The organism is Synechococcus sp. Nb3U1 (genome assembly GCF_021533835.1).
Classification (GTDB): Bacteria; Cyanobacteriota; Cyanobacteriia; order Thermostichales; family Thermostichaceae; genus Thermostichus.
This window is the reverse complement of sequence record NZ_JAKFYQ010000001.1, coordinates 1108966-1570338: the sequence shown is the minus strand read 5'-3', so window position 1 is coordinate 1570338 and position 461373 is coordinate 1108966. Positions and strand designations below refer to the sequence as shown.

General features: G+C 54.6%; 431 protein-coding genes, 5 tRNA genes, 1 other RNA gene and 9 pseudogenes (2 of these 446 cut by a window edge). 210 read left to right on the top strand and 236 right to left on the bottom strand.

What is annotated here, in order from left to right; all coding sequences use genetic code 11:
• Together L1047_RS07310 and L1047_RS07305 are read left to right on the top strand one after the other, a co-directional pair.
• A protein-coding gene (locus tag L1047_RS07310) for a fatty acid desaturase (protein ID WP_235278233.1) crosses the window boundary here: on the top strand, window positions 1-537 show its 3' portion. Its footprint begins 450 nt before the window's first position; the window shows 537 of its 987 coding nt (coding positions 451-987); the start codon falls outside the window, past its left edge; its stop codon occupies window positions 535-537.
• A 2-nt stretch (window positions 538-539) separates the two neighbouring features.
• The gene (locus tag L1047_RS07305; RefSeq protein WP_235278232.1) at window positions 540-1400 is read left to right on the top strand and encodes a hypothetical protein; all 861 of its coding nucleotides are present in this window, start codon (window positions 540-542) and stop codon (window positions 1398-1400) included.
• An 81-nt stretch (window positions 1401-1481) separates the two neighbouring features.
• On the opposite strand, the gene queA is transcribed toward L1047_RS07305, so the two are convergent.
• The 3 genes from queA to L1047_RS07290 form a co-directional block, all read right to left on the bottom strand.
• Window positions 1482-2630: a tRNA preQ1(34) S-adenosylmethionine ribosyltransferase-isomerase QueA gene (gene queA / locus L1047_RS07300; protein ID WP_235278231.1), complete on the bottom strand. Its 1149-nt coding sequence runs from the start codon at window positions 2628-2630 to the stop codon at window positions 1482-1484.
• A 231-nt stretch (window positions 2631-2861) separates the two neighbouring features.
• Window positions 2862-3455 (bottom strand): dCTP deaminase, encoded by a 594-nt coding sequence (gene dcd / locus L1047_RS07295; protein WP_235278230.1) that lies wholly within the window; start codon window positions 3453-3455, stop codon window positions 2862-2864.
• Between the two features lie 32 nt (window positions 3456-3487).
• Window positions 3488-4165 (bottom strand): cob(I)yrinic acid a,c-diamide adenosyltransferase, encoded by a 678-nt coding sequence (locus L1047_RS07290; protein ID WP_235278229.1) that lies wholly within the window; start codon window positions 4163-4165, stop codon window positions 3488-3490.
• 1054 nt (window positions 4166-5219) lie between these two features.
• On the opposite strand from L1047_RS07290, the gene dprA reads away from it, so the two are divergent.
• On the top strand, window positions 5220-6401 hold the full coding sequence (gene dprA / locus L1047_RS07285; protein ID WP_235278228.1) for a DNA-processing protein DprA: 1182 nt from the start codon (window positions 5220-5222) through the stop codon (window positions 6399-6401).
• 57 nt (window positions 6402-6458) lie between these two features.
• On the opposite strand, the gene L1047_RS07280 is transcribed toward dprA, so the two are convergent.
• Window positions 6459-7142: an SOS response-associated peptidase gene (locus L1047_RS07280; protein WP_235278227.1), complete on the bottom strand. Its 684-nt coding sequence runs from the start codon at window positions 7140-7142 to the stop codon at window positions 6459-6461.
• 67 nt (window positions 7143-7209) lie between these two features.
• On the bottom strand, window positions 7210-7899 hold the full coding sequence (locus L1047_RS07275) for a hypothetical protein (protein ID WP_235278226.1): 690 nt from the start codon (window positions 7897-7899) through the stop codon (window positions 7210-7212).
• Between the two features lie 174 nt (window positions 7900-8073).
• Here L1047_RS07275 and L1047_RS07270 point away from each other — a divergent pair, with 174 nt between their 5' ends.
• The gene (locus tag L1047_RS07270) at window positions 8074-8445 is read left to right on the top strand and encodes a DUF423 domain-containing protein (protein WP_235278225.1); all 372 of its coding nucleotides are present in this window, start codon (window positions 8074-8076) and stop codon (window positions 8443-8445) included.
• On the opposite strand, the gene L1047_RS07265 is transcribed toward L1047_RS07270, so the two are convergent.
• Both L1047_RS07265 and L1047_RS07260 read right to left on the bottom strand, forming a co-directional pair.
• Window positions 8442-9296 (bottom strand): Tab2/Atab2 family RNA-binding protein, encoded by an 855-nt coding sequence (locus tag L1047_RS07265; RefSeq protein ID WP_235278224.1) that lies wholly within the window; start codon window positions 9294-9296, stop codon window positions 8442-8444. The genes L1047_RS07270 and L1047_RS07265 overlap by 4 nt on opposite strands.
• Window positions 9297-9299: 3 nt before the next feature.
• On the bottom strand, window positions 9300-9734 hold the full coding sequence (locus L1047_RS07260; RefSeq protein ID WP_235278223.1) for a VOC family protein: 435 nt from the start codon (window positions 9732-9734) through the stop codon (window positions 9300-9302).
• 286 nt (window positions 9735-10020) lie between these two features.
• Here L1047_RS07260 and L1047_RS16510 point away from each other — a divergent pair, with 286 nt between their 5' ends.
• Entirely contained in the window at window positions 10021-11127 is a 1107-nt protein-coding gene (locus L1047_RS16510) for a TonB family protein (protein WP_268836180.1), read from the top strand.
• A 26-nt stretch (window positions 11128-11153) separates the two neighbouring features.
• Here the strand turns inward: L1047_RS16510 and gloA are convergent, their stop codons facing one another.
• Window positions 11154-11585: a lactoylglutathione lyase gene (gene gloA / locus L1047_RS07245; protein ID WP_235278886.1), complete on the bottom strand. Its 432-nt coding sequence runs from the start codon at window positions 11583-11585 to the stop codon at window positions 11154-11156.
• Between the two features lie 79 nt (window positions 11586-11664).
• Here gloA and gcvT point away from each other — a divergent pair, with 79 nt between their 5' ends.
• Window positions 11665-12783: a glycine cleavage system aminomethyltransferase GcvT gene (gene gcvT / locus L1047_RS07240; protein ID WP_235278222.1), complete on the top strand. Its 1119-nt coding sequence runs from the start codon at window positions 11665-11667 to the stop codon at window positions 12781-12783.
• Here gcvT and L1047_RS07235 read toward each other — a convergent pair.
• Window positions 12780-13871 (bottom strand): DUF389 domain-containing protein, encoded by a 1092-nt coding sequence (locus L1047_RS07235; RefSeq protein ID WP_235278221.1) that lies wholly within the window; start codon window positions 13869-13871, stop codon window positions 12780-12782. The two genes, gcvT and L1047_RS07235, sit on opposite strands and share 4 nt — an antisense overlap.
• Window positions 13872-13987: 116 nt before the next feature.
• Window positions 13988-15010 carry a ferrochelatase gene (gene hemH / locus L1047_RS07230; RefSeq protein WP_235278220.1) on the bottom strand — a complete coding sequence of 341 codons (1023 nt, stop codon included), beginning with the start codon at window positions 15008-15010 and terminating at the stop codon, window positions 13988-13990.
• A 271-nt stretch (window positions 15011-15281) separates the two neighbouring features.
• Between hemH and L1047_RS07225 the strand changes: the two genes are divergently transcribed.
• Window positions 15282-15830, top strand: coding sequence for a hypothetical protein (locus L1047_RS07225; RefSeq protein WP_235278219.1), 549 nt, complete (start codon window positions 15282-15284; stop codon window positions 15828-15830).
• Between the two features lie 86 nt (window positions 15831-15916).
• Here the strand turns inward: L1047_RS07225 and L1047_RS07220 are convergent, their stop codons facing one another.
• Complete coding sequence (locus tag L1047_RS07220) at window positions 15917-16384, bottom strand: hypothetical protein (protein ID WP_235278218.1); 468 nt, start codon at window positions 16382-16384, stop codon at window positions 15917-15919.
• A 279-nt stretch (window positions 16385-16663) separates the two neighbouring features.
• Here L1047_RS07220 and L1047_RS07215 point away from each other — a divergent pair, with 279 nt between their 5' ends.
• The 6 genes from L1047_RS07215 (at window position 16664) to L1047_RS07190 (ending at window position 22114) form a co-directional block, all read left to right on the top strand.
• A complete protein-coding gene (locus L1047_RS07215; RefSeq protein WP_235278217.1) occupies window positions 16664-17155 on the top strand; it encodes a Tic20 family protein in 492 nt (163 codons plus the stop codon).
• Window positions 17156-17196: 41 nt separating this feature from the next.
• Window positions 17197-17727 carry a cyclic pyranopterin monophosphate synthase MoaC gene (moaC, locus tag L1047_RS07210; RefSeq protein ID WP_328286037.1) on the top strand — a complete coding sequence of 177 codons (531 nt, stop codon included), beginning with the start codon at window positions 17197-17199 and terminating at the stop codon, window positions 17725-17727.
• 146 nt (window positions 17728-17873) lie between these two features.
• Window positions 17874-19805 carry a hypothetical protein gene (locus L1047_RS07205; protein ID WP_235278216.1) on the top strand — a complete coding sequence of 644 codons (1932 nt, stop codon included), beginning with the start codon at window positions 17874-17876 and terminating at the stop codon, window positions 19803-19805.
• The gene (locus L1047_RS07200) at window positions 19799-20803 is read left to right on the top strand and encodes an alpha-E domain-containing protein (protein ID WP_235278215.1); all 1005 of its coding nucleotides are present in this window, start codon (window positions 19799-19801) and stop codon (window positions 20801-20803) included. The genes L1047_RS07205 and L1047_RS07200 overlap by 7 nt, the downstream gene beginning before the upstream one ends.
• 6 nt (window positions 20804-20809) lie before the next feature.
• Window positions 20810-21442, top strand: a complete 633-nt coding sequence (locus L1047_RS07195) for a Vat family streptogramin A O-acetyltransferase (RefSeq protein ID WP_235278214.1) — start codon at window positions 20810-20812, stop codon at window positions 21440-21442.
• Window positions 21443-21535: 93 nt separating this feature from the next.
• A complete protein-coding gene (locus tag L1047_RS07190; RefSeq protein WP_443081683.1) occupies window positions 21536-22114 on the top strand; it encodes a gamma carbonic anhydrase family protein in 579 nt (192 codons plus the stop codon).
• 52 nt (window positions 22115-22166) lie between these two features.
• Here L1047_RS07190 and L1047_RS07185 read toward each other — a convergent pair whose 3' ends face one another.
• The 5 genes from L1047_RS07185 to L1047_RS07165 form a co-directional block, all read right to left on the bottom strand.
• A complete protein-coding gene (locus tag L1047_RS07185) occupies window positions 22167-23627 on the bottom strand; it encodes a circularly permuted type 2 ATP-grasp protein (protein WP_235278213.1) in 1461 nt (486 codons plus the stop codon).
• Between the two features lie 103 nt (window positions 23628-23730).
• A complete protein-coding gene (locus L1047_RS07180; RefSeq protein ID WP_235278212.1) occupies window positions 23731-24189 on the bottom strand; it encodes a fasciclin domain-containing protein in 459 nt (152 codons plus the stop codon).
• Window positions 24190-24270: 81 nt separating this feature from the next.
• Window positions 24271-25581: a CO2 hydration protein gene (locus L1047_RS07175; protein ID WP_235278211.1), complete on the bottom strand. Its 1311-nt coding sequence runs from the start codon at window positions 25579-25581 to the stop codon at window positions 24271-24273.
• A gap of 81 nt (window positions 25582-25662) precedes the next feature.
• Window positions 25663-27150, bottom strand: a complete 1488-nt coding sequence (locus L1047_RS07170) for an NADH-quinone oxidoreductase subunit M (protein WP_235278883.1) — start codon at window positions 27148-27150, stop codon at window positions 25663-25665.
• 39 nt (window positions 27151-27189) lie between these two features.
• The gene (locus tag L1047_RS07165) at window positions 27190-29025 is read right to left on the bottom strand and encodes an NAD(P)H-quinone oxidoreductase subunit F (protein WP_235278210.1); all 1836 of its coding nucleotides are present in this window, start codon (window positions 29023-29025) and stop codon (window positions 27190-27192) included.
• Window positions 29026-29296: 271 nt separating this feature from the next.
• Between L1047_RS07165 and mgtE the strand changes: the two genes are divergently transcribed.
• Window positions 29297-30697 (top strand): magnesium transporter, encoded by a 1401-nt coding sequence (gene mgtE, locus L1047_RS07160; RefSeq protein ID WP_235278209.1) that lies wholly within the window; start codon window positions 29297-29299, stop codon window positions 30695-30697.
• A gap of 52 nt (window positions 30698-30749) precedes the next feature.
• Window positions 30750-31547 carry a hypothetical protein gene (locus L1047_RS07155; RefSeq protein WP_235278208.1) on the top strand — a complete coding sequence of 266 codons (798 nt, stop codon included), beginning with the start codon at window positions 30750-30752 and terminating at the stop codon, window positions 31545-31547.
• Here the strand turns inward: L1047_RS07155 and L1047_RS07150 are convergent.
• The 6 genes and pseudogenes from L1047_RS07150 to glmU form a co-directional block, all read right to left on the bottom strand.
• Window positions 31506-32468, bottom strand: coding sequence for an AEC family transporter (locus L1047_RS07150; protein WP_235278207.1), 963 nt, complete (start codon window positions 32466-32468; stop codon window positions 31506-31508). The two genes, L1047_RS07155 and L1047_RS07150, sit on opposite strands and share 42 nt — an antisense overlap.
• Before the next feature lie 70 nt (window positions 32469-32538).
• Window positions 32539-33795, bottom strand: coding sequence for a 4-hydroxy-3-methylbut-2-enyl diphosphate reductase (locus L1047_RS07145; RefSeq protein ID WP_235278206.1), 1257 nt, complete (start codon window positions 33793-33795; stop codon window positions 32539-32541).
• Between the two features lie 156 nt (window positions 33796-33951).
• Window positions 33952-34227, bottom strand: coding sequence for a lipopolysaccharide assembly protein LapA domain-containing protein (locus tag L1047_RS07140; RefSeq protein ID WP_235278205.1), 276 nt, complete (start codon window positions 34225-34227; stop codon window positions 33952-33954).
• A 22-nt stretch (window positions 34228-34249) separates the two neighbouring features.
• Window positions 34250-34726: a pentapeptide repeat-containing protein gene (locus L1047_RS07135; protein WP_235278204.1), complete on the bottom strand. Its 477-nt coding sequence runs from the start codon at window positions 34724-34726 to the stop codon at window positions 34250-34252.
• Between the two features lie 260 nt (window positions 34727-34986).
• A complete protein-coding gene (locus L1047_RS07130; RefSeq protein ID WP_235278882.1) occupies window positions 34987-35403 on the bottom strand; it encodes a PPC domain-containing DNA-binding protein in 417 nt (138 codons plus the stop codon).
• Between the two features lie 60 nt (window positions 35404-35463).
• A pseudogene (gene glmU / locus L1047_RS07125) lies at window positions 35464-36813 on the bottom strand (bifunctional UDP-N-acetylglucosamine diphosphorylase/glucosamine-1-phosphate N-acetyltransferase GlmU); the annotation flags it as partial.
• Window positions 36814-36965: 152 nt separating this feature from the next.
• Between glmU and L1047_RS07120 the strand changes: the two are divergent.
• Window positions 36966-37388: an SHOCT domain-containing protein gene (locus L1047_RS07120; RefSeq protein WP_235278203.1), complete on the top strand. Its 423-nt coding sequence runs from the start codon at window positions 36966-36968 to the stop codon at window positions 37386-37388.
• Window positions 37389-37641: 253 nt separating this feature from the next.
• Complete coding sequence (locus tag L1047_RS07115) at window positions 37642-38100, top strand: MAPEG family protein (protein ID WP_235278202.1); 459 nt, start codon at window positions 37642-37644, stop codon at window positions 38098-38100.
• A 25-nt stretch (window positions 38101-38125) separates the two neighbouring features.
• Here the strand turns inward: L1047_RS07115 and L1047_RS07110 are convergent, their stop codons facing one another.
• Together L1047_RS07110 and pcrA are read right to left on the bottom strand one after the other, a co-directional pair.
• On the bottom strand, window positions 38126-39331 hold the full coding sequence (locus tag L1047_RS07110; protein ID WP_235278201.1) for an AGE family epimerase/isomerase: 1206 nt from the start codon (window positions 39329-39331) through the stop codon (window positions 38126-38128).
• A 273-nt stretch (window positions 39332-39604) separates the two neighbouring features.
• Window positions 39605-41962, bottom strand: a complete 2358-nt coding sequence (gene pcrA / locus L1047_RS07105; RefSeq protein WP_235278200.1) for a DNA helicase PcrA — start codon at window positions 41960-41962, stop codon at window positions 39605-39607.
• Window positions 41963-42295: 333 nt separating this feature from the next.
• On the opposite strand from pcrA, the gene L1047_RS07100 reads away from it, so the two are divergent.
• Complete coding sequence (locus tag L1047_RS07100; protein WP_235278199.1) at window positions 42296-42745, top strand: hypothetical protein; 450 nt, start codon at window positions 42296-42298, stop codon at window positions 42743-42745.
• Between the two features lie 56 nt (window positions 42746-42801).
• Here L1047_RS07100 and L1047_RS07095 read toward each other — a convergent pair whose 3' ends face one another.
• Together L1047_RS07095 and L1047_RS07090 are read right to left on the bottom strand one after the other, a co-directional pair.
• Window positions 42802-43179, bottom strand: a complete 378-nt coding sequence (locus tag L1047_RS07095) for a hypothetical protein (protein ID WP_235278198.1) — start codon at window positions 43177-43179, stop codon at window positions 42802-42804.
• Between the two features lie 47 nt (window positions 43180-43226).
• Window positions 43227-46724, bottom strand: a complete 3498-nt coding sequence (locus tag L1047_RS07090) for a DNA polymerase III subunit alpha (protein ID WP_235278197.1) — start codon at window positions 46722-46724, stop codon at window positions 43227-43229.
• A gap of 214 nt (window positions 46725-46938) precedes the next feature.
• Between L1047_RS07090 and selD the strand changes: the two genes are divergently transcribed.
• The 3 genes from selD to L1047_RS07075 all read left to right on the top strand — a co-directional run bounded on the left by selD (window position 46939) and on the right by L1047_RS07075 (window position 49846).
• Window positions 46939-48000 (top strand): selenide, water dikinase SelD, encoded by a 1062-nt coding sequence (gene selD, locus L1047_RS07085; protein WP_235278196.1) that lies wholly within the window; start codon window positions 46939-46941, stop codon window positions 47998-48000.
• 129 nt (window positions 48001-48129) lie between these two features.
• Window positions 48130-48627: a hypothetical protein gene (locus L1047_RS07080; protein WP_235278195.1), complete on the top strand. Its 498-nt coding sequence runs from the start codon at window positions 48130-48132 to the stop codon at window positions 48625-48627.
• Between the two features lie 85 nt (window positions 48628-48712).
• Window positions 48713-49846 (top strand): ABC transporter permease, encoded by a 1134-nt coding sequence (locus L1047_RS07075; protein ID WP_235278194.1) that lies wholly within the window; start codon window positions 48713-48715, stop codon window positions 49844-49846.
• Between the two features lie 32 nt (window positions 49847-49878).
• Here the strand turns inward: L1047_RS07075 and L1047_RS07070 are convergent, their stop codons facing one another.
• The 4 genes from L1047_RS07070 to L1047_RS07055 all read right to left on the bottom strand — a co-directional run bounded on the left by L1047_RS07070 (window position 49879) and on the right by L1047_RS07055 (window position 54671).
• A complete protein-coding gene (locus L1047_RS07070; protein WP_235278193.1) occupies window positions 49879-51174 on the bottom strand; it encodes a class I SAM-dependent methyltransferase in 1296 nt (431 codons plus the stop codon).
• An 85-nt stretch (window positions 51175-51259) separates the two neighbouring features.
• Window positions 51260-52999, bottom strand: a complete 1740-nt coding sequence (gene leuA, locus L1047_RS07065; RefSeq protein WP_235278192.1) for a 2-isopropylmalate synthase — start codon at window positions 52997-52999, stop codon at window positions 51260-51262.
• A 548-nt stretch (window positions 53000-53547) separates the two neighbouring features.
• Window positions 53548-54345: a 3'-5' exonuclease gene (locus L1047_RS07060; protein ID WP_235278191.1), complete on the bottom strand. Its 798-nt coding sequence runs from the start codon at window positions 54343-54345 to the stop codon at window positions 53548-53550.
• A 50-nt stretch (window positions 54346-54395) separates the two neighbouring features.
• Window positions 54396-54671: a hypothetical protein gene (locus L1047_RS07055; RefSeq protein WP_235278190.1), complete on the bottom strand. Its 276-nt coding sequence runs from the start codon at window positions 54669-54671 to the stop codon at window positions 54396-54398.
• Window positions 54672-54902: 231 nt separating this feature from the next.
• On the opposite strand from L1047_RS07055, the gene L1047_RS07050 reads away from it, so the two are divergent.
• From L1047_RS07050 to L1047_RS07040, 3 genes are all read left to right on the top strand, one after another.
• Window positions 54903-55703 carry a prohibitin family protein gene (locus L1047_RS07050; RefSeq protein ID WP_235278189.1) on the top strand — a complete coding sequence of 267 codons (801 nt, stop codon included), beginning with the start codon at window positions 54903-54905 and terminating at the stop codon, window positions 55701-55703.
• Window positions 55704-55788: 85 nt separating this feature from the next.
• Window positions 55789-56727, top strand: a complete 939-nt coding sequence (locus L1047_RS07045) for a prohibitin family protein (RefSeq protein WP_235278188.1) — start codon at window positions 55789-55791, stop codon at window positions 56725-56727.
• Window positions 56728-56909: 182 nt separating this feature from the next.
• On the top strand, window positions 56910-57935 hold the full coding sequence (locus tag L1047_RS07040; protein WP_235278187.1) for an HD-GYP domain-containing protein: 1026 nt from the start codon (window positions 56910-56912) through the stop codon (window positions 57933-57935).
• On the opposite strand, the gene L1047_RS07035 is transcribed toward L1047_RS07040, so the two are convergent.
• A complete protein-coding gene (locus L1047_RS07035; RefSeq protein WP_235278186.1) occupies window positions 57913-58578 on the bottom strand; it encodes a ComF family protein in 666 nt (221 codons plus the stop codon). The genes L1047_RS07040 and L1047_RS07035 overlap by 23 nt on opposite strands.
• Before the next feature lie 133 nt (window positions 58579-58711).
• On the opposite strand from L1047_RS07035, the gene L1047_RS07030 reads away from it, so the two are divergent.
• From L1047_RS07030 to dapB, 7 genes are all read left to right on the top strand, one after another.
• A complete protein-coding gene (locus tag L1047_RS07030) occupies window positions 58712-59020 on the top strand; it encodes a DUF1232 domain-containing protein (RefSeq protein ID WP_235278185.1) in 309 nt (102 codons plus the stop codon).
• A 75-nt stretch (window positions 59021-59095) separates the two neighbouring features.
• Window positions 59096-59503 (top strand): 30S ribosomal protein S12, encoded by a 408-nt coding sequence (rpsL, locus tag L1047_RS07025; RefSeq protein WP_235278184.1) that lies wholly within the window; start codon window positions 59096-59098, stop codon window positions 59501-59503.
• A gap of 48 nt (window positions 59504-59551) precedes the next feature.
• Window positions 59552-60022 carry a 30S ribosomal protein S7 gene (gene rpsG, locus L1047_RS07020; protein WP_235278183.1) on the top strand — a complete coding sequence of 157 codons (471 nt, stop codon included), beginning with the start codon at window positions 59552-59554 and terminating at the stop codon, window positions 60020-60022.
• 148 nt (window positions 60023-60170) lie between these two features.
• Complete coding sequence (fusA, locus tag L1047_RS07015) at window positions 60171-62294, top strand: elongation factor G (RefSeq protein ID WP_235278182.1); 2124 nt, start codon at window positions 60171-60173, stop codon at window positions 62292-62294.
• Window positions 62295-62319: 25 nt separating this feature from the next.
• Window positions 62320-63549 (top strand): elongation factor Tu, encoded by a 1230-nt coding sequence (gene tuf / locus L1047_RS07010; RefSeq protein WP_235278181.1) that lies wholly within the window; start codon window positions 62320-62322, stop codon window positions 63547-63549.
• Between the two features lie 108 nt (window positions 63550-63657).
• Window positions 63658-63975, top strand: coding sequence for a 30S ribosomal protein S10 (gene rpsJ / locus L1047_RS07005; RefSeq protein ID WP_235278180.1), 318 nt, complete (start codon window positions 63658-63660; stop codon window positions 63973-63975).
• A 77-nt stretch (window positions 63976-64052) separates the two neighbouring features.
• Entirely contained in the window at window positions 64053-64907 is an 855-nt protein-coding gene (gene dapB / locus L1047_RS07000) for a 4-hydroxy-tetrahydrodipicolinate reductase (RefSeq protein WP_235278179.1), read from the top strand.
• Window positions 64908-64918: 11 nt separating this feature from the next.
• On the opposite strand, the gene L1047_RS06995 is transcribed toward dapB, so the two are convergent.
• The 7 genes and pseudogenes from L1047_RS06995 to L1047_RS06965 all read right to left on the bottom strand — a co-directional run bounded on the left by L1047_RS06995 (window position 64919) and on the right by L1047_RS06965 (window position 72300).
• The gene (locus L1047_RS06995; RefSeq protein WP_235278178.1) at window positions 64919-65860 is read right to left on the bottom strand and encodes a phosphoribulokinase; all 942 of its coding nucleotides are present in this window, start codon (window positions 65858-65860) and stop codon (window positions 64919-64921) included.
• 197 nt (window positions 65861-66057) lie between these two features.
• Window positions 66058-66312 carry a hypothetical protein gene (locus tag L1047_RS06990; protein ID WP_235278177.1) on the bottom strand — a complete coding sequence of 85 codons (255 nt, stop codon included), beginning with the start codon at window positions 66310-66312 and terminating at the stop codon, window positions 66058-66060.
• Window positions 66313-66814: 502 nt separating this feature from the next.
• A pseudogene (locus tag L1047_RS06985) lies at window positions 66815-67822 on the bottom strand (chlorophyll a/b binding light-harvesting protein); the annotation flags it as partial.
• Between the two features lie 179 nt (window positions 67823-68001).
• Window positions 68002-68487 (bottom strand): allophycocyanin subunit beta, encoded by a 486-nt coding sequence (locus L1047_RS06980; protein WP_235278176.1) that lies wholly within the window; start codon window positions 68485-68487, stop codon window positions 68002-68004.
• Window positions 68488-68573: 86 nt separating this feature from the next.
• Window positions 68574-69047: an allophycocyanin gene (locus L1047_RS06975; protein ID WP_235278175.1), complete on the bottom strand. Its 474-nt coding sequence runs from the start codon at window positions 69045-69047 to the stop codon at window positions 68574-68576.
• Between the two features lie 126 nt (window positions 69048-69173).
• Window positions 69174-71543, bottom strand: a complete 2370-nt coding sequence (locus L1047_RS06970; RefSeq protein WP_235278174.1) for an ABC transporter permease — start codon at window positions 71541-71543, stop codon at window positions 69174-69176.
• A 1-nt stretch (window position 71544) separates the two neighbouring features.
• Window positions 71545-72300, bottom strand: a complete 756-nt coding sequence (locus L1047_RS06965) for an ABC transporter ATP-binding protein (protein WP_328286035.1) — start codon at window positions 72298-72300, stop codon at window positions 71545-71547.
• Window positions 72301-72421: 121 nt separating this feature from the next.
• On the opposite strand from L1047_RS06965, the gene L1047_RS06960 reads away from it, so the two are divergent.
• Window positions 72422-72493, top strand: a tRNA-Met gene (locus tag L1047_RS06960).
• Window positions 72494-72971: 478 nt separating this feature from the next.
• Here the strand turns inward: L1047_RS06960 and cas2e are convergent.
• The 14 genes and pseudogenes from cas2e to L1047_RS06895 all read right to left on the bottom strand — a co-directional run.
• Entirely contained in the window at window positions 72972-73244 is a 273-nt protein-coding gene (gene cas2e, locus L1047_RS06955; protein ID WP_235278173.1) for a type I-E CRISPR-associated endoribonuclease Cas2e, read from the bottom strand.
• On the bottom strand, window positions 73244-74173 hold the full coding sequence (gene cas1e, locus L1047_RS06950) for a type I-E CRISPR-associated endonuclease Cas1e (protein WP_235278172.1): 930 nt from the start codon (window positions 74171-74173) through the stop codon (window positions 73244-73246). The genes cas2e and cas1e overlap by 1 nt, the downstream gene beginning before the upstream one ends.
• 33 nt (window positions 74174-74206) lie before the next feature.
• Window positions 74207-74824: a type I-E CRISPR-associated protein Cas6/Cse3/CasE gene (cas6e, locus tag L1047_RS06945; protein WP_235278171.1), complete on the bottom strand. Its 618-nt coding sequence runs from the start codon at window positions 74822-74824 to the stop codon at window positions 74207-74209.
• Complete coding sequence (cas5e, locus tag L1047_RS06940; protein WP_235278170.1) at window positions 74806-75450, bottom strand: type I-E CRISPR-associated protein Cas5/CasD; 645 nt, start codon at window positions 75448-75450, stop codon at window positions 74806-74808. The genes cas6e and cas5e overlap by 19 nt, the downstream gene beginning before the upstream one ends.
• Before the next feature lies 1 nt (window position 75451).
• Window positions 75452-76588, bottom strand: coding sequence for a type I-E CRISPR-associated protein Cas7/Cse4/CasC (gene cas7e / locus L1047_RS06935; protein WP_235278169.1), 1137 nt, complete (start codon window positions 76586-76588; stop codon window positions 75452-75454).
• Between the two features lie 104 nt (window positions 76589-76692).
• Window positions 76693-76917, bottom strand: coding sequence for a DUF2283 domain-containing protein (locus L1047_RS06930; RefSeq protein WP_235278168.1), 225 nt, complete (start codon window positions 76915-76917; stop codon window positions 76693-76695).
• Between the two features lie 84 nt (window positions 76918-77001).
• Window positions 77002-77178, bottom strand: a complete 177-nt coding sequence (locus tag L1047_RS16760) for a DUF4258 domain-containing protein (protein WP_443081682.1) — start codon at window positions 77176-77178, stop codon at window positions 77002-77004.
• Window positions 77175-77720, bottom strand: coding sequence for a type I-E CRISPR-associated protein Cse2/CasB (gene casB / locus L1047_RS06925; RefSeq protein WP_235278167.1), 546 nt, complete (start codon window positions 77718-77720; stop codon window positions 77175-77177). Before casB ends, L1047_RS16760 begins: the two co-directional genes overlap by 4 nt.
• A 113-nt stretch (window positions 77721-77833) precedes the next feature.
• Complete coding sequence (gene casA, locus L1047_RS06920; RefSeq protein ID WP_235278166.1) at window positions 77834-79261, bottom strand: type I-E CRISPR-associated protein Cse1/CasA; 1428 nt, start codon at window positions 79259-79261, stop codon at window positions 77834-77836.
• 55 nt (window positions 79262-79316) lie between these two features.
• Entirely contained in the window at window positions 79317-80222 is a 906-nt protein-coding gene (locus L1047_RS06915) for a hypothetical protein (RefSeq protein ID WP_235278165.1), read from the bottom strand.
• On the bottom strand, window positions 80171-81289 hold the full coding sequence (gene cas3, locus L1047_RS06910; protein ID WP_235278164.1) for a CRISPR-associated helicase Cas3': 1119 nt from the start codon (window positions 81287-81289) through the stop codon (window positions 80171-80173). Before cas3 ends, L1047_RS06915 begins: the two co-directional genes overlap by 52 nt.
• A gap of 28 nt (window positions 81290-81317) precedes the next feature.
• A complete protein-coding gene (locus tag L1047_RS06905; RefSeq protein WP_235278163.1) occupies window positions 81318-82049 on the bottom strand; it encodes a CRISPR-associated endonuclease Cas3'' in 732 nt (243 codons plus the stop codon).
• Window positions 82046-82447: a helix-turn-helix transcriptional regulator gene (locus L1047_RS06900; RefSeq protein WP_235278162.1), complete on the bottom strand. Its 402-nt coding sequence runs from the start codon at window positions 82445-82447 to the stop codon at window positions 82046-82048. The genes L1047_RS06905 and L1047_RS06900 overlap by 4 nt, the downstream gene beginning before the upstream one ends.
• 9 nt (window positions 82448-82456) lie before the next feature.
• Window positions 82457-83019 (bottom strand): annotated as a pseudogene (locus L1047_RS06895) (helix-turn-helix transcriptional regulator); the annotation flags it as partial.
• Between the two features lie 189 nt (window positions 83020-83208).
• Here L1047_RS06895 and L1047_RS06890 point away from each other — a divergent pair.
• Window positions 83209-83523, top strand: coding sequence for a YrrC family ATP-dependent DNA helicase (locus tag L1047_RS06890; RefSeq protein ID WP_443081708.1), 315 nt, complete (start codon window positions 83209-83211; stop codon window positions 83521-83523).
• Window positions 83524-83585: 62 nt separating this feature from the next.
• A complete protein-coding gene (locus L1047_RS06885) occupies window positions 83586-83930 on the top strand; it encodes a hypothetical protein (protein WP_235278160.1) in 345 nt (114 codons plus the stop codon).
• Here L1047_RS06885 and L1047_RS06880 read toward each other — a convergent pair.
• From L1047_RS06880 to L1047_RS06840, 10 genes and pseudogenes are all read right to left on the bottom strand, one after another.
• A pseudogene (locus L1047_RS06880) lies at window positions 83927-84628 on the bottom strand (ISL3 family transposase). The gene L1047_RS06885 and the pseudogene L1047_RS06880 sit on opposite strands and share 4 nt — an antisense overlap.
• On the bottom strand, window positions 84616-84981 hold the full coding sequence (locus tag L1047_RS16755; protein ID WP_443081707.1) for a transposase family protein: 366 nt from the start codon (window positions 84979-84981) through the stop codon (window positions 84616-84618). Before L1047_RS16755 ends, L1047_RS06880 begins: the two are co-directional and overlap by 13 nt.
• Window positions 84982-85352: 371 nt before the next feature.
• Window positions 85353-85550 (bottom strand): hypothetical protein, encoded by a 198-nt coding sequence (locus L1047_RS06875; protein WP_235278159.1) that lies wholly within the window; start codon window positions 85548-85550, stop codon window positions 85353-85355.
• On the bottom strand, window positions 85547-86005 hold the full coding sequence (locus L1047_RS06870) for a PIN domain-containing protein (protein ID WP_235278158.1): 459 nt from the start codon (window positions 86003-86005) through the stop codon (window positions 85547-85549). Before L1047_RS06870 ends, L1047_RS06875 begins: the two co-directional genes overlap by 4 nt.
• Window positions 86006-86096: 91 nt before the next feature.
• The gene (locus tag L1047_RS06865; protein WP_235278157.1) at window positions 86097-86420 is read right to left on the bottom strand and encodes a hypothetical protein; all 324 of its coding nucleotides are present in this window, start codon (window positions 86418-86420) and stop codon (window positions 86097-86099) included.
• Between the two features lie 112 nt (window positions 86421-86532).
• The gene (locus L1047_RS06860; RefSeq protein ID WP_235278156.1) at window positions 86533-86802 is read right to left on the bottom strand and encodes a ParE family toxin-like protein; all 270 of its coding nucleotides are present in this window, start codon (window positions 86800-86802) and stop codon (window positions 86533-86535) included.
• Window positions 86799-87017: a hypothetical protein gene (locus L1047_RS06855; RefSeq protein ID WP_235278155.1), complete on the bottom strand. Its 219-nt coding sequence runs from the start codon at window positions 87015-87017 to the stop codon at window positions 86799-86801. Before L1047_RS06855 ends, L1047_RS06860 begins: the two co-directional genes overlap by 4 nt.
• A gap of 30 nt (window positions 87018-87047) precedes the next feature.
• Window positions 87048-87254, bottom strand: a complete 207-nt coding sequence (locus tag L1047_RS06850; RefSeq protein ID WP_235278154.1) for a hypothetical protein — start codon at window positions 87252-87254, stop codon at window positions 87048-87050.
• Window positions 87251-87520: a hypothetical protein gene (locus tag L1047_RS06845; protein ID WP_235278153.1), complete on the bottom strand. Its 270-nt coding sequence runs from the start codon at window positions 87518-87520 to the stop codon at window positions 87251-87253. The genes L1047_RS06850 and L1047_RS06845 overlap by 4 nt, the downstream gene beginning before the upstream one ends.
• Before the next feature lie 131 nt (window positions 87521-87651).
• A complete protein-coding gene (locus L1047_RS06840) occupies window positions 87652-88080 on the bottom strand; it encodes a DUF1818 family protein (protein ID WP_235278152.1) in 429 nt (142 codons plus the stop codon).
• A 66-nt stretch (window positions 88081-88146) separates the two neighbouring features.
• Between L1047_RS06840 and L1047_RS06835 the strand changes: the two genes are divergently transcribed.
• Window positions 88147-89820 carry a SpoIID/LytB domain-containing protein gene (locus L1047_RS06835; RefSeq protein WP_235278151.1) on the top strand — a complete coding sequence of 558 codons (1674 nt, stop codon included), beginning with the start codon at window positions 88147-88149 and terminating at the stop codon, window positions 89818-89820.
• An 11-nt stretch (window positions 89821-89831) separates the two neighbouring features.
• Window positions 89832-90842 carry a GTPase Era gene (era, locus tag L1047_RS06830; RefSeq protein ID WP_235278150.1) on the top strand — a complete coding sequence of 337 codons (1011 nt, stop codon included), beginning with the start codon at window positions 89832-89834 and terminating at the stop codon, window positions 90840-90842.
• A gap of 4 nt (window positions 90843-90846) precedes the next feature.
• On the opposite strand, the gene L1047_RS06825 is transcribed toward era, so the two are convergent.
• Entirely contained in the window at window positions 90847-91719 is an 873-nt protein-coding gene (locus L1047_RS06825; protein WP_235278149.1) for a class I SAM-dependent methyltransferase, read from the bottom strand.
• 153 nt (window positions 91720-91872) lie between these two features.
• Window positions 91873-92634 carry a 3-oxoacyl-[acyl-carrier-protein] reductase gene (gene fabG, locus L1047_RS06820; RefSeq protein WP_235278148.1) on the bottom strand — a complete coding sequence of 254 codons (762 nt, stop codon included), beginning with the start codon at window positions 92632-92634 and terminating at the stop codon, window positions 91873-91875.
• A 130-nt stretch (window positions 92635-92764) separates the two neighbouring features.
• Here fabG and L1047_RS06815 point away from each other — a divergent pair, with 130 nt between their 5' ends.
• Window positions 92765-93679 carry a branched-chain amino acid transaminase gene (locus tag L1047_RS06815; RefSeq protein ID WP_235278146.1) on the top strand — a complete coding sequence of 305 codons (915 nt, stop codon included), beginning with the start codon at window positions 92765-92767 and terminating at the stop codon, window positions 93677-93679.
• A 49-nt stretch (window positions 93680-93728) separates the two neighbouring features.
• Here L1047_RS06815 and L1047_RS06810 read toward each other — a convergent pair whose 3' ends face one another.
• Complete coding sequence (locus tag L1047_RS06810) at window positions 93729-94706, bottom strand: DUF4335 domain-containing protein (RefSeq protein WP_235278145.1); 978 nt, start codon at window positions 94704-94706, stop codon at window positions 93729-93731.
• Window positions 94707-94763: 57 nt separating this feature from the next.
• A complete protein-coding gene (locus L1047_RS06805; protein ID WP_235278144.1) occupies window positions 94764-95444 on the bottom strand; it encodes a DUF3038 domain-containing protein in 681 nt (226 codons plus the stop codon).
• A 488-nt stretch (window positions 95445-95932) separates the two neighbouring features.
• Here L1047_RS06805 and L1047_RS06800 point away from each other — a divergent pair, with 488 nt between their 5' ends.
• From L1047_RS06800 to L1047_RS06755, 10 genes and pseudogenes are all read left to right on the top strand, one after another.
• Complete coding sequence (locus tag L1047_RS06800; protein ID WP_235278143.1) at window positions 95933-96388, top strand: FHA domain-containing protein; 456 nt, start codon at window positions 95933-95935, stop codon at window positions 96386-96388.
• 52 nt (window positions 96389-96440) lie between these two features.
• On the top strand, window positions 96441-97205 hold the full coding sequence (locus tag L1047_RS06795) for a class I SAM-dependent methyltransferase (protein WP_235278141.1): 765 nt from the start codon (window positions 96441-96443) through the stop codon (window positions 97203-97205).
• On the top strand, window positions 97202-97984 hold the full coding sequence (locus tag L1047_RS06790; protein WP_235278140.1) for an ABC transporter permease: 783 nt from the start codon (window positions 97202-97204) through the stop codon (window positions 97982-97984). The genes L1047_RS06795 and L1047_RS06790 overlap by 4 nt, the downstream gene beginning before the upstream one ends.
• A 224-nt stretch (window positions 97985-98208) precedes the next feature.
• Window positions 98209-98376 (top strand): hypothetical protein, encoded by a 168-nt coding sequence (locus L1047_RS06785; protein ID WP_235278138.1) that lies wholly within the window; start codon window positions 98209-98211, stop codon window positions 98374-98376.
• A gap of 328 nt (window positions 98377-98704) precedes the next feature.
• Window positions 98705-99502 carry a DUF4394 domain-containing protein gene (locus L1047_RS06780; RefSeq protein WP_235278136.1) on the top strand — a complete coding sequence of 266 codons (798 nt, stop codon included), beginning with the start codon at window positions 98705-98707 and terminating at the stop codon, window positions 99500-99502.
• 216 nt (window positions 99503-99718) lie between these two features.
• Window positions 99719-100318: a sigma-70 family RNA polymerase sigma factor gene (locus tag L1047_RS06775; RefSeq protein WP_235278135.1), complete on the top strand. Its 600-nt coding sequence runs from the start codon at window positions 99719-99721 to the stop codon at window positions 100316-100318.
• The gene (locus L1047_RS06770) at window positions 100315-101052 is read left to right on the top strand and encodes an anti-sigma factor domain-containing protein (RefSeq protein WP_235278134.1); all 738 of its coding nucleotides are present in this window, start codon (window positions 100315-100317) and stop codon (window positions 101050-101052) included. Before L1047_RS06775 ends, L1047_RS06770 begins: the two co-directional genes overlap by 4 nt.
• Window positions 101053-101160: 108 nt before the next feature.
• Window positions 101161-101382 (top strand): DUF2839 domain-containing protein, encoded by a 222-nt coding sequence (locus L1047_RS06765; RefSeq protein WP_235278133.1) that lies wholly within the window; start codon window positions 101161-101163, stop codon window positions 101380-101382.
• Between the two features lie 56 nt (window positions 101383-101438).
• Window positions 101439-102266: a carbon-nitrogen hydrolase family protein gene (locus L1047_RS06760; protein ID WP_235278132.1), complete on the top strand. Its 828-nt coding sequence runs from the start codon at window positions 101439-101441 to the stop codon at window positions 102264-102266.
• An 11-nt stretch (window positions 102267-102277) separates the two neighbouring features.
• Window positions 102278-102442, top strand: a pseudogene (locus L1047_RS06755) (glutaredoxin family protein); the annotation flags it as partial.
• On the opposite strand, the gene L1047_RS06750 reads toward L1047_RS06755, so the two are convergent.
• Window positions 102441-102632, bottom strand: a complete 192-nt coding sequence (locus L1047_RS06750; protein WP_235278131.1) for a GntR family transcriptional regulator — start codon at window positions 102630-102632, stop codon at window positions 102441-102443. The pseudogene L1047_RS06755 and the gene L1047_RS06750 overlap by 2 nt on opposite strands.
• A gap of 172 nt (window positions 102633-102804) precedes the next feature.
• On the opposite strand from L1047_RS06750, the gene L1047_RS06745 reads away from it, so the two are divergent.
• From L1047_RS06745 to L1047_RS06720, 6 genes are all read left to right on the top strand, one after another.
• Entirely contained in the window at window positions 102805-103752 is a 948-nt protein-coding gene (locus L1047_RS06745) for an ABC transporter permease (protein WP_235278130.1), read from the top strand.
• 91 nt (window positions 103753-103843) lie between these two features.
• Window positions 103844-104956 carry a BMP family ABC transporter substrate-binding protein gene (locus L1047_RS06740; protein WP_235278129.1) on the top strand — a complete coding sequence of 371 codons (1113 nt, stop codon included), beginning with the start codon at window positions 103844-103846 and terminating at the stop codon, window positions 104954-104956.
• Between the two features lie 41 nt (window positions 104957-104997).
• Entirely contained in the window at window positions 104998-105780 is a 783-nt protein-coding gene (locus L1047_RS06735) for a cysteine hydrolase family protein (protein ID WP_235278128.1), read from the top strand.
• Window positions 105781-105813: 33 nt separating this feature from the next.
• Window positions 105814-106206, top strand: a complete 393-nt coding sequence (locus L1047_RS06730; protein ID WP_235278127.1) for a RidA family protein — start codon at window positions 105814-105816, stop codon at window positions 106204-106206.
• A 7-nt stretch (window positions 106207-106213) separates the two neighbouring features.
• Window positions 106214-107722, top strand: a complete 1509-nt coding sequence (locus tag L1047_RS06725) for an ABC transporter ATP-binding protein (protein ID WP_235278126.1) — start codon at window positions 106214-106216, stop codon at window positions 107720-107722.
• Window positions 107719-108807, top strand: coding sequence for an ABC transporter permease (locus tag L1047_RS06720; RefSeq protein WP_235278125.1), 1089 nt, complete (start codon window positions 107719-107721; stop codon window positions 108805-108807). The genes L1047_RS06725 and L1047_RS06720 overlap by 4 nt, the downstream gene beginning before the upstream one ends.
• Before the next feature lie 80 nt (window positions 108808-108887).
• Here L1047_RS06720 and tnpC read toward each other — a convergent pair.
• The 6 genes and pseudogenes from tnpC to L1047_RS06685 all read right to left on the bottom strand — a co-directional run.
• Window positions 108888-110411 (bottom strand): annotated as a pseudogene (gene tnpC / locus L1047_RS16750) (IS66 family transposase); the annotation flags it as partial.
• 329 nt (window positions 110412-110740) lie between these two features.
• Complete coding sequence (locus tag L1047_RS06705; protein WP_235278122.1) at window positions 110741-112603, bottom strand: glycosyltransferase family 39 protein; 1863 nt, start codon at window positions 112601-112603, stop codon at window positions 110741-110743.
• Window positions 112604-112898: 295 nt separating this feature from the next.
• Window positions 112899-113159, bottom strand: coding sequence for a DUF6761 family protein (locus L1047_RS06700; protein ID WP_235278120.1), 261 nt, complete (start codon window positions 113157-113159; stop codon window positions 112899-112901).
• A 121-nt stretch (window positions 113160-113280) separates the two neighbouring features.
• On the bottom strand, window positions 113281-114909 hold the full coding sequence (locus L1047_RS06695; protein ID WP_235278119.1) for a CocE/NonD family hydrolase: 1629 nt from the start codon (window positions 114907-114909) through the stop codon (window positions 113281-113283).
• 95 nt (window positions 114910-115004) lie between these two features.
• Window positions 115005-115469, bottom strand: coding sequence for a cupin domain-containing protein (locus tag L1047_RS06690; protein ID WP_235278118.1), 465 nt, complete (start codon window positions 115467-115469; stop codon window positions 115005-115007).
• Between the two features lie 60 nt (window positions 115470-115529).
• Window positions 115530-116309: a cysteine hydrolase family protein gene (locus tag L1047_RS06685; RefSeq protein WP_235278117.1), complete on the bottom strand. Its 780-nt coding sequence runs from the start codon at window positions 116307-116309 to the stop codon at window positions 115530-115532.
• A gap of 250 nt (window positions 116310-116559) precedes the next feature.
• On the opposite strand from L1047_RS06685, the gene L1047_RS06680 reads away from it, so the two are divergent.
• The 4 genes from L1047_RS06680 (at window position 116560) to L1047_RS06665 (ending at window position 118721) form a co-directional block, all read left to right on the top strand.
• Window positions 116560-116745, top strand: coding sequence for a hypothetical protein (locus tag L1047_RS06680; RefSeq protein WP_235278116.1), 186 nt, complete (start codon window positions 116560-116562; stop codon window positions 116743-116745).
• Entirely contained in the window at window positions 116738-117247 is a 510-nt protein-coding gene (locus L1047_RS06675; protein WP_235278115.1) for a GNAT family N-acetyltransferase, read from the top strand. Before L1047_RS06680 ends, L1047_RS06675 begins: the two co-directional genes overlap by 8 nt.
• Before the next feature lie 67 nt (window positions 117248-117314).
• Window positions 117315-117605, top strand: a complete 291-nt coding sequence (locus tag L1047_RS06670) for a 4a-hydroxytetrahydrobiopterin dehydratase (protein ID WP_235278114.1) — start codon at window positions 117315-117317, stop codon at window positions 117603-117605.
• Window positions 117606-117764: 159 nt separating this feature from the next.
• Window positions 117765-118721 (top strand): NmrA family NAD(P)-binding protein, encoded by a 957-nt coding sequence (locus L1047_RS06665; RefSeq protein ID WP_235278112.1) that lies wholly within the window; start codon window positions 117765-117767, stop codon window positions 118719-118721.
• Between the two features lie 2 nt (window positions 118722-118723).
• Here L1047_RS06665 and L1047_RS06660 read toward each other — a convergent pair whose 3' ends face one another.
• The 4 genes from L1047_RS06660 to L1047_RS06645 form a co-directional block, all read right to left on the bottom strand.
• Entirely contained in the window at window positions 118724-119341 is a 618-nt protein-coding gene (locus tag L1047_RS06660) for an ABC transporter permease (RefSeq protein WP_235278111.1), read from the bottom strand.
• Window positions 119338-120306, bottom strand: a complete 969-nt coding sequence (locus L1047_RS06655) for an ABC transporter ATP-binding protein (protein WP_235278110.1) — start codon at window positions 120304-120306, stop codon at window positions 119338-119340. The genes L1047_RS06660 and L1047_RS06655 overlap by 4 nt, the downstream gene beginning before the upstream one ends.
• 26 nt (window positions 120307-120332) lie before the next feature.
• The gene (locus tag L1047_RS06650; protein WP_235278108.1) at window positions 120333-121241 is read right to left on the bottom strand and encodes a glycine betaine ABC transporter substrate-binding protein; all 909 of its coding nucleotides are present in this window, start codon (window positions 121239-121241) and stop codon (window positions 120333-120335) included.
• Window positions 121242-121408: 167 nt separating this feature from the next.
• Window positions 121409-122560, bottom strand: a complete 1152-nt coding sequence (locus L1047_RS06645) for an HhoA/HhoB/HtrA family serine endopeptidase (protein WP_443081706.1) — start codon at window positions 122558-122560, stop codon at window positions 121409-121411.
• Window positions 122561-122965: 405 nt separating this feature from the next.
• Between L1047_RS06645 and L1047_RS06640 the strand changes: the two genes are divergently transcribed.
• The gene (locus L1047_RS06640; RefSeq protein WP_235278105.1) at window positions 122966-123703 is read left to right on the top strand and encodes a hypothetical protein; all 738 of its coding nucleotides are present in this window, start codon (window positions 122966-122968) and stop codon (window positions 123701-123703) included.
• Here L1047_RS06640 and L1047_RS06635 read toward each other — a convergent pair.
• The 6 genes from L1047_RS06635 to L1047_RS06610 form a co-directional block, all read right to left on the bottom strand.
• Complete coding sequence (locus L1047_RS06635; RefSeq protein ID WP_235278104.1) at window positions 123695-124402, bottom strand: V4R domain-containing protein; 708 nt, start codon at window positions 124400-124402, stop codon at window positions 123695-123697. The genes L1047_RS06640 and L1047_RS06635 overlap by 9 nt on opposite strands.
• Window positions 124403-124486: 84 nt before the next feature.
• Entirely contained in the window at window positions 124487-124957 is a 471-nt protein-coding gene (locus L1047_RS06630; protein WP_235278103.1) for a phycobilisome protein, read from the bottom strand.
• Between the two features lie 33 nt (window positions 124958-124990).
• On the bottom strand, window positions 124991-125563 hold the full coding sequence (locus L1047_RS06625; protein WP_235278102.1) for a hypothetical protein: 573 nt from the start codon (window positions 125561-125563) through the stop codon (window positions 124991-124993).
• An 80-nt stretch (window positions 125564-125643) separates the two neighbouring features.
• Window positions 125644-125964, bottom strand: coding sequence for a hypothetical protein (locus L1047_RS06620; RefSeq protein ID WP_235278101.1), 321 nt, complete (start codon window positions 125962-125964; stop codon window positions 125644-125646).
• Between the two features lie 6 nt (window positions 125965-125970).
• Window positions 125971-126654: a V4R domain-containing protein gene (locus L1047_RS06615; RefSeq protein ID WP_235278100.1), complete on the bottom strand. Its 684-nt coding sequence runs from the start codon at window positions 126652-126654 to the stop codon at window positions 125971-125973.
• A gap of 60 nt (window positions 126655-126714) precedes the next feature.
• Window positions 126715-127200: a 2Fe-2S iron-sulfur cluster-binding protein gene (locus tag L1047_RS06610; RefSeq protein WP_235278099.1), complete on the bottom strand. Its 486-nt coding sequence runs from the start codon at window positions 127198-127200 to the stop codon at window positions 126715-126717.
• A gap of 425 nt (window positions 127201-127625) precedes the next feature.
• Here L1047_RS06610 and L1047_RS06605 point away from each other — a divergent pair, with 425 nt between their 5' ends.
• A complete protein-coding gene (locus L1047_RS06605; protein ID WP_235278098.1) occupies window positions 127626-128144 on the top strand; it encodes a phycobilisome rod-core linker polypeptide in 519 nt (172 codons plus the stop codon).
• A gap of 184 nt (window positions 128145-128328) precedes the next feature.
• Here L1047_RS06605 and L1047_RS06600 read toward each other — a convergent pair whose 3' ends face one another.
• The 3 genes from L1047_RS06600 to L1047_RS06590 all read right to left on the bottom strand — a co-directional run bounded on the left by L1047_RS06600 (window position 128329) and on the right by L1047_RS06590 (window position 129755).
• A complete protein-coding gene (locus L1047_RS06600; RefSeq protein ID WP_235278880.1) occupies window positions 128329-128838 on the bottom strand; it encodes an inorganic diphosphatase in 510 nt (169 codons plus the stop codon).
• A gap of 208 nt (window positions 128839-129046) precedes the next feature.
• Window positions 129047-129118 (bottom strand) — tRNA-Asn (locus L1047_RS06595).
• Window positions 129119-129266: 148 nt separating this feature from the next.
• Window positions 129267-129755 carry a hypothetical protein gene (locus L1047_RS06590; protein WP_235278096.1) on the bottom strand — a complete coding sequence of 163 codons (489 nt, stop codon included), beginning with the start codon at window positions 129753-129755 and terminating at the stop codon, window positions 129267-129269.
• 49 nt (window positions 129756-129804) lie between these two features.
• Here L1047_RS06590 and L1047_RS06585 point away from each other — a divergent pair.
• Window positions 129805-129878, top strand: a tRNA-Asp gene (locus L1047_RS06585).
• Window positions 129879-130012: 134 nt separating this feature from the next.
• Entirely contained in the window at window positions 130013-131194 is a 1182-nt protein-coding gene (locus L1047_RS06580) for an aldo/keto reductase (protein WP_235278095.1), read from the top strand.
• Here L1047_RS06580 and L1047_RS06575 read toward each other — a convergent pair.
• Both L1047_RS06575 and L1047_RS06570 read right to left on the bottom strand, forming a co-directional pair.
• The gene (locus L1047_RS06575; RefSeq protein WP_235278094.1) at window positions 131191-133035 is read right to left on the bottom strand and encodes an alpha-amylase family glycosyl hydrolase; all 1845 of its coding nucleotides are present in this window, start codon (window positions 133033-133035) and stop codon (window positions 131191-131193) included. The two genes, L1047_RS06580 and L1047_RS06575, sit on opposite strands and share 4 nt — an antisense overlap.
• A gap of 532 nt (window positions 133036-133567) precedes the next feature.
• Window positions 133568-133762 (bottom strand): CsbD family protein, encoded by a 195-nt coding sequence (locus L1047_RS06570; RefSeq protein WP_235278093.1) that lies wholly within the window; start codon window positions 133760-133762, stop codon window positions 133568-133570.
• A 402-nt stretch (window positions 133763-134164) separates the two neighbouring features.
• Here L1047_RS06570 and L1047_RS06565 point away from each other — a divergent pair, with 402 nt between their 5' ends.
• On the top strand, window positions 134165-134404 hold the full coding sequence (locus L1047_RS06565; protein WP_235278092.1) for a hypothetical protein: 240 nt from the start codon (window positions 134165-134167) through the stop codon (window positions 134402-134404).
• Between the two features lie 194 nt (window positions 134405-134598).
• On the opposite strand, the gene L1047_RS06560 is transcribed toward L1047_RS06565, so the two are convergent.
• Window positions 134599-136317 (bottom strand): putative bifunctional diguanylate cyclase/phosphodiesterase, encoded by a 1719-nt coding sequence (locus L1047_RS06560; protein ID WP_235278091.1) that lies wholly within the window; start codon window positions 136315-136317, stop codon window positions 134599-134601.
• Window positions 136318-136569: 252 nt separating this feature from the next.
• On the opposite strand from L1047_RS06560, the gene L1047_RS06555 reads away from it, so the two are divergent.
• Entirely contained in the window at window positions 136570-137631 is a 1062-nt protein-coding gene (locus L1047_RS06555; protein ID WP_235278090.1) for a histidinol-phosphate transaminase, read from the top strand.
• A complete protein-coding gene (locus L1047_RS16745; RefSeq protein WP_443081681.1) occupies window positions 137517-137906 on the top strand; it encodes a DUF3368 domain-containing protein in 390 nt (129 codons plus the stop codon). The genes L1047_RS06555 and L1047_RS16745 overlap by 115 nt, the downstream gene beginning before the upstream one ends.
• On the opposite strand, the gene L1047_RS06550 is transcribed toward L1047_RS16745, so the two are convergent.
• Window positions 137869-138723, bottom strand: a complete 855-nt coding sequence (locus tag L1047_RS06550; RefSeq protein ID WP_235278088.1) for a Uma2 family endonuclease — start codon at window positions 138721-138723, stop codon at window positions 137869-137871. The two genes, L1047_RS16745 and L1047_RS06550, sit on opposite strands and share 38 nt — an antisense overlap.
• A complete protein-coding gene (locus L1047_RS06545) occupies window positions 138686-139831 on the bottom strand; it encodes a TIGR03364 family FAD-dependent oxidoreductase (protein ID WP_235278087.1) in 1146 nt (381 codons plus the stop codon). The genes L1047_RS06550 and L1047_RS06545 overlap by 38 nt, the downstream gene beginning before the upstream one ends.
• A 374-nt stretch (window positions 139832-140205) precedes the next feature.
• On the opposite strand from L1047_RS06545, the gene L1047_RS06540 reads away from it, so the two are divergent.
• The 8 genes from L1047_RS06540 to L1047_RS06500 all read left to right on the top strand — a co-directional run bounded on the left by L1047_RS06540 (window position 140206) and on the right by L1047_RS06500 (window position 148470).
• Complete coding sequence (locus L1047_RS06540; RefSeq protein WP_235278086.1) at window positions 140206-141180, top strand: putative 2-aminoethylphosphonate ABC transporter substrate-binding protein; 975 nt, start codon at window positions 140206-140208, stop codon at window positions 141178-141180.
• Window positions 141181-141294: 114 nt separating this feature from the next.
• Window positions 141295-141537, top strand: coding sequence for a DUF433 domain-containing protein (locus L1047_RS06535; RefSeq protein WP_235278085.1), 243 nt, complete (start codon window positions 141295-141297; stop codon window positions 141535-141537).
• Window positions 141521-141880 carry a DUF5615 family PIN-like protein gene (locus tag L1047_RS06530; RefSeq protein ID WP_235278084.1) on the top strand — a complete coding sequence of 120 codons (360 nt, stop codon included), beginning with the start codon at window positions 141521-141523 and terminating at the stop codon, window positions 141878-141880. Before L1047_RS06535 ends, L1047_RS06530 begins: the two co-directional genes overlap by 17 nt.
• An 82-nt stretch (window positions 141881-141962) precedes the next feature.
• Window positions 141963-143015, top strand: coding sequence for a putative 2-aminoethylphosphonate ABC transporter ATP-binding protein (locus tag L1047_RS06525; protein ID WP_235278083.1), 1053 nt, complete (start codon window positions 141963-141965; stop codon window positions 143013-143015).
• The gene (locus L1047_RS06520) at window positions 143012-144790 is read left to right on the top strand and encodes a putative 2-aminoethylphosphonate ABC transporter permease subunit (protein ID WP_235278082.1); all 1779 of its coding nucleotides are present in this window, start codon (window positions 143012-143014) and stop codon (window positions 144788-144790) included. The genes L1047_RS06525 and L1047_RS06520 overlap by 4 nt, the downstream gene beginning before the upstream one ends.
• A gap of 629 nt (window positions 144791-145419) precedes the next feature.
• Entirely contained in the window at window positions 145420-146883 is a 1464-nt protein-coding gene (locus tag L1047_RS06510; protein WP_235278081.1) for a serine hydrolase, read from the top strand.
• A 95-nt stretch (window positions 146884-146978) separates the two neighbouring features.
• On the top strand, window positions 146979-148316 hold the full coding sequence (locus L1047_RS06505; protein WP_235278080.1) for a ferredoxin reductase family protein: 1338 nt from the start codon (window positions 146979-146981) through the stop codon (window positions 148314-148316).
• Window positions 148317-148326: 10 nt separating this feature from the next.
• A complete protein-coding gene (locus L1047_RS06500) occupies window positions 148327-148470 on the top strand; it encodes a hypothetical protein (protein WP_235278078.1) in 144 nt (47 codons plus the stop codon).
• 93 nt (window positions 148471-148563) lie between these two features.
• Here the strand turns inward: L1047_RS06500 and psaB are convergent, their stop codons facing one another.
• Together psaB and psaA are read right to left on the bottom strand one after the other, a co-directional pair.
• Complete coding sequence (gene psaB / locus L1047_RS06495) at window positions 148564-150798, bottom strand: photosystem I core protein PsaB (protein ID WP_235278076.1); 2235 nt, start codon at window positions 150796-150798, stop codon at window positions 148564-148566.
• 20 nt (window positions 150799-150818) lie between these two features.
• Window positions 150819-153086, bottom strand: a complete 2268-nt coding sequence (gene psaA, locus L1047_RS06490; protein WP_235278075.1) for a photosystem I core protein PsaA — start codon at window positions 153084-153086, stop codon at window positions 150819-150821.
• 342 nt (window positions 153087-153428) lie between these two features.
• On the opposite strand from psaA, the gene ureC reads away from it, so the two are divergent.
• The 4 genes from ureC to L1047_RS06470 all read left to right on the top strand — a co-directional run bounded on the left by ureC (window position 153429) and on the right by L1047_RS06470 (window position 159743).
• Window positions 153429-155147, top strand: a complete 1719-nt coding sequence (gene ureC, locus L1047_RS06485; protein ID WP_235278074.1) for an urease subunit alpha — start codon at window positions 153429-153431, stop codon at window positions 155145-155147.
• A gap of 170 nt (window positions 155148-155317) precedes the next feature.
• Complete coding sequence (locus L1047_RS06480; RefSeq protein ID WP_235278072.1) at window positions 155318-156154, top strand: DUF6671 family protein; 837 nt, start codon at window positions 155318-155320, stop codon at window positions 156152-156154.
• Between the two features lie 45 nt (window positions 156155-156199).
• Window positions 156200-158974: a cyclic nucleotide-binding domain-containing protein gene (locus tag L1047_RS06475; protein WP_235278071.1), complete on the top strand. Its 2775-nt coding sequence runs from the start codon at window positions 156200-156202 to the stop codon at window positions 158972-158974.
• 124 nt (window positions 158975-159098) lie between these two features.
• Entirely contained in the window at window positions 159099-159743 is a 645-nt protein-coding gene (locus L1047_RS06470; protein ID WP_235278070.1) for a lysophospholipid acyltransferase family protein, read from the top strand.
• 157 nt (window positions 159744-159900) lie between these two features.
• Here the strand turns inward: L1047_RS06470 and L1047_RS06465 are convergent, their stop codons facing one another.
• Both L1047_RS06465 and L1047_RS06460 read right to left on the bottom strand, forming a co-directional pair.
• Window positions 159901-160926 (bottom strand): aromatic ring-hydroxylating dioxygenase subunit alpha, encoded by a 1026-nt coding sequence (locus tag L1047_RS06465; protein ID WP_235278068.1) that lies wholly within the window; start codon window positions 160924-160926, stop codon window positions 159901-159903.
• Window positions 160927-161149: 223 nt separating this feature from the next.
• Window positions 161150-162166, bottom strand: coding sequence for a glucokinase (locus L1047_RS06460; protein ID WP_235278067.1), 1017 nt, complete (start codon window positions 162164-162166; stop codon window positions 161150-161152).
• Between the two features lie 206 nt (window positions 162167-162372).
• On the opposite strand from L1047_RS06460, the gene L1047_RS06455 reads away from it, so the two are divergent.
• On the top strand, window positions 162373-163119 hold the full coding sequence (locus tag L1047_RS06455; protein WP_235278065.1) for a DUF3120 domain-containing protein: 747 nt from the start codon (window positions 162373-162375) through the stop codon (window positions 163117-163119).
• A 122-nt stretch (window positions 163120-163241) separates the two neighbouring features.
• Here the strand turns inward: L1047_RS06455 and chlP are convergent, their stop codons facing one another.
• The 6 genes and pseudogenes from chlP to L1047_RS06425 form a co-directional block, all read right to left on the bottom strand.
• A complete protein-coding gene (chlP, locus tag L1047_RS06450) occupies window positions 163242-164462 on the bottom strand; it encodes a geranylgeranyl reductase (RefSeq protein WP_235278879.1) in 1221 nt (406 codons plus the stop codon).
• Between the two features lie 120 nt (window positions 164463-164582).
• Complete coding sequence (locus L1047_RS06445) at window positions 164583-169391, bottom strand: alpha-2-macroglobulin family protein (protein ID WP_235278064.1); 4809 nt, start codon at window positions 169389-169391, stop codon at window positions 164583-164585.
• Window positions 169392-169503: 112 nt separating this feature from the next.
• Window positions 169504-170732 (bottom strand): annotated as a pseudogene (locus L1047_RS16740) (type II secretion system F family protein).
• Between the two features lie 182 nt (window positions 170733-170914).
• Window positions 170915-172057 (bottom strand): type IV pilus twitching motility protein PilT, encoded by a 1143-nt coding sequence (locus L1047_RS06435; protein ID WP_235278063.1) that lies wholly within the window; start codon window positions 172055-172057, stop codon window positions 170915-170917.
• A 129-nt stretch (window positions 172058-172186) separates the two neighbouring features.
• Complete coding sequence (locus L1047_RS06430) at window positions 172187-174247, bottom strand: GspE/PulE family protein (protein WP_235278062.1); 2061 nt, start codon at window positions 174245-174247, stop codon at window positions 172187-172189.
• 125 nt (window positions 174248-174372) lie between these two features.
• Window positions 174373-176010 (bottom strand): acetolactate synthase large subunit, encoded by a 1638-nt coding sequence (locus tag L1047_RS06425; RefSeq protein ID WP_235278878.1) that lies wholly within the window; start codon window positions 176008-176010, stop codon window positions 174373-174375.
• A gap of 163 nt (window positions 176011-176173) precedes the next feature.
• Here L1047_RS06425 and L1047_RS06420 point away from each other — a divergent pair, with 163 nt between their 5' ends.
• The 6 genes from L1047_RS06420 (at window position 176174) to L1047_RS06395 (ending at window position 182187) form a co-directional block, all read left to right on the top strand.
• Complete coding sequence (locus tag L1047_RS06420) at window positions 176174-177232, top strand: dipeptide epimerase (RefSeq protein ID WP_235278061.1); 1059 nt, start codon at window positions 176174-176176, stop codon at window positions 177230-177232.
• A 9-nt stretch (window positions 177233-177241) separates the two neighbouring features.
• Entirely contained in the window at window positions 177242-178303 is a 1062-nt protein-coding gene (locus L1047_RS06415; protein WP_235278060.1) for a DUF1611 domain-containing protein, read from the top strand.
• A 157-nt stretch (window positions 178304-178460) separates the two neighbouring features.
• The gene (locus L1047_RS06410; RefSeq protein ID WP_235278059.1) at window positions 178461-178610 is read left to right on the top strand and encodes a hypothetical protein; all 150 of its coding nucleotides are present in this window, start codon (window positions 178461-178463) and stop codon (window positions 178608-178610) included.
• Window positions 178611-178738: 128 nt separating this feature from the next.
• Window positions 178739-179347: a DUF2062 domain-containing protein gene (locus tag L1047_RS06405; protein ID WP_235278057.1), complete on the top strand. Its 609-nt coding sequence runs from the start codon at window positions 178739-178741 to the stop codon at window positions 179345-179347.
• A 181-nt stretch (window positions 179348-179528) separates the two neighbouring features.
• Entirely contained in the window at window positions 179529-180317 is a 789-nt protein-coding gene (gene map, locus L1047_RS06400; RefSeq protein ID WP_235278877.1) for a type I methionyl aminopeptidase, read from the top strand.
• Window positions 180318-180354: 37 nt separating this feature from the next.
• On the top strand, window positions 180355-182187 hold the full coding sequence (locus tag L1047_RS06395; protein ID WP_235278056.1) for a chloride channel protein: 1833 nt from the start codon (window positions 180355-180357) through the stop codon (window positions 182185-182187).
• Here L1047_RS06395 and L1047_RS06390 read toward each other — a convergent pair.
• The 4 genes from L1047_RS06390 to L1047_RS06375 are packed head-to-tail and all read right to left on the bottom strand — an operon-like array spanning window position 182170 to window position 185471.
• The gene (locus L1047_RS06390) at window positions 182170-182913 is read right to left on the bottom strand and encodes an endonuclease III domain-containing protein (protein ID WP_235278054.1); all 744 of its coding nucleotides are present in this window, start codon (window positions 182911-182913) and stop codon (window positions 182170-182172) included. The two genes, L1047_RS06395 and L1047_RS06390, sit on opposite strands and share 18 nt — an antisense overlap.
• A 33-nt stretch (window positions 182914-182946) precedes the next feature.
• Window positions 182947-184050 (bottom strand): undecaprenyldiphospho-muramoylpentapeptide beta-N-acetylglucosaminyltransferase, encoded by a 1104-nt coding sequence (murG, locus tag L1047_RS06385; RefSeq protein ID WP_235278053.1) that lies wholly within the window; start codon window positions 184048-184050, stop codon window positions 182947-182949.
• An 18-nt stretch (window positions 184051-184068) separates the two neighbouring features.
• Entirely contained in the window at window positions 184069-185055 is a 987-nt protein-coding gene (locus L1047_RS06380) for a photosynthesis system II assembly factor Ycf48 (RefSeq protein WP_235278051.1), read from the bottom strand.
• Window positions 185056-185063: 8 nt separating this feature from the next.
• Window positions 185064-185471, bottom strand: coding sequence for a rubredoxin (locus L1047_RS06375; RefSeq protein WP_235278050.1), 408 nt, complete (start codon window positions 185469-185471; stop codon window positions 185064-185066).
• 226 nt (window positions 185472-185697) lie between these two features.
• Between L1047_RS06375 and L1047_RS06370 the strand changes: the two genes are divergently transcribed.
• Window positions 185698-186108, top strand: a complete 411-nt coding sequence (locus L1047_RS06370) for an FHA domain-containing protein (protein ID WP_235278049.1) — start codon at window positions 185698-185700, stop codon at window positions 186106-186108.
• 125 nt (window positions 186109-186233) lie between these two features.
• Window positions 186234-187586, top strand: coding sequence for an acetyl-CoA carboxylase biotin carboxylase subunit (gene accC, locus L1047_RS06365; protein ID WP_235278047.1), 1353 nt, complete (start codon window positions 186234-186236; stop codon window positions 187584-187586).
• A gap of 51 nt (window positions 187587-187637) precedes the next feature.
• Here the strand turns inward: accC and L1047_RS06360 are convergent, their stop codons facing one another.
• A complete protein-coding gene (locus L1047_RS06360; protein WP_235278045.1) occupies window positions 187638-189380 on the bottom strand; it encodes a mechanosensitive ion channel family protein in 1743 nt (580 codons plus the stop codon).
• A 115-nt stretch (window positions 189381-189495) separates the two neighbouring features.
• Window positions 189496-190038, bottom strand: coding sequence for a cupin domain-containing protein (locus L1047_RS06355; RefSeq protein ID WP_235278044.1), 543 nt, complete (start codon window positions 190036-190038; stop codon window positions 189496-189498).
• Between the two features lie 104 nt (window positions 190039-190142).
• Between L1047_RS06355 and L1047_RS06350 the strand changes: the two genes are divergently transcribed.
• Window positions 190143-190634: an ABA4-like family protein gene (locus L1047_RS06350; RefSeq protein ID WP_235278043.1), complete on the top strand. Its 492-nt coding sequence runs from the start codon at window positions 190143-190145 to the stop codon at window positions 190632-190634.
• Window positions 190635-190673: 39 nt separating this feature from the next.
• Here the strand turns inward: L1047_RS06350 and L1047_RS06345 are convergent, their stop codons facing one another.
• The 3 genes from L1047_RS06345 to L1047_RS06335 all read right to left on the bottom strand — a co-directional run bounded on the left by L1047_RS06345 (window position 190674) and on the right by L1047_RS06335 (window position 192461).
• Window positions 190674-191537, bottom strand: coding sequence for a prohibitin family protein (locus L1047_RS06345; RefSeq protein ID WP_235278042.1), 864 nt, complete (start codon window positions 191535-191537; stop codon window positions 190674-190676).
• Between the two features lie 64 nt (window positions 191538-191601).
• A complete protein-coding gene (locus L1047_RS06340; RefSeq protein WP_235278041.1) occupies window positions 191602-191892 on the bottom strand; it encodes a hypothetical protein in 291 nt (96 codons plus the stop codon).
• Window positions 191889-192461: a thylakoid membrane photosystem I accumulation factor gene (locus tag L1047_RS06335; protein WP_235278040.1), complete on the bottom strand. Its 573-nt coding sequence runs from the start codon at window positions 192459-192461 to the stop codon at window positions 191889-191891. Before L1047_RS06335 ends, L1047_RS06340 begins: the two co-directional genes overlap by 4 nt.
• 226 nt (window positions 192462-192687) lie before the next feature.
• Here L1047_RS06335 and L1047_RS06330 point away from each other — a divergent pair, with 226 nt between their 5' ends.
• On the top strand, window positions 192688-192900 hold the full coding sequence (locus tag L1047_RS06330) for a hypothetical protein (RefSeq protein ID WP_235278039.1): 213 nt from the start codon (window positions 192688-192690) through the stop codon (window positions 192898-192900).
• Window positions 192901-192965: 65 nt separating this feature from the next.
• Here the strand turns inward: L1047_RS06330 and L1047_RS06325 are convergent, their stop codons facing one another.
• The 6 genes from L1047_RS06325 to L1047_RS06300 all read right to left on the bottom strand — a co-directional run bounded on the left by L1047_RS06325 (window position 192966) and on the right by L1047_RS06300 (window position 197436).
• Window positions 192966-194195, bottom strand: a complete 1230-nt coding sequence (locus tag L1047_RS06325; protein ID WP_235278038.1) for a ribulose bisphosphate carboxylase small subunit — start codon at window positions 194193-194195, stop codon at window positions 192966-192968.
• Between the two features lie 203 nt (window positions 194196-194398).
• Window positions 194399-195175 (bottom strand): ATP-binding cassette domain-containing protein, encoded by a 777-nt coding sequence (locus L1047_RS06320; protein WP_235278036.1) that lies wholly within the window; start codon window positions 195173-195175, stop codon window positions 194399-194401.
• Between the two features lie 8 nt (window positions 195176-195183).
• On the bottom strand, window positions 195184-196059 hold the full coding sequence (locus L1047_RS06315; protein ID WP_235278034.1) for an ABC transporter permease: 876 nt from the start codon (window positions 196057-196059) through the stop codon (window positions 195184-195186).
• A complete protein-coding gene (locus tag L1047_RS06310; RefSeq protein ID WP_235278032.1) occupies window positions 196031-196381 on the bottom strand; it encodes a hypothetical protein in 351 nt (116 codons plus the stop codon). The genes L1047_RS06315 and L1047_RS06310 overlap by 29 nt, the downstream gene beginning before the upstream one ends.
• Window positions 196335-196898: an MATE family efflux transporter gene (locus L1047_RS06305; protein ID WP_235278030.1), complete on the bottom strand. Its 564-nt coding sequence runs from the start codon at window positions 196896-196898 to the stop codon at window positions 196335-196337. Before L1047_RS06305 ends, L1047_RS06310 begins: the two co-directional genes overlap by 47 nt.
• Window positions 196828-197436 carry an MATE family efflux transporter gene (locus tag L1047_RS06300; RefSeq protein ID WP_235278029.1) on the bottom strand — a complete coding sequence of 203 codons (609 nt, stop codon included), beginning with the start codon at window positions 197434-197436 and terminating at the stop codon, window positions 196828-196830. Before L1047_RS06300 ends, L1047_RS06305 begins: the two co-directional genes overlap by 71 nt.
• A gap of 245 nt (window positions 197437-197681) precedes the next feature.
• Here L1047_RS06300 and L1047_RS06295 point away from each other — a divergent pair, with 245 nt between their 5' ends.
• Entirely contained in the window at window positions 197682-199232 is a 1551-nt protein-coding gene (locus L1047_RS06295; RefSeq protein ID WP_443081680.1) for a cation:proton antiporter domain-containing protein, read from the top strand.
• Window positions 199233-199242: 10 nt separating this feature from the next.
• Here the strand turns inward: L1047_RS06295 and L1047_RS06290 are convergent, their stop codons facing one another.
• Complete coding sequence (locus L1047_RS06290; RefSeq protein ID WP_235278028.1) at window positions 199243-199827, bottom strand: FHA domain-containing protein; 585 nt, start codon at window positions 199825-199827, stop codon at window positions 199243-199245.
• Between the two features lie 145 nt (window positions 199828-199972).
• On the opposite strand from L1047_RS06290, the gene L1047_RS06285 reads away from it, so the two are divergent.
• The 13 genes from L1047_RS06285 to gap all read left to right on the top strand — a co-directional run bounded on the left by L1047_RS06285 (window position 199973) and on the right by gap (window position 213899).
• A complete protein-coding gene (locus tag L1047_RS06285; RefSeq protein ID WP_235278875.1) occupies window positions 199973-200161 on the top strand; it encodes an NAD(P)H dehydrogenase subunit NdhS in 189 nt (62 codons plus the stop codon).
• A gap of 41 nt (window positions 200162-200202) precedes the next feature.
• Window positions 200203-200937 carry a low-complexity tail membrane protein gene (locus L1047_RS06280; RefSeq protein WP_235278027.1) on the top strand — a complete coding sequence of 245 codons (735 nt, stop codon included), beginning with the start codon at window positions 200203-200205 and terminating at the stop codon, window positions 200935-200937.
• 131 nt (window positions 200938-201068) lie between these two features.
• Window positions 201069-201872, top strand: a complete 804-nt coding sequence (locus L1047_RS06275) for a hypothetical protein (protein WP_235278025.1) — start codon at window positions 201069-201071, stop codon at window positions 201870-201872.
• A 134-nt stretch (window positions 201873-202006) separates the two neighbouring features.
• On the top strand, window positions 202007-202288 hold the full coding sequence (locus L1047_RS06270; protein ID WP_235278023.1) for a DUF2949 domain-containing protein: 282 nt from the start codon (window positions 202007-202009) through the stop codon (window positions 202286-202288).
• Window positions 202289-202377: 89 nt separating this feature from the next.
• Window positions 202378-205863: a transcription-repair coupling factor gene (gene mfd / locus L1047_RS06265; RefSeq protein ID WP_235278022.1), complete on the top strand. Its 3486-nt coding sequence runs from the start codon at window positions 202378-202380 to the stop codon at window positions 205861-205863.
• Between the two features lie 236 nt (window positions 205864-206099).
• Window positions 206100-206849 carry a cytochrome c biogenesis protein CcdA gene (locus L1047_RS06260; protein ID WP_235278021.1) on the top strand — a complete coding sequence of 250 codons (750 nt, stop codon included), beginning with the start codon at window positions 206100-206102 and terminating at the stop codon, window positions 206847-206849.
• Between the two features lie 100 nt (window positions 206850-206949).
• Window positions 206950-208317: a cytochrome c biogenesis protein gene (locus tag L1047_RS06255; protein WP_235278020.1), complete on the top strand. Its 1368-nt coding sequence runs from the start codon at window positions 206950-206952 to the stop codon at window positions 208315-208317.
• A gap of 40 nt (window positions 208318-208357) precedes the next feature.
• Complete coding sequence (locus L1047_RS06250; RefSeq protein WP_235278019.1) at window positions 208358-208963, top strand: helix-turn-helix domain-containing protein; 606 nt, start codon at window positions 208358-208360, stop codon at window positions 208961-208963.
• Between the two features lie 2 nt (window positions 208964-208965).
• Window positions 208966-210558 carry an Hsp70 family protein gene (locus L1047_RS06245; protein WP_235278018.1) on the top strand — a complete coding sequence of 531 codons (1593 nt, stop codon included), beginning with the start codon at window positions 208966-208968 and terminating at the stop codon, window positions 210556-210558.
• 313 nt (window positions 210559-210871) lie between these two features.
• Complete coding sequence (locus L1047_RS06240) at window positions 210872-211207, top strand: DUF6812 domain-containing protein (RefSeq protein WP_235278016.1); 336 nt, start codon at window positions 210872-210874, stop codon at window positions 211205-211207.
• 95 nt (window positions 211208-211302) lie between these two features.
• Window positions 211303-212121, top strand: coding sequence for an ABC transporter ATP-binding protein (locus L1047_RS06235; protein ID WP_235278015.1), 819 nt, complete (start codon window positions 211303-211305; stop codon window positions 212119-212121).
• An 84-nt stretch (window positions 212122-212205) separates the two neighbouring features.
• Window positions 212206-212724, top strand: coding sequence for a cyclic nucleotide-binding domain-containing protein (locus L1047_RS06230; protein ID WP_235278014.1), 519 nt, complete (start codon window positions 212206-212208; stop codon window positions 212722-212724).
• 155 nt (window positions 212725-212879) lie between these two features.
• A complete protein-coding gene (gene gap / locus L1047_RS06225) occupies window positions 212880-213899 on the top strand; it encodes a type I glyceraldehyde-3-phosphate dehydrogenase (protein WP_235278013.1) in 1020 nt (339 codons plus the stop codon).
• Here the strand turns inward: gap and galE are convergent.
• From galE to L1047_RS06195, 6 genes are all read right to left on the bottom strand, one after another.
• A complete protein-coding gene (gene galE / locus L1047_RS06220) occupies window positions 213884-214870 on the bottom strand; it encodes a UDP-glucose 4-epimerase GalE (RefSeq protein ID WP_235278012.1) in 987 nt (328 codons plus the stop codon). The two genes, gap and galE, sit on opposite strands and share 16 nt — an antisense overlap.
• Window positions 214871-214933: 63 nt before the next feature.
• Window positions 214934-216028: a polysaccharide biosynthesis/export family protein gene (locus L1047_RS06215; protein WP_235278011.1), complete on the bottom strand. Its 1095-nt coding sequence runs from the start codon at window positions 216026-216028 to the stop codon at window positions 214934-214936.
• A 96-nt stretch (window positions 216029-216124) separates the two neighbouring features.
• On the bottom strand, window positions 216125-217615 hold the full coding sequence (locus L1047_RS06210; protein ID WP_235278010.1) for a UDP-glucose dehydrogenase family protein: 1491 nt from the start codon (window positions 217613-217615) through the stop codon (window positions 216125-216127).
• A gap of 101 nt (window positions 217616-217716) precedes the next feature.
• Complete coding sequence (locus tag L1047_RS06205; RefSeq protein WP_235278009.1) at window positions 217717-217992, bottom strand: hypothetical protein; 276 nt, start codon at window positions 217990-217992, stop codon at window positions 217717-217719.
• Between the two features lie 11 nt (window positions 217993-218003).
• The gene (hepC, locus tag L1047_RS06200; RefSeq protein WP_235278008.1) at window positions 218004-218945 is read right to left on the bottom strand and encodes a heterocyst development glycosyltransferase HepC; all 942 of its coding nucleotides are present in this window, start codon (window positions 218943-218945) and stop codon (window positions 218004-218006) included.
• A 50-nt stretch (window positions 218946-218995) separates the two neighbouring features.
• Window positions 218996-219310, bottom strand: a complete 315-nt coding sequence (locus tag L1047_RS06195; protein ID WP_235278007.1) for a PqqD family peptide modification chaperone — start codon at window positions 219308-219310, stop codon at window positions 218996-218998.
• Between the two features lie 407 nt (window positions 219311-219717).
• Here L1047_RS06195 and L1047_RS06190 point away from each other — a divergent pair, with 407 nt between their 5' ends.
• From L1047_RS06190 to L1047_RS06125, 14 genes are all read left to right on the top strand, one after another.
• Window positions 219718-220797 carry a WecB/TagA/CpsF family glycosyltransferase gene (locus L1047_RS06190; protein WP_235278006.1) on the top strand — a complete coding sequence of 360 codons (1080 nt, stop codon included), beginning with the start codon at window positions 219718-219720 and terminating at the stop codon, window positions 220795-220797.
• A gap of 46 nt (window positions 220798-220843) precedes the next feature.
• Window positions 220844-221938, top strand: coding sequence for a glycosyltransferase family 4 protein (locus L1047_RS06185; protein ID WP_235278005.1), 1095 nt, complete (start codon window positions 220844-220846; stop codon window positions 221936-221938).
• 20 nt (window positions 221939-221958) lie between these two features.
• A complete protein-coding gene (locus tag L1047_RS06180; protein WP_235278004.1) occupies window positions 221959-224094 on the top strand; it encodes a GumC family protein in 2136 nt (711 codons plus the stop codon).
• A gap of 74 nt (window positions 224095-224168) precedes the next feature.
• The gene (locus L1047_RS06175) at window positions 224169-225446 is read left to right on the top strand and encodes an O-antigen ligase family protein (RefSeq protein WP_235278002.1); all 1278 of its coding nucleotides are present in this window, start codon (window positions 224169-224171) and stop codon (window positions 225444-225446) included.
• A gap of 63 nt (window positions 225447-225509) precedes the next feature.
• A complete protein-coding gene (locus L1047_RS06170; RefSeq protein WP_235278001.1) occupies window positions 225510-226478 on the top strand; it encodes a glycosyl hydrolase in 969 nt (322 codons plus the stop codon).
• Between the two features lie 20 nt (window positions 226479-226498).
• Entirely contained in the window at window positions 226499-227491 is a 993-nt protein-coding gene (locus L1047_RS06165) for a glycosyltransferase family 2 protein (RefSeq protein ID WP_235278000.1), read from the top strand.
• Window positions 227492-227506: 15 nt separating this feature from the next.
• Complete coding sequence (locus tag L1047_RS06160; RefSeq protein WP_268836160.1) at window positions 227507-229006, top strand: lipopolysaccharide biosynthesis protein; 1500 nt, start codon at window positions 227507-227509, stop codon at window positions 229004-229006.
• A gap of 52 nt (window positions 229007-229058) precedes the next feature.
• A complete protein-coding gene (locus tag L1047_RS06155) occupies window positions 229059-229988 on the top strand; it encodes a glycosyltransferase (protein ID WP_235277998.1) in 930 nt (309 codons plus the stop codon).
• A gap of 51 nt (window positions 229989-230039) precedes the next feature.
• Complete coding sequence (locus L1047_RS06150) at window positions 230040-231107, top strand: glycosyltransferase family 4 protein (protein WP_235277997.1); 1068 nt, start codon at window positions 230040-230042, stop codon at window positions 231105-231107.
• A complete protein-coding gene (locus L1047_RS06145; protein WP_235277996.1) occupies window positions 231002-232585 on the top strand; it encodes an MBOAT family O-acyltransferase in 1584 nt (527 codons plus the stop codon). Before L1047_RS06150 ends, L1047_RS06145 begins: the two co-directional genes overlap by 106 nt.
• A 55-nt stretch (window positions 232586-232640) precedes the next feature.
• The gene (locus L1047_RS06140) at window positions 232641-233864 is read left to right on the top strand and encodes a hypothetical protein (protein ID WP_235277995.1); all 1224 of its coding nucleotides are present in this window, start codon (window positions 232641-232643) and stop codon (window positions 233862-233864) included.
• Between the two features lie 37 nt (window positions 233865-233901).
• Entirely contained in the window at window positions 233902-234873 is a 972-nt protein-coding gene (locus tag L1047_RS06135) for a glycosyltransferase family 2 protein (RefSeq protein WP_235277994.1), read from the top strand.
• 53 nt (window positions 234874-234926) lie between these two features.
• On the top strand, window positions 234927-236225 hold the full coding sequence (locus L1047_RS06130) for a glycosyltransferase family 2 protein (protein WP_235277993.1): 1299 nt from the start codon (window positions 234927-234929) through the stop codon (window positions 236223-236225).
• A gap of 92 nt (window positions 236226-236317) precedes the next feature.
• Window positions 236318-237211: an FkbM family methyltransferase gene (locus L1047_RS06125; protein WP_235277991.1), complete on the top strand. Its 894-nt coding sequence runs from the start codon at window positions 236318-236320 to the stop codon at window positions 237209-237211.
• Window positions 237212-237314: 103 nt separating this feature from the next.
• Here L1047_RS06125 and treY read toward each other — a convergent pair whose 3' ends face one another.
• Window positions 237315-240116 (bottom strand): malto-oligosyltrehalose synthase, encoded by a 2802-nt coding sequence (treY, locus tag L1047_RS06120; RefSeq protein WP_235277989.1) that lies wholly within the window; start codon window positions 240114-240116, stop codon window positions 237315-237317.
• 138 nt (window positions 240117-240254) lie between these two features.
• Here treY and L1047_RS06115 point away from each other — a divergent pair, with 138 nt between their 5' ends.
• From L1047_RS06115 to L1047_RS06105, 3 genes are read left to right on the top strand one after another with little or no spacing between them, the layout of a single operon-like run.
• Window positions 240255-240923, top strand: coding sequence for a hypothetical protein (locus L1047_RS06115; RefSeq protein ID WP_235277988.1), 669 nt, complete (start codon window positions 240255-240257; stop codon window positions 240921-240923).
• A gap of 23 nt (window positions 240924-240946) precedes the next feature.
• A complete protein-coding gene (locus L1047_RS06110; protein WP_235277987.1) occupies window positions 240947-241780 on the top strand; it encodes a M48 family metallopeptidase in 834 nt (277 codons plus the stop codon).
• 16 nt (window positions 241781-241796) lie between these two features.
• The gene (locus tag L1047_RS06105; RefSeq protein ID WP_235277986.1) at window positions 241797-242711 is read left to right on the top strand and encodes a PfkB family carbohydrate kinase; all 915 of its coding nucleotides are present in this window, start codon (window positions 241797-241799) and stop codon (window positions 242709-242711) included.
• 13 nt (window positions 242712-242724) lie between these two features.
• On the opposite strand, the gene L1047_RS06100 is transcribed toward L1047_RS06105, so the two are convergent.
• Together L1047_RS06100 and L1047_RS06095 are read right to left on the bottom strand one after the other, a co-directional pair.
• Window positions 242725-244449 carry an ABC transporter ATP-binding protein gene (locus L1047_RS06100; RefSeq protein ID WP_235277985.1) on the bottom strand — a complete coding sequence of 575 codons (1725 nt, stop codon included), beginning with the start codon at window positions 244447-244449 and terminating at the stop codon, window positions 242725-242727.
• Window positions 244450-244485: 36 nt separating this feature from the next.
• Window positions 244486-246504, bottom strand: a complete 2019-nt coding sequence (locus tag L1047_RS06095; protein WP_235277984.1) for a diguanylate cyclase domain-containing protein — start codon at window positions 246502-246504, stop codon at window positions 244486-244488.
• Between the two features lie 284 nt (window positions 246505-246788).
• On the opposite strand from L1047_RS06095, the gene L1047_RS06090 reads away from it, so the two are divergent.
• Window positions 246789-247268, top strand: a complete 480-nt coding sequence (locus tag L1047_RS06090; protein ID WP_235277983.1) for an Rrf2 family transcriptional regulator — start codon at window positions 246789-246791, stop codon at window positions 247266-247268.
• Window positions 247258-248250 (top strand): adenosylcobinamide-phosphate synthase CbiB, encoded by a 993-nt coding sequence (gene cbiB / locus L1047_RS06085; RefSeq protein WP_235277982.1) that lies wholly within the window; start codon window positions 247258-247260, stop codon window positions 248248-248250. Before L1047_RS06090 ends, cbiB begins: the two co-directional genes overlap by 11 nt.
• Before the next feature lie 15 nt (window positions 248251-248265).
• Here cbiB and L1047_RS06080 read toward each other — a convergent pair whose 3' ends face one another.
• Window positions 248266-250242 carry an FAD-dependent oxidoreductase gene (locus L1047_RS06080; RefSeq protein ID WP_235277981.1) on the bottom strand — a complete coding sequence of 659 codons (1977 nt, stop codon included), beginning with the start codon at window positions 250240-250242 and terminating at the stop codon, window positions 248266-248268.
• A gap of 242 nt (window positions 250243-250484) precedes the next feature.
• Between L1047_RS06080 and L1047_RS06075 the strand changes: the two genes are divergently transcribed.
• On the top strand, window positions 250485-251687 hold the full coding sequence (locus L1047_RS06075; protein WP_235277980.1) for an argininosuccinate synthase: 1203 nt from the start codon (window positions 250485-250487) through the stop codon (window positions 251685-251687).
• Between the two features lie 154 nt (window positions 251688-251841).
• Here the strand turns inward: L1047_RS06075 and ahcY are convergent, their stop codons facing one another.
• Window positions 251842-253122, bottom strand: coding sequence for an adenosylhomocysteinase (gene ahcY, locus L1047_RS06070; protein WP_235277979.1), 1281 nt, complete (start codon window positions 253120-253122; stop codon window positions 251842-251844).
• 43 nt (window positions 253123-253165) lie between these two features.
• Between ahcY and ruvX the strand changes: the two genes are divergently transcribed.
• Window positions 253166-253636 carry a Holliday junction resolvase RuvX gene (gene ruvX, locus L1047_RS06065; RefSeq protein WP_235277978.1) on the top strand — a complete coding sequence of 157 codons (471 nt, stop codon included), beginning with the start codon at window positions 253166-253168 and terminating at the stop codon, window positions 253634-253636.
• Here the strand turns inward: ruvX and L1047_RS06060 are convergent.
• Genes L1047_RS06060 through L1047_RS06050 form a run of 3 tightly spaced genes read right to left on the bottom strand, consistent with a single transcriptional unit; the run spans window position 253615 to window position 256907 of the window.
• Window positions 253615-255099 (bottom strand): hypothetical protein, encoded by a 1485-nt coding sequence (locus L1047_RS06060; RefSeq protein WP_235277977.1) that lies wholly within the window; start codon window positions 255097-255099, stop codon window positions 253615-253617. The genes ruvX and L1047_RS06060 overlap by 22 nt on opposite strands.
• Complete coding sequence (locus L1047_RS06055) at window positions 255099-255950, bottom strand: YdcF family protein (protein ID WP_235277976.1); 852 nt, start codon at window positions 255948-255950, stop codon at window positions 255099-255101. Before L1047_RS06055 ends, L1047_RS06060 begins: the two co-directional genes overlap by 1 nt.
• A 54-nt stretch (window positions 255951-256004) precedes the next feature.
• Window positions 256005-256907, bottom strand: a complete 903-nt coding sequence (locus L1047_RS06050; RefSeq protein WP_235277975.1) for a 4-hydroxybenzoate solanesyltransferase — start codon at window positions 256905-256907, stop codon at window positions 256005-256007.
• 328 nt (window positions 256908-257235) lie between these two features.
• On the opposite strand from L1047_RS06050, the gene L1047_RS06045 reads away from it, so the two are divergent.
• Window positions 257236-257982 carry a response regulator gene (locus tag L1047_RS06045; RefSeq protein WP_235277974.1) on the top strand — a complete coding sequence of 249 codons (747 nt, stop codon included), beginning with the start codon at window positions 257236-257238 and terminating at the stop codon, window positions 257980-257982.
• A 15-nt stretch (window positions 257983-257997) separates the two neighbouring features.
• Here the strand turns inward: L1047_RS06045 and L1047_RS06040 are convergent, their stop codons facing one another.
• The 5 genes from L1047_RS06040 to L1047_RS06020 all read right to left on the bottom strand — a co-directional run bounded on the left by L1047_RS06040 (window position 257998) and on the right by L1047_RS06020 (window position 263391).
• Entirely contained in the window at window positions 257998-259383 is a 1386-nt protein-coding gene (locus L1047_RS06040) for a CCA tRNA nucleotidyltransferase (protein WP_235277973.1), read from the bottom strand.
• 242 nt (window positions 259384-259625) lie between these two features.
• On the bottom strand, window positions 259626-261119 hold the full coding sequence (locus L1047_RS06035) for a CoA-acylating methylmalonate-semialdehyde dehydrogenase (protein ID WP_235277972.1): 1494 nt from the start codon (window positions 261117-261119) through the stop codon (window positions 259626-259628).
• A 404-nt stretch (window positions 261120-261523) separates the two neighbouring features.
• Window positions 261524-261808 (bottom strand): acylphosphatase, encoded by a 285-nt coding sequence (locus tag L1047_RS06030; protein WP_235277971.1) that lies wholly within the window; start codon window positions 261806-261808, stop codon window positions 261524-261526.
• Window positions 261805-261993 carry a hypothetical protein gene (locus L1047_RS06025; RefSeq protein WP_235277970.1) on the bottom strand — a complete coding sequence of 63 codons (189 nt, stop codon included), beginning with the start codon at window positions 261991-261993 and terminating at the stop codon, window positions 261805-261807. Before L1047_RS06025 ends, L1047_RS06030 begins: the two co-directional genes overlap by 4 nt.
• A 123-nt stretch (window positions 261994-262116) precedes the next feature.
• The gene (locus tag L1047_RS06020) at window positions 262117-263391 is read right to left on the bottom strand and encodes a SufS family cysteine desulfurase (protein ID WP_235277969.1); all 1275 of its coding nucleotides are present in this window, start codon (window positions 263389-263391) and stop codon (window positions 262117-262119) included.
• Between the two features lie 203 nt (window positions 263392-263594).
• On the opposite strand from L1047_RS06020, the gene L1047_RS06015 reads away from it, so the two are divergent.
• Together L1047_RS06015 and psb35 are read left to right on the top strand one after the other, a co-directional pair.
• Complete coding sequence (locus L1047_RS06015; RefSeq protein WP_235277968.1) at window positions 263595-263783, top strand: hypothetical protein; 189 nt, start codon at window positions 263595-263597, stop codon at window positions 263781-263783.
• Between the two features lie 77 nt (window positions 263784-263860).
• The gene (gene psb35, locus L1047_RS06010; RefSeq protein ID WP_235277967.1) at window positions 263861-264169 is read left to right on the top strand and encodes a photosystem II assembly protein Psb35; all 309 of its coding nucleotides are present in this window, start codon (window positions 263861-263863) and stop codon (window positions 264167-264169) included.
• A gap of 143 nt (window positions 264170-264312) precedes the next feature.
• Here the strand turns inward: psb35 and L1047_RS06005 are convergent, their stop codons facing one another.
• From L1047_RS06005 to modA, 4 genes are all read right to left on the bottom strand, one after another.
• A complete protein-coding gene (locus L1047_RS06005; RefSeq protein WP_235277966.1) occupies window positions 264313-265449 on the bottom strand; it encodes a glucose-6-phosphate dehydrogenase assembly protein OpcA in 1137 nt (378 codons plus the stop codon).
• A 118-nt stretch (window positions 265450-265567) separates the two neighbouring features.
• Window positions 265568-267166 (bottom strand): glucose-6-phosphate isomerase, encoded by a 1599-nt coding sequence (locus L1047_RS06000; protein ID WP_235277965.1) that lies wholly within the window; start codon window positions 267164-267166, stop codon window positions 265568-265570.
• Window positions 267167-267651: 485 nt separating this feature from the next.
• Window positions 267652-269457, bottom strand: coding sequence for a molybdate ABC transporter permease subunit (gene modB, locus L1047_RS05995; RefSeq protein WP_235277964.1), 1806 nt, complete (start codon window positions 269455-269457; stop codon window positions 267652-267654).
• A gap of 6 nt (window positions 269458-269463) precedes the next feature.
• A complete protein-coding gene (gene modA, locus L1047_RS05990) occupies window positions 269464-270225 on the bottom strand; it encodes a molybdate ABC transporter substrate-binding protein (protein WP_235277963.1) in 762 nt (253 codons plus the stop codon).
• Between the two features lie 353 nt (window positions 270226-270578).
• On the opposite strand from modA, the gene L1047_RS05985 reads away from it, so the two are divergent.
• The gene (locus L1047_RS05985) at window positions 270579-270788 is read left to right on the top strand and encodes a TOBE domain-containing protein (protein ID WP_235277962.1); all 210 of its coding nucleotides are present in this window, start codon (window positions 270579-270581) and stop codon (window positions 270786-270788) included.
• 10 nt (window positions 270789-270798) lie between these two features.
• On the opposite strand, the gene L1047_RS05980 is transcribed toward L1047_RS05985, so the two are convergent.
• The 8 genes from L1047_RS05980 to L1047_RS05945 all read right to left on the bottom strand — a co-directional run bounded on the left by L1047_RS05980 (window position 270799) and on the right by L1047_RS05945 (window position 279406).
• Complete coding sequence (locus L1047_RS05980; protein ID WP_235277961.1) at window positions 270799-272457, bottom strand: helix-turn-helix domain-containing protein; 1659 nt, start codon at window positions 272455-272457, stop codon at window positions 270799-270801.
• Between the two features lie 402 nt (window positions 272458-272859).
• On the bottom strand, window positions 272860-273720 hold the full coding sequence (locus tag L1047_RS05975) for a DMT family transporter (RefSeq protein WP_235277960.1): 861 nt from the start codon (window positions 273718-273720) through the stop codon (window positions 272860-272862).
• Window positions 273721-273744: 24 nt separating this feature from the next.
• Window positions 273745-274332, bottom strand: coding sequence for a methylated-DNA--[protein]-cysteine S-methyltransferase (locus tag L1047_RS05970; protein WP_235277959.1), 588 nt, complete (start codon window positions 274330-274332; stop codon window positions 273745-273747).
• A gap of 40 nt (window positions 274333-274372) precedes the next feature.
• Window positions 274373-275488, bottom strand: a complete 1116-nt coding sequence (locus tag L1047_RS05965) for an aldo/keto reductase (RefSeq protein ID WP_235278874.1) — start codon at window positions 275486-275488, stop codon at window positions 274373-274375.
• Between the two features lie 47 nt (window positions 275489-275535).
• Entirely contained in the window at window positions 275536-276048 is a 513-nt protein-coding gene (locus L1047_RS05960; RefSeq protein WP_235277958.1) for a hypothetical protein, read from the bottom strand.
• 313 nt (window positions 276049-276361) lie between these two features.
• Complete coding sequence (locus L1047_RS05955; RefSeq protein ID WP_235277957.1) at window positions 276362-276952, bottom strand: Npun_F5749 family FMN-dependent PPOX-type flavoprotein; 591 nt, start codon at window positions 276950-276952, stop codon at window positions 276362-276364.
• Window positions 276953-276984: 32 nt separating this feature from the next.
• Window positions 276985-278220, bottom strand: coding sequence for a GNAT family N-acetyltransferase (locus tag L1047_RS05950; protein WP_235277956.1), 1236 nt, complete (start codon window positions 278218-278220; stop codon window positions 276985-276987).
• Between the two features lie 172 nt (window positions 278221-278392).
• Window positions 278393-279406 (bottom strand): aromatic ring-hydroxylating dioxygenase subunit alpha, encoded by a 1014-nt coding sequence (locus L1047_RS05945; protein WP_235277955.1) that lies wholly within the window; start codon window positions 279404-279406, stop codon window positions 278393-278395.
• Window positions 279407-279708: 302 nt separating this feature from the next.
• Between L1047_RS05945 and L1047_RS05940 the strand changes: the two genes are divergently transcribed.
• Window positions 279709-281166: a TonB C-terminal domain-containing protein gene (locus L1047_RS05940; RefSeq protein ID WP_235277954.1), complete on the top strand. Its 1458-nt coding sequence runs from the start codon at window positions 279709-279711 to the stop codon at window positions 281164-281166.
• A gap of 14 nt (window positions 281167-281180) precedes the next feature.
• Here L1047_RS05940 and rpsU read toward each other — a convergent pair whose 3' ends face one another.
• Both rpsU and L1047_RS05930 read right to left on the bottom strand, forming a co-directional pair.
• Window positions 281181-281366 carry a 30S ribosomal protein S21 gene (rpsU, locus tag L1047_RS05935; RefSeq protein WP_235277953.1) on the bottom strand — a complete coding sequence of 62 codons (186 nt, stop codon included), beginning with the start codon at window positions 281364-281366 and terminating at the stop codon, window positions 281181-281183.
• 98 nt (window positions 281367-281464) lie between these two features.
• Complete coding sequence (locus L1047_RS05930) at window positions 281465-282685, bottom strand: trypsin-like serine protease (protein WP_235277952.1); 1221 nt, start codon at window positions 282683-282685, stop codon at window positions 281465-281467.
• A 371-nt stretch (window positions 282686-283056) separates the two neighbouring features.
• Between L1047_RS05930 and L1047_RS05925 the strand changes: the two genes are divergently transcribed.
• Complete coding sequence (locus L1047_RS05925; RefSeq protein ID WP_235277951.1) at window positions 283057-283680, top strand: ParA family protein; 624 nt, start codon at window positions 283057-283059, stop codon at window positions 283678-283680.
• Window positions 283677-283976 (top strand): hypothetical protein, encoded by a 300-nt coding sequence (locus L1047_RS05920; protein WP_235277950.1) that lies wholly within the window; start codon window positions 283677-283679, stop codon window positions 283974-283976. Before L1047_RS05925 ends, L1047_RS05920 begins: the two co-directional genes overlap by 4 nt.
• A 37-nt stretch (window positions 283977-284013) precedes the next feature.
• On the opposite strand, the gene L1047_RS05915 is transcribed toward L1047_RS05920, so the two are convergent.
• Window positions 284014-284151, bottom strand: a complete 138-nt coding sequence (locus L1047_RS05915) for a hypothetical protein (protein WP_235277949.1) — start codon at window positions 284149-284151, stop codon at window positions 284014-284016.
• 210 nt (window positions 284152-284361) lie between these two features.
• Window positions 284362-284730: a YccF domain-containing protein gene (locus L1047_RS05910; RefSeq protein WP_235277948.1), complete on the bottom strand. Its 369-nt coding sequence runs from the start codon at window positions 284728-284730 to the stop codon at window positions 284362-284364.
• A gap of 427 nt (window positions 284731-285157) precedes the next feature.
• Here L1047_RS05910 and L1047_RS05905 point away from each other — a divergent pair, with 427 nt between their 5' ends.
• The gene (locus L1047_RS05905; protein WP_235277947.1) at window positions 285158-286159 is read left to right on the top strand and encodes a LysR family transcriptional regulator; all 1002 of its coding nucleotides are present in this window, start codon (window positions 285158-285160) and stop codon (window positions 286157-286159) included.
• On the opposite strand, the gene L1047_RS05900 is transcribed toward L1047_RS05905, so the two are convergent.
• The 7 genes from L1047_RS05900 to psbU form a co-directional block, all read right to left on the bottom strand.
• A complete protein-coding gene (locus L1047_RS05900; RefSeq protein WP_235277946.1) occupies window positions 286060-288669 on the bottom strand; it encodes a glycosyltransferase family 39 protein in 2610 nt (869 codons plus the stop codon). The genes L1047_RS05905 and L1047_RS05900 overlap by 100 nt on opposite strands.
• 74 nt (window positions 288670-288743) lie before the next feature.
• A complete protein-coding gene (locus tag L1047_RS05895; RefSeq protein WP_235277945.1) occupies window positions 288744-290450 on the bottom strand; it encodes a SulP family inorganic anion transporter in 1707 nt (568 codons plus the stop codon).
• Window positions 290451-290596: 146 nt separating this feature from the next.
• The gene (locus L1047_RS05890) at window positions 290597-291685 is read right to left on the bottom strand and encodes a mechanosensitive ion channel family protein (RefSeq protein WP_235277944.1); all 1089 of its coding nucleotides are present in this window, start codon (window positions 291683-291685) and stop codon (window positions 290597-290599) included.
• Between the two features lie 207 nt (window positions 291686-291892).
• Window positions 291893-292750 (bottom strand): alpha/beta hydrolase, encoded by an 858-nt coding sequence (locus L1047_RS05885; RefSeq protein WP_235277943.1) that lies wholly within the window; start codon window positions 292748-292750, stop codon window positions 291893-291895.
• 51 nt (window positions 292751-292801) lie between these two features.
• Window positions 292802-293386 carry a CPBP family intramembrane glutamic endopeptidase gene (locus tag L1047_RS05880; RefSeq protein ID WP_235277942.1) on the bottom strand — a complete coding sequence of 195 codons (585 nt, stop codon included), beginning with the start codon at window positions 293384-293386 and terminating at the stop codon, window positions 292802-292804.
• Window positions 293387-293453: 67 nt separating this feature from the next.
• Window positions 293454-294539, bottom strand: coding sequence for a polysaccharide pyruvyl transferase CsaB (gene csaB, locus L1047_RS05875; protein WP_235277941.1), 1086 nt, complete (start codon window positions 294537-294539; stop codon window positions 293454-293456).
• A gap of 204 nt (window positions 294540-294743) precedes the next feature.
• Window positions 294744-295112, bottom strand: coding sequence for a photosystem II complex extrinsic protein PsbU (psbU, locus tag L1047_RS05870; protein ID WP_235277940.1), 369 nt, complete (start codon window positions 295110-295112; stop codon window positions 294744-294746).
• A gap of 192 nt (window positions 295113-295304) precedes the next feature.
• On the opposite strand from psbU, the gene gcvP reads away from it, so the two are divergent.
• A complete protein-coding gene (gene gcvP / locus L1047_RS05865) occupies window positions 295305-298265 on the top strand; it encodes an aminomethyl-transferring glycine dehydrogenase (protein ID WP_235277939.1) in 2961 nt (986 codons plus the stop codon).
• Window positions 298266-298391: 126 nt separating this feature from the next.
• On the opposite strand, the gene L1047_RS05860 is transcribed toward gcvP, so the two are convergent.
• The 8 genes from L1047_RS05860 to xseA form a co-directional block, all read right to left on the bottom strand.
• Window positions 298392-299297: a hypothetical protein gene (locus L1047_RS05860; protein ID WP_235277938.1), complete on the bottom strand. Its 906-nt coding sequence runs from the start codon at window positions 299295-299297 to the stop codon at window positions 298392-298394.
• Between the two features lie 327 nt (window positions 299298-299624).
• Window positions 299625-301025: an AtzE family amidohydrolase gene (locus L1047_RS05855; protein ID WP_235277937.1), complete on the bottom strand. Its 1401-nt coding sequence runs from the start codon at window positions 301023-301025 to the stop codon at window positions 299625-299627.
• On the bottom strand, window positions 301022-301234 hold the full coding sequence (locus L1047_RS05850) for a DUF4089 domain-containing protein (RefSeq protein ID WP_235277936.1): 213 nt from the start codon (window positions 301232-301234) through the stop codon (window positions 301022-301024). Before L1047_RS05850 ends, L1047_RS05855 begins: the two co-directional genes overlap by 4 nt.
• 126 nt (window positions 301235-301360) lie before the next feature.
• On the bottom strand, window positions 301361-301972 hold the full coding sequence (locus L1047_RS05845) for a hemerythrin domain-containing protein (protein ID WP_235277935.1): 612 nt from the start codon (window positions 301970-301972) through the stop codon (window positions 301361-301363).
• 106 nt (window positions 301973-302078) lie between these two features.
• On the bottom strand, window positions 302079-302738 hold the full coding sequence (gene msrA / locus L1047_RS05840) for a peptide-methionine (S)-S-oxide reductase MsrA (RefSeq protein ID WP_235277934.1): 660 nt from the start codon (window positions 302736-302738) through the stop codon (window positions 302079-302081).
• Window positions 302739-302951: 213 nt separating this feature from the next.
• Window positions 302952-303821 (bottom strand): bifunctional methylenetetrahydrofolate dehydrogenase/methenyltetrahydrofolate cyclohydrolase FolD, encoded by an 870-nt coding sequence (gene folD, locus L1047_RS05835; protein ID WP_235277933.1) that lies wholly within the window; start codon window positions 303819-303821, stop codon window positions 302952-302954.
• 85 nt (window positions 303822-303906) lie between these two features.
• Complete coding sequence (xseB, locus tag L1047_RS05830) at window positions 303907-304149, bottom strand: exodeoxyribonuclease VII small subunit (protein ID WP_235277932.1); 243 nt, start codon at window positions 304147-304149, stop codon at window positions 303907-303909.
• Entirely contained in the window at window positions 304146-305393 is a 1248-nt protein-coding gene (gene xseA / locus L1047_RS05825) for an exodeoxyribonuclease VII large subunit (protein ID WP_235277931.1), read from the bottom strand. The genes xseB and xseA overlap by 4 nt, the downstream gene beginning before the upstream one ends.
• A 210-nt stretch (window positions 305394-305603) precedes the next feature.
• Between xseA and L1047_RS05820 the strand changes: the two genes are divergently transcribed.
• The 3 genes from L1047_RS05820 (at window position 305604) to L1047_RS05810 (ending at window position 308381) form a co-directional block, all read left to right on the top strand.
• Window positions 305604-306749 (top strand): AI-2E family transporter, encoded by a 1146-nt coding sequence (locus L1047_RS05820; protein WP_235277930.1) that lies wholly within the window; start codon window positions 305604-305606, stop codon window positions 306747-306749.
• 117 nt (window positions 306750-306866) lie between these two features.
• Window positions 306867-307241 (top strand): DUF1257 domain-containing protein, encoded by a 375-nt coding sequence (locus L1047_RS05815; protein ID WP_235277929.1) that lies wholly within the window; start codon window positions 306867-306869, stop codon window positions 307239-307241.
• Between the two features lie 24 nt (window positions 307242-307265).
• Window positions 307266-308381: a pentapeptide repeat-containing protein gene (locus L1047_RS05810; RefSeq protein ID WP_235277928.1), complete on the top strand. Its 1116-nt coding sequence runs from the start codon at window positions 307266-307268 to the stop codon at window positions 308379-308381.
• Between the two features lie 286 nt (window positions 308382-308667).
• Here L1047_RS05810 and pyk read toward each other — a convergent pair whose 3' ends face one another.
• Window positions 308668-310494, bottom strand: a complete 1827-nt coding sequence (gene pyk / locus L1047_RS05805) for a pyruvate kinase (RefSeq protein ID WP_235277927.1) — start codon at window positions 310492-310494, stop codon at window positions 308668-308670.
• A gap of 158 nt (window positions 310495-310652) precedes the next feature.
• Here pyk and L1047_RS05800 point away from each other — a divergent pair, with 158 nt between their 5' ends.
• Entirely contained in the window at window positions 310653-310895 is a 243-nt protein-coding gene (locus L1047_RS05800) for a hypothetical protein (RefSeq protein WP_235277926.1), read from the top strand.
• A gap of 39 nt (window positions 310896-310934) precedes the next feature.
• Here the strand turns inward: L1047_RS05800 and L1047_RS05795 are convergent, their stop codons facing one another.
• Together L1047_RS05795 and L1047_RS05790 are read right to left on the bottom strand one after the other, a co-directional pair.
• Window positions 310935-312734: an NADPH-dependent assimilatory sulfite reductase hemoprotein subunit gene (locus L1047_RS05795; RefSeq protein ID WP_235277925.1), complete on the bottom strand. Its 1800-nt coding sequence runs from the start codon at window positions 312732-312734 to the stop codon at window positions 310935-310937.
• 128 nt (window positions 312735-312862) lie between these two features.
• Window positions 312863-314857, bottom strand: a complete 1995-nt coding sequence (locus L1047_RS05790) for an ABC transporter ATP-binding protein/permease (RefSeq protein WP_235277924.1) — start codon at window positions 314855-314857, stop codon at window positions 312863-312865.
• Window positions 314858-315268: 411 nt separating this feature from the next.
• On the opposite strand from L1047_RS05790, the gene L1047_RS05785 reads away from it, so the two are divergent.
• From L1047_RS05785 to L1047_RS05770, 4 genes are all read left to right on the top strand, one after another.
• On the top strand, window positions 315269-315874 hold the full coding sequence (locus L1047_RS05785) for a TetR/AcrR family transcriptional regulator (RefSeq protein ID WP_235277923.1): 606 nt from the start codon (window positions 315269-315271) through the stop codon (window positions 315872-315874).
• Between the two features lie 187 nt (window positions 315875-316061).
• Window positions 316062-316313: a DUF2834 domain-containing protein gene (locus L1047_RS05780; protein ID WP_328286059.1), complete on the top strand. Its 252-nt coding sequence runs from the start codon at window positions 316062-316064 to the stop codon at window positions 316311-316313.
• Between the two features lie 48 nt (window positions 316314-316361).
• The gene (locus tag L1047_RS05775; protein ID WP_235277922.1) at window positions 316362-316517 is read left to right on the top strand and encodes a hypothetical protein; all 156 of its coding nucleotides are present in this window, start codon (window positions 316362-316364) and stop codon (window positions 316515-316517) included.
• 133 nt (window positions 316518-316650) lie between these two features.
• On the top strand, window positions 316651-316932 hold the full coding sequence (locus L1047_RS05770; protein ID WP_235277921.1) for a hypothetical protein: 282 nt from the start codon (window positions 316651-316653) through the stop codon (window positions 316930-316932).
• A 61-nt stretch (window positions 316933-316993) separates the two neighbouring features.
• On the opposite strand, the gene L1047_RS05765 is transcribed toward L1047_RS05770, so the two are convergent.
• The 5 genes and pseudogenes from L1047_RS05765 to L1047_RS05745 form a co-directional block, all read right to left on the bottom strand.
• Window positions 316994-318391 carry a lysophospholipid acyltransferase family protein gene (locus L1047_RS05765; RefSeq protein WP_235277920.1) on the bottom strand — a complete coding sequence of 466 codons (1398 nt, stop codon included), beginning with the start codon at window positions 318389-318391 and terminating at the stop codon, window positions 316994-316996.
• 61 nt (window positions 318392-318452) lie between these two features.
• Window positions 318453-319316 (bottom strand): nitrilase-related carbon-nitrogen hydrolase, encoded by an 864-nt coding sequence (locus L1047_RS05760; protein WP_235277919.1) that lies wholly within the window; start codon window positions 319314-319316, stop codon window positions 318453-318455.
• 8 nt (window positions 319317-319324) lie between these two features.
• Window positions 319325-320143 (bottom strand): ABC transporter permease, encoded by an 819-nt coding sequence (locus L1047_RS05755; RefSeq protein WP_235277918.1) that lies wholly within the window; start codon window positions 320141-320143, stop codon window positions 319325-319327.
• 155 nt (window positions 320144-320298) lie between these two features.
• Window positions 320299-321477, bottom strand: a pseudogene (gene ribB / locus L1047_RS05750) (3,4-dihydroxy-2-butanone-4-phosphate synthase); the annotation flags it as partial.
• A 130-nt stretch (window positions 321478-321607) separates the two neighbouring features.
• Window positions 321608-321985 (bottom strand): ArsR/SmtB family transcription factor, encoded by a 378-nt coding sequence (locus L1047_RS05745; protein ID WP_235277917.1) that lies wholly within the window; start codon window positions 321983-321985, stop codon window positions 321608-321610.
• Between the two features lie 129 nt (window positions 321986-322114).
• Between L1047_RS05745 and L1047_RS05740 the strand changes: the two genes are divergently transcribed.
• From L1047_RS05740 to L1047_RS05725, 4 genes and pseudogenes are all read left to right on the top strand, one after another.
• Window positions 322115-322831: an MBL fold metallo-hydrolase gene (locus tag L1047_RS05740; protein ID WP_235277916.1), complete on the top strand. Its 717-nt coding sequence runs from the start codon at window positions 322115-322117 to the stop codon at window positions 322829-322831.
• A 186-nt stretch (window positions 322832-323017) separates the two neighbouring features.
• Window positions 323018-323485, top strand: a pseudogene (locus tag L1047_RS05735) (DUF29 domain-containing protein).
• A gap of 62 nt (window positions 323486-323547) precedes the next feature.
• Window positions 323548-324126, top strand: coding sequence for a rhodanese-like domain-containing protein (locus L1047_RS05730; RefSeq protein WP_235277915.1), 579 nt, complete (start codon window positions 323548-323550; stop codon window positions 324124-324126).
• Complete coding sequence (locus L1047_RS05725; protein ID WP_235277914.1) at window positions 324123-325937, top strand: SulP family inorganic anion transporter; 1815 nt, start codon at window positions 324123-324125, stop codon at window positions 325935-325937. Before L1047_RS05730 ends, L1047_RS05725 begins: the two co-directional genes overlap by 4 nt.
• Here L1047_RS05725 and L1047_RS05720 read toward each other — a convergent pair.
• Window positions 325921-327171 carry a hypothetical protein gene (locus L1047_RS05720; protein WP_235277913.1) on the bottom strand — a complete coding sequence of 417 codons (1251 nt, stop codon included), beginning with the start codon at window positions 327169-327171 and terminating at the stop codon, window positions 325921-325923. The genes L1047_RS05725 and L1047_RS05720 overlap by 17 nt on opposite strands.
• Window positions 327172-327390: 219 nt before the next feature.
• Between L1047_RS05720 and trxA the strand changes: the two genes are divergently transcribed.
• From trxA to lipB, 3 genes are all read left to right on the top strand, one after another.
• Window positions 327391-327723, top strand: a complete 333-nt coding sequence (trxA, locus tag L1047_RS05715) for a thioredoxin (RefSeq protein ID WP_235277912.1) — start codon at window positions 327391-327393, stop codon at window positions 327721-327723.
• A 106-nt stretch (window positions 327724-327829) separates the two neighbouring features.
• Window positions 327830-329515 carry a TIGR02466 family protein gene (locus L1047_RS05710; RefSeq protein ID WP_235277911.1) on the top strand — a complete coding sequence of 562 codons (1686 nt, stop codon included), beginning with the start codon at window positions 327830-327832 and terminating at the stop codon, window positions 329513-329515.
• Between the two features lie 11 nt (window positions 329516-329526).
• Complete coding sequence (gene lipB / locus L1047_RS05705) at window positions 329527-330294, top strand: lipoyl(octanoyl) transferase LipB (RefSeq protein ID WP_443081705.1); 768 nt, start codon at window positions 329527-329529, stop codon at window positions 330292-330294.
• Window positions 330295-330592: 298 nt separating this feature from the next.
• Here the strand turns inward: lipB and L1047_RS05700 are convergent, their stop codons facing one another.
• From L1047_RS05700 to L1047_RS05690, 3 genes are read right to left on the bottom strand one after another with little or no spacing between them, the layout of a single operon-like run.
• Complete coding sequence (locus L1047_RS05700) at window positions 330593-331090, bottom strand: tetratricopeptide repeat protein (protein ID WP_235277909.1); 498 nt, start codon at window positions 331088-331090, stop codon at window positions 330593-330595.
• A complete protein-coding gene (locus L1047_RS05695) occupies window positions 331087-331473 on the bottom strand; it encodes a slr1659 superfamily regulator (RefSeq protein WP_235277908.1) in 387 nt (128 codons plus the stop codon). Before L1047_RS05695 ends, L1047_RS05700 begins: the two co-directional genes overlap by 4 nt.
• 24 nt (window positions 331474-331497) lie before the next feature.
• Window positions 331498-332058, bottom strand: coding sequence for a DUF6272 family protein (locus tag L1047_RS05690; RefSeq protein ID WP_235277907.1), 561 nt, complete (start codon window positions 332056-332058; stop codon window positions 331498-331500).
• 253 nt (window positions 332059-332311) lie between these two features.
• On the opposite strand from L1047_RS05690, the gene purB reads away from it, so the two are divergent.
• The 8 genes from purB (at window position 332312) to rnpB (ending at window position 341275) form a co-directional block, all read left to right on the top strand.
• Window positions 332312-333607: an adenylosuccinate lyase gene (gene purB / locus L1047_RS05685; protein ID WP_235277906.1), complete on the top strand. Its 1296-nt coding sequence runs from the start codon at window positions 332312-332314 to the stop codon at window positions 333605-333607.
• Between the two features lie 12 nt (window positions 333608-333619).
• Window positions 333620-334600, top strand: coding sequence for an aspartate carbamoyltransferase catalytic subunit (locus tag L1047_RS05680; protein ID WP_235277905.1), 981 nt, complete (start codon window positions 333620-333622; stop codon window positions 334598-334600).
• Between the two features lie 591 nt (window positions 334601-335191).
• Window positions 335192-336208, top strand: coding sequence for a phosphate ABC transporter substrate-binding protein PstS (gene pstS / locus L1047_RS05675; protein WP_235277904.1), 1017 nt, complete (start codon window positions 335192-335194; stop codon window positions 336206-336208).
• A gap of 291 nt (window positions 336209-336499) precedes the next feature.
• Window positions 336500-337471: a phosphate ABC transporter permease subunit PstC gene (gene pstC / locus L1047_RS05670; protein ID WP_235277903.1), complete on the top strand. Its 972-nt coding sequence runs from the start codon at window positions 336500-336502 to the stop codon at window positions 337469-337471.
• Between the two features lie 25 nt (window positions 337472-337496).
• Window positions 337497-338384: a phosphate ABC transporter permease PstA gene (pstA, locus tag L1047_RS05665; protein ID WP_235277902.1), complete on the top strand. Its 888-nt coding sequence runs from the start codon at window positions 337497-337499 to the stop codon at window positions 338382-338384.
• A gap of 107 nt (window positions 338385-338491) precedes the next feature.
• Window positions 338492-339289, top strand: a complete 798-nt coding sequence (gene pstB / locus L1047_RS05660) for a phosphate ABC transporter ATP-binding protein PstB (RefSeq protein ID WP_235277901.1) — start codon at window positions 338492-338494, stop codon at window positions 339287-339289.
• Window positions 339290-339416: 127 nt separating this feature from the next.
• The gene (locus L1047_RS05655; protein WP_235277900.1) at window positions 339417-340784 is read left to right on the top strand and encodes an FAD-binding oxidoreductase; all 1368 of its coding nucleotides are present in this window, start codon (window positions 339417-339419) and stop codon (window positions 340782-340784) included.
• A 26-nt stretch (window positions 340785-340810) separates the two neighbouring features.
• Window positions 340811-341275, top strand: an RNA gene (gene rnpB / locus L1047_RS05650) — RNase P RNA component class A.
• Between the two features lie 22 nt (window positions 341276-341297).
• On the opposite strand, the gene L1047_RS05645 is transcribed toward rnpB, so the two are convergent.
• Window positions 341298-341939, bottom strand: coding sequence for a TetR/AcrR family transcriptional regulator (locus L1047_RS05645; protein ID WP_235277899.1), 642 nt, complete (start codon window positions 341937-341939; stop codon window positions 341298-341300).
• A gap of 300 nt (window positions 341940-342239) precedes the next feature.
• Between L1047_RS05645 and L1047_RS05640 the strand changes: the two genes are divergently transcribed.
• From L1047_RS05640 to L1047_RS05625, 4 genes are all read left to right on the top strand, one after another.
• Window positions 342240-343121 (top strand): acyl-CoA desaturase, encoded by an 882-nt coding sequence (locus tag L1047_RS05640; RefSeq protein WP_235277898.1) that lies wholly within the window; start codon window positions 342240-342242, stop codon window positions 343119-343121.
• A 310-nt stretch (window positions 343122-343431) separates the two neighbouring features.
• On the top strand, window positions 343432-344325 hold the full coding sequence (locus L1047_RS05635) for a LysR family transcriptional regulator (protein WP_235278872.1): 894 nt from the start codon (window positions 343432-343434) through the stop codon (window positions 344323-344325).
• Between the two features lie 211 nt (window positions 344326-344536).
• Window positions 344537-344689, top strand: a complete 153-nt coding sequence (locus L1047_RS05630) for a photosystem II protein Y (RefSeq protein ID WP_268836147.1) — start codon at window positions 344537-344539, stop codon at window positions 344687-344689.
• 269 nt (window positions 344690-344958) lie between these two features.
• Entirely contained in the window at window positions 344959-349611 is a 4653-nt protein-coding gene (locus L1047_RS05625; protein WP_235277897.1) for a PAS domain S-box protein, read from the top strand.
• Between the two features lie 257 nt (window positions 349612-349868).
• Here L1047_RS05625 and L1047_RS05620 read toward each other — a convergent pair whose 3' ends face one another.
• From L1047_RS05620 to pflB, 12 genes are all read right to left on the bottom strand, one after another.
• Window positions 349869-350012, bottom strand: a complete 144-nt coding sequence (locus tag L1047_RS05620; RefSeq protein ID WP_235277896.1) for a chlorophyll a/b-binding protein — start codon at window positions 350010-350012, stop codon at window positions 349869-349871.
• A gap of 103 nt (window positions 350013-350115) precedes the next feature.
• On the bottom strand, window positions 350116-350814 hold the full coding sequence (locus tag L1047_RS05615; protein ID WP_235277895.1) for a glutathione S-transferase N-terminal domain-containing protein: 699 nt from the start codon (window positions 350812-350814) through the stop codon (window positions 350116-350118).
• Between the two features lie 174 nt (window positions 350815-350988).
• The gene (locus L1047_RS05610) at window positions 350989-352053 is read right to left on the bottom strand and encodes a polyamine ABC transporter substrate-binding protein (RefSeq protein ID WP_235277894.1); all 1065 of its coding nucleotides are present in this window, start codon (window positions 352051-352053) and stop codon (window positions 350989-350991) included.
• Window positions 352054-352230: 177 nt separating this feature from the next.
• Complete coding sequence (locus tag L1047_RS05605; RefSeq protein ID WP_235277893.1) at window positions 352231-353157, bottom strand: CHAD domain-containing protein; 927 nt, start codon at window positions 353155-353157, stop codon at window positions 352231-352233.
• 370 nt (window positions 353158-353527) lie between these two features.
• The gene (locus L1047_RS05600) at window positions 353528-356242 is read right to left on the bottom strand and encodes a bifunctional acetate--CoA ligase family protein/GNAT family N-acetyltransferase (RefSeq protein WP_235277892.1); all 2715 of its coding nucleotides are present in this window, start codon (window positions 356240-356242) and stop codon (window positions 353528-353530) included.
• A gap of 4 nt (window positions 356243-356246) precedes the next feature.
• Window positions 356247-356561 carry a HepT-like ribonuclease domain-containing protein gene (locus L1047_RS05595; protein ID WP_235277891.1) on the bottom strand — a complete coding sequence of 105 codons (315 nt, stop codon included), beginning with the start codon at window positions 356559-356561 and terminating at the stop codon, window positions 356247-356249.
• Window positions 356562-356677: 116 nt separating this feature from the next.
• On the bottom strand, window positions 356678-356884 hold the full coding sequence (locus tag L1047_RS16735; RefSeq protein WP_443081704.1) for a nucleotidyltransferase family protein: 207 nt from the start codon (window positions 356882-356884) through the stop codon (window positions 356678-356680).
• A 97-nt stretch (window positions 356885-356981) separates the two neighbouring features.
• Entirely contained in the window at window positions 356982-359612 is a 2631-nt protein-coding gene (adhE, locus tag L1047_RS05590; RefSeq protein ID WP_235277890.1) for a bifunctional acetaldehyde-CoA/alcohol dehydrogenase, read from the bottom strand.
• 109 nt (window positions 359613-359721) lie between these two features.
• Window positions 359722-360126 (bottom strand): OsmC family protein, encoded by a 405-nt coding sequence (locus L1047_RS05585; RefSeq protein ID WP_235277889.1) that lies wholly within the window; start codon window positions 360124-360126, stop codon window positions 359722-359724.
• A 58-nt stretch (window positions 360127-360184) separates the two neighbouring features.
• Window positions 360185-360934, bottom strand: a complete 750-nt coding sequence (gene pflA / locus L1047_RS05580; RefSeq protein ID WP_235277888.1) for a pyruvate formate-lyase-activating protein — start codon at window positions 360932-360934, stop codon at window positions 360185-360187.
• 144 nt (window positions 360935-361078) lie between these two features.
• Window positions 361079-361453 carry a pentapeptide repeat-containing protein gene (locus L1047_RS05575; protein WP_235277887.1) on the bottom strand — a complete coding sequence of 125 codons (375 nt, stop codon included), beginning with the start codon at window positions 361451-361453 and terminating at the stop codon, window positions 361079-361081.
• A 118-nt stretch (window positions 361454-361571) separates the two neighbouring features.
• A complete protein-coding gene (gene pflB, locus L1047_RS05570; protein WP_235277886.1) occupies window positions 361572-363845 on the bottom strand; it encodes a formate C-acetyltransferase in 2274 nt (757 codons plus the stop codon).
• A gap of 664 nt (window positions 363846-364509) precedes the next feature.
• On the opposite strand from pflB, the gene L1047_RS05565 reads away from it, so the two are divergent.
• Window positions 364510-365625 (top strand): ATP-dependent 6-phosphofructokinase, encoded by a 1116-nt coding sequence (locus L1047_RS05565; RefSeq protein ID WP_235277885.1) that lies wholly within the window; start codon window positions 364510-364512, stop codon window positions 365623-365625.
• Here the strand turns inward: L1047_RS05565 and hpxZ are convergent.
• Together hpxZ and L1047_RS05555 are read right to left on the bottom strand one after the other, a co-directional pair.
• Window positions 365622-366017, bottom strand: coding sequence for an oxalurate catabolism protein HpxZ (gene hpxZ / locus L1047_RS05560; RefSeq protein ID WP_235277884.1), 396 nt, complete (start codon window positions 366015-366017; stop codon window positions 365622-365624). The two genes, L1047_RS05565 and hpxZ, sit on opposite strands and share 4 nt — an antisense overlap.
• Before the next feature lie 127 nt (window positions 366018-366144).
• On the bottom strand, window positions 366145-367179 hold the full coding sequence (locus L1047_RS05555; RefSeq protein ID WP_235277883.1) for an FHA domain-containing protein: 1035 nt from the start codon (window positions 367177-367179) through the stop codon (window positions 366145-366147).
• A gap of 227 nt (window positions 367180-367406) precedes the next feature.
• Here L1047_RS05555 and L1047_RS05550 point away from each other — a divergent pair, with 227 nt between their 5' ends.
• Complete coding sequence (locus L1047_RS05550; protein WP_235277882.1) at window positions 367407-368489, top strand: ABC transporter substrate-binding protein; 1083 nt, start codon at window positions 367407-367409, stop codon at window positions 368487-368489.
• Window positions 368490-368641: 152 nt separating this feature from the next.
• Here the strand turns inward: L1047_RS05550 and L1047_RS05545 are convergent, their stop codons facing one another.
• The 5 genes from L1047_RS05545 to mrdA all read right to left on the bottom strand — a co-directional run bounded on the left by L1047_RS05545 (window position 368642) and on the right by mrdA (window position 374308).
• Window positions 368642-369604 (bottom strand): hypothetical protein, encoded by a 963-nt coding sequence (locus tag L1047_RS05545; RefSeq protein ID WP_235277881.1) that lies wholly within the window; start codon window positions 369602-369604, stop codon window positions 368642-368644.
• Window positions 369605-369840: 236 nt separating this feature from the next.
• A complete protein-coding gene (locus L1047_RS05540) occupies window positions 369841-370476 on the bottom strand; it encodes a hypothetical protein (RefSeq protein ID WP_235277880.1) in 636 nt (211 codons plus the stop codon).
• Window positions 370477-370619: 143 nt separating this feature from the next.
• Window positions 370620-371786 (bottom strand): pyridoxal phosphate-dependent aminotransferase, encoded by a 1167-nt coding sequence (locus L1047_RS05535; RefSeq protein WP_235277879.1) that lies wholly within the window; start codon window positions 371784-371786, stop codon window positions 370620-370622.
• A gap of 79 nt (window positions 371787-371865) precedes the next feature.
• Window positions 371866-372171 carry an HU family DNA-binding protein gene (locus L1047_RS05530; protein WP_235277878.1) on the bottom strand — a complete coding sequence of 102 codons (306 nt, stop codon included), beginning with the start codon at window positions 372169-372171 and terminating at the stop codon, window positions 371866-371868.
• Window positions 372172-372442: 271 nt separating this feature from the next.
• Window positions 372443-374308, bottom strand: coding sequence for a penicillin-binding protein 2 (gene mrdA / locus L1047_RS05525; RefSeq protein WP_235277877.1), 1866 nt, complete (start codon window positions 374306-374308; stop codon window positions 372443-372445).
• A gap of 98 nt (window positions 374309-374406) precedes the next feature.
• Between mrdA and L1047_RS05520 the strand changes: the two genes are divergently transcribed.
• Window positions 374407-375801 (top strand): lipopolysaccharide biosynthesis protein, encoded by a 1395-nt coding sequence (locus L1047_RS05520; RefSeq protein ID WP_235277876.1) that lies wholly within the window; start codon window positions 374407-374409, stop codon window positions 375799-375801.
• Here L1047_RS05520 and L1047_RS05515 read toward each other — a convergent pair.
• Window positions 375749-376114: an FHA domain-containing protein gene (locus L1047_RS05515; protein ID WP_235277875.1), complete on the bottom strand. Its 366-nt coding sequence runs from the start codon at window positions 376112-376114 to the stop codon at window positions 375749-375751. The genes L1047_RS05520 and L1047_RS05515 overlap by 53 nt on opposite strands.
• A 216-nt stretch (window positions 376115-376330) precedes the next feature.
• A complete protein-coding gene (locus tag L1047_RS05510; RefSeq protein ID WP_235277874.1) occupies window positions 376331-377170 on the bottom strand; it encodes an SDR family oxidoreductase in 840 nt (279 codons plus the stop codon).
• A gap of 118 nt (window positions 377171-377288) precedes the next feature.
• Here L1047_RS05510 and L1047_RS05505 point away from each other — a divergent pair, with 118 nt between their 5' ends.
• A complete protein-coding gene (locus L1047_RS05505; RefSeq protein ID WP_235277873.1) occupies window positions 377289-377780 on the top strand; it encodes a YajQ family cyclic di-GMP-binding protein in 492 nt (163 codons plus the stop codon).
• A 200-nt stretch (window positions 377781-377980) separates the two neighbouring features.
• Window positions 377981-378643, top strand: a complete 663-nt coding sequence (locus tag L1047_RS05500) for a class I SAM-dependent methyltransferase (protein WP_235277872.1) — start codon at window positions 377981-377983, stop codon at window positions 378641-378643.
• A 27-nt stretch (window positions 378644-378670) separates the two neighbouring features.
• Here L1047_RS05500 and hemW read toward each other — a convergent pair whose 3' ends face one another.
• Window positions 378671-379879 (bottom strand): radical SAM family heme chaperone HemW, encoded by a 1209-nt coding sequence (gene hemW, locus L1047_RS05495; protein ID WP_235277871.1) that lies wholly within the window; start codon window positions 379877-379879, stop codon window positions 378671-378673.
• Window positions 379880-380045: 166 nt separating this feature from the next.
• Here hemW and hisH point away from each other — a divergent pair, with 166 nt between their 5' ends.
• The 3 genes from hisH (at window position 380046) to L1047_RS05480 (ending at window position 382296) form a co-directional block, all read left to right on the top strand.
• Complete coding sequence (gene hisH, locus L1047_RS05490; protein ID WP_235277870.1) at window positions 380046-380714, top strand: imidazole glycerol phosphate synthase subunit HisH; 669 nt, start codon at window positions 380046-380048, stop codon at window positions 380712-380714.
• A gap of 7 nt (window positions 380715-380721) precedes the next feature.
• The gene (locus tag L1047_RS05485) at window positions 380722-381192 is read left to right on the top strand and encodes an EVE domain-containing protein (protein WP_235277869.1); all 471 of its coding nucleotides are present in this window, start codon (window positions 380722-380724) and stop codon (window positions 381190-381192) included.
• An 84-nt stretch (window positions 381193-381276) separates the two neighbouring features.
• Entirely contained in the window at window positions 381277-382296 is a 1020-nt protein-coding gene (locus L1047_RS05480) for a pentapeptide repeat-containing protein (protein WP_235277868.1), read from the top strand.
• 58 nt (window positions 382297-382354) lie between these two features.
• Here L1047_RS05480 and surE read toward each other — a convergent pair whose 3' ends face one another.
• Entirely contained in the window at window positions 382355-383134 is a 780-nt protein-coding gene (gene surE / locus L1047_RS05475) for a 5'/3'-nucleotidase SurE (protein WP_235277867.1), read from the bottom strand.
• Window positions 383135-383469: 335 nt separating this feature from the next.
• Here surE and L1047_RS05470 point away from each other — a divergent pair, with 335 nt between their 5' ends.
• Together L1047_RS05470 and L1047_RS05465 are read left to right on the top strand one after the other, a co-directional pair.
• Complete coding sequence (locus L1047_RS05470; RefSeq protein WP_235277866.1) at window positions 383470-384135, top strand: Crp/Fnr family transcriptional regulator; 666 nt, start codon at window positions 383470-383472, stop codon at window positions 384133-384135.
• Window positions 384078-385001: an alpha/beta fold hydrolase gene (locus L1047_RS05465; RefSeq protein WP_328286029.1), complete on the top strand. Its 924-nt coding sequence runs from the start codon at window positions 384078-384080 to the stop codon at window positions 384999-385001. Before L1047_RS05470 ends, L1047_RS05465 begins: the two co-directional genes overlap by 58 nt.
• A 151-nt stretch (window positions 385002-385152) precedes the next feature.
• On the opposite strand, the gene yidD is transcribed toward L1047_RS05465, so the two are convergent.
• Window positions 385153-385416, bottom strand: a complete 264-nt coding sequence (yidD, locus tag L1047_RS05460) for a membrane protein insertion efficiency factor YidD (protein WP_235277865.1) — start codon at window positions 385414-385416, stop codon at window positions 385153-385155.
• Between the two features lie 234 nt (window positions 385417-385650).
• On the opposite strand from yidD, the gene L1047_RS05455 reads away from it, so the two are divergent.
• Both L1047_RS05455 and L1047_RS05450 read left to right on the top strand, forming a co-directional pair.
• On the top strand, window positions 385651-386955 hold the full coding sequence (locus L1047_RS05455) for an MFS transporter (protein WP_235277864.1): 1305 nt from the start codon (window positions 385651-385653) through the stop codon (window positions 386953-386955).
• 131 nt (window positions 386956-387086) lie between these two features.
• The gene (locus L1047_RS05450; protein WP_235277863.1) at window positions 387087-387929 is read left to right on the top strand and encodes a SpoIID/LytB domain-containing protein; all 843 of its coding nucleotides are present in this window, start codon (window positions 387087-387089) and stop codon (window positions 387927-387929) included.
• A 67-nt stretch (window positions 387930-387996) separates the two neighbouring features.
• Here the strand turns inward: L1047_RS05450 and L1047_RS05445 are convergent, their stop codons facing one another.
• Genes L1047_RS05445 through L1047_RS05435 form a run of 3 tightly spaced genes read right to left on the bottom strand, consistent with a single transcriptional unit; the run spans window position 387997 to window position 390166 of the window.
• Window positions 387997-388221 (bottom strand): hypothetical protein, encoded by a 225-nt coding sequence (locus L1047_RS05445; RefSeq protein ID WP_235277862.1) that lies wholly within the window; start codon window positions 388219-388221, stop codon window positions 387997-387999.
• Between the two features lie 14 nt (window positions 388222-388235).
• Window positions 388236-388943, bottom strand: coding sequence for a ferritin-like domain-containing protein (locus L1047_RS05440; RefSeq protein WP_235277861.1), 708 nt, complete (start codon window positions 388941-388943; stop codon window positions 388236-388238).
• The gene (locus L1047_RS05435; protein WP_235277860.1) at window positions 388943-390166 is read right to left on the bottom strand and encodes an amidohydrolase/deacetylase family metallohydrolase; all 1224 of its coding nucleotides are present in this window, start codon (window positions 390164-390166) and stop codon (window positions 388943-388945) included. The genes L1047_RS05440 and L1047_RS05435 overlap by 1 nt, the downstream gene beginning before the upstream one ends.
• A 188-nt stretch (window positions 390167-390354) precedes the next feature.
• On the opposite strand from L1047_RS05435, the gene ppc reads away from it, so the two are divergent.
• The gene (gene ppc / locus L1047_RS05430) at window positions 390355-393291 is read left to right on the top strand and encodes a phosphoenolpyruvate carboxylase (protein ID WP_235277859.1); all 2937 of its coding nucleotides are present in this window, start codon (window positions 390355-390357) and stop codon (window positions 393289-393291) included.
• Between the two features lie 33 nt (window positions 393292-393324).
• Here ppc and L1047_RS05425 read toward each other — a convergent pair whose 3' ends face one another.
• Window positions 393325-394188, bottom strand: a complete 864-nt coding sequence (locus L1047_RS05425) for a Ycf66 family protein (protein WP_235277858.1) — start codon at window positions 394186-394188, stop codon at window positions 393325-393327.
• A gap of 133 nt (window positions 394189-394321) precedes the next feature.
• On the opposite strand from L1047_RS05425, the gene L1047_RS05420 reads away from it, so the two are divergent.
• Entirely contained in the window at window positions 394322-394723 is a 402-nt protein-coding gene (locus L1047_RS05420) for a hypothetical protein (RefSeq protein ID WP_235277857.1), read from the top strand.
• Window positions 394724-394824: 101 nt separating this feature from the next.
• Here L1047_RS05420 and aroH read toward each other — a convergent pair whose 3' ends face one another.
• From aroH to L1047_RS05390, 6 genes are all read right to left on the bottom strand, one after another.
• Window positions 394825-395199, bottom strand: a complete 375-nt coding sequence (aroH, locus tag L1047_RS05415) for a chorismate mutase (RefSeq protein ID WP_235277856.1) — start codon at window positions 395197-395199, stop codon at window positions 394825-394827.
• Between the two features lie 97 nt (window positions 395200-395296).
• Window positions 395297-395992, bottom strand: a complete 696-nt coding sequence (locus L1047_RS05410) for a V4R domain-containing protein (protein WP_235277855.1) — start codon at window positions 395990-395992, stop codon at window positions 395297-395299.
• A 104-nt stretch (window positions 395993-396096) separates the two neighbouring features.
• Window positions 396097-396555 (bottom strand): hypothetical protein, encoded by a 459-nt coding sequence (locus L1047_RS05405; RefSeq protein WP_235277854.1) that lies wholly within the window; start codon window positions 396553-396555, stop codon window positions 396097-396099.
• 37 nt (window positions 396556-396592) lie between these two features.
• Window positions 396593-396844: a hypothetical protein gene (locus L1047_RS05400; RefSeq protein ID WP_235277853.1), complete on the bottom strand. Its 252-nt coding sequence runs from the start codon at window positions 396842-396844 to the stop codon at window positions 396593-396595.
• A complete protein-coding gene (locus L1047_RS05395; protein WP_235278869.1) occupies window positions 396841-397524 on the bottom strand; it encodes a V4R domain-containing protein in 684 nt (227 codons plus the stop codon). Before L1047_RS05395 ends, L1047_RS05400 begins: the two co-directional genes overlap by 4 nt.
• Window positions 397525-397681: 157 nt before the next feature.
• Entirely contained in the window at window positions 397682-397951 is a 270-nt protein-coding gene (locus L1047_RS05390; protein ID WP_235277852.1) for an Hfq-related RNA-binding protein, read from the bottom strand.
• Between the two features lie 341 nt (window positions 397952-398292).
• Here L1047_RS05390 and gvpA point away from each other — a divergent pair, with 341 nt between their 5' ends.
• From gvpA to L1047_RS05365, 5 genes are all read left to right on the top strand, one after another.
• The gene (gene gvpA, locus L1047_RS05385; RefSeq protein WP_235277851.1) at window positions 398293-398511 is read left to right on the top strand and encodes a gas vesicle structural protein GvpA; all 219 of its coding nucleotides are present in this window, start codon (window positions 398293-398295) and stop codon (window positions 398509-398511) included.
• 293 nt (window positions 398512-398804) lie between these two features.
• Window positions 398805-399860 (top strand): gas vesicle protein GvpC, encoded by a 1056-nt coding sequence (gene gvpC, locus L1047_RS05380; RefSeq protein WP_235277850.1) that lies wholly within the window; start codon window positions 398805-398807, stop codon window positions 399858-399860.
• 65 nt (window positions 399861-399925) lie between these two features.
• On the top strand, window positions 399926-400810 hold the full coding sequence (gene gvpN, locus L1047_RS05375) for a gas vesicle protein GvpN (protein WP_235277849.1): 885 nt from the start codon (window positions 399926-399928) through the stop codon (window positions 400808-400810).
• 43 nt (window positions 400811-400853) lie between these two features.
• Entirely contained in the window at window positions 400854-401201 is a 348-nt protein-coding gene (gvpJ, locus tag L1047_RS05370; protein WP_235277848.1) for a gas vesicle protein, read from the top strand.
• A gap of 36 nt (window positions 401202-401237) precedes the next feature.
• A complete protein-coding gene (locus L1047_RS05365) occupies window positions 401238-401645 on the top strand; it encodes an LptA/OstA family protein (protein WP_235277847.1) in 408 nt (135 codons plus the stop codon).
• Window positions 401646-401719: 74 nt separating this feature from the next.
• Here the strand turns inward: L1047_RS05365 and L1047_RS05360 are convergent, their stop codons facing one another.
• Together L1047_RS05360 and L1047_RS05355 are read right to left on the bottom strand one after the other, a co-directional pair.
• A complete protein-coding gene (locus tag L1047_RS05360; protein ID WP_235277846.1) occupies window positions 401720-402928 on the bottom strand; it encodes a C45 family autoproteolytic acyltransferase/hydolase in 1209 nt (402 codons plus the stop codon).
• 26 nt (window positions 402929-402954) lie between these two features.
• Window positions 402955-403308, bottom strand: a complete 354-nt coding sequence (locus tag L1047_RS05355) for a rhodanese-like domain-containing protein (protein ID WP_235277845.1) — start codon at window positions 403306-403308, stop codon at window positions 402955-402957.
• A gap of 153 nt (window positions 403309-403461) precedes the next feature.
• On the opposite strand from L1047_RS05355, the gene L1047_RS05350 reads away from it, so the two are divergent.
• From L1047_RS05350 to L1047_RS05340, 3 genes are all read left to right on the top strand, one after another.
• Window positions 403462-404409, top strand: coding sequence for a nucleoside hydrolase (locus tag L1047_RS05350; protein ID WP_235277844.1), 948 nt, complete (start codon window positions 403462-403464; stop codon window positions 404407-404409).
• Window positions 404410-404414: 5 nt separating this feature from the next.
• The gene (locus tag L1047_RS05345) at window positions 404415-405551 is read left to right on the top strand and encodes a BMP family lipoprotein (RefSeq protein WP_235277843.1); all 1137 of its coding nucleotides are present in this window, start codon (window positions 404415-404417) and stop codon (window positions 405549-405551) included.
• A 244-nt stretch (window positions 405552-405795) separates the two neighbouring features.
• Window positions 405796-407304: a YfaP family protein gene (locus tag L1047_RS05340; RefSeq protein WP_235277842.1), complete on the top strand. Its 1509-nt coding sequence runs from the start codon at window positions 405796-405798 to the stop codon at window positions 407302-407304.
• Between the two features lie 160 nt (window positions 407305-407464).
• Here L1047_RS05340 and L1047_RS05335 read toward each other — a convergent pair whose 3' ends face one another.
• The 3 genes from L1047_RS05335 to L1047_RS05325 form a co-directional block, all read right to left on the bottom strand.
• On the bottom strand, window positions 407465-407668 hold the full coding sequence (locus tag L1047_RS05335; protein ID WP_235277841.1) for a hypothetical protein: 204 nt from the start codon (window positions 407666-407668) through the stop codon (window positions 407465-407467).
• Between the two features lie 180 nt (window positions 407669-407848).
• Window positions 407849-410356: a phenylalanine--tRNA ligase subunit beta gene (pheT, locus tag L1047_RS05330; protein ID WP_235277840.1), complete on the bottom strand. Its 2508-nt coding sequence runs from the start codon at window positions 410354-410356 to the stop codon at window positions 407849-407851.
• A gap of 68 nt (window positions 410357-410424) precedes the next feature.
• Window positions 410425-411207, bottom strand: a complete 783-nt coding sequence (locus L1047_RS05325; RefSeq protein ID WP_235277839.1) for a DODA-type extradiol aromatic ring-opening family dioxygenase — start codon at window positions 411205-411207, stop codon at window positions 410425-410427.
• Between the two features lie 294 nt (window positions 411208-411501).
• Here L1047_RS05325 and L1047_RS05320 point away from each other — a divergent pair, with 294 nt between their 5' ends.
• The 3 genes from L1047_RS05320 to L1047_RS05310 all read left to right on the top strand — a co-directional run bounded on the left by L1047_RS05320 (window position 411502) and on the right by L1047_RS05310 (window position 414071).
• Window positions 411502-412038, top strand: coding sequence for a thioredoxin domain-containing protein (locus L1047_RS05320; protein ID WP_235277838.1), 537 nt, complete (start codon window positions 411502-411504; stop codon window positions 412036-412038).
• A 99-nt stretch (window positions 412039-412137) separates the two neighbouring features.
• A complete protein-coding gene (locus tag L1047_RS05315; protein WP_235277837.1) occupies window positions 412138-413070 on the top strand; it encodes a fatty acid desaturase family protein in 933 nt (310 codons plus the stop codon).
• On the top strand, window positions 413067-414071 hold the full coding sequence (locus L1047_RS05310) for an alpha/beta fold hydrolase (protein ID WP_235277836.1): 1005 nt from the start codon (window positions 413067-413069) through the stop codon (window positions 414069-414071). The genes L1047_RS05315 and L1047_RS05310 overlap by 4 nt, the downstream gene beginning before the upstream one ends.
• On the opposite strand, the gene L1047_RS05305 is transcribed toward L1047_RS05310, so the two are convergent.
• Together L1047_RS05305 and L1047_RS05300 are read right to left on the bottom strand one after the other, a co-directional pair.
• Window positions 414058-414549, bottom strand: coding sequence for an AAC(3)-I family aminoglycoside N-acetyltransferase (locus L1047_RS05305; RefSeq protein ID WP_235278868.1), 492 nt, complete (start codon window positions 414547-414549; stop codon window positions 414058-414060). The two genes, L1047_RS05310 and L1047_RS05305, sit on opposite strands and share 14 nt — an antisense overlap.
• Window positions 414550-414848: 299 nt before the next feature.
• On the bottom strand, window positions 414849-415205 hold the full coding sequence (locus L1047_RS05300) for a single-stranded DNA-binding protein (RefSeq protein WP_235277835.1): 357 nt from the start codon (window positions 415203-415205) through the stop codon (window positions 414849-414851).
• Between the two features lie 328 nt (window positions 415206-415533).
• On the opposite strand from L1047_RS05300, the gene L1047_RS05295 reads away from it, so the two are divergent.
• The gene (locus L1047_RS05295; protein WP_235277834.1) at window positions 415534-417687 is read left to right on the top strand and encodes an NAD(P)H-quinone oxidoreductase subunit 5; all 2154 of its coding nucleotides are present in this window, start codon (window positions 415534-415536) and stop codon (window positions 417685-417687) included.
• Here L1047_RS05295 and L1047_RS05290 read toward each other — a convergent pair.
• Window positions 417684-418592 carry a WD40 repeat domain-containing protein gene (locus L1047_RS05290; protein ID WP_235277833.1) on the bottom strand — a complete coding sequence of 303 codons (909 nt, stop codon included), beginning with the start codon at window positions 418590-418592 and terminating at the stop codon, window positions 417684-417686. The genes L1047_RS05295 and L1047_RS05290 overlap by 4 nt on opposite strands.
• A gap of 224 nt (window positions 418593-418816) precedes the next feature.
• Between L1047_RS05290 and L1047_RS05285 the strand changes: the two genes are divergently transcribed.
• The 8 genes from L1047_RS05285 to L1047_RS05250 all read left to right on the top strand — a co-directional run bounded on the left by L1047_RS05285 (window position 418817) and on the right by L1047_RS05250 (window position 425244).
• Complete coding sequence (locus L1047_RS05285) at window positions 418817-419836, top strand: aromatic ring-hydroxylating dioxygenase subunit alpha (protein WP_235277832.1); 1020 nt, start codon at window positions 418817-418819, stop codon at window positions 419834-419836.
• 192 nt (window positions 419837-420028) lie between these two features.
• Window positions 420029-421072, top strand: coding sequence for an ABC transporter substrate-binding protein (locus L1047_RS05280; protein WP_235277831.1), 1044 nt, complete (start codon window positions 420029-420031; stop codon window positions 421070-421072).
• A 92-nt stretch (window positions 421073-421164) separates the two neighbouring features.
• On the top strand, window positions 421165-421740 hold the full coding sequence (scpB, locus tag L1047_RS05275) for an SMC-Scp complex subunit ScpB (protein ID WP_235277830.1): 576 nt from the start codon (window positions 421165-421167) through the stop codon (window positions 421738-421740).
• A 22-nt stretch (window positions 421741-421762) separates the two neighbouring features.
• A complete protein-coding gene (locus L1047_RS05270; RefSeq protein ID WP_235277829.1) occupies window positions 421763-422200 on the top strand; it encodes a GFA family protein in 438 nt (145 codons plus the stop codon).
• A 175-nt stretch (window positions 422201-422375) separates the two neighbouring features.
• Window positions 422376-422702: a hypothetical protein gene (locus L1047_RS05265; RefSeq protein ID WP_235277828.1), complete on the top strand. Its 327-nt coding sequence runs from the start codon at window positions 422376-422378 to the stop codon at window positions 422700-422702.
• 140 nt (window positions 422703-422842) lie between these two features.
• Entirely contained in the window at window positions 422843-423205 is a 363-nt protein-coding gene (locus L1047_RS05260) for an alr0857 family protein (protein WP_235277827.1), read from the top strand.
• Window positions 423206-423278: 73 nt separating this feature from the next.
• Entirely contained in the window at window positions 423279-423503 is a 225-nt protein-coding gene (locus tag L1047_RS05255; RefSeq protein ID WP_235277826.1) for a hypothetical protein, read from the top strand.
• 25 nt (window positions 423504-423528) lie between these two features.
• The gene (locus L1047_RS05250; RefSeq protein ID WP_235277825.1) at window positions 423529-425244 is read left to right on the top strand and encodes an FAD-binding domain-containing protein; all 1716 of its coding nucleotides are present in this window, start codon (window positions 423529-423531) and stop codon (window positions 425242-425244) included.
• Between the two features lie 117 nt (window positions 425245-425361).
• Here the strand turns inward: L1047_RS05250 and L1047_RS05245 are convergent, their stop codons facing one another.
• Complete coding sequence (locus L1047_RS05245) at window positions 425362-426012, bottom strand: peroxiredoxin (protein WP_235277824.1); 651 nt, start codon at window positions 426010-426012, stop codon at window positions 425362-425364.
• 309 nt (window positions 426013-426321) lie between these two features.
• On the opposite strand from L1047_RS05245, the gene L1047_RS05240 reads away from it, so the two are divergent.
• Window positions 426322-427353 carry a hypothetical protein gene (locus tag L1047_RS05240; RefSeq protein ID WP_235277823.1) on the top strand — a complete coding sequence of 344 codons (1032 nt, stop codon included), beginning with the start codon at window positions 426322-426324 and terminating at the stop codon, window positions 427351-427353.
• On the opposite strand, the gene L1047_RS05235 is transcribed toward L1047_RS05240, so the two are convergent.
• Together L1047_RS05235 and L1047_RS05230 are read right to left on the bottom strand one after the other, a co-directional pair.
• Window positions 427350-428003, bottom strand: a complete 654-nt coding sequence (locus L1047_RS05235; RefSeq protein WP_235277822.1) for a BON domain-containing protein — start codon at window positions 428001-428003, stop codon at window positions 427350-427352. The genes L1047_RS05240 and L1047_RS05235 overlap by 4 nt on opposite strands.
• A 77-nt stretch (window positions 428004-428080) precedes the next feature.
• The gene (locus L1047_RS05230) at window positions 428081-428998 is read right to left on the bottom strand and encodes an ion channel (protein WP_235277821.1); all 918 of its coding nucleotides are present in this window, start codon (window positions 428996-428998) and stop codon (window positions 428081-428083) included.
• 196 nt (window positions 428999-429194) lie between these two features.
• Between L1047_RS05230 and gyrA the strand changes: the two genes are divergently transcribed.
• On the top strand, window positions 429195-431744 hold the full coding sequence (gyrA, locus tag L1047_RS05225) for a DNA gyrase subunit A (RefSeq protein ID WP_235277820.1): 2550 nt from the start codon (window positions 429195-429197) through the stop codon (window positions 431742-431744).
• 77 nt (window positions 431745-431821) lie between these two features.
• Entirely contained in the window at window positions 431822-432739 is a 918-nt protein-coding gene (locus tag L1047_RS05220) for a pentapeptide repeat-containing protein (RefSeq protein ID WP_235277819.1), read from the top strand.
• A gap of 26 nt (window positions 432740-432765) precedes the next feature.
• Here the strand turns inward: L1047_RS05220 and purH are convergent, their stop codons facing one another.
• Window positions 432766-434382, bottom strand: a complete 1617-nt coding sequence (gene purH, locus L1047_RS05215) for a bifunctional phosphoribosylaminoimidazolecarboxamide formyltransferase/IMP cyclohydrolase (RefSeq protein ID WP_235277818.1) — start codon at window positions 434380-434382, stop codon at window positions 432766-432768.
• 88 nt (window positions 434383-434470) lie between these two features.
• Window positions 434471-435265 carry a serine O-acetyltransferase gene (gene cysE, locus L1047_RS05210; RefSeq protein ID WP_235277817.1) on the bottom strand — a complete coding sequence of 265 codons (795 nt, stop codon included), beginning with the start codon at window positions 435263-435265 and terminating at the stop codon, window positions 434471-434473.
• A gap of 187 nt (window positions 435266-435452) precedes the next feature.
• Here cysE and grxD point away from each other — a divergent pair, with 187 nt between their 5' ends.
• The 6 genes from grxD (at window position 435453) to L1047_RS05180 (ending at window position 441388) form a co-directional block, all read left to right on the top strand.
• A complete protein-coding gene (grxD, locus tag L1047_RS05205) occupies window positions 435453-435791 on the top strand; it encodes a Grx4 family monothiol glutaredoxin (RefSeq protein WP_235278867.1) in 339 nt (112 codons plus the stop codon).
• A 44-nt stretch (window positions 435792-435835) separates the two neighbouring features.
• Window positions 435836-436153 (top strand): BolA family protein, encoded by a 318-nt coding sequence (locus tag L1047_RS05200; RefSeq protein ID WP_235277816.1) that lies wholly within the window; start codon window positions 435836-435838, stop codon window positions 436151-436153.
• A gap of 45 nt (window positions 436154-436198) precedes the next feature.
• Window positions 436199-436555 carry a phage holin family protein gene (locus tag L1047_RS05195; RefSeq protein WP_235277815.1) on the top strand — a complete coding sequence of 119 codons (357 nt, stop codon included), beginning with the start codon at window positions 436199-436201 and terminating at the stop codon, window positions 436553-436555.
• A gap of 184 nt (window positions 436556-436739) precedes the next feature.
• Window positions 436740-436812: transfer RNA gene (locus L1047_RS05190), tRNA-Thr, on the top strand.
• A 266-nt stretch (window positions 436813-437078) separates the two neighbouring features.
• Window positions 437079-438707, top strand: coding sequence for a DUF6930 domain-containing protein (locus L1047_RS05185; RefSeq protein ID WP_235277814.1), 1629 nt, complete (start codon window positions 437079-437081; stop codon window positions 438705-438707).
• 116 nt (window positions 438708-438823) lie between these two features.
• A complete protein-coding gene (locus tag L1047_RS05180) occupies window positions 438824-441388 on the top strand; it encodes a sigma 54-interacting transcriptional regulator (RefSeq protein ID WP_235277813.1) in 2565 nt (854 codons plus the stop codon).
• 24 nt (window positions 441389-441412) lie between these two features.
• Here L1047_RS05180 and fni read toward each other — a convergent pair whose 3' ends face one another.
• Window positions 441413-442471 (bottom strand): type 2 isopentenyl-diphosphate Delta-isomerase, encoded by a 1059-nt coding sequence (gene fni, locus L1047_RS05175; RefSeq protein WP_235277811.1) that lies wholly within the window; start codon window positions 442469-442471, stop codon window positions 441413-441415.
• A gap of 196 nt (window positions 442472-442667) precedes the next feature.
• On the opposite strand from fni, the gene L1047_RS05170 reads away from it, so the two are divergent.
• Entirely contained in the window at window positions 442668-443453 is a 786-nt protein-coding gene (locus L1047_RS05170; protein WP_235277810.1) for a response regulator transcription factor, read from the top strand.
• A gap of 6 nt (window positions 443454-443459) precedes the next feature.
• Here L1047_RS05170 and tgt read toward each other — a convergent pair whose 3' ends face one another.
• On the bottom strand, window positions 443460-444557 hold the full coding sequence (gene tgt / locus L1047_RS05165) for a tRNA guanosine(34) transglycosylase Tgt (protein WP_235278866.1): 1098 nt from the start codon (window positions 444555-444557) through the stop codon (window positions 443460-443462).
• 149 nt (window positions 444558-444706) lie between these two features.
• On the opposite strand from tgt, the gene L1047_RS05160 reads away from it, so the two are divergent.
• A tRNA-Leu gene (locus L1047_RS05160) sits at window positions 444707-444789 on the top strand.
• Window positions 444790-444932: 143 nt separating this feature from the next.
• Here the strand turns inward: L1047_RS05160 and L1047_RS05155 are convergent.
• Window positions 444933-445310: a hypothetical protein gene (locus L1047_RS05155; RefSeq protein ID WP_235277809.1), complete on the bottom strand. Its 378-nt coding sequence runs from the start codon at window positions 445308-445310 to the stop codon at window positions 444933-444935.
• A gap of 686 nt (window positions 445311-445996) precedes the next feature.
• Between L1047_RS05155 and L1047_RS05150 the strand changes: the two genes are divergently transcribed.
• Together L1047_RS05150 and L1047_RS05145 are read left to right on the top strand one after the other, a co-directional pair.
• Window positions 445997-446920 (top strand): S1C family serine protease, encoded by a 924-nt coding sequence (locus L1047_RS05150; RefSeq protein WP_235277808.1) that lies wholly within the window; start codon window positions 445997-445999, stop codon window positions 446918-446920.
• On the top strand, window positions 446905-447585 hold the full coding sequence (locus tag L1047_RS05145; protein ID WP_235277807.1) for a response regulator transcription factor: 681 nt from the start codon (window positions 446905-446907) through the stop codon (window positions 447583-447585). The genes L1047_RS05150 and L1047_RS05145 overlap by 16 nt, the downstream gene beginning before the upstream one ends.
• A gap of 41 nt (window positions 447586-447626) precedes the next feature.
• Here L1047_RS05145 and L1047_RS05140 read toward each other — a convergent pair whose 3' ends face one another.
• Entirely contained in the window at window positions 447627-447947 is a 321-nt protein-coding gene (locus tag L1047_RS05140) for a DUF2808 domain-containing protein (protein ID WP_235277806.1), read from the bottom strand.
• A gap of 345 nt (window positions 447948-448292) precedes the next feature.
• Here L1047_RS05140 and L1047_RS05135 point away from each other — a divergent pair, with 345 nt between their 5' ends.
• The gene (locus L1047_RS05135) at window positions 448293-449432 is read left to right on the top strand and encodes an NAD(P)/FAD-dependent oxidoreductase (RefSeq protein ID WP_235277805.1); all 1140 of its coding nucleotides are present in this window, start codon (window positions 448293-448295) and stop codon (window positions 449430-449432) included.
• Between the two features lie 14 nt (window positions 449433-449446).
• On the opposite strand, the gene L1047_RS05130 is transcribed toward L1047_RS05135, so the two are convergent.
• Window positions 449447-450652 (bottom strand): FAD-binding oxidoreductase, encoded by a 1206-nt coding sequence (locus tag L1047_RS05130; protein WP_235277803.1) that lies wholly within the window; start codon window positions 450650-450652, stop codon window positions 449447-449449.
• Window positions 450653-450786: 134 nt separating this feature from the next.
• On the opposite strand from L1047_RS05130, the gene L1047_RS05125 reads away from it, so the two are divergent.
• Window positions 450787-453024: a phosphoketolase gene (locus tag L1047_RS05125; RefSeq protein ID WP_235277802.1), complete on the top strand. Its 2238-nt coding sequence runs from the start codon at window positions 450787-450789 to the stop codon at window positions 453022-453024.
• Here L1047_RS05125 and L1047_RS05120 read toward each other — a convergent pair.
• From L1047_RS05120 to L1047_RS05110, 3 genes are all read right to left on the bottom strand, one after another.
• Entirely contained in the window at window positions 453009-453251 is a 243-nt protein-coding gene (locus L1047_RS05120; protein ID WP_235277801.1) for a hypothetical protein, read from the bottom strand. The two genes, L1047_RS05125 and L1047_RS05120, sit on opposite strands and share 16 nt — an antisense overlap.
• Window positions 453252-453453: 202 nt before the next feature.
• Entirely contained in the window at window positions 453454-454314 is an 861-nt protein-coding gene (locus L1047_RS05115; RefSeq protein WP_235277800.1) for a dienelactone hydrolase family protein, read from the bottom strand.
• 126 nt (window positions 454315-454440) lie between these two features.
• Window positions 454441-456411, bottom strand: coding sequence for an O-linked N-acetylglucosamine transferase, SPINDLY family protein (locus L1047_RS05110; protein ID WP_235277799.1), 1971 nt, complete (start codon window positions 456409-456411; stop codon window positions 454441-454443).
• 459 nt (window positions 456412-456870) lie between these two features.
• Between L1047_RS05110 and proX the strand changes: the two genes are divergently transcribed.
• From proX to L1047_RS05095, 3 genes are read left to right on the top strand one after another with little or no spacing between them, the layout of a single operon-like run.
• Window positions 456871-457917, top strand: a complete 1047-nt coding sequence (gene proX, locus L1047_RS05105) for a glycine betaine/L-proline ABC transporter substrate-binding protein ProX (RefSeq protein WP_235277798.1) — start codon at window positions 456871-456873, stop codon at window positions 457915-457917.
• Window positions 457917-458876: an ABC transporter permease gene (locus L1047_RS05100; protein WP_235277797.1), complete on the top strand. Its 960-nt coding sequence runs from the start codon at window positions 457917-457919 to the stop codon at window positions 458874-458876. Before proX ends, L1047_RS05100 begins: the two co-directional genes overlap by 1 nt.
• Window positions 458877-458921: 45 nt before the next feature.
• On the top strand, window positions 458922-460178 hold the full coding sequence (locus L1047_RS05095; RefSeq protein ID WP_235277796.1) for a quaternary amine ABC transporter ATP-binding protein: 1257 nt from the start codon (window positions 458922-458924) through the stop codon (window positions 460176-460178).
• Between the two features lie 23 nt (window positions 460179-460201).
• Here L1047_RS05095 and crtH read toward each other — a convergent pair whose 3' ends face one another.
• Window positions 460202-461373 carry the 3' portion of a carotenoid isomerase gene (crtH, locus tag L1047_RS05090; protein ID WP_235278865.1) on the bottom strand. 379 nt of this gene lie beyond the right edge of the window, so 1172 of the gene's 1551 nt are visible here — the last part of the coding sequence; its start codon lies off the right edge, out of view; its stop codon occupies window positions 460202-460204.

Sequence of the window (461373 nt, the reverse complement as noted above, 5' to 3'; positions counted from 1 at the left end):
CAACTGTGGCGCAAGGGGCGCTGGGATCTGTTGGAGTGGGGCTTGAGTCGGCTGGTGGTGATTTTGACCTTTGGCCTGGCCATTCACTTCGGCTACACCGACTACCTGATGAACTATTGGCTGCCTCCTGCTTGCCTGATGGGGTTGCTGTTGGGCTTGTTTTTTGATTACCTGCCCCATCGGCCTTTTCAGTCCCAAGAACGGTGGCACAACGCCCGAGTTTATCCCGGTTGGCTGACGAATATTCTTCTGCTGGGGCAAAACTATCATTTGATTCACCACCTCTGGCCCTCCGTGCCCTGGTACAAGTATCAGCCTGCCTACTGGGTGGCCAAACCCGACCTGGACGAGCGAAACTGCCAGCAAACCCTTGGTATTTGGCAAAAGAGCGAGTTTTGGGGCTTTTTATACGATGCTCTGATTGGCTTGCACTGGCATCAGCCCACCTCAGCCCACCCTGTCGCGGAAACGGAACCGGCATCTGTGGGATCCCTAGAATCGGAACAGACAGAACCCACGGATTCCCAACCCGGCTAACTATGGTGTTTCCGACGATCCGGGTGCCACAGTTGTTGCTGTTTGTAGAAGCAGCCAGTTTATTGCAGGACTCCAGCCAGGTTCTGTTGCAGGCTGGCCAGGCCTCTGCGGATTTGCCGGAACTGATCGCCGAAGCGCGTGCACGTGCAGAAACCCAATTGGAACCGCTCGGGATCCCGGCAGATCTGCGGGCTCAGGTTCATGGGATCCTACGGCTCACACCGCTGCAGTCGGTGCTAGCTTACCTGCAAGATTTGATCGACATTGGCTCCGGTCCGGACATGGAGGCTTTTCTGGAGCAAGTCGGATCCGCCTCAACGCTGTTACGGTTTCCCCCCGCCTTAGTGGGATCGGTGGCACTGGGATTGTTGCTGGAGCAGTTGGATTTCTCAGCAGAAGAAGCCGAAGCCCTGCGGGCGAACCGGGCCCAATTGGAACAGACCCTGGTGGAGCTGGCCAGCCGCTATGCCATCAACCTAGAGCCGCTGCGAGCTGCCACCGAAATCGCGCTACAACCCGCTTCGCCAGAAGAGCTCTTGCAACTAGGACAGGATTTCTGGGCTGCGGATCCTGAGCCGGAACCTGAACCTCAGCCGGAGCTGGCGGGGCCGCTGCTGTTCATGATGGTGGTAGATCATCTGTTGACCCAAACGGAGGCTGTCCTGACTCCCGAGCAACGGCTGGATTTACAAACCAATCGCGGGCAGGCGGAAACTCGCTACCTAGCCATGCAAAAATTGGGCTGCATCGAAAACTTGGCGGAACAGCAAGCCTATATTCAGTCCTGGATTGACCAAATGACCCCCTCTGATTTGCTGCGGGCTTTGGATCAATTTTTTGCGGTGCTTGAGACGAACTCCTGATTCCAACCTTGAGGCATAAGGCGGAAGAATCGGGTTGACTGACATTCTCCCGAGGCTGATTGCAAGCAATAGGGTGCAGCGTTATTCATCTGCTTGGGGCAAGATCAACATCCCATCTCCAAAGGAATAGAAGCGGTACTCCTGTTCCAGGGCTTCCTGATATAAATCCAAAAGTCTTTGCCGCCCGATCAGCGCCGCCACCAACATCATCAAACTAGAGCGGGGCAGATGAAAATTGGTGATCAGCCCCTGAACGACTCGCCAGGTATAACCGGGATAAATAAAAAGATCGCTGTTCCCCTGCCAGGGTTGCAGGGATCCCGTTTTTGCCGCCGTTTCCAGAGAGCGGGCCACTGTTGTCCCGACAGCGATGATCCGCCCCCCTCGGGCTTGGGTTGCCTGAATCGCCTCCACTGTTTCTGCCGGAACCTTGAGCCACTCACTGTGCAGCTGATGTTCCGTCACCCGTTCCACCTCGACGGGACGGAAGGTGCCCAACCCGATATTCAGGGTGATATAGGCGGTCGGGATCCCAGCTTGAGCCAACCGATCCAATAGCTCTTGGGTGAAATGTAGCCCTGCAGTAGGAGCCGCCACGGATCCCGGTTGTCTGGCCCACACGGTCTGGTAGTCCTGCGGACGGGCTTGATTCGACTGGATATAGGGCGGAAATGGGATCTGCCCCACCTGCTCCAAGACCGTTTCAAATACAGCCGCTCCTGCCCACTCAAATTGGAGGATGCGCCCACCCGTGCTCGCATCCAGGGCTTGAATCGTGGCTTCCAGTCGATAGGGCATGGTGGAGCCCTGGGGATCCCAAAATTGGATCCGATCCCCCACCTTGACCCGTTTGCCCGGTTTTACCAAAACCCGCCAGATACATTCCGGGATTCCTGTCTGAATGGGTTCTAGTAGCAAAACCTCCACCTTGGGCGTAGCTGCCGGGATCCCGGCTTGGGGATCCCGGTCTCGAGGCAGCCTTGTGCCAAACAAGCGTGCGGGTATGACCTTCGTATCGTTCAGAACCAGCAAATCTCCCGGCCGCAAAGAATGGGGCAGATCGCAAAACCGCCGATGCTCATGGCGGCTTCTCCGCACCACCAACATGCGCGCCTGATCCCTAGGCTCAACAGGAGTTTGGGCGATGCGTTCAGAGGGAAGTGTGTAATCGTAGGCAGCAGTGAGCAGATCAGGATGGAGCTCGCTGGCTTGCGAAGGGGAATCGGACATAGAAATAAAATTAAATCAAAATACAGCCTTTTCCAGCGTTATCTGATACAGCAGATTCAGGTCAATCCCTTGTTCCAGAGGTTTTTTTACCTAGCTCAAGGGTCTGCATGAAGTTGGAAAAGGCTGTAAATCAAAAATTAAGCCTCGATCAATCTGGCATGGGATCCCGTGGGTAGACAGGAGGCCCGCATAGCTGCCTGGCTCGCTGGGGTGGATCCCCTACAAGCCAGCTCAAACTCTGGCCACCACCACCTGTTGGGGTTGATCCTGATACTTGCCCACTCGATCGGCATAGGTCACTTCACAGGGCTCCCCTTCCAAAAAGAGCAACTGCACCACCCCTTCGTTGGCATATACCCGGCAATCAGCACTGGAGGCATTGGAAAATTCCAGCGTTAAATAGCCCCGCCACCCCGCTTCTGCAGGGGTGAGGTTGGCAATTAGCCCCACTCTGGCGTAGGAAGACTTGCCGATACAGATGACGGTGATGTTGTCGGGGATTTGTAGCCGCTCTAGCGCTACCCCCAAGCCGTAGGAGTGAGCGGGAATGATAAAGTAGTCCCCCTCAGCGTCGTGGTGTAGATCCACCGACTCTAGATTTTTGGGGTTAAACCGCTTCGGATCCACGATGGTGCCGGGGATGTGGCGGAAGATCTTGAACTCCACCGGCGAAAGGCGAATGTCATAGCCGTAGGAGGAAAGACCATAGCTCAATACCGGGCGGGTCTCTCCTGTCAGGTTTACGGTGCGCACCAATTCCGGTTGGAACGGCTCGATCATCCCTTGCCGAGCTTGCTCACAGATCCAACGGTCGTTTTTCAACATAGCTACAGCATCATCTCCGACAGGGGACAGGATTAGAAGGAGGGGCTGACAGAAGAGGTAGGCTCTAAAGCACGTAAGCGTTGGCGCAACTGCGTGATCAAATCTGCTCGTTCTAGCAGGGAGTCGGGCATCTCTGGGCCAGTGATCACCATGTCCATCGAAATGGGCCGCTGATCGATCAAAGCCAACACGGCCTCTTCCGGGATCAGGCCCAACTTCATGGCCAAGCTCAGCTCATCTAGCACCACCAGGTCATAGCGGCCACTGCCCACAGCCGCTTGGGTAAAGTGCCACAGCTCATCTAGGGCCACCCGTTCATCGGGATCCAGTTGGGGGGTATCAATACAGCGGTGCAGCCGACAGCGAACCCACTCCAACGAGCTGCCCAGCAAAAGACGGTTTTCCGGCCCCTGGTTAATCCCACCCTTGAGAAATTGCACAATGAGCACCTGGGTTCCCTGGCCCGCCAATCGCAAGGCTTGGGCCATGACGGGGGTAAAGGTGCCGCGACTGGGGTTGGTATAAAGCTGCAGGGATCCCTGAGGGATCAATTTTGCGGATCGCTCAGGCAGGCAGGCCTGCTCTGCAGATCGTTTGGAACGAGCGATGGGGAGGGCATCTTTGGGGGAGGGCATGGGATCCGGGGAGGCAGTGCAAACCACTTTTTCATCTCGTGAGCGGGCCGGGGAACTGTATTGCCGAACTGACATGGCGCAGGGCCTACAAGTGGTGGGGAGCGGTGACTATGGATTCCATGAAACACCACCTGTGCGTATCCGTCAACGAATTAGTTCTGACTCTGAGCCACGCACAATTTGTCCTCAATACAGTGCCCTGAAGCACAATTCTTGTCTATCCTAGCTTTCCGTCAAGAGTAGCCTCGACAAGAAAAGAAAGGACTTTTTAGGGAGGTGCGACAATTTTTCTGCGATGACCCAAGAAAAATTCTATTCTATATTGCGTACTTTGCTATCAAGAAATAGATATCAGGATGAATATAGCCAAAAATAAGATTGCTTTGCAGTTAAAAGTGTTAATGCTTGAAGGGCGAGAAAAAGGGCTGGTCTAGAAGGGCTGACAGGAGCAGCCATGGCTATAAGCCTTGTCTGGAGAGCAGAATATCCCGATGCCTAGAGGGATGTAGAAAGGCTAGGGGCCTGAAATATAAAAGCAGTTTTATTTTTTCATTATCAAACAAGTCCGTCTTTCGTGATTTTAAGATTTAGTAAATTTGTAAAAAAGATTGATTTTTAATTTCAAAAATAAAAGACAGAGACGAATGATTTGGAGAATTTAGAGAATTTGATAGATTCTCTGTGAAATTTCGTATATTCTTTTCTTGTGTGCTTAAGTTTTTGTTTGGCTTGTATTTTAACTTATTTTTCTTGTCGGCTTTTCAGTTTCTATTCTTGTATGGCGTTTATCTTGAATCGCTATAGTGATAGATAGGATTTTGATATTCAGTAGAATCCTGTTCAAGACTGGCGAACAGAAGCGTTGGATCCGTAGGGGCTAGGGCTGCCGGGATCCGGCCTCTGTGGTAAGGGGGGATCTTTCTGGCCCAAGAAGCGCCTACTTGCCGAGGTAGATCTGATCCTGGAGAGCGTCTGAACTATCATCAAAGCAACCGGGAAGCGAAAGGGGATCCGACCGTAAATGGGAGCAAACCCTCCCCAAAAGGTGGCCCAACGGTTGCGTTCTTGCTAAGCGAGGTGCGTAGCACCATCCCTGTTCTCGACTGTATCCCTGCTCAGGAACTCCAGATTGTCTGTCCCTTTCCCACCCGGCCCTTTCGATCCCCTGGATGGCTCTCTGCGCCGTACAGCCCAGGAACAGCCCTATTGGTTGGCCTGGGCACAGGTGAAGGGGATTGGCCCCCACCGTCTGAAGCGGCTGCTGGAGTGTTTTGGGTCTTTACAACGGGCCTGGGAAGCGGATGAACCGGCCTTGCAACAGGTAGAGGGAATCGGCCCCGCACTGGCCCAGTCGATCCAAGCCGCCCGTTGCCAACTGATCCCGGAACAAGTCTTGGAGCAAACCCTGAAGCCCGGGATCCCCTTCTTAACCCCCGCTGATCCCGGCTATCCGCCCTTGCTGTGGGAATTGCCGGATCCGCCGCCGATTCTTTACGTGCTGGGAGATTGCCCCACCTGGGAACAACAGCCCGCGCTTGGGATCGTTGGTACCCGTGCCCCCACTGCCTATGGGCGCCATTGGACAAAGCAGATTAGCGCTGCCCTGGCCGAAGCCGGATGTGTAGTGGTATCCGGGTTGGCGGCTGGGATTGACGGTGTGGCTCACCAAGCCTGTTTGGAGGCCGGCGGAAAGACAGTGGCTGTGGTGGGGACTGGCCCAGAGATGGTGTATCCCGCTCAACACCGGCAGTTACACCAGCGCATTCAAGCGCAAGGGGCGATCCTCAGCGAATATCCTCCGGGTACGCCCCCTGCCAAAGAACATTTTCCGCAGCGCAACCGCATCATCGCCGGCTTATGTTGCGCCACACTGGTCATGGAAGCCCCGGAGCGTTCCGGAGCCCTGATCACCGCCTACTTGGCCAACGACTACGGGCGGGAGGTGTATGCGCTGCCGGGCAACATCGATACGGCGGCGGCCCGCGGCTGTCTGAACCTGATCCGCAAGGGTGCGGGCATGATTTTAGGGATTGAGAGCTTGTTGGAGGATTTACGGTTGGTTCAGGGATCCCCTCGGGAAACGGCAGACTCAGGAGCCCCTGGCTCCGGGAATATCCAGGCCAAAGCTGGCCCTACCGATCCGGATCAACAGCTTCTTTGGCAAATTTTGGGATCCGAACCCATGGGCATCGATGCTCTGGCCCAGGCCACCCAGATGGAGATCACCACCCTCTCCAGTACCTTGCTGATGATGGAGCTGGAGGGTTGGCTGGTACAACTGCCGGGAATGTGCTATCGCCGTACCCCCTAAGAAGGCAGCGACAAAACCGTGATCGGCTCTCCGACCGGCTCTCGACAGGCGGGATCGTCATGGCGGGGGGGGATTCACATGGGTGCTGACAGGATAGGCCACCATCGCCTCCGGGGGATAGGGACGCAACAACGGTACAACCCGCTTGGGATCCTGGAGGTTCGGATCCAGCCAGATGTCATAGGTTTCTGGGGGCAAAATCACGGGCATACGCTCATGTAGAACCTGCATCAGCGGGTTGGCGGTGGTGTTGAGGATGGCGCAGGTATCGACCACAGTCCCTTCCGGCCCCTGCCACCGTTCCCAAATGCCTGCAAAGGCAAACACAGGTAGTTGGCGGGACGGAGTCCTTTCCTGCAGATGAATCCAGTAGGGTTGTTTGGCTTTGCCGGATCCCGTCCACTCGTAAAAGCCATCCGCTGGGATCAAACAACACCGCCGCCGCCGCGCCGCTCTGAAGGAGGGTTTCTCCGCTGCCGTTTCGGAGCGGGCATTGATCCATCCCCCCTTAAACGTCTTGCTCCAAGCGGGCACCAAACCCCAGCGAAAATGAGTTGCCTTGCGTTGAAGGGATCCCGGTTTGGTCGACTGCGAGGCCACCACCGCCAATAGGGGCTGAGAAGGGGCGATGTTGTAGCGGGGGGCCAATGGCAGGATCCCGGCCTCTTCTGTATCCATATGCAGATCGAAATGCTGCATCAGCACTTGCGGCTCCACCGCTAAGCTAAATCGCCCACACACAGCCGACACATAAGGGTGTCTGTAGTCTAAGCCTATATAGCCTGTATTAGGTGTCTCAGTAGAAGGCCTAAGGGATCCATTCCACCCCCAAACCCAGGCTAGATTCCCGAGTCAAGGTTGAGTTGCGCAGGCTGTAGCGAGCAGAAAGACGAAAGGAAGGGCTAATAGCATAGGCAGCGGTGATCTCTGCCAAGGTGGCTTGTCCTTCTTCTGGTTCTTGTGGCGCAACCCAACTGTAGCTGCCGGTCAAATCTGCGGCCCCCGGAGCCAAAGCCAAAACGGCAAAGGCCCCGTAGCTAACTCCACTGAGGCTGCGATTCTCTTGTTTCAAGACCCGATAGCCCAGTTGGGGCGCCAGGTTGAAGACGGATCCCATCGGGGCTATAAAGTAGCGGATTTCTGATCCGTACTGGCGGTCTTTTGGCTCATCCGCCGATTGTCGATAATCACCGCTCAGGGTGAGGCGATCCACTAGGCGCAGATCTTGAAGGCTGACTCGCCAGTGGGAGGAAGACTCGAAATTGGCCTGCAAGCGGGTGGGTAGAACGGGCGTGTTGCGGATTTCTTCCAGAAGGTTAGGCGGGTTTTGCAACCAGCGACGCAACACGGGGCTATCTTCTAAAATTTGGCTATCCAAGCCTAAATCTATGGCAGCGGAGAGCGTGGTGGGTACGGGATCCCCATCTTCGTTCGCTGCTGCCGACGAGGTGGCCCAAACCGGCCATCCAAACAGGATTCCAGCCCAGAAGAGCAGCATCCCCAAGGGAAACCTTTTGCCAGACCGTTGTGCCACCTGCAATCCACACCCATTCCGTCTTCACTGTAACTGTTGGCCTTGCCCTTGGAGCAACAGAGCCGACAGACGAGGCAAATTTCGCCCAAAACCGTGATGGTGCAGCGAAGCTAGAAAAGACGATCGAGGAGCAAAAGAATGGGAATTTTTCTGGCCCTAGCGGGTCTGTTGGGGGGATTGGGGGTGGGCATGGGGGCCTTTGCCGCTCATGCTTTACGAACCCAGCTCAGCGAGGGATCCCTGCATCTGTTGGAAACGGCAGTGCGCTACCAGATGGTTCATGCCCTAGCTCTGGGCCTGGTAGCCTTGCTGTTGGTGCGGGTGCCAAGTTCAGCCGTCTTGTGGGCGGCAGGGTGGGCCTTTGGGCTGGGGGTGCTGTTGTTTTCCGGCAGCCTCTACGCCCTGGCATTTACAGGGATCCGCTGGCTGGGGGCAATTACACCTGTAGGTGGGGTAGCCTTTCTGATCGGGTGGGCTTGTTTGGCTCTATCGGCCCGCTCCCTATCCTAGGGGTGTTGCATCAGCCAGAAGCCTGCAAAAGATTGGGCCTTCAGATCCGTTTGAATGGCCAAGAAATGGATCCCTTGGGCCAGGTGTTGGCGTTTGGCAAAGCCTTCTGCTTCTGCCCGCAATTTTTCCGCTTTTAGGGATGCAAATAGGTAGCGATCATTCAAGCCCGCCTCCAAAATCAGTTGCTCTTGAACAACGCTGAGGTAGGCCGGTTCGATCCCGGTCATCCAAGCTGCCATCGGCAAAGCCCGTTGCGTGGTGATCACCAGACCAGGGATGATCGTGTCAGCGGGTAAGCTTGACCACGCAACGGGGAACAGCTCCCCAAATTCTGTGGGCCAGCTCTCCGCCTCTTGTAAATCTGCCGCTCGTAAAGTGACCAAGGCCCAGCGTTCTCCTTGTAATTTGTCGGGTAGGCGGGTGGGATCCGGCAGCTCCGGCTCTACTGGGGATTCGGGGCTATAGGTAAACTGCGCCTCATAGGGATACACCTGTTCCGCCCGCTCCCGTATCCAGGCATTGAGGGTGTAGACGCGCCGGCTGGGCAGCATCGGGATCCCGACCAGATCGCAGGCTCGCTGCAAGATGGAACTCATGCGGGCCCGAAACACACGAATGGCGGAAGGAGGCTGGGGGGCGGCCTCCACACAGTTTTGCAACTGTTGCGCCACCCAGGTACTGTTCACCTCTTGGTTGCTGCAATACTGCGCTTTGCGAAACTGACCCAGGGGATCACACACCAAAAGCTCCCAGACCCGCCGATCCTGCTCATCCCGTAACGGAACGGCTGTAAAGTCCATCTGCCAAATGGGGCCGCGCCCGGAGACTGCCAACCGAGTTTCCTGTGCCAAGAATCAACCCTCCCGATCCCCGATCAAGGCCAACTCCCGCTCCCCGAAGATGGCGGAGGCATGACGATAGTATTTGAATTCCAGCAGGTTGTAGAAGGGATCCTGCAAAAAGAAGGTGCCATGCTCCAAGGGAGAGCCAATAAACCGCCAGCGGGGCTCCTGATAGAAGAGTAGCTCTCGCGCTTGGGCACGAGCAGCCAAGGACTCCCAATCCGCTTGTGCTGGGAAAATCAGTCCAAAGTGGCGTGGGTAAATGCCCCGCTGCGGGGTAAGTTCTTCATGGGTGAGGTGGGCCACCAGCTGATGCCCATACAGGTTGAGAATAACCGAAGCAGGGCTTTCTCGCCCAATCTCACAGCCCAAACCCTCGCCGTAATAGGTTTTGGCGAGGGGAATGTCTGTCACCGGAAAGGCAAGATGAAAGCGGATCGGTTCCATAGGGTGCTCCAAACCAGCACATCAGGGAATTCAGTTTATTTCATTTCATTAGTCGATAATTATGGATTGATCAACTCGGATCCCTGCTTTCCTAGGGTAGGCGATCTTGGGGGAAGTATTGCACCGAGGGATCCCTTCCCAAGCCCGAGATGGACAATACGCCTTTGCGCAGGGGCCAAAACCGGCAGGATGTTATAACACTCTAGTGTGGCCGAGTATTCGAAGTATTCGATAGGACAACTCGGTGTGTTGAGAGAGCTGAGAACACAAGAGGGCAACCCTGGCCATGACCAGCACTTTGGTTGAACAACGCCGCCGCGAGGATGAATCTCGCAACTTTTTTTGGATGGTGGCGCTGTCTCTGCTGTTGCACATTCTGCTGCTGCTGGGATTTCTTTATTTGGGCCGTCTCTGGTTGATCCGGGAGCCAGAACAAGAAGCCATCGAGTTTATTCTGCTGGATCCGGAAGATCTCGAGCCGCCGGATGAGACCGAGCTGGTTTCCGATGTGGATTCCCGCGATGGGGGTGAGCGCACAGAAGCCCCTCCTTCCCAAGGCAGCCCGCCCCAGTCCCAAGCTGCTCCGCCCCAAGAAGCCCCTGCCCCGCCACCCCCGCAGCCGCAGCCCCCGCAACTGGAGCAACCCGCCCCCGTTCCACCCCCGCCCGCACCGGCTGAAGTGGCGATTGCAACGCCCACACCCACGCCCACGCCACCTCCCACCCCAACACCGACCCCCACTCCAGCACCCCCTCAACCTACCTCAACGCCGACTCCGCCTCCTGTGGCGGCAGCTCCTCCTGCAACTCCGCCCCCTACTCCTCCCCCCACCGCCGAACCTTTGCCGGTTCAGCCGAGCGAGCGGGTTTCAGACTTAAGTCAATTGGCTCCCGTTGAACCTGCTCCACAGCCCTTGCCAGAAGCACCTCCTGCCCAGCGCCCCTCCGACTCTTCCCAACTGGGCCCCCCGGTCAGTGCCTCTGCTCCCAGTGACGGTGCGGGTATTCAAGGCAGTGGAGCCAGTGGACTGGCCAACCCCACCCAATCGGCCCCCAATCCCCCCAGCGTGGCCGCACGCGCCAATGTGGACTGGGGCCCCTGGCTAGCGGCTCTGCAGCGGAAGGTGGAGCAAAACTGGATCCCTGGGCAGACTGGAACCTCCCGCCGCACGGTGGTGATCTTCACGGTCGGTCGGGCCGGAGATTTGCAGAACGTACGCTTGGGTCGCACCTCCGGCAGCCAACAAACCGACGATGCGGCCCTGGCAGCGATTCAGAGAGCAGCCCCTTATCTGCCGTTGCCCGAGGCTTACGAAGGCAACTCAGTCACCATCAACTTCACCTTTGATATCAACGTGCTGGGTCAGTTGACCGTGGGGGGATCCACCAATTAAGGCTGGGGATCCCCGGCGGATTTCAGTTAGGCGGCACTGCCCGCCACAGCCACTTTTTCCGGTTCAGCAGCCAAAGATTGGGTCTGGATTAGCTCGATTTTGTAGCCATCCGGATCCTCGACAAAGGCAATCACGGTGCTGCCGTGTTTCATCGGGCCGGGTTCCCGCACCACCTTGCCGCCACGGGCTTTGATGGCCTCGCAGGTGCCGTAGATATCCTCTACGCCTAGGGCGATGTGACCGTAGCCATTGCCCAGGTCGTAGCGGTGGGTGCCCCAGTTGTGGGTCAATTCAATAACCGCCGTTTCCGATTCATCTCCATAGCCTACGAAGGCCAGGGTGAATTCCCCCGTTGGGTAATCTTTCTTGCGCAGCAGGCGCATCCCCAAAACCTCGCAATAGAATTGCAGGGATCGCTCCAAGTTGCCAACGCGGATCATGGTGTGGAGAAGACGCATGGTACTGGCTCCTAAAGAGATGCGACGGTGAGTTTTGAGTTTATTGTAGTCCTTGCCCTTTCGGGATCCCTTCATAGTCATGAGCCCAACCCTGCAGCGCACTCCTTTATTTGCCCACCATCAGGCTTTGGGGGCTCGTTTTGTGCCCTTCTCCGGATGGGAAATGCCAGTGCAGTATCAGGGGGTGGTGGCGGAGCATCAGGCCGTGCGGGAGAAGGTGGGGGTGTTTGATATTTCCCACATGGGCAAGTTCACCCTGTGGGGGCCAGAACTGGGATCCCATCTCAACCGCTTGTTGCCCACCGATCTCAGCCCCTTACCCGTAGGATGCGGGCGCTACACCGTGTTGCTCAACCCGCAGGGGGGCATCCTGGATGATGTCATCGTCTACAAACATCCGCCAGAGGGTGAAGTGGAGCACTGGAGCGTGATCGTCAACGCCGCCACCTGCCAGAAGGATTGGGACTGGCTCCACCAGCATCTGAGTGGGATCCCTGGCGTGCAGTTGCGGGATTACTCCTCTGCTCAGGTGTTGTTAGCAGTGCAGGGGCGAGAGGCTGAAGCCACCTTACAACCCTTTTTACAGGGATCCCTGGCGGGGTTGGGGCGTTTTCAGCATGGGCAATTTACCGGCGGAGAAGGGTTTTCGGGAGAGGCGATCTTTGTGGCCCGCACGGGTTATACCGGCGAAGACGGTTTTGAAGTGATGCTCAGCCTCGGCGATGGCATCCGCCTTTGGGAACACTTGATCCAAGCAGGCGTGCAACCCTGTGGCTTGGGCTGCCGGGATAGCTTGCGGTTGGAGGCGGCCTTGCACCTCTATGGGCAGGATATGGACGAAACCACGACTCCTCTGGAAGCGGGCCTGACCTGGTTGGTGAACAATCCGGGCGATTACATCGGCAAAGCGGCTCTAGAAACCCAACGCAACCAGGGGATCCCGCGCCGTCTGGTGGGTTTTCGCCTGTTGGAACGGGCGATCCCCCGCACTGGCTATGCCATTTGGGCCGCTGGAAGCTCAGATCCGATTGGCCGAGTGACCAGTGGCACCCATTCACCGAGCTTGGGCTATGGCATTGGCCTGGGATATGTCGACCCCGATTGGGCCAAGGTGGGATCCCGGCTGGAAATTGAGATTCGCGGGCAGCGCTGGCCCGCCGAAGTGGTGAAGCGACCCTTTTATCGCACCCAGGCTTAAGGGTGCCCCTCCAGATCTGTGGACAGTTGAAATTGCTGTATCGGAATCAAACTCACCTGCAGCACCACAGGTTGTCCCAGGGTATCCTGCAAAAAATTTTGTACCGTTTGTAAATCGGCTTCAGTAATTTGTTGAGGGGGGGCAGAGATTTCGATATCCACTTCCAGCCCCTGTCGCCGTTGCCTCACTCGCAAGGAGCGCAAGTGAGCCTTTTCAAAGGGATCCAATTGGTTTTCCAACAGCTCTCGCACCTGCTGACGGGTATTGGACTGCAAAAGTAAATTGCGCAGCGAAATCCCCAACGGGATCCCGATCAACCCTATCACCATTCCCACGAAGGCAATCCCCCCCTGCGCCCGTTCTAAGGATCCATAACGCTGCCAGAGAAAAGTGAGGATCCCGCTGAAAATAATGCCCGCCAGATTGGTGATAAACAACAAAGAGGAACCCCCCAACGTTTCCCCATCTGCAAGGGCCAACCCTATACCCATCACACTCAAGGGCGGAATCAGAGCCACCGCGATCGCTACCCCTGGAAAAGCATCTGCTACTGACTTACGGGATTTGGCAAAGGCCCCCGCCGCTCCTGCCCCCAGAGCTACCCCCAGATCCAGCAACGTTGGTTGAGTGCGCATCCGGATCTCATCGTTCAAGTCCCGCAAGCCAGCAACTTGGCAAATCAGGATGGCACTGAGCACGGTGGTTAAGCTGCCGATCAATAGCGTTAGGGTAGCTCGTTTCAATAATCGACGATTGGCCACAGCCACAGCATAGGCCATCCCCAAAATGGGGCCCATCAAAGGCGCGATGATCATAGCCCCGATCACCACTGCCGTACTGCCTGCCAACAAACCCAGGGTAGAAATGATGCCCGACAGGCTGAGCATGACAAAAAAACTGAGGGAAGGAACCGAATCTCTCCAGATCAGGCGATTCAAACTAGCCACAGGAATGGGTTTTTCCCCCAGCCAACGCCAATCCCCACTACTGCTCCACCAATACCGCCGCACTCGCCGTCGCCAACCCACCCACATTCGCAACCAACGCCGACGCTTGGAGTGGGGGATCCAATTTCTGAGCAACTCCACGCCGGATTAGCCCTCTGCCAGATATAACAGATATAAGATGGGATGTAGAACATTATCGCTACCCCACTTCTTCGCGTTAGTTGGGTGGGATGAGCTTCATTGCCCCCAAGTCCAACCTAAGATTGAAGCGTCGTCGCTGGGGCAAAAGCAGTGGAAGCCAAGCCGGGCGTGAATAAATGAGGCCGAACCAGCGCCACTAGGCCGGCAATAAACTGCGGATTAGCATTCAGAGCAGGAACACGCCGAAAATCTGGGATCCCAAAGTGATGGGCCAACTCCCGATACTCAATATCGATTTCTTGCAGGGTCTCGATATGCTCCGAGACAAAGCTAATCGGCACCACCAACAGATGCTTCACCCCACGGGATCCCAACTCGGAAATCACCGTTTCGGTGTAGGGATGCAGCCATTTCACCGAGCCCACCCGGCTTTGGTAGGAAAGGGTGTGATCATTGGCGCGTCCCACCTGCTCCCAAATCAACTGCACACAGGCTTCCATCTCCTGTTGGTAGGGATCCCCGGCCTCAGTCACATAACTTTCCGGAATGCCGTGGGCACTAAACAGCACATGCACCTCTTGGGGGCGTTCAAACTGATCCAACCCGGCACGGATCCCCGCCGCCATCGCCTGCACATAGTCTGGCTGGTCATACCAAGAACAGATCTGGTGCCGTTCGATGCGCGCCAATTCCGGATCCTCAGCCCAAAGCCGCTCCAACAGCTTAAAGCTAGACCCCGTTGTGCTGATGGAATACTGCGGGTAAAGGGGCAGCACCACTAAGCGGGTGATCCCATCCGACTTGATCTGCTGCACCACCGATTCTGTCAAGGGATGCCAGTAGCGCATCGCCACATACACCGGCACATCAAACCCTTCCGCCACCAGATGGGCCTGTAGCTCCTGCGCTTGTTCGGCCGTGATGCGTCGCAACGGGGATCCCCCCCCAATGGCCGCGTAATTGCGCCGAGATTTTTCCGCTCGCAACGTGGAGATAGCCCAGGCAAAGGCTCGCTGCAAAAAGGGAAACGGCAGACGGATCAGCTCCGGATCGGCGAACAGGTTATAGAGAAAGGGCTGCACATCCGCCTGGGTCTCTGGCCCCCCCAAGTTCAGCAGGAGCACGCCGCTTTTCGACATAACACATCTCAATAATCAGTCTTTATCTACTGTAGGGGGTCTTATCCCATAACGGGAAAATGGCCTTAAGTTTTTTTGCAATCTTTCTCATTTTTTTCCCCACTCCCGTGGGATCCCCCAGACCAGACCCTTGAGCGCAGATTCCGCCGCCACTAGCCCCGCCCAAACTGACCAGAAGCAGAACAGGAGTTGGATCGTTCTCGCCTATTCCTCTTTGCCGAAACTTCAGAAGATGAAGAACGGAGCAAGCCTCCCCCTTTTTTAGGAGCTTATGATGAAACCTCAAATTTTGGCGATGACCACCTTGCTGCTGCTGAGCGGGATCCCGGCGGCCCATGCCGACGATTTTCGCTGTACCGGTGCTGTGGGCAACTCCACCGTCGATAACCTAATCGTGCCGGATGGGGCCAGTTGCAACCTCAATGGCACGGTGATCCAGGGCAACATCAAAGTCGGACGGGGCGCCACCCTACAAGCCTCCGGCGTCCGTGTCGAGGGGAACATCCAAGCAGAAGGAGCCGCAGCCGTCACCACCAGCAACTCCCGCGTCGGAGGCAACATTCAAATCAAGCAGGGGGGATCCGCCTCCATCCTGTCGGTCACGATCGATGGGGATCTGCAATTTGAAGACAATCGGGGCGCCCTTAGTGCCACCGCCAACGACGTGGAGGGGAACCTACAAGCGGTGAAAAATCGCGGTGGCCTCGCCCTCGCTAACAACCAGATCCGCGAGAACCTGCAGTGCAAAGAAAACACTCCGGCCCCCACCGGCGGCAACAACAGTGCCGGCAGCAAAGAAGATCAGTGCGCCAGCCTCTAGCCTCCATCCCAAGGCTGGCCTGAGGGTACAAAAAAGGGATCCCAGCCCACCGGCGGGATCCCCTACACCACAAACTCACTTGTGCATCAGAACTCCCGACCCCGATACACCCGCTGCAGCTCTGGGGTGACCTGATAGCAATCCATATCCGCTAAGTTTAACTTCAAGCGCAGCGTGTTGAGCAGCTGCCAGTAGGGTGGCACAAAAGCTTTTTCCATGGAGCTCACCGAAGTCGGCTCGCCGGAATAGGCCACTGTCTCGATGGGGCAACCGCGGTAGTACACCGGACGGGATCCGAGGCGAACCGAATGGGGATCCTGAACTTGGCTGGGATCCACCGCCAAACCGCGAAACTGGACTGCGCCTGGGCGAGATGCTTCTCGATAGCGAAGGTAATGGGCCCACACTCGGGCAACCCACTGCGGCAATGCCTCAGGCTGCACATGAAAGCGCTCCGGCAACAACCGATCATTCAAAAAGCCAATCAACCCAGACCAAGCTTGCCAGAGGAAAGATCCGACAACGCGAGCAGCAGGAGACGATGAGATGTTCATGGTGGAAGCCCAAAAACCCTGTACTGTCAGAAGTTGCCGCTAATTATACCAATCCGCATCCAGTGGAACGCTCATTCTGAACATTTTTCCCAGAATGTCTCTCGAACCCAGAAGCAGCAGCCAAGCTTGCGCCCAAGCGCGTTGAGCCGATGAAAATCCATCGACTAGAATGTCCCCAAGGCTTCGACTGTGAAGAGTCTCTTGGGCTGAGCAAACGAGCGGCTATTAGAGCCGACAGGCGAGCTGGCAAGATCACTATATCCAAGGGGATTGACGGATATGACCTGGCGCGGCGAAATTACTCCCATCAATCGGCTGTGGGGATCCCTTCCCTACCTGTTGCCTTTGGTATCGGCTCTACCCTTGGGCTTTGTGCCTTCGGGTCTGTTTAACTCGGTACCGGCCTTGATCCCGATTTTTGCCCCTTTGTTTCGTTTGGTGCCCTTTGCTACTGGCTGGTTGGGCATGGGGGTATTCTTTGCGCTGCTGTTCCTGGTTATCCGCAATACCCGCGTGGCCCATTTCGTCCGTTTCAATACTATTCAAGCTCTGCTGCTGAATATCGTCTTGTTTCTGGTGCAGTTGCTGATGCAGATGCTGGGCATGTTGTTTGGCAGCTTCGGCCTTGGGGTAGTGATGGGAGTTTTGGCAACCACGGCTCTGTTGGGGGTGATCGCCGTCACGGTTTACGCTTGGGTGCAAAATATTCGCAGCCACTACGCTGAGGTGCCTGTTCTTTCGGATGCCGCCTACGCCTGGATTCGCTACTGAATCGGTGCTCCGGTACCCAATCTTGGCGGGAGGCTTCTGTCGTGCAGCCCGATCCACCCTACGAGCCCGGCTCACCCCTCACCCACCTGGATGAATCTGGGCAAGTGCGCATGGTGGATATTGCGGGAAAATCCGTGACCACTCGTCTGGCTACCGCCCAAGGTCAGGTACGCATGGCGGAAACTACCCTGCAAGCTATTCTGGCGGGGCAGGGGCCGAAGGGTAACGTAGTGGAAACGGCTCGGCTGGCAGGGATCATGGCTGCCAAGCGCACTGCCGAGCTGATCCCCCTCTGTCATACCTTGCCCCTCAGCAGTGTCCGTGTTGATCTGGATTCGGATCCCCATCTGCCGGGGTTTCTCATCACTGCCACTGTCAAAACCAGCGCCCAAACCGGGGTGGAAATGGAGGCCCTGACGGCGGTTTCTGTGGCTGCGCTCACTCTCTATGACATGACCAAAGCCCTGGAAAAGACGATGGTGATCGAAAACATTCGCCTGCTGCGCAAATACGGTGGCAAGTCTGGATCCTTTGAGGCAGAAGCAAGTCCGACGGTAAGCTCTGGAACTTAGGCTGTGAGGGAGGTATCGGATTGTTCGGCAAGTAACATCCTATAACATCCTTCCGACAGCTCAATGGCCAGCACTACTTTGGAACTTAAGATTCGAGAGGGTTTTAAAAGCAGGGATCCCATACTTTGGGGTGATGGGAAGCGCTCATGGTGAAGGTTCTGCGTCAGGTTGGGTTCTTCTGGCTGGTTGGGTCTGGGGTGCTGGCAGGGATGATTCTGCTGCTCTGGCCGATGGTACAACAGGGGTATCCCAGCACCCATTCGACTCAGTTTAATCTCAGTTGGGCCTTTCAATATCAGCGGCAATTTTTCGGGGGGCAATTCTACCCCCGCTGGCTGGAATTTTCCAACTTCGGCTTTGGCAATGCTACCTTTGCTTTCTACCCACCCCTGTGCATGGTGGCGACTCTGCCCTTCCGCATCCTGGGGTTGGAGATGCCTGCTTCGCTGGTGGCCAGTATGGGCTTGGCTCTGTTGGTGATGGGATCCGGACTCTACGCTCTGATCCAAACCATCGCGCCCCGCCCTCTGGCCCTGATTTTGGCTTTGATGGGTATGGCTGGTCCCTATTGGCTGGTGGATATCTATCAGCGGGGAGCCATCGGCGAAGTGTGGGCGATTGCTCTGTTGCCCTGGATTTTCTGGGCTTTGGTGCAGGTGTTGTGCCAACCGGGGTTGATTGGGCCGATCTGGGCCTTGGCCCTCAGTTATGGCCTGTTGGTGCTCTCCCATTTGCCGATGCTGCTGCTGTTGACTCTGATCGTGCTGCCGTTGCCCTGGGTGTTGCGCTGGCGGGATCCCCTCTGGCCGAAGTTGGGACGCTCCTATTTAGGGTTGGGGTTGGGGCTGGGGTGGTCAGCCTTTTTTTTGGTGCCTGCGTTCCTGGATCAGCGCCTGATTCAGGTGGATGCGGTTAATTTTGCCGAAGACTATTTTCCGCAATCTCGCCTGATGGTGAGCGGCCTTACCCGTCTGCAACCGCTCCTGACCGATCACTGGTTCGAGAGTGGCCTGTTGGGGTACTGGAACTGGATGGTAGCGGTGGTCGCTGGGGCTGCAATCGTGCAAGCGATGCGTAGTATTATCCTGCTGCTGGGCCGTTGGGGGGTGAACCGGGTAGCTTCCCACAAAGAGGCTGCTGGGCTGGGATCCCCCTCTCCATGTCCATCCCCATTGCTGCCCGGAGAAGTTTTGCTCTATAGCCTTGGGGCTAGTTTGGTGGCCCTGCTGATGATGACGGATTTGCTCAGTTGGGTCTACGACTGGGTTTTGCCGTTGCAGCGGATCCAGTTTTCCTGGCGTTGGATGGGGATTACCACCGTAACGGTGCCCTGGCTGCTGGGATCCCTGGCGGGATGGGGTTGGAACCGCAAAAGCTGGCGGTATCTAATCCTTTTGGGAACAGCTTTGGCGGTCATGATCCAGGTGGGGCTAGGGTGGCAGGTCTTGGGCCGCACGAGCTTTCAGCCCCAGGTGATCCAAACCTTTCACACCCTCTCGGCGGCCAAGCAATTCCCGATTGAGCCACAGCAACGACCGGGTACCCCTTTCTTGTACTGGCACTGGATTTTTCCGGATGGGCTGGCTTTGGTGGATGTGCCGGAATATCGCGCCCATGGGGTCACCTTCCCGATGCCCCCTCCGACTGTGGATCCGCTGGTGCGTTGGCAAGGCAACCTCGGGGACTCTCTAACCAATGGGGAGCAGGGGCAACCCTCTGAAGCCGATTTACAGGTGGAGCGTTGGAGCTATGGCTATCGTCGTTTTCGAGCCGTCAACCCCACCGATAGAGACCAAATTGTAGTGTTGCGTACCTTTTATTACCCCGCTTGGTGGGTAGAGATGGATGGCCGCCTGAGACCGGCAGAACGCACGGGGTTAGGGCAGCTGCAGGTGCAGATCCCGCCCGGAGCACATCAGATCCAGGTACGCTATTTGGGCACTCCGATGGATTGGCTGGGAGGGTTGCTGACGGGTGTGACGGTGGTGTTGTGGGTGAAGCTGCGGTGGGTGATGACCCGGTTGGGGTTACAGCCCATATGGGCAACAAAAACCTTAGAGGAGACGAAGGCATGTTGAGTCGGGTGGCGGATTCGATTTACTGGCTAAACCGCTATGTGGAGCGCGCGGAAAATATCGCCCGGTTTATCGATGTCAACTTGAATCTGATCCTTGACTCTCCCAGTGGCACCGCTCAACAATGGGATCCGATTATTTACACCACTGGGGATCAGGAGTTATTTTACCAGCGCTACGGCGAAGCCACCCAAGATACGGTCGTCCAATTTCTGGCTTTTGATAGGGATTATCCCAACTCGATTCTTTCCTGTCTGCAATGGGCACGAGAAAATGCCCGTTCTGTGCGAGAGGTGATTTCTTCAGAAATGTGGGAGCGGGTCAATCGATTTTATTTGATGGTGAAAGAAGCGGCCCAGCAGGGTAAAAACTTAAGCCAGTGGCACGATTTTTTCACGGAAGTGAAGTTAGCCAGCCACCTCTTTGCTGGGGTGATGGATGCTACCATGACCCACGGTGAGGGCTGGCATTTTGGCCAGATTGGTCGCCTGTTGGAACGGGCTGACAAAACCGCACGGATTTTAGATGTGAAATATTTTATCCTGTTACCTTCTGTACAATACGTGGGCACGGCTCTGGATGAGTTGCAATGGATTGCTTTGCTGAAATCCGCCAGTGCTTATGAGATGTATCGCAAATACAGTCGTCAACATCGCATTAACCCCCAAGAGGTGGCCTCTTTCCTGATTTTGGATCGGCAATTTCCCCGCTCGATTCAATTTTGCCTGATTCAGGCGGATCGGTCTTTACACGAGATTACGGGCACTCCAGCCGGTACCTGGCGGGATCCTGGTGAGCGGGCTTTGGGACGTTTGCGCTCCGAATTAGACTACTTGACCATCGATGACATCATGGAACAGGGCCTACACGAGTTTCTCGATAATTTGCAACTGCAAATGAACCGGGTTGGGGATCGCATTTATGAAACTTTCTTTGCCATTCAAACTTTGCAACCTGCGGATCCCTCCTTACCTTCTCAACGCCAAGTACAATTAACATGAATGAACATGAATGGCCCCGATCCTAAAAATCCTCATCCGATGGTGAATTTCCCACAAATTTGCTTCATCAAAAATACGGTCTCTGATCCAAATATCTCAATTGGGGACTACACCTACTACGACGATCCAGACGATTCGGAAGATTTTCAACGCAATGTTTTGTACCACTACCCTTTTGTGGGGGATCGCCTGATTATCGGTAAGTTTTGTGCCATTGCCCGCGGCGTGAAATTCATTATGAATGGGGCTAATCACGCGATTGCCGGGTTTTCCAGCTTTCCTTTTTTCATCTTTGGCAACGGATGGGAGGGATCCGAACCACCTCTCAATGCTTTTCCCTTTAAGGGAGATACCATCATTGGCAACGATGTTTGGATTGGCTACGATGCCACCCTACTCCCTGGTGTCAAAGTAGGGGATGGAGCAATCATTGGAGCGAAAGCAGTGGTAAGCTGGGATGTGCCCCCTTACACGATTGTGGGTGGAAACCCAGCCCGGGTTCTGCGACAACGCTTTTCTGAGGAGGTGATTCAGGAGCTGTTGCAGATTGCCTGGTGGGATTGGGATATCGAAAAGATCAGTCGGAATCTGGATAAGATCTCAGGAGCCGATATCGTTGCCCTCAGAACCTGCACCTGAGTCGGGTAGATCGGCACAGTCCCTGTCGAGAAGGATCCATTGCCCATGCGTTATTCCCCAAATATGCTCTCCCGGCCTTGGGGGATTCGCTAAATGGAAGAAGCACAGGATACTTGGCCCATTTGGTTGGATCAAGAACCTACGGGAATGGATGAGGTCGCTTTTATCGCCGCCAATGCCACCGTGATCGGAACCGTGGAACTCTCGGAATCTGTGAGCATTTGGTATGGGGCCATTCTGCGGGGGGATATTTCGCCTATTACCATTGGCCGCTGCACTAATATCCAGGACGGGGCGATTGTGCACGGGGATCCCGACCAACCCACGATCATCGGTGAGGAGGTGACCATCGGCCACCGCGCTGTCATCCACAGTGCCCGCATTCAGGGGGGCTGTTTGATCGGCATTGGGGCCACCATCTTGAATGGAGTCACCATTGGAACGGGCAGCATTATTGGTGCCGGAGCTGTAGTCGCCAAGTCGGTGCCACCGCGCTCTTTGGCTGTGGGTACCCCAGCAAAAGCCATCCGCACCCTTACGGAGGAAGAAGTGGAAAAGCTGCGCATCCACGCTCAGCATTACGTGGATTTGGCCCATCAACACGCCAGCCGCTTTGGCAAATTTGGCCGACCAGATACCTCCAGAAAATCTGGAAAATCGCGCTCTAAGTGACTTGGTGACTTTGCACGCTGAGCTTTGCGTGCAATCCGGACGTGAGGCCCTCTCAACAAGCAGGATCCCGACACAGCACCCAGGTATCTTTGCTGCCACCCCCTTGGGAGGAGTTCACCACCAGGGATCCCTTCTTGAGAGCAACGCGGGTCAGCCCGCCAGGATGGACATAAATGTCTTCGCCGTAGAGGATGTAGGGCCGCAAATCCACATGGCAGGCATCCAGGCAAGGACCTTCGCCGCGATCCACCAAAGTTGGAACCCGCGACAGGCATAGGGTGGGTTGAGCGATATAGTTGCGGGGTTGGGCGCGAATTTTCTCGGCAAAGGCAGCCCGTTCCTCAGGTGTGGCCTGGGATCCCATCAACATGCCGTAGCCCCCCGACTCGTTGGCCGCCTTCACCACCAGCTTGTCCAGGTTTTCTAGCACATAGGCTTGATCCTGGGGATCCCAACACAGATAGGTGGGCACATTGGGTAAAATCGCCTCTTCTCCCAGGTAGTAGCGAATCATCTTCGGTACATAGGCGTAGATCACCTTGTCGTCGGCTACCCCCGTCCCTAGGGCATTGGCAATCGCCACCCGACCGGAGCGATACACCTCCAGCAGCCCCGGCACCCCCAGCATCGAATCCGGGCGAAATGCCAGGGGATCGATAAAGTCATCGTCAATACGGCGATAGATCACATCCACCCGTTGCAGACCCTTGGTGGTTCGCATTTGCAAGTAGCCATCCGCCACCACCAGATCCCGTCCTTCCACCAATTCCACCCCCATTTGCTGGGCCAGGAAGGAATGTTCAAAATAGGCGGAGTTGTAAATGCCAGGGGTGAGCACTACCACCGTTGGATTGGCAAGTTGTGGAGGAGTGAGGTGGAGCAGGGTTTCCAGCAAGTGACTAGGGTAATCATCCACTGGCTGGATCCCCATGGTGTTAAAGAGAGCCGGGAAGGTACTTTTCATCACTCGCCGATTTTCCAGTACATATGATACCCCCGACGGACAGCGTAGGTTATCCTCCAGCACATACCAGGTGCCGTCTCGATCCCGAATCAGATCCGTTCCCGTAATGTGGCACCAAATGCCACCCGGTGGGTTTAGCCCAATACAGGGGCGCAAAAACCCCTTGGCCGACTCGATCAGCTCTAGCGGCAGGATCTTGTTTTTGATGATCTTCTGGTCGTGGTAAATATCATCAATAAAGAGGTTGAGGGCATGGATACGCTGTTTCAAGCCCTTTTCCAACCGCTCCCATTCCGCTGCTGAGATGATGCGCGGAATGATATCAAACGGGAAAATCCGCTCAGTGCCCTGGCTATCCCCGTAGACATTGAAAGTAATCCCCATTTGAAAAAACGCTGCCTGCGCCGCCTGTTGTCGGCGTTGCAGTTCTCCTTCTCCGAGGGAGTGGATGCGCTCGATTAACGGTATCGCCTCAGGACGCGGTTGGTTAGCCGCCAAAAACAATTCGTCGTAGAAACCCTCGCCAGGCTCATAAGTATCAAATCGCACGTCTGGGATCCCTTGGGCTGAACATTATCCCTTTTCTACTGTTGGTCGCTCTTCCTCCGCAAAATGTATTTTCAGCTACTTTTTTCTCAGGCGTTACATCTGTTCATGCTTCTGCGGTGGCCGCTAGCTTGGAATTCATGATGGGCCAGAACCAATGCGGGCGCATTAGAATCACTGTATCGATCACATGAATGATGCCATTGTCTGCCTCAATATCCGCCTGAATTACCGTGGCATTATTCACCTCAAAAATATCTTCCTCAATGGTCAGATCAATTGGGGATCCCTCCACAGATCCAACCGTTTGAAACTTGGCCAAATCGGCTTTTTTCAGACGGCCTGGCACTACGTGATAGCAAAGAATGCGAGTCAATTGGGGGATATTCTGTACCAATGTGGTGATCGTCCCGCCCGGCAACTTGGCAAAAGCAGCGTCCGTAGGGGCAAAGACGGTAAATGGGCCGGGGCTCTTGAGGGTATCCACCAAGTTGGCCGCTTTTACAGCTGTCACCAGTGTGGAAAAGCCTTCGACAGAAACGGCGATATCGACAATATCTGGCATGAGTGGGATCCCTTTTGTCGTGAGGTTTTTTATGGTGATTTCAATACTTTGGTGTCACTTGGTGTCACTTGGTGTCAATACTTAGCGGTAGTTCTGGTCTTGAACATAGGTGATGCGAGCGGCTTCTCGGATCCCGTATTCAGGCCGGGCGAAACGGTTCAGTTGCCCTTCGAAATAACGACGATTCATCATCAAATGCCGAGGATTGGGATCATCCAGAGGATAGAGAAAAGCTGCCCTACCCGCTTGGATAACTGCCGAAGTAACGTTGTACATGGAGCGCTGGAAGCTAACCCCCAACTGGATCAGCATATCCTCATCACCCCGGCAATGTTGGCGATAATAATCCACCAAGTACTGAGGCAGAAAGTGGTACATATCCTGATGCAAAAGGGTGGGCGGGATCCCAGCTGTACCCACCGGGAACTTATCCGCATATAGGATCCCGTAGTGATAATCCCGTTGATCGACAGGGATTTGATTGGCCTGAGCATTGTAGGATTTAGTACCTCGGAAAGGAGAGGTACGATAAAATACTGCCTCCACATAAGGAAAAGCCGCTTCATACAGCCAGGTAAAGCCTTTCGATTTGGGCACAATATCGTACCATTCTCCCCGAATCCGAACACGGTGATAAATGGGTCGCCCGGCAATGGCAAAAATCCCATTCACCAAAAAATTCATCGCCTCCGGCACACTGGTGAGCTTGCCCTCGTCGTAGAGATCGCTCATCTCAAAAAAGACCGGGGCCATGATCTCCCAGAATAGACCCAGCACCGAATACATGGTGGCTTGGCGGCACAATTCCATGAACATATCGGGGAAGAGCTTATACAGGCCCTGTAGCAACGGATTTCCCTGTACATAAGCCCGAATCGCCCGATCCGCATTTTGCCTATACTCCTCCGAGTCCATGTAGGGATCCAGCAATCCCCCCATATCCCGGTGCCAGAGCATGGCCCGCATACATTCTTCGGCAAATTCCATATTGATGCGGTCATGCCAAAGGTGATGCAAAATCCGGGGCAGCTTACGCTTTAACTCCCCTTTTTCCATGAACTCCAACAGCTCAGGGTGAGCAGTATCTATGCCGCGCCAAATCCGCAAATCGGCATTGTCCCCAGCATAGTGATTGGCCAGCTTGAGGTATTCATCGGGAATGATGAACTTAAAAAAAGGCAGGGGATCCACAAAAACTTGCTCGGCAATGTAGAGCAAATCCCGCCAGTAAAAATCCATCGGCACCGCATAGGCTTTATAGAGGCCGATGATCTGCATCAGGTTTTCTGGGGTATCTGGCAGCATGGATCCTCCTGCTTCCAGGCGATGGATCACATCCGCAAAAGGATGGGTGGAAGGAGGAAGTTTGGTGGCTGCGAGGGCTGTGGTCATGGTGTTCTCCATTCAAGAATAATGTCTGCTTGCTTTTCTTGAATCAGGGGATACATTGGGTATCCTAAAATGAAGCCATCTCTACTCTGCAAGATCGGTAGCTTCCGCCAGCATGATGGTTTGAGCTTGAGCCACTTGAGTGGAGAGGGTAAAAGCCAAAGGTTGCGGCCATTTCACCAGATTCATCGGCTGGATCCCGAACCAAAGAATCAACGCCGCTAAGGTCACCCCAGGGATCCGCTCCCAGTTTTCCACCCTTGGGTAATAGGCGGTGCGATTGTCCAATTTGCCGAAGCAAGTACGGTTAAGCAAAATCACAAAGTACACTGCCGTCAGACCTGTACCCAAAATGCCGATCAGTGTGGGCAACGGAAAATCGCTGTAGCTGCCTTGGAAGATCAAAAACTCCGCCACAAACCCCACCAAACCCGGGATCCCGGCACTAGCCATACCTCCCAAAATCAGCAGGGCACTGATCCCCGGCAAACCCCGAATCGGGTTGAGCAAACCATTCAGCACATCCAGATCTCGGGTTCCCACCTTGCGCTCCACCAAGCCTACCAAGTCGAACAGAAGAGCCAAGATCAAGCCATGGGAGACCATTTGCACCATTACCCCCGTCAGGCTGATGGGGGTCGCCGCTGCCATGCCCAGGAGAATGTAGCCCATGTGGCCAATGGAACTGTAGGCCACCATCCGCTTGATATCTTTCTGGGCGATCGCTGCCAAAGCCCCTGCTAACACTGCAATAGCCCCCCACCAGGCGAGGATCCCGCCCAAATCTGCCCAAGCCTGCGGCAACAATTGCAACCCAAAGCGGAACAGACCGTAGGTACCCAGCTTGGAGAGGGCGCCCCCTAGTAGCATCGCCACTGGAGGGGAGGATTCGCCGTAGGCATCCGGCAACCAGGTGTGGAAGGGAATCAACGGCATCTTGATGCCGAAGGCCACGATTACCGCCAGCAGCAGCAACGTTTGAACGGCGGGGCTAAAGTCAGCAATGCGAATCTCCGCCAATTCAAAGCTATGGGGATCCCCAATCCAATAGATGGCCAGAAAGGCCCCCAACAAGAAAATGGCAGAAACGGCGGTATAGATCAGGAACTTGATGGCAGCATAATCCCGTTTACCACTGCCCCAAATGGAGATCAGCAGATAAATCGGGATCAAAACCAGCTCATAGAACAAGAAAAACAAAATCAAATTCTGCGCAGCAAAGGCCCCGTTCACTGCGCCACTCATCAGTAGAATCAAGCCATAAAACAGGTTGGGCCGCTTAACATCCGGTTCGGTGGTTAACACCGCAATCAGAGTGATCAGCCCATTCAACGCCACCATCAACAGCGACAAACCATCCAATCCCAGGGAGTAATTCAACCCCACCTGCGGGATCCAGTCCCATCGCTCCAGCCACTGCATCCCCGCTGTTTGTAGGTCAAAACCGCGAAACAGCAGCAGAGAAATGGCCAACGGGATCCCTGACAACACCACCGCCAGCTTTCGTCCCCCTAACCCCAGAAATAGCAGCAGGGATCCCAGTATCGGCAAGGCAATCAAGACACTCAGCATCATCTCCACCTTCTTTCCTTCTCAGCCTTTGCATCCACCCTAGAGAATGACCCAACCCAAAAGGGCTACCCCCACCACGATTGTCAACAAGTAGGCCTGTAGCTGACCGGAGGTGGTGTATTTCAAAACCTGTCCCCCCGCCAAGACAGCCAAGCTGGTCAAATTCACCAAGCCATCCACCACGTAGCGGTCAAAGAAAGCAGTGATCTCCGAGATAATCCGCACTGCAAATACCACACTGGCCCGGTATAGCTTGGGGGTGTAGAAGTCGTTGGCCAGCAAATCCTGCCAATCGGCCAAAAAGGCCCAATCCACTGCCCGCCGCTCTGGACTGAGGTAAAACCATGCGCCCAAAGCCATCCCCACCAAGCTGGAGCCGACCATGACCCCACTGGGGATCCAGTCCACCGCCGGAATCAGATCCGCCGCCGCCAAGATCATTGGCATGTGCAGCGCCACCCCCATCACCGCCGTGGTAGGCAGCATCATCGGCCAGTGCACCTCCGGCGAACGCTCACTCATTTGCTGCGGTTTGCCTCCCCAGATCAGGCCAAACACCCGCATCAGCCCCAGGGCAGCGATGCCATTGGTGACGGTCAAGACCGCTACCCACAGCCCCTGCCCGGATTGCCACATTTGCTGCCACAAATCCGTCAGTACCCAGAAGGAGCCAAAGGGGGGCAGAGCCAGTATTCCCGCCATCCCGATCAAAAAGCACAGCCCTGACACAGGCCGCCGCGACCACAATCCACCTAAATAGCGCAAATCCTGAGTGATACTGTTCCAGATCACGGTGCCCGGCGCCATCACCAGCAGAGCCATCGCCGGAGCATAGGTGAGCAAAAACCCGTAGGCTTGCTGGGTATGGCCGGTACCCACCGCCACGAAAATCAAACCCATGTAGGCGCTTACTAGGTAGGACAAGGCCCGCTTGGCATCGATCTGGGCTAAGGCCACCAGGGATCCCCCCACCGCCGTCAGTCCACCAATGGTGAGCATCACCGCCAGCACCGTCGGCGAGAGGGCAAACAGGGGCTCTAACCGAATCAACACCCAAGCCCCGGTACCCACCACCACGGCATTGCGCAGAATAGAAGCTGGGATCGGTCCCTCCATCGCCTCATCCAGCCACAGATGTAACGGGAACTGGGCGCACTTGCCCACCGAGCCCGCCAGTAACCCCAGCCCCACCAGCGTGATCAAGGTGGGATCCACGCTTGCCGCTCCCGACTGCACCGATGCCGCCCAAGCGGCCAGTGCCTCAAAATCCCAAGATCCCGTCAGGGGATAGATGGCGATCACCCCCATCAGCAGCAGCAAGTCCCCGATCCGCTTGGTTAAGAAAGCATCCCGCGCCCCGGTCACCACCAGGGATTGGTTAAACCACAACCCCACCAGCAGATAGGTGCCCAGAGTCAAAATTTCCAGAATGATGTAGCTAAAAAACAGGGAGTCACACAAGGCCAAGGCGCACATCCCCCCCTCAAACAAGCCCAGCAAAGAGAAAAATCGCGCCCAGCCCCAGTCCATTTCCATGTAGCCAAAGCCGTAGACCTGAGCCGCCAGGTTCAAGCCCGTCACCAGCACACAGGCTGCCAAGGTTACCTCTGAAACCTGCAGAGGCAACTCCAGCACCAGATCCCCCACCTGCATCCACGGAAACCGCATCACCTGAGTGGGCTGACCCCAAATGGCAACCAATGCCCCAACGCTATGAATAAAAGTCACCAAGCTGAGCAGAGCATTCAAGTACCCAGCTGGACGCGGCCCTGTGCGACGGGTAACTCCGGGCGACCAAATCAACGCCCCTACCCAAGCCAACAAGGCATAGAGGGGAATCATCCAGGTGCTCATCACCAGCCAGTTCCAGTCCATAATCCTCCTTGAGCCAGGGATCCCGGCTTGCTCACGCTACTTGCTGAGATTCTGCAAAAAATCTTAAAAACATGTTAAAGGCAAACGAGAATAGACGAAAATCGAGTTTCGTGATTAAATTCATAGATTTAATTCTATGAGTAATCTTGTCTCGTTCCTCGTCCTTCGTAGGTTTAGACAGCATTCAGGATACTAGAAGGCCAACGCTAACGCTTGGGCAGATTCAGCTTTGCTGGCATAGTTAAGGCTAGAGTCGCAGGGAGGAAAGCTGTTGCACCCCACCACTGGAAGCCCAACCCCGATCCGTTCCGAACTAAGCCGGGAACAATTTTGTGAATTATTGCGAGGCCAACTCAGTCTGTACCTAGCCCAAAACGAGTTGGAGCAGGCGAAATCTCTCCTGTTGCCCGTTCAGCCGGTGGATATTGCCGATGTGATTGGAGAGTTGCCAGAGGCTCAGCAGGCTTTGGCCTTTCGGCTGCTGGCTAAGGATCTGGCCATTCGGGTTTACGAACACTTGGATTTAGAACTGCAGGAAGCTCTGCTGCAAGAGTTCAAAAGCCATGAAATCCAAGATATTCTCGATAAAATGTCGCCGGATGACCGGGCCCGCCTGTTCGACGAGTTACCCGCCAAAGTGGTGACAGCCCTGCTGCCGCAACTAAGCCCGCAAGAACGGGAAGCCACGGCACTACTGCTCGGCTATGCCCCCAACACGGCGGGGCGGATCATGACCCCCGAGCATATTTCCCTAAAGGAGAATCTGACAGCAGCCCAAGCTCTGGAGCGGGTGCGCCTGTTGGCCAGAGAAACCGAAACAATTTACTACCTCTACATCACAGACGCCGAGCGGCATTTAACCGGGGCGCTATCGTTGCGGGAACTGGTGATGGCGGATCCGGCCCAAATGTTGGGAGAGGTGATGAACCGAGAAGTCGTGTTTGTCAGCACCAATACCGACCAAGAAGAAGTGGCACGGGTGATCCAGCGCTATGACCTATTGGCGGTGCCAGTGGTAGACGCAGAACAGCGCCTAGTGGGAATCGTCACGGTAGACGATGTACTGGACATTTTGGAGCAAGAGACCACCAAAGATATCTACTCCTTAGGGGGGGTGCAATCCGGGGAGGATGATTATTTTGATTTGGGTTTATGGCGAGCGGCCCGCAAGCGGGTGGTCTGGTTATTGATTTTGCTGTTTACCAACACCTTCACCAGCACAATCATCGCTGGGCAAGAAGAAGTCTTGAGCGAAGTCATTGCCTTGGCCGCCTTCATTCCGCTGTTGGTGGATAGCGGCGGCAATGTTGGGGCACAGTCTTCGACGGTGGTGATTCGGGGTTTGAGCACGGCGGTGGTGCGCCTCAAGGATGGGTTTGGGGTGCTCGCCCGCGAGGCGACGGTGGGGGCCATGCTGGGGTTGATGCTCAGTGTGATCACCATCGGCTGGGCTTATGCGCTGCAACGGGATCTGTCGGTCGCGATCATCGTCGGGCTGAGCTTATTCAGCATTTCCATTCTCTCTTCCATTTCGGGGGCGGGCTTGCCGTTTCTGTTTCGCTCCTTTGGCTTGGATCCGGCCCTGATGGCGGCCCCTTTTATCACCACGATTGTGGATGTGCTGGGGGTATTGATTTACTTCTACACCGCTCGCTTGGTCTTGGGTATCTGAGGCCAGTGAGTTGGGCTAGGTTGGATCCAGCTCTTGTGTAGGCTCTCTGCCCGTGTCCAACTCTTTTTCACAGGGTGCTCTGCCCGATATTGTCACCTGCTTGGGGGAGGCGTTGGGATCCCTAGAGCTGGGACATGTGCGGGTGCAAGCGCGGGTTTCCGGCCATCGCCTACTGCTGCGGCTAGAAGGAGAGCCTCTCCCGGAGCCGGACAGCCTACTGGCGAGTCTGGCTCCTACCTTGGAGCACATCGCCCTAACTTGGGGGCAGCGCCATGTGGAGCTGTTTGGCTTTCTGACAAACGAAGGGATCCCGGAATGGCATCGGCAATGGGAAGGACAGGTTCAGCTGAATCCCAACGGCACTCTGTACCGAGCCAAACAGGGGGATGTGGAGGCAATCCACTATTTGTTGAACTATCTGCTGCGCAATGAAGGGATCCATGCCCGCATCCACCTGAATCGTAAGCTGGGCTTGTTACAGATTAATTTGCAAGCTGTTGAACCCCCTGATCCCGCCTGGGCCAAGGATTTCATGCGACGTACCTTGGCTCGCTTGGAATTGACTTTTTTACAGCAGTTGCGGCTGTCTGGCCAGAAACTCGGTTCTTTCTTGCCCACCTGGAGTCAGGAATTTGACCTCAAACAAGCCAGCTTTTGGCAAGTCCCCCCGGTTCGCGCCCGTGTTCCCTGGGTACAAGACCGACCCGATTCGGATCCCAGCTCTGAGGAAGACCCAGAACCTCAGCGGACGGATGCTCCAGCGCCAGAATTGGAACCCGATCTGGCCTATGGCTCGGTGCAAGATCCCTCAGGCTCCCCACAACTTGAGCCAAAGGGGCAAAGTCAATAAAACCGCCAAGTATCCCACCGCCAAAGCGGTCACGGTAATCTCCCGATCTAGGTCATATTCTTCCGTGAGCACCAAGGTAGCAATAGCGGGGGGCATGCCAGACTGCAAAACCAGTACCAACTTGGCCAGAGGTGGGTAAGAGGTAAAGGCTAAACCTATTCCCACCAGTAAAGGGACAAGCAATAACTTAATCAAGAGGGCCACTCCGGCTGGACGAAAGGATCCCCAATGTTTGACTTGCGCCAGCCGCATCCCCAACAACATCAAACTGAGCGGAATCATGCCCCAGGCAAAAGCGCTAAGCCCCTGAGAGAGCCACCCCGGCGGCGGTTCACGCACCAGCAGAAGGCCCATCCCAAACGACCAAAGGGCAGGGGTGCGCAGGATATGGATCCCAACCTGCCAGGCTTGGATGCAGGAGTTGCCGTAGCGACTAGCCACCCAAACCCCAAACCCGTAGGCCATAAATAGGGTGCCCAAGAGGTCATAAAACAATGCCCAGCCAAAGTAGGTCGTTCCTGCCACCGCTAGACAAATGGGATAGCCCAAATAGCCGGTATTCCCGAGGGTTGCGGCCAGATGAAAACTACCCTGCTGGGCACTGCTCCAGGGCATGGGAGCTGTCGGTGCTAAGCCTTCCCTACGCAGGTGTTGCCACCAGAGCCAAGCACTGGCCATCCCGGCTCCCAGCCCCACCGACAGCCAGCAGATCAGAGGGGCAACCCAGATTTGCCCGGATAGATCTACTCCCTGCATAAACCCGATGATGCTGAGGGGTACCCCCACCCAGAACATGAATCGCCCCAGCGGATGGGGGCCTACCCAACGATTCCACCCGGTGGGCATGACTTTCTGGAGAAGAAACCCCAGTATTGTCCAGCCCAGCAATGGCGAGTAGACCTGAAAAAGGGTGGTAAACACGCAAAGGTAGCCTCAAAGAGCGTATGGGATCCCGATCCCATCAGGGTTTCGGAACCCCATCAGGCAGCTGTTAGGAAGGGATCCGACGGGGTTCACGCAGGGCAAAAATGCGCCGAATCACTTCTTCCACCACGCGATCCGGTGTCGAGGCTCCGGAGGTAATGCCAATTCGAACTGGCCCATCGGGCAGCCACCCTTCTGTAACAGTTAGGTCTTGATGGAGGGGCTTGTGGCGGATGCGGTTGTGGGCTTGGATGCAGTCGGGGCCATCAATATGAAAAGAGGGCAACCCTTTTTCTAGGGCAATCTCCTGCAGGTGGGTGGTATTCGAAGAATTGAATCCACCAATCACCACCATGACATCCAAAGGATCCTCAATCAGCTCGAACATGGCATCCTGTCGTTCTTGGGTGGCGTTGCAGATGGTGTTGAAACTCATGAAGTGGTCATCCAACTGTTGCGGGCCGTATTTGCGCAGCATCGTCGTTTCAAAAAGTTTGGCGATGGCGCGGGTTTCCCCTTCTAGCATGGTGGTTTGGTTGGCGATGCCGATCCGCTCCAAATCTTGATTCGGATCAAAACCGGGAGAGGTGGCTTTGCTAAACCGCTGCTGAAAGTCTGCCGCATCTCCTCCTTCTAGAATGTAGCGAGCAACCCATTCCGCTTCCTCCAGGTTTAGAACCACCAGATATTTTTGGGCAAAGGAACTGGTGGCGAGGGTTTCTTCGTGGTTGTATTTGCCGTGGATGACGGACGTGAACTGTGCAGCCCGATGCTTATCCACCTGGTTCCAAACTCGGGAGACCCAAGGGCAGGTGGTATCGACAATCTCATTCCCCTGCGACCGGAAAAACTCCATTTCCGGCACACTTGCTCCAAAGGCCGGCCAGAGCACCACATCCTGGGGCTGAATTTGAGAAAAATCCTTTTTCCCATCCGGGCCTTTGCCGACGAAGCGGATCCCCATATCCTTGAGGTGCTGATTGACCAGGGGATTATGGATGATCTCGTTGGTGATCCACAGTCGCCGATCCGGGAAGCGTCGCCGCGCCTCATAGGCATACTCTACGGCTCGTTCCACTCCCCAGCAGAAGCCAAAAGCCTTGGCCAGGTGAATGGTGATCTCTCCTTGCTGATAGCGGTAAAATTGGGTGCGGATTTGCTCGACAAGGGGACTTTTGTAGGTGGTTTGTAGATCCGATTGCACCTGATCTTTGTGTTCTTCAAACCCTTTGGCAAAGTAGGTGTCGGATCCGCGTAGGGCCTTGCGCAGCGCCCGTGGATCTTGTGGGGAGATATTAGGGGAAGAGGGTTGAGAATGAGCCATTGTTACGATCAGTCCAAGAATCCTTCCTCAGCTTACGCCCAGTCCTGGATATCTGTGTCATCTATGGGGAACTGGCTGACTTTGTTTAGGGTTTAAGGCTTCCCAAAATCTTTGCTGAGCAGGAGAGTAGCCTCAAGTATCTGCAAGTATCTGAGGTTATTGGGGTGGTTGATCTTGCATTTCCAATTGGCGTACCCGTTCCTGCAGTTGGCGGGCGGTGGTGGAGAAGCTGCGTCCCGGCCAGAGGAAAGAGCCCAGCCCCACCGTCAACAGGCCTAAGCCAACTGCCAAAGTTATCACCAAGCCCAAGGGCAGCTCCACCGAGCGCAACATCAAAAAATGCACGGTCAGAGAAGTGAGGTTTTGCCCAGCTAGCACCGCTACCCCCAGAGCCAGCAGCACAGTTAAGGCCAAGTTGAACAGCAGTAACATACGGGATCCCGTCGCAACAGTTCTATTCTGCCTTGTCCACCACTGGATCAGCCCAAGGCCGCACCGTCCCATCCGGCAAAGTAGCCCCCCTCAGATCGGCCCCGGTTAGAACAGCACCTCCCATTTTTGCCCCGCTCAGATCGGATCCCTGCAATTGCGCACGGGTGAGTTTTGCCTCCCAGAGATAGGCTCCGTGCAGGTTGGTCTCCCGGAGATCGGCAAAGCTGAGATCCGCCCCGATGAGGTTGGCCTCCCAGAGATTGGCCCCATAAAGGCTGGCCCCCATCAGGTTAGCCGAGCTGAGATCGGCCCCGCGCAAATCGGCTCCCTGCAGATTGACCCCACTCAATTTGCCAAAGGAGAGGTTGGCCCCCTTCAGATCCGCATCCTGCAGGGTGGAACGCACCAGATCCACACCGATCAAATTGGATTCTTGAAAATTGCGCTCGCCAGCGGCGTACATTGCCAGTAATTCATCAGCCGTTGTAACTCGGGGCATGGCCAGATTCCGCCAATCTGTGCATTAACCTTAGCAACCACGGATTGCCCAACTGGGTACTCATTTTTGGGCTGGTTCACGCTGTAATCACTCAAGAAGACCCCAGCCTTGCCCTCCAGTATCGGATCGGGATCCCGGTGCTTTATGCTGCCTAATATACCACTTACCCACGGAAAAACAGGGCTCACTGATCCCAAGAGAGGATCCCTATCCCCAAATCTTCCGGTTGTGTTTGCATGAGATTCAATTGGTGGTGATTGTCAGGGATCCCCTGCGGCTTGTTCAATCTGCAATTCCAGGTAGCCCGTGGTTGGATCCGGTTGGCGGGAGAAACGATGCGCTAGGCTGTCTGCGAGCACAATTTCGGCAGTGGTGTAGATGAGGCAGCCGGGGCGCAGGTGCCCACCCCAGGTTTTACCCTGCGAATCGGCAACAGTCAGGTGTAGATGTAGGCCATCGGCACATAGGGATCCGTTCAAGGCCAGGATTTCCAGTCGTTCCGCCAACAGATGATCCCCGGTTTGGTCAGCTAGGCGCAGGGTAGCTTGGCTGAGGCTGCCAATGGCGGTCAGCACAAACCCTGCTTGCAGCGGTTGTTGACGGGCAAAGTGTTCCAATTCTTGCTTGAGATCTTGGCCGGGGCAGAGTCGCAACGGATAGATCTTGAGGGATCCCACAGGCGGGGTTTTGGGATCCGTCTTGGGATCTAAGTTGCGGGTCGAACGGATCCCCAGTCGCCAACCGGGCTTGATCACCGGATGGGGGCGAGCGATGGCCAAACAATTATCCGGCAGATCGTGGCGAGGGGGAATGGTGGAGCCGGCGGCGATGGTGACATCGGATCCCACCCTGAGGGGGGCCACCAAAACGGAATTGGCTCCGGTTTTGCTGCGATCTCCAATCTCGGTGAAATGTTTCTGCTGGCCATCGTAATTGGCGATGATCGTGCCCGCCCCGATATTCACCTGGGATCCCAGCTTGGCATCTCCCAAGTAGGACAGGTGAGCAGCATTGCTATGGGATCCCATTTGGGCGCTTTTGGTTTCTACAAAGTTGCCGATGCGGCAGTGGTCCGCAATCTGGCTGTGGGGGCGCACATGGGCATAGGGTCCCACCCAGGTATGGTCACCGATGTGGCTGTGGCTTACCACCGAGTAGAGGATCTGGCAGCCTGTCCCGATGGTGCTGGATTCGATCCAGCTGCCAGGCCCCAAGCGGGTTCCGGAGCCGATTCGGCAAGCTCCCCGCAGATGGGTTTGGGGCTCGATGATCACATCCGGGGCCAGTTCTACGGCTTCTTCTAGGCTGACGCTCTCCGGATCCACGAAGGTAACCCCTGCTTCCATCCAGGACTGCTTGAGGCGATCCTGCCAAATTTGATAAGCATGGGCCAGTTGGCGCCGGTCGTTAATGCCGACAATTTCTTGCGGATCCGAGACATCCAGTGCCATCGCCTTTCCCACCAGACCGACAGCATCTGTTAAGTAATACTCCTGTTGGGCATTGCTGCTGCCCAAGTTGGGGAGCACCTCCGCCAGAGCCAACCAATCGAAACAATACACGCCACTGTTGATGCGCCGATTTTGCCGTTGTGCCGGGGTGCAATCCCGTTCTTCCACCAATTCCAAAATGCGCTGCTGCGCATCGCAAAACACCCGCCCATACCCATAGGGATCCGCCACTTGTGCCGATAGCAAGGTTACCCCCGGCCTGACTTGACGATGACGCTCCACCAAAGCTTGTAGGGTTTCTGCCCGTAACAGAGGTACATCCCCGTTGATCACCAGCAGATCCCCTTGAAACTCAGGCAATAGGGGCAACAGTTGTTGAACGGCGTGTCCGGTGCCCAATTGCTGGGTTTGCTCAACAAATTCGACCGGATATTCTTGCAGGGCTTGGCGCACTTTCTCCTGCTGGTAGCCCACGATCACCAGGCAACGGTGGGGATCCAGAGTCAGCACGGTTTGCAGCAGCCGCTCAATTAAAGATAGGGATCCCAGTTTGTGCAATACCTTCGGCAAATCAGAGCGCATGCGGGTGCCTTTGCCCGCCGCCAAGATTGCCACCGTCAGCTCTCGCTCTGCCATACCCACCCCCAGATCTGCCCCCATAAAGTATACGCGGCAGAATTCTGCTCAAATGTAATGCTAGTTAGGTGTCATTTAAGTTCGAAAAGCCCCGGAACTGAGGTCGAAACTTGAGCTAGCCTGATGGCACGTCTAGGTGGCTCAGACAGACTATGGCCGAGAGCAAAAGCCCAGCTCACCGCGAAGGTCAGCGGTTGATCCGAGAGGTGGCAGGCTGGTTGTCGATGCTGGGAGTGCTCATACCCGGTTTGCAACGCTTCTACATGGGCCACAAACGCTGGGGTTGGGGTTACTTGGGGGTGGGCCTGCTGGTTTTTATTCCCTCCATTCCGTTGCAGATCCTGAGCTATACTTTGCGAGCCTTCTGCTTAATGGAGGGCCTGTGGATTTTAACCATGACCAATGCCGATTTTGATTTTCGCTTTAATCGGGATTTGATCGGGTTGGAGTGGAAAAGTGTGGAAGGGCGGGAATCTCAGGATCCGGAGCAGCAATTGGAGAGCCAGTTAAAACAGGGGTTGATTACCCGCGCTGAGTATGAAGAGCGCCGCCAAAAAATCCGTAAAATTTCCTAAAGAGATCCTCAAAAGATCTTCAAAAAAAGCAGTAAGGCATCCCTGCATGGGTCTTACAGTCTTTTCTGACTTCATGTGGGTCTACATGTGGATCTGTGGATCTAAAGTTTAGCCAGACCTCTGTCAGGTCAAGGATTGACCTGAGTTAGCTGTAGTAGTAGATAACGCTGGAAAAAGCTGTATCTTCTCTTAACCTGAAGAAGTGCTTCTGCGGCGACAATGAGAGGGATCCTGAACTCTTGCTTGCCAATCCATGTTGCAGAACCTTTCCCTCGAAGCGATTCCTCTATTCTCTGTTGCGGCGGCCATGTTTTTGGTTTATCTGCCAATGGGAGTGGTGGGCTATGCTCGTGCCCGCGTCGGATACGATGTTAGTGCTCCCCGTGCTATGTTCGACCGATTACCTCCCTACGGGCAACGGGCCACTTGGGCACATGAAAATGGCTTTGAAACATTCGGGATGTTTGCGGCAGCCGCGTTGATCGCCTATATCACTGGGCCCCACCTGGATCCCTGGTACTTTGGCCTGACTGGAGAGGAAGGGGTGGCGGTGTTGTGTGGGGTGTTTCTGGTGGCGCGGCTGCTTTACAACCTTTGCTACATCGCTGATATTCCCATCGGGCGTTCCCTCTCTTTTCTGGCGGGATCCTTGTCAACATTAGGTCTGTTGCTGATCAGCTTGTTGCCGTTGCTAGGGACGGGCTTGGCTTAGCCATCCGGGATCCAGAATCTAATCTCTAGTGGCTCTGGGGGTCTCTAGCGTCGATCTTGAGGCTGCGCAACACCTCGTAGCAAGCCCCCATCGTGTGGTAGTCGGTTTTGCCAGCGGGGCTTTTCAGATCATCATATTTCTGGTTGGCACGGTTCAAGATGCGATACCAGGCTCCATGTTGGTGATCGATGAAATGCTCCCAACTGTAGGCCCAGACGCGGTCATACCAATCCCAATAGCTGGGATCCCCTGTCCGCAGAGCCAACAGAGCTGCTGCTGCCAAAGATTCTGCCTGTACCCAGAAGTATTTGTCGCTATCGCAAACTTGCCCTTGTAAATCCAGCCCGTAGCAGAGCCCGCCATACTCGGGATCCCAGGCCGATGACATGGCTCGGTCAAACAAAAATTGGGCCTGGGAGAGCCAATCCGTCTGGGGAGCATAGCGTTCCAAAATCAGGAGCAATTTGGCCCATTCCGTTTGGTGGCCCGGTTGATAGCCCCAGGGGCGGAAGAGGTGACGTGGATCCGAGCGGTTGTAGTCCCAGTCGGGATCCCAGTTGGGGTCATAATGTTCCCAGATCAGCCCCAGAGGCGAAAGAGCCGCCTGTCGTTCACAGAGGTTGTGGGCTAGGGTGAGGGCCCGTTTCAGATAAAGTGAGTCTTGGGTAGCCTCATAGGCGGCAATTAGGGCCTCACAGGTATGCATGTTGGCGTTTTGACCCCGATACGGGGAGAGGGATCCCCAGTTGGCGGTGAATTCATCGGCATACAGGCCATCAGCTTCTGACCAAAAGTGTTCTTCCATCAGGTCAAAGGTCTCGGCCAGGTACTGGGCACACTCTGAGATCCCGGCTTTGAGGCCCCAGGCATAGGCCAAGAGCACAAAGGCATGGCCGTAGCAGTGCAGGGTGGGATCCGCCACTTCTAAACCTCGCAAAATCCAGACATAACCTCCTTGGCAATGCTTCTTGCGCAAAAAGCGGATGCCGTGCTCGGCCCAAGTGCGATACTCCGGGTTTTGGAAATACACTGCCGCCATGGCGTAGTTAAAGACAAAGCGGGTGCTGCTCACCAAGTGGCGGGTTTCACGGTCGTAAAGACTGCCGTCATCCCGAAAGTGCTGGAAAAATCCCCCTTGTGGATCGATGCAGCGGGGATGATAAAACGCCAGGGTCTGACGAATGTGATCTTCTAGGAAGCGGGGATCCCGGAAGTTGGGCAGTGGGTGCATCGGGGTGGTTCAGAAGGCGAGGGATTGCTGTTATCCGTATAGAATTATTTCCACAAGATTTCCACAAAGTTGCTGCAAGGAAAACGCCGAAAGATGAACAACGAACCTACTTTAATAAGAACTTTAATAAGAAGAATACTCTGGGGACAGTGCTACGCGGGACAAAACAGACCCCATGCAAGCTGATCTGCGTTGCCCTGTGGGCCACTACAGGCGAACGCGCTAGCATGCCCTTGGCGTAAGGAGCTGTTTGACTGTAGCAGCATAGCCACCTCAGCTTATTCTTTGAATCGGGGCAATCCTCGGATCCAAGATTTTCTGCTGACCAATCCCAGGGAATTTAACCGCAACTGTGACCCGTTCGCCGCTGCCAAAGACATGGGTAATGTGTCCCTGCCCAAACTGCGGATGCTCCAGGCGATCCCCGACCGACCAATGTTCCGAGCGAGAGTGCCGCGTTGCTGGCCGTGTTTTAGATGCAGCGGAGATAGAGAGGGTCGTGCCGCGGGAGAGCTGCCGGGGAATGGCACCGGGTTTATCCAATTCGATCAACTCCTTAGGCAGCTCACTTAAAAATAAAGAGGGGATAGCGGCTTCTCGATTGCCGTACAGGCGTCGTTCGCTGGCATGGCTGATAAACAACTGCTCCTGTGCACGGGTGATGCCCACATAGCAAAGTCGGCGTTCTTCCTCCAAAGAAGCGGGATCTTCCAAGGCCCGGAAATTGGGGAAAAGTCCTTGCTCCACACCCACTAGGAAAACCACCGGGAACTCCAGCCCCTTGGAAGAATGTAACGTCATTAAGGAGACTTTTTCCAAACCTTCTTGTAAGTTATCCAAATCAGAAGCCAGAGACACATTACTCAAGAATGCCTCAAGGCTGGGATCCCCTTGTTCCTCTTCAAACTGGCGGGCTGCATTATAGAGTTCCATCACATTTCGTGCTCGTTCCTCTGCTTCTTCTGTGGCTTGAGCTTTCAAATCTTCTAAATACCCAGAATCTCGCAATAACCCTTCCAAAATCTCCGTAGCTTTTGCCTGAGAAAGCTGTTGATGCCAGTGTTCTAGCAGTTGAACAAATTGGATAACAGGTTTGGCTGAGCGTCCTGCCAAGGTGTGGATTGAAGTCTCATCGCTAAGGATTTCCCATAAAGGCACATTTAAGGCAGCTGCCGCTTGAGTTAATTTATCGATTGTGGATTTACCAATGCCCCGTCGCGGCACATTGATGATACGCAACAAACTGAGGGAGTCAGCTGGGTTGGCCACCGCTCGTAGATACGCAATCACATCTTTGATTTCTTTGCGGTCGTAAAACCGTTGTCCACCCACTACAACGTAAGGGATCCCCCAACGCATCAAAACTTCCTCAAAGGGGCGAGATTGGGCATTGGTGCGATAAAGAATGGCGAAATCTCCCCAAGAATTATTGGGATCCTTACTCTCTAAGCGTTTGATAGCATTCACTACAAATTCCGCCTCGGACATCTCGTTGTCCGCTTGATGACAAAAGATCGGATCCCCTTGAGAACGTGTGGGCTTAAGCACTTTCTCAATACGTTCGGTGTTGTTATCGATCAAGGCATTCGCTGCTTGCAAGATTGTGGCTGTGGATCGGTAGTTCTCCTCAAGCTTCACCATCGTGCGGGTATCATCATCCGGTAGGCCATCGCCAAAGGCTTCTTGAAACTCCATCAGAATTGTAAAATCTGCCCCGCGAAATCGATAGATACTCTGGTCGGCGTCCCCCACCACAAAAATAGAGCGATTTTTCCAGTTCAACTGAGATTTGCGCATCTCGCCATTGGTAGCTAGTAGTTGAATCAGTTCATATTGTGTGCGGTTGGTGTCTTGATATTCATCCACTAAGATATGTCGAAAACGCTGATGCCAGTAAGCTAAAGCTTGCTCATTTTGACGAAAAAGTTGTACAGGTATCCAGATCAGATCGTCAAAGTCTAGAGCATTGTTAGCAGCTAGTTGATCTTCGTAGAGTTCGTAGACCTGGGCGATGGTACGACCCCGGAAGTTGGGCTGATGGTGTTCTAAATCAGCAGGAGTCCAACCTTGGTTCTTGGCATTGCTGATGGCGTAGCGTACTGATTTGGGATCAAATCTGCGATCGTCCAGATTCAGTTGTTTGGTGACGATCTCTTTAACCAGTAATTGGGCATCAGACTCATCAAAAATGGAGAAATTTCGTGTCCATTTTCGCCCCTTGGGATCCTGATATTTTTCAATATCCAGTCGTAAAATCCGAGAGAACAAACTGTGAAAGGTACCAATCCAAAGGGGTTTGATGAGCCGTCGGTAAACGCTGGACTTGAGGCGGGTCACCTGGGCTGGCTCCAACTGTGCCATAGGGATCCCGAATTGTTCATAAGCTTCCTGCTCCACAAAAAGCTGCTCAATGCGCTCTTTCATCTCACGGGCTGCTTTGTTGGTGAAAGTCACCGCCAAAATTTCTGCTGGATCCACCTGATGTTGGCGAACCAGATGGGCAATGCGGTGAGTAAGGGCGCGGGTCTTGCCAGAACCTGCCCCAGCTACTACCAGTAACGGGCCACAAAAATGTTGCACTGCCTGGCGTTGAGAGGGGTTGAGGGTATCCAACCAAGAGGCATGAGTCATGACGTAGGGCAAACCGGAAACTGCTTTCTATTATGGGCACAACCTCCGAGGCCACAAGCCGGGGTATAGGGGGTGCGCCAAGAGGAGGATCAGCTAAGATTTGGCCGGCCTATCCTCAGGGATCCCTGCGAGATTGCTATGAACCTATTGTTGCTCTGTGAGTACATCGTTACCGATTGGTATCGGATCTTTCTTCAAGCCAAAACTTCTCACTTGAGATTTACAGTTTCATTTTTAACCGGAATTGCGCTGCTTTCATTATTGGGAATTGTTGAACCCGTCCAAGCCAACAGTTGTCCAAACAATGGTAATAAAGGATCCCTCACCTTCAAAGTGGAGAGTATCTTTGGAGATCAGCTAGATTTGGGCCAATACGATGGCATTCAGGCGTTGATTTTAACCAATAGCCGTACCCGCTCTGAATCGGAATCTCTTTCCAAAAGTTTGGCACTGGAGTTTGGAAAAAACCCTCGCCTACGACAAATTGTATTGGTGGATGGTAGAGGGTTAGTTCTCTTACGGGACTTGGTGTTGCAGTTTATCCGTGAGAGTATCCCAACGGATCCCCGTCTGGTTTCTGAATATGTACATGTATCAGTAGATTTTGCAGGGGAAACTGTTGAAGATATCCAAGAAATTATTTCAGATACTCTACCAGGAATTGACTTGCGCCAGCAGGCGGTCTTACTGCTTCTGGATGGACAGGGAACACCTGTAAGTGGGTTTAGCAACTTGGAGCAGTCTAACCTCAAAATCCGGCAATGTATTCGCACCTTGATTTAATGAATTGATTTAATGCAATCTGCGCAGCTCCCAAGATATAGCTCCCAGGACATAGCTTAGTAGAGAAAAGTTTCCGAAACACCATTTACCGATACTGTATACTCACCACGAGGCAATCCTTGCATGGGTAGCCGGAAGGCAATCTCAAAGGGGGCTAAAACTTGGATACACACCACATCAGCGGGGCGAAGGGTTTCCAAGGTAACGGTAAACTCCCGAGTAGCTGTTGCGGCGGTGATGATGGGCTCTTGCAGTTGAGTACAGGGATCCCCAACAAAACCCTGCACTTCCACCGCAACCTGAGGGGGTTCGGATGTCAGGATGAAGATTTCAATGGAGTTAACAGTGGCTAAACCCCGGATGTCTGGCCTAGGGCTAATAAGGGCTTCAGTCGAGGAAGAACAAGCGCTTATAGCAATCAGGGATCCTATCATCCCTATCATCCAATCAGGGATTTGATTCATTTTTTCTAAATTCCCAATCAACTCGGCAGTAAAGATTCTCTACGGGCAGTGTATCCGGCCTGACGCAGAGCTTCAACGGTAGCTTGAGCATTCTTGACACAAAATTGGGATCCCATCCGTATCCAAACTTTACGTGGATTAGCGGAAATAGCAGCTACAACAGGGATACGGTTTTCTTCCTTAACTTCTGAACGTTGCTGAGTGATCAAAGTTTGTAACCGATATCGATCTTCCAAGGCTCCAGCAGACTGAAAAGGAATTTCTACGGTTACCCAATCTACCGACTCAATCGGCTGGACATCATCTACAATCAGTTGCACCTGTTCATCCCGTTGATCCACCTTTGCCCAAAGCAACAGCCGTTGATCCACCTCTAGGCGATCTTGTAAGCGTTCATACGTTTTGGGGAAGATCACCCCTTCACAACTGCCGGTCAGATCCTCCAATTGCAAAATGGCCATACGATCCCCTTTCTTTGTCGTCACATTTTTAATAGAGGTGATTAAAGCAATAGCACTAACAGTAGAATCAGCGGCATAATTTCTAATATCAGATAGGTTAACCGGAGCCAATAACCGCGCTTGCTCCTGAATCCGACGCAAAGGATGATCTGATACATAAAAGCCTAGCAGTTCCCGCTCCAGCTTTAATTTTTCTTGTGGGGGAAAATCCTCTGTAACTGGCCCACGAGGAGCCTCAACAAATCCATTGCCATTACTGCTACCATCCCCCAGCAGATCGAACAGACTAGCTTGTCCAATAGCTCTAGATTTAGCTCTGTCTGCTGCCCAACTTAGGATTGGATCTAAATCTGCAATCAACTGTTTACGGTTAGGGGAAATTTGATCGAATGCACCCGCATGAATCAAAGCTTCTATAGCACGTCGGTTAACGGTGCGCAGATCGACTCGCTCACAGAAGTTGGCCAGAGAGGCAAAAGGGCCTTCCACCTGACGTGTAATCAGAATGTTTTGAATAGCACCCTCCCCAACATTTTTGACAGCTCCCAAGCCAAACAAAATACTGGTTCCTTGGGGGGTGAAGTCTAGGCCGGAGCGGTTGATGTCCGGTGGCTGAATTTGGATTCCAATCGATAGACAGTAGGTAATATATCGTTGGACTTTATCTTGATCTCCTCCCACCGATGAGAGCAAAGCTGCCATGTATTCTGTGGGGTAGTTAGCCTTAAGATAAGCAGTTTGGAAGGTTACAAGACCATAGGCTGTAGAATGAGATTTATTAAAGCAATACTCCGCAAAGGCAACCATTTGATCAAACAACTCTGTAGCCACTGATTTGCTAACACCCCGCTCGGCAGCGCCCTGTACAAATTGCTCACGATGTTTCTCCATCTCGGAAACTTTCTTTTTTCCCATTGCCCGCCGCAGCAGATCTGCTTGGCCTAAGGTATACCCAGCCATATCCTGAGCAATCCGCATGATCTGTTCTTGGTAAAGAATCGCCCCATAGGTATCTTGAAGAATGGGTTTTAGGAGATCATGAGCATAAGTGACCGGTTTGCGCCCATGTTTACGATCGATAAAGTCCGGAATCATGCCCGTGTCCAAGGGGCCGGGCCGATACAAGGCCAATACTGAGGAAATATCCTCTAGGTTGGAAGGCTTGAGATCTCGAACTACCTGTTTCATACCTGACGACTCCAATTGGAAGATCCCCTCCAGCTCGCCTTTTTCTAAAATTTGGTAGGTTTTCTCATCGTCTAGGGGCAAGTTATCCAGATCCAGATCTACACGATCATGTTCTCGTATCAGTTCTACAGATCTCTGAATCATCGTCAGGTTACGCAACCCCAAAAAGTCCATTTTCAACAGACCCAAGGACTCGATATCTTCCATTGAATACTGAGTGATGATTTGGCCTTCATTGTTGTACTGCAATGGTACAATCTCATCCAAGGGATCCTTGGCAATGACGACCCCAGCAGCATGAACCCCAAAGGTCTTGTTGGTACCCTCCAGCAGGCGTGCTAGCTCAATCCAGCGATGGGTTGTGGGATCCTTCTCATATTTTTCTTTAAACTCTGGAGCGGGAGTATTCTCACTGATCATTTCCTTAAGCTTGGCAGGTTTACCCCGAGAAACCGGGATCAACTTCGCCATTTTATCTGCTTCTGCATAGGGAATATCCAAGACCCGACCCACATCTTTGAGAATAGCTTTAGAGGTCATGCGGTTAAAGGTGATGATCTGGGCTACGCGCTCCTGTCCATATTTTCGGGTGACATAGTCGATCAATTCTCCGCGCCGTTCAATGCAAAAATCGGTATCAATATCTGGCATTGACTTCCGTTCTGGGTTCAAAAAACGCTCAAAAAGCAACCCATATTTGACGGGATCAATGTTGGTAATCCTTAGGACATAGGCTACTAGGGATCCCGCCGCCGAACCTCGTCCCGGCCCTACCGGGATCCCTTGCTCGCGGGCATAGCGAATGTAGTCCCAAACTACTAAGAAATAGGTAGAAAATCCCTTTTGCTGAATAATGTCTAGCTCGAAGCGCAGTCGTTCCTGATAATCTTTGGGAATTTGATCTGGCTGTTCAGCTCCTGTGCGCTGTTGCAATCCTTGCCAGGCTAATTCGGTCAGGTAGCTATCAGCGGAATGCCCTTCCGGAATGGGATAGTCGGGAATGCGCATTTCCCCAAATAGGTCATAACTTTGGACTTTTTCCATCACCTTCAAGGTATTGGCTATCGCCTCATCGATGATAGCTTGCTCCAGGTGATCTCGACACAACCGGCGCATTTCTTCTGGACTTTTCAAATATTCTGTACCGCTGTAACGAAGCCGGTTACTTTCGGTGATGGATTTTCCGGTTTGAATACAAAGAAGCGCATCGTGGGCTTCCACATCCAAGCAGGAGATGAAATGGCTATCGTTGGTGAGAATGAGCGGGATCCCCAATTCGCGAGCAATGCGCACCAATTGCACATTGACAAAGCGATCCTCTTGGGATCCGTGATCCTGAAGTTCAATATAGTAATCCTCCCCAAATTGTTTCTGATACCAGGCGGCAATTTCACGGGCAATTTCCGGTCTTCGTTGCAAAATTGCTTGCGGCACTTCCCCTGCCAAGCAGCCACTGGTGACAATTAGTCCTTCTTTGTATTGCAGCAGATACTCTTTGTTGATACAGGGACGAGAAAAAATTCCTTTGCCCTGGGTGCCTTGCAGATGAGAAATGGTGGTCAATTTAACCAGGTTTTTATAGCCTTGAGTATTTTTGGCCAAGACAATTTGGTGGTAGCGCGGATATTTGCGATTTTTGTCACTGATGTCGCCGTTGATCACATACATCTCATTGCCGATGATCGGGGTGATCCCCTTTCCTTTACACAGTTTCAGCAGCTCCAGTGCCCCGTACATGACGCCATGGTCGGTGAGGGCAAGACCGGGTAAGCCCATTGCCGCCACCTCATCAATCAAGCGGGGTAACTGACTAGCCCCGTCCAGCAGGCTGTATTCGCTGTGCAAGTGCAAGGGAACAAAGGTCATGTCAACGCTATAGATAGTGGGATCCCCTTCAACATTAAAGCCTTTTCCGACTTCACGCAGGCCTTTGAGCTCGGCAAAAAACCTTATAGAGCAAGAGATTGACCTGAATCTGCTGTATCAGAGAACGCTGGAAAAAGCTATAACCCAGCTTGCGAACCCCCAGTCAGCCGGCCAAGCTCACTAGAGTAGAGACAGCCCTTTTTTTAGAATCTCTATGAATGCCCCAATTCGCCTTACCCAGTACTCCCACGGTGGCGGCTGCGGTTGCAAAATTGCTCCGGCTCAGTTGCAACAGATTCTTAAAGGCATGCCTTTTTTGGCCCCCAACCCGGCGCTACTGGTGGGATCCGAAACCAGCGATGATGCTGCGGTTTATCAGCTGAACGACACCCAGGCCCTGATCTTGACCACGGATTTTTTCATGCCGATTGTCGATGATCCGGTGGATTTTGGCCGCATTGCTGCCACCAATGCCCTTTCGGATGTGTATGCGATGGGGGGGACACCGATTCTGGCTCTGGCAGTTTTAGGCATGCCGATCAACAGCCTGCCGATGGAGGCGATTCAAGGGATCATGGCTGGGGGAATGAACGTCTGCCAGGAGGCCGGGATCCCGTTGGCGGGAGGACACTCCATCGATTCTCCTGAGCCGATCTTTGGTTTGGTTGCAGCAGGCTTGGCCCATCCCGACCACATTCGCCGCAATGCCACCGCCCAACCAGGGGACGACCTGATCTTGACCAAGCCCCTTGGGATCGGCGTCATGACCACAGCCCTGAAAAAAGGCAAACTCAGCGCTGCAGGCTATGGGCAGGTGTTGCAGGTGATGACCCAACTGAATCGCATCGGCTCCCAAATGGCACAGCGACCGCAAGTCCACGCCATGACGGATGTAACAGGGTTTGGTCTACTGGGACATTTGCTGGAAGTCTGTCGCGGCTCGGGTGTGGGGGCGAGGTTGGATCTGTCCGCTGTTCCTTGTTTGGCGGAAGCCATCCCCTTAGCGAAAGCTGGGATCTTTCCGGGAGCTGCTCGTCGCAATTGGCAAGGTTATGAAGGTGTGCAGGCAGAATCTCTTGCCGAATGGCAGCAGTTGTTGCTGGCGGATCCCCAAACCAGCGGGGGCTTATTGCTGGCGGTGGATCCCAGCTTTACCCCAGCTTTACTCCAGGAACTACATCTTGCCGGATATCCCCAAGCCAGCCACATTGGCCGCTGCGAAGCTGGAGACGTAAGAATCTATACAGTTGGCGAGGATTTTGCAGCAACTCTATAGCCAATCCGTAGGATAAAAGGACAAGAAATTAAGTCCGGTTCTTTCTTGCATGAAGATCGCATTAAGCAGCTCCTCTGAACTTTAAAGATTTCATGTAAAGAGGGGGAGGGCTGAGATATCCTAAACACTATGAGCGAACCTTCTCCCAACCACAGCCTGGTTAAGCGGGTTGAGCCAGGGCAGTTAACTCGTAGCCTCAGTAGTGGACAACTGCTGATGCTCGATCCGCAGCGGCACAATGCCCTGATCATCTGCAAAACCTTTCATGCTGAGTTTGCTGGGCCAGGTGCGGCGGTCGGAGGGCCATTGGATATAGAATCTGGGACTGTTCTACCCATTGGAGATGTGGCGTTACTGCATCCGCAAAATCATCAGGAACGGCAAAATGCTTATTCCAAGCGGCTGCACTGGATGCGCTGGTTACAACAAATTACGGATAACCCTCTCCCAACTCAGCGGGCACGAGTGTTGCTGTTTAGTTTAGAAGAGTTTTTCTCCACCGATTTGGTCAGCCAGTTGCCGGATGATATCCTGGCCCGTCTGGTGGGGGTGCTGCCGCAGACGATCACCGCCGCACGGATGGAAATGATGGCTCTCTACAGCCCCAGTTATTCTTTGGCAGGTTAGAAGGGCTTCTCAATTTTGGCTACACTTCAGCTACAGTAAAGACCAGTTTCGTGCTGGCCAGCAGCGCTCACGGGATCCTCGCCTCATGCAGTGGTGGAAACGGCTTCGCCAAAATCGATGGGCCCAAATCGGAGCCTTGATCCTTTTGCTCTTCTACACCTGCGCCATTTTTGCTGAGTTTGTTGCCCCCTATAGCCCCTTACAATCCCAAACCCAGGGATCCCTATTGCCCCCAACTGCCATTCACCTTCAGGATCCCTCGGGTACCTGGCTGGGGCCTCATGTCTATCCGACACGACAGGGGCCGGTGGATTTACAAACAGGGGAACGGACACTCTACATCGACACTAGCCGTCCGGCGGGGATCCGCTTTTTTGTGGAGGGTACTCCCTACCGTTGGTTGGGCCTGATCCCGTCTAATCGCCACTTATTCGGAACCGTTGCACTGCGCCCCGACCCAGATTCACCAGAGGGATCCCCAGAAGCAGAAGATCTACGGGTGGGTCGGTTGAACCTGCTGGGCACCGATGACCAAGGCCGCGATTATTTCAGCCGTCTAATTTACGGCGGACGAGTCAGCCTGTTCATCGGCCTGGTGGGTATTGGAATTTCTTTCACTATTGGTCTTTTGGTGGGGGCGATATCCGGTTATTTCGGCGGCTGGGTGGATATGCTCCTGATGCGGCTGGCAGAAGTATTGATGTCAATTCCCACTCTTTACCTGTTGGTATCCTTGGCGGCGGTATTGCAACTGAACCCACTGACAGGTCTACCTTTTAGCAATGCGGAACGTTTTCTGGTGATTGTGGTGATCGTCTCGTTCGTCGGTTGGGCGGGCTTGGCCAGGGTGATTCGCGGGCAGGTGCTGTCGTTGCGGGATCGAGATTTTGTGCAGGCATCACGGGTGGCAGGGGCGGGATCCCTGTATTTGATGGTGCGCCATATTCTGCCTCAAACGGCAACATATGTGGTAATCTCTGCTACTTTGGCGGTTCCAGGCTACATTGTGGCGGAATCGGTATTGAGCCTGATTGGGTTGGGGATCCAACAACCGGATGCCTCCTGGGGCAATATGCTCTCCCTGGCCACCAATGCTTCCGTGATCATCCTGAAACCTTGGCTGGTGCTGGCTCCCACCTTGATGATAGTTCTCAGTTCTTTATCTTTTAACTTGCTAGGGGACGGCCTGCGGGATGCTCTTGATCCACGGGATCCCTGAAAAGGCTGACAGGAGCAACCCAAGCGCCCAATTTATTCCACCCTTAAAACCAATCGATCCACCTCCCATTGTCGGAATAGGTTGAGGACGTGATCGGCTCTGTCTTCTTGATCAACCAGAATCTCAGCGCCGGAACGCGCCTGTTGAGCCAACGGCAACAACAGATCCAGCACTTGATAACGGCTCGAAGTCATAACCTTGCCGGGGATCTGAGCAATTTGCCAGAAAATATCCATCTTTTGAGTGGGGATCCGCGCTGGGTCAAGTTTGCTCAACAGCTCCGAGAAGGGTACCTTTTGATCCAAATAGCGCACGCTGCCATGCTGGACAAACATTGGATTCAATTGCCAACGGAATCCTTTAAAAAACTCAGCAGTAAAGGGATCCCAGGCAGCAATTTTCTTGCCTTGATGGCAACACCAGAACAAATTTTGCGTGTGGTATAGAGGTTCCAAACACTCAATCACCTGAAGTTGTTCAATGCGAGAAAGAGTTTCATACCGTCGATGAAACTCAGGATGGGTAGAAGCTACCAAAGGCTTAGCATTCCAATCATCTCGATGCGGGGCAACATCGATAAACTCCAAACCCACTTGAGCTACAAAACCAGGAATTTCCCCAATATCAAAGGGAATATCGTTGACGTGGAAGAAATTATCGACTATGTTCTCATCCTGTAAATAGTATTCTTTATTAGCAGTGGCGTGCTTAGCCAAAAGAGAATTGGGATTGGCTCCGTTCAACAACTGTCGTACAAAGGCAATCTTTTCTGGAGTGGCGGGCGGGGTAATGCCCAGCAGTTCTAAAGCCTTACGAATGCGATACAGGTGCCAGCGTCCTGAGCGGTTGTAAAGCATCAAGGCGATCACCCCATCGGGGGCTAGCCGCGACACCAAATTGCCCAAAGCCTTGAGGGGATCCGCCGTATGGTGAATCACCCCATAGGAGCTGATCATGTCGAAGCTGCCTTCAGGCCAGGTGGAGGGATCCAACAGATCCCCGTACTGCACAGAGCAGTGGCTCAGGCCGTGATGCTTGATGCGCTGCTGGGCAATTTTTAAAGAAGGGCGGCTGATATCGATTCCCACCACCGAGGCGTAGCCAGGATTACTGGCGGCAATGCCATGTACCTCATAGCCTGTGCCACATCCCCCCACCAAAAACTTGGCTCCTGTGGGCTCTTTTAAGAGGCGGGTGCGGGCATACTGGGCCAAGGTATAGCTGCCCAGACTGGAGAAGCCCTGAAAAGGCTGATCGTAGGGGACAGGAGGATAGGGGAAAGTCTCGTACTGGGCTTGTACCGCCAGGGTGATATCCGCTTCGTTCACAAAAAGCACTTCCTTCCACACAGTCCTCCCCATCCTACGGTCTTCACAGGGTTTTGGGCTGGGTGACTTTCTTGTCTTCAGCTCCTCAAGCCAGCACCAGGGATCGAGTCTTAGGATCAGCCGTCTGCTCTGGGCCGTAGGCTTGGTTCAACCCCGAGAAGATCGCCTTAAAAGAAGCCGCGACAATATTGGCATCTATTCCTACCCCATATCGCAGGGATCCATCCGGCCAACGCAGTTGAATATAGGCGGCGGCTCGACTATCTGCCCCGGTACCGATGGCATGCTCTTGGTAGTCGATCACCTGGATGGAGTCTGGGATTCCGGCGTTGATCCCGTTCACCAAAGCGTCGATAGGGCCATTGCCTCTCCCCAAAAACTGGCGTAGCTCTCCCACTTGCCGCACCATCACCTGTACCTCCACCTGTTGGGGATCCTTGTGACCTAGAGCCTGGGGCATCTCAAGCTGAGTACGAATCTGATGGCCAAGATAGGTAAAGGGATCCTGTCTTTCCAGGTAAATCTGGTGAAACAAAGCGGCAATTTGCGCAGCCGAAAGTTCTCGGCCCGTGGCATCGGTTACCTGTTGTACCCGTTGGCTGAACTCAATTTGTAACCGACGCGGCAACTTGAGGCCCTCAGCTCGTTCCAGCAAAAAAGCCACCCCCCCCTTGCCCGACTGGCTGTTCACCCGAATCACCGCATCGTAGCTACGACCGACGTCCGCCGGATCCAAAGGTAGGTAGGGGACTTGCCAGAGACCCTGAGGCTCTTGGGCTGCAAAGCCTTTCTTAATCGCATCCTGATGGGATCCCGAAAAAGCTGTGAACACCAAATCCCCAGCATAGGGGTGGCGTGGCCCAACGGGTAATTGGGTACATTCCTCCACACAGCGGCGAATCTCATCCAAATCCGACAGGTCAAGACCGGGATGGATCCCTTGGCTGTACAGATTCAATGCCAACGTCACCAAATCCACATTGCCTGTGCGTTCTCCATGGCCAAACAAGCAGCCTTCCACCCGTTCTGCCCCCGCCATCAAGGCCAACTCCGCAGCAGCGATCCCTGTCCCTCGGTCGTTGTGAGGATGCACGCTCAACACAATGCACTCTCGATGGTTTAGGTAGCGGCCCATCCACTCGATCTGGTCAGCATACACATTGGGGGTGGCCAGCTCAACCGTAGCGGGCAAGTTGAGGATTAATTGATGCTCGGGTGTCGGCTGCCAAGTATCGGTAACAGCATCACAAATGGCCTTGGCAAAGTCCAATTCTGTACCTGTGAAAGCTTCCGGAGAATACTCTAAAAACCACTCGGTTTCGGGTTGTTGGGCCGTCAATTCTTGGATGAGGTGTACCCCTCGCACCGCCAAGTCGATGGTGCCCTGCCGATTTAACCCAAACACCACGCGGCGAAACTCCGGTGCAGTGGCATTGTAAAGATGAACAGTGGCTCGCTTCACGCCTCGCAAAGATTCTAAGGTGCGTCGAATGAGATCTTCACGCGCTGGGGTGAGCACCTCGATGGTGACATCCTCTGGGATCCGATCCTCTTCGATGAGGGTACGCACAAAGTCAAAATCTGTTTGGGAAGCCGCCGGAAACGCCACTTCGATCTGTTTAAACCCGATCTGCACCAGTAACTCAAACATGCGCAGTTTACGGATCCCATTCATAGGCTCCACCAAAGCCTGGTTCCCATCCCGCAGATCGGTACTCATCCAAATGGGGGGTTTGCAGATCACCCGATTGGGCCAGGTGCGATCTGGCAAGTGAATCGGTGAAAAAGGACGATATTTGACATTGGGATCCGCAAGCATAACCATAGCTAACACCTCAAAAGATTGAACTGATGAAATGGGTGAGCAGCAAAAACAAGCCCTGATTACAGAGCAATGGAAGGAATTGAGTTGGATGGATTGGCAGTGTTAAGCAGAGATCGTTGATCAGAACGATTGGCGTTGTTAAACCAAAATCTGTCAACCAAAAATAATCTTCAGACAGCAGAAACAGGCCGGAATAGCGCAAGCTAGATAGCCAGGGGCAAGCCCTGCCTATTAGAGAAACCAGGCAACTCAGGGATGAGCAGCCAAGGCAGTAGGGTTGGAGGGATAAAGAATATTAGCGCCCAAGGCGCAGTCGCAGCCCCAGCAGCAGAACCAACAGGGTTTGGCTTTGCAACTGTGTGGAAGAAATCGGGGCGGCAAAATACATCATGGATTCAAACAGGATTCAGATAGAAGCTATTGCCATGCTGGCTTTTTTACTACTCTTACCAAAGGTATTCCAGCAGTTGTGTAAAAGTCAAGGTTTCATTTTGCAGAGAATGTCCAAAACGGGATCCCGTCTTAATCACCTTAATAGGCCCACGCCCTCACTCCATCACTTGAACTGACAGGTTTCTCTCCGCCAATGCTTCCACCTCGTCCCGACGGTACAGATAAGCGCCACTGCGACTGGTGCGGGCCATGAGTCCTGCATTTTCCATCTGAGCGCGGGCTTGACGGGCAGAACATTCCAGGATTTGGGCTGCCTGGCCCAGCGGGATCCACTGCCGCCCAAAACGAGCCAACACCTGTTCTTCTGGCTCACAACACACCTGCTGCAACAGCCGCTCCGCCAACAGCCAACAGGCTAGGGTATCTGCTGCTGCTCGGTGGGAGCGCTTCCCCCCCGCCACCAGGGGCCCCTCCAACTGAAATTGGAAATGCTCCACCAACGCGGGCAAACTGCGGGAGGGCAAATCGGGCAGCAACAGCCTCGCCAACTGCACCGTGCACAGTTGCTCCGTTTTCGGTCGGGCAAATCGGATCCCTAACCGCCCATATTCCATTTGTAAAAAGCCGTAGTCAAAAGCCAGATTGTGGGCTGTCAGCGTCCCAGACTCCAGATCTGCTTGAATTTCCGGCCAAACCACTGCCGGGTCGGATCCTTGGGCTACCATCTCGGAGGTAATGCCGGTCAAGCGCACAATCGCAGGCGGGATCGGAACGCCCGGATCCAACAACCAAGCCCGATGGTCGAGGATCCCTTGCTCTAAGCTGGCCTTGAGGAGGGAAATCTCGATCACCCGCTGCCCAGGCACACAGGATCCCGTGGTCTCTACATCAACAACTGTCAAAGTTTGACCGCACAGGCGGCGGTAATGCTGCAAAAGATCCCGAGAGCGCACAATCCAATAGGGAAAAGGCCAAACCCATCTTCGCGCCCAACCGGGATCCCTTACACTTGCAGGGCTTGTCTGGGGTAGGCGGGCAGTTGCCAGCACATCTCCAGCCAGTTCTTCAGCTCTTGGGGCTGGCCAGCAAGGTTCATCTCCACCAGCAAAAGGGCGGCACGGTCGGCGGATCCCTTGGATCCCAGACGGATCAAAGCGGATAGGCCTTCTTCAGACCAGCGCACCGATACCCCCTGCCGGATTAATGCCTGGGCTGCGATAGCGATGCAGGACTGGGGCACTTGGACATCCCGCCGCTCGTAATCGGGGATAGATAGCATGAACGGCAACCCAAATCTTTAGGATGTCTTAATCTTCTTCTGTTTTGAGGGCATTCGCCAAGGGTCTTTGCGAAGTATGAAGTGATCTTTTGTGAATACTTGATGTGAATGCATTGAGAATACTGGCTTGCGGGAGGGGCGGACTGGGCAGGGATCCCTAGTGGCATCAAGCTTAAAAGATGGCAGCGATTTTCTGGTCTTGTCCCAACCTATCCGTCAGAATGGCGGCATATGCTTAGGGGTCATGAAATGGGAGTGGGTCGCTGGTTGCCCCAGGCTACCTTCGCCGGAGCAGTGCTGCTCCTGGTGGGGATGGGCAGGCCCTTGCGATTGGTGGGCAACGGAGAAAACTTGGTGGTGTTCACCTGGTTTGGTGGGGTGAGCCAAACAGCTTTACAGCCAGGTTTGCATTGGGTGCCTCCCTTCGTCTCTCGCACACTGATTTTCGATGTGAAAACCCAAACCCTGACCTGGAAAGACGGGGATCAGACGGCCTATGCTCCTCGCTTGGTGGCGCTCTCCCAAGATGGGCAACAAATTCGGGTTGAGGCGACCTTGCAATTTCGCATTCTCGATGCCCCCAAGGTTTATACCCAACTGGGCGAAGGCTACCTAGATCGCATCGCTCCGATTGTGCGTTCTGTGATCATCAACGAGACTGCCGGGTTTTCCGCCCAAGCCCTTTACTCCACCCAGCGTCCGATGCTGCAGGGGCAAATTCGTGAGCAGGTGGCCACTTTACTGCGGGAATACGGCATCGAAGTTTTGGATCTGCTGCTGCGGGATGTGGATTTCGATCCTGATTTTGTGGCCGCCATTGAGGGGAAGACCATTGCCGAAAATCGCCTCGCCCAGAAGCAATTTGAGATCGAGCAGGCCCGCCAAGATGCGCGCACTGTTATTTCTCAAGCGGAAGCAGAAGCAGGACAATTGCAGGCCAAAGCACGGGCTCTCACCCAAAATCCTCAGTATTTGGAGGTGGTGAAAGCCTCTGTGCTCGGATCACGGCTGGAAACTTTGGTGACCCAATAAGTTCGCTCCAATTCACCAAATTCTCCCCTACCCCACCTATTCTCTAGTATTCCTTCTCACAAACGCTGCGCCAGGAGCCCCCATAATGCCTAGAAGAGAAGAAGCAGAACCGAGTAGGACGGGTTGGCTGATGGCCGGAGGGATCGCCATCTTGGCGGCTTTGGGGATAGGTCGTTCCTGTCTATATGTTACTCCACCTGGACATGCCACGGTTGTGTTTAACACCTTTTCCGGCCTACAAGAAGGACGGGTGGAATTACCCGGGGTGATTTTTGTGGTGCCTGGCATCGATACCCCGATCACCTACAGTGTGCTCACCCGCGTCTGGGAATTTACCGATAATCCTGCCTCTGCCAACGCCATTAGCAACGCAATCACCGTCAACACTGCCGACGGGCAAGCCTTTGCCCTTGATGTGGCTATTGCCCTCAAGCCCAACCCTGCCACTTTGGACGAATTGCACGCCAATATCGGCGAAAATTACCTATCCACAGTGGTGGTGCCCGTGGTGCGCTCCAAAATTCGGGATATCTCTGCATCTTTCGATTCAGAAGATTTCTACCGCAAAAGCCAGCGAGCCGCTATCGAACAACAAGCCTTGGCTCTGATCCGGCAGGAAATGCCTACCCTAAAGCGGGACGGCCAAACCCTTTTCCTGCTGCAGGTGGATGGCGTGTTCCTGGGTAATCCTGATTTTCCAGAAGCTCTGAAGGATTCTATTGAGCGTAAGCAGGTGGCCTCGATTACGGCACAAACGGCAGCTGTACGAGCCCAAATTCAGGAGAAAGAGACGGAACGGCTGTTGATCTTGGCGGCGGCCAACCAGCGGGCTATTGAATTGAAAGGGCAAGCGGCAGCCCAAAATGCGCAACTGGCGGATCTACTGTTTTACGAAACCCTACAGGAGCGCATTCAAAACCCGACCGGCTCTGCGCCGCCTTTGCGGATTATCCGTGTAGAAGGAAATTCCACCGTGTTTCTGAATGTGGATCCCCATCAGGCTGCCCTCCAAAGAGCGCAATAAGTTCAGCAAAGTTGCGGTGTGCAGGCCATGGAGTCTTGGTATAGAGTGTAGCCACAAGTTGAGTTTGAATGACAACATCTGACTCTATCCTTCGACATCTCGCCTTTGGGGGTTCGGGTTGAAGTTCTGGATGCTTGCGCAGTCCAACTGGCAAAACTCACTGTAGACTGGACTTGGCTGCCATGGATTCTCGTGTGACCCACACTCCTTTTCCGCGCCCGAACCTGAAGCTAGTGGAGTCGGATCATGTTTTGGTGGTCGATGACCAAGCTAGCAGCCGTCTTTACATTAGTGAACTCTTGCGCTCAGCCCACTTCAGAGTCAGCGAGGCCATTAATGGCGAAGATGCTCTGGAAGCTGTAGAGCAACTGCAGCCGGACTTGGTATTGCTGGATGTGTTGATGCCGGATATCAATGGATTTGATGTCTGTCGGCAATTGAAAGCCAACGATCTGACCCGCTTAATTCCCGTTGTTTTGATCACCGCCCTGACGGATCGCTCCAATCGCGTTAAGGGGATGCGGGTGGGGGCTGATGACATTTTGACCAAGCCTTTTGACCAAGTGGAGCTGCTAGCACGGGTACGTTCCTCCATTCATCAAAAGCGCCTGAACGAAGATTTGGATCATGCTGCTAAGGTGTTGTTCGGCATTGCCCGTGCTGTGGAAAGCCGGGATCCCACCACTGGTGACCATTGTGAACGGTTGGTGGCGATGGGGGAACAATTTGGTCGTTATTTAGGCTTACCCCGTCAGCAAATCAAGGCGCTCCGCTGGGGCGGTTACCTGCACGATATTGGCAAAGTTGGGATCCCGGATGCGATTTTGGGCAAACAGGGCAAACACACCCCTGAAGAGTGGGAAATCATGAAGTCCCATGTGTTGATCGGGGAAGAAATATGCCAGGGCTTGCGCACCATGCAGGATGTGCTGCCCATTATTCGCCATCACCATGAGCGCTGGGATGGCAGTGGTTATCCGGATCATCTGGCAGGGGAGGAAATCCCTCTGTTGGCCCGCGTTTTTCAGGTGATTGATATTTACGATGCCCTTACCTCCTCGCGTCCTTATAAAACGGCCCTAAGTGTTGAACAGGCCCTGGAAGTGCTGCGGGAAGAAACTCGTCAAGGCTGGCGGGATCCCAACTTGGTGCGTGAGTTTTGCGACTTTATGTTCGTTACTGCCTTTAATTTGGTGGGGGCGGAATAGGCAAGGCCGGGTGAACAGCCTTTGGGGTTTGGGCGACGACGATCACTCCTGCTACAGGGATCCCGGCGGTAGCTAGCACCTGCTGGGCCGCGCGGATAGTGGAGCCGGTGGTGTAAATGTCATCCACCAGCAGCACAGGTGTGGCAGGAGTACGTCTCAGGGCAAAGGCTCCGGCTAGATTCTCTTGTCGCTGCAGCGGGTCGAGCTCGTGTTGAGCCACCGTGGCTCGCACCCGTACCAACCCCTGAGGAAGATGGCGCAACCCCGTCTGCTCACAAAAGGCTTGGCTAATCAGAGCCGCTTGGTTGTAGCCCCGTTGCCGCAGTCGCTCCCGATGGAGAGGGATCGGTAGGACTGTGTAGGGTTGTCGCTGCCGGTTGTGTTCCCGCCAACGGGATCCCAGCCATTCCCCCAGAACTGATCCAATCCGCCGTTGTCCCTCGTATTTCAGTTGATAAATCGCTCTGCGTAACCCGCCGCGATGGATCCCCCAGGCATAAAGGGGCCAGGGTGTCGTGGTGATCGGCCAAGCGGAAATCCGATCCGCCTGCAATTGGTTCTGGCAATCCTGGCAAAACACGTTTTTGGTAGAGCGCTGGCAGAGCGGACAAGGAGGCATAATCCACCAATCCAGCCATCCCATAGCAGGCTCCCCAATGGCTGCTGATGTTCCTTAGCTTAGCCAAGACCGCCACCGACAAGAGAAATCAGGAGGATTATGATCAGGACAAGTCAGGACAAGCGATCTGTTCCCCTCAACAGAGCCCCTCAACTCGATGCGCGCCACCCCATTTCTGTATCAAGGTTTCCGACTGGGCTTGCGTAACCCCTCCCTGCGCCCCTGGATTCTGTTGGGTATTTTGGTCTATCTCCTCAGCCCCATTGATCTCATCCCTTCGGTACTGCCCATCGTTGGGGAAATGGACGATCTGGTTTTATTGGGCCTGCTCCTGTCGGAACTGGCCCAAATGGCCCTCGGGGATCCCTTTTCACCTCAAACCCGGCCAAAGTCCCCTGCCCGAGCTGAGCCTGCCTCGACCCAGACTATTGATATTCAAGCCACAAGCCTGGATGAGGATCCCTAAGTTGACGCTGGGATCCCGCCTTGCTAGGATCTGATACTGCCGACTAACTTGAGTTCTGACCTTCTGAGCTGACCCATGCCCACCATTCAGCAACTAATTCGAGAGGAGCGCAGTGTCGCCACTCGCAAGACCAAATCCCCCGCTCTGAAGGCCTGTCCTCAGCGCAGAGGGGTTTGCACCCGAGTGTACACGACAACTCCCAAGAAGCCCAACTCAGCCCTGCGCAAGGTGGCACGGGTTCGTCTCACCTCGGGGTTCGAGGTTACCGCCTATATCCCTGGCATTGGCCACAACCTGCAGGAGCACTCCGTCGTCATGATTCGCGGTGGGCGGGTTAAGGATCTGCCGGGTGTGCGCTACCACATTATTCGTGGCACCCTCGATGCGGCTGGGGTAAAAGACCGCAAACAAGGTCGCTCCAAGTACGGGGCAAAGCGGCCCAAGCCCGGTCAGGCTGCAGCTCCTGCTGGCAAGAAGAAGTAGTCCCCACAGATATCCAACCTATTCGTACCCCGACTTACAACACTATCTATGTCTCGCCGCAACCGTGCCTCCCACCGCGATGTCCCCCCGGATCCCAAATATGGAAGCCGGCTGGTCACTATGTTGATCCGCAAGCTGATGCTGCGGGGCAAAGCCTCTTTGGCCGCCAATATCCTCTACGATGCCATGTCCATCCTGCAGGAACGCACCGGCCAAGAACCGCTGCCCTTGGTGGAAAATGCGGTTCGTAACGCGACCCCTTTGGTGGAAGTGAAAGCCCGCCGGGTGGGTGGAGCGACCTACCAAGTGCCGGTGGAAGTACGGGGAGACCGCGGGACTTCATTGGCCTTGCGCTGGTTAGTGAATTTCTCTCGCACGCGCCCGGGGCGCACCATGGCCGCCAAATTGGCCAACGAATTGCTGGATGCTTCTAACGAAACCGGCAGCACGATTCGTCGTCGGGAGGAGATGCATCGCATGGCAGAAGCCAACAAAGCCTTTGCTCACTACCGCTATTGAGGCCACTTGGGCAGGACAGCGGGAACTTTGTTCAGAAACTTTGTTCCATTGTCTCCGCCTATGGAGAGAGCTCGACAAAAACGACTAGAATTGTAAAGGTTTTTTTAGTTTGCCCGAGTCGCAGGACGACGAGGATTGGGAGGTCAACGTGGCACGCACAGTTCCCCTGGAACGAGTCCGAAATATTGGGATCGCGGCCCATATCGATGCAGGTAAAACCACGACCACGGAGCGGATTCTTTTCTATTCCGGTCTGGTGCATAAGATTGGCGAGGTTCACGATGGAACCGCTGTCACCGATTGGATGGCTCAGGAACGGGAACGGGGCATCACCATTACTGCTGCTGCTATCAGCACCCGCTGGGTGAAACGCAATCCCGAGGATCCCTCTCAGCCCTTACCGGATGCGCCTGAATTCACCATCAACATCATCGATACACCTGGGCACGTGGATTTCACCATTGAGGTGGAGCGCTCCATGCGGGTGCTGGACGGGGTGATTGCCGTGTTTGACTCGGTTGGCGGTGTGCAACCCCAGTCGGAAACTGTGTGGCGGCAAGCCAACCGCTACAACGTGCCCCGGATCGCGTTTGTCAACAAGATGGATCGCATGGGGGCCAATTTTCTTAAGGTTTATGGTCAACTGCGGGATCGTCTCAAGGCCAATGCAGTCCCCATCCAATTGCCCATTGGGGCCGAAGATGGGTTTCAGGGTATTGTCGATCTGGTGCGGATGCAAGCCCGCATCTACATGGATGAGATCGGCAAAGACATTCGTCCCGCCCCGATTCCGGAAGATATGAAAGAGCTGGTGGCGGAGTATCGCGCCAAGCTGGTGGAAGCTGTGGCAGAAACCGACGAAGCTCTGATGGAGAAGTATTTCGCCGAAGAAGACCTGAGCGAAGCCGATTTGATGGCTGGCTTGCGCAAAGGCACGATTAGCGGTCAAATTGTGCCGATGCTGTGTGGCTCTGCTTTCAAAAATAAAGGCGTGCAGATGCTGCTGGATGCAGTGATTGACTACCTACCCGCCCCCATCGATATTCCCGCCATTAAAGGGTTGCTACCGGACGGCTCGGAGGTAGCTCGTCATGCCAGCGATGATGAGCCTTTCTCTGCTTTGGCCTTTAAGTTGATGAGCGACAAGTATGGGGATCTCACCTTCATTCGCGTTTATTCCGGTGTGCTGGCCAAAGGCACCTACGTTCTCAACTCCACCAAGAACAAAAAAGAGCGCATTTCTCGCTTGGTAGTGCTTAAGGCGGACGAGCGCCAGGATGTGGATGAGCTGCGGGCTGGAGATCTGGGAGCGGTGCTGGGCCTGAAGGACACCACCACCGGAGATACTCTCTGTGACGAAAACTCGCCGGTGATCTTGGAATCTCTGTATATCCCTGAGCCGGTGATCTCGGTGGCGGTAGAGCCCAAGACCAAGGCTGATATCGACAAGCTCTCCAAAGCGTTGCAATCTCTGTCCAAAGAGGATCCCACCTTCCGGGTGGCGGTGGATCAGGAAACCAATCAAACCATCATCTCCGGAATGGGCGAGCTGCACCTAGAGATCCTGGTGGATCGGATGTTGCGGGAGTTCAATGTGGAGGCCAATGTCGGCAATCCACAGGTGGCCTACCGCGAAACCGTTCGCAAGCCGGTCAGCCGTGTTGAGGGCAAATTTGTCCGCCAAAGTGGTGGCCGTGGCCAGTATGGTCATGTGGTCATTGACCTGGAGCCGGCTGAACCAGGAACCGGGTTTGAGTTTGTCTCCAAGATCGTGGGTGGTGTGGTGCCCAAGGAGTATGTTGGGCCCGCTGAGCAGGGGATGAAGGAAGCCTGTGAATCGGGTGTGATCGCCGGGTATCCTCTCATCGATGTGCGCGCCACTTTGGTGGATGGTTCCTACCACGAGGTGGACTCCAACGAAATGGCCTTTAAGATCGCCGGTTCGATGGCTCTCAAGGAGGCCGTCCGCAGAGCTAGCCCCGCCTTGCTGGAGCCGATGATGAAGGTGGAAGTAGAAGTTCCTGAGGCCTTTGTGGGCGATGTGATTGGGGACATCAACTCCCGCCGTGGTCAGATGGAGGGGATGAACACGGAAGGCGGTATTTCCAAGGTCAATGCCAAGGTTCCCTTGGCAGAGATGTTTGGATACGCCACCGATATCCGTTCCAAAACCCAGGGGCGGGGCACCTTCACGATGGAATTCAGCCACTACGAGGAAGTTCCTCGCAGTATTGCCGAAACCATCATTGCTAAAAACAAAGGAAATGAGTAGCTAACTGAAAAGGAAGTGACGATTCATGGCACGCGCTAAGTTTGAACGCACCAAACCCCACGTCAACATTGGCACCATCGGTCACGTTGACCACGGCAAGACCACGCTGACGGCCGCTATCACCAGCACTCTGTCGGCGTTGGGACAGGCTACAGCCAAAAAATACGATGAGATTGATGCGGCGCCGGAAGAGAAGGCTCGCGGTATTACCATCAATACTGCCCATGTCGAGTATCAAACCGCCAATCGTCACTATGCCCACGTAGATTGCCCTGGCCACGCCGACTATGTGAAGAACATGATCACGGGTGCGGCCCAAATGGACGGTGGCATCTTGGTGGTGTCTGCGGCGGATGGCCCCATGCCCCAAACACGGGAGCACATCCTGTTGGCTCGTCAGGTGGGTGTGCCCAGCTTGGTGGTCTTCTTGAACAAGGAAGACATGGTGGATGATGAAGAGTTGCTGGAATTGGTGGAGTTGGAGGTGCGAGAGCTGCTCTCCACCTACGATTTCCCTGGCGATGACATCCCCATTGTGAAGGGATCCGCGTTGAAAGCGCTGGAAAAAATGATTGCTGCTCCCAAGACGCAGCGGGGTGAAGATCCCTGGGTAGACAAAATCTACGAGTTGATGGATGCGGTGGATTCCTACATTCCTACCCCAGAGCGAGATGTGGATAAGCCCTTCCTGATGGCGGTGGAAGATGTTTTCTCTATCACCGGTCGGGGTACTGTGGCTACAGGCCGGATCGAGCGGGGTAAGGTGAAAGTGGGCGAAACGGTGGAATTGGTGGGCTTGGGCGATACCCGTTCTACTACTGTCACGGGGTTGGAAATGTTCCAGAAGACGCTAGACGAAGGTCTGGCGGGGGACAACGTTGGTGTGCTGTTGCGCGGGATCCAGAAGGATGACATCGAGCGCGGCATGGTGTTGGCTAAGCCCAAGTCCATTACCCCCCACACCAACTTCGAGTCTGAGGTATACATCCTCAAAAAAGAAGAGGGTGGTCGTCACACGCCGTTCTTCTCCGGCTATCGCCCCCAATTCTACGTGCGTACCACCGACGTGACCGGTACCATTGCCGCGTTTACTGCTGACGATGGCTCCCAGCCGGAGATGGTGATGCCCGGTGATCGCATCAAGATGACGGTGGAGCTGATCCAGCCCATCGCCATTGAGCAAGGGATGCGCTTCGCCATCCGCGAGGGAGGTCGCACGGTTGGAGCGGGTGTTGTCTCCAAGATCTTGAAATAAACCCGATTCCTTTCGGCAGGGATTGAGCGCTGCTGGTCACCCCAGAATGACTCGATCCCTGTCGCTTTTTGTCCAGTCTGTCCAGTCCCTTTCTACCACTTCCCAGCTATGGCTACCCTGACCCAACAGAAGATCCGCATCCGCCTCAAAGCCTACGATCACCGTTTGCTGGATACTTCCTGCGACAAAATCGTGGATACAGCCCGGCGTACCGAGGCGATGCCCGTCGGCCCGATTCCGTTACCCACTCGTCGTCGCATCTACTGTGTGTTGCGGTCTCCCCACACCGATAAAGATTCTCGGGAGCACTTTGAAACCCGTACCCATCGTCGGATTATCGACATTTACTCCCCTTCTTCCAAAACCATCGACGCCTTGATGAAGCTGGATCTACCGGCAGGTGTGGATATTGAGGTGAAACTGTAGCGGGATTGAGGTGTGATCTCAAACTGGGATCCCCCCTTAGGCCCATTCAAGGATTGTTTGGATAGTGGTGGCAACGGATGACAGAGTTAGTCAATCTCGATGCAGCAGCAGAGGCTTCTCCTATCCCAGTTCTTGTGGTCGGTGCTTTGGGGAAGATGGGTCGAGAGGTCGTGCGGGCGGTAGCCGAAACTCCCGATATGGCCGTGGTAGGGGCGGTAGCTCGCTCCCAGGTTGGCTTTGATATTGGTGAGGTGCTGGGTCTGGGATCCCTGGGGGTGGAGATTACAGACGATCTTTCAGGGCAACTCCTGAAGCTATCTCAACGCAGTGGCCGTGGTGTGATGGTGGATTTCACCCATCCTCGTTCGGTGTTTGAAAACATTCGCTCAGCCATTGCCTTTGGGGTGCGTCCGGTGGTGGGGACAACAGGCTTAAGCCTGGAGCAAGTGGAACGGCTGCGGGAGTTTGCTGAGAAATCTAGTGTAGGCTGTGTGATCGCGCCCAATTTCGCCATCGGCATGATTTTGCTACAGCAGATGGCTGTTCAAGCAGCGCAGTATTTTGATCATGTGGAAATTATCGAGTTACACCACAACCGCAAAGCCGATGCCCCGAGTGGTAGTGCATCCCAAACGGCTCAACTCCTGGGGCGACTAGGGAAAGACTTTAATCCTCCTCAAGTGGAAGAGAAGGAATTAATTCCGGGTTCTCGGGGAGGGATCCCTGAACACAACATCCGCATTCACAGTATTCGCCTGCCGGGCCTAGTGGCTCACCAAGAAGTAATCTTTGGCGGCATGGGACAAACTCTAACCCTTCGTCACGATACAACTGACCGAGTTGCCTTTATGCCGGGGGTGATTTTGGCCATTCGCAGGGTGCTGGAGCTGAAGGGGTTGGTTTATGGGCTTGAGCATCTCTTGAGCCGGTGAGTTTTATTTGTTTACTGGTAGATATTGGCGGCCTTGAGCATGTGGTAGGTGATCAACAACTGGGTCAGGGCAAGGGGATAACTTTGCAGCAATTCACCGGTTGTGCCAATCAATTTCCCAATGCTGGGGTTGGTATCTAGACTGCAAAACTTGCCTAAATAGGGAATTTCATTGCAGAGCATTCGCTCCAGTTCTACCACTTGACTGGCTGTGGCATGGCCGTCGATCCCCAATACGTCCACCGGTTTGCCCATATCCCGATCCAGGTCAAGTCGGATGGCGGATCCGAGGTGGCTGTTGTCGGCGTTGAGAATTTGCCAAAAATCCGGGTGTGGAATGGTGGGGCGCAGCACCAGGCGCACATTCAACAACAATTCGTCCTGGTCGGATCCCTCTTGAGGGGGATAAAAGCTGACTACCACATCCGCCCATTGCCGTTGCGGGCGAATAAAGGCTTCTGAATCGGGTTCCCGCTTGCGCAGCTCTTCTCGAACTTGTTCTTCGGTGTAGCCCCGCTTGCGGGTATCCCGCTTAATTTTCCAGAGGGCTCGTAGATCTTCGGGAGGGGCTAAGTAAACCCTGACATCGTAGCTATCTCGCATACCACGGGTGGAATAGCCCAGCAACCCTTCGACAATCACATATTTATTGGGCTTGATGTATTCGGGGGGATCGAAGGTGCCGGTGTTGTGGTTGTAGATCGGCTTTAGGATCGGTTGGCCGGTGCGCAACAGCGTCAGATGCTGCTGCATAATATCCAGATAGTTGCAATCAGGGTGCAGGGCTGTGATCCCCAGCTCGGCGCGTTGTTTACGGTCGTAGCGATGGTAGTCGTCGGTGCAGATAACGGTGACATTTTCTTCCCCCAAAACTTGGGCGATGCCACGGGTGAGGGTGGTTTTCCCGGCAGCGCTATCGCCAACAATGCCGAGAATAATTGGGCGTTGAACCACGGATCCCCCTCCTGAATGGTGAATAAGAGCGCGCTAGGGCACGGCAATTCGGAATAGTGTTCGTCAAACTCCGTTCCGACCTGCGGGTAGCCGAAAATACAAAAACAGGAGCCATGGGCCAGTCAACGAAGTTAAGCACACATTATCGGGCCTGTAGGGTCTTGGGGCAAGCAGACATGAATTTGCGAATTGTTGCCTCAAGTTCGCAACTCTAAAGGTAGAGGTGCTTCCGGATCCCGTTTAATGGCCTTACAGCCTTTTCCAACGTTCGTTATCTGATACAGCAGATTCAAGTCAATCCCTTGCTCCATCAGGTTTTTACCTAGCTCAAGGGCCTGTGTGAAGTCGGAAAAGGCTATATTCTGCAAAAAAAGAAAAAAAGAGAAAGCCTTGGCTTTCTCTAGAGAGGGTTTTCTAAAAATACCCGCAATCACAGCCTTTTCTGATTTCATGTACGATACAAGGTCAAGAAGCAATTTTTCTTGGACAAAGGGTTGGTTTGTATCGGCTGTAGTATATATCGCTGGAAAAGGCTGTAGAATTGATGGCTGACTAATTTACCTGAGCCCTACTCAATTCGTAAATGGTGGTAGATAGAGAGTGGGAACGTCCTCCGTGATTGATTTGGGCTTTTGGGGATCCATATCCCACCTGCAGCGGTGTTTTGTTGAAGGGAGAAGAAGTACTCGGCACCTCATAAAACAGGCTGGATTTGGGATGATAGGCAAATTGATAAAGAGTGTTTTGCACACCATTCAGTGTAATAGGTGTAATCAAACTAGAGTTTCTCTGGGGGGGCTGGTAGGTGTAGTTTTGATCCCTCTGAGGAGCCAGAGGAGCTGGAGTTGCAAAGGCTGGCTCGTAGCAAACCTCAGGTGTGGCCTGGGGATGGATCTCCACCACAGTTTGATAAACAAACTGAGATAACCCCGCTTCCTGCCAACCCCGTTGCCAGGCTTGAAAAAGCTTTGCCCAGTCAAAGCCCATGGCCCGCTGAAAATGCCACAGGGATCCCTGTAGGAAAAAGAAAGCTAGATAGAAATGCGCGTTGGCCAGCCACACTCGGGATGAATAGGCCCACGGCTCCATTTGGGTGGGATCAAAATAGAATGGCGTGAAGGCGGACTTGAGCTGCAATGTTGGCCCATAAAAGACCTCTGGATAGGCCAGACTATTAAACCCACAGTAGTAGGAGGCCGCAAATCCGGCTAGGGCAATACCAAACAGAGAATAGGAGAGGATCCCGTCTGCTGAGAAGAGAAAACGGGCTTTGACCCACGCAAAAGGTGGAACGAGGATGTGCCATGCACCCCCTAAAAGCAGAAGGCCGGCAACGTAGAGATGTCCGCCGACTAAGTCTTCTAGGTTATTGACATCAAAAAGATGGGTGCGATAGTCGAAAAGGGTGGCAAAATTGAGCGTGGGTTGGCTCACCAGCCGCACCTGATCGAGCGTGGCATCGTACAGCCCACCCAAAAACATGGCCTTGGCCACTAACAATAAGGCTCCTAAACCCAAGATCAACAGGTGATGTCCCAAAATCATCCCCAATGTTTTGGCGTCATCCCAAGCAAAGTGAAACTTGGCAGCTTTGCCAAACTCCATACCTAAGTTGGGAGGCAGCTTGGTCTGGTGAAAGTAAGCTCCCCCAGCCAGCACCCCAGCCGCTACGAGATGAATACAACCAATGGCAACGAAGGGGAACGTATCGACAATTTGGCCCGCAGCACCAACTCCCCATCCCAATGTGGCCAGATGGGGTAACAAAATTAATCCCTGCTCGTACATCGGCAAATCGGGCGAAAACTTGGCCACTTCGAACAAGGTAAAGCCGCCCGCCCAGGCCATGATCAGGGCCGCTTGGGCCACATGCGCCACGATAAAAGTATTGGAGAGGTCAACGAATCGAGCATTACCCGCCCACCAGGGATAGCCTGAAGGGTGTGTAGTTGTAGCGTTCATAGTTAAGTCCTTTTCTCTTTGGCTCTTGTTCTTATCTCCTGGATTTCATCCATCGAGAATAGATGGAGATCGCCGCTGATGCCCCTTCTCGAAATCTTGCTTTGGTGGCAATTCCTGCTGAGAGGGTTAAGACCCCTCCCATAAGCCGACAAGGAGGGGTACCAAGAGTGGGGAAACCTTCAGCTCAAGCCAGCGATGATGTGGTCTAAATACACCCCCATTTCTTGACCCGCCTCGGTTCCAACACTGTCTGTTAGAACCTCCTTCATGGCATTGAGCGCTTCAATCACTCGGTCGATAGGAACCCCCAGTGTGACGTAGGTTTCTTTGAGGCCATTCAGCACCCGCTCATTCAGGATGGAGGCATCAGCAGCCAACATGGCATAGGTGGCATAGCGCAAGAAATAGGTTAAATCCCGCAAACAGGCAGCATAACGACGGGTGGGGTACATGTTGCCCCCAGGCAGGGTGATATCTCCGTAGAGCAAGCTGTTGGCAACGGTTTTGCTGATGATGCTGCTGGCACTGGAACTGATGGTTTTGGCTGCCTTGACTCGCATGTTGCCGCTCTGAAAGTAGCGATTCAATTGATCCAATGCTGAAGCGTCTAAGTAAGAACCCTTCTCATCAGCGGGGTTGATGATGGAAGTGATGGTATCTTTCATGGGTTTTCCTTGGGGACTAACTGTATGAGGCAATTCAAGAAAGGGCTTTTCTGTGTGACTAGTTGTCAAGGAACTGAGTCATCCACTCAGAAAGCACGGACGAGACGCTCAAAATAGGGAGCAGTCACGGCCATCTCCTCAGAAGAAAGGACATCAGCAGCTACATCCTTGAGGCAGCCCATCGCTACCCGCAAGTTCGGCAGAGGTACACCTAGAGACAGGTACATTTCACGCATTCCATTCAGGCCGATATCGTCTAAGGGTTTTTCGTTGCCCGCCAGAACGCAGTAGCTGACTAGACGAATGTACCAACCCTGATCCCGCTGGCACAGGGCTGTTTTTTGAGGATTTCCTTTGTTGCTGGGGGTGTTGGGACATTTTGCCCAAAAGCGTTTGCTACCTTCCTGAACAATTTTTTGCTCGTTATCTGCCAACTTTTGAGCAGCCCGGATCCGGATTTGACCTTTGCTAAAGAAATCTTCTAACTTGGCAATTTCAGCACCGCTGAGGAAGCGTTCAGCAGCATCTGACTGAGCGATAACTTGGGCAATGAGGCTCATAGGCTTTTTGATGGGAACGCTCTACATGTAACAAAGTAAAATGGGTTCTCAAGAATCGAAATCACTTATTAAGAAAAAGTTGTGAATTGAAATATAGTTGCAACAAAGCCAGAAGGCACTGGGGAGCTACTCTCGTGTCTTCAGCACCGCGATTAGATCTAGGCGATTCAGTTGGCGGTGGATCACGATCCCGGACAGGACGGCAGCCAGTAGAACCACTAGCCCCACCGTGGTGTAGGTGGCCCGATGGATTACCAATGGGATCCGGTACAACTCCGAGACATAGGCCTTGGCCAAGAACGCACTCAAGCCAAAGCCCAGCAGCCAGCCCACGGGGATCCCCACCAGCACCAGCAAGCTTTGTTCTCCGAGCAAAATGACGCTGATCTCATGGCGGCTGAAGCCGATGATGCGCAGGCTAGCCAGCTCGCGGCTGCGTTCCGAAAGGGCGATGCGGGCGGAATTGTAGACGACGCTGAAGGTGATGATGGCGGCAAATAGTGACAGGATGCCGGTCATGACCAGGATATTGCGGGCGCTGATCTCTCGAAAGCTCTCCAGCAGAGTTTCCCGAAACGATACACCCGCCACGACGGGTATTTGTTTGAGCCGGTCGTAGAGGGCCTGGGACTGGGCCGCATCAATCGACAGATAGGCCCCCGACAAGGTTTCCCCTTCCCGCATGAGGCGATTCAGGGATCCCAGCTCCACATAGGCCGATAAGCCCAGAAACTCATCGACGACGCCCACCACTTGCACCTCTCGCTGGGGCCGGGATCCCTCGAGAACCTCCACCTGTAGCCATTCCCCCGGCTGGATGTGCAGCATCTCAGCCAGTTGATCGGTGAGCAGCACCCCTTCTAGGGGCACCGTCTGAGGGCGGAGGTTGCGATCCAACAACCGCCGCAATTGGCTCCCTTGGGGCAACCCCGTCAAGGCCAGACGATGGTGATACTGCCCATGCCGCAACTGGGCGGGCACCAGGCGGAACCCCTCCACCCGCAACACCCCTGGCAGTTGGGCCAGCTCAAAGCGGGTGCGGGCCGGACGTGGCTCGTTGAAAATGACCGTGACATCCTCCCGCTGCACCTGAAAAAACTGCACCGACATCAGGTAGGTGATGGCATCCCGAAAAAACAGCCCCATCAACAGCAATGCGGCGGCAAAGCTGATCCCAATGATGGATAGGCCCGCCTGAATCGGTCGTCGCTCCAAGTTGCGCAGAATAATCCGCCCTGTTGGGGAAAACAGCCGCTGCCAGCCCAGCCGCTCCACCAAGGTGGGCCGAAAACTGGCGGGAGGCTCCGGGCGCATGGCCTCAGCCGGGGGCAAGCGGATCGCCCGTTGCACCGCCAACAGTCCCCCCACTAGGGCCGCCCCTCCACTCACCAGCAAGGCTGAGATCAACACCTGCGGGCTGGCCCGATAAGTGAGGATGGGAAAGCGAAAAAAGTCGGCATAGAGGGTGGTCAGCCCCCGCCCCAGCCACATGCCCAACCCTAGCCCCAGCAGGGATCCTGCCGCCACCACCACCAGTACCAACTTCAAGTAGTGAAAGCCGATACCCCAGTTGCTGTAGCCAAACGCCTTGAGCACGGCAATCTGCTCCCGTTGGGTGCTGATCAGGCGGGAGAGCACCACATGCAGCAAAAAGGCGGCAATGCCCAGAAACATCGTTGGCAAGATCGTGGCCGTCACCTCCAGGCTTTGGATCTCGTCGCTGATGATGCGGTGGGAGACCTGGTTCTCACGGCTGTAGGCCCCCCGCCCCCCATAGGGATCCGTCAGCCGATCCAGCTCGGTAATGATCGCCTGCTCAGGAGCTCCGGGGATCACCGTCAGGGCAACACTATTAAAGGCCCCCTGCAGGTTAAAGGCGGTGCTGAGGGCCGCTTCTCCCATCCACAGCACCCCAAAGCGGCGGTTATCAGGATAGAGATCCCCCGCTCCGCGAATCTCGTAGATGTAATCTGGTGAGAGGGCCAAGCCCACGATTTGCAGCGATTGCCAACGACCGTTCAGGATCGCCCCAATTCGATCCCCCAGCTCTAAATCATTGGCCTCGGCAAAAGCCTCGCTGGCCAAAATCTCATCGCCCCGCTGTGGATCCGGGTAGCGACCCCGCCGCAAAAACACACGGTTGAGCATGGGCTGATCCTCAGGGGGCAGTGAAATGAGTCGTCCTGTGGCTGGTTCCGCTAACCCCGGCACATCCAGCGTCACATCTGCTACCACCCGCGTTTGTACCTGCTGCACCCCGGGGATCCCGGCGATTTGGGCCTGTAACCGATCCGGTGCCCGCTTCAGTTCCGCAAAGACATCGGCAAACTGGTAGCGGTCGTAGTAGGTCTGCTGGGTTAGGGCCAGCGACTGATAGGCGCTCAGGGCCAAGACAAAACAGGCGATGCCGCAGCCCACCACCAGAACAATGGCCGTCACCTGCCCCCACAGTTGGCGCAGATCCCGCAGCAGCTTGCGATCGAGGGGGTGCAGCATTCTACCACTCCAACTCGCTGGGACGGGCCTTGTGGGTGTTCCGCTCGATGTGGGTGATCTGGCCACTGCGCATGGTGATCACCCGATCCGCCATGGCGGCGATACCGGCATTGTGGGTGATCACGGCAACGGTGGTGCCAAACTCCCGATTGACGCTCTCCAGTACCTCCAGCACCCGTTTGCCGGTGGCAAAATCCAGTGCCCCTGTCGGCTCATCACAGAGCAGCACCTCCGGTCGCTTGGCGATGGCCCGGGCAATCGCCACCCGTTGCTGCTCGCCCCCCGAAAGCTGGGCCGGAAAGTGATCGCAGCGCTCCCCCAAGCCCACCCGTTCCAACGCCTCGCGGGGATCCATGGGATCCGGGGCCAACTCCGTCACCAGGGCGATATTTTCTTGGGCGGTTAGGCTGGGGATGAGGTTGTAGAACTGAAACACAAAGCCGATGTGGTAGCGGCGATAGCGGGTCAGGGCGGCATCATCTGCATGGCTGAGATCCCAGTCCCAAAACCACACCTCCCCTTGGCTGGGCAGATCCAGCCCCCCCAAGATATTCAACAGGGTGGATTTACCGCTGCCAGAGGCCCCTAGGATCACTAAAAACTCTCCCTCATAGATATCCAGCTCCACATCCCGCAGGGCCTGAACGGTGACCTCCCCCATCGGGTAGATTTTGTGAATCCCGCGAGCGGAGAAAAGAGGGCGGGGAGTGACCGACGAAGGTACCTTGGAAGGGTGCAGAGGTTGCCAAGAGGGCATGATGAATCTACCTCTCGTGTGGGACTGCCTGGCTAGGAAAGGAACTGACCATATGGTGATTCTAGTGATTTGCAGCATTCACCCAGGATAGGAGGATGCTATCCTAGTTAAGCGCTGATCTGGCTCAGTAGCTCAGTGGTAGAGCAGGGGACTCATAAGCCCTTGGTCGCGTGTTCAAATCACGCCTGAGCCATCCCACTACAACCCCCTTCATAGCGTGGGTATCGCCCTCGGGATAAGGATCCCGGGTGTTTTCCCTATTTGAGTCACTGTTGCAGCCTTGTGGCTGGATGTCGCTGGTTGGGGCTGGTTCGACCCCCAATCTAGTCCTTTCACGACAGTGGGACGGAGTCCTTATTTTAGTCCAGCCTATTGGCGACTGGCGGATCCTCTCCTCTGCTAGCCTGTGGCCTAGGGAGCCAGCTTGTGGTGCATCTGGTGCTGCTGGGGAATTCGATTTTCGGCAATGGTATCTACGTTGCTGATGAACCTTGCCTGAATGACGCTACTGGCGGGAAGCAAGCCAATGAGATCCCAGTGTCAGCTAGTCATCTGTTTGTGTTGGAAGAGCATGACTTTGAGAAAGAAGGATGTCGTCAGTATCCCATCGGGCGTATCCTGAGCGGTTCACCCCCACAGGCGTGGGGACAACTCTTCCATTTTCCCCAATTTCAGTGGGTTTTGACCAGCAGTACCCCCTCTATGTCTACAAGCTGCCGGGAAGGATCCCCTAAACTCCGTGCCCAAAAGCCCCGTTCAGAATTTGTGGAGTAGAGCATCAAGACTGAACCATTGCCCAGATGACTCGTCACCATCGCCCACAATTCATCCCGCACCAGAGCTGAAACGCGACCCGCAAAGACTCCGGCCCTGACTTCAAACAGCCACCGACTCAAATCCCCCCGCAAACTAGCTGGAACATTCTCCAGCACAAAAACCACCATTAGCCTTTCTCCTGCTCATCAAGTGGATCGCCATAGCTTCGGCCTCCATGTACAGAGCCTCCTTGGTTATCCCAAAGATGCCCCACAGGATCTGCTTCTTCTTTAAGAGACTTTAGACCCAAAATAGAGTCCACATCCCCAATGATCTTTTGCATCAATCTCTGTTCAACAAACTTCTCCCGACAAAGCTGCCTAGCTCTAGACTCTACCTCCAAACCCATCTCAGCCGCCGCCTCAAATGCCGCTGGAATCGTGGTCTCAGTCTTGTAGAGATCAGCCACATCATAGACAAAAGAAAGAGGCTTGCCAGTATGAACAAAGCCCAAGGATGTCGAATAGCCCACCGCATTCAATGCCGCTTGACAAACAGAATAAAGACAAGCATTTGCCGCAGACAATGCCCGATTCACTGGATCAGAATCTTCCCATTTCGTCAGTTTGTAATCTCGCCCTTTCCACTCCACCCCTGTCTGTTTGCGCAGACGACTATAGGTGGTTCGCACCCGCACCCCCTCAATCCCCCGAATCTGTTGCAATGTCAATCCATCCTCTAACGGCTCAGAAAAGCGAAACATATACATCCTACGCACTACTGCTAGATGCTGTGCCGGATCCGCCCATAACCTCGCTTGGTGATAAAGCCGCTCCACACTACTGGAAGGATGAGATCCATTGGCATAAAAGCGCAGCCCATCCTCTCCAACCCACTGTACCGAACACGAACCATCTGCCAGATTTTTGATCGCCGCATGAGTGATCACACTGCCAGGGCCAAGCATCAAAGTTGTTAAACTGGCACAGGGAATCACATAGCGTCCCTGCTCCTGTAATACCGCAATCGCTTTAGCATCCTGCTCTATTCGACACCGCTCTACATAGACATAGCTAATACTGTCCCGAATCTTCGGAATACTCCGTAATGAAGACATGGTCAATCTCCAAATCAGATGTAGCTTTTTTCTCTACATACGCGCCAGAGACAATAACCCGCAGCCATACGACCGTCCTCGACCAATTCCTGCCTTTAGTGCAGATAAGAATGAGTCAGAGTCTGTCACTTCCAAAACACCTTGAAATAAGGCAGTTGTAATGCGAATGGGGGCCGTGCCTTGTTTCTTAATGCCAAAGACGTTGGGAGCTGGGATGACATAGGTATTGTGGAGCCGAAACCCACAACGATCCCCCTGTCTCTCTAGCCATGCAAGTTGGTCAGGACGATGATAGAAACCAATAGTCTTCTTGGTCTTGGCATCACGCTTGCTAGGGTTAGCCCGGAGACGAAACTGAAAGAAACGAGGAGCTGAGAGCTGGTCAACCCCTAAATTCACTGCTTTGACGGCATGATGCTTGAGGTAGCCATCTGGCAACTTTGACCAGTCAGGTTCAAGGGCTGACTGCACCAACACCACATCGCTATCAGGTTCGTGGCGAAAGAGAATGTGCCAATCTTCACGGGGAGTGGCTCGGTCTTCCTCATCAGGAAAGGCTTGCATAATGCGCTGGTGAAATTTGTGGGCATTCCCTAGTTCTCGATGTACCAGGGATTGCCGTTCATTGAGGATTAGTTGGGAAAGGTACATGCGGCCTCCGGTGAGTGATAGGTCGTGGTCACGGTGCGGCGACCAAAGCGGCGACGTTGCCAATCCAGGGGGACATCCTGACGGGTATCAGTACCGCCGTCAACTTCTAGTACCAAGCGCAAGGGGAAAGGGGGAGCCTTGCGCCCCCGATGTTCATAAGCCGCCGTTTGCAGGGCAAGTAGTAGAGGCTGTTCCACAATGCCGACCCGAATGGGATGGCTGGGAATGAAGCTTTTGCGGCCTAGATACAGTTGCCACTTGGGATCCTGAAGGGCCGCGTCCAGTTGACCAAGTACCTCAGCTTCTCCCTCTAACCCCACCAAGTAGTCACCATCGGCCACATAGTAGCGATCGCTCAGTGTCGGGTTGTCTTTCTTCTTATCTCGCATCGTGTTCTGAACGGTATGGTAATCCCGTAGCAGGATCCCTTCTTTGTTGACTCGTACCCCCATCTTGAGAGCGGCCAGATCATCCACAGGATCCCAGCGAGGACGACCGAGGGCGGCACAGAGCAGGCCAATCACAGCAGATTTGGTGGGTTCCCGGCGGCTATCGCGGTGGACAAACTGACTGTGGTCACCCCAGCTCATCATCGGTGCCCTGAGTCTCATCAACAGTGTCGGCATCCTACTTGCCTCCTTGACCATTGAGGGCCTCTGTGAGAGCTTCACTCAAAAGCACTGTGACAGAACTCTTGTTCTCCAGCTTGAGGGCATCCAATTGGTCTGTGAACTTACTGCGGGTGACAATGCCTTTGTAGACCATGCCCATTTCGCCATACATTTTGGTGAGGTCAGCCCAGTGGGCATCCAGAGCTTTGACCGCATTTTCCAGCAGGCTCTTACCGCCTTTGGGAGCGATCGGGTCTTCAAAGGCATCCACTAAAGATACCGGTTGCCCCCGGCGCACCACCGCCATCACTGCTGCTGGCCGGGTATGAGCAGCAAAGCCATTTTGGTGCCCGCTGGGGATCGCTTGCACAAAGGCATCGGCAAAGGCTTTGACCACTGACTCTAGATGTTCCCGACTCCCTAGATTCTGGACTAACTGCTCCGTATCCAGGGTTGCAAAGCGGTAGTAGGTAGAGCTGTTGTAGCCGATTTCCCCCATGTGGTCAGCGCCAGTTTCATCATCACCCCCTAAGTCATCTACGGCGGTGAAGAAGTCAAATTCCTGTTGCAGGGTGTTAACGCTGATGGCATGGGCTATTTGCACAGCAGCATCCACATTCACCGTGGGCAATGAGGCCATCATGCGGCCAAAGAGAGCCACATCGCCCGGTTTGCCAGTGTCAGTCAGAGCTTCTTGGATCGCCTTGGTGATTTCTTTGGGCAGTTCTGGCTTGTCGGCAGTTAGTCCTGGGGCAACGGTATCCCAATTTTTGACGAGGATATGGGCGATTGCCGCCAGTTCCGTCTGTCCTAAAAAGACAATGGTGGTCGCTTTTCCTTCATCGTTGAACTTGAGCTTGAGTCCCTCTTCCAGTGCGAGACGAGCAGCCATCGCGGCCTGTTCAGACCCAATATCTTGCTCAATCAATAATTCCTGAAGCTTCGGAAGCCAGTTGCGGGAGCGATCGGCAAATTGGGCCGGGTCGAGGTCAGCATAGTCTTGATAATACTTTCGCACCGCCCGCTTTTGGCACTGGCTGGAAATGCGGGCACGAGGCCGACCACCAAAGACGGTGGATTTGGGCATCCCATTCTCATCCCGGTTTAGGTTGGCAGGGGGAAAGCTCTGAATCAAATGAAGTTCAAGTTTCATGGAAATGTCCTCAGTAAATTGCAACAGTTTAGGCGGTTCAAAGGTACCAGCATTCTCAGTCTTTGTGCTGAGATCGCTCTGCCGAAATATGCGAAATACACAGGTCAGACTTCGGCCCCTGATAGTGGCATTGGCCTAGAAATCATGTAGCTGACAGACTGAGGATCATCGATGCGCAGAGAAGCATCTAAGACCTCTAGTCCAACCACATTTCTCTGGTCATCAAAATCAAAGATGATTCCTGATTCGTCTTCGTTACTTTCACTGATTGGCGTGTCTTGAAATAGAATTCTCAGCACATCAACTTCTGGGTCATAGATGATTTTCATGACATCCTCCAATACTTCTCGATTTTGCTAGTGTGATAAGCTGTGACAATAACTGATTGAGTAGTAGTTTCATATTACAAAGACTCACAAAAGATAGTGATTGTCACCATCAAAATTCATTCGTGATTGATAGATCATTCTCTGATTTCGTCCTGGTAAGATTTGCTCTGGTTGTAAATAAGCTGCCTCAACCTGTTCTTGAGAAATGCCTCGCCTCTGCATTTCTCCTAGGGCATGGGCTGTGTAGTTGAGCTGCTTCATACATCAACACCAGCCTCGCCTGATAGTTCTGCTGGCGGCGGTGCCCACCAGAAGCTTCTAGCCCAGCGGTCTTGGACAAATTGATCGGGATGATCCCAGCTGCAGAGATCGTCAATCAGATAGGGATAGTAAACCTTGATATCTTGACTCTTGAATTGCCGCACTAGGGCTGTGATAGGGGACTGAATATCAGCCAGGGTCGTGTCTAAGAGAGAACGGAAGCGACGTTCAGGGCCATTTGAAGGCACTTTATTGTGTAAGTCCAAACAGCTTTGGGCAAAGCTGCGCGGGGCTGGTTCTGGATCGTGATTGTGGTACACCGAGAGGCAGGCGACAAAGATCCAGATATCCTGTTGCCATTCGGGAATCCCCTCTAGAGCAGGCAGCAACAGTGGGTAGGTCTGACGGAGATGGCGATTGTCCCCAGACAAAGCACGTTTGAGGGTGGCCTTTGCCCCGCTATCATTTTTAATGCGCTTCTTGAGTCCGTCGAGAAAGGCTACCGCTCTCTCTAGGCGACTGCTTTTTGGGGTTACTAGCATTGTGAGAATTCTCCAGTTCAAAGATGTGGGACTTTAGAAATCTGGTTAAGCAACTTTTTCCTTTGTTTTCTTATCCTCCGGATCTTCACCGCACAGTTTGCGGAGGTGTCGCTCTAGAGATCGCAGTGCCAAAGCTCGCACCTGATAGTTAGAATGGACACAATGGACTCGGTGAAGGCTTGGCGGGCAGCGTTTTGTACTGTTTGCGTCCAGGCAGGAAGCTCCTGGTTGCCGTAGTACGTGATGCCATTGGCTTCGGTGTGGCTGTCCTGGGGCAGGGCGTTCAGCAGTTGTGGGAAGGCCCGATCCAGGGTGGCCCAATAGCGAGATTCGCCATCTAGGGCATTGGCTAAACTGCTGGGATCTCCGTTTTTCAGCACTTCTGCTAGGGCAAAGTAGGGGCTGCCCTTGAAGGAACGGAAGACCTGTTGGTGGCTTTCGGCGATCGCGATTGCACTCTTCAGCGTTTGTGCCAAATCCGCATCAGTCACATATTGGATTGGTGCCGAAAACGACTCCCAACTCCAGCTCAGGGGCTTGGCCTTATCTGCACTGAGTTCAAAGATCTGGAAGGTTACGACATCATCAACCAAGTCTTCTGATTTCAGATCAGCCAGCCAATCGACAATACGGGGACGATGTTGTTTTTCTGTTGTGAGCAGAAAGGCATCAGCATTGCGCCATAACTGCCTACTCTCAGCATTGCGCCATAACCTAACGGGCTTGTCCTCTCTATAGGCGATCCCACATTCCCACTGCTGGTCCGATACCTTGTCCGGCAAAGAATTTCCCATTGTGATGGCCACTTGGCTCACCTCGTCATGGTCTGGAAATAGCCGCAACCGTCGCCAGGGAAACGTGAGGTAGCTGATATAGCCTTGAGGAGCTGCCTTCTTGGGCTTGCCAGCGTAGCTGCTGGTTTCCCATGTAGGGAGATCTTCTCCCGTGACAACACTGGGCATCTCCGCTGCCGGGTCATAGCGCATCAAGTTAAACATCAGCGTTTGCTTCAGAGTGCTGCCCCGCACCAGGACATTGGCGGCGTTGATGGTGGGGGTGTTGACCGCCGAGCGGTTGCCGCTGGATTGCCCGACGTAGAACGCTCTCAGGCTGGTAATATCAACCCCTTGCAGCCGTACTAGTAAGCGGGCAGCTTGGGACAGGGAGATGCTGTAGCCGCTCCACTTGTGCTCATGAGAAAACACCTGGGATGTGCTCATGGTGTGGAGGGCGTAGATGGGGACGGCTTTGTCTAGGGGCAAGATGGGATCTTGCATGAAGGGATGGTCGGGGTGGAGCAGGTCGAGGCGATCTCGCCATTGGTTGAGGTAGGCGATCGCCCCCTGTCCGTTATCCTCAAAAATCTCTTCCCAGTGGTCTTCGTTGCGGGGTCCCTGATAGGCACGATGGAGCATTGCCAATAGCAGACGATAGAGTGCCAGGGTGGTGGGGGGATTATCAGCCTGGATTTCCCGCAGGGTTTCCCAAGTTTCAAATAGTTTTACCAGGGAAATCTCTTTGACCTGGAAATCTGGCGTCATGACTGGAATCCAGGACTTATCAAGCAAATTAAATGACATTTGTCGTAAGTCTCCCTTAGGATTTTGAATCGTTCTCAATTAACACTCCCAGCAAGGGATCAAGGGTTAGCCGCCAGTTCCCCACCACTCCTACCCCCTGAGCATTGACCTCCACGTAGCGGCAGTTTCGCAGTAGAGCCGATGTCCAAGTCTTAGGGTTCTCCTGGTTAAGCAAGCCTTTGACAATCTCCCTCTTAGAGATGCGAGTGCTATGGGCAAGAAGTCTGCGGATCAGAGCCAGATCGGGACGGGCGCTGAGATTGACCTGCTCTTGGGATCCCGGAAACACTAGTCCGCAATCGGTACGTTGCAAAAAGATGGTGGCGATGGAGGGTTCACCGAGGCGGGTCGCGGCGGCGATCGCACTTTCGTCATCCTCCTTTTTCAGGTAAGTAAACTGGTCAGGCTTCACATCTCCATGAGGTGGCGGAATCTTCACCTGATTAGCCTGGGTTTGTTTAGCAGCCTCTTCTTCGACCCGGTACTTCTCCAAAGAAGTAACCCAATCCTCGGCATGAACTGGTTCTACACCTTCGGGAATAGCCATTCCCAGGTCATACACCGATTCAATTAGGGGATCCATCTCCTGGGGGAGTTGTACCTGAGGGCGATGTCGGAGGGTGAGCCAACTGCGGAGGAGGATGTGGCGATCGTAGATGTAGCCACTGTCTTGAAAATCAGCCTTGCCATTGACCGTGAAGCTGGGTTCCACGATCCACAGTTGAGGAGTGGTAAACCCTGATGGTCGATGATCCCGCGTGTGGCGGTGGAGTCGCCCCGAACGCTGGAGCAGCAGGTCAATGGGAGCAATATCGCTAATCATCAGGTCAAAGTCCACATCCAGACTTTGTTCAATTACCTGGGTAGCGACTAGGACAAACCGCTGGGGGCGATGGTCATGCCCCTTGCCAAACTGCCGCAAGCAATCCTGCTCGATGCGTTCCCGTCTTTGAAGAGAAAGCGTCCGTGAAAAAGCCCCAATTCCTCGTTGTCAAAGTAACCCTGTAGCCGTTGGTAAACCGCCTGCGCTCGGTTCACTATTGAACAAATAACGGCAACACAGCCCCCGGCATCTGCCAATACCTGCTGTAAATCCGCCATCCAGTCCTCATCCTTGACCCAAGCAATTTCCAAGGCGCGGCACACATGGTCAGAGGCGGCAAAGGATTGGGCAACAGCATGACCACCCGCAAACGCCGTTATGCGGGGATAGGGAGCTTGGGGTAACGCTGGCGCGGCCTGTCCACATCCCGTAGCGTAGGCGGTCAGCAACCGCTGCCGGGTGGTGGTGGGCAACGTTGCCGACAGCGCAATCACTGGAGAACCCAGCACGGCTGCCCATTCCAGAAACCGCTCTAGCAACGTGCTGGTGTAGAGGTCATAGGCGTGGATCTCATCCAGGATGATGGTGCGCCCTGCTAGGCCAAATAACCTGACAAACTGATGGCGAGAGCGCACTACCCCCATCAAGCCCTGATCCAGCGTGCCCACCCCATAGGGACTCAACAAGGTGCGCTTGCGGGCGGTGTGCCATTCACTGGCAAACACTCCACGCCCTTCATCGTCATACACCTGATCCAACCGACAGACTGTATCTATGTAATCCCCCTTCAAGGCTGCGGCCCCGTGGCTGAGGGTGAGATTAACCACCTCATCGGCATAGCGTTTTTGCAGGAACGTCTTGACCCGCTCGAACATAGCGTTGCTAGTGGCCTGAGTCGGTAGACCAATGTAAAAACCACCGGCACCAGATTGATGTTGCAGATGATCCGCCAGGTAAAGGGCTGCTTCGGTTTTACCTTCTCCCATGGAGGCTTCTACCATCACCAAACAGGGTGGGATCAGCGTATCTTTCAGTTGAATTGCTGCTGATTGCAGAGGCCGAGGATCGGTGATGAAGTCAAAGAGTTCGGTAAAAGCAAGAGGGTTCTCAGTTGTGGGGAATTGCCACCCCTGGGCCTTGAGAGCCTGTCTTGCTTGCTCTCTCAACCCAGCGGCATAAGTTTCAAACGGTTCGTCATTCCAGTAAGTAGGGGAAACTCTCAGGATTGGAAGCAATCCAGTCAGATACAGCCGTCAATCCTGCCAGAATCATAGCGGCAGCGTTATCGCACTGACTGGGCAAATCCTCCTGCGCGTTGAGTTGCACAAAGCCCTGAAGCTGCTGAAAGATGCTGAGGCTGTGCTGCCGCCATACCCTACGCTCATCGGTGCCCGCGATCGCGCTATCCAAGTCATCAATCTCTTGCTGGGCGGGGAAAAATCCGTGGTGCCCGCCGACTATGGTGCCCAGTTTCCGCGCCAAGCAGTTGGCATGGCGTTTAGACAAATTCCGCCCGACACCGATGTCTACGAGAAAATCAGGCAAGGTAGCGGCTGTTACTAAGCCGTGAGGAGCATTCTTGGGCTTTTGTCGTTCACGGGGCAGAGAAGACCAACAATCGTAGAGGGTGTCCCCCGCCAGGAGTTTGCCAACTTCGCTGACTTGAAACTGAAAGGCAGGGCTGACCTTACCCAGGTCGTGGCTCCCGGCCATGAAGCCACAGAACCGCACCAGGGAATCGCCATCGGGTAACCCTAAGCCTTTGGCAAGATGCTGACGGGCAATAGGGCTAAGGTGCGATCGCACAATCTCCATCGCCACCGCTGCTGTATCCGCCAAATGACAAATCACTGGATGGTACTTAGGCTGGCCATTGTCTTGAAGCTCACCCCGTCCCGTCTTTGCCCAAAATTTTGGCTGACTCATTGCCCTTCCCCCTGTTGATACTGGGTCTGTATTCCTTCGACCTCATCCCGCACCATCGCAACTAATTGCGGTGGCCCCAGCACCCTCGCTCCCTTGCCATAAAACAACACCCAGCGCTTCACCTCATTCAGCCCCCGCACCACAAACCGCAGCGTCAGGGATCCATCGGGATGTTCTTCAATCTGCTGGGTGGGATGCCAGCGCCGCTCACGAATGTAGGGAGCCGTGGCAGGATCGAACCAAATGCTAATACCCTGCGGGATCCCTCCCACCTCATGCTGAAAAGCCGACTCCAAATGGGCCTCTCGGTCAAATGTGGGATCCACCTCAAATCGCTCCTCCAAGAGCTTGATCTCCCGGATGCGGTCTACCCGAAACCAGCGGGGTTCCCCTCTCAAATGACACCACCCCGTCACATAAGGATTGCTCCGTGAAAATGCAGCACATAGGGATCCAGCTCTCGCTCTGAGACGGGTTTGCCAGGGGTAGCGTAGAGGATCCAAACTCGCCGCTGCTGCCGGCAAGCCTGCTCCAATACCTGCCAGATCTCAGGGTTCAGCTCCAGCTCTGCCCCCACCCGAAATAGGATGTGCTCTTGGGCCAACTGCTGCAAATCCACCCAGGCTTGCTCAGGGATCCGCTGAGCCAACTGTTCAATCGCAGATTGAAGCTGAGAACGATAGGCAGATCCCGCATAGGATTCCAGCATCCTGGCCCCTAGCGTCAGAGCAAACAGCTCCCCCTGGGTGAGAGGGATCGTCGGCAATCGCCAGTTCGGATCCGTGTAGTGAAAGCCCCTAGCTTTAGTGGTCTGAATGGGAGCCTGAAACCGATCTCTCAGAAAGCTAATATCGTCCCGTACCGTCCGCTCACTCACCTCCAGCTCCTCAGCCAGCACCAGAGCAGTCGGTCGAGGATGGCTGCGCAGGATCCCATCCAGCTTCAAAACCCGTTCCAGTTGACGCAACATGACTTAATCTCAGCGAGATATTAGCTACTCATGAGTGTATTCTAAGCAGCTTACCCTGCAAAAAAGCTTCCGACTTTTCAAAGCCTTTCCAAATAGTTGAGCATCTGTCGAGCCACTTTTGCTATCTTTCTAAGTAGCAAATTGGAACATGACTATGGGGAAGATCCTTATACTTAAACCCATGCCCAGATCCTCCCCACCCCAGACAGCACCCTGACCGGCATCGTGGAACGGATTACCTTCCACAACCCAGATAACGGCTATACCATCGCCCGCCTCGATGTCAAAGGCCAGTCTGAGTTGACCACGATTCTGGGATCCTTCCCTCAACTCCAACCCGGCCAAACCCTCCAGCTCTGGGGCCAATGGAAAGAGCACCCCAAGTTTGGCTCCCAATTTGTGGTCAGCCAATTCCAAGAAACCAAACCTGCCACCCTCACCGGCATTGAGAAATACTTAGAGGCTCCGGCGTCGCCAACCCCCGCCGCCCCCCCGGTTCAATGAATCGGGAGAATGAAATCGGTAATTAATGCACCCAAAACCCGATACCTGAAAACCAATACCCCATGCCTCCCATCCTCTCCTCCCGCCCCATTTCCCCCAAGCACCCAGCGCGGCAGATTGTTTGTCTGACGGCTACCGGGTTTGATGTGCTGGCGGAGCTAGGGCTAGAGCCGGTGGGCGGCTCGGCTAGCGAGGTGGCAGAACGACCAGAGTTCTATGCGGAGGGGGCACAGACTTGGCCTAAGGTCGGTTCTTGGCTTTGGCCTAGCTTTAAGACGCTGCGATCGCTCCAGCCCGAGCCCGATTTAATCTTGGCCTGGCAGTTTCCCCACCGGTTTTACCAGTCGCGGCTGGCCCAGATTGCCCCAGTTGGCTCTCCCGGACTTATGGTGGTCAAGTATTATTAAGGCCAGAAAGCTGCTAACAATCTGGCTCTGAAGTTACCAATGTTGGTAAACCCGTACCCTTGTCGCTTTATCACCTTGAGCCGGTTGTTGATTCCCTCCATAATCCCACTGGTCACACGATTGGTAAAATACTGACAGATTCCCTGAAGATGATTCTGGATTGTTTTGACCACATCGGTGTAGACCCTTTGAGCATCTTTCAGCCATCCGACTATTTGACTCTCTGCTTCCTTGACAGTGATCATGCTCTCAAAAACGTCTCGTACCTTTTCTTTCAGTTCATAGGCTTGCCTCAGTCGTTTACTCTATTTTAAATAGATTTCTAGTCTTGCCTTTTCCTCTTCAGCTAAGTCTTTATTATTCTTAAGTATGATTCTTCTTGAGCCTTTTTCTGTAATCTGAGCCTATCGTCTCATTCTGTCCAATTCTTTGATGGCTTTCTGCATCACATGGAATCTGTCATAGACAATACGTGCTCTGGGAAATACCTGCTTGACTACCTTGTTAAATCCAGCCCACATATCAATACTCACTTCTTCCACCCTCAGCCTCTCTTCTTCTGTCCATAAGCTTTTCAGCCATTCAATCAGCTCTTCCGCCTTGTGAGCATCAATCACCTCAATGAGGCAATGATTCTCCAAATCACTGACAACTGTCACATATTGATGATGCCCTTTTCGCATACTTATCTCATCGATACTGATTTTCTTGTGCCAAAACCCTTGGGTTTTTTTGCTTGTCGCTGCTCAAACTGACGGTTAAATATACCTTCAACTTGGTCTCGACTCAAACCTTCATTCTGGCTAACTTGCTCGATAGTAGCTTGCTTGACTTGCTGATAGATATAGGTTTCGTAACGCTGAGTATAGGAACGTTCCCAATCTATGAATGAGAGTACTTCAGTGGAGTAGTGCTGACAGTGAGAGCAATAGAATTGGCGGCGTGGCACTTGCAGGTATACCGAGCGCCCAAACAGGGATAAGTCTCGCACAAGGATAGGTCGATTCTGATGAATCTTGCGAATAGTCTGTCCACAATGAGGACAAATCATCTCCTCAGAGGTCAATTCTAGTTTGAGGACAACGTGGTGTTCTAACTCTACAAACTCTTGGATTCTGACTCCAGGAAGACCCAATAACCTATCAAGAGGCACCATCACTCGTCGCAAAATTTAGTATCTCATTATACCATCAACACCAAGATGTCAGGAGAGCCCACTGCTTTTGTTCAGCTAGCAGACCAACCAGCTCCCACGAACCAACCAAATCAAGCTCTTCTACATGATCAAAGACTAAAAATCGCAAATTCAACTAAGAGCCTCCAAAGAGCTAGTAAGTGAATGCATAACAGGTCAAATCAGCGACGACAGGCAACCTCGAACCCAGCATCGACAGCTTTCGTTAGTCCGCTGCATTTGAATTGTTAGGTGTCTTGCATACGCTTTAAAATCTCATCTAATGTTAAGTCTTTGAATAGACTTTCACGTTCTTCTGTATAGTTGCCATACCCGATTGAAAACTGATTTAGAAAACGTACCGTACTTGCAATGCCAATTTCTTTAGATAGCACTTGAATTGCTTGCTGCGTAATTTCGCTCAAGGACTTCGTTTGACTGCTCATTGCGATAGCTCCGTAATCAGTTCAAGAGGAGAAACAACTTTGGTCTGCAAAGTATCAACTTCTTTAGCCCGTCTCAAAAATCTGTCGTCACATGTACAGAAATAATCTGCTTCTGCCTCAACTGAAAAAGCCAAATGTAATGCATCAAGTGGTTTGAGACCTGAGTTGACAAACACTTGCGCTCGTTCTTCGATTTGCTTATTTGGCTGAAGAAATAAGTTTGCCTTCGATAACACTTCTAAAACATACGCTTTTCTTGGAGAGGGCGTAATTTGTTCAGCTTCAAACATCAAGGCTTGTGAAGACACTAATTCAAACTGTCCAGCTTCCCATAGTCCAATGACATTGAGAATAGCCTCAGCTTCAACAGCGACTCGAATTTGCGTCTTGATATCAAGGGGGCGTTGCAAACTGCACATATCAAAATAAATCCTCATAATATAAATTTGCAACATCCCCTTAAACCAAAAGCTCTATCCTATGAATTGCCCTATATGTAGGCTACCAAATTATATAAATAGCTTGGCAGTCAAAGTATTGCCTAAATCAATCTCCTGGACATTTGCTTCTGCGCATACCAAAAGACTGAACTCCGCACACCCCAAAACCCGCATCCACCTCGGTATACGCTTTTGCACTCCTTCTTACGCCTGATTGGCAAGTGACACACCACCAAATTTTCTTGACTGGGAATAGTCCCTCTTGCGTTTCTTCTTCTACATCGCCAGTTGCTTGAGAAAATTCTTGAATACGATTATCAATCTCCTCTCTTGAGAATTGGGACGATAGCGTGACTGCTCCCATTTCTTCATCGACAGTAACCGTATACTGTACTTCTCTTGTAGGCTGAGGTTCCTGACTGTAGCTCATGCTTTACTCCCTGTTGACACCTAACGTTCCCAATCACCAGACGCAGACAACCTTGAACATTTACAGACAGAGTTCCGGCGGTCGGGTGCATTGGGGTTGTTATGCCGTGCTGCTACAACTGCTCCAACAACCTGTCGTATTCTGCGTGAGAACCCACCCAAAACCAAATCACTGTATCTCCATCTAATTGCCCAACCGCCCGATAACTTTTGCTAATATGAGCAGAATAGATCGGCAACTCTGGATGCACTTTCTTGAAGCGTAGACTTGGATAGCTTGGGTCTTCCTTAAACTGACGATACGCTGCGCGGGTTTGCTCTTGAACCGATTTAGGTAAATCAGCGAATAATTTACGGAACTCGACAGTAGTGCGAGATTTCACAGTGTCTCTGGGTCAAGTTCTTGAGTTTGACCTGCATGATGCTCAGCCATCGCAGAAGCAGCCAGTTTTGCAAGAATATTTGGTGACCGAGAGAATGATTCATCCCAACGCAGATCGTCCTCTAGCTCTTCCAAAATCATTGCAGCGATCGCATCCTGCTCACTTTCAGGTAAGGCTTGTAACCTGGCGATCGCACGTTCAAGCAACTCAGTCATCGCTACCCCACTCAGAACTTTATACTCATCTTATCCATTATCGCTGCTCTCAGGCAAATTGAGCATAGCCCGAACACGCTCTTGAACAGCAGGTAGACCGCCTTGATCCTGCCAATGTTGTTGAAAAGTGGGCATTGCCTCTAAAAAAATCACATCCCCACCTTGATAGGCTTTCACCGAATAACCAAATACCTCATCTGCTTTTGCAGAACTCGGCGGATCTTGCCAATCAATCACCCAAAGCACTTCAACAATTCGATAGATGTTGAAATCACCTTGCCATTTCTCACGCTCTGACTTGTAATCAAGATCTCTACAAGATGCGTAACATAACCACCTTGGCGAATCAGAACCAGATCTCCTTGCTGGGGTTTGTTGGCGTTACCTTCATCATCTTTCCAAGCTAGCTTAAAAAGGTTTCCGACCTTGAAAGCTTGGTAAGCCCAAGGCTCTCCATTCTTTGGCTTTACGTTCTTTGTCCATTTCAAATTTTGTAGGTTCATGTATGACCTCAGCTAGAACACCAATACGCTAACTTTCAGTTACGCCTCCACCAAGAACTAAGCGGCATAACAAAGCATTCTAAAGAAAGCATTCAAAGCATCGGGAAGGGATCCCGTTCGAGAGCCCGCGCTCAATCGCTTTCTAGCTCTAGATCTGGCCACTGGGCAATAGCCTGACTTAACTCAGGAACGACAGCCGCAGGCCAGCAGCCTTCTCCGCGCCGCCCTTGATGTAGCTGTAGGTACAGACTCCAGGCGGTGGCATTGCCGCTGGCAATCAAGGTCAGGCTGGGGAAAGCTTGCTCCAGACTCATGCTCTCCTCCGCCATCAACTGGGATCCGAGCGCCTCCATATCCTGCTGCAAGCGCTGCAATCCCTTGACAAACGCTTGCCATTCTTCGTGCGTCAGTTCTAGCGCCCAAGTTTCTCCCCCCACCAAAGCCACAAAATGCTGTTGGTTGGGATCCCAGCCCAGCCGCCAGCCGGATCCCTTGAACAGACGGTTACGGGCCATGTTCTCGGGGGTGGGGGCAGCGGTGTTGAAGGGGGAAGAATCCATGGTTGGGGGTATGCCAGAAAAGATGCGAGTAAAATCGACAGGGTGTGTTGTCAGGATAAATCGGCTATGACCAGTTACAAGCCCCCCACTGCGAAAAACCACCGGGTTGTCCAGAGTACGCTCATTTCCGGCTTAGGCTTGCTACTCACCACCTTGGTGCTACGTACCGCTGATGCAACTGGAACAGGGGCTCCCTTCGGTGAAGAGGCTTTGGCGACCGTGGCCACCCCGCAAAATCCGATCCTGCAAGTGGGTATCCTACAACGCTTGGGTCGCTCCGATACGGATCAAGTGGAGCTAGCCGCACCGGCGGGGTCTCTGCTGACCTTGCAATTCGAGCAAGCCGATGGCAGCCTGCAAACCCAGCGCACCGCCCAAGTCACCATCGGCATTGTCAATCGCGCCCTCACTACCCCGGAAACAATACATCGACTGATCCTGAGCAGCCACAAAAGTTTTGAGAGCGCCGAGGCCAACGCCAACCACTGGCAGTCTTTGGGCATTAGCACCGAGATCGCCCAACCGGAGGAATGGCAGGTGTGGGCCCACCGTGCCTATACCCCCCAACAACTGACGCAAATCCAACTCTACGCCCAGGAAGAAGGGATCCCGAATGTACGGGCGGTGGTGCAGGAGCAGCGAGAACGGGCAGAGCTGAGCTGGGTTCACGAGCATTTCCGCTACCATCGCACCCGCCTGACGGTCACCTCCGATGCCGGATATCTACGGGTGAACGACCGCTACTATGCTGGATCCCTGACGATTCAGCCCAATGCCTACGGCAGCTACACGGTGGTCAATGCCGTGCCGTTAGAAACCTATCTGCGCGGGGTGGTACCCCATGAGGTGGGGCCGGGGGCACCCTTTGCCGCCATGGCCGCTCAGGCAATTTTGGCCCGCACCTACGCCCTCAAGAATCTGCACCGCTTTGAGATCGATGACTACCAGATCTGCGCCAACACCCACTGTCAGGTGTATAGGGGCCTAACCGGAACCAACCCGCGTACCGACGAGGCGATTCGACAAACCAGCGGCCAGGTGCTCACCTACAATGGCGAGCTAGTGGATGCCGTGTATTCCTCCACCAATGGCGGAGTTTCCGCCGCATTTGAAGATGTCTGGGATGGGGATCCGCGCCCCTATCTGCGCCCGCAAGCGGATATCGCCCATCAACCGGGTAAGTCGTTGGATTTGCGGCAGGAGAGCAGTTTTCAATCGTTCTTGGCGCAGCGGGAAGGCTTCAACGAGGTGGGGGTATCGCGCCTGTTCCGTTGGGAATTTTCCCAGTCGTTGAATGAGCTGAATGCACAACTGCGGGCTGCCCAAGACTATCTAGGGATCCCAATGCCGCGGTGGACCAGCATCCAGGGTATGAACATTCTGGAGCGCTCCGCCAGTGGCCGGGTACAGGCGATGCAACTGGATCTGCAAACGGCGGCAGGGCCACATTCGATCACCTTGCACAAGGATCAGGTGCGGTTGGCTTTTCCGCGCTTGTACAGCACCATGTTCCGGCTAGAGCCCCTGAAACAGGCGGATCAGTTGGCGGGCTACCAATTTATCGGCGGTGGTTTTGGCCACGGGGTGGGCCTGAGTCAGTACGGCTCCTACACCTTGGCGCGGCAGGGGTTTAGCCCGGCGCAGATCCTCGATTTTTACTATCCCGGCACCACCCTGGCTCCCTTGGGATCCCTGTCGTTAGAATTACCGGATGCCTCCATCGCCCATTCTGGCAATTGAAGGTTTTGGGTATGGCGGATGTTCCTACCAATGCGGTGCCCACCGGGGAGCTAGACGGGATTGAAAGAACCTTGAATCTCTCCGCAGCGCCAGAAGCAGACTTGACCTATGGGATCCCAGTTGCACCGCCGGGGTTTAAGTCGGGGTTTGTGGGGCTGATCGGGCGGCCCAATGTCGGCAAATCCACTCTGCTCAATGCCTTAGTGGGCCAAAAAATCGCCATTACCTCCCCGGTTGCCCAAACCACCCGCAACCGCCTACAAGGGATCCTCTCCTTGCCGGAAGCGCAGATCATCTGGGTGGATACCCCCGGCATTCACAAGCCCCACCATCGTCTGGGGGAAATTTTGGTCCACAATGCCCAGATGGCTATTGCGGCTGTGGATGGGATCCTCTTCGTGGTGGATGGATCCGCACCCGCCGGTCGTGGAGATGCCTTTATCGCGGAGCGGATCCCGGCCCACTCCCCTTGCATCATCGTCTGCAACAAGTCGGATCTTGCCCCCGCTGATGCCCAAACTCGGCAAGCCCATCTGGAGAGCTACCAAGCCCTGCGGCCTGCAGCACCTGTGATATGGGTTTCCGCCCTGGATCCCGGCAGTTTGGATCCCTTGCTTAAAGCCACCATCGAGTTGCTTCCCGGTGGGCCTTACTACTACCCTCCGGATTTGGTGACGGATCAGCCGGAACGGTTCATCATGGGGGAGCTGATTCGGGAACAGGTGCTGCTGCACACCCGCGAGGAGGTGCCCCATTCGGTAGCGGTGAATATTGACCAAGTGGAGGAAACCCCCAACCTCACCCGCATCTTGGCCACCCTCTCGGTGGAGCGGGACTCCCAGAAAGGAATCCTAATCGGCAGACGGGGGGAGATGCTCAAGCAGATCGGCCAGGCCGCCCGCCTACAAATTCAGAAGTTGATCCTGGGCAGAGTGTACCTAGAGCTTTTCGTTAAAGTACGGCCCCATTGGCGGCGGTCGGAGCGCACCCTCGGCGATTTGGGCTATCGAGCCGAAACTTAGCCCTCTAGCCCTTCTGCCAGCTCACCATCGCCATCTGATTGGCCTGGTCATCCAGCCAATAACGGCCCTCCCGGTACTCCAGGATGCCTTCTAGGTAGGTGTGGATCTCCTCCCGACTGAGCACAGAGGCCAATTCCGGCCTCCAACAGAGCAGAGCGGTGGCAAACTCGGTTAGCTCCTCAACTTCGCTGTAGGAACGGCTGGATCCCTTGGCGATCTGCACATCCGCCCAAATGCCTACCTGTGTGAGGGCACCATACAGGTCGATCAACACCGGCTCCGGCGGACGAGACTCCCCATGTAGGCGGCGAAACAAGGGATCCAAAAAAGCATCGATCTGATGGGTGCGGATCTGCATCAGACAAAATCGGCCCGTCGCTGTTTTCAAAGCTTGTAGATAGGGTTCTAGCTCGCTCACCCAGTAAAAGGCATGGGCACAGATCACCCCATCCACCGGGGGCAAATCCGCCAGGGCCTCAGGCCAGGATCCCTGTAAAGTTTGAATGTTGGGGATCCCTTGCTCGGCAGCGATCAACTGCAACTGCTGCAACATCTCCGGCGAGGGATCCAAGGCAATCACCTGTTTGACCCAAGGAGCGATCGGCAAGCTGTACCGCCCCGCCCCGGCACCGATATCCACAATCACATCATCCGGTTGAACGCGGGCCCGCATCGCCTTCACAAAGGAATCCGTTGCGGGCAAATTGCGGGTCATGCGGGCGAAGCGAGGGGCAGCCATGGCCCAAAACCCCAAATCCCTCATGCGCGGACTCTGCCAGCGCACATTCTGTGCTTCCCGAGCTTCCACTCGATCCCGCCAGCGGGCAAACCAATCGATGGGTTCAACAGAGGGCGATGGGGCCAGGGTTTCCGTCATGGCAGCAGGAGCGTCAATGATTCAAGCTTAATGATACTAATGATACAAAAGGGGATCCCTAGGGGTCAGTAGGCTTGGCAACCGTTCCCAGGGTATCGGGTCGGGATCCCAGAGGATCGATGTTGATATCCACTCTCACTCGGTTATGGGCTATCAGTTCATCACCATGCCGCCATCAACATTGAACACCTGCCCCGTGATGTAAGCGGCTGCCGGATCAGCGGCCAAAAAGCGTACCAACCCGGCCACCTCTGCCGGGGATCCCATTCGGCCCAAGGGAATTTGCGCCACAATCGGGGTGGCATCCAGTTTCTCCGTCATTTGGGTAGCGATAAACCCTGGAGCAACAGCATTGACGGTGATGTTACGGCTGGCCAGTTCTCGGGCTGCGGATTTGGTCAAACCTACCACCCCTGCCTTAGCAGCGCTGTAGTTGGCTTGCCCGGCATTGCCTACCAGGCCTACCACAGAGGTGATGTTGATGATGCGCCCTTGCCGTTGTTTCACCATGATCTTGGCCGCTGCCTTCAAACAGAGGAAAACCCCCGTCAGGTTCAGATCCAGCACCGCCTGCCAATCTTCCGGCTTCATGCGCAGCAGCAGCGTGTCACGGGTAATACCGGCGTTATTCACCAGCACATCCACCCGGCCCCAGCGCTCCATCACCTGGGCAAAAAGTCCTTCTACAGACTCCACTTGCGAAACATCGGCAGGGAGAGCGATCCCTGGGGATCCCAGCGCTACCATCTCCTCCAGCAAAGACTCAGCCTCGGCGGCAGAACGCGCATAGTTGATCGCCACTTTTGCCCCAATCGCGGCCAAATGGAGCGCGATGGCTCGGCCAATGCCCCGACTGGCTCCTGTGACCACCACGACTTGGTCTTGCAGAGAGGGTAAAGGGAGAAGCTCAGACATAGGCGGCAGGTTCCGGGTCACTTCCAACAGCCGCAACAGTATATGACGCTTTGGGGTTGTCTGATGCCAAGGGTAAGGTTTGTAGTGATAATGTTTCTACTCCTAATTCCTAGCGTGATGGGTACCGACCATGCCAGATTTTCTGCCCTATGCCTACTTTCAGGGCCAGATTGTCCCCTTTGCTGAGGCAAAGATTTCCATTGCCACCCATGCCTTGCACTACGGGACGGCGGCGTTTGGCGGCTTGCGCGGGATCCCGGATCCGCAAAACCCTGATCAAATTCTTTTGTTTCGGTTGGATCGTCATTGCCAACGACTGAGCCAGAGTGCCCGTCTGCTCTGTTTTGACCTGCCTGCCGACCGGATCGAGCAGGTGATTGTAGAGCTGATCCAGAAGAATCGACCCACCAACTCCTTTTACATTCGCCCCTTGGTCTACACCTCAGACCTGGGCATTTCGCCCCGCCTGCACAACATCGAGAAAGACTTCTTTGTCTATGGCCTGGAATTGGGAGATTATCTCTCGCCGGAAGGGGTGAGTTGCCGCATCAGCTCCTGGGCACGGCAAGAGGATCGCAGCCTGCCCTTACGAGGCAAGATCAGCGGTGCCTACATCACCTCCTCTTTGGCGAAAACGGAGGCCGTGCAGGCGGGCTACGACGAGGCAATCTTGATGAATTCCCAGGGCAAAGTCAGCGAAGCCTCGGGCATGAATATTTTCATCGTGCGCAACGGCATTCTGATCACTCCCGGTTTCGACCAAGACATTTTGGAAGGGATCACCCGCGATAGTATCCTCACGCTGGCCCGCGACCTCGGGATCCCCACCCAAGAACGCCCGATCGACAAGTCGGAGCTGTTGATCGCCGATGAGGTGTTTTTAAGCGGTACCGCCGCCAAGATCACCCCGGTTCGCCAAATCGAGCAGTACCTCATGCCCGCCAACCGCCCCATCACCGAGCAGTTGCGACAAAAACTGGCGGCGATCACAGAAAACCGGGATCCCGACTATCCCCACTGGGTGAAGGTGGTTCGCTTCAATTAAAGGGATGGGTTTGTCTGGGATCCCAAGCCCTGAAGACATCGGGAGTCTGTCAATCTCGGGTCACTTCCAGCTGGTTGTCTGGCCCCAGGCTGACACGAAACTGTTCTGCGCCCGTCGGCAGGGGATCCGGGGGCAATTCCGGCAGATCCGCCAGAGGGGTTTGTCCCAGCCGTGCTTGGGCCAACTCGTTGGCCGGTTCAGCAGCCAGCAGGGATCCCGTCGCATCCACCGTCACCTGATAGACCAAGCTCTCCTGTAAGTCCGGGGGAGATTGCCACTGAGCCGCTAATTGCTCCTGGAGACGGCTGAGCAGATCCAAATCAGCCTCCAGATCGGCAGAAAGGGTGCGGCTGGCGGCAGGAGCAGCCTCTTGGCCAGCCGTTTCGGCAGATTCCGGCGGAGTGGCAGCTAGAGGTTGCGGTTGTGTAGGCGAAGCAGGCGTGGTGAGCTGCTCTTGCACCCGATTGGCCGTTTGATTCTCAGCTTCTGGGGTACGGGTGGCCAAAACCCCGACACCGGCCACAACAGCGATTCCGCCCACCACCAGTGCGGCAATGCCAGTGGGTTGACGATACCAGGCCCGCACCACTTGGCTTTTCAAGCTGCTCAGATGGGGGATATCCGTCGCCACCTGGGTTAAGTTTTCCAGCAGATCGTACAACTGCGTCATGGAGAGATCCACCTGGGCGATCGCTTCTTCCCCTTGCCGGACGGTGAGACGGTGAAAAATGAAATCCAGAGGACGAATGGCGACCGTGCCACTGAAGGTTCCCTTCGGCTCACCCTTCAGTTGGGATTCTACGTAACGGTCGATCACGGTGATCAGATCGTTCAGCCAAACGCTATCCCCCCACAGTCTTTTGCTGGTTTCCCCTTGCCGGATTTCCAACTGGCACTCAAACCCCCGCTGTATCGCTTGCACAGGTGGGGCAGTGCTGTTCTCATCGGGGAGGAGCGAGGTTTCCCCCTGCACCGTCAGGGTGGAGGTGGGCTGCTGATAGGTGTGGCTGAGGGTGGCGCTAGGCATGATGATGACAGACAAAGAACACGAGCAAGAGCTACAAAAGGCACTGGAGGGATGAATTCAAGCAGAGGGCGAGGCATCGGAGCCGGAGTTGGCCGCTTGGGCTATCCCCTCCTCTTCCAGCTCGCTGACGACGGGCAGATCCATCTCGGGACGGTTGAGCAACGCTTTCCACAGGCGCTGAGTCCCCTTGGGGCTACTGTAAAACATCAGCTCGATCAGGATGCGCAGAGCCAATTCGGTGATGCTATTCTCATCCCGCACATCCCCATCCACCATACGGCTGCGGTAATGGGAGAGAAATTCATCCAGGTAATCCCCCACCAGGGGTTGATGGAAAGGATTGCGTTCCTGCTCGACAGCGGCTTCCAGTTGTTCTAGGGTGCTGCGGATGCGGGCCTGTTGCTGGGCGGCCAAATAGCCAATCACCAAAACTAGGGCACGGGCCTCTTCAATATCGACCTTTTTGCGCCCACCGCTGCTGCGGCGTAAGGGATTGGCATTGCGCAGTCGCCACAGAGCCACCCGATCCCCAATTCGTTCCTGCAAGTTCAGGGCTTGGGCAGCGGCCAGAACCGCCTCGGAACTTTCCCCGCTCAAAGATTCCAACCCCAGCAATAACAAGTCCAACTGGGCTTTGATGGTGCCGGTGGCTGTGCTGAGACCATCGGGCCGATTGTCCAAAAGAGTGTGCTTGTGTTCCACCGTTACGCTGTCAAAGGGAGCATTGTGTTTCGACAAGACTCTATGATCTCCTGTCTGAGCCAAACCCGCAACCTGCCCCTCTTGCGCTTTAGGGAAACATACTTGTCCCAGTAACCCTGGCGGCCTTGCGGTGGGAAGATCCGATACTCTAAATTCAGGATCCCACAGGCACTCACCATGTTTTCATCCCTCTTTGTTAAATTGTTGAGCTGCGGGTGCTGCATCTGATCCCCAATTCCCAATTTAAGAGAAGGGCCGGGCTTGGGTGGGATGGTTGCCAATTTTGCAACGACTGGCTCTTCAAATACTGTCTTGGGGATCCAAGAGAGCGCTTTTCCTCACTAAAATAGGGAACAATGCCTCCCAGGGGAAACACGGGTTAGGGTTAGAGTTGCCTATAGCTGTATATAATGGTGTGCGAAGATAAAGGGGGAGTTGTTCCTGGGTTCTTTTGCTGTACTTAATTTTTTGACTTCAGGTTGCTACTTCTGCCCATACCTGCCGCGTTGGGTGCCTAAATCGTTATGGATGCTTCTGCTCAATCCAGCCCAGTTCATTTGGTCTTGATCTTCACGGATCAACTGGGCCAACGCGGTGTGGTGCTAGACAGCATTTACTATTCGGTGGGGCGTTCCCCCAATAACCACATTCGCCTTTACGATTCCTGTGTTTCACGGGAACATGCTCTGATTATCCGCATTCCGGAAGAGAACCAGGCGGGGCACAGCTACATGGTGTTCGATGGCAGCCCTGGATCCCGGCGCAGCACCAATGGTTTGTTTGTCAATGGCAAAGCGGTGTTGTCTCACCTCCTCAAGCCGTTTGATAAAGTCGGATTTGGCCCAAATGTAACAGCCATTGTGGAAACGACCGACCGACTCAGCTCGGAAACCTTAGCGGGCCTGTTAAAATCGCCCTCTCCTACTGGCAATACTACCCTGGTGGGATCTAAAGATACCAAGGGCTTCACCGCCGCCTGACCTGAAATTCAGGGATCTTGCAGGTGTTCAATTTGCCGAGTTCTGGGTTGTTGTGTCCCCGATTCCGCCTGCTCTGAGCCGCTACTGGCAGAATGCCTTTGACCTAGAAGCCCACCTGGCATCCTTTCTTGGCCTTGATGGGGCAGATTTACAGCAGAAGCTAAAGGCAGGGCAGCAACAACTGGCGGAACTAGGCCGACGGGACTTTCGCTGGGATCAAGCGGATCAGTTTTACCGTGATCAGGTGGGATCCACCTATCTGCTGGATTTGGCCGCCTGGCATCTGAGCAGCACCGACTACATCGGCAATACCTTGCGTCTGCTGGTGGATCATGCCCGTGGGCTGGTGTTGGATTTTGGCGGTGGCATTGGTACCCATGCGATTGGGGCTGCATTGTGTCCGGCGGTGGAACAGGTGATCTTTTGGGATCTCAACCCAATCCATCGGCAGTTAATGAAGCTGCGGGCAGAAAAGTTGGATTTGACGGAGCGGATCTGGTGTCCAGATACTTTCCCGGCAGGGATCCCATTCGACACGCTGGTTTGTTTTGATGTGATGGAACATCTGCCAAATCCGGTGGGGCAATTGCGGCAGTTTCATGACTGGCTCAAGCCAGAGGGCAAGCTGGTGATCAACTGGTACTTTTTTAAGGGCTTTCAGGGGGAGTTTCCCTTTCATCTCGACGATCCACAGGTGATCGAGGAGTTTTTTCGAGTGTTGCAGAGCCGGTTTTTGGAGGTGTTTCACCCTTACTTAATCACCAGCCGGTGTTACCGGAAATGGCCTGAGACCGCTGCGGAGGATAAACCACAATGAGACGCTACTGGCGGGTGTTGTGGCTGTTTTGGAGCACCTCTATTGCTGCCGAAATAGAGTACCGGGCCAATTTTTTCTTTGCTAGTCTCAGCAGTCTAGCTGGCTTGGCGGGGGCTTGGTTTGGGTTGTCGTTGTTTTATCAGCAGGGGCATCAGTTTGGTGGATGGAGTTGGCCTGAGGCGTTGATCGTGTTGGGGGTGTTTACGATCCTGCAGGGGGTGGCGGCCAGCAGTTTTAATGCCAATCTGAACCGCATTGTGCAGCAGGTGCAAGAGGGCACTCTCGATTTTGTCTTGCTCAAGCCGATCAGCAGCCAGTTTTGGCTTTCGGCTCGGGTGTTTTCCCCTTGGGGCCTCACGGATATTGCCTTTGGCCTCCTGGTGATTCTCTATGCTGGTATGCAATTGGGGTTACCTGCGTGGGCCTACGGGCTGGGGATCCTGCCTCTGCTGTTGGGATTGGTCATTCTTTACAGCCTCTGGTTCATGCTGGGGGCGACCAGCATTTGGTTTGTGAAAATCTACAACGTCACAGAGGTGTTGCGGGGCTTAGTGGAGGCAGGGCGGTTCCCGATTGTCGCCTATCCGGCGGCCTATCGCGTGTTTTTTACCTTCATCGTGCCGGTGGCGTTCTTAACGACGATCCCGGCGGAAACGATGCTGGGGCGGGTGCAGTGGGAGTGGCTCTTCGGATCCGGGCTGTTGGCAGTGGGGCTGTTGGCGGGATCCCATGCTTTTTGGCGCTTTGCCCTGCGTTTTTATACCAGTGCTTCAAGTTAGGTGGGCTGAGTCTTCAAAACCAGTCAAACTGGAGCTGTCGAGCCGGGATCCCAATCATGAGGCGGAGCGCGCAAGGGTTTTTGGCCCTGATGGTGGTGTTGCTTGGGGTTGAGCTGGGCGGGGGATATGGCCATTGGCAGCCTGTTTAGGGGCAATCGACGCAGCAGTTAGAACGGGCAGTACAAGCCCAAGACTGGTCACAGGCCTTGGCCATTGTCGAACAAATGATACGCACTCAACCACAACGCCGCTCCGAACTCGAAGCCTATGAGCACCTACAAGCCCTACAAGCGCAAGCCCAAACTCAGCTCTCCCCCCAGAGACTCCTGTACCTAGCCCCACCCGCCCACTGCAAGCGGGCTATGGCATCACCTGGGTTGGGAGCAGGATAGCGATCCCTGTGGCCATTTCAGCGGGTAGTTTACAAGTTCGACCTGTCGATTGAAAAAAGTTGGGATCCCAGGCATCCAAGTTTTGAATGTTCGAGTATTCCCTACAGAGGCAACTCACATGCTGCTGTCGGGAAGTGCTACTGGCCTCCCGCCAATAAAAAAGTTGAAGGGCAGGAATAGCTCCCTTACATGGGATCCCTGACATTCTCCTTTGACTACCAAGAAACAGCTCTGATTGCGGCAATCCAGAGCCCCGTAGGGGGGTTTGGAGGGGTTGGCCTCTGCTTGCACTGTCGATAAATCTGTCGATTGTTTGGGAGCTTCTTCAATGCGCAAACTCCTGGTTTCTGTAGCAGCCGGTGGCTTGGCTCTTTGCGGCTGTAGCAGTGGTCATTCTTCTCCGATGGCCATGATGCCCTCACAGGCCGATTTGGTGGCTTTGAGCAGCGGCAATCGCCTAACTTTGATTCGCTCCACGGATGCCTCGGTGCAGGGATCCCTGAGGGTGACGGGGGTGAACGGCAACTTGATCAGCATCGATGTGCGCCCCGCCAATGGTGCCCTCTACGCCCTTAGCGATACCAACATCCTCTACACCCTCAACCTGCAAACCGGTGCCGCCGTCGTCGCCAGTACGCTGTCGGTTCCGTTCACAGCAGGCACCCTTTCTGGCATAGATTTCAATCCTGTTCCGGATCGGTTGCGGCTGGTGGGATCCAACGGTCAGAACTTCCGCATCAACGTCGATACCGGCCAAGTGATTCAGGATGGAATCTTGGCTTTTGGTTCAGGGGAACTCCAGGGATCCCCACCGGCTATTACTGCGGCTGCCTACACCAACAGCGTGGCCGGATCCCAATCGACGCAGTTGTTGAATCTCGATGGCGAGCGCAATCTGCTGGTCTTGCAGAACCCCCCCAATGACGGCATCCTCACCCCGATTGGAGCTTTGGGAGTAAATTTCGGCCCTGTGGGCGGATTTGACATTCGCACCGATGGCAGTGGCATGAATACTGGCTTTGCCATCGGGGGATCCACCCTTTACCAGATTGACCTGGGTTCGGGTCGGGCGACTGCCTTGGGTAACCTGCCGGGTGGGCCCTTCTTCGGGTTAGCAGCTCTGTAACTTTACCTTGGTCTTGACCAACCGATATCACCCTCCCATTCCCCAAATCCTGACCTAATTCTGCCTCGGGGTTGGGCTTTTCCCTCTCCCCTTGTCTAGCTTGACCCTTGTATATGCAAACGATAAATTATGGAGGCCATCGTCCCGCGTGTTTTGCCTCTGGCAACGCTCATCTCTGTTCCATTTTCTCTTCCATTCCGTTCTCCCTGCCTACCCATGAAGTTTGAGGGTAACAAGACCCAGGGATCCCTGCAGGAGAATACCGATGCAGAGGTATTTCTGGCCCTGAAAGCGGGGCAGCCGCAGGCTTTAGCAATTCTCTATGATCGACATGTGGGCCTGGTGTACGGGATTGCCTACAAGGTGCTGGGCAATGCTGCCGAAGCCGAGGATCTCACCCAAGATATTTTCTTGAACCTGACCCATTCCTCCTTCGACCCCCAACGGGGATCCCTGCGCACTTATCTGGGCATCCTGGTGCGCTCCCGCTGTTTGGATCGGCTGCGATCCTGGCGCAATCGGCAGCGGTCTTTGGAACGGGGCAAAGTGGAATTACAGGCCCAAGGCAGTTTCAGCAGGGATCCCTCCCTAGAGCAACTTTCGCAAACGGAGCGGCTGGAAGAAGTGCAAACGGCTTTGGCAGAGCTATCCGAAAGTCAACGACAAATCTTAAAAATGGCCTACTACGAAGGCATGAGCCAATCCGAGATCGCCAAGCAATTGAATCTGCCCTTAGGCACGGTCAAGGCTAGAGCTAGGCGGGGGCTGTTGCGGCTGCGGCAACGGTTGGATCCCAAAATGGGAGGCCCCTCATGAAAGCAGAATCGGTATCTCCAGAAGAGCTGCAACTGTGGCTGGCTGGCTACGTCCTCGGAGATCTCTCTCCGGAGGAAGCAGAAGGTTTGCAGATCATCTTGAAGCAGCAACCGCAACTGCAACAGGAGCTGGACGCTCTCCAACAGGCCCTAGAAATCGCCCACGCTGTCGAAGAGATGCAACCATCCCCAACTCTACGGGCCTCCCTGTTGCAGGCCCAAGCTGAATTAGCCCGTCAGCCTTTGCCAACTCCCATGCGTCATGGATCTCGATTCAGTCCCGTGGGAGCTTTGGCTGCTGGGTTGATCGTGGCTTTGGGATTGGGGAATTTTTATCTTTGGCACAGGCTACAGGTGGCGCAGGTTCAGCCAGGAGCGGTTTTGACCTATGAGTTGCAGCCTACTGCCGAAACGCTCACCGGTTCTGTGACTGTGCAAGTGGATCCAGGTCGCTTACAGGGAAGCTTGGTGGCCCGAGATTTACCCCCCCTGCCCGAAGGTCGGGTTTATGCCCTTTGGGTGGTGTTAGAACCTGGAGCCCCCTTCACCACCGATGAGGCCGGGGCCATTCTCACCCAAGCCTTTCGCGTGGATAAGGCCGGAAATCTAGAGCAAGAGATCCGTCTGCCGCCCGTGTTTCAATCAGTGGAGTGGGTACGGGCCGTGGCTATTACCGAAGAAGAGGAGAGTCGTCCCCAAGCCCATCAGGGCTCCCCACTGTGGATAGCCAGTTAGGCCAGTTAATGGAGCCTGTTGACACCCATTCAAGACAGGATCCCTTGCGATTAAGATAGGAGTCGCCACCCTAGCAATGCAGCAATAAGGTAACGTGGAGGCAACCCTATGGGCGAAGCTAAGCGCCGTAAAACCCGCGACACCCAGAATCCTGACCAAGAGTTGGTGTTTCCCCAACTGAAGGATATTCCCCTCACCAAAAGGCAAGCGCGCACGATCTACAATTGGACAACCCGTGGAGCCTGGGCGGGCATCATTCTGCTGGCGATTTTTTGGGTCGTGGTAAGATTCGTAGGCCCAACCTTTGGCTGGTGGCATTTGGTTGGTTAAGCCTCTTAGGATCCTGCAAAGATCTTCTCAAGATCTACCTTTCCGGAGTTTTCTCTATGCGCCCCTATCTGGCAGCCGCCATCCAGATGACCAGCATTCCCAACTTAGCCACCAATTTGCAGCAGGCGGAAGAGTGGATTGATTTTGCGGTGCGGCAGGGGTGTGAGCTAGTAACGTTGCCAGAAAACTTTGCTTTTATGGGGCCAGAAGCTGAGAAAACCCGCCTTGCTCAAGAAATCTCGGAGCGGGCCGAAGCCTTTTTGAGCAAAATGGCTCAGCGCTATCAAGTGTTTGTCTTTGGAGGAGGATATCCTGTCCCGGATCAGCAGGGCAGAATCTACAATACTGCTGCTCTCTACGATCCTGATGGCAAGGAAATCTCTCGCTATCGCAAAATTCATTTATTTGATGTCAATTTACCCGATGGCAACACCTACCGTGAGTCCAGCACAGTGGTCAGTGGTGATGAATTGGTAACTTGTGAGCACGAGCAATTGGGACACCTCGGATTGTCAGTCTGTTACGACGTGCGCTTCCCGGAGTTGTACCGCTCTTTGGTGGATCGGGGGGCCCAGATTTTGCTCGTTCCTGCTGCCTTTACCGCCTACACTGGGCGAGATCACTGGCAAATTTTGCTGCAATGCCGAGCGATTGAGAATACTTGCTATGTGATTGCTCCTGCCCAAGTGGGCAACCACTACGAACGGCGACAATGCCACGGCCATGCCATGATTTTGGATCCCTGGGGGGTGATCCTGGCGGATGCAGGCGGCGAAAAACCGGGGGTGGCGATTGCCGAAATTGACCCGGAGCGCCTTCAGTCGGTACGGCGGCAAATGCCCTCGATACAACATCGTCGCCTGGCCTGTGCGGTCACCCGTTGAGGATAAGCTTTATGTCTTGGCCGCCCCTGATTCTCTACAGCAAACCCGGTTGCCACCTTTGTGAAGGTTTGGCAGACAAGTTACGGCAAATCCCCGAGCTCCCCTCTCTGGAAATCCGCGACATCACCACTCATTCCACTTGGTGGGATCGATACCAATTGGAAATTCCGGTGCTCAGCTTGGCAGGGGATCCCGTACCGGAGTAATGCTGACCTGAAAGGCATTGGCCAGTTCCGCCTGGGTCAGTCGGGATCCCCCTGGTAATGCCCCCGATAAAATGGCCCGCCGCAACTGCTCGGTGACGGTGGCTTGGGTGGTGCGCGGGATCCCGGCCAAGGAAGCAAGCACAGGTTTGACAGCAGTCATGGGCGGCTACGGCGAAGCAATGTTTCCATCATCCGCTGTGGATGGGGAAATGCAAATCGCCTACAGGATATATCCTATATTATGTATCGCCAGCTATGGATGTTTTCCGGCGGGATCCCTAAGATGCTGGGACATTCCTTGGGTAGGAGCGGCCTTCGTGATCCCATCGTTGATGCCATTTCTGAGGCGGTGGCGCTCCCTGGGGGTCGTGCTGGCGGGGGCGGTCGCCTTACTGGCCAGTGCTCCCACAGAGATGACCTCCGGTTGGCTGTGGGCCACGCTGCGTAGCGCCTCTCCGATTTTGTTTGTGGTGTTAGGGGAAACCCTGACCCAACTGACGGGGGTGATCAACCTGGGGGTGGAAGGGCAAATGCTGCTGGGGGCCTGCGTTGGTTTTGCCGTTACGGTGACGAGCCAAAACCCCTGGCTGGGCCTGCTGGCGGGATCCCTGGCTGGTCTGGCCCTGTCGGGCTTGCACATGCTGCTCTGCGTGGGCTTACGCACCAACGCCATTGCCAGTGGTGTGGCCGTATGGGTGCTGGGATCCGGCCTCAGTGCCTACTGGGGGCGCGCCTACGTGGGGCAAAAGATCAGTGGATTGGGCGCGGTGGTGGGGGAGTTGACCCCGACTATCCTGCTGTCGCTGCTGCTGGTGCCCATCATCGGGGTCTTGGTCTATGGCACCCACACGGGATTGATCTGGCGGGCAGTGGGGGAATCGATCCCGGCTTCCCGCAGCATGGGGATCCGACCCTGGTGGGTACAGATGCAGGGTGTCGGCATCGGGGGTTTGCTCGCAGGCTTGGGTGGGGCAGCGCTGTCGGTGGACTATACCCTCACCTGGGCGGAAAACATGACCGCTGGCCGAGGTCTGGTGGCGGTGGGCTTGGTGATCGTGGCCCGGTGGAATCCCTTTTGGGCCTGTCCGGCAGCCCTGCTGTTTGGTGGATCCGAGGCGTTGTACCTGCGGCTGCAATCGATGGGGGTGGAGGTGTCGTCCTATTTGTTGGCCACACTGCCCTACCTAGTGTCGCTGGCAGTGTTGGTTGTCAGTTCGGCTACAGCCCAACGGGGGGGAATGCCCCAGGGGTTGAAAGGGGTCTTTGGCAGCACGGGCTGATGCCGTCAGGCTGTCTCGCTCCGGTCTTTACCCATGGCCCAGAATGTGGCCCAAGATGTTGCGTTGATTGTCCCGTATTGAGGAACATGTCATGTCCAGACGTTTATTGGCAGCAGGGTTCAGCCGTCGCCAGATTTTGCAAGTGGGGTTGATGGCGGGTGGGGCCATGCTCTCGGCCAGTTCATGGCAGACGGCTCAGGCTCAGGTGAATACCAAAAAGATTGGCTACATCTACGTTGGCCCCCAGAGCGACTATGGGTACAACTACTCCATGGATTTGGGTCGGCAATACGTGGAAAAGACCCTGGGCGTGGAAACCACCTATTTTGACAACATCCCCGAAAGTGCGGAAGTGGAACGGGTGATGGAACGCCTGATCCGCGATGATCACGGCATTATTTTTGCCACCAGCTATGGCTATTTGGATCACGCCATCACTGTGGGGCAGAAATATCCCGAAGTCAGTTTCCTCCATGCCGGGGGCCTAAAGTTGGGAGCCAATGTGGGCACCTACTGGGCCGATAGCGACGATGCCATCTATCTGGCGGGCATGGTGGCGGGATCCCTGAGTAAAACGGGTAAATTGGGCTTTTTGGGAGCCTTCCAAATTCCCCAAGTGCTACGCACCATCAACGCCTTCACCATGGGTGCCCAAAGCATCAATCCTGAGGCCACGACCACCGTGGTTTGGACGGGGGCCTGGCTGGATCCCCCCAAAGAAGCGGAAGTGGCCAATGCCCTGTTGGATGGGGGGGCCGATGTCCTGGCGGGGCAAGTCGATTCACCCCTGACCTTTGCCCAAACCGCCGAACGGCGGGGAGCCTACGTGGTGGGTAAGGATGTGAACGTGACCGAGTTTGCGCCCAAGGCATGGCTCACGGGTGCCTCCTGGAACTGGGGGCCGATGATGGTGGATCTGGTCAAGCAGATCCAGGGGGGCACCTGGAAACCGGAGTTTGTCCGGGGTACCCTCAAGGGTGGCGACGTGGTGCTGGATCCCTTTGGGCCTGCCGTTCCCAGTGAGGTGCAAGCCAAGGTGATGGCCGTCAAAGAGCAGATCCTCTCCGGGGTAAAGGTCGTCTGGTCTGGCCCCATCATCAAACAAGACGGCAGCGAGGTGGTGGCCAGTGGCGTGAAATTGCCCATGGAAACCCTGGAGTCGATGAACTTTTTGGTCAAGGGTGTGATCGGTTCCGCCAGTTAAGTCGGGATCCCTCGGTGGTGGTTGTTTAGGAGAGGTTCGTGATGTACGTTCGCCAAGAAGGCGTCTGCCAGATGGGATCCCCGGCTAACCCCTGGCGGGTTACCCCAGAAGAAGTGGATATGTCCCGCCCGTCCCGTCCTCTGCGCCGGATGAGTGTGGCGGCGGATCCGCAGCGGATTGTGGTGGATGCCACCAAGTCGGCCCTGCTGATCGTGGATATGCAGAATGACTTTTGCAGTCCCGGTGGCTGGTTGGATGTGGTGGGCGTTGACTACACGCCGGATCGGGCCCCGATTGAGCCTCTCAGCCAGCTCGTGCCCGCCTTTCGCCAGCACGGGATCCCGGTGATTTGGGTGAATTGGGGCGTGCGTCCCGACCTGCTCAACATCAGCCCAACACTACTCCATGCCCACAGCCCCGACGGGATCCGAGTGGGTCTGGGGGAACCCACCCCCACCACCGGGGCGAAAGTCCTGGAAAAAGGCGGCTGGGGCGCGGCCATTGTGGATGAACTACACCCCAACGACCAGGACATTCACGTTACCAAGCACCGCTTCAGCGGCTTTTGGGATACCGACCTGGACAGCATTTTACGCAATCTGGGGGTGACCACCCTCTTTATCGGTGGCGTCAATGCCGACCAGTGCGTGCTCACCACCCTGCAGGATGCCCACTTTTTGGGCTACGACACCATCTTGCTCCAGGACTGTACGGCCACCACCTCCCCCGCCTTTTGCCTGGAGGCCACCTACTACAACGTCAAACTGCTGTTTGGCTTCCTCACCCAATCCCAGGCGCTCCTGGATGGACTCAGCCAACTCTAAGCACCTCGTTCTGCACCCATTCAACCCAACCCTATGACCACACCGACCTTTTATATGGTGGATGGGGCACCCCAACCCACCGGCCCCTTTTGTCATGCCGCCGAGATCGATGGTTGGGTGTTCCTCACCGGCCAAACCCCCCTCGATCCCAGGGATCCCGCCGCTCCCATTCCTGAGGGCATTGAGGCCCAAACCCATTTGGTCTTTCAACACCTGAAAACGGTTCTCTCCCAATTGGGACTGGGTTTTGACAACGTCCTGCGGGTGGGGGTGTATCTCACCCACTTGGAAGAAGACTTTTCTGCCTTCAATCAGGTCTACAAAAGCTATTTCCCTGAGGGCAAACTGCCCGCCCGCACCTGTGTTGGCGTCACCAGCTTGGTGCGTGGGCCACGGGTGGAAGTGGATCTAGTCGCTCACCGTTAGTGAGACCATGCACATTCACCTCACCGGGATCCACAAACGCTTCGGCTCTACCCTGGCCAACGATGGGGTGGATCTGGAGATTCGCCCTGGCCAAGTCTTGGCCCTGCTGGGGGAAAACGGCGCAGGCAAAAGTACCCTGATGAAGATCCTCTACGGGTTCTATACCCTCGACCAAGGGCAGATCGAGATCGATGGCCAGCCTGTGGCGATGCACTCCCCCCGTGCCGCCATCGCCCACGGTATCGGCATGGTGTTTCAACAGTTCAATCTAATCCCGGCCTTGACGGTGCTGGAGAATCTGCTGCTGGCCTACCCCAAGAGCCCGTGGTGGCACTGGGGCAACCGTCATCTCCAGGCCAAGGTTCTGGCCCGGTTGCGCGATCTGGCGCCCGATTTGGATCCGGGGTTACGGGTGGATCAGTTGGCCGTGGGGCAGCAGCAACTGCTGGAGCTAATCAAAGTGCTCAACCTGGAGGCCTGCTGCATCATTCTGGATGAGCCGACCTCTGTCCTCACTCCCGCCGAAGCGGAACGACTCTGGGGCTTGATCCGGCAACTGGCCCAGCAGGGGCGGGCCGTGGTGCTGATCACCCACAAACTGGAGGATGTGGCCGCCTGTGCGGATCGGGTGGTGGTAATGCGGGCGGGCAAAGTCGTCCACCAACGGGATCTGTCCAATCCTGATCGGGGATCCCTTTCCCCAATGCTGAAAGCGGACTTGATTCAGATGATGATGGGTCATGAAGTCACGGCGGCACTTCCCAGGACTAGCCCCCTTGACAGGGGATCCCCGTTGCTCCAGGTACGTGGCCTTTATCTCCGGGATCCCGCCATGGGAATGACGCTCAGCAACATTAACCTCGAGATTCAGCCAGGGGAAATTTTGGGCTTGGCGGGGGTCGCAGGCAATGGACAACCCCTTTTGGCCGAAGCCCTGGCCGGGATCCGGTCTCTCCATGCCGGAGAGATTCTCGTGCAGGGTCAACCCTTACATCCGGGATCCCTGCTGCGGTCGCAGGTGGCCTACATTCCCGAAAACCCGTTGCAACAGGGCGTCGCTCCGGATCTGGACTTGGCGACGAATCTGGCCCTACATCAGGTGCGAACCTTGCCCTTTTGGCCCCGGTGGCGACGGCAGATCAACCGTGCTACCGCCTTGCTGCGGGATTTTGATGTGCGTCCACCGGATCCCCACAAAGCGGCTCGCCAGCTCTCGGGGGGCAACCTACAAAAGCTGATCATCGCCCGCGAGTTGTCTGGGGATCCCCTCTTGATTGTGGCCTGTTACCCCACCATGGGGTTGGATGCGGCAGCAACCCAGGCGGTGTATGAGCATCTCTTTCGCCACGCCCAGCAGGGATCCGCCGTCCTCTGGATCTCAGAAGAGCTGGATGATTTGATGCGCTATGCCCACCGCGTGGCCGTGATCTCCAAAGGGCACATTGTCGGCATTCAAGCGACGCCCCAGGCCAGTCGACAGCAGTTGGGTCGCTGGATGGCGGGGGTGGCCGGATGATCGCCCGCTGGTTTCCAGGATCGACGTTGCGGATCCCGTTGCTCACCGGCCTTGGCATTCTGAGTGTGTTTATCCTCCTCAGCAGCCTGTTTTTGCTGGGCATTGGTCAGTCACCGTTAACTATTTTGGTCTCCATGGTGGCGGCGGCCTTTGGCGATGACTACGCCTGGTCAGAAACCCTGGTCAAAACAACACCGATTCTGTTCTGCGCTCTGGCCGTGGCCCTACCAGCCAAGTTGGGCTTAATTTCCGTCGGCGGGGAGGGACAACTGCACTTAGGGGCTTTGGTCGGTACGGGTATCCTCTTGCTCTGGCCTGATGGCCCCGGCTGGCTCCTCTTGCCCCTCGTGCTGTTGGGGGGAGCGGTGGGGGGCGCGATCTGGGGCGGGATCCCCGGTTGGTTGCGGGCCAGGTGGACGGTGAATGAAACCCTCAGCACCCTGATGCTCAACTATGTGGGGATGCAATGGGTTCGCTTTGTCGTCTATGGCCCCTGGAAGGATCCGGCCAATTTGGGCTGGCCAGCCACGATCCAGTTTCCAGCCACGGCCAAGCTACCCTTCCTAGCGGGATCCCGTGTGCACGGGGGCTTGTTCATCGCCGTGGGAATAGCGCTACTCCTCTATGTTCTCTATCGTTGGAGTCGTTGGGGCTTGAGCCTCCGCATCATGCAGAGCAATCCGCCCCTGGCCATGCAAGTGGGTCTCAAGTACCCGTTTCACGTCCTGCTGGTGATGGCCCTGGCGGGATCCCTAGCCGGGCTGGCAGGCATTACGGAAACGGCCATGATCCAAGGGCGGCTGCAGGTGGGTATCTCCAGTAGTTTTGGGCTAAGTGGCTTTTTGGTGGCCTGGTTGGCAGGCAATAGTCTGCTGGGAGTAATCCCCATGTCCTTGTTGATTGGAGGCATCCTGGCAGCGGGCGATGCGTTGCAATTGTTTGCCAAGCTGCCCTCTTCGGTGGCAATTGTCTTACAAGGGATCCTGTTTGTATCAGTTTTATGTGTTCGTTCCCCGTTGTTCTCTGACTTTGTTCAGAAGCACATTCCATCTTTGGCCACTTTCAGCCCCTTAGTCAAAGAATGAGGGTAAAGGTTCAGGGGGCTAGGCAGCCAAAGGGGTTTCATCGTCAGCAGAGGGTTGAGGCAGTAGGTCAGGGTGCTCCTGCCCAAAGCGGCCGCATGAATCGCATGGGTCAAGAAGTCCAACACATCGCGCTGTTGGGCCTGCAACGAGGTGACCACCGTTAACATACGCGCGACAAACTCACTACCCGCCTGAGATTGAGCCCCAAAACTGGTGCGACGCCAAATCACGGCGGGACGCAAGGCTCGTTCTGCCGCATTATTGGTGGGTTCAATTCCGCCCCTCTCGACAAACGTCCACAGGGCAAGTTCAATGGCCAGGAGTTGTCGGCAGGTGCGCACGGTTTTGGCCAGTGGGGTCTTTTCCTGGGTGCCAATAGCGTAGCTTGCAGCCCCTCCTGAAGCCATCGGTTAACCTCCGCCTGGACAGGTTGAACCGCCTGGCGAAAGGCCTCGCGGGTTAGGATGCCGTCTCGCACCTGATACCAGAGTTGAAACAGCTTTTTCTCCTCCGCCAGCAAGCCTTCCCCTATCGATTGAGACACCCCACTGCGTTCTGCAATGCGGGTAAAATCTCGTTTCAAATGCGCCCAACACACTTGGCGCTGCGTTATCGGTATCCACCCATAACTGCTGTAACGGTCAGAGACCACGATGCCATCATAGGTCTCTCCTATCAAGGCTTTCGCCACCGCTTGCGCGCGACTGAGCCACACCGCAAACACACTGACCACAGGCGTCACCAACACCCAAATCCAGGCCCGTTTCTTGTTCTCATTGGCTCCATCTCCATTGCTCTGAGTGAAGCTGGTTTCGTCGCTGTGGAGCACCCCGGACTGCTGGACATACCCCAGGGCATTCTCCACGGGGACAGCCAGCGCATCGCTCATCTCCTGACGCAAGCGGTTGATACTGCCGGTAGAAATCTCGATGCCCGCCAGGGCCGCTAACAAGGTTTTCACCTGCCGATGGCTTTGTCGATAGCCGCCGCTCAATAACCCCACCAGCGCACTCAACCGCTCCCCATACCCCCGGCGAGTCACCCCCTCCGGCAAGACACTGCGAGTCAGCGTGCCGCAATGCTCACAGGCCAACTGATGCAGTCGGTGCTCGATGACGATAGGTTCAATGGGCGGTAAGTCCACAAGGTAAGTCCACAATTTGATGCTGGTAAGGGGCACTATCCTCTCCCGTCAGGGGCACGCCGCATGTCCGGCAGACCAATGGAATATGGTTCAGTACCTCGGCGCAGGCCTCAATAGGGTACAAGTCTCGTGACTGGCCCTCATGGCCCAGTTGTCCCCCCCGTCGCCCTTTCCCCGGCTTCCTTGGGGGGCGCTTCGCTTGGCCAAAACCTTCGCTAGACGGTGGTTTAGACGAATTCTGTGAGGTTTGGCGCACCTGCTCTTCCAGGTGAGAAATGCGCCCCGCTCCGCTCATCGCCACAAATTGCTCGGTTAGCTGGTCTAACTGTTCCTGCTGTTGGGCTATCGTCCTTAACAGAGTCGCCACTAACGCCTGCACGCTAGCAGGGGTCGCCTCCCAGTCTGCTCGGGAAAGCCGGATGCCACCAATCTCAATCTCAGACGGGTCGTTAGAACTCATAGCCTCAGCTGGTAGTGCCCTTCTGAGTAATGATTAGGACTATCTCGGTGGTGCCTAAGGACACCTTGTTGAGAACAAAAAACCTGTTTCAGCAGATTGAGGGGTTCTCATTCTCAATAACGACGACCTCCAAATTCACTATCTTTACAACCTGCCTGAATTACAAGCCGCCATCAGCCCCCTGATCACTTTTCCCTAGAGGATGCACGAGAAGTAGTAGTTCGAACTTTCGTTTGTGGCGAGATGCAGGGGTGATTGAGCAAATGAATCACACCCTACGGGAACTCGTCAGACGCCAAGCTGGCCGTCAACCTCAACCCACAGGTGGGTCAATGGACTCTGGGATAAAGTTTTCTCTGGGGATCCCTCACCTCAAAGGCCCATAGCCCCCGCTCGGCCGGGATCCGTTCTAGTCGTCCGGAGGGAAAGCGCTGCTGCAGGTCGGATCCCTGTTGATCCCAAACCCATTGGTTCATGAACAGGGTGAAAGGCGGCTCTAAAGTCTGGGTGGATAACTCCTCTGGGGGGAACACGGTTGCCGATTGCTCTCGTCCGGCAAAAAATTGGATCCAGCTCTGCCAAAAGTAAGGCTCTCCCCAGCTGAAGTAGGGGTAGGAGGGGCTAGCCGCCAGGTAAAAATGATGGTTGGGATCCGTCTTGCGAGCCTCAACATAGCGCCCTGTGCTAGCGACATCGTTGCCGCTCTTCCAGCCTTTTTGCACAAAATCGCCGAAAATAGCCAGGTTTACCCCCCCAATCAGGAGAACCAATCCCAGCCCCAGGGCACCCGGCAACCAACCCCGCGCCCGGGATCCGGAGCGCTCCAAAGCACCCCCTAGCGCCCGCAGGATGACTTGGATCCCTTCTAGGGTTAGATAAGCGACAAAAGGCAAAATCACCAACAAGCGGGTATAGTTAGGGGCTTTGGTGATGACGAAGCTAAAGAGCAGATAGAGAAATAGGAAACTGCTGAGGCAGAGCCAATCTTGCGGTTGGCTGCGCCGCTTGAAGATGCGGTACAGGCCGGATCCCAGACCCAACCAGATCAGAACCCCGGTTAAGGGATCCACAAAGGCATGGCCGTAATTGGGGTAGATGTAGCCACGGTCGTGCTGGCTGCGATCGTTGAACATGCTGAGACCATTCAAGATGTTGCGCCGCACCGCTTCCCCTGGGGTTGCTGCATTAACCCACATCTGTTGCAGCGCTTGCCCCTCCGGGGAAAAAAGAAATTGCTGGCGAGAATATTCGGCACTTACAGAAGGGGAAGTGGCTGTAGCCACCAAAATGGGGGCTGCCATGAGAAAAAAGCCCAAGGCTGCCGGTACTGTCAACTTGGTTAAGGCCCAAAAGGGATTCTCCTGTGGATCCCCGCCCTTGAGATCTTCTCGGCCCAATAGCAAGTACATGCCCCCAAACAGCAGCCCCAGCAGGATCACCACCCGCCCCGGCAAATAGCCATACAAGGAGAAGCCCGCCGCCGCTCCCCCTAAATACAGCAACAGAGGGTTCTTCTCCCGTACCCCCTTCAAAATCAGCCCGAGTGCAGCACACTCCACCAACACAATCAGGTTTTCCCGCATCGCCATGCGACTAATGCCTAGCAGGGCATGGTTGGATCCCAGCAGAGCCGCCCCCGCCAAGGCCAAACGGGATCCCCAAAAAGCCCGGAAGAACCCATAGGCCACCAGGATAGTGATCACCCCAAAGTTGGCATGCACCATGCGCATATGGGTTAAGGTCACTCCCCCCATTAACCGGGTCAGCCCGCCGAAGAGGCTGAACATAAAGCGGGGAAAGTAAAAATAGTCCGGCATTAGGCCAAACACATCGGGAAAGCGCACCCCCGAGGCATTACGAGACATGGAGGTGATCACAATCTCGTCGGTATTCACCTGAAAAGGGATGTTGGCGGAATCGTAGAGGTAAATCGGGATAAAAACCAAAGCCAACAGGCCCAGATGAAGCAATTCCCGTCGCCAGTTCATCTTAGCGGGATCCCAAATGGGCTGAGCAGGGGGAAACTGCGCCAGATACAGGCCCACCAACAGCAATGCCAGCAACCATAGGCCAATTTGCAGGACATGATAGCCAAACACCCCGTACCAGAGGGTCAGGGCTAGCCCTATCCCCAATCCCATTCCCAGTACACTGGGGCGGCGGGAGGAAATCACAGTATCCAAAACAGTCATAACCGGAGCGGGATCCCAGTAGGCATTTTTGCATCCTACCAAGGGTTTACAGCCCTTTACGACAAGGGCCCGCTAGTCACTTGCGTTGGATTTTCACAAGCAATGGCCTACAATTCGTCAGGGGTACAAGATACAGCCTTTTCTGACTTTACGCAGGCCTTTGAGCTCGGCAAAAAACCTTATGGACAAGGGATTGACCGGAATCTGCTGTATCAGATAACCCTGGCAAAGGCTGTACAAGCATTTGGGAAGCCCGCGCAAGAGCTGTACCGCCAGCACAAGATCAGTAGCCCCATCAGTAGCCCCGCATTGGCTCCGTTTCCAGCTCAAATTCTGGCTCGATAAAGCTCGAAGGATCGTAGAGAAAGCGGTTCACATCGTCTTCGATGCGATAAATCTCGAAGGGCTCCAAAAGCCCAGCAGTGCGCAACGCTAACAAATAGCCATCCACCAACAGGCGCAGTTCATCGGTTCGTTGGTAGCCGCGCTGCCAGGTATCCACCAGAGCGTCGGTCAAAGCTTGGTAATGCCGGATCAATTTTGGGTCTTGCAACATCGCTGTTCCCTCGCCCCACCTGTTCTTATCCTAACGTTTGATTTCGCTTGATGAGCGGTGGTTGCGGACGGGATCCCAATTTTCAAATCCTCCCAGTCAAAAAAAGTGGAGTTAAAACAGCTTAGGCAATGGGCAAATGCAGCCTCGAGGAGGTATCACCACCGCTGTGCAAGGTAATGGTGAGGATGCGAGCCTCGATCAACCGTTCCTCCCGCACCAGGGATCCTGTACCGGTATTCACCGGGTAGGCAGGGAAACAGGCGGCACTGAGGCTGAGGCGCAAGGCATGGCCCTGAGGAATGCGAATGCAGGTGGGTTGGCAGTCCAGGGTGATGGGGGTACCCGGTTGAGAGCTTTGAACCCGCCGGTAACCCTGAGTGATGGTATAAATCTGACCGTTGGGTTTCACTTCCGAGATCACGGCACACAGATCAAAACTGGGGTTGTCGGCTTCGGCATAGAGTTCTAGGCTCAGTTCCCCTGCCAGTATCCAATCGGTCTCTAGCAGTGGGGTGGTATAGGTGAGAACATCGGTGCGGCAATCGAGGGCGGAACGCTCTTGCGGGCCAGGGGGATAGGCCAGATGACCTCCCAAGGCGGGTACGGGTCGCCAGGGATCGTGAACAAAGGTATCGGATTGGCTCTCTGAAGGAGGTTCGGGTTTAAGGGATCCTTCCGCTTCCGACATGGCCGCTAGGCCGGTGCTGTGTAAATAAAAGGATTGTGGCTGTGGGGTGGGCCAGGCCTCTAGGCTGCGCCATTGGTTGGATCCCATCTCGAACAGTTGTACAGGCGGCTCCTCGAGAATGCCCGTATCTTTGCCCTTCAGGAACTGATCGAACCAACGCACCTGCATCCGATCGATCCGGTTGACCGCAGCAGAACCGAAATCTGCAGCCCCGACTTTGCGTCCCCAAGGAATGTGGGGCCACGGGCCGATAATCAAGTGTTGAGGGTTTTGGCTGCGGGCGCTCATCTCTTGGTAGAGGCGCAAATTCCCCGTCAGGTAGCTGTCGAACCAACCGGCAATGTGCAACATGGGCAGATCTACGGCCTCGAGGTGGGGAGAGAGCTTTTTCCAGTACTCGTCCGGATCGGAATGCTCTAGCCAGTCAAAGTAGTAGGACTGCGGCGCGTACTGCTGTAAAACGCCAGGCTTGACAGGGATCGGGTCGTAGAGGGGCAGGTTGCGGGAGGCTTTGAATAGCGCCTGGTGAGCGTTGGCATCTCCTCTTAGGCGTGCCCCTTCGGTCTCCAACTGAAGGGCCCAGCCCAAATTGCCCTGAAAACGGAATGTCCCCCCTTGATAGGCGGCATCAGCGTAGAGGTCGTAGGGCATCATGGCCGGACAAAGGGCCTTCAGGGCCACTGGGCGGGTGGAGGCGGCATACAGTTGGGTCATGCCCTGATAAGAAAAGCCATACATGCCTACGGAGCCATTGCTACCCGGTAAGGTTGCCGCCCAGTTGACGCTATCGAACCCATCTTCTGCCTCCGCCCGAAATGGGTAGAAAGATCCCTTGGAAGTCCCCCGTCCGCGCACATCCTGAATGACAACGATATACCCTTGAGCGGCATACCAACTGGGGTGGGCGTAGACCACTGTCGAGGCAATGGAGCGCCCATAGGGCTGTCGCATCAACAGAACCGGGTAGGGTTCTTCCCCTTCAGGACGGTAAATATCGGCATCCAGTTGGATCCCGTCGCGGGTGAACATGGAGGCGGTTTCTCGGGGGCGAACAGGCAACATCAGTTAGCTTTGGGAAGAAATGTTCATTGAATAGAGTAATGATTAGGGTGATAGGGATCCCTGCACCCACCCGATGATCTTAGGGCAGTTGCGACTTAGGCTGCCGAAAGGGCGGTTCTCCAGCAGCCCGACAACACTTGTAAATCATCCTCATCCAACTGCGCAGGGGTACCCGCCCGGATCAGTTCAGCAAAGTCTTCATTGGGCACCATGATGCACAGGGCATAGAGACGACCGGGGCCGGTATTGTGGATCTCATGGACTCCCGTAGGCGGAACCAAAAGGCTATCTCCAGCTCTGATGGGGGCCGCTTTTCCATCGCAAATGGCAATGCCCTCACCCTTGAGGATAAAGAACATTTCAACGGCGAGTTGATGGCGATTGGGAGGAGTTTTGCCTCCTTCGTCAAAAATCTCAACACAAAAGGTTAACGAGACTTGTGAATGGGAGGGATCGAAGACAATGGCCAACCGATTGGAATCGTTAGGACTAATGCGAAAGGCTTGGTAATCGGCAGGGGTTTTAATCACCGGGATCACACATTGGGAAAGAGTTTGCATTCAGTTCCTCCGCTCAGGGAACAAAACAGTTGGGGATAAGGGATTCGAATTCAGCACCGTTTAGCGAGGCAAAGCTGCTAGCAAATCCGAGGAGGAAGCAACAAATCCAAAGCACTGCTTGACGTTGTAGAGAGTAGCCAGCAAACAGTATTCCGGCGAGGTGGTGGCAGCGCAATCTTCGAGCAAAATGCAGTCATAGCCGAGGAAGTTGGCATCTTGTAGTGTGGCCATGACACATTGATCGATATTCACACCCCCAAAAAATAGAGTGGTTCGCCCTAAGTTTTTCAGAATGCTGTCCAAAGGGGTATCCCAAAAGCCGCTCATGCGGAACTTATCAACACAAATATCTTCAGGTTTGATTTCTAGCTCATCCACCACCGCTGCGGCCCAACTGTCTTTAGTGAGCACCCGCGCTCCATTTTTGGGCAAAGGATCCGCCAAACCTACGCCTTCTCCGGTGGGGTTATAGACATGCCTGAGGCCAGCACTGATATTGAGCAGGTCGGGTCGGTTGCCCCAATTCACCCAGAGGATCGGGACTTGGGTTTGCCGTAATTCGGGGAGCAAGGTTTTCAGCGGGCCAATCGGAGCACGGGCTGGGGTGACATCCACACCGATACTGGCCAGCCAACCCTCAGGATGACAAAAGTCATTTTGCATATCGATGACGATCATCGCCGCCTTGGCCAGATCCAGCCGCAGGGTTTTGGTGGGAGTGGGCAGCAGGATGGGCCGGGGATCCAAGGGCGGACGGGTGATGTCGGCCATTTCGGCATTCACAGCCCAAGCATTGGGAGGGATCCCTAGCGTTTTCAAGGGGCGATCTGGGGTGCTCATCACTGGAGTCTCCGGTAAATTCAAATCCCCGAGTTCGAGAGGTGTCTATCCGCTTACGCAGGAGACGCTGATGATCCTAGTTGAAGGATGTATCTCCACCTGAATCATAGGTAACAATTTGCTCAATCGTTTTGTGTAGGCGACATGTAGCCCTGCCTCTCCCTGAAAGGTTGCCCAAAATCCCCTCAAGTGAAGCCACTGGGATCCCGTCCCTCACGCTATGCTGTAAAGATGAAGATTGTGTAGAAACATGAACATCCTGCGTCAATATGTCTTCCCGGCTCTGATCCTGCTGGTATTCCTGTTCACGCTGGTGGTGGTGAGCATTCGCTCGTTTCTGCCGGGAGATATGGCTCAGCCTGCTCCGATCGATGACCTGACCCCGGTAGCGCGCTCTTCTGTACTGATGTCCGAACTGATGTCCGAGAATGCCTGAACAAGGGATCCCGTTGCCTCCCGGCTACCGCTGGCGCATTGGCTCTGCTTGGGATCGACCCCGAATACGGCAAGGTTTGCAGGCGACGCTACAGGAATCTTTCCCGGAGCAAACCAACTGGGATCATTTGGAAGCGACGTTGGATCGGCTGTTTGATCCACCCCATACCCCCTGCTGGTGGATTTTGAAAGAAGAAACCGCAGAGCCTGTGGGCTGTGTTTGGGTGGGCATCTCCACAGACCAAGCCACGTACCAGCGGGTGGCCTATATTTTTTTGCTCTGGGTGGATCCCGCCCATCGGCGGCAAGGGTTGGGCAAAGCCCTAATTCAACAGGTGGAACAATGGGGATCCCAACAGCAGTTGGCGGCCATCACCCTGCAGGTTTACCATCACAACCAAGCTGCCCTCAGCCTTTATCAGCAGGCGGATTTTACGGTGCAAGGGTACTGGCTTCATAAATCCCTCGGCCTTGCCCCGCCTAAAAATCATGAAGTTTTGTAAATAAGCTGGGCTCCAGTCTCACTTGCCCTTTTGATGAAATTAGTGACATTGACTGGAGGGAATACCCATGTCCAGACCTGTCAAACTGAGTGAAGCCGAGATCCACTCCAAACTAGAGGCCTTGCCCGGATGGTCTTTGGAAGCCGGAAAACTACATCGACAATTTCGATTTGGCTCTTTTGTAGAAGCTTTTGGTTGGATGAGCAGCGTTGCTTTGGTGGCCGAGAGCATGGGGCATCACCCCGAATGGAGCAATGTGTACAACCGCGTCAGCGTGGATCTCACTACCCACGATGCTGGGGGCATTACAGAGTTGGACTTCACTTTGGCGCAGCGCATGAGCGAATTAGCTGACTAAATTCTTTCTCAGCACCCAACTTCATTCATACGCATAGGTTGTGGATCCCTTCAGACTAGGTTTTGAGAGGGATCCCTTTTGGCTATGGCCCAATCAGATTTGTGTTGGGAGCCCCATTGGTCTGATAAACTATGCGTAAGGTTAAGAAATGATAACTTTATGAAAGTTTTGGTTGTGGGGGCGACGGGAACGCTGGGCCGGCAAGTGGTGCGGCGAGCTATTGAAGAGGGGCATCAGGTGACCTGTCTGGTACGAAACCCCGCTAAGGCTGCTTTCTTGAGTGAGTGGGGGGCCCATCTCAAGGTTGGTAATCTGCTCCAATCGAACACGCTTCAGGCGGCTATGGAGGGGATTGAGGCCGTCATCGACTGTGCCACGGTGCGGGTAACCGATAGCCTGAGTGCTCGTCAGGTGGATTGGGATGGCAAAGTGGCCCTGATCAATGCGGCCCGGGCTGCTCAGGTGGGGCATTTTGTTTTCTTCTCGATCATGGGTGCCCACAACGAATATGCCAATGTGCCGCTGATGAACTTCAAGCATCACATTGAAAAGTACTTGATTGGATCCCAGATGCCCTACACAATTTTTCGGACGGCGGGCTTCATGCAGGGATTGATTGGTCAATACGCTATCCCGATTTTGGAAGAACAAATGGTTTGGGTAACCAGTGAAACGGTGCCCACGGCCTATTTGGATACGTTGGATGTGGCGCGATTTGCGGTGCGTGCCCTCAGTGTAGACGCAGCCAAACAACAGATTTTTCCGCTGGCGGGGCCAAAAGCCTGGACAGCTCGAGAAGTGATTGCTTTGTGTGAACAGCTATCCAATAAGAAGGCCAAAGTGAGCACCATGCCGCTGGGGTTACTGCGAGGAGCACGTAAGGTGGCACAGTTCTTTCAATGGAGCTGGAATATCGCCGACCGGCTTGCTTTTGCGGAGGTCATCGCCGCTAAAGAACCCATGCATGCTGATATGGCCGCCGTTTATGAAACGTTAGGGATGGATCCCGCCTCAGTGACCACTTTGGAGGATTACCTGGCGGAGTATTTCCAAAAAATGCTGAAGCGTATCCGTGACCTGAAGGTCAAGCAGCCAAAGGTGAAAACTCCGTTTTAACTTCAATCCCGGCGCGCCGCCCACTCTAAAGCTAACAAAGCGGTATTCACCAGCAAAGCCAGGGATCCCACCGCCAGGGATCCGGCCCAGATCTTGTCGTAGCGACCGGCTTGGGCGATGCCGTCGAACAATAAGGTTCCTAAACCCCCGGCCCCAAACTTGGCCCCAATCGTGGCAATGGCAATGGCCACAATCGCCGCCAGCCGCAAGCCTGCCAAAAAAATTGGCAGCATGAGAGGGACTTGCACCTGCCACCAGCGTTGCCAGAGATTCATGCCCATGCCTTTGGCGGCTTCCAAAATGGCGGGCTTAATGGAGCGCAACCCCACGGAAATGTGGCGTACCAAGATCACTTGGGTGTAGAGCACCATGGCCACGATCACCGAGCGGGCATTGAGGCCAAATAAGGGTACCAACAAAATGATCAAAGCCAAGCTGGGCACGGTGTAGAGGGTGCCTAAGGTTCCCATCACCGGCACTGTTAGCCAGCGAACCTGGTGGATCAACAGAGCTATCGGTAAGGCCAAAACCACGGCAATACCCAGGGTGACCGCGATCATGACCAGGTGCTCTTGGGTCAGCTGCCACACCAAACCGGGATGGTTGAGGATGTAGCTCATGCGGATCCCCCCTCCAACACGGCCAAATCTCGAATATGCTCCAAGGTGAGAATGCCAATGGCACGTCCATCCTCCCACACCGTTAGGGCCGCCGCCCCGGTTCGCAACAATACCGACAAGGCCCGCCGCAGAGTCTCCTGAGGTTTGACCACCGCCCCCTCCTGAATTTGGTGGTTGTGAGGGATCCGGGCCATAGCGGTTTCCACCCGCAACACACTCAGTTGCCGCACCATATCATCCGCCCCCAACAGCTCCTTGACAAAGGGGCTAGCCGGCTGAGTGAGCAGCCGAAAGGGGGTATCAAACTGGGCCACCCGCCCCTTTTGCATGACCAAAATTCGATCCGCCAGGCGCAAAGCTTCCTCCACATCATGGGAGACAAACAGGATGGTCTTTTTCAGTTGCCGTTGCAGGCGTAGAATCTCCTCCTGCAGCTTGCTGCGGGTAATCGCATCGATGGCTCCAAAGGGTTCGTCCATGAGCAACAGCCCCGGATCCCCTGCCAGGGCGCGCGCCAAGCCCACCCGTTGTTGTTGCCCCCCCGACAGTTGCGTGGGGTAGCGGTGGCGATATTCGTGGGGGGGCAAATTGACCAAACTAAGCAGATTATCCACCCGCTCGCGGATGCGCTCCTTAGCCCACCCCAAGAGGCGGGGCACCACCGACACATTTTGGGCCACCGTCATGTGGGGAAACAGCCCCGATTGCTGGATCACATAGCCAATCCGCTGCCGCAGCGCCGTCACCGGAAACTGGCGAATATCCTTGCCTTCTAGGCGAATTTGCCCCTGGGTGGGATCCACCAGCCGATTCACCATTTTTAGGAGGGTGGTTTTGCCACAGCCAGAAGGCCCCAAAATAACGACAAACTGGCCCGATTCCACGGAAAAACTGCATTCCTCGACGGCAGGACGGGCACTGTGGGGAAAGCGCAGCGATACCCGCTCGAACTCAATTTTACTCACGCTGGGGCCTCATTAAATGGCCAGGGTTATTCCGTCAGAATGCCAGCTTCCACCAAAAAGGCTCTGGCCACATCCGCCGGTTCCTTTTGATTGCCGCTCACCTCGTAGTTCAGCTCCTGCATGACCGCATCGGTCAACAGCAGCGAAAGCGCATTCAAGGCCTCAGCAATGCCAGGGTTGGCTTGTAACGTATCTTGCCGCACCACTGGCGCCACTTGGTAGGGGGGAAAAAGCTGTTTGTCATCTTCGAGTAACACCAGATCAAAGGCGGCGATTTCCCCATCGGTACCAAAGGCCACCGCCACATCTGCCTCACCATCCACCAAGCCCCGGTAGCGCAGGCCCGGATCCACCGCTTTGTATTCCTTGAGGCGGAAATTGCCGTAGGCTGCTTGGATCCCGGGCAGGCCATCTTCACGGGCTTGAAACTCCGGTGGCCCAATCATCACCAGCTCACCGGCCTTGGCAGCCATATCGGAAAGGGTGGTGATCCCCAGCTCCTCTGCCCGGGCGCGGGTCATGGCCAGGGCCTGAGTATTGTTCATAGGAGCAGGATCCAACCAGATCAGTTGAAATTGAGCCCCATACTCGCGGGCCACTGTTTCATACACTTCTGCCGGGTCACCACTGGTAGGTAACTTCAGGACGGTCAACAGCCCAGTACCGGTGTATTCCGGGTAAAGGTCGATCTCGCCGCTGAGTAAACCGGCTTGGGCCACCGGTGTCCCCCCGAGGTTAAGCTTGCGTTCGACCGTGAAGCCTGCCGCCTCCAGAGCGAGGGCGTACATTTCCCCCAGAATAAATTGCTCGGTGAAGTCTTTAGAGCCAACCGCAATGGTATCGGCGCGACTGACTTGCGGAGCCAGAGTAAGAGCCGCCAACCCCGATAGGGCCAGCAGAACAAGACGGCGAGTGGTTTTCAGCATAAGCAGCATGAGAAGGGATCCCGTTTTAGGTTAACAGGGTTAGCAGAAATGCTTCCGGCCCTGAACCAAGCGGATCAGGATACAAACCACGAAGAAGTTTCGACTATTAAACCATGATTATCCCAAAGCTAATACTGCAAAAATCAGTAGGGAGCCTTTGTCCCTTGGTCAGAGAATCACCCTTCAGTGGCGGCCGGGAAAGATCCTGTAGTAGCCCGAATGCGTTGCCGACGCCCACCCCGTTCAATCTCTAAATCTAGGGTGCTGCCGACTTCGGTGCGCTCCACTTCCTGTTGCACTTGGTCAGCAGTGGTAACATTGCGGCCATTCACCGATAGGATTACATCCCCAGAGCGCAATCCCGCCCGCTCTGCCGGGGATCCCTGCACTACTTCTCCAATCAGCACCCCCTGATCCACCGTCACCAAAATGCGGCTGTTGGGATCCTGGTTGAGGCGTTCCTTCAGCTCTGGGGTCAGAGTGACCATGCGAATGCCCAGATAGGGATGATCCACCTTGCCACGGGTGATCAGCTGGTTGGCCACCCGTTGTGCTGTCTCGATTGGGATGGCAAAGCCCAGACCCTGCGCCCCCTGGATGATGGCGGTATTGACCCCAATCACTTCTCCCTGGGCATTCAATAAGGGCCCACCGGAATTGCCGGGGTTGATGGCCGCATCGGTCTGAATAAAGGAAACTCGCTTGTCCGGCACCCGAATTTCCCCGCTGGAACGGCCCAAGGCACTGATGATCCCAGCGGTGACGGTATTATCCAAGCCCAAGGGGTTGCCAATAGCGATAGCCCACTGCCCTGGCTCCAGGGTTTCGGAACGGCCCAGCTGCACTGTCGGTAAGTTTTCTGCCTGGATTTTCACCACTGCCACATCAGTGACCGGATCAGAGCCAAGCACCTGTCCATCAAAGCTGCGGGTATCTTTGAGGATCACCGTCACTTTGTCGGAGCCATCCACCACATGGGCATTGGTGATGATCTGGCCATCAGCGCTAATGATAAAGCCCGAACCTGTCCCCTGTTGTCGCCGTTGCCGGGGCATTGAAGGCATATTCTGGCCAAAGAAATCCCGAAAGAAAGGATCACTAAAAAACTCATCGGGGAAAGCTCCACGGGTGAGCACTGTGCGCTCCGAATCGATACGAACCACCGCTGGCCCCACCTTTTGAGCCACTTCAGCGATAAAGTTCATATTCAGTTGTGGCGCTGCCGTCGTTTGGGCAGACACCCCTTTACTCCCCACAAGGCCTGCCCCCAGCAGAATGCCCAAGAGCAGCAGCAGGACTGGTGAGAGAAAAGACTTAAAAGCAGGCATGGCAAAAAAATCCACCAGCGAGAAGCGGGAGCTTGGTGCTTCTGCCCTAGCAGAAGGCTGACCAGCCGGCTGACTAGACATAGATTTGCTGCGCTTCATAACTACACAAGTTAAGAACGAAAGGGTTTGGAGCTTTCAGAAAACCTTAGACTCACCTGCAGGAGACAAAACCTGAAGCTCAATCTAGCATAGGCAACCAGGATCCCGGTGGGATGACCATGACGCTTTTCCGTACCCTTATCTGAGTCGGAGAGCAGTGAAATATACTCGCTTGAGGTAGCGCCTGTCCCGGCGGATTGGATTTGATTGAAAAATAGGAGGGCAAGGTTTGTTGCCGAGGTTCTCAGGTTTTCGGTTTTTAGTCAGTTTGCAGCTAACGTAGATGTGTGACTTGGGGGTAAAACCATGACCAGCCTAGCCAGTCGAATGTTGGCCTCTTTGCTCGGTGGGTTGCTCTCGATACAGGTGGCCGGGCCTGTTTTGGCCCAAGTGAGCAATGCCCCGTTGCCACCACCGCCTGCCGGAGAAGGATGGCGTCCTGTCAATCCGCGCCCGCTGATTCCCAGTGAAAGTGGCAGTGGTTTTGGCCAGCCCCAGCCTATGCAGCCCAGCCAACAGTTTCAGTTGCAAACGGCTTTGCTGTTGCGCTCTGGAGACTTAATCCAAGCAGTGCATCGGACAGGTGAAACCCTGTTGATTGCCCCCGGCGAAACCCGCGCCGTTAGCCTTAGCCTAGATACTCCTTTGCGGGATGTGTATGGCAATGTGATCGTTCCGGCGGGAGCCATTTTGGAGGGGCAATTTCAGCCGGTGAACGGCGGCACCCAGTTTGTCTCCCGGTCGCTGTTGATCAACGGGCAATCCTATCCCCTCTTCGCCCAGAGCCAGGTGATCCCTAACCAACGGGATCCCCGCCATACCTCCGGGGAGGCGATTGTGCAGGATGCGCTGATCGGGGCGGCAGCAGGGGCGATCTTGGGGGGTCTGTTCGGTAACCAGGTGATCTCGACGGAAAAGGTGCTGGGGGGAGCCGCAGCGGGGGCAGTGATTGGCAATGTGACGGCTCCAGAGGTTGCCGTTGTGAACCCCAATGCCAGTTTAACCCTCACCGTTACCCAAGATTTTCAGCCCTACCTACCTTAGAAGGGATCCCTCGGGTGTGGCGGTGAGCCGATCCAGGATCTCATCGTGAGACATCCCTTTGCGGACCCATTCTTCACAATTGTGCAGCCGTTGGGCGGTGCCGATTAAAAAGTGGTTTTGGTCTGCGCCCAGGGATTCACAGGTGGTTTGTACACAGACCAGCTCGCGGCCCGAGAGCAACGAGAAAAGGCTGGCCAATACCCCTGACTCCAGATGCCCGCTAGGTTCGCGGGGGGTGGAGGCCTCTTCGGGGCTATAACTGGTGCGTACAGCAAGGGCAAACCCAGAGTTGCGCACGCTAGCCTGCACCACTCCCTGATCTCCGGCAGAGAAATCCAGTGCCAGTCTTCCCCAGCCGTGGGTGGCCCACAAATCGCTCAGGGCATCGAGGAGGATCCCCATCGGCAACTCCCGCAGGGGCTGGTTGTGATAGCGAGAAAGTTCATCTTCAAAGCGGCGAAAAAATTCTTCTCCCCAGTCGCGCCCGCAGTTGTAGAGAATGACACGGGCAGCTTGGCCGGTTTCGTAGCGCAAACCTGAGTAGAGGGCTTCTAAAAGAGGCATGGGAAAAGCCGCCAGTCGGTATCCACCTCGGCTTTCCAATATGCCGGTATGGATATCGGGGCGAATGTAATAGGCGGGGCTAAAGCAATGTCCGGGCAGGATGCGCTCCTGCAGGATCTCTTGTAGGGTGGTCATGATTTTCCTCCTGGGCAGTTGGATAACGGCGAGAAAGCGGACTCCAGATTGTTCAGGATTGGGTGCTCGGTTAACCCTCCGGGGCTAGCTGACCAGCATCGTCTTGGCCAAAATGAGGTAAGGGCGAATCATTTCGCTTTCTTCTGCTCCGAAGACATAGGGGAGGTAGTCGAGCATCAGCTTGTAGGCAGGCTTGCATTCGTCGCGCATTTTGAAAGATTTGAGGATGGTCTCCAGCCAGTAGAGCAATTTATCCCGCAGGTAGTCTTCGTCATTAAGCAACATGGCCATGCAGCAGTAGCGCCACACCATACTTAGATCGCGGCGACACCGTTCCCAGGCCAAGGCTCCATGCCGACGGGTCAAGTTGGGTAGCATTGGCTGAAATTTCTCGATCACCCGATCCAGCAGTTCACTCTCTTTGGCCTGGAGCACTTGGTAGATGCGCACTCGCTTCGGGATCCCTTCTACATAGTCGTGCAGACTTTTGAGTTCATCCGGGTGCAGGTAACGGCCTTCGGTGTTCTGAATTAGCTCAGCAAATATCAAGTTCATGGGTGGTCACTCCCTTGTTCAAGCAGGTGTGAGTTAAACAAACATTTCCATCAGGGTGAGGGCTGGTTCTGGAGAAGAGTGGGCGGGTTCCACTTCGGCCACAACTGGCGGGGAAGGGCTGGGTTCTGCCTGGGGCTGAGGGGCTTGGCTAGGACAGGCAGCCCGTAGCATTTGCCAATAGGGGGAGAGCAAATCCCGTTGGTCATCGGTGAGGGTCGGCCCCATCTGCCGGGATCCCTGCATGACAGCCCAGAGCTGGTCAAGGGCTTCCGGCAGGCCCAGATAAAGTTCCGTGGCTCCACAGATCCATTGTTGGAGTTGTGAGGGATCCCCCATGAGTAGGCTTAATCCGACGGAGCGCAAACACAAGGCCAATTGACGGGCCAAGAGGCGCTGGGCAGGGGACAAGTCGGCAGTGTCTGTGGATCCCTGCTGGTGTAAGACTTTTTGGATCCAGTCCAATTCTTGTTGTTGAAACACTTGGTATAGATCCAAGCGTTCTTGAAAGGAGAGAGAGTAGCGAATCAGGCTTTGCAAATCATCGGGTGGCAGGTAGTCACCTTCTCGATCGGCAATGCGTTCTGACCAGGAGTAGATGTCATCCATAGGAGGGGGTTCCTTAAGCACTTAGAATCGAGAGCCATTCAAGTCAGCAAAAGAGGTCGGGGTGCTTCTAGGGCAACTCTCTAAAGCAAAGCCCCGCCAAACAAAGCAGCAAAATCGTCGAGAGTGAAGGGATCCTCCTCCGGCAATTCAGGCACCGGCTCTGGACGCGGTCGGGTTCCTGACCAGGCCAAGGCAGCAAAAAACTGTCCGACTGACTGGGTGAGCGGCAGGATTCCAGGTGCGTCAGGGATGGGATCCTCTGTCGGCAAGGTAGGAGTGAGGGGGCGGTTGTCCCAGTTCAACCCTTCCAAAAAAGCCAACAGCGGCTGAGTTAAATCTCGACCAGGGTGTAGGGTGAGCATGGCTGAATCTCTAAACGTTTGGGTATAAACGGCGATCACAGGTGATCACAATTGGTGCAAACGATGTTCGATCTCGCGTGCACTTGCCCCTTCCGTAATCCAGAAATTGGCAGCATCAATCCGCTCTTGTCCGCCCAAGAGGAACTTGCAGTAGGTTTCCCCCATGGCGTAGCACTGGATCTCGATGCATCCCAGCTCTCTGGAGGTCATGGCGGTGAAGAATCCAGCAAACAAACCGGCATAGAGATGGCAAACCGGTTTGCCCACATCTCCAAGCGTGCGGGCCACCATTGAATCGAACAGATTGATAAACAAAAATCCCTTTTGTTTCGATTCGGTTTCCACTTCCCACTTGCCCCAACCCTGAGCGGTAAAGGGCCACCACCACGTTTCCAGCAGAAAGAGGAGGTTGGATTGCTTGACCCCGACCCCATACTCCCGCTCATACCATTCCGAGAAATACACCGAATCCCGAGTGCCCCAATCCATGCCAATTGTGTACATCACAGCAGCAGAGGCATCCCCCACTTCCCGTTCCAATCCCGTCTGTAGGCCAACGATAAAGTCCTCGCTGAGCAGGAGGTTTTGGGTGTTGTTCCAATCGATGATCGTTCCTTGCTCTCGATTAAACCGAAAGAAATCGCGATAACTGTAGTGGGAATGTTTTTCACGACCGGTGGGCATTTTGACAGCGGGACGAGGATCGGGTCGAGATGTAGAGGTGGTCATAGGTCTCTCCTGATGGAACAGATACAAACAGTTCAATTGAGGATCCCTAAATATCAGCTTTCAAACTTCCCGAGTTTGCGCTAGGGTGCTACCAATCAGGTGGAAATCTTCATTTTCCAGTTGCTTAATGGTGGAACGAGTAATGACTTTGTCTTGCTCTACCAAAACTTTCCCTGTACGGGGATGGAGCAAGTCTTGTTCCGCTCGTCTGCCGATGAGAACTTCCACATCATGTAGGGAGTTTACGTACATTCCTGGCGGCAACTCCACCACCACACCATCGGAAACCACTCTGGCTTGACAGGCAAGGCGCGAATTGGTTTTTGCACTGGTGATGACCTCAAGTGTTTTCGACTCGCGCGGGGTCATTGGCGTTAAACTGCCTAAGCCCTCTTTGACGTAGATGTGACAGGTGGCACAAATGCCGCGACCATTACATTCCCGCGAAACATGTAAATCTTCGGAAAGAATCGCCGATAGCAGGTTGCTATAGGTATCTACTTCAGAGATGCGAGACAGAGGTTCCAGTCGAATTTGTTTAACCATAAATGGGATCCACCGAGGTGCTCAGCACATGGAATGATCTGGAATAATGAGCTGGCTAGGAATAAAGAAAAGCCCTCTTTTGTATTCTGCATTTTAGCTATGGTTCTGTGAATAGAAATGAAATAATCCTTAACTACGAGTAAATACGGAATTTTTATTGATTAAGTTTTTTTGGGAAGTAGAATTACGGAAATAGATTTAGCTCAAGTATTTTTCGTGAATATTTATCGCAAAACCTAACAAGTGATTCTGCTGACAAGATAAATCTGGATGAGAGCCTTTACTTCCTTCTGTTTTGAGCTGTTCTGAGATTGATGAGCTTAATTCCAACCCTACAACAGCTTCATCATTTCTTTAATGGGTCTTCTTGCCTTTTTCGCAAATTTAACCTTTTCTGTTAGTCTCGTTTATAGGGAGCAACCATCATGGAGTCACGTCAGCGAAGTCGGGATCCTCAAGCTTTACAGAATCTTTTGCGCGCTGCCTATCAGCAGATTTTGGAACGCCAGCCCTATCAGCACGAAAAAGCAGGTGAGCTGGAAAAAATTGAGCAGGATTTTCTACGGGGCCGGGTGGGTGTTAAGCGTTTGGTTCGACAAATAGGGGGATCCCATCTCTATCAGCAGCTCTTTTTTAATGCGGGTTGCAATACGCGCTGTGTGGAGCAGGGGTTCAAGCACTTTTTGGGTCGGGCTCCAGCCCACAGGGCTGAGGTAGCAGCCTACCACGACATTTTGGTGCGTCAGGGCTTGCAGGCGATGGTCAACGCCTTTGTGGATTCTGAGGAGTATCGCCGCCATTTCGGCAATGAGCATCTGCCCCAGCCGCGTCAACGGCTTATGGGGTATCCTCCTGTGGCTTACTTGCTAACAGATCGCATGAACCACAGCCATCAACTGGCGATGCAGGGATCCCCGTTTTTACAAAGTTTGGCGGTGATGTAGATCTGATGTGGATCTTATTCTTATTTGGTCAACGGCCTGTTCGACTTCACCCTCGTTCAGGCTGTCTTGTCCATTGGGCAAAACGCGTTTTAGACTCAAGTCCGCAGCTTTTCCCGAGTTCATGCAGGGTCTGAGGCTGCTTAGAACCCCTGTCAGACGACTATGAACCTGGATAAGCGGGAGCCTACTGGTAGGCAGCCAGGCTGGCCGCGATAATCGCTTGGGTTTCTTGTAGTCCCTTCCAGCCCAAGATCTGGGTCTCTTTTTTCTCGAGGCGCTTGTAGGTGCCGAAAAATTCCGCGATCTCATCCAGACGGTGCTGGGCCACATCCTCGAGTGTGTTCACTGAGGCATAGCGGGGATCCTTCGCAGGCACACAGAGCAACTTTTCATCGGGATCCCCACCATCGATCATCTGCAGCATACCCAAGGGGCGCACCGTGATCACACAACCGGGAAACGTGGGTTGATCCATGATCACCATGCCATCCAAGGGATCCCCGTCTCCAGCCAGGGTATTGGGCACAAAGCCGTAATCGTAGGGATATTGCACTGAGGAGTAAAGCACCCGATCCAGTGCCATCGCTCCCATGTCTTTATCGAACTCGTACTTATTTTTGCTGCCCCCAGGAATTTCAATTAGCACGTTGAGGAGGCCAGGCTTGGGTTGGGCAGGGATCCGAGACAGATCGATCACAGCAAGTATCCTCAGGGGACGAATGAACAGCCAGAGGGCATTATAAATCGAAGCGATCCCTCACACCAAGGTAACTGTGCAGACAGGTCAATACAGCCTTTTCCGACTTTACACAGGCCTTTGAGCTGGGCAAAAAAACTTGTGGAGCAAGGGATTGACCTGAATCTGCTGGCCCAGATAACGCTGGAAAAGGCTGTAGGTTGAACTCCCCGGGCAAGATTCGAACTTGCGACCAATCGGTTAACAGCCGACCGCTCTACCGCTGAGCTACCGAGGATTGAAGCGTTTCCCATCATAGGGGATGGAAGTATCGCTAGGCAACTGCCTTAGCCTCTTTTTCCTATGGATCCAACCAGATGAGAGGAAACGGGATCCCCCTTTTGCCCCATCGGCAGGGATCCCATTCTTGGGACGACCCATCCGGATTAAGCCACCGAGTTGGGGGGAGGTGCGGAACCTTGGATGGCTTGGTTAATTTGCTCCGTTAGGGGTTGGGAAGCCACGGTTTTGCCCTGTTGACGGTCCCCCGCTTGGTCATAAAAAACAATCCCATCAGCACGGGAGAGGCCCAATCCCAAGAACAACAGCTCCAGAACCCCAAAGGGGGCGGCTTCCAGATCCGGGGCTTGGCTGCTCAGTTCCGCCAGTGTAGTCTGGGCATCTTCAATGTGCCCAAAGGCTGGGATCCACAGGTGGGTAATCGGTTCGGATCCCTCTTGAGCGGGCTTCTCCACCACGCGCACCGTCAGCCAACCGCCATCCGGGTAGCGCAAGGTTGTGTATTGCAAATGATCCAGGTGTTGGGCCACCTCCGTCAGCACATCCGCCACCTGTTGCATCGCTGCGGTTGGGATCCCGTTTTGTGGGGCCGTATCCACTAGAGCTGCGGCCTGTGCCGTTAAACTCACCACCATGATTGACAACTATCCTCATCGGACTGCATAATTGATATTCGCAACTACTGGGGTTGTAGTTCAATTGGTTAGAGCACCGCCCTGTCACGGCGGAAGTTGCGGGTTCGAGCCCCGTCAACCCCGTACTTTTCGGAGCATCTTCAGAACAATCTAGCGCACTCTCTTGCTGCCCCCTTCGAGGTTGGTTCAGGAGCTAAGCTTTAGCAGTGGGATAGTTTAACCCCGCCCTAAAATGGAGCTAGTCCATGGGAGGCACCATGCAGTATCGCAGATTTGGGCGCACTGAGTTAGCTATGCCTGTGCTCAGTTGTGGCGGTATGCGCTATCAGCACAAGTGGCAAGATGCCCCCTGGTCTGGGATCCCTGCAGAAGGGCAGCAAAACTTGGAGGCAACGATCCGACGGGCTTTGGAAGTCGGCATCAACCACATCGAAACCGCCCGTGGCTATGGCACCTCCGAGATGCAGTTGGGCCGCATTCTGCCCCAGTTACCCCGCCAAGAGCTGATTGTCCAAACCAAAATTGGCCCCAGTGCCGATCCGAAGCAATTCCTGGCCAAGTTCGAGAAATCGATGGCCTACCTGAACCTAGACTACGTGGATCTGTTGGCCATCCATGGGTTGAACGACTGGGAGGATCTGGAGCAAAGCTTGCGTCCGGGGGGATGTTTGGAGGTTTGCCAGCGGCTGGTACGGCAGGGGCGGGTGCGGTTTGTCGGCTTCTCCACCCACGGGCCGACCGAGGTAATCGTTAAGGCGATCCAGTCGGGAGGATTTGACTATGTCAACCTGCACTGGTACTTCGTCAACCAAACCAACTGGCCGGCCATCGAGGCTGCTAGCCAGCAGGATATGGGGGTATTTATCATCAGCCCTTCGGATAAAGGGGGCAAACTCTACGATCCGCCCGCCAAGCTGGTGCGGTTGTGTCAGCCCCTCAGCCCCATGGTATTTAACGACCTATTTTGTCTATCCCATCCGCAGGTGCATACCCTCAGCATTGGGGCGGCTCGACCCAGCGACTTTGATGAACATCTTCGGGCGGTGCATCTGCTGGATCGGGTGGATGAGCTGTTGCCGCCGATCCTGGCTCGGTTGGAGCAAGCCTTAATCGAGCAGGTGGGGGAACACTACGCCAAAACCTGGCATCAGGGTCTACCCCGCTACGATGAAACCCCTGGGCAGGTGAATATCCCGTTGATTTTGCTGTTGCGCAATTTGGTTTTAGCCTATGACTTGCTGGACTATGCCAAGGGCCGTTACAACCTGCTGGGCAATGGTGGTAGCTGGCTGCCAGGCCAACGGGCGGATAAGGTGGATGCCAAAACCTTGCAACCCTATTTAGTCCATAGTCCCCACCGGGAACGGATCCCTGATTTGTTGCAAGAAGCGCATCGGTTGCTTTCTGGGGCAGAGGTGAAACGGTTATCTCAGAGTTAAGCTGCCCATTGATCCCGCCATTTGACAATCCCCTCCGAGGCCAGCAACCAGCGGCGGGCCACCAGATTTTCCCAGATAGGAGATCGTCCCTCCCGCAGCAGTACATATTTGTAGGCGATGGCCTTGCCGGCACTCTCGTTGAAGGGGATCTCCCCAAACCAGGTGTTGGCGTTGATGTATTCCAGCGGGTAGCCCTTGGCCATGTCCCAGTTCCCCAATTCTGGGCAGTCCCCAATCACCACGATCCATTCGCCGGGTTGGGTGTTCACCCCGTTCAGTTGGGCCCGCACGATCACCTGCCCTTTCACCCGCTCCCCCACATGGCTGAGAACGATGACGCCACGGGTGGCTAATTCTAGGCCGTGAATGGCTCCCTCTTTGACGGTGAACTTTTGGCGGGTAAGAATACAGGTGTGCTCCCCGTCAGGGAATTCGGTTTCCACATGCTCCAGCTGGGTGGCTTCGCCTCGGTTGAGGGCGACAAAGCAGCGGCTATCTCGATAGCGACGGCTATAGCACCAGACATCCTCGGTGAGGTATTTGCGCCACTGGCTGCCTAGGGACACAGCCGGGTTGAGGCGGCGTAACCCCGACAACAGGCGAATTTGCCGATAGAGGGGCGAGTCGGGATCCCAGTGTTCCATCATCGGGCGATTGTAGGGATCGTTGCCGCCATCAGTGTCGTTGTGCAGGTATTGCTCGGTGCCGTAGTAAAGGCAAGGGATCCCGCGGCTGGTCATGATGATCGCCACCGCCACCCGCAACATCTCCGGATCGGGGTTGAGGGTTTGGAAGCGACACATGTCGTGGTTGTCGATAAAGGTGATCAGCTCCGTGGCCCCGTTGTAGCGGTAGTCTTTGGCGATGATGTCGTCGATGACGTGAAAGCCACCAGCAGCCCCCTGTCCCAATGCTGCCCGAATGGCCACACAGAGGCCAAAATCCAGGATGGTCATGCCGGAACAGTTGGCAAATTGCAGCGATGCCTCCACCTCTGGGCCACTGTAAATCCACTCCCCAAAGATGAATACATCCGGCTTATGGGTCTGGATATCGGCATTAAACTCCTGCCAAAACCAGATGGGCATGTGCTTGACGGTATCCACTCGCAGGGCATCTACACCCCGATCCAGCCATTGCTTAATGGCCGATTTGATGTAGTTGCGATAGTCAGGGTTGTTTTCGTTAAAGGTGGCTAACCCGGCTAATTCGCAGTTTTGCACCTGCCACTCGTCTTCCCAGTTGGTGACCTCACCGTAGTGGTGATACCAGTTGTTGACATCATTGTTAAAGTCAGCGATGAGCTTGCCATCGTCGAACAACTGCCCCTTCACTCCGCCCGTATCGGGGCTGCTGTGGTTGCAGACGATATCCAACACTAGCTTCATCTTGCGCTTGTGCAGTTCCTCGATCAGCCGATCAAACACTGTGGGCTTAGGGTTGTTGAGGGAGGGATCCTCCCCTTTGCCGATGTAGCGAGGATTCAGTCGCTTGAAATCTTTTGTCCAATAGCCGTGCATGGCGGCACTTTCGATGAACAATCGCTCCACCTGCTCAAACAACGGGGTGAGCCAAATGGCGGTGATCCCCATCTGCTGCAGATAGTCCAGCTTGTCGATCACCCCCTGGAGATCTCCACCCCAATACTTGCCCCAATCCTGTCGTTCGGGATCATACAGTTCTGGGTTTGGCCCTTCACTATTGTCGGGATCCCCATCAAAGAAGCGATCCACCACTAAAAAGTAAAGGGTCTCTTGGCGAAATTCGACATCACGGGTGTAGAGAAACTCTAAATCTTGAGAAGCACTGCTAACCTCTACAATGTCAGTCTGGGGATCCATAGCTGTGCTCCAGGATAACGGTGAAGGTTAGCAACGAAAGTTCTACTTTTCAGGCCGTTTTTTCCGCATCCACCCACTTTTGATGGGTGGTCATATCGGCTGGGTTGAAAAGAAATACCGAAGCCACCGTTCGTCTTGAACAATGGATAAGGTTTGTACTCCTGGCTCTGTCGAAAAGCGGCGGATCTCCGCTACGAGGTGCTCTTTGGGCGCCGCAGAAGCGCCCCCTGTACAATCAGCTGGTCTGTGTCGATTTCTTCAACCTTCGTAGCGACCCGTTCCCATTCGGGAAAACCCTGCTGCAAAGTTGACCCAAAGGGATCCCTTACAGTCTTTTCCAACTTCATGTAGGCTCTTGAGCTAGGCAAAAGACAAGAGATTGACCTGAATCTGCCACATCAGATAACGCTGAAAAAGGCTGTAACTCAGATGCTGCCGCAAGATCCAGATTCCAGAAATAATGAGGGATACAAAGGCTCTCAATCTTGAGGCAGCTATCCCTCACTGACAATTGATTAACTTGATTAGCTGTTCAACCGAGTAAATTGTCGATACCCTCTTTGACGGCATCTTTTACATCTTCTTTGGCATGTTGGGCTGAGGCTTCTGCTTGCTTGGCTTGGCCTTCTAGTTTCTGTTTTTCATCCCCAGTCAGTTCGCCAACCGCCTCTTGGATCTTGCCTTCAATGTTCTTAGCGGCAGCTTCAATCCGATTTTCGATGTTCATGATTTGCTCCTGTTTGGTATAAAACAGAACATTAATAAATCCGTGATCGAACCCTGAAGAGGTATCGATGGATTAAAGGTAGCATGTCTTAGTTTCTAAGAACAACGGAAAAATCTAAACCTTTACCTATGTGATTAGGGCTACAGGACCAAGAGCCAACTCTTCACACCAGTTCACGTGCAGCAGAAAGAAAGGACTCCCTCGAATCCGAAGCTGGGGAACCAGATAGCATGCCTATCAGCCAGACTGCCCATTGATTGCTGTTCAGAAAAGGTAGAGTTCTGTTGCATAGTGTTCTTCTCAGCTACGGGATGTGGCAAGTTGAGAAATAGGGGTAGGGATCTCTTCAATCTGTTAAGTCATTTGAATTCTTCGACTCCAATCATTCAGAGGTGGAAATCTATGGACGTTGACGAAAAATCCCGAGAACAGGTGGTCAAAGAGCGCCAGCACAGCGAGCATCTTGAAGAAACCATGCGTACTCGCAAGCAAGCGGAACTGGAACATGGGGTTCAACATAGGGAAGTGATAGAACAGGCGCGGGAAAGTTTGGCAAAACATCGCCAGCAGGAATCCCACATTCAGGAGACCATGCTGGAGCGAACGGAAGAGCGTTTGGAACAGTCGAGTCAGGAAGGTTGAGATATCCGACTGAGCAGGGTAAGCTTTCGCTGCTGTGGGATAATACAGCCTTTTTCGACTCTACACAGGCTCTTGAGTTAGGCAAAAAACCTGATGGGGTAAGGGAGTGATCTGAATCTGCTGGATCAGATCACTCAGATAACGCTGGAAAAGGCTGTACCCTGATGGATTTGAGTTCCTAATCTAGGTGGATCCTAGGTAGTTTGCAAGTTCTTGAGAGCCAGGGGTGGGTTTTCCAAAAAGTGGGTCATGCTGGCTGCAGAAACTGGTCGGGAAATGAAATAGCCCTGTGCTTCGTGACAGCCCAATTGGGAAAGGAAGTGCAGATGTTCGACAGTTTCTACTCCTTCCGCCGTAATCCGTAACCCTAGACTTTTGGCCATGGCGACGATTGCTTTGACAATCACAGCTACCTCCGCTTGAGTGGTGAGGGCGCGGGTGAAGGATTGGTCGATTTTGAGGGTGTCGAAGGGGAGGCGGCTCAGGTAGCTGAGGGAAGAATATCCCGTGCCAAAGTCATCCAGAGCAATGGTGGATCCCCGTTGACGCAGCTGTTGAAGCACCTGTACTGCCCGCTGCATATCTCCCATGAGGATGCTCTCGGTTAGCTCAATCTCTACTTGTTCGGGTGTCAAACCCGTGTCTTGCAGCACTTGAGCTAGCAAATCTGTGAGGGATTGTTGTTCTAGTTGTACAGCTGAGACATTCACCGCTATACGGATTGGGGGTAAGCCTGCCTGTTTCCAGACCCGACATTGCTCACAAGCGGTTCGGAGCACCCACTCACCAATGGGTAAGATCAAACCTGTTTCTTCCGCAATCGGAATGAATCGGGCTGGGGAGACCATGCCCAACTGGGGATGCTGCCAACGGATCAGAGCTTCGGCTGCTAGGATACGTCCCGTTTCTAGATCGATGCGCGGTTGATAGTGCAGCAGCAGTTGTCCTTGTTCGATTGCTTGGCGGAGATCGCCTTCTAGGCTGAGACGCTCTTGTGAAAGTTGTCGAAGTTCTGGCGAGAAAAACCGCTTTTGATTGCGTCCTTCTTGGCGGGCATGTTGCAGAGCGGCCTCGGCATTTTGTAACAGTTGCTCCGGGGTTTGGCCATCGTTGGGAAAGAGGCTAATGCCCACATTCACCCCAACGTAAGCAGGATGGCTGCCTATCAGAAAAGGTTGGTCAAAACAGGCGATCAGAGCTTGGGCCAGCAGAGCAATTCCTTCGTCAGAATACAGATCGGCACGTACCACGTTGAAGAGGTCTGGGGCGGTATGGGCCAATAGGTCGGTTTCTTGTAGGGGAAGGGATAGGCGTTGAGCTACTTCGCGGATCAGGCGATCTCGGGCTTCGCTTCCCCAGGTAGTGCTGATGTCTGGGATCCCTTCTAGGCCAAGGGCAAGAACCACAACACAGCGTTGGCGCAAGCGAGCGACAGCCAACAGTTGTTGGAGCTGGGTGCGGAGGTTGGTGGCATTGGGCAAGCCGGTAAGTTCGTCGTAGTTGGCCATTTGCCGGATCAGCCGGTCGAGCTTGCGTAGGGTAATGCCGGTATTGGCCATCAGGATCCCGACAGCATCTCGAAACCCGGTGGGCAAATAGGGTACGGTGTTGCTTTTGAGATAGTCCTGCAGGGCGGTACTGGTAACGCTCACCGGGGCCAAGAGAAAATGCAAAGCCAACAGGGTAAGAACAGTACCCACCAATGTGGCCAACAGAGCAATCAAAAGGATCCCGGTGGCTTGGGCTAGGGGCAAGGGATTACTGAGAATAAAAAAGGCCAGCAGGGTGAGCAACGGGACATGCGTGCCCAAGAAAGCCACTAACATGATCTTGAACTGGTAGCTGCGGCGCAGGGCCGGAACTTTAGCCAGGGTGCGATAGAGCCAAAGGCTGGACAGTTTGGCAGATTGCATAGCAGCCACTCAATATCTGCTAGATGATAGTGGCCGCCACAAAACTCGCAAATGGCGGGTTTAGGCGCTTCGGTTTGGAGTCAGAAACGGTGAGCCACCCATAAGTTAAGGATAATACAAGCTGTTCTCGCTTGTACGGGGAATGGGATTTAGGAATTTCAATATCTCAGGTTATTCCGCCGGGGATCCGTGATAGAGGGGCTGGTGACGGGGTTGGCACTGTTATCATAAGTACCTCGATCTGTCTGGGGGATGTGTGCCTTGCAATATTTGCGCCCTGATCTGCTTCATCTCAAGCCTTACGATGCTGTGTTGCCTCAGGCTGCGGACAAATTGGATGCCAATGAGTTCCCGTTGGATTGGCCCATTGGCTTTAAGCAGAAGCTCTCCCTGCTCTGGGAAAAAGGGATCCCCAGCAACCGTTACCCTGATGCCAACCACCACGGCCTCAAGCAAGCCATTGCTGTCTATGCCGGCGCGGATCCCACCCAGATCAGCGTGGGCAATGGATCAGATGAGCTGATTCGCTCGCTGTTGATCGCGACCTGTTTGGGTGGGCGGGGCAGCATTTTGGTGCCAGAACCCACCTTTTCCATGTACGCAATCCTGGCCGGGAGCTTGGGGATCCCGGTGGTGCGGGTGGGGCGGGATGCGGATACCTTTGCCCTGGATCCAGATCTGTGCAATCTAGCGCTAGCCGAGCATCCGATTCGGGTGGTGTGTTTGGTGGATCCCAACTCTCCCACAGGCAATGGCCTCAGCGAAGCTGAGTGGGCCTGGATTGAAACCCTGCCCCCTGAGATCCTGGTCATTTTGGACGAAGCCTATTTTGAATTTAGCCAGCACACTGCTCTGCCTAAGTTGTCAGATCATCCAAATTGGGTGATCCTGCGCACCTTCTCCAAGGCCTTTCGTTTGGCAGCCCATCGGGTTGGCTACGCCATCGGCCATCCCCAGTTGATTCAAGTGCTGGAGTCGATTCGTCTGCCCTACAACCTACCCGCCATTTCTCAATGGGCCGTCCAGATCGCCTTGGAACATGCCGAGGAGTTTCTGGCCGACTTACCCCTTTTGCGCCAAGAACGAGAAACCTTATACACCGCTCTGCAGCAGTTACCTGGGGTACGAGTATGGCCCAGCCAGGCGAACTTTTTGTACCTGCGGGTGGAGGGGCGGGATCCCCAACACCTGCAACGGGAATGGCAGGAATTGGGCACTTGTGTCCGCTCGACGGGTGGGGGCCTACGGCTGACGGTGGGCACTCCAGAAGAGAACCAGCGCGCACTCGATCGCCTGCGGCAAGTGTTGCGCTAGTTAGACATCACTCTGTCCGTGGGTATTGCAAAAGCCTCCGGCCCGCTGGCGTGAACGGTACTTTGGGACTTTTGATTTGGGCGAAGCAGCAAGGTACTGTTTCTAACTTGAAGGAACAACTTGATGCCCTGCAAACTGAAGGCAAGTTTCGTCTTGGCAAACAAGTTTATAAAGAGGCGTTCAGAAGAGTTTGGGAGTTGTCGACGTTAGAAAGGGCTGTATTGCACTGGTTGTTAATCAGAGCTGCTCTGGATCCAATCCTTGAGAGCGCATGAAGACTTTAAGCCGCTCGAGCTGTTCCTGAGTTTGCTCTTTAGCTTGCCGTTCTTGCTCGGCTCGTTGGTATTCTTGCTCAGCTCGCTGCCGTTCTTGTTCAGCTCGTTGCCGTTCGGCCTCCTCAGGCAAGGGGATCAACTGCCCTTCAGCCGTAAACCAACGCAGTTTCCCCTCATGAATCCCTAGCTTTAGCCCCAGTTGCTCGCTGGGAAGATGCCCCGCCGAGTCTGGGGGGATTTCTTGATAACGACTCTCGACTAGACGGAACCCAGCAAATTCTAAGGTGTGAGGATCGAACCAGTAATACTCCGGCAACCGCCAGATATCTTGATAGAGGGTTTTCTTGGCACCTTTGTCCACCTTGGCTGTGGAACTCGACAGCAGCTCAATCACCACATTGGGATACTGCCCTCCTTCATCCCAAATGGCCCAGCTGCGTCGATCTTTTTTTTCAGTTCCTAAGACCACAAACACATCCGGCCCGCGAAAATCTCGTGTTTTGAGTTGCTGGGTGTTGTAGTAGACGGTCAAGTTGCCAGAAATATAAAAGTCCTGACGATCGTGCCACCAATAGTGCAAGAGCCGAATCAACAGATCGATCTGCTGACGGTGAAGATCAGATTCCAAGGGTGGCTCATCACTGTCTAAATTGCTGGGAGGCAGCAGGATCTCGTCAGGGATCTCCTCTTTCAATAGGGGGGGATGGTCATCCAGACGAGTCATGGCTGATAGAAGTGGGACACGGGATCCAAGGCGAATGGCATCAGTATAGTCGGGTTCATCCCAGAGATGCGACCACCTCTTGCGCCAGCCCAAAGGAGAGGGTCATCCCAGCGCCACTGAGGGCATTGATGATCTGCACCCCTGCTTCTGGCGCATAGATCCATTCTGTTTGCCCAAAAATCTTCGGGTAAACTCCATTCCAAAACTCGGTGATGTGAAAATCCGGCACCTGGGCGAAGGTTTTTAGGTAATCGAGAATGTATTGGTTAATAAAGGCGCGGTCGAAGGGTTCAGGGTTGGGGCCATATTCGTGAGAGTCCCCGATGGTGAGTTCTCCCTGCACATTTTGCGACACCATGACGTGGATCCCCCATTCTGGAAAGTGGGGTGTTTCTGCTTGGATGCGGTCTTTCAGGGATCCCAAACTGGAACAATGGGCAAAAGCTTCGTAGTGGGTCAGTGTCAGGCCACCACAAAGGGAAGGGCCAATGCGAAACCCGTTCGGTTGCGGGGCAGTACGCATCATCTGGAGCTTAACTTTGGTGATGCCGCTCTCAGCAAAGATCTGCGGGTAAAGGGTCTCAAAATCGGCTCCGCTACAAACAAAAATATGCTCAGCCTGCCAAGTTTTCCCGCCAGCCACTAGGTGGGGTGCGTTGATCTCGGTGACCACTTGGCCAAAGTGAAACTTTACCCCATACTGCTCTGCTAGATATTTCGGTAGCTGCCGAATTGCCTGGCGCGGATCCACCGTCATTTCGGTGCTGCTCCACAGGGATCCCAGCAATCCTTCTGGCACTACAGCCGGGCTTTTTTGAAGGGTTTCGGCAGGGCTAAGCAACTGAATATCGTAGCCACCCTCTTGGCGGGTCGCCACAAACTCCTCAATCACTGCCAACTCATCAGGGCGATGGGCCAAATGCAAAGAGCCACAGGCTTCTATCAGGATCCCAGCTTGTTTGGCAACCTCTATCCAGATCGCTCGGGAGCGCAGTGCCCTTGCCAAAAGGGATCCCTGCGGCTGGCCAATCGGCCAAATCATGCCGAAGTTGCGAATGGAAGCCCCGACGGCATAGGGATGCCGCTCGAATACCGCCACCCGCCAGCCTCGTTTAGCTGCTGCCAAAGCATGGGCTAACCCGACGATCCCGGCCCCGACAACGGCCACATCCACACGGGTATCTGCTGAAGACTGGAACATCAGGCCAAAATCCTAAAGTGCCAAGGTTTACAGGGATCACTGAAGAGTATGAACGAGAACTTGCTGCTCTAGATTAACCTTTCCGCCCGAGCAAACAGAATGCAGATTCGAGACGTAACGAGTTTGTTAAAAGAAGGATGCTTAATCGTCAGTTAACCTTGGGTTAACCAAAATCTTCTCAAACTTCGGGATGATGCTGGAGGGGCACAGCATGGCTGCCGTGCCAGTTGGCTGTTGGGCTTTTGATTGGCTCTGTTGGTTGAGCCCGTATCCTATTTTCTTGAGGACATTCGTTTATGAGACACCACAGAAAATTGGCTTCACTGGCCGCATTTTTTCTACCGATTCTACTACTTTTGGGCTTAGGGATACCTTTGGCGATTGCCCAAGCCGATAAAACCATCAATGTTTACACTGCCCTCGAAGACGATCAAATTGCGGTGTATTTGCCCTTATTTGAAAAAGAGCACCCCGATATTAAGGTCAACATTGTGCGCGACTCCACCGGAGTGGTGACGGCCAAGTTGCTAGCGGAAAAAGACAATCCCCAAGCAGATGCCATCTGGGGTCTGGCGGCTACCAGTTTGTTGGTGGCCGACCAACAGGGCCTGTTGGAACCCTATGCCCCAGCTGGATTGGATCGCATCTTGCCCGAATTTCGGGACAGCAGAAACCCGCCCCACTGGGTGGGTATTGATACTTACTTTTCTGTCTTTTGTGTCAATACCGTTGAACTCAACAAGCGCAACCTGCCCATGCCCACCTCTTGGGCAGACTTGACCAAGCCGGAATACAAAGGTCAAATCGTCATGTCCAACCCGGCCTCTTCCGGTACGGGGTTCCTGTCGGTGGCCACTCTGCTACAAATGAAAGGGGAAGAAGAAGGCTGGAAATATCTGGATGCCCTGCACGAAAACATTGCTCAGTACATGCACTCCGGCTCTAAGCCCTGCCGCGTTGCCGGAGCGGGCGAGTATGTGATTGGTATTTCCTTCGATTTCCGGGCCATTCGCCAAAAGAATGAAGGGCAACCAATTGAAGCAATTTTCCCCTCCGAAGGATCTGGCTGGGAAGTGGAAGCCAATGCGCTGGTGAAAAAAGCCCAAATCAAGGATGCTGCCAAAACTTTCCTAGACTGGGCTATTTCCGATGCCATTATGCAGGAATATGCCAAGAGTTTCCCTGTAACTGCTGCCAAAACCAATGTGCCGATCCCAGCCGGTTACCCTGCCGATCCGGTGGCACAACTGTTTGCTGGCAATGACTTGAACTGGGCTGCTGCTAATCGTGAGCGCATCTTAGAAGAGTGGACGAAGAAATACGACGTCAAGTCTGAACCCCGTTCTTGAGGTCAGGATCCCTGGCTGAGGATGTCTTGTAGTCCCTCTCTTTCTGGGCAGGAGGGGAGGGATTTCACTTTTCGGCTTCTGCAGTAGGATCTAAGTCATCTCAAGGAGTTGGTTGTGAGATTGGATCGCATCACTATCAATCCTGATCGCCTGAATGGACAGCCCTGCATTCGCAATTCGCGTCTCACTGTTCGGCGGGTGATAGAACTCTTGGCCCTCTATCCGAGTCGTGAGGAACTCTTGCGGGAGTTTCCTGAGCTGGAGGATGAGGATATTCAACAGGCACTCCGGTTTGCCGCTTCCTATTTAGAGGATCAGGTCATCGAGCTACCTGACTCAGATGGAACTGCTGCTTGACCAAGGGTTGCCTCGTTCTGCCCCCACCTTGCTGAGTCAGTTGGGTATTGTATCTATCCATATCGCAGAAATTGGGCTGTCGGACGCAGAAGATGCTGTCCTATTAAGCAAGGGATATATTCTTGTCACTCTAGATGCCGACTTTCATGCTTTGTTGGCTTTATCTGGAAGTTCGTCTCCATCCGTGATTCGCATTGAGGGACTGCGTGCTTTACCGATTAGCCTTCTATTGCAATCCGTAATCGGGCAATGTCAGAAAGAATTGTTGCAAGGCGCTATGGTCACTGTTCAGCCCAACCGCATTCGTATTCATCTTCTGCCGATCCTAAGAGAAGAAGCATAGCTCACTTAACCCACTCTTGCGGGCAATGAACCCTTTACAAACAATTAATACTCAATCTCCTCCTATCGTTACGGATCCCTATTTGCAACTTCAGCAAATCCGTAAAACCTTTGGTCGTTTTACCGCTCTTTCTGCCATTGATCTAGAAGTTCAGCGGGGAGAGTTCATCTGCCTGTTGGGGCCGAGTGGCTGCGGCAAGACCACCCTCTTACGTATCATCGCTGGCTTAGAAGAACCGGATTCTGGACGTATCTGGCAGGCAGGACAAGAAATTACAGCACTGCCCCCATCCAAGCGGGATTTCGGCATCGTTTTTCAAAGTTATGCCCTTTTCCCCAACCTAACGGCAGCCCAGAATATCGCTTATGGACTGGTGAATGCCGGGATCCCCAAAGCCAAACGGGAAGAACGGGTTGAGGAGTTGTTGGCTTTGGTGGGTTTGTCGGGATCCGGCCCCAAATATCCGGCCCAGCTCTCGGGTGGGCAACAGCAGCGGATTGCCTTGGCACGGGCCTTGGCGTTGTCACCGGGGTTGCTGCTGCTGGATGAGCCGCTTTCAGCTTTGGATGCCCAGGTACGAGCCAATTTGCGAGGGGAGATCGCCCAGTTGCAGAAGCGCTTGGGGGTGACCACAGTGATGGTGACCCACGATCAACTGGAGGCCCTGACCATGGCAGATCGTATTGTCGTTATGGATCAGGGATCCATTGTGCAGGTGGGTACACCCCTGGAGATTTACCAGAACCCGCTTACTCCCTTTGTGGCCCGCTTCATTGGGGTGATGAACTTCTTGCCGGGGGTGTTGGAGGCTTCCGGCCAGGCGCGGTGCCGAAACTATGGGTTGCAAGTGTGCAACTCCAGGGCTGTGCCAGTCGGATCCCCGGTGACCTTGGCGATTCGCCCAGAAGACATTCGTATCGATCCATCCCTGAGCGGAAATACCTTAGAAGCAGAAGTGCTGCGTTCTGAGTTTTTAGGAGCAGTGTATCGGCTGTGGCTACGAGTGGGCGAGGGCTTAGAACTCATTCTGGATTTATCGGTACAGGAGGCTCGGCAGGCACAGATTCAGATGGATCGTCCTTTATCGATTCAGTTGCCCCTTGAGCACATTCATCTGTTTGAGGCACAGCCATGACCCGCGCTAGTTCGGATAGAGCTGTATCTCCCAGGGGAATGGGATCCCCAAGCTTAACCGTTCAGAGGGATCCTCTTGGAAGCAAAACCACCCCCGAAGATTGGCTGCAACGGGGGCTGATTCTGCTGGTAGCCCTGTGGTTGCTGGTATCAGTGGTCTTACCGCTTGGTCAGATCCTCAGCCGTAGCTTAGTAGATGCCAATGGGGCATGGGTGGGCCTAGCCAACTACCGCACCTATTTCACCACCCCTGGCTTGGCGTTTTCCCTGCGCAATACGATGTGGGTCTCGCTCACCAGCACCCTCATTTCCGTCGGGTTGGGGTTTGGCTATGCCTATGCTCTAACTCGCACCTGTATGCCCCTGAAGGGGTTGATGCGCCTGCTGGTGATGTTGCCTCTGTATTTGCCTTCTTTGGCACAGGCGATTGGGTTAATCTATCTGTTTGGTAATCAGGGCTTGGTCTCTACGGGCTTATTTGGCCTGCTGCCGGAGTGGCGCATTGGTCTTTACGGCCCCACTGGGATTATCTTAGGCGAATCACTTTACTGTCTGCCGCAGGCGGTGTTGATCCTCAGTACAGCCCTACTGCTGGCGGATGCACGGCTCTATGAAGCCAGTTTGGCTCTGCGCACCCCCGCTTGGCGCACCTTTTGGACGGTGACCTTACCCGGGATCCGTTTTGGCTTAGTCAGCGCCATCTTTGTTTGTTTCACCCTAGTGTTCACGGATTTCGGGGTGCCCAAGGTGGTGGGGGGCAGCTACAACGTGCTGGCAACAGATATCTACAAGCAGGTGATCGGCCAACAAAATTTGGTTATGGGCGCCACGATTAGCGTGTTGATGCTGGTGCCGACGGTGATTGCCTTTGGGGTAGATCGGCTGGTGCAACAGCGGCAGGTGGCTTTGGTGGGCAGCCGGGTGGTGCCCTATCAACCGCGTCCCAACCCCTGGCTAGATTGGGGATCCCTGATTTTTTGTGTGCTGGTGGCGGGGGTCATTCTTGCGGTGCTAGGAGCATTGGTGGTGGCCTCCTTGGTACGGGTTTGGCCCTATCAGCTCACCCTTAGCTTCCGCCATTACAACCTCAATGCTGCTCCGGGAGGTGGATATCCTGCCTATTGGAATAGTTTGCGTATGTCGGCTTACACGGCCATTTTTGGCACGATCATCGTTTTTATTAGCGCCTATTTGGTGGAAAAAAGTCGGCAATGGCCAAAATTGCGCTCTTTGATTTACTTTGCCTCGACACTGCCGGTGGCGCTGCCAGGATTGGTGCTTGGTTTGGCCTATATTTTCTTTTTTAATACCCCCAGCTGGGCAGGGATCCCTAACCCTTTCAATGGCCTCTACAGCACCATGAGCCTGTTGGTTATTTGCAACATCATTCACTTCTACACGGTTAGTTTTCTCACTGCTAGCACTGCCCTCAAGCAATTAGATCCGGAGTTTGAAGCAGTGGGATCCTCTTTAGGGGTACCCTTCTACCGCACCTTTTGGCGAGTGACTACCCCCCTTTGTCTACCTGCTATTTTGCAGATTGGAACCTTTTTCTTTGTGCAGGCGATGGTAACGGTCTCGGCGGTCATTTTTCTGTATCCTCCCAATTTGCGGTTGGCTTCTGTGGCCGTTGTCAATATGGATGATGCCGGAAATACTGCTTCAGCGGCGGCCATGTCTACGCTAATTGTAGTCACCAGTCTCGGGATCCAACTGCTCTACTGGGCAGCCACCACTCGTTTGTGCTGTTGGAGCCAGGCTTGGAAGGAACGGTAACATTACAGCCTTTTCCGACTTTATGAAGAGCCTTGTGACCCAGAGCCTAGGTCACCTTAGGTAGAGCTGCATCCTTGTCGGGCAAGCGATGGACTGGAACTAGCTGTAGTCGATAACGCTGGAAAAGGCTGTAGCTTAAAACTAAACCCTCACTGCATTTTCATCATCCAGAGGTTCTCCGTTTTCACCAAGCACGATCCGTTGCCAGAGAAACACAGTAATAGCTGGAACAATAGACCGTTCTCCAAAAGTACATCGCAGCTCCGGAAAGGCATAAACTATCTATTCTGATTCGCTCACTTCGTTAATTGCATTGATGAGTTTTCCCTGCAGCCGTGAGTGACGAGACTTGGACATGGGTTTTGGGATCACATGGCCATCAATCTATTCATTTCTTGGTTTCGTCTCCGGCAATTTGAGAAAGTCTTCTAAGGTTAAGGGTGGTGATTTGGCAAAGGTCATAGGTGTTATGCCAAAAATTTGCACCTAGTGTATCAAGGGGATCTGACTGAGTTGTAGGGAAGATCATCCTGTTCTGAGTTTCTGGCCTGGGATCCCATCTGGACAACCTGCGGATTCAGTCCCTTGCTGGAGGGTTTATACTGATGAACTCGCATGGGTAGGCGGGCATGAATTCGCGGGCACACTTACAGGCAGATTTGGCTCAGGTTTTCGAATCCTTTCAACTGCCAGGTCTGGCAGTGGCAGTGTTGGCAAATGGGGAGATCTCCCCATTTGAGTTTGGCTACCGTGATCTGGCTACACGAGAACCCTTTACTTGCACCACCCTCTGTTTGGTGGCTTCTGTGAGCAAGTCATTCACGGCGACCCTGGCTGGGATCCTTGTGGATCAGGGACAGGTCGCTTGGCAAGAGCCGGTGCGCCATTACTGGCCAGAGTTGCACTTGGTAGATGAAGAAGCAACCCAATTCATGACCCTGACGGATATGCTCTGCCACCGTACGGGCTTGCCCTACCACGAGAACCTGCTGGCCGAAGGAGTAGGACGAGATCTACCCGGCAGCGGGCGGGACTATCGACAGAAACTGCTGAAACGTCTGGCCTATTTTGATCCCTCTCAGCCCTTTCGCACGGAGTTTCAGTACCAAGACATTGTGTTTACCTGTGCTGGGGCCCTTTTGGAAAGCATCACCGGGCGCAACTACGAAGACCTGATCCAAGAGCATTGGTTGGATCCCTTGGGCATGACGGATAGCACCTTTTCGCGTCAAGCGGCCTTGGCCACCGGGCGTTTGGCCCAGGGCTATGGCTGGGTAGAAGGGCAGATTCAACCCATTCCCCACTGCGATACCCGCTACATTGCTCCTTCTGCAGGGCTTTATAGTACCGCGAGTGACCTGATGCGTTGGCTGCAACTGCAGTTGGAGGGCGGAGTTTGGGAAGGGAAGCCACTCATTTCACCAGCCAGTTTGAGATGGATCCATCGACCTCATATGGCTATTGGGGCACAGGTTTCGTTGGTGGGTGGAGGGTTGGCCACCTATGGCTTGGGTTGGATACAAAGCAGTATCGGTTCCGAACTGATGCTCTCCCATGGCGGATCCTTTAATGGCTACCGCACGACGGTGGCATTTATCCCGGCGCGTGGCTTTGGGGTAGCGGTTCTAACCAATCTCAATGTCAGCAATGCCAATACGATCGGTGCTTTGGTGGTTATGGATCGGCTGTTGGGGCAAGCTCAGGTGGAAGCTCGAGTCGCTTACGGAAAACGGATAGCGGACAGATTTGCCCAACAGGCAGCCGCGGCGGAACAAGCCTTTTGGGCAGGACGGGATCCCAGTGCTATGCCCCAACATCCCCTGGACAATTATGTGGGCCAGTTTCAACACCCCGGCTACGGCACCTTCACCATTACCCAGATCGACGGCTGCCTCTGGCAAACCTATGATGAGCGCACCTACCCGTTGGATCCCTATCAGGGCGAAACCTTCAGCACCCGTTTTCAATCTACAGAAAATCGCCTCTTGCACCTCTCCTTCACCTTTGAAACCGATGCCGAAGGGCTGGTGGTCGCAGTTCGGATCCCAATCGTGGAGGATATTCCGCCACCAAGATTTGTTCGCGTGGTTTGAAGAACCATAACAATACCCTACATCCCCAAACGGATCCCTTTGGAAAGGGGAAATCCCCTTTTAGGGTAGGCAAGTACTTTTCCAGGAGGTTAACGATGAGACGACTGCTGATGCACAATCCCATCGCTGTGGCTACCGTTTGGATTCTGGCTTATATTGCCCTCACCTTGTTTCCATTGCTGGTGCTGCTCTTATACCCAGTGCCGACGGGGCGCGGTTTCTGGCTGGAGTTTTCTGTGGCGCTCGGCTTTATTGGGCTAGCGATGATGGCGCTGCAATTTGTGCTGACAGCCCGGGTCAATCGTATTGAAGCGTCCTATGGCATCGACATTCTGCTGCAGTTTCATCGCTACACTTCGCTGGTGGCCTTTGTCATGGTGTTGGTACACCCGGTCATTCTGTTCATCATTCAGCCTGAAACTCTGCAGTTGCTGAATTTCCCTCAGGCGCCTTGGCGGGCTCGTATGGCGGTGTTGGGCACGTTGGCCTTTTTGGCGATGGTTGTGACCACCCTTTGGCGCAAGCCACTGCGGATCCCGTACGAACCGTGGCGAGCTTCCCATAGCATTCTGGCGGTGTTGGCGGTGGGCTTGGGGTTTGGACATGCCGTGGGGGTAGGCAACTATCTGGGCTTGTTTTGGAAGGCTGTCCTGTGGACGGGATTTATTCTGGTTTCCCTCTGGCTGATTCTCTATGTGCGCCTGGTAAAGCCCTGGATGATGACCCAAAAGCCCTACGTGGTGGAGGAGGTGATCCCTCAACGGGGCAATGTCTGGACTCTGGCCCTCAAGCCACTGGGGCACGATGGGTTTACCTTTCAGCCGGGTCAGTTTGCCTGGCTCACCCTGAATATCACCCCCTTCAGCATGCGAGAACATCCGTTTTCCATGTCTTCGAGTGGGGATCGCTCAGAGCGCATCGAGTTTGGCATTAAGGCGATTGGCGATTTCACCCGCCGCATTAAAGATGTACGACCGGGTACCCGTGCTTACCTGGATGATCCCTACGGTGTCTTTACCACCGAGCGCTACTGGGATAGTGCTGGCTTTGTCTTGATTGCGGGTGGAGTAGGGATTACCCCGATTTACAGCATGTTGCTGACAGCAGCAGAGCGAAAGGATGATCGTCCTTTTCTGTTGATTTATTCAGCTCCCTCTTGGGAAGAGGTGACCTATCGGGAGGAATTGGAGGGTCTGAAGGAGCAGCTGGATCTGACACTTGTATATGTGTTGCGCCAGCCGACGGAAGGATGGAACGGTGAAACGGGCTACGTGGATCGCGCTCTTCTAGCAAAATACATTCCGCTACATCGGGGCAGCCGGCAATATTTCATTTGTGCAGCACCCGTGATGATGGATGCGGTGGAGCGGGCTTTATTGGAGTTAGAGGTGCCTGTGACGAATGTGCATATCGAGCATTTCGATTTAGCTTGAGGAGAAAAAGATGCGCTACAGCATGATGTTGCAATTGGTTACTGGGATCACCCTTGTTTTGCTGGGATCCGCAGCGCTGTTTGCCTGGATCCAAAACCGCATTGAGCCGGTCGAGTTGGGACAAAAGCATCTTCCCTACAGCAAAACACTTTAGCAAATTTGAAGATCAAAAAAGGGATCCCTAAACAATAGGGATCCCCTTAGACTTATTTAGATCATTTAGATCAGGTAGATCAGGATTGACCCGCTAGCCAAACTGTGAGGCTGTCGAGGCGATCACAAAGGCCGCATAGGTAAGAACATAGCCCACCGTGAAGTGAGCCAGGCCCACCAACCGACCTTGCACAATCGACATGGCCACCGGCTTATCTTTCCAGCGGATTAGCTTGGCCAAGGGGGTACGCTCGTGCGCCCACACCAAGGTCTCGATCAGCTCTTGCCAGTAACCGCGCCAGGAGATCAAGAACATGAACCCGGTTGCCCATACCAAGTGGCCGAACAGGAACATCCAGGCCCAAACCGCCAGGTTATTCATCCCGTAGGGGTTGTAACCGTTGATCAGCTGAGCAGAGTTAGCCCAGAGATAATCCCGCAGCCAGCCCATCAGGTAGGTGGAGTTCTCGTTGAACTGGGCAGTGTTGCCGCTCCAAACGCCGAGCTGTTTCCAGTGCCAGTAGAAAGTGACCCAGCCGATGGTGTTCAGCATCCAGAACATAGCCAGGTAGAAGGCATCCCACGCGGAAATATCGCAGGTGCCACCCCGACCTGGGCCATCACAGGGGAAGCTATAACCGAAGTCTTTCTTATCAGGCATCAGTTTAGAGCCGCGGGCATCCAGCGCACCTTTGACCAAGATCAAGGTGGTGGTGTGCAGACCCAAAGCAATAGCGTGGTGTACCAAGAAGTCACCAGGGCCAATCGGCAGGAACAAGGAGCCATTGGGGTCGTTGATCGCTGATAACCAACCGGGTAGCCACACGTTGCCGTAGTTGGGCCAGGCGGTAGAGGCGATGCTATCGGGGTTGGCCAACAACACATCCATGCCATAGATCAGCTTGCCATGAGAAGCCTGGATGAACTGAGCAAACAACGGCTCGATCAAGATTTGCTTCTCCGGCGTGCCGAAGGCTTGCATGACGTCGTTGTGGACATAGAGCCCCAAGGTGTGGAAGCCCAAGAACAGCGACACCCAGCTCAGGTGAGAGATGATCGCTTCCTTGTGATCCAGTACCCGCGCCAGCACATTGTCCTTGTTGGCTTCAGGGTTGTAATCCCGTACCAAGAAGATCGCCCCGTGAGCAAAGGCCCCTACCATCAAGAAGCCAGCAATGTACTGGTGATGGGTGTAAAGGGCTGCCTCTGTGGTGTGATCTAAGGACATGAACACGTACGGATTGAGGGAGTACATGTGCTGCGCCACCAGCGAGGTGACCACCCCCAAGCAGGCCAAGTGCCAGCCCAACTGGAAGTGCAAAGACTCATTGTAGGTGTCGTAGATGCCTTCATGGCCACGGCCCAGCAAGCCCCCAAACGGAGTGCCCTTAGGCGGGTTGTGAGCTGCCATGATCTCCCGCATGGAGTGGCCAATGCCCCAGTTGGTGCGGTACATGTGACCGGCGACGATGAAGATCACCGCGATGGCCAGATGGTGGTGGGCCATATCCGTCAGCCACAGGGACTGGGTATTCGGGTCGAAGCCACCCAAGAAGGTGAGGATAGCGGTGCCCGCTCCCTCGGCAGTACCCCAGGCATGGCTGGTGGTATCCGGGTTCTGGGCATACACTCCCCAGTTGAGGGTGAAGAAGGGCTTCAGGCCCGCCGGGTGGGGCAGAGTGGTGAGGAAGTTATCCCAACCCACATGCTGACCGCGAGACTCAGGGATGGCGACGTGTACCAGGTGGCCGGTCCAAGCCAAAGAACTGACCCCGAACAAACCTGCCAAGTGGTGGTTGAGGCGGGATTCAGCATTCTTAAACCAGCTCAAGCTGGGTCGGAAACGGGGCTGTAGGTGCAACCAACCGGCAAACAAGAGGGTAGCCGCAAACAGCAGCAAACCGACCGCACCCGCGTAGAGATCCGCATTGGTGCGCAAGCCGATGGTGTTGAACCAGTAGTAAAGACCGGAGTAAGCAGCATTGACAGGGCCGCCGCCACCGGGTTGGGTAAAGGCCTCTACGGCTGCCTTACCAAACTGGGGATCCCAGATGGCATGAGCGATAGGGGTCACCCCACTGGGGTTGGCTACCCATTGTTCGTAGTTGCCTTGCCAGGCGATGTGAAAGACGTTGCCAGACGCCCACAGGAAGATGATCGCCAGATGGCCGAAGTGGGTGGCAAACAGCTTTTGGTAAAGCCGCTCCTCCGTCATGCCATCGTGGGTTTCAAAGTCGTGAGCGGTGGCGATGCCATACCACAAACGACGCGTGGTGGGGTCGCTGGCAAGGTCTTGGCTGAACTGTGGAAAACGAGTTGCAGTTGCCATTGTTCAATTTCCTCCTTGCCTTAGCCGAGTGCGCCGAACCGTGCCAGGAAGAACGCCCACGTGGTGACGATCCCTCCTAACAGGTAGTGGGCCACACCGACCGCCCGACCCTGAATGATGCTCAGAGCGCGGGGCTGAATGGCCGGAGCGACTTTCAGCTTGTTGTGGGCCCAGACGATGGACTCGATCAACTCCTGCCAGTAGCCGCGGCCACTAAACAGGAACATCAAGCTGAAGGCCCACACAAAGTGAGCGCCCAAGAAGAGCAACCCATAGGCTGAAAGGGCCGAGCCATAGGAGTTGATCACCTGAACTGCTTGGGCCCACAGGAAGTCCCGCAGCCAGCCGTTGATGTTGACCGAACTGGCCGCGAAGTTGCCGCCGGTAATGTGGTCAATCGTGCCATCAGCGTTGACGGTGCCCCAGATATCGCTCTGCATTTTCCAGCTGAAGTGGAAGATGACGATGGAAATGCAGTTGTACATCCAGAACAAGCCCAGGAACACGTGATCCCAACCGGAGACTTGGCAGGTGCCGCCCCGACCAGGGCCATCGCAGGGGAAGCGGAAACCCAACTTGCCTTTGTCGGGAATCAGACGGGAGGAGCGGGCAAACAGCACACCCTTGAGCAGAATCAACACCGTGATGTGGATGGTCATGGCGTGGATGTGATGCACCATGAAGTCGGCTGTGCCCAAAACCATCGGCATCATGGAAACCTTGCCGCCGATGGCTACGATGTCGCCACCGAAGATCGGACTCACCGAGGCACCGGCATAGGGCGCGGTGCTAGCGATGGCATTGGTGTGCAATGACTGGATCCACTGGGCGAAGATCGGCTGCAGTTGAATGCCCGTATCCGAGAACATGTCCTGCGGACGACCGAAGGCTTGCATGGTGTCGTTGTGGACGTAGAAGCCAAAGGCATGGAAGCCCAAGAACAGACACACCCAGTTCAGGTGGCTGATGATGGCATCCCGATGGCGCAGCACGCGATCCAAAACGTTGTTGCGGTTCACCGCTGGGTCGTAATCCCGCACGAAGTAGATGGCCCCGTGGGCGGCACCACCCACCACAAAGAAGCCGCCCAACCACATGTGGTGGGTGAACAACGAAATTTGGGTGGCGTAGTCGATGCCCATGTAGGGGTAGGGGTTCATGGCGTACATGTGCTGAGCCACGATGATGCTCAGGGATCCCACCATGGCCAGGTTGATGGCCAGTTGGGCATGCCAAGAGGTGGTGAGCACTTCGTATAGCCCTTTGTGGCCTTCACCAGTGAAGGGGCCTTTGTGGGCTTCTAGGATTTCCTTCATGGAATGGCCGATGCCCCAGTTGGTGCGGTACATGTGACCGGCCACGATGAAGAGCACGGCAATCGCCAGATGGTGATGAGCCTGATCCGTAAGCCAGAGGGCACCGTTTTGCGGATCCAAGCCTCCCTTGAAGGTGAGGAACTCGGCGTATTTGCCCCAATCTAAGGTGAAGAAAGGTACCACCCCACTGAAGATGCCCCAATCGACGCTAGGGAACATCTCCTTCATCAAGGCCGGGTTGAGGATGAACTCATGGGGCAGAGGCACTTGGTCAACCGGCACGCCCGCATCCAACATCCGGTTGATGGGGATGGAAACGTGAATTTGGTGACCGGCCCAAGCCAATGAACCCAACCCCAGCAAGCCCGCCAGGTGGTGGTTCATCATGGATTCCACATTCTGGAACCACTCCAGCTTGGGAGCACGTTTGTGATAGTGGAACCAACCGGCAAACAGGCACAAGCCAGCCATCACCAAACCACCGATAGCGGTGCAGAGGAGTTGAAACTCGTTGGTGATGCCACCGGCCCGCCAGAGGTGAAAAAGACCTGAGGTAATGCGGATCCCTTCAAAGCCGCCACCCACATCCCCGTTCAGAATTTCCTGGCCAAAAATAGGCCAGACAACCTGGGCGCTGGGCTTAATGTTGACCGGATCCGCTACCCAAGCGGAATAGTTGGAGAACTGAGCTCCGTGGTAGTACATGCCGCTCAGCCAGACAAAGACCACCGCCAGGTGGCCGAAGTGAGCGGAAAAGATCTTACGAGAGACATCTTCTAAGTCGCTGGTGTGACTATCGAAGTCATGAGCAAGAGCATGGAGGTTCCAGATCCAGGTCGTGGTCTTGGGTCCACGCGACAGGCTGCGATCGAAGTGCCCCGGCTTGGCCCATCTCTCAAAGGAAGTGGGAACCGGATCCACGTCAACCGACACCTTGACCTTTGGCTCTCGCTCCTTTGGCGTAGTTGTCATCAAGAACTCCTCTCTTGCGACAAGGAACGAAGCATTCCCACCCGTCGGCAGCCGTGAAGCTTGGGGGATTCCCCCAGGGCAGGACTTACAAGGCATTATAGGGCAGCGTTTGGTAGCCCCCGGATGCTTCACAATAATTAAACCAGGGATCCCTTGCCCCATCAGGATTACGACAGGCTTATGATCGATTTTTCGATCATAGTTGTGAACATATGTAACGGATTTTCAGTGGATTTAGGAGGAGTAACAACAGGGGCCGACTTGGGCAATTGGGTCGAAAGGGATCCCCTGGATGGGGATATTTATGGTAGAAACCTGTCAACCTTTGCTGGAAGCCATCCCATGACTCTGGAAATTCCCCGTCGTCAATACGTCAGCAACTACGGCCCCACAGTGGGGGATCGGGTGCGCTTGGCGGATACAGACTTGCTCATTGAGGTGGAGCAGGATCTCACCACTTACGGGGAGGAGATTAAGTTTGGGGGCGGCAAGACGATTCGGGATGGCATGGGCCAATCGCCAACAGCCACGCGGGCGGGGGGAGCTTTGGATCTGGTGATCACCAACGCCTTGATTTTGGACTGGTGGGGTATTGTCAAGGCGGATGTGGGGATCCGGGAGGGCTACATCGTCGGCATTGGCAAAGCGGGCAACCCCAATATCCAATCGGGGGTGACGCCGGGCATGGTGGTGGGGGCATGTACGGAGGTGATCGCCGGGGAGAATTTGATCCTGACGGCGGGGGGGATCGATGTCCATGTGCATTTTATTTGTCCGCAACTGTGCGAGTTTGCCCTTGCCTCTGGGGTGACTACCCTTTTGGGGGGCGGCACCGGCCCAGCCACCGGCAGCAATGCCACCACCTGCACGCCGGGATCCTGGAATTTGGGCAAGATGTTGCAGGCTGCGGAGGGGTTCCCGGTCAATTTGGGATTTTTTGGCAAGGGGAACGCAGCCTTTCCGGACGCCTTACGAGAACAGATCGAAGCGGGGGCCTGTGGCCTCAAGATTCACGAGGATTGGGGATCCACCCCGGCGGTGATTGATAGCTGCCTGCAGGTGAGCGACGAATATGATGTGCAAACCCTGATCCACACCGACACCTTAAATGAATCGGCCTTTGTGGAGGACACCATCGCCGCCATCAATGGCCGCACCATTCACACCTTTCACACCGAAGGAGCTGGGGGTGGACATGCGCCCGACATCATCCGTATTGCTTCTGAACCGAATGTGCTGCCGAGTTCCACCAACCCTACCCGTCCCTTCACCCGCAATACCATCGAAGAACACCTGGATATGTTGATGGTCTGCCATCACCTCAGCAAGAATGTGCCGGAGGATATCGCCTTTGCTGAAAGCCGCATACGCCCCCAAACCATTGCCGCCGAAGATATTTTGCACGATATGGGGGTGTTCAGCATTATCTCCTCTGACTCCCAAGCCATGGGCCGGGTGGGGGAGGTGATCCTCCGCACTTGGCAGACCGCCCACAAGATGAAGGTGCAACGGGGATCCCTGCCGCAGGACTCTGCCCGCAACGATAACTTCCGGGCCAAACGCTATGTTGCTAAGTACACCATTTGCCCTGCCATAGCCCAGGGCCTTAGCCATATGATCGGCTCGGTGGAGGTGGGCAAGCTGGCCGACCTCTGCCTGTGGAAACCGGCCTTTTTTGGGGTGAAGCCGGAGCTGGTGTTGAAGGGGGGGCTGATCGCCTATGCGCAAATGGGGGATCCGAACGCTTCTATTCCGACGCCGCAGCCGGTTTATCCCCGCCCAATGTTCGGTAGCTTTGGCCGAGCCATGACCGCAACCAGTCTGCTGTTTGTTTCCCAAGCGGCTCTGGAACAGGGGATCGGGCAACAATTGGGGATCCAACGTCCGGTGGTGGCGGTTAAAAATTGCCGCGAGATTGGCAAAGCGGATCTGAAATTAAATACCAGCACACCCCACATCGAGGTGAACCCAGAAACCTATGAAGTGCGGGCAGATGGTGCTCTCCTGACCTGTGAACCGGCGGAGATATTGCCCATGGCACAACGGTACTTTCTATTTTGAGTGTTTATTTTGAGTGTTGTTTTGAGTGCGGTGCTCCAAGCCTGTCCTGACTCTAAGGTTTGGCAAACTATTCTGAAGATACAAGAGCAACGGAGCTCTAAAGTATCTTCCAATGGGATCCATAAGAAAATTTGTAGCTTGGTTAATCCGGGTAAAGGCTATTTGTAGCTATGTGGGAGGGATGGCACAACTCAGTGGCTCTGCTAGCCACTCGGCACGGCAAAGAGACCGTCATCGGCCCTCTTTTGCACCAACACTTGGGGATCCGCGTTGAGGTAGTAGACATTGATACCGATCAATTTGGTGCTTTCTCGCGGGAACGACCTCGGCCCGGGGATCCCATGGCCACCTTGCGCCTGAAGATTGAATCCGCACTCAAGGTGAAGGATGCACCGTTGGGCCTAGCCAGTGAGGGATCCTTTGGCCCTCATCCGCAGCTTCCCTGGTTGGCCTGGAATCAAGAGTGGGTAATGTTGAGGGATCGGATACAGGGGTTGGAGCTGGTGGGCTGGGCAGATAGTAGTCGAACCAACTTTAGCCATCGCCACGTGACCACAGTGGCGGAAGCTTTGGCTTTTGCGCAACAGGTGGGCTTCCCAGAGCACGGCTTGATGGCCCTTGACGATCCGCAGCAGCCGCGGGTGATCCACAAAGGGATCCAGGATGAGGACACCCTCCGAGCCGTGTTCAACGAGCTAAACACAGGTGGGCAGGGGGTTCATTTAGAAACCGATATGCGGGCCATGTGCAACCCTTCTCGTTTGCAGGTGATCGCCGCTGCCACCCAAAATTTGATCGCTAGAGCCCAAAGCCTTTGTCCTGCCTGTGGAACCCCCGGTTATTGGCGGATCCGCTCCCTTTCTGGCCTGCCCTGTGGCGACTGCGGTGCTCCCACACCGTTGCCCAAAGCCTGGATATATGGGTGTTTGCGCTGTAGCCATAGCCATCAGGAGCCTGTCAGGGATCCCTGGGCCGATCCGGCCCAATGTGCGTTTTGTAATCCTTAGAAATGTCAGAAATGTCTTAGCTAATGTCGTAGGAATCGGTTGCGTATGTCCTGGGTATCCCTAAGTGAGCGGCAGTTTCATCGGCTGCGTTGGGCATTAACGGTGGCTTGGCTGCTGTTGATCGCGTCGCTGGTGGTGGATCCGATTTCCCCCCGTCTGACGGATGCCCAAAACGGGATCCCTGCTTTGCGGGTGGATCTGGAGCGCTGTGTGTTGGTACAGGGGCAGTGTGTGGCATTGGGCTCCGATTATTACTATTTGGGGGCGCCGATTTTTTGGGGGTTGGTGGTGCCTAGCGCCATTTTGATTCTGTTGATCTTTGGGCATGATTTGTGGCGGCGCATTTGCCCACTGTCGTTTGTGTCTCAGATTCCACGAGCCCTTGGGATCCAGCGCAAAGTGACCAAGGTCAAACGGGCAGAAGTTCCCCGCGTGAATGCCGAATCTTGGCTGGGGAAAAACTATTTATACCTGCAACTGGGCTGGTTTTTCCTTGGGCTTAATGCCCGCTTGTTGGGGATCAATAACGACCGTTGGCTGCTCTTGGGTTGGCTGCTGATCACCTTGGCTGCTGCTATCACGGTTGGGTTTCTCTATGGGGGCAAAAGTTGGTGCAATTATTTTTGCCCGATGGCTCCGGTGCAAAAAATCTACGGTGAACCCAGGGCTTTACTGGCTCAACCGGCCCACACCAGCGATAGCAAAATCACCCAGTCCATGTGTCGCAGTGTTGAGCCCGATGGCAGCGAAAAAAGTGCCTGTGTCGCCTGTCAGAGTCCTTGTATCGATATTGATGCCGAGCGCACCTACTGGCAGGGTATTGAACAACCGCAACAGCAGCTGTTGTACTACGGCTATGTGGGGCTGGTGGTGGGCTACTTTGTTTACTACTATCTCTATGCGGGCAACTGGGACTATTATCTGTCGGGGATTTGGGCTTACGAGCCGGGGGGGCTGGAGCGGTGGTGGGATCCCGGTTGGATTATCGCAGGCACGGTGATTCCGGTACCTAAAATTGTGGCCGTGCCCATTACTTTAGGGCTTTTTACGTGGGCAGGCTGGGTCTGGGGCCGTCAATTGGAACACTGGGCCCAAACCCGCTGGGGATCCCGGTTAGACCCCATTGAAATTCGCCATCGCCTCTACAGCCTCTGCACCTTTTTGATCTTCAACTTTTTCTTCGTGTTTGCCGGGCGATCCTGGCTGGCATTGTTGCCTAGCTGGGCCCAGTGGGGATGGGAATTTTTGATTTTGGCGGGCAGCAGTTTTTGGCTTTATCGCACCTGGCCTCGTCGTCCGGATCAATACAGTCGAGAAGGGTTGGCCACTCGTTTGCGTAAACAATTGGCCAAATTACAGTTCAACTGGCCCAAGGTGCTAGAAGGGCGAAGTCTCTCGGATTTAAGTAGTGACGAGATTTATGTGCTGGCCAAAGTTTTGCCAGGATTTAGCCAGGAAAAACGCCTAGAAGCCTACAAAGAGGTGCTCAGAGAAGCCCTGGATGAGGGCTATGTCAATAGCAGCAGCAGTCTGAAGGTGTTGGCTCAATTGCGGCAACAACTGGATATCAGCGATGACAATCACCAAGATCTCTTGCTGGAGTTGGGGGTAGAAGATCCCAGTTTGATGGATCCCAATCGTCTCCATAGCCTGGAAAACTCGGTTCGCCTCTCGGGGTACCGCCGTGCCCTAGAACGGATGCTAACGCTGCAAAGTCAACAGTCTTTGGATGAGCTGATCCGCCGGGATCCCCAGTCTATTCAGCAGTTGCGGCAGGAATATCGCATCACCCCAGAGGAGGAAGCCGAGCTCTCGGGCGGGCTGGATCGGCAGGTGGAACTTTGGCAGCGGGCGGAACATCTGCTCACTCAACTGCAAAAGCTCATCCAACGGTTTCATGCTCTCAACCAACCGCAGTTGCTGCGGCAAACCTTGGTCTTGAACCTGCTGCGAGCCAGTGTCAAACAAAAAAAGCGCCTGCTGGTGCGTGCCCTGTTGGAGATGATGGAGAGCAATCCTGATTTTGAGCTCAATCTGCGCATGGCCCAAGCCCTAGTAGAACTGGCTCCTGCTGTTTTGCCGGAGGTGCTGGATAACGCTACTGCTGCCTGGGCTAACCGTCTGCCCTACTCCCTCCTGCAAACCCTACGGAATCCCGGCTCCAACTCCCCTGCCTGTGCTCTAGATCTCCCGACAGAGACCATCAGTGGTCATCTGCAAGCCCTCTTAGCCGAAAGTAACCCCATCATTCAGGCGGTTAGTCTCTATCTGTTGCACACTTTGGATCCCTCACAACTCCCGGAGCAACTGCCCTCCTCTTCCCATCCCCTGGTCAAAACAACCGCTCAGATCCTTCAGTCCCATCCCAAGGGATCCCTTGCCCTCTCCCAATTGCCCGACCTAGAAAAGCTGATTTATCTGTTCAATAGCCAACTGTTCGCCGGGATCCACACCCACACACTGCTGGAATTAGAAGCTATTGCCTATTTCAAGATCTTTCAGGCCAAAGACATCATCTCTGACGAAGGGGATACCTGTCGGGAGCTCTTGATTTTGATCGAGGGTAAGGCGGAGGTGGAAACCTACGAACACGGTCATAGAGTCATTTCTAGCCTGCTACCCGGCCAGATTTTGGATGAGTTGGAGGTACTCTCTCACGGACGCCAATCGGGGCGCATTACAGCCACCCACAGCCCCACCCGCCTGCTGGCTATTGCGGTTGATGATCTCGATCGCATTCTCGAACGGGATCCCGACTTGTCTCGCCGCATTCTGGAATGGGAAAGCCGCCGCCTACAGCAGTTGCTACATAGCCATTAGGAAAGCGCTCGAGCCCAGGATGATACGGGAAGGAGTAGGGGGAGGCGGACGTAGGGATGGGCTTTGAGGAGACCCTTCGGCACTACACTCAGAAAGGGTGTTGTTACTGGAGTCACCGCTCGACTTGGATTCCCAAACTGGCTATTGTCGCCGCGATTGGTTAGCTTACTGGCTGCTGAAGTGGTTGGTGGTCAACCCTCTGTTTCGTGGGCTGTACTTGGGGCGTACCTATGGGCAGAACACGGTGCCTCGCCAAGGATCCCTGATTATCGTCAGCAACCATGCCAGCCACTTTGATCCGCCGTTGCTGTCTAATGCGGTACGTCGCCCGGTGGCCTTTATGGCCAAGGAGGAATTATTTCAGGTTCCGGTTTTGAAGCAGGCGATTCGGCTGTATGGGGCTTATCCGGTGAAACGAGGTGGCTCGGATCGCAGCGCGTTGCGGGCTACGGAAACCGCGTTGGCTCAGGGGTGGGCGGTGGGAATCTTTTTGAATGGCACCCGTGCTCCCGATGGGCGCATACCCCATCCTCACTTGGGTGCGGCTTTGATTGCGGCTCGAACCCAAACCCCTTTGTTGCCTGTAGCCCTTTGGGGAACTGAGAAGGTACTGCCCAAGGGATCCAAGCTGCCACGGCTGTTGTGTCCGATCAGTGTGCGAATTGGTGAGCTGATTCCACCTCCTGCCTCCAGTGATAAGGGGGAGTTACAGCGGGTCACGGAAGTGTGTGTGACGGCTATCCATACCCTGTTGGAGCAGGGGCGCTAGGGGCGTTCGTCAGGGATCATTTCAGGGATTATTAGGGATCATTAAATCATTCAAGGGAGCCGTAACCGGGCAGCCCCTCAGAAAGTGAGGATCGGGATCAAGAAGGGATCCCCATTCTCGGAGCCAGGAACCGTAAGGGCCAAAGGGATCTCCTTGTTCAAACAAGGGCGCGTCGTTGTTCAATTTCTCCGTGCGCCTTCAACAGGGCTGCCAATTTACGTCGCATCAGGATCCCAGGTTTATCAGAAGCCATGTGCTGTTCGGCTTGAATATCGAGGGGCGTATCGTAGTCGGTGGTTTCCAGGACTTCGCGGTCTTCTTCAGTCACTTGGCGGTCGTAGGCGATGATATCGGCGGCTTTGGCCTGTTCTTCTGTGTCGTTGCGATAGACAAACTGCACCAACTGGCTGTGGCCATCGTCGATGGGGGTAGCTGCCGAGAAAATCAGGTGGTAGAGGCCGTTGGGATAGTGGATCTTGAGGGTGCGGGTGAAGGGCATATACCAACGACGCACATTGGTTCGGATGGTCTTCTCTGCTTCCATGTTTAGGTTCTTTTTCTGCATCTCGGGGTTGAGCACTTCCATCCAATGGCGTACCAGCAGGCCATCCTCCAACTCAGTAACCTCGTCCAGAGGCGGCGGCACCGGGTTGGATTGATCCCCATGGGTTTTGCCATGGCCATGAACAAAGTGGGGATGGGCGCTGTCGAAGGAGTTTTCCATGAAGCGCAGCCCGCTACAGGCCCAAGGCTCGTAAAACTCATGAATGTAGCGATAGCCGGGATCCGCTGCTTCCGGAATTTCCGGAATGGGCAGCAAGGGATCCGCCAAAGCCACCCAAGCATAGCCGTAGCGCTCTTGGCACTGAAACCCGGAAACCTTGTAGGTGCGGGGGATGAAGTCTTCGGTGAGCTGGGGCACCTTCACGCAGGCACCGGAACCGTCAAATTCCCAGCCGTGGTAGGGGCAGCGGATATGGCCATCACACACAATTCCTTTCGAAAGCTGTGCCGAGCGATGACAACAGCGATCTTCCACTGCCGCGGGTTTGCCCCCCTCCTGCAGCCACAACACCAAGGGCTGCCCCAACAGGGTAAAAGACTGCGACCCATCTTGCAGAAGCGACATCGGCATCACAGGATACCAGAAGCGCTTGAGGACAGGCTGTTGGGTAACCAGCATGGCACTTTCCTGTGAGTCAACCTTGACTGAAGGCTCAAACCTGAACCATATTGTGCAGGCTTTTTGGGATTGAGTTGCTCAAAGGCTTGCCCGGAGAGCCTGACAGCATCGTAGAGGAGACAGATTCGCCATTCCGTATCTGGTGTAACAGTCAACCCAAGGGATCCGATCCCAGGGGTTATTTGAGATTTTCTTGTCTAGGTTTTCTGTTCTAGAGACTGTTCTAGAGAGTAGAGGCATAGGCAGCCGCTCCCATGAGTCCTACCTGCGCATTCACCACCACCTGCACCGATAGCTGCTCTAACAGGGGTCGCATCCGACCCTTATCCAAAAATGAGGGCAAAAACTCCCCCTGGTGCAACAGGCGCAAGAGCTTGGGGGCAATCCCTCCGGCGATGAACAGCCCCCCCCGTGGCAACAGTTGCAGGGCAAAATTTCCGACCGTGGCTCCGTAGAGACTGATAAACAGCCGTAAACATTCCACCGCCAGGGGATCCCGTGCTTCCATGGCTGCATTGGCGATCTGAGCCGCTGGGTCGATAGATTCAGCGCCTTTTTCCCAGGCTTTAATTTGGGATAGCAACTGCTCCTCTCCTTGGCCCCAGTTACTATCCCGCAAAAACTGATAGATCGCAACAATCCCCTGCCCTGAGACCACCCGCTCGGTGGAGATGCGCCCGTGCCGTTTTTGCAGATACATCAATAACTCCCACTCCAAAGGGGTTCGCGGCGAAAAATCCACATGTCCTCCTTCACTGGGGTGAACCTGGTAGCAGCCTTCTCCCCAGGTGAGGTATGCCTGCCCCAACCCAGTACCTGCCCCAATGACACCGATGGGTGCCTGCGGTTGTCGTTCGCCTGCTTGTAGGGTGTCCAGGTCTTTGTCTTTTAGGGTGAGCACCCCATAGCCCACAGCGCTGAAGTCGTTGATCAAGGCCACATGGGGGATCCCCAGTTCTGCTTCCAACTGACTGGCTTGTAGGTTCCAGGGTAGGTTGGTGACCTTGGCCCTCTGCTCCACCACCGGCCCAGCAATGGCAAAGCAAGCGGCCGCCGGCTGTGGAGCTCGACCCAGCTCCTGCTGAGCTTGCGCCAAAAACTCCTGCACAATCGGGGTCAGGCTGGGATAGTTTTGGCTGGGATAGCGGCAGCGCCACAGGCTATGCTCTGGGGTTTTGGCATCGACAAGGCTGAGGCTGGTCTTGGTGCCGCCAATGTCTCCTGCCAAAAGCAAGCCCATATTCTTTACCTCCTCTCTCTGGCCAGTGCATTCGCTCCCACCCTGACATCCTTAGGGGTGGAATGCCAATCTCAGCTCCAGGTTGTGCGGGGATCCCAAGAATCGAGATTGGCCATCCAACACATCCAACAAAGGACAAACCAAAGGACAGGCAAGGGCAGAGAAGATGCTATGTTAACTGATGTAAAGGTTTTTAATATTGCATTTTGTCTTCCACACCTTTTTTGCCGCCGTTCCGGGATGAGCCTTTGCTCCAGTCCCAGAACCTAGCGGGGATGGATTCTCGCTCTCTCAATTTCGAAAAGCGCTTCAAGACCGCCTATGTCATGGGGGGAATGGCTGCTCTGTTGGTGAGCCTGCCGGTTTTTCTACAGGCGCCCCTGGTGCGGTATGCCCCTTGGGTGAGTTTGGTGTTGTCTTTGGGCTGGCTGGGTCTCAGTTTGCACCTCTACTCGCAGTCGCGTACCCGTATCTGGGGCGATTTGCTCTACGGCTTTACCCTAACCTGGCTGGCGGGATCCCTGTACTGGGGTTGGCTGCGCTTTGAGCCCCTTTGGCACATGCCCATAGAAGCCCTGGGGATCCCGATTGTGGGGTGGGGGGCACGGCAACGGTTTGCCCGAATTGGCACCTGGTTTTATCTGGGATCCCTCTGGGGCACGGCGATCACAGATCTCTACATCCATTCGGTGGGGTTGCTGCCGGAGTGGCGACAGGCGATGCAGTTCGACCGGTTGGATCAGGCGGTTATTCCCTTCGTGGCCGCTCTAGATAAGATGGCAACTCCGTTGGGACTGGTCTGGGGAATGGGCTTGGGCTTGCTGCTGCTCGGGGTCGGCCTGTGGATGATTCAGGGATCCCGGCGGTTACATCACTGGGCTTTTGCGGGAGCGGTTTTGAACACGTTGCTGGTGGATGGTTTATTTGGTTGGGGGGCAGCTTTGTTGAGATAAAGGCTTGCCACGTTAGTTTTTTTCTTTCTAAATAAATAATCAACAGGCAAATAAATTAGGGGATCCCGATCCAAGAATGGTTGGGATCCTCTGCCGAGTTTTGTCAAGAGAAGGGTTTGAGCTTAAGGTGCTAGAGCATTGCCTCGAATCAGGCTGCCCAAGGTTTTGGCCGTGATTTTCAATTGCACCCAAGGGTTCATGGGCACCACCGTTTTGTAGAGATAACTATCAAAGGTCATCTTCTGCACATCTTTGTCGGAACACATTTCCACAAAGGCTTCACGGGTGGCATTGGAGCGGTAAAACACCCGCTGCAAAATGTCCAGCACTTTGTAGGTCATGCCGTACTGGCGATCCCAACGCTTGAGATACAGTTTCAGGTCGTTTTCGCTGGGGAGGTGTACTCCATTGTTGGAGACTTCCACGATGGTTTCGGCGCACATGCGGCCCGACTTGGCGGCAAAGTAGATCCCTTCCCCACTGGATTTGGTGACGTAGCCCGCCGCATCCCCCACCAAGGCAGCTCGACCCACTACCCGGCGTGGGCGCGGATGTTCTGGAATCGGATGGGCTTCCACTTTGATCACCTGACCTCCCCGAATCCGTTCGGCAGCGCGAGCCCGGATCCCGGCCTGCAGCTTTTGGATATCCGCTTGATTCACCTTCATGGTGCCGGTACCTACAGCCACATGATTGGATTTGGGAAATACCCAAGCATAAAAGTCAGTGGAAACGTCATCCCCCACATACATTTCCGCCCGGTCTTCGTAGTAGGCCATTTTGTCATCGGGGATTTTGATGCGCTCCTGAAAGGCCAGGGCGTAGTTGTAGTCGCCAGCATCGATGGCTTCCGCTACTTTGGAGTGAAAGCCATCGGCACCAATCACCAAATCGACGGCCAAAGAGCGGGGCAAACCCTGTTTGGAGCCATCGGAAAAATCGTTGTAGTGCAAAACGTAGGGATCCCGGCCATTTTTCGGGATCTCCAGATGCATCACTTTGCCGTTGATCAGTTCGGCCCCTTTCTCGTGGGCGCGGTTGCGCAGGAAGCCATCTAAAATCTCGCGGCGGCACATGCCGATATATTCGTTTTCATTATCCAAATTGATATCCACTTCGTAGTTGGAGGGGGAGATCATTTTCATTTTGCGCACTTTGCGGTCGATGATCTCGGGGGGAAGGCCAAACTCCGAGACCATGCAGAGGGGGATGGCACCTCCACAGGGCTTGGCATTGTCCAGCTTGCGTTCAAATAAGTAGGTCTCAATACCGGCTCGGGCTAGAACTTCAGCAGCAGAAGATCCGGCTGGCCCGCCTCCCACGACAGCAACTCTCAGGCTCAAAGCTCTCTCCTCGATGCAAATGCGATCTGTCTGATTGACAGCAGGCATCCTACCATAGCTCTCTAGAAGCCTTGCGAACTTTGACGAAGTGTTGCAGTTTGGCAGCGAGAGGGTGGAGGGTTAGGGAACCACACTCAAGGAGGCGCTGGCGCTCTGTCCGTAGCGGCTGGGATCGTACATCTCCTCGGCCACAGCCGGTGAAACTTGGAATTGACCGGGAATTTCGGGACGGAAGAGGTAGACAAATTCGTGGCTCCCTTGCTCCAGGAAGGTGCTGAAGAAGGCGACCCGATCCTCGCGATTTTCTTGGTGGGTCCAAAACCAATTCCACCAGTATTCCGGCGTGGAGCCGGTGAGCAGTCGCGGATCCTGAGAGGTAATCTCTGCTCCACTGGGCAAGGGATCCTCGATCAGCACGTAATGGCTATCCTGTTCTGCTGCAACCGTGAGCCGACCCAAGAGCATTTCTCCTGTTTGCACAGAGTCGCCCGCTGGTAGGGGTCGTTCGCGGTAAAGAATTTGCCCATTCGACTGGCGCTGGGGTTGCAGGCGGAAGTAGCTGCGGGTCACGGTGAAACCCTGGCTTTGCGGCCCTTCAGGAGTGGGGGTAAAGGCTTCTCCCGTCAGGCTGTAGTAGAGGGGGCCAGAGCCAGATTTTTCCAGGCGGAGGTTGCGTAGGTTCTCCACGTCAGCCTCCCCAAGCTCGATCGTCTGGCGAAGATTCTCCGCGCTGGGCTGCCAACGACCTACTGGGGATTCTGTTGCTCCATTTAAAACCAAGATTTCCCCTGGACCGGGGGTTTGCCGGAGCTGGGCCTGGTAATAAGCGGTGAGGCCGAGCAGGGCATCGGCGGTGGCTTTGGTGGTGCTCCAACGGTTATTTTGACGCTGCTGGAGAATGGCTGTCGCAATTTCTGAAGCACGGGGATCTTGCAGCTGCGTGGCCAACTGTAACAAAGGCCCCGCTACCTCCATGTCCTGGTAGCTGGAGCGCTCCTGAACAGTGCGGGCATTGGCTTGGGGAATGAACCAGCGGCCCTGAGGATCCGCCTGATAACGTTGCAGAGCTTGCTCCAGCGCAGCCTGGGCCAGAGAGGTTTGTCCCAGTTGGATGGCACTTAGGCCCCGATAGGCAAGCCCAAAGGTGGAGAGCTGCTCTAGAGGGGCTGTCAGAAGAGAGGGGCTACTATTCGCTGGCACGACAGGCTCCAGTAGCCAGGGATCCCAGAGGGCAAGGCCATAGGCGACGAAGGCTTGCATATCTGGCGATAGGGCTTGCGCTTGGGCCAGTTGTTCGGTTAGGTAGGTGAGCCCCCGTTGCACCTGCCAGTCTAAGGACTCCGTCCCGCTGACGCGACTGGGAACATACCCGGCGGCCTGGGCGAGATGATACCCCTGCAAGATGTAGCTGGTCAGGTAGGGATTGCTGGTATCGTAGGCCCACCAGCCCCAACCGCCATCGAAGTTTTGGGATCCCTCTAGGCGCTGCAACCCCGCCCGTAAAACCTTCGGCAACCGCTCCAGGGTTTGAGAACCCAGGCTGAGGCCCAATTGCTGGGTGGCTTGGTTGACGGCAAGGGCAGGCAAAAAGCGGCTCAGGGTTTGTTCGGTACAGCCGTAGGGGAACTCTACCAGGTAATCCAGCGGCCCCAGTAGGTCAGCCAGCGGGCTGGAGGCCAATTCTAGACGAGCATTGCGGGATCCGGCTACCCAGGTGGGCGGCCACTCCAGACGCAAATTGAGGGTATTCGCTCCTTGAAGTTGTCCTGATTGGGAGAACCGGTGCAAGGCCCCGAAGGGCTGGCTGGGGATCTGCAGTTGTAGCGCATCTTGGAGGGTGCTCCCCTCCGCCCAGACCCGCACCGTGGTGTCTCCGGCCCCTAGCACCTGCACTGGCCATTCCACCCGTTCTGCTCCCTGGGCGGCGACTGTGAGCCGTTGGCGAGGATCGCCCTGGAGCTGCAAGTTTCCCGGCACTTCCAGTCGTACCTCCACCCGTTGCGCTTGGTCGGTACGGTTTTGCACGATGGCTGCCAAGGTGAGGCGATCACCCACTCGGAAAAAGCGGGGGGTGACGAGGCGAACCAACAGATCTTTGCTGACCAAGACGCTGCTGAGGGCGGATCCGACTTGGGTGTCGGGGGTGGCGGCACGGGCGGTGAGGCGCCAGGTGGTGAGGTTGTCCGGCCAGCGCACCTGCACTTGGGCAAGACCGTTGGCATCTGTGACCAGAGCGGGGAACCAAGCGGCGGTGTCTTGGAAGTCCTGCCGGATCTGATTGGCCAGTTTATCGGCCCCGCCGGGGTATTGCTGCGGAAAAGAGGTGGTGGTGGTGACCTGGTTGTAGAGGCGTCCGTAAAAGAAGCGGCGAATATCCGGGGTGCGATCCGGCCTGAGGAGGTAGATGGCGCTGTCCACAATGCCCAGGCTGACTTCAGCGCTGACGGGCTGGCCTTGGGCATCGCGGGTGCGGATTTGGATCTGGGCAGTTTCCCCGGGTTGATAGCTGGGTTTGTCTGTTTGTAACTCCACCTGCAAGAAGCGATCCAGCGGGGATACCCGCAGAATGGTTTCGTTTTGGTACAGCTGCCGTTCGGGGCCGATGACGGTAGCGGTGGCGTAGATGTTGGGGCGATAGTCGCCTGTGAGCGGTAGGGTGAGGGTGGCGGTATGCCCCTGTAATTGCAGCACCTGCACCTGATGCAATCGGGATCCCTCAATGCCCACCAAAACAGATACATTTGGCACCGGCGAGACGATCAACAGTTGGGCTTCTTCTCCCACCTGATACACCTGCCGATCCGGGATCACCTCCAGGCTTTGGGTGGATCCCCAACTCTGTAGCGGGCTACCTGGCTGTACCACCCAGAGGTAGGAGATGTCTTGCACCGGATACCGTTGGGGATCTTGTGCCGTAAATCGCACCCGATAGTCTCCGGGTTCTAGGTCGGTGGGCAAGTTGACCGTGACGCTGCCTTCTCCATCGGCAACCCGAAAGGTCTGTCGCAGTAGGGTGTTCTGCCGTTGGTAAGTGCTGCTGCGGGGATCCCAACGCCAGCGTTCCAGGCTCATTTCCCCGGTGGTGCTCACCGGTTTACCATTGTAATCACGGGCTTGCAAGCGATAGGTAACTGATTCTCCGGGGGCGGGCAGGTGGCGATCCGCTTCCGAAAAAAGGGCAAAATGGGCGGCAGTTACCCAGGCGCGAGCGGATCCCGTGACGACACGGCGGCTAATATCCGTTACCTCCACCTCGATGCGCAGCTGTTGCACCTCCTGGCTGCCCCAGTAGCTGTCTTCCTGCCAGTTCAGATCTTGTAAAAGCCGGTGGAGACGAAATTCAGCTCTACCCTTGGCATCGGTGAAGCTGTCCCCTTCGGCTACTAGCCGACCGTAACCACCGTAGTACCCTTCCTCCTCTCCGATGTCGCTGGCAAAAAAGTCTTCGGCCTCAGAGCGGGGCAACAAGCCGTAGCGCAGGCTCCAATCGGGGCTGCTGTAAACCCGGTAGTGCAGCTGAGCATTGGCCACGGGCCCGCCAAATAGATACTCTGCCTCGGTCTGTACCGTCAGGGATCCCCCCCGTACCAACCAAGGGTGGGAAGGCAAAACCGTCACTTCAAACTCGGGCTTGCGGTAGGCTTCCACCTGAAAGGAGGTGTATTCGCGGCTGCTCCCCTCCGAGCCCAAGACTTGCCAATCGAGGCCATAACTGCCTAACGGAGTTTCTTCCGGCAATTGAAATTTCCCGTGAACGCTACCAAAGGCGCTGGTGGTCAAGGTCTGCTCGCTGAGGGGATCCCCATTGGGGGCAGTAATAGAGAGGCTGACGCGACTACCGACGGGGGGAGGGGTGAGGGTGGTTTGATCCCGGACTAGGGCTCGGAAATAGACCGTTTGGCCAGGCCGGTAGAGGGGGCGGTCGGTGTAGGTGTAAAGGCGCTCGCCCTGGTTCCAGCCATAGGCATGGCTGATGGACAACGATTGCAGGTTAGGGTCGGATCCCTGTGCATAGATCATCACCGAAGGGTTGTCTTTTACAGGCAACGTGAATCTGGCCAACCCATCCGCATCAGTGGTGGCCGTCAAGGGATCCTCTTCCCATTCCCACGGGATAACTCGCAATTGGATCCCGGCCAGAGGCCGCAACTCCCGTAAATGAACCGCTTGCACCACAAGTTCGGTGGTGGTTTTCTTTTGGATTAATCCCAGGTCACTGACCAAAAACCAATGGTCGGAACGGGGTAGGGAACTGAACGTATCGAGGCTCTCCTGTCCCTCGGCTTCTACCCAGTAGGCGCCAGGGGGTAGGATCCCTAAATCCAGGGTTTGGGTGATCCATCCTTCGGGCTCCTGCCGGAGAGGTTGCTGCCAGCTGCGGATCCGTTCTTGCCGCAAAAGAGGCTGTAGAGCAGGGTTTAGGGAGCCATAACCCGAGTTGGCTAAATCACCCAACAGCGGCGATCCCTGCACATCCTTCAGAGAAAAGCGATAGAGCTGAACCTGTACGGAGCGCAAGCTGGTGGCCCGCATCTGAAGTTGGACTTTTTCTGCGGAGGTAAAGACCTGGCTGGTGCTGTAGAGATTGAGGCTGGGGGGCAAAAGTCGAGGCTGTAGGGTCGGGATCCGCGCTGTTGCCCCTTCTCGCACTTGAGCTGCCACTTCACTGCGCAACGTTTCCAAACCCGCCCCTTGCACAGTTACTTGGTATTGGCCGAGGGGCAATCGATCTAGCTGATACGATCCGCTTTCCGTCAGACGGAGGCTGCGACTGACTGGGCCAGAAGCAATTACCTGTACCCCCCCTGGAGGGGATCCCGCCGGTAGTTCTACGCTGCCCACCAGGGATCCCGTCGGTTGTTCCGAGAGCAAAACCGCCAAGCCCAACCCCAGGAACATCACCAGGGCCACCAACCATCGCCGCAGCATCGGATCCCTCCCCTTAGTTGATCCCATACTGCCCTAGCAGATGGCTTTCTAATACAAGCTATGGATCTGGATCAGAATCTGGATCCCAACTGGGCAACCGCTCGAGCTGAGTCTATTTCACCAGATCAAACACCCCGAACATCGGCAGGTACATGGCCACGATAATGCAGCCCACCATACCCCCCAACACCACGATCATCAGGGGCTCGATCAAGCTGGTAAGGGCGCGCACGGCTTCTTCCACCTCTAACTCGTAGAAATCCGCCGTCTTCATCAACATGGCATCCAGCTCACCGGTTTCTTCACCGACGCTGATCATCTGCACTGCCATGATCGGGAAAACTTTTGCTTTGTCTAGGGCTGGGGCGATCTGTCCCCCTTCAGAAATCGCCTGCCGGGATCCATCGATGGCGTTGGCCACCACCTGGTTGCCGGAGGTATCCCGCACAATCTCCAAAGAGGTGAGCACCGGTACGCCAGAGCGGGTCAGCGCGCCGAAGGTGCGGCAAAAACGAGCCACGGAAGACTTTTGGATTAGATCTCCAAAAATGGGGAGCTTCAGAGCAATCGCATCAATGGTCTCTTTGCCAGCCGGCGTGCGATAAAAGCGCTGATAGGCAAAAAACAAGGCCACCAAAAAGCCTACCAATCCTAGGCTGTACTGGGGGGTGCGCAAAAACTTGCTGATGTTGATAAAAAACTGGGTAAAGGCGGGTAGCTCCCCCCCAAGTCGTTGTAGATGCTTTCAAAGGTCGGCAGAATAAAAAGAACCATCCCCAAGAAAATCAGGGTCGCCAAAATCGTCACCACCACCGGATAGGTCATGGCGGACTTGATCTGCTTCTGCAGACGATCCATGTCCTCCAGCAGCTTGGCCAGACGATTCAGCACCTCGTCCAGCACACCGCCCACTTCTCCCGCCTGCACCATGCTGCAGTAGAGGCCATCAAAGGCATCTGGGAAAGGGCGAATGGAATCGGAAAGGTTCTTCCCTGCCTCCACGTCAGAACGAACTGCTTTCAGGTATTTCTTGAGTTTGGGGTTGCCAGTCTGCTCCTCCATAATCGTCAGGGAGCGCACCATCGACACCCCAGAGTTGATCAAGGCGGCAAATTGTCGGGAAAACACGGCCTTGTCGCGGGTATCGATGGATCCCATCATCGACAGGTCGAAGGAGGATTTGTCAAAGGAAATGAGAGGTTTCTCTTCTTGAATATCCTCGGGCTTGGCGAAAATGCCTTCCTGACGCAGCCGTGAGCGGGCTTCTGTTAAGTTGTTGGCCACCACCGTTCTGCGTACAGGTTGACCGGCTTGTAACCCCCGAACCTTAAAGCGAGGCATGGCTTCACCCCTGAATAGATCATTCGATGTAACTGAGTGGGATCCCTTGGCTTGATATTCAAACCCAAACCTGTGACCCATTGTGCTCTCTCAGCTAGAGCTTAGCCACAAATTGGTTCTCTCGCTAGAGACTGGCTAGAGATCTGTGATGAACCCTCATCCAGGGATCCCCAAGTCGCGGTTTAGCGACGGGCAGCAACTGCGGCAGGCCGTTGTTGAGCCGCCGCTCCAGCAGCGGATGGCGCCCCAGCGGTATTGCCCAAAAGCCGCTGTAGTTCTTCGGCACGAGAAGTCTTGGACATGGCGGTATCGAAGTCGATCTTGCCCTCCAAGTAAAGATCCGCGAGATCCCGCTCTAGGGTTTTCATGCCCTGCTTACCACCCGTTTGAATGGCGGAGTAGATCTGGGCGGTTTTCCCCTCCCGAATCAGGTTGGCGATAGCAGGAGTCACGATCATGATCTCCTGCACCAGCACCCGCCCTGGCTCTCCCGGTTTGGGGTTGTGGCGGCGGGCCAAGGTTTGGGTAAACACCGCTCGCAAGGAGTTGGACAACTGCACCCGAATCTGTTGTTGTTGCTCGGGTGGAAACACATCCACCAAGCGGTCAACGGTTTGGGCTGCAGAGCTGGTGTGAACGGTGGCAAAGCAGAGGTGGCCGGTCTCGGCAGCGGTGATGGCCAACTGAATGGTTTCCAGATCCCGCATTTCCCCGATCAAAATAACATCGGGATCCTCCCGCATCGCCGCCTTGAGAGCGTTGGCAAAACTCTTGGTGTCTTCCCCCAACTGCCGTTGGTGAACGATGCTGCGGATGGGGGTGTAGATGTACTCGATCGGATCTTCAATGGTGAGGATGTGCTCGGCTCGCTCACGGTTGATCATGTCCAGCATCGAGGCCAGGGTGGTGGATTTACCGGAGCCGGTGGGGCCAGTCACCAGCACCAACCCCCGTGGCAAACGAGCCATCTCCTTACAAATGTCCGGTAGCCCCAGTTTGTCGATGTGGGGGATCTCCGCGGCGAGGGCGCGCATGGCACAGGCATAGGTGCCGCGATCTCGGTAAACATTGACCCGAAAACGGCCTATCCCTCGCACCCCGTAGGAACAGTCCAATTCCCAGTTTTGCTCCAGGTGCTTGCGCTGGGTATTGTTGAGCATGCTGAAGACCAACCGCTGCACTTCCTCCGCCGAGAGGGGGTCATGTTCTGTCGGTTCCAGGTGACCATTGACACGAAAGTAGGGGGGCAGACCCACCGAAATGTGAATGTCGGAGCCGCCCTTCTGGACGACGGCTTCCATCAAGTCTTCGATCATCAATTGCATAGGGTCGGGGTCTCCAAAAATGAGTGGATCCGGCAATCAAAAGGGAAACAATGGCGGCGTGACAAAGGAGCAACCGTATAGGACTGTTATAGTCGACACCTCAGCATCGTCAAGCATCCAGCAGATTTCCTAAAACTTCGGCGTTAGACAGTAGGGACAATCCATCCAGTCGATGTGCAGGGCAGCCCCACAGTTACGACAGGTATTGAGGGCTTTGGCACGAGCCTTCAGTTCGCTTTCTAAGCCCTTGTCGGTGAGGGTGACCCGGTCGACTTCCTCTAAAGTAGTATGGCCCTGTTTCACCAGCATTAAGCTGTAGGCCAGCAGAGTCTTCATGCCAGTTTCCACCGCCGCTTCTTTAATGACCTCGGTGGGAGCTTCTTTATTGATCAACTCGGCAATGCGATCGTTCATGCGCATGAATTCATAAACACCAACCCGGCCTTTATAGCCCACTCCCCCACATTTTTCGCAGATTGGCTTGCCGGAGGCCTTGTGCTGTTCCACCTCTTTGGGGGAGAGTTTGTTGGCTTTGTAGAAGGTGAGCTGTTCGCCATCGCCAGTCAAAGTGAGGCCGTAGCGAGCCAATTCTTCTGGGCTGGGATGGTACGGGATCCGACAGTTGCTGCAAACCCGGCGCATCAAACGCTGCGCTAGCACCCCTAGCAACGAGCTGGAGATCATAAAGGGCTCGATCCCCATTTCTGTGAGACGGGCGATGGCTCCAGGGGCATCGTTGGTGTGCAGGGTCGTCAACACCAGGTGACCGGTCAGAGAGGCTTCGATGGCGGTTTTGGCGGTTTCGTGGTCGCGGGTTTCCCCCACCAGAATCACATCGGGATCCTGTCGCAGGAAGGCTCTGAGGATCAGGGCAAAGTCCATCCCTTTTTCTCGGATCACCTGCACCTGGGTGATCCCCGGCAGGGAGTATTCAATCGGATCTTCGGCGGTGCTGATGTTGATGCCCGGATCGTTAACTTCGGATAGAGCCGAATAGAGAGAGGTGGTTTTTCCAGATCCGGTTGGCCCAGTGACCAGGATCAAGCCAAAGGGCCGCTTGACGATCTCTTTGAAGCTGTCAAGGGTTTCTGGATCTGTAATCAATTTATCTAAGCCCAGTTGCGTGGCGGAGTTGTCCAGGATCCGCATCACGATCTTTTCGCCGTAGCGGGAGGGCAGGGTGCTGACCCGGAAGTCCACTTTGCGGCCCTTGAATACGCGGCGAATCCGTCCATCCTGGGGCATACGCCGCTCGGCAATATTCAGGTTGGAGATGATTTTGAAGCGAGCGGTGAGGGCGGGAACAATCTTTTTGGGGAACTGCTCAAAGGCTTGGCGCAACACTCCATCTTTGCGGAAACGAACCCGCAGGTACTCTTCTTGAGGCTCGATGTGGATGTCGGAAACCCCTTCTTGCAGGGCTTTAATCAGAATTTGGTTGGCCAGTTTGATGATCGGGGCATCGTCGGCAGATTTGACCTGCTGCTCCAGGGATCCCTCGCTGGCCTCATCGATGGCAATATCTTCGATGCTATCCAGGTCGATCTCGGCGGTGTTGACAACGACCTCTTCTTCTGACTGAATGGCCGCAACGTCGTTGATCCCCTTGATGGCCAGCAGATCTGCCTGGACATCCATGTAGCGGTTGATCAAGGTATCAAAATCCCGCTGCGTGAACACTCGCCGCTGCAGTTTCAATCCTTGAATGCGGAAACGACGGTGAATGTCGTCTAGAGCCTGGAGGTTATCTGGCTTCACCATCGCCACCAGCACCTGGTTGTCTTCCTGGCGGATGGGCAAAAACTTGTAGCGGTTACAAATATCCAGGGGCAAGATCGAATCAATCAGGGGGGTAATTTCTGATATTTCCACCTGATCCAAATCCAAGTCGAGGGAAGGGATCCCATAAATCACCTTCAACTCAAACAGTTGCTGCCGTTTGTAAGCGCGCTCAAGATCTGGGGTGATCTCCTTGCCAACAATGTCTTTGACAATCAGAGCAAGAGCTTTGCCGTTGCCGTCTCGCTCCCCCTTAAAAGCCTTTTGAATTTCTTGAATTTGGGCATCGTTGGCCAAGCCTAATTCTTTTAATTTGCGGCCAAAGGGGGTGATGCTGGCGTTGGCGATGGCCAGGGCTTTGCTGGCAGCGGTGCTGCGGCGGGTACTCAAGGAAGGAGGAAAGTCATTCATGCTGCTAGGCCACCAATGATGTTTCTATTTGACTGCACTGGGCTACAGGGGTCAATGGTAAGGGTACGTAAGCCTCCACTCCCTGGATGGGGTCAATCCTGGGCTTACTATGCCCCAGTTGAGCCTTAAATCTCGCAAACCAAGGCTTGGGAGCGTTGACTGAAGTAGAGATTCTCGCTGTAGTCGACGGGGCAGTCGATGAGGCTGGGGACGGGTTGATCTAGAGCCTGCTTGAGGGTGGGGATCAGTTCGCCGGTTGATTCGACTCGGTAGCCCTTCAGGCCCATGCTCTCTGCTAGCTTAACGAAGTCTGGATTGCCAAACTTGATAAAAGCTGCCTCGCCGTATTGGTTGTGCTGCTTCCATTCGATCAGCCCATAGCCGCCATCGTTAAAAATCAAGGTGACGAAGGGGGTGCCCACTCTCAGGGCGGTTTCCAGTTCTTGGCAGTTCATCATGAATCCGCCATCCCCTGTGACGGCCACGATACGGCGCTCGGGATGCACCAGCTTGGCGGCCAAGGCCCCTGGAATAGCGATGCCCATGGCGGCAAAACCGTTGGAGATAAGACAAGTATTGGGTTTGTCGCAGTGGTAGAGGCGGGCCATCCACATTTTGTGAGCCCCGACATCCGAAATGACGATATCCTCTGGCCGCAATACTTGGCGCAGGTCGTAGATCAGCTTCTGGGGCTTGATCGGGTAGCTCTGATCTTGGGCGTAGCGGAGGTATTCGCGGTGGATGTTTTCCCGCAGGCTGATGCCGTAGGGATCCGGTTTGCCAGCGCGATCGGAGCGGCGCAGCAGTTCTAGCAGAGAGTCGGAGATATCGCCAATCACTTCTACTTGGGGAATGTAGCTGCTGTCAATTTCCGCTCGTAGAGCGGCGATGTGGACAATGGGGATGCTGCCATCGGGGTTCCATTTTTTGGGGGAGTATTCGATCAGGTCGTAGCCGACGGCGATGACCAGGTCGGTTTTGTCGAAGCCGCAGCTGATTAGATCCCGTTGTTGTAGGCCGACGGCCCAGAGGGAAAGGGGATGGGTATAGGGGATCACTCCTTTGCCCATGAAGGTATTAGCCACGGGGATATTCAGGCGTGTGGCAAATTCTGTCAGGGCATCGCTGGCTTGGGCACGAATGGCACCGTTGCCCGCCAGGATCAGGGGGTTATGGGCTCGGGAGATCAAGGAGGCGGCTTCGTTCAGGCTTTGAAAGGAGGCGTAGGTTTTCTCGAGGCGATCTTTGCCCAAGGGGATCCCGCTGGCTTCCATGGCGGCGATGTTTTCCGGCAGGTCGATGTGGACGGCGCCAGGTTTTTCGGTTTGGGCCAGCTTGAAGGCTTTACGCACGATCTCAGGGGTGATGCTGGGGCGGACAATCTGGGCGTTCCACTTGGTGACGGGCTCGAACATGGCCACCAAATCCAGGTATTGATGGGACTCGATGTGCATGCGATCGGTGCCCACCTGTCCGGTAATGGCCACAAGCGGCGCTCCATCTAAGTTGGCGTCAGCTACCCCGGTCATGAGATTGGTCGCGCCCGGCCCTAGGGTGGATAGGCATACCCCCGCTTTGCCCGTCAATCGACCATAGACATCCGCCATAAAGGCGGCCCCCTGCTCGTGGCGGGTGGTGATGAATTGTATGGAGGAGTGGCGCAGGGCTTGCAGCACCTCCAGGTTTTCTTCGCCGGGCAGGCCAAAGATGTACTCTACCCCCTCGTTTTCAAGGCAGCGGATTAGGAGTTCGGCGGTATTCATGCGGGGCAGGCGACGAAGGGAGGATGGATCTGGATCCCACCATAGACGGTGGGTAAGGGAACGGATCATTTTTTTCAGGTTTGGAGCTGGGTTGGCTCTGGGGGTTGGGGAACCAGGCTAAGCTCAGGGGGGTGGGTAGCCCAGCTCGTCAGGATTCACTGCTATGCAGGTTTATGTCGAAACCTTCACCGTTCACAAGCGCTATGCCCTCACCATCAGTCGGGGCACCCACACGGATACCTCTCTGGCCTGGGTGAGGATTGAGCAGGAGGGCGTGGAGGGCTGGGGGGAGGCTTGTCCTTTTTCGGTCAGCGACGACTATCACCAGTCTTTGGAAGATATTTTGACGGGGCTGGAAGTGGCCAAGGGGCTGTTGCGGCGCTATTCTGCTTGGGATCGCCAGCAGATTGAAGCGCGACTGGTGCAGGAAGGGATCCCTTCGGCAGCACGGGCGGCGGTGGATATGGCTTTGCACGATTGGATGGGCAAACGGTTGGGGATCCCGTTGTGGCGGTTGTGGGGTTTGGATCTGGGCCGCATTAAACCCACCACGATGACGATCGGTATTGCTTCACCGCAGGAAGCCCAGGAACGGGCCTTGGCCTGGATGAAAGAGACTCAAACTCAGGCTTTCAAAATCAAGCTGGGCAGCGAGCTGGGGTTGATGGCGGATCAAAATATGCTGATCGCGGTACAGGAGGTGATCCCGCTGGGATCCCTGATTACGGTGGATGCCAATGGTGCTTGGACGGTGGAACAGAGCCTGAGCATGAGCAACTGGCTGGCGGGGCAGGGGGTGAGCTATCTGGAGCAGCCTTTGGACAGGGGACGGGAGGCGGGGTTGATCACTCTCTGGCATGAGTCGAAGCTGCCGATCTTTGTGGATGAGAGCTGTTTTGACAGTGGTGATATTCCTGGTCTCACGGATCGAGTGCATGGGATCAACATCAAGCTAATGAAATGTGGTGGCCTCAGCGAAGCTCTGCGCATGATCCACACTGCCAAATCCCACGGCTTGCAGGTGATGCTGGGCTGTTATAGCAACACGGCCTTGGGCAATACGGCAGCGGCCCATCTGGCTCCTTGGGTGGACTACCTGGATTTGGATAGCCATCTCAATCTGGTGGATGATCCCTTTTCCGGGGCCATCCTGCATAATGGCCGTTTAGTACCTACCGACCAACCGGGTTTGGGGGTGACTCTGTCGGGCGTTTTGGGGTAGGGGTTGCTCATGTCAGCACCAGGAGCCCTTTCCAATCAGAGCCGCGTGGCTGTTTTATTGCATGGGGGCCTACTGCGGGATCAGGGCAAAACCGGCTTGTCGCTACTGCGCTACGGGCAGTTTCAGGTGGTGGCGGTGATCGATCGGGAGCAGGCAGGGGGATCCCTGGCGGAGCTGACGGGGATCCCGAAACCTATTCCGATTGTCGCCTCGGTGGCGGAGGCTCTGGCTTATCAACCGGAGATCTTGGCGATTGGGATTGCCCCTTCCGGTGGACAGTTGCCGCAGGAGTGGCGGGAGGAGTTGGGCCAAGCTTTAGGAGCCGGTCTATCTTTGGTGAATGGGCTGCATACGCCTATGGCTGAGGATCCACAGTTCCAACAGTGGTTACAGCCAGGGGCCTGGATTTGGGATATTCGCCAGGAACCCCAGGGGTTGTCGGTGGGTAAGGCATTGGCGCGGATGCTCGCCTGCAAACGGGTGCTGACGGTGGGCACCGATATGAGCGTGGGGAAAATGTCTACCAGCTTAGAACTCCACCAGGCCAGCCTGGAACGGGGCTTGCGTTCTCGGTTTCTGGCCACCGGACAAACTGGGATTATGCTCAGTGGGGATGGGATCCCGTTGGATGCGGTGCGGGTGGACTATGCCAGCGGAGCGGTGGAGCAGCTGGTGATGCGCCATGGCCCCGAGCACGACATTCTGCACATTGAAGGTCAGGGATCCCTGCTCAACCCCGCCTCGACAGCGACACTCCCTCTGATCCGTGGATCCCAGCCGACCCACCTGATCTTGGTGCACCGGGCTGGACAGACCCACATCAAGGGTATGGACTATGTGCCTATACCGCCGTTATCCAACGTTATCGATCTGTACGAGCAGGTGGCGGGCGCTGGTGGGGCCTTTGCCTCTGTGCCGGTTGCAGGTATTGCCCTGAATACCTTTGGCTGGGAGGAGTCTGCTGCCCACGAACATATTGCCCAAGTGGAATCCGAAACGGGGCTGCCCTGTACGGATGTGGTGCGCTTTGGGGCGGATCCCTTGTTGCGAGGAATTTTGGCTGAGGGGTAGAGGCTGCCTTCACCCTCAAGCCTGACCGCCTGGAAAATATCCCTCATCCAAAAGCTGCTCCAAGCCATGGGGCACCGTGGTGGGCAGATTATCTAGATGTAAATGTGCAGCCAAGATGGGATCCTAAGTAAAAATCATCTTTCTCACTGGATTGATCATGGCCACTCCTCCCGAAAAGCCGGAACCCCAAACCGGATCTGGATCCCTGCAATCTTTGTTTAGCATCACCCTGTTTGTGTTTTTGGTGGCGCTGGTCTCCTATTTGGGTCTGAATTTCGTGTTGGCTTTGGTGGATAAACTGACCTAGTTCCCCAAGGTGCCCTGATTGAGGCCATCCATCGGCAGTCCAAGTCTCATTCAAAAGCCCTTTGTCGCCAGCAGGTGGAAGGATACACTGGATTTACAGGACTTAACACCTTCTCTCATCTTGCCACCATGAGTCCCCCTCTCTGGTTGAGGCTGCCTCCTCTGCCCTCCTTGCCCTCGGTGCCTTGGGGTACCTTCTTTCGCCGATCCGGATCCGCTGTGCCCCGTTTTAATGCTCAATCTGTCTCTCAATCTGGGGTCACTTTGACCCGTCGGGATCCCTCCTGGAAGCGGGGGTTGCGCTATCTTTACCTGCGCCTGTTGCGGCTGCAATCCACTCCGCAGCAAATTGCCCGGGGGTTGGCGGTGGGGGTGTTTGCTGGCTGTTTCCCGATCTTTGGCTTTCAAACCTTGGCCGCTCTGGTGCTGGCTGTCCCCTTTCGTGGCAATAAGCTGGTGGCAGCGGCGGGCACTTGGGTGAGCAATCCCTTCACCTATGTGCCCATTTACGCCTTTAACTACCAGGTGGGGAAATGGCTGCTGGGATCCCACACATCGGTGGCCACACAGGAGCTGGTGGCAGCCACTTGGCAAAGTTGGATGCAGTGGGGCGTGGAAGTATCGGGCACCCTATTTTTAGGCTGTGCTTTTGTGGGTTTTTGGGGAGCCTTGATCAGCTATTTTTTGGGGCTATGGCTGGCGGAACAGATTCGACACCGGCGGCGGCTGGGTCTGTGAGTAGATGTCAGCCTTTCATGAGTTGCCCTTACCCTAGGTTCCCAACCTATGGATGGATCCCTACTGACAGTTATTTTCGTGGAAAGCTTTAGCGATGGAAGAGATGCGAACTTTATTGACGGATTTAACTCGTCGTTCTCAGCGGTTGGGAGAGCAGTTGGGATCCGCCCTGCAAATGGGCATGAACCAACTCACCCAAGCCCCGCAACCTCTGGTTTTGCTCTCTTCCCGCGAGCTGGAAAAAATGCGGCGCGCCTGCCAGTTGGCGGCAGATCTGCTCAATCATCTCGAGCCGATGGTGCAACCTGGGATTACCACCCAAGCCCTGAACGATGAGGCAGAGCGTTGGACACAAGCCCACGGTGCCAAAAGTGCCCCCCTTGGGTATCACGGTTTTCCCAAATCCATTTGCACCAGCATCAACCAGGTAGTTTGCCACGGCATTCCCAGTCCCAGGCAGATCCTTAGAGAGGGGGACATCATTAACATCGATGTCACCCCGATTTTGGGAGGCTACCACGGAGACACCTCGAAAACCTTTTTTGTCGGGCAGCCTTCTGAGCGGGCACGCCGACTGGTGGAGGTAACCGAAGAATGTTTGCGGCGCGGCATTGCGGCGGTGAAACCTGGTGGTCGAGTGGGGGATATTGGTGCTGCGATTCAGGAATATGCCGAAGCCCAAGGCTATGGAGTGGTGCGGGATTTTGTCGGGCATGGCGTGGGTCGTCAATTTCACACGGCTCCGCAGATCCCCCATTACGGCCAAGCGGGGCAAGGGGAAAAACTGCGCCCAGGCATGGTCTTCACCATCGAACCGATGATCAATGAGGGTACCTGGAAAGTGAAGGTGCTGGCGGATAAGTGGACGGCTGTCACCCTGGATGGCAAGCTCTCGGCCCAGTTTGAGCACACGGTGGCCGTCACTGAAACGGGTGTGGAGATCTTGACCCTACCTTGTGCGCTGGGCTGAGGCGCACCTTCCGCATTGCCTACCTCCTAAGGAACCCATGAACAGCGTTAGCGTTTCGGATCCCCGCCTGCGTTTTTCCTCGGAGAACCTGTTGCTGCTACTGGCGGCGGGAGTAGGCTTAGGCACGGGTCTGTTGGTGATCGGGTTTCGCTATTTAATCGGCTGGTTTCGCTATCTGCTGCAGGACACCCTTGTGGATAGCCTGTTGCCGCTGGGATCCTGGGTGTTAGCTCTGGCGCCGGTCTTGGGGGGACTCTTGATCAGTGCCCTCTGGATAGCGGTGCCCCTGCCTAGCTTTAGCCTCTCCAATTTGGTCAGTCCCACCCGTCCTCTGGCACCTCGACCCTGGTGGATCCCTCTCAAGTTGTTGGCGGCGGCTATCTCTTTGGGGGCGGGGGCTTCTTTGGGGCCGGAGGCTCCTAGTGTAGAAAGTGGTGGCCTGCTGGGATCCCTGTTAGGGCAGAGCCTGAGCTTATCTCGGGAGCGGGTGCAACTGTTGGTGGCCGCGGGGGCAGCGGCAGGGTTGGCGGCGGGGTTTAATGCGCCGATTGCGGGGGTGTTTTTGGCGCTGGAGTTGGCCCTATCCCGCAGCTTTACCACATCGGCGGTGAGTGTGGTGGTGCTGGCGGCGGTGGTGGCAGCCCTGATCGCTCAGGTGGGGTTGGGGGCACAGCCAGCTTTTCTTTTGCCTGCTATTACCCAGCCAGCTTTTGTGTTGCCCGCCTACGAGGTGCAAGGGTTGCTAGAGGTGCCCTTTTATCTGGGCTTGGGCCTTTTGGCCAGCTTGGTGTCGATTGCTTTTAGCTACAGCCTGGAATGGGGCAAACGCCTGTTTGCTAGTGGCCCACTTGCCGTTTGGCCTACCTGGAGCAAGCCGATCCTGGGGGGATGGATCCTGGGTCTTTTGGGCTTGGGGATCCCGTTGGGGTTGGGGGTGGGCTACGAAACTGTGGAATCGATTCTGCAAGCAGTGCCTTTCTCCTCGGGCCAGTTGGCACTGTTGCTGCTGGGCAAATTGTTACTGAGTGCCCTCAGTGTGGGCAGTGGCTTTGTGGGGGGAACCTTTGCCCCGGCTTTGTTTTTGGGGGCGGTGCTGGGGGCTGGATATGGTCAGGTGCTGAGCCGGGTGCTGCCGTTAATTTCCCTTTCTCCCCCAGCGGCCTACGCCATGGTGGGGATGGCGGCGGTGCTGGCGGCCAGTGTGCGGGCTCCTTTGACGGCGATTTTGTTGCTATTTGAGATGACGCGGGACTATCACATTGCATTACCTCTGATGGCGGCAGTGGGGTTGAGCATTTGGTTGACGGAGCAGTTGCATCCCCCGGCCATCTATCCCTCGGTTCGAGAAGAGAGCCGGCGGGCCAACGGGGAAGGGGGGCAGAACACCGGGCTGACGGTGGAAGAAGTGATGGTGGCCCCTTCCCTGCTGCTGAGGCAGGATATGCCGGTGCGCGAAGCCCTGGAGAGTTTAATGCAGGAGAAGTGCCACAGCGCTTTGGTGGTGGATGGACAGGAGCGGCTGCGGGGCATTCTCACCCTCCAAGACCTAGAACGGGCTTTGGCCCGTAAAGAGGGTTCGGAACTGGCGGAATTGACGGTGCAGGAGGTCAGTCAGGCCCCTGTCCTGACTACCTTCCCGGATGAGGCGGTGGTGGTGGCAGCCGAGCCCATGTACCAATACGATTTGCGCCAGTTGCCGGTGGTGTCTCGGGAGGATCCGGAGCACATTGTGGGCCTGTTGGATCGGGAGCGGGTATTGCTCTCCCAAGAGCTGCAATCGGTGCGGCAGGCCCTGGAGCCGGAAATCCCCTCCGAGGAAGACGGGATCCTTGGTGAACCTGCCCCGGAAGAATCAGCGCTGTCGCAGTAGGGCGGAAGGACACTCTCGGCGCAGCGGGCAGCGGCCACATTCGGGCATACGGGCTTTGCAGATGCGTTTGCCGAGGCGGATCAGGTTGATGTGGAGGGAATAGGCTTTGCCGACTGGAATGCGGCCAGACAGTTGCGCAAAGGTCTCGTCGGGATGTTTAGCCCGCACTAGGCCCAAGCGATTGGCCAGCCGATGCACATGGGTATCGACCGGGCAGAGATCACGGCCCAACCCAAACAACAGCACACAGGTGGCAGTTTTCAGCCCTACCCCTTTCAGGGAGAGCAAGTAGTCGAGGGCGCGTTCATTGTCCAGTTCTGCCAAGAAGTCTAGTTGCAGGGATCCCTGTTGGTTTTGAATTTCTGCCAGCAGCTCTTGAATGCGAACTGCCTTGAGATTGGGCAATCCTCCGGGGCGAATGATTAGGGCTAGCGCTTCCGGGTCGGCAGTCAATACTTGTTCCCAACGGGGAAAGGCTGCTTTGAGGGCACGAAAGGCGCGGCTGCTGTTGTGAACCTGCTCCGCACCGCTAATGCGAACGGTGGTTTTTTGGGAAAGAATTGTGCCCACCAGTTCATCCAGCAGGTCAGGGTGGAAGGACAGGCCGCCGGGGCTAACGGGCCTTGGGATCCCAAAGCACTGCTCCAGTCGAGTCAGAACCTGTTCCACCGTCAGTGGCTCTAGAGCTTCGGAGTGGTTGTGTAGGCGGTGCGGAGTGCTGTCCAATCCCTGCGGTACCACGGCTGACCCCTTGTGGGACTAACGGGCCAAATCTTGAAGGATCTCTTGCAACAGGTGGGCCATAGCTTTGCCTGCTGCCGGATGGGCAGCGGCTTTCAGGTTAGTGGCCATTTGAGTGATGGTTTGGGGATGAGCCAACCAAGTCAACACCGTCTGCCGGAGTAAGTCCAGATTCTTTTCGGATTCTCGCATGACCACTCCCCCGCCGCACTGCACGAAAGCGAGAGCATTGTGGTACTGATGATCCTCGGCGGCAAAGGGATAAGGTATCAAAAGGGCCGGTGTGCCTGTGGCTAGCAATTCCGCCAGGCTCATGGCTCCAGCACGGCTGATGGCAAAATCTGCTCGCTGCAACAAATTGGCCACATCCGCTCGAAAGGGAAATCGCCAGTAACGGGGATGCTGAGGGATCCCAGACTCTGGGGCCTGGGCTTCTATACCACCCGTCAAATGCACAATCCAGGCCCCAGACTGCAACCAAGCCTCCGCACAGGCGGCGACCATGCGATTCAGTCCCCTTGCCCCTTGGCTGCCCCCCATGACCAAAATGAAGGGCTCCCCATCTGGAATCGGGAGATCGGCAGGTACGGGTTGGGGGCTGTAGAACTCAGATCGAACGGGTGTCCCCACCACTTGGGTGGCCACCCCCGGTAGATATTTTGCCGTTTCTGCCATGCCCAAAGCTACTCGCTGGCACCATCTCCCCAACGCACGGGTGACTTTGCCGGGGATGGCATTGGATTCATGTAACACCGCTGGTACCCCGAGCGCACGCGCCGCCAAGATCGCCGGCGCGGCAATGTATCCGCCAGTGGTCAGCACCACATCAAACTGTCCGGACTTGAGGATTTGGCGTGTCTGCAGGGTTGAACGGCCCAATTGAGCCAAGGCCCGCAGCTTCTCGAGGGGAGATCCCTGTAAACCAGACATGGCAACGCAGTGGAGCCTGTAGCGCTCCTGTACCAGCTTCGCCTCCATCCGATCCGACACCCCCAACCATTCGATCTGCCAATCGGGTAGCTGCTCGGCAATGGCCAAGGCCGGAAACACATGTCCCCCCGTGCCGCTGGCGGCGACCAACAGGCGAGGGGGTGAGGCTCTGTCCCTAACCCTTGTACTCAAAGGGATCCCTAAGCGCGACTAGGAGTTGGAGCCAACGTAGCGCAAAAGGGAGCCCCGCTGCCCGAGAATAAACCCTTGCTCGGGGGTGGGAAATTCAATGCTGTAGAAATTGGCGGGTACATGGCTTACCTTGGTGGCTTGTTCCCAGGTTTTGCCACCGTCTGGACTGTGGATCAGGGTAGCCCCCCCCCCGACGACCCAAAGATCATGGTCATTTTGGTAGGCAGCATTCAAGTAGCCAAAGCTAAGGGCACGCCCGGGACGAATTGGCTGTACCCACTCGCCGGAGGTGAAATCATCGGTAAGGGTAATTTCCGCCCCTTGGTTGAGCTTCCAGGCGCTACCATTAGGCCCAAAGCCCATATTTTGGATACGACGAGAACTCTCGCGGGGATAGGGCTTCCAGGTTTGGCTATCAGGCGTGTAGAGGAAGTAAAAGCTGCCCCGAGACGACACCGCCAGGTATTCTCCGGCAGGGCTACGAGCAATGTTTTTCACCACACCGATCGGTTGATCCACCTGCGCATGCCAGTTTTGTCCACCATCTTCGGTACGGTAGATAGCCCCTACATTGGTGACCATCTCTGCTGAGCCTGGCCCTAACGCCTCGATTAAAAGGGGCTCACCCGGCAATTGATCGCTGAGCCGAATGGATGTCCAATCGGATCCCTCATTGAGGGTATGCAAAAGAATCTTGGGTTGCCCAACCACCCAGCCCTCTGCCCCGGCAAAGCTAACCGAGGAAAGATAGGCCTCTGGCGCAAGTCCGATCAGCTCACGAACTTGCCAGGACAGGCCGCCGTCTTGGGATTCGAGCAGAGTGGCTTTGTCTCCCACCAACCAGCCATGGGAGCCGCTACTGCCGGTGAAGGCGATGTCCAAAAGGGTATTTTCAGTGGGCACTTCCACCTGTTGCCACGGTACCACTCGCATACTGGGCATTCGTGCCGCCATCAGCAGCACTGACAAAGAGAGGAGCAACACCATTCTCAGAGGTTTGAACATCTTGACCATCACTCAACGAAATAAAAACTCATCAGGAATAAAAATCCCAGCGCCAACCCCAGGAAAATGAGCAGGTTCTTTTGAGTGGGGGTCATTACGTTCACTCCAAGTCCATAGCCCAAATTCTCCTGAAAACCTGAGGGCTTCCCTTTCACCCCCACTGCTTGGAACAGTCGCTGATCCGCCCGACATACAGGACATTTCCAATCTGCGGGCAATTCTTCAAAGGGGACTCCCACCGGGATCCGATTCAGCTGATCCCCCTTGGCAGGCTCATAGACATAGCCACAGGAACGGCATTCATAGCGCTGCATCTGCAGAGGATCGCTGAGCTGCGCATCGGTTTCGTCTTCGGCCAGCTCGATCAGGCGAGGCGGCTTTGGCCCTAAACTGGGATCCGGTTGCGAGCCATTCATGGGTAAGGGATCCATCTGTATCTTCGATTCTATTATGAGAGGATTTGTTACAAAAATCTACTCAGACTTTTTTTCTCAGGGTGGCCAATCGCTCCTGTCGGTATGGAGTTCAAAGAGGTCATGATCTTCGTTACCCAGAGTCAAGCAAGGGAGCTAAAGTTGCTACAGGATCCCATGTTATCGTTTTAGCTATCCTGCTTCCGTGGTGTGCAAGCGGGTGTACCTCATGACCACGCCCCCTCTCCGACCCACCCTCAATCATGTGCTGATCGTCAAGGATCGCAACGGGCCAAAGGCCTACTGGTTAACGGCTGAGCTGTATTCGCTGGGTCGGGATCCGGGCAACAGCATTCGCATTGATTCGCAATATGCTTCCCGCCACCACGCTATCTTGGTAAAAACGGAATCTCCCGCTTCGCCGGATGGGTTCACTTACCAGATCATCGATGGAGACATTCACGGTACCCCCAGCACCAATGGCTTGTATGTACGGGGTCAGCGGGTGGAGTTCCAGGATTTGGAAGATGGGGATGAAATTCAATTTGGTAACGATGCCACCGCTACTTATTCCCTGCAAACCAAGGATCTGGATGCAATTCTCTCTACTTTTGAAAATACCCAGATTGTGGGTTTGTAGAGACTTTGGAATCCTTGCCAGCAGGTTTTCTGCACCGTGGTAGGATCAATTTTCGCAAGACTGTGTTTAGCAGGGGCCGCTGGACTCTGGCGGCTAAGGTTTCCACTTTCGCTTGAACGCCCCTCATGCCGCCCATCACCAAGATTCTGATCGCCAACCGAGGTGAGATCGCCCTACGCATTATCCGCACCTGTCAGGAAATGGGGATCCCGACGGTAGCCGTTTATTCCACTGCTGATCAAAACTCTCTGCATGTGCAACTGGCGGATGAGGCTGTCTGTGTGGGGGATGCCCCGGTGGCCAAAAGTTATCTGAATATCCCGAATATCATCTCAGCGGCGCTTACTCGTGGGGCGACGGCTATTCATCCGGGCTATGGGTTTTTGGCGGAAAATGCCAAGTTTGCCGAAATGTGCGCGGATCACAATCTGATCTTTATCGGCCCCTCTCCTGACTCGATGCGCAAGATGGCGGATAAAGCCACAGCCCGGGAGACCATGCAATCGGTGGGGGTACCCACTGTGCCGGGCAGTCGGGGGCTGATTGGCTCGGATGATGAGGCGGTGAAGCTGGCGGAGAAAATTGGCTATCCCGTGATCATCAAGGCGACGGCAGGGGGCGGCGGTCGGGGGATGCGGGTGGCTAAAGATGCCCAAGATTTGCTCAAGATGATGCGCACCGCTCAGGGGGAAGCCCAAGCGGCTTTTGGGGATGGGGGCATTTATCTGGAGAAATTCATCGAGCGGCCCCGCCATGTGGAGTTTCAAATTCTGGCGGATACCCAGGGTAATGTGGTGCATCTATACGAGCGGGATTGCTCCATTCAACGGCGACATCAAAAGCTCCTAGAAGAGGCTCCTAGTCCAGCTCTGACCGCAACTCTCCGCGCTCGCATGGGGGCTGCTGCGGTAAAAGCAGCCAAGGTGGTGAACTATGTGGGGGCGGGGACGGTGGAGTTTTTGCTAGATAAACACGGCCAGTTTTATTTCATCGAGATGAACACTCGCATTCAGGTGGAACATCCCGTGACGGAAATGGTGACTGGGCTGGATCTGATTGCCGAGCAAATTCGCATTGCCCAGGGGCAAGCCCTTTCTTTTCGTCAGAAGGATGTGCAACTGCGGGGGCACGCCATCGAATGTCGTATCAACGCTGAGGATCCCAAGCAGCAGTTTCGTCCGCAATCCGGCACAATCAGTGCCTATTTGCCCCCGGGGGGGCCAGGGGTACGGATGGACTCCCATATCTACACCGACTATCGGATCCCGCCCTATTACGATTCGCTACTGGGCAAATTGATCGCTTGGGGGCCAAACCGAGCGGCGGCTATCCGACGTATGCAACGGGCTTTGAGCGAATGTGCCATCACTGGGGTGCCTACTACGATCCCTTTTCACCAACAGATTCTGCGTCACGAGGCTTTTTTGAAGGGGGAGGTTTATACGGATTTTATTCCGCAACATATGCCCCTGGGGTAACTCTCTTGTCGGCTTAGACTCGTTACAGCTTTGATATTTATTTGATATTTACTAGATAGTGACAGGAGATTCCACATAGATGGTGGGATCCTGGAGGAAAAACTGGATCCCAAATTTCATGAGTTTCTTGGAAATCTTTTCGTTGGCCAATTCCAATAGCCTTTTGCGCAACTGAATGGAGTTTTCGCTGGAGCCAAGAATAAAGAAGGTAATTCTGGCTCTGGTGATGCGTTCTTCAGCATTATGAAGTAATGAGATATTGGTGCTACCTGGATCAATGCCAAACAAAGAATTGGTCTCTTCAGCAATAACCTGCTTTACTAAAGCTGCATCTTGATCCTCAAGGGGCTTGAGAAAATCCAAGTACAGTAATACCATCACCTTTTTGGCCATAGTCAGGTTTTCAATCTCGGCATTGACCAAGTTAGAGTTGGGGACAATCATCAGAGTGCTTTTGGCAGCAGTGCGAATCTTGGTGGAGCGTAGACCAATGGACTCGATACGACCGATTTGCCCGTTTGCCATGCGGATATAATCTCCGGGGACAAAGGGTCGATCCAAATACAGAACAATGGTACTAAGGATTTGTTCAATAATTTTTTGAGCGGCAAAAGCTACTGCCAATCCGCCAATCCCCAGGCTGGTGATCAAACCAATCAGGTTGAACTGTTGAGTTTGAGCAAAGATGAATATAGAAAATACAATGATTACTGCATTGATAACAGTCTCGATTACCAAAACAAATTCATCAATTTCTAATCCTAGCTTGCGGATTAAATCTATACCATAGAGCCGGATCACTTGTCGAAATCCTCTGGACAAAAGCCAAGCCAAGCTAACGACAAGAGCTAAATCTAGCCAGGGTCGCAACAGAGCAAATACTGTGGAGTAAGGTCTTAAAATATTGAGGGAAGCATGTAAAAGCAATACTGTACCTGCTATCTGTTGGGCTTCCCGTAGAGGGGTGAGAACTTTTTCCAGAATGACAAAGAATTTGGAAGAGCTGAAACGCTGAAACAGAGCAATGAGGATGGATGGGGTGCTATGGCCAATCAGTAGTGAGAATGTCACTAAGCCAAGAAAGATTGGTAGGCGGGGAGTTGGATCTGGATCCAAGCCCCAATTTAAGGCAACACTGACTTGATAAAACCAATGACGTGTGAGGGGAAAGAGGCGAATGATGTAGGCTCCTGTCACCAACCATAAACCCAATCGACCGAAAAGAATGACCAGGGTCAATAGCAGTTGTGAAGAATTGGAGCCTCTCCGCCACCGACGACGTAACCAACCCAAGACACTATGCAAAATCAAGGCGGCACCGACGGCAATCCCAGCTTGGATGCCAGCGGTTTGTAGGTATTCAACACTGCGTTGGGATTGGGCTTCTGCCAGTGCTATTTCTAAAAGGTCTGCCCATGTTTCTGCTTGCGCTTGGGGAGATTGATTTTCCTCAACGTCTTGATCGGTGACTGTGAGTAGATACCGTCCATTCAAGAGTAAGGTGGGTAAATTATTCCGCTCCTCAATTTGAACTTGTACAGGTTCTGAAGCTGTGATGGCATCTTCTAAGAAAAGGTTAATGAAGTTGGCGCGTTCCTGGGCATTGAATTGGCCGGAAGCCTGTACTTGAAACAACACTTGCCCATCCAGCACGACCGATGCGGATTCGCTTTCTCTGTTGATGCTGTTCGATTGAGGCCAAGCCGGGATCCCTAGCAGGATAAACAGCAGTACCCCAATCCAAAACCCATGAGCAATTTGATAGGCGATGTGACGACTTGTGAATCTGCACATGATTAGGGTTGGAAGTGGCAGATCCAGCATACCCAGTACGGGTTCGAGGAATCCCTTTTGCTATTAAAGGAATGGTAGCAGAGGAGCCACTATCACCTTGGTGGGCTTGACAGGCTTAATCAAGTATTTGTCCTTTGTGAATTGAATTCTCATGTGAATTCTCAGGGATCCGATTGCACTCATCGGGGTAAAACTCGCCATTTTTGTGGGCTCCGACTGTGCCCGCTTCTGTTTCTATCCACAGTAAATCGTCATCGGGGTAGAAAGCAGTATCCCCAGGGATGCGGCTACCTATTTCCAGATATTGAGCGGGTTGATCGGAATGGTTGATGAAGTGATGGGCATCTCGTTTCCCGGCAGGGTAACCAGCACACATGCCCGCTTTCAAGATTTGTGGACCCCCATTGCTAATAAGCGTTACCTCACCAGAGAGAATATAGACAAACTCGTCCTCAAGGGTGTGCCAATGGCGTAAAGCCGATTGACCGCCTGGCCCTAGGGTAACTAGGTTGACCCCAAATTGAGTGAGGCCGCAGGCTTCTCCTAGCCGCTTCTTGAGGCGATCCCCCATACGGGAGCGAAAGGGTTCTGGGTATCCTGAGCCGCTCACATCTGGCACATTGACGGGATCTTGTGCGGGAAGGTGAAGAGGTTGCATTACGAATTCTGGGAGAGGCGTTTTATTGATTATCCGGTGCAGGTGTGGGATCTGAACAGGTGAGGGGGCCGATAATGAACAGGTAGGGTTGTGGGTTGCCGAACATGCTGGAGATGATCTTTAACGGAGCCAACTGGTTTGCGTTGCCGTTTTGGGCTTTGATGATCCTGCTGCCGGGTTGGAAGGTAACCCGTAAGGTGATGGAGCCATTGTTGCCGATTGCGGTGTTGGCGGCAGTGTACTTATACCTACTGGTGACAGGGTTTGATGGGGCGAGTTTGGAGGGCTTTTCGGATCCGCAGCTTTCTCTGTCGGATTTAACTCAACTGTTCGGCCGACCGCAGGTGATGGCTGCTGGCTGGGTTCACTACATTGTGATGGATTTGTTTGTGGGTCGTTGGATCTATCTGGAAGGACGGGATAAGCAAGTTTGGACAAGTCATTCGCTCCTTTTGTGCTTGTTTGCGGGGCCGGTTGGGTTACTTTCGCATTTGTTTACAGTGGCCGTTATGCAAGCCATTCGGCAAAATCGATTCAGTATCGCTAAATCTGATTCGTCTGATACAAACGTAGAGACACCGAAGGAATCTGTTTAGAGTGGCATAAGGTGCGAGAGCTACGACTGGGAGCCCAGGCTATTTATTCAGAAAATCCCCAAAGTTTAGAATAGTATTTTGCTCGCTGACGATGGTTTTGATGTCGTCGGGCAGATTACGGACATACTCTAGCTGAATGACGTTTGGATTGTTGCGGAGCGCTTCGCCTTTCAGGGTAATGGCTTGGGCTTCGCCGCTGGCTTTGACGATCATCCGTTGTTTAATCAGCTCGGCTTGCTCTACTCGGAAAACTTCTCTTTGTTTTTCTTGTTCAGCGATTTGTTTGGCTTCGATGGCAGACTGAAATTCCTTGGAAAATTCCACATTGCGTAGGAGCAAGCTTTGCAAGACCAATCCTTCTGCCTGCATTAAGCTGGATAGCTCGGCGGCAATTTGTTCCTGGATTTCAGCCCGTTGTTCGGAGTAAACGCCAATGGCGGAATAACGGGCGATGACGTTGCGTACCACCGCTTGGGAGGCAGGGCGAATAATTTTGTTCAGGTAACCGGGGCCCACATTCTGATGAATTTCGGGAACTCGCGCTGGATCCAGGCGATAGCGAACAGATACGTCTAGATCGACTCGTTGACCATCGGCAGTGAGGGCTGTCAAAGAATCATCCGCTTTGACACTATGTTCTTCACTTTGGCTGGTCATGTTGTAGGTTTGGGTGCGCACATCGTAAAGGGTGGGGAACTGCATCACTGGAATCAGCAGATGGATCCCTTCCCGGCGGGGAGACATTTCCACTCCTGTGAAGCGGTTAAATATGACGGCTTCATAACCGGGCTGCACCACTAGCAAACACCGGGGTAGAAAGATCAGTGCCACCAAAAGCAAACCAATCAGAGGTAAGAAGCGAGAGGTATCAAAGTTGAGGGTTAGCTGGCTGGGTCGTCGCATAGGGGAAAAGACTGGGATCCGAGGGCCTTCTCATCTTAAAGGGTGTATCGGGGAACGGGACAGGTTAACTAAGCACCCAGCGCTGGAGAGCAATGCCGATCAGAAGGCCAAGGCCGCCGAAGCGGACTACTTGCCAGAAGGTAGCAGGGATGGGGTTGAACACTTCTAGTAGGTAAGCTTGAATGTGCTGTTCCAGTTGGCTGGCTTCCGCTTGAATTTCGGCCCATTGCTCGGGCGGGAGTTGGGCGATGCGCTCCAGTTCTCTCAGGTCGGCGAGGCGGTTTTGTAGAGTGTGAAGTTTTTCTTGTAGATGATTGAGGGAATCGGAAGGATCTGGATTGGGAAGGGCTGTCACGGTTGGGCCTCTGTGGAGGTGGACGCTGGGGCTGCAGGAGAACGGGAGCCGGCAAATCCGGTTTGGATTTCGTTAAAGGGTTTGGCTTTGATCACCCCTGGGGGGACGGGATCCAACTTAAAGAGGGCGCGAATGGCATTTTCCACTTCGGTGATGGGGCGGTTGCCGACAGATTGATAGGCGATGTTCCCTTCCGGGTCGAAAAGGAGGGTTTGGGGGACTTGGCCGGTGTAGTATTGGCCCCGCTCATCCTCTGGCGAGAGGGAATCGACGGAGTAGGGAATGAAGTAGACACCCAAGCCATAGCGGACTTGCAGGTTGGCGATGGTAGCGGCGTATTTTTTGCAGTCGCTGCTGTCGTCGATGTAGTAGATGAGGAGGGCTGGGATCCCTTGCTCTTTGGCTTGCTTAAGGGAGACGCGGGGGGGGATCATGCCGCCGTTGGAGCCGTAGAGGGCAAAAATGTTGCCGTCGTAATGGTCATCATTGAGCAGGGCATTGGCGGGGGCTGTGGACAAACTCATGCCGACCACCAGCAGAAAAACCAGGAAAATGCGGAGCAATAGCATGCGCAGCGGCTCAATCCTTAAGACAAACGAGGGATTCTCTCATTGTGCCATCTTGTCTCAGCGCTACAATGCAGGGGAGTCCTGTGAATTGCAAGTGGTTTTATGGATTGACAGTTTTTCCTTTCTCTGTCGAAGTCCTATTACGGGAAGAATGGCTCAAGATTATTGAGGCAACTTGCTAGAATCAGCTCAATCATAAGTTTAGATTTAATTCAGGAGAACCAGTATGACCACTACGGCGGATCCTTCAAATGCGCCTAAAGAACTATTTGGCAATCTTTATCGAGGGGCACGGGTGAAACATGCCACTTTTGGGTCGGGTTTGGTGGTTAAGGTCGACTCTGCTTTTGCCTTTGATGTGGTTACTGTTAAATTTCATAAAGCAGGCCAAAAACAAATTCAGATCTCGAGAGGATCCCATTGGCTTGTTCTGGAATAAGCATCTGGTTGAATACTCTGATTGAATACTCTGAAGGAGTGGTGAAGTAGGGTGAGGATCCCCCGTTAGGGACGCTGAATGATGGTTTCGACCATGCGCTGCTTCTTGGCGGGATCCACGCCTACTAGCCGTATATATTCTCCTGGAAAATGGCTCAGGCACTGCTCAACGACTTCGCGGGTTTGGGGCCATTCTTTCAGATGTGCTGCTCCGCAGCTTTGCCAGGAATTGACTCGGTAGCGCCGTTTGTCCACGTGTTCCACCTGGATTTCGTAGCCTTGTGCCAATATCTGTCGAATTTGGCTTTCCACTTCTGGGGGCAATTCAAGGTTCTGTTTGACAGAAGAAGGATTGAAGGGGGAGGGTTGAGTCTTGAGGGAACTCGGCGGTAGAGAATGCTCTTGAGCAGAGGGTCGCTTGAGGCCGAGATACTCTTCGGAGAGACGGCGGTTTTCCACCTGTTGTTGTTGGGTTTTGAGCTGTTGGCCAAATTGAATCAACTGTTCTAGGGAAAATTGGGGTGGCGGGAAGCTGGGAGCTCCTTCTTTGCTTTTGAGCAGACGGAAGGAAATTCCTTCTAGGCCCACCTGTTGGATAAAGTGCCACACTTGTTCATCATAAATTTGTGAGCGTAAGGCCCCGAAAAAGTCGATGGCTTGTTCAGGAAAGGTATCCACCAAGCGCTCAATTTGACCGGAAGATAACCCATCGGATTGAAAGATACCCTGCACGATGTTGATGCGATCCTCTCGGCTGGGATCCCAATAAAACTTGCTCATGCGACCATCGCGGATGAGGGGGGCATAGAGGGTGGAAAAGTCGTTGCCTGTGACGATGATCGGCACTCTGGGGAGGGGTTTGGCATCGTAGCTGCCGGGGAGCTGCACGTTGGTGGGGTTGTCGGCGATGTTCATCAGGGTGGCGCTGACCAGTTGCGTATTGACGGTGTACTGGGTCATGGCGTTCAGGCGGCCTGCACCGGCATCCAAGTCGTTGATCATCAGGGTGGCCAATTGGCCAAATTTGCGGATATGCTCACCTGCTTCTCGGTAGCGCAAGCGGATCATACGGGCGGGATCCCCGGCATCAGGGCTTTCCAGTTCTCCGCCAGAAATATGGATGGCATGAACCTTCATGCGCTCAAAGATCAAGTCACATTGAAAGGTTTTGCCCTCCCCTTTGCGGCCATGGATTCCAAGGATGAGGGGAACTCGCACATGGCGGAGGTCGAGATGGTTTTTGACTAAGTGGAGGGCGACCGTTTTGAGAAAGGCGGGGGCGATGTAGTAGCTCATCTGATCTTGGCGCAGTGGGTATAGGGGGTTCCCTGTTCATTGTCTGTTACCGGAGAGGTGGATCCCTGGGGGTGAGGGCGGTTTTGGGGAGAATTTCGGACTGGGAAGGGGGATTCCCGGAGGAAAAGACTTTTATACTCCAGATAAGTATTAATTATCTGGAGTATCAATCCCTTAAGATTGGCTTGCAGGGATCCCGTCCCTCAAGTTCTCATGTAGCGGGATAGGTAGTCCTGCACCACTCGACTGGGTGGGGTCATCAGCAACTCCTGAGGGGATCCCGCCGCAACAAACCGCCCACCCTCCTCTTCTCGCTCCAGCAGCAGCAGCCAATCCGCGATCCTCACCGCAGCCTGATAGCGACGACTGGTCACCACCAAGGCGCAACGCTGGCGCAAACTTCGCAGCAGTTGACTTAGATGTTCCTGGGTGACCGCATCCAACCCCGTCCACGGCTCATCCAGCAGCAGCACCTCCGGCCTGATCGCCAGCCCTCGAGCTAAGGCCAACTGTTGTTGTTCTCCGGGAGAAAGCAAGTCCGCCGAGTCTTGCCAGCGGGCGACCAGATCATCCAACCCCACCCAAGTCAGACATTTTGCCACCCACTCCTCCAAATACAAGCGCTCCGTCCGCTGCCCTTGTGCCCTCACCCCATAGGCAACATTGGCGAAAATCGACCCCGGGAACACCCGAGGCACCACCAAAGCAATCGCTCCACTCCTGACTCCAAAACCACAAGCCAGGGGATAACCTCGGTAGCACAGGGTTCCCATCGTTTGGATAGAGCAGTCGGGCTGGGTTGCCAGCAACGCCATGAATCCATTCAGGCCATGTAAGAGTAGGGTTTTCCCACTTCTTTCCGGCCCCAAAATGGCCGTGATCTGCCGCTCCGGGATCCGACAGGAAACCCCGTGCAAAAGCGTTCGCCCCCGAACTTGGATCCCAAACTGCTCCAGCTCAAACAGTGGCCAATCAGACATTCTTCCAGTTACGAAGTGGGTTGCTGCCACCTCATCAAGGTCTTCTCCAGCAGTCCGATCCCCTGCACCAAAAGGATCCCCAGGGCCGCCGCCACCCCCATGATCACCCACAACCCAACCATGTCGCTGTAGTAGGAACGGCTCAGCAACATCGGCCCCAACCCAGAGAAGCTGACGATCGAAATTTCCGCCACAATCGCCCCCACCAAGGCCATCGCCGCCGAAATTTTTAGGCTCGTAAACAGCATCGGCAAAGCCGCCGGGATCCTCACCCAGCAAAACACCTGCAGCGGGTGGGCATGATAAGTGCGCATCAAATCCAACTGCAAAGGCAGTACACTGCTCAACCCCTTAGCTATACCAATCGACAACGGAAAAAAAGCAATATAGGCCGCCACAATCGCCTTAGGCAACAATCCCTGTACCCCGTATTGCCCCAACAGCACCGCCAATACCGGCGCCAAAGCCACAATCGGTACATTCTGGGAAGCCACAATCCAGGGCAGCATCATCCGCTCAAAGGCCCGCGAAAACACCAGCGCCACCGCCGTTGCAAATCCCACCAGCAAAGCCAGCCCCAAACCCACCAACGTTTCTGCTGCTGTGATCAGGGCATTGTACCCGACCGTGCTAGTAGAAGTGAGCGGCAACGCCATATTCGCCAACCCCCGACTCAACTGCCCCAAAGAAGGCAAAATCGGGTTGCGCAACTGGCGCGCACATTCCAATACCGTCCGACAATCCGCCGTCCCCCGCTCCAACAGGCGTTCTGCTGCCGGGCTATTCACCCAAACAGACAAGGGATCCCAAACCAGCAGCAACAGGATCCCTACGCAGAGAATTGGCAGCCAACGGTCACTCAAGGTTCGCAGAGGAGGCATCATCACCCATCTTCGCACTCGTTAACGATAAAGTCCGCGGCACCTGGGATCCCAAACTGATCACCCGAGCCGCCATAAACAAAGCCATTGCCAACCAGAGTAGCTGCGGATCCCGCCTTGTCCAAGCCCATACACCAACCGGCAAAAACCCCACCGTCGTGGAAAATAGACTCGCCCAGCGCAACGTCGCCCCTTCCGTCAGGCCAAGAAAATACCCATCCAAAACAAACGCCAAAGATCCCAGCACCAGCACCGGAATCAACCAAATCACAAACGGCTCAATCTGCGCCAAAACCGCCCCTTGGCTGGTGATTAGGCCAAACAAGCTCCCCGAAAACCCCGTGAATACCAGAGCAATGACCAAACCCGACAGCAAACTCAGCCCACTCGCTAACCCCAGCACCCCCCCACAACTGCTGCTGCGCCGCCGCCTCCCCAGCTTCCCTTTGTTTGCGCCCATGATAAAAACCCGCCAAACTCTCTGTCGCAAAAGCAAACCCATCCACAAAATAGGCCGTCAACGTCAGCACCTGTAGCAGCAGCGTGTTCGCCGCCAGGATCTCCACCCCCATACCAGAACTGAAATGGGTAAACAGGGCAAAACTGAGCACCAATGCAAAAGTCCGTACGGTAATATCCCCATTCAAACTAAAGACCGCCCCTACAGCCTTAGCCTCCCACAGGGATCCCCACAACCTCCATAGACGCTTCCCAGATAGCCCCTCTTGCCCTACCCAGTATCCCAGCCCCGTCAACACCATCAAACACTCGCTACCCGCCGTCGCCAGCCCAGCCCCCCAGCTCCCCCAACCCAACACCACCACCCCAACATAATTCAGCACCACATTGCCCAGATTTCCCACCAATGAAAGGATCAACACCGCCCGCCCCTGCCTCTTTGCCCAGGAACCAACCCAGGATTCCTAAACCGAGCAAATAGGCAGGAGCCCCCCAAATCCGAGCATTGAAGTAATCTCGCCCTGCAGCCTTAACCTCATCCGTACCGCTCAAAAGGGCAAACCCCACCTCCCGTAAAAGCGGATGCAACAGCAAAAGGAGTAATCCAATCCCTATCCCCAACCCCATCGCCCGTAGACCCACCCGCCAGACCTCCTCCCCATCGCCTCGTCCGGCAGCCTGAGCCACCAAGCCTGTTGTAGACATGCGCAAAAAACCAAACGACCAATAGATAAAGTTGAAGATCACCGTTGCCAGCGCCACCCCCGCCAAATAACGGATTTCCGGCAAATGCCCCAAAAAAGCCACATCCAACAGCCCCGCCAGCGGCGCCATTAAATTAGAAAGAATGTTGTAAGCCGAGAGCTTGAAAAAACGCCCACTCAGCTGCCGCGAAATGACCAAGCCAAAAATCTGTGCCATCCCACAGATCATAGTGGCGGATTCTTGCCACAAACCCTAGGGATCGCAGAGAACCCTGCTCATAACCCTCAAGATCCCGTCAAGAAAAGTTCGGGAAAAGTGCCGATATGGGCGTTGCAAGCAGACCCAATGGAGGTTAGCTTTTGTAACAGTCTTCCGGCCTACATGGGTGGGATCCCCAGCCTTTTCACCCGCTCCACTTGGGCCAACATAAGACGAAAGGCTGTCCATCTGAGGTTGAGATCTTGCTGTTCAATTGCGTGAACCCGCTGTTGCTCGCTGTAGAAACCGCTGCCCCCCTTGATCCACCCGTTGATCCAGAAGTAGCGACCAATCTTTCTCCCCTGATCCTGGTAGCGGTGTTGATGGCTTTGGTGGTTATCTACCTGGCCAGCCGCGTTGCTGGAGAAATTGCCGTTCGTCTCAGCTTTCCACCCGTACTGGGCGAGCTACTCGGTGGCGTCATGGTGGGTGCTTCCGTCCTGGGACTGCTGGTTTTCCGCGAAGGACAAGTCTCCGGAGAAGAACTACAAACCTTGGCCCATTCCTCCACCCTGATGCAATTTTTGCAAGCCACCGCCGGCCTCAGCGAGGGATCCCTGACACAGGTGTTCTCTGCCCAAAGCGAGATCATCGATATCCTCTCCGAAATTGGGGTGATCATCCTCCTATTCGAAATTGGCCTGGAATCGGATCTGAGCGAACTGTTGCGAGTGGGCCCTCAAGCAGCAGCCGTAGCCGTCATTGGTGTTGCTGTCCCTTTTCTCGCGGGTACCCTCGGCTTGCTTTACTTCTTTCATGTGCCCGCCATACCCGCTGTCTTTGCCGGAGCTGCCCTGACCGCAACCAGCATTGGCATCACCGCCCGTGTCCTGGCCGAATTACAAAAGCTGACCTCCCCAGAAGGACAGGTGATCATCGGCGCTGCCGTCTTGGATGATGTCCTCGGCATCATCATCTTGGCGGTGGTAGCTGGCCTGGCCAAAAACGGAGAAGTCAACCTCACCGACATTGGCATCATCATCATCAGTGCCGTCACCTTCTTAGTCGGTTCCATCGTCTTGGGGCGCCTGCTCAGCTCCTACTTCGTCGCCCTCCTCAACAGCCTCAAAACCCGAGGCAATCCACTTCTGCCTGCCCTTGTCCTTGCCTTTGTATTGGCTTATATCGGGCAAATCATCCACCTAGAGGCCATTTTGGGTGCCTTTGCTGCCGGCCTGATCCTGGCGGAAACCGATAAACGCCAGGAGCTAGAAGAGCAAATCAAACCCATCTCCGACCTATTGGTGCCCATTTTCTTTGTCTGTGTGGGGGCCAAAACCAACCTCGCCGTCCTCAACCCCGCCATTCCCGCCAACCGAGAAGGTTTGGTGATCGCGCTCTTCTTGATTGGGGTGGCCATTGTCGGCAAGCTAGCAGCTGGTTTTGGAGTGTTTGCCAAACCGGGCATTAACCGATATGCCATCGGGGTGGGCATGATCCCGCGCGGTGAAGTAGGTTTAGTCTTTGCCGGCGTTGGAGCCGCTAGCGGTGTTCTCTCCGATGCCCTCGATGTCAGCATTATTGTTATGGTCATCGCCACCACGTTTGTTGCCCCCCTATGGCTGCGCGGGGTCTTGGTCAGGGAAGAACCAACAGAAGCTGACCCTGTTCAATCTGATGAATTAGACGCCTCTGAGACTCCTTCCCTTCTGGATCTGCAGACAGAAGTCACAGAGCAAGATCGCAAAGATAGCTCTGCTGGGATCCCTGCCGATTTTCCAGACCCAGAACGGGTCGGTATGCCTGAGCGTTAAAGAATTATCATCACCCCCGCCTCAACCGCCGCCAGATCGTCTGCATCAGTAACCCCAGTGGGTTGCGACGTTGAGATCTCAAATCTTTGATATTTTCCGTCGTCTCCTCCTGCGGCAAAATTACCTGCGTAGAGGGCGGATCAAACTTTTGCATCGTGGTCGATCGCCGATCCACCACCTCCGCCTTCACACTGCGGAAGTTGGCAGATTGCAAGTATTGCTGAAAATCTTCATCCGACAACTGACGAATGCAGTACTGAATCGGTACCTGATCCCCCAACAGAATCTGATCCCCATCCTTCAGATCCCGAGTGAAACACTTCTCCCCATTCACCGAGATGCCATTGGTGCTGCGCTTACCCTCGATATTGCCATCCAGCAGCCGATAGACGTACTGACCCGATTTTTGTGGTAGCCGCAGCAGCAGCGCGTGCTGCCGAGAAATAGCCGCTGAATGAACCACAATCGCACTGTTGGGATCCCGGCCAATCGAATAGGTGGCCGCATTCAGCGCCACAGCCCGCCGCCCCTGATCGTCATCGATCACCAGTACATGCCAGGTACGCAAGCGGGAAGACTCTGTATCGGTAACCATTGCGTTGGAGCTTCACCTGATTTTGTTCGGCGTGGGATTGGCTTTCCCCCATAATGATAGGACAGGGTTTCTCAAGAGAATGACCATGACTTCAACCCAATCATCCCCCCAGTCCACTACCCCATCACTCCTGATGGAAGAACCCTTGATCTACCCCGGAATTGCCGTTCGGATCATCAACCCCGCCGATACCTATTATCGCTTTGAGGGGCAGGTTCAACGGGTCACCGATGACCACGCTGCTGTCCTTTTTGAAGGGGGCAATTGGGACAAGTTGGTGAGCTTTCGCCTCACAGAGCTGGAAGTGGTTGATAAATCCATGAGCCATTCCTAGCGCCACCTTCCCTTGTCCAGCCCCCCGACTGAACTTTCACCATGCGCAAACACTGGCAGGAGCCTTTCCTCTGGATCCATGCTGCCGGGATCCTCGTCTTTCCCCTTTGGATTGGATTGACCGTCATCGGTTTGGCCACCGGGGATCCCCTGTTTCCGGTCGGGGTCGAGCAGGCTTTGGTGGCTGTTGCCGGCATTGTGCCGATTTTTGTCATGCAGTGGCGCAAACCCTTCAATATCTTCAGTTTGTTGGTGGTCTCGATTGCCCCCGATGACCTCACCCCCGAGCAGCGCCGCATCTTGGCTGCCTTCCTCAGCCCGGAACAAAAAATCTTGACGGTCTTGGCCGCCATTCTGATGCTGGAGGTGTGTGAGCGCCTCTACGACTTTGCCCCTCTTTTTGCCCCACTCACCCCCAGCCATGGCACCCGCATTGCCGGTTTGGTCATGGCTGCCCTTGGCTTTTGGGGGGCCAACTTGTTCCTGCAGATCCCGGTGTCAGTGGCACGGGTGCTCCTGTTAAGTGAGCCAGAATTGGCCCAAATTGAGCCCATCCCCACCCACCAGATAGAAAGCCAGTTTTCCGTGGTCGGTAGCCAGCGCACCCAGCTTTTGCAGAGGTTGCTCAGTTGGCTTCCCTTGCCCAGTCAAGAACCCGAAGTCGCTTTAGCCGAGTCAGGTTCTGCTTCTAGTGTGCCCACCCATTCGACACCCTCACACCCCGAATCCACAGCTCCCCCTGAGACAGCTTCCGAAACACCTGTAGATCCTGCTTAAGACCTGCTCCTCAAGCCAAAATCCACCCCAAAAAAGCCCCTCGGCGATGCTAAGGTGAATGGGATCCAGACCACATCCAGTGAAGTCTGACCATCGGCATCCCCCCGACCTTCGAGGCTACCGCACCGGCAATGGCGAACAACTTCTCTTTCCGCTTCAAACAGTTCACCCAACGCCTCAGAGAAACCACCCAACTCCCCCAATTTTTTGCCGAGCAAGCCACCAGCGAAACCCAAAACCTGGCTCGGGATTTGGCTTCCGTGGGGGAGTATGCCACCCAGCTCAGCCAGGTGGTGATGGAGGTGGATTTCATTAATCAGCTCTATACTCGCCTGCTGAATGAGCGCGAAGTCTTACAACAAGAAAAAGACAATCTGGAGGCGCGGGTCTTTGAGTTGCAGCAGGAGCGCAACGAGACAGAACCCCAGGTCATGTACTTACGTGAGCAACTCAGCCAAGCCAGCTTTCAACTGGAGCAAACCCAAAACCGGGAGCGCAGCCTCAGCGAGCGGGAACGGCAGTTAGCAGAAATTGTCTCCCAGTTAGAGCGCCGTCGAGCGGTTCTCAACCAAGCCATCGAAAATCTGACCAACCAAGAGGCCGACTACACCGTTCGCACCAAAGAGCTAGAAGAAGTTGTCATCGACAACGAGAAAAAAGCCAAACAGTACCTAGAAGCTGCCAACCACTACCGCGCCTACCTAGAAGAACTCAACGCCCAAGTGGAAGAAACCCAGGCCAAACTGAGAAGCCTCGGCGTCGAACCCAAACCCGCCGATCTACCTCGCGTAGAAGAAATGGAGAAACCCACCCCGATACCCGCTTCACCCCCGACCGCCCCTGCATACATCCCGCCTCCACCACAACAGCCACCCCCACCGCAGCAAGGGGGTTATTGGTCAGACAATCCTTTTGGGGATGACCCCTGGGGATAAATCCTCAAGCTCTGGTAGAATATGCTACAAACCACAGCGGTCTGTGCCCTGACTCGCCTTGGGGGTACCCTGGGTTGGCGCGTACCCTGAGAAGAACTAACTCAAAGCTCCGCTTCCTCTGTGAAGCTAGACCTATGGAACCGACCGCGCCTGATTTGTTAGCGCTCAGCCAATCGGATCGGCAGTTTTGCCAGTTCGCCGAGCAGAAACATATTCTCCAACCCAAACAGTTGGCCCTAGCCCTAAAAATCCAGAAGCAACAGCGCGGCCCTTTGGCTTTGATCCTGTGGCAGTTGGGCTTTGTTGGCCTACAGCATTTGGCCGAATTCTGGGAGAGAATGCCTTCCGGAGCCGAACTAGAAGCTCTCACCGCGCCCCGCACCCCCGAGAGCGTCAACGAAAGTATCCCTAGCTAACGGCTGCTGATCCCCCGTTCAGCCTGCCAAAATTGGGATCCCTATCTATTTTTATTATTAGGGATCCGCTTTTGCGTTTGGGGGTGAGGATGTCTTTTATCCCATTGGTACGCTTCTTGGCTCAATCCAGCCTGATTCAGGATCTCTCGGCACAACTGGGATCCCAGCAGCGGGCAGAAATTCAGGGTTTGGGGCGGATCCCCAAGGGGTTGATCGCTTCAGCCGTGGCCCAACAGGGATCCCTGTTGGTCATCACTGCCACCCTAGAAGAAGCCGGTCGCTGGACAGCCCAACTCGAGGGCATGGGTTGGGACACAGTACAGTTTTATCCCACCTCCGAAGCCTCCCCCTACGAGCCATTTGATCTGGAACCCGAGCTGGTATGGGGGCAGTTCCAAGTTTTGGCGGATCGCATTCAGGGCAAAAAAAAGGTTGCTTGGGTGGCAACTGAGCGAGCCCTACAACCCCACCTTCCCCCTCCCGAAGTCTTTCGAGCCTTTTGTTTCCGGTTGGAAGTAGGTATGGAACTATCCCCGAAACACCTGGGACAACACCTGGCCCGCCTCGGCTACGAACGGGTCAACCTGGTGGAAAGTGAGGGGCAGTGGAGCCAACGGGGGGATATTCTCGATGTATTTCCAGTTGCCTCCGAATGGCCAGTACGCCTGGAGTGGTTTGGAGATGAATTAGAAAAACTGCGGGAATTTGACCCCGTCAGCCAGCGCTCTCAGGACGGGATCCCCCACATTTGGCTCACCCCCACCGGCTATAGCCCGATCCTAAAGCCCGCTCTGGAGGCCAAAGCCGATCGCCTCCCCCCAACCCTGCAAGCTCAGTTGAGCGACCCAGCCCATCAACCCCAGGGTCTCCGCCGCTTTTTGGGCTTGCTCTACGATCAACCCGCCAACCTGCTCAGCTATCTGGATCCCGCTACCCTGATCCTGATCGACGAACCGGAGCAATGCCAGGCCCACAGCCAACAATGGCTCTACCACGCCCAAGAACAATGGCAGCTAGCCCAAGCCACAGAACCAGCCCTCCCACCCTTTCACCGTCCCTTCGACCTCAATGCCCCAGACTGGGATCCCTTCCGGCGCTTAACCGCTAAATCCTTATCTTCCCCCGCTCCAAATGGATTAGAACCCGCCCCCGTCGATTTCAAAGGGCGAGCCGTTCAAGCCATTCCCCACCAATTCGGATCCTTGGCCAAGACGATCCGGGAACACCGTAAGCAACAGTTACAGGTGTGGATTGTTTCTGCCCAACCATCCCGAGTCGTCGCTCTACTGCAAGAACACGATTGCCCCGCCCAATACGTACCCAACCCGAAAGATTTTCCGGCCCTGGATCGACAAGTAGAATCTCATACCCCGATCGCCCTCAAGTATTCCGGTTTGGCGGAATTGGAAGGATTTATCCTGCCCACCCTACGTCTAGCGCTGCTCACCGACCGCGAGTTTTTCGGCCAACACAGCCTCGCCACCCCCACCTATGTGCGCAAACGCCGCCAAGCCAGCTCCCGCCAGGTGGATCCCAACTTGTTACAACCCGGCGATTTTGTCGTTCACAAAGCCCACGGCATTGGCAAGTTCCTGAAACTGGAGAGCCTGACGGTTAGCAACGAAACCCGTGAGTACCTGGTGATTCAGTACAGCGATGGCCTGTTGCGAGTGGCCGCCGACCAGGTCAATTCCCTATCTCGCTACCGCCCCAGTAGCGATGCCCCTCCCACCCTCAACAAAATGTCCGGGAGTGCCTGGGAAAAGACCAAACAGAAGGTGAAAAAAAGCATTCAAAAAGTTGCCTTTGATCTACTCGAACTCTACGCTAAGCGGGCCGAACAAACAGGTTTTGCCTTTCCCCCCGATTCCCCCTGGCAACAGGAGATGGAAGACTCCTTTCCTTACACCCTCACCCCCGATCAAATTCGCTCCATACAGGAAGTCAAGCAGGATATGGAATCTCATCGCCCCATGGATCGACTGGTGTGCGGAGATGTCGGATTCGGGAAAACAGAAGTAGCCATTCGCGCCATATTTAAGGCAGTTAGCGCCGGAAAACAAGTGGCCCTTTTGGCCCCGACCACCATCCTGACCCAGCAACATTACCACACCCTGAAAGAGCGATTTGCCCCATACCCTATCCAAGTTGGTTTGCTCAATCGCTTCCGCAGTAATGAAGAGAAAAAAGAGATCTTATATCGTCTCAAAAGTGGCGAATTAGATGTGGTTGTCGGTACCCATCAACTCTTGGGAAAAGAAGTTCACTTCAAAAACCTCGGACTGTTGGTGATCGACGAAGAGCAACGCTTCGGCGTTAATCAAAAAGAGAAAATCAAGGCCCTCAAAACGCAGGTAGATGTCCTCACCCTCACTGCTACCCCCATTCCCCGCACCCTCTACATGGCTCTATCTGGCCTGCGGGAAATGAGCCTCATTCAAACCCCTCCCCCTTCCCGCCGCCCAATTAAAACCCATCTTTCTCCCTACAACCCTGAGGTGATTCGCACCGCCATTCGACAAGAATTGGATCGGGGTGGGCAGGTCTTTTACGTGGTCAACCGCATTGAAGGTATTGAAGAAACCAGCACCAAACTGCGGGAATGGGTGCCTGGGGCTCGCATTGCCGTCGGCCATGGACAAATGCCAGAAGGTGAGTTGGAATCTACCATGCTCGGCTTCAACAACGGCGAAACCGACATTTTAGTCTGTACCACCATCGTCGAATCCGGGCTAGATATTCCAAGAGTGAATACGATTTTGATCGAAAATGCCCAGGCTTTTGGTCTATCCCAACTCTATCAATTGCGGGGTCGGGTCGGTCGGGCCGGGATCCAAGCCCATGCCTGGCTGTTCTACCGAGAAAATGGGGTACTCAGTGAAGATGCCCACAAACGACTACGGGCTATTCAAGAATTTACCCAGCTGGGATCCGGTTATCAATTGGCGATGCGAGACATGGAAATTCGCGGTGTAGGAAATCTGTTGGGAACCCAACAATCGGGCCAGCTCAATGCGGTGGGCTTCGATCTTTACCTGGAAATGTTACAGGATGCCATTAAAGAAATTCGTGGCCAAGAGATCCCACAGGTAGAAGATACCCAAATCGACCTCAATGTAACAGCCATGATCCCACAAAGCTATATACCTGATGGGGATCAAAAAATGCAGGCGTACCGACAATTGGCCACAGCCAGTTCTCGAGTAGAACTCTTTCAAATTACTCAGGAGTGGCAAGACCGTTTTGGCCCCTTACCCAAACCCACTCAGGAACTGCTGCGGGTGATGGAATTAAAGTTGATAGCCCGTTCCCTTGGTTTTTCGCGCATTAAACCAGCCAAAGAGCATATTTTGCTAGAAACACCCATGGAAGAGCCCGCTTGGAATCGCCTCAAGGAAACCCTTCCCTCCCATTTACAACCTCGCTTTGTCTATCAATCTGGTAAAGTGACTGTGCGTGGATTGGGGATGATGACCCCACCTCAGCAATTAGAGAACCTTTTGCAATGGCTGAAGAAAATGAACCTAGCTCTGACACGAGAGCGTATGGAAACTGGGATCCAAGTGGCTTCCTAATAGCAATCCCTGTGTTGTTGGAGCAACTTGTCTTGACGGGTTGTATCGTCAGTGATGAAGATAAGATGTTCTGAGACATTCTCAGACATTTACTAGTGTTTAGATTCAACTTCATTGTTCCGAGAACAGGAATAGCAGTAACACTTGATTATGGGTCATGCTTGGGGATCCCAGCTCGGGTTGCATTCGCTTGTTAAACTCCTTGTTAAACTCAAGGAAATAGATTCGGATCCCGTATGTTTGATGCCGTGCAGCTTTGGCTCTATCACCTGGAGCAATGGGCGACTCAGCTTGTTCAGTTTCAGCTTCAGCACCTGTCTCCCCTCAGCCTGTTGGTGGTGGGCTTAGCCGGAGTACTCACCAGTCTTTCCCCCTGCATGTTGTCCATGCTCCCGATCACCATTGGTTATATCGGCGGCTATACTCCCAATTCCAACGCAGCCACCGACGGGATCCGCTGGCAAGCCTGGATCCTGTCCCTAGGGTTTGCAGTTGGAGTTGCCTTTACCCTGACACTATTGGGCTTGGGGGCAGCCCTACTAGGCCGGGTTTACGGACAAACGGGATCCTTTTGGCCCTATGTCATGGGGGGTATCGCTATCCTCATGGGCTTGAATTTGTTGGAAGTGATCCCGCTGCGCTTTCCCAACTGGGCGAACCGCATCGAGATTCCGGGGCAGTGGCCAGCGCTGAGTCGGGCCGTTTTACTGGGTTTGACCTTTGGCTTGGTGGCTTCCCCTTGTAGCACACCGGTTTTGGTGGCTTTGCTGGGTTGGGTTGCCACCACAGGGCAACCGTGGGTGGGGGCTGGGTTGCTGTTGGCTTATGGGTTGGGGTTGGTGTCGCCGCTAGTATTGGCGGGAGTGTTTACCGGAACTCTCAAACAACTGTTGTCGATGCGGCGCTGGTCGGGCTGGCTCACCTATGCCAGTGGGGTGGTACTGATTGGATTTGGCACCCTCACCCTCTTGTCTGCTTGGGCTTGAAAAGGGAGCCCTGTGTGCGGGCTAAGATGGTGCTCCGCACCTTGCGTAGCCAGAACGGTGGACGGGTCTCCTTCTATCAATTTTGCTTAGGTTTTTGCCCATGGCTTTGGTCTCTTCCGTGCGGCGGTATTTTCGTCATGAGCTGCTGCCGTTGTTGGCGGATTTGCGCTTGGCGATTGGCCTATTGCTGGTGATTGCCCTTTTGAGCGCCACAGGCACGGTGATCGAGCAAGAGGAAACCGCTGCTTTTTATCAAGCCCACTATCCAGAACACCCCGCCCTGTTTGGCTTCCTCACCTGGCGGGTGATTTTAAATGTCGGATTGGATCATGTCTATCGCACCCCTTGGTTTCTGGCGATTTTGATCCTGTTTGGCAGCAGTCTCACCGCTTGTTCTTTTACCCGCCAATGGCCGATGCTGAAGGTAGCCCGTCGCTGGAGCTACTTCACCCGTCCGCAGTCTTTTCAGCGCCTGCCGTTTCGCACTTATCTACCCCAAAGAACATTGCAAGGGATCCCGGAATATCTGCGTCAACAGGGCTACGCAGTGTTTCAGGAGGGCAACCAGCTATATGCCCGTAAGGGTTTGATCGGTAAAATCGGCCCAATTCTGGTGCATGTCAGCATGCTGCTAATTCTCTTGGGTGCCATTTGGGGCAGCATCAGCGGCTTCAAGGCCCAAGAGTTGATCCCCAGCGGCAGCACCGCCCCCATTCAACACCTAACCGGCGCCGGGGATCTGGCCCACCCGCCCACCTGGCAAATTCGGGTGAACCGATTCTGGATCGACTATTCTCCGGAGGGTCGCGTCAAGCAGTTTTATTCAGATCTCTCCATTCTCGATCAGGGCGTAGAAGCCAAACACCAGACCATTTCCGTGAATCATCCCCTCAGCTATCAGGGAGTTACCCTCTATCAAGCGGACTGGAGCATCGATAGTGCCCGTATCCGTGTTAACAACAGCCCCAGCTTTCAGATCCCGGTGGTGTCGGTGCGTACGGAGTCGGGCAGCAAACTTTGGGGAGCTTTTGTGCCCACCAAACCGGATCTGAGTGAGGGGTTGACGCTGCTATTGCCGGATCTGCAGGGGACAGGGCTGCTCTACAACAACGACGGCCAATGGATCGGATCCCTGCGCCAGGGCATGAGTTTAGCCTTGAACGATCGGCTCACCCTGCATCTGGATGAGGTGATTGGCTCTACAGGCTTGCAAATCAAGTCGGATCCCGGCATCCCTTGGGTATATCTCGGGTTTGGGCTGTTGATGGTGGGGGTGGTGATGAGCTATTTCAGCCATAGCCAAATCTGGGCCTTGCAAGCAGAGTCCGGCCTCTACTTGGGGGGCAAAACCAACCGCGCCTTGGTCACCTTCGAGCGAGAATTGGGTCGGCTGGTGGAGCACCAACAAGCCAACCGACCATTCTCCGGGATCCCGACCGGTGCCAATGGGTATCTGAAGGGGCTGTGATTATCCTGGGGAATACCGATGAGCCGCTCGGGTACAGCACATGAACCCCTTAGATGAACCATTGCGCCAGCGTATGCAAACTCTAGGGATATCTTCTTGGCAAGCTTTGCACAAGCAATCGGGTGTCAGTCGGCGGGCCATCGATCATCTGCGCCGGGGAGAGTGGGGATCCCTGCGCCTACAACAACTGCAACAGCTGGCGTTAGCCTTGAATTGGGAGTTGCAATCTCTGTTCCATCTCATCTATCCCAGCAACCAAGCCCCGGATAAACCAGATCAATCAGAAGATCAATCAGCTCCTTTACCCCATTCCCCTGCTTCCTCAGACGCGACCTTCTCTCTGTTGCAACCCTTGCTCACTAGCTACCCCACCATTCGCCAGATCGCCCAGCGCAAACCCGACTGGCCCGCCCAGAATGTCACGGCCCTCTTCCGCTCCCTTGATGCCCTGCTCCAGCACTGGGGGTACGAACCCATCGGCAGCCCCCTAGAATCGGTTCCCTTCAATCCGCAACTGCATCAGCCGGATCAACCGGATATTCAAGCTGGAGATCCCGTTTACATCCGCTTTGTCGGCTACCGTCAGGGGGAAGATATTTTCTGTCCAGCCAAAGTCAGCCGTTCTTTGCCAGGAGGATTGAGCTAACAATGGCTTCTGCAAAAAAACCTACTGCTGCGGCCTTGGCCATCGATTTTGGTACCAGCAATACCGTCGTCTGTTGCTGGGATCCCCTCCAAGAAAGCGCCCGTACTCTCACCTTTCCCGGCTTATCTCGCCCAGCACAAGCCCACTCTGTCATTCCTAGCCTTGTATTTGTCAAAGGATCCGATCAACTGTTGGTGGGAGAAACCGTGCGCTCAGGCCGTTGGGGAACAGTGGATCCCCAGCGGTTGTTCCAGGGCTTCAAACGGGAGTTGGTGGCAGATTTTGTCCCTCCCCCTCGGCTGCTGGATGGCCAACGCTACGATGCCGAGACCGTCGCCCGAGCCTTTTTGCAAGCGGTGATGGAAGCGCTCCCCAAAGAGCACTTGCGACCGGAACGGGTGGTGTTTACGGCTCCGGTGGGATCCTTCGAGCGCTATCTCAGTTGGATCCGGGGTGTAGCCAGCGCCTGCGGTTGGGATCCGATTCAAATTGTTGATGAAGCCACCGCAGCCGCCCTGGGCTATGCCGTCGCTCAGCCGGGGGCGGTGGTGTTGGTGGTAGACTTTGGCGGTGGCACCCTGGATCTCAGCCTGGTGCGTACCCTTGCCCCCCAACCGGGGGATCCCACCCTGAAAGCGGAAGTAATCGCCAAGTCGGATGCCTATGTGGGCGGGCTGGATATCGATACCTGGATTGCCGAGTATCTGCTCGAGCAACTGGGCCTAACGCGAGCGCAAATCGGATCCCTGGGCTGGCTCAACCTGCTGGAGAGGGCAGAACAGCTCAAGATCACTCTCTCTAGCCAATCTGAGGCGGTGGGCAGTTGGTTCGATGACGATACCCTGATCGCCCATGAGCTGAGGTTGGATCGCCAGATGCTGGAGGAGATCCTAGAAAGCCATCAGATGTTGGATCAAATTCGCCATTGCCTGGATGAAATTCTCCTGACGGCACAGGCCAAGGGATTTAGCAAAGCCCAAATTGAGCAGGTACTGCTGGTGGGGGGTAGCTCCCAGCTACCGGTGGTGCAAGATCTGATCCGCTCCTATTTCGGCAAAAAGCGGGTTAAATGTGAGCGCCCTTTCGATGCGGTGGCCCTTGGCGCTCTGCAACTGGGCCGCCAAGTGAAGCTGGATGACCATCTGCACCACAGCTACGCCATTCGCCTCTGGGATCCCTCACAAAAAAGCTACAGCTACTACCCTCTGTTTGAGCGGGGCTGTCCCTATCCCTGTCAGCGCCCGGATCCCCTCATTTTACAGGTGGCCAACGACGGTCAAACGGAGATTCGGCTGGATGTGGGGGAAGTGGCCCAGGTGGCCCAGTCCGAGGTGATCTATGACGAGTTAGGGCGCATGAGTAGCCGTCAGCTGACCCGCCAAACGGATTTCCGTTCCCTTGCCCAAGCCCCAGCCCCCGGATCGGCTCCCGAACCCATTTGTTTGGCCCACCTTACCCCTCCTGGCCGCGCCGGAGAAGATCGCCTCCGCATCGAATTTGCCGTGGATGGATCCCGGCGCTTGTTGGCCACCATCACCGATTTGCAAACTCAACAACTCTTAGCGGACGCTCAGCCCGTGGCCACTTTAAGTTAGGTAAATTACTCGACACTGAGCTTACGCTACAGAACGGACTTTATCCCAATCCTCAACTGCAAAAGAGCAGCTCAGTTTCGGAATTTCGGGCTGATTTGCAAGAACAACCCCAAGGAGAGAAATCATGATTAGCTTTCAGCCCCGTAGATGCTCTCACTGCTTTATAGGTCAGGTGATGCAGCGAAGAAAGATGAATACTTACGAGCTGGGGATGGGCGATCGTGTTAATCTTAACTCGGTGGGTAGCACTCAATCTGCCCCTTTTAGCGATTATCCAGCTATAAACCTGATAGATCCGAGTTGAGGTTAGCAGATGAACGGCGAGCCATTCGACGATTTGCGTGATGCCATGAGTACCTCGGGTCGCTCCATGAAAAAGGCAGCCCGGCGGGGGGCATATGAAACAGCTCAAGCGGTGGGGGAAGAGCGGCGACGCATCCGTATTCGCACCCTCGATGGCACGGATATTCGCGGGGAAGTGTTTTTGGAAGGCACCGAGTTCGAGCGACGGGTTTCCAGCTTGCTCAATGATGAACGTACATTTGTGGCCATGACGGATTCAGAAATGTTTGTCAACGGTCGCCGGGTTGCCCATGCAGAGTTTATTTGCGTCAACAAAAACGCCATCTCTTACGTGCTAGAAGAATAACGGCCAGAAGAAGGATGGCTGTTGTCAGACTGGTCAACCTGCCTGTTTGCGTCTCTAATGGTGGATAACGTTTCCGCCTCGGTATTTTCGTTTCCATGAATCCTTCTCTCCTCTCCACCGGCCTGCAAACCAGCGAAGTGGGTGCCTTGGTCAGTCTACGAGGTGTGGGCAAGCGCTACCCCAGCCCAACCGGAGAGGTGGTGGCGCTGCGGAATGTGAATCTGGAGGTGCAGCAGGGGGAATTTATCGCCTTGATCGGCCCCTCTGGCTGTGGCAAAACCACGTTGCTGCGCATTCTGGCGGATCTGGAGCAGCCCAGCGAGGGATCCCTTTCCATTGCCGGACGAACCCCGCAACAGGCGCGACAAGATCGCCTTTACGGCTATATTTTCCAGGCTCCTACCCTGCTGGAATGGCGTACTGCCCTGGAGAATGTGATGTTGCCTTTGCAGGTGATGCATCTGTCTAAAGGGGAGCGACAAGAGCGGGCTAAGGCGATGCTGAAACGGGTGGGGCTAGAGAATTTCCTACATAACTATCCTTGGCAACTCTCAGGGGGCATGCAACAGCGGGTGTCGATCGCCCGTGCTTTAGCCTTTGACCCAGAGCTGCTGTTCATGGACGAGCCTTTTGGGGCCTTGGATGAGATCACCCGCGAGAAAATGAACCTAGAATTGCTCCGCCTTTGGGAAACCACACAAAAGACCGTTTTCTTCGTCACCCACTCCATTCAAGAGGCCGTGTTCCTCTCCACCAGGGTGGTGGTGATGACCCCCAATCCCGGCCAAATTGCCAAGGTGATCCCGGTGGACTTGCCACAACCGCGGGGGTTCGAAACTTGGCGCTCACCGCGTTTTTTTGAGCTGACGGGTGCAGTGCTAGAAAGCTTACGGCAGGTTTACGGCCAGGACTAGACATCTCCCCGCTCTTATGGAACCCAACTCATCTCCTCTCCTCCCTCCGACGGTAGGATGAGACAGATTCGGCCCCAGTCACCCATGAGTAGCATCCGCCATTTCCCCTTCGAGCGTGTTCGTGAGCACCTGCTGTTTCAATCGCTGGAGGATGCCGAGTGGCAAGCCCTGACCACGGCGCTGTTGCCCAGTCGCTTTCAACCGGGCCATGTGATTTTTCAGGAAGGGGATCCCAGCAGCGACTTGTATGTGCTCCTGAGCGGGGTGGTGGAGCTGCGGCGGCAATACGTGCGGCACCCAGGCGACTATTTGTTGGCCACTTTGCATGCGGGGCGGGTGTTTGGGGAGCTTTCTCTGCTAACGGGGCGGCGGCGCTCCTTTACGGCTGTGAGCCTGATGGAGGTGCAAACCCTACGCCTCTCGACAGAAGGGTTAATCCTCTTGCCCCTAGAAGTCCAAGTGAAACTGTATCGCGCCTGGAGCGGCATCATCAGCGAACGCTTGTACTGGATAGACAGTATGTTTACGGATCTATTGGAACAGCGGGGGGTGGAAAATGTCGCCTCGGCCATGGCTCTGCTCCATCAGCGATATCCTTCTTGAAAGGTTGCGGATCCCTTCTCTGAATAGTGGTTTAGCCTCTTATGTCCCTAGGATTCAACCCAGGGATCCCAAATTTTACCTTCAGAATATCCAGGGCTTGCGATATCATGTGCTAAGCAGCACCTAAAGAATTTCAAGCAGCGAGGTCAGGAGCAGTGGTCAGGGTAGCAATCAACGGATTTGGTCGCATCGGTCGCAACTTTCTGCGCTGTTGGTTGGGTCGCGCTCAGTCCAACCTGGACATTGTCGCCATCAATGACACTTCCGATTCTCGCACTGCTGCCCACCTGCTCAAATACGATTCCATCCTGGGGCCACTGCAAGGGGCGGAAGTTGAGCCCGCCGAGCGGGGTTTGGTGGTGAATGGCAAACACATCAACACCGTTTCCGATCGCAACCCCAGTAACCTGCCCTGGAAAGATTGGAATGTGGATCTGGTGATCGAAGCTACGGGTGTCTTCGTCAACTATGAGGGCGCTTCCAAGCACATCGAAGCCGGGGCCAAAAAGGTGATGATTACAGCTCCAGCCAAAGGTAGCGACATTCCCACTTTTGTGTACGGAGTAAACCAAGCTACTTATGACCCTGTGCGGCACAACATCGTCAGCAACGCCAGCTGTACCACCAACTGCCTGACCCCGATCATCAAGGTGCTGCTGGAAAAATTTGGTATCGTCCGGGCCACTATGACCACCACCCACAGTTACACCGGCGATCAGCGCATTTTGGACGGTGGACACCGGGATCTGCGTCGGGCGCGGGCGGCTGCTTTGAGCATGGTTCCCACCACCACAGGGGCAGCTAAGGCAGTGGCGCTGGTGATTCCAGAGCTGAAGGGCAAACTGAGCGGGGTGGCCGTCCGGGTACCTACCCCCAATGTTTCTCTGGTGGACTTGGTCGTGCAAACGGAGAAGAGTGTCATTGCTGAAGAGGTGAATGATGCGCTTAGGGAAGCCTCTTTAACCAACATGAAAGGGATCCTCGCCTATTCCGATATTCCATTGGTGTCGATCGACTATCGCGGCCATGACTGCTCAGCAATTGTGGATGCGGAAATGACCAATGTGCTGGGTGGCGATCTGGTCAAGGTGATGGCCTGGTACGACAACGAGTGGGGCTACTCCCAGCGGGTGGTAGATCTGGCGGAATACATGGCTGCTCACTGGGTGGAATAGGGTTGCTTCTGATGCCAGCGCCAGGCAGTTTCAATGATCTGAACCAAGTCGGCGTAAGCGGGTTTCCAGCCTAGGTCTTGTGTGATGGCGCTGGCGTCGCCCACCAAGCGAGGGGGATCCCCAGGTCGGCGTGCCCCGATTTGAACCGGGATCCCTCTTTGGGTCACCGCTTCGGCTGTGGCGATCACCTCTTTGACCGAAAAGCCTTGACCATTACCCAGGTTGTAGGCGGGTTGCACAGGCTGATGGGTTGCCAAGGCTTCCACGGCTAGGATATGGGCTTGGGCCAAGTCGGTGACGTGAATATAGTCTCGAATACAAGTGCCGTCTGGGGTATCGTAGTCATCGCCAAAAATGGTGATGTGGGGCCGCTGGCCGCTAGCGGCATCCAACACCAAGGGGATCAGGTGGGTTTCCGGGTCGTGGGCCTCGCCAATTTCGGCATCGGGATCCGCCCCTGCCGCATTAAAATAGCGGAGGCTAATCGATTGGATCCCGTGGGCAACGCGAAAATCCCGCAGCATCTGTTCCACCATCAGCTTGCTCTGGCCGTAGGGGTTGATCGGACGTTGGGGATGACTTTCTGGGATCGGAATCCGTTCGGGTACACCGTAGGAGGCACAGGTACTGGAGAAGACGATGTAGGGGATCCCGTGATCTCGCATCGCTTCCAACAAACTTAGGGAGCCACCCACATTGTTGCGGTAGTACTTGGCCGGATCCTGCACCGACTCTCCCACGTAAGCATAGGCGGCAAAGTGGATCACCCCTTCCGGTTGATACTGTCTGATCACCTGATCCAGTCGCTCCCGGTCAGCAATATCGCCCTTTTCTAGGGGGCCCCAGCGAGCGGCCCAAGGGTGCCCATATACCAAATTGTCGTAGGTGATGGGGGTATGGCCGGAGATGGCCAACGCTTTGCAGGTGTGGCTACCGATATAACCTGCACCGCCTGTAACCAAGAAACGCATAGGCAAACCGTCAGTGGTGGATCCCACCCAGAATAGAGGAACAAAGCACCTACCCTAAATTGATTAGCGTGTTAGCAAGTCGATCACCCGCCAAAGGTTACCAATGCTGGTGAGCGGTCGCAAAAGAATATTGATCGGGTTGAGGGCAACATCCAAACTATCGGACATCTGCGCCGCACCAGAGGGGCGAACCACAATCACATCCGAGTTGCGTAGGGGAGGGTTGCTCTCCTCGCTGATGCCCTGAGCAAAATCGACCCCAATCTGCCGGGCTTCCACACTGCCATCCGGATTGAGACGAATCAGTTCCACGCTCTGTTGGGCTTTGGGGGTAAATCCTCCTGCGGCCAAAATAGCCACATTCAAAGAGGCATTCGGGCTGAGGCTAACCGCGCCGGGACGAGTGACTTCACCGACAACATTGATGGTGATGGTGTCCGGGGCAAAATTGGCGGCACTGAGCTGGCTAATTTCAGCGGGGCTAACCTGGCTGGCAACCGGAACCCGAATCGTATCGCCGTCGTAGATGATCGGATCCTCACTGGCTGCTCCGTTTTGTAGCAGTTCCCAGAGGTTGACTTGCAAAATTTGCTCGTCGCCATTCCGGGTTTGCCGCCGGATCTCGATGTTACGGATATCCGCCTTTTGAGTGATCCCGCCCGCTAATTGGAGCAGTTGGGTCAATCGAGGGACATCTTCCCGTAGGGTGGTGGCCCCCACCTCCAGCACTTCAGACGCACCGGTTGTACCCTGCTTGGGAGAGACTGTGTAGCCCCCGGGTCGGGTTACCTCCCCCACCACATTGATGCGAAAACCGCGTGTATCCAGAAGGCTGACACTGACCGAAGGGTATTTCAAATAAAAGGCAAATTTTCTTTCCAAGTCTCCAGCCGCCTGTTGGAGCGTCATTCCTTCCACCGGTACCGTGCCCACCAGAGGCAAGGCCAAGGTGCCATCCAATAACACCTGCTGATCCCCACTCAGGCTGGGCTCGTTCAAAACCGTCACCCGAACCCGATCCCCAGGCCCCAGAATGTAGGCACGCTCCTGCCAGGTTAGGCGGCCATCTAGGCTTAGTTGAGGTTCAGCCGCTATCGCCGCCACAGGAAAACAGCTCAAACCAAGAGTGCAGGCAAGAACCAAAGCATGCCGTTTCATGTCAGGGATCCTCTTTCTCTACTTGAGTTAGACCGTTCAAGTTCATGGCTTTGGAATCCTTAGCCGCCACCTGCTGCAAGGCTTTCCCACTTCACCTCAACGCCCCATGCCAATGTAGGTAAACCCTGCTTGGTGCATCAATTCGGGTGAGAAAAAGTTACGGCCATCCACGATCAAGGCTCGCCGCATCCCCGCCGCCAGACAGTCAAAGTCCACACTGGCAAACTCCGGCCACTCCGTTACCAAAACCAGTGCATCACATCCTTGGGCCAAGCTTAGGGCATCCCGCTCCAACTGCACCCCCGCCAGGGATCCCTCATTTGCTTGAATCATCGGGTCGTAGGCTTTGACCTTGGCTCCTAATTTCAGCAGTTGTTCGATCACCGTCAGGGAAGGAGCATCCCGCATGTCATCGGTATTGGGTTTGAAGGTGAGCCCCAACAGGCCAATGGTTTTCCCCTTCAGCACCTTCAATTCCTGCTGCAGCTTTTCCACCACCCGAAACCGTTGCTGCCGGTTGGTCTCGATCACCGCTTCCAAAATGGGAGTAGCACAGTGGTAATCTGCCCCTGTGCGCACCAGCGCCGAGACATCTTTGGGGAAACAACTGCCCCCCCAGCCAATACCAGCGTTGAGAAACTTGGGGCCAATCCGAGAATCGAGACCAATGCCTCTAGCCACCTCCGTCACATCAGCCCCCACCCGCTCACAAATGGTGGCTACTTCGTTGATGAAGCTAATCTTGGTGGCCAAAAAGGCATTGGCGGCGTATTTCACCATTTCCGCTGAGGCCAAATCCGTCACCAAAAAGGGTACCGGCGGTCGCTCGTCTGTTGTTGCCTCGGGATCCCAGCTGCGGTCAATGATCGGTTCGTAAAGCTGCCGCATGATCGCGACTGCCGTCGAGCTATCCGAGCCGATTACAATGCGGTCGGGATGGAAGGTATCCCAAATGGCGCTGCCTTCTCTTAAAAATTCTGGGTTGCTAACTACATCGAAGCGGGGCAAAACAGACTCCAGATCGAAGCGCCGAGGATTGCCGTGGGATCCCGCCAACACTGAACTGCCCACCAATAATTCCTCTTTGGCTGCCTGGGCGGCTCCATCCAAAATCATCATGCGCACCCAATCCCCGGAGCCAATCGGCACCGTGGACTTATTGACAATAACTCGGTAACGAGAGCGCGTTTGGGTACGGATTAAGCCCTGTCCGATGCCACGGGCCACTGCTTCTACGTATTGCAGATTCGGATCCCCGGAGGGTAAAGCCGGAGTGCCAACCGTAATGAAGATAGTGTCCCCGAATTCGATGCCGCGATTGAGGTCAGTGGTGAATTGAATGGATCCTGGAGGAGAGGATGCAGCTTCATGATCTATTTCATGATCCAGAGATCTATCTAGAAATCTATAAGAGTGACGAAAGACAATCGACTCTAACCCTGGCTCGTAAATTGGAATTTTTCCAGCTTGTAGGGCCGCAATTTTATCGCGGTTATTGTCCACACAGATCACCTGATGGCCGATTTGAGCCAAGCAGGCACCCGTTACCAAGCCTACATAACCAGTACCAATGACAGTTACATTCATGGTCGGGCTCACCTTCCTAACGAGCATCGAACAAACTACAGCCTTTTCCCGCTTCATACCTGTAAGGCCTGAGATGAAGCAGGAGCTTTGTCGGGCATGGGTCAACCTGTTTGTCTCCAGACCAAATTGGGTTCAGCAGGCCGAAAGACCTCAGAGGTAGCGCAGTAGGTGCCCAAAAAGCTCTCGCACTTCACTCTAGAACTGCTGCCAGAGCCATTTCCGCTCAAGACCCGACAACGATAAATGTGAATCTCTCCCTGTCGCAAAAAAATACCATTACAGAGCAGATGTTCTAAAGAAGCTCCCGCCCCGACAGGCTTAGCCCAACTGGGATCCCCTTCATAGCTAGCAGGGTAGGCAATGTACAAATAACTCATGGTCAAATTCCTCAAAATGCGCCGAAACCGGTTGCAACCTTGGGCAATGTTTGCAAGAGAATTGATAAATCTTTGAGCAAAGACCAATGACCTAAGTACTGCAAATCCATGCGATTGACAACTTCCAAATCTAACTGGGTTGAACGTGCCGAAACCTGCCATGCCCCAGTAATTCCTGGCAGGGCAAGCATGCGATGTCGGCAGGAGGCAGGGATCCGAATCGCGTCGTAAATAGCCCAAGGACGTGGCCCCACCAAACTCATTTGCCCTAACACCACATTGAACAATTGGGGTAGCTCATCGATGCTGTATTTGCGCATCCAGCGTCCGATTGGGGTAATGCGAGGGTCATCTTGGCGTTTGTGCAAACCGTTTTGGTTCCCCATAACCTGATGGTGCAGTTTGTCTGCATTGGGCACCATGGTGCGGAACTTGATGATGCGAAATAACCTACCCCCATGCCCAACCCGCCATTGTTTGAAAAAGAAAGAACCCGGAGAGGAGGTGAACATCAACGCCATCACCCCAAGAAAAACCGGGCTCAAGCACAACAAGCCGAAAGCCGCCACCAGACGATCCGACCAACGCTTAACCTGCCAGGGCAATGGATGACGGTGCTCCGGCAACCAAAACAGAGACGGAGTGGTCAACTGCATGGATGCTGGCCGACCCGTTTGGACTGCCAAATCCGCCCACAGATCGATGTCCTGCTGCGACAGAGAGGGGTCAAGAAAAATGCGTCGGGCAGAACTGTACTGGAGCCAGCTGAGAACGGCTGGGCGGGGATCCCAATCTGTCAGGGAATCCCGTCGCCACTGTGAATCAGGCTGAACAAATAAAGATCCCTTGAACTGCTTGAGGATCCAGCAGTGAAAGTGGAAGCTGAGCAACATCTCCTCTGGCAAAAGTGCTGAAGAGGGCCTTGCTGCCTGTAAAACCAACTCTGAAACCATAAGATCAAGCCGATGAGAATGTGAAGACAGCGGAAAGTTTGGAATCCCAATCAAGGACAGGCTTCGGTCACAACCTGAATTAACCCTTCCGAAGCAAGCGATCGGGCCAGATCCAGCACCTCTTGTTCGCACACCTGTGGATCGACTTCGTAGTCTTCTAGCAAACAGCTCAGAAGATGGCCGATCCGAATCGGACTCTTCATTAGAGTCCAAATGTAAAAGCCAATACTGTTGAGGCCGTAGTAAACCCCAGAATCCAAATCCAACAAGACGGCTCCATCCTCAAGAGAGGAGGAAACTTGGTTGCCAATGCACACAACAGTGCTGTCAACCGTAATAGCAGGTGCAGCTTTCAACACGCTCATGGTTAAGCTCCACAGTGTCAAACCCGCTCAACTCACCCCAAGAGACGATCGCAACTCAAGTACAGAGCCCCTCCCACATCAGCAGAAGACCTCAAAAGCAGAGCGGAATACTCTCTGAGTTTGCCTAGTCCCAAAGAAAAGACTATCTTTTTTTATATTTTCTTTAGATTTATCCATGATCTGCTCACAGAAAGCATTTTTGCGGTATCTATCTGTTCCTGCCAGAGAGCACCATCTTTGTGACTCGGTCAAATATAAATAAATTCTTAAGAAAGATGGAACTTGGCAATAGTGCATGTCTTACTTGCAATGTCTGCCTCCACAGGCTTTGCTGCCGAACGGCGGTGGCGGTTTGGAGTTCAGGCTGAATGGTAGGTTTTGGCCTTCTGGTAGAGCTGGTTTTCCCGATGATGTCCACGCACTTGCAAATTTTGCCACCATCTGTTCCGACGAAAGCGTTGGGGCAGGTGTTTGCTGTGGATTTGCTGGGGCGTCAACTGCACTGTATGACGGCTCCCGCTTTGGTGGAAGAGATCTGGCAAGCCTGTCGGTACAACCAGCGCCGAGTGATTGCCCACTGCAATGTGCATGGGTTCAACCTCTCGATGATCTGTCCCCGGTTCTATCGCTTCTTGCAGGCAGCAGATATCGTCCATTGCGACGGTATTGGCATCCTCAAGGCGATTGGCTACTTGGGCAAGCTGAAGCTGCCTGTGGAGTATCGAGTTTCCTACAGCATCCTCATGCCCCTTTTGCTGGAGCGTTGCCAACGGGAAGGATTGTCTCTGTACTTGCTGGGGGGGAGCCCAACTCATTTGGAGAAGTCCCTGAGCAATTTGCGCCGGCTTTATCCCCATCTTCAGGTAACCGGGCATCATGGTTACTTTGCTGCGGAAGATTCTGAAGAGAATACAGCCATCGTGGAATCGATCCGCGCCAGCGGCTGCCAGATCTTGATCGTTGGCATGGGTATGCCCAGACAAGAATACTGGATTGAGCAACATCGAGAGCGCCTGGCTGTGAATGCGATTCTTTCCGGTGGGGCTGTGATTGACCGTTTGGCGGGCGTGGTACCCGACTGTCCAAAGTGGTTGTCCGATGTCGGTTTGGAATGGTTGTACCGGCTGTCTCGTGAGCCACAGCGACTGTCCGTCCGTTATCTGCTGGGAAATCCTACCTTTGTCTTGATGTTGACTTTGGCTCGCCTACAAGGGTTTCGGGTGTCTTGGGTCGAGCAGGCTGATCCGGCAGAACGGACTCTTCCAGTCCGGCGAATGCAGCCTCCCGAAGAAGCTAAAATTCGCCTTCTGGGCCAAATGCTGGCGGAATCGGGGATCCTTAAGCCCGCCCAAGTAGAGCAAGCGCTGGTGGAACACCAGTTGACGGGTAGGCCCTTTCGAGAAGTCGTTTTACACCATGGCTGGGCACTTGAAGAAGCCTTGGAAGTAGTGACCGAGAGGTTGCTGCGGAAGGAGATGCCCAAGTGATTAGGGCTGAGAGTTTGAGGGATTCGGCAGAACAGTTGGGAATGCTATGAAGATATTGCATGCTCTCTACCAGTCCAAAACCGGCACAGGCACCCTTCAGGTGGTTCTGGACTTGCAGGCCTCAGCGCAGGCAGCAGGGCACACGGTATCCATCCTGGCCAGGGATGCACAGGTGTTTGCAGACGCGGGGGCAGAACAGTTTTTCACCGGCAACAAGCTTTGGGATTGGCTGCGGTTTGGGCAGCGAATCGCCCGTGATTCTCCTGATGTGGTGCATGTGCATGATCGCTATTGCTCCCTCCTGTTGCGAGGGATCCCCAATCGCCCCCCCAGTGTGCAAACCAACCACATTGCCTATACCACCCGGCGCCGCTTCACTCTTTTGGCAGATGTGGTGGTGGGGTGCTCCGAGGCGATGGATCGTCACCATGCTGAGTTTTTTAACCTGCCATCCTACCGTCGAGCCGTTATCCAAAACGGCATCACAGCCCGTTTGCCTGAGCCAGAGCAGGTGGCCAAGTTGCAGCAGTCTCTGCCAGGGCAGAAAAAAAAGCTCTGCCTGACGGTTGCTCGACTGGAACCGGAAAAGGGACACCACTATTTGCTAGAGGCCATTGCCGGATTGGATCCCGCTCTGCGCAAAGCATGGGGGTTCGTAATGGCGGGTTCCGGCTCTCTGGAAAATCCGCTCCGAAAGCAGACACAGCAGTTGGGCCTTGACGCCGATGTGTTTTGGATCGGCCACACCGCTTGGGTGCCGGAGTGGCTGGCTTTGGCTGAGGTATTTGTCTTGCCCTCCCTCCTAGAGGGGTTACCCCTTTCTCTGCTAGAAGCGATGGCTGCTGGCTTAGCTTGTTTGGCAACGGATGTGGGTGGCACTGCCGAGGCCCTGCATCCCCAGCGAAATGGGTTGTTGATCCCGCCAGAAGATGCACCTGCTCTACGGGAAGGGTTAACCCAACTGTTGAGCAACCCTCAACTGCGCAGACATTTTGGGCAAGCTGCTCGTGCCGATTACCAGCGCCATTGGAGGTTTGAGCGCACCTGGCAACAGTACGAGGCTCTCTATCAGCGTTTGCACCGCACCGCTTTGCACTCCCCTGCGATTCCACCTGACTCTCTTACCCCGCGACTGCCATGACTTTTGATTCCACTTACGCTATGCCTGTGCGTCGTCCCCTACCGGAACGGGTGATCCGTGCTTTCTTGCCAGAATCTTGGTTGTTTCTGCTGGTTCTGATCGCTGTGTTGGGGCCGGCGGTGTACTGGATTCGGCGTATCCCTCCCATTTACCAGGCTCGCTCGGAGTTATTGATCGAGTCCCCGCGCAGTGTGGAGCGTTTGGTCTCGGGGGCGAACAACTCGGGAGTGAGCAGCCTCGATACGGTTGGGGATCGGGTTAACCCGATCAATAACCAAATCGCCCTGATCCGCTCTACTCCCATTTTTGAAAAGGCTCTTGAGCAGGCGGGGCTGGAGCGGCAAGGGGTTCCTCAAGGGGCACTCGGAGTAAAGCTGCTGGGGGGAACTGATCTGGTAGAAATCAGCTATTCCTCTACAGATCCAGAATTGCCACCGAAGGTTGTCGCTGCCATCACCGAAGTTTATATCCAGGAAAACCTACGACTGAACCGAGAGAGGGCGTCTCAGGCGCGGCGGGCCCTAGAACGCCAATTGCCAGAGCTACAAGAGGATCTGAAAAATGCCCAAGATGCTCTGGAAGCCTTCCAACAGGAAAATCGCTTTTTGGGAGGTGGCAGTGAGACAGCAGATGTGGCTCGTACTCTGAATGAGATGCGCCAGCGGGTACAAGCGGCTCAGGTGGAGCTTTCTTCAACAGTGCAGCGGATTGAAAGCCTGCAAGGTCAGCTGCCGGAGGATCCAGATGCCGCATTACGGATTGTCGGTCTGAGCCGGGATCCCAACTTTCAAGCTTTGCGAGCGGATTTGGTCAAGGCGGAGACGGAATTGGCTCAGTTGCAATCCCGCTACACCGATCAAAATCCCCAGGTACTCAGTGCCCTGGAAAAAAGAGAGCGCTTAGCCGCTCTACTTCGAGACTATTCCATACGAGCTTTGGGGGAGCAAGCCGGATCCGATCTGGCCATTCCGGATCCCGTTCAGCAGGGCTTAGTTGAGCAATGGTTTGAGCTGGGGGTAGAACGTGCTGCTCAAAATGCGCGCCTCGGCCAACTAAACAGTCAGTTCGCGGAGATTCAGAGCCGTTACAACGAGCTACCTCAGTTGTTGAAAGAGCACACCCAGCTGCAACTGGCTTTGGATCGAGCTCGCCAGACTTACTTGATCTTTAGCGAAAACCTCGCCTCTAGCCGTATTCTCGAGCAACAAAGTTTGGGCAATGTACGGGTGATCGAACCACCCAGCCAGCGAAGCGTTCCGATTGGCCCCAATCGCAAACCTCTTTATGCTGTGGCCCTGGTTTTAGGCACGCTCACAGGACTGGGGGCGGTGTGGGCTAAGGTTGCCACCAACAACAAGTTGCGGACCCTGCCGGAGTTGCGAGACATTCTGCCGCTGCCTGTACTCAGTGCTGTGCCTTGGGGGGGAGTGGAGAAGCTGGCAGACCCCAGTTCCGGGAAGGAAAACCCTCTGCTGGATGGCTATCAAACTTTGCAAGCCCACATGCGTATGCTGCCCCGAGAAGTGCATACCATTGCCATTGCCAGTTGGTCTCGCCCCGAAGGGAGTGGGTTGGTGGCTGAAAACCTAGCCCTTCTAGAAGCGCAAGTTCGTCGCCGAGTTTTGCTAGTACGGGCCAACGCCAATGAGATGGGATCCCCTCATCTGAGCCGTTTTGATGCCACTACTCTGGAGGAGCGAGATTTAAAAGATCCCGCTGAAGAGGAACGGCAATGGCGCGAGTGGTTGCAAACTCAAACTGCAGAGAGACCCAATGGTTCTAAGGCCAGTGCCGAACTGCGTGGATTCGATGTGTTGACTTATCAAGTGGGGCTTTCCCTTTCTGCCTACAAGAAATGGTCAATGCTTTTGGAGCGGTTGCGCAAACGGTATGACTTGGTGATCTTGGATTGTCCACCCGTTTCCCAAGGCTCAGCCGCGACATTACTGGCTTCTTTGTGTGATGGGGTACTCTGGGTTGCGGCTCCGCAGCAATTGGGGCGAAGGGGAGCAGCAGCGGCAGCAGAAACCTTGCGCACTTGGGATACCCGCCTGCTGGGTCAAGTTGTGGTGGGAACGGGGGCTCATACTGTCGTCAAAGGGCACCCTCGACTGGGCAAATCCAAAAATCAAGGTTTATTGCCTGAGGTGGTTTAGTGGCAATGTTAACAGCTCCCTTTCCACAGTCTTCGAAAGCTGAAGCCGAGTGGCTTTCTGAGTCGTTCAGGCATGTGCTGCCTGATCAACACGCAGAAAAAGTGATCTTTTGGACGATTGCTTTGGTGCCGCTTTGGTGGGTTCTGGGCATTCAAATTATTGTTTACCCACTGGTGGGGGGGTATTTGCTGTTGCGCAGTTGGTATCGCCCACAGCCAGTTCCACTGTTGGTGGGATGGCACCTCTGGTGTGGCTACATCATCGCTTGGCTGGTTTCTCTGCTCATTAATTTGGCTTTAGGGGTAGCAGAGGTTGGGCGTAGCCTCACTGCTTTGGGAGCAATTTTGGGTGTTTGGGTGCTGACGGTGGCGGTTTGGTACGCCGTGCGCCGGTTACAGGTTCGTTTTCAAGTGGTGGTTAGAGCGGCCTGTATAGTCGGCCTATGCCAGCTGATCGCAGTCGTGATTGGGGAAGGGTACCTACGCCTGACGGGATCCCTTTTGGAAACCCACAGCCTTGTGACGATATTGTGGCCTTCGATACCTGCTCGAGTTTTCTTTGAGGCGCAGCTCTATGGCCTGGATCGGATCGCCTGGGAGGTGGATCCCGTTTTAGTCCCTCGTCTGAAGTCGTTTTACTATTGGTCTCCCTTAGCTGGGACGATGAGTTTGATCCTGAGTCAGATCGCGTTAACGGAGGAGAGTCGATTTTGGCGTTGGGTTGGACTCATGGGTGCAGTAGTAACGCTTCGGTTTTCAGCAGCTCGTATGGCTCAACTGGCTTTTGGGGCAGCGACTCTAATTAGCCTCTGGTTTGGTAGTCGCTGGGGACGTCGAATATTGAACGGGTTGGTGATTCCCTTGGCAGCAGCTTCTCCTTTTTTAATTAGCGGCTTCACCTGGTATCTCTTCAATTATCGACGGGACTCCTTCACACTACGCCAGGAAATGTATCGGGAGGCTTTTGAAGCCTTTCTAGATTCTCCCTTTTTTGGCTATGGGGCTCAAGGGCATTCGAGAATTACACACCATCCACTCGGATCCCATTCGCAGGTTCTTTCTTCGCTCTACCAAACTGGGGCCATTGGTTCTGCTTTGATCATTTTGGCTTGGCTGGCTATAGCTGTGGCGTTGGTGAATTGGGTATTAAAACACCCTCGTTTGGCACCCTGCTTGGGAGCTTGGGTCGGGCTCACGTTTGTCATGCTCACTGAGGAATATCACGCTGCAAGTGTGACTGCCTTTACGCTATCTGCTTGGTTGGGCTGTGCTTGGAATTGGGGTGAGCAAACCATCCGTCGTCAGTGGCTACCACCATGGTGGCAGGAACCTCCCTTCCCATGGCAGCAATAGGTATAACAACAAGCCTAAAGGATACTCTTTTAGACTTAATCTAAAAAATCAACGGATGCTACTATGCCGAACCGTTTTCTTCGCAAATCCATTTTCTTGAGTATTAGGGGGATGAGCATTACGGTTGCTCTGATTGCTGCATCTATTATTTTTGCTTGCTCTGGTTCAATGACAGGAATTTCAAGCAAGATGTTTGTGAGACTGGATCCATTCTATGGAGTAGAGGTGGGAAATGATGCCAATGCGTCTGAGATCATTTCTGTCTTACAGGATCTGAAGATCAGTACTGTTCGTCTCTGGGCTAATGTGAATTGGAATGAGCGTCGTGAACCTAGCAGTGGTGTCTTTGATCGAGCTCGACGATTGAAACAGGCTGGGTTCAAGGTCATTGTTCTATTTCAAAACCGCGAGGTTCCCTCCTCTGCAACTGAGGTCAAGGCTTATTTCGATTGGGTGCAAACCCTACCAGGCATTAGAGAATCTATCGATATCTGGGAGATCCTCAATGAGTTAGAAGGCAGAAAATATTGGTTAGGCACAGGTCGTCAATATGTGCAGTTGGTACTCAAGCCAGCCTGGGAATCATTACACTCTCAAAGGGAGAAAGTTCTTGGAGGATCTTTCTCTGCTTGGCAGGAAACAGGTTGGAATACCAATATTACACAAGAGTATTTAACTGCAGGATATCTGAACTATGTGGACTATGCTGGCAGCCATCCCTATACCTTTACAGTCGAGCAAATGAAGTGGCACTTGAACCAAGTGAAGCAATTATATGGCTCCAAGCCAATCATCATTACTGAGTGGAATTTTTTGCCCCAGGCTCGAGCTGATCATGGCAGGGATTATCAGAAGTGGCGACAAATGCTAGATGAAGTGCTTCCTTATGTAAAGGGACAGGTTTTGACCATCTGTTATTTCCGTCTGCATCATTTGCATAGTGAAGGTGGCTGGCCTGGCTTGATCGATTACGAAAATCGTCCTGTAAACCCTTTCTATGAAATGTATCGTTCTTGGACTAGATCAGTGTAGCTACTTGATTTGTTCAACCCATGGCTCATCAATCCAACCCTTCTATGCATCCTACTCCAACAGTTAGTGTCATTGTTCCTGCCTACAATGTGCAGAAGTATATCTCTGAAGCTCTTCAGTCTCTTGTTTGTCAGACTTGGCAGAGCTTTGAGGTATTGATAGTTAACGATGGCTCCACAGATGGCACTGCAGAGGCTGTAGAACCTTGGTGCCAAAGGGATCCCCGCTTCCATCTTTTATCGAAACCAAACGGGGGACTTGCTTCTTCCCGTAATTGGGGAATTCGACATGCTCGGGGTGAGTTTATTGCTCTATTGGATGCTGATGATCGTTATCTCCCCCAAAAGTTAGCGACCCACGTTGAGATACTACAACACCATTCAGAGGTTGGCATTGTCTACAGCGTCTCGAGGATAATTCGGGATGATGGTCGTCCAACTTGGCTAACCCTGAGTGGTCGTCCAATACATTCAGATCCTTTGCTGGCAATGCTCTGTAAGAACTTTATCGGTCATGGCTCAAATGCAATCTTTCGACGAGCGCTGTTTGATCAAATTGGAGGATTTAATGAAAGTTTGCGAAGCTGTGAAGATCTTGACTTTTGGCTAAAAGTAGCAGAGCAGGGATCCCATCGCTTTTATCGACATCCACAAGTCTTATGCGAATATCGCGTTCGGCCAAGTGGTTTATCTTTTAATGTCAAAAAAATGCAGGAATGTGGCGAACAAGTTTTGCAAGCTGCTTTTAACCGTTCCACAGAGAAGGTGAGAACAATGATGCCTACAGCTTACGCTTTTTTCTATCGTCTCCTAGCTCGCTTGGCGTTGACAGCCCAAGAACCAGAGTTGGCCAAAGAATATATTGCTAAAGCTGTTGCTAGTGACGGATCAATTTTCTGGCGGGATCCCCGTTCACTGCTAACTTTGATTGCTGTTCACTTACAGTCTATTTCACGTCCCTTAATTCGATTTTCTCTGGCTCCTCATTCTTCCCTCCTAGATTTACCTAAGTAAACCCTAGAAACCTGTATGGCGAACCTTGAAACCTCACCCTCAAACAACTTGCGTTCTTGCCTTTTCAGTGGACTGCGCTGGAAGGTGGGATCCCAAGTAATGCAACAGATATTGAGTTTAGGTAGCGCGGTGGTGATGGCTCGATTGCTATCGCCTGAGGATTTTGGTTTGTTATCAATGGCTAGTGTGTTTACGGGAATTGTCCATGTCGTACTGGATTTAGGTCTAGGAGCAGCACTAGTTCAGCGTGCAAACATAGAGTCACATCACATCTCTAGCGTTTTTTGGATGAATATAGGCGTAGGATTTGGCCTTTCTCTCGTTGGCATTTTCCTCTCCTGGCCAATTGCCATCTTCTATCAAACTCCAGCAGTGCAGTGGGTTATTTCAGCCTTGGCCTGTTGTTTCTTTATTGTTGCTTTAGGGAGTACACAGGAAGCTCTACTGACTAGAAAAATGCGCTTTCGAGCACTAGAACTTCGTCGAATGCTGAGCCATCTAGTTGGCATCATTGGGGGGCTGATAATGGCATATATGGGTTGGGGAGTCTGGAGTCTAGTCGGACGTATTGTCATAACTAGCTTGCTAGGAACAATATTGCTCTGGTACGTCTCAAATTGGCGACCCACTTGGAAATTTCGATGGGCAGATATACAGCAAATGAGTGGCTTTAGCAACAATGTTCTGGGGGGGAACCTACTGGGATATGTGGGGCGGAATGTCGATAATCTTTTGATAGGAAGATTCCTTGGCGCAGTTGAGCTCGGCTTTTACAGCATGGCCTATAACTTGATGACAGCTCCGTTGGATCGGATCGCTCAGGTGTTAGCAGGAGTCTTGTTTCCAGCCTTAGCTCGACAGCAGGAGGATTTAACCAAAGTAAAGCAGAGTTGGTTTAGAGCCAACCAGTTGGTTGTAGCGGTAGTTATTCCGCTTGTTGTAGGACTTATCCTTTTGGCACCTGAATTGATACGTGTATTTTACGGCGAAAAATGGTTGCCTGCGGCACCTATTTTGCAGATCCTAGCAGTACGAGCACTGGTTGTCGGATTAAAGGCCCTTGATGGGACAGTTTTGATAGCGATTGGGCAAACTCAATTGCGACTCAACCTGATTGCTACCTCAGTAGGAGTAGCTGTTTTATCCTTCTTGATAGGGATCCCATTTGGCATTCGGGGTGTGGCGCTGAGTTTTACTAGCTTCACTTCTCTAGTATCGATAATTGGTTTGTATCTGACTCTGAAATGCGTCAACTCGAACTTTATTGCCTACTTTAGTAATCTAAGCGAAATCCTCTATGCTACAGCTGGAATGACAGTCGGTGTCTTCGCAATGAAGATGCTGTGGCTGGGCTCTGCAAGCAGTTTGCTGGTGACAGCCATTCTGCTAGGAGGAATCCTCTACTTAGGAACATTGCAGCTGATAGCCCCAAACATAATTCAGGAAGGGATTGGAATCTTGCCAGCCCGCTGGGCAAATAAGTTTTCGCGCTTTAGTGTCCGTTCTAATACATAAATTTCCTCATCGTTATCTAACCATTCCCCTTCTTCTTAAGAGGAGATTCTAGATGGAAGTGCAGAAATGGATGTCTTTACCTTTGGTATCGGTAGTCATTCCCATTTTTAATGGAGAGAAGATGTTGCCGACCTTGCTAGATTCTCTTAAAGCATTAGACTACCCAAGCCATAGGCTTGAAATTCTTTTGATAGACAACAATTCCAACGATAGAACTGCAAAACTACTCCAAGAAAGTGGCCATCGAGTTTTATTTGAACCTGTCCCTGGGTGTGGCACAGCTCGCAATCGGGGTATTCGAGAAGCACAAGGTGAATACATAGCCTGCACAGATGTAGATTGTGTATTGGATCCACGGTGGATTCAGGATTTACTAGAAGGTTTTACACACCAGCAGATAGGTGCTGTTGCTGGCACTATAAAACCTCATAGATTAGATGATCCAATCATTCGCTATGAAGCTTTAACTCTACGCAGTCCTAGCCACTGTCCAGAACACCATCTGTTTTTGCCGACGGCCTGTACAGCGAATGTCATGTATAGAGCAGAAGTCTTTCGGAGAGTTGGTTTGTTACTGAACCGGTCTGGCGGAGAGGAGGTAGACCTAAATTGGAGAATGCAGAGTCTAACACCTTACCGAATTCATTTTTTGCAACAAGGGGGAATTGTCTATCATCGCTACCGTGCCGATATTCGAGCCCTTTGCCGATCACAGAGATACAAAGCTCGTACATTGGTTGAATTACATCACCGATGGAAGCTTAAAATTCCTACTGGGAGGAGGGAGTTATCGAAGGCAGGATTGTCTTTATTCACTTTTGCGCTCCGCTGTTTGAGTCGTTTTATTCAGAAAGTCAGACATGAGCCTATTACTGTAGCAGTTAGAGATAGTTTCTTAGAAACTTGGCTAGATGTCTGTGTTCCCTGGACTCGCTATTTAGGAATTCGAGAGGGTCGGGCAGACTTACTCCAGTCAACTTAAATGAATACTCTCAACGGCCACGGAAATGTCTAGCTTTCTCAGGTAGAATCTATGCAAGTGACTCCTTTGCTTTCTAAGTTCACTGGTTCCATCGTTGAAAAACGACGAGTTCTTCATGTTGTCAAAGATGACAAAATGGGAGGAGTAAAATCGAATCTTCGAGGCTTAATTCAATCTGATCTATCGAATAACTTTGATTTTCAGATTGTAGTTTTTGACGTGGAGAAACTCTGTCTCCACTCGTTTCAGGGCATAAAAGAACCTGATTTAATTGTTTATCACCCTACTTGTCGTCTAAAGGGATTGCCTGACTTATTGCGTCTCAAGACTCGCTTCCCGAAAGCCAAGTTAATCATTCACGAACATGCCTATTCGCAAGGATATGAAGAACACAACGTCTCACAACCCTGGAGGTTTCACAGTGTCCTGCGAGTCTTCTATCGTTTAGCAGACCTTGTGGTTACCATCTCACAGGCCCAAGCGGACTGGATGCTGAAGCATCATTTGGCTTCAGATCACCAATTGAGACTCATTCATCAGTGCCCCTCCCTTGAGCGCTTCGCTAAGCTGTTTCCCAAATCTCGAGAGGGAGATTTAATCTTAGGCGCCTATGGTCGCTTTTGCACACAGAAAGGATTCGAAGTGCTCATTGAAGCTATGGAGCAGGTTAAAGACTTACCAGTCAAGCTTCTGCTAGGGGGATCTGGGGAGTTAGAGGGCGCTCTACATCGCATGGCTGAACACCTGTCATCGGTCACTTTTTTGGGCCAAGTGGAAGATGTAGCAAATTTTCTTGGCCGTTGCGATGTGGTGATCATTCCCTCACTCTGGGAACCCTGGGGAAATGTTTGTCTAGAAGCAAGAGCAGCCGGGAAGCCTATCATCGCAAGTCGGATCGATGGCTTAATAGAACAAGTACGAGGTTCTGACGGTGAATCTTGTGGTTTGCTGGTCACTCCAAAAAATCCAACCGAGCTGGCCAAAGGGATCCGAATTATGGCTCTGGCTTCTCCTTGGCAGTTAAGACGGTGGGGAGAAAGGGGAAGACTTTCCACGCAGGAAGGGCATCAAAACTATTTGCAGGCATGGAAAGAATTGATGTGGGAGGTATTGTACTGATGTTGTTTAATTCCTTCCTATTTATTTTTTTGTTCTTGCCTCTCTGTTTAGGAGGTTATTTCTGGATAGGCCGTTTGGGTTCAGTGACTCTCTCGAAAGGGTGGCTGTTGTTGTCTTCTCTAGTTTTTTACGGATATTGGAATGTTACATTCATACCATTAATACTTGTTTCGATAGGAGTAAATTATCAATTGGGAAGGTATCTTCAAGAGAAAAGATACAAGAAGAAACTTTCGAGAATAATTTTATGTTTGGGTTTGTTTTTTAATATCGGCCTCATTGCATACTACAAATATACAGGTTTCCTTCTGTCTTGGTTGCCTTTCTCATCATTGTCCACATGGCTAACTCAGCTATTCCACGTAGATAGCATTATCCTTCCGCTGGCAATTTCTTTCTATACATTCCAGCAAATTGCCTATCTAGTTGATGTGTATCGCGGACAAACTTCAAGTTACTCCTTTCTCGACTATAGTTTATTTGTGCTATTCTTCCCACAGCTAATTGCTGGTCCTATCGTCCATCATCAAGAAGTTATACCTCAGTTTGATAAACTGCGAAACTTGTTATTTTCTCAGAAAAACTTTTCCTTAGGCTGTGTAGCGTTTTTCATTGGTTTATCAAAAAAAGTTATCATCGCTGACAGTATTTCAGGATGGGTGGCACTGCCGTTCAATCATGCTGTTGATCTGAGCTTTATTGAGGCTTGGACAGCAGCGCTTAGCTACACTTATCAACTCTATTTTGATTTTTCTGGTTATTGTGATATGGCTATTGGGCTCGGACTGATGTTAAATGTAAGATTGCCATTCAACTTTAACTCTCCTTATAAGGCTGCTTCGATCATTGAATTCTGGCACCGCTGGCATATTACTTTGTCAAACTTCCTGAGGGATTATCTCTACATTCCGTTGGGAGGTAACCGTCTTGGAGAAACTCGCAGAGTTATCAATCTCATGACTACGATGCTGCTAGGTGGTCTTTGGCATGGTGCTGGATGGACTTATATCGTCTGGGGTGGATTTCATGGAGTATGCCTTAGTGTCAATCACGTTTGGGGAAAAGTGGGTTTTCGTTTGCCAAAAGTAGTATCATGGGCGATTACTTTTTTAGCTGTGACTGTAGGTTGGGTTATTTTTAGGGCTCAATCTCTTACAGATGCAGGTCATATTCTATGGGTCATGACAGGTGTAGAGGGGGTGCTGTTACCTGGGAAGTACCGTGGGTCATTAGGCGATCTAGAAAAGTTTGGTGTCCGATTTAACGATCTTCCTAGCTTGGATTATTTTCCGGGTGGTCAGGAGAGTCTCATCGTTCTAGCCATCTTGACCTTGTGGGTTGTATTTTTGCCTAATACACAGGAGCTAGTTCAGCGGTTTAGACCACGGTGGTGGTGGGGTTTATTTCTCAGTTGTTTGTCTGTGCTGACTTTGTTGTCAATGAGTCGAGTCACGGAGTTTCTTTACTTTCAGTTCTGAGTTAATTTTGGCTGATTTTGGACTAACTAAAAGGTGAATTTATGTAGGAGTAGTTATGGGTCAATACAGCTTTAGCAACTTCAATAAAATCTTCATAGCGCTGTCATTTTCAGCAATGTGCACAACAAGCTTATTTAACCTGGTTATTGATCCTTTGGGCGTCATTGGCTCCCCATCGATAGCTGGTATTAATGCCATCAAGCCCAAAACACTGAATAACAGTAGATTATTTAAGGCTGTTGATATAGCCAGGATCCGACCGAAAAGTATTTTGTTGGGTTCCTCTCGCACCGATATTGGTCTTGATCCTTCCCATCCAGCATTGATTCAGCCAGCATACAATCTGGGACTAACAGCACCTAATATTTACGAGTTACGTCGCTATTTAGAGCATGCTTTAACTATTCAACCTGAATTGGAACAGGTGGTTATTGGACTTGACTTCCAAATGTTCAACGATCTGCGAACCCCTCAACCAGATTTTAGAGAGCAGAGACTAGGCCATGTTGGGATCATCGGATCGGATTTGCTGGATATAACTCTCTCATTAGATGCTTTGGGTGCTAGCTGGGAAACTCTGGTACGCAATCAAAATCCTAACCCACCGGGATCAATACGGGTAAATGGAATGATGGTTCGGAGACCAAGAGAAGTTGATTTAAGGGTGTTCTTTGATACTATTGCTAAGGCTCAGCGTCAGTACCAGGATGGAGTCTACAAAGGATTTAGTAGCTATAAGAACTCTTTAGCCCACCTGAAAGCAATCATAGAAACTTGCGCCAATCGAGAAATTCAGTTGAAATTATTTATTTCCCCTGCGCATGCTACAGAGTGGGAATCTATTTATAATCTGGGCCTATGGCCTTTGTTCGAAGACTGGAAAAGAGATATCGTTTCACTACACCCAGTATGGGATTTCTCAGGCTATAACAGTGTCACTAGCGAAGTAATTGATCCTGGTATGATTTATTATACCGATAGCTCTCATTACACACCGGCAGTAGGGCAGCTAGTATTAAATAGGATATTTAATCGTCAGCTTGAAACAGTTCCTTCAGATTTTGGGCGATATTTGATTCCTGAGATGCTGTCTTTCCATTTAGAAGCTATAGCTAATGAGCGTTCTATATGGCATGAAAAACAGCCAGATTTAGCTCGTGTAGTTGCTGATATTAAACGTCATGAAGAAACTCGATATACTGAAGAAGTATATCCTCTAAATCTAGCTACCCTCACGCAAGCTAAGACTGTATCAGAAGAACCTTTATTGCATCCTTAACTATCAGAGGTACACAAGGTTGCTCAGGAGAAAAGTAATGCCTTTAATTTCTGTCATCATTCCAGCTTTTAATGCAGCCCCAACTTTGGAGACAACTTTGCGTTCTGTGATGAATCAGAATTTTGTAGACATAGAAATTCTAGTCATCGACGATGGTTCAGATGATGAAACTGTTGCTATTGCGCAGCGACTAGCGAAAGAAGACAGTCGTATTTATGTCTTTAGTTACCCAAACGGGGGTGTTTCAGCAAGCCGCAATCGAGGGATTTGTCACGCACAAGGTGAATATCTTAGTTTTATTGACGCGGACGATCTCTGGACTAGCAACAAGTTAGCAGCTCAGTATGAAGCCCTACAGATCCACAAGAAGGCGGCTGTAGCTTATAGTTGGACGGATAATATTGATGCCGAGGGTAATTTGGTTCAAGAAGGTATACGCACTCAGGCTGCAGGTTATATATTGCCTGAACTGCTTCAAATCAATCTGTTACAAAATGGGTCAAACCCCTTGATTAGACGTTTTGCTTTTGAGACTGTAGGTGGCTTCGATGAATCGTTACTCAATGCAGATGACTGGGATATGTGGCTGCGGTTGGCGCAGCACTATGAATTCGTACTGGTAGCTGAACCCCAAGTACTTTATCGTCGCAGTGAGACTTCTAAATCAGCTAAAGTATTGCGGATGGAGCAGCATGCAAGGCGCGTAATTGACAAGGCGTTTGCTCAAGCCCCAAAACAACTACAATCTCTAAAAGTAAAAAGTTTAGCTAACCTTTACAAGTATTTGGCATACAAGGCGCTTCAAGGTGTTCCTTCCGCCCTCGATAGGCAGAGAGTCTTATCTGCGCTGCGATTTTTGTTTACTTCCTACTATTATCAGCCTGTACTCCTTAAAAAGTGGAAACCACTGGTAAAGATGACTTTACGTAGTCTTGTTTGCCTTTCATTTCCTCCCAATCATGCTGAAAAAATTATCGCCCATTTTATCCCTTCACACATGCCATTTTAGTTGTGATCTTAAATAGACAGTCTGGTGACAATGAACAGGAAGAGTAGGATTTTATGCTTCAACCAATAAAGGTGATCGAAATAGAACTGAGTCAACATCTGCCAGAGCTGCTAAACCTAGAAAAATACGGTTCAGTACAAGCGCTGGTACGCCATCAAGGGATCCCACTCACCTACCTAGAGATTCCTGTCAATGAGGGAAAGTGTTCACCAGCCGAAATATGGAATGCATTGCTTCAACATCCTGATTTAAATCCTAATGAGCTAGAGCAACTGTTATTCATTTCGGCTTCTGGTAAGCAGTCTAGCGAGTCTGAGCCATTCCAGGTAGAAAATGCCATTCAAAAACATGAACATGAAAGTATTGACCTCCAAAACCAGGAGCACTGGCCAAGTGTAACCGTGGCTATTTGTACCCGCGATCGTCCGCAAGACCTAAATCAATGTTTAAGATCTTTACTAAAGCTAGATTACCCTTCGCTAGAAATTTTGGTTGTTGATAATGCTCCCAGTGATAATAAAACTGAAAACTTAGTGCGGGATCAGTATCCACAAATCCGTTATATTCAAGAACCTCAGCCTGGCCTTTCATCAGCTCGTAATCGCGCTATTCGCGAGACTGACACAGATATTCTTGCTTTTACAGATGATGATGTTGTGGTCGATAAGAATTGGGTACATGAATTGTCTCGGGTGTTCCAACTACATCCGGATGTGATGGCGGTTACAGGATTAATCGCTCCTTATGAACTGGAAACAGAAGCACAAATCTTATTCGAAAGGCGAAATGGATTTGGGAGAGGGTTTCAGCGAGCATGGATTCAAGTACACACTTCTCCCGAAAAACCGATAGCAGACACATGGTTTTTAACTGCGAAGTGGGGAGCTGGGGCAAATATGGCATTTCGCCATCGTTTTTTTATTCAGGAAGGAGGATTTCCGCTTGCATTAGGTGCTGGGTCTCCTGGACAAGGAGGAGAGGATCTAGAGATGTTTTTCAGAGTGCTCAAGCGTAGGTATGCTTTGGTTTACGAACCAAGAGCCCTGGTCTGGCATCGTCATCGGAAACAAATGGATAAATTAAAAAAGCAAATGCTTAGTTATGGAATTGGATCGACATTTTATTGTATGTATTGTGCTGTAATTTATCCTGAAGAACGTTGGGCAATTTTACAACAATGGATTCATTTGGTATGGAATTGGCACTTATGTCGACTCCTAAAAAGCTTTATTCGAAACAAAGAAATTCCCAGTTCACTTATCTTGCTTGAGTTCGTTGGAATATGGCTAGGACTTTGGAGATCTCTCAAGCTTCTTTTCAGAAAAAGTGAGAATTTTATATTTTATTCTTAAGTGATTTAGATAGTTTTTATCTTAAAGAATTGTGACAGATGGAGGCAATATCTTCGCATTTGCTTTTGGGCTTGTCCAACCAGGAGATTAAAATGGGAACTCGATTAGAGATTCCGAAGATTGATGACTTGATCTTCGATATCGGAATGCACAAAGGAGAAGATACTGACTTTTATTTGAAGAAGGGGTTTCGAGTCATTAGCTTCGAAGCTAATCCTGATATGATTGCATTTTGCGAACGACGTTTCGAGCCTTTTCTAAAGAATGAAAGATTAATTATTATTGGCGGAGCAATAGTGGGATCAAAATATGTTATCTCAGGACAGGAAACTGTTAAATTTTACAAGAATGATTCTCTTTCAGTTTGGGGTACAGTGTGCAAAGATTGGGTAGAACGCAATATCTATCGAGGAACAACGAGTACAGTTATTGAGGTTCCTATTGTAAACCTAATGAGCGTTATTCAAAAGTATGGAATGCCCCACTATATGAAAATTGATATCGAAGGTTGTGACACAGTTTGTGTCGAAGTACTTAAAGAGTTTCAAGTAGTTCCAGACTATATTTCGCTTGAGTCTTCTAAAACTTCTTTTCTGCAGATTAAAGCAGAGATTGAGATGTTGTCAGATCTGGGCTATCTTTCCTTTCAGGCAGTGGAACAATCTTCAATTCCACGCACTCAAAAATGGATAGGCGAGTGTGTGGAACATATTTTTGAAGAAGGTTCATCCGGCCTTTTTGGAGATGAACTTCCACATCGCTGGAAGACAAAAGAGGAAATTCTCGCGCAATACAGGATTATATCACTGGGATACAAGCTTCTGGGGGACTCGGGTAAATTAAATTCCTGGAACTTTCCTGGTTCTTTTTTGTTTAGAGGATTGACTCGGCGGGCACTTCAATGTATGACTAAAGCACCTGTCCCAGGATGGTATGATACACATGCAGCGCTTGCCGCTCCTACAGTTGATAAAGAGCATAGATAGCCTTTTTTGGAATACAATACATTGTTGCTTTATGTTGTTTTTGGTTGAAGAAACATCGCAGAAAATATAGAGTCAGTCTAACAATCCCCTAAATCTTTAATGACTAACGGGACTGACCACATAATATGGCCACTGGGAAAGACTTTAAAATCCCTCCAATAGATAGAGTTTCTCCGGCAGGAATCCCTTCTTCACTAAATCCATTTATCCATTCGACTTTTTTCCAGCGGGGCAGGTGAATGCAGGTATCTTTCCAAATATCTTCCCCAAATGGATCCTGTGTTTCGTCAATCAATTGTGTTAACAAACGTGGCACCACTGTAATTAATACCTGCTTGCCCTGATGGCGGGCGAACGCTACCACATGCTCCCGTCGGGATCCACTTACCTGTAATGGGGTATAAGCACCTTCATGAAATAGTTGCGGATTCTCCTGACGTATTTTCAGAATATGATGAAGCAAAAATAATTTAATGCGTCCATCGCTTCGATGCAACAGTAAGTCTTCTATTAATCGTTGAGGTTCTTGCTTAGCGCGTCGCTGAATTTCTTCAAGGTAGGCTAGGCGGCGAGAAAAATCAACAGGTCGGCGATTATCGGGATCCACCATGCTTAAATCCCAGAGTTCTGTGCCCTGATAAATATCTGGGATCCCTGGACTAGTAAGTTTAACAAGGGTTTGAGAAAGGGAATTAAAGATGCCAAAGTGAGCGATTTTGCGTTGGAAGGTCAAAAAAGATTCTAAAAAAGGATTAGGGGATTGCAAAATTTGATCGATGAAGGTGGTGGTGGCTTCTTCATAGTCAGTATCGGGTCGGAGCCAAGCGGTATGCACCTTGGCTTCTCGGACTGCCTTAATCAGATAATCTTTGACACGCTGCACAAATTGAGGCAATTCTTCCGGCTGAAAGGGATAGGAACCCAGCAGGGTTTGATACAGGAAGTATTCATCGTTGCGATCCGGCAGTTCTGAACGCTTGGCCTTCTTATTGCGAACTTTGTAGTTGGCATTGAGTTCATGCCAGAGTTTAATATTCTTCTCCCATTCCGCTGGAATTTCGGAAAGGACGTTAAGACGAGCTCGAGTATCTTCGCCACGCTTAGTGTCATGGGTAGCAGAGGCATTCATTGCTAGGGGCCAATGGTCTGCTCGTTCTTGGTTAAAGCGATGGAACTCCTGTACCGAAAGACCAAATCGACAGGGATCCCCGCCTACTTCGTTGAGAGACAACAAGCGGTTATACACATAAAAGGCGGTATCCTCTACCCCCTTAGCCATGAGAGGACCAGCTAACTGTTGAAGGCGCATGGCAAAGTAAATCTGTTCGTTTTTTTCTTGTTCTGATAAATTGTCCAGAAACTCTAGGCAGAGAAAGCGCTGAATAAAGTTCAGTTCATTCACTAAGATGGGCAAATTCTCTTTGGCTTGATCTATTGCTTGTCGAATGATTTGTTGACCTTCTGGAGCAAGGATCCCATCACGGATATAGACTCGATAGACTGGAAAACATACCAAAACTTCCACCAAGGCTCGCCGCAAGCTGTAAAGGGTAAAGTCATTGGCATAGCGGTGATGACTAGTGATTTGCTTAAGCAAGAAAGCAAGGTTGTCCATATCGCCCGAAAGATTACGCTCGATGATTAGGCGTTTTTTCTCTTCAATTACCTGTTCTGGCGGCTGCTGTAAGCGGGTGAATTGGCTATACAGTGAGTCGAAAGCCTCGGCATTGTTAGTCTGACAAAAGAGGCCATTCAGTTTAATTAAAAAGTCGTAGCCGGTGGTACCTTGAATGGGCCATTGCTTGGGTAGAGATTCTTCCGACTCCAAAATTTTCTCCACCACAATATAAGTTTCCGGGCAACGCTCCCGTAGTCGCTGGAGATATTCTTCTGGATCAAATAGACCGTCGATGTGATCGATGCGTAGGCCGGTAAAGCGCCCCTGTTCGACGAGCTTAAGGATCATCTGGTGAGTTTTGCGAAATACCTCTCGATCTTCTATACGCAGAGAAATCAGTTCGTTAATGGTAAAAAAGCGACGGTAGTTGATTTCTTCGGCCCCTACTTTCCAAAAAGAAATGCGAAAGTTTTGTCGAGCTAAGAGGTTATCTAATAGATCAAAGCTCGAGGGATCCCCTGGCTTACCATTGAAAATTTCGATGTTCTCATCAAAGAAATTTTGTACAGGCTGACTGGAATTATAGAGTTCCCAGAGGGAATGTTTTGCAAAGTTTATTTGATCGGTACGTTCTAACAAATCTTCCTTAGAGGGAATGAAGCGAAGGCTAAAGAGAATACCGAGCAGTTTGATGTAATCGGGATGACTTCGTCCTAGCTTTCTTCGTAGTTTGCCCAAATTATAAGTAAATACATCTGCGTAGGTATCGATATTCAGGGGGAAGCGTAACGCATAGTAATTGATACTCAAACCGTCGGCATCGTAACGAAGCTGAATTTGTCCGGATTCCAGACATTTATCGTAAAAATCTCCCAAAAAAGGTGCCAATATTCTGCCTTGGATCCCCAAATAGGAATGGTTCCAATTTACATCGAAATAGTCGATAAAATCCGAGTTGGTACCACTTTCTAAGACATCCATCAACATAGGGTTTTGGCCGTCATAAGCCATGTGGTTAGGTACAATATCTTGCACCCAGCCCATCTGCTGCTGGCTCAGGGTCTCCCATAGTTCCTCAAATTTTTCACTGCCGCCCAACTCTAGATTGATCTGGCCAGGATCCACCACATCGTAACCATGGGTACTACCCTTACGCGCCTGAAAAATGGGAGAGGCATAGAGGTCAGAAATGCCCAAAGCTTTCAGGTAGGGGACAATTTGCCGTGCTGCCTCGAAGTCAAACCCAGCATGGAACTGGATGCGATAGGTGGAAGTAGGGATCCGCATGATGACCTCAAAAAAGACAACAAGTCCTGTGAACGCCACAGATGCTACCAGGGTAACGGCTAAGATTGAGAAGTACCCGACCGATAGAGGTCAGAGTTTGTCAATGGCACGTTGCGGTGGCTGGAGAGCTTCGAGGCTATGGCTGTGAGGAAATGGGCCGGGATCCTCATCCTGAGTGGGTTGATATGGAGTGGCTTGGGTGCCGTTGTCTGGGGCCAAAGCGAGTTTCGGGTGGTGAATGAACCTATTCTGACGCTGCGTACCCCCGATGCCCCCTCCCGTTTACGTTCGCTGGAGCAACGATTTCAGGAGATCCTTTCACAAGCCACCAGTCCTCAGTTGCAGGTCAGCCTAGAAACCGCAAGCCCAGAACCTCCAGCAACTCCCTCCTCCGATCCACAACCCCAATCGACCTATATCTTTTTGAATGGGCTGCTGCTGCTAGAAGTTACCCCTACTGATGCGGAGGCCCACTCCACCCCTCAATCTGTCGATTTGGCGCGGGTTTGGGGGGATCGCCTGCAAACGGTGTTAAACCAGAACCAACGGCAACTTTTTTGGGGCTTAGGCTTACCCCAGCAGCTCAGCTGGAGAGGACAGCTCTACAACCGCGCTGATCAAACTGCTGTGGATTTGGGTCGCTTTATTACCGATGGCAGCCGCATTCAGGATCGAATTGTCTATTGGGAGATCCCGGTTGGAGAGGATCCCTTTGGGTTTACTTACAAGCCGGTTCTGCCGGATCCCCCGCCGGAGCGGCTGTTTTTGTTGAATCGCTACCGTCAGTTTGTGCCCTACGAGTTGTAGTCCTCAGCGTTTTTCCACTTCCTATGCTGCCAATTCAACGAGAACCTCATATCTTGCTGGGCCTCCGGGCAGATCAATTTCGTCATCCCGTCGATCTGAAAGCGACCCGTTCCCTGCAACAGGTGCCGGGACTGGGCTTGCTGATCCAAAATCTGCTGGGTTCGACCGCTGAACAGGTGTTTTATCTGGATAACATCGCCTCCAGCATTCAAATTAACGAACATCAGTTGCCGGAAATTTACCAACTCCTGGTACAAGCCTGTCGCATTTTGGATTTGGAAGTTCCTCAGCTGTACGTGCGGCAAAACCCTGTGCCCAATGCTTACACCTTTGCCATGCAGGGGAAGAAGCCTTTTATCGTTTTACACAGCTCGCTGTTAGATTTGCTCGAGCCGCTTGAGATCCAGGCCGTTCTAGCCCATGAGTTAGGCCACCTGAAATGTAACCACGGTGTTTATTTGACGATGGCCAATATTCTGATGCTTTCCACCAGTTTGATCCCCTTTGGAGGATTATTTTACCAGGCGTTGCAAGACCAGCTAATGCACTGGGTGCGCTGTGCTGAATTTACCTGTGACCGGGCGGCTGTGTTGGTGGCCCAAGAAGCCAAGACGGTGGTTTCGGTGTTGATGAAACTATGTGGGGGATCCCCACAATTGGGGGCAAAACTGAATGTTGATGCATTTTTAGAGCAGGCACGAACCTATGATGAGCTAGATGATGATCTCTGGCAGGCGGAACTGAAGCAGATGCAAAATGTTGGGCGTACTCATCCGCTGCCGGTGCTACGGGCACGAGAGATCGATCGTTGGTTTCGCAGTAATACCTATCAGCAAATCTTGGAGTTGCACGGCTGAGTTGGCCCCCATCTTCATGACAGATCCCGTTAGACCTCTCGCTGGCCCACCCCTGATTCTGGGGGAAGTTCTTTTTGATCAGTTTCCCAACCAAGCGGTACTGGGGGGCGCACCCTTTAATGTGGCTTGGAATCTCAAAGGCTTGGGATCTGAGCCGATTTTCCTCAGTCGTGTCGGTCAAGATGCTGCCGGAGAGCAGGTGTTGGCGGCCATGCACCGTCAGGGGTTAAGCAGCGTAGCCCTGCAATGGGATCCAACCCATCCCACCGGCGCGGTTCACGTGGAGCTGGATGCGCAAGGGATCCCTGCTTACAAGATCCTGGCCAACCAAGCCTATGACCACATTCGCCTGGATGCGGGACAACTGTGTGCCCTAAAACCCAGCTTGCTTTACCGAGGCAGCTTGGCAGCCCGTACGGAAGCTGCCCACCCACAGATTCAAGCCTTCATTCAAACGCTGAATTGCCCAGTCTTTCTTGATCTGAATTTGCGGGATCCCTGGTGGAACTCAGATCGAATTCGGGAAATGATCCGCAGCTGTGATTGGCTGAAACTCAACCAAGAGGAATTGGCTCAAGTGGCTCGGCTAGAAGGGATCCCTGCCGAAGATCCGTTCGCCCAGGCTAAGACCTTGCGGGAGAGCCTGAACTTAAAAAGTGTATTCCTCACCCTGGGAGCAGCAGGAGCGATGCTGATCACCTCCACCCATCTCCAGCGGGCTGATCCAGTACCCGTGCCTCAAATGGTGGATACCGTCGGGGCGGGAGATGCCTTCAGCGCAGTGGTGATTCTGGGGTTACTGCAAGGGTGGCCCGAGGTTTCCCTGTTGGAACGGGCGGTGAGGTTTGCCGCAGCTCTGTGCGGGATCCCGGGGGGTACGCCGCAGGATCCTGAGTTTTATGCCCCCTTTCGGAAAGAGTGGGGTTACTAGTTTACTGAAACTTTTACTGAAACTGGCGCAGATGAAACTGAGCATAACGGCCTCCTTTACCTAGTAACTCCCCATGGTTGCCCTGCTCCAAAAGCTGCCCCTGTTCCAAAACAAAAATGCGATGGGCGGTACGCACCGTCGAGAGGCGGTGGGCAATAACAAACACTGTGCAGCGTTGCATCAGCCGTTGCAAAGCCTCCTGCACCAGAGCTTCCGACTCGTTGTCCAAGGCTGAGGTAGCTTCATCCAGAATCAAGATTTTTGGGTTGAGCAAGACTGCCCGTGCAATCGCCAGCCGTTGCCGCTGCCCTCCCGAGAGGGTTACCCCCCGTTCTCCGACCAGGGTGGCATAGCCATCCGGCAGGCTCTCGATAAAGGTGTGGATATTGGCCACTTGGGCTGCCTGACGCACGGCCTCTAGGTCGAAGTGTTCTTGTCCGTAGGCGATGTTGCTGGCAATGGTTCCGGAGAACAGGGTGATCTCCTGGGGGACAATGCCGATCTGGCGGCGCAGACTTTGTAGCGTAACGGTGCGGATGTCGATGCCGTCGATGCGGATACAACCCTGCTGCGGATCGTAAAAACGGGGAATAAGGCCGACTAAGGTGGATTTCCCAGCCCCGGAGGATCCCACTAAAGCCACAATCTCACCGGGAGAGACCTTAAAGCTGAGCTGTTTCAGCACCGGCTGATCGGGTTTGTAGCGAAAAGAAACCTGATCGAACTCCACCCACCCCTGAATTGGGGGCAAAGGTTTGGATTCGGGTAGATCGCACACTTGGGAGCGAATATCCAGTAGCTCGAAAATCCGCTCCACCGAAGCTTCTCCCTGCTTCAGCTCACTGTAGTTGTTGGTGATATGCACAATCGGGTCGATCAACATGGCGACCCCGGCAATAAAACCGAGAAATTGACTGCCGGTCAGGTTGCCCTGGCTAATTTGCCAACCGCCAATCCAAAACACTCCCAACACACTCATGGCGTAGAGGAATCCCACCACCGGGTCTTGAATTGCCTTTACCTGCTCAGTTTGAAACCGGGCTAGACGGTTGCTTTCGGCAATGGTACTGAAGCGACGAATCTCGTATTCCTCCGCAGCAAAGGCGCGAATCAGGCCAATTCCGGCAAATACCTCCGTTAAGAGGGTAGCTAAATCCGACATACTCTCTTGGTTGAGGCGGGAGCGGAACAAGAGGCGATCCCCAAACCAACTGATTAAAATTCCCATCAGGGGTGCCATCAACAGCGTCGTCAGGGTGAGGATGCCGTTGAGATAAAACAGATACCCCACCACCGCCACAATGGTGAGCACACTGGGGATAAAGCGATGAAAAAACCGCTGTACCACTTCCCCTACCCGATCCAGATCCGCGGTGAGGCGATAGACCAGGTCGCCGGTGCGACTACCAGAAAAGTAGTCCAAATCCAAAGCCTGTAGGTGGGCATAAACCCCTTGCCGTAGTTCCAAAACCATTTGTAGAGAAGCCCGCGCCATCAGGGCATCTTGGCCATACTGAAACGCGCCACGCACCAAGAAAAACACCACCCCAATCAAAGCCAGTAGGCGCAGTTGCCCCAGATCTCCCGCCCCAATTGACCGCGCTACCCACTCAATTAAGTAGGCAAGGGCAGGCATGGTTAGCACAAAGCCAAGGGTGCAGGTCAACCCCAACAGCAGCATCCACAGGTGGGGCTGGATAAAGGGAATGAGGCGACGATAACTACGACCCGGATGCACGAATGACGAACCAAAAGGGCCTCTGACCCAACCAGCTTACAGGATTGTGTTGCGAACTGCTGCCGGGATCCCGTTGTTCGAGCTATAGAGTTGGAAGCCATTGCGGCCATTTTCCTTCACCTGGTAGAGGGCCAAATCGGCATGGTGTAGCAGAGTACGCGCCTCCACCCCATCCTGTGGATAGAGGGCCATGCCAATACTGCAGGTAACAGCAATGGTATGGCTTTGGCAGGAGAACGGGCTCTGAAAGGCATCGAGAATACGCTGAGCCAAACGCATGGCTACCACAGGGTTGCCAATTTGGGGCAGCAACAGAGTGAACTCATCCCCACCCCAGCGGGCAACGATATCCCCCGAGCGAACGCACTCCGTCAGGCGCTGTGCGACCCCCCGCAACAGGGCATCTCCCACTTCATGACCAAAGGTATCGTTGATGTCTTTGAAGCAGTCCAAATCCACAAAAAGGAGAGCCAGCATTTCATTGCGGTATTGCTTCAGGGCTTGCTGTAGTTGATCGCCGAAGTATTCTCGATTAACCAAACCCGTAAGAGTATCATGATGAGCGCGAAACTCGATGTGGGCCAGGTTTTGCTTCTGGGCGGTGATGTCTTCGGAGATACCTTCATAGCCCAGAACATTCCCTTCGCAATCTTTCACCAAACGGGCATTTTCCCGTACCCAAATGATCGATCCATCCCGCCGCCGAACTTGATATTCAAAGCCGCGCACGGATCCCTGTTCATGCAACAGACGCACAAATTCTTCTCGTTGACTGGGATCCACATAAAGCTGAGTGCCGACGTTGTTGACTTCCTGCATCAATTCTTCCGGGGAGTCGTAGCCACAGATTTGGGCCAGCATCGGGTTGGCAGAAAGATAACGGCCTGCCGCATCGGTGAAGAAGATCCCTTCAACTGCGTTCTCAAAAAAGTTGCGATAGCGTTCTTCGGCGCGACGCAGGGCTTCTTCCGTTTGCCGCCGCTCTGAGATCTCTAGAGCCAGGGATACCAAATCCGCCAGGGATCCGGCGAAGTTTTGTTCTTCTAGGGTCCAATGGCGGGGAAAGCCGACATGGCCATGACAGAGAATACCCACCATCTGTCCTTCTAGGTGAATGGGGGCATCCAACATCGACACCACCCCTATTCCCGTCAGGTAGGAGTTGCGAAACTCGATGGTACGCGGGTCGGTAGCCACTTGGTCAGCGGCGATAGTGCGCTCTTGCTCTAGGGCCTGAAAATAGCGGGGATAGTCTCTGGCCCAGATCTCTTCCCCTTGAGTATGGGATCCCTCGGGGTTGTCCTGGCTGATCTCAAATTGATTGACACAGCGAATGCTCAAGCGTTCCGGTGTGTAGAGCCAAACCCCCACTCGTTCTACCCGCAATGTATGGGCGGCGGTGGTGCAGATCTCCCGCAGGGCCGCCTGGAGATCCCCTTGGTTGAGGGCCTTGTGTCGGGTCAAAGCCATCAGAGCTCGATTTTGCTCTAATAACCGCTCTTGACTGCGTTGCAATGTCCACTCCACCTGTTTACGCTCTGTGATGTCCTGGCAGGAGCCGACAATTTGGCGAATCGGCTTTTCTCCCTCCAGTACGGGTGAGAGGGTAACAATTAAAACATGGGTTTGCTCTTGGTCTGGGGTGACACTGGCGGGATCCACTAAGCTCATTTCAAAGCTGACCCGCCTGCGATGTTTGACACAGTGTTGAGTATGCAATTGAATTTGGGAGGCTGTGGAAGCGCTTAGACAAGATAGTAGATCCTCCCCGTCGATCGGCCTGGAAAGGAGAAAAAACATCCTCTGAAAGGCAGGGTTGCAGACCAGAAATCGGTAGCGCGGCTGGGATGTCCCCTGACTTTCTCCTTCTGGGGAACGCTCTAGAATAAACAGCCCATCGCTAACACTTTCAAACAGGGTACGCAGCATGGCCCGGCCCCGCTCCTGCATCGGACGGCCCCGATACAGCACCTGCGGGTTCCACAGATCGTTTCGTGCTAGCGAGTCGTAGACACCGGGATCCTCACCGGGCCAAGTATTCGAAGTCTCACCCATAGGCCAGCAACACCTGCTGTCTGCCTCGTCAATGCTGAAAAAGAAGAAACCGCAGCAGCTTAGCGTAGCACAGACTACGATTCAGCCCTATTTTCCAAGATTATCCTGCAGAGCTGTGTATTAGTTGATACAAGAATTTGCGAACGCTTTTCAACCTTGAGGGGGGTTGGCTAGAGGTTTCCCTAAATCTAAGGGGTTCTGAATCCCATCCCGTTCCCCCTCTTCTATGGGGGATCCCTGTGGCAGGATTGTGGAGTTGATATCGTTTGTGGAGCGGGATCCCGGTGCGCTTGACCACACGGGCCACCTACAGCATCAGAGCATTGCTGGATCTGGCCATGCTCGGTTCGGGGCAAACGGCTTCGGTACGGGCCATCGCCGAGCGGCAACAGATCCCAGCTCCCTATCTGGAAAAGTTGCTCATTGAGCTACGTCAGGCCGGCTTGGTGCGTTCCCAACGGGGGGCGCAAGGGGGGTATCAGTTGGCGCGAGTGCCGCGACGGATCCCATTGAGTGCCATTTTGACAGCAGTGGGAGAATCACTGGAGCCCGTGACTGAAGACGGTTCCGACGGGGTGGGAAAGTCCTCTGCAAGAGGTGAAGACAAGGCTTTGGAACGGCTGGACTGGGTTACAGAAGCGTTGTGGGAGCGGATTGCACGGCGGGTGCAACAGGTTTTGGAGGAAACCACTTTGGAAGATCTGTACTTCGATGCCCGCAGTTGGCAGGCAGCCCAAGATCAGGAGAGCGGGTTTGTGGTCTGAACTACTTTTCCCGGCCCAACAGACGGCCTTTGTTGTGCTGGCCGCTTCCCTAGGGTTGGACTATGGGCTGGCGGATCCCTGGGGATGGCCTCACCCCGTGCGGGTGATGGGGGCAGCGATCACGGTTGGGCAACGGTGCATCCTCAAACACTGTCGAACTGCCCAAGCTCAGGGTTGGGGGGGGGCTGGACTCACTCTGGTTTTGGTGATGGGATCCTATGGGGCGGGCTGGGGACTGATTTCGGTAGGCCATTGGATTCATCCTTGGGCTGGGATCCTTGCTCAGATTATTCTCATGGCCAGTTGTTTGGGGGGGCGAAGCCTGCGATTTGCGGCTTTGGAGGTGTTGGATCCCTTGCAAAGGGGAGATCTCCAACAGGCTCGGCAACAGCTCAGCCGCTACGTGGGGCGCGATACTGAAAACCTATCGGAACCGGAGATCCTACGGGCGGTGATCGAAACGGTGGCGGAAAATACCCCCGATGGGGCAACGGCACCCTTGTTTTACGCTTTCCTGGGCGGGGCACCTTTAGCTCTGGCCTATAAAGCCGTCAGCACCCTAGATTCGATGGTGGGCTATCGCCATGCTCCCTTTACTCACCTGGGCAGGGTATCGGCGCGATGTGAAGATGGACTGACTGGGTTGCCCTGCCGCCTGACGGTACTGACTTTAGCTCTGCTGAGTCGGGATCCCTGGGGATTTTGGCAGCGTTGTCGCCAGGATGCGCGGGCGGATCCCAGTCCCAATTCGGGATGGAGCGAGGCAGCCTTTGCCTGGAGGTTAGGGATCCAACTGGGCGGAACCAATTTTTATCGAGGGATCCGAAAAGAAAAGCCCAAATTAGGGATCCCGACCCGATCTTTATCCCCTCAAGTGGTGCTGGAAAGCTTAGGGATCCTGCGACAGATTTTGCTGATCTGGGGAGGCGGAATGACGGGGGTGCTGTTGATGCTCCATTGTCTTTCCCTATCTTTGGGGTGACCGCTGTAGAGCCGATCACCACTGCAACCGTTGACCCCGCAAAACCAAATAACTTTGCAATTCCGCCATTTTCCCTCGCGGCACAATCTGGGCTGGAGTCAAACTGGGCTCCTGGCTGCCCAGCCAAGCTGCTGTTAACCCTGCCGCCGAGCCAATGATCCATTCGCCGTAGTGAACTCGGGTGGCAGCATTGACGATGTGACTGACTGCGATCCCCTTGCCGCCAATCAGCAGGTTGTCTAGCCGTTGCGGAATCAACGCTTCTAGGGGAATGCGAATCGGATGGACAGAAAACTCGTTGATTGGAGCCGAGCTGGCGGACAGAGAGGGCTCCCAATTGCGATAGCGACAGCCGTGGATATCGATGGCATAGTGAGTCACCCCTACCACCGTCGGCGTGAAATCTCTTCCCCCCGTCGTGCCGATGCGAATATCCTGCTCTAGCATCATGAATTCCGACTGACCATAGGCAGCCCGTCCGAGGATGCGCCGCCCTTCGCGGATGTAGGGGTAGAGGCTGAGGCCAGAACGGGTGCCCATCAACGACTCCTCCCCAAACAGCAACGACAGGGGATAGCCCGCACGCGGTTGGGTTTCCATCAGCCATTCGGCAAATAGAAGGGCATGGTTCTCTCCATCTTTGATCGCCGAGACATCCAGCCCCCCCAACCAGTTGTGCCGTTGGCCAGATTCCTGTAGGCGCTCTTCGGTCAAGATCAAGGGCGGGTTCATGATCCCCCAGTCGTTGCCACGGTTCCAGTTCACCATCGTCAAATCTCCGGGAACGGGGGTGCCGTAAAAGGGATCCGTGCGCCCCTTACTGACAATGCGGCGGTAGTTAAAAAAGCTCTGGCCACTGAAGGTGGGAAACCCTTCCATGTCGAACTCCCGTCGGTGCTCTGCCCGGGAATAGCCCGGTTGCAGTTGTGCCAACTCAGCTTTTGAACGGCCACCATCGTCGTGAATGGCCATCACAAACGGAAAGGTAAAAGCTTGGGTACATTCAGGATTGGTCGCCGGGGCTCCGTTGGGCTCACCCAGCAACTCACGGCTCTCGGAACCGACGCGATAGGGGATCCCGGCCCACCCCACCAGTTCCCCGGTATCCGTAGCATCGATAACGAACAATTCCCGTCCTGGCGGAGCCTGTAGGCGCACCGACCGTTTGGCAAAAACCTCCGTTTCCCCCCAGCCATACCAACTGGCCAACTCCCGCCACAGCCGACCGGGGGGCACAAAATCTGGATCTCGGGGCTGCCGTTGCACGGCGTAGATGCTCTCAATCCGGGAGCCATCGGGGCTAAAGGTGGCCCCCTTAAAAGCCGTCTGGGTAGCCCAGCGACTGTTGGGGGCGTTTTGGGCCGCCTGTTCTAGCCAGGTTTCTACCGCCTTTACCCCGGCCTTAGGCGGAAAACACAAGCCTCCCACCCAGCAACTGTTGATATCCGCCACGCGCGTCCCCGCCGGGATCCCCGTCCAGGCGGGCAAATGGACTGGCTGGCTTTCTAAGAGGGCTTTGAACTGCAGCCAATGGCTGGAGAAATTGCCCCGCTGCCGCATCGGTAGCGATTCATCGATGGCTGATACCCCCTGAGAGGTGATCTGCCCACCCAGCCACGGGGTCAGTTCGATCAGGCAAGTTTGGATCCCAGCCCGCATAGCGTGACTGGCTGCTGCCACCCCCCCCAGGGATCCCCCTATCACCACCAATTCACAGTCCCACACCTGATCCGGCTGAGGTTTGGGATCCAGCAGCGGCCAACCCTGTGCTGTGAAGCGGGGTAGCTCCGGCGCTGCAGAACTCGACTGGACTGGGGAATCCGAGGATGAGGAGCTAACCTCCTGACGGGACATGCCCGCCAACCCCATTCCCCCCAAGAAACTCAGCAATGAGAGCACTCCCACCCACAGCGGAACCCATTCGCGTAAGCGGGACGGAGTTCTTTTTTGCCCACGCCCCAGCCGCACTGGAGCAGTTCCTTTGCCAGCCATGCTCACCTCAGTTTTGCCTCACACCCCGGATCCTTCCCCGCCGGATACCTTTTTGACACCAGCAGGAGAAATCCCTTTGAGAATAGCTGAGGAAAAGGATCCTGTGTCCCTTTTAGCTCCTTCCACCCTGGCATGCTCGGTAGCGCTCCGAGATGCTGGTACGAGTGCCGACTGCGTAGGTCAAGATCCAAGCCACAGGGCATAATGAGCTAGCAACTTTTCAACTAGGGATCCGCAGCAGCATGGGACGGGCGAAGAAGGTGGTGTTGGCCTATTCGGGTGGGGTGGATACCTCGGTCTGTATCCCCTATCTGATTCACGAATGGGGGGTGGAATCAGTGGTGACCTTGGCAGTGGATCTGGGGCAAGGGGCAGAACTGGATGCCATTCAAGCCAAAGCCCTGACTGCCGGGGCCGAACAATCGCTGGTGCGTGATGCCATTCAGGAGCTGATCACCGACTATGCTTTCCCGGCCATTCAAGCCAATGCCCTCTACGAAAATCGCTATCCCCTCTCCACCTCGCTGGCTCGACCCTTGATCGCCAAACTCTTGGTAGAAGTCGCTGAGGAGGTGGGAGCTGATGCGGTGGCTCATGGCTGCACCGGCAAAGGCAACGACCAGGTGCGCTTCGATCTGGCCATTACCGCCCTCAACCCCACCCTGAAGGTGTTGGCCCCGGCCCGCGAATGGGGCATGACGCGAGAGGAAACCATCGCCTATGGGGAGCGCTTCGGGATCCCTTCTCCCGTGAAAAAGTCCAGCCCCTACAGCATCGATTTGAATATTCTGGGCCGCAGTGCTGAAGCTGGGATCCTAGAGGATGCTAACCTGGAGCCGCCAGAAGAGGTCTATGCCCTGACCAAACCGGTGCAAGATACGCCGCCGGATCCCACCTACGTAGAGATCGAGTTTGAGCAAGGGATCCCGGTGGGATTGGATGGTGAGCGGCTAGATCCGAAGATGCTGTTTGAGCAGTTGAACTTTTTGGCGGGAGCCAACGGCGTTGGGCGCATCGACATGGTGGAAAATCGCCTTGTCGGGATTAAATCCCGTGAGATCTACGAGTGCCCCGCTCTGCTGGTGCTCATCCAGGCCCACCGTGAGTTGGAAAGCCTGACTTTGACCCGCGATGTCACCCACTATAAATACGGCATCGAAACCACCTACAGCCAACTGGTGTACAACGGCCTCTGGTATTCTCCACTGCGGGATGCTCTAGACGGATTTATCCGTGCCACCCAAAAAACCGTTACCGGTGTCGTGCGGATGCGCCTCCATAAAGGACAAGCGGTGTGTGTCGGTCGCCAGTCCCGCTGCTCCCTCTACAACGCTGAACTGGCCACCTATGGGGAAGGGGATCAGTTTGATCACAAGGCCGCCGAAGGCTTCATCTACATTTGGGGCCTGCCCACCCGCGTTTGGTCACAATCGCAACGAGGCTAAAGGGATCCCGTCTTAACCCAAAGTTGAGGGAGATGCTGTGGGAATAGGCCTTGCCCAAGGCCCCAATATTCGGGATCTCAGGCCAATCCAAAGCCCAAGATCCCAAACTTCATCTCAGAACTGCGTCCACAAACCAACTCCATTAAGTTCCGGATTAAGTCCCGGCAGTCCAGGAGTTGCCATACTCGATCTGCGCCTCCGTCAGGCTGTCGATTTGGATCCCCATCGCCTTTAATTTCAAAGCAGCGATCTCTTGATCCACCTCCACCGGGATCGGGTGCAAGCCAGGAGCCAAGTTCCCCTTGTTTTTGACCAAGTATTCACAGCCGAGAGCTTGGTTGGCGAAACTCATATCCATGACACTGGCGGGGTGACCTTCGGCAGCAGCCAGGTTGATCAGGCGGCCCTCACCCAATACCACCACCGACTTACCGGACTTGAGGCGGTACTCTTCAGTGAAGGGACGCACCACCTGCCGGGAAATGGCGCGCTCCTCCAAGGCCACCAAGTCCACTTCGATATCGAAATGGCCGGAGTTGCATACCATCGCCCCATCTTTCATCCGGTCAAAGTGTTCGCCGCGAATCACGTGCTTGTTGCCGGTTACAGTGATGAAGATATCCCCCAGGGGAGCCGCCTCACCCATGGGCATCACCCGGAAACCATCCATCACCGCCTCAAGCGCGCGCACCGGGTTCACTTCAGTGACGATCACCTGGGATCCCATACCGCGGGCTCGCATCGCCACCCCTTTGGCGCACCAGCCGTAACCCGCCACCACCACCGTTTTACCGGCCAGCAGAATGTTGGTGCAGCGCAAAATGCCATCAAGGGTGGATTGGCCAGTACCATAGCGATTGTCGAAGAAATGCTTGGTTTCCGCATCGTTCACGGTCATGACCGGGAAGCTGAGCACCCCTGCTTTGAACATGGCCTTGAGACGGACAATGCCAGTAGTGGTCTCCTCGGTGGTGCCGATGATATCTGGCAGTTGCTCTTTGCGGTGTTGGATCAGCTCCGCCGTCACGTCGCTGCCATCGTCGATGATGATGTTGGGGCGGTGATCCAGGGCGATTTGTACATGCCGGTGGTAGGTGGCAACGTCTTCTCCCTTAAGGGCAAACACCGAGATGCCGTAGTCCGCCACCAAGCTGGCCGCCACATCATCCTGGGTGGAGAGGGGATTACTGGCAATGAGTACACTTTCGGCTCCGCCCGCCTGCAGGGCCAGAGCCAAGTTGGCGGTTTCGGTGGTGACATGACAGCAGGCCACCAGACGGATCCCGGCGAAGGGTTTTTCTTGGGCAAACCGCTCGCGGATTTGAGCCAACACCTGCATCTCCCGTGCCGCCCATTCAATACGCTGTTTGCCAAGAGGGGCAAGGCCGAGGTCTTTTACCTCATGCTTGGGAAGAGACAGGGTGGCGGTGGTCATAGAGATCGACTCCCAATTGAATTGAGTTGAGTAAGCTGTAGAGATGTTCACAAACCTGACCTATTCTGCCACAAGGGATCCCGTCGCCGCCCTCGGGTTGGATGTGGGCAATCGTCGCATCGGGGTGGCGGGTTGTGATCGGCTGGGCTTGCTGGCCACGGGTCTGGGGGTGATCCAACGACGCTCTCTCCCGGAAGATATTGCCCAGATTCAGGAGTGGATCCAGCGTCGTCAGGCCAACATTTTGGTGGTTGGGATGCCCCTGTTGGCGGATGGCTCGGTGGGCTCCCAAGCGCGGAAAGTACAGCGGTTGGTGCGGGCCTTACAAAAGGCTGTGGATCTGCCCATCGAAAGGGTGAATGAACACCTCAGCACCGTCCAGGCGGAGTGGGATCTGCGGGCGGCAGGGATCCCAGCCAAAGGGCAAAAGCCCCTGATCGATCAACAGGCGGCGGCGGTCATTCTACAGACTTGGTTAGACGAACGTCGGTCTCAGCCTTTGCTCAACTGCTGAGCCACCAACTGCACAATCGCCTGGGCCGCTCCCGGCCTTCCCCCCAATTGTTGCAATTCCGTCTGCATTTGCCGACGCCGCTGCGGGTCCTCCAACAAAACCCGCATTTGCTCAGCCACCTCCACCGGGCGCAAATGGCCGCGCAACTCCGGCACCACCTCCCGTCCCGCCCAGATATTGGGCCAAGCCAAGCGACCCAGCCAGTGCAGAGCCACACGATTGACCCGACGGGCTAGCCAAGCGCCAATGCCGGGCAAATGAACCAATAGGCCGAGGATCCCATCCCAGGCACGCATCGCCTCCAGTTTATTGGTGGGGATCACCACCACCATCGGCACCCCCAACCGGGCCAGCTCAGCAGTGTTGGCGCCAATTGTCGTCAGGCAGAGATCGCAGTTGGCCAAAACCGAATAGGCGGGGAACGTCGTCCACAGCTGCACGGTGCTGCCAAAGGGGGTGATGAATTGTGCCCCCAAGTTGGTTTGCTCCAGAGCACCCGATGTTCCATACACCAAGGCTATATCGGGATTGAACTTGGGATGCGCATAGCCCGCCAAAGACTGGGGGGTTTGTCCAGGAGCCACCGGAATCACGAAGCGGATATTGGGCAGGTGTTGGCGCAACTCATCGGCCACCGCCAGAACCAGCGGCACCCCCAAGGAGAGCTTAGCGGGTTTGGACCCAGGTAATAATCCCACCTGATAGTGAGTGCGACCCCCATCGCTCAGGCGTTGCCAACCCTGTGGCAGCAAAGCTTCTTCGGTAAAGCGATTCGGCACCGGCTCCGGAAGGGTTCCCTCAGAAGGCACATCTTCGATCAGAGCAGGAATTTGCGTGAGCGAGGAGAACCCCGCCGTCGGCTTAGAGGCAGCAGCAGGGGGCTGGGTGGAGAGGGATCCGCCACTGGGCCAACCGGAAACCGGCACCCCCAACAAGTAGGTGGCACTGGCCACGCCATCTGCCATCAAATCCCCGACGACGTACATTTTGTCGGCCCAACGGTGACCCAACAGTCGCCCGCCGTCGTAACGTCGTTTGCTCTCCTCAGTGCGCAGGGCAAAGGCATGCACCCAAGGTTGCCAACGGGGCTGATGCTCGGCGTACACCACCAAGCGATAGCGCAGGCGCTGGGCGATGCAGACCGCAAAAAACTGATCCCCACCCAGGAAGAGTACCACTCCCCGCTTGGCCCAATCCCAGGCTTCTTCCGTTTGGCCGGTGAGCAAAAAAGCCAGAAAAAAATCGGGATCCTGTACCCGATCGATCTTGATAAACTCTTGCGCCATCCTCACCTCCTGCCCAGATGCGTGGGGACAGGGGGAGAGCACCAGCGAGATACGGGCTTGAGGCAGTTGCTGACGCAATTCCATCACCACTGGACGTACCCAGGTGGTCAGCTCTCCGGGGCCGTTTGAGAGGATGAGGATGTCGTAGGGAGGCGCGCCACCGCTCAATAAAGCCATCAGGAGCTCAGTTCCTCAGGTACAGCAATTGTATAGTGCGCTTCTGGCATTGGGTTAATTCCTGCTGTCAGACTAGAGGGTTGCTGAGAAACTGGGATCCCTTCCCAGCCAAAGCCCAAGGTTTGCGGATCTGGAATAGGACGAGCGAAAAATCGGCCTTTGAGACCATAGCTAAGCAACCCCAGATACTCACGCAGGGCAGGCAACGGGAAACCCCGCGACTCGTAGGTTTCACTAATGACGGGAATCACCCGGATGCCAAAGCTGCGAAAGGTGAGCTCAGAACGCAACATATGAATGTCATCGGTGATCAGAAGAATCGATTGCACCTGAGCTGGCTCTAGTAGCGCCAAACTGAATTGAGCATTTTCTTCCGTCGTTTGAGAGCAGTCTTCTCCATTGACATCGCTTCTGGGAACCCCCAACGCCAACAGTGCCCTACCCATCGGCCCTGCATCCCCAGCGCCACTGACAAAAATACGCGGTGCCCAGCCAGCTTGCCAAAGGTGGTAAGCATCCTGAACCCGGGCATTGGCCAAGGCCCCACCCCGCCCCAACACCACAATTGCATCGGCAGGAGCTAGCGCATCTTGCGGGATCCAAGTGGTCAGTCCCCAGGTAAGTAAGCCACTGCCCGCAGGGGTGAGCAAAAACAGGTAGAGCCATAAGGGCAAGCTACTGAGAATAAACCCAAGGCGACGACGGGAGGCCGGCACCAGCCAAACCACCGCCAAACCCAAACCCAACAGCAACGGCACCATCCACAGGGGCTGAGTCAGCATTTGGCTGAGATTGGCCTTTACCCCCAACCAGGGCAACGGCTCCCGTTCACAGTGGAAGAGGTCGAACATCGGGATCCCTCCCTTGCTACACCACCTATCCAGAAATTCAGTCGACCATCAACATCAAGCCAACAGGGATCCACCGATCATGCCTGCTAGCAAAATAAATCCCTGCACCACATTCTGACCGAAGATGGCAGGGTACAAGGTTGGAGGTGCATCCACCTGATGCAGTTGCCAGGTTTGTCGGCCCCACATAGAGGTGGCGATCACCCAACTGGCGAAGTAAACCCCGTGGAGCCCCATGCTCATCCCCACCCCCAATAGGGCAATAGAGGTGCCCAAGAAAAACAGCCCCACCGCCGTCGGGGTCAGCCGCCCAAAAAAACGTGCGCTGGAATGGATCCCGGCCCGTTCGTCATCCTCTCGATCCGACAGAGCATAGACCGTATCAAACCCCAGCGTCCAGAGCACCGTCGCCAGCCATAGCCAAGCCAAACCCATTTCCCAGAGGGGAGTATCCGGCTCCTGCCCGCTCACAGCAGTCCAACTGATCAGCACCGCAAAGCCCCAAGCCAAGGCCAACACCAACTGCGGCACCGGAAACACCCGCTTCGCCCCGGGATAGAGCAAAATCACCGGCACCGCCGCTACACAGAGGGCAAAACTAACCGGGTTGAGAAAAAGCGCCAGCCCTGCCGCACAGACCAAACTCACCAGCAGCATCAGGATCCCCACACCGACGGTCAATTCCCGGCTGGCCAGAGGGCGATTGCGGGTGCGCTCCACCAAGGGATCCAAATTGCGATCCCAGAGGTCGTTGATCACACAGCCAGCGCCACTGGTGGCCAAGGTGCCCAGAATGATAATCCCCACCAGCGGCCAAGGGGGGATCCCACGTCCCGCCAGAAAGGCTCCCCACAGAGCTGGGATCATCAAAATCAGTCGCCCCGCCGGTTTATGCCAGCGCAGCAGCCTGAGAATCGCTGCGCCAGTGGCCCAAGGTGCAGGAGGAGAGGCAGACATGGGCAAAATCCAGTAGAAAAATCCAGTAAAAAACAGGTTCTAGTGCCTTGAAGAACAGTTGCAGTGCAGCGGGTACAACCAATAACGGCATCCAGAGCCAGCTTGATCTTAAATCATGCTAAAACGCCACCCAGTACTTCTGGCATGCTGATGCGACCGGAATCCTTGCAGCTACAAATGCCGTCAGGGGAAACAGCAGGGATCCCTTCACCCGTTCATGGCTTGTTCCCCCAATCTTGCCATTGCAGAAGTTTGATATCCTATCGGGGGGCTGTTGTTGAAGGTGGTGGCATCTGCCCTTCTTTCTCTGTCCTCTGTGAGGCCGATTATGCAAGCGACCCTTCTGACGCTCACCAGTCCACTTCCCCAAGTTAAGGAAGCCTCTCCCCTTGCGGAGACCCTCTTGGTGGTGGATGACGAGGATGCCATTCGGGAAACCATTGCCATTGCCCTGGAAGAACAAGGGTACCGCGTTTTGCAGGCGACTGACGGACGGCAAGCGTTGGAGCTGGTGCATACCTCAGAACGTCTGGACTTGGTGATTTTGGATTTGATGTTGCCCAGCTTGAACGGACTGGATCTGTGTCGGCTGTTGCGACGGGAAGGCAATACTATCCCAATTTTGATGTTGACTGCCAAAAGCAGCGAAACCGATCGAGTGGTGGGTTTGGAGCTAGGAGCCGATGACTACCTGACCAAGCCCTTTGGGATGCGCGAGTTGATCGCCCGCTGTCGCTCGGTGTTGCGACGGCAGCAGCAATCTCAGGTGAGCGATGCTACTGTGCTGCGGCATGGGGAACTGTGCATGTTTACTCAAGAGTGCCGGGTGCTGGTGCGGGGCATTGAGGTGAACTTTTCCCCCAAGGAATTTCGCCTGCTAGAGCTGTTTATGGGCAACCCTCGCCGCGTTTGGACGCGAGAACAGTTGCTCGAGCGCATTTGGGGATCCGACTTTATGGGCGACAGCAAAACGGTGGATGTCCACATTCGCTGGTTGCGGGAAAAATTGGAGCTGGATCCCAGTAGCCCTGAATACTTGGTAACGGTGCGCGGCTTCGGCTACCGCTTCGGCTAGCTATTGAATAGCTGTTTAATTTGAATTCTTTTTCCACTTGTGAGCAAACGTAAGGGCCTCGGCACGGGTTTGAACCTGGCCACGGGCTTGGGCCTCTTGCAGAGCTTGTAGGAGTTGGCCTACCCAAGGGCCAGGTTTGGCCCCCAAACTGTGCAACACCTCGCTGCCATCCAGCAAAGGCACCAGATGGGCCAAGGGATCCCCTGGGTCTTCATAGCGAGTGAGCCAGGGTTCCAATTTTTGCCCATCGCCTCCCGTTGCCACAGCCAACAGGGCCAAGCCGCCAAACAGGGATCCCGCCTGTTGATAGAGCCGCCAGAGTTCTACGGGGGTAGGGGATCCCGTGAGCAAAGCATGGAACTGGGGCAGGAGATGGTGTAGCCTTTGCACCGTCCGCAGTTCCGCCCGACTGAAGCGCAGCTTCTCTAGCTCTGCTTCTATGGCCTTAAATGCCGGATTTTGGCCCCCCTCCACCGGAAGATCCGCCGGAATAGAGGGATCCCACAACAGAGCCGCCAACACCACCACCAACAGCCGGGAGCGCCGATCCGCCAAGGGTTGGGCTAACTCCGCCAGCGTGCGGGGATATTGCCCTTTCCACTGCCGGGCCCACTGCCACACCCTTCGGGCCTGAAGCAACCCCTCACTCTCAGGCTGCAATTTGGGCAACCAGTAGCCGAGTAACCCCACTGCCACAGCCGCCCGCAGGTAATCCAAACCGGGGATCCCGGCCTCCAGCAGGGCCACCACCTCTGAGCGCACCCGTTCTGCCGCCACATCCACCAGAAGGTGGGCCCGTTCCCGAATCGCCTCTTGGGTACTCAGATCCAGCCCAAACCCCAGTTGGGCCGCCTGTCGGTAAGCCCGCAACAACCGCACCGGATCGGCACTGAGATTTTCCGGGCGCACCATGCGAATTCGGCCTTGGCGAATATCCCTCTGCCCGCCTGTAGGATCCAGAAGCTGCCCCCTATGCAGATCCAAAGCCAGCGCGTTGCAGGTGAAATCCCGCTGCCACAGATCGGATTCCGGGGTCGAACCCACTTGCTGTGCTACATCTAGCGTCAGTTGCGGCAACACGATGCGGGCAATTTGTCGTTCTGCATCCAGCACCACAAACCCCGCCCCCAACCGCCGCGCCACCCCCGCCGCCCACTCCACCGGATGGTGCGCCCCACCTTGTGAATCAGCGTTGAGCACCAAATCCAGGTCAACCGACTGATCCTCTTCAGGCAGGAATCCTGTTTCAGAACCTTTTTTAGAGATCTGCATCTGGCCCAGGCAAGCATCCCGCAGGGATCCCCCTACCCAATAGGCCTGCTCCGGCAGCCATGTCCAGGGAAAGGGCAAAAGACTGCGAATTTCCGCCAGTAGCAACTCTGTTTGCAGGGGTTCGGTCATGCTTCCTTTCCCCTCAACTCATCCAGCCCAAGGGATCCCTCTGAGCAGAGCTCCCCCAATTTGCACAAAATTTGCCGCACTCTCTAACCTCGCGTTAGCAGGTTGCTGTCAAGGTACAGTCTTTCGGGTAATCGTCCTAACCCTGCTCTGTCAATGTATTGCCTGAGCGCAGTCAAAGCTGCGCGCTCACAACTCTGCAACAGCAGTTACGGCGGTAGCCCCGCAACAGCTCTGGGATCCCACTACGATAAGAGGGGCATCGCCAATCCTGTAGAAGCAGAATCTGTTGGCCAACGGCTGGTCACTGTTTTTAACCGTGTGTAGAATCGGACTCCCTCGGGCCCATGCACATGCAGGGATCCCAGTAACGAATCTTTCCAGCCACCAAAACTGTGAAAAGCCATCGGTACCGGGATCGGCACATTGACCCCAACCATACCCACCTGAATGTGATGGGTAAATCGACGTGCAGCTTCGCCACTGCGGGTAAAGATAGCTACTCCATTGCCAAATGGATGAGCATTGATGAGGTGGATAGCGCTATCCAAATTTGGCACCCGTACCACACACAAAACTGGCCCGAAAATCTCTTCCTGATAAATGCGCATATCGGGGGTGACCTCATCGAAAAGGCACCCTCCCAAAAAGAACCCCTTTTCATATCCTGGGACTTGAATATCACGCCCATCTACCCGTAATTTCGCTCCTTCTTGCTCCCCAATTTGGATATAGTTCAACACTCTTTCTCGGTGGGCTGCTGTCACCAAAGGCCCCATTTCTACATCCGGGTCAGTACCTGGGCCTATCTTCAGAGCTTGAATCTCTGGGATCAACTTTTCCAATAGGGGTTCGGCAATGGATCCCACCACCACTGCTACCGAAATAGCCATGCAGCGCTCCCCGGCAGAACCATAAGCGGCACTGATCAACCCCTTAACCGCCATCTCCAAATCCGCATCCGGCAGGATGACCAGGTGATTTTTAGCGCCCCCCAGAGCCTGTACCCGTTTGCCATAGGCCGAGGCGGTGCTGTAGACATAACGTGCTACCGGGGTAGAACCGACAAAACTGATGGCCTTCACCTCTGGGTGAGTCAGCAACGTATCCACCGCTTCTTTATCCCCATTCACTACGTTGAACACCCCATCCGGCAAGCCCGACTGTTGTAACAACTCTGCCAACAATAATGCCGCCGAGGGATCCTTTTCTGAAGGCTTCAGCACAAACCCATTACCGCAGGCCAGCGCTATCGGAAACATCCACATCGGCACCATTGCCGGAAAGTTAAAGGGCGTGATCCCTACACAAACCCCTAACGGCTGTCGTAGAGAGTAACAATCTACCCCTGTGCCCACCTGCTCAGAAAATTCCCCCTTCAATAAATGGGGGATCCCGCAGGCAAACTCCACCACCTCCAGTCCTCGCTGGGTAGCGGCCCGTGCGTCTGCAAGTGTTTTGCCATGCTCTGAAGTGATGCACTCAGCCAAAGCATCTAAGTTTTCTTCCAGCAAGGTTTTGAAGCGAAACAAAACCCTGGCCCGCCGCTGTGCAGGGATCCCTGCCCAATGGGGAAAAGCTGCCGCCGCCACCTCAATAGCCCTCATTGTCTCAGCTTCAGAGGCAAAAGGTACCCGTGCCATCACCTCCCCTGTGGCAGGATTAAACACATCCCCATAACGTCCACTTTGACCAACCACAGGCTGACCCGCGATGAAATGATGCAAAAACTTGGCCATTGGATCCTCAAGGGAAGCGCTTCCAGCATTCTGCCAGGGATCTGACGTAGGCTCTACTTCTAGTTCAGGAGTTTTTTGATGTGTGTCACCCAAACAGAAAGATCCCGTTTTGACATCAAAGTAGGCATCAGACAACTGCAAGCATTAATATCTCATCTGACTCATCTGAATCCGGTCTGCTCGGTACAAGTCTATCCGTAAACTGAATTGCCTGCTCGGCTGGTTCTAACACATATCAGAACTTCATCGCAGGGATCCATAGTGGATCTCCAGTGGATCTCCAGTAGAAGTCGGTCTTGAATCTCAATACAGCCTTTTCCAGCGTTATCTGATACATAAGGTTTTTTGTCTAGCTCAAGGGCCTGCGTGAAGTCGGAAAAGGCTGTAAAATTATTTCTTTGCCCTCAAAATGTAGGACGAATCTGGAAGCCTACCAGATCCTCAGCGGGTTCCGAATATCGCTCTACAGACTCCACTCTAGAACCAGGACTACCCTGCCCACACCAGGCTACCATCGTCTCCACCGCAGCAGGGGATCCCTCAAAAACTGCCTCTACTCGCCCATCCCGCAAATTACGCACCCACCCCTGCACTCCTGCATTGCGGGCCATCGCCTCAGTGTAGGCACGGAACCCTACCCCCTGTACCCGTCCCCGCACCCAGACGTGAACACGTACCTTGCCACTCATACAGACTGGGATCCCTCAGTTGCCCCATCTGGAGAGGATTGATCTTCAAAAGATTCAGATTGAGACTGCTGACCCAAGCGCCGTATAAACAAATTCACCAAGAAATTCACCAAGCCCGCCAACGCTAGGATCCCCAGTGAGATCCCACAGGCGTACCCAATCGCTTTCAACAGCACAGGAGACATGAACATCACCTCACGAAGCTTGTGCAGGAGAAACCCAACCCCCATGCACCTTAGCAGATGTCAGACTTAGCCGCGCTGCTTTAACAGAGACTAGAGACCTGTTTCAACTTCACAAACAGATCCTCAACTTAAAGCCACGCTAAAGAACTCCACCGCCTCCGCCAACACCTCTAGGAAGCGATCCACCTCCGCTGCCGTGTTGTAGAAGTAAACGCTGGCCCGTGCCGTTGATTGCACCCGCAAATAGCGATGCAGGGGTTGTGTGCAGTGGTGTCCGGCCCGGATGGCGATGCCGTGGTCATCTAACAAAGTGGACAAATCGTGAGGGTGAATCGCCTCGGCTGAAAAACTGACCAAACCCGCCCGTCGCGTTAGATCGGTGGGGCCATAGACCGTAATCCCTGGTATGCGCTGGATCCCTTCGAGCAGGCGGGCGATTAATCTTTGCTCATGGGCATGAACACGCTCTAAGCCAATCTCGCTCAAATAATCAACTGCCGCGCCCAACCCCACAGCCTGAGCAATCGCCGGAGTACCGGCCTCAAACTTGTGGGGGATATCGGCATAGGTGGCGTGATCCAGATACACATCGGCGATCATCTCCCCTCCACCCAAAAAGGGCGGCATTGCCCGCAACAGATTCCGCTTGCCATAGAGCACGCCAATCCCGGTGGGGCCACACATTTTATGCCCAGAAAAGGCTAACCAGTCGCAGTTCAACGCCTGTACATCCACCGGCAAATGAGGCACGCTCTGACAGGCATCCAGCAGCACCTTGGCTCCGTAGCGATGGGCCCACCCAATTACCTCTTGCACCGGGTTTAGGGATCCCAGCATATTCGAGACCTGAACCACCGCCACCAGACGGGTGCGATCACTGAGCAAAGACTGGTAGTGCTCCAGATCTAACTCCCCCTCAGGAGTAAGCTGAATAAACTTGAGCACGGCCCCGGTTTTTTGGGCCACCAACTGCCACGGGATTAAATTGCTATGGTGCTCCATCACCGAGAGGATGATCTCATCCCCAGGGCTGAGACTACTCAAGCCCCAACTGTAGGCCACCAAGTTGATAGCTTCGCTGGCATTACGAGTGTAAATAATTTGCTGTGGGGAAGGAGCATTCAAAAAACGGGCAATCTTTTCCCGTGCCCCTTCATAGGCATCGGTGGCTTCATTACTGAGGGTATGTACCCCGCGATGCACATTGGCATTGCAATGCTGGTAGTAGTGCTCCATTGCTTGCAAAACTGCGAGGGGCTTTTGGGAGGTAGCTGCGTTGTCGAAGTAGATCAGCGGATGGCCGTGTACTTGGCGCTGCAAAATCGGAAAATCTGACCGCACTTGGGTAGCCAGGTCAGCAACATCAGCCTTGGGAGGAGAAAGAGGAGATACGGCCATAGTCCACGCAAAAAGCCCATTTCCCTCAGTATGACATCGCTCTGGATCAACACCTGAGATCCAAACAACTCCGCCTGCCCTGAGCTAAGGGATCCCCCACCCAAGAGCAGCACTTGTCACGAATTATAATCTTGTGTTAAGTTTAATTACATAAAGCGATAGAGGTATTGACAATGCAGGCATCTCCTAGAATTCCTTCTCGCATGGACTCCGCTGCCGTCGCTCAGTACTACGACACCACCAACGATTGGATCCCGGGCTGGACTGAGCAAGCGGAACGCTGGAATGGACGCTTGGCCATGCTGGGCTTGGTGATCAGCATTGGTATGGAAGCGGCCTTGGGCCACAGTGTTTTCGCCAGCACTCTCGCGCAGTGGCTGGGTCTGCAATAATTCTGCAATAATTCTAAATAGAGCTTTACCTCTGTTTAGGAAAGCCCGAAACTGTCCACGCTCACTCTCTTGGGTCGATGATGACTGACAATCCCCTGCTTCTCTACGTTGGTGTGATGGTGGCCGGACTGGTGGCTGCCGTCGCGGTTGGGTCGATGGCCTTCTTCAATTCCAAGCGCCCCGCCGGTTGGGAAGGTGCCGGTCGCCCACAGTACGTGCCGCAGTATGGCCAGGACAGCGAAACCCCGCCCGAGTGGGAAGTTGGCTGGACCGAAAAGGCGGAACGCTGGAACGGACGTTTGGCGATGTTGGGGTTTGTCATCAGCATTGCGGTGGAAGCCCTCGTTGGCCACAGCGTGTTTGCCGCTGCACTGGGGTTGCGTTGAGCCTGCTCCGGGGTTTCATCTGCTGTCGTGATTGAGCGTTAAAAGCGTTGTCCTGACTGCGGTCAGGCTGATATCCAGCTCAGCAGGGAGCTTCTTTCCAGCAATGGAGGGAGGCTTATTCCTGATCTATCCAAACTTGCCGATCAATGCTTCAACTTCAGGATCTGATCCACCACCACCAGCGTTTCTTCGTAGAGGTGGTCGGCACCAAGCCGCTGTAACTCAGCTGCCAAGAGCGTATCAAGATTATCGTGCTCAATTGGGGCTACCTGGCGAATGACGCAGCTCTGGGCTCCACCCATAGCCTCCATCCGCATACACCCTGTGGTTTCCGAACACAGCACCGTACAGGCATCTGCATGAATATCAGAAGAAGTGAGGCGCATCCCGATCAGATCGCCCGGCTGAGTCATTTCTGAAGCCAAGGGCACCGCCGCCAGTTCCGCCATCACCTCGCCACCGGCCTGGGTCTGGAAGCGAATGCGGTCGATTAGATAATCGTGTTCTTGGGTTTGCACCCGTTCTGCGGGAGTCCACCCGAGGCGACTGGCCAACCAGCCCAGGAAAAGGAAAGCTTGACAGGGATTGCCCGCTTTGTAGTCGAGGGTTACCCGATCCACCGATTGTAAGGATTCCCGCCGATCCGGAGGGTCGAAGGCTTGGGCGGTGAGTTCCTGCCAAGAGCTGAGACGCTTCCAATTCAAATCGCCACACTGGCGGCCTTCGGTGGTGAGCAGGTGCATTTCCCCTAAGTCCTCTTCCGGGTTGACGAAGCCCCGCGAATCGACGATGACACGGTTGCTCAGGGAAACTAATTTTTGAAACAGCAGGCTATTCAAATCCAGATCCCCTTGCCACCACAGAAACGTCGGCAAACTGGGGATCAACAGTGAGGCAACCGTACTACAGGCCCGCACAAAGGCCGATTCCGGCGCTTTCAGAGTGATGTATTCGCAACACACCAAAGAGCTGCGCTGTTCGCGGGTAACCGGGCAATAGGCCGCCACTTGCGATTCGATGGTGTCATCTGCGGATCCCTCTCGTTTGGAACGCAAATCAATAACTCGGCAGGGGTTTTGGGTGGCAATCGCCTCCACGGTGGGAGAGGGCAACAGCAGCGCATCGTCTAAGGATTCGTACACCACCAGAGTAAAGGTGGCAGCACGAGCAGCAACACTATCTCCTTTAGAAGACCAGATCTTATTCAGTTCCTGCTCGATATCTTCGATGGAGACATCTTTAGGGGCTTGTAGCGGCAGGACAGCGGCGGATTGATCCATGGTCTCCTCCTGGAGTTGGCTCTTGCTCGATTCTAGGCAACCGGGCTGGGTTGGCAGAAGGGCTTAAGGTCAGGTACAGATTGGTAGACTCAAGAAAGTTCTCATTAAAACAAAGGGCTTAGGCGGGCCGCACCTGAATTTCCAGCTCCAGCGGGCGGGCGGGATCCCCAATCAATTGAATCTCACGCCCGTTGGCATGTAGGTGCCGCAGGATGAAATAGAGGGTTTCGATGCGCTCCTGGGATCCCACTTTTTCTGCCAACTGCACCAAAGTCAGGGATCCGGCATGAATCCGCACCACCTCAATGACCTGTCGCTGGAGTTCCAGCACCGCGCTGGCCGCTTTTTTACCCGCCTCCACCCCTGGTTGATGGTAGGCATTGATGTTGATCAAAGAGGCATAAAGGCCAACTGCCCGCTCGTACAGTGCGATCAACCCCCCTACCGAGCGAGCATCCACCCGCGGAATGGTGACAGTAATCGAGTCACGGCCATTCTCGTAAAGGGCTTGGCGAGTCCCCTGCAATAAACCACTCAGGTAATCGCCACTGGTCACCTGTGGCTCCACAAACGGCGAAGGGATCCCTTCATCGCGATCCTGGAGAACCTCGATGAAGGTGACGAAGAAGTTGTTGATGCCATCCCGCAGCTGCTGCACGTAGGCATGTTGGTCGGTGCTGCCCTTGTTGCCGTAGACGGCGATGCCCTGCTCAACGCGGTTACCCTTCAAATCATGGGACTTGCCCAAGGACTCCATCACCAACTGCTGCAAATAACGGCTAAACAGCAACAGGCGATCTTTGTAGGGCAAGACCACCATATCTTTGCGCCCCTGCCCCTGACCGGCAATGTACCAAGCCAAAGCCAACAGAGCGGCAGGATTCTGTTTCACCTCCGGCACCCGGGTGGCCTCGTCCATGGTGGCTGCTCCCGTTAAGAGGGCGCGAATATCAATCCCTTGCAATGCTGCTGGTAATAGCCCCACTGCCGATGTTTCGGAGGTGCGCCCCCCCACCCAGTCGAAGATGGGGAAAACCTCCAGCCATCCCCCTTGTCGTGCCTGGGCTTCCAGCTTGCTACCGGGGCTGGTAATGGCTACAGTATGCGCAGCAAAAGGGATCCCGGCCTTTCGGTAGGCTTGCTCCACCTCCACCAAACCATTGCGAGGTTCAGGTGTGCCGCCGGATTTGGAGGTGATGATCACCAAAGTTTGCCCGAGCTTGCCCACCAGCCGGGCCAGAACGCGGTCGATACCATCGGGATCCGTATTGTCAATAAAGTGAATATTGAGGGGAGGCTGCTGGGGAGCCAAAGCCTCCGCTACAAATTGCGGCCCCAGAGCGGATCCACCAATACCAACACACAACAGCTCCGTAAAACGCCCCCCACCCGTGGCTGGAATCATGCCGTGATGGATCTTTTCGGTAAAAGTTTCGATCTGCTCGATGCAACCCTGAATAGCTTGGGTGAGTTCAGCCGTTGGGGCCAGCTCAGGAGCCCGTAGCCAGTAGTGGCCCACCTGCCGATTTTCATCCGGGTTGGCGATTGCCCCCGCTTCTAAAGCCCGCATGGCCGCAAAAGCCTGAGCAAAACGAGGTTGCAGGGCTCCCGCTTGCTCCGGAGTAAAGCGAATCCGACTGATATCCAAATAAAACTCTAGGCCAGGGTGGTAGTAGAGCCAGTCACAGTAGCGGTGCCAGATTTGGGCGCTGTCCATCGGATCCCTCCTCTACCCAGTTATCGCCAGTTGCCCGTTAGGTCGTAACGAGCTTACCAGAGCAACCAACGCCCCAGCTCAACCCATCATAGGACAGGGACATGAAAGTCCTCTCAGATGAGCATGAGGGTTGGATGAGGAGAATAGCTGAACCCGTTCAGAACATGATGTCGTCTTCAGAGCGACCCCAAATGCACCAGATCAACGAAGCAAAGATCGCCATATAAACCCAGCCCATCGGGCCAAATTGCAGCAGATCCATCAATACATCCCTAAAAGATTTGTTTATCTATCCCAATTATTGTGATGTTTCTTTACAGCGTCAACAGTTCTCCCAGAAAAACTGTCCTCTGATGCATAGGCGGAATCTACCCCCTAGGCTCGGCAGCCCTAACCGGGAGCACCTCTGTCCAATCCAGCAGAAGGGATCCCGATGGCTCACTTGTCCAAACCGCCGCAAACCCAAAGACTCTTTCAAATTACTTTCAAAAGACTATTAACTTCTGCGGATCCAACTGGAGCCACCACGGGGAGCCCCAAGTTTGCATCTCCTGCCAATGCTCTCGCAAGACTTCTGCTTGCAGGTGATAGTCCTGGCTATGAGAGGGCGGGCTGTTGAGCTTGAAAAAGAGGGTAAAGCGGTGGGGGATTTCACTCCATTTCACCAACCAGGCCGGAAAGGTATTGGGAAGAGATCCATCCCGCTTCAAGGCGAGGTGATGGGCACGAATGGCGATATGCGCTCCTGACGAGGATCCCGGTACCTGTAGCTCACAGCCCCAATCCAAAGCCGCCATGCGTTGGGGGCCGAGGGGCCGCGCTGACGAGATATTTTTGCATCCGGTTAGTTGAGCGACGCTGAGACAGGGGGGAGCCTCAAACAAGCGCCGCTTATCGGCTTGGGCCACAATCTGTCCCTGTTCTAGCACCGCCAGCTCCCCGCACAGCCGAAAGGCTTCCTCCATATTGTGGGTGACCAAAATCGTCACCCCCTTGTAGTTGGCCAACAGATCGCTCATCTGGTGTTCGAGATGGCTACGCAGATGGGTATCCAACGCTGAAAAAGGCTCATCCAGCAGCAAAATCTCCGGATCGGAAGCAAGGGCGCGGGCCAGAGCCACCCGCTGTTGTTGTCCCCCCGATAGCTGGCTGGGGTAACGGTTTTCCCACCCTTTGAGCTGGATGGACTTGAGCTGAGTCTGGATCCGCTCCTGTTTGTCTGCCTCGCTCAACCCAGCAGGGATCCCAAAGGCAATATTCTGCCCGACCGTGAGATGGGGAAACAGGGCATAGTTTTGGAAGATGACCCCTACCCGTCGCTGGGCACTGGGCAGCCGGATCCCTCGGTCAGCATCGAACAACACCCGGTTGTTAAGTAGGATGCGCCCAGCATCAGGGGTTTCAATGCCAGCAATGCAGCGCAACAGCAGACTTTTACCGGAGCCAGAGGCCCCTAACAGGCCCAAGGGTTGGCCTTGGCTGGTCAGATGGGCCCGCAATTCGAAGTGGGGCAGCCTTTTGTGGATATCCACCCAGAGGCACGGAGCCAGAGAATCCGGATCCCTGCGGGCAGGTGTCGAGGGTTCCGCCACAACCCGTAGAGAGAACCTTCGGGACGGGTTCCTTTGCAGGGGCTGCCGTTGGAACCAGAGATTCACCCCCGTCACCACCCCCAGCGATAGCATCAGGATCAGAGCCGAGCCGACCGCTGCCCCCCGCATATCCCCCGCCTGCACCGCGAAGAAGATCGCCATGGACAGGGTTTGCGTGCGGCCCGGAATGTTGCCTGCCAGCATCAAAGTGGCCCCAAACTCCCCCAGTGCCCGGGCAAAACTGAGGGTGACCCCGGCCAGGATCCCCGGCCAGGCCAAAGGGAGCAACACCCGCCCAAAAACCCTGGCCCTGCTTGCCCCCAGGGTACGGGCTGCCGCCAAGAGCGTCGGGTCGATCTGCTGGAAGGATCCCAAGGCCGTGCGGTACATCAAGGGCAGGGCCACCACCACCGCCGTGATCACCCCGGCATACCAGGCGAAGATCACCGACAGATCCAGCGAAGCCAAGAGTTGCCCCAAGATCGTTCGCCGCCCAAGCAGCAGCAGCAACGCAAACCCCACCACCGTCGACGGCAGCACCAGCGGAGCAAGCAAGACCGCCTCAATCAGAGAGCGCCAGCGACCCCGGTAGTGCAGCATCCCATAGGCCGCCAGCGTCCCCAACACAAAGGTGATACCCGTGGCCAGCCCGGCAATCCGCAGCGAGATCCACAATGGGGACAAATCGTAGTCACTCATTCGGGCTCACAGGCGGATAAAACCATACTCCAGGAACACCGCCTCAGCCTCCTCTGTGGTCAAAAACTCCAGATAGGCCCGAGCGGCGGGAGTATCGCGCACCAAAGCTGCCGGATAGACGATCGGTGTCACCGGATCTGCTGTGGCCACCACCCGCACCTGATCCGACAATTGCGCATCGGATGTAAACAGGATCCCGGCATCGGCGTTGCCCTGCTCCACGGCAGTCAGGATTTCCCGTACCGTACTGGCAAAGACCATCTTGGGTCGCAGCTCCTCAAACACCCCCACTTCGGTGAGGATTTCTTCGGCATACCGTCCGGCGGGCATCGCCTGTAAATCTCCGATAGAGAGAATCTGGATCTCGACTGCTGTCAGCCCGGCAAAATCCTCAAGGGTACTGTCAGAATCGGCGGGCACAATTAAGGCCATGCAGTTAGTGAGAATATCCTGCCGGGATCCCTTCACCAACAAGTTGCCATCCTCAAGTGAGTTCATAAAGGAAGCGGCTGCAAAAAACACCACATCCACAGGTGCCCCCTGCTCCACCTGTTGTTGGATAGAGCCGGAATTGGCGAAGTTGTACTCAACCTTGATGTCGGGATGAGCAGCCCTAAACAGCGCGTCAATCTCGGTTAGAGCTGGCTGCAGGCTGACCGCAGCACCCACCAAAATGGATTGGGATTGGGCTAAGACGGGATCCAAGCCAAGGATAGGGGCCACAACGGCCAGGATCCCGGCAAGCAATAGCGCAGCTCTTCGTTTCATAGCAGCTTCACAGCAGGTTACTTTGGCCAACAAGGGCACTCAAAATACAAGAACACACCAACTTTTTTGGCATTCTAACTTGCCAAACCTTGGATCAAGGTTATAAACACTGGATTTTTTGGTAATGTTCCGAACACAAAGAAAAGGATTGAGGGATACAATGCCAAGGAAAAGTCGAGGTTGGATCATCTTTCAGGCCTCTGAAGTTGAACGATGTTGAGCAACAACATTGAGACTGCTTCTGTCCTCAGACTCAGCGCACCAGATCGGATGTGTTGAGGGAGGTACTGCACAATCTTGATTTTTTGTCTATTTCGTCAATGATCACTACCGCTCAAATGGAGACAAGGATCATGCAAATAAGCACCCGAAATATATTTAAGGGGACTGTAAAAAGTGTGACTGTGGGCATGGTGAGTGCTGAAATTGTTCTGGAGATTGCACCGGGACTAGAGGTTACAGCTATTATTTCTAAGCCATCCGCCGAACGCTTAGGTATAGAAGTTGGCAAAGAAGCCTATGCCGCCATCAAAGCCTCTGATGTGATCATCGCTGTGGAGTAAGAGAACCGGCTCAGGCTTGCTGCTGTTCGGGATCCGAGTGCAGGGCCTTGAGAAGGCGTTTGTGATCGCTAGAGCCAATCTGAAAGCGCTCGTTTTCCACATCCCGAACCCAGCTTTGGCTGCGTCCCAGCCGTTGGGCCAACTCCCGCTGGCTGATGCCCCGTTGTCGCCGGGCCGCCGAGATATCGGCTCCACTCAGAGGCTTGTCAGAACCGAAGGCTGTTTTTTCAGAGGTTTCAGGGGGGGTTCTTGGGCCTTCAGATGCCGTTGCTACTGGGGTAGATTTGACCTTCTTGCGGCGGCGCCGGGATCCCGATCCGCTAGCTGAGGACTGGGTGGCTTGAACAGTTTGAGCATGCCAGTCAGGAGGCAGGTGAAACCGCTGGATCCGGGCCTGCATCAGGAGCCCCCATTTGCCTCGCGGCCCGATGGCCGTCAAGGCTCCGCCATTGTTAGCATCCTCAATCCAAAAGTCCAGCGCCTCGTTGGCATCCTCGGGCACCGCTGACAATCGGGCCCACAGGGGTTGCAGGTTGGCCGGATAGGTGAGCGGGTCAAACTCCGGCTTGAGACCGTAGTGGCTGAGAATTTCCAGATCGCTCTCAAAGGTGCGTACCAGCCGTTTGCGCTCCTGCAGGTTGAGATGGGCCTCTTGCAGTCGCTCTTCCCCATAGGCCACCCGCATCAAGGTGGGCACCGTCAGACGTTGTTGCCGCCCCATCCGCACCTTAAATAGCAGCCATAGCAGCAGGCGCACCGCTCCTTCGTGGTGTTGCCAATAGCTCATCACCGCTTGCAACAGGGATAAGGGCAAACTGCCATACTGATAAAAGGCTTCCCGCCGCCGGCACCCCTGCCGATTCAAAAAATACCGCGTCCATTCGCCGGGCTGGATCACCCAGGTCAGGCCCACCAGATGGTTGCAGCCCTGCTCATCTTTTTGAAAGTGGCGTTGCATCTTCTGGAGCGTCCACAGGGATCCCGAGGGTACTGAAAACCCCTTCACCCTGCCCTGGCTAGGCCAATCGATGGTGGCCTTGATTTGGCAGACTTGCTCTACCCAGTTCATCAACAGATTGAGACGGGCGATTTTGCTCAAATCTTTGCGTTTATCCCAGCCCAAATAAGACTCCAATTGCTGATCCGTACAGACAAACGACTCCTTCCAGGGCATCTCCAGCTCTGTGGCATAAGCAGAAAAGATCAGATGTAAACAGGCAGCCCGCACATCTGTTGTGGATCCCTCCGGGATCCGCTCTCCGCATAGGGTCAGGGATCCCTGGTTGTGGCCAACGGATTTGTGGTAGCAAACCTGGTGGTTCTCCCGTTGCTCTAGGGGCAAAGATTGAAACTGAGATAGAAAATTGCAGGTTTCCCACACGACAATCGACGAGGCAAAAGCCTGGTTCCGACCGTTCAAAAACAGAGGGGGGCTGCTGCGAATGCGTGCCACAATCGTGCGATTACGCCCTTTCATTGCCTCATAAGGCCGGGGGGCCGAATCAGGACATAAGCTCAGACACTGAGGTTCCGGGAAAAATCCTTCACAGTTATTGCACAAAAGAGGATTGATCCAGTACTCTCCGTCTTGGTTGCTAATGGCTTGATTAGGGCAACTGGTTATGCAGATATTGCAACCTATACACTCACCCGAAATTTGGTAAGCCATAGTATCAAAGACCTCATAGCTACTTTTTTGTAAGCAGAAAACCGTAGATTCAAAAACAAACCCTGCTCCTTCAGAGCTACTACAACTACTCGAAGGAACTCATCCCTACAGCCTTTCCCAACTTTACACAGACTCTTGAGCTAGGTAAAAAACCTTATGGAGCAAAGGATTGACCTGAATTTGCTGTATCAGGTAACCCTGGAAAAGGCTGTAATGATTGCTTTTTATGTTGGGATGTGAACTTGACTGAAAGATACCCCACGATTTCCGCATTAGCCTAGAGAGATTTGGTCTAGGGTGAACCTTCTCAGAAGTTTCGGTTTGTCTTAATTATCTTGATGTTTGCTTTGAACTTTTTTATAGTGCTGAGGATCTTCGAGGATCTTCTCCTGCTGAGCAACCCTAGAATCTGCGCAGGACAAGCATCGTTCCCAGCAGCACCAACCCACAGCCCATCAGCATCGAAACTGTTACCGCTTCCCCCAAAAACAGGGATCCCCACAGCAAGCCGAACACAGGCACCAAGAAGGTAACGGTCAGGGCTTTGGTGGGGCCAATATCGGCTATCAACTGAAAATAAAACAAATAGGCCACGGCACTACAGAGCAATGACAACCCCAAGACATTCAATCCAATCATGGCTGTAAAAGGCCCTGTAGGGGGAGCGAAAGGCACCAAAGGCAACAGCACCAGCCCTGCTGCAATTTGGCTGCCGGCTGCAATTCCCATCGGTTTAATGTGTTGGGCATAGCGTTTCAAGTAAACCCCGGCCAACCCATAACACATCGCGGCCCCCAAGCAAGCTGCCATCGCCCACCCAAACCACTGGGAAAATTCTGTGCTGAGACCAGCCCGACTGACCAAAGCCACCCCCGCCAACCCCAAAAGTAACCCCAAACCTTTGCTGAAATTGAAGGATTCCTCCAGCCAAATCACCCCAAAAATCGCCCCAAATAGCGGTGCGCTGGCATTGAAGATGATCGAATATGCGGCGGGAATGTGTTGTGCTGCAAAAGAAAACAGCAAAAACGGCAAGGCAGAATTGATCGACCCGATCATCAGGTATTGCCGCCAATGCTCTTTCCATCCCACCGGGAAGCGAATCAACCCAAGATAAAGGCTCAGGACGATCCCCGCCAACATCACCCGCAGCTCCGCGGTCACCACTGGCCCCAACACGGGCGCAATGACCCGCATAAAAATGAAGGAAAATCCCCAAATGGCCGACAGGAGGAGCAAACGTAAAACATCTTTCAATTGCATGGGCAGGGATCCCAATCCAAAAAATCAACCAATCAAACTCAACTGGACAGGCGTGTCTGTTCCTGTTCTCAGCTCAACACAGACGGGAGCTTGATTCGCTTCGTGGGCCAAGAGCCAGCGTTTGCGCTCCAACCCGCCAGCATACCCCCTTAGATCCGCCCCTGCGCCGATAACACGATGACAGGGGATGACAATGGCGATTGGGTTACGGGCATTGGCCATGCCCACCGCTCGTGCCCCATGGGGGTGGCCCAGTTGAGCGGCCAGCTCACCGTAGGTGCGGGTTTCTCCAACCGGGATCCCCCGCAACATCTGCCACACCTGCTGCTGAAAGGGGGTACCGCCCGGGTTCACGGGCAACGCCTGGATGGGATCCCATTCCCCAGCAAAGTAGGCCCGTACCGCCTCCCTAACCCCCTGTAGGTTCGCCCTAGGGATCCAATCCACCTCACGGAAGCGTTTTTCCATCTGTTCCCGTAGGCGTCTTTCGAAAGGGGAAAACTCCAGCGCCAGCAGAGCATGTCCATCCGAAACTAGGATCAGGTCAGCCGCAAGGGCAGCCGGGATCCCGTCGGTCAGGCGATCCCAGTACAAAGGGATTGAAAAAGACATGGGCAAAATCCCAACTGCGATCAGAAAACAAGAATTTCCCTCACTCCCATAACCGACGAATCGGGGCGCGGTGCAGTAGCTGGTGAGTTTCCATCAACAAATCCGGGATCCGCAACTGTTCCGGGCAGCGGGGTAGACAGTCCCCACACTCGGTACAGTGATCCCCTGTTACCCCAGGGAACCAATGTCCAGCCTGGCCAAACATGTTGTAACGGTACTGGCCGAATTCTTTCATATCATGAGAGAGCGCCAAGTTTCGCAGGCGCAACACCTCGGGAATGTGGATCCCTTCCGGACAGGGTAGGCAGGCATAGCACTGGGCACAGCGAGTGGCTGCGAGGCGTTCGAGTTCGGCCTGTCGTAACCGTTCTTGAATCGCTGCGCCCTCCTGCAACCAACCCTCTGGATTTTCTAGAGCGGTCAAGGCCGTTTGCAACTCCTCTGGGTGGGTAATACCCAAACTAAGGGTCTGAATGCGGGGATCCGCTAGCAAAAAACGGTAGGCAAACTCCAACGGGCTGAAGGGCTGGCAGCATTCTTGTAAGCGTTGCGGCGGGTGATAGAGCATTCCGCCTTTATCGGCAGGAGAAATGATGAAAACTCCCATATCCTGCTGGGTAGCTGCCTCCAGTACTGGCTGATTGCGCTGTTGGAAAAAGTGATAGTGCAAATTGACAAAGTCAAAGCATCCCGTCTGGATCGCCGTCAGAATTAACTCCAAAGATCCATGGGTGGAAAAGCCGATGTGCCTTACCCAGCCCTCCTTCTGGGCCTGTCGCAGAATTGGCAACCCCTCCCGCAACACCCACTCCAGATGTTCCGGCAGGTTGATGCCATGAAAGGCAAATTGATCCAGGTACTCCACCCGTAGGCGACGCAGGGATCCCTGAAGCTGCTCCTGCAACTGAGCTGTGGGGGTGAGTTTACTGGTCAGAATCAACTGGTGGCGTGGAATAGGCAATGCCCGTAGGAGCTCCCCCAGAAACGCTTCCGCATGACCATAGGCTTGAGCGGTTTCGATGTGGTTGATCCCGGCTGCGATGGCAGCCTCAACCGTGGCCTGAGCCTGGGCAGGGGGCACATTCACCAAGCGCATACTGCCCAGAGAGAAAACGGAGATCTGCTGCTCAGTGCGCCCAAACCGACGGTAGATCAGAGAACTTCGTTCCGCTGGCGCGAAAGGGATCCGCTGTGCAGAATCGATCAAGGCTGCAGAATCATCGACCACGAACTGCTCTCCCCATTCCAGAACGGGGCCAGAGATTCTCCCACCACATTCGGACCCCAGTAACGGCGGGTACCATCCAAGGTAAAGGCCACCACAATGTCGCCAGGGCTAATTTGCAGCGGCTCTTCCCCCAAACTGAGCACCAATCCTTCGCTACCGCCCTCTCCAGGGGCAAAATCCCAGTGGGCCGTTTCTGGGTTGATCAGCCGTTCGCCACCGCGCATCAAGATCACTAACCGAATCGGATAGGGGGTGCGATTGCCGACGCGAAAGGATCCTGTACGGGCGGAGGTGGTCGTCCCCTGCGAGGGCACCGAAGGCTCCAAACCAGGAGCAACATCTCCCTCAAGGGGATCTTCTAGCAATTCTGGAACAGGCTCCCCCAAAGTTTGCGCCCTCAAATTCTGAAAGGGAGCGCCCATCCAAAGCAAGGCCACAACCCAAAACAGGAATCCCTGACGCAGCTTACCTCTCAAAGCCATGTCCATCGGTGGCCCACCAGAACTCACAACACAAAGAGAGGCAACAGATTCGGCGACGAAAGCAGAAAATGAGCGGATCAAGGGGGACATTGGGGCCACTGCGACCAAGAGTGCTATGTGTCGGGTTAGAAGAAGCCTGCCAGCCACAACCCCACCACGGGTAGAGTGAGCATCTAGCGTGCTGCAAGGCGATCGTTCAGCTACGTTAACACGTCTATTCTGGCAGCGGGTCATGGAAAAAAAAGGGAAGCCTATTATTCACAAGAGGCTGTTTCAGGAGTAACCGGGAATAGATTGGGATCCCTTCAAAGGAGCCTTTTTAAGGATTGACTACCCGATATTGCCACCCGTGGGGGCTGCGCTCATATACCGTCCGCAACTGGGGATAGATCGGATCCCCTTTCAGTTGCAAATGATCTACCTCCGTTGGATCCAGCCACAAAACCACAAAGGTATCCGGAGGCATAGCCGCCTTGTCCGGTGACAACTCCTGCAAGAAAGTCTCTGACGGCGCAAGGTGGGCCTTAGGTTCCGGCCAAAACCACAGCAGCCGACCTTTCTCAGATATCTGTTGCCACAGGTGTTGCCGCTGATCTAGGGCTTGGGGATCCGGGTGATCGGCGGTGATAGCCTGAAGAGTACCAGCAATGCGAAATTGTTCGCGGGTTTTGCCAAAGTACCAGCAGATCTGGGCGTGGGGGCAGTGGGCAATCTGTCGGATCTTCTCACTACGACCATCCACCGCCAACTGAATGCAGTCGCTTTGCTCCAAAAACCCTCTGAAAACCACCGTACGGTTGCGCGGATGCCCTCGGGGATCCACTGTAGCCAATTGTAGATATCGCGCACCGGGATCACTACGGTTGCGGTGTAGCGCCGCTTGGAGCAGAGCTCGCCAAGAAGTCTCCACAGCTGAGTTGTCCTTCGAATTCTTCACAAGTGCTAGCTGGGGTTTTGACTAGGGGGTGGGGGAGGCTCGGAAGAAAGGTTCTGATCCGAGTGGGGATCCGCCTCTGGCCGGTGAAGGGGATGGAAGTAGTGCTCCAGCCAGCCTTCTCCAGGCCCCTCAAACCGTTCCGGTACCGGTTGTTTCACCTGTAACCCGCGTAGCATCGCGTTGATATAGGCATTATCCCAACTGAAGCGGCTCTCGCGGATTTTATGCCACACCGAACGGGACATAAGCAGGGTTCGCTCTAAATCCTGGGCCCCGAGCTTGAGCAAAAACTCCTCCCGCTCCGGCTGGTAATCGGTGGAGGCCAAGGCCAGAGATTGAGGTGGAAGCTCCTGAGTGAGTTGGGCCATTTTGGCCATTAACTCGGGGTAGAGCCAGGTGTAGGCGGGGTGAACCGTCAGTTTGGCCACATGGGGTTGCTGCCCGGTGCGATCCAGCTTCAGATTGAAGTAACCGATGGCGGTTTTGCGCTCCGGCTCGTAGACACACACTTCCACCCGTTCCGTCTGGCTGATGGAGCGTTTGGCTCGCTCCAAAGCCCAATCCAGGGGGTTGGTGCGAAAATCGCTCACCTCGCGGTCGTACACCTGACGGACATTGGCAGGCATGGATCCCGTATCCAACTGATAGATGGCGTAGGCATCCCGATTGGTCACCGGCACCAAATTGGGCAGCTTAGGCTCATGCTGACTCAAGGCCGTGAGGATCTCGACGGGGATCGACCAATAGGTAATCTGGGCCAGGGGTTGGAAACCATTGCGTCGGTAGAGAGCCATTGCCCCCTTATTATGGATGTTCACCTCCAGGATCCAGGTATGGGCCTCGCGGAAGTGTTCCATACAGTGCTTGAGCAGCCGGGATCCCACCCCTTGCCGTTGAGCAGAGCTGGCCACCGCAATGTGATCTACCCGCCAGGTGCTGCGGGAATGATTAAACGGAGAAACCTGGATGACCCCCTGAATTTTCCCCTCTAGCTCCGCCACATGTACTGTAAACATGTGCTGAAACCGATTGGGAAACAGGCTAAGAGTCTTCAGTGGCCCATACCACTGGCGCAACCGACGCACTTGCCGACGGATATCGACTGAGCGGCTACCGTACTCTTCATCGAAAGCTTCGGCAAAGATCTCTTCCACCGCCTCTAGATCCCCTAGTTGGGCGGGACGAATAATCAGCTCAGGGGTTTTGAGATTCCCATCAGGTTTGGCCGGGGTGTTGTCCATGCCGTGTCGCAGGCGGGTGAATATTCAAAGCATAGCCCAAGCGCCCCTACTTTCTTCTAGATCTTCCACTCGTGTGCCATCGGGCAATGTAGCTGAATTGTCAGGATTGGCAGCTTCTTTCTCATATCCCTCTTTGACCAAATCTCCTACGGCATCCGGATCTCAACCCACCTTAACCCCTCCGCACTTCAGCCTCGCCGTGAGCCTTCAATAGGGCGGCTAGCTTGTGACGCATGACGATACCAGGCTTGTCGGTGAACATGTGCTGTTCCACTTTGATATCGAGAGGAACATCATAGTCGGTTCCCTCCAAAATCAGTTGATCCTCAAGCGTGACTTGGCGATCGAAGGCGATGATGCTCTCGGCACTCACCTCCGCCTCGGCATCGTTGCGCACACAGAACTGCACCACCTGTGAAGTCTGGTCATCAATGGGAGTAGCCCCTGTAAAGATGATGTGAATAAGGCCGTTGGGATAGGAGATCTTAAGTTTGCGGTTGAAGGGCATAAACCAAGTGCTTTCCAGGATGCGCACTGTTCGATCCTCTGTCGTTTTTAAGTTCTGCTTCTGGATATCGCTATTGAATACCGGCAAAACCGAGGTCGCCTGCAGACCATATTCCAGCTCTTCAAAGCTATCGAGCTCGGGCGGTACAGGCTCGGAAATGACCCCAAAGCTGTTTTGATGAACAAAGTGAGGGTGGGCATTGTCGAAGGAGTTTTCCATCAGACGTAGGCCGGCACATTTCCAAACTTCGTAAAATTGGTGAATTTGGCGAAACTGGGGATCCGCCACCTCAGGAATTTCGGGGATATCTGTTAGCGGATCCGCCAGGGCTACCCAAACATAGCCGTAGCGCTCCTGACAGCAAAACCCTTCCACCTTGTAGGTACGCGGAATGAAATCTTCGGTAAGTTGTGGCACCTTCACACAGGTTCCTGAACCCTCGAACTCCCAACCGTGATAAGGGCAGCGGATATGGCCATTGCAGACAATCCCCTTGGAGAGTTGAGCGGAGCGGTGGCAGCAGCGATCCAAAACAGCGCAAGGTTGCCCTGACTCGTCCAGCCAGAGCACCAGTGGAGTCTGCAGCAACGTAAAAGCTTGTGGGCCAGCTTCTAGGGCCGATATCGGGATTACAGGGTACCAAAACCGCTTCAGGACGGGTTGCTGAGTAACAAGCATGAACCAACTCCACCAGTAGGGAATCGATGAATGTTTTTATAAACTGGGCAAGCTTTTCGTGAGCCTAAGTGGCCCAAACAGTTGCCCTCAGCAAAGATAGTAGTCATTGGAACAACGGAAATCCGTATTCACCAACACAGCTTTCCCGCACCGCAATGTGAGGATTTCTCTCCAGACAACTGCCCTTTTGCGCAGGGATGAGCTATTGATCAAGGGGGGGCCACGCTCTGGCCCCACAGGAGTGTGAGGCTGCCTAACCGACAGAAACCTGTTGGGATGGGGTTGTGAGGAGGAGTGGCACAGTGCAAACAGAGGATCAACCAGGGTTAGAGGGATCCCACTCTGCTGATCAAGACCAAGACATGGCCAAGGCCGGGATCCCAAACGAATGGGAGGAGGATCCCAAAAGATTTCCCAGACTTTTTGCTCTAGAAGGCACCACCGATATAGGTTCACCCCCACAGCAAATGGGGCAGGCAGGGGACGACCATCTCAGCGACTCTCCCCAACAGAGCCGCTCCGAGGAAAAACGACAACAAGAACGCCGTTCTCTGCCCTGGCGCTTGGGCTTGGCCAATCTCCTTTCGGCGGGGTTGCATCTTCTCCCCATCGGGCTTATGGGCTGGCAGCCGGGGATCCCAGAGGAGGTGGAGATCATTTCTTTTCAGTGGGTAGAGGTGGAAGCTGAGCCTCCCCCAGAACCGGATTTTATGGCCCCTATCTCTGCCCGTGCATCGGGAATCTCTGACCTACGGGATCCCTACCTATCGGTACGGCACTCGCAAGTGGCCAGCCCCAGAGACTGGTTTGATTTTGAAGTTGAGACAAGCTCCTCTTCATCAGCCGTTCTTCCTGAAGTTTCGGCCCAGTCTTTGACCCATCGAGGGCAGCCCCTCCTCCCTCCACCCGCAGATATCCCCGAAGTCCCCTCACCTCCACGCCCCCTCACGCCTCAGCACCAGCAACAGTTTGAATCCGCCTTAGAGGATGCCGTGGCTGATCACGATTGGGTGGAGGCCCTACAACTGACAGAAAGATGGCTGGATACACTGTCCCTATCTTCCCAACAACGAGAACCTCTGCAGGAGTATCAACAACATTTGCACAGCCTGCTCTCAACCCCAGCCGACGTTGGTAAACCTGCCACATTCCCAGATCCACCCGTAGTTCCCCCGAACTCGCCAGTGGTTTCTCAACCTGACGCAAGCCTCTCCCCCTCAGAAGCAGCCTCCCCCCTAGAGTCTCTCCCCCAACCGCATCTGCTGGCACAGGCAGAGCCCCGACCCACCCCACCAGCACAGGATGCCACTTGGCAAAACGAGCAAAAGGAATCCCTCAGCACGCTTTTGCCTGCCCCAGAAAGCCTTTTCCAATCCCAAAACCAGGGATCCCTAAACCCCAAAGCCGAAGAATCAGGCCCACCCAGCTTAGATGTTGTCGCCGATTTAGACTGGGGAACCTACCTAGCACAGCTGCAAGAGAAAGTTCGCCAACACTGGATGGTACAGCGAGCTGCTGGCTCCTACTTGACGGTGGTACAACTTCGCCTAGATCGAGAGGGATCCCTGCGGGAACTGCGCCTGAAAACCCCCTCGGAAGATCCCCTTTTGGATGCAGCCGTGCTCAGCGCCATTCAACGCTCAGCACCTTTTGCCCCGCTGCCTGAGATTTACGCTGGAGAAGAGTTAATGCTAGAAATTGATGTGCTAAGCGGATCCCTGGAGGCTAGCCCCATTCAGGATCCCAGCGCTAAACTTTGAGGCTGTAGCCGCTCTTAAGCCATAGTTTTGCGGCGGTTCCGTCGGACAGCCACCGCTTTGCGCTTGCGTTTTTCCAAGTTGGTTTCAAAATGCCGATGGTTGCGCAGATCCCGTAAGATGCCTGCCTTAGAAACCTGACGCTTGAATCGGCGTAGTGCAGACTCGATACCTTCGTTTTCGCCAATCGTCACCTGGGTCATAAAGGATCCATCTCCTCCGTCGAATTTATTGTATTGAAGATGTATTGAAGAAAAACCGGGATTCTTATAATAAACCATCCCTGTGCTATTGCCCGGATTTACTGGGCTCGACTGCCAAAGTTGAGACCCGAAACCACCTCACCCCCGATTAAATTCACAGTGAATGAAGCGGTTGCCCCAGGGGTAGGAGTAACTGTTGGAGTTGGGCTTGGGGTGGGTGTGCTGCCAATCACCGACTGTACAAAACCCGAGAAACTGGACACACGAGTATACACCCCAAAGAAATTGGGCTGAGCACAACCGACCCCAAAGCTGGTGATCCCCGCCAGGGCAAAGCCATCACCACTAGGCACGATCAAAGGACCACCGCTATCTGCCTGGCAAGAATCCACTCCCCCTTGAGGAAAGCCGGCACACAACATGCTGTCAAGGATGGTGCCATCGTAGGATTGTGGCGCGTTGCACTCTGCATTGGACACAATGGGAACGGTGGCTTGCTGCAAATCTCTGGGAAAACCGCTGGGTTCCTGACCGGCAGGGCGAGAGGTAGCTCCCCAGCCGATGATGGTGGCGGCAGTGCCGGGGGCTGTTAGGTTGGTTTGGTTCGGCTGCACCAGAGGCAGGGTAGCCAAGGAAATAGGCTGAGACAGGCGTACTAGGGCGATATCGTTGCCCCCTGGTTCTCCCAGTTGGGGGTTGTAGCCAGGGTTGATGACAATTTGAGCAGCACGAATGCGCTGGCCGGCTCCAACTTCTAGGCGGTTGGTGCCCAGTAACAGATCCAGATTTTGGGTGTTCACCACCTGCTGACCTTGATTGTTAAAGAAACAATGGGCCGCTGTGAGCACCCATTCCGGTGTAATCAGGGATCCCCCACAAAACTGCCCCTGAAACGGATCCTGTCGATCTGCAAACACCAAGGCCACCATCCAAGGAAAGGCCCCCGCGGGAGCGTTGGTGCCCCCAATAATTTGCTCTAGCCCTAAGCCAGAGCGCGGTGTGGTAAAGACCCGCCCCGGCGGCAAGATGGCGGTGACGCGATAGGTGCCAGGGGGGAGGTCAAAAAAGCGGAAATTGCCGCTGGCATCACTGGTTGCACTTGGTTCTCCCGCATCGAGGCGGCCATTGCCATTCAAGTCCAGGAAGGTGGTAATGCCCGGTAGCCCCGGCTCTCCCGGATCCCGTAGACCATTGCCGTTCAAGTCATCAAAATGGGATCCCTCAATGCGTCCGGTAGAGAGAACAGGGGCAGGGGGGAGGGAGCGACTGGAGCCGCCGCCGCCGCAGGCGCTCAAGGTTAGGGCAAGACAGAGCCCCAAAGGCAGGTTCCAAGAGTGAGCAGAGCTTAGGGAGGGAAGTGACCCGGATCGGTAGGGCATGGCTGGCTTCTCCAAAAAAGGGAGGGGGTTTTTAGGATAGGGCTAGAGCATACAGCTAGGGATAGGACGAAACCTGTAGACAAAGGATGCCACTTCACTGGGGGCGATCCACAAGCGTAGTGCTGAGGCAAGCATTACAATACCTCATTTGCAGATTCTGTCGATTACGGCTCTGGGGAAACTTCATGCGCTTCTAGGCGGCACCGTTCTAGCCAGAACCCGTAGTCTGCGGCACGGCAATGGGTAACCCCTTCCCCCTTGCCGCCCGTGCAATTGGGCAGTAAAACCGGGGTGGGAGTGTGTGTGGCCCGATGAATATTGCGGTCTTAGGATTTAAAGGGGGTGTGGGCAAAACCACCACGGCGGTGCATTTGGCCCTCTACCTCCAGCAGGAAAAAGGTGCGCCAGAGTCCGGCACGCCACAAATGACGTTGCTGATCGATGCGGATCGGAATCGCTCGGCCTCTCGCTGGGCGGAACGGGGATCCCACTTTCCCATCAAAGTGCTGGCTGGGGACTCCACCACACCGACACCCACGGGTTTCCACCATACGGTGATCGATACCCCAGCCCGCCCTACCCCCGAACAGTTGCGCGCCCTGGCCCAGCGATGTGACCTGTTGGTCTTGCCCTGTTCCCCCGATGCCTTGGCCTTGGATGCCCTGATGCTGACCACCGATGCGCTCCAGCGCTTAGGGGCAAAGCACTACCGGGTTTTGCTCACCCTGATTCCTCCCTGGCCCAACCGGGATGGGGCCGAGGCCCGCAGTTTTTTGAAACAGGCTGGGATCCCCCTCTACCAAAATTCCATCCGCCGCACGGTGGCCTTTCAACGGGCTGCCCTCGAGGGGGTTTGTATTAACGAGATCCCAGAAGCTAGAGCTAAGCAAGCCTGGTCAGATTATGTCGCTGTGGGTGGGGAGATCCTGTCATGAGCAAGTTTGAGCGCCTCTTGGATATACAACCGGAAGGGATCCCTTCTCGTCCTGCCCCGAAAAAGTTAAGCGCCCAAGCCTATAAAATTCCCGACAACAACACTCTTGCCCCCGAGCCACCGGAGCCTCCCGAACCTCTTCGCCCCCCCAAGCCCAACAGCTCTGAGTACATCAAACTTACCGCGTATATTCCCAAAGACACCCACCGCGCCGTCAAACGAATTCTGTTGGAATCGGATCAAGATCTCTCAGAGCTGATTGAGGCATTGCTAACCCAGTGGCTGCGCTCGCAGTAGCCCTCATGGGCCAATAAAATTCTGAACATGAAAAGCTTTAGTCCAGACAAATGACCGGCCCATCTGCGGCACATTGTTCTCCCAGCCATTCTTCCTGGGGATCCGACTGGGCAAAGGGCATTACCGCCAACAACCCCAACATACTGGCCACCACTGCGATCCAGATGATACGCATGGCCTTCCTCCTCCTGCAACGTCCTGCAATGGTTTTAGTCTCTCGCTCCCCGCTCAAACCGTCGGTGATGGGATCCCCTAGCTGAGGGTGATTCAGATCACAGTCAACTCCTCTCAGTCCAATTCTTGCGGCTTTGCCAGGGAAGTTCGAGCAGATTGAATGTTTTAGAAACACTCTTCAATAAATCCACAAACAAGTCCACACAATTCCTCAGCGGAGATCCCGACCAAAGGGCAACAACGACAGGATGATCAACTTCATATGCTGCTTGGCAAACGGGATCCCGATAATGGTGACTGCCAAAATCAAGGCCCAAAATAGATGGTTCAGCACCAAGGGCCAGCCGAACAGCAACAGCCAGATCACGTTGAAGATCAGCAGCAACGGGCTATTGGCATCGGGATACTCCACCACCTCTCGACCGAAGGGGGTGAGCACCGCGAATCCCAGCTTGATACTCTGCCAACCAAAAGGAATGCCAATGATCGTCAGGCAAAGACTTAATCCCCCCAAGATATAACCCAGAGCCGTTAGAAAGCCCCCGAAGATCAACCAGATGATGTTGCCAATTAAGCTCATGGTTAAACCCTCCCCTATCGAGAACAGACAGCTGGACTTGGGTGAAGAAATAGCCCTCCTACAGCCTTTTCCGACTTCACACAGGCCCTTGAGCTAGGCAAAAAACCTTACGGAGCAAGGGATTGACCTGAATCTGCTTATCAGGTCTGTATCAGGTAACGCTGGAAAAGGCTGTATAGCCAGACTTTCTTACCCTAGCCTGCCTTTGTGAAAATCTGGGGAATGTTGCCAAGACCTAAATAAGGCTGGCCTATGCACCGGGGGATCCTGAGACTGGAACCTAAGAGACATCAAGATAAATAATTAAATAACTATATAACTATAATTCTATGTATCTTCTTTGATGCCCCAAGGCGTGAAGCATGGATCAAGACATAGATTTCAGTCTATGATAAATGAGTAAAACTTAGGTATTTCCTGATTCCTAATGAAGGCCATCACCCTGCATCAACTGCAAATCTTTGAGGTGGCTGCCCGTCATCTCAGCTTTACCCGTGCTGCCGAAGAGCTGTATCTGACCCAGCCCACTATCTCTATGCAGATCAAGCAACTGAGTAAGGCAGTAGGGCTGCCTTTGTTTGAACAGGTGGGCAAGCGGCTCTACTTGACCGAGGCCGGACAGGCCTTACACCAAACCTGTGGCAAGATTTTTGAGCAGCTGGATCAATTTGAGATGACCCTTGCGGATCTAAAGGGCCTGAAACAAGGGCGCCTCAGCATCGGGGTTGTCACCACCGCCAAATACTTTATTCCACGTTTGTTAGGGCCTTTTTGCCAGCAGTACCCCGGCATCGATGTGGCCCTCAAGGTGATTAATCGTCAGCAGGTTCTGGATCGCATCGCCCACAACATGGACGACCTCTACGTCATGGGGATGCCGCCGGAAGATCTTGATGTTGTGGCTCGCCCATTTCTAGAAAATCCGTTGATGGTGATGGCCCCGATTCATCATCCTCTGGTGGGAGAGAAGAGGATCCCCTTAGAACGCATCGCCCAAGAGCCTTTTTTAGCCCGCGAACCCGGATCTGGCACTCGAATGGCGGTGCAGCGGCTGTTTGACAAGCACAACCTGACGCTAAATATCCGGATGGAATTGGGTAGCAGCGAAGCGATTCGCCAAGGCATTGTCGGCGGGCTAGGCATTTCCGTTTTGTCTCAGCATGTGTTGGCCCTGGGCGGTTGGCAACATCATTTGGCGATTTTGGATGTGGAGGAGTTTCCCATCTACGGCTCCTGGTATTTGGTTTACCTGCGCTCAAAACGTCTTTCTGTAGTTGCCGGGGCCTTCGCCGATTTTCTCCTGTCCGAAGTTTCTCAGATGGAAATTTCTCAGATGGAGCTGGATGTACCGCGCCAAGGCGCTGCTGATGCGAACGATGGCAAAAGAGAGCAAACCCAAGCTAAGGTCAGCTCCGGATCTCCTGCTTGACACAATGGCTGCACCAAATACACCAATTCCGCTTGTAATCCTGCCCAGCCCTCAACCTTATGGGTAAAGAGCACCCGCAAAAACGCCAGATAAGCCCGTGCCCAATTATCCTCAGGATCCAACTCTACAATCTGTTGAAAGTGAGCCTGGGCGGAGTCTGGTTGTAGGAGCGCCACCAGCATCAACCCCTGTTGGTAGTGGCTTTGAATTTGCCGGGCTAAATCCCCTCGCTGGGTGGCCCGTTGCCATTCTCCCTGCAACAACTTGCCGGTCAGGGCGCGATCGGGATCCGTCAGAAAAGTCGGGTACTGCAGGGTTGTCCAGGCATTCAGGTAGAGGGATAACCCCTCCAAATTGCCATGGGCAGCCGCATCAGCAGCCGATCGCAGCGGAATGAGGGGATCCCGTAACCATTGGGATCCCTTGGTCAATGTGCCCTGGATTCCTCCCGGCCAAGGCTGGCTCCGATGTTGCCAGATCCCTTGCGGCGGTTGCCAGGTGAGGTGCAAAGTCCCATTCCCAGAGGCTTCTGTGGGCAAGGTGAAAATCTCATTCACAGCCCAAGTGCCCACTTGGTTCGGTTGCAGACGAGTTTGCCCCAGCACCCAAGCTCCTTCAGCCAAAACTTGCCCTTCTTCATCCTCCAGTTCTGCCCACACCAGCGTTTGCGCCAAATCCCTTGCTGAGCCTTGCCAGTGCAATTGCCAAGCCGGGATCCCCAAATCGAGCCGGGGGAGGATCTGCTTCAGTTCCACCTCCACCGCCCCGTCGGGCAGATCCTGGAGCTTCACCCGTTCCAATCTGGAAAGATAGGTTCGCACGTTACCCACAGAGGGGAGATGCACAAGCGGCTCGGCACGCCACTCCGGGCTCTGGTTCAGGCTATGGCGAATTTGGGCTTTGGCCGGGCCGTAGGGGCCGATGATCCCCATCTCTCCTTCAGCATCGACAAACCCATCCAGCAACGACAGCTCCAGCTCTGGCCAAGGGGTTTGTCCGGCAGCGCGAAAAGTCAGGGGCCAGTTGTGCAGACTGGCCAGATAGGTGAGGGTTTCAGGGGAGATGAGTTCTGTATTAGGAAGAACCCCCAGGGTAGTGGTTAGCCCCGGCTGCACCAAAGACCTGATCCAATCCGTCAGCTCTTGCTCGGGGTGCTGCCCCTGCCATTGCATCTGTATCCCCGTCCACAAGGGAGCAACCCCCGGCGTCAAGGGTTGCCCAAAGCTCCACAAAGCCAGGGATCCCAACCCCAGCCCAAACCAAGGCCAGGCTCGATGCAGACGCTGGCACAGGGGTGAAGCGTGTGAGCGCTCCTGTAACCATTGCCCAGCCTGCTGGATCCCGCCCGCCGAGAGCACCGCCAGTAGAGGCAACAGAGGTAAGGTGAAGCGAACATCTTTAATATCCACCAGTGTGTAAAGCAAGTAGCCCGACCCATAGGTGGCCCATAGCGCCGCCACCCCCTGATGGCGCCAGCGGTGCCTTGGCGCATGGCGTTTGGCTCCTGAGGGAGATCCTAAGGCAGCAGCCCTGAAGAAAGCTTTTACAGAACTGCTCAATGCTCTCACCCCCAGAGAGGGATTCCATCCCCAAGGCCACAGCGTCAACAGCGGTAACCCACATAAAACCGGGCCCATCTGTTGTGGCAACAGGCGCAGGTAACTTGTCCACCAACACAGGGATCCGGCGGCACAGGTGATGTAGTAGTGGGCGGTGCTGGTATAGCCAAACCCATTGCTGAGCACAAACAGCCAATTGGCTCCGTACCAAGGCCAGCAGAGCAGCAGCGTTACCCCCATACCCAGTCCCATTTCTGCCAAAGGGATCCCTGTGGGCCGGAGCCTGACGCACCCTCTATGCCACCCTTTCCCCTTTCGCCCCCTCAGCAAAGCTCGACCCACCAACGCCCCCAAGGGGAGTACCAAAAACAACACCCCCGTCCACTTCGTCAACAGCACCGCCGCCACCGCCGCCCCTACCCCTACCCCCGCCTTCCAGGAAGGATCCTGCCAGTAACTGAGCATTGCCCAAAAGGCCAGTGTCACGGTCAACACCAGCACCAGCTCCAACATATACACGTGGGCTAGAGAGGTGATCCCCGGATACAGGAGCAGCAACCCTGCCCCCAGCCAACCGATCCCCCTCGAGGAATAGGCCCGCCAGCCGATTCGCTGCGTCACTCCAGCCAGGATCCCCAACGCCAGCAGGTTGAGCAACTGCCCATCCGCCCGACTGAAGGGATGCCATACTGCCAACGGGATCCCCAACCAATAGGTCAACGGCGGGTAGCGCTGGTTCAAGTGCAAAAATTGATCCCACCAGAGGGGATCCCAGCGAAAGCGCTGCAAATGAGCACCAAAGGCTTGTGCCTGCAACAGATGTTGAGCCTCATCCCAAGCGGGGGGGATCGGATCGGTCACATTCCAAATCACCAGCAGGAGCAAAGGCAGCCCAGCCAGCAGGGCCAACAGCCCCGACGGGATCCGGATTGCCTGCGGCTCTTCATTCATCTTTATTTAAATTTATTCAAAATTCAAAGACCCTCACCCAGGGAACCCCTACCAAATCCATCCGAAGCTCCCGCTCAAACCAATGGACTAGGCTGCAGCTGTAACCCCAACTGCGTGACCGCCTCCGCGAGAGCCAACTCACGGCTGTCCACAAACCGCTCTGCCGAAATGGGCAGGTGCAAGTTTTCCAAACGCTGCCGGATTCGTCCCTTGGCTCCGACGATCCACACCTGCTTACGCTGATCCAGGGCATCTCGGATGGCATTTTCCAACGATAGCGTTGCTGATACACCCAGCATCGGCACATCCGACAAATCCAGCACCAAGGCCTGACAGGAGGCGACCGCTTGATGTTGCCGGGAAATGGCTTGTGAAACCCCGAAGATCATCGGCCCACTCAGGTAAAAGAGCAGCACCTGACCCTGGGCCTGCCGCAGCAACGTTTTCTCCTGCGGAGTGAGCTCAACCGCATCATCCGCATCGGTAATAGCCTTCACCTCTTCCGAGTGGATTTCGCTCAGGCGTTGAATGGTGAGCAAATTGGCTACAAATACCCCTACACCCACCGCTGCGATCAAGTCCACGAACACCGTCATGAACATCACCCCGTACATGATCGCCGCCCCCTTGAGGGAAAGCCGATGGGCCCGCTTCAGGAAGCTCCAATCGAGAATATCCACCCCCACCTTGAGGGCAATCCCCGCCAACACCGCCATCGGGATCCCTTGGGTGAGGGGAGCCGCAAACAACACCACCATCAACAGGATCCCGGCTCGGGTCATACCAGACAAAGGGGTACGTCCGCCAGACTGGATATTCACCACCGTACCCATGGTTGCTCCAGCTCCCGGCAACCCCCCCAGCAAACCGGAGACGATATTGGCGATCCCTTGCCCAATCAGCTCTTGATCCGAGTCGTGGCGGGTGCGGGTCAGGTTATCGGCAATCACTGCCGTCAGCAAGGTGTCGATGCAGCCCAGCATCCCCAGCACTACCCCATCTAGAACCAAGCTGGCAAAAGAAGATAGGGGCAACCGCGGCCATTGCAACTGCGGCAAACTGGTGGGAATGGGGCCAATCCGGCGCAAATCCAGATCGGCCATGAACAGGCTGGCAACTAGGGTTCCCACCAACAGGGCCACCAACTGCGGCGGCACGACTCGTCGCCAAGGCTTGGGGTAAAAAAAGAGGATCCCGATCGTCAGTAGCCCCAACCCCAGTTCCGGCCCCTTGAGGTTGAGCAGATACTCCGGCAGGTTCTGCACCGCCCCGATCACCCCTCCCCGATTGACATGGCCCAAAATGGGCGGGATCTGCAACAAAATCATGATCCAGCCGATCCCCGACATGAAGCCGGAGATAACGCTGTAGGGCATGAGGGTGATGTATTTCCCCAGCTTTAGAGCCCCAAACAACAGTTGAAACAGCCCCCCCAGCATCACCACCGTGAAGGCCAGCCCTAACCCCTGATCCGGATAGCGAGCCATCACATTGGCGATCACCGCCGTCATCATCACCGTCATCGGCCCGGTGGGCTCCGAGATTAGGGTGGGGGTGCCGCCAAACAGGGCCGCAAAAAAGCCAACACACACTGCCCCATACAGCCCCGCCACCGGCCCCGCCCCAGATGCTACCCCGAAGGCCAGAGCCATCGGCAGCGAGACAATTGCGGTTGTCAGCCCGCCAAAGAGATCCCCGCGCCAGTTGTCCAAGCTCAGACGCCGACGCCAATACAAAAATTTCCCGCCATCAGACTGTTGTTCTTTCGCTTGGCTCAACATGCCCAGAAATCCATAAGCACTATCGGCAGATTACCATTGAATAATGCCGAAATATCATGTTAAACCAATAGATTTTTATCTATCATTTTCTTCAGAAATCCCCACTTGGATCGGAGGCATGGGGCTTAACTGATCTCAAGTAGCGATTAAGTAGCGTTGGGGAGAGCAGCCTGCTGCTGGAGATTCAAGTAAAGTAACTGAGTTGGGTAAGCAAATTCAATGCCCCGTTCCTGGAAGGCTTGCTTCAGGGCGAGGTTGATGCGTTCCTGCACATCCATATAGAGGTTAAAGTCGGGGCTGAGCACATAGTAGACCACCTCGTAGTTAAGGCTGAAATCTCCGTAGGCGGCAAAGTGGGCGCGATCAAACTGGGCGTTGGCCTCGGCATCGATGATCTGTTTCACCAGTTGCGGGATCTCCTGCAGCTTTTCGGAGGGAGTTTTATAGGCGACGCTAAAGCCAAACACCACTCGTCGTCGTTGCATGCGTTTGTAGTTGCGAATTCGGGATCCCGTCATGTCGGTATTGGCTATAATGATCTGTTCACCACTGAGGCTGCGTAGGCGGGTGGTTTTGATGCCGATGTATTCGACAGATCCCATAAAGTCGCCTAAAATGACAAAGTCGCCGATCTCGAAGGGCCGATCCATCAAAATTGAGAAGTAGCTGAACAGATCCTGCAAAACCCCTTGGGCTGCCAAGGCAATGGCTATGCCCCCAATGCCTAAGCTGGCCACCAGTGCCGCCACATCAAAACCCAGGTTGTCCAGCAAAAACAACACCCCGATCAGGCTAAACACCACTCGAATCATCGGGGAGAGCAACAACAGACTTTGCTCGGTGGTGGCATCGCCTTTTTTGCTAGTTAGGTAAATGCGCAGGCCATATTCGACGCTGGCACTCAGGAGGTTAATACCAAAATAGGTAGCAATGATGGTGGCCAGAATATCCAGGGTCTGGCGCAGGACGGTGGCCAAGTTCAGGCTGCTCAAACAGACGTAAACCAAGCCCAGATAGAGCAGCGGGATCAAGTAGCGCTCCACCAAACGAACGGGGGTATCGAGCGGGATCCCGTTTAACTTGGAGAGCCAGCCCGCCAAGGTTTGCAAAACCAAGCCCCGCAATAGCGTACGAATGACAAAGACCCCGGCCGCAAAGATGAACAAGACCAGGAGGTAGTTCCACAAGGGGTTGCCCAGCAGCTCAACCCCGAAAATATCCTGCAAGGAGATCATCTTGAACACCGCTTGAGATCGACAAAACAAGGGAGAAATCCCAGGAGGCGCTCAGGAATACAGGACAAAAACGTTGCTTGCTGTGCATCGATAGCAGCCGCTTCTGCAGAACCAGCATCCCCAAAGGATCTAACCGGGATCCCTTTTGCCTCCGGTAAACAGGCAAAATAGAACCATTATACCATTGTGTTAATCGCTACCTAGTTGCTATCTCAGTGGAGTAGCTTTTCGATAGGGATCCACGAGCTCGTCTACAAATTGGTGCAAGATGCTGTAGTAGTCATCCCCGGCCACCTGCAGCAGATCGTTGTGGTTGGCCCCCTCAATGGGGATGAGGCGTTTCGGATCCCGTGCTGCTCGGTAGAGGGTTTGGGCATGCCAGAAGGGGATCAGGCCATCGTCGGTGCCGTGCAAAATCAGGAGGGGACATTCGATCTTGGGAATCCGACTCAAATTATCAAAGCGGTCGAAGGGCAGCAATGGAATGCGCGTCAACACCCGAAAGGTTGTCACAAAAGTAGATTCCAGGATCACCCCCCCAACGGGCTTTTGGGCCGCCAAATAAACCGATGGCCCACCCCCGACCGAGCGCCCGTAGACGAGGATCTGCTCCGGTGGGATCCCTTGCCGAATCAAGTAGGCATAGGCTGCTTCAATATCCAGGTAGACCCCTGCTTCGGAAGGAGTCCCTTCGCTGGTGCCATAGCCGCGATAGTCGTAGGCCAAAACTCCAAACCCCTGTCGCTGCAGGCTGAGCATGCGGGGGAAAATATCGCCCAAATCTTCCGCATTGCCGTGGCTGTAGAGCAGGGTATAAGTGGCAGCGGGATTGAGCAGATACACTGCAGAAATCGACACACCGTCGCGGGTGGTCAGCTTGAGAATTTGCTCCCCATCTTGGTAACTAGAGGGCCGGGGCAGAAAGATCATCCGTTCCGACCAGAACCATCCCAACCAGATCAGGTAGCCATACACCACTAACCCGATCAAGATTAGGGAGCGTCCGACTCTAATCCAGGAGAAGGATCCCCACAGCAGTTGACGCAGCCAAGGACGGGACGGCATGAACTCTATCACTCCTCCCAAAAGGGCAAAGCAGAAGCGGTGGAAGGCAGCCTACCGTTCAGAGGTGTATTGACGATATTTCCACCACAGAGCGGCAGACCAGTTGGTCAGGATATGAGCAACAATGGTGACCAACAAGTTTCCTGACAGCCACAACCCTACCCCCAGCAGGATCCCAACCCCACTAGCCCAGAGGGCATAAGGCCACCCCCGCCATTCCAGCAAATGCAATAGTCCGAACAAAAGACTGCTGCAGAGGATCCCGCCCGCCCAACCCAAGGGGCCAGCAACCCACACCGAAACCAAAACGCCCCGGAACAACCATTCCTCGCTCCAGCCCGGCAACAGGCCCAGCCAAAATACGTCCCCCCACTGCAAAGGATCTACAATTAACTGCAAGTAGGTGCGGGCAGCCTGGCGATAGTCAGGCCAGAGGCGGTAAACTATCTCGCTCATCAGCACCACGCCAAAGCCTAACCCCACACCCCAGAGCAGCGCCAGCGGATCCCAAAAAAATGGGATGGGTACGGATCCCAGCCAACTCCACAGACCGGCTAGGAGTGCTAGGCATCCACTGGTGGCTACCATCGCGCTCAGAACTTGTTCGCGGGTGAGAGGATGAATTTGCGAGGTCATGCGATAAGTTCTCTGAACTTTGCCTTCTTTCAGGGTAAAGCGGCTCTCTGAAGGGATCCAAACAAGGCTACTCCCAACTCAACTGCTGTCGGAGCCATTCGCCGTGTTGAGCCGACCGTTGCACCCACGTTTCAATCTCTGCAGAGCTCAGAGCCGGCCCATTTTCGTAGCAGGTCAGCCAAGCCTGGTGAAGAGTTTCTGGATCGGTCGGGATCTCCTGCAAATCCCAGCCGGGCATCCCCAGGTCTTGCAACAGGGTTTTCACCTTTGGATCGTAGCTAAGACCAAAGCAACGACAGCCCTCTGCAGCTGCCATTACTAACCCGTGGTAGCGCATTGTGATCGCCAGCCGCGCCCCTTGAAAACTCCCCTTGAGCAGACAGGGATCCCGAATGTCCAAGATCTGACTATGGCCAGGCATTCGCTGTTGCAAATCCTGAGCCAAGCGATAATCCGCCCCCAACTCTGGGGATCCCTGAGGGGCCAGTTGCAAGGGAATGAAGAGAAGATAAGCCCCAGTAGAAACCTGCAGTTGCATCAACCCCTGGCCCAGAGATTCGATGCGGGCCGGAGTCAGTTGAGGGTGCTGACGCAGGACCACGGCAATGCGGGGCTGTGGCCATGCCTCCCACTCGGGTAAGGTTTTCGACTTCAGCCCCCAAACCGGATCCGGGGCAACTTGGTGAGGGATCCCCCAATGTTCCAGTAAGTCTGAGGCGATCCTATCCCGCACACTAATAGCTGTACAGCCCGCCAAGGAGCGCCGTGCCAAATTGCGAATCCAAGCTCGATCCAACGGGCCGATCCCTTGGGCCCAAGCGAAGGTTTTCTGCCGCAGTTGCTGAGCTAAGCCCATCACCCCCAGGTAGTAGAGAGGGCTACGCCAACTGGTGCGGTCCTGTAAGAGGCTACCCCCACCCCAAACAAAAGCCTCGGCTTCCCGTAAACAACGCTGTAAAGCCAACCCGTTAAAGCGAGGGCAAGCCAATACCGGGTAGCTAGCTGCCGTTTGGGCTGGCTGACGAGAGAGCACCACCGGCTGCACGGGGTTGGGCAACTGCTGGAGCTCCTGAATCAGGGCCAACAGCAACGCTTCATCGCCACCGTTGCCGTAGCCATAATAGCCACAGATCAGCACCCGTGGCAGTTTCATGTAGCCCATTCGGGTAGGTGAAGTTGCACAAGAACTCCGAGACAACAGGAGCTAGAGCTCAATCGAAGGCTAACGGAATGAGGCAATCGGCTCGGATGGGTCTCGGTGGACAGTTTCAAACGTTGTCATAGGCCACACTTCCCCCTTAATCGGTAAGGAGGTCGTCAAAACAAGCCGATTCCCCCAGTGGCTTTTGGCTGCGGATCAACCGTAGTAGCCTTGGTTGATGCGGTTTTCCAATTGGTTGGCCCCCTCCTGATACTCGCCGATGACGAAGTTTTCCGCATTGGCCTTGATCAAGGCTTTTTGCTCCTCCGTCAGACCTGGGATCCGCAGAATATCTTCCAGGCTATCGTAGGGCGCATTTTGCACCAGTGTCCGGGCCAAGTTAGGGTAGAAGCCCGGCAGCTGGCGATAGTTGCGCAAGATGGTGTTGTTCACATCAATCGGGGCATCCAGGTGCTTCACGGCGGGTAGTTCCGCAGCATGAGCGGCAACCGTGATCCCCAAGGGGGTCAAGCAAAGGCACAGGACTAGCAGAACGCGAACTAGGGCGGACAGCAGGAAACGCATAACACCACTTCTCCGAACAGGGTTCAAAACTCTCATCTGATTGGGCGATAACATCCTCCGACCATTTAGTGTCTCATCCCCCCTACCCCGAATCGAGGGCTGAGGCCGGATCTGAATCCCTCCAGAAACAATTTTTAACAACTATGATCAGGAGACAGTTGTTGTCGCCGCATCTTCTTCTATCCTTGCATCATGTCTGACTCTGCTATTCTCCACCCGACTCAATTTGACTTTCCAAGCTGGGATGGATCTTCTGCACAGGGGATCCCGCAGTCCCTCCCTTCCCCCGACTTGGGGCTGCTTGAGCAGGCCGAACAATTTATCGGGCGGCACATTGGGCCGAACCGGCAGCAGATCGAGCAGATGTTGCAGGTGTTGGACTTAAGTTCCTTAACTGAGCTGGTCGAGAAGACGGTGCCAGCGGCGATTCGCAGTGCTCGGCCCTTAAAGCTGGGATCCCTGCGCACCGAGCAGCAGGTGTTGGCGGAGCTGAAGGGGATTGCTGCCCGAAATCAAGTATGGCGGTCGTTTTTGGGCATGGGCTACTCCAACTGTCTCACTCCGCCCGTGATTCAGCGCAACATCCTAGAAAACCCCGGCTGGTACACCCAATACACCCCCTATCAAGCGGAGATCGCCCAGGGACGCTTGGAAGCGCTGTTGAATTTTCAGACGATGGTGATCGACCTGACGGGGATGGAGATCGCCAATGCTTCCTTACTGGATGAGGGGACGGCGGCGGCAGAAGCCATGACTCTCAGCTACGGGCTAGCAGCAAAAGGCAGCCACATCTTCTGGGTGGAACAGGGTTGTCATCCGCAAACGTTGGCGGTGTTGCAGACGCGGGCCGAGCCCTTGGGGATCCAGATTCGTGTTGCAGATCCGGGGGAGTTCCAGTTGGAGGGCGAGAGTTTTGGCCTGTTGTTGCAGTACCCCACCACCTACGGGGAGATTTGTGACTATCGGGAGCTGGTGGAGCAGGCTCATCAGCAGGGGATCCTGGTGACGGTGGCTGCCGATCTGCTCAGCCTTACCCTACTCAAACCCCCAGGGGAATGGGGGGCAGATATTGTGGTCGGCTCCACCCAACGGTTTGGGATCCCACTCGGGTACGGAGGGCCACATGCTGCCTACTTTGCCACCCGCGAGGCTCACAAACGCCTGCTACCGGGACGCTTGGTAGGTGTTTCTCAAGATGCCCAGGGCAACCCCGCCCTGCGCCTAGCTCTACAAACTCGTGAGCAACACATCCGCCGCGACAAAGCCACCAGCAATATTTGTACAGCCCAGGTGCTTCTGGCGGTGATGGCCTCGATGTACGCCGTCTATCACGGCCCCAAGGGATTACAGAAGATGGCTCTGAGGATCTATGGCCAAGCCCATGGGTTGGCGGCAGGTATCCGTGATTTGGGCTATGCAGTGGGGCCAGAGCACTTTTTCGATACCTTTTGGGTGAAAGGCCAATCCCCGGCCCAGATCCAGGAGATTCAAGCTCGGGCCACCCAAAAACGGATGAATCTGCGGCCAATCAACGAGCTAACGCTGGGGATCAGCCTGGATGAGGCCACCACGCCTGAGGATGTCTGGGATCTGTTCCAGATATTTGGGGGATCCAATCTCCCCTTGGAGGAACTTGAAGGCTGGGCTCACCCCTTGCCCGATCTGAGTCGGAGTTTGCCCCCCGGTTTGATGCGCACCAGTTCCTATCTCACCCATCCCGTTTTCAACAGCTACCACTCCGAGACGGAGCTGCTGCGCTATATCCACCGTCTGCAAAGCCGGGATCTCTCCCTGACCCACTCCATGATCCCGTTGGGTTCCTGCACCATGAAGCTGAACGCCACGGTGGAGATGCTCCCCGTCACTTGGCCGGAGTTTGCTCAGATTCATCCTTTTGCCCCCCTCGAGCAGACGCGCGGCTATCAAACGCTATTTGCCCAACTGGAACAGATGCTGGCGGAGATCACGGGTTTTGCTGGAGTTTCTTTGCAGCCCAATGCCGGATCCCAGGGGGAATACGCCGGTTTGCTGGCCATTCGCCATTATCACCAGGCCCGAGGGGAAGGCCATCGGCAAGTGTGCCTGATCCCCACCTCTGCCCACGGCACTAACCCAGCCAGCGCAGTGATGGCGGGAATGCAGGTGGTGAGCGTGGCTTGTGATGCAGCCGGCAACATCGATCTGGCGGATTTACGGGCCAAGGCGGAGCAACATCGGGAGCACCTGGCAGCCCTGATGATCACCTACCCTTCCACCCACGGGGTGTTTGAGGAAGGGATCCGTGACATTTGCCAGATTGTGCATGAAGCCGGGGGACAGGTGTACATGGATGGGGCCAATCTCAATGCCCAGGTGGGGGTGTGCCGTCCCGGCGAGTTGGGGGCGGATGTCTGCCACTTGAACCTGCACAAAACCTTCTGCATTCCCCATGGGGGGGGTGGGCCGGGGGTGGGGCCGATCGGGGTGGCGGCCCATTTGTTGCCCTATCTGCCCGGTCATCCCTTCTTGCCAGAATGCAGTGGCCCCGTCAGTGCCGCCCCTTGGGGCAGTGCCAGTATTTTGCCCATTTCTTGGGCCTACATTCGCCTGATGGGATCCGCCGGGCTTACCCTCGCAACCCAGGTGGCCATTTTGAATGCCAACTACATTGCCAAACGCTTGGATCCCTATTACCCGGTGCTTTACAAAGGCTCCCATGACTGGGTAGCTCATGAGTGCATCCTGGATTTGCGCCCCCTGAAGAAGAACGCGGGTATCGAGGTGGAGGATGTGGCCAAACGCTTGATGGACTATGGCTTTCATGCCCCGACCGTGTCTTGGCCCGTGGCGGGCACGATGATGGTGGAGCCGACTGAGAGTGAATCCTTGACGGAGTTGGATCGCTTTTGTGAGGCGATGATCGCCATTCGCCAGGAGATCGCCGCCATCGAACGGGGGGAAGCGGATCCCGTACACAACCCTCTCAAGCTGGCACCCCACACCGCTGAAGTAGTGACGGCGGATTCGTGGGATCGCCCCTATTCCCGTGCAGTTGGGGCTTATCCAGCCCCTTGGGTCAAAGCCAACAAATTTTGGCCTAGCGTCAGCCGCATTGACAATGCCTACGGGGATCGGAATTTGGTCTGTAGCTGTCAGCCTTGGTTGGAGGACTAGCTCCTCAACTGGGATCCCAATCCCTTCCCAACAAACAAAAAAGCTGTCCTGTGGGACAGCCCTTATTGTTGATTTGTTGATCTTAATTTTTAGAGATCTCCGAGGCAAAGCCCAGTTCAATCTTGTTTAGGCCGCTTGGAGTCTCGCCTGCTCGGAAAACTCCGAAATAAACTGATCGATCTCCCGCAAAATGCGCTCAGTTTCGGAAAGAGAAGCAGGCAAAGCTTCTAGTACTTGCTCGTCTGCTTCCATCGCCTGTTCTGCCTCTTGGAATGTAGTCATCGGCCCATCGCCAAGCAACAGTTCCAACTCATTGAGAGCCACCATGGCCAGTTGCTGTTCGGTGCGATATAGCTTGCCCTTTAACGCCTGTACCTCCTCTTCCTGAGCGTGCAGATTGGCTTCTGCTCGTTCGGCACGGGTGGTGGCCAGTTGCGCAGTTTGCTGGGCTTCTTCCCGTTGCACTTTCAGGAGGGCGATCTCCTGTTCGGCTTGGGCCAGCCGCTCTTGCAGGCTGTAAATCTGTTGATCCCGGTCTCCTAGAGCCCCCTCCAGCTGACGATTTTGAGCTTCCATCTCTTGACGAGCGAGGCTAACCTGGGTCAGTTGTTCTCTCAACTCTGCCATTTCATCTTCTAAGTGGCTCAACTGACTCAACCGTTCCAAAACTTGAGCATTTTCTACTTCCAGTTTTTCGATCAGGGCTTGAGCGCTCATGAGTTCCGTTTTGGTAGCATCTAGCTCACTACAGACTTGGTCGTAGTTGGTGATCAATTCACCAATTCGGGTTTCCTTAACGTGTAATTCTTCCCGCAACGAGTTAAGCCAGCGGTCGCTTTGCTCCATGCGTTGTTGCAAAACAGGTAGCTGCGTCAGCGCTTGCTGAGCCGTATTGAAATAGCTGAACAGTCCTTTGACGCGACGCTGTAGGTTGCTGTGGGATTGATCCAACTTGTCGAAGGCTTCGTTCAGGGAGAGATAGGCCTCGCACAGTCTCATGTAGCGGCGGGCCACAGAAGCAGAATGATCCATAGATAGAGTCCGGATTGGGGGGTGCCGTGTCTATTTTATGTCGTTCATTCTATCGGCCCGACTTCAAAAAGGGGACATCGGATACAACAATTCTGGACTTAATTTACTTTTAATATGAAGGGTAGGATCTTACCTGTGTACAGAGTGTTGTCTGCCCTGTCCCGAGAGGATTGAGCCTTTCACCCATTCTCATCTAAATCCGTACAAAAGGCCGCCAGCTTACAGCCATAATCCCCTAGAAAACTGTACATATAGTGTTCGGCATGAGAAGAAATTCGACAAAGACACAAGATACAGAAAAAGTCTTTTGTCGGGAGCTCTTCTCATCTAAACGGGTTGAGCGTTGGGGATCCCGAGCGATTCCAAGTAGGCTGCCACCCTCAGTAGCTTGGCTTCTTGATGGGGAGCGGCTACCAACTGCACCCCAAAGGGCAGGGATCCCGTCTCCCGTAGCGGTACAGAAAGTACGGGCAAACCAATAAACGACAGCGGCTGAGTGTACAGACCCAGATTGGGCCGAGTCAGCACCTCCACCCCATCGATCACCATCTTCTCCTGGCCGATTAAGGGGGCGGGGCAGGGGGTGGTGGGGGCGATGAACAGATCGATCTCCTGAAAAAGGGTCATTACCTGCTGGCGATACCAACTACGGAACCGCTGCGCCTGCAGGATCCAATCCGCCGGCAACAGGGCCCCAGCCAAAAAGCGATCCCGAGTGGCGGGGTCAAAGTCTTGGGGACGGCTTCTCAGGTTGTGCAGGTGTAGGTTGGCCCCTTCGACAGCCGTGATTAAATAGGCGGCAGCACGGGCGCGATGGGCCTCCGGGATCCGCACCCTGCGAGTTATCCCAAGCGCTTGGGCGATCTTTTCCACCCCGGCAAAAATTTGCAGCTCAGCGCCACGGGCAAAGTAATCATCCGCCACGGCAATGCGCAAGCCTTCGATCCCCTGCCCCAGTTGTGGAACAGTGGGCTCCACGGGGCGTTGGGCACAAACCGGATCGTTGGGATCCGGCCCTTGCATGACATCGAAGCTGAGGGCAATATCCGCCACCGTGCGAGCAAAGGGGCCCACATGGTCAAAACTGCCGGCAAACAGAGCTACCCCCGCCCGTGACAGACGACCATAGGTGGGCTTGAGGCCGTAGATGCCACACAACGAAGCCGGGACGCGAATCGAGCCGTTGGTATCGCTGCCCAAAGACAGAGGCACCAACCCCCCCGCCACCGCTGCTGCCGACCCGCCAGAGGAGCCGCCTGCTATCCGTTGTAAATCGTGAGGGTTATGGGTCGGGCCGTAGTGGCTGTTTTCAGTGACGAACCCATAAGCGTACTCGTCCATGTTCAGGGCACCCACCAAGACCGCCCCTGCCTGCTTGAGACGGGCCACCACCGTCGCATCTGTTGGGGCGGGAGGATTTTCCTGGTTGATCACAGAGCCAGCCAAGGTGGTGAGGCCGGCCACATTAAACAGGTTCTTAACGGCAAAGGGCACCCCCGCCAACGGACCTACCGGGATCCCTTTTGCCACCTGTTGATCCAACTTTTCCGCCGCTTCTAGGGCAGAGTCCTTGAGCACCTCCGTGAAGGAATTGAAGTCTCCATCCCTTTGCTGGATCCGCTCCAGGCTAGCCGCCACCACCGACTGGGCGCTGATGTCTCCCTGGCGCACAGCAGTAGCAATGGAGACCGCGTCGGCACTGCCGAGAAGACGGGGATCCAACGTCATGGTAAGAACTCCGTCCCGCTGACGCAAAGGGGGTCAAAAGTGGGTGCAGGTTCAACCGTTTGGGGCAAAGGGAACTCCAACACCAACTTGGCAATGGGCAGGATGCGGGCAAAATTTTCAATCACCCCTGGACGGTGATCAGGGTGGAGGGGGAGTTGCAGCGCTTTGGCCACTGAGTCAACATATACTTCTGGATCCAAACCTTCCATCTGCCCAAGCCTCAGTAGGGGCTAGTCGGAACACAACCGTAGATACAAAAAACCGGCTCGTGAAAGTCAGCATGAACTTAACAGAGGTGATATCAAAAGACAAGCCTGCAGCCGAGCTCGCCTGGGTTAAGGAGTGACAAGCTGCACCGTATTCTCCCGCAACGGCCAAAACTGCTCATTGGGCAACACAGGGCGGGTCACCGCTTGCCGTTCCAACTCCTCTAGGCTAGGGCGACGGTTCTGGGTTGCCGAGGAAGAGGAGGAGAGGGTAGCCTGCAGACGCCGATGAAAAAGGCGCAGTTGCTGTTGCTCAGCTTCGGCGGAGACACAACGGGCCAACAGGGGATGCAGAACATGTTCTTCCTGCTGGAACTGATCGCGTAGCTGATGATAAAACCGGAGTGCCACAGCGGGATCCAGTTGCTGCGGAGAACGCTCCGCCTGATGCAAAAAGTGGGTCAGCTCCGGTAGCAGATCCCGCAACTGCTGCTCCTGACGATTGAGCTGAGCATGCAGGCTGGGATCCCCATTCAGGGACGACCGCAGCAAGGGATGAAGAGCATGGCGTTCCAGTTGAATGTGACGAGACAGGCGTTGCCGCAACCTTTGGGCCGCAGTTCGCTTCTGGCCAAGCTCCCAATCCGTTGCCTGAGATAGCCGGGTTAAGAGTTGCAAGATAACCCGATGTTGCTCAGCGCAAAGGGTGGCCAAAGGGCGGGTGGAGGCTGCAGAAGACATAGCGCTCATCACTTAAACCATTCACTTCATCACACAATCATATGTTTATGAAGAAAATATGACTTGCGTGAGGGTACGGGAAAGGGAAAGGCACTCTGGATACCCTTTACATCGACTCCGCCAGCACCTCTGGCAAACAGACCTTAGTACCTCCCAAACCGCAGTAACCACCAGGGTTTTTGGCCAAGTACTGCTGATGATAATCCTCGGCGTAGTAAAACTCAGGCGCATCTAGAATTTCTGTGGTGATCTTGCCGTAACCCTGTGCTTGAAGAGCCTCTTGATAGATCTCCCGAGTTTTTTCTGCCCATTCCCGCTGAGCCTGAGAATAAACATAGATGCCAGATCGGTACTGGGTGCCAACATCATTGCCTTGACGCATCCCTTGAGTTGGGTCGTGGTTTTCCCAAAACACCCTCAGCAACTGCCCGTAGCTGACTTGAGTCGGGTCGTAAATCACACGCACCACCTCGTTGTGCCCTGTCAGACCACTACACACTTCCCGATAGGTGGGGTTGGGAGTGAATCCAGCGGCGTAACCCACGGAAGTACTAAACACTCCGGGCACTTGCCAAAACTTGCGCTCAGCCCCCCAGAAGCAACCCATGCCAAACAAGGCCTGCTCCATCCCCTCTGGAAAGGGCGGTTGCAGCGGATTGCCGTTCACGAAGTGCCGATTGAGGATCGACATGGCCTCAGCACGTCCAGGCAGGGCATCACGTTCTGTGGGCAAGGAGGACTTTTTGCCAAATCCGAAGAGCGCCATGGGGACAATCCGATAAGTTTGTTCAACATTTGTTGCCACCAGTATAACTTTTGGAGCTTTGAAGCGAAGAGTGCTCCTGAGTTAGGAAGGGATCCAAAACCTGGCCTGGACTATCAGGTGCTCTAGGATGCTCAAGGTTGGAAAGGGAAGCGGATCCCAAAGGAGGACTTACTGGCAGGATGCACAGCAGAAATCACATCTGTCATCGGCGTGTTATCGGCAATTCCGCAGTCGGTAACTCTCAAGGGTGTTGTGCAACAGCATTGTCACCGTCATCGGCCCCACACCTCCCGGCACAGGGGTAATGGCTGCTGCTACCTCTTTCACCTCTTCGTAGCAGACATCGCCCACCAATTGGCTGGATCCTTCGGGGGTTAGGGTGCGGTTGATGCCCACATCGATCACCACTGCCCCTGGCTTGACCATGTCGGCAGACAGCAAACGGGGTTTGCCCACCGCCACTACCACAATGTCGGCACGACGGGTCACATCAGCTAAATCTGGAGTGCGAGAATGAGCCACGGTAACCGTGGCATCGGCAGCCAACAACATCAAGCTCAAGGGTTTGCCTACCAAAATGCTGCGCCCTACCACCACGGCCTTTTGGCCGGCAATCGGGATCCCTTCGGCCTGCAACAGGCGCATCACCCCCAGAGGTGTACAGCTTTGCAAGCCCGGCTCCCCGCGCACTAGCCGCCCCAAGTTCGTCGGGTGCAACCCATCCACATCCTTGTCAGGGTCGATGGCCAATAGGGGTGGGATCGGATCCCAGCCGGGGGGTAGAGGTAACTGAACCAAGAGCCCGTCGATGCGCTCATCCTGGTTCAGCCGGAGAATGGTGTCGAGCAACTGAGCAGGGGGTGTCTCCACAGGAAAATGCTGGCCAAAAGAGGCCATACCCACCCGCTCGCAGGCCCGCTCCTTTCCCCGTACATAAACAGCACTGGCAGGATCCCCCCCGACACGCAACACTGCCAATCCCGGCGGACGACCCACCTGAGGGATCCAGGCTTGTACCTGCTCTGCCATCTCGGCTTGCAGGCGAGCCGCTAGGGCCTTGCCATCCAGGATCTTCGCGGACATATTCGAGCCAGCCTCTCAGGATAAAGACAAAACCAGTGAATCAGACGGAAAGGGGGGAAGTCGCCAAGATCAAGGGCAGGGATCCCTAAAACTCCTCCAGCTCCTCTGCTTGATCCACTTGCTCTAGTTGCTCAATGATGATTTCCACCTGTTGGCGCTTTTGCTGGAGGAAGGCTTCACAGGTTTTCAGAGTTTGGGCGGCCTGCTGAAAGCGCTCCACCACTTCCGCCAGATCCAACTCCCCCGACTCAATCTGATCGATCAGGGTTTCCACTTCGGCAATCGCAACTTCATAACGCCAGGGATCCCCACCTTGACGCTGTTTCATGCTTCCTCCTCCACTTGTACCCGCAGGCTTCCCAAGGCCAGTTGTATCACCAAGCGGGTCTGGGGTGGCAGATGATGGGTGCGGATCAGGGATCCCTGTTCATCCCGTACCAGAGCATAGCCTCGTCTGAGCACGGCTTCCGGGTCAAGGGCTTGCAGGTGATCCCGCAGAGCCTGTTGCTGCTGGTGCTGCTGGTGGAGATGATGCCGTAAGGATTGGATCAGGCGTTGGCGCTGTTGGATCAGGCGGTCTTGGGCAGCTTGGAGCAACCGGTCTGGATGGACTAGGGCCAGATGCTGCTGGGTGTGGTTGAGGTGCTGCTGAGCCCTATGGAGCACTTGGCTGATGCGGTTGATTAAGGTTTGCCGTAGCTGGGATCCCTGGTGTTGCAATTCCCCCAGATCCGGCACGATCCGCTCAGCAGCTGCGGTTGGGGTATGGGCAGCATAGTCGGCAGCATAGTCGGCTAGGGTTTCATCCCGCTGGTGCCCGATACCTGTGAGCACCGGGATCCGACATTCGGCGATCGCCCGCACCACCCGTTCATCGTTAAAACAGGCCAAATCTTCGCTTGCTCCCCCTCCCCGCGCCACCAAAAGCACCTCCGCCCGTCCATCCCGTTCTACCCGTTGAATAGCCTGCACAATCGACTCAGGAGCCGCATCTCCCTGAACTTGAGCCGGGGAAAACAGCACCCGTAGCCCTGGGTAGCGATGGTTGAGGGTACGTTGAATATCTCCCCAACCGGCGGCATTGGGCGAACTGACGATCCCAATGCACTGAGGGTGTGCGGGCAGAGGCCGTTGATTGTCGAATAGACCTTCGGCACTGAGGCGGGCTTTGAGTTGTTGGAATCGCAGCGCCAGAAGTCCTGCTCCGGCAGGTAATAATTGCCAAATAACAATGCGATAGGTGCTGCCACGGCTGTAGATGCCCACCTGACCGAGCACGATCACCTGCTGCCCCACTTCCGGCCAGAAGCTCAGCTTGGCGGTTTGACTCTGCCAGATCACCCCACTCAAGGCATCGCCTGTTTCTGGATCCGTCAGGGTAAGAAACAGATGCCCATTGCGGCTGCGATTGCAACTGGAGACTTCCCCCGTCACCCACAGGCGTATCAAGTAGGGATCCCCGCTCAACAAAGACTGTAGGTAGCCGGATACCCCGCCCACCGAAAGGAGAGGAGCTTCGTCGGTCAGATTGGCTAGGGCCAAGGCGGCTTCTAAAGGGATGGGATCGCGCATAGAGGCTCAAGAGGAGGTTGCCTGGAACCTTATCAAAATCCTTGCAACTACAGCCAAGGGTCAGCAGGGACAGTTTCTATCCCGATCCTTCTCAACTTCCCAAGAAAAGACAATACCTGGCCGTCCACAAAGGGATCCCTTCCTGGAGGCTATCCCCTGTTCCGGCACGAATATGCGACGATAGGGCGAACAGAGGTGTTGGGTTGAGCCGTGACATTCGCCCAGTGGTTGGGGTTGGGGGCATTGCTAGGGTTGCTGGTTCTGCTCTGGCAGATCCGGCAGATTGTCTTGTTGGTGTTCGGGGCAATCGTGTTGGCGGTGGCGCTGGATACTCTGGCCCAGATCCCACAACGCTATGGCTTTCGGCGGGGCCCCTCGATCGCCATCACCGGCCTGACGGTTTTGGTGGGGACAATCTTGGTGGGATTGATTGTGGTGCCCCCCTTGGCGGATCAGTTGGGGCGGCTGTTTACCGATGTGGTTCCGGATGGGATCTTCCAGGCGCAACGGTTGATTGAGACCTTCATCCTTTCTTTGCCGACGGATATCGAGCTACCAACGTTGCGGGAATTGGCCAATAGCTTGGTACCTCAGGCCACGGAGCTGGTGCGGCAGGCGCGAGACTTTTTCTCGCAGTCGTTTACCGCCTTTTTTGCCACCTTGCTGAATCTGCTGTTTGTAATCATCCTCACCCTTTTGCTGCTGGTGAATCCCCAGGCCTACAATCGCGCCTTTGTCTCGGTGTTCCCGGCTTTTTATCGGCCCCGCATTCGCTATATCTTGAAGCGCTGTGAGTTGGCTTTGCGGGGTTGGCTACTGGGGATCATGCTCACCAGCACATTGGTGATGTTGCTGAGTGGAATCGGACTGTGGATTTTGGGGGTACCCCTGATCCTGGCCAATGCGGTGCTGGCGGGGGTGTTTAACTTTATCCCCAATATCGGTCCCACTCTGAGTGTGTTTGCTCCCATGCTGGTGGCCTTGACGGATGCCCCTTGGAAGTCCTTGGCGGTGCTAGGGCTGTACATCCTGATCCAACAGTTGGAAAGCAGCGTCTTCACGCCGATCGTCATGTCGCGGCAGGTCTCCCTTTTGCCTGCCCTAACCTTGGTGGCCCAAATTACCTCGGCCTTTTTCTTCGGGGTGCTGGGCCTGTTTTTGGCGGTGCCTTTGGCAGCGATTGTGCAGGTGTGGATCCAGGAGGTACTGATTCGGGATGTGCTGGATCCCTGGCAGGGATCCCGGACGCGAGCCTTGTTAATGCTAGACAGTGGCCTAGATGGGTCGGATAGCCTGCAAGCCCCAGAAGAAAGTCATCCTGATCTCCAGCCGGGAAGTTCAGCGCAGGAGGTATGAGCGCTGTGCAGCCGGGGATCCGTTTTTGTGACGCTCCTTAAACTTTTCTCTCTACCCGCAAGAGCGCTTTTATAGTGAGGATCCTGTACCCATCTTGATGAGCAGCATTGCTGAATCATGTCTCATTTCACCACCCTTCAAGTGCAGATTAAAGATGCGGAGTTACTCGCCGAAACCCTACAAGAGCTGGGCTATCGGGTGGAGCGGAATGCCAGTTTGCGGGGCTATCTGTGGAATCGCACCCGCGCCGACTTTGTGATTCGTCAGAAAAATGGCTATGACCTAGGCTTCCGACGTAACGGCGATCACTACGAATTGGTGGCGGATCTGTGGGGAGCCAAAATCGATCAACAGGCTTTTCTGGAACCGATTCTGCAGCGCTATGCCCACAAAAGTTTGTTGCGCTCGGCTCGACAACAGGGCTATGCCATCGAGGCGGAAGAACGATTGGAAGATGGCACCATCCGGGTGGTGGTAGGGCGTTGGGTCTAGACCAGAAGACATCAGGATCCGCTCATGACAGGTAACCCCCAGCCAGCTGTTGGCATCAGCCAGGGATCCCGGCCAACCTCTTGGGATCTGGTGTTGGGGGGGCAACGATCGGTCGGGAGTGCTCCTAGCCATGCTCTGGTTTTAGGGGGGATTGAAGGCGTACAACGGCGACTGACCCATGCTGACGAAGCCGTGCGCTTGGCCACTTTGCCCCAGTTGCTCAACTACGGGCCGGCGGGCCTAACCCATTTGATCGAGGCTTTGGCCAGCAACAGCTCTTGGGCGGTACGCTTGGCGGCTTGGCGCTTATTGTCTCAATTGCAGCAACCGGAAGCTCAGGCAGCCTGTCGCACTTACAGCCCATTTCGTCCGGTGGGGGGATCCCAAGGGGTGATCGTGGCCTACCGGCGTGGAGAACGGAATTTTTCCTATGCGGATCTAGAAAATGCCGATCTCCAGGAAGCCCGCCTGGGGGGGATAAATCTGCTGGAGGCCAACCTGCGGGGATCCCATTTGCGCTTTTGTAACTTCAGCGGCGCCAAACTGCAGCAAACCGATTTTCGCCAGGCAGATTTGCAACGGGTCAAACTGAGTGGGGCGGATCTGAAAGGGGCGGATCTGCGGGGAGCCGATTTGCGGGGGGTAAAGGTGAGCGGCACCAGCCTGCGGGGATCCCAACTTTCCGAAGAAACCCTCCTAGAAGAGCGGCTGCGCCACATCTGGCATTTACAAAACTACGGAGGCCAGGGGCAAGATCTCTCCGGTCAAGACTTGAGCAAAGCGGATTTGCGGGATTTGGTGCTCTGCCAAATCAAGTTGCGGGATTCTGACCTCAATGGAGCCGATCTACGGGGATCCAACCTGGAAGGGGCCGATTTGCGGGGGGCCTACCTACACCGCGCCGATTTGCGGGGGGCCAATCTACAAAATGCCGACTTGGAGGGGGCCGATCTCACCGGCACAGAACTGCGCCACGCTCAGTTTCAGGGGGCCAATCTGCGGCGGGCGGATATCAGCCGGGCCAATCTAGACCAGGCCAACCTGGAGGGATCCCTGATTGAGGGGCTGAAACACAGCGCCACTCTGATCACAGGAGTAATTTTTCCCGACGGCACACCCCTCAAACCCTGGTGGTGGTGAGTCTCAAGCAAGGGATAGGCTCACCCCAGCGTTTTTGCTTCTCCTCGAATTGCTTCTGCAAATTCTTTGTCAGGCGCCCTTGGCTCTGGAGAAAATCCAGATGCCCTTTGTGGCTGACCAGCCAGCGCTGCCGAACCTGAGAGCGCTCCTGAGCTGCCATAGCTCAGCACTCCAACAACTTTGCCATCCAAGCGAGCAGCAAAAGCCAATGGGAAGTAGACTACCGAGCTTGATAAATAAAAATAATTGATAAATAAAATAAAAAAATAAAAAGAAGGGCAGGTTCCTAGAACCCCAAGCCATCTGCACCAGAGGTGACCACCCCTTTTTCTGCATCCAAGGTGACAATTGCCCCATCCCGGATTAGGCGAGTGGCATTCTTCACCCCCACCAACACCGGCACCCCCAACCGCGAGCCAATCACCGCCGCATGGGAGGAGGAGCCTTCTTCTTCGGTGATCACCCCGGCTGCCTGTTTAATCGCCTCCACATAACTGGCATCAGTAGATTGAGCCACCAAAATATCGCCGGCACTGAGCTTATTGGAATCGAGGCTAGACTTAACGATGCGAGCCGGGCCGCTAACCATGCCTTTGCCAAAGCCTTTGCCTTGAGCCACCACAGATTTCACCACATCCACCTTGATCAGATCGGTAGATCCGGCTACCCCCGGCAAGGTACCCGCACTCAGCACCACTAAGTCCCCATCATTGAGCAAGCCATCTTCCTGGGCCAGGCTGATGGCGGTTTGAAAAGTCTGGCGAGTGGTGGCCAAATCCATCACCAGCAGCGGGCGTACCCCCCAAACCAACTGCATGCGCCGTGCCACTTCTACGTGCGGGGTTATGGCCAGGATTGGGGTGCGTGGACGAAATTTGGAGACATTCCGGGCTGTAGCCCCGGTTTTGGTCAGGGTCATAATGGCGACAGCATCCAACTCGCGGGCGATCTCACCTACAGCCCGACTAATGGAGTCAGGGATCAGGCTTTGTCGGGTCGGAACATTGCCATTGCGCTGGCCCAATTCCTGTAGGGTGAGGGAGCGAATTTGCTGGCGCCGTTCTGTGTAGGTCGGGCCGAAGTAATCCTGCTCGGTGCGGACGGCAATACGGGCCATGGTGGCGACAGCTTCGACAGGATATTTGCCCACTGCGGTCTCATTGGAGAGCATGACGGCATCGGTGCCATCCAAAATGGCGTTGGCCACATCAGAAATTTCGGCACGGGTGGGGCGAGGGCTATGGGCCATGCTGTCGAGCATTTGGGTGGCGGTGATTACCGGGATCCCCAAACAGTTGGAGAGGGCGATCATCCGCTTTTGCAAAATCGGCACATCTTCGGCGGGCAGCTCCACACCCAGATCCCCACGGGCCACCATGACCCCATCACTGAGAGCCAAGATCTCCGCTAGTTGTTCGATGGCTTCGTGTTTCTCGATCTTGACGATGATCGGGATCCGTTTGCCAACGGCTGTCATCAGTTCCCGCAGTTCTAAAACATCGGAAGGCTCCCGCACAAAGCTGAGGGCCACCCAATCTACCCCTTGATTGAGGCCAAAGTAGAGGTCTTCTTTGTCTTTCTGGGTGACGGCACGGATGCTGAGGCGCACACCCGGGAAATTGACCCCCTTGTTATTGGAGAGGGTACCGCCGACGATGGTGCGACAAAACAGTTCACCTGCTTCGGGATCCACCGCCTCCACCCGCATTTCCACCCGGCCATCATCCAGGAGAATGGTTGCCCCCTCTGGTACCTCCTGGGCCAATTTGTCATAGGTGACCCAGCTGCGTTCCTGGGATCCGGCAATCGGTTGGCTGGTCAGTACAAAGGGATCCCCTGCTTTGAGGGCAATCGGGCCTTCGGCAAACTTACCCAAGCGAATTTTGGGGCCTTGGAGGTCTTGTAAAATGGCGACTTGAATGCCCAAGTCCATCGAGGTTTGGCGGATCAGGCGAATGCTGCGGCGGTGCAGCTCATGCTCCCCATGGGAAAAGTTAAGGCGAAGAGTCGTAGCCCCCTGTAAGATCATCTCCCGCAAAATGATGGGATCCAAGCTGGCGGGGCCGATAGTGGCGACAATCTTGGTGCGCCGAAAGGATTCGCTCAGATGCATATCAATGTTTCCAAGGGAGAGCAACCCGGATTATCCCCCCACACAGGGATCCCCTTGATACGATAACCCGTTGTGCCCTTTTTCAGCCCTCGCTTTTTTCGGAATTCCGAGAGAGAGAAGATGGGAGAATAGGGAAAGCCCAAGCCCGGAGTTGAGCGATGCCGTTAGCCTCTGAATATGCCTTTCCCTTCGAGCATCATCAAAAGTTCTCGCTCGATAACCCCACCATCTCCAGCCCCGGGGTTTCTAAACGGGAATACGTAGCCAGCATGGTGTTACAGGGTATCGTCAGCAATCCCCAAACCCCCATTGGCGATTTGCCCCCCGAGCAGCGACAAGTCTTGGCCTATACCGCGGTGTTATTGGCCGATGATCTGTTGGCGGCTCTCGGTGCTCAGTAGAGGGATTGACAGTGGGCCGCTAGGGCGGGGAGTGAGTTTTCAAATAGTCTGTTGGATTTGTTGAATCTGTGCCCGCAAATAGGGGATTCCCACCCGGTGGCAATAGTCCCCGAAGGCTTCCTGGGGGTGTCGTTCTTGTTTGTAGAGCCGCAACAGGGATCCCATCAGGGGCACAATCCGGTCGAGGTGAACCCGTTCTTGAAACACCTGAGCCAAGCGATCCCCCTCGGGGCTAGCCCCCAACCACACTTGGTAATGTTCTGGCGTGGATCCCACCAGTCCCAACTCCGCCAGATAGGGGCGGGCACAGCCATTGGGGCAGCCGGTCATGCGCACCAAAAAGGGAGAATCCTGCAGATCTAGGTCGTGTAACAGCTGATCCAGTTGGCGAACTAAACCCGGCAAAGCCCGTTCCGACTCGGTAATGGCTAGGCCACAGGTGGGCAAAGCGGGACAGGCCATCGCCAGACGCACCAACTGGGGAATTTCTTCTTTGGAGAGCACCCCATGGGATTTGAGGATCTGGTTAATCGGATCCCGTTGGTGGTCTTCGATTTCTGTGAGCAGTACATCCTGGGTCGGGGTCACCCGCAGGGGCAAGGCAAAGGCTTCCGTGATCCGGCGCAGCGCTGTTTTCAGTTGCCGAGTTGGGCTGTCTTGGATACGGCCATTCTCGATGGAAAGGCCCAGAAACCACCGGCCATCCCCCTGTTCGTGCCAGCCCAGGTAATCGTCGCTGTTGGGGGCAAATTTGGGCAAGGGTCGGGAACGTTGCAGTTTTTCCCCGACATACTCTTCTACCACCCGGCGAAACTTGCGGATCCCCCACTTCCTGACCAGATATTTCAGGCGCGCCTGCTTGCGATCGCCGCGGTTGCCGTGATCCCGCTGCACCGCCAAAATCGCTTGACAAATTTGATAGACCGATTCTGGTGGGGCGAAACAGAGCTTTTGGGCCAGGAGCGGCTCGGTTTCTGCTTTGCCGTGGGTACGGCCCATGCCCCCGCCGACAACGATATTGAAGCCCTTGAGGTGTCCTTTGCGGTCGGTGAGGACGATGAGGCCCAAATCTTGAGAATAGACATCCACCGTGTTTTCCCCCGCCACGGCGATGGCGGCCTTAAACTTGCGTGGCAGGTATACAGGGCCATACAGAGGCTCGGGGCCCTCCAGGCGCACCCCATGGCCGACAAACTCCTGCGCCGCCAGCACCTCCTCATCCACCGGTGGGATCGGGATCGCTTCGCCATCTACCCAAATGTCGTAGTAGGCGGAGGTTTTTGGGGCTAGCAAATCCGCCAGCTTGCGGGCGTAGTCTTGGGCGTATCGGTAAGCGGGGCGATTCTTATAGGGGGCGACCGGAGCCATGACGTTGCGGTTCACATCCCCACAAGCGGCCAGGGTGGATCCCATCTGGTGCAGGATGCTGGCCAGGGTGGCTTTGAGGTCTTTCTTCAGGATCCCGTGAAGCTGAAAAGTCTGCCGCGTCGTGGCTCGCAGGGTGCCGTTGCCGTACTGATCCGCCAGCCGATCCAAGGTCAGATAAAGTTGCGGGGGCACATGTCCGCCCGGGATCCGGGTGCGCAACATCATCGAGTAGGCCCGTTCCAACCCCTCCTGCCGCCGCTGCTGGCGGACATCCCGGTCATCTTGCTGGTAGGTGCCGTGAAATTTGAGCACCTGAATAGCGGCCTCGGAAAAATGGGTGGTGTCCTGGGCTAGCTCCTCCAGCAGAGGATCCCGCAAAAAATGGCTGTCTTCCTTGATCTGTTCAACTTTGGAACGCTGTGCCAAGGGCACGCCAGCGCGAGTGGCTTCGGATGCGGCAACGGGGCTCATGTATTTATCCTCCGGTAATCCGGTCGGAATACCTGTGAAAATAAGCTATCACCTTGACCAAGCCCCGTCCAGTTAGGGTTAGAGACGCAACATCTTGTTAAAGAGCATCCAGAAAACTGTTAGAGTTCTTAACTGGCCATTGCCAAGTGAGTGCTGTACTCTTTTGCCGACCACAACCGCCAGGCGGAACCTCCCTGTAGCTCCAAAACCATGTCGTGGTAAGCCAACAGACTGGGGCGATGCCCGACGCTGATGTAGGTGGTGTTTAAGTGTTGTAGTTGTAGATAGAGAAGTTTTTCATTGGGCACATCCAAGGCACTGGTGGCTTCATCCAGAATGGCGTAGCGGGGTTGGGTGATCAAAATGCGGGCAAAGGCCAAGCGCTGTTGTTCGCCTAACGAGAGAGTGTTGGCCCAGTCCTTCTCAGCATCAAACCCGTCCAACCGTTCCGGTAACCCGCCCAAATTCACCTGGTTGAGCACCCGGATCAGATCATCATCCGTCACATCCTTGCGTCGCATCGGGTAGAGGAGCTGATCCCGCAGGGATCCCAGCAGCATATAGGGCTTTTGGGGCAAGAAAAGCATCTCTTCCGTATCCGGTCTGGCGATGGATCCCTTGCCATTCGTCCACAACCCGGCGATGGCCCGCAGCAGAGAGCTTTTCCCGGTGCCACTTACCCCAACGATCAGCAGCCGTTGCCCAGACTCCAGAGCAAAAGAGAGATCCCGCACCAAGGTCTGTTCGGAATTGGGGGTGAGCAAGGTAACGTTATTGAGCGCCAGTTGATGGGCGATACGGGTTTGGATGTTGCTCTCCCGGTCACTGGTGTAGCGGGAAGCCGGATCCCCAAGCGACTCGTGAAAAGCACCTAGACGGTTAATCCCGGCGGCGAAGCTGGAAATGCTCTGAATCTGGTTGGCCACAATCGACAGAGCGCTCAAAACTTGGCTAAAGGCGATGGTGGCCTGGGTAATGGTGCCAAAGTCTCGCACGCCGCTGAAGTAAAGGGGGGCCACGATCACATACGGCACAATGCGGGTGAAATAGTTGTAGGCGTATTGAAAGATATCGATAACAGCCTGCCAAATGATCAACAAATTGAAATTGCGCAGCGCCGAGCCAAATCGCTCCAGAATCTGCCGTAGCTCTTGGTCTTCCCCCTGATAAAAAGCGATGGATTCCGCATTGTCGCGCACATGCACCAAGCTATAGCGGAAGTTAGCTTCGTAACGCAGTTGATCAAAGTTAATCTTAATCAGTTTGCGACCGGCCAAAATGGCAATCCCTGTGCCGACGGTGGCGTAGATCACCAACCCCAGCGCCAAAGGCCGAGAAATGCCATAAAGAATGCCTGTGAAGGCATAGAGGGTCAGAATCGAGTCGAGAATATCCAACAGAAACGAAAGGGTCGTGCCCGTAAAAGAGCGAACATCCTCCGACATGCGCTGGTCAGGGTTATCAATCTCGGTGTTGGCGGCGTTGGAATCTAGCTCGTAATAAGCTCGCTGTTCGAAGTAGCGATCCAGAAAATATTGGGTCAGCCACTCTCGCCAGAATAGACCCAATTTGAGGCGGGTATATCGGTAGATCACCAAAATCGGAATCGCTGAAATAATCAAGACCCCATAAATAATTAAAAATTGCCAGAAAGTAGGCTCTTCTTTTTGTTGGAGAGCTGTGTCGATAAACCGAAAGATGAAGCTGATCATCACATTCAAGCGGTTCACCGTCAGCGATAAAAACAGCAAAAAGGTGAGTAGCACCCATTGCAACCAACGCTGATGGATCCGTCGCCATACCGCCACAAAGCAAAGGCTGCTCAGTGCCAAGCTCACTGCCGCTACCCACAGAATCGGCGAGGTCAGATTTCTTTCCGTCTGGGCCACCAGCCCTGCTGCCACATTGGTAAAAAACTCCGGGAACAAAACCTGGCCTGCCAAGGTCACCCCAATCTCGACAAAAAACATCAAAGCGACCACGAACACCATGGCCACTGCCAGCAAACCCAAGAAGATCCAGCCGCCGTGCCGCACCACCGGATAGAAGTAGGGCTGTGCCACCGTGATAAAGCGGTTCCAAAGTCTGCGGTCGAAGTTAAATTGCGAGGTTTGGGATTCCATCTTTGCTGTGGTTCGAGAGGGGAGGTTACATCGCCATCTCCCAGGCTAGCAGGACAGGGATCCCTCGCTGTGTTCAAAGGGAGCGGATAAGAAGGCAAAATTGCTTCAGAACGATCCCCTAGTTCCATCCCTCTTTGCAGAATGCGCTGGCAGAAGTAGGGATCCAGATCTTCCCAAGGCACGAAGCTCACCCCACCTGCTGACGCGAAGTGGGGATGTCGGATGCGAACCTAGGAAAATCGGATGGCAATAACCCTCCTAATTCTGACCAAGGTGTGTTGATGACACCGACCCAGTATCTGCGCAAACGACGATCAATCCTAAAAATGTTGGGATCCCCTCTTGACATAACGATCGTTCAGCCTAAAACTAAGATTATCGAACGTTCGTTATCCAGCTGATGCTCCAGCAATGCCCAAGATCATCGACCACGACCAATACCGCAAAGAGCTGTTGCTCAAGGCCTTTGACCTGTTTGCAGAGCGGGGCTATGGATCCCTGACGATGCGGCAGTTGGCTCAAGGGTTGGGGGTCTCAACGGGTACGCTCTACCACTATTTTCAGAGCAAAGAGGATTTGTTTTTGAAGTTGATGGCAGAACTAGCCCAACAAGACTTTCGGGAAGTGGAGATGACGATGGCTGCAGCGGGAGAGACTCTGGAGGAGCGGGTTGAGGCTATTTTTCGTTGGGTGGAAAGTCGGGAAGAGCTTTTTCTAAAGCAGGTCTTGCTGAGCATTAGTTTTTATCAAGAGCAACACAATTCACAGGAGCTGGTGAACGGTAGTCAGCTTCTATCTACTCTCAATGAGGGATACCGTAACCTGAGCAAGCAGTATTTGGGAATTGAGGATCCCGATCTGATCCAGATGCTCGATGCTTTGCTGGGTGGGCTGGTGCTCAGTCGTGTCTTCTGCTTGGAAAAGGTATCTTTTCAAAGACAAGGCCAATTGTTGGGCAAAATGCTACGGGCCTACGTTGAGAGACATTGTCGAGATCGGGCATCACAATTGAACTGATAGGAGAGGAGGAATCTGATGGTGATTGAAGGCCAAAAGCCGTCTTGGCAAGTCTGGCCCCCTTTATTGGAGTGGTCGGCGGTGGGAGGGATTGCCCTGAGTGTAGGGATCCTTCATTCCGAATCTTTTTATAACGAACATTCGGTAGCGAGAAATACCACTTCGGTAGCAGTGACGACGGCTACCTCTGGAGCGAGGACTGGATATCGAGGGATTTTGGGAACTGCTGTTTCAAAATCCGATCTCCAGCTTTCTTGCCATGGATGTGCTGGTATCCTCGCTAGGGTTGTGGATCTTGATCTACACGGAGGGATCCCGTTTGGGGATGAAACGGTTGTGGGTATACGTGCTGAGTAACCTTTTGGTTGGTGTATCGCTAGCATTGCCGCTATTTTTATGGACACAAGAAGGGTATTTGCAACCGGAACAGGAGGCTTAATCGATGTCGAGATGTTGGCTTGCTTTCTTACAGAGTTGTCTGCCAGGAATGATAGCCCACATTCAAAAACGCTATCTGGATTTAGTCAGCGAAGTGGAGCAATGGGGTATTTATGACCCCTATGTCGGCGAGGCATTGCTATATTTGGTAGTGATCATTCCGTTGGGCTATCTGGCAGAAAGAATCCCATTTGGAGAAGTATGACAAGTCGTTAAACAAGCCTGGAAAAACTTTAAACACCCTCAGACAAAACAGAAAAATAACCTGTCAGGTATTGAACTGAATCAATAGTGAATAATCAGTGAATTTCCAGTACCTTTCACCAAGGGGATCCCTGATGTCCGTTGAACCGATAGTGAAGCAGGCGCTCCAGCAGGGGCTCCTCTCTAGCGAACAGCTCAGCCACCTGTTGCATCTAGCGGAGAATGAGCCTCTGAGCATGTACGAACTGGATTTGATCGATCACTTTTTGGAGGCTTTGCGGTTAGGGCGGCTTGTGATTCAGCGCAGCACCCCCCAACCTCCGGTTTCCTTTCTGAAGGAGACCCATTCTAGGGTGGAGTGTTCAACGGGTTTTTCTCGACTAGGCCAACCGATGCGGATCCCGCTTTGTTTCTGATTGATTTCTGAAGGGTACATCGGGCCTGTAAATCTATAACTTTGAGGAGAAGGCTTAGCTGCTACTGGATCATCTGTTCTAAAGCTAGTCGGAGATCCTCTGTGAGCTGAGCCACGGCTTGCTTGGCTTCTTGCCGCCCTTTTTGATAGGTTGTCCACCGCTCAGTTATTGAAATGGGATCCCCAACCGTAAAATGAGCTGCGCGCCAACCCAAGCGGGGTCGGGCCGGATAGGCTTCTCCTTTGAGGCGAGCCAGCACATCAAACACTATTAGAGCGGTTTCTGCCAATCGTTCGAACGAGGGTTTTTCCAGGAGATATTCTTCCCGTAGAGCTACACAACTCTCCACTAGGCGCATATGCTGCATGTACAGGGAAGCTTGCTGGGCGTTCCAGTCGAGTAAACCCCGGCTTAGGGCTGACAAAGAGCGGGGATCCCGTAATTCTTCTCGGTAAATCTGTATCCAAGCGGCTTCTTCGATGCGGCGGCAACGGCCATTCACATCTCCCTGTGAGGATAGGCCGAAATGGTGTTCAGCGGTCTTCAAGGCTTGCTGGAGAACTCGTTCTAGGCGGGTGTTGAGGGGTAGGTCATGCACTTGGGCTGGGGGTTGGTGATGCACCTGGGCATAAAACGCTTCCATCTGGGTCAGTACTTGATGACCGAGGCGACAGATGCGCTGGGCATAGCGGGTGTTGCGGTTCTTGGCGGAGCCGGGATCCACAGAGGATACTGTGAGTCCGCTCACCTTCTCCAGATGTTGCAAAAGGCGCTCCAGTTTTTCCCAAGAGGGATGGGTGTAGTGGTAGCGAATGCCTATCGGCAGGATAATCACCGTTTCTGAGCGGCTCGCCTTGGCCAGATCTTCCGCACACCAAAAACACAGTTGAGCCGTTCCCGGTTCTAGAGGGTTAATCCGCTCGCTGTGGCCATTGGTGGCCCCTTCCGGTGCAATCACAAAGGGGAACTGCCCCTCCATGAGCAGATGACGGGCTGCATTTAAAGCCAGCCGATCCACCCGTCGCCCCCGATGTACCGGGATCCCACCCAAGCGGGAGAGCAACCACCCCAGCCACCTACCTCCCCAGAGGGGCATCCCCCGATCGTAGAGAAAGTGGACGTGCATGGGAAGTTGGAGCGGGATCCCTTGGCGATGGGCCACTTGGGGCAACAAACGGGAGAAAAAATACAAGCCCGTTAGGGGATCATCCACCTCCACGTGCCGAAAGGCCAGGATCAGCCGGATCCTGCCAGTCTGAAATTGGTGATACAACTCTGCTAGAGTTTCTGCGCCCGTAGCCTCCACTTTTGAAATTCCAGAGGGGAGCCATCGCCGTACCCGTACCCGCATCAGCAAGGGCAGGATCCCATGTACCAGCCGCAGTACCCAAGGGCTGTAGGACTGGGGGATAAAGTCTAGGGGGGGATGCGCAAAATGAGGGGGGGGCAACGGAAACAAGGCTCTTGCAAGATTCAGAAGAGGATCGACGGCATTCACCTTCATAAAGCTGAAGACAGATTTAGGGTTTGAGCAAATCGCCATACAAATCCGGACGCCGGTCCCGGTAAAACTGCCATAGCTCCCGCACTTGGCGCACCTGATCCAAATCCAAATCCGCCACCACCAGTTGGTCTTGATCTCGGGATCCCTTGACCAAAATTTGTCCCCGTGGGTCAGCAAAATAGCTCTGGCCATAAAACTCTCCGATGCGCCAGGGATCCTCCCAGCCCACTCGGTTACTGGCTGCCACAAAGTAGCCATTGGCCGCTGCATGAGCAGGTTGCTCTAAAAACCACAGGTATTCCGAAAGACCCGCCACCGTTGCCGAAGGATTGAACACCACTTCTGCCCCATTTAGACCCAAAGCCCTGGCCCCTTCTGGGAAATGCCGGTCATAGCAAATGTACACCCCCACTTTGGCAAAGGCAGTCTGGAACACCGGGTAACCCAAATTGCCGGGGCGGAAGAAAAACTTTTCCCAAAACCCTTGCACCTGGGGCAGATGGGTCTTGCGGTACTTGCCCAAATACCGACCATCCGCATCGATCACCACCGCTGTGTTGTAGTAGAGGCCAGGCATCTCCTCCTCAAAAAGCGGCGCCACCAGCACCATGCCGTATCGGCGGGCTAGCTCCTGCATCAGTTGGGTGGTGGGGCCAGCTGGTACCAGCTCGGTCAACTGAAACCATTCTGGGCTTTGGCTAGGACAAAAATAGGGGCCGTAAAACAACTCCTGCAAGCAGAGAATTTTTACCCCCTGCTCTGCCGCCTGCGCAATCAAGGGCAGATGTTTATCGATCATCGCCTGTTTCAGTTGCATCACGGAGCGGGCCACCCCATCTCGGGGAAGAGACAGTTGGATCAGTCCAGCTTTAACCTGCATGGAGGCGGTCAATCCTGTTGGTGAGAAAATTGGTAGGCTCCTACAAAAGCCAGGATCACCGCCAAGCCAGCCAAGACCGCCACAGTGTACCAGGGAAACTGGGAAAGAGGCTGATAGGCCGCCGCCCGCATCCCCACACTAGCGTAGGAGAGGGGCAAGCTATAAACCAACACCTGCATAAAACCGGGCAATTGGCTGGGATCAAAAAAGGTTGCTCCCAAAAAGGACATCGGGGTAATCAAGAAATTGGTGAGCACCCCAACACTCTCTAGGCTCGGCACCTTCAACCCGGCGATCACGCCAATCCCGGCAAAGACAGCACAGTTTAAGAGCAAAATCAAGAGTGCCAGCGGATTTAGCAACCCCCAAGCCCCTGTACCCAGCACCCCAATCACCAAGACCCCCAAAGCGGTGATCAGGCCCCGGGCAATCCCCGCCATCACTTTGCCCAGGTGCAACGAGAGGGGGTGTACCGGCAGCAGCAACAATTCCTCAAAGCTCTTGGTGAACAGACGTGCCCCACAAATGGAGAAGGTCGTACCCGCAAAGCTAATGGTCATAGCCGACAAAGCCACCATCCCCGGTAAGATAAAGCGCAGATAAGAACCCGCCCCGCTAGATCCTGCCACTGAGGACAACCCCCCCGCCCCCAGGGATCCCCCTAAACCGACACCAAAGGCGAAAATATAGATCAAAGGTGCCACCAGGCCAGAAGCCAGCACTTGCCAAACTCGCCCGCGCAAATCCAGCCAATCTCGCCAAAAGACCGTCAGACTATCCGCCCAAATTTGCTGATAGCTCCAGGACAGGGCTGCAGTACGAGTCACAACAGAGGCTCCCAAAACAGTAGCTGATCGATGGCCGATCAGTTCACAAGTGAAGTGCTGTTAAGAATTATCACACAAGCTTGACTGAGGGTGTCTAAGGGCATTGCTTCTTTCCCGCCGACAGGTTGTGCAGGTTACTGCTCGAGCCGACTGGGATCTGGCTTCTCCACCCGCAAAGGGACTCGTTCGGCGACTTCTAGGCCAAAGCCATTCAAACCACTGATATGGCGGGGGGTATTGGTGATCAGGCGCATTTTGCGTACCCCCACTTCCCGTAGGATCTGCGCCCCGATGCCGTAATCCCGCAAATCTATGGCTGGGGGCGACAAGGACTCTGTCCCGTTGATGCGTTCGCCCATGGCGAGGGCAACCGATCCTGCTAACCCCAGGTCTTGCAGGGCATAGGTCTGGATCTGCTGAATGGGGGTGATCCCCTGCACTTGCTGGCGTAGGTAAACCACTACCCCTTTGCCTTGGTCATCGATCATCTTCAGAGCCGCCGTCAATTGGCGACGACAGTCACAACGCAGGGATCCCAGAGCATCCCCCAGCGGACATTCCACATGCACCCGCACCAACACAGGCTCTGCGGCAAATTGGGTCGGATCTCCTTTAACGAGGGCCAAATGTTCCACCTGATTGAGGGTGTCCCGGTAGCCAATCACTTGAAACTGCCCGAATGCTGTGGGAAGAGCAGCCGTGGCCGCTCGATACACCAACTGCTCATTGTGCAGGCGATATTCGATCAGATGGGCAATGGTGATGATCTTAAGGTTGTGCTGGCGAGCATAATCGATCAACTGGGGCAATCGCGCCATCGATCCATCCGGGTTTTGAATTTCACAGATCACCCCTGCCGGATACAATCCCGCCAAAATCGACAGATCCACTGCTGCTTCGGTATGTCCAGCTCGCTTCAGTACCCCCCCCTCCCGAGCCCGCAAGGGAAAGACATGCCCCGGTCGGCGTAGGTCTTGCGGTCGTGTATTGGGATTGATGGCTGCTTGGATGGTGCGTGAGCGGTCGGTAGCAGAAATACCTGTGGAGACCCCTGCCTCTGATCCAGCATCGATGCTGACGGTGAAAGCGGTTTGGTTGCTATCGGTATTTTGCCCCACCATGAGAGGGATATTCAGCTCATCCAAGCGGGATCCCTGCATGGCCAGACAAATTAACCCCCGCGCATGAGTGGCCATAAAGTTGATCGCCTGGGGAGTAGCAAACTGGGCCGCACAGATCAGATCCCCCTCGTTTTCCCGATTTTCGTCATCGACCACAATGATCATCCGACCAGACTTGAGGTCTTCAAGGGCTTCAGGGATCGAGTGGAAGATCAGGTCTGCTTCTAGTTGGGGAATAGCGCTCATGCAAAAAACAAGGAACTGGCCCGATTGGCCTCAGGCAATGACTCCATGCTAGAGCAAAGCGGACGACAGATCAGGGCTGGTAGTCAGGGATCCCGGCCTAAAAAGAATCATCTGGTCGAGAGTTGACCTCCGGCCCTCTACCTACAGCTAGCGGCTCTAGCTGGCGGGCTTGCTGTTGGAGCCGCTCAATCAACTGATTGCACACCACCTCGCATAGCTCAAAACAGGCGGGATCCACAATCTGGTAATAGACACTCACCCCTTTCGGTTGGCGGCTGACGATGCCCGCTTGCGCCAAAATCTTCAGATGTTTAGAAACATTGGCTTGACCCATGCCCGTGACCTCCAGGATCTCCGTCACATTTTTAGGGCCAGAACGCAGCTCACACAAAATCTGCAGCCGACTGGGCTCCGAGAGTACCTTGAAATATTCCGCCACGCTGCTCAGTACTTCTGGGGTTAGGGCTGGGGCCATGGGAGGATCCCTCTACTTCTACTTTGACTTGATTTTAGCACTAGATAGTTATATAGTTATAAATGGAGACAATAAACTGTGGCCTTGAGGGGTATGAGCCAGAGTCTGAAGAACACACAGGAGGACGTTATGCTCTTTCGACAACTGTTTGATCAAGAGACGGGTACATATACTTATTTAATCGCGGATCCCGTTACCCGGGAGGCGGCACTGGTGGATCCCGTGCTGGAGCAGGTGGAGCGGGATTTCACTTTGATCCAGGAGTTGGGGCTAACTCTGAAGTATTGTCTGGAAACCCATGTGCATGCCGACCATGTCACCGGGACTGGCAAATTGCGAGAACGAACCGGGTGCCAGGGGATCGTACCCGTACAGGCCAAAGCCCAGTGTGCCGACCGTTTCATTGCCCACGGAGAAACCCTTCAGGTGGGATCCCTCTTGATTGAGGCGATAGCCACTTTGGGTCATACCGACAGCCACATGACCTATCGGGTGAATGGGGATCGGATTTTGACCGGGGATGCGCTGTTGATTCGCGGCTGCGGGCGGACGGATTTCCAAAGTGGGGATGCAGGCCTGATGTATGACCATGTTACGGGGCATTTGTTCAGCTTGCCGGATGAAACCTTGGTTTATCCGGGGCATGACTACAAGGGGCGCACCGTTTCCACCATTGGCGAAGAAAAACGTTGGAACCCCCGCTTTGTTGACCCTGCAACGGGATCCCTACGGTCACGGGAGAGCTTCATCGCTTTGATGAATAGCCTGAACTTACCCAATCCGAAAAAGATCCAAGAGGCCGTGCCCGCTAACGAGCAATGTGGCAAAGTTCCCACAACTGTTTAGCTTAAGAGAAGCAGTGTTCATTGATAAGGATGTAGGTCAACTGACACGTTCCGACGATGAATAGCTTGCTTGGATCACTCAAGAAAGCTGGGTTCTTTACTCTTCAAACATTGCCAACTTCTGAGGGTGGTCAAGATCATGTTCAAGATCAGTTAATCTCTCTTAGCAACTTTGTGGACTAAGGACATGGCGAAAACAGCCTACGATGCAGATTTCTATGCTTGGACACAGGAGCAAGCCCGGCTTCTGCGGGATCAGGCATGGGAACGTTTGGATTTGCCCAATTTGATTATTGAGGAGATCGAATCTTTGGGTAAGCAGCAACGGCAGGAACTGCGGAATCGACTTTCTGTTTTGATTGGATATCTACTGAAGTGGGAATATCAAGTTGAGTGGCACTCTCGAAGTTGGTTGTCAACTTTACGGATTCAGAGATTTGAAATTTCTGATTTATTATTAGACAACCCAAGTCTAAAAGCTCATTTGCAAGAGACCCTATAGCGAAGTTACTTAAAAGCATCTGAACTTGCTAGTAGCGAGACCAATCTTTCCAAGAAAGTCTTCCCAAGAGATTGCCCCTATTCGCTAGAGCAAATTCTAGACGAACAGTTTTATCCTGGTGAACCCAGCGACTTGCTCCAAGAGGATGATTGACCCAGTTTTTCTTCTTCACTCGAAAACAAGCTCTAAACCCTTACAGAATCTAGGAGAACATCATGACCATTGCACAAAACCCACAACCGCAAGCCCAACAGGATCGGGATCCCCGTCTCAAGGAAATTGATGCCCTGACGTTGAAACAATGGCTGGATCAGGGGCGGGTGAACCTGATCGATGTACGGGAACCCTCAGAATATGCCGAGGAGCGGATCCCAGGGGCGATCAATATGCCGCTCTCCACCTTTGACCCAACCCAGGTGCCCACCTCCACTCCCGAACAGACGGTGGTGATGCAGTGCCGCATGGGCAGCCGCTCGATCCGGGCCAGTTGCCAACTGTTAGATACAGGTTGGCCAGAGGTGCTCAACCTCAAAGGAGGGATCGAAGCCTGGAAATCGGCTCAGTTGCCCGTCACCCGCACCCCAAATGCTCCCATTTCTCTGATGCGTCAGGTGCAGATCGCAGCGGGATCCCTTGTTGTCTTCGGCACGCTCATGGGAGCTTTGGTCAACCCTTGGTGGCTGCTGTTGAGTGGTTTTGTAGGATCAGGGCTGGTGTTCGCTGGTGTCACCAATACCTGTGGCATGGCTCTTCTGTTGGCGCGCATGCCCTGGAACCGAGGCCAGTCTCTATGACGCAAGGGATCCCTGGGGTGCAGGATCCCCATTCCCCATCAACCTCTCCCCAAGTCGGGATCCTGCAGCGTTACCTACCTTTTACTGATTGGTCATGGCACTATTCCCCTGGGAATTTGCCGGGGGATGTGATTGCTGGGGTGATCGTGGCGATTATGCTGGTGCCTCAGAGTATGGCCTATGCTCTGTTGGCCGGTTTGCCCCCGCAAACGGGGTTGTATGCCAGCCTTCTGCCCTTGATTGTTTATGCCTTGCTGGGATCCAGCCGGGTACTGGCGGTGGGGCCGGTAGCGATGGTGTCGTTGCTGGTGGCAGCCGGGTTGGAACCCTTGGCAGAACCGGGTAGCCCAGAGTACGGGCAGTTGGCCGTGGGGATTGCCCTCTGGGTGGGGCTGATCCAGGCCGGGATGGGAGTGCTGCGGTTGGGGTTTTTGGTGAATTTCCTCAGCCATTCGGTGATTTCTGCCTTTACCAGTGCGGCGGCTTTGATCATTGCTTTTAGCCAGGTCAAGCATTTGCTGGGGGTACGGATCCCCAATACGGAGTCCTTTCTGGTGTTGCTACGGGAACTGTGGCAGAGCCGTGGGGGCTTGAATGGAGTGACGTTGGGTTTGGGACTGTTGGGGATTGCCCTACTCCTCTATGCCCAGCAAAAATTACCGGCTCAGTTGCGCCGGTGGGGGATCCCGCAGGTTTGGGTGCTGCCCCTCAGTAAAGGTGCTCCGTTGGGGGTGGTGATCCTAACCACGCTGCTGGTGTGGGGCTTAGATTTGTCGCAGGGATCCGGGGTAGCGGTGGTGGGAGCGATTCCAGCGGGGTTGCCATCCCTAACCTTCCCTTGGCTGAACCTGGAGCAATGGGGATCCCTGCTGCCGACAGCTTTGGCCATCAGTTTGGTGGGCTTTACGGAGAGCTATGCCGTGGGGCAATCTTTGGCCAGCAAAAAACGTCAGAAGGTGGATCCCGACCAGGATTTGATAGGGTTGGGAGCGGCCAATCTCGCCGCCGCCCTCACGGGGGGCTACCCAGTAACGGGGGGGATCAGCCGCTCGGTGGTGAATTTTCAAGCGGGGGCCAATTCTGGCTTGGCTTCTCTGATTACAGCGGGGTTGATTGCCCTGACGGTACTGTTTTTGATGCCGCTGTTTTTCTTTTTGCCCCAAACTACTTTGGCCGCGATCATTCTGGTGGCAGTGCTGGGGTTAGTGGACTTTCGCCCCTTGCTGCACAGCTGGCATTACGACCGAGGGGATGCGGGGGTATGGCTCGTAACCTTTGCCAGCGTTTTGTCAGTTGGGATCGAGCCGGGGATTGGGCTGGGGGTGATCACCTCCATTGGGTTATTTCTCTGGCGCAGCAGTCGCCCCCATATTGCCATCGTCGGACAGGTGCCAGGAACGGAGCACTATCGCAATATGTTGCGGCATGAGGTGATCACGGATCCCCAAGTTTTGGCGATCCGAGTCGATGAAAGCTTGTTTTTTGCCAATGCCGCGTATTTGGAGGAGCATCTACTCAAACAGGTGGCGGAACGACCCGAAGTTCAGCATTTGCTGTTGATTTGTAGCGCAGTCAATTTTATCGACGGCAGTGCTTTGGAATCGTTATTGCGGCTGATGGAAAAACTTTGGCAGGCAGGGGTGCAGTTCCATATGGCGGAGGTGAAAGGGCCGGTGATGGATCGGCTCAAGGCGATTCATTTTGTGGAGAAGATTGGAGCAGATCACATTTTCTTATCTACCCATCAGGCGATGCAAGCTCTGAAAGTTCAGGGATGGAAAGCCTCAGCCAATTTTACTGGGCGCGAATGAGCACAACGGGCGTTTGTTCTGCCGAGTTTCCTGCCGGATTTTTCTTGAGCGCCTGTTCCACCAGGGATCCTTTAACACCAGAAGTTGCTGCTAAGATCTTCACTTCCCCGAGATCATTGGCATCAACGATGGCAATTTCATAGCCCGTTTGGGTTTTGATGTGCTGAACCAATACCTCGGGATCCTTCGGCCCCAAGACAATAAATTGATCGTAGGGAGGCAAAGTTCCAGTGACATCATCGATGAGGGCAGCTTGTTCTCCCGCCAGGGCATAAAATACCCCCGGGATCCGCAACAGCTTAGCCAAAGATCCGACAACAAAAGCCCAGAACACCCGCCAGGGACCAGAACAATCGATCAGGGTTTGCAGCCCATAGCTACTGGAAAGGCTGGTTTTGGAGGGGAAAAAGTAGCACAGAGTACGGGCCAGGAGACCGGGTTTCACCTGGAGGGGATGACGGAAGTGGCCTTGCACAATCGCGGCGGCTGTCTCAGAAATGGTGACGATATCTCCCGACTGAGCATGGGGACGAATGTAGCGCTCGATCACTGCAGGCCAGTCATCGCTGGGGGTGAGCAAATGGGTGGGAATGGGTGCCCAGCTTAGGTGCTCTTGTTTCTGCCAATTCAGCTCTGGCAGGGGATCCACCTCCTGCAGCGGCAAGATCAAATGGCTGGTTTTGAGGGTACGTTGTTGCCGCCCGTATTGGATGTAGTCCAGCTCTACCCAGGCGGAGCGCAAGTCGGAAAGCTCGTCTCCCGTCAGCTCGAGCTCTAGTTCCAGGCCGGTCTGGCTTTGGGGGCCAATGATATAGGCTTGCCAGTAATTGTCGTGGCGAGGAGGGAGATCCTCGTGGCGAGAGCGCAAACGCAGCAGGGTGTGGATCCCTTCTGAAGATCCGGCACTGAGCAAGTGCAGCCGTGGACTCACTTGGGCCAGGGTCACCTCCAGGAGGGGGTTGAGGTTGCGGGCGACAAACTCTGCCCGGATGAGCCACTGCCGCGGAGTTTCCCGGGTTAGCGTCCAACCTTTCGGCTCCACCCATAGTTGATCGGCAGGCCGGGTTTTCAGCCAGTAGAGCAAAGTACCCAGGATCAGCAGCAGCCCCGCCATCAGTTGAGTCAGTCCTGCCCTGGAATCCCAGGCCCAACGCCCCACCCCCCACAGGCTGAGCCCAGCTCCAACCAGCACCCATCCCAACACCCCACGATTCACCATACTGCCCGTTGCCATTTGGATCCCACTCCTTCAGAATCGTTAAGCCCTGGTAAAGTCTGCCCCATTCCCAATCGCAGCGGCCTAGACTACAGGTACATCGCCTTAAACCCTAGATATCCTAGCGGGAAACCGAAACCAGCAGTCGCAGGAGCCCTACCTTTGGCCTTAAATCAAACAGTTAATATATAAATGATTGCATCTTAAGTTTTTCTGGGATAATCGTTGGAGTGTTCTATGGCTCAAAAGCAACAGTTCAAAAGTTTTACCGACATGATTGAGGGATCCCAAACCCCGATCCTGGTGGATTTTTATGCCTCTTGGTGTGGCCCCTGTCGGCTGATGGCCAATGTGTTGGAGCAAGTGAAGCCTCAGGTGGGGGATGCAGTTTCCTTCATCAAGGTGGACACGGAAAAATACCCGAATATTGCCGCCCGCTGGGGCATTCAGGCCTTGCCGACCCTGATTTTGTTCAAGGATGGGCAGCCGATCGACCGGATCGAAGGGCTATTGCAGCCGCGTGCTTTACTGGAGCGGTTGCAGGCGCAGGTCAACTTGCCCGTGGCCTGAGGGTGAGCACTGGCTGGATTTGAGTGCAGTGAGATATTGCACTCAAACACTTGAGATTCTGACCTGTAAGATCTGACTTGGAGATATCTCTAAGTTGCCAAGTCCTATGCCCCCATTTCCCCAAAAAGCGCCCTTGGATCTGGAGCGACACTTTGCCGAGTGTGTTGTCTATTGGCAGCAAGGGCAAGTTCCGCAGGCGGCCCAATTGGCTCAGGAGATCCTAGCTTTAGAACCCGACCATACGGGATCCCTGCAACTTTTGGGGATGATCGCCTACCGGCAGGGGCAGCTTCAGGAGGCATTGGGGTACTTGCAGAAAGTGGTGGATCTACAACCGGAAGAGGCGGATGCTCACTACAATCTGGCCTTTTTACTGCACAGCCAGGGATCCCTGGCGGAGGCGGTTCCCCACTATCGACAAGCACTGATCCTGGATCCGGATCATCTGGAAGCACGGGTGAACTTTGCCCAGTTGTTGCGTTCTGCTCAGCTTTACCGAGAGGCGGCTCAGGAGTACCGAGAGGTGGTGCGGTTACAGCCTCAGTCGGCCCAAGCCCACAATGATCTCGGCATTCTATTGAAAGAGATGGGATCCCTGTCAGAAGCGATCCAGGCTTACGAACAAGCCATTCAACTGCAACCCGACTATGTCGAGGCCCACAACAACTTGGCCAATGCCCTGAAAGCCAGCGGAAATGGGCAGGCTGCCGAACAGAGTTATCAACGGGCTCTTCAGCTCAAACCCAACTTTGCCGAAGCCCACAACAACTTGGGCACCCTTTACGAAGAGCAGGGACAACTAGAAAAAGCGGTGCAGTGTTACCAGCAGGCGGTTTTGGCCCGTTCGGGGTATGCCGAAGCCCTGAGCAATTTGGGAGATGCCTTTGGCCAGATGGGCAAGCTGGAGCAGGGGTTGCACTGTTGTCAACGGGCCGTGCTGGCGGATCCCCATCTGTTGGAGGGACAGCTCAATTTGGCCAATTTACTGCTGATGAAAGGGGATCCCTTAGGAGCAGAAACCGCCTGTCAGAAGGCTTTGGAACTTCATCCAGCCCATCCACTGGCCTTGGCATTGCAAACCATCGCTCAGGCCGAACAGCAGAATTGGGATGGCGCGCGGCATTTGGCAGATCCCAAAACCTTTGTGCAAACCTTTCCCAGTACCCAGTTGTTCGCGTCAGCGGGACAGAGTCCTTACGAAACAGCCAGTTTCAATCAACGCTTGGCAGAGAGGATCTTGGCTCACCCCAGCCTCACTTGGGAGCGCAGCCGCAACGCCACTCGTAGTGGGTATCACAGCGGCAACCTATTGGCAGATCTCAACCCCGCTGACCCAGATCATCCCCTGCACCACCTGGGATCCCGAATTGCGACAACCGTGCCCCTTTATCTAGAGCAGCTCTTGCCCCAGTTGCCTCCGGATCATCCCTGGCGAGAGCGTAGCCAAGGTCAGTTTCAGGTGCGGGATCTGTGGGCGGTGGTGATGCAGTCTCAGGGACATCAGATCCCCCATGTGCATCCTTCCGCCAGCCTGAGTGGGGTGTACTACGTGCAAGTGCCCCAATCTATGGGTATTGATCTAACAGATCCTTCTGGATGGCTGGAGTTTGGCACTTATCCTGAGCGTTTTCCCTTCGCCCAAGCGCCCAATCATCCTTTGGTTCAGAAAATTCAGCCGCAGCCAGGTTTGCTGGTGTTGTTCCCCTCTCATCTCTGGCATCGTACCATTCCTTATGTCGGTACCGAGCCTCGCATCAGCATCGCCTTCGACATTGTCTTTACAGGCCCCTAGCCATCCCTGTGGTGCAAGAACGACCCCATCTTCTACTTCATCAACCTGGCGAAGTTCCCTACCGCACCGCTTGGGCCTGGCAACAGACCCGGTTGGCTCGCATGATCCGGGATCCCCAGTTGCCCGATGGCTTGTTGCTGCTCACCCATCCTGCGGTTTATACCCTGGGGGCCGGGGCTGACCCTAAGTTCCTTTTCGCGTCAGCGGGACGGAGTCTCCATAGCCTTTCACCGCTGATTGGATCCCCTAGTGCTCCGCACGAACAACCCGTGACTTCTGGAAAAGCCATAGAAGTCTTGCGGGTGGAACGGGGAGGGGAGGTTACTTACCATGGCCCCGGCCAATGGGTGGGCTATCCGCTGCTGAACCTCAGGCGCCACCAACCGGATTTACATGAGTATTTGCGCCAGTTGGAACAGGTGTTGATTGAGTGCCTGGCGTATTTCGGCCTGACAGGAGAGCGGATCCCGGGCTTGACGGGGGTTTGGGTAGAGGGATCCAAGTTGGCTGCCATCGGCATTAAGGTCTCCCGTTGGATCACCTATCATGGCTTTGCCTTGAATGTCTGCTCGGATTTGACGGCTTTTGAAGTGATTGTGCCCTGCGGCATCCCAGATCGCCCGGTGGGATCCCTGGCGCAGTTTTGCCCGCAAGTGACGATGGAAGCGGTCGCGCCAGTGCTGGTGGAGTCTTTTTGCGATGTGTTTGGGCTGCAAGCCCAGGCGGTTTCTTTGTCGGAGTGGTTGGGAGAGGTTGAGTCAGTTGCTGCTTCCATCTGAAGAGCGTTGTCGCATCAGCTCAACCAAAATGGCCTCCTGGCGCTCTTGTCCTGCCGCTAAACTCTGGATCTAAAGTTACCTGCTGCACCTGGGTAGTCTGTAACTCTTGAATAGCTGTAGTAACTACACCAGCCCATAATGGGCCAAGTCGGCACGAGTTTCACTAGCCACCACCAACCACACTCCTGAGATCATCCAAGCCTTCGGCAAGTAGGGCAAACCGTTCGTTGAGGTCTTCGTTGGTCATATTTTGGGTCAAATTTTATTCTCAGTTCAGGCTAACCCCCTGCGGAAGCTTTCAACCCCCATCCACTCCTAATTGCCGCAGCAGTTGTTGCAGAATGGTTTGATCGGCAAAGTTGCCACTCTTTGAAAACAGGGCCATTGCCCCACGAAAATCTGCCATGGCAGCCTCTCGATCTCCCAGTTGCAGATGGGCAACCCCGCGACTAAAGTAGGCCTCCGGGATCCCGCCATCCAGACGAATCGCTTGCTCCGCATCGGCTAGGGCTGCTTCGGGTAAGCGCAACTGATTGTAGACATAGCTGCGGTTTACATAAGCGGGGGCATAGCTGGGATCCAACTGCAAAGCCCGATCCAAATCCTCCAAAGCGCCCAGGCTATCTCCGCGCAGCAATTTCAGGGATCCCTGCCAATTGAACTCTGAGGCTGTTCCAGGTACTGAATTGGGTGTGGTGGTGACCGATGGGGGTGGAGAGGGTATGGCCAAGGCGGCTGGGATCCCTGCCAAGAAACCAACCAGCCCCAAACCTGCAACCCCAAACTTAGGGTTCATCCTTCCTCCTCCAGCTCCAAAATTAGACTGGGCATCAGCCGTTGCAGATTCTTAAGGGACTTCCCCTGCCAAGGGATCCCTTTGGAGCCTAGAACAGTGATCTGGGGTTTGCCCAGCTGCCGTACCCGCACAATAAATTTGGACAGCATATTGATACCAGAGCTGTTGAGAAACTGTAGCTGGCGCAGATCCAACTTCATGGTTTCCGATTGTTGACCTGCTGCATCAACGAGCAACTGAGCCACAGGAGCATATTCTTCCGTACCCGCCAAGCGTAGGGATCCCTGGCAACGCACCGTACCCGAGGCAGCATCATATTGAATCTGGTAATCTTCCGCTCGAATCTCCATAATCCCTTTGGCTCCTTGCATCCATTCTTGCATGATCAAAATCAAAAAAAGCATCCCCTAGAGTAACTCTGAGCGTAGCTGTACCATCGTCGAAACTGCTGCACTGTTGGGATCGACATCTTCAAACTTCCAGCCCAACTCTGCCTGGTAGTCATTGATCATACTGAGAAAGCCCAACCCCGATTGGTTAGAGTCTTCCTCTTCGGCATTTCGCTCCAAGTGCCGTAACCAAAGTTCAGCCGGATCTGATTCCGTTAGCTCTTTCAGGAAGCTTTGAAAGGTTTGCACCTGCTCTTTGGCAATGCTATTGTTGGTTAAAAAAATTAACTTATCTCGATATAAATAAAGGGCAATTGTTACTGGAAAATCAGAAGACTGGTCACTATATTTCATAGTATTTTCGATCAGCTCGTTGGCGATAAAGCTCACCGCGCTTTTGACCGTAACGACACTCTCACCTGGGAAAAAAGTGGCCATATAATCAGCCATAAAATTGGCAGAAAGGCCATTGTTGCGCCAGCGTTCTTTGAGAGGTACTGAAGTGGGAGAGAATCTCAGGATCAGATACTCATTACCCTGGGGGAGATCCTCTCGGTAATCGCCAAAGATTTGGATCATCGGTTCAGGTCCTGCCGGGAATGGATGGAAAGTTCGACTCGTCGGGGCATCACAGCCAGAACGGCCCCCGTAGGGTATTTCCTCTCCGTAACGCTATCCGTATAAAGAACTACCACATCTCCACTGCCGAATTCCAGCTTGAGAGCAGACTGTTGCGCCACGTTGACGTTTTGCCTAGCAACAACCCATCAGCAGGAGAGAGTCCTTAAGCGTTAAAATAACCTGGGTTATCCATACAGACGGAACCAGCACCTTGATTGAGCGCTACACTTTGCCAGAAATGGGCCAAATCTGGTCCAACCCACAGAAATTGCAAACCTGGCTGGAAGTCGAGCTCGCCGTTTGTGAGGCGCAGGCGGAATTGGGCCGGATCCCTCGGGAGGCTCTGGAGCAGATCAAGCATAAAGCCGCCTTTGACCCCAATCGGGTGCTGCAGATCGAGGCGGAAGTGAAGCACGATGTCATCGCCTTTTTGACCAACGTCAACGAATATGTGGGCGAGGCCGGGCGCTATATTCATGTCGGCCTGACGAGTTCCGATGTCTTGGATACGGCTCTGTCCCTACAGTTGGTGGCTTCTGTAGCGGTTTTGCAGGCGCGGCTGGCGGATTTAAGTGCAGCCATTCGTACCCAAGCTCAGAGGCACCGGCATACCTTGATGATCGGGCGTACCCACGGGATCCATGCCGAACCAATCACCTTTGGATTTAAGTTGGTGGGTTGGCTGGCGGAGTGCCTACGGCATCAGGGGCGGCTAGAACGCCTGCAAACCTTGGTGGCGGTAGGCAAAATTTCCGGAGCAGTGGGAACCTACGCCAATGTGTCGCCGCAGGTGGAGCAGCTGGCCTGTGCTCGGTTGGGCCTGAAGCCAGATACCGCCTCTACGCAGGTGATCTCGCGGGATCGCCATGCTGAGTATGTGCAAACACTGGCCCTGATCGGCTCCTCTCTGGAGCGCTTTGCCACTGAGATCCGTAACCTACAACGGACGGATGTGCTGGAGGTGGAAGAGTACTTCGCCCCCGGCCAAAAGGGATCCTCTGCCATGCCCCACAAGCGCAACCCGATCAAATCGGAGCAACTGACGGGGATTGCCCGTTTGTTAAGGGGTTATGCCCTCTCGGCCCTAGAAAACATTCCCCTTTGGCACGAACGGGATATTTCCCATAGTTCGGTAGAACGGGTGATTTTGCCGGATGCCTCCATCCTTTGTCACTATCTGTTGGTGCAGATGACCGATCTGGTGCAGCATTTGCAGGTGCATGCAGGCAATATGGAGCGTAACCTGAACATCTACGGTGGTGTCATCTTCAGCCAGCAGGTGTTGTTGACCTTGGTGGATAAGGGTTTGAGCCGAGAGGAAGCTTATCGCCTTGTGCAAGAGAATGCCCACCGTGCCTGGAACCAACCTCATGGGGATTTTCGAGCCAACTTACTGGCAGATGCACGGGTGATGGCCCACCTGAGCGAGACCGAACTCTCTTCCTGTTTCGATGCCACCCGTCACCTAGCTCACTTGGATCAAATTTTTTCCCGTCTGGGCCTTTAAGGGATCCGCTGCATGGTTTGGCAACGACAACACGTTTTGGGCCTGGCGGACTTTAGCGCAGAGGAATATCAGATTGTTTTGCAGACTAGCGCTAGTTTTCGGGAAGTCTTAACCCGTCGCCTACCCAAAGTGCCCACTCTACAGGGCAAGGTGGTGGCCACCTTATTTTTTGAGGCTTCCACCCGCACCCGTAATAGCTTTGAGCTGGCAGCCAAGCGGCTTTCGGCAGATGTGCTGAACTTCTCCCCCAGTACCTCTTCACTGAGCAAAGGAGAAACAATCCTAGACACGGCCCGCACTTTTTTGGCCATGGGATCCGATTTGCTGATCATCCGTCATGCCCAGGCAGGGGTACCCCATCAGTTAGCTGCCGAAATTGCCCGCCGCGGATCCCATACAGGGGTATTGAATGCCGGTGATGGTCTGCACGAGCACCCGACCCAAGGATTGCTGGATCTGTTTACCCTCTGCACCCAGTTAGAACCAGACCGCCCCCATCTAGAAGTCCTCCGGGGAGTAAAGATCGCCATTGTCGGGGATATTTTGCACTCGCGGGTGGCCCGTTCCGATATCTATGCCTTGGTGGCTGCCGGGGCAGAAGTCCACTTGGCTGGCCCCCCCACCCTACTGCCCAAAGACTTTGCCCAGTTGATCCCCAGCCATACCCTGCCCATCCATTGGCAGCTGGATCCAGCCCTTGCAGGATGCCGCTTTGTCATCACTCTGCGCCTACAGCAAGAACGCATGAGTGAATTGCTCCTACCCAGCCTGCGGGAATATCACCGCTTTTTTGGCATCACGCGACAGCGACTGCAACAGTGTCACCCTGAAGTGAAGCTGTTACACCCCGGCCCAGTCAATCGCGGCGTGGAGCTCAGCTCCGAAGTCATGGAAGACCCTCAGCTCAACCTAATCGAGCAGCAAGTCACCCACGGTGTGGCAGTGCGCATGGCCTTGCTTTACCTAATGGGGGGCGGACGGATCCCTGCTTGAGAGGGATTCATGCACTCGGGGAGGCAACCCTTAAGGAACCGCTGGGACATCTTTGCGTCTAAAGGATAGAGAGGGATGTAGTCAGCTCCCTCCCCGTTAAAACCCCCAGAGATCCCTGCCTAGAGCTCCTCTCGGAGTATTGCAGATAATCCATCAACTTACTGAGGTGAAGGGCAATCTCTTTACCCTGATTTTCATTTCAACTAGACTCTAATCAAAACTGTTTTGCGACTTGAGCAATACCTGTCTTTGAGCCAAAATCTGCTCAAGTTACGTAGCTGTTAAACGTGCTAGAAGTCTTTTCTCATCAAGCTTTTTGGGATCCCAACTACTTAGGGATCCTTTCTTGTCTGAGATCCTAAATAAACCTAAATTGGTAGTGAGAGTTAAGCATTTTGTGAAAGATCAGCATATTCAAAAAAACTTGCCTTTTTTCTCTTGATTTAACCAAAACTTAACCTTGATATATTCTGAGCTTAACCTTGGAGCCTTAGGGTTACAAGTGTTGATCTGCAACAGACGTCACCTATGCGATCTCTGCTTTCTGCTTCTATGCTCTCCCTCACTGCTTTGGCAGTAGGATCTCTGGGAATGGCTCCAGCCCAAGCCCAAACCATTCAAATTTCGGGTGCTGGCGCAACCTTTGCTGCTCCAGTGCTGCAACGTTGGTTTGATGCCTACAATCGCACTGTCAACTCCAACGTACAAGTCAGCTACCAGTCGGTGGGTAGTGGTGCTGGCTTAGAGCAGTATATCAATGGCAGTGTGGACTTCGGCGCTTCCGAAGGCCCAATGAACGCGCAGAACAACAAATCTCGCTATGAGAACTTCAAGGCCAAGTACGGCTACGAGCCGTTGCAGTTGCCTTTAGCCGGTGGTGCTATTGAGTTTGCCTACAACTTGCCCGGCATTGAGTCTCAGGAGTTAGTCTTAAAGCGGGAAACCTACTGCGCCATTGTTACCGGTGAGATTGAAAAGTGGAATGATATCCGCATCAAAGCTCAGAATCCAACTCTGGTGGATCGTCTACCGGATCTGCCCATCACCTGGGTACATCGCTCTGACGGCTCCGGTACCACCTTCGTGTTTACCAACCACATCAATGCTGCTTGCCCCAACTGGACTTCTGGTTTCGGTACCTCTGTGGAATGGCCAGTCGGCATTGGTGCACAAGGCAATGAAGGTGTGGCTGCTACCATCAAGCAGGAAGAAGGCGCGATTGGCTATGTGAACCAGTCCTACGCCAAGCTAGAAAACATGAGCACCGCGCGCCTCGAAAACAAAGCTGGCAACATAGTTGCCTTCTCCCCTGAGGCTGCTTCTGCCGCCTTGAATCAGCCGATACCAGAGGACTTTGCTTTGTTGGTACCGGATCCTGAAGGTTCTGAACATTACCCCATCGTTGGCCTGTTCTGGATAATGCTGTACCGTGAGTATCCGGATGAAGCAAAGTTAAAGGCTCTTGTGGACGCTGTAAAGTGGACGCAAGGCCCAGAGGGGCAGGCAATCACCCGTGAGCTGGACTACATTCCCATGCCTCAGCCTGTCATCGATCGTATCTTTGCAGAACTGGATGGCATTAAGGTTAACCCCAATGCGGTGCGATGAGTAAGCTTTGCCCTGAAAGCCAGTAGCTTCTAGCCAGTGGTCGGTGGAGTGGGTTTGTCCCTCTTCGGCTGCTGGCTTACTTTTATTTGGAAGCTTACAGAGTTCAAGTCCGGGTTGATGTCTCAGGTTGATGTCTCAAATTTTGGCCACGGATCCACTTGGACTGATATTTACAGTTCAGCTTTAGGATGCTGGCCAGAACATGAACACACCGAAGCCAAGTGAGGTAATTTAGGCTGAGTAAGTTGTTGAAAGTGATGTTGAAAAAGAAATTGGCAGAGGGGAGGTCTTATGACGTCGTCGGCTAGGGATTATGATTCTTTGCAGGATATCAGTATTGAAAAGAAAATGGACACTTCCCGCATCTTGGATGTGGGCTTCGTTCGACTAACCTTGGCCTTGGCCGTCTTTGCAGGTGTCATCCTCATTTTGGTAATCCTGCAAACTGCCGAGGAAGCCCTGCCGGCCGTCCAACAATTTGGCTGGAGCTTCTTGGTTACCACTCGCTGGAACCCTGTCGAAAATATTTATGGAGTGCTGCCGCAGATCTATGGCAGCTTAATGACCTCTTTGGTGGCCTTGATCTTTGCCATCCCTTTGGGCATTGGCACGGCGATTTTCTTAACGGAAGATTTTGCCCCCAAGTGGATCACAACTCCCATTTCTTTTGCCATTGAGTTGATTGTGGCCATTCCTAGTGTGGTGTTGGGGTTATGGGGCATCTTTGTGTTGATCCCGGCAGTGCGCCCCATCTTCCGAGCCATAAACGAAAGCATGAAGTGGTTTCCCCTCTTCGGTGGCCCAGCCCCGCGCGGCCCCAGCTTGCTGATTGTGGGCTTGGTACTCTCCATTATGATCTCCCCGATCATCATCTCCATTACCCGCAGTACCTTTGAATCGCTGCCCCGTAACCTCCGTGATGGAGCCTTGGCTTTGGGAGCAACCCGCTGGGAGACAATTTTAACCGTAATGATCCCTGCCGGTCTGTCCGGCATTGTCAGTTCTATCATGTTGGCCATGGGTCGTGCTTTCGGAGAAACAATGGTGGCAGCCATGATCTCCGGCAATGCAAACCGTATTAATGTCTCGCTGCTGCAGCCAGGATCCACCATTACTGGCCTAATTGCTTCTCAATTTGGCGAGGCGGGGCGTTTACAGGTATCGGCTTTGATGTATGCCGGAGTGGTACTCATGGTGCTGTCGTTGGTGGCGAATGTCCTAGCGGAAATCATCATCCGCAAGTTTCAGAACGTGGAACGCTAACCAGAGAGGGAGGAACATTGTCATCATGTCAAACTCAGCCCAGTTCCAATCTGAGGACATCGACATCAGTCGTGCTGCTATCGCCCCTATCCGTAATTATTCTGGTAAAGCTCTCACCATCCTCAGTGCCATTTTTGTGGCTATTATTATCGTGCCTTTGGCTTGGGTGCTTTGGGATGTGGCTAAAGAAGGAGTGCACAAGCTTAACTGGTACACTTTTACCCAAACCCGTTACCCTGCCCCCGGATTGGAAGATGGAGGGTTTGGTCATGCGATTGTGGGCAGCTTGATGGTATTGTCGACGGGGGCAGCCTTGAGCTTTCCCTTCGGAATCTTGACGGCGGTTTATCTTTCCGAGTTTGGTCGCGGTACCCGTTTGACCTATTTGGTTAAGTTCTCCTGCAATGTGCTTACCGGAGTGCCGGCCATTCTTTGCGGTCTATTTGCCTATGCGGTGGTGGTGAAAGGATCCGGTTTTTCTGCTTTTTCGGGGGGGATTGCCCTTGGGATATTAATGCTGCCGATTGTGATTCGTTCTACTGAAGAAGCCTTACTGCTAGTGTCTCCCGACATGCGTTTGGCTTCGACTGGCCTTGGTTCCACCCGTTTTCAAACCACGATGCGGATTGTTTTGCCTGCAGCGGCTCCAGCGATTGTAACGGGATTGCTTTTGGCTTTGGCAAGGGCGGCAGGAGAAGCGGCTCCGTTGCTATTTACTTCCTTTAATAACAATTTTTGGTCAACCAACTTGTTTGGGCCAGTGGCAACCTTGCCAGTGATGACCTACTTCTTTGCCATTATTCCCTATGAACCTCAACAAGAGCTAGCCTGGGCCGGAGCCCTGGTGCTGCTGGCAATCGTATTGATAGCTAGCCTCGTTTCCCGCTTTTTGGTTCTCAAAACCAGAACATAACTTAGAGCAATCGGTATGCAATCTGCATGTATATTTTGACTTGTCCTTTTGTAATAATCACACAAGTGGTGTAAAACTGACGAACTCTAACTCCTGTGAGTGGTGCTATGCAAACGAAATCCCCCAACCCAACTTCCTACGTTTTTAAAACCGAAAACCTGAACGTCTATTACGGCTCTAACTTGGCCGTGAAAAACGTTAATTTAGACATTCCAGCTCGGCAAATTACCGCCTTTATCGGCCCCTCCGGCTGTGGCAAAAGTACCGTCTTGCGCTGCTTTAACCGCACCAATGATCTAATCCCTGGCGCTCGGGTGGAAGGCAAGCTCACCTACCATGGCAAAGACCTCTACGCCGAAAATGTGGATCCAGTCTCCGTGCGGCGGCGCATTGGCATGGTATTCCAAAAGCCCAACCCCTTTCCCAAAACCATCTACGACAACATTGCCTATGGCCCGCGGGTGCTAGGCATGAAAGTGGATCTAGACGAGGTGGTGGAAACCTCCCTGAAACGGGCCGCCCTTTGGGATGAAGTGAAGGACAAACTAAAAGAAAGTGGTCAATCTCTGTCGGGCGGTCAACAACAGCGCCTTTGTATTGCCCGGGCTTTAGCGGTGAAGCCGGATGTGATTTTGATGGATGAGCCTTGCTCCGCCTTGGATCCAATCTCCACTCGCCGCATTGAAGAGCTGATGAAAGAGCTGGAGGAGGAGTACACGATTATCATCGTTACCCACAACATGCAGCAGGCCAGCCGTGTGTCGGATATGACTGCCTTTTTCAGTGTGGAGCTGGTGGGATCCAACCGCGTGGGCGAGTTAATGGAGTTCAACAAAACCGAGGTCATCTTCAACAGTCCCAACAAGGAAGCCACCAAAGACTACGTGGAAGGCCGCTTCGGCTAAAGGATGTGTGGGCAGACGGATCTCTTCCTGCGAGATACTCCGGCAGACTGTTCTTGGCGAACCCTTTTGCGGGCCATTTCCGCAGATGATCCCAACTCAGGAAGATTGGTTTTGAATAGGGATCCCTATGATCGTTGCCGCCCCCGATAAGCTGCAAGCCTTGCATTCCGCCCTGACGGGCATCGAAATCATTACCGATCCAGCACAGCTCACCAAGTTGTCATTGGATTTTTACCATTACAGCCCCGTGCTCACCCGGCAACTGAGCGACAAACGGGGGGATCTGGTGGTGCGCCCCGCCAACGAAGCGGAGGTGATACGGGTGGCGGCGGCCTGTGCCCAGCATCGGATCCCGGTGACTGTTCGCGGTGCCGGTACAGGCAACTATGGCCAGTGCATTCCCCTGTCGGGCGGTGTGATCCTGGATGTTAGTAAGCTGAACCAGGTGCTCTGGGCTAAGCCTGGCGTGGCTCGGGTACAAGCGGGAGCCAAATTAATGGCCATTGATAAGCAAACCCGCGAGCTTGGCTGGGAGATCCGCATGGCCCCTTCCACCTATCGCACTGCTACCATTGGAGGCTTCATTGCAGGGGGAAGTGGGGGCATTGGCTCCATCACCTACGGGCAATTGCGGGATCGGGGTAATGTCTTGGCCTTGCGGGTAGTCACCCTGGAAGAAGAACCGCGCATCATCGAGCTGCGAGGGGATGAAGTTTTCAAGGTTAGCCATGCCTGGGGACTGAACGGCATCATCACCGAAGTGGAGATCCCACTTGCCCCTGCCTATCCGTGGGCGGAGTTAGTGGTGGCCTTCCCAGCCGAGGTGGGTTTCATGCCCTGTGCCCACTTTGGTCAAGCCTTGGGTGATGCGGACGGGATCGTCAAAAAGATGATCAGCCTCCATGCTTGGCCCATCCCCAGCTACTTTGCGCCACTGCGGGGATCCGTACCGGAGGGAGCCGCCATTGCTCTGCTGATGATCGCCGAATCCAGCGTGGAGCCTCTGATGGAGTTGATCCGTGAACATGGGGGGCAGGTCGTCTACAACAAAACCGCCCAAGAAGCCAGTAAAGGGATCATGTTGGGGGAATTCACCTGGAACCACACCACCCTGCACTGCCGCAGCGTTGATACAAGCCTCACCTATTTGCAATCGGCTTTCCCCACCGACCGAGAGCTGAAAATGGTGCAGCACATGTACGAGTATTTTGGCGATGAAGTGCTGATGCACCTAGAGTTTATTCGCATCAATGGCCAAGCTACCCCGGTGGGTCTACAAATTGTGCGCTTTACCACTGAGGAACGCCTCAACGAGATCATGTGCTACCACGAGGAGCATGGCGTATTCATCGCCAATCCGCACACCTTCATCATTGAAGATGGCGGGCGTAAAGTGATGGATCCCCGGCAGATCCGCTTCAAAGAAGAGGTGGATCCCTATGGACTGCTCAACCCGGGTAAGATGCGCACTTGGCAGGAGCGAGCCTCAGCTTAAGAAATGACCTAGAATCGAGCTGAAGAGAGAGGAGGGGCAGGCGGTCGCGTTTTTGCTGTCGCTACCAGGCAGCAAGAATGAGGAAAGTCCGGGCTTTCAGAAGAACACACTGCTGGGGAAACTCCCAGTGCGGGCAACCGTGAGGATAGTGCCACAGAAACATACCGCCGATGGCTGGGATCCCAGCACAGGTAAGGGTGCAAAGGTAGGGTAAGAGCCTACCAGCAACGTCGAGAGGCGTTGGCTCGGTAAACCCCGGTGGAAAGCAAGGCCGCAGCAAGCAGGATGAGGGCTGTTCTTCGCCCCTGTTGGCTGCATCGAGATCACGGTACCCAGTTGGGGAAGGGTGGTTTCGGTGGTGGTGCGCCGCAAGAGGGTGATGGTAACATCACTCCCAGATAGATGATCGCTAATGCAGAGGAGGCTTTACCTGTCAGAGAGAGGGAGTTCCTCCTGCATCACAGAACCCGGCTTACAACCTCCTCTCTTTTCCCCTACTGGCCGTAGTAGGGTTCATCTCATCCTTGCTATCCCTGCCATCCAAAGCTCCACACAGGCCCGCAAGAGGGGCGGGATCCCTTGGTTTTCAGCCGCTGGTTCTGAGGGATCCCTAGAGTCGGAGGGCAATTCGGCGGTTACTGCCAACATGGCCGCCCCCAAGATCATCAGATGTAAAACCCCGACAGCTGAGTAAAGACGATTCGGATTCGTCTCTCGTATCTCTGAGTTGGGAAATTGCCGCAAATATTCCGTTAACTGTTCCTGTGCTTGGGAAAACCCCAGCCGGAGGGCGTAACGATGCTCCTCGGAATAAAGCCCCGCCTCCCCAACCAACGAACGCACCAGCTCAGGATTGTCGGCCAAAGCTCGAAAACAATTGTTGACATAATTCATCAAAATGGCTTGCAATCCAGAGCCCTGAGCTGTAGTAGGATCCGCTTCTAGGGGAAGATCGGCGATGCCGGAAAACACCCCCAGTTCCCCAAATACTGCCAACAACAACCCCTGCTTAGTACCAAAGTGTCGAAACAGGGTGACTTCGTTCACCCCAGCTAGGTCTGCGATCTGACGGGTAGTGGTCTGAGTAATACCCTGACGAACAAATAGATCTCGGGCCGCATTAAGCAGCCTTTGCCGAGAGGAAGAATAGGCCATGAGAGAAGAAAGCCTGAAGGATTGCGGCGGGCTGCAAGTAACGCTTGCATTCACAGTGGAATATCGTTAAGCTTGATGTCAAGCGAGATCATGTAGGCAGCATTCTGTTTACTGCCTTCCTTCTCCTTATTTAGCCGATTACTTAGCTGGGGCACGCTGTAGCGAAGCACCTTGGGCACCAGCGCACCGCACCCTAAATTGTAAGTTCCAGGCTGAGCCGCTGGGATCCGGCGGTACTTCTTTGCTGAGCAACATCAACATCATTCTAGACTGCCCTTTCTCCTGAGGTTTTATTGGTTCATGGCTGTTTCCCTTCCCAAATCCTTTAATCATCCAGATTCCCTGACTCAGCCCGATCCGCCAGATTCGTTTCGCTTTGCGTGGGAACATGTGCTCTTCTTTGCCATCTTTCATGGGGTGGCCTTGGTGGGAGGGATTTTCTTATTCTCCTGGTCAGCGTTGGGGGTAGCCCTGTTTCTGCACTGGTGTTTCGGTAGCCTTGGCATTTGTCTGGGGTATCACCGCCTGTTGAGCCATCGCAGCTTCCAAGTGCCCAAGTGGCTAGAGTACGTGTTTGCCATTTTGGGTGCCTTGGCCATTCAAGGAGGGCCGCTCTTCTGGGTGGGGAGCCATCGCCAGCATCATGCCTTCACAGAGGACGAGCAAAAAGATCCCTACTCGGCCCGCAAAGGGTTTTGGTGGAGCCACATGCTCTGGCTGATCTACCACCGTGAGGAGTTCTTTAATCCAGAGAAGTACGCTACTTTTGCCCCGGACTTGGCTCGGGATCCCTTCTATCGTTGGTTGGACAAGTACGCCCTGCTTTTGCAACTCCCTCTAGCTGTGGCGCTATACCTGATGGGGGGATGGTCGTTTGTTGTGTACGGGATCTTTGTGCGGGCGGTAGTGCTGTTGCACTGCACCTGGTTGGTCAACTCCGCCAGCCATTTCTGGGGGTACCGCACTTTTGAAAGTGACGACAATGCCCGTAATCTGTGGTGGGCGGCAATTCTCACCTACGGTGAAGGCTGGCATAACAACCATCATGCCGACCCGAAATGCGTTAAGGCAGGCTTGCGCTGGTGGGAAATTGATATGACCTACTGGGCCATCTGGGTTTTGGCTCGCCTGGGCTTGGCTCGCAAACTGCACCTACCCAACTCCACTGGAGCGGCCCGCTAGACTCGTTCGCGCCAGCGCGCCCCTGGCGCAAGGCTTGGATGGTTTGGGAAATCGCTCAATTTTGCACTCAATCTGTAGCAAAAGCCCATAGCTGCCGGAACCCTCAAGGGTTGGGGATCCTTAACTTGTAATTTGTGTCTAGCTTTGGTGGACATGGGGGATGGCTGGCCACAAACTCGATTCACTGCTTGGGTGTAGTTCTTGAGTGTGTGGTTGTCCGCGGATTGCCTGACTTGGATCCACAATCTCTGGGTAAGACAGCCGCGATAGGATCCTTTCAACCCTTAGGGATCTCTCCATGAGCAGCAATATCAAACTGGCTCAGTTGCGAGCTTTGGTGGCAGTGGCCAACCACGGCAACTTCAGTGAAGCAGCTCTACACCTCAATTTGTCTCAGTCGGCTGTTAGCCACTCCATTGCCAGCCTAGAAGAAGAGCTGGGGATCCCATTGTTGATTCGAGGTCGGAATGGGGCCCTGCCCACACCTGCCGGTGAACGGGTAATCGATCATGCCCGCCAGATGTTGAAGTTGTTGGAGGCGATCGAACAGGAGGCCTTGCGAGAACGGGGCTTGCGGGGTGGTAAGTTAAGAATTGGCTCCTTTCGCAGCGCCGCTACCCATTTGTTGCCCCCGATTTTGTCTCGCTTTCGGCATCGCTTCCCCAGCATCGAGATTACGATCCTGGAGCACGACGAATATGTCGGGGTAGAAGAAGACCTGCGGGAAGGGCGTGTGGATTTGGGGTTCACCCATTTGCCTTGTGGCCCAGAACTTGAAACCTTTGAGATCCTGCGGGATGAATATGTTGCCCTGTTGCCTCCTCACCATGCCCTGGGAGACGGGCCTTTAACCTGGGATCAATTGGCCCAACTGCCGCTCATTTTGAGTGCAGATAATTCTGGGTGTTGCTTAGCCCTAGAAAATCATCTCCGCCAGGTAGGTCAGAGCTTTCGCTATGCCTACGAAGTGCGGGAAGACTCGACAGTGGTCAGCATGGTGGCTCAGGGATTAGGAGCAGCGATCTTGCCCCGCTTGGCTGCTGAGCCGGTACCTGCGGGGGTACAGATTCGCAGTTTGCCGGATCCCCTGGAACGGGTAATCGGTGTGGCCCTGCGGGCCAATGGATTACATACTCCGGCTGTATATGCTTTTTTGGACGCGATTCGCGGTACGGGCCTATTTGCCCCGGCTTCGGTAGCCTAGAGGGGTCTAGAAGGGATTTAGATTCCGTCAAAATCTGCCCCGTTGGGATCCCCTACTTGGTTTATTCTGGACATAATCACCGTTCCAGGGTTGTGCCACACTACGCTGCGGAGCCGTGCAAAGAGGCTTTTGGGAAGATTTTCTCAGGAGCTCCACAGCAACCAACGCTGGAAGCCTTGTTCTCACCAATCCTTTAGGGGGATGAAAGACCATGGATATCGATTTTCGTCCGGTTATTGTTTTGGGGCCGATCGTCTTGGTGGTGGGTTGGGCTGCCTACAACATCATTAAGGCGGCAATAAAAGGAGAGGCCAAGCTCTTCGGCGAAAAGGGCAACAATCCCTTTGGCAAAGAAGGCAAGTAAACGACCCGACGCTGACAAGGCAACCCAACCTACCCCGCGATAGCTGTCGAGGAACCCAGCAGGGATCCCTCACCCAGATTGCGTGGGATCCCGTGTTTCTGAGGGCTCAAGAGCGAACGTCACAGCTCCAAACCCTAAGACCGCATTCTCTCCATCCATAGGCAGAAGAAGAGCCGCCCCTAAAGCTATGCTGGGGTTATCTCTTTTTATACCGCCGATCTTCGGGGTAAATTGGCCCTGCGGTGAATCCCTGCTGCTGTGCTCGACCTATGCCCAAGGCACCTCTCCCTCCCAACGAAGCGCAACGGCTGGCTGCCCTGCGCGAGTACCGCATTTTAGATACTGCGCCCGAAGCCAGCTTTGATGAGTTAGTGCGTTTGGCGGCCTACGTTTGTGGTACCCCTATCGCGTTGGTCAGCCTCATCGATGTGGATCGGCAGTGGTTTAAGGCCAAGCTTGGGCTAGATGCCGAAGGAACCCCGCGGGATTATGCATTTTGCGCCCATGCCATCTTGAATCCCCAAGAACCCTTGGTCGTGGAAGATGCCCAAAAAGACGAGCGCTTTGCCGATAACCCCCTTGTGACTGGGGATCCCCACATTCGCTTCTATGCCGGGATCCCGTTGGTTACTCCAGAAGGGCATCCGCTGGGTACCTTGTGTGTCGTCGACTATCAACCTCGCCACCTCAGCCAAGAACAGCTAGAGCAGCTCAAAGCCCTAGGACATCAGGTGGTTGCCCAACTAGAGCTCCGCCGTAGCCTCAATCAGCTTTCCCGTGCACCCTTAACCTTCTCTAAAAACACAGCTGCTCTCAATCAACCAACCCCTAAAAAAAAGAAGAAATCTTTTCTTCTTAAAGTTACGGCGGGGTTTGGTATCGCGGCCATTCTCTTGGGAGGAATTACCTACTTAAATCAACGCAATTTGCTGCGGCTCCCCCAAGTCACGGCCAAAGTGACTCACACCTTTGAAGTTCTCAAGAATCTGGAGGGCTTGCTCGCAGAAATCCGCTCAGCAGAAACCAATCAACGGAGCTACCTTCTGACCAGTGATATCCGCTATCTAAACGACTACCAAGAAAGTCTTCAAGCCATTCCAACACGGGTGCGCCTGTTGCGCGAGCTCACTTCCGATAATCCAACCCAACAGGAGTACCTGACCCAGGTGGAGCAACTGCTAGAACAGCGGCTAAACCTGTTGCAGGAATTGATCAATCTCAAAGATCAAGAGACGCTTTCGCTGGTACAACAGCAGCTCCGCCGTTACGAAGGGCCAAGGATTATGGATCAGATCACAACCCTGATCCAAGCCATGCAACAGGAAGAAAACCGCCTCCTACAAGAGCGCAGTCTGCGCACTCAGCTCGCCCTAATCAACGCCAATACCACCTTTTTGGGCGGGTTGGTTTTTACTTGTGTGGTTTTGTTGTTGATTTACCTGCTGATTCGGCGGGAAATTGAAGAGCGGGAACGAGTGGAAACTTTTCTTAAACAAGAACGAGATTTTACCAATGCCGTCATCGATACAGCAGGAGCCTTGGTGGTGGTAGTGGATCCTGAAGGGCGCATCCTCCGTTTTAACCAAGCAGCTGAGCAACTGTCTGGCTATACTCTAGCAGAAGTAAAAGGACGGCTTCTATGGGATGTGGGATTGATCCCACTGGAAAATATTGCCGGGGTAAAACAAGCTTTCCAAAACTTAAAAGGACATGATCTCCTCGTTCGTCATGAGAACCTTTGGCGAACTAAGCAAGGGGCACTACGGTTAATCTCTTGGTCGAATACAGCCTTGATCAATGAGAGTGGCTCTATTGAATTCATTGTGGGCACGGGTATTGATATCACCGACCGCAAATTGGCGGAGATGGCCCTGAGGGAGAGTGAAGATCGCTACCGAGACTTGTTTGAAAATGCAACCAATCTGATTCAAAGTGTGGATGTAGAGGGGTATTTCATTTACGTCAATCGAGCCTGGCGAGAAACTCTAGGATATGAAGAGGATGAGATTCACCAGCTCACTTTCCTAGATGTTATCCATCCTGATAGTCGAGAGCATTGTCAAAGGATTTTTCAGCAGCTATTAAGCGGTCAAAAGGTGGATCAAATTGAGGCTGCCTTCATCACTTCCAAAGGAGAAGTAGTATGGGTGGAAGGCAATGTTAATTGTCGATTTGTGGATGGCGAGCCAGTCTCTACCCGTGGCATTTTTCGAGATATTACGAAGCAAAAGCAGGTTTCTGAGGAGTTAGAACGTCAATATCGTCAAACCAGGCTATTCTCAGAGCTGAGCTTGAAAATTCGAGAGTCTTTACAAATCGAGGAGATACTAGAAACAACGGTTAGGGAAATCCAAGCCCTTCTGAATGCTGATCGTGTCTTGGTCTATCGCTTTCATGCAGATCACTCCGGTAGGGTTGTGAGTGAGAAGGTGACCCAGGGCTACCTTCCTTTAATCGATCAAGTGATCGAAGATGACTGTTTTCAACGCAGCTTTTTCCACTTGTATGCGCAGGGTCGCATCAAGGCTGTGCATGACATTACAGCAGGTGAATTTAGTGACTGTCATGCTCAGTTATTACAGAAATTTCAAGTTAAAGCTAATATAGTGGTGCCAATCTTTTTGCAAAAAGAGCTGTGGGGCCTATTGATTACCCATCAATGTTCAGAGCCTCGCCATTGGCAGCCTTTTGAAGTGGAATTACTCTCCCAATTGGCAAATCAAATTGGTATTGCGTTGGCCCAAGCGGAGATGCTGCAACGGGAAACCCAGCGCAATCTTGAACTGGAACAAGCCCGCAAAATGGCCGAAAAAGCCTCGGAAGCTAAGAGCAGTTTTTTGGCCACCATGAGCCACGAAATTCGCACCCCCATGAACGCGGTGCTAGGAATGACGGGGTTATTGCTGGAAACGCCCCTTAGTCCGGAGCAACAGGACTTTGTTGAGACCATCCGCATCAGTGGCGATACCCTGCTTAGTCTCATCAACGAGATTCTTGATTTCTCCAAGTTGGAAGCCGGGGAAATGGAGCTTGAAATTCTCGATTTCGACCTGGGATCCTGCCTGGAGGAAGTTGCCGATTTGTTTGCCCCCAACGCCCATGCCAAAGGGTTGGAATTGGCCGTATTGATTCAACAGGAGGTGCCGCGTCAGTTGCGGGGCGATGGATCCCGGCTGCGACAGGTTCTCACCAATTTGGTGGGCAATGCCATTAAGTTCACCCACAGTGGCGAAGTGCTCCTGCAAGCCGAGCTTCTGGATCAAACCACCACCCATGCGCACCTGAAAATATCCGTCAAAGATACGGGGATCGGCATCCCTCTGGAGCTGCAGTATAAGCTGTTTCAACCCTTTAGCCAGGTGGATGCCTCCACCACCCGCAAATATGGTGGCACGGGGTTGGGTTTGGCCATTTGCAAACAACTGACGGAATTAATGGGGGGCAAAATCACCCTGGAAAGTCAGGAGCACCAGGGCAGCACCTTCAGTGTGGAACTCACTCTAGAAAAACAACCGCCCTCAGTGCTCAAACAAATCTCACAACTCCCGACTCGCATTCCGGCTGACCTGCGCGGCAAACGGCTTTTGGTGGTGGATGACAACGCCACCAACCGCAAGATCGTCCGTTACCAAGCCACCGCCTGGGGAATGCTCGTAGAGGAGGCTGAAAGTGCCCAGCAAGCGCTAGACAAACTGCGGCAAGCCCTACGAGATAGGATCCCGTTTCAGGTGGCGGTGCTGGATATGCAGATGCCCGAGGTGGATGGAGAAACCTTGGGCCGTTGGATCAAAGGGGATCCCTTGCTGGCGGAGACGCAACTGGTGATGATGACCTCGATTGGCTTTGGAGAAACATCACACCGCATTCTGGAGATTGGTTTTGCCGCCTACTTGATCAAGCCCGTCAAACAAATCCGTCTGCGAGAGGCTTTGGCCATTGCCTTGGGGAAACCCTCTGGCCTGTCGGCACCTCTTTTGAGTATGACCACTCCCCTGCCGCAATCAGAACGTATCGACGAGACCAAAGTTGCCTCCAAACCACAGCAACCGTGTCGGGTATTGTTGGCAGAAGATAACCCGGTGAACCAGAAAGTGGCTCTGCGGCAGTTACGCAGCTTGGGCTATGGAGTGGATGTGGTGGCCAATGGCCAAGAGGTGTTGGATTTGCTGGAGCATATCACCTACGACATCATCCTGATGGATTGTCAAATGCCAGTGATGGATGGTTATGAAGCCACTCGCCATATTCGCCAACAGGAAAAGGGATCCCATCAACACACAGTGATAATTGCCATGACCGCCAATGCCCTGCGCGAAGATCGAGAACGCTGTTTAGCTGCAGGAATGGATGACTATCTGAGCAAGCCCGTGTTGAAAGAAGATTTAGAAAAGATGCTGACCCATTGGAGTCAAGTTGTTGTGACCAAGGCCACAGCCACTGAGGGATCCCTGTCGGAGTCAGAAGCCAGCTCGACCCGTGATGAAATCCCCATGGATCTTTCCGATCTTGCCCTCCACCCTACAGAGCCCCTCACTTTGCCCTACCCTATTAACCAAGCTCACCTAGAGCAAGTTTCCGGCGGCGATCGGGAGTTTGAGCAAGAACTTTTGCAGGTGTTTACCGAGGATGCGGCTGAGCAACTGCACCAGATTCATCAAGCTATCGCCCACCAAAATGCAGAAGCTTTGCGCAAAATTAGCCATCGGCTGAAGGGGGCCAGTGCCAATGTGGGGGCAGAAGCCTTTTGTCAAATTGTGCGAGAGCTAGAACAACTAGGGCTACAGTTTGCTCATAACCAGGAGAATGGAGCGGGATCCCAAGCCGAAGACTGGCTGCGCCCGCAACAAGCCTTAGTCAATTTGGAACAAGTCCTCGCCGATATTCGCCAATACTTGAACAGTCTAAAACCAAAACAAGACTAAACCCACATCAAACCAACGTCGAATTTCAACCCCACCCAACAGAGCATCCTTTCAAGTCATTGCGTATCTCATCAATCTCATCAAGAATCTCACAAAAAACTGGGCCGAGAGGAGCGTTTTGCGCAGCCCCACCTCAAACCCAGCTCCTGGGTACAGGTTTCGAAGTAGTCAGTCGCTAAGCAACTTGGGCTTGACCCAGAGGGTACAAACCTATCTTCTACAGAGAGTATCTACAGAAGAAGTCCGCAAACTGGGAATCACAGCAGGCCGATCTGGGAGAGGATCCCTTGGCCAGTCAGCAATTCAGTGGCTACGCCAATCACAAAGCCCATCATCGCCAAACGACCGTTCCACTTTTCGGCGAAGGCGGTAAAGCCAAACTTAGCCTCTTGGTTCTCCATGTTCTGAACTCCATCAGTTGGTGACATCTCCACTTTGGCTCAAGTGTTAAAAAGTGTCAAGTTTTATGTCAAGAGACTGAAACAGAGTAGTGCCCCCTTGACATTAGCGCTTTTGGTATTGCTTGTCACCGAATAAGATCTGCCGCTCGTCGTCGCTCATGGTTTGATTGGGGGGGCGACGCACCTCCGCCAGCAGTTGCAAGCCCCTTTGCACCGCAGGACGGGCCTCAATTGCTGCTAACCAGCGTTTGACCTGCGGAAAGTCCTCGATATTCAGCCCTTGGCGCTCGTAGCCGCGCATCCAGGGGAAACTGGCTATATCGGCGATGGAGTAGTCACCCGCTAAATATTCCGACTCCGTCAATACCTGCTCCACTACCCCAAACAAACGCCCAGTCTCTTTGACGTAGCGATCGATGGCGTAGGGGATCTTTTCGGGGGCGTAGTGCTGGAAGTGGTTGGCCTGGCCCATCATCGGCCCTATCCCACCCATCTGGAACATCAGCCACTGGATGACTCGGTAGCGGGATCCCATCTCTGTGGGCATCAGTTGTCCACTTTTTTCCGCCAGATACATCAAAATCGCGCCCGACTCGAATAGCGAATAGGGCTTGCCACCCGGCCCATCGGGATCCACAATGGCGGGCATTTTGTTGTTGGGGCTGATCTTGAGAAACTCGGGGTCGAACTGCTCCCCTTTGCCGATATTGACGGGAATGACGTTGTAAGGGATCCCCACCTCCTCCAACATGATCGAGATTTTGTAGGCATTCGGAGTGGGCCAAACGTACAGATCGAGCATCGCCAAGGATCCTCAGGGTAGGTCGCTTAGCATTCTAACCTTCTCGATTCTGACATCTGGCATGAAAAGAGTGTTCTGGATCCCGTTGGGTTTCCCCTTGACAGCTTTTTCCACCTGCATATCAGCCGTTGAGCAGGATCCTTGCTTGGTGGCAGATTTGTCTAGATTTCTAGATTAGCTGCTTTTTACCGTCGTCCAGAGAGCATCGATCAGGCGCATTTCTTCCCCAGACAACACGCTGGAGTAGGTGAGCTTGGCCAGAAGCTCTTCATCTGGGTAGATGGCGGGGTTTTCCAGATCTTCCGGTTCAATCATCGGTAATGCCGCAGCATTAGGGGTGGCAAAGCGGTTGTAGTTGCTCAGCTGAGCACCCACTTCAGCATCCAAAATAAAGTTAATGAAGCGGTTGGCCAGCTCGGGGTTTGGGGCTTTTGCCGGAATCGCCAGGGTATCCAGCCAAATGTTGGCCCCCTCCTTCGGAACAAAGTAGCCAATTTCAGGGTTTTCTTCGGCAGCTTGTAGGGCATCGCCGCTGTAAACCATGGCTACATTGGCGGTGCCGGAAACCAGTTGATTCTTGCCCCCCACACCCCCAATCAGTCCGGCGCTGCGGCGTTTGGTGTCAATCAACAGTTGCTGAACCTGCTGCAGTTCTGAGCGAACAGTGGTGTTCATATCGAAGCCCAGATAAATGGCGGCAGTCCCAATCATGGAGCGCATCTCATCGATCATCATAAAGGGACCGTACTGCTGATCTGGATCAAAAATTAGGCCCCAAGAGCGCTCAAAATCTTCTGGCAGACGATCTCGGCGGTAGCCGATGCCGGTGGTGCCCCATTGGTAGGCGGCGGTGTAGGTATCTTCCGGATCAAAGGGCAAACCGACAAATTTTTCGCCTAGGTTGCTGAAGTTGGGAATGAGATCTTTATTGAGGGGTTGCAACAGGCCCAGTTCCAGCATGTTGGGCACGATGTAGTCTGTCGGCACCACAATGTCGTACTGGCTGACGCCGCCCCCCTGTAGCTTGGCCACCATGTCTTCGTTGGATTCGTACAGGCTCACCACTACTCGACTGTTCGTCTCCTCCTCAAAGGCGGTGAGGATGTCGGGGTCGATGTATTCTGACCAAATGTAAAGGTTGAGGGTTTGCCCCTGAGCTGAGGTAGTCTTGGGCCAAAAGCCAGCTAAGGTGAGCAGGCAGCAGAGCAGCATCGTAACTGAGGCAATCCACTTTTTCATGATGTTTCCCATCCCAAATTCAACACTTGTGAGAGCCAGGGATCCCCATTTGTCCCCAGGTTAAGTCGCTAAGGATCTACCCAAAGTTTCAGGCTTTAGGGGTATTCTCAACCTCTATGGACTTCAGCGCAAATGATCGGATCCCTGCTGTCTAGCCCGCTACATCGCGGGAGCAGTTCATTCTGTTGGGGTAGGGATGAGAAGCCTTTGGTACAGATGCCACTGCTCATCTGGACTGAGATAACGATGCTGCTGTTGGGGCCAGTCGTGGAGGGCCAGTCTTTGTTGGTCTTGTAAAGGGCTTTGCAGGCCGGAGTCGGGATCTAGGTGCGCTCGCAAAACCTGCAGATCGTTGAAGCGGCCCAGTTGTTCTTGGAGCTGCTTCAGGGTCTCTGTCCAGTTCTGTACCGCTTCCCCATAAAAGGTTGAGAAAAACTCCATCTGATAGCGCAGCCGTTTGGTGGCCTTGCGGAGTTTGTGCAGTTGTTTTGTCTGGGATCCCTTCTCGGGAAAAGCGGGGATGCGCCAGCCCGGTTGTAAGAGCCACTCGGCCAGCAATGGGGTGAGCAAATGGGGCAGGCTTTCCTTTAGGGGGAGTTGGGCTTGGGGAGTGTAGCGGGGGCAGCTCAGCCACTGTTCGCAGGCGGCTTGGAACTCCAAAAAGGTGGGGTCTTTCAAGACGCGACGAGAACGCTCTTGGGCTTTGGCTTGACGACGGGCTAACTCTTTGATGAGGTGTTTCAGTTCTACCTGTTGCGCTTCCGGGATCCCATTCCAGCAGGGTTCTTGCAGGATCTCGATCAACACATCCAGATCCCGTTGTTTGCCCAAAAGGCTGGCGAGCTTTTGTAGCCGTTTGGTTTTAAGGGAGGCCGGCAGCTTAACGGCACTTTGGAACACCTGCACCCAAGTGCCGATGCGGCGCAGGGCAACCCGGATTTGATGGAGGGATTCTGCAGCCTCTGGGTGGTGGGACAGTACCCGTTCGACGTGTTTCTGCAACCGTTGCCACTGCAGGCTCAGCAGTTGATGGGCTTCGCTGCCTAGGGTGGGTGGGGATGGGGGCGAAAGTAAGATCTTCTGCTCAGCGGTAATCGTCTTCATCGGTGTAGTGTCCTGCCATAATCCAACAGAGCTAACCTCAGGAAGCTAGTCGATTAGTCGATTACCTGAAGAACCTAGGCGTTGCCCAAGAGATTTCCCAGATTAACCTAATATTAACCTTGAGTTCAAGAACTGATGAAGCAGTGCTGGGGTAGGAGTGTAAAATCACTGTCGAGAACGGCAAGGGGCCTATCCTACTGCGGGAGTGAGCCTGCAGGTGAGGCTTCAGCAAAATACAGCGGTTCCTGATCGTGCTACCCGGAGGGTCATCGCCTTGCAATGTGCTAGCATCACTCAACTGTGCAAATGCTTTAGATAGGCAGAAATCGCTGTGGAGGCTACACCTGATTGAGAGCCACAGGCTGGTTTTTCAAGTCTCGGAGGATGGGGTCAGTGCCAGGGAAGCATGGAGGATCCCGGGTTCGCCTGCCGGTTCCAGTTGGAAGCCGATTCGTTTACATAGACGGCGCATGGCTTCGTTCTCCGACAAAATTTCCCCTGTCAGGCGTTGGATCCCCTCCCAGCCAGCCACCTCTACCAAGCGAGTCAGCAGCTCCGTGCCAATGCCCTGCCGCTGATAGGGATCCGCCACCAACATAGCGAATTCGGCTTCGGGGATGCCGTGTTTTTGGGTGAGGCGACAGACCCCTAAGATGGCGGGGCTGGGATCCCGAATTTCAGCCACCAAAGCGATCTCGCGATCGTAATCATTAAAACAGATGCGGGTGAGCCGCTCGTGGGCCACCCGGGCGCTGTATTTCATAGCATGGAAATAGCGCAAGTAGACACTTTGATCCGAAACCTGCTGATGAAAGGCGATGATCAACGGCTCATCTTCGGGGCGGATAGGACGGATGGTAATACCATCCCGGAAGGGCCAGATGTATTGGGTGGGGTAGGGACGAATCGCCAAAGGGATCTGGGGATCCTGTCCGGATCCCAAAATAATGCGGGCATCCAGAGCCAGCAGCCCGTTGGCAGAAGCCAGTAGCGGGTTGATGTCGATCTCTTTGATACGGGGCTGTTCGGCCACCAGTTGGCTGAAGCGCACCAAGAGCTGTTCCAGGGCCTCTAGATCCACCGCTTTGCGGCCCCGTACCCCTTTGAGGGCCTTGTGGATGAGGGTATTCTCCATCAGGCGGCGGGCCAAGGTGCTGTTGAGGGGAGGCAGCCCAATCGCTCGATCCTGAAACACCTCCACCAGTTGGCCGCCGGTACCAAACACCAAGACCGGGCCAAACTGCGGATCCTGGCTACTACCCAAGATCAACTCATAGCCGTCTGTACGGATCATCGGCTGAACCGTCACCCCTTGGAAATGCTCCGGCCCTGCTTTTTTGGTGACATTGGTTTGAATCTGCTGGTAGGCCCGACGCACTGCTTCTGCATCCGGCAAGTTGAGCTGAACGCCGCCTACATCGGTTTTGTGGGTGAGGGTGTGGGAGTAGAGCTTGAGGACGACTGGATACCCCATACCTTCGGCCGCCCGCACGGCAGCTTCAGAGTTGTCGGCCACGAGGGTGGGCACCACCGGGATCCCGTAGGCGGCGAGGATCCCTTTGGATTCGGCTTCCGTGAGCAGGGTGCGTTGCTCCACCTCCGCTTGCTGCAAAAGCTGCTCCACTTTGTCTCGCTCGATCTGTTCATGAGTGGAAAGGGTGGGGGTTTCGTAGAGGGCCTTGAGGCTATAGCTAAACCGCCAGAGATGGCCGAACACACGGGCCGCTTGGTCGGGATAGCGATACGTAGGGATCCCGGCCTGGTTGAGGATGGCCTCACCTGCATCCACCTCGGCTCCTCCCATCCAACTGGCTAAAATTGGCCGCTGGGATCCGCTCTGCCGCCAAACCTGTACCACCTGCTCCGCCGTCCGGGTGGGATCCGTCATCGCTTGCGGGGTGAGGATCACCAAGCAGCCGTCACTTTCGCGATCCCGCAAAACGATGTCTAAGGCTTGGGCAAAACGCTTCGGCTCGGCATCCCCCAGAATATCGATGGGATTGCCGTGGCTCCAATGGGGCGGCAACAGTTGATCCAACTGCGCCACCGTCGTAGAACCCAAAGGGGTTAGGGCTCCGCCGGCGCGAATCAGAGCATCGGTGGCCAGCACCCCAGGCCCTCCCGCGTTGGTGATGATGCTGAGCTGGGATCCCTTGGGGCGGGGTTGTTTGGCCAGCACCTCCGCCATATCGAACAGATCCTCGATGTGATCCACTCGCAATACACCGCAGCGGCGGAAGGCCGCATCCAGTACCGCATCGCTGCCGGTCAGGGATCCCGTGTGAGAAGCTGCCGCTTGGGCCGCCGCCTGAGTTCGTCCGGCTTTGATCACGATGATGGGTTTGCTCAGAGCCACCTCACGAGCCGCCGAGAGAAATGAACGGGCATCCCCGATCGATTCCATGTAGAGCACAATGCTGTGGGTATGGGGATCATCCCCCAAATAATCAATTAGATCCCCCCAGCCCACATCCAGCATGGAGCCCAGAGAAATAAAGGCGCTAAAGCCAACATTTTCTTGTAAACTCCAATCCAAAATCGAGGTACACAAAGCCCCACTTTGGCTGATAAATCCGACTTTACCAGGGCGGGCCATTTGACTGGCAAATGTTGCATTGAAACCCATTATCGGATTTTGGATCCCCAGACAGTTAGGGCCGATCAAGCGCAATTTACCGTGAGCAATCTGCTTGATTTGATGTTCCAGTTGGATCCCTTCTGGGCCAATTTCTTTGAATCCTGCCGAGAGGATAATTGCCCCTTTCACACCGGCATCCACACACTCTTGGACAACACCAGGAACTCCTGCTGCTGGGATGGCAATTACCGCCAAATCCACCGGCTCGGGCAAGGATTGAATCCGATCGTAGGCCCGGATCCCTAGAACATTATGTCGTTTGGGATTGATGGGATAAACTGTACCCCCAAAAGGACGACTGATTAGATTCCACAAGACCGTTCGACCCACACTTCCCTCCCGCTCCGTTGCGCCAGTCACAGCAACAGAACGAGGCGAAAAAATAGGATCCAATGGATGGGATCCGGTTTTCCAAATATCGGTAACAGGGTCTGGACAATGTAGCATAGCCTTACTCCTTAAGGGGCGAGGGATCCGTTTCCAACATGGCTTTGACAACGGATTCCAACGGATCAAGATGGTTTTCGATTACTTTCATTACTATTTGGGGATCAATATCTCCGAGATAGTTATGAACTAAAATATTTCGGAAATCACTAATGTTGTGCCAAGGTATTTTTGCATAAATCCTCTTTAGTTCAAGTAGCAAGCGTTGAGTTGCTTCTGAAAGGGTTTGCAGGTTTCGCAAAGTTACATCATAGAGAATCTCATCTTGGATGAGATCTCCTCGAAGCTGAATACAGCAAATTTTGGCAATCGCGTCCATGATATGAAGGGCATGCCAAGACTTCTTCACAGCTCAAGTACTTCCTTTAGGGCTAGTTCTCGAATATGACGATTTAACTCATGCTCTGGAATTAGGTCAACAGATCTTCCTAGCAATTAGGCCAGTGAATCCTGAAGAGCAATTCGTCGGAAAAAGAGATCATAACCAGGGGGAAAATTAACCAGAAAATCGATATCGCTATCCAATTTTTCTTTCCCCCTAGCTACAGCTCCAAACATGCGAATAGATCGTGCTCCATGCTGCCGGGCCAAGAACAAGATTTTTTCTTTCAGAGTATTCTCATCCAAGTCGCGGGTTTCCACAGGAGAGTTGGGTTTAGAAAACAATGTAGAGGGTATCAGTATCCTCAAAGGATTAGATTTGCATGACCCCAATCTCCCCTTTTAATGCCTTCAACCCCTAAGCCAACACGGGATCCTCCTGATGGTAGAGGGCGGCATCCACCTTAAAGCCCCGATAGGCCAGGACGTACAACTCCTTCATATCCCGAATCAGCGGGTAGCGGGGGTTGGCTCCGGTGCATTGGTCGTCAAAGGCTTGTTCTGCCATAGTTTCCAGATGATCGTAAAATTCCTGCTCGGTTTCACTCAGGGTTTCTCGAATGGTCATCGGGATCCCAACTTTTTGCTTGAGATCTTCGATAGCATCGATCAGCCGCATCACCTTTTCGTCATCGTTGGCCCCGCCCAGGTGTAGATGGTCGGCGATCTCGGCATAGCGGTGCTTGGCGTTGGGATAGCGGTATTGCGGGAAAATTGCCTGCTTGAAGGGGGCGTCGGTGGCGTTGTAACGGATCACATGGCTAATCATCAGAGCATTGGCCAAGCCGTGGGGCACATGGAAGGTGGATCCCAGCTTGTGGGCCAAGGAGTGACAGACTCCCAAAAAGGCATTGGCGAAGGCCATCCCGGCTATGGTGGCGGCGTAGTGAACTTTTTCCCGCGCTTCCGGATCCTCAGCGCCTTTTTCGTAAGCACGGGGCAAATAGGTAAGCAACAGCTTGATGGCTTGTAGAGCCAAACCATCCGTGAAATCACTGGCCATCACCGATACATAAGCCTCAAGGGCATGGGTGAGGGCATCGATGCCGCCGTAGGCCGTCAGCTTTCTGGGCATTTTCAGCGTTAAGTCGGGATCCACAATGGCCATATTGGGGGTGAGGGCGTAGTCCGCCAGGGGATACTTAATTCCCACCCGGTCATCGGTGACCACCGCAAAGGGGGTGACCTCAGAGCCGGTGCCGGAGGTGGTGGGAATGCAAATCAACTGGGCCTTTTGTCCTAAAGCTGGCAGCTCGTACACCCGCTTGCGGATATCCATAAATCGCATGGCCAATCCTTCAAACTCCACCTGCGGCTGCTCATACATCAGCCACATCACCTTGGCCGCATCCATCGGGGATCCCCCGCCGACGGCGATGATCACATCCGGCTGGAAGTTGCGCAGTTGCTCGAGGCCCCGATTGACATTGCTGAGGGTGGGATCCGGCTCCACATCGTGATAGACATCCCAATTCACCTTGATCTCATCCAACACCTGGGTGATGAGGTGCAACATGCCCAGATCAAAGAGGGGTTTATCGGTGATGAGAAAAGCCCGCTTTTTGCCCTCCAATTCCCGCAGGGCCACCGGCAAACAGCCCGGCTTGAAGTAGATCTTGGGCGGGATCCGGAACCAGAGCATGTTTTCCCGCCGTTGGGTCACGGTTTTGATGTTGAGCAGATGGTGAGGCCCAACATTTTCTGACACAGAATTGCCCCCCCAGGTACCACAGCCCAAAGTCAGCGAAGGATCCAACTTGAAGTTATATAGATCTCCAATCGCTCCCTGTGACGACGGCGTATTGATCAACACCCGTGCCGTTTGCAGAGCATTTTCAAAGTAGGCGATATCATCCCGATTGGCCGGATCCGTGTAGAGCACCGAGGTGTGTCCCTTACCACCGAAGTTGACCAGTTGTGAGGCAATCTCTACAGCCGTGTGAAAATCTTTGGCTCGATAGAGGGCCAGCACCGGGGCCAATTTTTCATAGGAAAAAGGTTCCTCAACACCTACGGTTTCCACTTCCCCAATCAACACTTTAGATCCCTCTGGCACCTGCATCCCGGCCAATTGAGCGATGGTCTCCACCGGCTGACCCACTATACCTGGATTCAATCGGCCATCTTTGAGGATGATTTGTCGAACGGCTGCAGTTTGTTCCGGATCCAAGATATATGCCCCGCGATTCCGAAACTCGGCTTTCACCTGCTCGTAAATGGTATCTACCACCACGACCGATTGTTCAGAGGCACAGATCATGCCGTTGTCAAAGGTTTTGCTCAGCAAAATGGAACTCACCGCCATGGGAATATCGGCACTGGCATCGATCACCGCCGGAGTATTGCCCGCCCCCACCCCCAAGGAAGGATGACCAGAGGAGTAAGCCGCTTTCACCATGCCAGGGCCACCCGTCGCTAGGATCAATTTCACCTCGGGGTGCTGCATCAGGGCTTGGGACAGTTCGACGGTGGGTTCATCAATCCAGCCAATCAACCCTGGCGGGGCACCCGCCGCTTCGGCAGCTTTCTTGACGATCTTGGCAGCGGCAATACTACAGCCTTTGGCCCGAGGATGCGGCGAAAAAATGATGGCATTGCGGGTTTTGAGGGCAATCAGAGCTTTAAAAATCGTGGTGGATGTGGGGTTGGTCACTGGCACAATACCGGCCAGGATCCCAATCGGCTCGGCGATTTTTTCGTAGCCAAAGCCTTCGTCGTGTTCGATCACCCCGCAGGTCTTTTCGTGCTTATATTTGTTGTAGATGTATTCTGAGGCAAAGTGATTTTTGATCACCTTGTCTTCCACGATGCCCATGCCGGTTTCTTGTACTGCCAACTTGGCCAACGGGATCCGCTCATTGTTGGCGGCCAAGGCTGCTTTGCGGAAAATCTGATCCACCTGCTCCTGGGTGAAGGTGGCGTATTGAGCCTGAGCGGCTTTGACCTCTTGAATCAAGGTTTCGAGTTCGGCTAGCTTCGTGACTGGCATAACGGATCCCTCCAAATTTCGTCAATGAGCATCAATGATTCAGAAACAATTGGGAACAATTGAATAAATTGAGAATAAAAATAAGATGGCTACAACCAATGCATTAGCCCTAAACGGGTGCAGGAACCTGAATTTCAGTGATGAGATTGGGAGGATAGGTAAGAGTGTTGTGAATGATGCAGGCATCCACTGCTTTTTCTAGGCCCTTTTGATGATGTTCATCCAACAGGATCCCAGTTTTGACTTGAATGCGAATGTTGTCGAGGCGGGTGGGATTATTGACTTTATCAGCAGTCACCACCACGTTTAAGCCACTGGGATCCAGGTGCCGCGCCTCCAGATATTTGACCGCGTAAAAGCCCACACAGGCCCCCAGAGAAGCCAAAAACCATTCTGGTGGGGTCATGCCGCCATCTTGGCCATGATTATCCAAAGGTTGATCGCTCAGGATGCGATGCCCTCGGCTCTCTGCTTGAAACCTAACACCGTCTTGGTAAGTAATGCGAACATCCATTGGGGATCTCTCTCCTTAATCCATCAGGGTCAGTTCAGAAAGTCAAGCTGAAACTGGATTAGACCGCTATCAATCCTTGATCCCGAAATGTTTGTAAAACCTTGTTCACCTGTTCGGGCGTAGGCGGATCCACATCTTTTAGGACATAAGCTAGACCCAATTGCTGCCATTTGTATTCCCCCATCTTGTGAAAAGGCAAGACCTCCACCCGCTCCACATTGGATAAACTGGCTACAAATTGAGACAGACCTTTCACATTTTCTTCGGGATCCGTCAGCCCTGGCACCAAGACAAATCGGATCCAGGCGGGCTTACCGATCTCAGCTAAATAACGAGCAAACTGCAAGGTAGGCTCTAGGGCAACGCTGGTTACTTTGCGGTAGAGATTGGGCTCATAGGATTTGATGTCGAGCAACACCAAGTCGGTGTGTTCTAGGACAGGTTTTGCCGCTTCAAGCTGGACATAACCAGAAGTGTCCAAGGCTGTATGTAACCCTAATTCATGGCAGCGACGGAAGATCTCTGCCACAAACTCCGGCTGCATCAGAGGCTCACCCCCCGTCACCGTTACACCTCCCTTGCGTAAATAGGGTTGATACGTTTTCACCTCAGAAATTAGCTCTTCGACAGTTACTGCTGTCCCTGCATAGGGATCCCGACAATCGGGGTTATGGCAGTACAAACAGCGCAGTGGACAGCCCTGAGTGAAAATCACAAAGCGAATCCCGGGGCCATCAACAGTACCACAGGTTTCGATGGAGTGAATGCGTCCCGTGATGGGGGTAAGGGTGTTGATCACAGTATCCATACGTTCATCCTGGATTGCTTTTTGAAAACATCAACCGATCTTGAGATTTTCTTTCGAATTGATATTTTTGTGTTAAATATAATACGGTTTTTGTTTTCCTTTAGAAAAGCAATTGCGCTGATTCTACGGAGATTCTACGGAGATCTAAATAGACGTGTTATGCATACGATGATCTCTGGGATTAAATTCTTTGGGGAAGTGGGTATAGGTGTCGAAATCAGATTGATCCAGCAAAGCTTCTTCTAAGACAGCTCCCTGGAAATTGCTGCCAAATAGCAGACATCCTCGCAAATCAGCTCCTGACAAGTTAGCCCCGCTGAAATCAGCAAAACTGAGATCACACCCGCGCAAATTGGCCCCTGTCAGGGTAGCCCCACTAAAATCGGCATAGCTCAGATCAGCTCCGGCCAAGTGGATCCCGCGTAGATCAGTGTCTTGCAGTTCAATCTCCTGGAAATCTCGTCGTCCTGATGCATAGTGACGGACAAGATCTTCAACATTAGAGGCAGTCATGGTCATAGGGCCTCCTCGATATCTCAATAAGGGATCCCCTCTTTCGACCCAACTTGAAGGGAATGACGGGGATCCCGACTCGCTCCGCTAGATCCTCACTAGATCTAGATCCTCAACAGGATCCTCAACAGTGTTGATGGAAGGTGCGGTTGATGACATCCAGTTGCTGCTCGCGGGTGAGCTTGATGAAATTCACCGCATAACCCGATACTCGAATGGTGAGCTGTGGATAGAGTTCCGGGTGATCCATAGCATCTAGCAGGGTCTCGCGGCTGAAGACATTCACATTCAGGTGAAAGCCGCCATCTTGCACATAGCCATCCAGTAGCCCCACCAGGTTGTCCACCCGCTCTGCCTCTGTCCGTCCCAACGCCCCCGGCACAATCGAAAAAGTGTTGGAAATGCCATCCTGAGCATCGGCGTAGGGCAACTTGGCCACCGAAGCAAGCGATGCTATTGCCCCCTTGGTATCCCGCCCGTGCATGGGGTTGGCCCCCGGCGCAAAGGGATCCCCCGCTCGCCGCCCATCGGGGGTATTGCCGGTCTTTTTGCCATAGACCACGTTGGAGGTGATGGTCAAGATCGACTGGGTGGGCAGGGCATTGCGATAGGTTTTGTGCTTGCGCAGCTCTGCCATGAAAGTCTGCACCAGTTGCACAGCAATTTGATCGGCCCGGTCATCATTGTTGCCGTATTTGGGGAAATCCCCATCCACGGTGTAATCCACCGCTAGACCCCGCTCATCCCGGATTACCCGCACCCGAGCATGTTTAATGGCAGAGAGGGAATCTGCTACCACCGACAAACCGGCCATGCCAAAGGCCATCGTGCGCAAAATATCCCGGTCGTGCAAGGCCATCTCGATGCGCTCGTAGCAGTATTTGTCGTGCATGTAGTGAATGATGTTCATGGTGTTGACGTAGGTTTTTGCCAACCAAGCCATCATCTGCACCATGCGGGGCCAAACCTCGTCGTAATCCAGCACATCAGCGGTGATGGGGGCGTAGGCAGGGGCCACTTGATCCCCAGATTTTTCGTCTTTGCCGCCATTGATGGCGTAAAGTAGGCACTTGGCCAGGTTCACCCGTGCCCCGAAAAATTGCATCTGCTTGCCGATGCGCATAGCCGACACGCAGCAGGCGATGCCGTAGTCGTCACCCCAGTAGGGTCGCATTAGGTCGTCATTCTCGTACTGGATGGAGCTGGTCTGGATCGACACTTTGGCGCAGTAGCGCTTGAAGGCCTCCGGCAGCCGCTCCGACCACAGCACCGTCAGGTTCGGTTCGGGAGCAGGGCCTAGGGTGGTGAGGGTGTGCAGGATGCGGAAGCTGGTTTGGGTCACCAGAGGCCGCCCGTCAATGCCCATGCCACCGGTGCACTCCGTCACCCAGGTGGGATCCCCGCTGAAGAGTTCGTTGTAGTCGGGGGTGCGCAAAAACCGCACCATGCGCAGCTTCATCACGAAGTGGTCAATGAGTTCCTGGGCTTCCGCTTCGGTGAGGATCCCGGCTTGTAGATCCCGCTGGATGTAGATATCCAAAAAGGTAGAAACCCGCCCTAAGGACATGGCCGCCCCGTTTTGCTCCTTCACCGCCGCCAGATAGCCCAAGTACAGCCATTGGATGGCCTCGCGGGCATTGGCCGCCGGACGGCCTAGGTCAAACCCGTAGCGGGATCCCAGCTCCTTAAGCTCCTGGAGAGCCTTGATCTGCTCCGAGAGTTCTTCCCGCAGGCGGATGGTGTCTTCGTCCAAGGTATCCAGATCGAGGCTGTCTTTTTGGGCCTGTTTGTCTTCGATCAGCCGATCCACCCCGTACAGGGCCACCCGCCGATAATCCCCAATCACTCGCCCGCGTCCATAGGCATCCGGTAGGCCAGTGATGATCCCGGAGCGGCGACAACGGCGCATCTCCTCGGTGTAGGCGTCGAAGACCCCATCGTTATGGGTTTTGCGGTAGGTGGTGAAGATCTCTTTGGTTTGTGGATCCAACTCATAGCCGTAGGCCTTGAGAGAAGCTTCCACAACACGAATGCCGCCGAAGGGCATAATGGCCCGCTTCAGAGGTTTGTCGGTTTGCAGCCCCACAATTTGCTCTAGGTCTGGATCGATATAACCAGGAGCATGGCTGGTGATCGTAGAGGGCACAGCGGTATCAGCATCCAAAACCCCCCGCTCCCGCTCAAGGGCCATCAAGTCTTTGACCTTGGCCCACAGCTGCTGGGTACGCTCCGTTGCTCCCATCAAGAAGGCTTCATCACCACTGTAGGGGCTGTAATTGCGCTGAATAAAATCCCGCACATCGATGGAGCGCTGCCAGGATCCCGTTACAAAAGGTTTTGGAGCAACCTGACTGACTATTTCGTATCCTTGAGGCCGAGATAACACATCGACAACCATATCTGCTCTCCTAGAATTAGGTGCAAAGACAGAATCTATTCAACCGAGAGCATTGGGATTGCAATTGAGATTGCAGGTTAGATTGCATTCAGTTTCGCAGCGATTGGGCCAACATTTATCAACAATCGTGTTGTTTTTTACCCTCGGCTTTATCCTGTATGTATCCATTCTAGAGCGGCTTTAAGGGCTAGCCCATTCTGTCAAAGTCTATGAAGGAATCTCCAGAATTAGTTCTGGTTTGTTGGGGATCATCAAGAAAATGAGTTTTACAGCTTTTTTCAGCGCTATAACAGGGGCACACCGATACGACTGCATGGGTGAAACGGAGGTCTTGCGCATCGCGGGATGGAGTCTTTTCCTAGCTACGGCTCACATGGGCCAATCTCCTGTCTGATGTAGATTCTGGGCTGCCTCAGCATCTTAGAATTTTGATGAGTTTTTTGATGGGTTTTATGAATTGGGTCAGCACTCACGAACAGAATGGCAGGATGTGGGCGCCAGTTCGGGTGAGTTGAATCTATCCTGACAATCAAGCCAGCACTCATACCCGGCACTGATCTTGTAGATCGTCTTAAATTTTCCCCATTTCCCCACATTGGGTTGGACACTCATCCCTACTCCCCTTCTCATGGGCTAGGTGTTGACTTGTCCAAACTGGAGATCTATGCCAAAGCGTAAACGAATCGGGATCCTCACCAGCGGCGGCGACTGTGGCGGCCTCAATGCGGTGACTCGGGCGGTGGTACGACGGGCACGGGATTATGATATGGAGGTTTTCGGCATCAAAGATGCGACCGCAGGACTCATGGCTCGTCCAGTCGAGGCGGAACTGCTGGATGTAAAGCGGGTATCGGGCATTTTGCGCTATGGCGGCACAATCCTGGGTACCGTCAACAAGGGCAACCCTTTCGCCTTTCCCATGCCCGATGGTAGCCTGGCGGATCGCTCCGCAGAAGTGATCGAGGGCTATCACCGGCTGGGGTTGGATGCGCTAATTGGGGTGGGCGGGGATGGTAGCTTGGCTATCCTGCGCAAACTGGCTTTACAGGGGAATTGGAACTTTGTTGGCGTACCCAAAACCATCGACAACGATGTCGGCGCTACAGAGTATTCCGTCGGGTTCAACACCGCTCTGAGCGTGGCTGTAGAGGCACTAGATCAACTCACCTATACCGCCATTAGCCACAGCCGTGTCATGGTCATGGAGGTGATGGGGCGAGACGCTGGTCACATTGCTATCAGTGCCGGAATTGCTGGTGGAGCCCATGTCATTTTGATCCCAGAGATTCCTTATACCTTGGAGAAGGTCTGTAGAAAGATCATCGACCGTAAAGAACGGGGCAATAATTTCAGCATTGTGGTGGTGGCGGAGGCAGTTAAAACTGAATCTGGCGAACCTGTCACCTATACCAATAGCTTGGGGCAGTGTCTCTACGGTGGCATTGGTCAGTATATTGGCAATGAGATCGCCCTGCGCACGGGCATTGAAACCCGAGTGATGATCCTGGGCCATTTGCAGCGGGGGGGAACCCCCTCTCCTTTGGATCGGCTGCTGGGGGCAGCCTTTGGGGTGGCGGCAGTGGATTTGATCGCCCGTGGGCAATTTGACCACATGGTGGCCTGGCAAAATCGGCGTGTGGTGGCTGTCCCTTTGGTGGAGGCGATAGCCCAATATCGAGGCGTAGAGGTGGATGGCGTTTTGGTGGCGACGGCGATGGGTCTCAATACTTATGTCGGCGAGTTGGACCCAATCTTTTTCCCAACCCTTGGCCCTAGCTAGGATCCCTCGGGCAGAAAAGAAACATGGGCAGAAACAATCTTCCAGCCAATATCGGGAAATTTGTACCACATCTGGCTTTGGCGGCCCAAACGCGGGATCCCGTTCACTGGACGACGAAATTCTAGGGTGACCGAGCCACAATCCTCCCCAAACGTAACCACCTGCAAACGCAGCATTTCACGGGCTAAATTCATGGCAGGGCGCTGTTTGCGAAAAGCCTCGATTTCTTCCCCCCCGTAGAGGTTCTCTCCGACCCCGAAGCGCACCACCTGCGGCCCGTCCCAAAACAGACGGGTCATGGCGGGCACATCATTGCTGGTCAGGGCTGTTTCGTACTGCTGATAGAGTTCCGTTAACTCTGCCACCACCTCGGGACGATTCACCACAGTCATAGGTCAAACTCGTCACATTTCAACAAGAGCCTTGTCATCCTAAGGGGACGATGTTTTGTGGAAGGTTCCTAGAGAACAGCGGGATCCCTCCCTTGGGTCTAGATGGGTTTGCCGGGATCCCTGAGGTTTATGCACTCAGCACAGCCTGTAAAGAACCCATATCGCAGTGATACACCTGGTGATGTTCGGCATACCCCTTCAGCTCCACCGCCTGTTGCAAGAAACAGGAAGCGGGCTGCCCCAGTTGTTTGACCAAACAGGCATAGCTATCCTGGCTAATTGCCAAATCGGCATTGAGGGTGCGGGTGGAACTTTCGATGCGAAAGGCCAAATTGACCGTATCCCCTAGGGCGGTGTATTCCTGACGAGTGTTGTTGCCCACCTGACGCACAATCGCCGAACCGGTATTGACTCCAGCCCCCAGGCGAATTGGGGAAGGCAGCGGAAACTCACGGTTGAGTTGCTCAGTCATCTGAAAAAGCTTTACCAACGCCCGCAACACGGACTTCACATCCGGGTGCGCCTCTAGCTGTCCAGCCCCAAATGGAGCGGTATTGGCCTGCGGAGCATGAAACCAAACCGCCATAATCGCATCACCAATGTATTTATCGACGGTACCCCCATACTGTTGGATGATGTCGCCCCCGCGCCGGAACCAATCCCCCATCACTTGAGAAAGCAGCCGTTCGTCTAGCTGTTGGGTCAGTTGTCCATAGCCCCGCACATCCACCACCGCCACCGAGATCAGCCAGCGGGTTTGTAAGACTAGGGTGTCGGATTGCTTGGATCCCACCAGTGGGCTGGGTTCTGGACTGACCAGGGATCCGCCGCGAAACTCGATCTCCGATTGCCCGAGGGTAAGTTGATCCCCGTCTTGAAGGAGGGTGGGAATGCTAACACGGCGGTTGTTGACAAAAGATCCGTTACGGCTGCCCAGATCGATGAGATAGATGCTGTTGTCGTCTAGGTACTGCAGTAGAGCATGTTGGCGAGAAACGCTGGGATCCCTCAGTACAATGGCATTATCTTCATCCCGGCCCAACGTCCAAGCCGTAGCCCCAGCCAAAATGTGTTTCCTCTGGCCGCCATCCGGCTCTTTTAAAAGCACATAGGGAGCAGCAGTGGTGGCAGATTGGCTCATGGTTAAGATACTCGTGGGCACGACCGCACCTTAATACGATACCTTGACCACCCTAGGATCCACCCCATGTGGAGTTCCCTCAACAGAGATCCCAAACCGTGGACTGACCCTGTCTGGTGGAACTGGATGAGGCCAGTGGCCGTCTGCAACAGTTAGTAACAGCAGATACCGCTTTCCTCGGGAATCTCCGGTTTGATGGTGTTGCCTGTGGCTGCTTCACAGTTTGCATAGGTTAAGGAGAGTTTGTCATGGTTCCATCTCGTCCATCTGAATTGTCACCAACCACCAGCGCTTTGAGCCGTCGTCAGCTCCTGAAAGTGGGGGCAGCAGCCTTGGGTGGTAGCCTGTTGGCCGCTGGTGGCGCTCAAGCTCAACGCAAATCTTCCCCCACCTTGCTTGTGGCGCAGGGATCCGGGCTGGATCGGGTGAGCTATGCTACCAACTGGTATGCCCAAGCGGAACATGGCGGCTTTTATCAGGCGGTGGCCACCGGCATCTACCGGGAGCACGGGTTGGATGTGACGGTACAAATGGGCGGCCCTGGCATCAACATCACCCAGATTTTGGCGGGCGGCGCAGCTGACTTCGCCATGGGTGGGAGCGCTGGGGTGATCAACGCCGTCAAGGAGGGGATCCCTTTGGTATGTGTGGCGGCCATGTTCCAGAAAGATCCGCAGATCATCATGGCCCATCCCGGCACCGAGCGGTTTGAGGATCTCAAGGGCCGACCGATTTTCGTCTCGCGGGGGGCCTTCGCCGGTTATTGGCCCTACCTCAAATCTCGGTTTGGTTTTACCGACGAGCAAACCCGCCCTTACAACTTCAATCCCGGCCCCTTCTTGGCGGATCCCACCTCTGCCCAACAGGGTTACCTCACTTCTGAGCCCTTTGCCATTCAGCGGGAAGGGGGGTTTGAGCCCGTGGTCTTCTTGTTGGCGGATTTGGGCTACAGTCCTTACTCCACCACCATCGAAACTCGTCACCAACTGGTGGAAACCAACCCCGACTTGGTGGAGCGCTTTGTGGATGCTTCTATCAAGGGCTGGTACAGCTTCCTGGAGGATCCTCGCCCAGCCTATACCCTGATCAAACGGGATAACCCGGAAATGACCGATGCTCAATTGGCCTACAGCTTCGAGAAGTTGCAGGAGTACGGCATCATCAAGTCTGGCGATGCGCTGGAGAAGGGCATTGGCGCCATGACCGATGAGCGCTGGCAAGACTTCTTTGACAGCATGACGGTGGCCGGGGTGTTTGAGCCAACCATCAACTACCAGGCGGCCTACACCCTGGACTTTGTGAATAAGGGCACCGCCTACTACACTGCCTGAGCAGTTTGTCCGCATCGCCAGGCTAGCGCTAAAGGGATCCCTTTCGCTGGGGATCCCTTAACTTGTTCGGGCTCCAGCCCTCCGGGTGGGAGGGATCCCGAAGACAGACACAAGCGGGCAAATCGACGGGCAAATCGAAATCTGCTCAGGATCTACTGCTCAGTAATGGTGACATTGAAGCCCTGACTTTTAAGAGTTTCGGCGTGGTAACGGGCGTATTCCAGTTGCTCAAAAGCCGCCAACTGCACAAACTTCTGGCCGTCCACATCTTTCACAAAGGCCCCATCAGCAACTTGCCGAGCCCGCGCCAAGCTCTCATCGCCCAAATAGGTGGTCAAGACCAAGAAGGTTCCCTCACCCTGATTCGGCCCCAGAGAATCTAAGTTACTGGTGCTGGCCGGTGGGGCAATCAAGGATTCCGTAGGCTGAGAGGGGCGCTCTAGACTAGCTGCCAATTGCTCGACTGTTCTCAGACTGGGAGGGGGAGTTGCCTCTAACAAGACCAAATCCGTTTGCAGACTATCCAACAGGTTGGGTGTGTCGTCTAGGGGAGCGATCTGTAGATTTCCCAAGTCTGGAGGGGTAGACAACCCCAGCGCCAACCGACTGGGATCCCAATTGCCGGAATAGAACTCTTCCCCCACTGGGGTTTCCACCGGCCCCAACGGGATGAGGGGCAACTGGGCCAAATTGACCTCGGTGGGGATCCCTGGCTCAGAGGTGGGTAAGTTGCTGGTCTGGGGTAGAGACAGTTCTTCCGGCCAAATCAGCCACCGCACCCCAAACCCGATCCCAGCACACGAGAGAGCCCACAGGAACAACACCATCCAGGGAGAAAAAACTCCGCCGAACCGTTGCGTCTCCTCGACCTCCAGATCCTCGACAACCTCTTGAATCAGCACGGGTGAAGAACGCTGTACCGAGGCGCCCTGTTGCTTGGACTGTCCGGAGCGCTGAAATCCGTTCGGGTCAGGTGTGATCTGAGGAGACATCGCATTCAGAGAAGGAGAAGTGGCCGTTCGCTGCAGACGCTGCCAGAGGCGAAATCGCTCTAATTCCTGCAACACATCCAAATGCATCTGACCTAGGGCTTGTTGAAGCGTGAGGTGAAGCATAGGTTGCGCCTGCTGCCCAGGTGAAAGCGAACTAAGATCCGATCGGCTGAGGGGTCGGGTAGCGTCTGAGGGGGAAGAGAAAGGACTCATAAACAGCCCATACTCGATAGATAGATTGAAGCAGTAGGAGTCAGCAATCTGTGCTCAGTCTTCAAATGCAGCCGGAAATAGCTTAGCAGGAGAGTCCACCAACAGCGAACCGTTACATCACCATGCCACAGACTGCCATTCCTCTTCTAGGGCTTTGCCGTAAGGTAGAGGGCGCGTACATCCGCTGGCAAGTACTGAAACAGGATCTGGCGGGCAGAAACTACGATAGCATCCACCTCTTCTGGGGCTAGGTAGTATCCATCGGCTTTGAGCTGGGTGGCAATACGGGCGGGTGACCAGCCAAACCGATCCCGCAAAAGTAGAATGAAGCGCATATCTCCCGGCAAGGTTTCCAGCCCAGTGGTTAAGTAACAGGCTAAGGCGGGGGAGAGATAGGGTTGGATCTGCTCAGGCGCTTCCTCCAAAGTCAAGCCGACAAAAGATTGCGCCAATTCTCGGGTTTGCTCCGCCAGCCAGAGCTTGAGCACGGGATCCGCTTCCCCCCCACCCCCACTCGAGAGGCTGTTGGCATCCAGACGTTGTAGTCGTGGATAGAGCCGCAGCCACACCTGCTCTCGACAAGCGGCCCACTGCTGCGGCGACACCTGCTCCGCGATTATTCCATCCACCCAGGTGCAGTAGCGGCAAAAAAGGCAGATGAAGTAGCGGGCCACCTCCGGCTGCTGCTGAAAGGCTCTGAGCAAGTCCAGATCGTTGTGATGGGCCACTCCTCGCACGATTGAGGCCCCACATTCAGGCCAGACAGCTACCGCTTCACTCATCGGGATCCCTTGCTGAGGAGGTTTGGGGCTACAGCCTTTTCTGACTTCACACAGGCCCTTGAGCTAGGCAAAAAACCTAATGGAGCAAGGGATTGACCTGAATCTGCCATATCAGATAACGCTGGAAAAGGCTGTAAATACCTCTAGCCATTCTCTAGTATTTCCCGACAGGCGGATAGCAACTGTTCTTGCTCAGGTAGGGTACGCAGGCCGATGCGCAGATACCAATCCCCCAACTCCGGGAAACTCCGGCAGTCCCGCACCAATATTCGATGCCGTTGTAGCAGGGCCCGTTGGATTTGCGTTGCCGAACTAGGACAGCGCACCAGCACAAAATTGGTCTGACTGGGCCAGGGATCCCAACCCGGCAGCGCTTGTAGCCCTTTGCGTAGGTGTTCTCGGGCAACCGGTAGCCAGGCCAATGTGCGCTGACGAAACGATTCATCTGCCAGGGCTGCCTCCACCGCCACCGATGCTAAGCCATTGACACTCCAGGGATCCCGCCAAAGTTGCCAGCGCCGCCAGTGGTCAGGGTGCCCCACCGCAAAGCCAATGCGCAATCCCGGCAGGGTGTAAAACTTGGTCAAGGAACGAATCACCACTGTATTCGGATGAGCAGCCAAGTCGGGGATCAGCGTTTGGCTCCGGGGCGCTGCTGCAGTGTGGGGATCCACAGGATCCCGTGGGGGCTCTGGGTTGCATGTAACACCAGGCACATCCCCCGACAGAAAGTCCATGAAGGCTTCATCCACCATCACCTGTTGAAACTGGGGCAGCAGCTCCAGAATTTCGGGTCGGGATCTCAACCCACCGCTGGGATTATGGGGGTTGTTCAGCCACAGTATCCGCCCTGTAGGGCCACTGCTGCATTGCTGAAGCACCTTTGCCAAGGCAAGGGATCCCTGTTCATCTGGAAAAGGGTACCCAAAGGGCTTGATCACCGCTCCTGCCCCACGGAGGGCCCGCTCATAATCCCCAAAGGCAGGCTTGGGTAACCACACCTCCCGCCCCTGTGCATCCCGAGCTGCCCAAGTGAGCAACTCTGCTGCCCCATTACCCACAAAGACCCAATCTGGGTCTATGGCCCAATGTTCAGCCAGCCGGGTGCGTAGCTGCAAATACTCAGGATCAGGATAGCGGCTGATGGCAACTGGATCGGGCTCAGCTAAGGCTTTGCCCAGGGCTTGCAAGACCGACTCCGGCGGGCCAAGGGGATTTAGGCTAGCGGAAAAATCGAGGATCTCCGCTGGAGAACAGCCAGCAATAGCTGCTCCCCAAGCGCGATTGCCACCATGCTGAGGCCAAGACATGCCTTGAGAAGGGATCCCTGCCCAGATCTAGGTTTGCCCCGCAACACAAGGATGACTCCCCAGGTTGCGCGGAGTCGGATCAAGACTTCTCGCCCGCCACCGCATCGCGGAAAGATTTACCCGCAGTAAAGGCAGGGACAATACTTTCTGGGATCAACATCTTCTGGTTGGTCTTCGGGTTACGGCCCTCCCGTTCTTTGCGCTTGCGGGCCTCAAAGGAGCCGAAGCCCACCAGGGTCACCTTTCCCTTGGGCTCGCCGCTTTCATCGCGGGACGCGACCTCTTCGACGATGATTTCCAGTGCCGCCGAAATGACAGCATCAGCTTCCTTCTTGGTCACATTGGCGCGATGAGCGACGGCATCAACAAGCTCTGCCTTGTTCATCCTGATCTCCTCATGAGTTAGGCAATTAGGGTTGGATCGTCCTCCGAACGACGCAGAGCGTCATCGGTCTGTGGGAGCGGTTCCTGCCCTGCAAGTGGCAGGATTGTGGCAGTTTGGCTCCAAATCACTGACATATTCTACAGCCAACTTAGGGCAGAAGCCCCTTGGAGAAGGGGTTTTCGAGGATCTTAATGTGAATTTGGTCGAAAAAGAGACATCAGTTGACGTTTTTTATACCCAATCAGCTCAGATCCCATAGAAAAAGCGGGGATCACGACTCTGGCTGGAAATAAGCCCGCATCACCTCTCGAAAGACCGGAGCCGCCTGAGCACCGCCGCCACCGCCGCTGTTTTCCAGAAACACCACCACCACGAGTTCGGGCTGGTCATAGGGGGCATAGCCAACATACCAAGCGTGGGAGCGCCGGGGGGGATCCTCTGCCGTGCCGGTTTTGCCTGCTGTTGGGGGGAATCCTGGCCCTAGATTGGCGTTGCCGCCGGTGCCGAAGACCACCACATCCCGCAGTCCCTGCTGCAAAATTTGCAGCGTTGCGCCAGACATGCCCACCGATTGGCGCATCGGCACCGGGTTTTCGGGGATCACCTGCTGGGAGAGTAAGGGGCGCACCCGCCAGCCCCCATTGGCCACTGCCGCGGTTACCACCGCCATTTGTAGAGGGGTGGCGGTGATAAATCCCTGGCCAATAGACATGTTCACCGTATCGCCCACATACCAGGGTTCACGCCAGTGCCGTTGCTTCCAATCGGCATCAGGAACTAACCCTAAAGCTTCCCCCTTCAAGCCGATCCCCGTCGGCTGACCCAGCCCAAACCGGCGCGACCATTCCTGTAGTGGGCCGACTTTGGTACCGAGGGCAATTTGATAGAAGAAAGTATCGCTACTCCATGCCATCGCCTGTCGGTAGTTGAGCCGCCCAAATCCGACACGGTTCCAATCCCAGAAGCGCCAGCCCCCCACCTGTACATAGGGGGCGGTTTGCAGCACGGTACCCGGAGGAAAAGCGCCCGACTCGATCCCAGCGGCAGTGGTGATAATCTTATAGGTGCTAGCAGGGGCATAGGCCCGCATACCTCGGTTGAGGAAGGGAAATTCCTGCTGCTGCAGAGTATCCCACTGGGCTTGGGTGATACGACTGGAAAACAGGTTGGGATCAAAGGTGGGATAACTGGCCATGGCCAGGATCGACCCATCGCGGGGATCCATAGCAATAACCGCCCCTTTGCGATTGGCCAGAGCTTGCTCCGCCACCTGCTGAAGACGCACATCCAGGGTCAGTTGTAGGGTTTTCCCCGGTTGGGGCGCTTGCTCCCCCAACACCCGCAACACTTCCCCCATCGCGTCAACTTCCACCTGTCGCCCCCCCCACTGGCCGCGCAGATGGGCCTCAAACAATTCCTCTGCTCCCATCAGGCCGACGATATCCCCTAGGCGGTAGTCAGGGTTCGCCTGTAGTTTTTCTTGGGGGATCTCGCCGGTATAGCCAAGCAGGTGGGCCGCTAAGTCGCCATTGGGATAAAGCCGTATGGTCTCGGCTTCCACCATCACCCCCGGCAGCTCGCGGCTCATCTCCTCCAGTTGAATCACCACCTGGGGGCTGGCGTTGCGCAGGATGCGAACGGGAAAGGGAGAGCGATATCCGGCTTGCTCCAGCTTTTGTTCAATTTCCTCCGGGGCGATTTGTAGGTACTGCGCCAAGGTGGGGATCATCTCCTGCCAGCGTTGCCGTGACTGCACCAGCGGCCAGAGAAAGACTGAGTGGGACAATTGGCTACCCGCCAGCAGCACCCCGTTGCGATCTACAATACGGCCTCGCTCCGGCGGTTGAGGCAACAACCGGATGCGGTTGGTATCGGCCAACTGGCGGTAATACTGGGTTTGCACCAGTTGAATGTAGGCCAAACGGGATCCCAGTCCGGCCAGGATCAACAGGCTCGCCAACAGCAGCAAGACGATGGCCCGATAGCTCTGCCCGACGGTTTTGGTCTGCGGGGATCCCATCCAACGAGAGCTGCCGGTGTCCAGTTGTGGGGGAGGGAGGACGCGGCGCGGGGTACGAGGGCTGGAATGGGGGGAGAACAAGGTTTTTGGGTTGCCGACGGGGTAAAGTTTGGCCATGAGAACTTGCAAACTGCACAACCATACACAAACAGCACCGGATCCCCGGGCGGGTAGTCTCAGTATCGTTGCTCTCGGTTGGGTCGTCCAGAGGTGCTATGGATCGGCGGACTGATCCGGTGTCGCAGAAGCTGGAGGAGGATCGGGCCGGGCCACAACGACGGCTACAGCAAGCCTCTTGGCTGATGTTGGGCAATGGCCTACGTCTGGGCCTGTCGGGGGTTTATTTCATTTTGCTGGCGCGGCTGTTGGGGCCAGAAGCCTTTGGGGTACTCTCCGCCATCTTGGCCTGTAGTAATCTGGCCGCCCCCTTTGGCTATTTCGGGCAATCGGAGCTGTTGATTCAGCGTTTGAGCCAGCGGGGCTCTGATCCGCTCGGATCCCACGCATCTGAGGGCAGGATTTTCCCTCCCGCGGTGGAGGCGGCTGGCCCCAGTTTATGGCTGGCAAGCTTGGGCTGTGGAGCGATGGCGCTGCTGTTGTGGCCTCTCTTGAGCTTTTGGCTAGCAGGGATTCCGGTGCTGGTGGTGGGGTTGCTGCTGACGAGCGACCTGTTCTTCATCGGTTTGCAGGAGGTGCAAAAGGGTCAGTTGATCGGGCAGGAACACATAGGCGGGGTGGCTTTGATCGATACAGGTATGGCTTTGGGCCGAGTCAGTGCTGTGTTGCTGGCGGCGGGCTTGGGGTGGGGATCCCTGGCGCAATGGTCTGTGTTGTACGGGTTGATGGTGTTGGCTGTGCTACTGCTCACGGCTTGGGGCATGGGGCGCTGGGCTAAGGAGGCGGTCAGCCTGCCCGGGGCTCTAAGCTGGCGAGATCTGCGAGAGCGGTTGACGGCGGGTTGGGATTTTGCGGTGGGGTTGGCGGCGGTCAAGACCTTCACCGATTTGGATAAGTTGCTGTTGCCCCGGTTGGCCTCTGCAACGGCGGCAGGTCTCTACGGTGCTGCCTATCGGGTGATTAATTTCTCCCAAACACCGATGATTGCCTTGCTCACCAGCCATTTTGCGGAGATCTGTCGGCAAGGGCGAAAAGGGCTACGTTATGGCTGGAGCTATGCCTGGCAACTTGCCCCTTGGGTGGTGGGGTACGGCAGTTTGGCGACGCTGGGGTTGGCGTTGGCATCCTACGGGATCCCTTGGGTACTGGGATCCGCTTACCAGGAAACGGCCCAGATCCTGCGCTGGCTCAGTCCAGTGATTTTGCTAGAAGGGATCCACCTCTTGCTTTCCCAAGTGCTGACGGGGGTAGGTTTGCAGAAACCCCGTAGCCGCCTGCAATTGCTAGCTCTAGGGCTGAACGGGCTTTTGAACGGGGTTTGGATCCCGATGTGGGGTTGGCGGGGGGCAGCCTCAGCCACGTTGCTATCGGAGGTGGCTTTGGTGCTAGCTTTGCTGCTGCTGATTTGCAGACAATGGCCTTCTGGTGAGAGATCCGAACCTAGGGGGCTTTCGCGATTTTGTAGGTTGCTTTGGCATCGGGGCCGAAAGTGATCACATCCCCTGGCTTGAGCTGGTGGGCAGTCAGCTTTTGTCCATTGATCAATAAGCCATTGGTGCTGGGCTTGCCCTCCAAATCCCCATCTAAAATGCGGTAGCAGTATTCCCCCTCTTGATCAGCAGGCACTCGCAACAGCATGGCATGGTAGCGAGAGGCAAACTGGGAGTTGAGGCAAATGTCGTTGGCCAGATCCCGACCGATGAAGTATTTCGAGGAGCCCAATACTTGGTTACGGCGACCATCCCGGTCTTCGACGACCAAGATGTGCTGGTGAGGGCTGGAGGAAGAAGGCACAGAATCGACCATAATTCCGTTGCAAGTGCCAATATCTAAAAATCTAAAACAAGAAACGGGACAACAGTTCAAAAGTGAATCTGAATCGAGAAGCGAACCCCCTTGAGCCTGTAGACCATCTTAGATGTAGCCATCCATCCATGCAGCACACTATACCTAACTTTAGCCTCACATTTAGCACCGCTGCGCCTGCAGAATTACGGACAATGCCCCCCAATGGACTAAAACTCATCTCGGTGCATCCTGAAGCATCGGGCCAACCAAGCCAGGAAAGAGGGTGTAGGCTCCTACTGCCCATTGTGCCATGCCCACCACCACCTCTGACTTAGACTCTCGAACGGCCTCCCAAATGGCCTCGGCCACTTCCTCTGGCTGACTGACCAGGAAACTCTCCAGCGCCTGTTCCATTCGCTCTCGGGCTAGGCCACCAGCAGTGGGGGCATCATGGCCATTGGCGGAGGCTGTGGGTTGCGGCTCATCCAGGAAAATGGCGCGTTTGAGAAAATCGCTGTTGACGATGCCCGGATGCACACCGATCACTTGGATCCCTTGAGATTTCAGTTCTAGGCGTAAGGCCTCCGTCAGTCCCGTGACCGCATATTTGCTGGCGCAGTAGGCACTCATGTGTGGCAAGGGCATTTTGCCGCCAATGGATCCCACATTCACAATCTGTCCTTGCTTGCGCTTCAGCATATCGGGGAGCACGGCCCGAATCGTGTGGATGTAGCCCAAAAAGTTGACCGCCATCAGTTGCTGCCAATGGTCTGGAGTGGTTTGCAAGAAAGGGCCACTCATGCAGATGCCGGCGTTGTTGATCAGGCAATCGATGCGGCCATAGCGCTCGAGGGTTCTTTCCACCAGGGTTTGTACCTGCTCGGGTTGCGCAACATCGGTGGGAATAGCCAACACTTCTGCATTCAGGCTTTGCTCTAGATCGATGGCGGTCTGGTTCAGAGTTTCAGGGGTACGGGCGGCCAAGGCCAAGCGGCAGCCTCCACGAGCAAAGGTAAAGGCAGTGGCTCTGCCGATGCCCTCAGAAGCTCCCGTAATTAAAACAACATCGGCCATGACTTTTCTCCGCAAGTTTGTCGCAAGTTTTTCTTTCTGTTCTAACCTTTCGGGAAGCAAGGGATCCCTTTATCGGGGCTAGGGCTTATGATACTGAACGGCAGTCAAGATCCGTTTTATGGCCTCCACCTACTCATTCGATATCGTCAGCGATTTTGATCGGCAGGAGTTGGTCAATGCTGTGGATCAGGCCCAGCGGGAGATCAAACAGCGCTACGACCTGAAGGATACTCAGACAGAAATTGAGCTTGGGGAGGGATCCCTGACCATTACCACTGCCAGCGATATGGCCCTCAGCTCGATTCAAGATATTCTCTCCACCAAGGCGGCCAAGCGGGGTTTATCTCTGAAGATTTTCGATTTTCAAACCCCAGAAAGCGTCAGCGGCAACCGAGTTCGCCAGGTGGTTCAGCTTAAGAAAGGCATTGATGCCACACTCGCCAAACAGATCTCTAAGCAAATCCGCGATACTTTCAAGAAAGTGCAGCCTTCTATTCAAGGGGATCTAGTACGGGTTTCCGCCAAAGATAAAGATGATCTGCAAGCGGTGATCCAGATGCTCAAGCAGGAAGACTACCCGGTGGCGCTGCAATTTATCAATTACCGATGATACAGTCTTTTCCAGCGATACATACTACAGTCGATGCAGGCCAACCCTTTGTCCAACCCTTTGTCCAACAAGAATTTCTTCTTGACCTTGTGTCGCACCTGAAGTCGGAAAAGGCTGTATATGCTGGTTTTGGGATCCTATTCTGGGTAGCGCAAGGGATCCCGGCTTGTTAAGATACCGCCAATTGTCTGGCTAGAGCTATGTCTACTCGATCCATGGGTCTAGGAGAAGAGTTGCGCCAATATCTGCTGTCGGTAACAGCCCCTGAACCGGAACTGCTAACCCAATTGCGGGAAGAAACCGCCCAACATCCTCAAGGGCGGATGCAAATTTGCCCTGAACAAGGCCGTTTCATGGCTCTGCTGATTCAGCTGATGGGGGCCAAGAAGACCCTGGAAGTGGGGGTGTTTACTGGCTATAGCTCCCTGTCCGTGGCTCTGGCCCTACCTGCAGATGGCAAAGTTGTAGCCTGCGATATCAGCGAGGACTATACCCAAGTGGCCCGCCGTTACTGGCATGCTGCCGGGGTAGCAGATAAAATTCAACTGCACATTGCCCCAGCTTTAGAAACCTTGGATCGCCTGTTGGAGACTGACCAGGCTGGAACCTTCGATTTTGCTTTTATTGATGCTGATAAGGGCAATTACTGGGGCTACTTCGAGCGGACTTTGCAGTTGCTGCGACCGGGCGGGCTGGTGGCCATTGATAATGTATTGTGGTCTGGCCGGGTGATTGACCCAGAGGATACCAGCCCAGACACAGAAGCGCTCCGGCTCTTCAATCAGAAAGTGCAACAGGATCCCCGGGTTACGGTGGCGATGCTGCCGATTGGGGACGGCTTAACGCTGGCCTTAAAAAGGTGAGTCGATAGCTCTGAGATAACTCTGAATTTACTCGAACAAATCCTTGAGGATCTCATTGGAAAATAGCCATCCATTGGGTGGGATCAGTCGTAACCGACCTCCATCGCAACTGGCCCAACCCTTCCTGAAATAGGGATCCAGTCTATCCAAGGCTTGCTTGACCTTCCCATCACCAAAACTCGCTTGTAAATGTGCTAGATCCAGCCCTTCCTGGAGTCTTAACCCCAACATTAAAGTATCCATCCAGGCTTCCTCTAAGGCAGTTTCAGGGGACATGGGGTGAATCCCAGCTTTCACCTGCTCAAAGTAGTCGTAAAGGGTTTTGGGCTGTTGGATGCGCCGTCTTCCTTCGTAGCCAACGGATCCCATGCCAAAGCCGAAGTAAAGTCGATTTTCCCAATAGACACGATTATGCCGACATTGAAATCCGGGGCGAGCGAAGTTGGAAATTTCATAGTGAATATAACCCGCCTGGGTGAGTAGTTCTCGCGCCATTAGGTACATTTCAACGGTAGCTTCCTCAGGAGGTAAAGGTGCATCTCCTGGTCGATATAGCCTGCCAAACTTGGTACCAGATTCAATGGTTAAATCATAAATAGAGACATGGGGAGGAGAAATTGCAATCAGGGCTTGCAAGGATTGCTGCCAGTGTTCCAATGTTTGATGGGGCAGGCCAAAGATTAAATCCAGATTGAAATGATTGATCCCTACAGTCCGCAGGTTGTGAACGGCTTCATAAACTTCTTCTACGCCATGCAAGCGACCACAAGCAGCTAACAACTCCGCTTGAAAGGCTTGCACCCCCAAGCTGACGCGGTTGACACCTAAAGCTCGATAACCTGACAGTTGCTCTGGGGTTAGGGTACCGGGATTGGCCTCCAAAGAAATTTCGCACTCAGGATGAAATGGGATCCTCTCCCTCAGCTTGTTCAAAATTCGCCCCAGTTGCTCCGCTGTGAGAAGAGAGGGTGTGCCACCCCCGAAAAAAATGCTGGTTAGGGGGCTGGGATCCCCAGGTAAGTGGCGGTAGCGGCAGGGGCTGCCGATCTCCCGACAGAGCATTTGCACATAGGTTTCGATCAGCTCTTGGGTGCCTAAGCCGGTTGCAAAATCGCAGTAGTGGCAGCGCTGACGACAAAACGGAATGTGCAAGTAAGCCGCTTCCGGCCAGCCAAGCTGAGTGGGTAACATTGGGTTTTTGGGAGCCGCTGCGACAGCCATAGAGTTAGAGGGCAAGAGTCTGAATCAGCCAAAACCACAGCCTAGCAGTTGGCAGGATAGCTTGGGTTGAGGCTGGGATCCTTCTCCGGGCCGAAACAGGAGAAGGGATCTATCTGGCCTCCGATGCTGCCGAGGATTGCCCCTCCAGTACACTGGTAGAGCTGACCCAAGGAGGGATCCGATGGGAGCCGTGCGACTGGCGGTGATCGACTACGATGCTGGAAACCTGCACTCTGCCTGCAAAGGGCTAGAACACGCTGGGGCAGAAGTGCATCTGATCGAAAGTCCGGCGGGACTAGAGAAATTTGATGGCGTGGTGTTGCCGGGGGATGGAGCCTTTGACCCTGCCATGCAGCAGTTGCAAGAACGGGGCTTTAGCGAGCCCATTCGAGAAGCCGTACAGCGAGGTCAGCCGTTTTTGGGCATTTGCATTGGCTTGCAGGTGTTGTTTGAGGGCAGCGAAGAAGGGGTGGAACCGGGGTTGAGGATTGTGCCCGGTCGAGTGCGGCGCTTTCGTTCAGAAATGGGCCTGCGCATTCCCCACATGGGCTGGAACCAATTGCAATTCACCCAGGCCAACTCCCCCCTATGGTCAGGGATCCCTGATGGAGCTTGGGCCTATTTTGTGCATTCCTATCACGGTGTGCCCAGCGATCCGAGCTGGGTGGCGGCGACCGTCCAACATGGCACGCAAACCGTTGTGGCGGCCATCGCGCGCGGAACCCTCTGGGCCACCCAATTTCACCCAGAAAAGTCTGGCCCCCACGGGCTGAAGATGCTGCAAAACTTTGTTACATTTGTCGCCCAACGGGATCCCTTCCCCAGTCTTATCTCTGTCCAAAGCGCCTGAATTGCTCATGAACTACTGGCTGATGAAATCCGAGCCAAGCGTCTACAGCATCTGGGATCTGCAACGGCAAGGACAAACCCTTTGGGACGGGGTACGCAACTATCAAGCCCGCAACTACCTAAAAGCGATGCAGCTAGGGGATTGTGCTTTCTTCTACCATTCCAATGCCGATCCACCCGGAATTGCCGGTTTGATGGAGATCCTGGAAACCCAGGTGGTGGATCCCAGCCAATTTGACACAGCCAGCCCCTACTACGATCCCAAATCCAGCCGCGAGGATCCCCGTTGGCACACGGTGCGGGTGCGATTTGTGGCGGCTTTTGAACGATTTCTCACTTTGCCAGAGCTACGGGATACTTTTACCCCTGAGGAACTGGAAGTGGTGCGGCGGGGCACACGACTTTCGGTGATGCCGGTTGCTCCAGCCGTAGCAGAACAGGTGCTGGCGCTAACGACAGTTTCCCCCCAACCTCTATGATGTGATGATGATGGGGATAGGCCAAGTCCTGTCAAGCCTTTGAAATCTACTTTCGCGTTTGATGCTTGCGCAGAGCGGTTGACTATGCCACTAGCTAACTCTGGGGAATCCATGGAGGCAGCCGAGCTGCTCAGCCGTTACGCGGCGGGAGATCGCTATTTTCGCAGCGTTGATCTCTCTGGAACCAACCTAGTGGAGGCCAATCTAATCGGTATCGATCTGGGCCAAGCCCGTCTGAGTGGGGCCAACTGCAGCAAATCCAACCTGAAAGATGCCGACCTCAGTGGAGCCGATCTCCTGGCTGCCTATTTCAGCTTCGCCAACTTGAGTGGGGCCAATCTGAGCGAGGCCAATCTCTACGCCAGCAACTTCAGCAAAGCCGACCTGCGGGGGACAAACCTGATCAGGGCACTGATGCAGGGATCCGACCTAAGCGGGGCCAACCTGAGCGGGGCCAACCTGAGTGGGGCCAACCTGCAAGAAGCCAATTTGAGCGGGGCCAACCTAATCCGGGCTAAGCTCTCCGGGGCCAACCTGAGCTGGGCCAAGTTGCGCGGGGCAGACCTGATGGAGGCAGAGCTGATCGAGGCTAATCTGCGAGAGGCTAACCTCTGGGAATCGGTCTTGATCCGGGCAGATTTGACGGGGGCCAACCTAGAAGGGTCTCGCCTTAGCGGTGTGATGATGGAGCAGGCACGGCTAGAGGGATCCAACCTCCAAGATGCGAAGTTGTGGGGGGCGAAACTGCGGGCCTGTCAGCTTGCGGATGCCAACTTGCGGGGGGCTAGCCTCAGTGGTGCCAACCTTTGGACGGCTGACCTGAGCCGTTGTGATCTCACCTTTGCCGATATCCGCGAGGCCGATTTGATGGGATCCGCCTTGAGCGAGGCCAACCTGAGTGGGGCCAATTTGCGGGGTACGGACTTGAGTGGGGCCGACTTAACAGGGGCAGACTTGAGCGGGGCCAACCTCTCTTTGGCTAGCCTGAACGGCGCCTTTCTGGAAGGGGCGATCTACAGCTCCAACACCCGCTTCCCTATCGATTTTGATCCAGAACTGGAGGGGTTGAAATTGTTTGGCGCTGCCCCTGATGCAACTTCCTGAAGCTTAGAGATGTGTAGTTGAAGCTCCATCATTATCTCACCGAAAGTTTAGAGACCAATTAGATACCAAACCTGGGAAAGCCCCACTGCTGCAGGCTTTCGAAGGCGGCACGGGCGGTCAAATCCGGTTGCAGAGGTGTAATGGAGACATAGCGATCCAGCACCGCTTGCACATCCGAACGGGGATCCACCCCATCTTCCACCACTTCTCCCGCCAGCCAATAGTAGGTTTTGCCGCGCGGATCCACTCGCTTCTCGTAAATATCCGTGTACTTGCGCCAACCCAAAGGAGCTAAGACCATGCCGCGAATTTCCTGCGCAGGCACCGCTGGAACATTCACATTCAACAACATCGGCTCAGCCAAAGGTTTCAGGCTCAATTTCTCCAGCAAAGCCAGCACCACATTAGCTGCCGGCTGAAAATCTTGGGTTGTAAAGCTGGCCAGGCTCACCGCCAAACTGGGGATCCCTTCCAACAAGCCTTCCATGGCCGCTGAAACCGTGCCGGAGTAGAGCACATCTGTGCCGAGATTGGATCCCTGGTTGATGCCGGAAATCACCCAATCGGGAGGATAATCCAACAACCCATCCAAGCCCAACTTCACACAATCAGAGGGGGTACCGGAACAGGCCCAAGCCCGCACTTCTGAAGGAAATCCCTCCAACACCGGATCCGCCCGTAGGGGTTTGTGCAAGGTCAGGGCATGACCGGTGGCGGAACGCTCTCGATCGGGACAGACTACGGTGATCCGGTGTCCACCCATTTGGGCCAGGGTCGCAGCTAAACAGCGCACCCCCAGCGCCTGGATGCCGTCGTCGTTGCTGAGCAAAATGTTCATTGTTGGCACCCCACACCAGCCCCTGCATCATAAATGATTCGCTCAGGATCCGCCTGGCATCTGAGATCAAGGTTTAACCCTGAAGATCTACGGCTTCCGTAGGTTAATATTGGACGTAGCTTTCGGAACAATATCAGTAGTGGTACGATGTCGGCTTAGGAAGCTAGATGTCATTATGAAGCTAAGGTAAAGTAGCTTTTGTGTGGTTCCCTTCCTCTCTGTTTCGTCCCTGCATTTCCAATCCGCTGTTTTTCCCGTTAGCGCCCTCTTCCTTCGAGTTGGGCTGTGGGATCTGAAAACCCATCAGGTCGCTTAGGCGACAGGAAGTTCACTACATGTCACTCATTTCTATGGTGTCGGCAACAGAGGCTCAGGAATGGCGCGAGCTCTGCCAGTGGGCCGATGAGCACTATCGTTGTCGTACCTTCCCGAAAGATGTGCGCATTCCCACCCGTCCGGGCTTGGTGTACATCACCCAAGAGGGAGTGGTGCGGTTGGTCAGTCAAACTCCGGAACGACGGGAAGTTTTTGTCGGGTTTATCACGGCAGGTCTGCCCTTTGAACTGAGCAACCAAGAGCGCTTTGAGCTGAAAGCCTGCACCCATGCCGAGCGCACGACAGTGATGTGGTTCTACTGGCAAGACCTAGAGCAGTGGCCCTACCTGCACCAAAAGGTTCAAGAGAATTTCCGCCATCAATTGCAACGGAAGCTGCTTTGGTTGGGTAACCTTGGTCAACGGCGCGCCATCGACCGTTTGAAGGGTTTCTTGACCCTGTTGATCGATGAGCATGGTCAGCCCTGTGAGCAAGGGATGTATCTGCCCTGGACGCTCACCCACGCGCAGATCGGGGATGCCATTGGAGCCACCCGGGTGACGGTGACTCGTCTGCTGGGATCCCTGCGCTCGAAAGGGTTTGTGCAGGTGCTAGATCAAAACTTAATTTGTATTCCCAATGGGGTGAAGCTACAACCTACCCCGAAGAAAGTGGCCAACGCCTAGCCTTTGTGTCCATGGGCTTGCGGCTGCACTATCGCGCCTGGGGTGCTGGGATCCCTTCTCTGCCGATCCTGATGCTACATGGGCATCCCGGTGATGCCGACTGTATGACGGTGTTCGCTGAGGCGGTGGCGGGCCTGCACCCTTGTGTGGCACCGGATCTGCGCGGCTATGGGCGTTCGCAGGTGACGGATCCCTTTGGGATGAGTGCTCACTTGGAGGACTTGCAGCTCCTTCTGGATGAGTTGGGCTGGCAGGACTGTCTGGTATTGGGCTGGTCTTTAGGGGGGATCCTGGCTCTGGAGCTAGCCCTCCGCCTGCCGGAACGGGTGAAAGGGTTGGTTCTGGTGGCCACCGCCGCCTGCCCCCGCAGTGATCATCCCCCCACTGATATTTGGGATCAGGTCAATACCGGCATTGCCTCCTTGATCAACTGGGCTTGGCCAGGCTGGGAATGGAATATCGACACCTTTGGCCGCCGCTCCCTCTACCGCTACTTGCTGCAGCAGCACACTCCCACCGCCTATCGGTACTTGGCCCAGGCGGCTCTACCCGCTTATCTACAGACTTCCCACCACGCCAGCCAGGCTCTGGGCACCGCTCTCCGACAGGGGTATAACCGCGAGGGAGCATTGCATCAAATTCGCATCCCAGTCTTACTCATGGCTGCCGAGCAAGATCGCCATATTACCCTAGGCAGTAGTGCCGCCACTGCCCAGGCCCTACCGCAATGTACTTGGATTGCTTATCCTAATACCGCCCACCTTTTTCCCTGGGAGATCCCAGCTCAAGTGGGGCAGGATTTGCGCCAGTGGTTAAGGGCTCAGGATTGGGGGATCCCTTCAACACCTTCAGCCAAAGTTTACTAATAAAGAGAAGTTCTGCTGCTTCGGTCGGGTTCGTTGGGTGGGGATGCTGTCTTGTGGGTAAAGAATAGTTGGAAAGAATTGGGGTGAAAGTGTGGCTCCTGCTGTCGTACTGTCAATGTGGAGTTTCATCGGGATCCAACCTAAGTTTGGGCTATTCTCGCCGGTTGGGCAAGGATCCCAGTAAATCTGGGACTGGATCGTAGCCCCCCGGATGCCAGGGATGACAACGACAAATGCGACGGATCCCCAGCCAGCCTCCCCGCAAAGCTCCGTAGCGGCGCACGGCTTCTAGGGTGTAGTGCGAACAAGTGGGGGAGTAGCGGCAAGCGGGAGGAAACAGTGGTGAAATGCCGACCTGATAGCCCCGAATCAAGGCAATGAAGCTGCGGGTCAACAGATCCGATCGTTCAGACATAAGGAGGACAGAGGAGCTTGCCTTCAGGGTAACCTCGCAACTTCTGCCCTGTCATGCCAACTTCATCAAGGTCGATCTAGAGGGATTCCCGGCTCCCCACAATACAGTTACAATCAAGAAGGTTAGCACCCAAATTATTTTGGGCCTAGAGATCTGGTGGAGTGTGTGTGTTTTCTGGATCCCCCGATGGGTTCTAACGGCATATTCTGAGTTCCATTGGCGTGAGGCGTTTTCGTGAGGGTATTTCGGCAACTGCAGCCTGCGCAGCGACGCAACTTGAGTATTTTATTTGTGGCCGGGCTGTTTTTCTGGGCCAGTTTATCCTCCCTGTTGCCCACCCTACCCCTTTATGTCAGCGATGCTGGCGGTACCAGTCAGCAGATTGGGTTGGTGATGGGGGCCTTTTCGATTGGGTTGCTGGCCTCTCGCTCTTGGTTAGGGCGTTTGGCAGATCGGCGCAGTCGGCAGATCGTGCTGCTCATCGGCATGGGAGTGGTGGGGTTAGCTCCCCTGGGGTACCTGCTTTCTGATTGGATCCCTTGGATTGCCTTAGTGCGGGCCTTTCATGGCATTAGCATCGCTGCTTTTGCCACTGGCTATGTGACCCTAGTGGTCGATTTTGCCCCGGCAGAAAAACGCGGTGAGATCCTGGGCTATATGAGCCTGGTCAACCCGATTGGGGCGGCGATTGGCCCTGCTTTGGGAGGTTCTTTGCAGGAGTTCGCCGGTTACTCACCTCTGTTTTTGTTCTCTGCGCTGTTGGGGTTGGCGGGGTTTGTGTGTACGCGGGCAGTACAGGAACAGCGTCCTGAACAGAGGGGATCCCTGTCGGCGGATTTGCCCTTCTGGAGCCTTCTGAGTAGCCCGAAGGTGCGCTCGCTGACTCTGGTGATGTTCTTGGTGGGCTTGGCCTTTGGCACCCAAACGACTTTTGTCGCCCTGTTGATCCAGGAAACCGCAGTACCCATGAATGCGGGCCTATTCTACACGGCGGTGGCTTTTGCCAGCTTTGGGGTGCGCCTGTTGGCAGGTCGGGCGTCGGATCGGTTTGGACGAGGGCCGTTTATCTCCATCAGTTTGGCCACCTATGCTCTAGCCATGCTGATTTTGTTTGGTGCCCACAGCATTGGGGCTTTTTTGGTGGCTGGAGTAGTGGTGGGATCCGGTTTTGGGACTTTGATTCCGCTCATTTCCGCCCTGATTGCCGATCGCTCTAGCCCAATCGATCGGGGGCGCTTGTTTAGTCTGGTCATGTGCGGGTTTGATCTGGGTATTGGTTTGGCGGGGCCGATTTTGGGTACCCTCGCGGTGGGAGCCGGCTATCGAGCCATGTTTGGCTATGCAGCACTGCTCTCTTTGGCCTCTCTGATCTATTTTCTGGCCTTTTCCAATCCTGGCCGGGGTGCATCGCTGCGCTTTGCCCTGGGACTGGGGCCTGATGAGTTGAGTCAAAGGGAAGGTGTTGTCGATGAAAGTGTTGTCGATGAAAGGCCGCCAGAACTCGCCTGCCCCCCTAAAGTTCGTAGTAGCAGGCTTTGACTCTCCAATACTCTAAGTAAATAAATTTGTGTTGTGTTCAAGGCGGGATCCCCTCTTAAGGCTGCCCATTTCCCTAAACTTGCACTATTCTTAGCTGGGTAATGTGCAAAAAATAACTCTGGGCACGGTACATGAAGGCATGGCGGCATTGGGGTGGGCTAACGGGATCCCTGGTTGCGGGGGTTCTGCTGGGGTGGATGGAGGCGGCCTGGGCAGGGGTAACGGTGCGGGTGGAACTGGCCAATACCCGTACCCCTCTGACAGTGGGGGTTTCTGTGCCTGCACAATTGACCGATAGCCGCGGCGAGATCCTGGCCGAGTTGCCCCCCATGCAAGGGTTTATGGCCCAACCGAGCCCACAAGGGGTGCGTCTGCAGGGGGTGGTTTCTCCGGTGCTGTTCGTTAAGCCCCAAGAGGGTGGGTTGGTGGCGGTGAATGGCCGCTGGTACTCTGGCGAGGTACTTCTAACCGGCCATAACCTGCTCATGGCCATCAATTATGTTGATTTAGAAGACTACGTGGCCAGCGTGGTGGATGCGGAAATGGGGGCTAGTTTCTCCCCTGAGGCTCTGAAGGCGCAGGCAGTAGCAGCCCGCAGTTATGTGCTTTATCACCGCAATTCACGCGGCTGGTTTGACGTATTTAGTGATACTCGCTCTCAGGTGTATCGGGGCCTATCGCAGCGGTCGGTGGCAGCTCTAGAAGCCACGCGGGCCACACGCGGGGTGGTAATGGTGTACGGGGGCCAGTTCGTCAATGCCATGTATAGTGCCAGTAGCGGCGGCCAAACAGTCGGCGTGATCGGGATCCCTTATTTGATGAGCTTGTCGGATGTCAGCCCCTATCCCAAGCATGGGCATGGCATCGGTATGAGTCAGTGGGGTGCACAGGAACTGGCCCGCCAAGGCTGGACTTATCAACAAATTTTGGCCTATTACTACCGGGGTGTGAGGTTGGGGCGGCTGCCGGAGTGAGTCAACCCGAGTGTTTGGGGTATACCCATGACTTTAGCAGCAGGGGATCCCCATTCACGTAGCTACTCTATTCAGTTCCGGGGCTGGCCACATAACAACCCTGCTGACGAAACAACTGCTCCAAAGGCCAGAGGCAATGGCCACAGCGGATCCCAGACTGACAATGAACCCGCATCGCCTCCTCAAAAGGCAAGGGATCCCGCTGCTGGCGGCTGAGAATTTCGGCGTGTTCGGTTTCGCTGCAGTAGCAGTAGGCGGGGCGGCGAGGGCGACGAGGAACAGAGAGGGTCATAGGCGGGCAATTGGTTAGCTTGAGGGCTCTGATAGGATCGCCAATTTGCGATTAAAGGCCGCAATCGCCTTTGATTCCAGCTCCGCCACCTGAAGGGCGTAGTGACGGGCACGAGCCTTTTGTTCTTCCGTTGTGCAGTAGCGACTCAAAATCTGACGGCCTAAGTTGAGGTGAAACTGCTCATCCGGCATGATCTTGCGCATCGTCTTCTGTAGATCAAGTGGCAAATGGGGCAGAATGCTCTCAAAGCTACGGCAAGCGCCCGATTCTCCGGCCAGATTGTGGGCGGCCAAACGGGAAATGGTATCCGTCAGGGATCCATAGAAAGTTTCCACCCAGGCTTTGATCTCTGGGATTGGCTCCCACTCTTGCAAAGAAGCCCCCAGAGCTTCCAAATGACGGTTCAGCCAGCGAAAATGGTTGCTCTCGTCCTCGATCTGATGGCAGAGCAGCACCAGCGCATCGGTTTCCGGCGTATCCTGCAGCCATTTGCTAATGAACAAAATCGCCTGATACTCGTAGTAGGTTTGAAAGCTGAGCCATTCGATCAACCGCTCTCTCGGCCAGGGCTTGATCTCCGTTTCGGGGGGAGCAAAGGCCTCTTCCCGAGCTTCCGTGAAGGCGCGATCCCGATGGGCTTCAATTTCCACCTCAATTTCTTGCACAAAGGCCGCCCAGTTGTAGGCAGTAGCCACATCCTCTGGAGATAAAGTTGCAGTCATTAGGGGATCTCCTCATTCACAGTTTCTGCACCGACCCAGGCCAGTTGGCGCACCTCTGAAGTGGGCAAAGCATAGGGGGTATGGTCGATCTTCTGGAACCGACCGGCCCGACAAACCCCCCGCACCTTCAGCAGTTGACTCACCAATAGCGTGCCCCCTCGACCATCGACCAATTCTGCCTCTTCTTCCACCTGCTCCGCCACCGTCAGATCCGCCTCACGGCCCACCTGCAGGGATCCCAGTTGATCACTTTTCTGAATCGCCCGTGCCGCTGCACTCGTGACCGCCTGGATTACCTCCGGCAGGGTCATGCCTAAGGCCAAAAACTTGCTCATCGTGGTGGCCAAATCCACCACGATCTCGGTGTTGAAAATGTTCAGATCAGTGGAAATTGTGTGGGGACGGATCCCCTGATCCAAGCCCAAGCGCGCCGTATTAAAGGAAAAGTCGCTGCCACTGTGGCCCACATCCAGCAATACACCCCGTTCCAAGGCCCGCCGTGCCACCGGTAACAGGGATCCCTCCGCATCAAAGAGGCCAAAACGCGGCTGATAGGTATGGGTGACAATATCCCCCGGACGCAGGCGATCCAACAAATCCGACGGATCCAACACCCCATCCATCGGGAAGCGCCCCAGATGAATCATGATCGGCAGGCGATATTCCTCCGCCAGGATAAGGGCGGAAGTAAGGGTAGGGGATTCGGTTTCTCCGATCTTGACGGTGGGGCGAGCCTTAAACCCGACGATGATCTCCCGCTGCTCCTCGATCACCTGCCGGGCCCGATCCAAATCTTGATTTTTCGGATCCACCGCAAAGCCCAAGCGGTGGGCAATGAAATCTGAAGTGGCAATGTAGAGCAAAGAGGGATCGATCAGCCCGTACACCCGTGTTCGAGCCGTCTGGGCCACAGTTTCCCGAAAGGCCGGAAACGTCAGGGTGCCAGACGTGCCCGCATCCACCACGGTGGTGACACCGGAGCGGATCCCCACCTCATCCGCAGGCAGACAAAAGTCCCCTACTGACGTGAAGACATGGGTATGAATGTCGATCCAGCCGGGAGTGAGCAGTTGCCCTTGCAGATCGATCACCTCTGCCCCAGCCACAGGCAAATGGCGTCCGATCGCAGCAATCTTTCCCTCTTCCACCCGCAGTTGCCCGATTTCATCCAACCCCTGAGCGGGATCCAGTAGATGCGCATTGATAAAGAGGGTGGCAGCCACTATAACTCCGTCCAGCAAAGCACTTAACCTATGCTTACGCAGGATAAAGCACTTTTTTCTTGCAAACTGTAGACCCAGCTACAGAATCCTAGACCGACAGGCCCGCAATCTGAGCGTGATGCCCGCTACATCTGCCGTTCCGACGAACAGGCTCTAATATTGGGATGGTTGTTCCAGGAGCCGCCTTCATGACCTCTTCTCCCCGCCTGACTACCGCAGAATGGACTGTCAGTCCTGTCAACGGGCTGGAGGAGACCTTTGTGGAACGGGATCCCTTGGCTCAGCCGATAGAGCTGGGTAAAGCCCCCAGCCTGGAGGGGGCAGATGGCCTTTTGGGTCGGCGGCTGCGACTGGTGGAAGAACTGTGGGAGTCGGTACTGCTCCAGGAATGTGGCCAGTCGCTGGTGGATTTGCTGCAACGGCTGCGCTCCATGTGTTCTCCGGAAGGGCAGGCCCTGGAGTATCCGGTGCCGGAGGTGCTGCAGATTGTTGAATATCTCAGTCTCGATGCCGCCATCCAAACCGCCCGCGCCTTTGCCCTGTTTTTTCAATTGATCAACATTGTCGAACAGCACTACGAACGCGCAGAAGCCTCGGATATGCGCATGGTGGATAGCCAGCAACGAACCGTACGAGAAAACGAAAAATTTGAGCGATTATTTCCCCATCTGCGTGCCCAGGGGGTGCCACCGGGCCTATTGCGCCGGTTGCTGGATCAATTGCACATTCGCATGGTCTTTACCGCCCACCCCACTGAGATCGTCCGCCACACCATCCGCGAAAAGCAGCGGGCTTTCTCCCATCTGCTCAGCCAACTGGACTGGGCCGAGCAGTCTTCTCCTGTACAGGCTTCCATTCTCAAAGAACAACTGGCCGAGGAAGTCTTGCTTTGGTGGCGCACCGACGAATTGCACCAGGCCAAGCCGACGGTGCTCAACGAGGTGGACTACACCCTGCACTACTTTGAAGAGGTGTTGTTCCAGGCCATTCCTCTGCTGCACGAATACCTAAGCCGCAGCCTGAAAAATTCCTTCCCTCACCTGGAGCCCCCGGCGGCCAGCTTTTGCAACTTCGGCTCCTGGGTGGGATCCGACCGGGATGGCAACCCTTCTGTAACGGCAGATGTAACCTGGCAAACGGCTCGTTATCAACGCAATTTGATCCTGGGCAAATACATCGAATCGGTGAAAGCCCTCACCAAAACCCTGAGCATCTCCCTGCACTGGGGGGATGTGGATAGCCAACTGCTGGATGCCCTCGAGCAGGATCACCGCCTGCTGCCGGAAGTGTACGAGTCCTATTCCCTACAATTTCGCCAAGAACCCTACCGCCTCAAGCTCAGCTACATTCAGCGACGACTGGAACTGACCCGGGAGCGCAACCGTCAGCTGGCAGATTCCGCCAACCTGCCCGCCCCCCCACCCCTGGCCAACGCCTACGCCAATGCCGAGGAGTTTTTGGCGGATCTACAACTGATTCAAAAAAGCCTGAAAAGCAGCGGGTTAGCCTGTCGGCAACTGAGCCACCTGATCCAGCAGGTGGAGGTGTTTGGTTTTCACCTAGCTCACCTAGACATCCGCCAAGACAGCAGCTACCACGAAGCCGCCCTAACCGAAATCTTTGAGTATTTGCGCATTTTGCCCCGCCCCTATATCGAAATGGCGGAGGAGGAAAAAACGGCTTTCTTACTCCAGGAGCTGCAAACGCGGCGGCCCCTCTTACCCCTGGAGATCCCTTTCTCTGATAAAACCGCAGAGTTGATCGCCACCTTCCGTACCCTGCGCCGCCTACAGCAGGAATTTGGCCTGCCCATCTGCCAAACTTATGTGATCAGCATGAGCCGGCAGATCAGTGATCTGTTGGAGGTGCTGCTCATGGCCAAAGAAGTCGGCCTCTACGACCCCATCAGCGGCCAGGGATCCCTGGCAGTGGTACCCCTGTTTGAAACTGTAGAAGACCTGAAGCGGGCCCCGGAAGTCTTGAAGGGGCTGTTGGAGATCCCCTTTTATCGGCAGTATTTGAGTCAGCAGGGGGATCTGCAGGAGGTGATGCTGGGGTATTCCGACAGCAACAAAGATTCTGGCTTTTTGAGCAGCAACTGGGAAATCTACAAAGCCCAGCAGATGTTGCAACTGGTGGCGGAGTCCTATGGGGTGAAATTGCAGATCTTCCATGGTCGGGGCGGATCGGTCGGTCGTGGGGGTGGCCCAGCTTACGAGGCGATCTTGGCCCAGCCGGGGCGCAGTGTGGGCGGACGGATCAAAATTACTGAGCAGGGAGAGGTGTTGGCCTCTAAGTATTCCCTCCAGGATCTGGCCATTTTTAACCTAGAAACCGTCACCAGTGCCGTGATCCAGGCCAGTCTATTGCGCACCTACCCCAATGATTTACACGAGTGGTCGCGCCTGATGGAATCTTTAGCGGATCGTTCCCGGCAAGTCTATCGCGGCTTGGTTTACGAGCAGGAGGGCTTTGTGGAGTTTTTCCACGAGGTCACCCCCATCGAAGAGATCAGTCAGTTGCAGATCAGTTCCCGTCCGGCTCGCCGCAGCGGCAGCCAGAAGGATATCGGATCCCTGCGGGCCATCCCCTGGGTGTTTAGCTGGACCCAAAGCCGCTTTCTGTTACCCGCTTGGTATGGGGTAGGCACCGCCCTGCAGGAGTACGTGGCTAAGGGGGATCACAACCTCAAGCACCTACAACATCTGTACCACGAGTGGCCCTTCTTCCGCATGGTGATCTCCAAGGTGGAGATGACCCTCTCTAAGGTGGATCTACAAATTGCTCGCCATTATGTGCGGGAGATGAGCTCCCCAGAGAACCTAGAGCGGGCAATGGAATTGTTTGAGCGCATCGCCGAGGAAATGTACCGCACCCGAGAGATGGTGCTGCAAATTACGGAGCACAGCGAGCTGCTGGAAAATGACCCCTACCTAAAGCGCTCTGTGCAGCTGCGCAATCGCTCGATTGTGCCTCTGGGCTTTATTCAGGTCTCTCTCTTGAAGCGGCTGCGGGAAAATCAGGGATCCCGAACTGGCCGGACTCGCTACAGTCGGGCCGAACTATTGCGGGGGGCGATGCTCACCATCAACGGTATTGCCGCCGGGATGCGCAACACGGGCTGAGCTAGGAGCTAGTCCAGTAGGACTCCACCCCAGTTACAACAAATCATCTTCGTACTCGTCCGGATCCACTTCCTCCACCTCCACCGATTCCACCTCTACAACCCGACGGGGAGGACGGGGCGGCACTTCATCCACGTAGCCCTCCTCTTCCGGTAGACGCGGGGGACGGCGGCGGGTGGCGGTGCTAGTGCCGCGGTCTTGGGGTTCATCTTCAGGGTAACCAGCAGCAGGACGACGGGGGCGGCGGTTTTCCGGTGGAGGTGGGGCGGGCTCATCATAGTCAGAGCCCTGGCGAGAACGGGGTTCCGGTTCGTCGTAATACTCATCCGCTTCCGGTCGACGGCGGGGCCGCACACGGGTATCGCTAGTCAATTGGGGCCTCGAGCGGCGGCTAGATCCGGGGCCAGGGTCTTCACTCCGCCCAGCAATGGAACGGCCATAGGAGGAGGTATCGCGGATACGGGATCCCCCAGCACGGGTGGAAACGGTGCGCCCTGCCCCATAGCTGTCCGGTTGATAGGTACGGGTAAAGCCTTGACGACGGGCAGTCGGACGAGCCCCGCCCACTTGTCGTGCCTTTTCGCTGAGGAGAATGCGCAAGCGGAAGGTTTCGATCGCAAACCAACCGGCCATCACCGCCAAGAGCACTTGGGCAAAAAACAGCAACGGAATCAGGCGTTGGCCTTCCAACAACAGGCAGACGGAATAAATCAGGCCCATCGTGGCGAAAATGACATCGTACTCAGCGGAAGCTTCTCGCTTGATGAACCGAACCGCGAAGATAGCTCCACTGGCAATAGCCACCAGCGCTGCCATCAAGAAATAGGGGCTTTGGGTGAGAAACATGCCAGGGATCCCTACAACGATGAAAATGGGAGAGAGTTTGTCATTGCCCATTTCAAAGCCGATCCTAACACTGATCCCCTCGGCAACACGGGCGATACCCGAGGATTAGGCAAAGGTGCAGCGATAGGATCCCTTGAACCGAAAGGATCGGTGCTAAAATCACACTGCTCCTCCAACCATCTTCATGCTGTATCTGGCACGGGTGCACAAGAAAGGGTTGTTCGGCCACGCAGAGCTGCAATTGTTGGCACAACAGACTCCGGATCGGGTTTGGTCTGCGGTTCGCAAGCCGGAAATCGTCACCTCCAGCGATGCTAGCGCCTACAACGTTGGGGTGTTGCTTCTGGTGGAAGTTTCGGAGGAGCGCCGGGTGCAGCGGGTGGAAGAAGCGGCCATGAAACTGGTAGAAATGCTCCATAGCTTATCCCAGACGGGCAGCCTGATGGATTTGTCTGAAATTGAAAGCTGGCGGCAATCTTTAACCCGGCAAAGTCAGGAACTCAGCCGACGGGAAGCGGAAGTCGCCGCCCGTCAAGATCAATTGGAGCAATGGGAAATCAACCTGCGACAAAAGGAACCCCCGTAAGCAGGATCTGCCCATTTGAGTTGGGATCCCTGCCCTGAGGACAACAGATCTAGAGTCTAGAGTTTAACCCCTCATGAAGCCAAGCAAACCAAACTGCTCCATCAAACTGGGCTGAGATCCGGTCTCAATTCCTGTGCTCCTCCCAAGTAAACATGCTGAATATCGGCCTGACTCAAAGGCGTATTTAATTGGATCAACACCCGAATACACCGGGGCAAGGCACCGATCACTTCCATTTGTTGGACATCCAGCAGGGGCACCAACTCCCAACCAGGACGGCGGCGGGCAAATTGGGCCGGAAAAGCAGCATTCAAATCGGGCGTGACAGAAAACACAACACTGACCAACTCCGCCGGGTCAAGAGCATTGCGATGTTCCAGGGTATCTAGCAGCTCTGTTACCGCTGTGCAGATCGCCTCGGCACTGTTGCAGGGAACGGTTATGGCTCCGCGAATTGCTCTGACACGCCACCCCAATGACCACAACCTCGTTCGCTTGAGTTCGTCCGGCTTTCAGAAGATTATACAGACTCATCCCCCTCTTTGTGGGATCCCACTTCTACAGGCGAAATGATCATACCGTTTGGGTCGGTTGCAACAACTTCTCTAGGACTTGGTCGTGGCTGAGGCCGGAGTCCACCCAGGCTTCCCCTTCCTTGAGGCGGGTGGCGGTGGAGAGGACGAACAAATTGCTTTTTGCCCCCAAGGCCTCACTGGTGGTCTGCACACAGAGCAAATCCTGTCCGGTCAACTGACTAAACCAAGTACCCAGCAACCCCGCCTCCAAAAAGCCCATCGGACGAGTGAAATGGGCCGGCGTGAGCGCAGCAAAAGGAGAATTGCGAATGGACACCACCAAAACCCCTTGATCTTTGTAGGTCCAGTCGATCTCGATCAATCCCCAACCATGGGTCTTCCAGGCTTGCCTCAGATTTTGCAAGAAAAGGCCCATCTCCAGTTCCGCCAGAGGCTTTTGGTAGTAGTCCGAAAGCTCTAGCGCAAAGCGGCGAAAAAACTCCTTCCCCCACATCCGACCACAGTTGCGCAAAACCAGACGGGCTGCCTGGCCGGTCTCGTATTCCAAGCCACTGTAGATCCCCCGCAGCAGCGCTTCGGGAAGGGCCAAAAGACGATCCCCACGCCGACTTTCCAATAGGCCCGATTCCAAATCACTTTGCAGATAGGCAGTGGGGGTGTAGTAATTGGCCAAAACTGGGGTGTAGGGGTCGAAGCTGGCCGAGCTATTGGGGCTGGAGGCAGTGGTGACCATAGGGAGCCTTTGTGAGTTGTTGTTGATGGTGTTAAAGGATGGATGGGGAGCGCGATCAAGATTCTGAAAGAATCCTGTAAAGTTCTAAAGCAGCCAGTAGCACCTTAAAACAGCAAAGCCACCTGAACCTGAGTAATCAGGGGGCGAATGAACTCCAGCTCGCCAGGAGCAAGGTGATCTTTGAGTTCCTGCTGAAAGATCCGATAGGCAATTTCGTAAACGCTCTGTAGCCCGTACAGTCGCACCTCTTCTTCCATCCACTCGATCAGCCGTTCTTTCAAAAGCTCTTCATCCTGAAGCAACATGGCCATGGCACTGTGGCGCAACAACAACAGCAGATGCCGCTGACATAGCTCCAGTACTTGTCCCGAAAGACTGGGCATTTCCTGTTTGAGGGCATTCAAAGTGCGGCCCACCATCTGGCCCTCTCGTTCCCGCAGAATCCGGTAGACGTGCTGCCGCTTCGGCCAACCGAGAATATGGGATTTCAACTGGCTCAATTCGTCTGGCTTCAGGTAGCGTGCTTCCGCCTCGATGAGCATCTGTTCAAATGCGCTAGACATTCTCGCTTCTCCCGGTAGTCAGTGGGTGCTGCAGGGGTCAAAACATGCTGAATAGATCTGCCAGAGTGATTTGCTCCTCCTCTGGTTCCGGTTCCGGTACTGCCGACAGGGATCCCAAGGAACGCGCCGCCAAATCTAAGGGATCCCCGGCCCAAGGGATGGAGCCAAAGTGCTCCCGCAGCAGCAGGAAGGGCATGGGCACCGAGCGCACCTGGAGAGGGCGGTTATCCCAATTCAAACGGGCAAAAAAGCCCTGCACAGAGTCTTCTAAAGGAATCTCTAGGGTCATGCCTTGGCTACTCCCTCACCTGAACGCAACTTTTGGGTAATTTCGTTGGCACTAGCCCCTTCGTTGAGCCAGAAGGCAGCAGCATCAATGCGCTCCTTGCTGCCGAGCAAAAACTTACAGTAGCTCTCCCCCATGGAATAGCACTGGATCTCAATGCAATTCAGTTGCCGTTCCACCATGGCACTGAAGAATCCAGCAAACAACCCAGCATAGAGATGACAAACGGGCTTACCCACATCTCCAAGGGTACGTGCTACAGCTGAGTCGAATAGGTTGATGAAAATAAAGCCTTGTCGCCGGTTTTCGGTATCGACTTCCCAACGGCCCCATCCCTGAGAAGTCAAGGGCCACCACCAGGTTTCCAGCAGAAACATCAGGTTGCTCTGCTTAGTTTTGCGCCGGTATTCCTCTTCGTACCACTGGGAAAAATGGGTGGCATCACTGCGACCCCACTCTTGGCCGATGGTGTACATCAAGGAAGCGGAGGCATCTCCTACTTCCTCTTCTAGGCCCTGCTGCAGACCCAGGATGAAATCTTCGCTCACCAAAATATTGCGTCCCCCTGTCCAGTCCAGAAGGGATCCCTGGGGGCGGTCGAAGCAGAAAAAGTCTTCGCGGCTGTAGTGATTGTGCCGCTGGGCAGCAGGCTGAAGGCGCAACTCGATAGGGGTAGCCGTCATGGTCATGCGAGGAGAGAGTAGAGTTTTTAACACTCTTTGATCATACCCTTCTCCTCCGGTACTTTTACCTGAAGTCAATTGCCCATGGAATGGGGGAAATGGATCCTTTGAATTTTTGTAAGGGGATGTGGGGTTGGGGGTAGGTTTTTACGGGGTTCTACGGATGAGATTTGACCTTGATGAAGGCAATAGCGGAGCGCCACAGCAGCGATTCCTGTCCCCCGGCATCTGTTAAACAGAGGCAATCGGGATCCTGCCAGCGCAACTGGCCCACGAAAGTATCCCCCGTGCTGAGTTTGATTTCAAAGATTTCGCGGTCTTTGATCCCCTTTTGCAGGCGGCGCACACTCGGGATCCCAGCATTCAAATCAGCCACAGTAGCTCCACAGGCGGGCAACAAGTCACGGTTAAACAAACGCAAGAACAAACACAATATCTTAGTATATAGGGATCCCTGCAAATGGACTCCCCCTCTTGCCGCTTTAGCCTAGGAGAACATTTCACCAGTTTTTCTCTATTAAGAAAGATTACGGCTGTACAGATAATCTTTCACAAAAAGCGACAAATCGCTGAAAAATCCCACTTGATTTCAGCGGATCTACGGGTGTTCTGGGTGGAAAAAAGTATCAAAATGAGGTTTAGAGCGATGGGAAGTGCGGTTCGTCGCCTCGGTGGGAGTGGATTTGATTTTGGATCCCTTCTGAAGGATTTTGGCCGCCCCTTGGTTTGTCCCTCTGAACTAGCATCATCAATGCAGGAGTAATTGTCATGGCAGTTGAGAAAGTAAACTCTTCCTCGAGCTTGGCCGAAGTGATTGATCGCATCTTGGATAAAGGCATCGTTGTCGATGCCTGGGTGCGCGTTTCTTTGGTTGGTATCGAGCTGTTGGCGATTGAGGCCCGGGTTGTCGTGGCCTCTGTGGAAACCTACTTGAAATACGCTGAGGCTGTGGGCCTGACGGCTACTGCGGCTGCCCCCGCTACCTAAGTTAGAGGTTCTTTTCAAAGGCTGCATCGATTCATCACTCCTCAAAATCATGAGTATTCATGGGTTTTGGATTGAGGAGCCGGTGCAACTGTGTAGTAAAGGCTCTCGTGGAATCAGGCAGGGGTCTGTTTGGGCTTCTGCCTTACTTTCCTCGATCCCGCCAATCCAGTCGATACAGCCATTTTGTTTTCGGTGATTTATCCATTGGCCAGTTGCTGGGACATCGGGCTTGCCCGATCCATGCACTCACATTAGGCCCTCACATTTAGAACGAACGTAAGGGATTGGACAGCATGAGTTTGCAGGAACAGTGGGCCATGGCCCGAGCTCAACGGGCAGCTCAAAACCAAAGTTTATTAGGTCAATCCCGTCAGCAGCGCCTTGAGCGTCACCAAGCCCTGATGGCTGAGTTAAGCCAACAACGGCAACAACAGCAGCAGGCTAGGCGGCAGCGGACGGAGCAAACCCGCAGCCACCTGCGCAAGCTGGAGCAAGATCGGGCGGTACAGCGTGCCTTAGACGAATATTCACGGACAGAAACTGCCACACAACGGGCCAAATCGGTGGCAGACCTTCTCTCCAGTTTGGGACAAGAGCGAGCCGCTCAGTCTGAGGCCATCCAGCAAGAACTGCAGGCTTTTCGGGCCAATCTGACCTTGGATGTGGAGGGTCTACTGGGATCCTATAGCCAAGCGCGGCAAACCATGGCCGATGTCACCCAGCAAGCGCGGCAGGCCTTTTGTGCGGATCTTCAACGGCAAGTCCAAACTCTACAGCAAGTGGCTCAGCAGGAACTGGCCCAGATGGCCCAGGAACGGCAGGTTATAGCTCAAGCACTGCACAGTGAGCTGGCGGCTTTCCGAATCGAGCTGCATGAACAGGTGTGGGGCAATGGGATCCCTTTTCTCACCCCAGAACCCGAAGTCAAGCTAGAGGCCCAACCTGAGGTTCCTGTTTCAGTTGCTCCTCCTGAAAGTTCTGATGAAACTCCAGAGCTTGTCCCCGACCCCATGTTTGTGGGTAGCAGCACAACCTCAGTTGAGGCCGCGATTCCGGTTGCTCCTAACCCAGAACCTCAACCCCAACCACCAGTGGCTTCGCCCGCCATTCCCGTGATTCCGCCTGCTCCTGTAACCGAAGCTGAAGAGCCAGGCCGTATTCTCACCTATGTGAATGAATACGTAGATGCCCTACAGGCGCAAAACCCCGACTTGACCCTGTTGCAGGTGATTGGCAATCGGGAACAGGTGCGGGATCTGCTGGCCCGGGGGGCGGTGGATTTGGGGGTGGATCCCTCGGAGATCCTGACCACCTTGCGACGTATGGTTTCGGAAACGGTCGCAGTTTAAGTCGGGTTACAGCCCCCAAATAAGGATCCCAGCTATAGTCAAGGCAAAAGAGGTTGAGTACTCCCATGGCCACCGTTTTGCAGGCGCGTCCACGCCAGTTTGTGAACACTACCTATACGGAGCGGATCGTCCGTCGGGCCTTGCGTTATTTGCAATCGGGCTTTGCGGTACATCTGCGGGGGCCTTCCGGTACGGGCAAAACCACCTTGGCCATGCACTTGGCCAGTCTGATGGGCCGCCCGATCATGTTGATCTACGGGGATGACCGTTTTGACTCCTCCGATCTGATCGGGGGACGCACCGGATTCACCCATCGGCGGGTGGTGGATAACTACATTCACTCAGTGGTGAAGACAGAAGAGGATCTGCAGCAACGCTGGGTGGATGCCCGCCTGACCTTGGCCTGTCGGGAAGGGTTTACCCTCATCTACGACGAATTCAATCGCTCCCGCCCTGAGGCCAATAATGCTTTGCTCAGTGCTTTGGAAGAAAAGCTATTGGTGATGCCGCCCGATAGCAACCGGTCGGAATATCTGCGGGTGCATCCTCAGTTTCGCGCTATTTTTACCTCCAACCCGGAGGAGTACACGGGAGTTCACAAAGCCCAAGATGCGCTGCTCGACCGGATGATCACCATCGATATGGGAGAGCCGGACATCGAAACCGAAAAAGAAATCCTCATTTCACGGTTGGGCTTATCCGCGCCGGATGCCCTTAAGATCGTGCATGTGGTGCGGGCCTTCCGCCGCAAGTTGGATCTGACCCAACATCCCAGCCTGCGCAGTTGCCTGATGATTGGCCGTATTGTCAAGGAACACGAGCTGTCCGTCAGCAAAGAGAATGTCGATTTTCGTGCCCTCTGTGGGGATGTGCTGTTGGCTCGCGCTGGCAAACGCCAAGATGAGGGATCCCAACTGCTTAATCATTTGCTAGATCAACTGCCTGGCTAATTCCTGGCCCCCTGTTTGCAAGTCCTGGAGAGTCATCCACCCTGTGCCTATTTCCTCTCAACCCTTAACCACAGCCACGCACGGCTCCTCTTTGGCCGATGTGTTAGAGCGGGTGCTGGATAAGGGCATTGTGATTGCGGGAGACATTACCGTTTCTGTGGGCAATGTGGAGTTGCTGAATGTGCGGATCCGCCTGCTGATTTCCTCGGTAGATAAAGCCAAAGAGATCGGCATTAACTGGTGGGAATCGGATCCCTACTTGAATAGCCAAGCGCGGGAACTGTTGCAGACCAACCGGGAACTGATGCAACGGGTGGCCTACCTAGAGGGCCAGTTGGCCCAAGTCTTGCCCAAAGGGGGAAATGGAACCAACTCGGGAGCCACAAGCTAGACTGGCTGCTGTGGTGGTTTGGTTGGGTGGTGTGGCATGAAGTTAGAAAGAAACCGCTATCGGAACTCTCTGGGCGGGCTACTGGCATTGGGCCTATTGTTGGGATCTGGGATCCCGGCTTGGGGTCAGAACCCACGTGCTATCAGCATCAACGCCGATTCTCAGGAGGCCAACGCCAATACGGGGGTGTTTACCGCTATGGGCAACGTCACCCTCAATTTTCCCGCCGAACGCTTGAGCGCTCGTGCCCAAAAAGCGGTCTACTACAGCCAGGAGCAGCGGATTGAACTGGAGGGCCAGGTCACTATCAGTCAAGGGGACAATCAACTGCAAGCAGAGAAGGTGATCTACCGCATCGACCAAGGCACGATCCAAGCCGTTCCGGTGGCGGGGCGACAGGTGGAGTCCATTTATGTTCTGCCAGAACCTGACCCAAGTCCCTGATCACAAGAATCACCAAAGCTAGTGCCTTCTGGTTGTCAGGAGCTTTGTTGCGCCCAGTGTAGTCGGGGAATATATCAATCCACGTCGTTCTCGCGGGTGGAAATTGGCACAAACTCTACCTGATCGGGAAGACCGGGGGCCACGTACAAAATCTGCTGGGTCAAATCCATCACCACCGCCGCCACGCTTTCAGTGCGATCCACCGCAGGTAGATTGGGATCCGGATGGCGACAAATGCAGCGGGGAGCACCGGTTCGATCTTGCAGTATTTTTTGTAGCGTGACTTCGTTTAGGGATCCCCTTTGGGCGCTCTGTCTCAGGAGATGATAGGCCCGTTCCAGCCGTTGTGTTGTCGAGGATCCCACATAAGGAGGTATTTCATCCTTTTGCAGGGCCGGATCCAGAACATGATTGGTATGGGCGAGGATCCCCTCTTGGGCTAGATGCAGGCCGATTCCCTGTGGGCTGAGTTCGAAACTGATCACCTGTCCGGTGGCACTGGCCACGCTCACGCAAGAGGAGGCTGTGTAGGTGAAAGATTTCACCCTTTCCAGGGCCTGCTGATCATCTTCACACTGCAATAGCAGCCGCAGCAGCAGATGGACGGGCATTCCCTCAGACTGGGTTTGGCCATCCTGCTGGGAGCGCAATAGGTTGAGGGCAACGGCCAGCCCCGCTTGGTTGAGGCCGATTTTGGCCAGGATCCCGGCTTCGGTCAGGGTGAGGTAGTTGGGGTGCTCATCCGATTGAACGCGCAACAGTACACAGGCTTGGCGCTGATCCCCGATCCAATCCCAGGTCTGGGCTAGGTAGGTGTGGCGGGTGGAGGTAGCCTGAGGGAGAGCGGCCAAGGTGGTGCACTCCCCCCAATCTGGAGTTGCATTTTTTGAATGGACGGGATCCAGATCCCCTTCAGACAGATGCTCTGGAACGCCAAGGCGACGGTTTGCGGCTATAGCGGCCTTGTAGTCAGGATGGGATCCCCTGGAGACCGACCCCGCCAGGATCTCGGTGCGCAGATTGAGGGCCAGGATCTCGGAGAATGTGAAACCGCTGCCGGTGGCCATACCCTGCATTTCCTCTAGTAGGTGAGGGGTGTGGCGTTCCAAACGGGGCAGGGATCCCTGTGCTTGGGTTTGGGCCTGTTGCCAGGTGAGACCACAGCGATAGGCAAACTGGCGGGCATAGCTGGCAATGCTGTGGCGAATGAGTGGGGCCGCCTGGGATCCATACTGTTGGCCCCGCTGCTGCGGATCCCCGTGCAAATGGAGGATGGGGAACATGTTAGAAAAGCTCTTTAGAAAAACTTTCAATAGATGGGCAATGACGGATCCACCTCACAAGCCCAGGCATGGATGCCGCCGCTGATATTGTGAACCTGGGTAAACCCGTTGACCTGTAGCCAATAGCTCATTTGCGCTGAGCGTACCCCATGGTGACAGAGGACAAAGGTTGGCTGCTCTGAATCTAGCTCTACAAGGATCCGTTCGCTCCACTCCTCGTACTGGCTGAGGGGATAGTTACGAAAGCCCACAGCATTCAAATTCACAATCTCCAGCTCTGCGGGTTCCCGCACATCGATCAGTTGCAGAGGGCCAGCACTGAGATCCCGTAACCGTTCGGCCATCTGTTGAGGGGTAATGGAGCGGATGGAGGCGGACATAAAGGCTCGATTCGACAGAAGTAACGGCTTTTCTCAAGATAAACCGCCCATACCCTAGAGCCCCTCTAGCCTCAAGTTAAAGCTGGCGTAAATTTTTGTTCTCAGACGACTTTCTATCGATAGGATGGCACCTTATTTGGATGGTGTCTGGATATGGCTTTGCAGCGCTTTTTGATCGACACGGATACTGCCGGAGACGATGTTACTTCCCTGCTCTTTGGGCTGCTCTGGCCCGATAGCGTTATCGAAGCCATCACTATTTGTGCGGGCAACCTGGGCCTAGAGCAATGCACCGAAAATGCCCTCTACACTCTGGAAGTGGCTGGAAAAAGTGGGATCCCGGTATATCCCGGAGCGACTGGGCCGTTGCTGGGCAAGCTGGTGACTGCCGCCTATGTGCATGGAGAAGATGGCATGGGCAATTCTTTCTTCCCAAAGGCCAAGCAGCGCCCGGAACCTCTGTTTGCCCCGACTGCTATTGTCAAACTGGCCAACCGCTGGGCCGGAGAGCTGCAAATTATCGCTCAAGCCCCCCTGACCAACCTAGCGCTGGCCCTGACCCAAGACCCCACCCTGTCGCAAAAGGTGAAAAAGCTTTGGGTGATGGGCGGTACCAATAATGCTCTCGGTAACATTACCCCAGCGGCTGAGTTCAATTTTTATGTTGATCCTGAGGCAGCTCGGACGGTTCTGCACGCTGGGTTTGACGTGGTCTTGTCCCCCTGGGATTTGTCGGTTAGGGATGGCCTGCTGACGCAAGAAGAGTTAGAACCGATCCTATCCCTCGATACCCCCCTCAGCCAGTTCTACTTGGCTGTGAACCGGGTTGCCTGGGAGTTCAACCGATCCCATCCGGAAGGGGGCAGTCTCGATGGCATTACCCATCCCGATTCTCTGACGATAGCCATGGCTTTACAGCCGGAACTGATTCAAGAGAGTCGTCGTCACTACGTGGACGTTGAATGTCGTGGGGAGCTAACCCGCGGCTACAGTTTGGTGGATCGCCTGGGGATCATGGGTCGGCCTGCCAATGCCGAGGTTGTGCTCAGAGCGGACAAATTGGCCTTTCGGGAAATGTTAATTAAGCTACTGGGGCGATAGGAATCATGATAATGCGCAAAACAGTGGGGATCTCTTTGGTGTTGGCAGGGCTGTTTGCCCTTGGCAGTGCTGCTCAAGCTCAGTCGGTGCGGGTGGGCATTGCCTTTGGCGAAGGGGGCAAAAACGACCGCAGTTTTAACCAATCGGCTGCGGAAGGGGCGGAACGCGCCAAGCAAGATTTTGGCGTACAGGTGTTTGATTTTGAACCGACGGATCCCTCCCAACTAGGGCCTGGGGTACGCAAGTTTGCCGAAGAAGGCTTTGATGTGGTGGTAGGTGTAGGTTTTGCCTTGGAACCGGCTGTCACCGCCAGCGCTGCTGAGTTCAAAGATGTGAAATTTGGCTTGGTGGATTCTGTCTCTCCAGAAGAAGATAATGTGGCTAGCCTGCTCTTCCGTGAACACGAGGGATCCTTCCTCGTGGGCTACCTGGCAGGCAAGCGAACCCAGACGGGGGTGGTTGGTTTCTTGGGAGGCATGGATATCCCTTTGATCCACAAGTTTGAAGCGGGCTATCGGGCTGGGGTGGAATACGCCTGCGCTGAAGAAGGTATCACCTGTCGCGTTATCGCCAACTATGTCGGGACGACCCCGGCTGCCTGGAATGATCCAGCCAAGGCCAAGGAGATCTCAGCGGCCCAAAAAGCGCAAGGAGTTGACATTATCTACGCCGCTGCCGGGGGATCCGGCCTGGGATTAATCGACTTTGTTAAGCAAGAAAAGTGCCTCAAAGCCGCTGATCTGCCCAGTGGGGTGAGCTTCATTCGGGATCCCTTTGTCGATGTGCCCAAGCCTGCCGATTATGCCAGTGCCTGCAGTGGCGATACCCGCCCGATGTTCTTTATTGGGGTAGATGCCAACCAAAACTACTTGGGAGATACCGACAACGACCCTGCTACCCTCAACCACGGCCTCACCTCGATGCTGAAGCGGGTGGATGTTGCCACCTATGAGGTCATTCGTAGCGTTGTCGAAGGTAATTTTGTCGGCGGCATTCAAGACTTTGGCTTAGAGAACGATGGGGTGGGGTACGCCCTGGATGAGTACAACGAGGCCTTGATCCCTGCGGATTTGGTGGCTGCTGTAGAAGCCGTGAAGCAGGAGATCATCGCCGGAACCCTTGAAGTGCCGGAAGAGCGATAAATCTGGCACCTCTTAGTCACGGTTTGGAGATAGATCCATCCGCTCAGGGAAGACCTCTTAAAATTAAAATTTGTTGCCGTTCGATTGCGGATCCCTTGCAAAGGCTTGACTTTTGAGGGAATCCGATTCGATGATGACTTTGCAGTAAGGTATTCAATTCTGCTTGGCTACCTGTACTTTGCCGTGGTTGTTAGCTGCCTTGGTATACCTCTACCCGCAAGCTCTTACAAAGGACTTTCCACCTATGGCTGGCCAGGCATCTCAAGTTCGAACGGGGATCCGTGCCATCCTGTTGCCGTTAATGGCGGGGATTGCCCTCAGTTGTGGTGGCGGTGGCACAGGTGGCCCCCCTTCTCTGCCTCCAGCTGGATCGGTCACCCTGCGAGTGGATCCCGTGAATGGCCCCTTCACCAAGCTGGTAGATGCCACCGCAGAAGCCCAACGGTTACAAAATGCCACGGCAGGTCTGGAGGTAGTCATCGAAATTTTGGGGGCAGGCAGCGAAACCCTACAAAGCAACCTGGCCCTGGATGGCGGCGATGGCACCAATGGTGGACGCATTCGCATCACCAGCTCTGTCACCTATGAGATTTTAACCGGGCTCTTTGACTTGATCGTGGCCAGCCAAACCAGCCTGCAAGGAGTAGAGGTGGTGCTGGGGGGGGGACGAGTCCAGGTGAACAATGGCACCTTTCAACCCAGCAAAGTCACTCTTAATGATCCCCGCTCCAATATTGTGGTCAATGGCAATGCCGCCGTCCTGGAAGGAGCCTTAGGCCAACTGGCGCAGATTTTGTGCCAACAATTTTTGGATCCCTGTGTGCAAATCTCCGGGGATGGCCGGGTCAGCCGGGTCTCGCCGATTGTCAGCAAAACAGGTGGGGTGGGCATAGGCACGGCGCCGGGGAGCAATCCCACGATTGAAAACAACAGGATTCTTTTGCAGGCATTAGGAGCTTTGGCAGCCCGCTTCAGCGATAGCTCGGGTGGGGTGTTCCGCAACAATCAAATCGAAGGGGATCCAGCCACGGCTAGCTTAGCGCTTCAGGCGCGGCAAACAGGTACCAGTGGTACTACTGGCATTCAACTGGATGGAGCGGGTTCTGTACCGGCAATTCAGTCCAATACGATTGGTGTGGGTGGGATAGCCGGGAGTTTTGGCATTCGCATTTTGCAAGGGATTCAAGCCCGTACCATTGCTGGGAATACTTTTCTTGCTAGGGGTAATGGCACCGGGGTAGCGATTCAGGTGGCTCCTGGCACCCCGGCATCTGTGGTGGCAACTTACCTGGCGAATAATGGCTTCCAAGGGAACTTTGCTCAGACCATCGGTGGGGGGGCCTCCACCCCAACTCCGACATCCACCCCAACTCCGCCTCTAGGGACTGGCCCGATTCAGATCACCCTTACTTGGAACACGATTGATGATTTGGATCTGTATGTCACAGATCCTGGGGAGCAAACGGTATTTTTTGGAAATCCGAGTATTCCTTCTGGCGGACGCCTGGATGTGGATGCCAATTCCAATTGTGCTGGAGTGACGACGAATCCTGTTGAGAATGTGTTTTGGGCCTCTACTCCTCCCACAGGGAGATATCTCATTGAGGTGGTGTTGTTCAGACGGTGTTCCCAATCAACTGCTCCTATTCCCTTTACTGTGACGCTACGGAAGAGTGGAAACATTGTGCAAACGTTCAATGGGACGGCCACTGCGACTGGATCGGCGAGTCGATTTACGTTCTCTTTCCCTTGATTGAAGATCTAACCCAGTAGAGAGCAAACCCTAAAAGGAAGTCCCACCCCTTGTAGTGAGAGGGTGGGCAGATTGTATTAAGTTAGGGATCCAGATTATTCCACAAATAAAAATCCGGGACTGCTAGGATGCACCAACTAGGGATCCCTGACAGTTGGGATTAGAATCCTTGGTTGATTTTCTGAACTGCGGGCAAAAGGAGTCCGTTACCCAAAGATACCCCACGCAAGGGATCCACAGGGCCAGGCAGAGGAATCGGGAAACGAGGACGGAGGTCATTCCCACACCAGCCCCCGGCCACGGTTTCCAGTTCATCATCGGTCAATTCATCAGCAGAATCCCAAGCCTTTTTATGGTTAGCCATGATCACATCTCCTTGAAGTTGTGGGGGAAGTGCGCCTTTTAGTAGCGCATGTCCTTACGATAGAAACAGCAGAAAAGAATTGAAGTGATACGGATCAAGGTTGAGATGTAATTCACATCACATCTCAACTCATCTCTCCAAAACACTATGGCAAGGGATCCTTTACCAAACTCAGGGAAATCAACTTCGCAAGGAGACCTGGAATTGTTTTTGTAATTGGGTTCTTACCCGGCTTTGGGCAGCCTCTACTTCGGCGTCGGTGAGGGTGCGATCGGGGGCACGATACACCAAACGAAACGCAAGGCTACGTTGACCCTCAGGTACTCCCTGGCCACGGTACTCATCAAACAATTGCACCAACTGGAGTAGCTCTCCCCCAGCTTGGCGAATAGCCTGTTCCAGTTCCCCCACAGAAAGCCTAACTGGGGCAAAAAAGGCGATATCCCGATCCGAAGCAGGAAAAGGCGAGAAGGGGGAAAATTGCACAATACCCCGTTTCTCGAGGATTTCCAGCAAGGGATCCAGCTCCAACTCGAACACATACACCTGATCCGGCAGGCCTTTTTCTTGACAAAGGCGGGGGTGCAACTGACCCAATAGACCCATGCGGGATCCCTCAATCCACAGGCTAGCCTGACGACCGGGATGCAGCTCTGGGAATTGCTCAGAGGGCGAATCCAGCCGAAACTCGGGGTGGAACCCCAACCGTTCTAAGGCTGAGACCAGTAGCCCCTTGGCCTCGAACCAATCCATCGGTCGATTATGGTGCTGCCAGTCGTTGGGGTTGGGATCCCCGCCCAAAATGCCGCCAATGTGATCGGCTTCTTGGTAAGGGTGGGGGCTAGGGGGAAGAGCGTGGGCAAAGACCCGTCCGATTTCAAAGGCTTGCAGTGGGCCATTGCCCTGATCCCAATTGAAGCGGAAGGCTTCTACCAAACCGGGCAGGAGAGCATTCCGTACGGCGGAATATTCCGGCGAGAGGGGGTTGGCGATTTTCACTAGGGTGTTCTTGGAGCCCTTCTCTTCAGCCTCAGCCGGGCACAAAGAGAGGTGGTAAAGCTCCGTCAGGCCGATGGCGCGCAGCACTTCTCGGATTTGGCGAGTGAACGATTCCCGTGGAGAAAGGGATCCCACCTGAGGCTCCGGGGGGAGGGTTTCTGAGAAGCGGTCGTAGCCGTAAAGGCGGGCAAATTCTTCGATGAGGTCGATCTCCCGTTCAATATCCCGCAGACGATAGGGAGGAACTTGAACCTGCCAGACACAACGGGCCACCGCCGCCGTTTCAGTTTCGGGAGCAGCGGGTTTCGCACCGGGTTTGGTGACCGCCTTGGGGATACAGGGGGACAGCTGAAAGCCCAAAGCAGGCAAGATCTCTTCCACATCCGCTGTCCGCACATCATCCCCCAATACGTCGATCAATCGCGCCAGTCGCAGTTCCAGAGTGCGCTCCAAGGAGGGCCGTTGGTCAAAGGTGGTAAGGCCAACGACTTTTCCTCCGGCCAATTCCAGGATCAGCTGCACCGCCCGATCCCGCGCCTGATCCAGGCTGGCAAAATTGACCCCCCGTTCATAGCGAGCGGAAGCCTCGGTGCGCAGGGACTGAGAACGAGCAGAACGCCGCGTCACCACAGGGTCGAACAGGGCTGCTTCTAGAAAAATGGAGCTGGTTTCCGGGTTGACCTCGGTTTCTTCACCCCCCATCACCCCCGCTAGGGCTACGGGTTTGTCAGCAGCGGTGATCAGATGGCTCTCGGCCTGCAGAGTGCGGGTTTGGCCATCCAGGGTTTTCAGGGTTTCTCCGGCTTGGGCAAGGCGGACTCCGAGAGCAAGCTTTTTCGGTTTGCCCATCACCCCCAGCAGGCGATCCCAATCGAAGGCATGCAGCGGTTGCCCCCATTCCAAAAGGATCAAGTTGGTGATATCCACCACATTATTGATGGAGCGAGTGCCAGCCGCCGCCAAACGGTGTTTCAGCCAGTTGGGGGAAGGGCCGATTTTCACCCCCTCAATCAACACGCCACTGTAGGCGGGGCAAGCTTTGGCATCGGCAATCTGCAAGTTGAGGCCGGCGATAGGTTTGGCCTTGAGATCCGTGATAGAGGGCAGGTGCAGGGGGTTGCGGGTGAGGGCAGCTACTTCACGGGCAATGCCGACCATGCTCAAAGCATCGGCACGGTTGGCGGTTGAAGTGAGATCCAGCACCACATCATCCAGGCCCAAGAGGGGGCGCACGTCCGAGCCAAGGGGATGGGTTTTCAGATCTAAATCGGTTGGAAATTCGTGGATCCCTTCAGAAGTTTTCTCCAGCCCCAGTTCCGCCAGAGAACAAATCATGCCGGCGGAGGTCACCCCCCGTTTCTCGGCTTTTTCGATGGTGAGGTTGAGGGCGGGCAAGTGGGTACCGGGGGGGGCAACGGCAACGAGGATCCCGGCACGGGCGTTGGCTGCTCCACAGACGATGGTGGAAGGCGGCTTGACCCCCAGATCTACTTGGCAAACCTGTAGCTTGTCGGCATTGGGGTGAGGCTCTGTTTTGAGAATCTTGCCCAGCACCACCCCATCTGCCCAGGTGCGGCGATCTTCAATATCTTCCACTTCAAACCCTGCCAGGGTTAGGGCTTCCCCTAATTCTTCCGGGGTAAGCTCGAAGTCTACCAGTTCCCGCAGCCACTTCAAGGAGATGCGCATCGCTGAGCCATTGGTGCAAACGCCGCACCCATTATCGCTTACAAGGCCCTCTCCCCCAGACTGGATCCCTACCCAACAGAATCCATGTTTCCAAAGCGAAAGGCGGCCATGCTCAGCACTCCATAGGTATAGCCCTGAAAAAGTTGTGCCCAACAGTTGGGAGAGCCTCCGGCTCCAGCCGCCACAAAGAGGGGCAGTAAATGTTCATCGCGGGGATGGTTCCGCACTGCTTCTGGGGCCAGGGTTCGGTAGTTGAGCAGATTTTCCACCTGTCCAGTGGTAATGGTGTCGGCAAGCCATTGGTCAAAGGTTTTTACCCAAGCGGGGGGTTGGGTGGCAAACTCGGCTTCTTGTTCTCCCCAACCGGCTGTTGGAAGATGCCTCCGCCACGTAGGCGCGATCAGTTCCTGTAGGTTGTGGGTGGCACCGCCACTGGCCAAAATGAGCACCCCCTCTTCTCGTAAAGGTTGCAGGGCTTGTCCCAGATGGTAGTGGTATGCGGGATCCTGTTGTGGCTGAATCGACAACTGCAGCACCGGGAGCTGGGCTTCGGGATAAGTCAAGAGGAGTGGGTTCCATGCCCCATGATCCAATCCTCGTGCTGGGTCAAGTTGGGTCGGGATCCCGGCTGAATCCAGGAGATCTTTCACGCGGGCAGCTAGAGCCGGATCTCCTGGGGCGGGATAACGCAGTTGATAAAGCTGTGGGGGAAATCCGTAAAAGTCGTGGAGGGTGGCGGGGTGGGCAGCGGCACTCACCGTAGGTACTGGCGTTTCCCAGTGAGCGGAAATGACCAAAAGAGCACGGGGGTTGGGCAGAAGGGATCCCAACTCTCGGAGGAACTGCACCACAGGGCCGGATTCTAGGGGCAGAGTGGGGCCCCGTGAGAGATAAACAGACTGGGTAAGACACTCATCTGTTTGATTTTAAGAAGTTTTTATTCGTACAATTTGATTGTAACAAAACTGGCGTCAAGATGCAGCCTGTCTGGATTCTGGAGTACCGCGGACTGGGGAGGGTTGAGTTGAGTGCTAGAACGGTGAAGGTTGAGGGATAAAGGTGAGGGATCCCTGGTTTTGATGGGAAGTTGACCTTTGGAACGATACCTGTAAATTGCAAGCTATCAATCACAAGAGGGACTGGGCATGAGCGAAAGCTGGGCAAAACGGCTGCGCAATGGGCTAATTGCTCTAGCAGCAGTGATTCTGGCAACGGGATTATTTTTGGCTAACCAAAGTCGGAGCGCCGGTACCAGCTTGGAGGCTCTGGCGCAAAGGGCCGTCCCCTTAGAACAAGCTCAGACCAATGCCAAGCCTTCTTTGGTGGAGTTTTACGCCGATTGGTGTACCAGTTGTCGGTCGATGGCGCCGGTGCTGGCCAGTCTGAAAGAGGAGTTTGCCCAACAGGTTAACTTTGTCATGCTGAATGTGGATAACCCGAAATGGTTGCCGGAACTGAGCCGCTATCGGGTGAACGGGATCCCGCATTTCCTGTTTTTGGATCAGGAAGGGGAGCTGCTGGGCTCTGCGATTGGGGAGCAGCCGGAATCGGTGTTACGTGCCAATCTGCTGGCCCTGGCCACAGGAGAGCCCTTGGATTTGGCGGGCAGTGGCCCTGTTTCCGGGTTGGATCGCAATTCTCCTGTCCTGATCGAGCAACCAGATCCCCGTAGTCATGGGTAAGAACTTCCATTCCGGGTTGCTCGGTAGCTCTGGCAACCAGCCGTTGACTTTTGATTTGATAGGATCCCATTCATTCATCTCAGCTCACGAGAGCCACCCATGTCGGTCAGGGCAACTCCGGTTGATAGAGACCTCAATCCTCAGCGCTTGATCCCGGTCGAGCGCCTCAAGCAGCTCAATATCCGCTCCAACCAGGCCGGACTTTTGCAACTGGCGGGCCATCTGGCGGTGATGGGGGTGAGCGGCAGCCTGTGGTTGACTCAGATGGGATCCCATGGGTGGATTGCGCTGCCGGCACTGGTGATCTATGGGGCCAGTTTGGCGATGATGTTTGCCGCTCTGCATGAATGTGTACACCGCACCGCCTTTGCCAGTCCTAAGCTCAATGATGCCGTCGCTTGGTTGGCGGGCCTGCTGTCGTTTTACAACAGCACTTTTTATCGCCGCTATCACAAATGGCACCACCGCTACACCCAGATTCCAGGCCAGGATCCGGAGCTGGAGGATGCCAAACCCCAAAGCTGGCGGGAGTATCTGATCGAGCTGAGCGGCATCACTTGGTGGATCGGCAAAGTGAAGGGCTATTTCCGCATGGCCAGCGGGCGGTTAGAGGGCTACCCTTACATTCCCGAGTCCGCCCGGGAGGAGGTGACCCGTTCGGTGCGGCTGCAACTGGCGGTGTATGGCCTTGGGATCTTGGCTTCTTTTTTGTTGAGGGATCCTTGGATCGTTTGGTTGTGGCTGTTGCCCCTGGCGGTAGGGCAGCCGATTTTGCGCTTTATTTTGCTGGCAGAACACACAGGCTGTAGCCAGGATGAGGATCCCCTCGCCAATACCCGCACCACGCTTACCCTGTGGCCAATCCGATTTTTGATGTGGAATATGCCCTATCACGCTGAGCACCACCTCTACCCGTCGATTCCTTTTCACGCCCTAGCCAAGGCCCACGAGCATCTTCAGCCCCATCTCGCCCATTTGGAACAGGGGTATCTGCGGGTGCATCAACAGGTGGTGGGACACTTCCAGGTATGACCTACTGGATCCAGACGGATTTTGAACTGCACTGCGGGATCCGACTGCCCCAAATCACCCTTGCTTATGCCACCTATGGGGAACTTTCCCCCCAGAAAGACAACCTGATCCTCTACCCCACCTCCTACGGAGCGCAGCACCCTGACCTGGACTGGCTGATTCGTCCCGACGGCATTCTCAACCCCGAACGCTGGTTCATTGTCATCCCCAACATGCTGGGCAATGGCCTTTCGACTTCCCCTAGCAACGATCCCGCCTGTGGCCTGCAGGAGGATGGCTTTTGGTTCAGCCACTGGGACAATGTGCGTCTGCAGGAGAGCCTGCTCACCCACCACTTTGGCGTCGAGCGGATCCGCTTGATCTACGGCTGGTCGATGGGGGCACAGCAAGCCTATCACTGGGGATCCCTGTTCCCTGATCGGGTGGAGCGAATCGCGGCCCTCTGTGGCACCGCCAAAACCACGGTTCACAACCGGGTGTTTCTGGAAAGTTTGCGCTCGGCCCTGACGGCGGATCCCACCTGGGATGGTCGGCGATTTTTGGGGGTGCCCGACCGGGGGTTTCGAGCCTTTGCCCATATTTATGCCAGTTGGGCGGCATCCCAACCGTTCTTTAATCAAAAGCTCTACGTAGGGCTAGGCTATGCCACTTTGGAAGACTATTTGACCCAAGCCTGGGAGGCCAGTTATCGCCGCCGGGATCCCCATAATCTGCTGTCGATGATCGAGACCTGGATCCGTTGTGACATCAGCGATAACCCGGTTCACAACGGCAACTACACAGCCGCTTTGAGATCCATTCGGGCCCGCACCCTGGTTATGCCCAGCCTGACGGATCTTTACTTCACCCCAGCCGACTGTCAGGCAGAAGCCGAGCAGATCCCGAATGCCCTCTACCAAGGGATCCCTTCTATCTGGGGACATCGGGCGGGGAACCCGTATCAAAATCCGATGGATGAAGCGTTTATTCGAGATGCCATACAAGATCTTATGCAGAGTTGATGGTGTTTTTATCACCCTCTACCGGAATATCGAAATGCAGGACATTTTCTCTTTTCCCTAGTTTGCTATACAAGGCAATTGCCGCTTCATCTTCAGGGCCAGTATCCGCTTGGACGAAGATGACATAAGCTCCTCGGGCAGCTGCTAATTTCTTCAACTTCTGAATCAAGGCTGTGGCGATGCCCTGGCGTCTGTGCTCTTTAGCTACCGCCAAATCGTAAAGGTAAATCTCACTCCGCTCCTGCTCAAATTTCTTCAATTCATAGGCGGCGATTCCTCCCACCACATCCCCATCCTGCACAGCCGCAAGAGCAATGAAGTTGTCACTCCCCAATAGCCGCCGCATATATTCAGCACTAGGCCGTTTTTCCAGATAGGTCTCGATCTCATTAAATGCCTTGCCGAAAGTAACCAGCAGGGCATCCATCAAAGCTTCGTCCTCTGGAGTGAGGTGCTGAATGAGGTAGGAGTGTGGCATTGATATTTTCTCTGCATCTTTTCTCTCGGTGAGCCATGGACATGAAGCCAGATCCACTTTGGCTCCTGTCAAACTTGTCACAAGAGAGTCAGTACTTGTTGTCGAGTTATCGATAATTCTGACAATGATTCTAGCAATTCTAACACAGCCTTTTCCGACTTCACACAGGCCCTTGAGCTAGGCAAAAAACCTGATGGAGAAAGGGATTGGCCTCAACCTGTTGTATCAGATAAGGCTAGAAAAGGCTGTAATTCTAAGTGGTAAGGTTCTCTGAGGTGGCTCAGTTCAAGTCGCGCTGATCAAAACGGTTCTTCCGAGGGCATGTTGCTGTCGCGGTCTTGACGGGATCCCAGCAATTCCAGCCGATCCACGGCGATGATCGGTTTCTGGCGGTCTTCGCCAGTAGATTTGTCTTTCCAACGGTCGAACTTAAGGCTGCCCGTCACCCCGATCAGACTACCCTTGCGCACGTATTCCCCGGCAATCTCAGCAGTACGGCCCCACAGCTCCAGGTTGAACCAATCGGGTTTGTCATCATTTTTGCGGAGGCGATTCACCGCCAGACTGAAGGTACACACCACCTTGCCCGACTCGAAGAAGCGCAGCTCCGGATCCATACCGGCTCGCCCCACAAGGGTGACCAGATTCAGGCTCATAGGTATCTTCTCCAGACCGGCAGTACAGCTTTTGTTGTAGCGTTTGAGGGGGATCCCTGTCATCCAAGCCCGCTTGTACCCCAGATTTACGGGAATTTTTAGGATCTCTCCCGATCAAAGTGCGGGAATCCCGGTTGATCTCGAGAAAAAAACTCTGCTGTGATGGATTCGATGCTCGGAATACCGGATCCGATTCTGTCGCAAAAGTTTACAATGACAGAAGGAGTCAAACAGCCGCCAGCCCACCGGACAACTTTATCTTTCCCAGTCACAGGGCTAGCAGAACGGGTTCATTCACCGCAAGAGGACGCATTCAGAAGCATTTCCTATGGAATTTATCTACGCATACGCCTGGTTAATCCCGGTTTACCCCTTGGTGGCGGCCTTCCTGCTCGGCCTGGGCATCCTGATGTTCAACACTTGGACAAGAGCCAACCGCTCCCTGGCGGCTTTCTTGAGTGTGTTTTTGATCGGGACGGCGATGGTACATGCCTTTGCCATTCTGGTCACCCAAGTGCAGGGGCACGAAACCTTCCTCAAAACCATTACCTGGGCGCAGGCGGGATCCTTCTCGGTGGAAATGGGCTTTGTGGTGGATCACCTGACGGCGATGATGCTGGTGGTGGTGACCACCGTGGCCTTTTTGGTGCAGATCTACTCCGATGGCTATATGGCCCACGACGCGGGCTATGTGCGCTTCTACGCTTACCTGAGCCTGTTTAGTTCCTCCATGCTGGGTTTGGTGGTCAGCCCCAACCTGGTGCAGATCTATATTTTTTGGGAGCTGGTGGGGATGTGCTCTTACCTGCTCATCGGCTTCTGGCACGATCGGCGGGCGGCAGCAGAGGCAGCTCAAAAGGCGTTTGTGGTCAATCGGGTCGGCGACTTTGGCCTCTTGCTCGGTATGCTTAGCCTGTACTGGATTTCTGGCACCTTCGAGTTCAACGAGATCGGGCGCAATCTACAGGAGATGTTGGCGTCTGGCTCGGTGAGCGCTACCTTGATCGCCTTGTTTGCGGTGTTGGTCTTCTTGGGGCCGGTGGCCAAGTCGGCCCAGTTTCCATTGCATGTGTGGCTGCCGGATGCGATGGAAGGCCCTACCCCGATCTCGGCCTTGATCCATGCGGCAACGATGGTGGCGGCAGGGGTCTTTCTGGTGGCCCGCATGTTCCCTGTGTTTGAAGGGATCCCGGTGGTGATGGACATCATCGCCTGGACAGGGGCCGGCACTGCCTTCTTGGGAGCCAGCATCGCCATTACCCAAAACGATATCAAGAAGGGCTTGGCCTACTCCACCATTTCCCAGTTGGGCTACATGATCATGGCCATGGGATCTGGTGCCTACGGGGCGGGTCTGTTTCACCTGATGACCCATGCTTACTTTAAGGCGATGCTCTTTTTGGGATCCGGCTCAGTCATTCACGGCATGGAAGCAGTGGTGGGGCACAACCCAGCTCTGGCTCAGGATATGCGCCTCATGGGGGGCTTGCGCAAGTATATGCCCATCACGGCTAGCACCTTCTTGATCGGAACCCTAGCCATTTGTGGGATCCCGCCCTTTGCTGGATTTTGGTCGAAAGATGAAATCTTGGGATCCGTTTTCGAGCACAACCCGGCCCTGTGGGGAGTGGGCTTTCTAACGGCTGGGATCACGGCTTTTTACATGTTCCGCATGTATTTTCTCACTTTTGAAGGAGAATTTCGCGGTACCAACATTACTCTGCAAAAAGAAGTGGCGGTTAGCGAGGGCCGCCCGGTGCCAGCCTTTGCCTATGCTTTTGCCGGTAAGCCCGCCTTTGGCCCCGGTGCCATGAACATTCAAGAAAAGCCGCAGCCTAGCAGCCATCCCGAAGCTGCGGCAGAAGCCCACGATGAGCATCACCACGCTTCTGAGCCGCATGAGTCTCCTTGGTCCATGACCTTCCCGCTCTTGGCTTTGGCGGTGCCTTCTGTTTTGATTGGTCTGGTGGGTACGCCCTTTGCCAACTACTTTGAAGCCTTCATTCATCCACCGGCTGAACATTTGGCGGAAGTGGGTTCGATTTTGCCAGTCGTGGCCGAAGAATGGGCCGAGGTGTTGGCGGGACATTTTGAGTGGTCGGAGTTCCTGATCATGGCGGGCAGCTCTGTTGGGATTGGCTTGCTTGGCATTACCCTGGCCAGCTTGATCTATTTCTCCAAGCGCATCGATCCCAGCACTTTCCCCCAAAGTTTGCAGCCGCTCTACTACTTCTCTTTGAACAAGTGGTATTTCGATGACCTCTACAACCGCGTTTTTGTGCAGGGCACCCGTTTTGTTGCCCGGGAAGCGCTGGAGGTGGATAGCCGCATTGTTGATGGCATGGTCAACCTGGCTGGTCTGGTGACAATGGTGAGCGGCGAGGTGATGAAATACCTGGAGAGTGGCAAGGCGCAGTTTTACGCCCTGATCATCTTTGCGGCAGTGGTGGTGATGGTGGTGCTGTCGGGGGTAGGGTTCTAATTCACCGACCAGAGGCGGATGCCGCCGGAGCGATTGCCACTGATCAAAGTTTGGCCATCGGCACTAAAGGTAAGGGCACTGATGCAGGCGGCGGGATCCCGGTACACCCTCAAAGGAGCACATCGAGGCAGTTGATGTAGCCAGATGCTGTAGTCATCTCCTCCGGTGGCCAACCACCGTCCGGTTGGGTCGATGGCCACCGCTCTAATCCAGTTGTCGTGTTCGGGATGAACTCCTAGCAGCTCGCCGGTGAGGGGATCCCAGCGTTTCAGAGCGTAGTCCACTCCGCCCCCCACCAGTTGCCGACCATCGGGGGTAAGGGCCGCCGCATTGAGGGGGCCAATGGACGGGATCCGCCGAATCCCTTCTCCGGCCACCAGATCCCAGACCCAAACGGTTTCGTCATCGCTGACACTGGCCAGAAACACCCCTCCTTGACTGAGATTCAAGGCATGAATGCGATCCGCATGTCCCCACAACCGCAGGTAGGGTTGTCGGCTCTGCAAGTCCCACACCTGAATCACCGCATCGGATCCCCCCGCCAGCACCAACCGGGATCCATCGCTGCTGACCACCAGTGCCTGCAACGATCCCAACTCTGTGGTCAACTGTCCCAACGACTCGCCTGTGAGGGGATCCCAGAAGCGTACCTCCCCAAAGCGACACCCACTCACCAGGAGCTCCTGTCCCCGCCAGCGGGTCAGTCCCAAGCCGCGAATCGCCCCTCCATGCCCGCGTAGACAATGGCGCAATTCACCGGATCCCCAATGCCAGATCCGCACGGTGCGATCCGTACTGCCGCTGATCAACAGCTCCCCAGCTACTGTCAACACGGAAATGGCCCCACTGTGGCCCATGAGGGTTTGAGTTTGAATGGGGTTCCACGCCAGAGCATAGGAGGTCATGGGAAGGGGGAGTATCTTGAGAGTTTGATTTTACAAAGCATTAACGACAATCTTCCACCTCAACCAGACCAAGCTCCCCCCGGTCCATTTCCCATACACTTCGTTGCCCAACTCGTGTTGACGGATACGGAATCCACTGAAGATCCCTCCTTACCATGCAAACAGAGATTCACGAATTGCTTGCAATCGGGTGGATCCCTTGCACTCAACCGAGGCTTTTGCCCATGCTGGTTACCCAACACCCTGTTTTCCGGCGTTTTTGGTATCCGATTATGCCCCTTTCCCATTTGCAGGAGGCACCGAAACCCTTTCAACTGTTGGGCCAGCGGATCGTACTCTGGCTAACTCCAGAAGGAACCGTGGCAGCGGTGGAAGATCGCTGTTGTCATCGCACGGCTCAGCTCTCCCGCGGCTGTGTGGTGGAGGGGAGCATTCAGTGCCCCTACCACGGCTGGCAGTTTGATGCGACGGGCGCTTGTGTTAAGGTGCCCCAGCTACAGGCCGATGAAGGGATCCCGGTCAGCTACAAGGTCAAGGCGTTTCAAACCCAAATCCGCTACGACTATGCCTGGGTATGCCTGGAGCCGGATCCCTTGCTGCCCATTCCCGACTTTCCCGAGGCGGAGGATCCCCGTTATCGAGTGATTCACGACTTTTATGAGTCTTGGCGGTGCAGCGCCTTCAGCTTTATGGAAAATGTCTTTGATAATTCTCATTTCAGCATCGTCCACACCCGCACCTTTGGGGATACCAGCAACCCAATCCCGGCTCTTTCTGAGATTCACGAAACCGACTACGGCTTTCACACCTATGCTGAAATCCCAGCGGTGAACAACGACCTGCAAAAAAGCAACTTGGGCATGAGCGAAGACCGCACCCTGCGCCGCACCTGTGGCGATTGGTTTATGCCCTTCCTACACCGGGGCAAGATCGTTTACCCAAATGGCCTAGAGGCGATCCTGTTCGTGGCCATGACCCCCATCGACGATTACACCTCCCAGATGGCCCATTTCTGGATCCGCAACGACCGCGAAGAAGATGCCCCAGCCGCCAACATCATCGCCTTTAACCGGCAGGTGATGGACGAAGATCAGGCGATTCTAGAAACCATCCCGGCGGATCGTCCCTTGGGGATAGAAACCGAGCAACACATGCTCTCCGATAAGCCCAGCATTCTGATGCGTCGTAAACTGATGGCTCTTTTGCGAGAGAGCGAGCGGGGATCCCTTGCGAGCAAAGTGTGAACCAAATCAGTCAAGCCTGAAAAAAAAGATGCCAAATTCCAAGAATTGGTTGCTGCCTATACAGAAGCTCTTGGAATGTTTGACTCTAATATCACTAAAACAAAGCTGTTCATTCCTGATTCTAAGTCAGCTTAAGCTTTCGGCTATTTTCCGCAAGATTTTTCCTCATTTTCTTCAACTGGAGCAACCCCCATGACACGTAAGCTATCCAGACGTTTGGCTTCAACGTTGATGTTCAGCCTGCCCTTCGCTGCCCTAGGCATGCAGCGGGCGATGGGGCAAAACAAAGATATTTTGATCACCAATGGTTGGTTACCTGCCGGGCCGGATTCTCCTTTTACGCTAGCCATGGATCGGGGCTATTTCCAGGAAAATGGCTTGAATGTGACAATTGAGCGGGGGGCGGGATCCGCGGATGCGCTCTCCAAGCTGGCGGCAGGGCGCTATGCCTTCTCCAAGGGGGATATGTACTCGATGATGGAGTTCAACGAGAAGAACCCCGAAGTGCCCCTGATTGCGGTGGTGATCGAGTCAAACCGGCATCCCGGCGGTATTTTCACCCTCAAGAAAAATGGCATTACGGATCCCAAGCAGTTGGCGGGGGTAAAGTGTGGGGCTCCGGCAGGGGATGGGGCTCGTCGTCTCTGGCCGGTATTGGCCAGTATCGTCGGTATAGATCCGGAGTCGGTGGAATGGGTGAACTGTGAACCAGCGCTGCGGGAACCCCTCTTGGCCCGTGGTGAAGTGCAAGCGATTTCGGGCTTTGGTCCTTCGGTGGTGCCCAGCTTACAAAAACTGGGGATTTCCGAAGATGAATTGGAAGTGTTCTACTTCAACGACTATGGCCTCAATCTTTACGGCCCGATCGTGATGAGCCGCTTGCAGTATGTGCGGGAAAATCCAGATATTGCGCGAGGCTTTGTTGCCGGGTACGTGAAGGGATTGGTAGAAACCATTAAAGATCCTGAGGCGGCTTTTGCCACCTTGGCCAAGCACTTTGAAGGGGCTGATGCGTTGGATCAAGACACGGAATTGGCTCGTCTCAAGTACACCATTGCCAACTACTGGGATACTCCCGATACCCGTGCCAATGGGGTGAGCGCGGTGGATCTCCAGCGGTTGCAGACTTCTCTGGCTCAGGTGGCCGAAGGGTATGGCTTGCAGAGAGTTCCTGATGCTAGTGAGATTCTGACGACGGAGTTTCTGCCCCCCAAAGAAGCGCGCATGTTCGCCTAAGAGCACCTAGCCGGGTTCAAGACACGCACGGGATCTCTCAGCCCAAAACAGCTGCTATGCTACGGGGCAAGTTGAGCGGATCCTGGGTTGATATGGCCCCTCGTCGTTCTAAGTCGGTTTCGGATCCCTTACTGGACTTAGAGGGCAGGGATCCCTCTCTGGAGCGTCCGTTTGCCTTGAAAAATCAGATCGAGGCGATTCTCTACCTGAAGGGGCAGCCTCTGGAGTTGTCGACTTTGGCCCAGTTGGCCCACTGTAGCCGCGATGATGCCTACGATGCGCTGCTGGAGTTGATGGAAGACTATACCCACCGCGATTCGGCTCTAGAGGTGTTGCAGGTGGGGGAGGGGTTTGCCCTGCAACTGCGGGAACCGTTTCTGGAACTGGCCAATCAGCTTTTGCCCCCTGAAATCGGCGTTGGGGCCACCCGTACCTTGGCGACGATCATTCTACGTGGGCCCCTCTCGCAGGTGGATTTGGTGGAGTTACGCGGGCAGAGTGCCTATCAGCATGTGGCGGAGTTGGTGGAAAAAGGCTTTGTCACCCGCTATCGCAAGGAAGGCAGCCGTTCCCAGTGGTTACGAGTAACGGATAAGTTTCACCGCTACTTTACAGTGGATGAGCTGGCTAAAGAGGCGGCAGAAACCGCTGCTTTAGCAGAAGAGTAAACTTTTTCCATAGGGATCCCCAATGGAGCGCACCTCCCGCAGGGATCCCAACTCGTACCCCAAGAAGATTGCTATGGCCAAGCAGCGCTACGAAGGAAGTTGCCACTGTGGGCAGATTCGATTCGTTGTGGAAGGGGATCTGGATACGGCTACCCTCTGCAACTGTTCCATTTGCACCAAGAAGGGCTTTATTCACCTGATCGTGCCCCCGGAGGCGTTTCAGCTTCTTTCCGGCCAACCCGATCTAGCGACCTATAGCTTTAACACCCACATCGCCAAGCACCACTTCTGCCGAGTGTGTGGCATGCACCCGTTCTATATTCCCCGCTCGGATCCCGACAAGATTGATGTGAATGTGCGCTGCCTGGACGGGATCCCACTAGAAAACTACCAATTCCCCACCTTTAATGGCAGAGATTGGGAACAAGCCATCGAAGGAAAAGTCTCTTGGCGAGATTAGTTCTGCCCAGGCGGCGACTGGGATCCGAGAACGAAATCAAAAATGATCCAGAAAACGCTCAAAAGAGACTAGACATCCCTGTAGCACCAGTGTAGTATGTTAGTCAGTCAGGGATCTTCTAGGTCGTGGAGATGTTCCCCCTGTGTTCACAACGTTTCGGATAAGAGCTAAAGCCGTGTCTCATCCTGCTGTCCTACCGCTGATGCCTTCTGGTCACCCGTTTGGGTGGCTGGTGGATCCGCTGTGGGCCAGTTTTGGCTTGCTCTGTGGGGTTGATCTCTTCGGTGATCTCTTCAATGTGGCCCGACCCCAAGCTCCTCAGGGATCCCTAGCTGCCCTGCTGGCCGGCATTCGCCGTCGTTGTTTTGCAGTATTACCCATTCTTCTGATCGCACTGTCTAAAAACTCCACCCAGCAAGGGAGCTTCTGCAAAACCATTAATGGCATGTTCCATCACCACCGAAGCCGTCGGTATAGGGCCAGGCTAGCTGTGCCCCTCTGAGGAAACTTTCCTTCCCCCGACCCCGCTTCGAACTCCAGAGGCGGGGTTTTTTAGTGCCTTTACGCTCGGTGGGGCGTCTCTTCATCCCTAAATCCAGCACCACGCAATTGCTCAAATCATCTTTCTAGGGGCTTCATCCCATGTTGAAACTCATCTATGGCGAAACCGGAGTGTACGTGGAACGGGTAACCCAGTCTCAAGAGGATTGGCTGCGCCAACAACATCAGTTGGCAGCCTGTGTTGGGGCAATCCTTTGGCAGGAAATCGCCGTTGGCACCCTGTTGCTGCCGCTGGACTCTGCCCACCAATTGCCCGCCGATTTGGATTGGATCCCTTGTGATGAGGAGTGGCTGGAGGTGGAATTGACCGGCTTCTGGTTGGCCGCCAACTCCAAGGTGGATACAGGCACCCTGGTCACTCAACAGGAGCCGTCGGTAGAAGCGCTGCTGTTTCGTCTTTGGCAAGAGCAGGAGCCGATCCGGCAACCGCCAGAGCCGGTTTAACCCCAACAGGGACAGCAATTGACGAGTATGTATTATTTATGTAGTATATTTGTAATACGGAGGAGGTGAGATCATGTTGCTAACCCACTACTACATCCGCCTGGAAGAAGCGCTGCGCCACAGTTGGCCCCGCGGCGGAACCGAAGCCGAGCCGAGCCAGTTGCCCCAAGCAGCCGAAGATCCAGAACAGGAAATCCTAGCTGTGGCCCATCGCATCGAGCTGGAACAGGCGAAACTGGCCCAAGAGCGCAGTCTGCATCAGTTGGAGTACTGGATGCGCCGCCCTGGGTTCCTATGAAGTCCAATAGGGGATCGGTTAAGGTTTGTTAAGGATCCCGCTGACCCAGGGTTGTGGCGGCGGAAAGAACCAATCGGATCCCTTTTGGGCTTTGCTGATGAATCGCACCCTTGTCTGGTTTCGGCGGGATCTGCGCATTTCAGACCATGCCCCACTGGAGCGGGCGGCGCGACGCGGACAGGTCATCCCGGTGTTTGTGCTGGATCCGGCCTTGCTCCATCACCCAGAAACGGGAGTAGCACGGGTAGCGTTCATGCTGAGTTGTCTGGGATCCCTGGATCGGGAACTGCGGCAACGGGGCGGACGGCTGATCCTGAAATGGGGGGATCCCCTGGAAATTCTCCCGCGACTGGTTCATAGCAGCCAGGCGGAAGGGATCTATGCCTACAGCGATTGTGAGCGCATCTATGGTCGGGCGCGGGATGCTCGTCTCAACCGGATCTTGCGGGCAGAAGGGATCCCCATTCGTTGGTTTGAACCCCTGGGCAGTCTGCCGGAATTGGTGGCTTATCCGCACTATCGGCAGCTTTGGTTTGAGCAGATGGCGGATCCTCTAATCCCAACACCTGCCCAGATTGCAGTACCGGAAGAGATATCTTCAGAGCCCATCCCCAGCCTGGCCAAGTTGGGGTTGACCCCCGATGAGAAGCGGATCCCTGCTGGGGGAACCGCAGCCGCCCGCCAAGCCCTGAAACAGTTTTTGCGCCACAAAGCCCAGCGCTACTACTGGCAACTCTCCTACCCCAGCGCGGAGGTGACCACCGGCCTCAGCCCCTACCTCAAGTTTGGGGTGATTTCGGTGCGGGAATGTGTGCAAACCGTGCAGCAAGCTGTTCAAGCAGAGCCGGATGAGCGGAAACGGCGGAGTGCCCAGCAGTTGATCTCGCGGTTGCGCTGGGGATCCGGCTTTACACAGCGGTTTCGTTATCTGCCCCAGCTGGAATTGAGTTCTCTATATCGCGTTTTTGACCAGCAGGATTGGGACTTCGATCCGGAGTTATACCGAGCTTGGCAGGAGGGGCGGACGGGCTTTCCGATAGTGGATGCCGCAGCGCGGTGCCTGATGGCAACAGGCGGGTACCGCTCCCTCAATTTTCGAGTTAGGGCGATCTATGCCAGCTTTTTGAGCAATCTCTTGGGGATGGATTGGCGCTACGGGGCTCTGCACTTTATGCGTCACCTCATCGATGGAGATTGCCCGATCGATCATTATCAGTGGGCGATGCAAGCAGGCGTGACCCATTGTGTGGATAAAACCTGGACACGCATTTACAATCCTGGCCAAACAGCCGTAGATCGCTGCGATCCTGAGGGATCCTTTATCAAGCGCTGGCTACCGGAACTGCGGTCTATCCCCCCAGAGCAACTGGGATCCCCGCCTGGATACATTCTTCCCATTCTCAATTACAAAGAAGCCCGCCAACGGCGCGTTCAGAAACTAGACAGGCTTAGGCAAACATTTCAACATAGTGCCGATGTTATCCCTCATCTGGCCCTGCTACCCGAGAGCTGGTTGCCCTTTGGCTGGGAGCAGTTTCCCTCTGAAATCCACTGGGCCTTGCAGCTGGAGCGAGATTTGTTTCCAGCACCCTTGGATTTGCAGAATTTGGATGCTGAAGAACGACAAGCCCTGCGCACTTGGTTAGTTGCCCATGTGGAGAGGTCTCCTTCTTCTCACCGAAAAGCCAGTCCTAAGCCTCAAATCAATTCGAGCTTGCAATTAAGCCTTCTGGAACTTTGATCAGCTGGCTTCTGTTCCATCGCTTCGACAAAAAAGGATCCCCCTAAGAGGATCCCAGAATGGAGGATAGTTTTGGTTGGAGAGGATCCCCGAACCAGTCCTCAAGAACTATAAGAACTATTTGTTGGGCTGAGGGGTGAGCCGCAGATAGGGCTTCACTTCCTTGTAGCCTTTCGGGAATTTTTGCTTCAGCACTTCTGGGTCTTTTAAGGAAGGCGCAATCACCACTTCGTCCCCATCTTTCCAGTCAGCAGGGGTCGCAACACTGTAGTTATCCGTCAGTTGCAACGAATCGATCACCCGCAGCAGCTCATCGAAATTACGGCCCGTGCTCGCAGGATAAGTGAGGGTGAGACGCAGCTTCTTGTTGGGGTCAATGATGAACACCGAGCGCACCGTCAGAGGTAACCCTTCTTTGTTGATGTTGGTTTGATCCAGCATGTCGTAGAGCTGAGAGACCTTGCGATCTCCATCCGCCAAAATCGGGTAGTTCAGGGTGGTGTTTTGGGTTTCTTCAATATCTTTCGTCCAGCCCGCATGGGAATCTACATCATCCACGCTGAGGGCGATCACCTTCACGCTGCGCTTATCAAATTCGGGCTTGAGCTTGGCCACTGTGCCCAGTTCGGTGGTGCAGACAGGGGTATAGTCAGCAGGGTGAGAGAACAACACCACCCAGCTATCTCCCGCCCAGGAGTAGAAGTCGATTTCGCCGTGGGTGGACTGTTGAGTGAAATTGGGAACGGTATCGCCGAGTCGGAGGGACATACTCTGTCTTCCTTCGTGAAAGGGTTAAGTCAAGAGAGGAGGGATCCAGATCTTTGATCCAATCCTGCTCGATCTTGCCATATAAACTCCACTTTCCCGAGCGGATTGCAGGTGATTTTAAGGTTCTCCTGGGCTGAACGGGATCCCTGAGAATCCTCTCTCTCCCTCACCCCTTGGCTTTCTGATGGCAGAGTAACGGAATATGTGCAGTTACTAACATCCTGTAACTTTCTCTACGAGTTCTTACGGTAAGGTATTAAAGGTATAGCAAAAAACAAACCGTAACCTGAGGAAGGAGCGATGGAATCGATGGGAACCACTGATCGCAGTTTGGCGGCCCTTTGGGCGCAGAAATATGTGAAAGAATTGCGAGATCAGGCGTCACCGATTGCAGATCCCAACGCCCAACTGGCACAAAAGGTTAAAGGATCCCTGCGCTTTGCCAGCTCCCAGGCTTGGGCAAAAACTGAACAACTGCTGGCCGCTGAAATAACCCGCCACCGTTTGGATCCCGATTTGATTGATCCGTGGCAGATCGCGGACGACTCCCAGCAACTGTTCGAGAAAGCGGCAGAAAGTTACCAAGAGCAGCTGCCGCCAGAGCGCTTTTCGGCTGAGATCGCCACCCCCTGCGGCCAATTGCGCGCTCGCTATACCCGACCGGATCCACGGGTGCTGGGCTTCATGAGCATGCAATTCCACTACACCGGGCAAGGGGTGTTGCAGGCTTTATCGGCCCAGGAACGCAGTCTCTTCTACCCATACCTGAAGGTGATGGACGACCACCTGTACATGCCCCTGCAACGGTCGTATGAAGCCGCCGCCCATGCTGGACAAACTATTTCGCCCCCACTAGCTGCTGTTCAAGAGCTGTTGCCCGTCATCACACAGGTGGCAGAATCCATTTGTGGAGAAGTGGCTCAACGCTTCAGCGATTACCGTAGCGAGAGCGGGTTGCTGACGGACGTGGAAGTCCGGATCTCCAGCATCCGCGATGTAGAGATGTTCCAGGTGTATTTGGGTCTTTGCACCTTAGAAGGCAGCGTGGCCGCTGTACAGCAGGAGCTTTTCCCCCTTTGCGTCATGCTCTATCCGGCACTGAAGGTGAGTTGGAATCTGGTGCGACAAATGTTGGAGTTGCTGGATGAATCGTTGCATTTTCACCTCACCCCCCCCAGCTATGACTTGGTATTGCCCTACCTACGAGCCATCCAGGATATGTTCTCCCTAGAAGTCTTTCCAGAAGATGACCCGATCTGGAGCCATCATCCCGATGTGGTGCGCTTCATGGGAGCGGCACGAGACTTGCTCCAGGAACTGCTCAACCAACAAGCCAGCTAACGCGGGATCCGCAATTTCTGCCCGACTTGAATCAGGTTGGGGTTGCTGATGTTGTTGGCTTGGGCAATGCGCAGGTAAGCGTTGGCATCTCCGTAAAACTGCTGGGCAATCCTGGAGAGGGTATCGCCAGCCTTGACGGTATAGAGCTCCTCTGTGGGCTGAGTTGAGGCGGGTGTGATCTGCAAACCCGTGATATCCACCTCCGTGACTCCAGCTACACTTTGGGCTACCTGTATCGCCCGCTCGACCAGTTCTGCACTTGCCACTGCTCCTCGCAGCACCACACTGGATCCCCGTTGCAACACATCGATGGGGGCATCTACCAATTGGGGATCCGCTTCTAGGGCTTGGAGGGCGGCTTTGGCCAAATGGCTGGACTCAACCACCGGGGCGGTCCCTACCGGATCTGCGGCGACTTCACCAGAGCTTGGAGTGACAAGGATCAATTGGCTGGTATCCACCTCTTTCACGCCCTTGATCCCTTCGGCGGTGTAACGCAGGATTTGGCGATAATTTTCGGCAGGGATCCGACCTTGAAAGGTGATCACCCCACCCCGTTCGCTCACCGACACCTCCAAGTCGCGAGTGGGAGCATATTCCTGCATTGCTTCTTTCACCCGTTCAGCCAGGTTGCGATTTAAGGGCCACATCTTGACCTCCCATATTTAGGTGGGGCGTCCCCATCCCATCATATCGGGTTGATTCTCCCGGATTGGATGACCAGTTCTTAAACCGGCAGAGTTGTGTGAAAGTGGGCGTAATCTACGTACCGATGCCCATCACTATCGAGGTGGAGAATATCGGCGAAGCGATGGCCCCAGCGAATCTCATCCGCTAGATAGGAGTGGCGAGCATGGATGGTTTGGGAGAAGGTATCGTCGATGCCGGTCAGGGTGATGATCAGCTCCGCTTGGCCCGCCTCTAGATCCTGAGGCGTGAGGCCGTAAAGGGGGCTATCGGGCTCGATCCGGTGCATCACCGTCCAGGTGACAGCAAAAATGGGAGACATGGAGCGCACCAAGCGCAAATCGTAGAGCCGCCGCATCCACTCCCCTTCGGCCGAGATTTGGTTGCAGGCCAGTGTGACGCGAATCTGGGCCTCGACAATTTGGTTGAAGCGCTGGTTGGCCGCCCGAAACATCAGGGTGGGATAGCCATCTTGAGCATGAATGACTGCCGCCCGGCTGAACAGAACCCGAGCCGTAGGCCGCGAAATACGGGCGAACACTAAACCTGTGGCCACCGCTGTACCCGCTACCCCCAACATCGCCTCTAAGGTGACCAGCAGGTTGGCGTAGAGGCTATGGGGATACATGGCTCCATAGCCAATGCTGGCCATGGTCTGTACGCTAAAAAAGAAAGCATCCCCAAAGTGGCCCGAACGAGCATTGGCAATATTGTTGGTGCCAATCAAATAGAGCAGCGCAAACCCGACGTTGGCCAGGATATATCCCCCAGCCAACACCCCCAAGAATCCGGGCCAAGTCAGGGTCAACAACAGATGATACAGATCCCGCAGCCCCTGGGATGGGATCCCACGGCGCACCAGAGGACGATGGCCACCCGGTTGTCCCATGCGGATTGGGTTGGCAATACCCACTCGGGATCCCTGAGAAACCCTGGATAGAGGCCGTTGATCACCCACTCCTTACCTCCTGCCAGAAGCAACTCCGCTCGCCCACGATTAGGTCAGCGCACCGCCCTCACAGAAGGCGAATGGTAGACTAAGAGTACAAAAAACACTCTACTCATTCACTCCCAGTTTGCCCACGGGCAGGGTCTGTATCTTTCTGGAACCCTGCCCAGGCCAAACCGAGATCCCCAACCTGTACCCCAACCCCATGAGCGATAACGAATCGACGGTGCGTATCATCTCCACCGATCTGCAACGGGAGATGTCTCAGTCCTACCTAGAATACGCCATGAGCGTGATTGTGGGGCGGGCACTTCCCGATGCTAGGGACGGCCTCAAGCCAGTGCATCGTCGCATTCTCTACGCCATGCACGAGTTGGGTCTGAGTGCGGATCGCCCCTATCGCAAATGTGCCCGTGTTGTTGGGGATGTGATTGGGAAATATCATCCCCACGGGGATCAAGCGGTCTATGACGCGCTGGTACGGATGGCCCAGGATTTCTCGATGCGTGAGCGCCTGGTGGATGGGCATGGCAATTTCGGCTCCGTCGACAACGATCCGCCAGCGGCGATGCGCTATACCGAGTGTCGGTTGACGGCCTTTGCCCAAACCAGCCTGCTGCAAGATATTGATGCCAATACCGTCGATTTTGGGGATAACTACGATGGATCCCAGCAAGAACCGCTGGTGTTGCCGACACGGATCCCGCAGTTACTGCTGAATGGCTCTTCGGGCATTGCTGTCGGTATGGCCACCAATATTCCGCCCCACAACTTGGGGGAGCTGGTGGATGGCCTGATTGCCCTGATCCAAAACCCAAACCTAACCAGCCTGGAACTGATGCAGTGGATCCCCGCCCCTGACTTCCCGACTGGGGCCTTGATTATGGGCCAGAGTGGCATTCGGGAGGCCTATACCACTGGGCGTGGATCCATCACCATGCGTGGGGTAGCCACCATCGAAACTCTGGAACACCGAGGTCGACCGACACGGGATGCGATCATCATCACCGAGCTGCCCTACCAAACCAACAAGGCGGCCATGATCGAGAAGATCGCTGAGATGGTCAACGAAAAGCGCCTAGAGGGCATTGCTGACATTCGCGATGAGAGCGACCGCGATGGCATGCGGGTGGTGATCGAGCTGAAGCGGGATGCCCAAGCCCAGGTGGTGCTGAACAACCTCTACAAACAAACCCCCCTACAGGCCAACTTTGGAGTGAATATGCTGGCCATCCTCAATGGTGAGCCACGCACCCTCACCCTGCGGGATGCTCTACAAGCTTTCCTGGATTTCCGGGAAGCGGTGATCGAGCGGCGCACCCGCTACGAGCTGCAAAAAGCCGAAGAGCGGGATCATCTGTTGCAGGGGTATCTGTTGGCCTTGGGGCATCTGGATCGGGTGATTGCCCTGATTCGGGAAGCCGCCGATACCGCCACAGCCCGAACGGAGTTGCAGGCAGTGTTCGGCCTCAGCGAGGCGCAAGCGGACGGGATCCTGCAAATGCAGCTGCGCCGTTTAACCGCCTTGGAATCGGAAAAAATTCAAGCAGAACACGAAGAATTGGTTCGGCAAATTGCCGACCTGCGGGATATCCTGGCTCGCCGGGAGCGGGTGATGCAGATCATCAGCGAAGAACTGCAGCAGATCAAGACCCGCTTTGCCAGCCCGCGCCGCTCCCAGATCTGCTTAGAAGATTGCGAGTTAGAAACCGCCGACCTGATCGAAAACCGCGAAACAATCATCTTCCTAACGGAGCAGGGCTACATCAAGCGCATGGGCATTGAAGAATTTCAAGTGCAGGGGCGTGCCACCCGTGGCAAAGCCGGCGCCCGCATCAAAGAAGATGATGCCATCGAACAATTTTTTGCCTGCCGCAGCCACGACACCATCCTGTTTTTCACCGATCGCGGCGTGGTTTATACGCTGCGGGGCTATCAGATCCCTCAGGGTAGCCGTACTGCTCGCGGCAGTGCCATTGTGCAGTTGTTGCCCATCACCCGCGAAGAGCGGATTACTTCGATGGTGCCGGTGAGCGAATTTACCGACGATGAGTATCTGGTGATGCTCACCCGTGGGGGGTACATCAAAAAAACGGCCCTTAGCGCCTTTGCCAACATTCGCTCCAACGGGTTAATCGCCATTTCCTTGGAAGAGAATGACGAGTTGCGTTGGGTGCGCCGGGCCCGTTCCAGTGATGATGTGGTGATGGCCACCCGCCAAGGCATGTCGATTCGGTTCCGAGCCGATGATGAACAACTGCGCCCCTTGGGACGGGCCACCCGTGGTGTGCGGGCCATTACCCTCAACCCTGGGGACGACATTGTCAGTATGGATATCATCTTTGCCGAATCAGTGATGGCTGCTGAGCAGGAGGGAGAAGGATTGGCCAACCCTTGGGTGTTGGTAATTACCAAAGCAGGGCGGGGCAAACGCTCGGCCATCGATAATTTCCGCCAGCAGAACCGGGGGGGCAAAGGGGTGATCGCTACCAAGTTCCGCCAAGACTCCGATGAGTTGACTTCCTTGCGCATTGTTAATGCCGAAGACGAAATCATGTTGGTGACCGCTAGAGGGATCGTCATGCGGCAATCCGCTAAGGCCATCCCCACCCAGTCGCGGGAAGCAACGGGGGTCTTAGTGCAACGGTTGGATACAGAAGACAGTATTGTGGGAGTGACGGTGGTACCGGCCTCCTTCATTGGGGATCCGGAGGAAACCGACGAGATTGCGGATGGAGTATCTGAAGAAAGCTGAAGCCACTTATTTCAAGCCGCTATTCCAGCCTCTATACTGCTGGAGAAAGTGAAAGCCACCTACTTGAATGGGAAGTGATGATCAGTTCAGCCCGTTCTCAACCCCCTGAGCCTGTCGATCCAGAGGCCATGGCTCTATTCCCTAAGGGCTCTGAAGCCCGAGCTGTCACTACGAGGGCAGATTTGTGGGTACGCTACCGGGCGGGCGGGCGGGACTTTCGGGGCAGTCAACTGGCTCAGGTGGATCTCAGCCGTACCGATCTGGGGGGGAGCGATCTCAGCCGCTCTGATTTGAACCGGGCCCAGTTGCGGGAGATCGACTGGGTTGAGGCCATCTTGCGCGGAGCCAATTTGCGCGAGGCGGATTTGCAACGGGCTAACCTAGCTGGGGCAGATCTCAGCCGGGCCAATTTGGAACGGGTGAATCTAACGGCTGCTACCCTCACCGGGGCCAACTTGTCGGGCAGCCGACTGGAGGGGGCAAACCTCCGCCATGCCTACGTGATCGGGGCCAACCTTTCAGAAGCTTTTATGTGGAAAACCGACCTACGAGAGGCCAATCTGAGTGGCAGCGATCTCAGCCGGGCCGCCCTGCGGGGGGCCATTCTCACGGGGGCCAATTTAAGCCTGGCCAGCCTGACCAGCACCAACCTAACCCGAGCGGAGTTGAGCCGGGCTCTGTTGGCCAATGCTTGCTTGTACGGCACCATCCTGATCGGCTGTAGCTTACAGGGATCCCAGTTGAGCGGCGCGGATCTGAGTTCGGCGCTGTTGTTGGGAACCAATTTGCAACAGGCCAATCTACGGGGAGCTGGATTGGTGGGGGTGAGTGTGCGCGGTGCTACTTTTCAGAGGGCAGATTTGCGGGGAGCTAGGGTGCAAGCCCGTAACCTGGGGCAGGCTCATCTGGAGGGAGCTCTGTACAACCGGCAAACCTTACTGCCGCAGGGGTTTAATCCCGTTAGGGCCGGTATGGTTTGGATGGAGGAGGGTTAAAAGCCAGCGCCCCCTTACCCAAAACCTCAGTGCAAAAAGTGGCGAATACCGGTGCAAATCATGACAATATCTGCAGCATTGGCGGCCGCAATCGAGTCGGGATCCCGAATGCTTCCCCCCGGTTGAATAATGGCGCGGATCCCGGATTGGGCGGCCACCTCGACACTATCGGCAAAGGGGAAGAATCCATCGCTGGCCAGCACGGCTCCAGAGGCTTCGGATCCCGCTTGTTTAAGGGCAATTTCTACGGCTCCGACTCGGTTCATCTGCCCAGCCCCAATGCCCACCGTTTGCCCTTGCTTGGCGATGACGATAGCATTGGATTTGACATGTTTGCAAACTTTCCAGGCGAACTCCAACTCGGCCCATTCCTCTCGGGTGGGTTGCCGTTCTGTCACCACTCGCCAAGACTGTTGAGTGCCGGATCCCTGGGGTAGGTCAGCATCTTGTACCAAAAAACCCCCAGCCAAGGTGCGGATCGTCTGGGCAGGTTCCACCTGCCAATCGGGTAGGAGCAAAACCCGCAAATTCTTTTTGACAGAGAGCAGCTCGGCTGCTTCCAGGGTGCAGTCGGGGGCCACCACACATTCTAAGAAAGGTTCCACCAGCAGGTGGGCGGTCTCGCGATCCAGGGTTTGATTGAGGGCGACGATGCCCCCGAAGGCAGAGACCGAGTCGGCAGCAAAAGCAGCGCTAAAGGCCGCCGCCAAGGAGGGCCGCAGGGCGACGCCACAGGGGTTGTTGTGTTTGACCACCGCGGCCACAGCTTGTGCCCCAAGTTCTGGATCACCTTGGCCTGGGCCAAATTCGGCGATGATGGCGCGGGCGGCTTCCAAATCTAGCAGGTTGTTGTAGCTCAGTTCCTTACCCTGCAGTTGTTTGGCTTTGTGCCAGCCAGGAGCAGCGGCATCCACAACATACCAAGTGGCGGCTTGGTGAGGATTTTCGCCGTAACGCAGGGTTTGCCGAGGGATCCCTTGCAGTTGAAAAGTACCCTCAGTGGGGGGATCCGATTGAGGTTGCAGTTGTTGGATCAATTCTGGACGGGCCAGATAGTTGGCAATGGCGCGATCATAGGCCAGCACCTGCTTGAAGGCACACCGGGCACACTCGAAGCGAAACGCCAACCGTTCGGGTTCGCCACGAGCACTAGACAATAGCTGTAAATACTGCGGGTATTGGGCCGGATCCGTCAGCACTGTGACGTGAGCATAATTTTTGGCGGCTGCTCGTACCAACGTCGGGCCACCAATGTCAATTTGCTCAGTGGCTTCCGCCAGCGAAACGCTCGCTTGGGCCACGGTTTCTTCAAACGGATAAAAATTCACTACCACCAGCGTAATGGGCGGGATCCCCAACGAATCTAAATCTTCTTGGTCATCACTACGCTCCAAGCGGGCCAAAATGCCGCCGTGAATACGGGGATGGAGGGTTTTGACCCGCCCACCCAAGATCTCGGGTGCACCGGTATGGGTGGAGACGGGAGTAACAGGGATCCCTGCTTCCGAGAGGGCTTTGGCGGTACCGCCACTGCTGAGCAGCTGGAACCCATGCTCCTGGACTAAGGCTTGAGCAAAGGGGATCAGCCCGGTTTTGTCAGACACACTCAGTAAGGCCAACGACGAGAAGTCCTGAGAAGGCATCCTTTTGGTACCCAAAATAGAGCATAGTTACAAAAGATACCGAAATAGGCCAGTATCCAACGCCCCCACAGCATACCTTGGGATTTGCCTAAGGATACTCTGAGCCACCCTTGACTTGCTCTTGCCGAGCCTGTTCCCGCTCTTGGTTCAGGTGGGCCACTTGGGCTTCTAGATCTTGAATGCGGTGCAGCAGACGCTCGATGGCTCGTCCCACTGGGTCAGGCATGAGATGGTGATCGAGGTCGATGCCATGGGCAGGAATACGTCGTTGGTGAGGCGGAATCACCGCCCGCCCTGGGATCCCTACCACTGTCATCTCGGCAGCTACATCCTGAATTACCACTGCATTCGCCCCAATCCGGGATCCCTGGCCAATGCGAACAGGCCCTAGGATCTTTGCCCCTGTACCCACAATCACGCCATTTTCTAGGGTGGGGTGGCGTTTCCCTTTATCCCAAGAGGTACCCCCCAAAGTAACCCCATGGTAGAGGGTGACATCATCGCCAATTTCCGCCGTCTCGCCGATCACCACTCCACAGCCATGGTCAATAAAAAAGCGCCGCCCGATCTGAGCTGCCGGATGGATCTCGATCAAGGTGAAGGAACGGGCAAAAAAGCTGAGCAACCGGGCTAAGAAAAACCAGCGCCGTTTCCACAAACAATGGGCAATCCGATGCAAAAATAGCGCGTGGATCCCCGGATAGGTGCAGATCACTTCCCAGCGATTGCGTGCCGCCGGATCCCGCTCGAAAACGCAGTTGATATCCTCCCTCACCATTTGCCAGAACCCCGGCTTGGGGGATGGAGACGAAAGCGTACCCTCATCGGGGGACGCAGTTGGGCTGGGATCTTCGACCACCGAGTGCTCGGCTTCCATTAGCATGAATGGCCTCTGGTCAGATATCTCCACTGCTTCTCCTTCTAACATTTTTTGGTGGAGGCAGGGGTGTGGGAAAGGACGGAACCGAGTTTTACCGGTTGACGTTCGTCAGAAGTGGATGAGAATGAGATTAGGATAGGAGCTTGACTTGCCTGTCCCCTGCTGTTGCTGAACCGGTTTGATCACCATGCTGGATCCCCTTTTGGAAGAGAAAATCCGCGACCAGATCCGCGCCAACAAAGTGTTGATCTACATGAAGGGCACCCCAGAGATGCCCCAGTGTGGGTTCTCTTATGCAACGGTGCGGGTTTTCGATAGTTTGGGCTTCCCCTACGCGGCTGTGAATGTGCTCGAGGATCCCGAGATTCGCCAGGGCATCAAGGAATTTTCCAATTGGCCGACCATCCCGCAGGTGTACATCGATGGGGAGTTTGTGGGCGGTTGCGACATTGTTCAAGAAATGCACTCCCGCAATGAGTTGCGCCCCCTGCTAGAAGCGGCTTTTGCTGGGACAGCCGTTCAGTCCTAGGTAGTTTGTCGTTTGAAGAGGATCCCTCCTCGAAGTCTGCGGGCATGATCACTCCTGAACAACTGCGGCTATGCCTGGTAGATCGACTGCAAGCGCTTCATGTGCAGGTGGAGGATGAATCCCATCGCCATGCCGGCCATGGGGGGCGACGGGATCCCTTAGGGGCCGGAGGGCACTATCGGGTACAGATTGTGTCGCCTTTGTTTGCGGGCAAAACAACTTTGCAGCAGCACCGCTTGGTCTATGGGGCCCTGGCGGAGCAGATGGGCATCAACATCCACGCTCTAGCCCTGCAAACCTATAGCCCTGAGCAGTGGACGGGATCCACACCTGGCTCAGCTAGCATAGAACTGGAAATATAGAGCTGGAAACAACCACAGACTAAGCACCCTAGCAGAGGAGGAAACATGGCAACCCTGTTGGCTACCTGGCTGATGTCTGCCCTGAGCGTGATGATTCTGGCTTGGCTTTTGCCAGGGATCCATGTCTCTGGGTTTGGGGGCGCTTTGTTGGCGGCTCTGGTGATCGGGTTGGTGAATGGCCTGGTGAAGCCGTTTTTGCAGTTGATCACCCTGCCGATTACGATCCTCACCCTGGGCTTGTTCTGGCTGATCCTGAATGGCATTTGTCTGGCCCTTGCCGATGTTCTAGCTGGAGATGCCTTCAACATCGATAACTTCGGCTGGGCCTTTGTTGGGGCGATTGTGCTTTCCATTGTCAGTGGTTTGGTGCATCGCGTGTTTTTACAGGGCACTCAGGCCTGATAGCTCAGAACCGGGTATTGACTAACCAGCAGGGATGAATGGCAACCTCTTGAAATGAGCTCGGGCTGACCTTTTCAGGAGATCAGCGCAGAGCACCACAGGCGAGAATCTAAGGCTGCTTTGGTGCGGGGAGCTACAGTCTACAGAGAAGGAAGGAGAATGCTAAAATCGACAAGCCTAAATTGCTGGTGTAGCTCAGTTGGTAGAGCACTCGACTTGTAATCGAGCGGTCGTCAGTTCGAGTCTGACCATCAGCTTTGAGGTTCACAACAGTTGCACAAGTTGCACAGGTTTGCCAGGGATCCAAACCTGGGGCTGGGATCACTTTTTCCTAGGGACTTTGGCCAAATGTTCTTCTATCCCCGAAGGAGGTCTCAGCTCCTACACTAGTGGTTAGATCAACTGCGGCGGGATCCTGTCATCTTGCTCCCAAAGTGGGTGGGTCATTCCTCCTTATGATTTTGGTGTGTTCGCCCGGTCTGTTGGGTGCTTCTGCTGCTTTTTCTTGGATGTTTGGATGTCTATGTCCGGTCTCCCAGCCGCTACAGTTCGTCGACTACAAAAGCTGCCTCAGGTGCCATCGGTGTGGGAAGGGGATCGCCACAGCCTCTCGGGACGGCTCCGCATGGGATCCCAGATGAGTCCTGGCGCCACGGAAGGGGAGTGCATCCTTTGGGTGGACGGCATTCAGGGGGTGGTGCGGGCGATGGAGGTTGTGCCCCTCGGTTCGGGGATTGAGCCGATGGTGCGTACCCTGATCCTGGCCATGGAGCGTCCCCATTCCGCCTCGCCTGCCCGTCCGCAAAAGATTATCGTCCGGGATCGAGAGGTGCAATTTTTCTTGCGTGGAGTTTTACACGAGCTGGATATCAAAGTGGAATGTCAGCCGGAGCTGCCCTTAATCGATGAAATTCTCCAAAGCTTTGAGGATGCCCATGAGCGGATCCCACCCCCTCTACCGGCAGAGTATGCCGATTTGCTCACCCAAAAAGCCCTTACCCTCTGGCAAGATGCCCCCTGGGACTATTTAGAAGATCATCAGGCTCTGGCTATCGAGCTGAACCACTGGGATCTGGACACCCTATATGTTTCGGTGATGGGGCGGCTGGGCATGGAGTATGGGGTGCTATTTTACCGTTCTCTGCATTCCCTCAAGCAGTTTCGCCAGGATGCGGGCCAGCCGGATACGCCTGAAGAGATGGAAGAAGCCTTCCTCAAGCAAGATTGTCTCTACCTCACCTTCCAAGCTCGTCATCCCGACCTGAATGAGCTGCCGGATCTGGACTTGGCGGAGTTGGATCCCGATGAGATCGAGCCCAATTTCGGCACCATCCACCCTCTAGAGGGCTTGCGCTCTACAGTTCAGGAGGATGAGGCGGCGATTTTGACGGTGGCTCTGGAGGCGCTGCATCGCTTTCTCGAGCAACACCACAACAAATTGGAGCAAGACTTTCAAGCCTGCCAAGGGCGATATCGCATTCCCAATCCTCAATCCAAAAATCAGACGAAGGAAAGTACCCTCTCGGTACAGGTGCGAGCCTTGCCCGATTTGGCAGCGGATCTGCTGGAGCTAGGGGAGGAGGAGTCGGAGACAACCGCCCACACGCTATTGCGGGATGACTTAGTGCCGGAGGGAGCTCAGTTGGGTTTGGGAGTTTTGCCCTGGACAACAGTAGAAGCCCTCCGGCTGATGGGACAACTGCATCCCCTCCCCGAAAGCAAGTTGGTGGAGGGCGGAGAAGGGCTGCCCGTTGTGATTGTGCGCACCTCCCGTCCAAAGGCAAAACAGCTGATCCAAAACTTGCAGGGAGAAGGAGGGCCACAGGGAATCTGTTTCAACACAGGGGTGGATCCCTTTGATGGTGATCGCTACGACCTAGAAATTGTGCAAACGGGAAATCAGGATCTGCACCTGTTTGGGGAATTTCCCGAGGATGACCCGATTCACTCCATGGCTCGCAAACGCTGGGAACGGCGCTGCCGGGATACGGGTGGCTACTGCGGTCTGGTGGTGGCGATGGGGGTGACCTCGGTGCGGCCTGAGTTGCAGATGCGGCACATCCTGGCGCTGTTCGAAATGCAGGCTTTGAACCCGACGCGGCTGGGGCTGGGGCCGATGGTGCGGATCAGTCGTCAGTTTCACCTGCCCTAGCCAAGTCCGGTATAACTGAGAATGACCTCGGTAAAGGATCCCAACAACCCGGCAGCCTTCCCAAAACGAGCGGGATAATGCAGCTAACGGGATGTTCAACAGCAGAGGCACCGCAGATGACCCCCGCAGAGCGTGCCCAGTGGCTCAAAAATCACACCCTATTTCAAGCGCTGTCGCTAGAGAGTTTGTATCCGCTGGCGGAACAGATGCAGGAGCACCCCTTTCAGCAGGGGCAGGCTTTGGCAGAAGCCGGAACGGTGCCAGACGGGATCCAGATTTTGATCCAGGGGCGCATGGACTCCGTCCCGCTGACGCGACGGGAAGAACGGGATCCCTTGTCGCGGGTGAGCCTGTTACCGGGATCCGTTGTCGGTTTGGCAGAGGTGCTGGCGGAGCAACCCTTGTCCCGGAGTGTGATCGCCCTCTCAAATGGGAGCTTGGGCTGGATCCCTGCTGCTGCGGTGCGGGCCTGGGCAGCAGGGCATCCCCAGGTGGCGACCTGGCTGTCTAACCGAGTGGAAGCCCAGGAATTGGCAGAAGCCCTGGCCCAGATGACGGCTCGCCTCACCTACGAACAAGAACGTCAGGTGGCTTTGCGGCCCTATTTGGTGCCGAAGGTAGAGCGGGGCATCGTCGGCCCCAGCCGGTACGCGGTGCGGTTGCGCCAGCAGGTGAAGGAGGCCGCCCACAGCCGCGAGCCGATTTTGATTTTTGGGGAACCGGGCCTAGAAAAAGACAATATTGCCGCCCTGATCCACTTCGGATCCCCTTATCGTCGCCAACCTATGATCAAGCTGGATTGCAGCGCTTTGCAGTCTAGTGGCGCTGATCTGTTTGGACGGGCCGGGGGCAAACCAGGATTGCTGGAGTGGCTGGGAGAGGGCACTCTACTTCTGAATAACATCCAAGAGCTGCCCGCTGAGCTGATGCCTAAGATCCTGAAGCTACTGGAGACGGGATCCTACACACCGGTACAACGGGGGGAGAGCGAACCGGCTTTGGATCCCCGCCCCTATCGCTGTCGGATTCTCATGGTGTCGGAACGGGTGATCCCTGCCCTAGAACCCTGGGTGACCGCCATCAAGGTGCCGCCGCTACGGGTACGCAAAGCCGATATCAAAGCCAAGGCCGACTATTTCCTCAGCCTTTATACCCGCCGCCGTGGGATCCCGAAACCAAGCCTGGCCCCAGAAGCCTTGCGCCGCCTGCAAAGCTACGACTACCCTGGCAACTCGCGGGAACTGCGTAACTTAATCGAACGGGCAGTGGTACAGGCGGCAGGGGCGCCGGTGCTGAACGAAGAGGTGTTTTGGGCCCCTCAACCTCGCGGCAAACAGTTTCGCCTCAACCTCCTCAATGCCTATCCGAGCCTGCGAAAGTTTTTGCGCAGCCCTTGGTGGACGGATCGCCTCAACTATGGCCTGGTGCTGCCTACTTATACGCTGGTGGTGTTTCTGCTGTTTTGGGGCCCCCAGGATCGGGCTCACAACGTTGGGTTGAATTTATTTTGGGCTTGGTGGTGGCCGCTGGTGCTGCTGGTGTTCCCGGTTTTGGGGCGGGTGTGGTGTGCCGTGTGCCCCTTCATGATCTACGGGGAATTGGTGCAGAAGCTGTCGTTGTGGCTGTGGCCACGGCAACTGGGGAAATGGCCCCGACAATCGGCGGAGCGATGGGGCGGATGGGTCTTGTTTGCCGGGTTTGCCCTGATTTTTTTGTGGGAAGAAATTTGGGATCTGCCCAATACGGCCTATCTCTCGGCGTGGTTGCTGTTGCTGATTACGGGCGGGGCAGTGGTGTGCTCGCTGTTGTTTGAGCGGCGCTTTTGGTGTCGCTATCTTTGCCCGATTGGAGGCATGAACGGCCTTTACGCCAAACTCTCAATAACAGAACTGCGGGCGCAGCAGGGTACCTGTTCGGCGGAATGCACCACTTACCAGTGCTACAAGGGTGGGCCACAAAAAGGGGAAGGCCTGGAAACCGGGGGCTGCCCCCTCTACTCCCATCCAGCGCAACTGCAGGATAACAAAGACTGTGTGCTGTGCATGACCTGTTTGAAAGCTTGCCCGCACCGCTCGGTGGAGTTCAACCTGCGCCCGCCGGGGATTGAACTGTGGACCACCCATACCCCGCGCCCCCATGAGGTGGCATTGCTATTGCTGCTGCTGGGGGGGATCTACCTCCATTGTTTGCCGCAGGTGCTGGCCTGGATTGAGCAGGTGTGGGGGTTGAGCTGGGATTTGCAGGGGTTTTGGCCTCATCTGGCAGCGGCTCTGTTGGCGCTCGGGATCCCTAGCGTTGTCCCGGTTTTGGCCTATGGATTGACTTGGCTACAGCAGGGGATGAGGAAAGGGAAAGGGCAGCGGGGGTTTGCGGAGATGATCTACGGCTATTTGCCCCTGGTGCTGGGAGGAACCTTGGCCTTTTATTGGCCCCTCTTCTTGACGGAGGCCGGGCAGATTTTGCCGGTAACTTGGGCAACCTTTGGCCAGACGGGATCCACCCTACCGACTTGGACAGCCCATCCGGCGGTGATCGACTTTTTGCAGGGATCCACGCTGATTGTGGCCCTCGTGCTCTCCTGGGTGTTGATCCAAAAAATAGCCCGGCAAGGCTGGCAGTGGCTCTCCCATCTGGGGGCCTTGGTACTGACTGTCAGTTTATGGCAGGTGCTCGGGATATGAGGGCAGAGACCAACTCCCCACCCATTAAGGCAAGGGATCCCAAGTATCCTGACGGCGCAGAGGGGCTTGCTTGAGCTGGGCCAAGTTGGCGGATCCCGTACAAAAGGCGGCAATGCGTAACTCCTCAATCACCGCTCCAAAAGTCTCCACCACCGCTTGCTCTTGTGCCCCACAGACCGCCTGGAGAGCCGGAGCCGCCATCCCCACCAGATTGGCTCCCAACCGGATGGCTTTGGCCACCTCAATGCCGTTGCGGATCCCACCGCTAGCCACCAAGGGCAAATGGGGCAACTGACAACGAATCTCCAGCAGCGATAAAGCGGTCGGGATCCCCCAACCCACGAAGGCTTGGGCGATGCGTTTTCTCATCAGATCCGGTTGCCGATGGGCCTCCACTTCGCTCCAACTGGTGCCACCCGCTCCGGCTACGTCCAAAACGGCGACTCCACACTCTGCTAAATGCCGAGCAACCCTTACGCTCAGACCATTGCCCACTTCCTTAACGATCACCGGCACCGGCAACTGGGCTACCAACTGCTCGATGCGACCATACAATCCACGCCAATCGGAATCCCCGTGGGGCTGCACAGCCTCTTGTAAAGGATTCAGGTGCAGGATCAGCCCATCCGCCTCGATCATCTCCACCGCCCGACGAGCCTGCTCCAACCCATAGCCATAGTTGAGCTGCACGGCCCCTAGATTGGCCAGCAAGAGAATATCCGGGGCCACCTTGCGCACATGGTAAGTCCAGGCCAATTCCGGGTGTTCTAGGGCGGCCCGCTGGGATCCCACCCCCATGGCAATCCCCAAGTGTTGGGCGGCAGCGGCCAGATGCACATTGATCTCATGAGCGGAGCCGGTTCCTCCGGTCATGCTGCTAATCAAAAGGGGCGCTTGTAACCGTTTGCCCAAGAACTCGCTGCTCAAGTCGATGTGATCCAGGTGCAGCTCCGGCAGAGCCACATGCTCGAAAAAAAACCGTTCAAACCCGGTGCGGATCCCTTTGGCGGAAACATCCTGCTGTAGAACAATGTCCAGATGATCCTGCTTGCGCTCGGAAATAGAAGAAGGCGAATCGGTCATGGGGTTTAGCGAACGGGCACTCCACTTTACCAGCATTGCCCGCGGCCGGGGGGCTGTCTATGATGTGGGCAGGATGCAAATGGGTAGCCAGGGAAAGTTCTTGCGGAGGTGTATAGGGCTATTTTCGTCCAAAGTGGGCGTTTTCATCGTGTTCTTGGTCAGCCAATTTTCTCCTTTTTCCCCATTGAGGACGGCCATGCAACACCTACAAATCTTGCTGGCAGAAGGCAACCCTCACCTGCGCAGCTTGCTGTGTTGGCATCTACAACAGGCGGGGCATCAGGTTTGTGAGGCGGATACGATCCGCCAAGCGAAGACTCTACTGCAACAGCAACTCATTCACCTGATGATTTTGGATGCAGAGCTATCCAACCGGGCCGGGTTGCAACTGTGTCACTGGGCTCAGCGCCACTGTGATCTGCTGATTCTGTTGCTCTCCCAACGGGGATCCGAAGCGGATATCATCGCCGGGCTGGAAGCGGGGGCAGACGATTACCTGACCAAGCCCCTCAGTATGCAACTGCTGGATGCCCACATTCAGGCCCTGGCCCGTCGTTTCCGTCGCAGTGTGCCCCCCACTTTTTTGCAGTATGGGGAGCTGAAAATCGACTTAGTCCAGCGGCGCGTTACCCTGGCTGGCGAAGGGATCGACCTCACCCCCCAGGAATTTAGTTTGTTGATGGTGCTGGCTCAGGCCAATGGGGATCCCGTTTCTCGCCTAGAGCTGCTAGAGCGAGCCTGGCCGGATTCTACAGATAACCCCCGCACCGTTGATACCCACATCCTCTCGCTGCGCAAAAAACTAGAACGGGATCCCCGCCAGCCCAACCTGATCCAGACGGTACGCAGCGTCGGCTACTGTTTCGGGTTGGAGCACTTTTCCTGCGATCCTCTGCCCACACCTCCCAAAGCGGCGGTTTCTTCGACCGTCTCTGCCCCGGCTAAGCCCAGTCGCGACAGTGATGCGGAGCACCAACCCTAAATAGGTTCAGATCCAGGGATCCCAGTGCTCGTGAAATTGTCCCTCCAGAATTGCCACTCTCATTTTGCGGGTATAGTTCATCAGCTCCGACACATTGTGAATCGAAAGTAGGGTGTAACCCAGGAGCTCCTGTGCCCGAATCAGATGGCAGAGATAGGCACGGCTGAAGTGCTGGCAAGTATAACAATTACACTCACGGTCAATCGGCTCTAGGCTGCGGCGATGTTCGGCATTTTTGATATTCCAGCGGTTGCCGCGGCTGATGACGGTGCCATGTCGGGCATAGCGGGTGGGGATCACGCAGTCGAACAAATCCACCCCAGATGCCACCGCCGAGCGGATCTCTTCATAGGTGCCCACCCCCATCAGGTAGCGCGGTCGATCCGCTGGCAAATGGGGGGCAGTCTGGCGCACGATCGCCTGGATGAGCTCGGGAGGCTCTCCGACACTGACACCCCCAATGGCATAGCCGGGCAGATCCAACTGGCGAATCGCTTCGGCACAGCGGCGGCGCAACTCGGGATAAACGCCCCCTTGGGCGATGCCAAAGAGAGCCTGATCGGGACGATGATGGGCTTCTACACAGCGCTTTAACCATTGGGTGGTACGAGATACGGCTTGTTCCACAGCATCGGCACTGGCGGGGTAGGGGGGGCACTCGTCAAAGGCCATGATCACATCCGCGCCGAGGGCATTTTGAATCTGAATCGAGAGCTCCGGCGTGAAGTGGATGGTACGGCCGTCGTGAGGGGAGCGAAAGGTCACCCCCTGATCGTCGATCTGGCGCATATCGCTGAGGCTGAACACCTGAAAGCCCCCAGAATCCGTGAGGATGGGGCCCGACCAGCCCATGAAACGGTGCAGCCCCCCGGCCTCTTGGATGATGCTTTCCCCCGGTTGAAGGTGCAGGTGATAAGTATTGCTGAGGATGATGTGAGCGCCGGTTTCTTTCAGTTGAGCAGGAGTAAGAGTTTTCACGTTGGCTAGAGTACCCACCGGCATAAAGCAAGGGGTCGGGATCCCGCCATGGGGGGTGGTGAAGTATCCAGCACGAGCCTGGGTATGGGGGCAGGTGCCCTCACAGGTAAAGGTAAAAGCAGCCAAAGTGAGTTCTGGGTTTTGACGATGCGCAGCAGAGCCTAGCACAAATGCTTCAGCACAGATGTAGCCGCTGGAGGGATCCCACCCAATCTGCCAACCCCAATCTAGGCCTTGACAGGGATCCCTTTTCTTCGGCAGACTTGTAGATCGCCGCGGAACTGGCGGAATGGTAGACGCGCTAGATTCAGGTTCTAGTGGTAGCAATACCTTCGGGGTTCAAGTCCCCGGTTCCGCACTTTGGCTGTCTGGTCTCTCTCTAGATCCTAGATCTTGAGATCTTGTTGATCGTTTTGATCGTTGATCTTGGTTTGATCTCAGACCTGTGTCCTGATAGGGATCCCAGGAGGGATCTGTTCAGATCAGAACATTCAGGAAGATTCAGATTTTTAATTCGGCCTCAAGTTGGTTCAGCTTGAGCCGGGCGAGGGCCAGGTTGCTCTTCGCCCGATCCAAAGCCAGGTAGAAAAACAATCCGTTTACAGTTTTAATGAGACGCATCAAATGATACTGAGTCCCCAGAATAATTAATATCTCTTCAATTTCATCGTTGAACTTGAGAGATTCCGCAACGCGCATCTTGGCGCGGATCACTTCCGTATTACCCGCTACAGCCAGTTCCAAGTTGGCTTCGGGAAAAGCGGGACTGTTGGTACCCTTAAATCCCAGGCACATTCCACTTTTCCAGTCGCCCAAAGCCACTCCCAAAGCTCCATCGATGGCTAAAGCCTGGACTAGGCTGTCTTCGATTCTCTGCATGGTATTGCTCTCCTTAAAAAAACTTGATGGAAGTAGCCTGAGCTTCCCGCTCCCTAATGTTTCCCAAAGGTCTGCAGGGCACTTCAATCCCATCAATTGCCAGGTGCAATACCCTTTCCAGTGCGACCCAAAGCATATTCCGAAACCTTCCCTTCACTGGCCAATAGAATCTTGAACCCTGCGGCAAAAAACTTGCGCAAGGGCCACATCTAGAGATTGCTCTTGTAGAGTTAAGGTGTAAAACTAAGAAGCTTTTGATTAGTTTACGAGGTCTTCGTATTTTCGGGCTTCAGTAAAAATACTGAAAGCTTTGTAAGGCTAGGTACTGTCGACATAGGGAATCTTTTGCAGATAAGTTGATTGGCTTCTATATATCGACAGTACTTAACATTCGATCATCTTAATCCTTGTTTGCGTCAACCTGGAGTTCCACAAAGTCCAGTTTCTGCGGGCTAGATTGAAGCTACAGCCTTTTCCGACTTTATGGACGACACAAGGTCAAGAAGAATCAGACAAAGGGTTGGCCTGCATCGGCTGTAGTCTGTATCGCTGGAAAAGGCTGTAACCAAGAGTTTTTGGGTAACTCCCTAACCCTTTTTCCAGGGATGGAGCTCCTCCTTTGGGCGAAGGGATCCCACCTATTCAGGCCTCATGCTGGGGATAGCGTTTCCCCTTGAGGTGCTCCTATGGATTCTGCGAATCCTCTGGTTGGTTTTTCCGAGATTCTGGCTGATGTGGTGCAGCAGGCCTCTGGCGCAGTCGTCTCTGTCTTGGGTCGCTATCACTTTCCCTCTTCAGGGATCCACTGGCAGTCGGATCTTGTGTTAACCGCGCAACATACCCTGGAGCGGGAAGAAGAGATCCCGGTGCGGCTGGCCAGCGGGCAAACCTCTACAGCACGTCTAGTCGGTCGGGATCCGGGGACGGATTTGGCTCTGCTGAAACTGGAATCGGGTCATGCCATCTCGCCTCTGCCGGTGGCAAATCTGGAGAACCTAAGGGTGGGATCCCTGGCGATTGCTCTGGCCCGTCTGGGAGAAAAAGGGGTATCCGCCAGTTTGGGGGTGGTGGGATCCCTCCTAGAAGGCTGGCCAACCCGTCGTGGCCCTCGCCTTGAGCGGGTGATTCGCCCCGATATCCGTCTTTACCCTGGGTTTTCTGGGGGGCCATTGTTGGATCCCATGGGGAATTGGATCGGTATGAATACTGCCCGTTTGGGCCGCAAATTGGACTTCACTCTGCCCGCCGACACCGTTCAACGGGTGGCCAGCCAGCTGTTGGAGAAAGGGCGCATCAGCCGTGGCTACCTAGGAGTCGGGATGCAATCGGTACGGCTACCGGAAGCTCTGCGCCAGTCTTTACAGGTGTCGGCGGCCTCTGGGGTGATTTTGATTAGCCTAGAACCCGGAGGCCCAGCAGAACAGGCGGGGTTGTTGATCGGGGATGTGTTGGTGGCGCTGGAGGGAGTTCCAGTTACGGATACCTACGAGGTGCTGGCCTTGCTGGGGCCGGAGCGGATTGGGCAAACGGTGAACCTGCGGGTAATTCGGGCGGGGGCTTTGCTGGAAGTGAGCTTAGTGGTGGGAGAACGGCCTTGGGGCGAAGCCTAAACGAACCTGAGCCAGATATGCGGGATCCTGTTCCGGATCCCATTTTTGTGTTGGTGGTGGCCTCCAGCACAATATCCCGTCTGGGGTTGGTATCGCTGCTGGATCGGGATCCCCTCCGAGTGGTGGGGCAAACCCGGATTCCGGAATTAACCGCGCAAATTGAGGCGCTAGAGCCAGATGCGGTTGTCCTGGAGTGGAATGAGTTGGATCCCATTCCCGAGGCTTCTCTCTGGTTGGAGGACAAAAACCTAGCCTGGGTGATCCTCTCCGCCAGCGGGGATCCCTTGTTTTGGGGGGAATTGGCACAGGGGCGGGCATTGCTAACTCGTGAAGCCACTGCGGAAGAGATCCGGCAGGCGGTTCAGGCAGCAGTAGCAGGTTTGTGGGTTATTCATCCAGATCATCTGCGCTGGTCTGTCGCCCTCTCTCTGACCTCTGCCGGAAACTCTGCTTTAGGGGAAACTCCCCCTCAACTCACTCCGCGCGAGATCGAGGTTCTAACCCTGCTAGCAGAAGGATCCGGCAACAAAACCATCGCCAAGCAACTACATATTTCCGAGCACACCGTCAAATTTCACATCACCTCTCTGTTCAATAAACTGGGGGCCACCAGTCGCACCGAAGCCGTCACCGCCGGGATCAAACTAGGGCTGATTTTACTTTAGATGTTGCTCTGAATGAAGAATTGCCATCTTCAGGCAATCCTTCAACGGTGTAGAGGCCAAAAGCGCTGGCGCCCTCCATGGCCCCCATCCGTGAACACTACTCGACCATAACCAAGAAAATGGAGATAGGGCTGGCTATCCCTGGCCAAAGCGGTGATCCCATACAGGTAAGCCCCTGAAGTAGTGGGAGTGAAAATGGGGCGTAGTTTTAATGTAACTGTAGTGCCGGGGGCAAGGGCGGGCAAAAACTGAATGTGCAATTTGGAGCCTCGGATCTCGGACTGAATCGCGACTGGCGGGGCTTCCGACTGCCAGCGCTCTCCGAGTACAGCGGCGATCCGCTCAACCCCAGCACTGCCCACAGGAGGATCCCCATTCGTTTCACGGGTGCTTCCTTATTCATCATTCATTGGAATCCATATTCATTGGAATCCATTGGATGGATGTTGATTGGATGTCCATGCTGTCACATCTGGGTCGGTAGAATTGTGATTGTGCTTCGCACCCATTACAGCTTTTTCCGACTTCACGCAGGCCCTTGAGCTAGGTAAAAAAACTCTGGAACAAGGGATTGACCTGAATCTGCTGTGTCAGATAACGCTGGAAAAGGCTGTAGCATGCTATTCACGACGCGGAGGGTCACTGGGATCCCATGCGCTGGCGAGGCAACTGAAAGTGCAGATCCGGTTACAAGCAGTAGGCTCAGTATGTCGGATGAAGAGACTCAAGCAGCAGTAACGCAGGCTGACGCGACCAACCTACAGTCTGCTGATGTGATCGTGATCGGGGCCGGGGTAGCCGGTTTGGTTTGTGCCAGGCAACTGTTGCGGGCAGGGTTGCAGGTCTTGGTGCTAGAGAAATCTGCCGGTTTGGGTGGCCGCATGGCCACGCGCCGGGTTGAACATGCCGGACAAACGGTGCCGGTGGATCATGGAGCGCAATACCTGACTGCTGATTCCGATGGGTTCAACCGCTGGGTGAAAGAGCTGCTAAGCCTGGGGCTACTGACAGAATGGACACGCTCGCTGCATCTTCTGGATTCAGACGGGCTGCACCCAGAAGATCCCAATGAGCAAAAACCGCGCTACATCTGCCCAGAGGGAATGTCGGCTCTGGCCAAGCACATGGCAACCTCGCTACAGGTGCTGCGGCAAACTCGTGTGGTCAGCCTGAAACCGCTGGAAAAAACCTGGCAGGTTCACACGGATAATGGCAGTGTTTATCGAGCTGCATCGATGGTGGTGGCGATCCCAGCCCCCCAGATGCTACCCCTGCTGCAAGAGGCCATCCCCCCCGCTAGCAATCTGCTGCCCTTGCTGGAATCCGCTGAATATTTGCCCTGTATCGCGGTGTTGGCCGGCTATGGGGAAGGAATGCCGCTGCCCAACTGGAAAGGAATTAAATGTCTGGAGGATCCCCTGCTGGTCTGGCTAGGGTTGGATAGCAGCAAACGCTCAGAATCGATGCCGCCAGTGATAGTGGCGCAGGGAGGGCCGGAGTGGTCGTCTTTACACGTGGATGCCACCCCATCTGAGCTGGATCAAGCAGGGCGAGAATTGTTAGCGCATGCCGCTAAACGGGTTCAACCTGAGTTAGCCACGCCGGAGTGGATGCAGGTGCACCGCTGGCGCTACTCTCTACCCATCGAAACCATGGGCCTGGCCAGCTTGGGAACCCGCATTCCCTGCTATTCGGATGCTGCTTCGGGAGGGTTGCCGCTGGTGTGTGCGGGGGATTGGTGTGCGGGGAGCCGCATAGAAGGAGCCTGGCTGTCGGGGCAGGATGCAGCGCAAAAATTGCTGGGGATGCTTGGGATCCCGTTACCTGCTCGCTTTGGAGCTTTGTAGGGTTTAGCTAGCGGCTAGATTGGGCTAGAGCCGAAAATACGGGCGGGGTCAAATTGCTGACGAAGTTTGTCCATCAGGATCCCGGCGGGGCCAAAGTCTTGGGCAAGGGCTGCTTTCAAGGTTGGTGGAGCTTCCAGCAGGCTTAGAAAACCGCCCACAGGCTTTAAGTGCTGCCGCAGTTGTTCCAGGGATCCCCTGTCTGGATTGGCTAAGCAAGCTCGCCCTAGGCCACAGCCCCGATGTAGTTGTACCCAACAGCCGGGGAAAAGGGTTTGAAACTGCTGCAAAACCCCAAGGCTCTGGTTGGGCAAGCATCCGAATTTCACCAGCACTGTTTCTGAACGGATTGAACTGGGCAGCAAAGTTGTCAGGGCTTGCCCCGCCTCAGTTGGCATTGTCGTTATCTCGGTTATTATCTCGTCTTGCCAATGCAGGGCCTCACCCAAGGCTCGGGTTTGGGCCATCTGCTCGGCGATCACCCGCTTGGAACCATGAAAGAGGAGCACCACATCCGGTTTACCCCCATCCAGTCTCAGATCCAACCCAACTGGGCTAATCTTGGCTTGCAAAAGCTGCTGACACAACCCCTCCAAATCCATCAGGGATCCCGTCCCTTTTAGGCAACCCTGGGCGGCGGGAAGAGGATAAAGCCGCAAGCTCACCTGGGTCAAAATGCCTAAACTGCCCAGGGATCCGGTGAACAGCTTCATCAGGTCGTACCCCGCCACATTTTTCACCACCCGTCCGCCGGCTTTGGCCACTGCCCCATCCGCGCGCACGAAGGTGATCCCCAAAATTAAATCTCGGATCCCGCCGTAGCGTTGCCGCAGAGAACCTGTATCGGCTGTGGCGATGATCCCACCCAACGTGGCCCAGTCTGGATAAAGGGGATCTACTGGCCACCATTGCCCTTTTTCCGCCAAGATCTGCTGTAATTCCACCAGGGTCATACCCGCCTCCGCCGTGACGGTGAGATCAGCAGCCGCATGGTCAATTAAGCGATTCAACTGCCGCGTACTAACGAGCCGAACGTCGGATCCCGTCGGATTGCCCCAACTCAACTTGCTGCCGTTCCCAGCCACCAACAGGGTTTGTCCCGAGTGGCTTTCTAGGTGTTCTTTGAGGAGCTGAGCCAGTTCAGCAACCGTAGAGGGAGTATAGACTTCTGGAGGATGGGGCTGGCTGGCCAGGAACACCGCCAGATGAGGAGAAAGAGACATGTCATGTAGAGAAGGTAAGGGAAAAACGGGATCCCTTTCCCAGTAGGGCAGTAGGAATCTTCAGCTTCTCACGACTGGCGCAATCAGGTTTACAGTGAGGAGGAAATTCACGCGAGTAAAGCGAGGCTGCGCTGATGACACTGGCTCAGGATGCAACTACTCAGATCCCGGCCTTTTGTGATGGGATCCAGTATTTTGGGGATCCCTGGCCAGAGTTTGACCTATTGGGCCATACCCCTGCGGTCGATATCGATACAGGCAAGCTGACGGATCCCGGTAGTCGAGTGGCGGCCTATCAAACGTTGCTCTATGCCGATGCGCTACGCTACCTGATCCTACAAATGACCGCTAGCAAAGCCTCAGGGCATCCAGGTGGGTTTGCTAGCCAAGCGGAAGCCTATGCGGCTCTGGTGTATTTGGGCCATAAGAATATCCCCACCGAAGTTGGTCATCATGCACCGGGGTTTTATGCCGCCATGTTTTTGGATGGATCCCTGGCGGGGATGGGCATTCACACCGTCGCAGATTTGCGGGCCCGCTTTCGGGAACGGGAGGGGTTGCTAGGGCACCTGTCCGGCTATATTCCCGGCCTGCTGGCTCCAGCAGGGCCATTGGGTCAGGGGCAACATTTTGCCATGGCAGGAGCCTTACTGTACCCGGATCGCCTCTTTCCGGTGACCATTGGAGATGGTGGATTGGGGGAGCCTTATGTGATGAGCTCCCTGAGTCATTTTCACACCGCGTTTCCCCAGCGCACCAACTTTTTGCCCGTACTGGTTTGGAATGGCTATAGTCAAGAGCACCACAGCATGGTTTCCACCGCTAGCAATACCCAAATGACCGAGTACTGGCGGGGCAATGGTTTTGAGGAAGTGGTGCTGGTAGATGCCAAAGACTTTGATGATGCCGGGCAGCCCGGCCCTTACGTGGATAGCACCCAGTTTTCCTGGGAGGGGCGGATCGGCTTTGCCCAGAGGGTACTCACTGAAATGGAGCGGGCCAGCCAAGCGGCGATGGCAGGTCAACTGACGGTTTTCATTCTCAAGCAACTGAAGGGATCCGGTGTACATGCCAAAGGCTCCAAATCCCACAACCTCTACGGCCACCACACCCTGGACAACCCCGATATCGTTGCGGCTCTGCGAGCGCGCGCCTTGGCTCCGGCGGCCTGGGCCTTGGTGCGGCAAAATTGTGAACGGGCCGCCGGTGGCCCTGCCGCCCAAGTGGTGGTAACCGAATCCATCCGTCTGCTGCCGGAGTTGGGATCCCTAACCCTAACGGAGTTTCCCCTGGGGGATAAACAGGTTTCTACCACGGCTATGGGCGCAATGGTGGTGCAGGTGGGACAAAAGGATCCCACTTTTCTGGTGGCCAATGCCGATGGTAACGAGGCTTCCGGTATCGCCAACATCAACCAGGGCCTGAAGGTGATTCACCCCACCGTGGATCCCCTCTACAACCAGCAGCCCCACGGACAGGTCTATGAACCTCTCAGCGAAGATGCCTGTGCTGGGCTGACGGCGGGCCTAGCGCTTTTCGGCGGGCGGGCCTTGTGGTGTTCCTATGAATCCTTTGCCATCAACGGCCTGCCCATCTGGCAGACGGTGACCCAGGCGATGGCGGAATTGCGCCGACCCACCCCTTCTCTGATTGCCCTCTACACCGCCGGGGCTTTGGAACAGGGGCGCAACGGCTGGACCCACCAACGGCCAGAAATTGAGGCTTACCTGGCGGCCATGATGCGCAACGGCAATGTTTTCCCGCTTTTTCCACCGGATGCCAACTGTACGCAAGCCGCCTACGAGTGGGCATTGGGCACCTTCAACAAAGGGATCCCGATCATCGCCAGCAAAACACCTCTACCCATCCGCACCACCCTAGAACAAGCTCGCCAAGCGGTGGAACAGGGCTGCACCCTACTCCAGGAACTCCCCGGATCCAAAACCGTGGTCTTTGCAGTGGTGGGGGATATGATCCTGCTACCCGTGTTTGAGGCGGCTGAGCAGCTGAACGTTCAAGGGATCGGATCCCGAATTGTGTCGGTGGTCAACCCGCGCCGTTTGTATCGCCCTGAGGATGTGGCTTGGTTCACCTGTGCCCAACCGGATGGAACGTTTCTAGCGGATACAGAGTTTCGGGATCTGTTGGCGGGGGATGCCTTGATTGGGGTGACGGGGGGTGCCAGTTTGATGTTGGAGCCGCTGATGTTGCGCTACGCTGGCCCACGGGATTTCTTGAGCTGGAAACGGGGGGAAACCACCGCCACACCAACTGAGTTGATGGGTTTCAACGGCTTGACGGTAGAGGTTTTTGTGCAGCGGGCCAAGCAGTTGTTGGGATCGGGGGATAATCTGCCTCAAATGCCATCGTAGGGAAGGGTGGGGGACTCAAGCCACAAGGAATCCTTGTCCAGTTGTTCCTGCGGTTCCGTTAATTTGCGCCGAAAGGGATCCGTCGGATCCATCGGGCCAGACTCCAGATCATCCACCAGCACCAGCACCCGCACAATCCGATTTTTGGGCAACTGTTCCTGGGCCTCTAGCGGCAAAATGATCTGACCATCCACGCCGGTATGGGTCAAAAATTCATAGGCTTTCATGCTGGTTCCCCAAGAGGGCGAAGGGATACCTAAGCCAGATCTTGCTTGCATGGGGAACCCAATCCATTGTTCTGGATGGGTTAACCCCTACAGCACCCAATCATGACCTGGCCCGAAGTAAGTTATATACCAGCTTGCCCCAATCTCCAGACCTTGCAAAGCTAAATCTTGACCAGATCCAGATCAGTTTCCGTCAAGATCCTTACACCACCCCGTGTTCCTGGAACCAAGCTTGTAGCCTTTCCCAAGCATCGCTTGCTGCTTCTGGCCGGTAACTGGGGCGATAATCGGCGAAAAAGGCATGCGGGGCATCTGGGTAGATGACAAATTGCGAGGGATCCCCGGCAGCTTCCAAGGCTGATTTCATTTGTTCCACTGTTTCCAACGGAATGCCGGTATCTTCCCCGCCGTACAAGCCCAACACGGGTGCGTTCAGATTGGCCGCCACATCCACCGGATGCGTTGGGGTCAAGGGTGTAGACTCTCCCACCAAACGGCCATACCAGGCCACACCTGCCTTCAAGTTGGGCTGATGAGCCGCATACAACCAGGTGATTCGCCCGCCCCAGCAGAAGCCCGTAATGCCCACTCGCTCAGGATCGGCAGCAGCATTGCCAATTGCCCAATCCATCGCAGCATCCAAGTCCGCCATCACCTGAGCATCCGGCACTTGCGAGACAATGGCGCGGATCTCTTCAAAGCTCTGCAACTGAGACACATCCCCCTGCCGGTAAAACAGCTCAGGGGCCACCGCCACATAACCCAATTTGGCAAAGCGGCGGCAGATATCTTGAATGTGCTCGTGAACACCAAAGATCTCTTGCACCACCAAAACCAGCCGGAAAAGACCGGATCCCATCGGCTTGGCACGATAGCCAGGGATCTCACCGTTGGGGGTGGGAATGGTGACGGGGCCAGCTTCTAACCCTTCGCTATCGGTGGTGAGGGTTTGGGCGGAGATCGGCTGTACTGCCAAGGCAAACCCAGCAGTAACGCTGGCCACCACAAATTGACGGCGTTTCATCTGGGTGGTGGAGAGCCATTTCGGTTGTTCCGCATACATAAGCCCGATCCTCAAGAACGCAAACATCTCCAGGATAGACGACGCTTCGTTTGCAAAAGTTTCGCTCTCTTACAGTCTCGGTGCAAATTGGGATTAGGAGCATGGGATCCCCTGTCGAACCCCTGTTTATTTTCTGGGATCCCTGCTGAGCACAACATGCTCAAAAAAATGGCCCAAGGCTGTCACACACGCTTGGTCTTCGAAGAGAAGATCCCGTCGTTGCTCAATCTCGGTGGCCATGCGGCTGCGAAAATCAGGATCGGATCCCAGTTGTACGGCTAGATCTACAAATGCTGTCAAATCAGAAGCAATCAGCACTTCCAGGCCCATTCTTTTCAACATCGCGTAGGTATGGCGGCCCCGCATCAACTCCCCCGGGCAGGTGACAACGGGCAGCCCAACCGTGAGGGCTTCTAAGGTGGTGATCCCGCCAGACCACCCATAGGAGTCAAGCATTACATCCGCACAACGATTCAAATCCAAGTAGGCTTGATAATCCAGTCGAGGCAACATGAGCACATGCTCATGGATATTCAGATCAAAGCTGGTAAAAACCTTGGCCAATCGTTGACAAAACTTCTCTGCAATAGCCGTATTGGGCAACGCCAAAAAAACAAACTGGGCGTTCGGCACTCGCTTGGCAATAGCAGCAAACAGATCATCAAATTGAGGAAGATATTTGCCCAAGTATTGACAGGCGAGATAAACAACAGCATCTTCTCGCAGACCAAAATCTGCCCGAGCTTGTTTTTGCATTGGCAAGATTGGCTTCTCAAAGCATGTGCCTAAATGGGGAAGCCGAACGAGTTGCTCACGGTAGTGATCTTGCCCGTTTTCAGGCTCCATCAAATCGCTGGAAAGAAAGTAGTCGATGGTGGAAAGTCCCGAGGTGACCGGATGAGCCCAGGTAGAGCATTGCACTGGAGCCAGCCGCAGAGATGCCAATTGTAAGATTAAAGGAGACAAACCAATTTCTAGATACACCAAAACATCTAACCGATCCTCCGCAAATTGCTGCACTACTGACTCCAGTCCCGTTGGGATATGACGAAAAACATCCGCATATTGTCGATATAGCTCTGTCATAAAATCTGTTTTAGAATCCAGATGATAAGCATACACCCGGAATCGTTTCTGGTCAGGCAATAGATGTCGGTTCAAATACTTAACCCAGCCCAGAGAAAGACGGCTGTAAGAACAAGCCCGCATGGAATCAGAGACAAACCCGATACGAAGTGGATCTCCAGGCTGAGAAGATTGCAGAGGAACAGAATAAGACCACCTTAGAGAGTTAGCGACAACAATTTTTTGAATAAAGTCAGCATACTGCTGCTGTAGTTCAATATCACTATAGCCTTGATATTGCAGATAATGATTGGTGCCCAAGCTGGCCGCATCCAAAGCAGTTTTACACTGTTCCTGAGTCTCAAGAGGAGTGGATTGAATCAGAATATTCAAGTGTTGGGTAAAACGAGAGCGAAAATTTTTCAGTTCCTCTTCGTCTTGATAAATTGCCGGCAGATAAAGATGATAAAACCATCTGGCTTGTTCCAGGCTGGGATCCCACTCCAAAGCCTTCTCTAGGTGGTTCAGCGCAATCGAATGTTCACCTTGTTCCCAATGGGTGATGGCCAGGTAAAGATTTAACTCTGCTGAAGGGATCCCTGCTTGAGGTAAATTCTTTAAAATCTGAGACAAAAGGGGAGTTGCCTCTTCATGTCGGCGCAGATTTATCAATAGTTTGCTTGCTTGAAAGGCAGAGTTGTAAGCGCTTGGATCGAGTCGGAAACTCTCTTGATAGCAAACTAAAGCAAGCTCGGGTTGCCCTAAAGATTCATAGACTACGCCCAAATTGTGATGATACAGAGAAACATTGGACTCCTGCTCAATGGCAGCAGCAATTAGAGAGACAGCAAACTCTAATTGGCCTGTGGCTTGAGCAACCGTACCCAGCAGATGCAAGGCATCAGGTTGATCGGGGCACTCCGTCAGGATTTCCATGTAAATGGCCTCTGCCCCCTGAAGATCCCCAGACTGTTGAGCGTGGATTCCGGCCAAAAGTTTATTTTTTAAGAAGTCTGAATCCATTTCGGTCATGAATTGGAACTTTCCCCGGCGGTTGTATTAGCTATTGTATTAACTATTCAAATCAAATACTATCACTTCGCAAACATTAAGCAAAATCATGATGACTGCTACAGTAGATTCGCAGATTGCGAATTCTGGACTTGGATAGACCCTCACACCTTTTCGAGCAATGAAGTTTGAGCAATGGAGACATCTCATGATGAGCCACCCAGCGAGGTTTCATCAAAAACGGCGTGGCAAAAGCAGGATACAGCCTTTTCCAGCGTTATCTGATACAGCAGATTCAGGTCAGTCCCTTGTTCCAGATTTTTTTTACCTAGCTCAAGCGCCTGTGTGAAGTCGGAAAAGGCTGTAAGATTGGGGCGGTAACAGGATACGGGTAAAGACAACGTTAACAGGAGGCGTATTTCAGGTTAACGATCCGTCGGTTGTGTCCTCGATCCTTTCCGTTACGGAGTTTGCATTGCAATGAGTCTCTTCAAACCTTTATTTTTACTACGCAGTTCTGCGGTGGCCTTCACTTTGGGATGGGTCTTCTTGGGAGGATCCCTGGCGGAGGACAAGCTCTCCGCTCAGTCATTGGCGGTGGTGGATGGTACCCTGATTCAACCAGCAGCTTCTACCAACTTTTACTCTTTATTTTTGGCTGAGATCATCAACGAGGGCTTATCCGAACTGGGCTACCGTGTTCAGCCAACCCAACAACTGCAAGTGGCTTTGGCCCATGCGGCCGTCAGCAGCAACGATGTAAACTTTCTCACCGCCCATTGGGAAAACTTGAACTACCCGATGATTCTAAACAACGGCGGAGAAGACCGTCTTGAGCGGGTCGGGGTATTGGTGGACAACACCGTGCAGGGTTATCTAATCGATAAAGCTACTGCGGAGCAATACAACATCCGCAACCTGGAGCAACTGCAGGATCCGCAGATTGCCCGCTTGTTCGATAGCGATGGCAACGGCAAGGCTAACTTGGTGGGTTGCAATCCGGGTTGGGGTTGCGCGGCAGTCACCGAGCATCATCTAGAGGTTTACGGACTGACCTCAACGGTGCAGTTTGTCCAGGGAGAATACGATGCCCTGATCGCTGATACCATCACTCGTTTGCAGCAAGGGGAGCCGATTCTTGCCTATGCCTACTCTCCCCATTGGGCAGGGGCATTCTTGCAACCACAGGAGAATGTGGTTTGGTTGGAGGTGCCCTTTACTTCTTTACCAGAAGAACAAGCGGATGTTGACCGGGTCAATACAGTAGTGGATGGCCGCAACTTGGGGTTTGCCGTGGATCGCATCCGCGTGGTAGCCAATGCTGACTATCTACGGGCCAATCCGGTGGCACGGCGCTGGCTGGAACTGGTGTCGATCCCAATTGAGGATGTCAATGCTCAGCAGAAACGGGTACACGATGGCGAAAAAAGCCCGGAAGATATCCGTCGTCACGCGCTGGAGTGGATCGAGGCCAATCGGGAACGCTTCGAGGGCTGGCTGGAGCAGGCTCGTCAGGTGGCTGGGTAATGGCGGATCCCATCCTGTTCTGGAGTATCCTGCTGGATCCCTTCGATCAGGTGCGCATCCCTTTTGCGGATTGGGTCAGTAGCGGCATTCAGTGGCTCGTCACTCACTTTCGACCTTTGTTTCAGTCGGTACGGGTACCCATCAATAGTCTGTTGCAGGGCTTTCAGCAGCTCCTCGTCACCAGTCCGCCCACCTTGGTGCTGGGATCCCTGACAGCCTTGGCTTGGCAGTTGGCCGGGAGACAGGTGGGATTCTTAAGCTTCCTGGCTTTAAGCCTGATCGGATGGGTCGGGGCCTGGGAAGAGGCGATGGTTTCTCTGTCGCTGGTGTTAACGGCAGTCGTGGTCTGTGTGCTCCTGGGAATCCCGTTGGGGGTGCTGTGTGCTCGCTCGGATCCCTTCGAGGGGCTCTTGCGCCCGCTCCTGGATGCTATGCAAACTTTGCCAGTGTTTGTCTATTTGGTGCCGGTGGTGATGTTGTTTGGCATCGGAGAAGCTCCAGGCGTCATCGCCACGATCATCTATGCCTTGCCACCTTTGATTCGCCTCACCAACCTGGGCATTCGCCAAGTGCCAGCGGAAGTTGTAGAAGCTGCTCACGCCTTTGGCGCTACCCCTAACCAGATCCTTTGGGAGACACAAATCCCTTTGGCCATGCCTACCATCCTGGCTGGGGTCAACCAAACGGTTCTCTTTGCCTTGGGGATGTCGGTGGTCACCTCCATGATCGCGGTACCCGGCTTAGGATTGGTGGTGCTGCGGGGCCTGAATGGCTTGAATGTCGGGATGGCAGCTACGGGCGGGCTAGGGATCCTCTTGTTGGCAATTGCACTGGATCGGGTGACGCAACAGGTGGGACACATTGATTTTCAACGCTCTTGGTATCGGCGCGGGTTGATCGGCTGGGGCTGGAAACGCTGGCGACGGTGGCAGATGTCGAGGGAGGTTGAATCTATCTGAGAATCTATCTGAACTGAATTGAATGCCTTGCATACTGTGTAGATCATGAGTGCCTCCGAACCCAAAATTCGCATTGAACATCTGACCAAGATTTATGGGCCCAACCCACCATTGGCCCTAGCTCAGGTGCAGCAGGGGCTAGATCGAGAAGCTCTCTTGCAAAGCTCAGGCCATGTTCTCGCCGTTGCCGATATCTCCCTAACGATTGAACGGGGGGAGCTGTTCGTAATTATGGGCCTCTCGGGCTCCGGCAAGTCCACCCTGGTGCGCTGCCTGAATCGGCTGATCCAGCCCACCTGTGGACGGGTCTACGTAGATGGGGAAGATATCCTGCGGGTTGGGCCAGGTCGTCTGCGTCAGATTCGCCGGCAAACGATGGGCATGGTGTTTCAAAAGTTCGCCCTTTTTCCCCATCGCACAGTTTTGGAAAATGTGGAGTACGGACTGAAAATTCAGGGGATAGCTCCCCAAAAACGACGGCAACGGGGCCTGGAAACTCTGGAGATGGTGGGGCTGCAGCAATGGGCAGAGCGTTATCCTGCCGACCTCAGCGGAGGGATGCAGCAACGGGTGGGTTTGGCGCGGGCTCTGGCCACGGATCCTGATATTTTACTCATGGATGAAGCCTTCAGTGCTTTGGATCCCTTGATTCGGCGGGAGATGCAGCAGGAACTGTTGAAGCTGCAAGAACGCTTTCACAAGACCATCGTCTTCATCACCCACGATATCCAAGAAGCCTTGAAGATCGGGGATCGGGTGGCGATGATGCGGGATGGGGCTTTGGTACAGGTGGGATCTCCCTCGGAATTGCTGACACAACCGGCGGATGATTATGTCAGGCAATTTATTCAGGAGGTGAACCGCGCCCAAGTCTTAAAAACCGGTTCCATTACCCGGAGAACCCTGCACTTGATCCTCGGCCAAGATTCTTTACAAGCGGCGGCAGAGCAAATGCGTTGCCATGAACTGAACACGCTGTACGTATTGGATGGCCAAGGGCGTCCCGTGGGTGTGCTGACTCCGGCAAACTTGGAGCGTTCGTTGCAAATGGGACATGAAGAGCTCCAGGCCGCCATGCAGACGGATTTTCCACAGGTGCAAGCCTCAACCAGTCTAGAAGATCTGTTCCTTTACTGGGATCGAGAGGTGCCGATTGCTGTAGTGGATCGGGAGGGGCGCTTTAAGGGAGTGGTAGAACAGTCGGAGCTGTTTTCGGTTGTCGGTCGCTTGAATCCGTCGCCTCGACCCGCCCAACGGCCATCTCGGGATCCGCAGACAGGAGCTATTTTGGCTCTGGGCTAGCCCGTTGGAGGCTTCTGTCCTGCTCACCCCAAATCCACCGCAACCCGATGGGCACAGGCAAAGCCCGAAAAGGCGACCGCATTCAACCCTTGGCCGGGGAAGGTGCTATCCCCCACGCAATACAAATCGGGGATGGCCGTGCGGTTAAAGGGCATGCCCAGCAAACCCCAGGGATCCCGATTGGGGATCGGGCCATAGGTACCATTGGTTCGGCCCAAAAAACGGCGATGACTGCGGGGGGTACCCACCTCTTTGAGTTCAATCTGGGATCCCAGCTGTGGCCAAATCTGCTCCAAACGGCGGATAAGACGAGCGGCGGCTTGCTGTTTTTGCTGTTGATATTGAGCTGGCGTTAGCCCCTGCCAAGTTTGCATCCAACTGGGGGTAAACGCATGAACAATGTGTCTGCCCGGGGGAGCCAAGTCGGGATCCAACAGGGTGGGAATGGAAACAAAGATCGTGCCCTGCTCGGCTTCCATTTGCTCCCAATCTTCCAACAGGATGTGGTGGCAATCTCGCTCGCCGCAAATCCCTTCGGCCCGAATACCCAAGTGCAAACTTAAAAAGCTAGGGGATTGCTGGTAGCGGCTTTGCCAGCGTTGTTCTGCTTGCGGCAGGGATCCCGGCCATAGGTGTTCAAAGGTATCCCAGCGGGTGGCATTGGAGATCACCTTACGGGCGTAGAGTTTTTCCCCTGAGCTCAGCTCCACCCCGATGGCCTGCCCCCGCTCTTGCAGAATCTGTCGGACACGCGCTTTGTAGCGGAGCTGCCCACCATGAGCCTCTAACCCCTGCACCAACTTCTGGGCGATCTGCCCCACCCCACCCTTGGGATAGTTGATGCCGCCGTAGTGCCGGTCGCAAAACACCATTCCAGCATTGATCATCGGGGTGCGATCCGCCGGCACCACCGACCAGCAGTAGCACTCCATATCCACAAAGCGCAGCAAATTAGGATCCCGTAGGTAGCGCCGCGCCACCTGGCCAACATTCACTGGCAAATACCGCGCCAAGGTCAAGCAACCAAGGGGATTGCCCACAAAAGAGCGAAACAGGTAGCCCAGCTCCTCCAACGAGAGCAGCTCCATCGCGTTCAGACTGTTGAAAATGGCCCATGCGGCATCGTAAAAACGCCGGATCCCGCTGGACTCAGCCGGGAAATACTCCGACAGCTCTTTTAAGAAATGCTCGTAAT

What these genes read in the sequence shown, in the direction of transcription:
- L1047_RS07305 (WP_235278232.1), top strand. Translation starts at nt 540, where the DNA reads ATGGTGTTTCCGACGATCCGGGTGCCACAGTTGTTGCTGTTTGTAGAA.
- queA (WP_235278231.1), bottom strand. Translation starts at nt 2,630, where the DNA reads ATGTCCGATTCCCCTTCGCAAGCCAGCGAGCTCCATCCTGATCTGCTC.
- dcd (WP_235278230.1), bottom strand. Translation starts at nt 3,455, where the DNA reads ATGTTGAAAAACGACCGTTGGATCTGTGAGCAAGCTCGGCAAGGGATG.
- L1047_RS07290 (WP_235278229.1), bottom strand. Translation starts at nt 4,165, where the DNA reads ATGTCAGTTCGGCAATACAGTTCCCCGGCCCGCTCACGAGATGAAAAA.
- L1047_RS07275 (WP_235278226.1), bottom strand. Translation starts at nt 7,899, where the DNA reads ATGCTGCTCTTCTGGGCTGGAATCCTGTTTGGATGGCCGGTTTGGGCC.
- L1047_RS07270 (WP_235278225.1), top strand. Translation starts at nt 8,074, where the DNA reads ATGGGAATTTTTCTGGCCCTAGCGGGTCTGTTGGGGGGATTGGGGGTG.
- L1047_RS07260 (WP_235278223.1), bottom strand. Translation starts at nt 9,734, where the DNA reads ATGGAACCGATCCGCTTTCATCTTGCCTTTCCGGTGACAGACATTCCC.
- L1047_RS16510 (WP_268836180.1), top strand. Translation starts at nt 10,021, where the DNA reads ATGACCAGCACTTTGGTTGAACAACGCCGCCGCGAGGATGAATCTCGC.
- gloA (WP_235278886.1), bottom strand. Translation starts at nt 11,585, where the DNA reads ATGCGTCTTCTCCACACCATGATCCGCGTTGGCAACTTGGAGCGATCC.
- gcvT (WP_235278222.1), top strand. Translation starts at nt 11,665, where the DNA reads ATGAGCCCAACCCTGCAGCGCACTCCTTTATTTGCCCACCATCAGGCT.
- hemH (WP_235278220.1), bottom strand. Translation starts at nt 15,010, where the DNA reads ATGTCGAAAAGCGGCGTGCTCCTGCTGAACTTGGGGGGGCCAGAGACC.
- L1047_RS07225 (WP_235278219.1), top strand. Translation starts at nt 15,282, where the DNA reads ATGATGAAACCTCAAATTTTGGCGATGACCACCTTGCTGCTGCTGAGC.
- L1047_RS07220 (WP_235278218.1), bottom strand. Translation starts at nt 16,384, where the DNA reads ATGAACATCTCATCGTCTCCTGCTGCTCGCGTTGTCGGATCTTTCCTC.
- L1047_RS07215 (WP_235278217.1), top strand. Translation starts at nt 16,664, where the DNA reads ATGACCTGGCGCGGCGAAATTACTCCCATCAATCGGCTGTGGGGATCC.
- L1047_RS07205 (WP_235278216.1), top strand. Translation starts at nt 17,874, where the DNA reads ATGGTGAAGGTTCTGCGTCAGGTTGGGTTCTTCTGGCTGGTTGGGTCT.
- L1047_RS07200 (WP_235278215.1), top strand. Translation starts at nt 19,799, where the DNA reads ATGTTGAGTCGGGTGGCGGATTCGATTTACTGGCTAAACCGCTATGTG.
- L1047_RS07195 (WP_235278214.1), top strand. Translation starts at nt 20,810, where the DNA reads ATGAATGGCCCCGATCCTAAAAATCCTCATCCGATGGTGAATTTCCCA.
- L1047_RS07190 (WP_443081683.1), top strand. Translation starts at nt 21,536, where the DNA reads ATGGAAGAAGCACAGGATACTTGGCCCATTTGGTTGGATCAAGAACCT.
- L1047_RS07180 (WP_235278212.1), bottom strand. Translation starts at nt 24,189, where the DNA reads ATGCCAGATATTGTCGATATCGCCGTTTCTGTCGAAGGCTTTTCCACA.
- L1047_RS07175 (WP_235278211.1), bottom strand. Translation starts at nt 25,581, where the DNA reads ATGACCACAGCCCTCGCAGCCACCAAACTTCCTCCTTCCACCCATCCT.
- L1047_RS07170 (WP_235278883.1), bottom strand. Translation starts at nt 27,150, where the DNA reads ATGCTGAGTGTCTTGATTGCCTTGCCGATACTGGGATCCCTGCTGCTA.
- L1047_RS07165 (WP_235278210.1), bottom strand. Translation starts at nt 29,025, where the DNA reads ATGGACTGGAACTGGCTGGTGATGAGCACCTGGATGATTCCCCTCTAT.
- L1047_RS07145 (WP_235278206.1), bottom strand. Translation starts at nt 33,795, where the DNA reads ATGGCTCATTCTCAACCCTCTTCCCCTAATATCTCCCCACAAGATCCA.
- L1047_RS07140 (WP_235278205.1), bottom strand. Translation starts at nt 34,227, where the DNA reads ATGTTACTGCTGTTCAACTTGGCCTTAACTGTGCTGCTGGCTCTGGGG.
- L1047_RS07135 (WP_235278204.1), bottom strand. Translation starts at nt 34,726, where the DNA reads ATGCCCCGAGTTACAACGGCTGATGAATTACTGGCAATGTACGCCGCT.
- L1047_RS07120 (WP_235278203.1), top strand. Translation starts at nt 36,966, where the DNA reads ATGGCCGAGAGCAAAAGCCCAGCTCACCGCGAAGGTCAGCGGTTGATC.
- L1047_RS07115 (WP_235278202.1), top strand. Translation starts at nt 37,642, where the DNA reads ATGTTGCAGAACCTTTCCCTCGAAGCGATTCCTCTATTCTCTGTTGCG.
- L1047_RS07110 (WP_235278201.1), bottom strand. Translation starts at nt 39,331, where the DNA reads ATGCACCCACTGCCCAACTTCCGGGATCCCCGCTTCCTAGAAGATCAC.
- pcrA (WP_235278200.1), bottom strand. Translation starts at nt 41,962, where the DNA reads ATGACTCATGCCTCTTGGTTGGATACCCTCAACCCCTCTCAACGCCAG.
- L1047_RS07095 (WP_235278198.1), bottom strand. Translation starts at nt 43,179, where the DNA reads ATGATAGGATCCCTGATTGCTATAAGCGCTTGTTCTTCCTCGACTGAA.
- L1047_RS07090 (WP_235278197.1), bottom strand. Translation starts at nt 46,724, where the DNA reads ATGACCTTTGTTCCCTTGCACTTGCACAGCGAATACAGCCTGCTGGAC.
- selD (WP_235278196.1), top strand. Translation starts at nt 46,939, where the DNA reads ATGAATGCCCCAATTCGCCTTACCCAGTACTCCCACGGTGGCGGCTGC.
- L1047_RS07080 (WP_235278195.1), top strand. Translation starts at nt 48,130, where the DNA reads ATGAGCGAACCTTCTCCCAACCACAGCCTGGTTAAGCGGGTTGAGCCA.
- L1047_RS07075 (WP_235278194.1), top strand. Translation starts at nt 48,713, where the DNA reads ATGCAGTGGTGGAAACGGCTTCGCCAAAATCGATGGGCCCAAATCGGA.
- leuA (WP_235278192.1), bottom strand. Translation starts at nt 52,999, where the DNA reads ATGGTTATGCTTGCGGATCCCAATGTCAAATATCGTCCTTTTTCACCG.
- L1047_RS07055 (WP_235278190.1), bottom strand. Translation starts at nt 54,671, where the DNA reads ATGCTATCTATCCCCGATTACGAGCGGCGGGATGTCCAAGTGCCCCAG.
- L1047_RS07050 (WP_235278189.1), top strand. Translation starts at nt 54,903, where the DNA reads ATGCTTAGGGGTCATGAAATGGGAGTGGGTCGCTGGTTGCCCCAGGCT.
- L1047_RS07045 (WP_235278188.1), top strand. Translation starts at nt 55,789, where the DNA reads ATGCCTAGAAGAGAAGAAGCAGAACCGAGTAGGACGGGTTGGCTGATG.
- L1047_RS07040 (WP_235278187.1), top strand. Translation starts at nt 56,910, where the DNA reads ATGGATTCTCGTGTGACCCACACTCCTTTTCCGCGCCCGAACCTGAAG.
- L1047_RS07035 (WP_235278186.1), bottom strand. Translation starts at nt 58,578, where the DNA reads ATGGGATGGCTGGATTGGTGGATTATGCCTCCTTGTCCGCTCTGCCAG.
- L1047_RS07030 (WP_235278185.1), top strand. Translation starts at nt 58,712, where the DNA reads ATGCGCGCCACCCCATTTCTGTATCAAGGTTTCCGACTGGGCTTGCGT.
- rpsL (WP_235278184.1), top strand. Translation starts at nt 59,096, where the DNA reads ATGCCCACCATTCAGCAACTAATTCGAGAGGAGCGCAGTGTCGCCACT.
- rpsG (WP_235278183.1), top strand. Translation starts at nt 59,552, where the DNA reads ATGTCTCGCCGCAACCGTGCCTCCCACCGCGATGTCCCCCCGGATCCC.
- tuf (WP_235278181.1), top strand. Translation starts at nt 62,320, where the DNA reads ATGGCACGCGCTAAGTTTGAACGCACCAAACCCCACGTCAACATTGGC.
- rpsJ (WP_235278180.1), top strand. Translation starts at nt 63,658, where the DNA reads ATGGCTACCCTGACCCAACAGAAGATCCGCATCCGCCTCAAAGCCTAC.
- dapB (WP_235278179.1), top strand. Translation starts at nt 64,053, where the DNA reads ATGACAGAGTTAGTCAATCTCGATGCAGCAGCAGAGGCTTCTCCTATC.
- L1047_RS06990 (WP_235278177.1), bottom strand. Translation starts at nt 66,312, where the DNA reads ATGAAATCAGAAAAGGCTGTGATTGCGGGTATTTTTAGAAAACCCTCT.
- L1047_RS06980 (WP_235278176.1), bottom strand. Translation starts at nt 68,487, where the DNA reads ATGAAAGATACCATCACTTCCATCATCAACCCCGCTGATGAGAAGGGT.
- L1047_RS06975 (WP_235278175.1), bottom strand. Translation starts at nt 69,047, where the DNA reads ATGAGCCTCATTGCCCAAGTTATCGCTCAGTCAGATGCTGCTGAACGC.
- L1047_RS06970 (WP_235278174.1), bottom strand. Translation starts at nt 71,543, where the DNA reads ATGCTGCACCCCCTCGATCGCAAGCTGCTGCGGGATCTGCGCCAACTG.
- L1047_RS06965 (WP_328286035.1), bottom strand. Translation starts at nt 72,300, where the DNA reads ATGCCCTCTTGGCAACCTCTGCACCCTTCCAAGGTACCTTCGTCGGTC.
- cas2e (WP_235278173.1), bottom strand. Translation starts at nt 73,244, where the DNA reads ATGGTGGTTTTTGTGCTGGAGAATGTTCCAGCTAGTTTGCGGGGGGAT.
- cas1e (WP_235278172.1), bottom strand. Translation starts at nt 74,173, where the DNA reads ATGTCTTCATTACGGAGTATTCCGAAGATTCGGGACAGTATTAGCTAT.
- cas6e (WP_235278171.1), bottom strand. Translation starts at nt 74,824, where the DNA reads ATGTACCTTTCCCAACTAATCCTCAATGAACGGCAATCCCTGGTACAT.
- cas5e (WP_235278170.1), bottom strand. Translation starts at nt 75,450, where the DNA reads ATGCCGACACTGTTGATGAGACTCAGGGCACCGATGATGAGCTGGGGT.
- cas7e (WP_235278169.1), bottom strand. Translation starts at nt 76,588, where the DNA reads ATGAAACTTGAACTTCATTTGATTCAGAGCTTTCCCCCTGCCAACCTA.
- L1047_RS06930 (WP_235278168.1), bottom strand. Translation starts at nt 76,917, where the DNA reads ATGAAAATCATCTATGACCCAGAAGTTGATGTGCTGAGAATTCTATTT.
- L1047_RS16760 (WP_443081682.1), bottom strand. Translation starts at nt 77,178, where the DNA reads ATGAAGCAGCTCAACTACACAGCCCATGCCCTAGGAGAAATGCAGAGG.
- casB (WP_235278167.1), bottom strand. Translation starts at nt 77,720, where the DNA reads ATGCTAGTAACCCCAAAAAGCAGTCGCCTAGAGAGAGCGGTAGCCTTT.
- casA (WP_235278166.1), bottom strand. Translation starts at nt 79,261, where the DNA reads ATGACGCCAGATTTCCAGGTCAAAGAGATTTCCCTGGTAAAACTATTT.
- L1047_RS06905 (WP_235278163.1), bottom strand. Translation starts at nt 82,049, where the DNA reads ATGAGTCAGCCAAAATTTTGGGCAAAGACGGGACGGGGTGAGCTTCAA.
- L1047_RS06885 (WP_235278160.1), top strand. Translation starts at nt 83,586, where the DNA reads ATGCCTCCCATCCTCTCCTCCCGCCCCATTTCCCCCAAGCACCCAGCG.
- L1047_RS16755 (WP_443081707.1), bottom strand. Translation starts at nt 84,981, where the DNA reads ATGATTTGTCCTCATTGTGGACAGACTATTCGCAAGATTCATCAGAAT.
- L1047_RS06875 (WP_235278159.1), bottom strand. Translation starts at nt 85,550, where the DNA reads ATGAGCAGTCAAACGAAGTCCTTGAGCGAAATTACGCAGCAAGCAATT.
- L1047_RS06870 (WP_235278158.1), bottom strand. Translation starts at nt 86,005, where the DNA reads ATGTTGCAAATTTATATTATGAGGATTTATTTTGATATGTGCAGTTTG.
- L1047_RS06865 (WP_235278157.1), bottom strand. Translation starts at nt 86,420, where the DNA reads ATGAGCTACAGTCAGGAACCTCAGCCTACAAGAGAAGTACAGTATACG.
- L1047_RS06855 (WP_235278155.1), bottom strand. Translation starts at nt 87,017, where the DNA reads ATGACTGAGTTGCTTGAACGTGCGATCGCCAGGTTACAAGCCTTACCT.
- L1047_RS06845 (WP_235278153.1), bottom strand. Translation starts at nt 87,520, where the DNA reads ATGAACCTACAAAATTTGAAATGGACAAAGAACGTAAAGCCAAAGAAT.
- L1047_RS06840 (WP_235278152.1), bottom strand. Translation starts at nt 88,080, where the DNA reads ATGGATTCTTCCCCCTTCAACACCGCTGCCCCCACCCCCGAGAACATG.
- L1047_RS06835 (WP_235278151.1), top strand. Translation starts at nt 88,147, where the DNA reads ATGACCAGTTACAAGCCCCCCACTGCGAAAAACCACCGGGTTGTCCAG.
- era (WP_235278150.1), top strand. Translation starts at nt 89,832, where the DNA reads ATGGCGGATGTTCCTACCAATGCGGTGCCCACCGGGGAGCTAGACGGG.
- L1047_RS06825 (WP_235278149.1), bottom strand. Translation starts at nt 91,719, where the DNA reads ATGACGGAAACCCTGGCCCCATCGCCCTCTGTTGAACCCATCGATTGG.
- fabG (WP_235278148.1), bottom strand. Translation starts at nt 92,634, where the DNA reads ATGTCTGAGCTTCTCCCTTTACCCTCTCTGCAAGACCAAGTCGTGGTG.
- L1047_RS06815 (WP_235278146.1), top strand. Translation starts at nt 92,765, where the DNA reads ATGCCAGATTTTCTGCCCTATGCCTACTTTCAGGGCCAGATTGTCCCC.
- L1047_RS06810 (WP_235278145.1), bottom strand. Translation starts at nt 94,706, where the DNA reads ATGCCTAGCGCCACCCTCAGCCACACCTATCAGCAGCCCACCTCCACC.
- L1047_RS06800 (WP_235278143.1), top strand. Translation starts at nt 95,933, where the DNA reads ATGGATGCTTCTGCTCAATCCAGCCCAGTTCATTTGGTCTTGATCTTC.
- L1047_RS06790 (WP_235278140.1), top strand. Translation starts at nt 97,202, where the DNA reads ATGAGACGCTACTGGCGGGTGTTGTGGCTGTTTTGGAGCACCTCTATT.
- L1047_RS06785 (WP_235278138.1), top strand. Translation starts at nt 98,209, where the DNA reads ATGATACGCACTCAACCACAACGCCGCTCCGAACTCGAAGCCTATGAG.
- L1047_RS06780 (WP_235278136.1), top strand. Translation starts at nt 98,705, where the DNA reads ATGCGCAAACTCCTGGTTTCTGTAGCAGCCGGTGGCTTGGCTCTTTGC.
- L1047_RS06775 (WP_235278135.1), top strand. Translation starts at nt 99,719, where the DNA reads ATGAAGTTTGAGGGTAACAAGACCCAGGGATCCCTGCAGGAGAATACC.
- L1047_RS06770 (WP_235278134.1), top strand. Translation starts at nt 100,315, where the DNA reads ATGAAAGCAGAATCGGTATCTCCAGAAGAGCTGCAACTGTGGCTGGCT.
- L1047_RS06765 (WP_235278133.1), top strand. Translation starts at nt 101,161, where the DNA reads ATGGGCGAAGCTAAGCGCCGTAAAACCCGCGACACCCAGAATCCTGAC.
- L1047_RS06760 (WP_235278132.1), top strand. Translation starts at nt 101,439, where the DNA reads ATGCGCCCCTATCTGGCAGCCGCCATCCAGATGACCAGCATTCCCAAC.
- L1047_RS06750 (WP_235278131.1), bottom strand. Translation starts at nt 102,632, where the DNA reads ATGACTGCTGTCAAACCTGTGCTTGCTTCCTTGGCCGGGATCCCGCGC.
- L1047_RS06745 (WP_235278130.1), top strand. Translation starts at nt 102,805, where the DNA reads ATGCCATTTCTGAGGCGGTGGCGCTCCCTGGGGGTCGTGCTGGCGGGG.
- L1047_RS06740 (WP_235278129.1), top strand. Translation starts at nt 103,844, where the DNA reads ATGTCCAGACGTTTATTGGCAGCAGGGTTCAGCCGTCGCCAGATTTTG.
- L1047_RS06735 (WP_235278128.1), top strand. Translation starts at nt 104,998, where the DNA reads ATGTACGTTCGCCAAGAAGGCGTCTGCCAGATGGGATCCCCGGCTAAC.
- L1047_RS06730 (WP_235278127.1), top strand. Translation starts at nt 105,814, where the DNA reads ATGACCACACCGACCTTTTATATGGTGGATGGGGCACCCCAACCCACC.
- L1047_RS06725 (WP_235278126.1), top strand. Translation starts at nt 106,214, where the DNA reads ATGCACATTCACCTCACCGGGATCCACAAACGCTTCGGCTCTACCCTG.
- L1047_RS06720 (WP_235278125.1), top strand. Translation starts at nt 107,719, where the DNA reads ATGATCGCCCGCTGGTTTCCAGGATCGACGTTGCGGATCCCGTTGCTC.
- L1047_RS06705 (WP_235278122.1), bottom strand. Translation starts at nt 112,603, where the DNA reads ATGACTGTTTTGGATACTGTGATTTCCTCCCGCCGCCCCAGTGTACTG.
- L1047_RS06700 (WP_235278120.1), bottom strand. Translation starts at nt 113,159, where the DNA reads ATGTTGCAAGACCCAAAATTGATCCGGCATTACCAAGCTTTGACCGAC.
- L1047_RS06695 (WP_235278119.1), bottom strand. Translation starts at nt 114,909, where the DNA reads ATGTTGCCTGTTCGCCCCCGAGAAACCGCCTCCATGTTCACCCGCGAC.
- L1047_RS06690 (WP_235278118.1), bottom strand. Translation starts at nt 115,469, where the DNA reads ATGCAAACTCTTTCCCAATGTGTGATCCCGGTGATTAAAACCCCTGCC.
- L1047_RS06685 (WP_235278117.1), bottom strand. Translation starts at nt 116,309, where the DNA reads ATGAGCACCCCAGATCGCCCCTTGAAAACGCTAGGGATCCCTCCCAAT.
- L1047_RS06680 (WP_235278116.1), top strand. Translation starts at nt 116,560, where the DNA reads ATGAACATCCTGCGTCAATATGTCTTCCCGGCTCTGATCCTGCTGGTA.
- L1047_RS06675 (WP_235278115.1), top strand. Translation starts at nt 116,738, where the DNA reads ATGCCTGAACAAGGGATCCCGTTGCCTCCCGGCTACCGCTGGCGCATT.
- L1047_RS06670 (WP_235278114.1), top strand. Translation starts at nt 117,315, where the DNA reads ATGTCCAGACCTGTCAAACTGAGTGAAGCCGAGATCCACTCCAAACTA.
- L1047_RS06665 (WP_235278112.1), top strand. Translation starts at nt 117,765, where the DNA reads ATGAAAGTTTTGGTTGTGGGGGCGACGGGAACGCTGGGCCGGCAAGTG.
- L1047_RS06660 (WP_235278111.1), bottom strand. Translation starts at nt 119,341, where the DNA reads ATGAGCTACATCCTCAACCATCCCGGTTTGGTGTGGCAGCTGACCCAA.
- L1047_RS06650 (WP_235278108.1), bottom strand. Translation starts at nt 121,241, where the DNA reads ATGCTGCTTATGCTGAAAACCACTCGCCGTCTTGTTCTGCTGGCCCTA.
- L1047_RS06645 (WP_443081706.1), bottom strand. Translation starts at nt 122,560, where the DNA reads ATGCCTGCTTTTAAGTCTTTTCTCTCACCAGTCCTGCTGCTGCTCTTG.
- L1047_RS06640 (WP_235278105.1), top strand. Translation starts at nt 122,966, where the DNA reads ATGACCAGCCTAGCCAGTCGAATGTTGGCCTCTTTGCTCGGTGGGTTG.
- L1047_RS06635 (WP_235278104.1), bottom strand. Translation starts at nt 124,402, where the DNA reads ATGACCACCCTACAAGAGATCCTGCAGGAGCGCATCCTGCCCGGACAT.
- L1047_RS06630 (WP_235278103.1), bottom strand. Translation starts at nt 124,957, where the DNA reads ATGAACTTGATATTTGCTGAGCTAATTCAGAACACCGAAGGCCGTTAC.
- L1047_RS06625 (WP_235278102.1), bottom strand. Translation starts at nt 125,563, where the DNA reads ATGGATGACATCTACTCCTGGTCAGAACGCATTGCCGATCGAGAAGGT.
- L1047_RS06615 (WP_235278100.1), bottom strand. Translation starts at nt 126,654, where the DNA reads ATGACCACCTCTACATCTCGACCCGATCCTCGTCCCGCTGTCAAAATG.
- L1047_RS06610 (WP_235278099.1), bottom strand. Translation starts at nt 127,200, where the DNA reads ATGGTTAAACAAATTCGACTGGAACCTCTGTCTCGCATCTCTGAAGTA.
- L1047_RS06605 (WP_235278098.1), top strand. Translation starts at nt 127,626, where the DNA reads ATGGAGTCACGTCAGCGAAGTCGGGATCCTCAAGCTTTACAGAATCTT.
- L1047_RS06590 (WP_235278096.1), bottom strand. Translation starts at nt 129,755, where the DNA reads ATGGTGGTGAGTTTAACGGCACAGGCCGCAGCTCTAGTGGATACGGCC.
- L1047_RS06580 (WP_235278095.1), top strand. Translation starts at nt 130,013, where the DNA reads ATGCAGTATCGCAGATTTGGGCGCACTGAGTTAGCTATGCCTGTGCTC.
- L1047_RS06575 (WP_235278094.1), bottom strand. Translation starts at nt 133,035, where the DNA reads ATGGATCCCCAGACTGACATTGTAGAGGTTAGCAGTGCTTCTCAAGAT.
- L1047_RS06570 (WP_235278093.1), bottom strand. Translation starts at nt 133,762, where the DNA reads ATGAACATCGAAAATCGGATTGAAGCTGCCGCTAAGAACATTGAAGGC.
- L1047_RS06565 (WP_235278092.1), top strand. Translation starts at nt 134,165, where the DNA reads ATGGACGTTGACGAAAAATCCCGAGAACAGGTGGTCAAAGAGCGCCAG.
- L1047_RS06560 (WP_235278091.1), bottom strand. Translation starts at nt 136,317, where the DNA reads ATGCAATCTGCCAAACTGTCCAGCCTTTGGCTCTATCGCACCCTGGCT.
- L1047_RS06555 (WP_235278090.1), top strand. Translation starts at nt 136,570, where the DNA reads ATGTGTGCCTTGCAATATTTGCGCCCTGATCTGCTTCATCTCAAGCCT.
- L1047_RS16745 (WP_443081681.1), top strand. Translation starts at nt 137,517, where the DNA reads ATGGCAGGAATTGGGCACTTGTGTCCGCTCGACGGGTGGGGGCCTACG.
- L1047_RS06545 (WP_235278087.1), bottom strand. Translation starts at nt 139,831, where the DNA reads ATGTTCCAGTCTTCAGCAGATACCCGTGTGGATGTGGCCGTTGTCGGG.
- L1047_RS06530 (WP_235278084.1), top strand. Translation starts at nt 141,521, where the DNA reads ATGGAACTGCTGCTTGACCAAGGGTTGCCTCGTTCTGCCCCCACCTTG.
- L1047_RS06520 (WP_235278082.1), top strand. Translation starts at nt 143,012, where the DNA reads ATGACCCGCGCTAGTTCGGATAGAGCTGTATCTCCCAGGGGAATGGGA.
- L1047_RS06510 (WP_235278081.1), top strand. Translation starts at nt 145,420, where the DNA reads ATGAATTCGCGGGCACACTTACAGGCAGATTTGGCTCAGGTTTTCGAA.
- L1047_RS06505 (WP_235278080.1), top strand. Translation starts at nt 146,979, where the DNA reads ATGAGACGACTGCTGATGCACAATCCCATCGCTGTGGCTACCGTTTGG.
- L1047_RS06500 (WP_235278078.1), top strand. Translation starts at nt 148,327, where the DNA reads ATGCGCTACAGCATGATGTTGCAATTGGTTACTGGGATCACCCTTGTT.
- psaB (WP_235278076.1), bottom strand. Translation starts at nt 150,798, where the DNA reads ATGGCAACTGCAACTCGTTTTCCACAGTTCAGCCAAGACCTTGCCAGC.
- psaA (WP_235278075.1), bottom strand. Translation starts at nt 153,086, where the DNA reads ATGACAACTACGCCAAAGGAGCGAGAGCCAAAGGTCAAGGTGTCGGTT.
- ureC (WP_235278074.1), top strand. Translation starts at nt 153,429, where the DNA reads ATGACTCTGGAAATTCCCCGTCGTCAATACGTCAGCAACTACGGCCCC.
- L1047_RS06480 (WP_235278072.1), top strand. Translation starts at nt 155,318, where the DNA reads ATGTGGGAGGGATGGCACAACTCAGTGGCTCTGCTAGCCACTCGGCAC.
- L1047_RS06475 (WP_235278071.1), top strand. Translation starts at nt 156,200, where the DNA reads ATGTCCTGGGTATCCCTAAGTGAGCGGCAGTTTCATCGGCTGCGTTGG.
- L1047_RS06465 (WP_235278068.1), bottom strand. Translation starts at nt 160,926, where the DNA reads ATGCTGGTTACCCAACAGCCTGTCCTCAAGCGCTTCTGGTATCCTGTG.
- L1047_RS06460 (WP_235278067.1), bottom strand. Translation starts at nt 162,166, where the DNA reads ATGGGCTTGCTTTTGGCAGGAGACATTGGCGGCACCAAGACCAGCCTC.
- L1047_RS06445 (WP_235278064.1), bottom strand. Translation starts at nt 169,391, where the DNA reads ATGCTGCGGCGATGGTTGGTGGCCCTGGTGATGTTCCTGGGGTTGGGC.
- L1047_RS06435 (WP_235278063.1), bottom strand. Translation starts at nt 172,057, where the DNA reads ATGCAATTGATGATCGAAGACTTGATGGAAGCCGTCGTCCAGAAGGGC.
- L1047_RS06430 (WP_235278062.1), bottom strand. Translation starts at nt 174,247, where the DNA reads ATGAATGACTTTCCTCCTTCCTTGAGTACCCGCCGCAGCACCGCTGCC.
- L1047_RS06425 (WP_235278878.1), bottom strand. Translation starts at nt 176,010, where the DNA reads ATGAATACCGCCGAACTCCTAATCCGCTGCCTTGAAAACGAGGGGGTA.
- L1047_RS06420 (WP_235278061.1), top strand. Translation starts at nt 176,174, where the DNA reads ATGCAGGTTTATGTCGAAACCTTCACCGTTCACAAGCGCTATGCCCTC.
- L1047_RS06415 (WP_235278060.1), top strand. Translation starts at nt 177,242, where the DNA reads ATGTCAGCACCAGGAGCCCTTTCCAATCAGAGCCGCGTGGCTGTTTTA.
- L1047_RS06410 (WP_235278059.1), top strand. Translation starts at nt 178,461, where the DNA reads ATGGCCACTCCTCCCGAAAAGCCGGAACCCCAAACCGGATCTGGATCC.
- L1047_RS06405 (WP_235278057.1), top strand. Translation starts at nt 178,739, where the DNA reads ATGAGTCCCCCTCTCTGGTTGAGGCTGCCTCCTCTGCCCTCCTTGCCC.
- map (WP_235278877.1), top strand. Translation starts at nt 179,529, where the DNA reads ATGAACCAACTCACCCAAGCCCCGCAACCTCTGGTTTTGCTCTCTTCC.
- L1047_RS06395 (WP_235278056.1), top strand. Translation starts at nt 180,355, where the DNA reads ATGAACAGCGTTAGCGTTTCGGATCCCCGCCTGCGTTTTTCCTCGGAG.
- L1047_RS06380 (WP_235278051.1), bottom strand. Translation starts at nt 185,055, where the DNA reads ATGTTCAAACCTCTGAGAATGGTGTTGCTCCTCTCTTTGTCAGTGCTG.
- L1047_RS06375 (WP_235278050.1), bottom strand. Translation starts at nt 185,471, where the DNA reads ATGAATGGCTCGCAACCGGATCCCAGTTTAGGGCCAAAGCCGCCTCGC.
- L1047_RS06370 (WP_235278049.1), top strand. Translation starts at nt 185,698, where the DNA reads ATGACCACGCCCCCTCTCCGACCCACCCTCAATCATGTGCTGATCGTC.
- accC (WP_235278047.1), top strand. Translation starts at nt 186,234, where the DNA reads ATGCCGCCCATCACCAAGATTCTGATCGCCAACCGAGGTGAGATCGCC.
- L1047_RS06360 (WP_235278045.1), bottom strand. Translation starts at nt 189,380, where the DNA reads ATGTGCAGATTCACAAGTCGTCACATCGCCTATCAAATTGCTCATGGG.
- L1047_RS06355 (WP_235278044.1), bottom strand. Translation starts at nt 190,038, where the DNA reads ATGCAACCTCTTCACCTTCCCGCACAAGATCCCGTCAATGTGCCAGAT.
- L1047_RS06350 (WP_235278043.1), top strand. Translation starts at nt 190,143, where the DNA reads ATGCTGGAGATGATCTTTAACGGAGCCAACTGGTTTGCGTTGCCGTTT.
- L1047_RS06345 (WP_235278042.1), bottom strand. Translation starts at nt 191,537, where the DNA reads ATGCGACGACCCAGCCAGCTAACCCTCAACTTTGATACCTCTCGCTTC.
- L1047_RS06335 (WP_235278040.1), bottom strand. Translation starts at nt 192,461, where the DNA reads ATGCTATTGCTCCGCATTTTCCTGGTTTTTCTGCTGGTGGTCGGCATG.
- L1047_RS06330 (WP_235278039.1), top strand. Translation starts at nt 192,688, where the DNA reads ATGACCACTACGGCGGATCCTTCAAATGCGCCTAAAGAACTATTTGGC.
- L1047_RS06325 (WP_235278038.1), bottom strand. Translation starts at nt 194,195, where the DNA reads ATGAGCTACTACATCGCCCCCGCCTTTCTCAAAACGGTCGCCCTCCAC.
- L1047_RS06320 (WP_235278036.1), bottom strand. Translation starts at nt 195,175, where the DNA reads ATGTCTGATTGGCCACTGTTTGAGCTGGAGCAGTTTGGGATCCAAGTT.
- L1047_RS06315 (WP_235278034.1), bottom strand. Translation starts at nt 196,059, where the DNA reads ATGATGCCTCCTCTGCGAACCTTGAGTGACCGTTGGCTGCCAATTCTC.
- L1047_RS06300 (WP_235278029.1), bottom strand. Translation starts at nt 197,436, where the DNA reads ATGGCACAGATTTTTGGCTTGGTCATTTCGCGGCAGCTGAGTGGGCGT.
- L1047_RS06290 (WP_235278028.1), bottom strand. Translation starts at nt 199,827, where the DNA reads ATGGTTACCGATACAGAGTCTTCCCGCTTGCGTACCTGGCATGTACTG.
- L1047_RS06280 (WP_235278027.1), top strand. Translation starts at nt 200,203, where the DNA reads ATGCGCAAACACTGGCAGGAGCCTTTCCTCTGGATCCATGCTGCCGGG.
- L1047_RS06275 (WP_235278025.1), top strand. Translation starts at nt 201,069, where the DNA reads ATGGCGAACAACTTCTCTTTCCGCTTCAAACAGTTCACCCAACGCCTC.
- L1047_RS06270 (WP_235278023.1), top strand. Translation starts at nt 202,007, where the DNA reads ATGGAACCGACCGCGCCTGATTTGTTAGCGCTCAGCCAATCGGATCGG.
- mfd (WP_235278022.1), top strand. Translation starts at nt 202,378, where the DNA reads ATGTCTTTTATCCCATTGGTACGCTTCTTGGCTCAATCCAGCCTGATT.
- L1047_RS06260 (WP_235278021.1), top strand. Translation starts at nt 206,100, where the DNA reads ATGTTTGATGCCGTGCAGCTTTGGCTCTATCACCTGGAGCAATGGGCG.
- L1047_RS06255 (WP_235278020.1), top strand. Translation starts at nt 206,950, where the DNA reads ATGGCTTTGGTCTCTTCCGTGCGGCGGTATTTTCGTCATGAGCTGCTG.
- L1047_RS06250 (WP_235278019.1), top strand. Translation starts at nt 208,358, where the DNA reads ATGAACCCCTTAGATGAACCATTGCGCCAGCGTATGCAAACTCTAGGG.
- L1047_RS06245 (WP_235278018.1), top strand. Translation starts at nt 208,966, where the DNA reads ATGGCTTCTGCAAAAAAACCTACTGCTGCGGCCTTGGCCATCGATTTT.
- L1047_RS06240 (WP_235278016.1), top strand. Translation starts at nt 210,872, where the DNA reads ATGAACGGCGAGCCATTCGACGATTTGCGTGATGCCATGAGTACCTCG.
- L1047_RS06235 (WP_235278015.1), top strand. Translation starts at nt 211,303, where the DNA reads ATGAATCCTTCTCTCCTCTCCACCGGCCTGCAAACCAGCGAAGTGGGT.
- L1047_RS06230 (WP_235278014.1), top strand. Translation starts at nt 212,206, where the DNA reads ATGAGTAGCATCCGCCATTTCCCCTTCGAGCGTGTTCGTGAGCACCTG.
- galE (WP_235278012.1), bottom strand. Translation starts at nt 214,870, where the DNA reads ATGCGTTTCTTGGTTACAGGCGGTGCAGGTTATATCGGTAGCCACACC.
- L1047_RS06215 (WP_235278011.1), bottom strand. Translation starts at nt 216,028, where the DNA reads ATGAAACGGCATGCTTTGGTTCTTGCCTGCACTCTTGGTTTGAGCTGT.
- L1047_RS06210 (WP_235278010.1), bottom strand. Translation starts at nt 217,615, where the DNA reads ATGAATGTAACTGTCATTGGTACTGGTTATGTAGGCTTGGTAACGGGT.
- L1047_RS06205 (WP_235278009.1), bottom strand. Translation starts at nt 217,992, where the DNA reads ATGAGTTATTTGTACATTGCCTACCCTGCTAGCTATGAAGGGGATCCC.
- hepC (WP_235278008.1), bottom strand. Translation starts at nt 218,945, where the DNA reads ATGGTTTCAGAGTTGGTTTTACAGGCAGCAAGGCCCTCTTCAGCACTT.
- L1047_RS06195 (WP_235278007.1), bottom strand. Translation starts at nt 219,310, where the DNA reads ATGAGCGTGTTGAAAGCTGCACCTGCTATTACGGTTGACAGCACTGTT.
- L1047_RS06190 (WP_235278006.1), top strand. Translation starts at nt 219,718, where the DNA reads ATGATGTCCACGCACTTGCAAATTTTGCCACCATCTGTTCCGACGAAA.
- L1047_RS06185 (WP_235278005.1), top strand. Translation starts at nt 220,844, where the DNA reads ATGAAGATATTGCATGCTCTCTACCAGTCCAAAACCGGCACAGGCACC.
- L1047_RS06180 (WP_235278004.1), top strand. Translation starts at nt 221,959, where the DNA reads ATGCCTGTGCGTCGTCCCCTACCGGAACGGGTGATCCGTGCTTTCTTG.
- L1047_RS06170 (WP_235278001.1), top strand. Translation starts at nt 225,510, where the DNA reads ATGCCGAACCGTTTTCTTCGCAAATCCATTTTCTTGAGTATTAGGGGG.
- L1047_RS06165 (WP_235278000.1), top strand. Translation starts at nt 226,499, where the DNA reads ATGGCTCATCAATCCAACCCTTCTATGCATCCTACTCCAACAGTTAGT.
- L1047_RS06160 (WP_268836160.1), top strand. Translation starts at nt 227,507, where the DNA reads ATGGCGAACCTTGAAACCTCACCCTCAAACAACTTGCGTTCTTGCCTT.
- L1047_RS06155 (WP_235277998.1), top strand. Translation starts at nt 229,059, where the DNA reads ATGGAAGTGCAGAAATGGATGTCTTTACCTTTGGTATCGGTAGTCATT.
- L1047_RS06150 (WP_235277997.1), top strand. Translation starts at nt 230,040, where the DNA reads ATGCAAGTGACTCCTTTGCTTTCTAAGTTCACTGGTTCCATCGTTGAA.
- L1047_RS06140 (WP_235277995.1), top strand. Translation starts at nt 232,641, where the DNA reads ATGGGTCAATACAGCTTTAGCAACTTCAATAAAATCTTCATAGCGCTG.
- L1047_RS06135 (WP_235277994.1), top strand. Translation starts at nt 233,902, where the DNA reads ATGCCTTTAATTTCTGTCATCATTCCAGCTTTTAATGCAGCCCCAACT.
- L1047_RS06130 (WP_235277993.1), top strand. Translation starts at nt 234,927, where the DNA reads ATGCTTCAACCAATAAAGGTGATCGAAATAGAACTGAGTCAACATCTG.
- L1047_RS06125 (WP_235277991.1), top strand. Translation starts at nt 236,318, where the DNA reads ATGGGAACTCGATTAGAGATTCCGAAGATTGATGACTTGATCTTCGAT.
- treY (WP_235277989.1), bottom strand. Translation starts at nt 240,116, where the DNA reads ATGCGGATCCCTACTTCCACCTATCGCATCCAGTTCCATGCTGGGTTT.
- L1047_RS06115 (WP_235277988.1), top strand. Translation starts at nt 240,255, where the DNA reads ATGGCTGTGAGGAAATGGGCCGGGATCCTCATCCTGAGTGGGTTGATA.
- L1047_RS06110 (WP_235277987.1), top strand. Translation starts at nt 240,947, where the DNA reads ATGCTGCCAATTCAACGAGAACCTCATATCTTGCTGGGCCTCCGGGCA.
- L1047_RS06105 (WP_235277986.1), top strand. Translation starts at nt 241,797, where the DNA reads ATGACAGATCCCGTTAGACCTCTCGCTGGCCCACCCCTGATTCTGGGG.
- L1047_RS06095 (WP_235277984.1), bottom strand. Translation starts at nt 246,504, where the DNA reads ATGGGTGAGACTTCGAATACTTGGCCCGGTGAGGATCCCGGTGTCTAC.
- L1047_RS06080 (WP_235277981.1), bottom strand. Translation starts at nt 250,242, where the DNA reads ATGGCTGGCAAAGGAACTGCTCCAGTGCGGCTGGGGCGTGGGCAAAAA.
- L1047_RS06075 (WP_235277980.1), top strand. Translation starts at nt 250,485, where the DNA reads ATGGGACGGGCGAAGAAGGTGGTGTTGGCCTATTCGGGTGGGGTGGAT.
- ahcY (WP_235277979.1), bottom strand. Translation starts at nt 253,122, where the DNA reads ATGACCACCGCCACCCTGTCTCTTCCCAAGCATGAGGTAAAAGACCTC.
- ruvX (WP_235277978.1), top strand. Translation starts at nt 253,166, where the DNA reads ATGTTCACAAACCTGACCTATTCTGCCACAAGGGATCCCGTCGCCGCC.
- L1047_RS06060 (WP_235277977.1), bottom strand. Translation starts at nt 255,099, where the DNA reads ATGGCTTTATTGAGCGGTGGCGCGCCTCCCTACGACATCCTCATCCTC.
- L1047_RS06055 (WP_235277976.1), bottom strand. Translation starts at nt 255,950, where the DNA reads ATGTTCGACCTCTTCCACTGTGAACGGGAGCCGTTGCCCTGGTTGGGG.
- L1047_RS06050 (WP_235277975.1), bottom strand. Translation starts at nt 256,907, where the DNA reads ATGTCTGCCTCTCCTCCTGCACCTTGGGCCACTGGCGCAGCGATTCTC.
- L1047_RS06045 (WP_235277974.1), top strand. Translation starts at nt 257,236, where the DNA reads ATGCAAGCGACCCTTCTGACGCTCACCAGTCCACTTCCCCAAGTTAAG.
- L1047_RS06040 (WP_235277973.1), bottom strand. Translation starts at nt 259,383, where the DNA reads ATGACCGAACCCCTGCAAACAGAGTTGCTACTGGCGGAAATTCGCAGT.
- L1047_RS06035 (WP_235277972.1), bottom strand. Translation starts at nt 261,119, where the DNA reads ATGGCCAAGTTTTTGCATCATTTCATCGCGGGTCAGCCTGTGGTTGGT.
- L1047_RS06030 (WP_235277971.1), bottom strand. Translation starts at nt 261,808, where the DNA reads ATGAGTGGCAAGGTACGTGTTCACGTCTGGGTGCGGGGACGGGTACAG.
- L1047_RS06025 (WP_235277970.1), bottom strand. Translation starts at nt 261,993, where the DNA reads ATGTCTCCTGTGCTGTTGAAAGCGATTGGGTACGCCTGTGGGATCTCA.
- L1047_RS06020 (WP_235277969.1), bottom strand. Translation starts at nt 263,391, where the DNA reads ATGGCCGTATCTCCTCTTTCTCCTCCCAAGGCTGATGTTGCTGACCTG.
- L1047_RS06015 (WP_235277968.1), top strand. Translation starts at nt 263,595, where the DNA reads ATGGACTCCGCTGCCGTCGCTCAGTACTACGACACCACCAACGATTGG.
- psb35 (WP_235277967.1), top strand. Translation starts at nt 263,861, where the DNA reads ATGATGACTGACAATCCCCTGCTTCTCTACGTTGGTGTGATGGTGGCC.
- L1047_RS06005 (WP_235277966.1), bottom strand. Translation starts at nt 265,449, where the DNA reads ATGGATCAATCCGCCGCTGTCCTGCCGCTACAAGCCCCTAAAGATGTC.
- L1047_RS06000 (WP_235277965.1), bottom strand. Translation starts at nt 267,166, where the DNA reads ATGGACAGCGCCCAAATCTGGCACCGCTACTGTGACTGGCTCTACTAC.
- modB (WP_235277964.1), bottom strand. Translation starts at nt 269,457, where the DNA reads ATGAGTGACTACGATTTGTCCCCATTGTGGATCTCGCTGCGGATTGCC.
- modA (WP_235277963.1), bottom strand. Translation starts at nt 270,225, where the DNA reads ATGAAACGAAGAGCTGCGCTATTGCTTGCCGGGATCCTGGCCGTTGTG.
- L1047_RS05985 (WP_235277962.1), top strand. Translation starts at nt 270,579, where the DNA reads ATGCAAATAAGCACCCGAAATATATTTAAGGGGACTGTAAAAAGTGTG.
- L1047_RS05980 (WP_235277961.1), bottom strand. Translation starts at nt 272,457, where the DNA reads ATGGCTTACCAAATTTCGGGTGAGTGTATAGGTTGCAATATCTGCATA.
- L1047_RS05975 (WP_235277960.1), bottom strand. Translation starts at nt 273,720, where the DNA reads ATGCAATTGAAAGATGTTTTACGTTTGCTCCTCCTGTCGGCCATTTGG.
- L1047_RS05970 (WP_235277959.1), bottom strand. Translation starts at nt 274,332, where the DNA reads ATGTCTTTTTCAATCCCTTTGTACTGGGATCGCCTGACCGACGGGATC.
- L1047_RS05960 (WP_235277958.1), bottom strand. Translation starts at nt 276,048, where the DNA reads ATGGACATGGCTTTGAGAGGTAAGCTGCGTCAGGGATTCCTGTTTTGG.
- L1047_RS05950 (WP_235277956.1), bottom strand. Translation starts at nt 278,220, where the DNA reads ATGGACAACACCCCGGCCAAACCTGATGGGAATCTCAAAACCCCTGAG.
- L1047_RS05945 (WP_235277955.1), bottom strand. Translation starts at nt 279,406, where the DNA reads ATGCTTGTTACTCAGCAACCCGTCCTGAAGCGGTTTTGGTACCCTGTA.
- rpsU (WP_235277953.1), bottom strand. Translation starts at nt 281,366, where the DNA reads ATGACCCAGGTGACGATTGGCGAAAACGAAGGTATCGAGTCTGCACTA.
- L1047_RS05925 (WP_235277951.1), top strand. Translation starts at nt 283,057, where the DNA reads ATGAATATTGCGGTCTTAGGATTTAAAGGGGGTGTGGGCAAAACCACC.
- L1047_RS05920 (WP_235277950.1), top strand. Translation starts at nt 283,677, where the DNA reads ATGAGCAAGTTTGAGCGCCTCTTGGATATACAACCGGAAGGGATCCCT.
- L1047_RS05915 (WP_235277949.1), bottom strand. Translation starts at nt 284,151, where the DNA reads ATGCGTATCATCTGGATCGCAGTGGTGGCCAGTATGTTGGGGTTGTTG.
- L1047_RS05910 (WP_235277948.1), bottom strand. Translation starts at nt 284,730, where the DNA reads ATGAGCTTAATTGGCAACATCATCTGGTTGATCTTCGGGGGCTTTCTA.
- L1047_RS05905 (WP_235277947.1), top strand. Translation starts at nt 285,158, where the DNA reads ATGAAGGCCATCACCCTGCATCAACTGCAAATCTTTGAGGTGGCTGCC.
- L1047_RS05900 (WP_235277946.1), bottom strand. Translation starts at nt 288,669, where the DNA reads ATGAATGAAGAGCCGCAGGCAATCCGGATCCCGTCGGGGCTGTTGGCC.
- L1047_RS05895 (WP_235277945.1), bottom strand. Translation starts at nt 290,450, where the DNA reads ATGTTGAGCCAAGCGAAAGAACAACAGTCTGATGGCGGGAAATTTTTG.
- L1047_RS05890 (WP_235277944.1), bottom strand. Translation starts at nt 291,685, where the DNA reads ATGATCTCCTTGCAGGATATTTTCGGGGTTGAGCTGCTGGGCAACCCC.
- L1047_RS05885 (WP_235277943.1), bottom strand. Translation starts at nt 292,750, where the DNA reads ATGCCGTCCCGTCCTTGGCTGCGTCAACTGCTGTGGGGATCCTTCTCC.
- L1047_RS05880 (WP_235277942.1), bottom strand. Translation starts at nt 293,386, where the DNA reads ATGACCTCGCAAATTCATCCTCTCACCCGCGAACAAGTTCTGAGCGCG.
- csaB (WP_235277941.1), bottom strand. Translation starts at nt 294,539, where the DNA reads ATGAAACTGCCACGGGTGCTGATCTGTGGCTATTATGGCTACGGCAAC.
- psbU (WP_235277940.1), bottom strand. Translation starts at nt 295,112, where the DNA reads ATGCGTTTCCTGCTGTCCGCCCTAGTTCGCGTTCTGCTAGTCCTGTGC.
- gcvP (WP_235277939.1), top strand. Translation starts at nt 295,305, where the DNA reads ATGTCTGACTCTGCTATTCTCCACCCGACTCAATTTGACTTTCCAAGC.
- L1047_RS05860 (WP_235277938.1), bottom strand. Translation starts at nt 299,297, where the DNA reads ATGGATCATTCTGCTTCTGTGGCCCGCCGCTACATGAGACTGTGCGAG.
- L1047_RS05855 (WP_235277937.1), bottom strand. Translation starts at nt 301,025, where the DNA reads ATGACGTTGGATCCCCGTCTTCTCGGCAGTGCCGACGCGGTCTCCATT.
- L1047_RS05850 (WP_235277936.1), bottom strand. Translation starts at nt 301,234, where the DNA reads ATGGAAGGTTTGGATCCAGAAGTATATGTTGACTCAGTGGCCAAAGCG.
- L1047_RS05845 (WP_235277935.1), bottom strand. Translation starts at nt 301,972, where the DNA reads ATGTCTTCTGCAGCCTCCACCCGCCCTTTGGCCACCCTTTGCGCTGAG.
- msrA (WP_235277934.1), bottom strand. Translation starts at nt 302,738, where the DNA reads ATGGCGCTCTTCGGATTTGGCAAAAAGTCCTCCTTGCCCACAGAACGT.
- folD (WP_235277933.1), bottom strand. Translation starts at nt 303,821, where the DNA reads ATGTCCGCGAAGATCCTGGATGGCAAGGCCCTAGCGGCTCGCCTGCAA.
- xseB (WP_235277932.1), bottom strand. Translation starts at nt 304,149, where the DNA reads ATGAAACAGCGTCAAGGTGGGGATCCCTGGCGTTATGAAGTTGCGATT.
- xseA (WP_235277931.1), bottom strand. Translation starts at nt 305,393, where the DNA reads ATGCGCGATCCCATCCCTTTAGAAGCCGCCTTGGCCCTAGCCAATCTG.
- L1047_RS05815 (WP_235277929.1), top strand. Translation starts at nt 306,867, where the DNA reads ATGTCTCATTTCACCACCCTTCAAGTGCAGATTAAAGATGCGGAGTTA.
- L1047_RS05810 (WP_235277928.1), top strand. Translation starts at nt 307,266, where the DNA reads ATGACAGGTAACCCCCAGCCAGCTGTTGGCATCAGCCAGGGATCCCGG.
- pyk (WP_235277927.1), bottom strand. Translation starts at nt 310,494, where the DNA reads ATGCATCTGAGCGAATCCTTTCGGCGCACCAAGATTGTCGCCACTATC.
- L1047_RS05800 (WP_235277926.1), top strand. Translation starts at nt 310,653, where the DNA reads ATGCCGTTAGCCTCTGAATATGCCTTTCCCTTCGAGCATCATCAAAAG.
- L1047_RS05795 (WP_235277925.1), bottom strand. Translation starts at nt 312,734, where the DNA reads ATGAGCCCCGTTGCCGCATCCGAAGCCACTCGCGCTGGCGTGCCCTTG.
- L1047_RS05790 (WP_235277924.1), bottom strand. Translation starts at nt 314,857, where the DNA reads ATGGAATCCCAAACCTCGCAATTTAACTTCGACCGCAGACTTTGGAAC.
- L1047_RS05785 (WP_235277923.1), top strand. Translation starts at nt 315,269, where the DNA reads ATGCCCAAGATCATCGACCACGACCAATACCGCAAAGAGCTGTTGCTC.
- L1047_RS05775 (WP_235277922.1), top strand. Translation starts at nt 316,362, where the DNA reads ATGATAGCCCACATTCAAAAACGCTATCTGGATTTAGTCAGCGAAGTG.
- L1047_RS05770 (WP_235277921.1), top strand. Translation starts at nt 316,651, where the DNA reads ATGTCCGTTGAACCGATAGTGAAGCAGGCGCTCCAGCAGGGGCTCCTC.
- L1047_RS05760 (WP_235277919.1), bottom strand. Translation starts at nt 319,316, where the DNA reads ATGCAGGTTAAAGCTGGACTGATCCAACTGTCTCTTCCCCGAGATGGG.
- L1047_RS05745 (WP_235277917.1), bottom strand. Translation starts at nt 321,985, where the DNA reads ATGGCCCCAGCCCTAACCCCAGAAGTACTGAGCAGCGTGGCGGAATAT.
- L1047_RS05740 (WP_235277916.1), top strand. Translation starts at nt 322,115, where the DNA reads ATGCTCTTTCGACAACTGTTTGATCAAGAGACGGGTACATATACTTAT.
- L1047_RS05730 (WP_235277915.1), top strand. Translation starts at nt 323,548, where the DNA reads ATGACCATTGCACAAAACCCACAACCGCAAGCCCAACAGGATCGGGAT.
- L1047_RS05725 (WP_235277914.1), top strand. Translation starts at nt 324,123, where the DNA reads ATGACGCAAGGGATCCCTGGGGTGCAGGATCCCCATTCCCCATCAACC.
- L1047_RS05720 (WP_235277913.1), bottom strand. Translation starts at nt 327,171, where the DNA reads ATGGCAACGGGCAGTATGGTGAATCGTGGGGTGTTGGGATGGGTGCTG.
- trxA (WP_235277912.1), top strand. Translation starts at nt 327,391, where the DNA reads ATGGCTCAAAAGCAACAGTTCAAAAGTTTTACCGACATGATTGAGGGA.
- L1047_RS05710 (WP_235277911.1), top strand. Translation starts at nt 327,830, where the DNA reads ATGCCCCCATTTCCCCAAAAAGCGCCCTTGGATCTGGAGCGACACTTT.
- L1047_RS05700 (WP_235277909.1), bottom strand. Translation starts at nt 331,090, where the DNA reads ATGAACCCTAAGTTTGGGGTTGCAGGTTTGGGGCTGGTTGGTTTCTTG.
- L1047_RS05695 (WP_235277908.1), bottom strand. Translation starts at nt 331,473, where the DNA reads ATGCAAGAATGGATGCAAGGAGCCAAAGGGATTATGGAGATTCGAGCG.
- L1047_RS05690 (WP_235277907.1), bottom strand. Translation starts at nt 332,058, where the DNA reads ATGATCCAAATCTTTGGCGATTACCGAGAGGATCTCCCCCAGGGTAAT.
- L1047_RS05680 (WP_235277905.1), top strand. Translation starts at nt 333,620, where the DNA reads ATGGTTTGGCAACGACAACACGTTTTGGGCCTGGCGGACTTTAGCGCA.
- pstS (WP_235277904.1), top strand. Translation starts at nt 335,192, where the DNA reads ATGGCTCCAGCCCAAGCCCAAACCATTCAAATTTCGGGTGCTGGCGCA.
- pstC (WP_235277903.1), top strand. Translation starts at nt 336,500, where the DNA reads ATGACGTCGTCGGCTAGGGATTATGATTCTTTGCAGGATATCAGTATT.
- pstA (WP_235277902.1), top strand. Translation starts at nt 337,497, where the DNA reads ATGTCAAACTCAGCCCAGTTCCAATCTGAGGACATCGACATCAGTCGT.
- pstB (WP_235277901.1), top strand. Translation starts at nt 338,492, where the DNA reads ATGCAAACGAAATCCCCCAACCCAACTTCCTACGTTTTTAAAACCGAA.
- L1047_RS05655 (WP_235277900.1), top strand. Translation starts at nt 339,417, where the DNA reads ATGATCGTTGCCGCCCCCGATAAGCTGCAAGCCTTGCATTCCGCCCTG.
- L1047_RS05645 (WP_235277899.1), bottom strand. Translation starts at nt 341,939, where the DNA reads ATGGCCTATTCTTCCTCTCGGCAAAGGCTGCTTAATGCGGCCCGAGAT.
- L1047_RS05640 (WP_235277898.1), top strand. Translation starts at nt 342,240, where the DNA reads ATGGCTGTTTCCCTTCCCAAATCCTTTAATCATCCAGATTCCCTGACT.
- L1047_RS05630 (WP_268836147.1), top strand. Translation starts at nt 344,537, where the DNA reads ATGGATATCGATTTTCGTCCGGTTATTGTTTTGGGGCCGATCGTCTTG.
- L1047_RS05625 (WP_235277897.1), top strand. Translation starts at nt 344,959, where the DNA reads ATGCCCAAGGCACCTCTCCCTCCCAACGAAGCGCAACGGCTGGCTGCC.
- L1047_RS05620 (WP_235277896.1), bottom strand. Translation starts at nt 350,012, where the DNA reads ATGGAGAACCAAGAGGCTAAGTTTGGCTTTACCGCCTTCGCCGAAAAG.
- L1047_RS05615 (WP_235277895.1), bottom strand. Translation starts at nt 350,814, where the DNA reads ATGCTCGATCTGTACGTTTGGCCCACTCCGAATGCCTACAAAATCTCG.
- L1047_RS05610 (WP_235277894.1), bottom strand. Translation starts at nt 352,053, where the DNA reads ATGAAAAAGTGGATTGCCTCAGTTACGATGCTGCTCTGCTGCCTGCTC.
- L1047_RS05605 (WP_235277893.1), bottom strand. Translation starts at nt 353,157, where the DNA reads ATGAAGACGATTACCGCTGAGCAGAAGATCTTACTTTCGCCCCCATCC.
- L1047_RS05600 (WP_235277892.1), bottom strand. Translation starts at nt 356,242, where the DNA reads ATGCTACATTGTCCAGACCCTGTTACCGATATTTGGAAAACCGGATCC.
- L1047_RS05595 (WP_235277891.1), bottom strand. Translation starts at nt 356,561, where the DNA reads ATGGACGCGATTGCCAAAATTTGCTGTATTCAGCTTCGAGGAGATCTC.
- adhE (WP_235277890.1), bottom strand. Translation starts at nt 359,612, where the DNA reads ATGCCAGTCACGAAGCTAGCCGAACTCGAAACCTTGATTCAAGAGGTC.
- L1047_RS05585 (WP_235277889.1), bottom strand. Translation starts at nt 360,126, where the DNA reads ATGGATGTTCGCATTACTTACCAAGACGGTGTTAGGTTTCAAGCAGAG.
- pflA (WP_235277888.1), bottom strand. Translation starts at nt 360,934, where the DNA reads ATGGATACTGTGATCAACACCCTTACCCCCATCACGGGACGCATTCAC.
- L1047_RS05575 (WP_235277887.1), bottom strand. Translation starts at nt 361,453, where the DNA reads ATGACCATGACTGCCTCTAATGTTGAAGATCTTGTCCGTCACTATGCA.
- pflB (WP_235277886.1), bottom strand. Translation starts at nt 363,845, where the DNA reads ATGGTTGTCGATGTGTTATCTCGGCCTCAAGGATACGAAATAGTCAGT.
- L1047_RS05565 (WP_235277885.1), top strand. Translation starts at nt 364,510, where the DNA reads ATGCCAAAGCGTAAACGAATCGGGATCCTCACCAGCGGCGGCGACTGT.
- hpxZ (WP_235277884.1), bottom strand. Translation starts at nt 366,017, where the DNA reads ATGACTGTGGTGAATCGTCCCGAGGTGGTGGCAGAGTTAACGGAACTC.
- L1047_RS05550 (WP_235277882.1), top strand. Translation starts at nt 367,407, where the DNA reads ATGGTTCCATCTCGTCCATCTGAATTGTCACCAACCACCAGCGCTTTG.
- L1047_RS05545 (WP_235277881.1), bottom strand. Translation starts at nt 369,604, where the DNA reads ATGCTTCACCTCACGCTTCAACAAGCCCTAGGTCAGATGCATTTGGAT.
- L1047_RS05540 (WP_235277880.1), bottom strand. Translation starts at nt 370,476, where the DNA reads ATGAGTGAAGCGGTAGCTGTCTGGCCTGAATGTGGGGCCTCAATCGTG.
- L1047_RS05535 (WP_235277879.1), bottom strand. Translation starts at nt 371,786, where the DNA reads ATGTCTTGGCCTCAGCATGGTGGCAATCGCGCTTGGGGAGCAGCTATT.
- L1047_RS05530 (WP_235277878.1), bottom strand. Translation starts at nt 372,171, where the DNA reads ATGAACAAGGCAGAGCTTGTTGATGCCGTCGCTCATCGCGCCAATGTG.
- mrdA (WP_235277877.1), bottom strand. Translation starts at nt 374,308, where the DNA reads ATGGCCAAACTTTACCCCGTCGGCAACCCAAAAACCTTGTTCTCCCCC.
- L1047_RS05520 (WP_235277876.1), top strand. Translation starts at nt 374,407, where the DNA reads ATGGATCGGCGGACTGATCCGGTGTCGCAGAAGCTGGAGGAGGATCGG.
- L1047_RS05515 (WP_235277875.1), bottom strand. Translation starts at nt 376,114, where the DNA reads ATGGTCGATTCTGTGCCTTCTTCCTCCAGCCCTCACCAGCACATCTTG.
- L1047_RS05510 (WP_235277874.1), bottom strand. Translation starts at nt 377,170, where the DNA reads ATGGCCGATGTTGTTTTAATTACGGGAGCTTCTGAGGGCATCGGCAGA.
- L1047_RS05505 (WP_235277873.1), top strand. Translation starts at nt 377,289, where the DNA reads ATGGCCTCCACCTACTCATTCGATATCGTCAGCGATTTTGATCGGCAG.
- L1047_RS05500 (WP_235277872.1), top strand. Translation starts at nt 377,981, where the DNA reads ATGTCTACTCGATCCATGGGTCTAGGAGAAGAGTTGCGCCAATATCTG.
- hisH (WP_235277870.1), top strand. Translation starts at nt 380,046, where the DNA reads ATGGGAGCCGTGCGACTGGCGGTGATCGACTACGATGCTGGAAACCTG.
- L1047_RS05485 (WP_235277869.1), top strand. Translation starts at nt 380,722, where the DNA reads ATGAACTACTGGCTGATGAAATCCGAGCCAAGCGTCTACAGCATCTGG.
- L1047_RS05480 (WP_235277868.1), top strand. Translation starts at nt 381,277, where the DNA reads ATGCCACTAGCTAACTCTGGGGAATCCATGGAGGCAGCCGAGCTGCTC.
- surE (WP_235277867.1), bottom strand. Translation starts at nt 383,134, where the DNA reads ATGAACATTTTGCTCAGCAACGACGACGGCATCCAGGCGCTGGGGGTG.
- L1047_RS05470 (WP_235277866.1), top strand. Translation starts at nt 383,470, where the DNA reads ATGTCACTCATTTCTATGGTGTCGGCAACAGAGGCTCAGGAATGGCGC.
- yidD (WP_235277865.1), bottom strand. Translation starts at nt 385,416, where the DNA reads ATGTCTGAACGATCGGATCTGTTGACCCGCAGCTTCATTGCCTTGATT.
- L1047_RS05450 (WP_235277863.1), top strand. Translation starts at nt 387,087, where the DNA reads ATGAAGGCATGGCGGCATTGGGGTGGGCTAACGGGATCCCTGGTTGCG.
- L1047_RS05445 (WP_235277862.1), bottom strand. Translation starts at nt 388,221, where the DNA reads ATGACCCTCTCTGTTCCTCGTCGCCCTCGCCGCCCCGCCTACTGCTAC.
- L1047_RS05440 (WP_235277861.1), bottom strand. Translation starts at nt 388,943, where the DNA reads ATGACTGCAACTTTATCTCCAGAGGATGTGGCTACTGCCTACAACTGG.
- ppc (WP_235277859.1), top strand. Translation starts at nt 390,355, where the DNA reads ATGACCTCTTCTCCCCGCCTGACTACCGCAGAATGGACTGTCAGTCCT.
- L1047_RS05425 (WP_235277858.1), bottom strand. Translation starts at nt 394,188, where the DNA reads ATGGGCAATGACAAACTCTCTCCCATTTTCATCGTTGTAGGGATCCCT.
- L1047_RS05420 (WP_235277857.1), top strand. Translation starts at nt 394,322, where the DNA reads ATGCTGTATCTGGCACGGGTGCACAAGAAAGGGTTGTTCGGCCACGCA.
- L1047_RS05410 (WP_235277855.1), bottom strand. Translation starts at nt 395,992, where the DNA reads ATGGTCACCACTGCCTCCAGCCCCAATAGCTCGGCCAGCTTCGACCCC.
- L1047_RS05405 (WP_235277854.1), bottom strand. Translation starts at nt 396,555, where the DNA reads ATGTCTAGCGCATTTGAACAGATGCTCATCGAGGCGGAAGCACGCTAC.
- L1047_RS05400 (WP_235277853.1), bottom strand. Translation starts at nt 396,844, where the DNA reads ATGACCCTAGAGATTCCTTTAGAAGACTCTGTGCAGGGCTTTTTTGCC.
- L1047_RS05395 (WP_235278869.1), bottom strand. Translation starts at nt 397,524, where the DNA reads ATGACGGCTACCCCTATCGAGTTGCGCCTTCAGCCTGCTGCCCAGCGG.
- gvpA (WP_235277851.1), top strand. Translation starts at nt 398,293, where the DNA reads ATGGCAGTTGAGAAAGTAAACTCTTCCTCGAGCTTGGCCGAAGTGATT.
- gvpC (WP_235277850.1), top strand. Translation starts at nt 398,805, where the DNA reads ATGAGTTTGCAGGAACAGTGGGCCATGGCCCGAGCTCAACGGGCAGCT.
- gvpN (WP_235277849.1), top strand. Translation starts at nt 399,926, where the DNA reads ATGGCCACCGTTTTGCAGGCGCGTCCACGCCAGTTTGTGAACACTACC.
- L1047_RS05365 (WP_235277847.1), top strand. Translation starts at nt 401,238, where the DNA reads ATGAAGTTAGAAAGAAACCGCTATCGGAACTCTCTGGGCGGGCTACTG.
- L1047_RS05360 (WP_235277846.1), bottom strand. Translation starts at nt 402,928, where the DNA reads ATGTTCCCCATCCTCCATTTGCACGGGGATCCGCAGCAGCGGGGCCAA.
- L1047_RS05355 (WP_235277845.1), bottom strand. Translation starts at nt 403,308, where the DNA reads ATGTCCGCCTCCATCCGCTCCATTACCCCTCAACAGATGGCCGAACGG.
- L1047_RS05350 (WP_235277844.1), top strand. Translation starts at nt 403,462, where the DNA reads ATGGCTTTGCAGCGCTTTTTGATCGACACGGATACTGCCGGAGACGAT.
- L1047_RS05345 (WP_235277843.1), top strand. Translation starts at nt 404,415, where the DNA reads ATGATAATGCGCAAAACAGTGGGGATCTCTTTGGTGTTGGCAGGGCTG.
- L1047_RS05340 (WP_235277842.1), top strand. Translation starts at nt 405,796, where the DNA reads ATGGCTGGCCAGGCATCTCAAGTTCGAACGGGGATCCGTGCCATCCTG.
- L1047_RS05335 (WP_235277841.1), bottom strand. Translation starts at nt 407,668, where the DNA reads ATGGCTAACCATAAAAAGGCTTGGGATTCTGCTGATGAATTGACCGAT.
- pheT (WP_235277840.1), bottom strand. Translation starts at nt 410,356, where the DNA reads ATGCGCATCTCCTTGAAGTGGCTGCGGGAACTGGTAGACTTCGAGCTT.
- L1047_RS05320 (WP_235277838.1), top strand. Translation starts at nt 411,502, where the DNA reads ATGAGCGAAAGCTGGGCAAAACGGCTGCGCAATGGGCTAATTGCTCTA.
- L1047_RS05315 (WP_235277837.1), top strand. Translation starts at nt 412,138, where the DNA reads ATGTCGGTCAGGGCAACTCCGGTTGATAGAGACCTCAATCCTCAGCGC.
- L1047_RS05310 (WP_235277836.1), top strand. Translation starts at nt 413,067, where the DNA reads ATGACCTACTGGATCCAGACGGATTTTGAACTGCACTGCGGGATCCGA.
- L1047_RS05305 (WP_235278868.1), bottom strand. Translation starts at nt 414,549, where the DNA reads ATGCCACACTCCTACCTCATTCAGCACCTCACTCCAGAGGACGAAGCT.
- L1047_RS05300 (WP_235277835.1), bottom strand. Translation starts at nt 415,205, where the DNA reads ATGAGCCTGAATCTGGTCACCCTTGTGGGGCGAGCCGGTATGGATCCG.
- L1047_RS05295 (WP_235277834.1), top strand. Translation starts at nt 415,534, where the DNA reads ATGGAATTTATCTACGCATACGCCTGGTTAATCCCGGTTTACCCCTTG.
- L1047_RS05290 (WP_235277833.1), bottom strand. Translation starts at nt 418,592, where the DNA reads ATGACCTCCTATGCTCTGGCGTGGAACCCCATTCAAACTCAAACCCTC.
- L1047_RS05285 (WP_235277832.1), top strand. Translation starts at nt 418,817, where the DNA reads ATGCTGGTTACCCAACACCCTGTTTTCCGGCGTTTTTGGTATCCGATT.
- L1047_RS05280 (WP_235277831.1), top strand. Translation starts at nt 420,029, where the DNA reads ATGACACGTAAGCTATCCAGACGTTTGGCTTCAACGTTGATGTTCAGC.
- scpB (WP_235277830.1), top strand. Translation starts at nt 421,165, where the DNA reads ATGGCCCCTCGTCGTTCTAAGTCGGTTTCGGATCCCTTACTGGACTTA.
- L1047_RS05270 (WP_235277829.1), top strand. Translation starts at nt 421,763, where the DNA reads ATGGAGCGCACCTCCCGCAGGGATCCCAACTCGTACCCCAAGAAGATT.
- L1047_RS05260 (WP_235277827.1), top strand. Translation starts at nt 422,843, where the DNA reads ATGTTGAAACTCATCTATGGCGAAACCGGAGTGTACGTGGAACGGGTA.
- L1047_RS05255 (WP_235277826.1), top strand. Translation starts at nt 423,279, where the DNA reads ATGTTGCTAACCCACTACTACATCCGCCTGGAAGAAGCGCTGCGCCAC.
- L1047_RS05245 (WP_235277824.1), bottom strand. Translation starts at nt 426,012, where the DNA reads ATGTCCCTCCGACTCGGCGATACCGTTCCCAATTTCACTCAACAGTCC.
- L1047_RS05240 (WP_235277823.1), top strand. Translation starts at nt 426,322, where the DNA reads ATGGGAACCACTGATCGCAGTTTGGCGGCCCTTTGGGCGCAGAAATAT.
- L1047_RS05235 (WP_235277822.1), bottom strand. Translation starts at nt 428,003, where the DNA reads ATGTGGCCCTTAAATCGCAACCTGGCTGAACGGGTGAAAGAAGCAATG.
- gyrA (WP_235277820.1), top strand. Translation starts at nt 429,195, where the DNA reads ATGAGCGATAACGAATCGACGGTGCGTATCATCTCCACCGATCTGCAA.
- L1047_RS05220 (WP_235277819.1), top strand. Translation starts at nt 431,822, where the DNA reads ATGATCAGTTCAGCCCGTTCTCAACCCCCTGAGCCTGTCGATCCAGAG.
- purH (WP_235277818.1), bottom strand. Translation starts at nt 434,382, where the DNA reads ATGCCTTCTCAGGACTTCTCGTCGTTGGCCTTACTGAGTGTGTCTGAC.
- cysE (WP_235277817.1), bottom strand. Translation starts at nt 435,265, where the DNA reads ATGCTAATGGAAGCCGAGCACTCGGTGGTCGAAGATCCCAGCCCAACT.
- L1047_RS05200 (WP_235277816.1), top strand. Translation starts at nt 435,836, where the DNA reads ATGATCACTCCTGAACAACTGCGGCTATGCCTGGTAGATCGACTGCAA.
- L1047_RS05195 (WP_235277815.1), top strand. Translation starts at nt 436,199, where the DNA reads ATGGCAACCCTGTTGGCTACCTGGCTGATGTCTGCCCTGAGCGTGATG.
- L1047_RS05185 (WP_235277814.1), top strand. Translation starts at nt 437,079, where the DNA reads ATGTCCGGTCTCCCAGCCGCTACAGTTCGTCGACTACAAAAGCTGCCT.
- L1047_RS05180 (WP_235277813.1), top strand. Translation starts at nt 438,824, where the DNA reads ATGACCCCCGCAGAGCGTGCCCAGTGGCTCAAAAATCACACCCTATTT.
- fni (WP_235277811.1), bottom strand. Translation starts at nt 442,471, where the DNA reads ATGACCGATTCGCCTTCTTCTATTTCCGAGCGCAAGCAGGATCATCTG.
- L1047_RS05170 (WP_235277810.1), top strand. Translation starts at nt 442,668, where the DNA reads ATGCAACACCTACAAATCTTGCTGGCAGAAGGCAACCCTCACCTGCGC.
- L1047_RS05155 (WP_235277809.1), bottom strand. Translation starts at nt 445,310, where the DNA reads ATGCAGAGAATCGAAGACAGCCTAGTCCAGGCTTTAGCCATCGATGGA.
- L1047_RS05150 (WP_235277808.1), top strand. Translation starts at nt 445,997, where the DNA reads ATGGATTCTGCGAATCCTCTGGTTGGTTTTTCCGAGATTCTGGCTGAT.
- L1047_RS05135 (WP_235277805.1), top strand. Translation starts at nt 448,293, where the DNA reads ATGTCGGATGAAGAGACTCAAGCAGCAGTAACGCAGGCTGACGCGACC.
- L1047_RS05130 (WP_235277803.1), bottom strand. Translation starts at nt 450,652, where the DNA reads ATGTCTCTTTCTCCTCATCTGGCGGTGTTCCTGGCCAGCCAGCCCCAT.
- L1047_RS05125 (WP_235277802.1), top strand. Translation starts at nt 450,787, where the DNA reads ATGACACTGGCTCAGGATGCAACTACTCAGATCCCGGCCTTTTGTGAT.
- L1047_RS05120 (WP_235277801.1), bottom strand. Translation starts at nt 453,251, where the DNA reads ATGAAAGCCTATGAATTTTTGACCCATACCGGCGTGGATGGTCAGATC.
- L1047_RS05115 (WP_235277800.1), bottom strand. Translation starts at nt 454,314, where the DNA reads ATGTATGCGGAACAACCGAAATGGCTCTCCACCACCCAGATGAAACGC.
- L1047_RS05110 (WP_235277799.1), bottom strand. Translation starts at nt 456,411, where the DNA reads ATGACCGAAATGGATTCAGACTTCTTAAAAAATAAACTTTTGGCCGGA.
- proX (WP_235277798.1), top strand. Translation starts at nt 456,871, where the DNA reads ATGAGTCTCTTCAAACCTTTATTTTTACTACGCAGTTCTGCGGTGGCC.
- L1047_RS05100 (WP_235277797.1), top strand. Translation starts at nt 457,917, where the DNA reads ATGGCGGATCCCATCCTGTTCTGGAGTATCCTGCTGGATCCCTTCGAT.
- L1047_RS05095 (WP_235277796.1), top strand. Translation starts at nt 458,922, where the DNA reads ATGAGTGCCTCCGAACCCAAAATTCGCATTGAACATCTGACCAAGATT.